The organism is Archangium lipolyticum (genome assembly GCF_024623785.1).
GTDB lineage: Bacteria > Myxococcota > Myxococcia > Myxococcales > Myxococcaceae > Archangium > Archangium lipolyticum.
In genome coordinates this window covers 1-461373 of the sequence record NZ_JANKBZ010000006.1, presented here as the reverse complement: position 1 = coordinate 461373, position 461373 = coordinate 1, and the positions used below count along the sequence as shown (strand labels likewise).

The following is a 461373-nucleotide window of genomic DNA, read 5'->3' as shown; positions in this document are numbered from 1 at the left end:
CAGGCCGTATGAGGCGGCGAGCAGGATCTCGAAGAAGACGAAGAGATTGAAGACGTCCGCCGTCAGGAATGCGCCAGAGAGCCCCATGAGCTGTAGCTGGAAGATGGAGTGGAAGTGAACACCCGCGCGGTGCCAGCGCGTGAAGGAGAAGGAGAGCGCGCAGGTACCCAGGAGCCAGGTCAGCACCAACATTCCCGCCGACAGACGGTCCACCGCGAGGGTAATCCCGAACGGCGCGGGCCAGTTGCCGGGGAGGTAGGCCACGACGCCGTATTCGTCCACCCACGCCAGGAGCGCCGCCGAGACAGCGAGCCCCAGGAGCGCGGAGCTCATTCCCAGCACCAGCTTGGCGGGGCGCTTCCCCTCGCCCACGAGGAGCATCAGCGCCGCGCTCAACATGGGCAGAATGATGGGAACCACCATCAAGTGGGGCATCAGTCCTTGAACGAGCGCTTTCATGGCTCGGTGCCATCCACGTGGTCGGTCCCGGTCATCCCGCGCGAGGCCAGGGTGATGACCAGGAGGAGGGCCGTCATCGCGAAGCTGATGACGATGGCTGTCAGCACGAGCGCCTGAGGTACCGGATCCGTGTAGTGGGCGAGGTCCCGGGGGACGCCGTCCACGAGGATGGGCTCCTTGTCGATGGCCAGGCCGCCGATGCTGAAGATGAAGAGGTTGACCGCGTAGGAGAGGAGCGACAGGCCAACGACCAGCTGAAACGTGCGGGGCCGTAGAAGGAGCCAGACGCCCGAGCCGGTCAAGATGCCGATGGCGATCGCGAGCACCACTTCCATCAGTCACCTCCCGAGGCCCGGTGAGCGCGGATCGACTGGTGCGCGAGCGCCACGAGGATGAGCAACGTGGAGCCCAGCACCAGACAGAACACGCCCAGGTCGAAGAACATCGCGCTTCCGATGTGGAGCTCGCCCAGCACCGGCACGCTCAGCTGGAAGGTGTGCGAGGTGAGGAGGGGATACCCGGCCACGAACGCTCCCGAGGCCGTGCCGAGGACGAACAGGAGGCCGGCACCTATCAGTGCGCGTGGCGCGAGGTTCAGCCGCTGCTCGACCCACTCCGTCCCGGAGACGATGTACTGGAGGAGAAACCCCACCGACATCACCAGCCCCGCCACGAATCCACCTCCTGGCGCGTTGTGCCCACGCAAGAAAAAGAAAGCCGCCACGACTCCCGATACGGGCAGGAGCAAGCGGACCAGCACCGCCGGGACCATCAGGTACCCCACCGCCGTGTCCTGCGCCAGGCGTGGGTTCACCAGGTCCGTCCGCAGGTCCTTCGGCAGCGCCTGCTGCTGTGGCGGAAGCGCCATCACCTCTTGCGCCGGCCGGAAGCGCCGAAGGAGCGCGTAGACCGTGAGCGCGACGAGTGCCAGCACCACTCCTTCCCCGAAGGTGTCGAACCCGCGGAAGTCCACCAGCATCACGTTCACCACGTTCCGCCCGCCTCCGCCGCTCAGCGAGTTCTCCAGGAAGAAGGAGGTGCGCTCGGGGAGCTCGCGCGTCATCACCGCGTAGGCGAGGATCGCCATTCCGCCGCCGGCGCTCACCGCGATGATGAAGTCACGGGCTCGCCGGCCCCTGGCAATCCGCCGGGTGTGCGCGTCGTACACGCCGCGAGCCGGCTCTCGCGGTGGGAGCCACCTGAGCCCGAGCAGGATGAGCAGCGTCGTCACCACCTCGACGGTGAGCTGGGTGAGCGCGAGATCCGGAGCGGAGAACCAGATGAAGGTGACGCAGCTCACCGCGCCCGCCGTCCCCGAGAGCATGAGCGCGGCGAGCCGGTGGAACTTCGCCTGCCAGGCCGCCCCCAGCGCCGCGATGCCTCCCACCACCCAGAGCCCGATGAACACCGGCGAGAGGGGCACCAGCGGGCGATCCCCCTTGCCGATGCCACCCCACAGCGCCAGGACGCCCACGAGCAGCGTGACCAGAACCATCGCCAACAGCTGCCGCTGGAGCCCCGTGGTGAGCAGCCAGCGGCGGAGCCATCTGCTCAACGCGGTGAGCCACGCCAGCAGTGAGGTGAAGAGCCTCGCGCCCTGGAACCGCTCCACGAAGCGTCCTCCGAGGCGCACCCGCCCTGCCTCCAGCCTCCGGACGAGCAGGTACAGCACCGCGCCACCGACGAGCGCCAGCGCGCTCATGAGGAGCGGGGGGGTGAACCCATGCCAGAGCTTGAGGCTGTACGGCGGGAGCTGCCCGCCCACGACCGGCCGGGCCGCGGCCTCGAGGATCGGCCCGATCGACGCCGCTGGCGCGACCCCCACCACCAGGCACATGAGGACCAGCACCTCGGAGGGGACGCGCATCCACTTGGGGGGCTCCTCGGGGACACGCGGGGTGTCCAGCGCGCTGGCGGGCCCGAAGAACACCTTCACCGAGAACCGGAGCGAGTAGGCGACGCTCCCCATACCGGCCAGGGTCGCCACGACCGGCAGGCCCCACTCGACGGCGGGGATGGCGTCGATGAAGACGGTCTCGGCGAAGAACATCTCCTTGGACAAGAAGCCATTGAGCAGCGGGACTCCCGCCATGGCCGCCGTGGCGACGAGCGCGAGCGTGCCGGTGATGGGCATCAGTCGGAAGAGTCCCGACAGCCGCCGGATGTCCCGCGTCCCCGTCTCATGATCGATGATCCCCACCGCCATGAACAGTGACGCCTTGAAGGCCGCGTGGTTCATGAGGTGGAACACCGCCGCCACCGCCGCGAGCGGGCTGTTGAGCCCAAGCAGCAACACCACCAGCCCGAGGTGCGAGATGGTGGAGTAGGCGAGCAGTCCCTTCAGGTCGCGCTGGAAAAGCGCCGCCCACGCGCCGAGCAGCAGCGTGACGAGCCCCGCGGAGCCGGTGAGCCAGAACCAGAGCTCCGTCCCCGAGAGCACCGGCCACAGCCGCGCCAGCAGGAACACGCCCAGCTTCACCATGGTCGCCGAGTGCAGGTACGCCGACACCGGCGTCGGGGCCGCCATCGCGTTCGGGAGCCAGAAATGGAAGGGGAACTGGGCGCTCTTGGTGAACGCGCCGAGGAGGATGAGGCCGAGCGCTACCGGGTAGAGCGGGTGGGCCTTGATTCGCTGCGCGCTCCCGAGGACGGTGTCCAGCTCGTAGCTGCCGGCCATCTGGCCGAGCACCAACAGCCCGGCCAGGAGGCACAGGCCGCCCATGCCGGTGACCGTGAGCGCCATCCGTGCCCCGCGCTGTGCGTCCTTCCACTGGTTCCAGTAGCCAATGAGCAGGAACGAGAAGAGGGAGGTCAGCTCCCAGAAGAAGGCCATCTGCAGCAGGTTTCCCGAGAGGACCACGCCCAGCATCGCCCCCATGAACGCCAGGAGGAACGCGAAGAACCTCGGCACGGGATCCGACGGCGAGAGGTAGTACCGCGCATACAGCATCACCAGCGCGCCGATGCCCAGGACGAGCACGCAGAATGTCCAGGAGAGGCCGTCGAGCCGAAGCACGAGGTCGAGCCCGAGCGAGGGCACCCACGAGAAGTGCTCGACCCGCAGGCCTCCGCCCTGGACGCTCGGGAAGTGGAGCGCCACGCCCACGAGGCCCACCATCGCGGTGAGGCCCGCGAGCCCCGCCGCGCGGTTCCGGGCGCTCGTGGGCAGCAGTGCCGCGATGGTACCGGAGACCCAGGGAATGACGAGGAGAGCAAGGAGCGGCATCAGGAGAAGTGAGTGGGTGGGGGGAGGGGCCAGCCGCTCTCCTCCCGGTCATGAAGAAGCCATCGCCGCTGAGGGATCAACAGGGATGAGCAATCAATGAGAGGCGTGTGGGCCTGAGCCGCCCAGCCTCGTGCCAGGCACGGGGGTCTCGAGTCATCTTGGGCATCGCGCCAGCCTGTTCGTTCCCATCTCACACCACAAGAGAAAGAAAGGCGTCGGTCAGATGGCGTTGGATATCTGGCAGATGGAGCACGGGCGGGTCCCACCAGCGACAAAGAGACAAGAATCGACGGCTTCTGGCCAGACGTCTGGCGGTGTAACCGTCCCTCTTGGCAGGAAGTGGAGGCTCGTTCATTTTCGCGCCATGCACGTCGTGGCCATCGTCGCGCTGGACGGAGTCGTCCCGTTCGATCTGTCGATCCCCTGTGAAGTGTTCCAGCGTGTCCGGCTTCCAGGGGGCCGAGCCGGCTACCAGGTCCGCGTCTGCGGAGTGACGCCCGACGTGAGCGCCGGAGCATTCATCCTCCGGACCCACTCGGGTCTGGAGGAACTGGCGCGAGCGGACACCATCATCCTCCCCGGCATCGCGGACCTGAACGCCCCCATTCCGGAGGAGCTCCCGCGAGCGGTTCGCTCGGCGGCGGCCAAGGGGGCTCGCGTGGCCTCCATCTGCTCCGGGGCCTTCCTGCTCGCCGCGACCGGGCTGCTCGATGGGCGGCGTGCCACGACCCATTGGCTGGCGACGGACGAGCTGGCGCGCCGCCATCCGGAGATCCAGGTCGACCCGGACGTCTTGTACGTCGATGAGGGGCAGTTCTTGACGTCGGCGGGCGCCGCGGCGGGGCTCGATCTCTGTCTGCACATGGTGCGGCTCGACCATGGCGCCGCGGTGGCGGCGGATGCGGCCCGGCTCGCGGTGATGCCGCTCGAACGCGACGGGGGGCAGTCGCAGTTCATCGTGCACGCACCGCCCGCCCCGGACGGCTCGTCGCTCGAGCCGCTCCTGCGCTGGCTCGAGGAACGCCTCCACGAGCCGCTCAGACTCGAGGACATCGCGCGCCACGCGGCGCTGAGCGTGCGCACGCTCAACCGTCGCTTCCGTGAGCAGATGGGCACCACTCCCCTCCAGTGGCTCCTCCGTGCCCGCGTGCGCCGCGCCCAGCTCCTGCTCGAGACGACGGGCCACTCCGTGGAGGTCATCGCGGAGCGGGCCGGCTTCGGCTCCGCGACCGCCTTTCGGGATCACTTCCAGCGGTTCGTGACCACGAGCCCGCAGGCCTACCGTCGCGCGTTCCGCTCCGCTCCGGTCAGCCACTGAGCCGCCCGGGGAGAACGCGGCTTCACCAGGGACGGGGCTCGAGGCCCTGTGCGCGCCACACCGTGCCGCGACGCTCGAACTGGAACAGGGTCTCGACCGCGTGGGCAATGCGCGGCCCGAAGTGCCGCTCGATGAGGTACACGCCGAGATCGAGCCCCGACGTCACTCCGGCCGCCGTCACGAGATTCCCGTCATCCACGAGCCGGGAAGTGACCGCGTGGGCGCCCATCGCCGTCAGTGCGTCCAGGCCCATGTGGTTGGTGGTCGCATGGCGCCCCTTCAAGAGCCCCGCCATGCCGAGCAGAACGGAGCCCCCACACACCGTCCCCATCGTCAGACCCGGCTTCGCCATCGCCTGGTGAAGCACGTCGGGCAGGCCCGAGTGGACCGCGCGGGTCAGCAGGGCGTGAATGCTGTCCGGACCGTCACCGCTCACCGCACCGGCGGCTCCCGGGACGATCATGAAGTCCGCCCGGCGCGGATCGAGCGCGGTGGTGGCCGGTATCTTCAGCCCGTTGATTCCGCTCCTCACCTCCCGCGCGCCCTCGAACGAGGCGAGCTCCACCTGCAGTGCGCCTCCCGCCACCTGACCGCCCGCACTCAGCACTTCATAGGGGGCCATCGCGTCCAGCAAATCAAAGCCATCGAAGAGAATGATCTGGGCCAGCATGAAAGTCCTTTCAATCCGGCGGAGCCGCACGGAATGACTGACATCATGACTTCGGCGTATCTTGTTGCGAGTGGCGGGAATGCCATCCTTCGACGGATTCTGGCCAGACGGATTGAAACATGCGTGACCAGAATCCGGTGAGAGTTGTCATTTCAGCCACTCGCGGGAGGGATGATCCTGGCGCAGTATCACGAACATCCCGCGCCTGATGAAGACAGACTTCCAATCGGGCACGGCCATGACCCATGAGAGGGAACCCCCAAGTGAATCACGCTCAACCGCCGCCGCTCCAGATTGGAATGCTGCTCTACCCAGACTTCACGCTCCTGGACCTGTCCGGTCCTCAAGCCGTGCTGGGCCTGCATGGGAAGACCCACCTCCTCTGGAAGACGCTCGATACGGTCACCTCCGATTCGGGGCCCGGCATCCAGCCGACAGCGACCTTCGGTGACTGCCCGGACGACCTGGACATCCTGTTCGTACCGGGCGGGATGGGCACTGCTCGTGCCATGGAGGATCCGGAGATTCTCCGGTTCCTCGCGAACCGGGCGGCGCGGGCCCGATACGTGACGTCCGTGTGCTCGGGGTCGCTCCTCCTGGGGGCGGCGGGCCTCCTCCGAGGGTACAAGGCCGCGACGCACTGGGCCCTCTACGATGTCCTTCCGATGTTTGGAGCGGAAGCGGTCCAGGAGCGGGTCGTGGTCGACCGTAACCGGATCTCGGGCGGAGGGGTGACGGCGGGCATCGATTTCGGGCTGGTGCTCCTGGCCCGGTTGCGCGGGGAGGATGCCGCGAAGACCACGCAGCTCATGCTGGAGTACGACCCGCAGCCTCCCTTCGATTCGGGCACTCCCAGGACCGCCGAGCCCCGGATCGTGAAGCTCGTCATGGACCTCCTGGAGAAGGACAACCAGCAGGTGCTGCGAAGTGCCAGGGAAGCACTCCGCGCAACGCGCAACTGAGCGACTGCCCGGGGCCCCCAACGGCACGGGTGGGGCATCCCCCCCCCTGTATGGTTGTCCGTCCCACGTCCTATCCTTCAGGGTTGTTCCACTTGGGGAAAGGCCAGCACCATGGCGAAGGAGCACCGGAGTCCTGGGGCGGGGGAGGGCGGCGGTAAGCAGCTCAAGGCCTGGCGGAGCTCGCGCGGCCGGCCCTGGTGGGCCTCCGGTGTGTTGGCGCTGGCGTTCCTCGCGCTGCAGGCGGCGTGTGCCAAGGGCTACCCGATGGGCGGGACGCTGGCAGGCGGCACCGCGCGCCACTGGGGACGCGCTCAGCGGGTGAGCCCAGGTACGGAGGGTCGCGCTGGCGGGGCCCGGGCGGTGGCCATGGCGAGACCCGATGCGCCTGGCGGCAAAGGTTCCGAGGGGGCGGAGGCGAGCGAGGCCGAGGGTGACGAATCGGCCAGGTGGCCGCGGCGCCAGGCCCGCCGCCCGAGCAAGACGGGTGAGCAGGAGGACTTGGAGGGGAAGGGTGTTGGGTGGCGAGATGGGGTAGGGGACGGCCGACCCCATGAGGTGCCCGTTACCCTCGACTACTTCCAGGGCTTCCTCGTGCAGGCTGGGGTGCCCACCTCCGCTGTGCCCGGGGATGGGCGCACGTTGGCGCCGCAGCAGGCGGTGGAGTTGGTGCCGCACTTGCTGGCCACGCCAGTGACGCTGGGGAACTTCGGACTGCGCCGTATGGCAGCCCACCTGCTCCTGGAAGTGGCGACGGGAGGAATCCCGGTCTCACGCGACGAGCTGCACGCGCGCATGCGGCGCTTCTCGCATCTGCTGGTCCTGCGGCCGGATGGCTACCTGGTGAAGACCACCTCGGGAGTGGCGGTGCAGAAGGCCGGCCAGGTGGTGCTGGCCGAGGATGGGACGCTGCGAGCCGGCCGGTTCGAGGTGGGCCCCTTCTACGCGATTGACGGCGGACGCCTCTTCCCGGTGGATGCAAAGCTCGAGGTGCCAGAGGGGGCTCGTCCAGTGGGTATCTATGAGCCGGACGACAACGCCGGGCTCGCGGTGGCCGAGGGCACCGTGCTGGCGGTCGTGGATCTGGTCGAGGGCCTCTACCGGCTCGTCTTCTACACGGGTGAGACGCTCGAGGGTCTGGCACAGCTTCCAGGCGCGGTGCGCCAGCTGTATGAGAGCTCGCCCCTGCTCTGGGAAGAGTTCCGCCACAAGCCCTACGCGGAGAAGGTGCGCACCGTGTCGCGGCTCACCATGGGGGTGGTGCTGACGGTGGGGACCTCGGGAGCGGGCGCCGCGAAGGCGGCCTCCTGGGGCGGCAATCTCGCAAGCGTGACCGTCCCACTGCTGTCGCTCTCGGGGGATGGGCTCCTGGCGGTGCGCCTGGTGGCGGTGCCCGCAGGAGCCGCTGTCTCCGTGGCGGGCAATGCGCTGAGCGCCACCTATGTGCTGCACATGGCCAACACCGGCGCCCGGGGCGCGGGAGGCGGTGGCGGGTGGCCTCCAGTGGGCGGACCCGGGCAGTGGGTGGAGGACACCTCCAGCATGTCCGAGCAGGCCCGGTCCTACCAGGCCCAGGTGACGGGCGCACCCAGGCGTTGGTGCTACAGAGTCTGCCGTGGTGGCGACTGCGTGGATTATGACGGGTATGACCCCAAGACAGGCATCCTGCTCGAGAGCAAGGCCCGCGAGTACGACAAGTGGTTCGACAAGGACCTGAGACCTCAGTGGAACTACCAGGGACTCAAAGACATGATCTCGCAGGCTCAGCGGCAGGTCCGGTTCGCGCGAGGAATGCGTGTTCGGTGGCACGTCGCGGAGGAACGGATGGTCGCTGTTCTCCGGAAGCATTTCGATGCCGAAGGACTGCAAACGGTCGAAGTCGTCTACACCCGTCCAGTGTTCAGTGTCGTGAGGGGCGCCGCGCATGAGTGAGGCCTATTCAGCAGGAGCATACTGGGGGAGCCGGCCGGAATTGGCCGAGGACTGTGCACGACGCGCGGCGACGTTCTTCCGGCTGATGGCTGAGTGCCATCCGAGCTATGCGCACTGGTTCGAGCAGAACAACTCCACCCGGAAGGCGCTTCAACTCGGATTCGAGCCCACGCATGAGACCTTCCTGCGCTTCTTCGGGAAGAAGAAGTATCAGGCCGGCCCGGACGGTTTTTCATTTGGCGCGTGGACGGGACACGTGGGGCAGGAGCAGGGGGGGATGGTTCTGCTCAATTGTGGAGGGGACGCCGAGGTTGCTCCGAATCGTGTTCGGCTTTTCTTCCCTTCGGAGCCTTTGGGGAGTGAGCGCATGATCCGTGCTCCCGTGCTGGCCGGCGTCATGCGTGCCATGGCGCTGGCCTGGGAGCCGGAGTGGGCCCTGGCGACGGCGGATGGACTGTGGGACCAGCTCTCTGGCGGCAGTCGGATTGGCTGCTTTCTGGGGTGGATGACGTACTTCTCGCATGCGCGTGGGCAGGTGCCAGCCTTGCCCGCGCCCGTGCGGGTGGAGCCGGTAGAAGACAAGGGCACGCTCGTCATCCTCACCCCTGAGCGACTCACTCCCAGCAACCCCGAGCACGTGGCACTGGCACGACGCGTCCAGGAACTGCTGGCGGAAACGGGACTGTTCCGTCCGGTTGTCCAGCCGCCGACCGTGCCGCAGGTGTGACCGTCTTCCGCGGGAAGCGGGGTTCCGAGCTCAGTGGCCCCCGCCGCGCATGGGGTGCGCGGCGGCGGGGGCCGTGGCGCCTACGCGTCCGGCATCATGAAACCGATCCGGGCCGTCCGCGCGAGCGTGGGGAAGCCGTTCGCGGTCGCCGCGGCGAGATAGCCCGCGAAGTTCGGGAACACGTAGTCACGCTCCGCGGTGGTCGACAGGCCCAGCCAGTACGCCAGGGTGTAGGCGTACTGCTCCACCGTCAGCGTGGGAATCCAGCGCCCCCGGCTGTCGATGCTGTCGAGGTTGTTGGCCGCGCCGTTCGACATGTCCAGGTTGGGGAAGGTGCCATAGAGCCGGCGCCCCAGGACGCGGTCCCCGAGCACGAGCATGTGGCTCCCCCAGCCGTGATCCGTCCCCTTGTCGGAGTTCTCCACCAGCGTCCGGCCGAAATCGCTCATCGTGAAGAGCGTGGCCTGCGGGGGAGTCGAACCGAAGACCGCTTCCGCCTTGAGCAGGGCCATGGCCTGGTGGAAGGCGTCGAGCGCGAAGTCGAGCTGCGTGAGCAGGGAGTTATGGGTCGTGTCCTGGCCCACGTGGGTATCGAAGCTGCCGAAGCCCACCGAGAACACCTGACGCTTGAGGCCGAGCCCGCCGCCCGCCGTGTCCATCGCTCCCGCCACCAGGTCCCGGAGGACCTGATAGAGCTGGGTGTGCAGCGTCCAGCCCGAGCTCCCGGTGGTGGGAGGCACGAACAGGGCGTCGATCTTCTCGCGCGTCACCTGCGGGAGCGCATTCCAGGCGGCCTCGCGCGCGGCGGTCCGCGAGGTGGCGAAGGTCTTCGCCGTGCTGAAGACCGTGCCGTAGGCCTCCTCGAGGGCGGCGCCGTTGTCGAGGGCCAACACCTTGGAGAGCGACTCCTTCGTGAGGGCGTCGAAGTTGGCGTTGCCCGTCGTCCGGAACGACAGCGAACCGCTCGAGGCCACCATCATGGGCTGCCGCGTCCCGCCCGCGGCGAAGAGCGACCTGCCCCCGAACGAGACCACCTCGGGGTACTCGCCCGGGTTCAGGTTGGCGATCTTGTCCGCGGTCCGGCCGCCCCACCCGGTGACCTTGCCGATGAGCGCCAACGGCAACGCGGCGGTGGTGGGGTTGGCGATGGCGCTCGCCCAGGCATCCTGCTGGTCGCTGTGCGAGAACAGGTTGTCCGGCCGGGCCACCGCGCTCGACGTGTAGTCGGTCTTGCGCATCGGCAGGACGAGCGGCCCCACGTTGCACACGAAGGCGGCCCGCTCCTGCTCGAAGAGCGCCTGGAGCTTCGTGAGCGCGGGGTGCAGGCCGAACGAGCCGGCGGCCTTCCCGATGGGGTTGATGACCCGCAGCTCGTCCAGGGTGTGTGCCAGGCTGGGCCGGGCCTGACGGTACTGCTCATAGGGTCCCGCGGTCAGGGGGACCAGGACGTTGTTGCTGTCATTGCCACCCAGGAGGAAGACACACACCGCCGCGCGGTAGCCCGCGTAACCGGTGAGGGTGGAGGCGTGCGCCTGGCTGATCCACTGGGGAAGCGTCGCGGCCGCTCCGAGGAAACCCAGGGTGCTGGAGGCGCCGCGGAGGAACTGGCGTCGTGACATGGACATGGGTTCACCTCTGGATCTGGAATTCGGGGGAGAGCGACGTGAGGTAGACGGCGAGCTTCTTCTTCTGGGCCACGGTGCTGGCGCGCGTGTCGGTGATGGCGCCGTAGATGGCGAGCTGGAGCTCCGAGGACATCGTGTCGTGCAGCCAGTAACGGCTGAGCCAGAGGACCAGGTCGTTCGGGTCGGACGGGAGCGTGTCCAGGTTGACGATGACGCCCGCGGTGGCGGGGGCGGTCGAGAAGAGCAGCTCGTGCACGACGTTGGCGCGCGCGGCGACCGTCGCGGTGTCGAGGATGGCGAACTCGGGGCCGAGCAGTCCGCTCGCACCGGGCGCCGGTGCGTTGGGCGGGTAGTAGCTGAAGACCGAGGGCGGCCGGGGCACGTACTGGCCGAGCGCGCGGCTCCACGCGTTGAGCTTCGCGCCCGGATCCTTGCCCTCCGCCGTGTCGAGCGTCCCGTTCAACCACCGGACGAGCGAGGTGATGTACAGCGCGGGCGGCCGGAGGTGCCCATAGGTGGCGTACTGTCCCAGCGGCGCTTGCGGGCCGCGCGCCTCGTCGTCCTCGAGAATCTTGCGCACCACCGCGCGCAGGTCTCCGCGCACGCCCGAGCCATTGTTCTTGAAGACGTTCACCACCCGCTGGACGTACGCGGGCGTCGGGTTGCTGGTGACGAGGTGCTGGATGAGCTGCTTGCAGATGAACGGCGGGAGGTTCGGGTCGGCGAAGACGTTGTCGAGCGCCTCCTTGAGGTGGAGCGTGGCGCTCCCGCCCGCGGTCGTCACCGCGCCCCGGAGGAGCGTCTTCGAGGTGGTGTCATGGTTCACGTCGCAGCCAATCATCGGCAGCGTGAAGTTGGCCGTGTTGTTGCGGCCCACGGTCGGGCACCCGGCCGCATTGCCATAGGTCCACCCGGAGAGGGCGCGTGCGAAGGCCTGGACCTGGGCCTCGGTGTACGCGGGGATGGGCGCACCCGTGGCGTCGACCTTCTCGGTGCCGTCCTCGTTCAGCTTGAAGAGGCCCAGGGTGAAGAGCTGGAGCATCTCCCGCGCGTAGTTCTCGTTCGGCTCGATGGGCTTGCCGGACGTGTTGAACGCCCGGTTGTTCACCATGTCGAGGTAGTTCCCCATGGCCGGATGGAGGGTGACCGTCTCCAGCAGCTGGCGGAAGTTGCCGAAGGCCTGCGTGGACAGCAGGTTGAGGTACCCCGCCATCGCGACCTTGGGCTCCGACTCGGGTGTGGACTGGAAGTCGGGGATGCCACTCTGCGAGACGACGAAGATCTGGCTCAGCGCGAACGCCACGCGCAGCCGGAGTTGATCCTTCCCCGTGACGGCGTGGGTGAAGAACTGCGAGCCCAGGTCCTTGCTCGTCGTCGTGCCGTCGAACGTGGAGCGGGTGGCGTTGAGCTGGTCGGTGATGGACTGCGTGATGCCGACGGAGCGCACGCGCTCCACGGTGTCGAGGGGCAGGGGACTCACGCCATTGGCGAGGCGCGGGCCGAAGGTGGCCTGCTCGAGGAACCGGATGGCGTTCTCCTCGGAGGGGGTGTCGAGCGGCTCGACGGCCTGTTTCGCCTGACCGGGCCGCACGTCGGACTGCTCGCCGGGTGGGCCATCGACCGGTGTGCAGGCGGTCGCGCCGCACACGGCGAGGGCAATGAGGGTGCGTTGGAGCATCCGGACTCCTCCTGGAAATACCGAATTGATGTGATTGCTGGATATCCAATATTTCAAGATTGAACATGGAGCAAGGGGGGCCCCATGCAATGAGGTCATTCCAAATGATGAGAAATCTGGAGCAATGACAGGCGCGCTGTGGATGCGAGCCAATGGCATATCGCCGTGAGCTACCGCGAGGTCATCCCAGAGGTGGGAGTGAACCCGTGTCTGGCGTGCACACGGTCAATGCGCGTCCGAAGCCTTCTGGTATGACGCCGCCACCATGATCGACCACCTGAGCTTCTACGCAACGGACTACCCCACTTCGAAGGCGTTCTACGCGGCCGTGCTCGAGCCCCTGGGCTACAGCCTCGGGCCGGATCTGACCGCGACGTGGGATCCGGAGTTCCCCGGCCGGCGGATGTGCGCGTTCGGCCCTCCCGGCAAGAGCATCCTCTGGATCATCGAGGTGAAGACGCCCGCCTCACCCCGCCACGTGGCCTTCACCGCCAGGGACCGGGCGGCGGTGGACGCGTTCCACCGGGCGGCGCTGAAGGCCGGGGCGAAGGACAACGGCGCGCCTGGAGAGCGGCCGCACTACCATGCTCACTACTACGGCGCGTTCGTGTTGGACCCGGACGGCAACAACATCGAGGCGGTGCACCACGGCCCCTCGGGAGCAGTGGCTTCGCCCTCCTGAGCGTCGGAGTGAGGGGCTCCGCGGGGGGCTTGGCGGCGGGAGGAGGATGGGTGTGTACTGCGCCTCCGGAGGACACATGCCGCACACGAAAATCGCCAGGACGGGCCGCTACGTCATCTTCTATCTCGCCTTCCTGGGCATCTTCAGCGCGCTCTCTCCGTATGTCCTCCCCGCGGCGTTCTACGATCAGGTCATGGTGGTGCTCTACGGGAGCCAGATCGCCACCGAGATGATCCCCAAGCAGTTCGAGTGGCCCATCCAGAACATGCTCCACCGGTTGGGCGGCACCCTCTACATGGTGATGGGGGTGCTGCAGTTCAACAAGACCTTCCGGGCCCGCCGACCGCGGGTGCACCGCTGGGTGGGCCGGGCCTTCATCCTCTTGAGCTTCAGCGCCGCCATCTCGGGGGGGACCATGGCGTATACGCACGGCATGGCCGGAACCGTCGAGCTGGTGCCGAGCATCGTCTTCGGCGCCCTGATGATCCTCTTCACGATCAGGGCCTATCTCTCGGCGCGCAGGCGTGAGTTCGCCCAGCACCGCGAGTGGATGATCCGCAGCTTCTCCATCGGCCTGGGCGTCGCGACGATTCGCATCTTCTACGCGGTGGGCATCGTGGCCACGTCGCTGACGCCGACCCAGCTCATCGGGGTGACCTTCTGGTCGGGTTGGCTCGTGACGATGGCCGCCGGGGAGTGGTGGATCCACCAGACGCGCCCGGCGCGGCAACCCGACGTGGAGGCACAGCCCGTCTCTCCGCAGGGCGCATGAAGCGCTCCTCGCTGTAGAATGCGCCCCTTCCATGCGCCTCCTCCTGACGAACTACGTCCCCGGCCTGCGAGAAGAGTTCCCGCTCCTTCCGTTGGAAGACGCGCCCTGGAATCTCGTGGCGAAGCTACCCCTGGTGCTTCCGCGGTTCCTCCAGCTGCTGGACTCGAAGGATTACGAGGACCGGGCGGGCGTCTACATCCACCGCTCCGCCCGGGTGGAGGATGGAGCCATTCTCAAGGCTCCGGCACTGATCCGCGAAGGCTGCTTCATCGCCGCCCATGCCTACCTGCGTGGAGGCGTCATCCTGGGCCCCCATGTCACGGTAGGCCCGGGGTGTGAGCTCAAGACCAGCATCGTCTCGAGCCAATCGGTGCTCGCCCACTTCAACTTCGTCGGCGACAGCATCATCGGCCGGAGTGTCAACCTGGAAGCCGGCTCCGTGATCGCCAATCACTGGAACGAGCGGACCGACAAGACCATCCGCGTCCGCATCAACGGACAGCAGATCAGCACGGGTTGCACCAAATTCGGTGCGTTGCTCGGGGATGGGGTGCGCATCGGCGCCAATGCCGTCCTGTCCCCCGGAACCATTCTCGCGCCCGGCGCGGTGGTGGGCCGGCTGCAACTCGTCGAGCAGGATGGGGCGGAGCCTCGAGGATAGGTCTGGCCGGCGCCGGCGCGTCCCACCCGGTTACGGAGGGCCGTAGCCCTGGACGCGGGAGTTCAGCTCCACCGCGGTGGCGTAGATCTGCGCCCAGGTCCGGTACTTCCAGCGGTCTCCCAGCCCCTTCTGGTCGTTGGCGTAGTGGAAGAGGTCTTCCCGGAAGAGCGCGTCCGCGGCCTTGCGCGCGTCCGGTCCGAGCGGCGTGCCCTTGCGATCGTAGTACCGCAGCAGGTCGTAGCCGTAATCGTGGGTCTTGGCCGCGGGGTCGAACTCCTTGTCCGGGCCGACCTTTCCAGGCGCGGAAGCGGAGCCGTACGGGTCCTGCATCCGCGTCCCGTGTTTGGTCTGGAGGGTGTTGGGCGTATAGCCCATCACCTTCGCGAAGTCCGCGGGCGGGGGACGGGCACCGGTGAGGTAGTCCCGCATCAGCTTGCCATGGTCACCCGCGGGCGCCGCCGCGACCTTCGCCGTGCGCTGCACCGCCGACGCACTCGCGGTGAAGGTGTCGCGCGGTTGGCGCGGAGGCTCGGGCGTGGTGGCGGGCTGGCGGGGAGCGGATGGCCCGGGACGGGACGTCAGCGGACGGTGAAGGGGGGCGCGATCATTTCGGATGATCATGGGGGTCGGGGGAGAGGGCTTTTCTCTATTCTCGTAAAAGGTGGGTGCGCAGTTGCGCGTGGGCGCTTGCCGCACCGCACAAGAGGGAGGAACCACCGTGGGAGAGCGCGAGTACCAGGAGGGAATGGCCCGGCTGGAGGCGGGAGACGTGGAGGAGGGGCGCAGGCTGCTGGAGGCGGCCCTGCGGGCCTCGCCCGGATCGGTGGAGGTGATGCACGGGCTGGCGCGGGCACTGGACCTGGCGGGGGAGCGCGGTCAGGCACGGGCGTTGTTGGAACGGGCCCATGCCCAGGCGCCGGGCGAGCCGGGGCCCGCGTGCGACCTGTCGATGCTGTACCTGGAGCAAGAGGAGGATGCTCGGGCGGTGCGTGTCCTGGCCCCCGTATTGGCGGCTCACCCGGAGCACCCACGCGCCAACCTCTGCATGGCGATGGCTCTGGCGAAGACGGAACCGGAGCGCGCGCGCGGGCATGTGGTCAAGGCACTCCTGGAGACGGAGCCCGAAGGGCGGCGGCAGGCCGAGGCGCTCCAGCGCGTGCTGGGCGTATGAAGGAGGTGGCGCTCGATGTAGCCTGTAGGTCCCACGAGAGAGGCGCCGGACACTCCGGCTCCTCCTCCGTTCCTGGGGAAGACCCTCACCCCAGCCCTCTCCCAGAGGGAGAGGGAGCGGCGCAACCCATCATCTCCCTGCCGTCTCCTGCCGACGCGAGGCCAGGAACTCGGCGACAAAGTCGAGGTACTTGCGGATGGCCTGCTCGGGATCTCCACCGCAGTCCCGCAGGTATTTCGCCGCCCAGCCTTCGGTTGGGTACTCGCCTTTCTCGGTCAACCAATCGATGAATTGGTAGTACTCCAGATCCTTCACGCCGTGATTGAGTTGGCATGTATGGTAACCGATGAGGAGTCCCCAGAATCGATCCACATTGGGCTCTCCGATATGCATGCTCAGTCTCCCTGCCTGCATATCTCCGCGGACTCGCATCAGGTAGTTGAGTAGCTTGCTCTGATTCAATGACTGGCCGGACAATGAACATCTCCTTGGGGAGATTCAGGGGCTTTGCACGATCTGCCACTCGACTCCATCTATCGCGTGAAGACGAGATAGCCATTGTGCGTGATGGAATGGCTTTTGCCATTCGGCAGGTCGAAAGCGATGAACTGGTGCTTGTTCAAGGCTCTGAACGCGATGTACTCGGGCTTCTGGCCGAGCCGGTCGTGGCCGTGTAGATGGTGCGCGCCACCTCCTGGCACTTGCCGACGACCTGACTAGAGTCGTGCCCGCCATGCCTGCCCGCGCTCCCCTCGTCCACATCCATGACCATGCCCTGCCCGACCCGGACTTCGCCCGCCTGTGGCGGAAGGTCCGCGCCCTGGGCACCGAGCGCCTGCGCCAGACCTACCAGACGACCTTCTGGTTCGACCTCGGCGAGCCCTCCAATGTCGTGGAGCAGGTCATCCTCGAACTGCGCCCGCGTGTGCCCCTGCGCCGGGGCCTCGCCGGTGTCGAGTGGTGGTTCTCCCGCATGCGCACCACCGACGTGCAGGTGGATTTCCACCAGGACCGCGACGAGAAGCTCGCCCTGCGCGGCGGCCCGCTCGTGCACCCTCGCTTCACGTCCCTGCTGTTCATGAACAGCGTCCGCGGCGGGGCGCTCGCGGTGACCAGGGCCCTGCCCTGCGAGGACAACCCGTCACTGGCTCCCAACACCCAGGACTTCGACCTCGCGATGCCCAGGCCCAACCGCTTCGTCTACTTCCGCGGGGACCTCACCCACGGTGTGCTTGACGCGGACAACCAGATTCCCACCGGGAAGCTGCCAGGCACCTCGCGGCTGCGCGTCACCCTGGTGATGAACTGGTGGGCCCAGCGCCCCACGGACATCCCCACCTTCGCCGAATCCAAGGTGTACCGCTCCCTCGCGCTCGCGCCGCGTGCGCGGGCTACTTCCGCGGGTCGGAGGCGATGAAGAAGACCGACGCCGCGCCCACCACCAGCGCCGCTCCTCCCGCGTACACCCACGGGCTCTCGTACCAGGGCCGCTGCTCGATGACGGCGAGCTGCAACGGCGCCAACGGGTTGGCCGCCCGCGCCACCGTGTTCCCCTGCGCGTCGAGCGCCTCGACGAAGTACCACGCCGTGAACGAGGCCTCGCGGCTGGGAGAGGGCAGCTCGCCCTCGCACGTGCCCTCCTGGCACACCATGGGCGCGGCGCGGTAGGGGCCCCCGGGAACCAGGGCGTGGCGCAGCATCACCTGGCTCGCCTTGCCCTGCGGATCCTTCAAGGTGGCGCGCACGTGCTTCGGGCGGCTCGCGTCCTCGCGCGGCAGCAGCTCCAGCCGGGGCCGGGCGGCCAGCTTCGCGCGCACCCGCTCCACCAGGTCCTTGTGCTTCTGTGGGGCTTCGGCCGGCGGCCGCACCCAGGCGTCCAGCTCCAGCGCCTCGCTGGTGCGCTGCTCGGCGTTCACCGCGTCGTCCAGCAGCAGGTGGATGAAGCCCAGCTCCAACAGGGCCTGGGCTCGCTCGGCCGTGGGACGGTTCGGCTGGCCCAGGTAGCGCTGGTACTCGACGACGGCCTCCTCGTAGCGCAGCGCGCTGGCGAGCGCTCGCGCCTGGGCGAGGTCCGCCTGGGCCTCTCCGGGCGCCTGGGCGAGCACGAGGGAAGACGCGGCGTGCGAGGGCAGGCCGGGCGCGGCGGTGGCGAGGGCGAGAATCGTGAGCGAGAGCACCGCCCCCGAGCCTACCCGGGCTCCCGGGACTTGTCAGACCGGTGCGCTAGGAATGTCCCCGCGGGCCGGTCGTCGGGGGGGCCCGAACCGCGTGTCGTCGAGGGGAGCCGGGTCCGGGCGGGTCTCGGGCCCGGCTCCTCCACTCCTACCCCTTCCGTCAGAGGCCGCCGGGGCCCAGCACGCCTTCCAGCCCCTGGAAGGGCTTGGTGACGACGGCGCGCAGGATGATGTTCTCCAGTTGGATCTCCAGCGATGACGGAGTGCCGATCCTCACCTGCGTCACCGTGTTGCTCACGATGACCCAGATGCGCTTCTGGCCGATGGCCTTCACCAGCGTGGGCGAGTTGATGGACACCGGCGTGTGGGAGGCGGGCGCGAATTCACGCTCCGGCAGGAGGATCTCCGCGGTCTCGTAGTAGGGGGGCAGGTTGTTCCGGGTGTAGAAGACGGGCGAGTCCGGCGTGGCGTTGCCGGTGAGCGACAGCCGCCCGACCGTCTTCAGCGTGAACATCTGCGAGGGGTTGTGCACCGTGAGGGTGGCGCTGATCTCCTTCACGGTGACGTCGAGTCCCTGCGTCTCCGCGGGCAGGTCGACGGCCACCTCGACGTAGGCGGGCTCGCCCACCGAGGTGATGGGGATGTTCTGCGTCTGGGGGGGCGTCTCCACGGCGATCTCGGCGGAGCACGCGGAGAGCAGGAGCGGGCAGAGCAGGGCGAGGAGCTGGCGTTTCATCGGAAGGTCCAGGACAGGTCGAAGGCGGGGATGACGGGGATGCGGCCGCCGTTGTAGGGCAGCATGGGCTCGGTCAGGTCCACGTAGGCGGCCCCGAGCGAGAGGCCGAGGTTCTCTCCGGCGTAGCGGATGCCGGCCGCGCCGCGCAGGGGCAGGCCCTCGCGCAGCACGGTGCCGAACTCACCCACCACGGACCAGTTGCCGGCGAAGTTGATCACCACCGCGCCCGTCACCGAGGTGGAGGTGGCCTGGTAGCGGGAGTGACGCGCCTCGGCCTGCACCAGCACCCGGCCGAGCGACACGCCATACAGGGCGTAGAAGCTGGGCCCGCTGAAGCTGGCGTCGTAGCGCTTCACCGCGGGCTCCTGGGAGGTGACGAAATCGGAGATGAGCGAGGCGCCCATGAACTTCGCGTAGCGCGCACCGACGACGAAGCGGTGCGGCCCCGCTTCCACCCCCCAGCGCAGTCCCAGGTTGGGCGTGAGCGCCAGGTCCGCCAGGACGGAGGTGTCCAGCGCGAAGCCCAGGGCCAGCGGCAGCGCCGAGCGTTGCAGGCCAATGACGGGGTGTTTGATGGCGGCGGCTTCGTCGAGGGTGAGCAGCCGCGCGTTGCCGGCGCGAGCCTCCGCGGGCTGGAGGAGGGCGACGAGCGCCCAGAGGACGAGCCCGGCCGCGACGGGGCGGCTCAGGCGGGGAGAGGTATCTCGAGGGTTCAACCCACTCACTCCTTGAGAGGAAGGGAAGGGCCTCGATGTACCGCGTCCCGGCCCGCTCTGTCACACGCACTCCCGGTGTGGATGGGTGTACGAGGGCGCCTCCTCGCCCGGTGGGCGGCCATCCCGGCCACGGGTTCACCTTGCGAACGGACGGAGCCGGACCTATTCGGGTCACTCGCGCATGAGTGACGCCATCCAGGACGAGCACCAGAGGATGTTGACGCTGCTCAAGCGGCACGGGTGGAACGCGACGTCCTTCCAGGTGCTGGAGCCGGGGTACTCGTACTGGTTCGACGGCGAGGACGCGTGCGTGGCGTACGTGGACACGGGCAAGGCGTGGGTGGTGGCGGGGGCCCCCATCGCCTCCGAGGAGCGCCTCGCCGAGGTGGCCGAGCGCTTCGAGGCGCACGCGGCCGCGTCGGGTCGGCGCCTGTGCTTCTTCGCCACCGAGCAGCGCATGCTGGCGGCGGCCCCGTTGAAGGGGCTGTCCATTGGCGAGCAGCCCGTGTGGGACCCGAGGCGCTGGGAGGAGGGCGTCCACGAGAGCCGGAGCCTGCGCGAGCAGCTGCGTCGCGCACGGGCCAAGGGCGTGAGGATTCGCGAGGTGGCTCCCGCCGAGCTGAAGGACCCCGGCCACCCGACGCGGGCCGGGGTGGACCGGCTGATGGAGCGCTGGCTGCGGTCCCGGCGCATGGCGCCCATGGGGTTCCTGGTGCAGCTCTCCCCGTACGCCTGGGCCGAGGAGCGCCGCTCCTTCGTGGCGGAGCGGGACGGGGAGGTGGTGGCCTTCCTCTCGGCGGTGCCGGTGTATGCGCGCAACGGCTGGTTCGTGCAGCACCTGCTCCGGGACAGGCACGCACCCAACGGCACCGCGGAGCTGCTGGTGGACGCGGTGATGCGCGCGGCGGCCGCGGAGGGGCGGAACTACCTGACGCTGGGGCTCGCGCCCCTGGCGGGCGAGGTGGCCGGCTGGCTGCGCGCGGCCCGGGCCGTCGGCACACCCCTCTACGACTTCGAGGGCCTTCGGGCCTTCAAGGCCCGGCTGCGCCCGCATGCGTGGGACCGTATCCACCTGGCCTGGCCCGCCCGGCACTCCACGCCCTGGCCCGTGTACGACGCCCTCACCGCCTTCGCCCGGGGAAGCCTCGCGCGCTTCGGCGTGGCCACGCTCCTGCTCCGGCCCCTGCTGCTCGTGTGGCTGCTCGCCGTGCTGCTGGTGCCCTGGACGGTGCTGCTCGCGCTGCCCGTCAACGCGCCCCGCTTCCCCTCACCGCTCGTGCAGTGGGGCTGGGTGCTCTTCGACGTGGGGCTGACGGTGGCGCTCTTCTCGCTCGTCCGCCGCTGGCGCGCATGGCTCGCCACGCTGCTGGCCTCGGTCATCACCGGGGATGCGTGCCTCACGCTCCTCGAGGCGCTCCTCTACAACGTCCCCCGCGCGCAAGGCCCTGGCGACTGGCTCGTCATGTTCGTGGCGGTGCTCGCGCCGGCCCTGGCGGCGGTGCTGCTCTTCTGGGCGCGCCGCCACCCGACACTCGAGCACGTCTGAGGCTTCAACCGTTTGGAGGTGGGTCGTCCTCGGGCGGCACCGGCGTGGGCGCGGGCGAGAGGTACACGTCCCGGCCCTGCACGCGCGCCACTCCGTGGTAGCGCACCATGTAGTCCCGCCGGGCGGGCCATCCCTGCTCCAGCTCGAAGTGGGTCTCCCCCACGTTCGCCACCGTGCCGAGCTTCCGGCCTTCCAGGTCCCTGACCGTCATTCCTTCCTGGATGTCATCCGGGCTGATCATCATCGCCGTCCCTCAATCATGGTCGTTCCTCACGGATTTGCCCTCCCTCGTCACATACATGTCGTGTCTCCCCCTCGGAGAAAACACTCAGGGTCGCGCGCCTCGGCCTGTACTCGTCCCCTCCCATGAGGAGGGAGCAACGCCCGTCCACCCCGGTGGAGGAGGGGACGGGCAGCCAGAGGATGCAGTCACACTCTGTGTCTCCTCCTACCTTTCTCTCCGAGGTCTCATGACGCACGGGGGTGATGTCCATGGCGCAGGCGCAGGCCCAGAGGTTGGACGCGCTCCGGATCGACCGTTCGGCCCACCCCCGGCGGAGACATGGACGCCGGTGGTTGTTGTGGGGAGCGCTCGCCGTCGTGCTCGCCCTGGTGGTGGGGTCGCTGGTGGTGGGTCGAGCCCCCAGCGTGCGCGTGGCGGAGGTTCGTGAGGCCCGTCCCGGCGAGCAGCAGACCGAGCTCTCCGCCGCTGGTTTCGTCTCCTCGCGCCGGCGCTCCATCATCGCGCCCCAGGTGGCGGGCCGCCTGGTGGAGGTGGCGGTGGACGAGGGCGACGCGGTGAAGAAGGGGCAGGTGCTCGCCCGCCTGGATGACCGGGACGCACGTGTGACGGCCGCGCGGGCCCGTGCCGAGCTCCAGGCGGCCGAGCAGCGGCTCCTCGCCGCCCGGGCCACGGGGACGCGGGCACGGAGCGACCTGGCCCGGGCCGAGCGGCTGGCACAGGCGCAGGTCATCACCCGGGCGAGCCTGGAGGAATCGCAGGCCCTCGCCCAGGCTTCCTCCGCCGAGGAGATGGCCGCGAGTGCCCAGCTCACCGCCGCCCGGCGCGCGGTGGAGGCCGCGGAGCTGCAGCTGTCCCACACGGTGGTGCGGGCGCCCTTCCCGGGCACGGTGGTGCGCAAGCTGGCGGATGAGGGCGCGGTGCTCGCGCCCGCCGCGCTCGAGCAGGAGAACATCGGCGGCATCGTCGAGCTGGTGGACCTGGGGGCGCTCGAGGTGGAAGCCGAGGTCAGCGAGGAGCAGCTGCCGCGCATCGAGGTCGGGCAGCCCGCGCTCATCTTCCTGGATGCGTACCCGGACCGGACCTTCGCCGGGAAGGTGCGCTCGATACGCCCGGCCATCGACCGCTCCAAGGCCACCGCGGACGTGAACGTGGAGTTCGACGAGATACCCCCGGGCGTGCTGCCGGACATGGGCTCGCGGGTGGCCTTCCTGAAGGAGGAGCTGCCTCCGGAGGCGCTCACGAAGAAGGACGGGGCGCTGCGAGTCCCGGCCTCGGCGGTGGTGCCGAGCGAGGGGCAGTCCGTGGTGTGGGTGGTGCAGGACGGGCGGCTGAAGCGCCAGCCGGTGCAGGTGGGGGAGAAGGTGGGGGACGAGGTGGCGCTGGCGCAGGGGCCGAAGCCGGGGACGCAGGTGGTGGTGTCGCCCGACGAGCGGCTGCGCACGGGGCGCAAGGTGAAGGTGCTGACGGAGGGCGGATGAGCACCGTGCCGATGGAAGTGACGCCTCCCATCATCCGGCTCCGGGGGGTCTCCAAGTCCTACCGGCGCGGCGATCTCGTCGTGCCCGTGCTGGAGGGGGTGAACCTGGACATCGAGACGGGGGCCTTCGAGGCCTTCATGGGCCCGTCCGGCTCGGGCAAGTCCACGCTGCTCAACCTCATCTCCGGGTTGGACCGGCCCACCACGGGCGTGGTGGAGGTGGGCGGGCACGACCTGGCGCGCATGAGCGACAAGGAGCTGTCCGACTGGCGCGCGGGCCACGTGGGCTTCGTCTTCCAGATGTACAACCTGCTGCCCGTGCTCACGGCGGCGGAGAACGTGGAGCTGCCGCTGCTGCTCTCGCCGCTCTCTCGCTCGGAGCGCCGCGCGCACGTGGCCGCCGCGCTGGAGGTGGTGGGCCTGGGGCACCGGATGAACCACCGCCCGCCACAGCTGTCCGGAGGCGAGCAGCAGCGGGTGGCGATCGCCCGGGCCATCGTCACGGACCCGGACCTGCTCATCGCGGACGAGCCCACGGGAGACCTGGACCGCAAGTCGGCCGAGCAGGTGTTGGATCTCTTCGCGCTGCTGCACCACGAGCTGCACAAGACGCTGGTGATGGTGACGCATGATCCGCATGCCGCCGAGCGAGCGGACCTGGTGCGGCACCTGGAGAAGGGGCTGCTGCAATGACGTTCGGGCGGCTCGTCTGGAAGGACCTGCTGCGCAATCCGTTGCGCCTGGGCCTCACGGTGTTGGCGGGGGCGGTGGGGGTGATGGCCTTCATCTTCCTGCGCACGGTGGTGGACCTGTTCTACGTGGGAGCGACGGCGGCCCAGGCGGACCGGCTCTTCACCCGCAGCAAGGCGTCCATCACGGAGGATCTGCCGCTGTCCTATATGCCGCGCATCGCCGCGGTCCCGGGCGTGAGCGACATCACCTTCTATGGCTTCTTCGGCGGCAGGTACGGCGAGTCCCAGAAGGACTTCTTCGGCTCGGCCTTCGTGGATCCACCCTCCTTCATGAAGGTGTTCGACGAGGTGGCCGTGCCTCCAGAGCAGGTGGCGGCCTTCTCGGCGGATCCGTGTGGTGCGCTCATCGGAAAGGACCTGGCGGCTCGCTACGGCTGGAAGGTGGGGGAGCGGGTGACGCTCAAGGGCACCATCTACCCGGGCGACTGGACCTTCACCGTGCGCGGCATCTACGACGTGCGCAGCGGCGGCATGGATACCGCCACCTTCTTCTTCGGCTTCCGCTGCCTCAACGAGAAGATGCCGGAGAATCAAAGGGACAGGGTGGGGGCCTTCATGCTCCGGGTGGAGGACCCCTCGCGCTCGGCGCTGGTGTCCTCGACGGTGGACGCCATGTTCGCCAACAGCCCGTACCCCACGCGCACCGAGAGCGAGCGCGCCGCCACGCTGGGCTTCATCTCCATGCTGTCGGCCATCATCACCGCGGTGCAGGTGGTGTCCACCGTCATCCTGCTCATCATCCTGCTGGTCATCGGCAACACGCTGGCCATGAGCGTGCGCGAGCGCACGCGCGACCTGGCGACGCTGCGGGCCATGGGCTTCAAGAGCGGGCGGGTGGTGATGCTCGTCCTCTTCGAGTCGTTGGTCATCGGCCTGGCCTCGGCCGTGCTCGGGGTGCTCATCGCGCCGCCGCTCATCAACGTCTTCATCGCGGCCGTGGGATCGCAGATGGGGGGCGGCATTCCCAAGGACTTCATGCGCGAGAGCACGTTGCTGTTCGGAGCACTGGCGGCCCTGGGCGTGTCGCTGCTGGCCGGGGCCATCCCCGCGATGCGCGCCGTGCGCATCTCCGTGGCCGAGGGGCTGAGGAAGGTGGCCTGAGCGATGATTCCCCTCTACTACAACACGCGCAGCCTCTGGGCGCGGCGGCTGTCGACGGGGCTCACCGTGGTGGGCCTGGGGCTCGTCGTCTTCGTCTTCGCCGCGGTGCTGATGCTGGCCAACGGCATCGAGTCCGCGCTCGCCTCGGGCGGAGACCCGCGCAACGTCGTCCTCCTCAACGAGGGCTCCACCAGCGAGCTGATGAGCACCGTGGAGCGCGGCGCCCTGCGGGCCCTGGGCAGCGCCACGCAGGTGGCCTCCTCGGTGGAGGGGGACCCCCTGGTGGCCGGCGAGCTGGTGGTGCCGGTGCTGCTGCCCCGCCCGGATGGGAAGGAATCCAACGTCAATGCGCGAGGCATCGGCCCCCAGAGCTTCGCCATCCGGCCTGTCGTGCGGCTCATCGCGGGGCGGCCTCCGAGGGTGGGGACGAATGAGATCGCCCTGGGCGAGGCGCTGGTGGGGCGCTCGCCGGGCGCGAGGCTGGGAGGCGAGCTGCGCTTCGCCGAGCAGCGCTGGCCGGTGGTGGGCGTCTTCTCGGCCGGCGGCGGGGCCTACGAGTCCGAGCTCTGGGTGGACGTCAACCGGCTGGGCCCGGCCTTCGACCGGCCGGGGCTGAGCTCCATCGTCGTACGGACGGGCTCGGTGCAGGCCCGGGATGCCTTCATCCAGGCGGTGGATGGAGATCCGCGCTTCACGCTCGATGCGAAGCCGGAGCCCGAGTACTGGGCCGAGCAGGCCACGTGGCTGGCCACCTTCATCCGGGTGCTCGGGCTCTTCGTGTCCTTCATCTTCAGCGTGGGCGCGGTGCTGGGCGCGATGATCACCATGTACGCGCAGGTGTCGGCGCGGATCACCGAGCTGGGCATGCTGCGGGCGGTGGGCTACCGGCGCCGGAGTGTGCTCGCGAGCATCCTCATCGAGTCGGCGGTGCTGGGCGCGGCCGGAGGGGTGCTGGGCGCGCTGGGGGCGCTGGCCACGCGGTGGATGGAGATCCGCACCCTGAACTTCCAGACGTTCGCCGAGGTGCGGTTCGGCTTCACGCCGACACCAAGCATCGTGGTGGCGGCGCTCGTGTTCGGGACACTCATGGGCACACTGGGCGGGATGCTGCCCGCCCTGCGCGCCTCACGGCTGTCCATCCTGGATGCACTGAGAGCCTAGCTTCCCATCTCTTCCCTCTCCCTCTGGGAGAGGGTCAGGGTGAGGGTCTACACACGGTGACCCGGTGCTCTCTCTGGAGGCAAGACCCTCACCCCCGCCCCTCTCCCAGAGGGAGAGGGGAGACGACGACGGCTCAGCCCGGCTGGCAGACCTGGCGCAGGATGTCGAGCGACTCCAGCGCCTTGCCCGCTCCCATCACCACCGCGGACAGCGGATCCTCCGCCAGGAACACCGGCAGGCCCGTCTCCTCGCGCAGCAGCGTGTCCAGGTTCTTCAGCAGCGCTCCACCACCGGCCAGCACGATGCCCCGGTCCGCGATGTCTCCGGCCAGCTCCGGCGGCGTGCGCTCCAGCGTCAGCTTCACCGCCTCCACGATGCCGTTCACCGGCTCGCTCAGCGCGTCTCGCACCTCGTCGCTGCTCACCGTCAGCGTGCGCGGCACGCCCGCCACCAGGTCTCGACCCTTGATCTCCATGGTCATGACCTCCTCGGTGGGGTACGCCGTGCCGATGCCCATCTTGATGAGCTCCGCCGTGCGCTCGCCGATGAGCAGGTTGTACTTGCGCTTGACGTACTGGATGATCGCCTCGTCCAGCTTGTCGCCGCCGATTCGCACGCTCTTGGCGAACACGATGCCCGCCAGGCTGATGACCGCCACGTCGGACGTACCACCGCCGATGTCGACGATCATGTTGCCGCTCGGCTCGGTCACGGGCAGGCCGGCTCCAATGGCCGCGGCCATCGGCTGTTCAATCAAGTACACCTCGCGGGCACCGGCATTGGCGGCGGCTTCACGCACGGCGCGGCGCTCCACCTCGGTGATCCCCGAGGGGATTCCGATGACGATGCGCGGGCTCACCAGCGACTTGCGGTTGTGCGCCGTCTGGATGAAGTAGCGCAACATCGCCGCGGTGATCTCGAAGTCGGCGATGACGCCGTCCTTCATGGGGCGGATGGCCACGATGTTGCCCGGCGTACGGCCGAGCATCTCCTTGGCCTCCTTGCCCACGGCGAGCACCTTCTTGCCGCCCCGCGCGTCCTGCTGCACGGCGACGACGGAAGGCTCATTGGAGACGATGCCTTGACCGCGGATGTAGATGAGCGTGTTGGCCGTGCCCAGGTCGATGGCGAGGTCGCGCGAAAAGAGAGTGTGGAGCCAGTCGAACATACGGGGGCGGAAACTTTCGGTGGTGCGGCGTCATTTCCCTGCACTTTCAGGGAACGCGCGGCAACCTACTACGCGGGGCCTCCAGCAGGAAGAAAAGGCAACTGTCAAGGCCAGGGCCCGGCCGGAGAGCGTCCGGGCCTCGGGGCCCCCCGTCCTTCCCCTCCACGCGCCCTTCCTCCCTCTGACAGATGGTCCGGGGTGAGGGGTTTCCCCCACACTCCCGTGGCCTGCTCGGCTCCTCTCAGTGGAGCGGGTGGGGCTCGGTCTCCTCGGCCAGGAGGAAGGTGTCCGCCGCCTCCCCGGCCTCCTGCTCGATGGAGACGGGGCCGAGGTGGAAGGGCTCGGCCACCGCGCCGGTCTCCACCGCATGGCGGTACTCGGGCGTCTGGCGCAGGGCCTCGCTGGTGATGCGCAGGAGGGCCTCGCGCACGGGCTCGAAGAGCAGGCCCGCGGCGTACCAGAAGGGGGCGTAGTCCAGGCGGATGAGGCCCTTCACGCTCCAGCCCCGCTTCTCGTAGTCCCACGGGCAGCGGCCGAGCGCCTTGCGCAGCAGCCAACCCGTGGTGAACTCGGCGCCGAAGATGACGGCGGTGTAGGCGAGGGCACGCACCGGCCGGGGCAGGAAGCGCAGCCGGTCATGGAGCAGCTCCATCCCCAGCGCCGTGGCGCCGTAGATGGGGTGCATCCAGAGGTACGTCGTCGCCGTGGCGTTCCTGTCCCGGTCGAAGAGGGCCGCCCCCATGCCGGTGAAGCACACCTCCATCACCCAGCCAGTACACCCGTACAGCAGGAATCGCGGTAGCACTCTCGGAACCTAGGAACCGGATTCCGGAGGGGCACCTGGAACGGGAGGTCAGTGAGTTGCCAGGCGGACGAGCGGGCCCGCGAGGGGCCGGCCGGTGTCCGCCGCTGGACACCCCGAAGGGGCGCTCAGCGTTTGATGGCGTACTTGCCGATGGCGTAGAGGGCCCGGACGCCGTCCTTCCAGCCGATCTTCTTGCCCTCCTCGTAGGTGCGCCCGTGGTAGCTGATGGGCACCTCGAAGACGCGCCAGCCCCCGCGAGCCACCTTGGCGGTGATTTCCGGCTCGATGCCGAAGCGGTCCTCCTCGATGTCGACCGACCGGATGACCTCGGCGCGGAAGGCCTTGTAGCAGGTCTCCATGTCCGTGAGGTTCAGGTTGCTGGTCATGTTGGACAGCATGGTGAGGAAGTGGTTGAGCACCGAGTGCCAGAAGTAGAGGACGCGCCGGGGCGTGCCGGTGAAGCGGCTGCCGAAGACGACGTCCGCGTCGCCATCCATGATGGGCTGGATGACGCGGGGGATTTCACGCGGGTCGTACTCGAGGTCCGCGTCCTGGATGATGACGATGTCCCCGGAGGACTCGGAGAAGCCGCGGCGCAGGGCGGCGCCCTTCCCCTGGTTCTTCTCCTGGAAGAGGATGCGCAGCTCGTTGCGGTTCTTCGGGGTGCCGTCGAGGACGGACAGGCCCTTGTCGGCGAGCTGCTGGAGGAACTCGCGGCTCCCATCCCGGGAGCAGTCGTCCACGATGACGAGCTCCTTGGGGAAGTCCACCGCGGTCACGCGGCGGAGGATTTCGGCGAGGGTGGCAATCTCGTTGTAGACGGGGATGACGACCGAGACGAGCATGGCGGGTGGGGCTCTACCCGATTTCGGTGCCCCGCGCGACTCTTCGGTAGGGAGAGCCCCTGGAAACGGGGGCGCCCCTCCTACCAGTACCGGCGCTGCGGAGGGGGCGGAGGGGCCGGCGCGGGCACCGGCTCGAGCATGCCGCACCCCAGGAGGCGATCCACCGCCGTCTTGACCTCCTTCGAGGAGGCGCAGTCCTCCAGGCTGCGCGCCGCCTCCGAGATGGTCCTCTCCCCCATCCCGAACTCCACGAGGAAGAGTCCATCCTCGGAGGTGAGCCCTCGGGGGGTGCTCCAGGCCTCACGGGCCGCGTCGAACTGGGCGCGTCCCGCCCCGGCCCGCGCCTTCTCCACCATGAGGGTGTACGCCGACACGGCCTCGTTGCCCTTCGGGGAGAGCCGGAACTTCTGCGCCCGCCCGAAGCGGACCTTCTCCGCATTCTCGTCGCTCATCCTACCGCCTCCATGTCCTCTGGCCGTCCCATTCGCTCGAGCATCGCACGTGGCTCCCCAACGCCGCGCCCACGCTCTCATGTCTCCTCGACGAACCGCGAGAACGCCGGATGGTGCAGGTGGCACCTTCGTAACACGTTCGGACTCCGCGGCGGTCACGCGGTGGAACTTTATCGGTGAGCAGACGTTCGGAGGCTCCCCCACCAGCCGAGAGCCTCCGGCAGCGGGCTTCACGCCGCCCGGCGCAGCGCCTCCAGCAGCGCGTCCAGGTCTCCGTCCGTGGTGAGCGGGTTGATGATCGTGGTGCGCAGCCACACGCGCCCGCCGAGCGTCGTCTGCACCAGGTAGAAGTCCCCGCTCGTGACGAGCGACTCGCGCAAGCGCACCTGGAGCGCGTCCAGCTCCGAGGCGGGCACCCCCTGGGGCGTGTGCCGGAAGCAGACGATGTTGCAGTCCGGGGGCACGGCCAGCTCGAAGTCCCCGGCGGCCTGGAGGCGCTCGGCGAAGCGGCGCGACAGGTCGAAGGTGCTGGTGACGGAGTCCGCGAAGAGCTTCGTGCCCAGCACGCTCAGGCTCGCGTACAGCTTGAGCGCCATCATCTCCTTGGTGCACTCCAGCGTGCGCAGCCCCACGTCGCTCCACGGGCGCGTGTCCTGGCCCGTGAAGAGGTAGGAGGCCTCCTGTGCGAAGGCCTCGAAGGAGCGGTTGCCCTCGCGGAAGAGCACGGCGGTGGTGAGCGCCGGCATCATCATCAGCTTGTGCGCGTCCCACACCACCGAGTCCGCGCGCTCGATTCCCTTCACCTGGTGGCGGTACGTGGGGCTGAGCGCCGTCGAGGCTCCATGCGCTCCGTCCACGTGGAACCACAGGCCGTGTTTCTCGCAGAAGTCGGCCACGGCCTCGAGGGGATCGAACGCGCCCGTGGCGGTGGAGCCCGCGCTCGCCACCACGGCGATGGGGCGGCGGCCCGCGCGCTTCGCGGCGGCGAGCGTGTCCTCCAGGGTCTCTGGGCGCAGCCGGTAGCGCGCGTCCACGGGCACGGGCGTGACGCCCCCCGTGCCCCAGCCCATCACCTTGATGGAGCGCGAAATGCAGTAGTGGGCCGATTCGGGAACGAGCACCGTGAGCGGAGGCCCGGCCGTGGCGCCACCGTTCCACGCGTCGAAGCCCGCCTTCGCCTGGCGCGCGGCCAGCAGGGCGGTGAGGTTGCCGGCGGAGCCCCCCGAGGTGAGCACGCCTCGCGCGCCCTCGGGCAGGCCGAGCACCCCGGCCATCCACCGCAGCACGTTGTGCTCCATGGCCGTGGAGACGGGCCCCATCTCGTAGACGGCCATGCCGTTGTTGAGGAGCGAGGAGGCCAGGTCGCAGAGCGCCGACAGCGGCAGGGGGGCCGACACCTGGTGGCCCACGTAGCGCGGGTGGTGCAGGTGGTGCGAGCCCTCGATGACCCGCGAGAGCAGGGCCGTGAGGTCGCCGGTGGGCTCCTCCGGGAAGTCCGCCGGGAAGCGCTCGACGTGGGTGGCGGGCGGGGCCCAGGGCAGCACCGGCCCCTCGCGCCGGAGGGTCCGCGCGAGATGGTCGGCGAGCTGGTCCACCAGCTGGTGCCCGAGCTGGCGGAAGTGCTCGGGGTCGTAGGCAGCGGTGAGGCGGGAAGAAGACATGGGGCCTGCATGGCCCCATGGCGCCCGGGCGTCAATGGGTTCGTGGCCCCTGGGACGGGGAGGGGGTCTCCTGCTTGCACCCTGGTCGCCACGCGTGGTTTCAGTCGCCATCCACACCGTGAAAGGAGGCCCTCCATGGCCGCCCGCATCACCATCACGTACTGCAATTCCTGAGGCTACAAGCCTCGGGCCGCCCGTGCGGCGGCCGTGCTGAAGAAGGAGCTGAACCTGGACGCGGATTTGAAACCCGGTCCCTCCGGCAGCTTCATCGTGGAAGTGGATGGTAGACCCGTGGTGAAGAAGGAATCGCTCGCCTTCCCCACCGAGCAGCAGATCGTCGAGGCCGTGTCCAAGGTCCTCGGCGGCCAGGCGCCTCCAGCCAGCTCCTGACCCCTGGCATGCGGGCGGCCGGGGGCTCGCTTCCCGGCGCCACGCTCCTCAGCCGCGGCCCATGGCCCCACCTTGTGCGAGTGGAGGTGAGGCCATGGGTGCAGCCTGGATGGAATCCCCCTTCGAGCGGCGCTCGATTCAGCACGCGATGAAGGTGCGCGATCAGGACGGGAAGGTGCTGGGGAAGGTGGCATGTATCGGGCAGACGGTCCTGTTCGTGCGCCGGCGCTTCTCCCGCCAGCTCTGGGCGGTGCCCCTGTCCCACGTGGAGCGGGTGACGGGACAGGGCGTGTACGTTTCGGGCCGAGAGCACGCGGCGGTGGAGCCGGTGGGAGACCGGCTTCGCACGGAGATCATCACGGCCGTCCACCCGTTGGCGGAGCCCGCGCGGACGCACGCATGAGGATGGTGCGCCGGGCGGGGTTTCGTGCTTGAAGGAGCGCCCATGTCCTCCATCGAGAGTCTTTCCCAGAGGGTGTCCGCGGCCTTCGCGGACCGGGCGAAGCTGAAGGAAGCGGAGTACGCCGCGGCGGTGCGCGAGACGCTGGCGCTGCTGGACGCGGGCGAGCTGCGGGTGGCCGAGAAGGGACCCGAGGGCTGGAAGGTGAACGCCTGGGTGAAGGAGGCCATCCTCCTGTTCTTCGCCATCTCCGACATGAAGGTGATGGAGGTGGAGCCCTTCGAGTTCTTCGACAAGATTCCGTTGAAGAAGGGGCTGGAGGGAGCGGGCGTGCGGGTGGTGCCGCCGGGCGTGGTGCGCTACGGGGCCTTCGTGGAGCGCGGGGCGGTGGTGATGCCCGGCTACGTGAACATCGGCGCGCGGGTGGGGGCGGGGACCATGGTGGACACCTGGGCCACGGTGGGCAGCTGCGCGCAGGTGGGGCGTGACGTGCACCTGTCCGGCGGCGTCGGACTGGGCGGGGTGCTCGAGCCACCCACCGCCTCGCCCGTCATCATCGAGGACCGGGCCTTCATCGGCAGCCGCTGCATCGTGGTGGAGGGCGTGGTGGTGGAGGAGGAGGCGGTGCTCGGCGCCAACGTGGTGCTCACGGCCTCCACGCCCATCATCGACGTCACCGGCCCCGAGGAGAAGGTCTACAAGGGCCGGGTGCCGGCGCGCAGCGTGGTGATTCCCGGCATGAAGGAGAAGCAGTTCCCCGCCGGCCGCTACATGGTGCCGTGCGCGCTCATCATCGGGCAGCGCAAGGAGAGCACGGACAAGAAGACGAGCCTCAACGCGGCCCTGCGCGACTTCGCCGTGCCGGTATAGGCCCCGTCGCAGGGCCCCCCTCTCAGGCCTCGCCCGCCCGCTGTGTTGCCCCGGGGTGAGGCCATGCACATGTCCAGAGGGGATGGGGCGAATCCCCGGACGGGCGGGAGGGGTGGCGCGAGCCCGTCCGGAGGCAGCCTCGGATGGACTCGCTTCAGGAAGACACGGACTTCGGCGACTCCTTGTTGGAGGAGATGGTGCATGCCGAGCCCTGGCTTCCCAGTCCCGTGCCCGGAGAGAAGCTGGGCGGCTCCAACGGCCGGCGCTTCGAGATTCAGCTCGCCCTGGGCCACGGCTCCATGGGCGAGGTGTTCCGGGCGTGGGACTCGGAGCTGCAACGCGAGGTGGCGCTCAAGTTCCTGGTGTCCCGCTCCGCGTCACTCGGGAGCCGGGCCACCGAGCTGCTCCAGCGCGAGGCCCGGGCCATCGCCCGGCTGAACCACGAGAACATCGTCCGCCTCTTCGACGTGTCCGAGTGGCGCGTCGAGCACGGGGGACAGCGGCTTCCCTTCCTGGTGATGGAGTACCTGGAGGGGCAGTCGCTGGCGGAGCTGTTGCACAAGGGCCGGCTGGAGCTGAAGCAGGCGATGGTGCTCATGGAGGGCGTAGCGGCCGGCCTGGCCCACGCCCACCGGAGACATCTCATCCACCGGGACTTGAAGCCCGCCAACGTCTTCCTCACCCGCGAGGGGACGGTGAAGCTCCTGGACTTTGGCCTGGCCCATCTGGTGGCCAGCGCCCTGCCCGTGCCGGAGATGTCCACTGCGGGCACCCCCCTGTACATGGCGCCGGAGCAATGGTTGGGCGGGCCCCAGGACGAGCGGACCGATGTGTGGGCCGCGGGGTTGCTGTTCTACGAGCTGCTGACCGGCGTGCGGCCCTTCCCCTCCCTGCGTGCCGAGGAGCTCCGCGCCCGGGTGACCTCGCCGGAGCCGTTGCCCTCGGTGCGCGCGCTCCGCCCCGAGTTGTCGCCGGAGGTGGAGCAGCTGCTCGCCTCGGCGCTGGCCAAGGATCCGGCCCGGCGCATCCCCTCGGGGCAGGAGCTGTTGGAGGAGCTCCGAGAGGTGAGCGAGCACCTCGGGCTGCACCGCGAGCAGGGGCAGAGCTCCCTTCCCCAGCGCCGGCAGGTGACGCTGGTGTGCTGTGTGTTGACCAGCCTTCCGGCGACGCTCGACCCCGAGGACCTCGGTGAGCTGGAGACCGCCTTCCACGAGAGCTGCGCGGAGCTGCTCCGCCAGCACGGTGGCTCGGTCACTCCCGCCATGGGCTCCCAGGTGCTGGCCTGCTTCGGCTACCCCCACGTCCAGGAGGAGGACTCCAAGCATGCCGTGCATGCGGCCATGCTCCTGACCCGCGAGCTCCCCCGGGTGCTCCAGCGCAAGCTGCCACGCCCGTTCACACGAGGGCTCTCCGTGGCGGCCGGCGTCCACACGGACACGGTGGCCCTGCACGAGAGCGCGGGCGTGCCCGTCCTGTCGGGAGAAGCCCCCGACGTGACCGCCTGGCTGGCCCGGCAGGCCCAACCCGGCACGGTGCTCCTCAGCGAGACCACCCGGGTCCTGGTGCGCACCACCTTCGAGCTGGAGCCGCTCGGGACCCGCGTCCCCACGGCGCCGCCGGGCCACCACCCGGTGCGGGTGTTCCAGGCGCTGAGCGAGCGCATGGCGGGCTCCCGCTTCGAGCGGACGCGCGAGACCTTCGGGCTGACCCCGCTGGTCGGGCGGGAGCGGGAGCTGCGAGAGGTGCTCGGCCTGTGGGAGCGGGTCCGGCGGGGATGGGGGGCCGCGCTCCTGCTCCGCGGGGAGGCCGGTCTGGGCAAGTCCCGCCTCATCCACGAGGTGCGCGTCCGGGTGGCTCCCGATGCGGACCGCCGCCTGAGTGCCCAGTGTGGCGCCTCGTTCTCCAGCAGCGCGCTGTACCCCATCATCGAGCTGCTCCAGCGCCTGCTCGAGGACGCCCGGACGGATGGCTCCTCGCCCCTCTCGCTTCGAGGTGTGGCGCAGCGGCTGCTCGCGCTCGGCGTCCCCGTCGAGAACCTGCAGGCGCTCGTCTCGCTCCTGTCCCTTCCTCCGGTGGAGACGCTGCCCTCCATCCAGCTCACGCCGGAGCGGCGGAAATCCCTGGTCTTCGAGGCCCTGGGCCTCCTGCTGCGGGGCCTGGCCCGCGAGCGCCCGGTGCTGGCCGTGGTGGAGGATCTGCACTGGGCGGACCCCTCCACCCTGGAGCTCCTGGCCTCGCTGCACGAGCCGGTGACGCAGTCCCGGGTGTTGCTGCTGCTCAGCTCCCGCCCCGAGTCGCGCGACACCACCCCCCGGTGGCCCGGCCTCCACGTCCTCTCGCTGGAGCGGCTGTCCGAGGCGCACACCCAGGCGCTGGTGCGGGAGATGGTCCGGGACCGGTCCCTGGCCTCGGACGTGGTGCGGCAGCTCGTGAAGAGGACGGAGGGCGTTCCGCTCTTCGCCGAGGAGCTGACGCGCATGATGTTGGAGCGGCAGGCCGCTGGAGATCCGTCCGCCACCATTCCCCTGAGCCTGCACGAGCTGCTCCTCGCCCGCCTGGATGCGCTGCCTCCACGGCAGAAGACGCTGGCGCAGCTCTGCTCCGTGATGGGACGGAGCTTCTCGAGTGCCCTGGTGGCCGCCCTCACCGAGCAGTCCGAGGCCGCGAGGCGCAGGGATCTGGAGGGACTGGTCGCCGCGGGCATCCTGGAGCAGGAGGGGCCGGACGTGGGGCCGACGGAGTACCGCTTCCGGCACGCCCTCATCCAGGACGCGGCCTGCCAGTCGCTGCTGCGTGGCACCCGGCGCGAGTACCACCAGCGCATCGCCGAGGTGCTGGAGGAGTCCTTCCCCGAGGTGGCGGAGTCGCATCCGGAGCTGCTGGCGCATCATTATACGGAGGCCGACCAACCGGCGCCGGCCATCGATTGGTGGGCTCGCGCCGGAGCGCTCGCCAGCCAGCGCTCGGCCAACCAGGAGGCGATCGAACACCTCACACGGGCGCTGGAGCTGCTGCGGGCCCTGCCGGACGCGGGCCAGCGTCAGGGCGAGGAGCTGCGGCTCCTGGTCGCGCTGGGCATTCCCCTGGTGCAGGCGCGGGGCTACCGCTCCCCCGAGGCGGAGGAGACCTTCGCGCGCGTGCGGGTGCTGCTCGATGCGGTGGGTGAGGAGCTGCCCCGGCTGGAGCTGTCCTACTGGTGGGTCTTCTCCTTCCGCATGGTGCGCGGTGAGCTGCCCCTGGCGCGGGAGCTGGCGGAGCGGCTGGTGGCCCTGGGCCAACGCCAGCACCTCCGGGAGCTGCTCGCCCTGGGGCATTGGATGGTGTGCATGGTGGCCTTCGCCCGTGGGGAGGGCCGCATCGCGCGGAAGCATGCGGAGCTCGCGCAGGAGTGCTCGAGCTTCACCTTGGAGGAGCACCGGGTGCTGGCACTCCGGCACTGGGTGGATCCGCGGGTGGCGGCGCTGGCCTCCGGCTCGGTCATCTACTCCTGGGTGGGCGAGCAGGAGCTGGCTCGCTCCTGGGCCCAGGAGGCGCTGGCGCTGGCTGGACGGATCGGTCACCTGCACACCTCCGCCTTCGCCCTCTACTCCGTGGCCATGGGCTCCCAGTTCCGGGGGGATGTCGCCAGTACCCTGGAGCTGGCGGAGCGGTGCCTGGCGCTCTCGGGCGAGCACGGCTTCCGCGTGTGGCGGGGCGGAGCGGCGCTCCTGCGCAGCTGGGCCCTGGCCGGGCTGGGATGGGCCCCGCAGGGACTGGCGCTCATGCGCCAGGGGATCGATCAGCTGCGCGCCTCCGGTATCCGGGCCAGCCAGGGCTACTACTTCGGCATGCTGGCGGAGATCCACCTGTTGCGGCGGCAACCCCAGCAGGCGCTGGAGGTGCTGGACCAGGTGATGGCCGAGCCTGACGAGGAGCGCTTCTACGTCTCGGCACTGTACCGGCTGCGGGGCGAGAGCCTGCGCAGGCTCGGCCGTGAGCAGGAGGCCGAGGCCAGCTTCCGGTCGGCGCTCGCGGTGGCCCGTGAGCAGGGGGCCCTCACCCTCGAGCGTCTCGCGAGGCAGCGGCGCGAGCCTTGAGGTGCGCTCCGCTCATCACGAAAGTTGCTTCACGGCTCCCTCTTTCGAGGGGGCGTGCTCCATGAGGTGAAGACCGCGTATGAATCCCCGAGCGACCAGGTTCCGTCTGTTCTTCCACGGCAAGTTGCTCGTGGCGTTCGTCCTGGTCCTCCTCCCGGTCCTGGGGCTGCTGATCGCCGGCTTCCTCTCCGACCTGCGAAGGACCCAGGCGTTCATCCTGGACGCCCAGGCGATGACGGCCCAGTCCGTCGCCGTGCAGGTCACCGAGGTCTTCGATGGCGCCATCGGGCTCGGCTGGGCCGTGGCGCAGGATCCCCTGATACGGTCCCTGGACCCCGGCGCGCTGGACTCGCACTTGAGGAAGCTGGTCGGGCGCAGCCCCCTCTACGAGTCCATCGGGGTCTACGACGCGCGGGGCATCCAGCGGGGTTGGGGAGGCCCGGCCGGCTTCGCCGAACCCGGACCCGACATCCACGACCGCACGTACTTCCAACAGGTGATGGCGAGCAATTCCCCCCTCATCTCCGACGTGCAGGAGTTGGAGCACACCCGGCGCGCGGGGTTGATCGCCAGCATTCCCATCCGTGACGCCAGAGAACGGCCCATCGGGGTCGTCACCATCCGGCTCAGGGCGGAGCAGCTCGCGGAGCGCTTCCTGAATGCCCGCTTCCAGCAGCGGCAGGTCCTCCTCCTGGTCGACCCCGGTGGCAGGCTGGCCTTCCACACCGGCGCCGCCTACCTCCCCTACCGGCAGAGTGGTTCCTACCTGGACTTCGCCGCCGTCCAGGAGGCGCTGAGAGGTCTCCCGAGCCGGCTGGCCCGGTTCCAGAGCCCCTTCCTGGGAGACGAGCACCTGGGGGCCTTCACCCCGGTCCCCCGGTATCCCTGGGCCGTGGGGGTGTCGGTCGAGCGCGACCTGGCCCTGGCCCCCATCTACGCGCAGATGCGCCTGAAGCTCGGCGTCTTCGGGGGCATCCTCGTGCTGAGCCTCCTGCTGGCCCTGGGGCTGACCCGCTTCTATGCCCGCCCGGTGCGGCAACTCCGGGCGGCCGCCCTGGCGCTGGGACGGGGCGATCGGGAGGCCCGTGTGAACATCCATACGGGAGATGAGATGGAGGAGCTGGGCAAGGCCTTCAACACCATGGCGGCCGAGGTCGCGCGGCGCGAGGCGGAGGTGAACGCCCTGCACAAGGAGGCCGAGCATCAGGCCCTGGAGCTCGCGGCCATCATCAACAGCGTGCCGGATGCCATCTTCCTCGCCAGCCCGGAGGGGCGGCTGATCGGCACCAATCCCGCGGGCGCGCGTCTGGTGGGGCTGAAGGGCCTGGCCGCGTTCACCGACATGCCCTTGTCCGAGAGCCTCCTGCTCTACGACCTCCGGCACCCGGATGGACGCCCGCTGGCGCAGAATGAGACACCGCTCGCCCGTGCGTTGAAGGGCGAGACCTTCACCGACGTGGAGATGCTCCTGCGCAGCCTGGATGGGAGGGAGCTCCTGCTCAGCGTCAACGGCGCCCCCGTCCGGGATGCGTCCGGGCAGATCATCCTCGGGGAGATCGTCCTCCGGGACATCACCCGGCGCCGGCAGGAGGAGGAGGCCCTGCGCAGGAGCGAGGAGAGCCTCGCCCAGGCGCAGCGCATCGCGCACCTGGGCAACTGGGATTGGGACCTGGCGAGCAATCAGTTCCGTGTCTCGGAGGAGGTCCGCCGCATCCTGGGCCTGTCTCCCCAGTCCCGCGCGCTCTCCTACGAGACGCTCCTCTCCCTCGTCCCGCCCGAGGAGCGGCAGGGAATCGAGAAGGCGATGGAGGCGGCCCGGGAGAAGCTGGAGCCCTTCCGCCTGGACCATCGCATCCTCCGCCGGGACGGCACGGAGCGCATCGTCCACCAGGAGGTGGAGGTGCTCCAGGAGGAGCACGGCCACCCGGTGCGCATCGTGGGGACGGTGCAGGACATCACCGAGCACAAGCGGGTGGAGGACGAGCTGGCGCGGCTGCTCGACCAGGAGCTGGCGCTGGCCCGGGTAGGCCAGGCGCTGGTGAGCGAGGTGGAGCTCGAGCGCATCGCCCAAGTGGTCATCGAGCAGAGCCTTCACAGCCTGCGCGCCGATATCGTCGGGCTCTGGCTGGCCGAGCCGGAGCGCCGGGAGCTCACCCTGCTCGCCGCGCACCAGCTTCCCAAGGATGAGAGCCTGGGGCACCTCTCCTTCGATGCCCCCGTGCTCACGGCGCAAGCGGCCCGGACGGAGCTCGTCCAGGTCGTCGAGGACATCCAGGCGGAAGGGCGGCAGGGCGCCTCGTGCATCTGGGCGGAAGAGGGAGTGCGCGGAGTGGCGGCGTTTCCGCTGCGCTCGCGCGGGCGCCTGGTGGGGGTGATGACCTATGGCACCTACGCCCCCCGCGCCTTCTCCTCACGCGAGCTGGAGTTCCACTCCACGCTGGGCCAGTTGTTCGCCGTGGCCATCGACAAGGCCTGCCTGTTCCAGCAGGTGCGCGAGGCGCTGCGGCTGCGCGAGGAGTTCATGGCGGCCGCGGCCCACGAGCTGAAGACCCCCGTCACCGCCATCCAGACCTGGGCGGAGGTGTTGCTGGAGAAGGAGGCACCCACTCCACGCCAGCAGAAGGGGCTCACCGCCATCGCACGCAACACCCGGCGGATCACCCGGCTGGTGGAGCACCTGTTCGCGGCCGTGAAGATGGCTCCCGGTGTGCCGAAGCTGAAGCGCCAGCCGTTCGATCTCCTCGCCCTGATTCAAGAGCGGGTGGAGAAGGCCGAGGGCACCACGGAGAGCCCGATTCATGTCGAGGCCCCGGGCCCGCTCATCGTCGATGGCGACGGCTATCTGCTGGGCGAGGTGCTGTCCCACCTGCTGGAGAACGCCACGCGGTACTCGCAGTCCGGTGCGGCCATCGAGCTCGAGGCCCGGAGTCAGGGAGGCGAGGCCGTGGTCTCCGTGCACGACCAGGGCCCGGGCATTCCGCCGGAGCGCCAGCCCCATGTCTTCGAGCCCCTCTACGAGCCGCTGCCACCCGGGGCGCCGGGCTACACGGGGGTGGCGGGGCTCGGGCTGTACCTGAGCCGGCAGATCATCGAGGCACATGGGGGACACATCTGGCTGACGAGCTCTCCGGGGAAGGGCTCGACGTTCTCCTTCAGCGTCCCCCTGGCGGAGGCTTCGGCCGAGGCGCACCTTTCCTCGTCCGGTTCCGAGCGGGAGCTCCTCCTTCAGGGATGAGGGGAGGAAGGAGGGTATGGTGCCCGCCGTGAGCTCATTCAACTGGCGTTCGGAGAGCGACGAGCCCGCTCCGTCGAAACTCTCTCCTGTCGATGACCGCCTCACGGCGGACGCGGCGCTGCGGCGGGTCCGGCGCGGCGAGCACCTGCTGTACACCGGCGATTTCCACAACGCGAAGCAGCTCCTCGGGGCCATGGGGCGCCGCCTCCCCGAGCCCCCCTCGGCGCGCTCGCCCCTGGAGGCCTTCCGGGCGGAGCGCCGCGCGCGTCAGCTCGAGCACGAGACGCTCTCGCGCATCGTGGTGGCCCTGGACCGCTCCTACCGGCTCGAGCTCAAGCGCGCTCCCGACGTCGCCGAGGCCTGCCGCTGGGTGTGGGGCGAGCCCGAGGCCGACACCACGGTGGTCTCCTTGAAGACGCTGCTCGGCATGCTCGGCGCGGCGGAGTGGCGCCGCAAGGGCCTTGCGGTGCCCGGCCTCGAGGGGAAGATCCACCCGCACTACGGCGTCTACCTGCCCACGCGCACCGACTACGTCGAGCTGCTCCTCTCCGTCACCGAGGTGAAGGGAAAGAAGGTGTTCGACGTGGGCACGGGGACCGGCGTGCTCTCGTTCCTGCTCCTGCAGCGCGGAGCGGCCTCCGTCGTCGCGACCGACTGTGACTCGCGCGCCGTGGCCTGTGCCCGGGAGAACGCCGAGCGGCTCGGTCTCTCCAAGCGCTTCGAGGTCATGGAGGGCGACCTCTTCCCGCCCGGCAAGGCCGACCTCGTGGTGAGCAATCCCCCGTGGATCCCCGAGCCGCCGAAGAACCGGGTGGACCGCGCGGTGTTCGACGAGGATGACCGCTTCCTTCGTGGTTTCCTGGAAGGACTGACCGGGCACCTCAACCCGGGCGGGGAGGGACTGCTGCTGCTCTCCGACCTGGCGGTGCTGCTCGGGCTGCGCTCCGCCGGGTGGCTCGACGAGCAGCTCGCGCGCAACGGGCTCGTCGTGAAGTGGAAGCGGTCGACGCCGGCGCGCCACTCGAAGGCGAAGGACCGGTCCGACCCCCTCCACGCGGCGCGCTCCCGCGAGGTCACCACTCTCTACGGACTCGGTCCCTCGCGGCCGTAAGTCTTACCGATTTCTGTACGGGTGCCACCCCCAGGGGTTCGCCAAAGTCTCGAAATTACAAGCGTTTGACCCCCGGAGCCTGTTGGCACGTTGGATGCTCCATGGCTTCCACGAGAAGTCGGTCGGGCAGGACGGTTGAGGCGGTCGGGGCAGGGCGGGGCGGTTGGGGTCGGGTGGTTGGGGTTGGGTTGGGGTTGGGCGGGTAGGTCGGGGTTGGCGGGTTGGGGTTGGGTAGGGCGGGGCGGTCGGGGGGGTTGGGTAGGGACCGAAGGGTTGGGAGTTTTCTGGGCGGGTTGGTGGGGGTGGGTTGAGCAGGGGCTGTGGGTAGGGAGTCTTCGGGGGTAGTGAGGGGAAGTTCGTCGGGGGGGAGTCGCCGGGGGGCGGCTCCTCCCCGATTGTTTTTCGGGGCCTGGGAAGACGGACCTCTCGCACCGAGCGGGCGGACTGGACGGAACCCCGTTCTCTCTGGGAGAGGGGAGCCGGAGTTTCTGGGAGCAGACCCATGACCGACCTCGCCACGCGTCTCGCGCAGTCCACCCTGGCCCTGTGCCGCATCCCCAGTCCCATTGGAGAGGAGCGGCTCATCGCCGACCACGTGGAGCGCTGGGCGCGGGCGCACTTCCCGCAGCGCGAGGTGTTCCGTCAGGGGCACTCGCTGGTGCTGGGGAGCCTGCAGGACCCGAGGCCCACGGTGGCGCTGGTGGGGCACCTGGACACGGTGCCGGCGCACCCGAACGACCTGGAGCCGCGAATCGAAGGCGAGCGGGTCTTCGGCCTGGGGTCGTCGGACATGAAGGGCGGGCTGGCGGTGATGATGGCGTTGGCGGAGGACCTGCCGCGCGAGCAACTACCGGTGAACCTGGTGGTGGTGCTCTACGAGCGGGAGGAGGGTCCGTACCTGGAGAGCGGGCTGGGGCCGCTGTTCGACACGAGGCCGGAGCTGAAGCGGGTGAAGTTCGGCATCGCGATGGAGCCGACGGACGGGGTGGTGCAGGTGGGGTGCGTGGGGAGCCTGCACGTGACGCTGCGGTTCAAGGGGCGGAGCGCGCACTCGGCGAGGCCATGGCAGGGGGAGAACGCCATCCACAAGGCGGGGCCGTTGTTGGCGCGGCTGCTGGCGATGCCGAGGCGCGAGGTGCAGTACGGGGAGTTCGCCTTCTACGAGGTGATGAACATCACGAAGGCGTCGGGAGGGCGTGCGCGCAACGTGATACCGGAGGGGTTCGAGCTGAACCTGAACTACCGGTTCGCGCCGGGGAAGACGGTGGAGCAGGCGCAGCGGGACGTGCGGGAGCTGGTGGGGGACGCGGCGGAGCTGGAGTTCACGGACCTGGCGCCGAGCGGGCGTGTGTGCGCGGACAACCCGCTGTTCCAGGAGCTGATGAAGCTGACGGGGCTGCCAGCGGCGTCGAAGCAGGCGTGGACGGACGTGGCGCGCTTCTCGGAGCTCGGAGTGGACGCGGTGAACTTCGGGCCAGGGGAGACGGCGCAGGCGCACCAGGCGAACGAGAGCGCACCGATTCCGGCGCTGGCGGTGGCGTACGAGAAGCTGGCGACGTTCCTCAAGGGAGCACGGTGAACCCGTGTGTGCTCCCTCTCCCTCTGGGAGAGGGCTGGGGTGAGGGTCTTCCGCCCCGTCTCGTTCCACCACGGAGACACCCCGAGCCCGCGCCACCGTGCAAGAATGAGCGGCATCCGGGTGTTGAGAGACTCAGATGAACTCGCAGCTGCTCTTCCAGGAGTCCGCGTCGTTCCGGCGCATGGTGGTGCTGATGGTGCTGATCGCCATCCTGCTCTTCCACTGGGAGCCGGACGCTCGTCTGCTCAGCGCGCCAGCGCAGCGGCGGGAGTCCGACGGGTCCCTGCCCGAGGACGGGAGTGAGGTAGGAACCCAGGCCGCGAGGCCGCTGCACTCGGCGCACCTGGAGGCATTTCCCCGTCGACTGCCCGGTCCGCGCCAGTCGGCGAGGCGTCGTCCGGGCCGGCGAGGCTGAGCCGGACAAGAGTTCTCACCGTGAGGGCACGGGAGCCTTCCGCTGGCGCGCGGTGAGGGCCAGGAGCACGCCACACAGCAAGGCACTGCCCGCGCCCACCAGCCGCGGCGTCAGCGCCTCACCGAGCAGCAGCACGCCGCCCGCCGCCGCCACCACCGGCACCGCGAGCTGTACCACCGCCGCTCGCAGCGCCGTCAGGTGCGGCAGCGCCGCGTACCACAGGCTGTAGCCCACGCCCGACGCCAGCGCGCCCGAGGCCACCGCGAGCCCCACGCCCGCCGGAGTCGCCCGCGGCGCTCCCTGGACGAGCAGCGCCAACGCGGAGAGCCCCAGCGTCATCGGCACGGAGCGCAGGAAGTTGTCCGCCGTGGCCGCCAGTGGATCCGCGTTGCCTCGGCCTCGCAGCGAGTACACGCCCCACGCCACGCCCGCTCCCGCCATCAGCGTGGCCCCGAGCGCGTCCGGCGCCGTGGCTCCCGGCAGCCGCAGCACCAGCAGCCCTCCGAGCGCCATCGCCAGCCCCACCCACTCGAGCACCCGCGGGCGCTCGCCCCGGAACAGGCCCACGCCCAGCATCGTCGCCTGCACGCATCCGAAGAGGAGCAGCGCGCCCACTCCCGCCGGGATTCGCACGTACGCCAGCGAGAAGCCCGCCGCGTAGGTGAATAGCGCCAGCGCCGAGCCCCATGAGCCCCGGCGTTCGCTGCCGCCTCGTGCTCGCAGGAGCAGCCAGAGCACCAGCGCTCCTGAGATGAGCCGGATGCTGGTGAAGCTCGCCGCGTCGATCCGCCAGGCTCCGTTCTCCAGGGCGGCCCGGCACAGCAGCGAGTTGGCCGCGAATCCGATCAGGGCCAGGACGGTGAGGAGCGCGGTCTTCAACACGGGGGCAACCTGGGGGCTCTTATACCCTCACCCCGACCCTCTCCCAGAGGGAGAGGGAGGAGTTGGGGACGGGGACATTAACGCCAGAAGCCCACCGAAATACCGAAGTTCGAGTAACGCCTCGAGGCATCGAAGGAGGCTGTCAGCGCCCAGTCCTCCAGGTAGCGGAACAGGAACAGCTCGAAGCCTCCCGTCAGGTGCGGTCTCGGCAGGTGGTCCGCGAAGGGCGAGGGTTCCACGAACACCCCCAGCCTCGTGCGCAGCCGCCCAGGCCAGGTCTCGTGCTCTACCCCCAGCCTCGGTTGCAGCATCCCCGACGCCCCCACCTTCACCGGATCCGTCAGGGCCGTGAAGGAGTGGATCGACACCGCGTTCTCCGCCGGAGAGATGAAGTCCGCCTGCGCGCTGAGCAGCCACCGGCCCGCCAGCCCTCCCTCGTCCTCCGGCGGCACCTCCGCGAAGTGCTCCCCCTCCAGCATCTGTCTGCGCGCCGCGGGCGAGAGCCGGTTGTAGTGCTCGGCCCCCTCTCCCAGCCGCCAGCTCACTCCCAGCGACAGCACCGCCGGTGACACCACCGCCGAGTACAGCTGCCGGCCCGCGATGAAGGGCACCTGTCCCACGTCCCGCCGCCACTGCCCCACCACCTCCGGCCTCACCGACACCCCCAACCGGTACGGCCTGCCCTGCGGCCGGTAGAGCATGTCCAGCGCGATGCCCGTGTTCCCGTACCGCCAGTCCCCCTCCGGTTTGTGGCTGAGGACCGCCTGCGCGCTGTAGATGCCGAAGCCGAGGATGAAGTCGTCCCGCCCCAGCGCCAGCGCCCCCGCCAGCGCCGTCTGGATGAGAGACACGCGGATGAGGTCGCTCCGGTCGCAGTGGACGGTGTTGCAGTAGCCCACCTGGTAGCTGCGCAGTGAGAAGCCCATGCCGAAGTTGCGGTACTGCAGCAGCACCGCGCCCAGCAGCTGGAGCGTGGTGGGCGCGTCGTCGGCGAAGCCGTCGTTGTCCAGGTCCTTGCCCTTGGCCTTGGCCAGCGGCAGGTCCATCCAGGACAGCGTCACGCCCACGTCCCAGTCCCGGTCCAGCTGCGGCGAGCGGTGGGCGAGCGCGGCCAGGTTGTTGGTGAAGCCCGCCACGCCCTCGGCGATGCCCACGTAGGCACCGCCCATCGCCACCACCCGCGACGAGCCCATCAGCACGCCGGAGTTGAGGTACAGCCGCTCCGGCCGCGTGGCCTCGGGGACCTCGTCCTGCGCCCACGCCGCCGGAGCCGCCAGCAGCACCACCCAGAGAAAGAGGACGGCTCGCATCAGCCCTGCTTCACCACCTGGGTGAACAGCGTGTCCGACTCGGCCGCCAGCTTCGTGTCCCGCCACGTCAGGCCGCCCGCGTCGTGCGTCACCAGCGCCAGCGTCACCTTGCGCCACCGGATGTCGATGTCCGGGTGGTGGTCCGCGGCCTCGGCCGCCTTCGCCACCCGGCTCACGAACTCGATGCCCGCCAGGAAGCTCGGCGCTTCATACGTACGGCGGAGCATCCCGCCCTCGTGCTTCCACTCGGGGTGCTCGGTGAGGAACTGCTTCAGGGCCTCGGGGGCCAGCTGCGTCTTGTCGTAGGCCATGGGCGCTTTCTCCTATCGTGAATCGGGGGAGGCTGTCTCAGGCGCGCTCCACCGCGCGCCGCCACTTCGTCAGGTGCCGCTCACGCACCTCCGCCTTCATCTTCGGCTTGAAGACCTTGCCCACCTTCCAGGCGCGGCGGATGGCGTCCGTGCCGCTCCACACCCCCGCTCCCAGGCCCGCCAGGAAGGCCGCTCCCAGGCTGGTCGTCTGCAGGTTCTGCGGGCGCACCACCTCGGTGCCGAGCATGTCCGCCTGGAACTGCATCATCAGGTTGTTGGCCGAGGCGCCTCCGTCCACCTTGAAGGCCGGAATCTCCCGGCCGGTGTCGCGCCGCATGGCATCGGCCAGGTCGTTGATCTGCATCGCCACGCCCTCCAGCGCCGCGCGCGCCAGGTGGGCCACCGTGGTGGAGCGGTCGATGCCGGCGAAGAGGCCGCGCGCCTCGGGACGCCAGTGCGGAGCCCCGAGCCCCGCGAGCGCCGGGACGAACACCACGTCCCCGCTCTCCTTCACACTGGCGGCCAGCGGCTCCACGTCCCCGGCCTTCTTGATGACCTTCAGCCCGTCGCGCAGCCACTGCACCGCGGCGCCGGCGATGAAGGAGCTGCCCTCCAGCGCGTACGCCGTCTTGTCCCCGATGCGCCAGGCCACCGTGGTGAGCAGCCCCGCGCTCGAGTACACGGGGGCCTCGCCCGTGTTCATCAGCAGGAAGGCGCCGGTGCCGTAGGTGCACTTGGCCTCTCCAGGGCTGAAGCACGCCTGCCCGAAGAGGGCCGACTGCTGGTCTCCCGCCATGCCGCTGATGGGGATGCCGTCCGGCAGGCCGCGCATGCCCTTCGTGGTGCCATACACCTCGGCCGAGCCGCGAATCTCCGGCAGGCACGCGGACGGCACCTTGAAGAGGGACAGCATGGCCTCGTCCCACTTGAGCAGGGACACGTCCATGAGCAGGGTGCGGCTGGCGTTGGACACGTCGGTGACGTGCGTCTGGCCCCCGGTCATCTTGTAGACGAGCCAGGTGTCGATGGTGCCGAAGCACGCATCCCCCTTCTCGGCGCGCTTCCGGGCCCCCTTCACGTGCTCCATCATCCAGCTCAGCTTGGTGCCCGAGAAGTACGGGTCCAACACCAGGCCCGTCGTCTTGCGCACCCGGGCCTCCTCGCCCTGCTCGCGCAGCTTCGCGCAGTGCTCCGAGGTGCGCCGGTCCTGCCACACGATGGCATGGGCCAGGGGCTTGCCCCCGTCGCGCAGCCACAGGCCCGTCGTCTCGCGCTGGTTGGTGATGCCCACCGCGGAGATGTCCTTGCCCGCCAGCCCCGCGTTCTTCAGGGCCTGGCGGACGCAGTACTCGACGCTGGCCCAGATCTCCTCCAGGTCATGCTCCACCCAGGAGGGCTTGGGGAAGTACTGGGTGAACTCGCGGTAGCCGCTGCCCACCACCCGGAGCTTGTCGTCCAGGATGGAGACGTGCGTCCCGGTGGTGCCCTGGTCCACTGCCAGCACGTACTTCGCCTTCGCCATGAGATGGAGCCTCCTGCGGCTGCCTGCGTGGTGTCCGGGCGAACCATAACCGAGCCAGGGCTCTTGGCACGCGCCGCGTACACGCCTACCCTTGCGCGCCATGCCATCCGTGAGGGAATTGCGAGCGCTGGTACAGACGGACGTGAAGACGTTCCAGGACCAGCATGGCCCGGTGGCGCTCATCCAGCAGCCACCCGCGCCCGTCTTCCAGCGGGTGGCCCAGCAGATGGGCGAGGCGCGCACGGTGTTCATGGCGCACCGCTCCCGGCTGGCGGACCGGCTGATGGCGATGCTGCAGGGCTTCGAGCACCTGCAGGTCCTCTTCCTCAAGCCGAAGATGGACGGTGAGGTGTTCGCCGTGGGGCGGCTGGAGACGAGCTCCCTGGTGGTGCACGACCCGTCCGTCTCCAAGTTCCACGCCTTCATCCGCTGGAGCGCGGGGGACGGCAGCTGCTACGTGCGTGACGCGGGCTCGATGAACGGCACGTTCGTCAACGCCATCGCCCTGGGAGACCAGGAGCAGCAGCTGTTCGACGGGGACGGGCTGGCCTTCGGCGACGCGCAGTTCCTCTACGTGCGCACCGAGACGCTGCACGCGCACCTGTGCGCCGCCATCCCCTCCGTGGCCCGCTGAACCGTCCACTGTTGGGCGTCTCGATGCCCCGGGGTCTCCCTCCGGACGTGCCAGCGGCCAACAGTGCCTAACTTGCTTCCCGTCCCGGGCGTGAGGGTGCATCCGGGGAGGGGAGGCAGGGGATGAAGGGCTTCATCTTCGAGGAGTTGAACGGCGGGGCGAGCTGCCGCACCTACCTCATCGTCAGCCCGCGGACACGCGAGGCGCTCATCGTGGACCCGGTGCTGGAGCTGTTGCCGGGCTACATGCAGCGGTTGGCGAAGGACCAGCTCCGGCTGAAGCTGGTGGTGGACACCCATACGCACGCGGACCACCTGTCCGGGTGCCGCGAGCTGGCGCGGATGACGGGCGCCGTCATCGCCGGGGCTCCCGAGGGCTCGGTGCACCGGGTGCTGAGCGACGGGGAGGTGCTGGAGGTGGGGGAGGTGCGCCTCACCGTCTGGGAGTCCCCGGGGCACACGTCGGACGGCCTGGTGCTGGTGATGGAGGACCGGGTGCTCAGCGGCGACACGCTGCTCATCGGCGCCACGGGCCGCACGGACCTGCCCACCGGTGACGCCGAGGCCGAGTACCGCAGCCTCCAGCGGCTGCTGTCACTGCCGGAGGACACGCTCGTGTACCCCGCCCACGACTACGGCGGGCGCACGTTCAGCACCATCGGCCACGAGCGCCTCACCAACCCGCGTCTGCGCCTGGACCACGACGCGTTCATCCAGTTGATGACGTCCCCGCGCAACGAGAAGCCCGCGCGGCTGGCCGAGGCGCTCGCCTACAACACGCGCCCGCTCGACGCGCACGACGCGCCGGCCGAGCAGTCATTCATGCTGTAGGTGGAGGGCGGGGACTCGGGCCCGGTGCGTCAGGCCACCTTGGTGGCGCGCTTGAGGCGCTGGCGGGAGATGGCGGCACGCGCCTCGTTCTCGTCGTGGACGAACTCCAGGTCGAACGAGGGTTTGCCCGTGAAATACATCATCAGCGCGAGCCCCTTGGCGGCGGCCTTGGCCACGAAGTTGGCGCCGATGTACGCGACCCCCAGGTACCACTCCTGGCGGATGTTCTTGGAGGCGTAGCCCCGGGCCTCGGAGGGGATGGTGCCAATCTCCGCAAGGTCGGTGATGAGATAGAACGGCTTCTTCTCGGCCAGCTCGCGGCAGATCTCGACGAGCTGTTTGACCTCCTCGAGACCGATGTCACCCGTGATCTTGATGAACAGGGTGTCGGGTTGCTCGAAGCGGATGTAGTGGGTGCCGATGGACCATTCGCGGGGAGCCGTCATGGGGAGCCTCGTGACTGCCGGTGTATCTCAGTCCGTGGCCATCCGGTAGGTGGTACCCGGAAGGCGTGACGGGAGCGGTCATGTCGGGGCCCGGCCGGACGAGCCCGTTGCAGGCGATCAGGCGACCCGGGCGCGGCGGTGAGCACGCTCGCGGGCCAGGAGCTCGCGCGCCTCCTCCTCCGAGCCGACGAAGTGCAGATCGAAGGTGAGCCGGCCCGTGAGGTAGTGGACGAAGGCGAGGCTCTTGGCCGCGGCCTTCTGCACGAAGCCCGCGCCGATGTAGACGGAGCCGAGGAACCAGGCGGGATTGACGTTCCGGGAGACGTAGTTGCGCGCCTCGGAGTCGACGGTGGTAGCCCCCCGGAGGTCCGTCACCACGAAGATGGGGCGGTGGTTGCCCAGCTCCCCATAGATTTCGGACAGACAGACTGCATCCTGGAACGTGGTCTCACCGTCGATCCTCACCCAGAGGATGTCCGGTTGCTCGAAGTAGGCGGAATGCGTCCCGAGCTTCCATTCGCGGCGGATGGCCATGTGACCCCCCCATGACGTTTGCCGCGCATCCTACGCGTGTAATTGTAGAAGAATAGCGGGAGTGCAAGGGTTTTGTCGCTTCTGTCCAGTCTTTCAACGCTCTCGCGGCGGCGTGTCTCCATAACCCGTCAATTCGACGTAGCCGCGGCCCTCGAGGGGCTGGCCCTCGTGCGTGCCCGAGAGGCGGACGGAGCCCTCCCAGTAGCGAACACTCACCGGCAGCTCCTGGTCGGCCAGGGCGGGGGTGATGTTCAATTCCAGACGTTGTGAGGGAATGGAGAGACGCCAACGCGCCGGGTACACCGTGCCGCCGCGAGGGCTCTTCCAGGTGTCCAACACCTCCAGCCGCACGTCGTCGCGAGAGAGCCGCACGGGCTCGCCCCGGGCGGGGACGAGCATGCCCGCGCTGAACGGGTCCACCGAGCCGTCCTTCTGACGGAGCTGGTAGTACATGAGCTCGCCGCCGTCCGAGAGCTGGAGCGCGAACCAGTCCCAGCCCACCTGGTTCTCGCCGAGCGGGCGGGTGCTCCACTCGCGGTCCATCCAGCTCTGGCCCGTCACCTCGTGGACACGGCCGTCCACCATCACCTGCCCGCGCGAGGGCATCCGGGTGAGCGAGTAGTAATAGGAGGCGTTGCCCGGTGCGGCTCCCTTCCGGGCGAGGCCCCGGTCACCCTGGAGCACCGGGGGCTTGCCTTCCTCCAGCACGAGCGACAGCGACACCCCGTCTCCCTGGGCGGTGAGCTTCATCGGCAGGGCGCCGCCCGCGAGGGCCTCCGCGCTCCAGTCCTCCAACCACACGCGGAAGGGCTCGGTCCGCGCGCCCGCGAGTCCCAGCGCGTCGCGGGTGAAGCGCTCGGTGGCGTGGAAGCGCCCGCCGCTGATGTCCGAGAGCGCCAGGTGTCCCATGTAGACGTGCCGCGTGCCCCACGCGGACTCGCGCGGCGCGTCCTCGGGGGCCAGCGCGCTGCGGAAGAGGGTGAGCTGGTAGCCGAAGTCGTGCCCGTCCGCCGTGGAGAGGTTGCCCGTCCAGTACCACCACTCGGTGCGGAAGCCGGGGTGTGGACCATGGTCCTCGGGGAAGTGGAACTCCCGGGGCTCGAGGGCGCGCGTGTAACCGGCCTCGCCGCCCGCTCCACCTCCGAGTGCCTCCGCCACCTTCAGCGTCGGCGCGCCGCTCGGGGCCGGTGCCGCATCCCGCGTCACCCAGACCGCTCCCGCCCCGAGCCCCACGAGCACCACCGCCACGCCGATGACGAGTCCGCGTCCGCGCATCGTCCTCACTCCTCCCTCAGCGCGTTCGCGGGGTTGGCGCGCGACATCTTCCAGGACGGGTAGAGGCCCGCGAGCGCCGCGGCCAGCAGGGCCAGCACCAGCGCCTGTACGAGCACGCCGGGCACCACCAGCAGTTGCAGCGTCCACCCGAAGGAGCGCTGGTTGATGACGTGGACGAGCACGTACGCGAGCGCCACGCCGAGCGGCAGCGAGAAGAGTCCCGCGAGCAGGCCCAGCAGTCCCGTCTGGAGGGACACGAGGCCCCAGAGCTGGCGGGGCGTGAGGCCGGTGGCGCGCAGCACGGCCAGCTCGCGCGCGCGCTCGAGTTGCAGCGCCATGAGCGCGCTGAGCACGCCGACGAAGGCCACGCCCACCGCGAGCAGCCGCAGCACGTGGGTGATGGTGAAGGTGCGGTCGAACACCTCCAGGGACGTCTCCCGCAGCGCGCGGTTGGAGCGGATGTCGAGCGCCTGCACGCTCCCGGCGCGCTCGCGCACGCGGGCCACCAGCGCGTCCACGTCCTGTCCGGGCGCGGCGTAGAGGGCCACGCCGCTCACCCTCGGGTCATCGAAGTGGTGCAGGTACGTGGCGCGCGGCATCAGCAGCGTGCCCGCGTCCGAGCCATAGTCGAAGTACACGCCGACGATACGGAAGCGGCGCGGGCCCTTGTCCGTGGACAGCTCCACGGAGTCGCCCACGCCCAGGCGGCGGTGGAAGGCGAAGGGCTCGGAGGCGAGCAGGGTGTCCGGCGCCTCCAGCTCCTTCCACACGCGCTCCGGGTCTCCCTGCTTGAAGCGGTAGGGCCGCACGGTGACGGTGCCGAAGTCCACGGAGCGCAGGTCCGTGGGCATGCCATCCACGCGCACCTGCACCGTGCGGATGGTGGTGCTGCGGGCCACGCCGGGAGTCTCGCGCAGGTGCTCGGCGAGGCCCGGGGCGAAGGTGGCTCCGCCGCGCCGGGTGACGAGCGCGGGCGGGGAGACGAAGATGTCCGCTTGCAGCGAGGCCTCCAGCCACTCGGCCACCGTGCCGCGGAAGCTGGCCACCATGAGCCCCACGCCCACCGTAGTGGCCACGGCCACCATGAGCGCGGCGAGGGCCACGGCGGTGCGGCTGAGGCTCGACGTCACACCGCGCGCGGCCATGCGCCCCAGCAGCCCGAAGGGACGCCCCAGCGGACCCGCCGCCGCGCCCGCGAGCAGCGTCGTCAACCAGGGCACCAGCAGCGCCGCGCCCAGCAGCACGGAGAAGAGGCCACCGTAGGCCGGAAGCAGCTCGGGAGTGGGCAGGGCCAGCAGCCCCACGCCCAACGCGAGCACGAGCAGCCCCAGCAGGGCCAACCGCGGAGCCCTCCGCCGGGCCACGTCCTCCAGCGTGGAGCGGCGCAGCGTCACCGCGGGGGCCGAGCGCGCCGCCTCCCACGCGGGCAGCAGCGCGGCGGCCAGCGTCGCGCCCAGGCCGAGCAGCACGCCCTTGGCCAGCGTGAACGACTCCAGCGAGAGGCCCCGCACGCTCACCACGAGGTACAGGTCGTTGAGCGTCCGGGTGACGAGCTCCACCAGCCCCCGGCCCATGATGATGCCCATGAGCAGCCCGGCCACCGTGCCCACCAGGCCCAGGGCCGTGGCCTCGACGAGCACGAGGGCGAACAGCTCGCGCCGGGTGATGCCCACCGCGCGCAGCCGTCCGAGCTGCTCGCGCCGCTGCACCACCGAGAAGGTCATCGTGTTGTAGATGAGGAACGTGCCCACCACGAGCGCCAGCAGCGACAGCGCGGTGAGGTTGGTGCGGAACGCCCGCGTCATCTGCTCCACCGCGTTGCCGCGCGCGCGGGGCCGCACCACCTCGGCGCCCTCGGGCAGCAGCGGGCGCAGGCGCGCCAGTTGAGCCTCTCCGGCGTCACCGGCTGGCAGCAGGAGGTCGATGCGCGAGAGCCGCCCCACCTGTCCGAGCACCTCCTGCGCGGTGGAGATGTCGGTGAGCACGAGGCTCTCCATGGCGCGGGCACTGCCCTCGTCCTCGGGCTCCAGGGTGGCCGTCACGCGCAGCCGCCGCGTCACGCCCTCCATGACCACGTCCAGGGTGTCTCCGGTGCTGACGCCCAGGGCCTGGGCGGTACGCCGTGTGAGGAGGGCGGTGCCGGGCCAGGTGAGGAAGGCGCCCAGGTCCACGGGGCCGCCACCCCTGGGCACGAAGGAGCGGAAGGGAGCCTCGGCGAACGGGTCCACGCCCAGGATGGTGAGGGTGCGCCTGTCGCCGCTCGTCGCGCGCACGTGGCCCTCCACCACGGGAGCGGACACGGGCGCGCCGGGCAGGAGGCGCACGTCCCGGTACACCGACTCCGGCAGCCCCGCGGGCCCGCCGACGAGCTGATGCGTGGCACGGCCGGCCACGGTGTCGGTGGAGCGCTCGAAGGCGCGCATGGCGCTCGCGTTGGCGAGGTCGATGGACACCACCACCGCCACGCCGAGCGCGATGCCCAGCAGGGACAGGGCGGTGAGCCACGGGTGGCTGCCCAGGTGGCGCAGGCTGGCGCGGGCCAGGAGGCGCTGTCTCACGCGCGGGCCTCCCGCTCGACGAGCTGGCCCGCCTCGAGCTGCAACACGCGGTCCGCGCGCGAGACGAGGCCCGGGTCATGGGTGACGATGAGCGCGCAGGCCCGCTCCCGGCGCGTGAGGCCCTCCAGGAGGTCCAACACCTTGCGCCCCGTCTGTTCGTCGAGGTTGCCGGTGGGCTCGTCGGCCAGCAGGAGGGGCGGGGCGTGGGCGAGCGCGCGGGCCACGGCCACGCGCTGCTGCTCACCACCGGAGAGCCGGTCGGGGAAGCTGCTGGCGCGGTTGCCCAGGCCCACCGTGTCGAGCAGCTCGCGCACGCGTCCGCGTGACGCCGGGCCCTCGCGCCCGGTGAGCTCCAGGGGCAGGAGGATGTTCTCCTCCACGGTGAGGGTGGGCAGCAGGTTGAAGGCCTGGAAGATGAAGCCGATGCGGTCGCGGCGCAGCAGGGTGCGCTGGTGCTCGCTCAGGGTGACGAGCTCGCGGCCGTCGATGCGCACCGTGCCGCGAGAAGGCAGGTCGATGCCGCTGATGAGGTTGAGCAGCGTGGACTTCCCCGAGCCGCTGCGGCCGAGCAGCACGACGAACTCACCCGCGTGCAGGGTGAGGCGCACGTTGGAGAGCACCTCGCGGACGGCATCGCCCTCGGCGTAGGACTTCGAGACGTCGTGGAGCTCGACAACGGGCTGGGCGGGGGGCATGCGTGGGGGAGTGCCTAATGGATTCGTGACACTCCTGCATGGTTTCGATGCATGGCCGTCTTCACGGGTGGATGATGGGCCCTTCTCACGCCTTCCTCTTCGCACTCATGAGGGGCAAGCCAGGAGGCATCCGCTTCCTGGTTGGGTCCTGCCCCGGGCGGGATGGAATGCCCCGGACTCCCGGTGTGTCTTGTCTGTCCCCCAACGACTTGAACCTACTCCTCGACACCGAGGGTCAAGAGAACACGAGCGGATGGAGATCCACAAAGAGCTTCAACGAATGGGCCCTGGCGACCACCTGTGCCTGGTGTACGAGAACGCCAGGGAGCAGTGGGACGCGGTGGTGCCCTACATGGCCGAGGGCCTGGCGCGCAACGAGGCGTGCCTGTACGTCATCGACGACCGGAGCCTGAACGAAGTCCGGCGGGCCTTTCGCACCCACGGGGTGGATGTCGAGGCGCACGAGCGCTCGGGCCAGCTGACGTTCGCCACCAAGCGCGAGGCCTACCTGCGCTTCGGAAAGTTCGACCCGCCGGCGATGATCTCCTTCCTCGACCAGACCGTGCAGGCAGCGGTCGCCGCGGGCCGGACCGGCTTCCGGGTGACGGGCGAGATGACGTGGGCCCTGGGCCAGGAGTGCGGGTGTGAGGGGCTCATCGAGTACGAGGCCCGTCTGAGCCACTTCTTCCCGGGGAGCCGCGCCTCGGCCATCTGCCAGTACAACCGCGAGCGCTTTGGCGCGGACATCATCCGCGACGTGCTGCGCACCCACCCGGTCGCCATCGTCGGCAACCAGGTGTGTCCCAACCTCTATTACGAGACGCCCGCGATGGTGCTGGGCCAGGGCTCCACCGAGCAGCGCGTGGACTGGATGATTCAGCAGCTCCAGCGCTTCCGGGGCGCGGAGCGCAAGCTGGAGCGGGCCGTCCAGGCGCGTGACGAGTTCCTGTCCGTGGCCAGCCACGAGCTCAACACGCCGCTGACGTCGCTCAAGCTGCAGGTGCAGTCCCTCACGCGCGCCCTGGCGCGGGGAGACCTGTCGGCCCTCATGCCGGAGAACGTGGCGCGCACCATCGAGCGCACGGACCGGCAACTGCGCCGCCTGTCGCGGCTCGTGTCCGACCTGCTCGATGTCTCGCGCGTCCATGCGAACAAGCTGACGCTCGACCTGGGCCAGGTGGAGCTGCGCGGGCTCGTCGAGGACGTGGTGGACCGCATGTCGGGAGAGTTCGCGAACGCGGGCGTGCGGCTCGAGGTCTCCCGCGGCCACGAGGTGACGGGTCTGTGGGACAGGGGCCGCCTCGAGCAGATCCTGCTCAACCTCCTGTCCAACGCGCTCAAGTACGGTGCGGGCAAGCCGGTGCGCATCGAGGTGACGGCGGACGGGCAATGGGCGCACCTGTCCGTGAAGGACGAGGGACTCGGGCTGCGCGAGGAGGACCGCTCCCGCGTCTTCGAACGCTTCGAGCGGGCCATCAGCGCCAACGAGGCCAGTGGCCTGGGACTGGGGCTCTACATCGCCCGGGAGATCGCCCAGGCGCACGGCGGGGACATCTCGGTGGAGAGCCGGCTGGGGGAGGGCTCCACCTTCACCGTATCCCTGCCGCTGGGCGCGTAGGGCTGTCCGATAATCGCAGCCGGTCGAAGAAGGTGCCCACCTCCGAGGCGAGCAGGGGTCCGCCCCTGTCTCGCGGGATGATGTGGAAGCCGTCCTGCAGCGAGATGTGGCGCACCTGGGGCGACGCGGTGAGGCCTCGAGCCAGGAACCGGCCGCCCTCGGGGTCCACCACATGGTCCTGCTCGGCGACCGCCACCAGCGCGGGGCAGCGCACCCGGGGCAGGGCCTCCATCGCCGCGTCCTGCAGCGTCCACAGGTCCTGCAACCGCGCCGAGGGGAACGCCGGGAGGATGGGCGCCTCGGCGAGCACCGCCGGATCGGAGAGGTCCGTTCCGGTCTTCTCCACCCAGGGCTTCACCCGCTCCAGCAGGCCGGCGTGGCGCAGGCGCTTGAGCAGCCACATCTTCGGCCCCTTGAAGCGCAGCGCCGGGGCGATGAGCGCCAGCCCGTGCACGCGCTCCGGGTAGTCCGCCGCGAGCATCACCGACAGCAGGGCGCCCATGGACAGCCCCGCCACGAAGACCCGCCGGTGGTCGCGCAGCGACAGCAGGGCCTCGGCCGCGGCGCGCTCCCAGTCCCGGTGTCCCACGCTCAGCAGGGCCTCGGGGGTGGTGCCGTGGCCCGGCAGTTGGATGGCGCGCACGTACAGGCCTCGTGCCGCCAGCGCCTCGCCCAGCGGGCGCACGTCCCAGGGGCTCCCGGTGAAGCCATGCAGCAGAAGGCAGGCATCCTCTCCCCGCCCCAGCTCGAACGGCGCCGTCTTCTCCGGGTCCATCCGCTGTGCTCTCACCGTGACTCAGTCTAGTCACGGCCCGCGGACGGCGGTATGCCCCCCCCATGTCGGATACACCCAAGCCTCCCGAGCCCTTGCCGATTCAGATAGATGACGATGTGGCCAATGGTCGGTACGTGAACATGGCCCTCGTCAACCACACGGAGACGGAGTTCACCCTGGACTTCATCCACGTCCAGCCGCATCCGGTGCGCGCGAAGGTGCTCTCGCGCGTCATCCTGAACCCCAAGCACGTCAAGCGCCTGTTGAAGGTGCTGCAGGAGGGCGTCGCCAATTACGAGTCGCGCTACGGCACCATCGTCCTCACCGACGACGGCCGTCCCATGCACTGAGGGCGTCCGGCCTGCCCGTGTTCACCAGGTGTCGCGGGAGAGCACGGGGAACATGATGGGAAGCTGCCCACCAGGCGGCCAGGCCAAGACTCGGTGACGAGCGGGCCGACCACGGGACTCCCGAGGTCCTCTCCGGACCCCGATGGCGGGCCGCGTCATGACTCCCAGGTCCCTGGCCAGGGGAAAGCCGCGGGGAGGCCATCGGGATTACTGGCCTCCGGCGCCGGGTCAGCGCAGACTCATTGGCCTCGTGCGACCCGTCGTCCCGCTCCTCGTCCTCCTCTTCCTGACCGCTCCGGCCGCACGCGCCGCCTGCCCCGATGGGGTGCAGGTGTTCCCCGCTCCCGGCGCGGTGGTGCCCACCAATACCCGCTTCCTGCTCGAGGGCCTCGGCGCCTTCAGCTCCCGGGTGGCCGAATTGCCTGGCCGCGTCCTGCGGCTCCAGGCGGATGGCCACGAGGTGGAGGTGCGCATCCAGCGCGGGTGGATCAGCTCCCTGGGGCGCTCCGCCGTGGTGCTCCGGCCCTCGGGCCCGCTCAAGCCGGGCCTCTCCTACACGCTGCGCCTGGACGACGTGCTGCCCGACGTGAAGGTGCTCAACGGAGGGGGCTCCCCGTCCCCCGAGTGGCACAGTGGCCGGGGCCAGGACGTGTCGCGTCCGCGCTGGCTCAAGCGGCCCGCCGTGAGCGAGGGCCTCTTCCGCCGCACCCGCGACGGCTCCGAGCGCTTCGTCAAGCTGCGCATGTCGCTGGCCGAGGACAGTCCCGCCTACGCGGTGGTGACGCTCTCGCGCCGCGGCGAGGACGTGGCGGCCCAGCACTACGTCACCCCGCTGCACGATGGCGTGGCCCTGGTGGGGCACGAGGCTTGTAGTGGCGCCTTCGCCCTGGAGGATGGCAAGAGCTACCGCGCGAAGGTGGAGGTCTTCGACGCGGCGGGCAACACGGCTCCCGCCGTGCCCCCGGTGCAGTTCGAGGCGCCCGTGGCGACCCAGGAGAACCCATGACGGTGGACGTGGAGAAGTTGAAGCAGGGGATGGTGGAGTTCATCCACGCGTTGCAGGACGACATCTGCGGCGCCCTGGAGCGGCTGGATGGGAAGGCCCGGTTCCGCGAGGACCCCTGGCAGCGGCCGGGAGGCGGTGGTGGGCGCAGCCGCGTGCTGGAGGACGGGGCCGTGCTGGAGAAGGGCGGCGTGAGCACCTCGGTGGTGTTCGGCGAGCTGGAGGAGGCCTTCGCCAAGAAGTTGCAGGGCGAGGGCCGCACCTTCTGGGCCGCGGGCATCTCGCTCGTGCTGCACCCGCTCAACCCGTATGTGCCCACCGTGCACGCCAACTACCGCTTCATCCACCAGGGCGGGAAGGCCTGGTTCGGCGGCGGCGCAGACCTGACGCCCTACTACCTCCACGAGGAGGACGCGGTGCACTTCCACCGGGTCCACAAGGAGGTGTGTGACAGGCACGACCCGGCGTACTACCCGCGCTTCAAGGAGGCGTGCGACAAGTACTTCTACCTGCGCCACCGCGAGGAGACGCGCGGGGTGGGCGGCATCTTCTTCGAGAACGTGGGAGGCGACCTGGAGCGCGAGTTCGCCTTCGTGAAGGACGCGGGCCGGGCCTTCCTCCCCGCGTACCTGCCCATCGCCGAGCGGCGCAAGGACACGCCCTATTCGGACGCGCAGCGCTTCTGGCAGGAGGTGCGGCGCGGGCGCTACGTGGAGTTCAACCTCGTGTGGGACCGGGGCACCACCTTCGGCCTGGAGACGAAGGGGCGCACCGAGTCCATCCTCATGTCGCTGCCCCCGCAGGTGCGCTGGCGCTACGACCACCATCCGGCTCCCGGTACCGAGGAGGCGAGGCTGGTGGAGGTGCTGCGCAACCCCCGCGACTGGGCGGGCGCTCGCTGACGAGGAGGAGGGTCCCCCGTGGAGAACCCCGTTCCCGACAAGCCGCGCATGGCCACGTGGAAGAAGGTGGCCCTGGGGGCGGCGGTGCTCGCCGTGCCGTGCCTGATGGCGGTGGCCGGCGGCGCCTTCTACTTCATCAGCCGCAGGTTCCCCGTGCAGGACCAGGCCCTCAACCAGGAGGCGCGTGTCAACGTGCTCCGCCTCTGTGGTGACGTGCAGTCCTACCGGGATGAGCACGGCGTCTTCCTCGCCGCGGGCCCGGTGCCGAAGGAGGTGCCGCGGGGCGGCAGGGCGGTGCCCTTCGAGCCGGATGAGAACCTGAAGCTCATCGGCTTCGCCCCCGGCGAGCGCATCCGCTACCAGTACCAGGTGCTGGTGCAGGAGACGCCCCTGGGCGAGGCGGAGGTCACCTGCTACGCGCGGGGGGACCTCGACGGTGACGGCCAGGTCTCCGTCTTCCGGGTCACCTTGGACGCCAACGGGATGACCTCTCCGGTGACGGCGGAGCGGGAGGAGGAGTAACCGGGAGCCTGTGACTCAGTGGGCGGCGCTCTTCGAGAACAGGTTGATGACGAGGCAGCCCCCGAGAATCATCGCCATGCCGAGGATGGCGGCCAGGTCGAGCTTCTGCTGGTAGAGCACGTAGCTGGCCACCGCGACCAGGACGATGCCCAGGCCGGACCAGATGGCGTAGGCGATGCCGACCGGAATCGAGCGCAGCGACAGGTTCAGACAATAGAAGGCGATGCCATAGCCCACGACGACCAGGGCGGTGGGCCCGGGCCGGGTGAACTCCGCGGTGGCCTTGAGGGCCGAGGTGGCGATGACCTCGGCGATGATGGCGATGCCGAGATAGACGTAGGCGGGCATGGTCTGGAGCTCCTCCGTTGGCTGGGTCCCCTGGAAGGGGGGCGTAGCCTGGGCCTGCCCGCTTCCCAGTCAACACTGTTGGTGATTTCGCTCGCCGGGCCGTGAAGCCGCCCGGCGGTGAACGGCCAGTTACACGGAATGCTTGGGCCCCGGGGCGCTCATGCTAGGGTGGCGCACCCTTGGCTACCGACGATCTCACTCTCGTCAAGCGTGTCCGCAGCGGAGACCAACGCGCCTTCAAGCTCCTGGTCGAACGCTACCAGCGGAAGGTGTACGCCGTCGCGCTGGGCATGCTGAAGGACAAGGAAGAGGCGATGGACGTCTCCCAGGAGGCGTTCGTCAAGGTCTACAAGTACCTGGACCACTTCAAGGGCGACTCGTCCTTCTACACCTGGCTCTACCGCATCACCGTCAACATCTGTATCGACGTGATGCGTCGGAAGGGCGCCGCCGGTGGGGAGACCGAGGAGTTCGACGAGTCCGTCGCCAACAACGACCTGTCCGAGGCCCGCATCGGCGCGTTGGGCAGCCGCCTGGGGACCAACCCCCAGAAGAGCGCGCTGCGCCGCGAATTGGCGGAGAAAATCCAGGAGGCCCTCGCGGCCGTTCCCGAGAAGCATCGCGCCATCCTCCTGCTGCGCGAAATCGAGGGAATGTCCTATGAGGACCTCTCCCGCACGTTGGACATCCCCAAGGGCACGGTGATGAGCCGGCTCTTCCACGCGCGGGCGAAGGTGCAGAAAATCCTGAGTGAATACCTGGAGTTGGACGAGGCCAAGAGCGGGGTGGGCAGTGAGTGAAAGGACCTGGAATATCGGTCCCCACCTGCCGTCCAACCCTCCAGTCCCCCATTACACCGGGTGAGGAACATGGCCGGAAATCCCGCGTGCGAGCGCTTCATCCCACTGCTGTCCCCCTACATCGATGGGGAGGTGTCCCCCGCTGAGCGAGTCAACGTGGAGCGCCACCTGGCGGCCTGCCGCGACTGCGCCACCCGCGCGGCGGACCTGCGCGCCGAGTCCGCCCTGTTGCGCGTGGGGCTCGAGATGGCCGTGGACGAGGTGGACTTCAAGGACTTCACCCAGCGCGTCATGGCCCGGGTGACGCCCGAGCGTCCGCCCCTGCTGGAGCGGCTGCGCATCTCCCTCTCCGAGCTCTTCCTCTACCACCGCACGGCCATGGTCTCCTCGCTGGCCACGGCGGCGGTGCTCGTGCTGGTGCTCGTGCCGCTGCTCATGTCCCAGAACGAGGTGCCCATGGGCTACGGCGGGGACCGGATGCGGGTGCGCGCGGTTCGCGCCTCCGAGGGCGCCAAGGTGGCCCCCGTGGTGCTCGAGTCCGATGATGGCAACACCATCATCTGGGTGGTGGATCAGGACACCCCGCACGACGCCTCGGCCGTTTCGCCGCAGGGTTCGCGGGACGCGGGCAAGCACGACGAGCTGGACCCGAAGGATGATCCCGCCAAGGATGCCCGGCCCAAGGGAGGTGAGCTGTGAAGACGACGCACTCGACGATGAACGTGCTGGTGCTCGCGCTGGTGGGCCTGCTGTTGACTCCGCTGGTGGCCCAGGCCCAGGAGCAGCAGAAGCTCAAGGTGCAGGTGGAGGTGGTGCTCGTCTCGCGCAAGGGCACCGAGGTGGAGCCCTCCTCGCTCCAGAAGATGAAGGAGACGTTCCAGCGTCAGAACTTCAACTTCACCTCCTTCAAGCTCCTGTCCCAGCAGTCGCTCGAGGTGGGCAGCAAGGAGTCCACCGAGGTGAAGCTGCCCAACGGGGTGAACGCCTCGCTGCGGCTGCTGCGCATGCAGGGCGACACCGCCACCCTCCGCGTGGAGGTGCCTCAGTTGTCCGCCGTGGACGTGGAGCTGGGTCGTGAGGGCTCCGTCTACCAGCGCGCCGGCAAGCACGTGGGCGGGGAGCTCATCCTCGTGCTCTCCTCTCCCGCCGCGAAGTAGCCGCGGGCCCCCTCACCAACGGATGTGGTAGATGCAGGCGACGCTGCCCTTCTGCCGGCAGCCCGAGCCGTGGTCGACGCGCACCCACGTCGCGTCCTTTGGCCGGAAGCGCTCGCAGATGGCCTCGATGACGCCGTGGTCGAAGTTGCAGGAGTAGGGCGTGTCGCAGACCATGCGGCCTCCGCGCTCTCCCATCGGCTCGAAGTGGTAGCCACCGATGTTGCCGTTCTGATGCCCGCGGTGGTTCATCTGGTAGGCCACGTTGAGCACCTGCAGGGCCTCGCGCAGCGTGCGCACCTCGGGCGGGAAGAGGGCGTGGTCCGGAACCTTACGGCCCACCGCGCGCATGGTGACCGGGCCGATCTTCTGCTCGATGGCCTCGATGGCGGCGATGGCGTTGCGCATGGAGTACCAGCCCTCCGGCTCGATGTTCGGAATGCCATGGTCGGCCAGCAGCTTCTGCGCCTGCGTCTTGATGAGCTCCAGTGCGTTGAGGATGGCCATGAGCGATTGGCCCACCACCTCGACGTTGGCCGGAACGACCTGCTTCTGCATTGCGACCCCTGGGTAGGGTGGGCCTCGCCGGAATGGCTGCCACCCAGCGATGAACAGTAGATCTCCCGAGGGCTTCCCGGGCAGGGGGTTCTCTCCCCTCCCGGCTCCCTTTCCCGTCCGGGGTGCCGTTCCGGTCATTCGTTCCAGTGGGTGCAACCCCCCTTCTGTAGAAAAGACAGTCCCTGGCATGGGCCCGCCCGGCCGCCTACCTTGTGGGATATACGTGATTTCAAGGGGTTGCGTTCAGGCACACGGATTGCTCATAGGGTTGAGCGTGGGGCGGCGGCGTGGGGCGTGTGGGCAACCGGATAGACAACCCAGACTTGAGGGAAGGGCGGACCATGGCGAAGACCCAGCGGAGTGGCCAGGTGATGAATCGGGTGGCGCGTCAGGTGAAGGGGACGGCGAAGCGGGCGGTGGCGAAGGCGAGCAAGCCCGCGCGCAAGGTTCAGGTGACGCTGGGAGATCTGATCGCCGCGGCCTTCGACGTGGCGGGTGAGACGGGCGCGGCCGCCCGGCTGGTGTCCTCGCGTGCCATGGCCTCGGCCACGGGCAAGCAGATCGTCTTCGTCGGCTGAGACGGACTCGGGGTTGGGGGCAACGGCCCGCGTTCGTCCATGGACTGGGGGGTCGGGGGGCGGGGGGAGGTCGGACGCGGGCCGTTGTCCGGTTGTATGTGGAGACGCCAGGCCGCTCGTTTTCCGAGGAAGCGAGTGCCCCTGGCGTTTCCATTCGTGTGACCGGGCACCGGGTGGGAAGCGGGGTAGAGTGACGCGCCATGATTGGTGCCCTCGTCCTCGTCTCCGTGCTCCAACAGGCCCCAAGGGCCTTCGTTGATTCCTCCGCGGCGGCAGCACCCGCGGAGGAGGGTGTCCACTTCCACGCGGCCCTCGAGGTGGGCGCGCTGGCCCTGTCGGCGGGGACAGACGCCACGGGGGTGGATGTCTTCGGCTTCGCGTTCCCGCGCCTGGGCGTGAGGGGCGGCGAGGAATTCGAATTCGAGCTGGGAGCGCCGCTGCGGCTGCGGCTGCTCGACCAGGAGCCGGTGCAGGCGCGGCCGGACTACGGCGGCTATCTGCGGCGCGAGGACTGGGACGAGCGCAGTGACTTCGCCCAGGTGCTGCGCTCGCTGCGCATCGGCCGGGACGACGGCCGCTTCCAGTTGCGCGCGGGCGCCTTCTCCTCCTACTCGCTGGGGGCGGGCTGGTTGGTGAACCGCTACCACAACCGGATTTCGCCGGACTACCACCCCGCGGGAGGCAACTTCACCGCGTACCTCGGGCCCACGCGGGTGGAGCTCTTCGCCAGTGACGTGCTGGCCGGACGCCTCTTCGCCGGCGAGGTGCGGTTGGATCTCGGCCGCGTCCTGAGCAACACGGAGACGGCCTTCGACCGCTTCCTCCTCTCGTTGGATGTGGCGCACGACTTCGGCGAGGCGGGGGGCACGTCACCCGCGCTGTCGGCGGCGAGCGTCGGCCTGCAGGCGGGCCTGGTGAGGAGCGAGAAGCTCCAGCTCTGGGTGCAGGGCGCGGCGGGTGCGCGGGCGGACACGCTGGCCGAGTCGGTGCCGGACTACGGTGCGACGGTGGGCCTGGTGGTGGCGGGCAAGCCCCGGGAGAACGTGGAGATCAGCGGCCGGCTGGAGGGGCGGCGCCAGGGAGGCCTGTTCCGCTTCGGTGCCTTCGGCGCGGGGTACGAGCTGTCGCGCTTCTCCGGCGTGGGCCTGAGCGAGCTGCCGCTGTCCCAGGAGCAGTTGCCGGCGACGTTCTCCGGTTACGGCGAGGTGGTGGCGACGGTGAGCCGGAGGAGCGAGGAGGACCTGGAGCTGCTGGTCAGCGCGTCCGGCGAGTACTTCGTCACCACCGGCCGGGTGGACGCGGACGCGGTGCTGCAGATGCACCTGCCCGGAGGCAAGACGATGGCGGAGCTGCGCGCCATCCTCACGGACCTCACGGGCAAGCCGCGCTACTCCGTGGGGGCCGAGGTGCGTCACCGCTTCGTGCCCGCGCTCTACGGCGTCTTCATGGGCGGCACGGAGCACTTCCCGCAGGCCAACGGGAGCCTGAGGCACGGCTTCATGGCGGGCCTGGGGGTCGGCGTGGACTTCGAGCGCTGAGCCGGGTTGCTCGGCGAAGCGCGCGGCGGTGCCGTGCGTTACCCAAGCCTGGAGACGCGGAGGCGCGTCCATGCAGGCTCCCGAGCTTCTCCAGGAACTGGTGGTGGTTTTCGGGGTGGCGGTGGTGGTGGTCCTGGCGCTCAGCCGGTTGCGCCTGCCCACGCTCGCCGGCCTCATCGCCGCGGGTGCGCTCATCGGCCCGAGTGGCCTCGGCTGGGTGCATGACACCTGGCGCCTGGAGGCGCTGGCCGAGATTGGCGTGGGCCTGCTGCTCTTCGGCATCGGGTTGGAGTTCTCGCTCGAGCGGCTGAGGCGGTTGTGGAAGGTGCTCACCCTGGGTGGGGGGCTCCAGGTGGCGCTCACCCTGCTGGCGGTGGTGGCGCTCGCCATGGCGCTGGGCTTCCCGGCCCGCAAGGGCGTCTTCCTGGGCTTCCTGGTGGCGCTGTCCAGCACGGCCATCGTGCTGCGCGCGCTCGGCGAGCGGCTGGAGACGGACGCACCCCATGGGCGGCTCATCGTGGGGGCGCTCATCTTCCAGGACCTGTGCGTGGTGCCGATGATGATGGCCATCCCGCTGCTGGCCGGGCAGGAGCTGGGCGTGGGGGCCATCGCCTGGGTGTTGGCCAAGGCGGCGCTGCTGGTGGTGGTGACGGTGGTGTTCGGCCGGGTGGTCGTGCCGCCACTGCTGCAGGCGGTGGCCGTCACGCGCCGGCGCGAGCTCTTCCTGCTGGCGGTGTTGGGGCTGTGCGCGGGCATCGCGTGGCTCGCCGTGCTGGCGGGCCTGTCCCTGGCGCTGGGAGCCTTCATGGCCGGGGTGGCGTTGGCGGACAGCGACTACGGCTACCAGGCGTTGGCGGACATGCTGCCGCTGCGCGAGACGTTCGCCAGCCTCTTCTTCATCTCCATCGGGATGCTCTTCGACGTGCGCGTCGTCCTGGAGCACCCGGTGTTGGTGGCGGCGTTGTGGGTGGGCGTGCTGATGGGCAAGTCGGTGCTGGGCGGGGTGGGAGCGCTGGTGATGCGCTTTCCGCCACGGGTGGCGGTGATGGCGGGCGTGGGGCTGGCGCAGATTGGAGAGTTCTCCTTCGTGCTGGCCAACGCGGGATTGCAAGAGGGGCTGCTGAACGTGGAGGAGCGCAACCTCTTCGTGTGCATGAGCGTCCTCACCATGGCGGTGACACCGGTGGCGCTGAGCTTCGCGCCGAGGCTGGCGGCGGGCGTGGCGCACCTGCGGCCGTTGGAGGTGTTGTTCGGCGCGCACGGGCCGCACCGGCTGGCGCACGAGCACGAGGAGCTGTCCAACCACTTCATCGTGGCGGGGCTGGGGACGGCCGGGCGCATGGTGGTGAGGGCCCTGCGCGCCAGCAACCTGCCGCACGTGGTCATCGAGTTGGATCCGCACGTGGTGGCCGAGGCGCGGCGGCGCGGCGAGCTCATGTACTACGGGGACATCTCCAGCCCGGAGATATTGGAGCGCGCGGGAATCCACCGGGCGCGGGCGCTGGTGCTGCTCATCTCCGACCCGGACGGGACGCAGCGGGCGGTATCGGCCGCGCGGCGGCTGTCACCGGACATCCCCATCCTGGTGAAGGTGCCGAGGCTGCGGGACATCGGGGATCTGCACGAGCGGGGCGCGAGCGACATCGTGGCCGGCGAGTTCGAGACGGCGCTGGAGGCGGTGACGCGGGTGTTGCACGTAGGAGGCGTGGCGGAGGAGGTGCTGAACGAGCTGCTGGCCGCGCTGCGCCACGAGGGCGTGCCCGAGCACGGCCCCGTCTCCGGACCCCGGCGCATGCTGGGGACGATGGGCGGGCTGCGGCGAGGCACGGCCACCACGTGCTCGCACCTGCAACTGTCGCGGGAGGGCGTGGTGCCGAGGACCTTGGGTTGCGAGGAGTGCCTGGCGCTGCACCTGCGCTGGCACAACCTGCGGATGTGTCTGACGTGTGGCCATGTGGGCTGCTGCGACGCCTCCTTCGGCCGGCACGCCGCGAAGCACTACGAGGTGACCGGGCACCCGCTGATGCGCTCCCTGGAGCCGGGCGAGCACTGGGGGTGGTGCTACATCGACGCCATCGAGATCGATCCGGCGCCGCCTCGACGGCAGATGGAGCCCGTGAATCTGGGTGATTGAATCCCCGTTCATCCAGTGAGAAGACGGCTCCATGGCTTCGAGGCTCGGAACCGATCTGACCGTAGGCAGCATCCCCCGACACATCGTGACGTTCTCGCTGCCCATGCTCATCGGCAGCTTCCTTCAGACGGCCTACAGCTTCATCAACGCCATCTGGGTCGGCCAGTTCCTCGGCACCGGGGCGCTGGCCACCGTCACGGTGAGCTTCCCCGTCGTCTTCACCCTCTTTGGCATCGGCATGGGGATGACGCTGGCGACGAACATCCTCGTGTCGCAGAGCTACGGCGCGAAGCGCTTCGACGAGCTGCGCAGGGTCGTGGACAGCTCGACCGTGCTCATCCCCGGGCTGGGAATCCTCCTCACCCTGCTGGGTGAGTTCTTCACCCCCTACATCCTTCGCGCGATGGACACCCCCGCCGACATCTTCGATGCGTCGGTGAGCTACCTGCGCATCTTCCTGCTGTCGCTCCCCTTCAGCTTCGCCATGTTCGCCATCCGCAGCATGCTCCAGGGGATGGGGGACTCGAAGACGCCCCTGTACTTCCAGCTCGTCTCCGTCCTGCTCACGACGGTGTTGGATCCGCTCCTCATCTTCGGGAAGCTGGGACTGCCGAAGCTGGGACTGAACGGGACGGCCTGGGCCACCATCTTCTCCCAGGCCCTGGTGCTGGTGGCGCTCATGGCCTACCTGCGTCACCAGAAGTCTCCCGTGGCTCCCGGATGGCCTCGCTTCCGTCACCTGGGCCTGGAGACCCGGCAGACCTTCCGGATTGGCATCCCCGCCTCCATTCAGCAGTCCCTGGTGTCGCTCGGGATGGTGCTGGTGACCGGAATCGTGAATGGCTTCGGGGAGATCTCCACGGCGGCGTTCGGCGCCGCCTCGCGCATCGACCAGATCGCCTTCATGCCGGCCATCAACTTCGGCATGGCCATCTCCACGCTCGCCGGACAGAACCTGGGCGCGGGCCACCATGGCCGCGTGCGGGAGATCTTCACCTGGGGCTGTCTGTTCAGCGGAGCCATCACCCTGGTCATCTCGGCGGCGGCCGTGCTCTTTCCGGAGCCACTCCTCCGGGTGTTCACCACGGATGCCGTCGTCATCGAGCTCGGCACCTCGTATCTGCACATCGTCGGCGCCTGCTACGTCCTGTTCGGCCTCGTGTTCGTGAGCAATGGCATCATCAATGGCGCTGGCGCGACGATGATCACCACCTTCATCTCCCTGCTCAGCCTCTGGGTGATCCGTGTCCCCGGGGCCTACTGGCTCTCACGCCAGATGAACAGCGTGAAGGGCGTCTGGTACGCCATCGCCTTCAGCTTCTTCGTCTCGCTGGCCTGCAGCATGGCCTACTACTTCTCGGGCCGCTGGCAGCGGGCGCTGCTCAGGAAGGAGCACGCGGGCCCCGCCGCGGCCGGGCCCAAGCCGGACCCCGCCGAGGTCCTCGCCAACGAGACCGGAGAGGCGTGAGCGCCTCAGGACTTGCCGCCGAGCTGCTTCGCCGAGGCCGGGGCGGCGGGCAGGGTGATGCGGAAGGTGGTGCCCTTTCCCAGCTCGCTCTCCACGGTGATCTCTCCCCCCAGCCCCGACACGATGCCGTGGCAGATGGACAGACCGAGCCCCGTCCCCGTGCCCACCGGCTTGGTGGTGAAGAAGGGGTCGAAGATGCGGTCGCGCACCTCGGGAGCGATGCCACTGCCGGTGTCCGTCACCTCGATGACGACGCGCGTGCCGATGGCCCGCACCCGCACCCGCACCTCGTTGCGCTCGGGCTGATTGGCGGGCAGGGCCTGGGCGGCGTTGATGAGCAGGTTGAGGAACACCTGCCCCAGGCGGATCTCACTCGCCCACACCAACGGCACCGGCTCGAAGTCCTTCACCAACTGGGCGCGCCCGCGCAGCTCGTTGCGCACCAGGCGCAGGCTCGACTCGAGCACCTCGCGCACGTCCACCGCGGACAGCTGCTCGCCATCGTCGCGCGAGAGCGTCCGCAGATCGCGCATGATGTGCCGCATCCGCTCGGCGCCCTGGTGCGTCTCGCTCAGCACCTCCTGCATCTCCCGCAGCGGCTCGGCCGGCAGCTCGCCCATGAGCCGCTGGCACTCCTGCTCCAGGAAGCCCAGGTTGGAGAGGACGAAGGCGAGCGGATTGTTGATTTCGTGCGCGATGCCGGCCGCCAGCGTGCCCACGCTCGCCAGCCGGTCGGCGAGCAGCAGGCGTGACTGCATCTGCTTGCGCTCGGTGACGTCCCGCGCGCTCACCACCGTGGCCGGCTCGCCGTCGAAGAGCAGCCGCATGGCGCTCAGCTCCGCCTCCACCGGCTGGCCGCCCGCGCGCAGGAAGCGCACCTCGCGGATGGAGTTGTCCTCGCCCTTGAGCACGCTGGCGGCGACCTCCCGGTCATCCGGGTGGATGAGCTCGAGCAGCGAGGCGCCATCGAGCCCCTCCGCCGAGCCATGGCCCAGGAAGGTGAGCCCCGCCGGGTTGATGTAGAGCAGGCGGCCGTCGTGGTGCACGAAGATGGCCTCGGGTAGCCCCTCGATGAGGGTGCGGGAGCTCTCCTCGGAGCGGCGCAGGGCCTCCTCGGCGTTCTTTCGCGCGGTGATGTCCACGGCCACGCCCCCGATCAGGTGCCGGCCGAACGCATCGCGCAGGGCGAACTTGTGGATGAGCCAGTAGTGCTCCGTCCCCTCGGGCGAGAGGACCAGCTGCTCGGCGCAGAAGCGCTGCCCGGTGGTGAGCACGCTCTGGTCCTCCTGGTGCATCCGCTCGGCCTGCGAGGAGGTGAACAGCTCGGCATCCGTCAGCCCCACCATCGCCTCCGCCGAGCGCCGGAAGAACCGGGCGTAGGCCTCGTTCACCCACGTGCGCCGGCCCGAATCGTCCTTCATGAAGGCGATCAGCGGGCTCTGGTTCATGAACGAGTAGAACAGCTCCTGGCTCTGCTGGAGCGCCGCCAGGGTGTCGGCGAACTCGGCCACCAGGGTGCCCTTGGCCTCGAACTCGGAGGCGTTGATCATCGCCGCGCCGAGCAGCTGGCCCATCAGCTCCAGCGTGCGCACGTCCAGGTCGTCGTAGGCGTTGGGCTCGCTGTAGATGACGTTGAGCGCGCCCATGCCGGTGCCACCGCGCTGCAGCGGGACGACGATCATCGAGCGGGCGTTGATCTGCCGGGTGGCGTTCACGTTCACCCGGGGGTCGCTCTCGGTGTCGCGGGAGTGGAGCACCTCGCCGCGCAGGATGCTCATGCCCGAGAGGCTGTTGGCGAGCTTGAGCCGGAAGCCGCGGTGGTGGGCCTGGCTCCCGAGGGTCACGCGGTAGACCAGCTCGTCGCCCTCGACCAGCGCCACCGAGGCTCCCGCCGCGCCGCTCAGCTCCAGGGCGCGCTCCGCGATGAGACTCATCACCTTATCCAGCTCGAGCCCCGCCAGCGCGACGTCGTTCTGGGTCTGGATGATGGCGGTGAGCCGCTCCAACTCGCCGCGCGAGGGCGGGCCCTTCTGGGTGGCCTGCATCCCGGCCTTCCTGCGCCGGCCGAGCCACTCGAGCCGGGTCCGCATCCGCGCCGGATCGAAGGGGGCGATCATGTAGTCATCCACCGCGGCGGCCAGCAGGGCCTCCAGGGGCACCGGCTCGGGCGAGGCCGGGAGGAGCGCGAGGAGGAAGGGCCTGGGCCGCACGTCCGGGGGGATGGGCCGCCGGGCCATCTCCTCGGCGACTTCACGCCCGCACACCAGCACGCCCTCCACCCCGCGAAGCCATGGCTCGGCCTGCTCGGCATGTGGAGCGTGGACCACCTCATGGCCCCATTCGTGGAGGAGCGGGCGGATGGAGTCATCGGCTGGACCAACGAGGAGCAGCTTCATGGTGGTCGCTGGAAGGGGGGCAGGGCCCTCCTACAGGGATGACCTCCTGGCTTGGAGTCCGCTCACCTGTGTGGTGTGCTCACGATGGATGGGCACTTCCCCTCCTCGGAGGAGCGTAGTCCACGGCTTCCTCGGGGAACAAGCCATCCCGGCTCGTGGGATCAGGGCCGCTCCTCCCCCTCAGCGCCCGAACAGGCCCTTGCGTTTCTGGGGCGTCCGGTCCTGCTGGGCCATCTTCGCCAGGCGCTGGCCGAGGATGCGGCTCATCTCCAGGGCCATGGCGGGGTTGGCCATGACCACCCCGCGGAAGTCGTCGCGGCCCACGCTGGCCAGCTCGCACAGCGTGGCGGCCTGGGCGCTGGTGGAGCGGGGCTCGCCCGTGAGGAGGGCAATCTCGCCGAAGAAGCCCCCGGGCTTCACCGTCTCCACCACGCGCCCGCCCTCGGCCAGCAGGTTCACCTCCCCGGAGACGACGACGTAGAAGGTCTCTCCCGCCTCGCCCTTGTTGAAGATGGCCTCGCCGGCCGCCTTGCGCAGGTACTCGGCGCCGCGGGCCACGGTGGACAGCTCCTCGTCACTCAGCGGCGTGAGGAAGTCCACCTTGCGCAACATCTCGGCCAGGGGTGTGTCGGCGTGGCCCTGGAGCTCGGCGGTGAGGCACTCCACGGCCCGGGCCAGCTCGGCGCGGCGGGCCACGAGGATGATGGTGTGTTCGGCGCGCAGCACCGTATTGCCGTCCGGCAGGGTGATGCGGCCCTCCGGGTCCAACAGGCCGATGAAGACGCACTCGCGGGGGAAGTTGGGCAGGGCGCGCACCTGCGCCACCGTCCGGCCGGACACCAGCGCCTTGGGGCTCACCTCCAGCTCGAAGAGGATGGCGTCCCCGGCCGCCAGCGGCAGCGAGCCCGCCACCTGGGGGAAGTCGATGGCCGTGGTCATCTTCGCCACCACCACCTCGGCCTCCTCCACCAGCTCGCTCACTCCGGCGAGCCGGTAGGCCTCGCGGTAGCGGCTGTCCAGCATGCGCACCATGACGCGGGCGCCGCTCATGGAGCGCACCAGCGTGGCGAAGGCCAGGTTCTCCGCGTCGCGCGCCAGCACCCCGGCCGCGATGTCCGCGCCGGAGATGCCCGCCGACTCCAACACCTGCGGATCCGTCGCGTCCCCACACACCGTCACCACGCCGATGTCCTCGAAGAGCCGGTTGCAGGCGGTCGCGTCCCGCTCCACCACCGTCACCTGATGGCGCTCCGCCACCAGCCGTGCCGCCAGCGCTCCACCGACCCGTCCACCACCCGCGATGACGATCCTCATGACGCCTTCCTCCCGCTGCCCGCCTCACCCTCGGGGGCACCCGACAACACGTGCTCCAGCTCCAGCGTGCGCTCGTCCAGCCTGGCCAGCTGCGCCTCGGCGGTGGCCTCGGGGATGAGGCCGGCGCGCCGGGCCGACAGCAGCGCGGTGCGCTCCGCGTCGATGAGGCGGCGGCGCGTCACCAGGACGATGCGCGCTCCCTGCGCCAGGTGCTGCTCGCTGAGCCGGCGCAGCTCCCGCTCGGCGCCGGCGATGCCCACCTGGTAGTCGCTGCGCAGGTGCTCGTAGGCCGCGCGGGGGATGAGCCCCTGATCGTGCAGCACCTCCAGCTCCTGGCGCGCGGCTCGGCTGGAGATGAGCCGCGCCTGCTGCTCGGCCACCGCGTAGGCCACGGGGTCCTCGTGGAACAGGCCCAGCCGCTTGAGGATGCCGGTGAGCGCGAGCCCCTGGATGACGAGGGACACGAAGGTGACGCCGAAGGCGATGGCCACCAGCAGCTCGCGCGAGGGCGTGGCCTCCGGAAGACCCAGGGCCAGACCGATGGAGAGCGCGCCCTTGATGTTGCCGAGGATGAAGACGTGCTGCCAGCGCAGGGGCACGGCCTCGGAGGGGCGCACCAGGCGCAGCAGCAGGAAGGGCAGGTAGATGGCCACCGCGCGCCCGGCGAAGACACAGGCCACCGCGAGCACCGTCTGGGGCATGTAGCCCACCAGCGCCTCGGGCCGCGTGGTGAGTCCCACCGAGAGGAAGAGGAAGGTGTTCACCCCGAAGGCGGCGTACTCCCAGAAGGTGTGGATGGCCACCTGGCTCTGCGGGGACACGTGGCGCCGCAGGTTGATGCCGGTGCTCAACCCGGCCGTCACCGCGGCGATGGCGCCCGACAGGTGGAGCTGCTCGCCGATGACGAAGGCGGCGAAGGCCAGCGCCGTGGTCACCATGATTTCGGCGAGCGGATCCTCGGTGTGGCGGATGACGAAGCCGGCCACGAGCCCCAGGGCCAGGCCGATGACGAGGCCGCCCGCGGTGGCGCCCAGCACCTTGGCGCCGAGCAGGGGAAGGGAGAAGGAGGACTGGCCTCCCGCCACGATGCTGGCGATGGCCGCGTAGGCCACGAGCGCGGTGCCGTCGTTGAAGAGACTCTCGCCCTGCATGATGCCGGAGAGGCGCCGGGGGACGGGGGCGCGGCGGAAGGCGTAGAGGATGGAGACGGTGTCGGTGACGGCGAGCATGGCGCCGAGCAGCAGCGCGGGCCCCCAGGCGAGCTCCAGGGCGAAGTGGAGCGCCGTGCCGGTGGCGGCGATGGCCAGCACCATGCCCAGGGTGGCCAGGGTGGCGATGGGCAGGAGGTTGGCGCGCACGTTGGCCACGTCCGCGGTGATGCCACCCTCGAAGAGGAGCAGCGGCAGGCAGACGAGGAAGACGACCTCGGGGTTGAGCGGGGGGACGCCGGGGAGGATGCCCCCCACGGAGATGAGCAGGCCACCGACCACCAGCGCGACGTTGTACGGAATGCGGACGCGCTTGGCGGCGATGGCGAGCGAGCTGGCGGCCACCATCAGGCCGATGATGAGGGGCATCTCGAGGTGCACGCGGGGCCAAGACTCGCAGATACGCGGGCTTCATGCACGGGTTGTCCGCACTTCCACCGTCATTCCCGGGCACCGGGTCGCGGGCGAGCCCCTGGCCGGGTGCCTGGAGCGAGGGCATGCGGGCGGGATGGGCTTGGAATCCCAAACCGGTTCGGGGGGCCATGAAACACATCCTCCTATCCCTTGCCTTCCTGGCGGTCGCGGCTTGTGGCCCCGAGACGCCCGGAGAGGCTTCCTCGGATTCCCCTTCGACGCTGGACACCCAGGAGGCGCGCCTGGCGATTCAGCCCTCGGGCTCCATTCCCACGGGACTTCCGGCGCGCCTCATGGTGGGCCTGTTCGAGAACAACGGACAGACCTGGATGAAGGACAGCAAAGTGCCCTGGGACGCGCGCTACCGCTATTTCACCAAGGGATGGGTCGACAACTGGGGCTGGTCCGCCAGGGATGGAAGCTTCGGCAAGCAGTTCATGGATGAATCCGCCGCCCAGGGCTTCCTGCCGGTCATCCAGTACTACCAGGTCAACGCCGAGCCGGGCGGCGGCGAGGACCAGTTTCTCGCCAAGGTGCAGAACGCCACCACCATGGGGGAGTACTTCTACGACTTCAAGGTGCTGATGCAGCGGGCGAAGGAGTTCAACAAGCCCGTGCTCGTGCTCATGGAGACGGACGGCTTCGGGTTCCTTCAGAAGCAGACGGGGAGTGACCCCAACAAGCCCGCGGCGGTGGCGTCCTCGGGCGTGGCGGAGCTGTCCGGGCTGCCAGACACGGTGGCCGGGTGGGGGCTCGCCTTCCTCCAGCTGCGCAAGGCGGTGGGCGCCAACAACGTCATCCTGGGCATCCACGTGTCGGGGTGGGCGAGTGACAAGGACATCGCGCACTTCTCCGTGACGGACCCGCTGCAGCCGGAGGTGGACAAGGTCTACAACTTCCTCAAGCCGCTCGGTCTGGGGCCCAACGTGACGGGGGCGACCTATGACGTGCTGGTGACCGACCCGCTCGATCGGGACGCGGACTTCTTCGCGCGGCCTGAGTTCAAGCAGGACCGCTGGTGGGACCCGAGCGACACGGCATCCATCGATTCCAAGAGCTTCAACCGGCACGCCGAGTGGCTGCGGTTGTGGAACGTGACCTCGGGCAAGCGCTGGGTGTTGTGGCAGCTGCCCGAGGGCAATTCTAACAGCCCCAACGTGGACAACACGCTGGACGCGGACGAGGCGAAGAACCTGTCGAACGCGGGCTACAAGGACAACCGCGCCGAGTACTTCTTCGGCGACAACGGCGCCGCGCACCGCGAGAAGTTCGCCAACAGTGGTGTCATCGCGCTGCTCTTCGGCCGGGGCGAGGGCCGGCAGGCCTCGCACACCAACGACTACTACACGGACGGCCAGCTCTATCTGAAGAGCCGCGCGGGTGCCTTCCTGAAGGCGGGTGGACTGGCCATCCCCGCGGGCTCGACCACGACCCCCCCACCTCCGCCTCCGCCCCCCCCGCCCGGCAATCCCGGCAATGACACGGCGCCGTACAACTTCGAGTCGGGGACGCAGGGATGGACCTTCACGGGCCCCGTCGTCACGGGCGTGTCCCCGTCCACCGCGCGGGCCTGGGCGGGACGCGGCTCGCTCGCGGTGACGCTGGGCGGTACCGCGGCCGGGAAGTCCCCGGTCTCCGTCGCCAACCCCGCGGCGACCGCGGGCAAGACGGTGTCCTTCCGGGTGTGGGTCCCCGCGGGCCATCGCATCTCGGGCGTGCAGCCCTATGTGCAGCAGGGCGCGGCTGGGGGCTGGGCGTGGAAGGGCTCGTGGACGGATGGCACGGCGCTGAAGGCCGGTGAGTGGAACACCGTCACCGTGCAGGTGCCCGCGAACGCGGTGGGGCCGTTGCACCAACTCGGTGTCGAGCTCTTCACCGATGCCGCCTGGTCCGGCACGGTGCATGTGGACTCGGTGAGCTGGTGAGTCCGAGGGGCCGCGTGCCTTCGTCCAGGCGCGTGGCCCCGTTCCGTTTCACCGGCGGATGCGCAGGATGACGTCCTTGCGTGGCCCGCAGTCTCCCCGGCCGTCGCAGTTGCTGGTGGTGACGTAGAGGTGGCCGTCCGGACCCATGATGGTCTCCCTCAGGCGGCCCCACTCGTTGCGCAGGTACACCTCGTGCCGGGTGACGTGCCGGGGGTTGTCGGGGGAGAAGACCACGCGGTGCAGGTGCCTGGCGCCGAGCGAGCCGACGAGCAGCGAGCCCTTCCATTCGGGGATGGCCTCGCCGGTATAGATGGCGGCACCGCCCGGGGGCACCGCGTCGTCCCAGGTGAGGGACGGGGTGACGAGCCCCTCGCCGGACTCGCAGCTGTAGAGGGTGGGCCAGCCCAGGTTGTCGCCCTTGCGCACCACGTTGACCTCGTCGTGTCCGCGGCGGAGCGTGTCGCCGCTGGGCCCGTGGTCGGTGAAGTAGAGGGTGTCCCGGTCCTTCCAGTCGAAGCCCTGGGCGTTGCGGACGCCGAGCAGGAAGGCCGCCTTGCCCGGGAAGGGGTTGTCGGCGGGCACCTCGCCCTCGGGAGTGAGGCGCAGCAGCTTGCCGGAAGGGGTGTCCATGGCCTGCGAGTTGTCCGGATCGCGCGCATCGCCCGTACCGACGTAGAGCATGCCGTCGGGACCGAAGCGGATGCGGCCGCCATCGTGGTACTTGCTCGCGGGGATGTCGCCGAGGATGACGCGGTCGAAGGTGGCGGTGGAATGGTCCTCGGAGAGCGTCCAGCGCTCCACGCGGTTGCGCGTGTCGCCGTTCGCGTCGTGGGTGACGTAGAGGTAGAAGCGCCGGTGGCTCGCGAAGTCGGGAGGGGCGGCGATGCCGAGCAGGCCGCCCTCGCTGCTCCTGGCGATCCGCACGGTGGCAACGGGGTTGGGCTGGAGCACGCCCTGGCGCAGCAGGCGGATGCGGCCGGGGCGCTCGGAGACGAGGGCGTCGCCCCCCGGGAGCCAGGCGATGCTCCAGGGGACCTCGAGCCCCTCGGCGACGACGTCGACGGTGATGGGCACGGTACCGTTGGGGCCGAAGTCGTCCTCGACGAGGATGCAGTCGGGAGCGGTCAGAAGCTTCGCCTGGCTCTTGCGGCAGCCGGAGCCAGCGGCGAGGACCAGGAGGGCGGAGAGCACGAGGCGGGTGCGCATGCCGCATCTATATCGTGGGACGCGCGTCGGGAGGTGGACGTGGTAGAGGGCCCGTGAGCCCGTGAAACCCTTCCTCCACCCCGCGCACTACAAGGCTCCCAGGGACCCGAGTGCCTACGCGTCGATCGACGTGCGCATGGAGCGCGCGCTCGCGTACATGGAGGAGGTCCGCGCCCGCTCGGGTCAGCGCCTCACGGTGACGCACCTGGTGGGCAAGGCCGCCGCGGATGCGCTGCGCCGCTACCCGGAAGCCAACGTCATCCTTCGCTGGAACCGTCCGTGGCTGCGCAAACGCGTGGGCGTCTGTGTCCTCGTGGTGCAGCCGCAGCACCAAGGCCGCGTGGACCTCACCACCGCCACCGTGCATGACGCGGACACGCTCTCGCTCCAGGACTTCGCCGCGGCCATGGAGGAGCGCGTCCAGACCGTGCGCCACCGCCGGGATGCCGTCATCGAGCGCGGCAAGCGGCGCTCCTACCGCATCCCTGGCCTCTTCATGAACGCCGCCCTGGACCTGCTCTCCTTCGTCTGGTTCACGCTGAACGTGGACCTCGCCTGGGTGGGCATGCCGAGAGACCCCTTTGGCTCCGTTGCGGTCTCCAACGTGGGCTCGCTGGGGCTCGAACGGGCCTGGCTGGCCATGGTGCCCTACACCCGTGTGGCCCTCTACCTCGCCCCTGGCGCCGTGCGTGATGTCCCCGTGGTCGAAGGGGACTTGCTCGTGGCCGGCAAGGGGATGACCCTCTCCTGCACCTTCGATGCGCGCCTCATCGACGAGGAGCTCGCCGCGCGCGTCCTGCGCCACATCGGAGATGCATTAGAGGACCCCACGTCCGCCTGGGGCCCCCCCGAGGTCCCGCGATAAGCTGGCGGGCATGAGATTGCCGCTCGTCCTCCTCCTGGCGTTCACCACGACCGCCTCCGCCGCACCCAAGCCCCAGGTTCCCGCTGGTTACTGGCCCGAGCCCCGCGTCGAGGCGCTCCTCGCCAAGACCGAGACGATCCGCCTCGCGCCCGACCTCTCGCGCCTCACCCCCGAGGAGCAGCGCGCGGTGAAGGCCCTCCTGGAGGTCGGGCAGATCTTCCAGCGCATCTACGAGCAGTCGCGGCACCCCGAGGCCCTGGAGGCGCACGCGCGCCTCGTCCGGCTGGACCAGCAGCTCGGGGGGCCGAAGCGGACGCGAGACCTGCTCACCCTCTACCGGCTCTCCCAGGGCCCCATCGCGACGACACTTGAGAACAAGCGGGAGGCCTTCCTCCCCGTGGCCGCCGAGCTGCCCACGCGCAATGTCTACCCCTCCGACCTCACGCGAGAGGAGGTCGAGGCGTTCCTGGCCCAGCACCCGGAGGCGCGTGACGAGCTCCTCGGCGAGCGGACCGTCGTCCGCCGTGCGACGAAGGCCAGTCTGGGAGGAGATCTCGCCGCGCTCGCGAAGCATCCGGCGCTCGCGCTGCTGCACCCCCGGCTCATCCCGTACCTGAAGTCGCTCGCGAAGAAGCCCGACCCGAAGACGCTCTACGCCGTGCCCTACCCGGTCGCGTACGCGGACGACTTCGTACGCGCGTACGAGCTGCTCATGAGCGCCGCGGACTCGGTGGAGAAGGGGGATGGGGAGTTCGCGCGCTACCTCCGCAACCGCGCGCGCGACCTGCTCTCGAACGATTACGAGAGCGGGGATGCGTCCTGGGTGACGGGCCGCTTTCAGCGCCTCAACGCGCAGATCGGCTCCTACGAGACGTATGACGACGCGCTCTTCGGCGTGAAGGCGTTCCACGGGGTGAGCCTGCTCCTCGTGAACGAGGATGCGACCCGCGAGCTGCGCCGGGCCCTGAGGGGCTTGCAGACCATCGAGAACGCGCTGCCCTACGCGAACCACAAGCAGATCCGCGAGGACATCCCGGTCGGCATCTACGATGTCATCGCCGACTTCGGACAGGCGCGCGGCACGAACACCGCGACCATCCTCCCCAATGATGCGCTCTTCGCGCGCCGCTATGGCCGCACCATCCTGCTGCGCGAGAACATCATGAAGAACCCCGACCTCTTCGCCGCCGATGATCGCGTCTGGCGCGCCGTCACCGCGGACGCGCATGCGAACGATCTGGCCGCCGAGGGGAACTTCCAGCGGACGCTCTGGCACGAGATCGGCCACTACCTGGGCGTCGACCGGGACGCGCGGGGCCGCTTGCTCGACGTCGCGCTGGAGGACTACGCGGACGCGCTCGAGGAGATGAAGGCGGACCTCGTCTCGCTGTTCGCGCTGCACGCGATGAACAAGGACGGGACGGTGAGTGACGCCACGCTGCGCGCGGTGCGGGCCTCCGGCATCCGGCGCACGCTGCAGAACGCGAAGCCGCGCCGCGACCAGCCCTACCAGACGATGCAGCTCATCCAGTTCAACTGGTTCCTGGAGCATGGGCTGCTCGAAGCCGACCCGAAGACCGCGCGCCTCACCGTCCGTTACGAGCGCTACCTGGACGTCGTCACCTCCCTGCTGAAGGAGGTGCTCGCCGTGCAGCACGCGGGAGACAAGGCCGCCGCCGCCCGCTTCTTCGAGCGCTGGGGCACGTGGAAGCCCGAGCTGCACGAAGTTCTCGCCGCCCGCGTCCGCGAGGCCCAGGGCGCCCGCTTCCGGATCGTTCACTACTCGGCCCTGGGGGAGTAGGCGTCAGCGGAGCGCGTGGAACCACCCGGCGTACGGGGTGTTCTCGACAAGCCGGCGGTTGAAGTCGGGAGCGCCGTCGGTCCACCACGGCGGCCCTCGTTCTCCGAGTGCCACCTTCGCCCGGTGTACCCGCGCTCGCGCCTCGCGCTCCGCCCTCGCGTCCCTGGCCCGGAGCGCCCGGCCCACGTCCCGCCGCGCGTGCATCAGCGCCTCCACCAGGAGCGAGCGCTGCCGGGGCCCGAGCGCGGGATTGGAGCACCGCCAGAGCCGCCCCTCCACCACGAGGTAGCGTCCATCCGGTGTCGTGGGGGGCCGCTTGTCCGTTCGGGGGGGCATCGCGATAACCTTCTCACCCATGGCTGGCGAGGAACGAGAACTGCGAGACACCGTGGAGCGACTCCAGGCGGAGCTGCGCGCGGCGAAGGACGAACTGACCCGCAGCCGTACCGAGATGGCGCGTCTGGAGCGGCTCTCGACCCGGGAGAAGCAGGATCGCGTGAAGGCCGAGGCCGAGCGTACCGCGGCTGACGCGAAGGCCCGCGACGCGGATGCCGCCTTCCAGCATGCCCTCTCCCGGCTCGAGCGCGCTCGCAAGGAGCTCAAGTCCGCGCCGGGGACTTCCTCCCAGGTGGAGCGCCATCGCTCCGGACCCCTGGCCAATGACGGCATCCGTCCCGATGCCATGGAGCAGAAGATCCGCTTCGCGGTGGGAGCCGTGGCGGGTGGCTTCTCCGGCTTCTACTTCGCGTTCGAATGGGGAATCACGTCGGGGGTGGTGACGCTCGCGGCCATCGGGGGCTCGGCCCTGATCGGTGGCGTGCTCGCGTGGTGGTACGGAGACCGTTACTGGACGCGCTGAGGCTGGATGGATGACGGGGCGCCCCCGGTCTCCTGGAAGCGCCCCGTGTGGAACCCTGGGCTCGCGCTACCCTCACCCCGTCCCTCTCCCGGAGGGAGAGGGGTGGTGGTGGTGGTGCCTCAGATGTCGAAGTAGAGCTGGTACTCCATCGGGTGCGGACGCAGGCGGATGGCGTCCACCTCCTTCTGCTTCTGCTCGATCCAGCTGTTGAGCGCGTCCTCGCTGAAGACGTCGCCCTTGAGCAGGAACTTGTGGTCCTTCTTCAGGCAGTCCAGCGCCTCGTCCAGCGAGCCCGGCATCTTCGGCACGTCCTTGAGCTCCTCCGGCGACAGCCCGTAGATGTCCTTGTCCAGCGGCTCGCCCGGGTCGATCTTGTTCTCGATGCCGTCCAGGCCCGCCATCAGCTGCGCGGCGAACGCCAGGTACGGGTTGCAGCTCGGGTCCGGCGAGCGGAACTCCAGGCGCTTGGCCTTGGGGCTCGCGCTGAACATCGGGATGCGGATGGACGCGCTGCGGTTGCGGCTCGAGTACGCCAGGTTCACCGGCGCCTCGTAGCCCGGCACCAGCCGCTTGTACGAGTTGTTCGTCGGGTTGCAGATGGCCGCCAGCGCCCGCGCGTGCTTGAGGATGCCGCCGATGTAGTGCAGCGCCATCTCGCTCATGCCCGCGTAGCCCTCGCCGGCGAACAGCGGCTTGCCGCCCTTCCACAGCGACTGGTGCGTGTGCATGCCGCTGCCGTTGTCCCCGTACAGGGGCTTGGGCATGAACGTCACCGCCTTGCCATGCCGCGCGGCCACGTTCTTGAGCACGTACTTGAACCACATCAGGTTGTCCGCCGTCTTCACCAGCGTGTCGAAGCGGAAGTCGATCTCCGACTGGCCCGCCGTCGCCACCTCGTGGTGCTGGCGCTCCACGGTGATCCCCACCTCACCGAGGATCCGGCACATCTCGTCGCGCATGTCGTTGTGCGCGTCCGTGGGCATCAACGCGTTGTAGCCGTCCTTGAAGTTCGGCTTGTAGCCCAGGTTGCCGCCCGGCTCCTCGCGGCCCGTGTTCCACGCGCCCTCGATGGAGTCGATCTCGAAGAACATGTGGTGCGGTTCCGTGCTGTAGCGCACCCCGTCGAAGATGAAGAACTCGGCCTCGGGTCCGAAGTAGGCCGTGTCCGCCAGGCCCGTGCTCTTGAGGTACTTCTCCGCGCGCGCCGCGATGTTGCGCGGATCCCTCATGTACTGCTCCTTGGTGATGGGATCGCTCACGTTGCACAGCAGCGCCAGCGTCGGCGTCTGCGTGAACGGATCCATCACCGCGGTGTTGGGGTCCGGCATCACCAGCATGTCGGAGTTGTGGATCTCCAGCCAACCCTTGATGGACGAGCCGTCGAAGCCGAGGCCCTCCTCGAAGATGCCCTCGCTCAGCTCGTGCAGCGGAACCGCGAAGTGGCGCCAGCGACCGATGAAGTCGATGAAGCGCAGGCTCACCATCTGCGCGCCGTGCTCCTTCGCGAACGAAAGCACGTCCTTCGCCGTCTTGGTGGTCATGGTGTTCCGAATCCTTTCCCCTGCCGGGTGGGTACTCCCAGGGCGTCGCGGACACTAGGGACGAGACCCTCCGGAGAAAAGAGGAACTTGCAGGAGGGTATTGGCCTCTCGACAGGGGAGCGCGCTGTTGAGCTGAAAACTTCCTGGAAGAGCACCCTGTCCACCGTTGGTCGGCATCGCGAGATGTGGAGGCTCCCCGGGCTGCCAGTCCTGGCGGCCCTGCTCCTTTTGTGCGGCTGCGCCACGGGGGGGCCGCCCTCGGGGCTGCTGACCTTCTCCCTTCGCGTGCGCTCCTTGGCTCCCCCTGGGCCACCGCGTGCGCTGGAGCAGCAGGACCTGCATGCGATGGCAGAGGCCGAGGCGCGGCGGCGACGCAAGAGCGAGGTCGAGGCCCTGGAAACAGCGGTGGCGGCGGTGCACGCTCGTGCCTGGGAGGAGGCCGGGGCCGAGGCTCGGGTGGGGGGACGGCTCGTGTTGCGCCTGAGGATGGACGGGCGAAGCCTGGTCCTCCGGGAATGCGTCGTGGAGCCAGGAGTGGGACCCGAAGGCGTGCCGGTGCGAGAGGCCTCCTTCCGTCTCGCGCTGAGGCGGGCGTTGCTACAGGAGGTCTGGGGCTGGAGCGGTGATGGGGTGGTGGTGCTTCAGCGTTCGTTGGAGGGCTGGGAACTCGCGGATTCCTCCGCCCCCGCGGCTTCCGCCACGCGCGGCATCAGGCCAACGGCCCGCCTGCCGGCCGTGTCGGCCCATGGCTCTTCCACCCCTGAATCCGTCCTTTCTTCGCGAGCCCATGGACCGGACATCTCTCTTCCCGGGTTGGATGAGACGAAGAGGGCGGAGGCCGAGCGCTGGAAGGCGGTCGAAGCGAAGCTGGAGGAGTACCTGCAATGGGGCCTGCGGTTGATGGAGACGCATGTCGCGCACCTGCGCCACATCGCTCCTGGTCACCGTCTCACCGACCACCCGCTGCGTGAGAAGTCGCTGTCGGCCCTCGTGAGTGCCACGCTGGCCTGGGCCTACGCTCATACCGAGGATCCGGACTTCCTGCGCCGCAGCCCCTCAGAGGTGGCCCTCTACCTATTGGCCAGCCGCTCCGCCCTGGCCACCGCGATCGAGCTGGGCAAGCGAGCACCGCCTCACCTCGACTACACCCCACCTCCCGAGGACACGTACACCTCGGAGGAGTTGCTGCTGGAGCTCGCGGTGGGCTTCATGCCCGGTGTGGGTGAGGTGATGGACCTGGATGCCGCCTTCACTGGATTCAGCCTCACCGGCCACCGTCTCAGCGAGCCCGAGCGCCTCTTGTCCGCCGTGGGGGTACTGCTGCCCTTCGTGAACGGCAAGCTGCTGAAGGAGGGAGGCGATGCGGCCCTGCAACGTGTCGCGCTCCTGACTGGCAAGGGCCTGGACGAGGTGCGGGTGCTTTCGCGTGTCGCCTCCCACCTCGCTCCCGAGGACGTGCGGGAAATCGAGCGTCTGTTGCGCAACGCCGCGGAAGGGCGCGCTTTGACCCAGGGGGACTTGGAGTTCCTCCAACGCGTGGCCCTCCGGCTGGAGACGCCCGTGCGCGAGGCTTCGGAGTCATTTCGGCGTGGAGAGAAGCTACCCCTGCTGGGCGTTCGGACTCTTTCGGATGGTTCGCGGCTGTTGCCTGGGACTCCCGGGCACCTGGCCCAGTGCTGGGTGGACTACCAGTTCCGCCACCCCGGCAAGTACCCGCGCTTCTCATACGGGATGGACCCCGAGTGGGAGCGCCTCTACCGCTCCATTCTCGCCAACAAGCCCGTGGGCAATGCCTTCGAGAACGCCATCCTCGCGCGGCAGGGCTATGTGAAGAACACCGCGATGATGATGCCTCCACCCGGTGGTATGGCCTCGGGTTTCATCCCCGACTCGGTGCTCGGCAACCCCGGCGAGCTGGTGTGGGGCAAGCCCTACCACTTCGTCGAGGCCAAGGCGCGCAACGAGCTGGCCCATACCGGCAACCTCAAGGTCATGCTCGATTACGTGCGCGAGTACGGAGGTCACGTCGAACTCTGGGTCCGTTCCACTCTGCATCCGGATGGGGCAACGCGGCTCAGCGCGCCTCTCCAGAAGGTGCTGCACGAGCTTCAAGATCTCGGCAGAGTGACGCTTCTCTCCCACCCCTGATGAGCTTCATGCGTAAGCCTCTGACGACACGCGTCTGCCTGCCCCCCGGCATCCCATCAGTCGAGGTCATGAGCGAGTTCCTCCACCTTGCTTTCGAGAAATTCCGATGGTTCTCGCCGGTGAGGTATGGGGTGGCCTCCCTGACCGGCAGGCTCAACCCGGACGACATCGATTACGACGCACTGCTGCGCTTCTATGAGCAGCGCGATACCCTCTGCGTCACGGCCAGGACGGATCGGGATTTCTTCCTCGTCTTTCCATCGAAGCCCGGCGATCCCCCCTACGCGGGTGGCATTACCTGGGTGACGTCAGTGACGTGTGCGTCGAAAGTTTCCTGGCGTGAGGCCCACCTTCAGCAGGTGATCGAGATCATGCGCCTCGTGCGCTCTCCCTTCGCGTTCTCCTCGAGGGACGATGACATCGAACGCAAGACCCGGCGCTGGGTGCCTCATGAAAAAGGAGGCCAGATCTGGACCTCGATCGTACGGGACTACAGCCAGGGCCTCGCCGGCCTCTTCTGGAGGAACTTCTACGGCCCGCCCTTCATCCGGCTCTTCGGCGAGCGTCTCGCGTCCCTACCGTCCGAGTACCGCAAGCCGCTCGGGGATGAGCTCGTTCTCGTGCAGCCCTACGTGCTTCCCACCGAAGCAGGCACTGACGCGGGGGCGGCCCGGGAGCGCGAGCTCATCGCGCACCTCGGGCCCGAGTGCTTCTACGACCACACACACCACGTGCCGCCCACCCGCTGCCCGGTGCTCGACCCTCTCACCGAGCCTCTACACTGACCGGGATGCACCTCAGCGCTTCGCGCGCGTGAGCAGGCCCACCGAGCCGAGGATGGCTGCCATGGCGACGAAGCCCCAGGTGCTCAGCGATTCGCCCGCGAGGAACGTACCGAGCAGCACGGCCACCATCGGGTTGACGTAGGCATAGCTGGTGGCGAGCGCGGGCCGGGCGTTGCGCAGCATGTAGCCGTACGCGCTGAAGGCCACCAGCGAGCCGAAGATGATCAGATAGCCCAGGGACAGGAGGGCGCGCGGCGTCGGCAGGGTGGTGAGGTGCTCGCCCGCTCCGAAGCTGAAGAGTAGGAAGATGGCTCCGCCGGTGATCATCTGCGTGGCGGTGGACATGAGCCCCTCCGCCATCGGCAGCCGGCGCGTCCAGATGGAGCCGAACGCCCAGCTCAGCGGGCCCACCAGCAGCGCGAGCACGGCCCATGGATTGCCGCTCATGTCGCTGCCGAGGTTGAGCAGCAGCAGGCCGCAGAAGCCGATGCCCAGGCCCCAGCGCTCGGCCCGCCCGGGCCACTGGCCGAACAGGCCGCTAAAGAGCGCGGTCCACAAGGGCACGCTGCCCACCACGATGGCCACCACTCCCGAGGGCACCCACTGCTGCGCGAAGACCACGGCGCCGTTGCCCACGACGAGCAGCAGGAAGCCGATGAGGGCACCCGCTCCCCACTGGCGCGCCGAGGGGTTGGCGTACCCGCGCAGCCGCAACACGAGGTAGAGGATGGCGCCTGCCACCACGTAGCGCACCCCCGCCATCAGGAAGGGCGGGAAGCCTCCCTGGAGCACCCAGTGGATGGCCAGGTACGTCGAGCCCCAGATGGCGTAGAGCGCGAAGAGGCAGAAGTAGAGCGTCCCGCGGCTCATGTCCGCGGTGGTGGACTCCGCCGGCAGCGTGGCGGAGGGAATCGAGGAGGAAATGGTGGACAAGGCGTCGCGCTTTTAACGCCCGACCCCACTCCTCGCGATGTACTCCGTCAGCATACCCGCCAGGCCGAGTGCTCTGCCCGGTGGCTCACATCTGACGCCTGGGGCGTCGGTTCTCCGACAGCGGATACCCGAGGGTGGCGGGGAGGGGTTGCCCGCGGGCGCCTCACGTTACCCGGGCGTGCTCGCCGGGCATCGTCCCCGAGGACGACGCGCGCCCTGGAGCCGAGGCTTACCAGTGAGCTGGACCGTACCTGCCGCGTGGCACGGCCCTGGGTCGCGCGGCGGCCGGAAAGGTGGTGGAATGGGCCTCCACCGCTCGTACCCTGGCCGGACTCCGTCCAGGCGGGCGGGGGATTGAACCGTACCCTCCATCTTCTTAATCTTTCAGGGCATTCTCGCTGTTTTCGTCGGCCGTGCCGAAGCGCCGTTGGGGAGTGTGAGCAGAGATGTCCGAAGAGTTGGGTGAGCGCGAGAAGGAAGTCCTCCGAGCCGTCGTGCAGGAATACATCGCCCGGGGTGGTCCGGTCGGGAGCCAGCACCTGGCGCGCAAGCCGGAGTTCGACGTGTCCTCCGCCACGCTGCGCAACGTGCTGGCGGACCTGGAGGAGCTGGGCTTCCTGGAGAAACCCCACACCTCGGCCGGCCGGGTGCCCACGGACCGCGGCTATCGCTTCTACGTGGACACGCTGGTGCAGCTGAGGGATCCGGGGCCGCGCGACCGGGAGCTCATCCACGCGGGGCTCTCGCACGAGACGGGCATGGAGGAGATGCTCGGCGAGGCCTCGCGCCTGCTGCACTCGCTCACCCGGCACGCGGGAGTCGTCGTCACCCCGCGCCCGGACGTGGCCATCTTCCACCGCATCGAGTTCGTCCGGCTGCGGGAGGACCGCGTGCTGGCCATCCTCGTGGGGCAGAACGGCCAGGTCATCAACAAGCTCCTGTCGGTGGACTTCCCCGTCACCTCGGACGAGCTGCTCAAGGCGAGCAACTACCTGTCCGAGCTGCTGCACGAGGTGACGCTGGAGGAGGCGCGTGAGCGCATCCGTGGCGAGCTGGACCAGGAGCAGGCGCTCTACAACGTGCTGACGGCCAAGGCGCTCAAGCTGGGCGCGGCGGCCACGGACCTGCAGACGGGGGAGCGCGTGCTCATCGAGGGCACGGGCTCGTTCCTGGAGCAGCCCGAGTTCGCCGACGTGGAGCGCATGCGCGCGCTCTTCAAGACGCTCGGGGAGAAGCACAAGCTGCTGGCGCTGCTGGACCGGGTGCAGCGGGCGCGCGAGATGCAGATCTTCATCGGCACCGAGAGCGAGTTCTCCTCGGCGGGTGACGTGACGGTCATCGCGAGCCCCTACGGCAGCCGGGAGCAGGTGCTGGGGACGGTGGGCGTCATCGGGCCCACGCGGATGAACTACCAGCGCATCATCCCGCTGGTGAACTTCACCGCCCAGGCCCTCTCGAGCGCGCTGGACAAGGCGTGAGCCTTCCCTTTCCCCCTCTCCCTCTGGGAGAGGGCCGGGGTGAGGGTCTACTCGCGGCGAAGCTCGAGCCGAGCGGGCTCCTGGACGGCCGGTGACACGGTTCCAGTGGCCTCCCATTGGGTGGGGCGGAGCCACATCAAGACGAACGCCGCGATGCACAGGGCGGCGGCGATCAAGAGTGGGACGAGAGAACGGTGTCGCACGGGCCCCTCCGTGGGGATGGCCGGTCGCCATCCTGGAGAGGGAAATCCTAGTGGGAAATGGGGCGGTTGCCGAGATTCCGGCTCAATGCGGGGCGGGAGCGGGCGCGTAGACGCGCAGGGCCGCTGGGGCGAGCTCGAAGCGTATCGGGGTGTGTCCGATGAGCTCTCCGTCCGCGTTGATGTCCTGGGGCGGCTGGGCATCCACGTACAGGTACGCGGTGCGCACGGAGGTGACGGCCGGGTGGGAGACATGCTCGCCGCGGCGCAGGGACAGCGCGACGCGGGCCAGGGTGGACAGGTCCTGCATGTGGCCCAATCCGGTGCCCTCGCGTCCGGACTCGGCCGAGGGCGCCGCGATGGTGTAGGCGTCCAGGCGGTGGTCGTCGAGCGTGGCATCGGGAGTCACCATGTTGCCCGCGCCGTGGTAGCGCCCGTTGCCCACCACGAGCTGGAGCACGTCCCGCTCCAGGTCTCCCCGGTCGGTCGTCATCCGCACGTGGAAGGGCTGATGTTCCCAGAGCTCGGCGACGGCTGCCACGGGGTAGGCCAGCTTGCCCACGCGGCGCTTGAGCTGGGGTGTCAGCCGCCGGGCGATGGCGGAGGCCAGGCCGAGGCTCGCCGCGTTGAGGAAGGGCCGCCCATTGGCGAGCCCCACGTCCACCCGCGCCGTGTAGCCGGCGGCGATGATGTCGCAGGCGGCCTCCAGCGTGGGGGGAATGCCGAGCGAGCGCGCGAAGTCGTTGCCGGTGCCCAGCGGCAGCACGCCCAGCGTCACGTTGCGTCCGAGCAACAGGCGTACGGCGTGGTTCAGCGTGCCATCCCCGCCGCCGATGAGGACGCGCCGCACACCGCTGTCCAGGGCCTCGCGCAGCACCTGCTCCATGCGCTTGGGCCGGGAGAGCCGGTAGCAGGTGGCGACGGGAATCCCGCGTGACTCGAGCGCCGCGAGCGTGGCCGGGAAGGCCTCGCTTCCCATGCGGCACTTCTTGTTCACGATCAGCAGCGCGGGCCCTTCATCGGGGGCGCCACGCTTGGGCGGTGCGGTGAGTGCGGCATCTGGAAGAGCGTCGACGGCCATCGTCGTCGAAGATGCGCACGGGCGGGCAGGGAGGCCAGGGATGGCCCAGGACGCCCGGTCGGCTCCCTCGGTTCTTCGCTAGGACCATCAGGAGGGCGAGGGCTTGTCACATCGATTGGCGCCGCATGTCCTACTTCACTAGATTGCGCGGTATCGTACTTCATTGCATGGGTCGTGCAGGGGAGTGCCGCGCGGATGGCGATGCAAGGGAGTTGCTCCTTGAGTGACGTTCCAGCAAACCGAAGCCTCTACGGCCAAAGGCCGAGCAAGAGTGCGGACACCGCGCGGCGGCGTGAGTTCGAGCGGATCGCCGCGATGACTCCTCGGCAACGTGTGTTGCTTGCGCTCTCGCTCAAGGAGCGTATGCGCCTCATTGGGGGGGCCGAACGCCTACGGAATGGGGAGGCGGAGCGCAAGTGAGTGACCCTGGGACCGGCAACCGTCAGGAACGTACGATCGAAGTGGCCGAGAGGGTGGCGGAGGTTCTGGCGCAGCACGCGGTCCCATCCGCGGTCATTGGTGCGGTAGCACTCGCTGTCCACCTCTACCCTCGCTACACCGAAGACTTCGATCTGGCGATCAACACGAATCCCTTCCCCACGCTCCGCCGTGTCGAAGAGGCCCTCTTGCGGGAGGGCTTCGAGGCGCGGTTCGATGCTCCTGACGCCGATGATGCGCTCGGAGGTGTCCTGCGCGTGATGGGCGATGATTTCGAGCCGATAGAGGTCGTGAACTTCCAGAACCCATGGCCGGGGGCTCGTGATTGCACCGTGCTGGCGAGGGAAGCTTTGCGTGAGGCCAGCATACCGCTCAGCCCGGAGAGTCCGTTGCGAGTCGTCGGTTTGCCCTACCTCATCGCGTTGAAGCTCTACGCGGGGGGCAGGAAGTCAACGAACGACGTCATCGAACTGCTCGAGCGCAACCGTGACCACCTGGAACTCGCCGAGCTGCGTGACGTATGCAACCGCCACGGGCTCGGCGCGGCGCTGGAGCCCCTCCTTCAGGAGCTCGGCTTCGCGTAGACGTCAGCGCGACTCCTCGTCCTTGGCGGCGGCCACCGCGTCCGCGGCCCACGGCCAGGTGTCGCGCGAGGACTCATAGTGGGCCAGCAGGTCCGCCGGGTCCTTGTAGATGGCGCGGCAGCCCGCCGTGCGCAGATCCTCCTCGGGGAAGCCGCCGCACAGCACGCCCACCGTGGGCACGCTCAGCTTGCTCGCGGCCAGCGCGTCGTAGGGCGTGTCTCCGATCACCACCACGCTGTGTGGCTCCGGCCGGCCGAGCTTCTCCAGCGCCGCCTCGAAGATGTCCGGGTGCGGCTTGGACTTCTCCGCGTCGGCCTTGGAGGTCTCCGTGTCCGTCAGCCCCTCGAGGCCGCACAGCTGGACGTAGTGCTCCAACTCGTCCCCCTTGGCGCTGGAGGCGAGCGCGATGCGCAGGCCGTCCTGGCGCAGCCGCTGGACCAGCTCTCGCACCTTGGGGAAGGGGCGCAGCTTGGGCATGAACTCCCGCTTGAAGAGCGCGGAGCGGTAGTCGCTCAGCTCCTGGCCGAACTTCTCCAGCTCGTCCTCGGTGAAGAAGACGGGCATCAGCTGGTCCGAGCCCTTGCCAATCTGACTGCGCACGTGCGCGAAGGGCACGTCCCGACCGAACTCCAGGAAGGCGCGCCTCCATGCCTCGGCATGCTCGTCCACCGAGTCCACCAGCGTGCCATCCACATCGAAGATGACGCTTCGCACCAGGGCCATTCCGTCGCACTCCTTCCAGGTAGGGAAGGTGGGAACGCCCCTGGTGGGCTTCAACCCCAGCGGCGCTCCTACTGTGCGCCCGCCACCGCGAACGTCTTGGTCTGAACGGCGTATCCCTCGGGGGCGGTGAGCGCGAAGGTCTCCGAGGGCAGGGTGGGGTTGAGCTCCACACGCGTGAGGGTGGTCTCCGCGACCTTCTGGGCGCCCGCCCACTGGGTCAGCCGCTTGGGCACGCACACGGCCAGGGCCTGGTCGCAGTGCTCCTCCTCCACCCGGATTTCCGAGGTATCACCACCACTGCGGATGCGCTTGCCGAGGAAGTCCATGGCGGGCCAGCGCAGCACGTACGTCACCTCCACGTCGCTGCCCGCGGGCTTCACCGTCAGCTCCACGGCTTCGGGGCCGCGAGGGTGGGGGACGCGCTGGGCGCTTACTCCCTGGCTCGGTAGCAGCGGGGCACGGAAGCCCTCGGGGGCGAAGGGCGCGAAGATCTGCGTGAGCGCGCCCACGCGCTGCTCCGGGGCCAGCTCGTCCTTGTAGTGGAAGAACCGTCTGGCCGCGTCGTCGCGCTCGAAGAAGTGCTCTCCATCCCAGGCGTAGGTGCGCGAGGCGGGCGCGCCCAGCGTCCCCATCATCTTCTGCGGCGCGCGGTAGGCGAAGGAGAACTCCATCGTCTGGGGACCTTCCTGGGCGGTGCCCGCCAGCACGTAGCTGGTGAGCTTGCCGTCGCGGACGCCCAGACGCTGTTTGGCGTCGGAGAGCAGGGCGGACGTGCCGTCCGGGCGGCGGCAGCCGGCGAGGACGAGCAGGACGAGGGGCAGGAGACGAGCGCGCATGGAGTCCGGAAAATGAAGAAGGCCCCCCCGTCGCCGGGGAGGCCTTCGCACACTACGTGCAAACGGCGGATGCTGACTACTTCACCGCCACGCCCACGGCGCCCGACACGGGGAAGCCGATGATGAGACCGCCCAGGGCGAAGATGCCGTGACGCGGGGTGGTACCGGCGGTGAGCAGGTGCACCCGGTTGCCGCCCATGGCCTTGGCCTCGGCCACCAGGAGCTTGTTCACCACGGTGTCCAGGTCGCTCTGCACCAGGTCGATGACGTGGAAGATGGCGGTCAGGCCGAGCGCGGTGCCCTGGATGACGGCGATGGGCTCGGCGCCCTGCACGTGGATCTCGTTGCCAGAGACCACGGCGGTCTCCACGCTGGTGCACGCCACGAGGCTGCTCGCCACAACCGCCGAAACAATGGCCTTCTTCATCTGTGTGTCCCCTCTCGAGTCAATGCCTTTGGTACCCTTGCCAGTCAGCCGTCCTGGCCCCTGGCGGGTCGATGGGTCCTCAAGCTGCCACGGTGTCGTAGCAAAGGCGCCTCTCAAGTCAAGCAATGGATCCTGCCAATATCGGGAGATGCCCAATGGTCGCGGCCCCGCGTTGAAATGATGGCCGGGCGTTGCTACCCCCAGCAGACCCATGGAGAGCGCCCAAGTCCGCCCCGCGAACCGTCTCTGGCTGCACCTGCTGCTCTTCGTGCTGACCGCCGGGACGACTTCGTTCACCTTTGACCATGCGTTCCTCGGCACGGCGCTCCCCTGGGACGAGCGTCTGTCGGGAGCGCTGGCCTTCAGCGCCGCGCTGCTCGCCATCCTCGGCTCGCACGAGATGGGCCACTACGTGCTGGCGCGCCTGCACGGGGTGGACGCGTCGCTGCCGTACTTCATCCCGGTGCCCTACCTGGGGGTGGGTACGCTGGGGGCGGTCATCCGCATTCGCGGCCGCATCCCCGACAAGAACGCCCTGGTGGACATCGGGGCGGCGGGGCCGCTGGCGGGGCTGGCGGTGGCGCTGCCCATCATCGCCTGGGGGCTCGCCCACTCGACGGTGGTGGACTCGCCACCGGTGTCCTCGTCCTTCCCGGGGGAGGAGTCGCTCTGGAGCCTGGGGAAGGACCTCTTGTTGTGGGTCCAGGTGAAGCTGGGCCACCTGCCCCCGCCCTCCGAGCCGCCCTTCACCGGGCACATGCAGTGGGTCTTCAGTGACGGCCTGCTGATGAAGGGCCTGCAGTGGCTGGTGCTGGGGCCGCTGCCCGAGGGCAAGGACGTGATGGTCCACCCGGTGGTCATCGCCGGCTGGTTCGGTCTGCTGGTGACCCTGCTCAACCTCATCCCCGTCGGCCAGTTCGACGGAGGGCATCTGGCCTTCGCCCTGTGGGGCAGGCATGCTCGGTGGGTGGGCAAGGCCATGGCGCTGGTACTGCTTTTCCTCACCCTCTTCTACACGGTCACCTGGGGTGTCTGGCTCCTGGTGGCCACCAGGCTGGTGGGCTTCGGTCACCCGGAGGTGATTCAGCCAGCCGAGCCTTTGGGGCTCGGGCGGAAGCTGGTCTGCGCGGTATGCTTCCTCGCCCTGGCGGGGTGTGCGATGCCCGTGCCCATCCGAATGGTGATCTGGTGAAGTACTTCTGTGAGGCTTGCGAGCGGCTCGTTCCTCCGGCGTCGTACCGGTTGGAGTTCGGTCTGCTCGTGCTCAAGTGCTCCCGCTGCAAGGTGGAGATGCGCTGCGGGCCGGACGTGGACGAGGCGCCCGCGCCAGCGCCCGCCGCTCCTCCCAAGACGATCGACGCGCCGGTCATCATGCTGGGCGTGGGCGACGCGGAGCCCGACCCCATCGAGAACGAGCCCACCCGGCGTGTGGCGGTGCCCGCGTCCGTGCTCGCGGCCATCGAGTCGGAGGCCCGGGAGAATCGCCGCAAGAAGGAGTCCTCCGCGCCCGCGCCCGTGGCGGAGGTGAAGATCTCCGCGTTGGAGTTCGTGGCGGCGGCGAAGGCTGCGGCGGCCGAGCCCGTGGTGGCCAAGGAAGTGCTGTCGGAGCTGCCTCCGGCGAGGACTCCGGCGCCGAAGTTCCCGATGTCGGAGGCCGCGGCCTCGAACCTGGTGGTGCTGCGGCTCACGGATGTGCACGGGCGCTCGCCGGAGTCCAAGCCGGCGGCGGAGCCCAGGCCGGCGGAGTCCAAGCCGGTGGAGTCCAGGACCGTGGCGGAGGCGGCACCGGCGCGGCCGTCCATCGCCGTGCGCGCGGTGTCGGAGTCCTCGGCGGACGATCCCTTCATGCCGCCGCCGGGCTACTGCCCCAAGTGCATCGGGCCTCGCAAGGATGGCTCGGTCGTGTGCCCCTTCTGCGGGCTCGAGTACGCGCGCTTCCGGACCGACGAGTTTCGTCCCTCGCCGGCCGTCGCCTCCACGTGGCTGGGAGTGCAGGAGCTGTGGGAGAGCAAGGGCGCGCACGACAAGATTCTGGCGCTGGCCTCGGAGAAGGGTGAGCTCGCCGGGCTGGGCCGGCTCTACCGCATCCGGCTGGCCCGCAATCCGGACGATGCCATGGCGAAGCGCGGGCGCGAGGAGGTGCTCCGCCTGGCCACGGCCAGCTCGACCCTCATGCCCTCGTCGCCGCCGGACAAGCGCGCGAAGGTGAAGACGGCCGCGCTGGGACTGCTGTTCTTCATCCTGGTGATGGCGGCCGTGCTCATCATCTACCAGACCCGCCGCATGCTGGCGGGCGGGCCGTAGTGCGCGACGCGCTCGCCATCAACCTCTCGTGGCTGCTGCGCCTGCGCTGGGGCGCCATCGTCGGGCAGGTGGCGCTCATCCTCGGGGTGCACTTCGGGCTGGGCATGCCGCAGCGGCTGGGGCCGCTGTTCGCCACCATCGCCGTGGCGGTGGCCAGCAACGTGGCCCTGGGGCTGTGGGCCCGGCGCGAGCGCCCCATCCGCCAGTGGCTGCCGTGGGCGGTGATGGCGCTGGACGTGGTGCTGCTCACGGTGCTGTTGGACCTGAGCGGTGGCCCCTTCAACCCCTTCAGCGCGCTGTACCTGGTGCACATCGCGCTGTCGGCGGTGGTGCTGCGCGCGGGGTGGACGTGGGCACTGACGGGGCTGGCCATCTCCTGCTTCGGCGTGCTCTTCGTGAACCACCTCTGGTTCCCCCGGGGAGGGGGCGAGTCGGCGGCGGCGCACCACCACATCCACGACGTGCGGATGCACCTGGAGGGCATGTGGGTGGCCTTCGCGCTGGCGGCGGGCTTCATCGTCTATTTCGTCCAGCGGGTGACGCGGGCGCTGGCCGCGCGTGAGGCGGAACTGGTGGCGGCCCGGGCGGACTCGGCGCGCCACGAGAAGCTGACGGCGCTGGCCACGCTCGCCGCGGGCGCCGCGCACGAGCTGTCCACGCCGCTGTCCACCATCGCGGTGGTGGCCCGGGAGCTGGAGCGCCACCTGACGCGCACCGGGGCGGCGGCCTCCTCGCTCGAGGACGTGCAGCTCATCCGCCAGCAGGTGGCGCGCTGCCGGGACATCCTCACGCAGATGGCCACGGACGCCGGGGCGAGCCGGGGCGAGTCCATGGTGGCGCTGGCGCCCGCGGCGCTGGTGGAGGAGGCGCTGGAGGGGCTGCCGGGCCGCGAGCGCGTGCGTGTCGAGGTGGACGCCCGGGCGCGCGAGGAGCGGGAGCTCGTCCCCGCGCACGCCTTCGCCCGGGCCATCCGGGGCGTGGTGAAGAACGCCCTCCAGGCCTCGGCGCCGGGAGCCGAGGTGCGGCTCTCGCTGTCGCGGGAGGTGGAGGGCTGGCGGCTCACGGTGGATGACTCGGGCCAGGGCATGTCGGCGGAGGTGCTCGCGAGGGCGGGCGAGCCCTTCTTCACCACCAAGGCGCCGGGGGAGGGCATGGGACTGGGGCTCTTCCTCACGCGCGCGGTGCTGGACCAGCTGGGAGGGCGGCTGGTGATGGGCTCCACACCCGGCGAGGGGACGACGGTGAGGCTGTCGTGGCCGGCGGGGGGGCTGCGACAATCCGCCGCGTTGTCTTCGGAGGCGTCCCGGGTGCAGTTAGGCCCATGACGAGCCCCAGGCCCGACCATGCCCCCACGCTGCTGCTGGTGGACGACGAGGCGGTGTTCCGTGAGCGGCTGGCGCGCGCCTTCCGCGAGCGCGGCTTCGAGGTGAGCACCGCCGGCTCCTACGACGAGGCGCTCGCGCTGGCCTCGCGGGAGTCCCCCGAGCTGGCGGTGGTGGACCTGCGGATGCCGGGGCGGAGCGGGTTGGAGCTGGTGCGGGGCCTGCACGCGCTGGATGCGTCCACCCGCATCATCGTCCTCACCGGCTACGGCAGCATCGCCACGGCGGTGGAGGCGGTGAAGCTGGGGGCGTTCAACTACCTGCCCAAGCCGGCGGACGTGGACGACCTGATGCTGGCCTTCTCGCGAGGCCCGGGGGAGAGCACGCAGGTGACGGAGGACTTCCAGCCTCCGTCCCTGGCACGCGCCGAGTGGGAGCACATCCAGCGCGTGCTCACCGACTGCGGCGGCAACATCTCCGAGGCGGCGCGGCGGTTGGGACTGCACCGCCGCTCGCTGCAACGGAAGCTGCAGAAGTACCCGCCCGCGCAGTAGCGGCGGATTGCCTCAGGACGAGGCCGTGTCCGTGGCCAGTCTGGCAGGGGCGGGCGCGGGCTGCTCGCGAATGCCCACCAGCACCAGGAGCGCGGCCACCACGAGCGCGCCGAGCATCACCTGGAAGCCCGCAGCGGCGTCGTTGTCATTGGCCTTGATGACGTAGCCGATGAGGATGTTGGTGAGGAATCCGCCAATCTGCCCACCGGTGTTGATGAAGCCCGCGCCCGAGCCCATGAGCCGGGGGGGCACGAGAATCATGGGTAGGGTCCAGATGGCGCCCGCGGCCATGAAGAGCAGGAAGCCGGCGATGCACTGGGCGACCATGTACTGCACGGGGTCGTTGATCTGCGTGAACAGATAGAGGCAGATGCCGCCGATCGCCTGACAGCCGAACACCAGGTACTTGCGCCGGCCGCGGAACCAGCGATCCGACACGTAGCCGGCGAGCATGCAGCCGATGCCGCCACAGAGGAACGGGAGCGCGCCGACGAAGCCGGTCCTCTGCAGGGAGAGCTTCTTCACCTCGAGCAGGTACGTGGGCAGCCAGTTGAGCCAGCCGTACATGGTGAGGTTGTAGATGAGGGCCACGAAGAAGAGCACCCAGATGGGGGGCGAGCCGAGCAGCTGGCCGAAGCTGGCCTTCTCCAGCGTCTGCTCCGCGTTGGCGGCCTGGGAACGGCTGTCGCGCTCGAACTCCTCGAGCTCCTCGGCAGAGACGCGCGGGTTCTCGCGGATGGAGTTGGTGATGTAGAGGGCGGCGGCCAGCACGCAGACGACTCCGGCGCCGCCGAGGACGTAGAAGCTCACCCGCCAGCCCAGCATGGGCAGGAACCAGGCGAGCAGCAGCGAGGAGATGGCCGGTCCGAAGGCGATGGACGAGAGGATGAGCGCGTTGGCGGTGCCGCGGTTCTTCTTCGAGTACCAGTTGCCGATGACCTTCCAGACGGCCGCCGGGAAGATGCCCTCGCCGATGCCGAAGAGGAAGCGCACCACCAGCATGCTGGCGAGGCCTCCGGCCACACCGGTCATCGCGGTGAAGAAGGACCACCAGACGAGCGCGACGAGGATGACCTTCCGGGGGCCGATCCGGTCGGCCATCATCCCGCCGGGAATCTGGGACAGGGCGTACCCGAGGAAGAAGGCGCTGAGGATCCACCCCACCTTGTCCGGGCCGATCTCGAACTCCCGGGCCATGAAGGGGATGGTCATGTTGATGGCCATCCGGTCCAGCCAGGCCACGAGGTAGCAGAGCAGCAGGACGAGCCCGACCTTGTAACTGGTCTTGAAGGACATGGGGCCGGAACATACCCCCCAGGCAGGGAGACAGGCCAATCGGGCACAAAACCCGACGAGCGGGCGGCGCACTGTTATCCTGCTGTGCCTCCCCCTCACGCGCACCCGTCCGGAATGTCCCTGCCCGCTCCCTCGCTTCGCCCCTCCGTCGACACGCTGCTCGGCCCCGGTGGCGCGCTCCAGGCCGCGCTGGAGAACTACGAGTACCGTCCGGAGCAGCTGCAGATGGCGCGCTCGGTGGAGAAGGCCTTCAACGAGCGGGGTTACCTGCTGGCCGAGGCGGGCACGGGCACGGGCAAGACGCTGGCCTACCTGGTGCCGGCGCTGCTGTCGGGCCGGCGCGTGGTGGTGTCCACGGCGACGAAGACGCTGCAGGAGCAGATCTTCTTCAAGGACCTGCCGCTGCTGCGCGAGCGCATGGGGCTGTCCTTCGACGCGGCGTACCTCAAGGGGCGCAGCAACTACCTGTGCCTGCACCGCTACGACAAGTTCAGCAAGGATCCGCAGTTCACCACGCGTGAAGAGGGCCGATACTGGAAGCACCTGCAGGCGTGGGCGAGCCGCACGGAGACGGGGGACCGGAGCGAGCTGGAGCTGCCCGAGTCCTTCAGCGCCTGGGCCCGGCTGTCGACCACGTCGGACACGTGCCTGGGTTCGAAGTGCCCGGTGTACGAGAGCTGCCACGTGACGCGGGTGCGGCGGGCGGCGGAGTCGGCGGACCTGCTGGTGGTGAACCACCACCTCTTCTTCGCGGACCTGGCGCTCAGGGGCCGGGGCCAGCGGGGCGAGGGCGTGCTGCCGCAGTACGATGCCGTCATCTTCGACGAGGCGCACGCGCTGGAGGACGCGGCGGGCAGCCACTTCGGGCACTCGGTGTCCAGCTTCCGGCTGGAGGACCTGGTGCGGGACGCGCTGGCCGTGCTGCCGACGAGTGACTCGCGCTTCGGGATGCTGTCCTCGCTGGTGGTGCGCCTGCGCACGCACTCGGAAGCCCTCTTCTCCCAGGCGCCGCGGGTGCTGGGCCTCAACGACAACGAGGGCGCGGTGGCGCTGAAGCCGGACCGGCTGGCGCAGCTGTCGGGTTCCATCGAGCAGGTGAAGGAGGCGCTCTCGGCGCTCTCTGCCTTCACCACGACGGAGCGCGAGCCGGAGCTGACGCTGCTCACCCGCCGGTGCGCGGAGCTGGTGGCGGACCTGTCCTTCCTGGAGAAGGTCGAGTCGAACGACCACGTGTACTGGGCGGAGGCGCGCGGGCGGGGCGTCTTCCTGCGCGCGAGCCCCATCGAGATCGCCAGGGAGCTGCAGGAGCGCCTCTACGGAGGGGTGGACACGGTGGTGTTCACCTCGGCGACGCTGGCGGCGGAGGGCCGCTTCGACTTCTTCGCGCGGCGCATGGGGCTGTACGACGAGGAGGGCGTGCCGGTGGCGAGCGTGCGCACCGTCTCGGTGCCCAGCCCCTTCGACTTCGAGGAGCAGTCGGCGTTGTACCTGCCCACGCACCTGCCGGACCCGGCGGCCCCCGGCTTCATCGAGGCGGCGGCGGAGGAGATCATCCGGCTGTGCGAGGTGACGGGAGGCCGGGCCTTCGTGCTCTTCACCAGCCTGCGCAACATGGAGCGGGCGCACGCGCTCGCGCGCAACCGGCTGCCCTACCAGGTGCTGTTGCAGGGCGAGCGCCCCAAGCAGCAGTTGCTGGAGGCCTTCCGCGAGCACCCCAGCGTGCTGTTCGCGGCGCACAGCTTCTGGGAGGGCGTGGACGTGCCCGGGGACGCGCTGAGCCTGGTCATCATCGACCGGCTGCCCTTCGCCTCGCCGGGGGACCCGGTGGTGGGGGCGCGCATCCGCCAGCTGGAGGCGCGAGGCGAGGAGCCCTTCAGCGGCTACCAGTTGCCGCAGGCGGCGCTGGCGCTGCGGCAGGGCTTCGGCCGGCTCATCCGCACCCGGGCGGACCGGGGCATCGTGGCGATGCTGGACCGGCGCATCGTCACCAAGGCCTACGGACGCGCCTTCCTCACGAGCCTCCCGCCGGCCCGGCGCATCGACCGGCTCGATGCGCTGGAGGGCTGGTTCCACGGGACGCCCGTGCTCGAGCGCGAGGACGACATCGACTTCTGACGCTAGTGGCCGCCGGGCATCGCGGTGTCGAACTCGGGCACCTGGAAGCCGGGCTTGAGCCGCTGGAGCACCTTGCCGAAGGACTCCTTGTCCTGGGCCTTCTCCAGGGCGGCCTCGGGGGTGATGGTACCCGCGGTCACCAGCCGCTCCAGGTGCATGTCCAGCGTCTGCATGCCCAGCGACTGGCTCGCCTGCATCTTGCTCGCGATTTGAAACACCTTCCCCTCGCGAATCATGGAGGAGATGGCGCTCGAGCCGATGAGGATCTCCAGCGCGGCCACGCGGCCCTTGCCGTCCGCGGTGCGGATGAGCTGCTGGGCGATGATGCCGGCGAGGCCCTCGGCGAGCATGCCGCGCACCTGGGGCTGCTCGTCGGCGGGGAAGGAGTTGATGATGCGGTCGATGGTGGCCGGCGCGCTGTTGGTGTGCACCGTGGCGAAGACGAGCACCCCGAAGCTCGCCAGCTGCAGCGCCAGCTTCATCGTCTCGTTGGTGCGCAGCTCGCCGATGAGGATGACGTTGGGGTCCTCCCGGCCCGCCGAGCGGATGGCGGCGGTGAAGCTGGAGGCGTGCAGGCCCACCTCGCGGTGCGTCACCTGGGACTTCACCGACTCGTGCACGAACTCCACCGGATCCTCGATGGTGAGGATGTGCGCCGGGCGCGTGTGGTTGATGTGGTGGATCATCCCCGCCAGCGTGGTGGACTTGCCGCTGCCGGTGGGGCCGGTGACGAGCACCAGGCCGCTGCGGCGCTCGGCCAGCTTGCGCACCACCTCGGGGGTGTTGAGCTCCGTGAGCGACAGCACCTTGCTGGGAATGGTGCGGAAGACGGCCGCCAGACCCGTCGTCTTGTAGAAGTAGTTGGCGCGGAAGCGCGCCTTCGTCCCGTAGCCGTAGGCGAAGTCGAGGTCGAGCTCCTCGGTGATGTGCCGCTTCTGCTCGGGGGAGGTGAGCTCGAAGAGCATCTCCTCCAGCTCGGCCTGGGTGAGGAGCTGCTCGCGCAGGGGCGTGAGCTCGCCCCGGATGCGGCCCAGCGGCGGGTGGCCGATGCTCAGGTGCAGGTCGCTCCCCTTCTGCTCGAGGAGCTTGTCGAAGAGGGCGGAGATGCGCGGCGAGGTGCTCACGGGGTGGCCCCCTTGCGGTTGAGGAGGTTGCCCATCTTGGACAGCAGCCGGGCGCCATCACCCGGGGGAGGAGGCTCCGGAGGCGCGCCGGGCCGCTTGCCCGTCACCATGGCCTCCACCTCGTCCGGGCTCTCGGCGTAGCTCCGGGCGATCTCCAGCGTCGTCTTCCCGGCGCGCACCAGGTCGGCCAGCGAGTCGTCGAAGCGCACGATGCCCAGCCCCTTGCCGCGCTGTTGCAGGGAGGGAATCTGGTACGTCTTCCCGTCGCGGATGAGGTTGCCCAGGGCCACGGAGCCCGGGAGCAGCTCGGCGGCGGCCACCAGGGACTGGCCGTCCGCGCTCGGCATCAGCCGCTGGCTGACGATGAGGCGCAGGCTGCTGGCGAGCGTCATGCGCACCTGCGCCTGGTCCCCTGGCGGGAAGAGGTCGATGAGCCGGTCGATCGTCTTCGCCGCGCTGGGCGTGTTCATCGTGCTGATGAGCAGGTGGCCCGTCTCGCTGGCGGCCAGCGCCATGCGCACCGTCTCGGTGTCGCGCAGCTCGCCCACCAGGATGACGTCCGGATCCTCGCGCAAGCTGCCCTTGAGGGCGCTGGCGAAGGTCTTCGTATGGGTGCCCACCTCGCGCTGACTCAGCAGCGCCTTCTTGCGCGGGTGGAGGTACTCCACCGGGTCCTCCACGGTGAGCACGTGGTGCGACGTCTCGCGGTTGATGATGTCCACGATGGCCGCGAGCGTGCTCGTCTTGCCGTGGCCCGATGGGCCGGTGACGACGATGAGGCCCTGGTGGTGGTGGGTGGCCTTGGCGATGTCCGCGGGCAGGCCGAGCGACTCGAGGGTGGGAATCTCGCGCGGGATGAGGCGGAAGGTGCCCTTGTAGCCGGTGCGCTGGCGGCAGACGTTGACGCGGAAGCGGCCGGCGTGGCGCAGGTCGAGCGAGAAGTCACAGCTCCCGTCCCGGTCGAGCACGGGGCGCAGCCGCGCCGGCACGTGCGGCAGCAGCAGCGTCTCCACCACGTCGGGGGGGAGGGGCTCGCCGTGGGCCAGCAACTCGCCGACGATGCGGAAGAGGGGAGGGCGGCCGGCCACGACGTGCAGATCGCTCGCGCCCACGGTGCGCGCGTCCTCCAACAGCATCGAGAGATCGCGCGCGGACCCCGGCCGCACGACGATGCGCGGCCCCGGGGGCGGCGCTTCGGCCACGGGCTCGGCGGGAGGCGGGGGTTGGGGCTCCGGCGGGGGCTCGGGCGTGTCGCTCTTCGGCGGGAGGATCTGCACCCCGGAGGTCCTGGGGGACCGGGTGGACAGGCCGCCCATCGGGGGAGCCGGGCGAGAGGCGGGAGGTGGGGTCGGCGGAGTGCTCGCCGGACCGGGGCGCGGTGCGGGAGGCGCCGGGGTGCTGGGGGGGGCGGCCGGGGGGGCCGCGGTGATACGCGGGGTGGGAGGAGGCGTGGGCGCTCCGGCCGTCTGCTGCTCGTTGCGCACGACGCGCACGTTGAGCACGTCGCCGCGCCGCAGCGCGCCGACGACGACGGGGCCCAGCCCCTCGATGCGCAGGGCCCACTGGCTGGGCTTCTCGGAGATGTGGGCCGCACGGCTCTCTCCCACCAGCACCTGGAGCGCCGTGTTCAGCCCCTCCGTCGTGAGGATGCCGTCATCCACCACCTCGAAGCCGCCGCCCATCTTCACCATGGGCGTGCGCCCGCTGATGAGCGCGAGCTCCAGCACGCCCGGGCGGGCCAGGTGGCGCAGCAACTCCGCGATGGTCTTCATGCTCGACCCCAGCCTTCCTGAGTCCCGGGGCGCACCGCCTCCGGGAGCGGCCCTGCAGCATAGCTGGGATTTGCCATGAATCCTGGAAAGGTGCTGAAGAAGGGGGCGCATCCGCAATGGCGCGGTGTGTCATGAGGCCTGCAAAAGAAGACGCCCGGCGAGGCCGCTCGAATCGAGGGCCAGACCGGGCGTCAGGCGGGGCGGGATGCGACGGCCTTGGAGGACGAGACCGCGCCTCCCGGCCCGGGCTCAGAGCTCGCGCGACATCAGGAGGCGGAGCTTGCCGGACTTCTTGGACACCACGGTGGCCACGGTGGTGAAGCCCGCGTTGCGGTAGAAGCTCACCGCGGGGGCGTTGGCCGGGTCCACGCGCAGGGCGATCGTCTTGCGGTACATGTCCCGCGCCGTCTGGAGGGCGTGGTTGAGCACCGCCATGCCGACGCCGCGGCGGCGCAGCTCCGGCTTGACGACGATGTTGCGCATGTAGGCCGCGCCCGGAACGGGACCATCCCGCTCGATGGTGACGTAGCCGACCACCTGGTTCTGCACCTTGGCCACGTGCACGAAGGGGCGCAGGGCCGTCAGGGACTTGAGGCTGTCCTCCAGGGTCTCACCCCGGCTCTTCCACGGATCCGAGTTGGCCCTCAGGGCGGCCACGGACGCCATGTCCTCGTCGGTCGGCGAGGAGAACTTCACCGCCGGCGCCAGGTCGTTGGGCAGGTTGGCCATGTCCGGCACTGGCATCGCTCCCACCTCCACGCCCGGGTCCACCCGCTTCATCGTCATGCCTTGCTCCTCCATTGCGCTCCAGATCCTAACCGTTTCCCCGGTGCTCATGCACGCCCTGGGTTCGGCGTACATTTCCCCCCACGGTGTGGGAGGGAGCGGGATTCTGCCAAACTGCTCACGCGGGGCCAGCATTCCAAGGCCGCCCGCTCCCGCCTCTTCCGGGCTCCCACACCAGTTAAAGCGGGGGGCGGCTTTCAATGATGAACACCTTTCACTATAAAAAACCGTCCGCCTGGAGCGGGTTGGCCGAACCTTCCCCCTCCCTCTCGGCAGCCTGAGCTCCGCACGTGCAACTCAACCACGCCCAGCGCGAACTCACATTGAAGATCGTCTACTACGGCCCTGGGCTGAGTGGGAAGACGACGAACCTGCGCGCCATCCACGCTCGGGCACGGCCGGAGGCACGCGGCCGGTTGCTCAGCGTGGAGACGCACGAGGATCGTACGCTCTTCTTCGATCTTCTTCCGGTCTTCTTCACCAGCAGCTCGGGCTTCAAGGTGAAGCTCAAGCTCTTCACCGTGCCCGGGCAGGTGGTGCATGACGCCACCCGGCGCGTGGTGCTGCAGAACGCGGATGCGGTGGCCTTCATCGCCGACAGCCGCCGCAGCGCCTCGGCGGAGAACAACGCCTACTGGCGGATGCTCCGGGCGAACATGAGGGAGAACGGCCTGGACGCCTCACAAGTGCCCGTGGTCATCCAGTTCAACAAGCGCGATCTGCCGGACGCCCAGACCGACGAGGAGCTGGAGGCGGCGCGCAAGCGCGGCTCCGAGCCGGTGGTGGGGGCGGTGGCCCTGCGCGGCGAGGGAGTGATGGAGACGTTGCATGCGCTCCTGCAGGTGGCCTGGCGCAATCTGGACGAGCGTACGCGGCTGGCGCGCAACATCGGGCTGACGGAGAAGGAGTTCCTCACGCACATCTTCCAGCAGATGGACCTGACGGGCACGGCGCTCGAGCCCGTCTATCCGCCATCGGGAGGGAAGACGCGATGAGCGCCGACAAACCGGGCTCCCCGGGGAGCGAGCACGTCGGGTCGGTGCTCCAGCGCAAGCTGTCGCTGGTGGACATGCTGGACCCGGTCACCTTCGGGGACGTGGTGGAGAGCCTCGGGGAGCTGTACCGGGTGGGCATCCGGGTGCTGGATGCCCAGGGCCGCACGCTGGCGGACGCCAAGGGCAGCAACGGGGACTTCTGCGGCTTCGTCACCGCGAGTGGCGAGGGCCGCTCGCGCTGTGGCGCCCAGGTGGCGCGCATGAACGAGGGGCCGCTGACGTCCACGCAGGGCGCGCAGGTGCTGCCGGGGACGGGTCCCCTGGGGGGAGAGCTGCTCTCCCAGCCCTGCTTCACCGGCCTGCGCTACCTGACGATGCCGGTGGTGTGGGAGGGCGATCTGCTGGGGCGCGTCCTCTTCGGGCCCTTCGCGCCGGAGGAGCTGAAGGAGCTGCCCGCCTCGCTGACGGAGCTGGCGGGGCTGGACCTGGCGCGGGCGTGCGAGCTGGTGGCGAATGTGCGGCACATGTCCGAGCACAAGGTGTCGAGGATGGTGGTGAACTTCGCCCAGGTGATGGCGGCGCTGCTGGCGGCCGGGCAGAAGGCCTACCTGACGGGGCAGCTGCACCTGGAGGCGATGCTGGAGACGCAGCGCGAGCTGGAGGCGCAGAACGCGCAGCTGCTGCGGCTCAACCAGCGGCTGAAGGAGGCGGACCGCATCAAGTCGAGCTTCCTGGGGACGGTGAGCCACGAGCTGCGCACGCCGCTGGCGTCCATCATCGGCTACTCGGAGATGTTGTCCGAGGGGCTGGTGGGGGGGCTGAACGCGGAGCAGACGCAGTTCGTGCGGACGATCATCGACAAGGGCAACACGCTGCTCAAGCTCATCTCCTCCATCCTGGACATGAGCCAGATCGAAGCGGGGAAGGTGCGGCTGGCGTTCGAGTGGGTGGACGTGCGGGAACTGGTGGAGAGCGCGCTGACGAGCGTGGCGCCGCAGGCACAGCGCAAGGGGCTGGTGCTGAAGACGCAGCTGCCGGCGGTGGTGCAGGCGCGGGTGGTGGCGGACCGGGAGAAGCTGAGACAGGTGGTGGTGAACCTGCTGGCGAACGCGGTGAAGTTCACGCCGACGGGTGGGCGGGTGGACGTGAGGCTGTCGGAGCTGGGGCCGCAGGCGGAGCTGGGGGGATCGGGCTACCACATCGAGGTGGAGGACACGGGGGTGGGAATCCCGGCGGACCAGAGGGACCGCATCTTCCAGAGCTTCTACCAGGTGGACGACAGTCCGACGCGGGAGTACGGGGGAGCGGGGCTGGGGCTGGCGATCGTGAAGAGCTACGTGGAGGGGCACGGGGGACAGGTGTCGGTGACGAGCGAGGTAGGGAGGGGTTCGTGCTTCCGGGTGGTGATGCCGCAGGAGCCGCCGCTATCGGGGCAGGGGCCGGCCTACATTCCGCCGCCGGTGGACACGGAACCCGAGCGTTTCTGACCCACCCACCCCCATCTTCCCCCTCTCCCTCTGGGAGAGGGGCGGGGTGAGGGTATAGGAAACCCCAGGTTGGATCCGCGCATGTGCCCCGGCTCGGTCTGGGAGAGGGCTGGGGTGAGGGTCTACCCTGGGTTCCGTGAGAGAGAAGCCGAAGCCGAAGCCGAAGCCAGCGGGAGAATTCGCCCTCATCGATCTCTTCCTGTCCCAGTTCCCACGGGCGCGAGTTCCCGTGGGACCGGGAGACGACTGCGCGGTCCTCGCGCCAGCGAAGGGGGCGCAGTGCATCACCACGGATGCGGTGGTGGAGGACGTGCACTTCAAGAGGGACTGGTTCACACCGGAGGAGATCGGCCACAAGGCGCTGGCGGTGAACCTGTCGGACCTCGCGTCGATGGGAGCGGTGCCGCGCTGGTTCGTCTGTGCGCTCGCGCTGCCGCGAGACTTCCCGCGCGGCGAGCTCCTCGGCATCGCGAGGGGCATGAGCGCGCTGGCGCGAGAGCACGGAATCACGCTGATCGGAGGCAACTTCACCTCCGCGCGCGAGCTCTCCATCACCGTCACGGCGGCGGGAGAGCTCCCGCCGGGCACCGCACCCATCACGCGAGCCGGAGGCCGTCCAGGAGACCTGCTGTACGTCTCGGGCACGCTGGGTGAAGCGAGGCTGGGCCTCCAGCAACTCCTGTCGGGCCAGAGGCGGTCGGCGGCGATCCTCCGCCAGAAGCGCCCGGAGCCGAGAGTCGAACTGGGCCGGATCGCGGTGCGCTTCGCCTCGGCGGGGCTGGATCTGTCCGATGGGCTCGCGCAGGATCTCGGGCATCTGTGCGTGGCCTCGGGCGTGGGAGCACAGCTGGAGCTCGAGCGCCTGCCTGTCTCCCGAGCGGTGCATGCCTCCCTGGGTGTGGAGGGAGCGTTGGCGGGAGGCGAGGACTACGAGTTGCTCCTGGCGGTCCCGCCCGCGCGCATGTCGGTCTTCGAGCGAGCGTGTCTCCGAGCGGAGGAGCCCGTGACGCGCATCGGGCAACTCACCCCGGGTCAACCGGGACATATACATGACGCGATGGGCCGGACCTTGCGCTTGCCCGCCGGCTACGACCACTTCCGAGGGGGCGGGCGGATTGACCGTTCCAGACGGTAGGGCTAAACCGACACCCTGCTGTCGCCGTCTCCCGAAAAAGCGAAACCGTGCGCCGCCCTCTCCGCGACGATTCCTCCCCCGGCCTCTCTCCCCGCCGCGTTCCGGTGCAGCGGTTGCTGCGTTCCGTGGAACAGAGCGATACGGGGGGCCACGAAGTGTCCCTGCAGCTGAAGATCCTCACCGGCTACGTGATGCTGGGGTGCGTGTTGACCGCGGCCCTGCTCATCTCGGAGACGCTGCTGGGCTTCTGGTGGCGCATCGGCATGGCGCTGAGCCTGACGTTGGGGCTCTCGCTGATGCTGCCGCGCTACCTGGCGCGAGTGACGCGCGTGCGGGTGCTGTCGCGCTCGGCGTTCGAGATCTCCCAGGGTGACCTGTCCAAGCCGCTGGTGGTCGAGCCTCCGCGCGCGCTGCGCCGGGACGAGATCGACGAGCTGGCGCTGGCGATCAGCAAGATGCAGGAGAACCTGCGCGAGCTGGTGGGCAAGATTCAAGACACCGCCAAGAGCGTGGCGGACACGGCGAAGGACCTTCAGGGCTCGGCGGAGAACGTCAACGCGACCAACGAGGAGGTGGGCTTGTCGATGGACAAGATCGCCCAGGGCGCGGAGACGCAGTCGCAGCTGGTGGGCCGCACGTCGAAGGTGATTACGGAGATGGCCGGCAGCATCCAGCGTACGGCGGCGAGCGCGGAGGACGCGGCGCGCACGGCGGCGGAGACGAGCAGCGCGGCCGAGAACGGCAGCAAGGCGGCGCTGCTGGCCGGCGAGAAGGTGAAGAAGGTCTTCAACCGGATCGAGGCGGCGAGCCAGCAGGTGTTCGCCTTCGGCGAGAAGACGCAGGAGATTTCGAAGATTGTCGACGCCATCACCCAGGTGGCGCAGCAGACGAACCTGCTGGCGCTCAACGCGACCATCGAGGCGGCGCGCGCGGGCGAGTACGGCCGCGGCTTCGCGGTGGTGGCCGACGAGGTGCGCAAGCTGGCCGAGAGCGCGGGCCGCTCGGCGGAGCAGATCTCCCGGCTGGCGCGCGACATCTCCGGCCAGTCGACGGCGGTGGTGAGCGCGATGAAGGAGGGCATCGAGGAGCTGGCGGAGGGCCGCGAGGACCTCACCGGCATCGTGCGCTCCATGGGCGCCATCACCGACACCGTGCGCAAGGTGGCCGAGAAGGTGCACCTCATCTCCGACAGCGCCCGCGAGCAGCTCAAGGGCAGCGAGGAGATGGTGAAGGCCACCGAGGAGATCTCCCTGGTGGCCCGGAACAACTCGGCCTCCACCGAGGCCATCCAGGCCGTCATCCAGGAGCAGACGGACGCCATGGTGCGGATGACGTCGCTGGCCAGCGAGCTGACCAACCTCTCCATCGAGCTGCAGAGCGTGGTGCGCAGCTTCCGGCTGAACGCCTGAGCACCTGGCCGGCTCCCGCCCTCCCCCTCCCTCCAGGGTGGGTCGGGACGCGGGTTGTTCGGTTGTCTGCTCTCGCGGATTTCCCAGAACCCGAGCCCTGCTGATAGAAAGTCGTCTGCGTGCGGCACGTCATCATCCGGGTGGAGAAGGAGCGCTACGGCCTGCCGCTGGCGGCGGTGAAGGAGGTGGTGGTGCCTCCGGAACGCTTCACCCGGGTCCCTCGGGCGCCGGCGGCGGTGACGGGGGTGATGAACCTGCGGGGACGGGTGGTGACGGTGGTGGAGCTGCGCCAGTTGTTGGGGCTGCCGGATGGGCCCACGCCGCCGGGCCGGGTGGTGCTGCTGGACCGGGGCCGGAGGGATCTGGGCCTGCTGGTGACGGATGTGGACGGAATCGAGGCGGTGGAGCGGGTGAGTACGGCGCCGGGCAAGGCGGTGCCCGCGGTACGAGGAGTAGCGAGGTTGAGGGGATTGGCCGTGACGGTGTTGGATCCAGAGGGGCTGGATTCCGCGGTGGTTGGACTCTTCACCGCGGCTCAACAGAAGTGAGTAGCCGCCTGAAATGGGCGGATGGTAGTGTCCGCGGCCCTCTCGGGGCCTTGAGCGGAGGCGGAGCTTCAAATGGCTAAGCGGGTGCTGGTCGTCGACGATGCCATCTTCATGCGCAACATGATCAAGGACATCTTCGCGTCCGGTGGCTTCGAGGTCGTCGGCGAGGCGGCCAACGGACTGGAGGCCGTGGAGAAGTACAAGGAGTTGAAGCCGGATCTGACGACGATGGACATCGTCATGCCGTTCAAGAGCGGCATCGAGGCCACGCGGGAGATCATCAAGTACGACGCCAACGCGGTGGTCATCATGTGCTCGGCGCTGGGACAGGAGAGCCTGGTGATGGAGGCCATCGAGGCGGGAGCCTCGGACTTCATCGTCAAGCCGTTCCGAGCGGAGGACGTGCTGGCGGTCGTCAAGAAGGTATTGGGCGAGGGCTGAGGCCCCCGTCCTGATGCAGGCGTGCGGATGACCGTCGTGCGCCTCCGAGGCTGGACATGACGATGGACATGTCCCGCTACCTCGGCCTGTTCCTCACCGAGGCAAGCGAGCACCTGGAAGGGTTGGGGCGGGACCTCGTGCAGCTGGAGCGCGAGGGGGCACCCGCGGTGGTGGACTCCATGTTCCGCCACGCCCACTCGGTCAAGGGCATGGCGTCCTCGATGGGATTCGAGGCCATCGCCGTGCTGGCCCACCGGGTGGAGGACCTGGTCGACGCCATCCGGCAGGATCCGAGCAGGCTGGAGCGCACCCTGGTGGACCTGCTCCTGGCGGCCACCGACATCATGCTGGCCCAGGTGCGCTCCGTGGCGGACAACAAGCCGCCGGATGACGCCTCCGCGCTGTTGGGCCAGCTGGCCGAACGGGTGAGTGCTCTCACGGGTCGCGCGCCGGGCGCCACGCGGGTGCTGGGCCGGACCTCCGGCTCCGTTGCCAGTGTCGCGCCCGTTCCGGCCGCCACGCCTGCCCCTGCCGCTCCCGTTGCTCCTCCTGCCGAGGCCGCCGCTCCGGCTGCTCCCGTCGCCGCGCCCGCTCCCGAGGCTCCGGTGGCCGCGACGGCCCAGCTGGCCGCCTCGGTGTCCATGGCGGTGGTGACCCCCTTCACGATGGAAGGGGAGGCGAAGCCAGAGGCCCCTCCGAAGACGATGAAGCGCTGGGCGGTGCGGCTGCGCATCGCGCCCACCTGCCAGACGCCGGGCGTGCGGGCCTTCCTGGTGCACAAGCGGCTCACGGGCCTGGGGACGCTGCACGACCTGTTTCCCACGCTGGAGGACCTCAAGGCCGGCCGCATCCCGGATGGGAACATCCAGCTCGAGCTGGAGACGGCCGAGGGCGAGGAGGGCATCCGCAAGGCGCTGCGCAACGTGGCGGAGGTGGAGCTCGTCTCGCTGGCGCTCGCGGTCGCCGCACCACCGCCCGCGCCCGTCTCGCAGGCGGCGCAGTCGCTGGCGGAGTCCGCCCGGACGGTGGGAGGGGACTCGGCGACGCGCACGGTGCGCGTGCGCACGGAGCTGCTGGATTACTTCCTGGACACGGTGGGCGAGCTGCTGCTGGCCACCGCGCGCCTGCGCGAGCTGGGCAAGGTGCTGCCGGAGGGCTCGCGCCCGCCCATCGAGGAGGGCGTCTACCGGCTGCAGACGCTGGTGAAGGACCTGCACGACAAGGTGATGAGCGCGCGCATGACGCCGCTGTCGCTCATCACGGACCGGCTGCCCCGCGCGGCACGCGACATCGCCCGGCGCAAGGAGCGCGAGGTCGACCTGGTCATCACCGGCGCGGAGATCGAGCTCGACCGGGCCATCCTCGACGAGCTGGCCGACCCCCTGCTGCACCTGCTGCGCAACTGCATCGACCACGGCCTGGAGTCACCGGAGGAGCGGGTGGCGGCGGGCAAGGGCGCGCGAGGACGCGTGCTGGTGTCCGTGCGGCGCGCGCGCGACCGGGTGGTGGTGGAGATGGAGGACGACGGCCGGGGCATGAACGCCGCGAATCTGAAGGCGGCGGCGGTGGCTCGTGGCGCCATCAGCGCGGAGGCGGCGGCGCGGATGACGGACCGCGAGGCCTTCCTGCTCGCGTGCCTGCCGGGCGTGTCCACCGCGAAGGACGTCTCGGAAATCTCGGGCCGCGGCGTGGGCATGGACGCGGTGAAGCGCGTGGTGGAGAACGTGGGCGGGACGCTGGAGATCGAGAGCGAGCTGGGCCGCGGCACACGCTTCACGCTGCGGCTGCCGCTGACGGTGGCGGTGGTGCACCTGCTGCTGGTGGCGGTGGGCGAGGAGGTGTTCGGCCTGCCCATCGCCAAGGTGGTGGGCGCGACGGAGGCGGACGGCGAGAAGCTCGACCGCAGCCGCGAGACACCGATGCTGCCCCACGGCCACGGGCTGTTACCCGTGTACGGGTTGGATGCGCTGGTGGGCGTCGATGCCCCGCCGCGCAAGGGCATGCGGCCGTTCGTGGTGATGGAAGGAGACGCGGGACGGGTCGCTCTCGCGGTCGACAGATTGGTGGGGCAGGAGGAGGCGGTGCTCAAGCCGCTGTCCCGGCCCCTGGACTTGCTGCCGGGCCTCTCGGGAGTGACCATCCTGGGAAGTGGCCGCCCGGTGTTCATCCTGGACGTGCCGAGGTTACTGTCCGCGTGAGCCCCCACCCGAGCGACATTCAGCTGGACGCCCTTCGTGAGGTGGCCAACATCGGCTGCGGGCACGCGGTGAGCGCGCTCGCGCGGCTGGTGGGTGGCCGCACGGTGAACCTGTCCGTGCCGCGCGCGATGCTGGCGGCGACCTCGGAGGTGGCGCAGCTGCTGGGGGGTGGCGAGACCTCCGTGGTGGCGGCGAAGCTGGGCATGGAGGGGCAGCTCCGGGGCGTGCTGTTGCTGGTGATGCCCACGGAGGACAGCGAGGCGCTGGAGGCGCTGCTGCTGCGGCGCCGGGACGCGCCGCTGGAGGATCGGGAGAGCGCGCTGTCGGAGACGGCCAACATCGTGGCGAGCGCGTGCCTGTCTGCCATCGGCACGCTGACGGGCTGGCGGCTGCTGCCGACGGTGCCGGCGCTGGTGCGGGGCACGGCGGACGCGGTGGTGGCGGGGGCGATGAAGGAGGCCGAGGGCAACAGCCGCGTGGTGGTGCTGGAGACGCGCTTCTCGGCGGTGGGAGCGCCCGCGGTGTCTGGCCAGGTGCTGCTGTTGCTGGAGCGCGAGAGCTCCAGGGCCCTGCTCGCCCGTCTCGGCGTCTGACCGGGAGGGCCGGGCAACCAGCCGTGGCCCGAGGTGCTGCTTGCGGCCCCCGGACACCCATCCCAACTTGACCCATCGTGGGGCGCGGCGTCTCCGCGTCCCATGGGGGAAGCGGGCATGCGGGGTGTCATCTGGGGAGCGGTGCTGGGGGCGTTGGTGCTCGCGGGTTGTCGGACGGATGGCACGGTGGCCATGCGCCAGTCCTCGGGCAGCGAGGGCTCCATCGCGAAGAACCCCCATTCGCTCGAGCGGGGCTTCATGATGAAGGGCACCGTCTCCGGCGAGTACTCGGACATGCTCGTCATCGAGGACAAGTGGGGCAAGGCGCGCTACCTGCGCATCACCCCGCAGACGCGCTACTACCAGGACGGCAAGCTGATTGGCCGCGAGTTCCTCGCTCCCGGCTCCACCGTGCGCGCCTCGTTCGCCAGCAACGACCTGGAGATGGTCGCGCGCGAAATCATCGTCGTGGAGGACGTGGGCAAGGCGGACCCCCATGACGTGCCGGACAGGGCGAACACCCTTCCCTGACCGGACAGGCACGCTGTCTTGGAGACGTGAGGCTTTGACACGGTGCGCTAGCGCGGTGTGTCATTCTTTGCATTCCTCGAACGTGACTTGACGGGGCGTGTACGCTCCATGCGCCGGATGTGAAAGAGACAATTCAAGGGCCTGGATTTACTGCCGTTTCATGACATCCGAAGTGCCAGGGTTCACTTTCTAGAGCGGGTGTGGAAAAGTCCCGCCCAATGGTTGATTCGTCGCCTCGTCGCCCCCCGGCCAGACGCGCGAACATTCTTCACCCCGCTGCGATTTCCCTGTTGCTTTTTCCCCTGGCGGTCACCGGCTGCGTTCACTCGCAACCGCCCTCTGGGAACGCAACCTCGGAGGTCGGCACGCCCGCGTCCGTTCAGGCGCCCGCCCCCGTTGCCCCGGAGGCTCCGGCGCCCGCGACGGTGGCGGCTCCCGCGCGTCGTTGGTCCGACGAGGTGCTCTACTTCGTCGTGTTGGACCGCTTCGCCAACGGCGATCCGGCCAACGACATCCAGGTGGACAAGAAGGCCCCCGGCGCGTTCCACGGGGGGGACTTCAAGGGTTTGCGCGAGCAGCTCGACGAGCTGTCCTCGCTGGGCGTGACGGCGATCTGGATCACCCCGGTGGTGAAGAACATCGAGGGCTTCGTCACCGGCGCCGGCTTCCCGGACTGGGGCTACCACGGCTACTGGGCGGACGACTTCCATCAGCTCGACCCCCGCTTCGGCGGTGAGCAGGAGCTGAAGGCGCTGGTGGACGCGTGTCACCAGCGGGGCATCCGCGTGCTGCTGGACGTGGTCTACAACCACCCTGGCTACAACTCGCGCTACCTGTCGGCCCCCGAGACGCGTGGCTGGCTGCGCTCGGAGGAGAAGGGCACCTGCGGGCAGGATGACCTGACCTCCTGCGTGTCCGGCCTGCCGGACTTCAAGACGGAGCTGCCCGAGGTGGCGAAGTACCTGCTCGACGCGCAGATTTCCTGGGGCAAGCGTTCAGGAGTGGACGGCTTCCGGCTGGACACGGTGAAGCACGTCGACCACCCCTTCTGGCAGGAGCACCGCCGCCGCACGCGCGAGGAGCTGGGGAAGGACTTCTTCCTGATTGGCGAGGTGTGGGGCGGGGATCGCGAGTCGCTCGACGCGTGGTTCGTCAATGACGAGATGGATGCCGGCTTCGACTTCGGCTTCCAGGGCAGCGCGCTCGCCTGGGTGCAGGGCCGCGGGCGCACCGTCGCCTTCGATGCCTACCTCCGCTCGCGCGGCAAGGTGCGCAAGGGCTACCTGCTGTCTCACTTCCTGTCCTCGCACGACGTGCCCGGCGCGCTCTTCCAGTTGGGGGGCGACAAGGCGCGCTTCCGGCTCGCGGCGGCGTTGCAGCTCACCACCTCCGGCATGCCCGTCATCTACTACGGCGAGGAAGTGGGCCGCGCCGGGGGGGACTGGCCGGCCAACCGGAGCGACATGCCCTGGGGCGAGCGCGCGGTGCAGCCCGGCGTGGGCCTGCCGCGCGACGAGTCGCTTCGCCAGTTCTACCAGAAGCTCATCGCCATTCGCCGTGCACACCCGGCGCTGGCGCGTGGTACGCACAAGGGGCTCGCCACGGATGGTGACGTCTACGCCTTCCTCCGGCACGAGCCGGAGTCGGGCGATGCGGTAGTGGTCGCGGTGAACCGCGGTGACAAGAAGGCGGCCGTGTCGTTTCCCTGGCCCGAGGCCTGGAGCGGTGCGGACGCGGAAGACCTGCTCGATGGGAAGTCCCTGAAGGCCGGTCCTACGGTAGAAGTGACCGTCGAGCCTCTGTCCGTCCGCATCCTGGGGCGGTCTCGTTAGATGCGAAAGTAGTCCAACTGGAAACAGGCACCCGGGTGAGCCGGGGTGTGCCCGCGTGGTGGGGAGAGCCTGAATGGCCGGTGTGGTTTTCAAGAATGTGGCCAAGCGGTATGGCGACGTCTCGGTCATCGAGGGATTGAACCTCGATATCCGTGACCATGAGTTCATGGTGCTGGTGGGCCCGACGGGCTGTGGCAAGTCCACGGCGCTGCGGATGATCGCCGGCCTCGAGGAGATCTCCGGCGGGAGCCTGTCCATTGGCGACCGCGTGGTGAACGAGCTGCCGCCCAAGGATCGCGACGTCGCGATGGTCTTCCAGAACTATGCGCTCTATCCGCATATGACCATCCGGGAGAACCTCGAGTTCGGTCTGAAGATCCGCAAGACGCCCAAGCCGGAGATGGACAAGCTGGTGAACGATGCCGCCGAGATTCTCGGCATCACGCACCTGCTGGACCGCAAGCCCAAGCAGCTGTCCGGTGGTCAGCGCCAGCGCGTGGCGCTCGGCCGCGCCATCGTGCGCAAGCCGGCGGTGTTCCTCTTCGACGAGCCGCTGTCCAACCTCGACGCCAAGCTGCGCGTGCAGATGCGCTCGGAGATCAAGAAGCTCCAGCAGCGTCTGGGCGTCACCTCGGTCTACGTGACGCACGATCAGATCGAGGCCATGACGATGGGTCACCGCATTGCGGTGATGAAGGAGGGCAAGCTGCAGCAGCTCGGCACCCCGCTGGAGGTGTACGAGCGCCCGGCCAACGTCTTCGTGGCCCAGTTCATCGGCTCCCCGCCCATGAGCTTCGCCACCGCCACGCTCTCGGCCAATGGCGAGTCCATCGAGGGTGATGGCTTCAAGCTGCCGGTCCCCCAGAGCCTGCGCGCGGTGACGGCGGGCAAGGGGGGCCGCAAGTTGAAGGTCGGCATCCGTCCTGACAACATCATCGCGCCCACGGTTACCGCCCGCGGTGAGACGGCGCCGCTGGAGGTGAAGGTGGATCTCGTCGAGCCGCTCGGCAACGAGGTCATCGTCCACTCCCGCCTCGCCGAGCATTCGATCGTCTTCCGGCTGCCGCCCCAGCACACGCCCGAGACGGGCGCGAAGATGCAGGTGGTGGTCGAGCTGGAAGCGCTGCACCTGTTCGACGCTGAAACCGAGCAACGTCTGTCCGCCTAGTCGAGTCCCCTCCAGAGGAGCTCCACGACATGAAGAACCTGCGACTGATGATCGCGGCCGTGTGCCTGTGCGCGCTCGGCCTGATTGCAAGGCCCGCCGCCGCCGCCGAGACGAAGGAGATCGTCTTGTGGCACGCCTACCGCGCCGAGGAGAAGACGGCGCTGGAGAAGGTGATCGCCCAGTTCAACGCCGCCAATGCCTCCAAGGGCATCAAGGTGACGACGCTGGCAGTGCCGTATGACGCCTACGCGGACAAGATCTCCGCCACCGTGCCGCGCGGCAAGGGGCCGGACATCTTCATCTTCGCCCAGGACCGCCTGGGTGGATGGATCGAAGCGGGCAACACGGTGGCGCCCATCGACTTCTTCGTGGATGACGCCCTCCGCAAGCGCTTCATCCCCGGCACGATGGAGGCGATGACCTACCGCGGCACCGTGTACGGCCTGCCGCTGAACTACAAGGTCATCACGCTCATCTACAACAAGAAGCTCGTGCCCACCCCGCCGAAGACGAGCGGCGAGCTGGTGACGATCGCCAAGAAGCTCACCGACAAGAAGGCCGGCCGCTTCGGTCTGGCGTACTCCTACGGTGACTTCTACTTCCACGCGGCCCTGATGAACGGCTTCGGCGGCGGCGTGTTCGGCCAGGGCACCACGCCCACCCTCAACTCGCCGCAGAACGTGAAGTCGGTGGAGCAGGTGATGAAGTGGGTGGAGAAGGACGGCATCCTGCCCGCCGAGCCCTCCTCGGCGCTCATCACCTCGCTCTTCAACGAGGGCAAGGCGGCCATGGTGTTCTCCGGCCCCTGGTTCCTGGGCGAAATCGCCAAGGGCGTGGACTACGGCCTGGCGCCGCTGCCCACGCTGGACGAGGCCGGTGGCAAGCCGATGCGCCCGTGGATGACGGTGGAGGGCGTGTACATCTCCGCTCCGTCGAAGAACACGGACGCGGCCTTCGAGGTGGCGAAGTTCCTCACCAGCGACGAGGCCGCCAAGGTGCTCGCGCTGGAGGGCCGGCAGAACCCCGCCAACTCGGCGGTGTACTCCGATCCGAAGGTCCAGGCGGACGCGCAGCTCAAGGCGTTCCGCGACCAGGTCGACACGGCGGTGCCGATGCCCAACGTGCCGGAGATGACGATGGTCTGGTCGCCGGCCACCTCGGCGATGAACTCCATCCTCAAGAAGGCCGCCACTCCCAAGGCCGCCCTCGACGTAGCCCAGAAGGCCGTGGCCAAGGACGTGGCCGGCCTGCGCAAGAAGTGAGGAGCGAGTGAGCAACATGGCCCCACAGCGTACCGGCGATGCCTCCGCCCACCCGGGCGATGAGCGCGGTCGATCCCAAGCCCTCCATAGGACCGGGGGCGATCCCTCGGGCGGCTCGCCGGGCCCTGGTGCTCTGCACCGCGGGCGGGTGTTCGTGGGGCTCTCCCTCGCGCTCGGTCTGTCCCTGGCGATCGCCTACGGCCTGCTGGCCGGGGCGCTGGAGAAGATGTCCACCGAGCGCGCGGATCGCCAGTCCCTCGTGTCCCTGCGTGCGCTGGAGGACCTCGTCCAGCGCGCGGGGGGCTCGGGTGACGCCGTGCGAGCCGTGGTGTCCACGTGGAAGGAGCAGCTTCCCGCGGGCAGCGCGGTGCGCGTGATTGCCTTCTCGGGCATCCAGCTCGAGGCCTCCACCTTCCCCGAGGACCAGGGGGAACGCGCGGCGCCGCGCCGGCTGTCGCGTGAGGAGAAGCCCCTCTATGACCGCGGGCAGCGGCTGCGGGCCGCGGTGGAGACCAACCGGGAGGAGGGCTCCGCGCGCAAGGTGGAGGTGGAGACGGAGGCGCTGCCGGATGGCCGGCGCCTGCTGAGCGCGCCGGTGGAGGTGGACGGCTCGGTGGTGGGCATGGTGGAGCTGGCCACGGCGCCCCTGGCGGCTCCGTTGAAGCCGGGCATGTTGGCGACGCTCGCCTTCTTCCTGGTGCCGCTGGCGGTGTGTGGTGCCGCGGCCTTCGTGGTGCGCCGCCAGGGCCTGCTCGTGGCCGTGTCGGTGGTGTTGCTCGCGGCGGGCCTGGGTGGCTACGTGTCCTATTCCCTGGGCACGCTGGGCGCCGAGGTGCGTGGGACGCAGACGCTCGTGGCCACACAACTGCAAGCGATGGCGCAGCGGGCCCAGGCGGTGATGGCCGAGCGGCAGCTCGCGGCCGAGCCGGCGCTGCAGCCGGGCAACTGGGACGCGGATCAGTTCCGCCGTCCGCTCGGGCTCGTGACACCGGCGGGTGAGGTGAACGAGGCGGTGGTGTCCGCGCGCGTGGGCGAGCTGCGCTCGGGCGCGGGCCGCGCGCTGGGCGGGCTGGGGGCACTGGCCCTGGCCGTGCTGCTCTTCATCGGCATGGGTGGCCTGGCCCGCACGGTGGAGACGGTGGTGGAGTACCGGACGGCCTACCTCTACATCGCCCCGGCGATGGTGGGCATGGTGGTGCTCGTCTTCTTCCCGTTCTTCTACGGCATCACCCTGTCCTTCACCGACTCCAACCTCTACAACACGGGGCAGGCGCTATCGGACATCTGGGTGGGCCTGCGCAACTACGTGGAGATCCTGGGCGACTTCAACATCGCCCGGCGCGCGCAGGACGGCTCGCTCGTCTTCAACTACCTCAACTTCTACTACACGCTCTTCTTCACGGTGGTGTGGACGGTCACCAACGTGACCATCGGCGTGACGGTGGGCCTGGCGCTGGCGCTCATCCTCAACGTGCAGGGGCTGGCGCTGCGGCCGGTGTACCGCGTGCTGCTCATCCTGCCGTGGGCCATGCCCAACTACATCACCGCCCTCATCTGGAAGGGCATGTTCCACCAGCAGTTCGGCGTGGTGAACCACGTCATCCGGATGTTCGGTGGACAGGGGCTCGCCTGGTACGACACGCCGACGACGTCGTTCCTCACGGCGCTCGCCACCAACGGCTGGTTGAGCTTCCCCTTCATGATGGTGGTGTCGCTGGGCGCGCTGACGTCCATCCCCAACGAGCTCTACGAGGCCGCGCGCGTGGATGGGGCCTCTCGCTGGCAGCAGTTCAAGTCGATTACACTGCCCTCGCTCAAGCCCGCACTGGTCCCGGCCGTCATCCTGTCGGTCGTCTGGACCTTCAACATGTTCAACATCATCTTCCTGGTGACCGAGGGTGAGCCGGGCAACTCGACGGAAATCCTCGTGACCCAGGCGTACAAGTTCGCCTTCCAGCGCTACCGCTACGGGTACGCGGCGGCGTACTCGACGGTCATCTTCGGCATCCTGCTGCTCTACAGCGTGGTGCAGAACCGCATGTCGCGCGCCACGGAGGCCGCCTGATGTTCTCGCGTCGAGATGGGGTGCCCCACTGGCCGCTGCACGTGCTGCTGGCGGGCTTCACCCTCTTCACCCTCTATCCCATCCTCTGGGTCATCACGATCGCCTTCTCGGGCAAGCAGAGCCTGGCGATCGCCACGCTGCCCGAGGCGCCCTCGTTCCTGGACCGGGTGCGCGCCGTCACGCCCTGGCCGGAGACGTGGTCGCTCTCCAACTTCGTGTCGGTGATGAGGGATCAGCCCTTCGGGCAGTGGATGCTCAACAGCGCCATCATCGCGCTGGGCACCACGGTGGTGGGCGTGTTCCTCGCGTGCACCGCGGCCTATGCCTTCAGCCGCTTCAAGTTCGCCGGCCAGCGCGCGGGCATGATGGCCTTCCTCGTGTCCCAGATGTTCCCGGGCACGCTGATGTTGATTCCCCTCTACATCATCCTGGTGCAGTGGCTGGGCCTGGGCAGCTCGCGCTTCGGCCTGATGATCGTCTACGCCACCACCTCCATTCCCTTCAGCGTGTGGATGCTCAAGGGCTACTTCGATACCATCCCGAAGGATCTGGAGGAGGCCGCGCTCATCGAGGGCGCGTCGGTGGGGAAGATCTTCTGGACCATCATCCTGCCGCTGGCCAAGCCGGCGGTGGCGGTGACGGCGCTCTTCTCGTTCATGACGTCGTGGAACGAATTCATCCTCGCGGCCACCTTCATGGACCAGGAGACGATGTACACGGCGCCGGTGGGACTGCGCTTCTTCGTGGGTGGCTTCTCCCAGCAGTGGGGCTACTTCGCCGCTGGCTCCATCATCGTCTCGGTGCCGGTGGTGATCCTGTTCCTGTTCCTCCAGAAGTACCTCGTCTCCGGCCTGACCGCCGGCAGCGTCAAGGGTTAGTCCGCAGTCATCCCAGCAAGGAGAAGTTGCACATGAAGACCTCGCGTTTCGCTGTGTTCACGCTGGCCGCGGCGCTCCTGGGCGCCCCCGCTCTGGCCGCTGACAAGGTGTCCTTCAAGGACCCGACCGGTGACGACAACGGTCCCGGTGCCTACAAGTACCCGACCGACACCGTGTACAAGCGCGGCTCGTTCGACCTGACGGACTTCACCTTCGAGAAGAAGGGCGCCAAGGCCGACGTCTCCCTGGGCTTCAACACCAGCCTGGAGGACGCGTGGAAGACGGGCGCCGGCTTCTCCGTGCAGATGGCCTTCATCTTCATCGACACGGATGGCAAGGCGGGCAGCGGCTCCACCGACTCCCTGCCGGGCCTCAACGTGAAGTTCGCCCCGGAGTTTGGCTGGGAGAAGGTCATCGTCATCTCGCCGCAGGGCTCCGCGCGCGTGAAGGCCGAGGTAGGCAACAAGGCGGGCGCGGCCAAGGACAACGTGCTGGTTCCCAACCGCATCAAGGGCTCGGGCCGCAAGGTGAACGCCACGGTCGACCTGGGGGGCCTCGAGGGAGATCCCTCGCAGTGGCGCTTCCAGGTGCTGGTGCAGTCCAACGAGGGCTTCCCCGCGGGCAGTGATCTGCTGACCCGCAAGGTGAACGAGTACGAGGGCCAGCACCGCTTCGGTGGTGGCAACGACGGCGAGTGTGATCCGCACGTGATGGATCTGCTCGCGGGCGAGGGCAAGGGCGATGCCTCCGAGGTGAAGGCGCAGCACGAGATGCTGAGCTACGAGTGCGCTGAGGACGGCACGGCCAAGAAGCCGGCGACGCTCACCATGGTAGGCGGCGTGAAGGCTGCTCCGGCGGCCCAGGAGCAGAAGTAGTCGTCAGTCTTTGATTCGAGATTCTGCCGGGGGTCGCGCGGGCGGTGTCGAGCTGTCCGCGCCGGCAACCGGGAAGTCCCCCTTCCCGGTTCGACCAAAAGAGAGGGGAATCACCCATGAAGATGAAGTCCATGCGGAAGGGCGCAGCCGCCCTGACCGCCGCCGCCACCCTGCTGCCCGCCGCACCCTCGCTCGCCCAGGAGGCCCCCAAGCTGCAGATTGGTGGTACCACCTACACGAAGTGGCTGTATGGCAGCTCCCGTGAGCAGGGCTCGCTCTACAACTACACCACCATCCCCGGCGAGAGCGCGGGTGACAACGGTATCGGTACAGAGCTCGAGCTGTTGCTCAACGCGAAGCTGTCCAGCGCGGTCGAGGTTCGTGGCCGCATCCACAGCCGCTTCAGCCAGAACTTCTGGACCAACGGCGGTGGCTGGGGGAAGACGGACAACAACTGCACCTCGGGCAACTGCGGTGAGTTCGACAACCGTTCCAGCCAGTACATCAAGCTGCGCGGCATGGCTGTCACCCTGACGCCCGGCTATCTCATCGACTCCGCGACCATCGGTGCCAACGACTTCGGTCAGTTCGATCCGCTCGTCGTGGGCCGCATCCGCTACATCGACCGCGACAACGTCTACGGCGTGCTCGTCCAGGGCTCGGCGCTCGAGCGGAAGCTGACGTGGGATGTCGCCGGCATCTCGCTGCCGCGCCTGTGGGCCGGCCCGCGCTTCAGCACCGGTGCCTTCCACGCCACGGACGCCACCTACGTCGCCCAGTCGAAGTACACCTTCAATGACATGTTCGACCTGGGAGCCATCTTCCAGTACACGAACGACTCGGAGGTGAACCCCACGGACGTCAACTACGATGACGGCCGTGATCTCATGCCGCGTTTCCGCAACGGCGTGGGCGGCCTCAAGGCCGGCTTCCACCTCGACTCCAAGGTGGACGTGAAGGGAGCGTTCTACCGCTCGTATTCCAACGTGGACGCGGACCCGGCCAAGGGTCTCATCGACCGCTTCTCCCCGATTCCGGGCGGCCGGCTCATGGACAACACCATGATGCTGGATGTGTCGTTCAACGATCCGCTCGACATCGGTCTGTCGCTGAACATGCAGGCCTTCAGCATCGGCGCCAACTACGTGTCCGTGATGGCGTCCCGCCGCGAGTCCGACGTGCTCCTCACAGAGGGTCACGATGGTGCCTTCGGCGGTCCTGGTCCCGCGAACGATCGTTCCGGCCAGTGGGGTGATCCCAACTACATCGGCTATGGCGGCTGGACGGGTGAGACCCAGCAGGTGGCCACCGTCAACGTGGACAACGAGTTCACGGACTTCGACGAGCCGTTCGCCGAGACGGTCATCGGCTGGAAGGGCGCCACCTTCAACCCCGTCTTCAGCGCGGGCGCGCTCGAACTCGCTGGCGAGTACTCGTACATCACCTACAACACCAACTGGCAGGCTTACGGGGATGATTCCAAGCCCATCGACAACCGCTACCCGATGATGGATGGCGATGTCGGCGTGGGTCACGGTTACCGCAGCGCCTACCAGCCCTTCCAGGACAAGCTGAGCCATATCCTGGTGGCCAAGGGCCGCTACGTTCTCGACATCGGCCGCGGCATCGACGTGTTCGGCAAGGTGAAGTACATCTACGAGAACGACAAGCGCATGAACAACGCGAAGTACCTGCCGTACCAGGCGGGTGCGTGCGCGGGTCAGCAGGCGGATGGTTCCTTCGCCGCGTGCGACAACACCAAGATCAACGAGTACAGCCCGGGCAACAGCACGTCGACCCTGTACTCCAATCCCCACGTGGTCACCGTGGATGGTCAGCAGGGCTACGCCTTCAAGCCGTTCGACGACATCAGCGACGATGACCGCGAGCTGAAGTACACCACCTTCAGCCTGGGGACCGGCTACCAGCTCACCGATGACCTCTACATGTCGCTGAGCTACGCCAAGTACCTGGCGGACCTGAAGGATGGCACCACCGCATTCCGCGCCTACGGCAGCCACCAGATGGCCTCTGGCAAGCACGACAAGAACCAGCTCTCGCTCCGGGCCAAGTACATCCTGGCCGGCGTGGAGTTCGGCGCGGAGGCCGGGTACGCCTTCGGTACCTTCAATCCGGAGTACGGCTCGGGGTTCCTGCCGCAGCGCGCCAGCGCGGACATCGCCAGTAAGCGCCACATCCCGGCGGACTCGCTCGGCTTCAACACCAATCAGGAGCATGGTGATTGGTTCAACCTGGAGGACCGCAAGTTCCAGCAGATGCGCCTCAAGGTGTTCATGAAGGCGCAGTTCTAGTCTTCCTTCCTGTCGTTCGAGGGGCCCGGTGCGCGGAGACGCCTGCCGGGCCCCTCGCTTTTCCGCACCCGAGGATTCATGTCCATGGCGCCTTTTCGCCACCTCTTCCCGTCCCTGTTGCTGGCCGTACTGGCCGGTGCCTGCCACGCCCGCGGCTCGCGCGGCGAAGCGTTGCTCTTCTCCCTGGAGGATCCTCGCGGAGACGACCACGGTGATGGAGAGCTGCGCTACCCTCTCCGCCAGGACTTCGAGCCCGGCTCACTGGACCTGGTGTCCCTGGCGGCCCATGCCGAGAGCGGCGGGACGCGCTTCGAGGCCACCTTCGCGCGCCCGATCGTCAAGCCCCAGCGGGGACGCACCATCGACGCTGCGGGAACCACGATGACGGACATGGCCCGCTTCGGCTTCTACACCTTCAACCTGGACATCTACGTGGACACGGACCGGGTAGAGGGCTCGGGTCGCACGGACACCTTGCCTGGCCGCAACCTCACGCTCGCGTCGGGCAGTGCCTGGGAGAAGGTCATCCTCCTCTCTCCTCGCCCGTACGAGTCACGCGACTTGCTGCGCACTCTGTGGGCGCGGGATGCGCGCGAGGAGGCCGGGCGTCAGGGCGCGGTGAGCGAGTCGACCGTGCGGACTCTGGATGCGCAGGTGGAACGCCAATTGGAGGAGCGTGTTTTCTTTCCCACCCGTATCCGTGTCTTCGGCAACACGGTGTCCTTCTTCGTTCCGGACAGCTTCCTCGGTGGGCTGGCACGGTCCTCATGGGGCTACGCTGTGGCGGTGACGGGCGCCACGCTCGATCGCCGGGTGGACCTGCCCTCCGCCTTCGGGAGTGTCACCGCTCCGAGCGAGCAGAGCGTGTCGGCGCTCGGCATCGGTCCGGGCGTGTCGCGCGAGCGCTTGGGAGGAGGGCGACTGGGAGATCCGAACCAGTCGCCGATCGTGGACCTGATGGTGCCCGAGGGAATCCGGCAGGAGGAGGTGCTCGGGCCGAAGGGGCCGGCCTGGCCCGCGGTGACGCCGGCCTCGTCCGTGTTACCGCAGGCGCCAGATGCCGGTGCTCCGGGCGGGCAGGGTGACACGCCAGGCCCCTGACGTCCTTGAGGGGTAGCCCACGCCGGAGTCGGTGAAGAGAGGCTCGGCCGTCTCACCCGCGACATCGAAGGGTCCGGCGATCGTGGATGCATCGGACAGATTGTGCACGACCAGTACTCGTTCATCATCCAGCATGCGCTGGAAGGCGAGCGTGGTCGAGGCGCCTGAGGTGGGGGAGAGGAGAAGGAGTCCTCCGCGGTCCAGTGCCTGGGTGTTGCGGCGGACATGGATGAGGTTCCGGTAGCGCGAGAGCAGCGAACTGGCGGTGCTCGTCTGCGCGGCCACGTTGGTGCTCTCTCGGCCAGGGGCGAAGGGGAACCAGGGCGTCGTGGTGGAGAAGCCCCCATTCGCGCTCGCATCCCACGGCATGGGCGTGCGCTTGGCTTCATCGTTGTTCGTGGTGCCGTTGGACAGTCCCACCTCCTCGCCGTAGTACAGGAACGGCGAGCCCGGCAGGGTGAGGAGCACGGAAGCCGCATTGGCCAGTCGGCCCGAACCGCCACCAAGTTGGGTGGCGATGCGCACGTTGTCGTGATTGGTCAGGAAGGGCGCATCCGCAACGCCCTCGGGGTAGACGCGCGCCATCTCCGCCAGCTTGGCGGCGATGACGGTGGCATTTCCCTGCGGGATGCCCGAGATCATCTGCTCGGCGAGAGGGAAGTTGAAATTGAGCGGCAGCTCGTCACCACCGGGCGTCTTTTCCGTAGAGCCGTAGTAGGTGGCGATACTGGACGTGGAACTCCAGTTCTCCCCTACGAGCACCGCGTCCGGCTTCACCTGTCGCACGTAGGCGGCGAACTCCTTCCAGAATGCATGGGTCTCCGGCGTGTCGGCCTGACCATTTCCAGGCCCGGTCTCGATGAGGTAGCGCGCCGCGTCCAGCCGGAAGCCGTCCGCGCCCTTCTCCAGCCAGAACGAGGCGATGCGCTTGACCTCCTCGCGTACCGCGGGGGTCTTCAGATTGAGGTCCGGCATGCCGCCCCAGAAGACGCCGTAGTAGTAGGCACCATTGAGCGAGTGCCAGGTGGCGCCGCTGGTGGAGTACAGGTCCCAGGGCCGTTTCCAACCCGGGTTGTTGTCCCTCCACTGGTACCAGTCCCGCTTCGAGGAGGTGCTCGAGGACGAGGACTCCACGAACCACGGGTGTTGGGAACTGGTGTGGTTGATGACCAGGTCCAGGATGACGCGCATGCCCCGGCGGTGGGCCTCGGCGCACAAGCGCTCGAAGTCCTGCTGGGTGCCGTAGTCCGGGTCGATGCGCTCGTAGTCCACCACGTCATATCCGTGGTAGCTGGGCGAGTCGAAAATGGGCATCAGCCACAGCGCGTCCACCCCGAGATCCGTGGTGGTGCTCGGATCGCCATCGTTGAGATAGTCCAGGCGTGAGATGAGGCCGGGCAGGTCGCCTTTGCCGTCACCGTTGGAGTCCTGGAAGCTGCGGACGAAGACCTCGTAGAAGACGGCATGCCGGTACCACTCAGTGCCCGCAGGCGGGGCAATCTCCACCGGAGTCGAAGTCGGCGGAACCTGCCCCGTGGGCGTGGTTGGACCCGAGATGCAGGCCGTCAAGGTGAGAAGGGGGAGGAGGTGCAAGCAGCGGGAGCGCGGCATGGGGGCAAGGCTTTAACAGCGCCTCGAAATCCATGCCAGCCGCCGCAGGTAAAGGCTCAGCGCTTCTCTCCCTGTGCTTCAGATCAGTTCGGTGCGAGCCCCATGCGGCTCTCCATCTCTGGGTTCATGGGGTCTCGTAGGTGACCCTCAAGTAGGGCTTGTTGGTTCCACTCCTGGAGTCCAGAATGAGCAGTGCACCATCCCCGCTGTAGTAGGTTGGGGTGAGATTGTCGGGGACATTGAAGTGCAGTCTGAGCTGGGTGCGCTTGCCGCGGGTTCCCTGATTGCGCCAGTCGCCATCGACTGCAGCCAGGACAGGGGCAGAACTCCAGCCGCGGCCGGTCGGATGCCATGTGGTGACGTGATAGACGATGGCGCTCGTGTAGTCGCTTGCCTCAAGTGTGGCACCGTAATTCACGCTCGACACGTTCATGTCTCCAAACCGGGTGAAAGGATCGCTGTCGAAGGTGCTGATATAGACGTTCAGGGAGGCATCCTTGATGCTCGAGAGGTCAGCGGGAAGTTGACCCAGATCGAACGTCAGGAAGATCATGTCCGCCAGGGGATAGAAGGTGGTGGCGGTTCCTCCCTCGAAGTCGAAGTCCAGGCCGAGCCTGTAGGTTGTCGAAGGGATATTGACGCGGTAGGTCTTACGGCTGATGTCGAAGATGGCATAACCGTCGTTGCCCGCGACCACTGGCAGATCCGCAGTCAGCTGCCGGATGATCCTGAAGCTGGCGTTGATTCCCGTCCCCAGCGTGTTGCCCGCGAGATCCCTGGCCGAGGCGTCGAGGCTCCAGTTGATGTCCGTGCCATAGGCGAGCCCGGACGCGGGGGTGAAGGTCATCGTCCTGCCATCGGCACTCCAGGTGAAATCGCCAGCCACACCGCTGGGGCTCGCGATGGCGAAGGCCGCCTGGGTGTTGGCCTTGTCCATGGGCTCGGAGAACGACACGCTGATGCTCGTGGAGCGGCTCAGGCCAGTCTGCGTGTGGCTCGGGCTGTATCCGGTGAGCTGCGGCCGTGTCAGGTCCGGAGCGTTGCTGGTGGTGAACTTGAAGCTGAAGGGCGCGGCCAGCGCGTTGCCCGTTGCGTCCATCGCACCCGTGCCCAGGGTCACCGTGTAGACGGTGCTGTAGGCCAGTGAGGCCGTCGGGTCGAAGGTCAGCAGCTTCCGGCTCGGGTCCCACGTCAGGATGCCGGGAACGGTGGGGTGGATGGAGAACGCGGACGTGGCGGACTCGGTGTCCATCGCCTCGGAGAAGTGGAGCGACACGTTCGTGTTGATGTCCGCGTCAGTCGAGTTGCCGCCGGGCGCGGTGCTCGCCACCGTGGGCGGCGTCGTGTCCGGCAGGCTCTGGGTCTCGAAGCCCACCGTCGTGGCGGCCAGTGCGTTGCCCGCCTCGTCCGTGCCCTGGATGCTCAACGTATACGGGGTGCCGTACTTCAGGATGGGCGTCGGCGTGAACTTCACCGTCCGCTTGTCACCGCTCCAGGACGGGGTGCCCAGGTTGGAGTGCGCGGGGCTGAGCGCGACCTTGACTCGGGTTGGGTCCATCGGCTCGGAAAAGGTGAGCACCACCTGCGTGTTCACCGCCACATAGGTGGCGCCGTGGGCCGGCGAGCTCGACGCGAGTGCCGGGGGGACCTGCTCCAGGGTGGCGGTGAAGGTGAGGGTGCTCTGCCCATCCAGGGTGTTGCCCGCGGTATCCCTGCCGGACACCGTCAGGGTGTACGTGGTGTCGTTGGAGAGGGCGGTCGCCGGCTGGAAGGTGACCTGGGTCCGCTCGGTGTTCCAGGCCGGCATTCCCAGTGTCATGGCTGGCATGGCGCTCACCGTCACCGAGGCCGGATCCATGGGCTCGGAGAAGGTGATCTCGATGCGCGTGTCCACGGGGGCGGTGGTGGCGTCGCCCGGTACCGTGCCGCTGAGCAGCGGGCGGGTCAGGTCCGTCGGGTTCTCGGGGACTGGCTCCTCCACTTCTGGAAGTTCGATGCATGCGGGCAGGGACAGTGCGCAGAGGAGCGCGGCGCTCGTTGCCCAGAGCCTGGAGTTCATGGCTGTGTCCTTTTCTTGAATGGATCGGTTTGGGGGGTGGCCTGCGATTGGCCGTGCCGGCCTTCGCAATTCGCGGGCCAGCCGAGTCCCCCTGTCGGTTCACGTGCTTGGGTGTTTCGCCCACCGGGAAACTGTCCCGGTGGGTGTACGGCGTCCGCGGACGGGGACGGATGACGGGTGCAGGATCCGAGGCTCTGCTAGTCTCCACCGCGCTCCCACGGGCCGTGACTTGGTGACGGACGGGGGGAGCTTCCTCATGACTCGAAGGGTTCGCGGGCTGGCTCGTCTCCAGGAGGGGGGCGGACCGTGCACCCAGGAAGGTGTGTTGAATGCGATTCGCGGTTTCCTCCAGGCCCACCCCGTGGGTCCGGCCACTGGCGCTCGGCCTGGTTGGCCTCCTCTCGTCGGGTACGGCCCTCGCCGCCGAGCCCGCGAGTGTCTCCCTCGTCGGCTCCGTGAAGGATGCGCTGAGCTGCACCGCCGGTGATACGGCTTGCACCGAGGCTCGTCTGTCCTTCAATGAGGAGGATCAGCTCTGGCAGGGCACGTTCCCCCTGAAGGCCTCCACCTCGTCGCCGTGGAAGTTCCGGGCGGCGGCCGATGAGGGCGCTGGCTCCGTCTCCACCTACGGCCGGGGCGCCGTGCTCGATGGACCGGAGATCGACCTGACGCTCGGGGCGGATGCTCCGGTCAAGTTCTACTACGACTCCAAGACGCACTGGATCACCAGCAACAAGACCTCCATCATCGCCACCGTCGCCGGCAGCTTCCAGAGCGAGCTGGGGTGTTCGGGTGACTGGGCGCCGTCATGCTTGCGCTCGTGGATGCAGGACATCGACGGGGACGGCATCTACACCTTCTCCGCGAACCTCCCGGCGGGCGCGTACGCGTTCAAGGTGGCCCTCGATGAGGATTGGGGCACCAGCTACGGTCAGAATGGCACGGGCGGTAACATCGACTTCTCCGTGCCGGAAGGCGGCTCCCCGGTGGACTTCAAGTTCGACTCGAAGACCCGCGTTCCCACCTTCAAGGTCTTGAATGCGCCCCCGGGTGACATCCGTCTGGCCCGCGCGTACTGGGTGACCCGGGACACGCTGCTCTGGGCCCCGGTGGATGTTCCCTCCAATGCGAGCTTCAAGCTCCACTACGACCCCACCGGCGCCATGGTGCTGCAGCCCACGGGTGTCCAGGGCGGCCAGTCCATCGCCCTCACGCTCGACCCGGCCGGCCCGAGCGCGCAGCTCAAGGAGAAGTTCCCGCACCTCGCCAGCTACAAGGCGCTGAAGCTCGCCGACACGGAGCTGGCCAAGGTCCCCGAGCTCCTCAAGGGCCAGCTGGCCCTCTCCGCGACGGCGGACAACGGCAAGCTGCTCGACGCCACCTCGGCGCAGACGCCGGGCGTGCTCGACGCGCTGTACACCTACGACGGGCCGCTGGGCATCTCCTGGAATGACGGTGTGCCCACCCTCCGCCTGTGGGCTCCCACCGCACGGTCCGTGCGGCTGCACGTGTTCGATACCTCCACCGGGGCCGAGGCCAGCAGCGTGCTCGACCTGACGCACGACGCGGCCACCGGCGTCTGGAGCGTCACCGGCGACGCGGGCTGGAAGAACAAGTTCTACCTCTACGAGGTCGAGGTCTACGTCCGCTCCGAGCAGAAGGTGGTGAAGAACCTGGTGACGGACCCGTACTCGCTGAGTCTGGCCACCAACAGCAAGCGCAGCCAGCTCGTCGACCTGTCCGACGCGGCGCTCGAGCCCGCGGACTGGGACTCGTTGAAGAAGCCCGCCCTGGAGGCTCCCGAGGACATCGTCCTCTACGAGCTGCACGTGCGCGACTTCAGCATCAACGACGCCACCGTGCCGGCCGACAAGCGGGGCACCTTCGCCGCCTTCGCGGAGAAGGCCTCCAACGGCATGAAGCACCTGGCGCGGCTCGCCAGCGCCGGTCTGACGCACGTGCACCTGCTGCCCGTGTTCGACATCGCCACCATCAACGAGAACCGCGCCGACCAGGTCGTGCCGGCGGGCGACCTCGCCTCGATGCCCCCCGACTCGGAGCAGCAGCAGGCCGCGGTGACCGCGGTGCGCGACCAGGATGGCTTCAACTGGGGCTATGACCCGTACCACTACACCGTGCCCGAGGGCAGCTACTCCACCCAGCCCGAGGGCAGCCAGCGCATCCTCGAGTTCCGCCAGATGGTGAAGGGGCTCTCCGAGGCCGGCCTGCGCGTGGTGATGGACGTGGTCTACAACCACACCAACGCCTCGGGTCAGGCGGCCACCTCCGTGCTCGACCGCATCGTCCCCGGCTACTACCACCGCCTCAACTTCGACGGGAACGTCGAGACCAGCACCTGCTGCCAGAACACCGCCTCCGAGAACGCCATGATGGAGAAGCTCATGGTGGACTCGCTCGTCACCTGGGCCAAGGCCTACAAGGTGGATGGCTTCCGGTTCGACCTCATGGGCCACCACATGCGGTCCAACATGGTGAGGGTCCGCGAGGCCCTGAGCGCGCTCACCCTGGAGAAGGATGGCGTGGATGGCTCGAAGATCTACGTCTACGGCGAGGGCTGGGACTTCGGCGAGGTGGAGAAGAACGCGCGCGGCGTGAACGCCACGCAGCTGAACATGGGAGGCACGGGCATCGGCACCTTCAGCGACCGTCTGCGTGACGCGGTGCGCGGCGGTGGTCCGTTCAGCGGCCTGCAGGAGCAGGGCTTCGCCAGCGGTCTCCTCAGCGAGCCCAATGACACCAACCAGGGCACTCCGGAAGAGCAGCGCGAGAAGCTGCTGCACTACACGGACCTCGTCCGCGTGGGCCTGGCCGGAAACCTGCGCGACTACGAGCTCGTGGATGCTGAGGGCAATACGGTGAAGGGCTCGCAGGTGGACTACAACGGCAGTCCGGCGGGCTACACGATGGATCCCCAGGAGGTCATCACCTACGTCTCGGCGCACGACAACGAGACGCTGTTCGATGCCATCCAACTCAAGGCGGCTCCGTCCACCTCCATCGAGGAGCGCGTGCGCATGCAGAACCTCGCGCTGGACCTGGTGCTGCTGGCCCAGGGCGTCCCCTTCATCCACGCCGGTGACGAGCTGCTGCGCTCCAAGTCCCTGGACCGCAACAGCTACAACTCGGGCGACTGGTTCAACAAGCTCGACTTCACCTACGAGTCGAACAACTGGGGCGTGGGTCTGCCTCCGGCCGACGACAACGATGACAAGTGGGATATCATGCGGCCGCTGCTCGCCAACCCGGCGCTGAAGCCGTCCAAGGAGCACATCGTCTCGTCCCTGGACCACTTCGACGAGATGCTGCGCATCCGCAAGAGCACCGCGGCGTTCCGCCAGCGCACCGCCGAGGACATCCAGTCCAGGGTGCGCTTCCACAACTCGGGTCCGGACCAGAGCGCCGGTGTCATCGTGATGGAGATCACCGACGAGAAGGCCGCCGACGGGCACACCCGGGTGTTGGTGGTCTTCAACGGCAGCAACAAGAAGGTGTTCCCCAACGTCCCCGCGTACAAGGGGAAGCTGATGCAGCTCCACCCGGTGCAGCAGTCCTCGCGTGACGTGCGCATCCACGAGGCGCGCTTCGACGTGGTGACGGGCTCCTTCGCGGTGCCGGCGCGGACGACGGCGGTGTTCGTGAACGCCCCGGACACCCAGGGTTGCGGATGCTCCGACTCGGGCGGTGGGACCTTCGCCGCCCTGGCGGCGCTGGTGGGCGGGGTGCTGCTGTCGCGCCGCCGCCGCGCCCAGGCGTAGTCGTTCTTCCGTGAGGGTTCCCCCTCCTCCGAGAGGGGGGACCTTCCGGTCGAGGCAGCCGCGGACCGGCCGGGTGGGTCCTCGGGTGCACGTTCCGCACGCTCCTCGTTCCTCCGGTCCGCGCAGTGGGGTAGAGGAGCGTGCATGGACGAGAAGACGCTCACCCGACTGCTCGAGCAGGTGAAGGGCGGCAAGGTCTCCGTGGATGATGCCGTGGGACGGCTCAAGGACCTGCCCTTCGCCGAGCTTGGCTATGCCACCCTGGACACCCACCGCAGCCTGCGCTTCGGCTTCCCGGAGGTGGTCCTGGGTGAGCCGAAGACAGCGGAGCAGGTGCTGGGCATCGTGGGCAAGCTGGTGGAGCGCAAGCAGACGGTGCTGGTGACGCGGTTGCAGCCGGAGAAGGCCGAGGCGTTGCTGGCGGCCTTCCCCAAGGGCCAGTACCACGACGTGGCGCGCATCTTCCATCTGAGGCAGGGCAAGCCGAAGGCGGGCACGGTGGCGGTGGTGACGGCGGGCACCAGTGACATCCCCGTGGCGGAAGAGGCAGCCGTCACGGCGGAGGCCATGGGGGCCACGGTGAAGCGCGTGTACGACGTGGGCGTGGCGGGCATCCATCGGTTGCTGCGCAGGCGCGAGGAGATTCAAGACGCGCACGCGGCGGTGGTGGTGGCGGGAATGGAGGGGGCGCTGGCGAGCGCGTTGGGCGGGCTGGTGGGCATCCCGGTGGTGGCGGTGCCGACGTCGGTGGGGTATGGGGCCAACTTCGGAGGCGTGTCCGCGCTGCTGGCGATGATCAACTCGTGCGCGTCCAACGTGGCCACGATGAACATCGACAACGGCTTCGGCGGTGGCTTCTACGCGGCACTCATCTCGCGGACCAAGGGCCGGCGCTGAGCCACTACAACCCCTCTCCCTCCGGGAGAGGGACGGGGTGAGGGTATCCGTCCCCGTGGGAGAACCAACCGTGCGCAAGATTCTCTACCTGGAGCCGGTGGGCGGCATCGCCGGGGACATGTTCCTGGCGGCGGGCGTGGACCTGGGCGTGACGCCGGAGGCCATCGCGCAGGCGCTGAGCGGGCTGAAGGTGCCGGGCTGGAAGCTGTCGGTGAGCCGGGCGGTGCGGCACGCCATCAGCGGCACGCACCTGGACGTGGTGCTGGACGAGCGCGAGGCCCACCCGCACCGGGCGTACTCGGACATCCGCCAGCTCATCGAGGCGGCACCCACCCTCTCTCCCAAGGCGAAGGAGCGGGCCCTCGCGGTGTTCCGCGCCATCGGGGAAGCGGAGGCGAAGGTGCACGGGGTGTCCATCGACGCCATCCACTTCCACGAGGTGGGGGCGGTGGATTCCATCGTGGACATCTGCGGTGCGGCGGTGGTGCTGGACCTGTTGGGAGACCCGGAGGTGTACGCGGCGCCTCCGCCGCTGGGGAGCGGCACCATCCGGGTGGCGCACGGAAACATGCCCATCCCCGTGCCGGCCACGCTGGAGCTACTCAAGGACGTGCCGGTGCGCTTCGAGGGCGTGGGCGAGCTGACGACGCCCACGGGCGCGGCGCTGCTGAAGGTGCTGGCGCGGATCGGCCAGCCGCTGCCGACGGACTTCATCGTGGAGCGCATCGGCTACGGCGTGGGGACGAAGGACTTCCGGGACCGGCCCAACGTGCTGCGCGCGTCCATGGGGCGGGCCGAGGCGCGGACCGAGGGACTCTGGGTGCTGGAGGCGAACCTGGACGACAGCACGCCGCAGCTGCTCGGCTATCTCCTCGAGCACCTGCTGGGCAAGGGAGCGCTGGACGCCTGGGTGGTGCCCGCGACGATGAAGAAGGCGCGGCCGGGGCACGTGCTGAGCGTGCTGGTGGACGGGGGCGCGAAGGAGACGGTCGTGGACACGCTGATGCGCGAGTCCACCACACTCGGGGTGCGCTCCTACCCGGTGGAGCGGAGGGCGCTGGAGCGGGATTGGGTGGAGGTGGAGACGCCGTGGGGCCAGGTGCGCGTGAAGCGCGGCCTGCGCAACGGCGAGGTGCTCAACGCCCACCCCGAGTTCGAGGACTGCCGCAAGCTGGCCGAGGCGGCTGGAGTGCCGCTCAAGCAGGTGATGGCGGCCGCGCTGGCGGCGCTCGGCTCGGGGCGGTGAGCAGCCGCCTCCGGGGGCGTCCGGTCTTGCGCTCCCCACGGTGTGCTTGTCAGAGTTCGCGCGAGCCCGTCGGTCTTCGGCCAGTGGAGGTTCCCCGGTGAAAGTCGTCCATTCCCCGCTGCACGCTCGCCACGATGGTGGCAAGGAACTGCACCGCGGCGAGCTGGTGCCGTGCTTCGAGATGCCGGTGCGCGTGGACTACATCCTGAAGGCGGTGGAGCGCGTGGGGTTCGAGGTACACGAGCCGCGCCCCTTCGCACCGGAGTCGCTCCTGCGAGTCCATGACGCCGGGTTCGTCGAGTTCCTGCGCACCGCCCATGACGAGTGGCGGGCGGCTGGCAAGGAAGGCTTCATGCTGCCGAGCGGCTTTCCGGCCCGCGCCCTGCGCCGTGACCACATCCCGTCCGGCATCAACGGCAAGATGGGCTACTACGCCTTCGACGCCAGCACGCCCATCGTCGAGGGCACCTGGGAGGCCGCCTTCGCCGCCGCCCGGTGCGCCCTGACCGCCGCCGCGTGGGTCGCCGAGGGCGACAAGAGCGCCTACGCCCTGTGCCGTCCGCCCGGACACCACGCCGGGTACTCCGTCTACGGCGGCTACTGCTTCCTCAACAACGCCGCCCTGGCGGCGCAGCACCTGCGCGACAAGGGGTTCGCCCGGGTGGCGGTGCTGGACGTGGACTACCACCACGGCAATGGCACCCAGGACATCTTCTGGGAGCGCTCGGACGTGTTGTTCGTGTCCATCCACGGCACCCCGGAGACCGAGTACCCGTACTTCCTCGGCTATGCCGACGAGCGCGGGGGCGGGGCAGGCGAGGGCTACACCCGCAACTTTCCGCTGCCGCGCGGCACCACCTGGACGGAGTACAGCTCCGCGCTGGGAGCGGCGATGGATGTCCTCGGCGGGTTCTCGCCCGATGCTCTGGTGGTGTCGCTCGGCGTCGATACCTATGAGGGCGATCCGATCAGCGCCTTCAAGCTCTCCACCCACCACTACCCGCTGATGGGCCAGCGCCTGGCCGCGCTGAAGGTGCCGACGGTGTTCGTGCAGGAAGGCGGCTATGCCGTCGAGGACATCGGCACGAATGTCACTGGAGTGCTGGAGGGATTCCTCGGCAAGGGCTGAGGATTTCTCGTCCCTCGGGGCAGCTTCGTGCTCCGGCCCCGACATCCGGGCGTGCGCTCCGGGCGGCCTGCCCTGGAGTGCGGCCCCATCATCGGATGGCGTGCTGTCGCGAGTGCCTCGCGCGTTCCTCTCCGGGCAGTGCTGGGGGAACGCTCGGGAATGCTTTGCCCAGTGTGGGCGCGTGTCGCTGGCCTTTCCGGGGTTTCCTCTCTGGAGCGGTGGTTGCAATGCATCCGCACGGGGGAAATGAATGAAGCAGGCCAATACAGTGATCCCGTTGGTCAGACGGAATCAGGTCGCCCTGGAGAGACCCAGGAACCAGGTCGATCTGGAGCGGCTGGTGTTGCGCGCACGCAGTGGCATCGAGCAGCGCTGGACATCCTGGCTGGCCAGGGGCGTGAAGACGCTCTCGTTCTATGGAGGCTTCTCCGTCTCCAGGCCGTTGGGAGAGGGCGAGGCGCTCATCCTCTTCTACCACAAGGTCCAGAGGCGGCCGGTGGGGGTCTGGGGCGAGCCGGTGCTCGACGTCCGGGAGTTCGAGCGCCATGCGCTCTTCCTGGCGCGCGAGTACCAGCCGGTGCCCCTGTCCGAGCTCGTCGCGGGGCTCGCGGGACGGGCGAGGTTGCCCCGCAGGGCCCTGGCGCTGACCTTCGATGATGGCTACCGCAACAACCTCTACCTCGTCGCGCCCATCCTCGCGCGCCACGGAATCCCAGCCACCGTCTTCGTCACCACGGGGCTGATCGGCACCTCGGGCTGGATGTGGGCCTATGAGCTGGAGGAGCTCTTCTCCCGCTACCCGGCCGACCAGGTGTGCCGCGCGAGTGGAGACCCGGCCATCCTGCGGCTCGGCTCGCTCGGCTTGAGTCCGCGCGTCCTGATGATGGCGTGCGTCGAGTACCTCAAGGAGCTGCCGCACGCGATGATGCTCGGCATCGTGGAGCGGGTGCGCGCGGCGTTCCCCGTCCCGGTGAACGATGAGAACCGTTTCCTCTCCTGGGACGAGGTGCGGGAGCTGTCGCGCCAGGGGTTCGAGATTGGCGCCCACACGGAGAAACACCCCATCCTCACGCGGCTTCCGCTCGCCGAGGTGGAGCGGGAGCTCGTGGCCTGTCGCGACACCCTCGAGGAGAAGCTGGGCGTGCGTCCGACGCTCTTCTCCTATCCCAATGGGGCCACGGACCCCGGGGTGACGGAGCTCGTGGGCCGCTACTTCGAGGCGGCGGTCACCACGCGGTCGGGAATCTGCTCGCGGGCGAGTGGGCTCCTCGAGCTTCCGCGCATCGGGGCGCCCGTTTCCGTGTCGGAGCTGGCCTTCGAGCTGACCTGGAATGCCTTGCGGCCAGAGGTGGCGAGGCCCGTGCTGGACCGGTAGTGATGCGATGGATTCGGGAGGTGGGTGGATGGAAACGTTGATGGCCATTCCGTCGCTGCCAGACTTCAGCCCGGCGCAGCTGCTGCCGCGCCGGGGCGGCAGGATCCTCTTTCCCTTCAACAGGCATGGGCTCGAGCTGACCTACCTCGGCCGCAACGCTGTCTGGCGGGCGGCCAGGATGCTGGGGCTCGAGGGGTGGGAGGTCATCGTCCCGGCGTACCACCATGGCGTGGAAGTCTCGGCCCTGCTCCACGCGGGAGCGCGGCTCCGGTTCGCGCGCGTGGATGCCTCGGGGAGGCTGGACCCGGACGATGTCCGCTCGCGCGTGGGGCCTCGCACGCGCGCCATCTATGTCATCCATTACGCGGGTTTCCCCCAGCCTCTCGATGCGCTGCTGGAGATCGCCCGCGGATGTGGCGCCTTCCTGATCGAGGATTGTGCGCTGTCCCTCTTCTCCCGCGAGGGCGTGTACCCACTGGGAAGCCGGGGCGATGCCGCCATCTTCTGCTTCTACAAGACGCTCCCCGTGCCTCATGGCGGAGGTCTGCTCCTGCGGGAGGCTCACACGGACCGGCTCCCGGACCCGGTGCCTCCTCCGCTCCTGCCGGCGCTCTCGCACATGGCGGGCTCGGTGTTGGTGGGCGCCGAGCGCCGGTTCCTGCGTCCGGGCAGGTGGCTGCGCGCGGTGACGAAGACCTTCACCGGGCATGTCCGGGCCCGGGCCCGGCTCGAGGACATTCCGGTGGGGACCCAGGCTTTCGAGCCGGAAGCGGTTCATCTCGGGATGAGCCCCGTCGTTGCCCGGGCGCTCGCGTCCGTGGACGCGGAGCAGGTGGTGCGCCGCCGCCGCGCCAACTGGCTCCTCCTGCACGAGCGGATCGGCAGGCCCGAGCGGGCGACGTGGTCCTCGCTGCCGCCAGGGGTGTGTCCGCTCTTCTATGCCCTGGAGGTGGATGACAAGGCTCGCGCCCTGCGCCTGCTGTGGTCTCGCGGCATCCAGGCGGTCGACTTCTGGAGGTCCGGTCATCCCGCGGCCTCGGGCGAGCGCTTCCCCGAGGTGGAGGCACTGCGCCAGCGGGTGGTGGAGCTTCCCTGTCATCAGGCGCTCGGCCCCGAGGAGCTCGAGCATGTGGCGAAGGTGGCGCGGGAGGCGCTGAAGGCATGAACGGCCGCTGGACGGTGGACATCGTGCGGGACACGCGGGGCTTCCTGGCGCTCCGGGACGAGTGGCGGCGCTTGTGCGGGTCCGGCCGGGCGCGCGTCTTCAATACCTGGGAGTGGCTCTTCGGCTGGCATCTCCACTTCGGGCGGGAGCGGAGGCTCTTCATCCTCACGGCGCGGGACGAGGCGGGCGGGCTCGCTGGAGTGCTGCCGCTCTCCATCGAGGAGCAGCGGTGGGGCGGCGCCCGCCTCCGGTGGCTCCGGTTCCTGGGGGATGAGGGCGTGGGGAGCGACTACCTCGATGCCATCCTCCGGCCCGGGGACGAGGCGGCCCTGACCGAGGCGTTGGTGGATGCGCTCGCGAGGACCTGGCGCGAGTGGGACATCCTGGAGCTGGCTGACATGGAGGAGACGTCCCCCACCGTGGCGCTCCTGCGCGCGCTCTGCGGGGCCCAGGGGTGGCAGCTCGAGAGCACCGGGCGGAACCGCTGTCCGTACGAGGCCTTCGAGGTGGGTGAGAGCTTCGACTCCCTGCTGGCGCGCGTCGCCCGGGCCGACAACTTCCTGCGCCGCCGCAAGTGGCTCGAGCGGCAGAAGGGCTTCGCCATCACGAAGGCGGAGGACCCCGAGGCGCTCGCCCTCGCGCTGCCCGAGTTCTTCCGGTTGCACGCCCTGCGGTGGGGAGGGCGCAGCTCGCTCGATGCGCCGGACGTCCAGGAGTTCCACCGCGCGGTGGTGCCGCTCCTGTCGGCGGAGGGAAAGGTCCGCATCTACCTCCTGTCCGTGGAGGGCAGGGCGGTGGCGTCGGTCTACGCCCTGCTGCACGGGCGCACCTTCAGTTATTACAACGCGGGATACGACCCCGAGTGGAAGGCGCGGAGCGTGGGGCTCGTCCTCGTGGGCGAGACGTTCCGCGATGCGCTGGCCGAGGGGTTCTCCGAGTACGACTTCCTGCGCGGCGTCGAGGCGTACAAGTCGGATTGGACTCGGGGACTCCGGACGACGGTGCGCCTGCGTATCACCCGGCCGGCGAGTCTCGGCGACTGGGTCGTGCGTGCCCAGGCGCTGGAGCGCACGGCCCGAGGCGTGCTCCGGGATGCGCTCCCAGAGGAGATGCTCACTCGCCTGCGGCGGTTGCGGCAGCGGGGTCTGGAGGAGGCATCGGCGAGGTGATGGCGGCGCTCAGCTCGGCGCGGTGAGCTTGTCCAGGATGAGGGCGAGGAAGTCGCTCTCGCCGTGGAAGGCCCAGCCCAGGTGCGTCTTGCAGGCGGCGCACCTGGCGTACTCCCAGACGAAGCCCGGGAACCAGCTCGCCTCCGCGGTGGGCGGGCCGATGACGAGGCAGCCCTCGGCCCTCGCGAAGCAGCCGAAGTGGAAGACGAACCCGGATGGGTTCACGCGCGTGTGCGTGTGCCGGCCGTTGACGGTGGTGCGGTCCCGCTCGCGAGTGATGACGTGGCCGCAGCGCGCGCAGCACAGCGGTGTTTCCGGGGCCCGGGACTCGGTGTCTTCCTTCGCCTGGCTGGCGGGCGTGTTCCCGGTGGGAACGGTCGGCGTTCCCTTGAGCCGCCGTGTTTCAGGGGACTGCCTTGGCCAGCGGGACGGATTCATGGCTCGGATGAACGGAAGGTAGACCCTCACCCTGTCCCTCTCCCAGAGGGAGAGGGGACTCTTCTCGACTGCTCTTGCCCATGCGCGTGGCCGGATGCAAGCCCGGGCTCGCGTGGTATGTCCGCCCCCCGAGGGGAGGTCGGCCGCTTGACGGAGAAGGTTCACGTTCCCCTGGAGGTCTCCGAGGTCACCAAGGTGTATCCCGGAGGCATTCAGGCGCTCGATCAGGTCAGCTTCAGGATCGCCCTCGGCGAGCGGGCCTGTCTGCTCGGTCCCAATGGCGCGGGGAAGACGACCCTCATCCGCCTGCTCACCGGCGCCCTCCGGCCCTCGTCCGGACGGGTGAGTCTCTTTGGTCTCGGCGTCGAGGACCCCGACTTCCTCCAGGCCAAGCGGCGTGTGGGCATCGTCCCCCAGTCCCCGGGCATGTACCGGGACCTCACGGTGGATGACTACCTCCAGCTGGTGCGCGACCTGTACGGCAGCGGGAACATCGCCGAGGTGGTGGAGGCTTTTGGTCTGGCCTCCTTCCGCTCGCGGCGGATGGCGGAGTTGTCTGGGGGCATGCAGCGCCGGTTGTCCATGGCCGCCGCGCTCGTCTCCTCGCCGGAGGTGCTGCTGCTGGACGAGCCCACGGTGGGGTTGGATCCCGTCGCCACACGCGAGGTGCACACCTTCCTGCGCAAGGTGATGCCCGGCCGCACGGTGCTGCTGTGCACGCACAACCTCGCCGAGGCCGAGGCCCTCTGTGAGAGCGCCGTCATCCTCCGCCAGGGCCGGGTGCTGCTGCACGAGCGCATCGCCACCCTGCGTCAGCGCATCCAGCCCGTGCTCGTGCTGCGCGCCGCCCAGGGCCCCGAGCGGTTGTTCCAGGCTCTCTCCGCCCGGGGCAACTCGCCCACTCGCGAGGAGGACGCCGTGCGCGTGCACGTGGCGGACGCGGTGGCCCAGGCGCCCGAGCTGCTGCGCGGGCTGCTCGCCGAGGGTATCGATGTCTACGAGTGCCGGGTGGTGACGCCGAGCCTCGAGGACCTCTTCCTGGATGTCGTGGGGGCCAACGATGTTCGCGCGTGAGGTGCGGATCCTCTTCGGCAAGGAGTGGTGTCAGTTGTTGCGCAGCCGGGGCGCCATGCTGACGGCGCTGCTGCTGCCCGTGCTGCTGCTGGTCATCATCCCAGGCGTGCAGATGCTCGGGCTGAAGAGTGGAGCCATGAAGCCGGTGAACCTTCCGCCCGGCGTGGAGCTGCCCCCGGGTCTCCGTGAGCTCGCGGAGGACCCCGTGGCCATGATGCGGGCCATGCTGGTTCCGTTCATCGCGCTCGGCGGGCTCATCGTGCCCTCGGCGACGGCCAGCTACATCCTCATCACCGAGCGCGAGTCGCGCACGCTCGAGCTGCTGGTGGCGCTCCCGGTGCGCGTGGGGCAGATCCTCCTCGCCAAGCTGCTGGCCCTGCTCGCGCTGGCCTCGGCCGTCACCCTGGTCCTCTTCACCGTCGACGCGGCGCTCATCCTCGGGCTGCGCGTGGGCTCGCCCGGCTTCGTGCTGGCGCTCCTGCTGGAGCTGCTGACGTCGCTGGCCTTCTCCACCACCAGTGCGCTGCTCGTCAGCCTGCTGGCGCGCGATTTCCGCACGGCCAACAACATCAATGGGCTGTTCATCGGCCCCATCATCCTCGTCTGCTTCCTCGCCATGGTGGCGGTACCGGGCCCCACCCTCACCGCGCTGCTGCTCTCCGCGCTGTTCACCGTGGGCGCGGCGGTGGCCACCTTCGTGGCGTTGAGGGTCATCACCTTCGAGCGGCTGCTGCGCTGAGCCGTCGTCGGGGGTGGCCGGCATGGCCGGGATCGTTCTATGACCGGCTCCCCATGCTCCTCCCGACCACCATCACCGAACTGCACTTCGAGCCGTTGGATCTCGCCCTCACCGAGCCCTTCGCCATCGCCACGGGCGCGCCGGACATGGCGAACAACGTGCTCGTGCGTCTGAAGCTGGCGGACGGGACGGTGGGCCTGGGTGAGTCGGCGCCCCTCACGGCGGTGTCCGGCGAGACGCAGGCCAGCACGATCTCTGCCATCGCCTCCGTGCGCGAGGCGCTGCTCGGGCGGGACGCACGCGGCTGGCGGCCCATCGGCGCGTGGCTCGCCGAGGCCCTTCCGGGGGCTCCCTCCGCGCGCTGTGGCATCGAGCTGGCGCTGCTGGATGCGCTGGGCCGGCACTACCGGATGCCGCTGTTCGCCTTCTTCGGCGGGGCGGGCACCGGGCTGGACATCGACATGACGGTGACGGCCGGTGACGAGGCGCACGCGGCGTCCTCGGCCCGGGCCATCGTCGCCAGGGGCATCCGCACCCTCAAGGTGAAGGTGGGCGCGCTGTCCGCCGAGGAGGACGTGCGGCGCATGGTGGTCATCCGGCGCGAGGCCCCCGGCGCGCGGCTGTTCGCGGACGCCAACGGCGGTTACACCGTGGCGCAGGCGCGGACGTTCCTCGAGGGGCTGGAGGCCGCGGGCATCCCCCTGGCGCTCTTCGAGCAGCCCGTGCCTCGCGAGGACTGGGAGGGCATGGCCGAGCTGACGCGCTCGTCCCGGGTGCCCATCTGCGCGGACGAGTCGGCCCGTACGGCGAAGGACGTGCTGCGTCTGGCGCGCGAGGGCGGTGCGCACGGCATCAACCTCAAGCTGATGAAGAGCGGCGTGGTGGAGTCCCTGGCCATGTGGAACCTGGCGCGTGCCTCCGGCATGGAGTTGATGATGGGCGGCATGGTGGAGAGCACCCTGGCCATGAGCTTCGCGGCGCACTTCGCCGCCGGCCTGGGCGGCTTCGACTACGCGGACCTGGACACGCACCTCTTCATCCGCGAGCACTCCTTCCAGGGCGGTCTGCGGATGCAGGATGGGCGCGTGGACATCGGTCATGTCCAGGCTGGCCACGGGGTCGACCTGGGCTGAGCCGCTGGGCGCCGTGGGTCTCCTGTGTCAAGGTGACACGCACCGGCCGTGAAGGCCGGCAGGGGGAGACACCGCATGTTGGATGCTCTGGTGGTGGGAGCCGGTCCGACGGGCCTGACGATGGCCGTGGAACTGGCGAGGCACGGCCTGCGCTGCCGCATCGTGGACCAGCTCGAGGCGCCCTCGGTGTTGTCGCGCGCCCTGGCCGTGCAGGCGCGCACGCTCGAGGTCTTCGACGACTTCGGCATCGCCGACGAGGCCGTCGCGCGGGGGCGAAGGACCGAGGCCTTCAACGTGGTGGGCGCGGGAGGCGCTCGTGCCCGGGTGCCCCTACAGGCCTTCTCCTGGCTGGAGACGCGCTTCCCCTACATCCTCATGCTCCCGCAGGACGCCACCGAGGCGCTGCTCACCGAGTACCTCGGCACGTTCGGGGTGAAGGTGGAGCGCGGCCTGGGGCTGGAGGACTTCCGGCAGGACGCCGACGGCGTGGAGGTGACGCTGAAGCGCGCGGATGGCCAGGTGGAGCGGGTGAAGGCGCGCTGGCTGCTGGGGTGTGACGGCGCCCGCAGCCGGGTGCGCAAGGGCGCCGGCATCCCCTTCGAGGGGGAGACCTACGACGACGCGTGCGTGCTGGCGGACGTCCACGTGGAGTGGCCGCTGGGGCAGGGCGAGCTGTGCATCCTCCCGTCCACCCGGGGCGTGGTGGCGGCCTTCCCCATGCCGGGGGAGAAGCGCTTCCGGATGTTCGCCGTCATGCCGCGCGACTCGCTCCCGGAAGGTGACGACACGGCGCCTCTGACGCTGGAGGAGATGCAGGCGCTGGTGGATCGCATGGTGCCGGTGCCCACGCGTCTGAGCGAGCCGCGCTGGATGACCCGCTACCGGCTGCATCGCCGGGGCGTGCCCCACTACCGCCAGGGACGTGTGTTCCTCGCTGGCGATGCCGCGCACATCCACAGCCCCGCGGGCGGTCAGGGGATGAACACGGGCATCCAGGACGCCTACAACCTCGCGTGGAAGCTGGCGCTCGTCACCCGGGGGCACGCGCCGGAATCCCTGCTCGACACCTACGAGCAGGAGCGGCACCCGGTGGGCCAGAAGCTGCTCCAGGGCACGGACCGGCTCTTCGGCCTCATGGCGCGAGGAGGGGCGACCTCGCGGCTGTTGCGCGCGTACATGGTGCCTCGCATCGCCCGGCAACTGCTGGGCAACCGTTTCGTGCAGCGTCAGATGACGCGCTTCGTCTCCCAGCTCGCCATCCACTACCGGCGCAGCCCGCTCTCCACCGAGCGCATCTGGGGCGACGAGGCCGGCGGGGTGCGGTTGGCGGAGGGGCCCGCGCCCGGCGAGTACGTGCCGGAGCTGCCGGTGAAGGGTGAGGGGGTGACGCGCCTGCACGAGGTGCTGCGAGGGCCTCATCACACGCTGTTGCTGTTCACCGGACTGGAACCCGAGGCGAAGGCGCGCAGTGAGCTGGTGGCGCTCGCGCGGCGGCTCGAGGCGGCGTACGGGCCGCTGCTGAGGGCGCGCGTGGTGGTGGCGGGGGAGGGGACACCAACTCCCTACGTGCTGGCGGACGAGGACGGTGCGGCGCACCGCCGCTTCGGTGCCGGAGCGGAGTGCTTCTATCTGCTCCGGCCGGACGGGTACGTGGGGCACCGCGAGCGGCCCATCGAGCCGAAGCGGCTGGAGGCGGAGCTCACCCGCCGCATGGGGTCGCCCCGGCCGGGCCAAGCGCGCGTCGCGGGTTGAGGGGTCGGGTCGCCCTGGTAACATGGGGCGGCATGTCCCCGATGGCCGCGCGCAGGACGCGCATCGCTCTCTGGCTCCTGGCCGCCCTCGCCGCGTTGGCGGGGGCGTTGTTCTGCGCCTTTCACTGGCTGGGGCACGCGCTGGGCTTCTTGCGGTACGAGGACGCCCTGGTGCTGCGGGGGGCGGGCTCCTGGGCGTTCGCGACCCTCCTGTGCCTGTTCGTGTGCTTCCGGTGCGCGCTCCGCTTCGCCGACTCCGGAAAGTACGACTGAGCACTCCGGGGCCGGGTCCGCTCAGCTCCCGGCACCCTCGTGCGCCGGAGTCTCCTTGGCCGGGGACGCATTGCCGCCCCGGGAGCCCAGCAGTGTGCGCCACGCGGTGGCGAGCAGGATGATGGTGCCGCCCACGAGCGCCCACTTCCCGGGCCTCTCGCCCGCGAAGAGGAAGGTCCACACCGGGTTGAGCACCGGCTCCAGCAGGATGAGCAGCGAGGCCTCCACCGCGGGCGTCTCGCGCAGACCACGCTGGAAGAGGGCGTAGGCCATGCCGAGCTGGAACACGCCGAGGAAGACGAGCAGCCCGAGGTCCAGCGCCGTGGGCGCGGGTCCTCCGAGCGCGGGCAACAGTACGCTGGCGCCGGCGATGAGGTTGCCCCACACGAGCACCGCGGAGCCCTCCTCGCCCACCGCGCGCAGCCCGAGGATGCACAGGGCGAAGGCGAGGCCCGAGGCCAGGGCCAGCACGTTGCCCAGGAGCTGCCCGGGGTCGAGCTGGTCGAGGAAGAAGAGGCTCAGGCCGAGCAGGAACACGGGGACGGCGGCCAGCTCGCCGCGGGAGGGGCGCTCGCGCAGCAGGAGCGGCGACAGGAGCAACACGTAGAGCGGCGCGGTGTCCTGCAGGAAGATGGCGTTGGCCGAGGTGGTGAGCTTGTTGGCGAGGATGAAGAGCACCACCGTGCCCGCGTAGGCCACCGCCGCGGCGATGCCTCGCCAGGACAGACGCCGGCGGCCGGCGGGGATGGCGAGCGCGAGCACCAGCGCGGCGACGAGGGAGCGCCCGGAGGCGATCTGCCAGCCCGAAAGGGTGGACAGCTTCACGGCGGCGCCGGCCGTGGACCAGAGCACGGCGGCGGCGAGGAGGTAGAGGCGGGAGCGGAGCATGGCGGCGCGGGTGACTCATACGCCGGGCACACCGGGAAAGCTACCGCCGCCGGATGGAGCGCACGAGGGGCGGCTAGGCCCCCAGGAAGCGGCGGTACCGGGCCTCGAGCGCCATGTAGACGGCATAGGCCACGAGGCCCGCCGCGGCCAGGGCCAGCAGCACCGCCCCGTAGGGTTGGGCCGCGAGCGTCGCCAGGGCGCCGTCCAGTCCATGGGCCCGCCGCGGGTTGGCGGTGAGCGCCGCCTGGACGAGGAACACGCCCATCATCACGAACACCAGGCCTCGCGCGAGGATGCCCAGCTTGGAGATGCGCACCGCCCACTCGGCCTGGTGCGGCCGCATCCCGTCCAGCCGCAGCTTGTCGCGGAACTTCTCCTTCCACGCCTTGTAGGCCTGCCAGATGCCGACTCCGGCGATGACGAGGCCCACCACGGCCACCAGGGCCTGTCCGAAGGGCTGCGACATCAACCGGGCCGTCCACGTCTGGGCGCTCTGGTCTCCATGCCCGCCGCCGCCTCCGCTGCCCAGCACCAGGCGGAAGGCCGACACCGCGAGGAAGGTGTAGACGCCCGCGCTCACGAGATAGCCCGCTCGCGTGACGAGCCCCTTCGCGCCGGTGCCCTTGCCATCCGGATCCATCCAGGCCTGCACCACGCGCCAGAGGACGTAACCCACCATGCCCACGGCCACGACCGCGAGCAGCACCGTGCCCCCGGTCTGCTGGGACAGCGTGGTCAGTGCGCCATGGGTATCGGTCGTCTCGCCGCCCTGGCCGAAGGCCACCTGCAGCGCGAGCACCCCGATGACCGCGTACACCACGCCCTTGGCCAGGTAGCCCAGGCGGGCAAGCCGCTCCGTCCAGGGGTTGTGCATCGCCTGGGTCCCGAGGTGGTCTCCCTGCCGCTTCAGCTCCGAGGCCTTCCGGCCAATCTCGTTCGCCATCGTCCCTCCCGTCCTCTGGCGTTTCCAAAGGTAGGCACACGCGGCGGCGTGCCAGGGAGGGCGCTCGGAAGGCCGTATGGTCTCCGAGCGGACGGGCTAGAACGCGAAGCGGCTGAGCACCGGGTAGTGGTCCGACGTGGTGGTGCCGTACTGGGGGATGTCGCTGCCCGGCATCACGCGCTGGGCCGAGCCGCTCACGTAATTCGAGAGCAGCTCGTTGCTGACGAGCTGGTGGTCGATGAACTGGGTGTTGTTCACCGTGCTTCGCTGGCCCGCGAGGGACAGGGGCCGGGTGAGGAAGCTGTACTCCGCCGGAGCGTCGAGGAAGTTCCTGTACGGCGTGGGCATGTAGCCGTTGACGACGTTGGGGTCGCGGGTGATGGAGACGTCCACGTCGTCGTTCCAGTCTCCGAGCACGAGGACGCGCGCATCCGGCAGGTTCGTGTCCAGATAGTCCTGGAGCGCCAGCGCCGCCCGCTGGCGGCGGTCATAGGACTCCACGTCGGAGAGCGCCTTCATGTGCAGCACGATGGCCACCAGGTCCACGCTCACCCCGTTGCGGGTGATGCGCAGGTCCACGCGCAGCGGAGGCCGCGTGCCGAAGTCGTAGTTGCTCGAGGTCAGGATGAGCTTCGCGTCCCGCACGGTGACCACGTCCGGCCGGTAGAGGATGCCCACCTTCTGCTCGGAGTCCGAGTAGTAGTACGAGCCGGAGGGGATGCGCGGGTCACTGGCCATGAAGCCGTCGTAGCCGGGCAGCTGCTGCTTCAGTGCCGCGAAGTGCGTGGCATCGACGAGCTCCGCCAGGCCCCAGAAGTCCGCTCCGGCCGTGGAGATGATCTTCCGCGCGTTGTCGAGCTGGAGCTGCTCGTCGGCCGGACCGTCGGCCGTGGACCCGAACCACTCGAGGTTCCAGTTGCCCGCGCTGAACGCCAGGGAAGACGTGCCCGCATCCCCGGCCGTTCCGGCATCACCACCGGGAAGGCCCGCGTCCGCTCTCGTCCCGGCATCGTGGAGCGGGTCGTCCTGCTCGGAGGGCCTCTGGCAGGCGCAAAGGAGGGTGAGAACGGCGAGCGTTCCCAGCAGGCGGATGAGCGGAAGGGGGCGTGGCATGGCCTACTGAGCCGCCAGGATGCGGCGCAGCTCGTCCTTGTCGTTGGAGTACTGGAAGGACTCGTACAGCTTGAAGCTGTTCTCCATGTCCAGCAGGTGCGGGCGCATCAGGCGCAGGGCCTTCAGCTTGTCCTTGGAGAAGTTGATGTGGCGGAGGATGTCCTGCGTCTGGGCCACCAGGAAGTACTGGGAGGAGGCCGCCTGCTCCAGCACGGCGAGCTGATCATCCGCGAAGGGCTCGTTGCGGATGGCCGCCACCAGCGAGCGCAGCATGGCATCGGTGATGGGCTGCGCCGTGGGCGGGTGCGGCTGCGGCAAAGGAGGCGGCGGACGCGAGGGCTCCGGGCGCTGCGCCGGTGGGGCGTTCGTCACCTGCCGGCCCACCTCCTTGAGGTCCGCGCGGGCGCTGTCGATCAGCTGCTGGAGCTGCCGGTCCTTCTTCGCCCGGCCCGCGGCGGTGGCGAGCTTCTCGTTGATGCTCGCGAGCTGAAGGATGAGCGCGTCACGCTCCACCACCACCGGGTTGCCCGCCGTGTCCGGGAAGCCCGTGGTGCCCGGGTTGCCGTTGGGCGGAGGCGGCCGGACCGGCGCGGTCTGGGGGGCGGATTTGGCCTCCGTGCTCTTCTCCGTGCTCTTGTTCTGGGCCAGGGCCGGGACGGCCAGCAGGGTCGCCACGGCAATCAGTACCGCTCTCATCCGTCTCTCCAGGGGTGAGGATTGTTTTGTACGCCGGACAGGTGTGCAGTCTGATGGATGTTCCCGCGCTCGCCCGACTGGCGAATCAGTATAGCCTGCCCGGCTCCGGGCCCAGCGGCTCGCACCGCCCGTGATGGAGGAGAGAGACTGATGGCCGAGAAATGGGACAAGCAGCTGATGGACTTCCTCAAGCGCTCCGGTGAGGAGCTCAAGCGCACCGGCGAGGAGCTCAAGACCGAGGCGCAGCGGCTGATGGTGGAGGTGAAGGACCCCGCCAAGCAGGCCAAGGTGAGGGAGGGGCTGGAGAACCTGCGCACCTGGGCGGTGGCCACGGGCAAGCAGGCGGCGGAGCGGCTCGAGTCGGCCGTGCGCCACGTCGAGGACACCGTCGAGGGTGCTTTCAAGGAGCAGGCGGCCTCCGCGCCGGCTCCCCAGCCGAGCCCGGAGCCCGGCCCCCGGCAGGAGTCGAGTCCCCGCTCCGAACCGGCGCCCCGTCCCCAGGCCGCGAAGAAGGCGGGCACCAAGTCCATCGGCCGCAAGAAGACGGCCGCCAAGGCTCCCGCCCAGAAGACCGCCGCCAAGAAGGCCGCGGCCAGGAAGGGCCCCCAGAAGTCCATCGGCCGCAAGAAGCCCTCCCGCCCGGCGACCTGACGTCTGGGAGGCGGGAAAGGGGCGGCCAACCTCCGGCCGCCCCCAGGGCGGTTGGATCGACCCCGGCCCCATGACATAGTGCGCGCGTGGCCGACTCGAACCGCGACGAGAAGGGCAGCTTCCAGACCCACATCTCTCAAGACGTCATCGACGCCGCGCTGAAGAGCGTGGAGCGTCGCGCCGAGACTCCCCCTCCGGAGGAGGACGAGGCGTCCCTGGGCGGGAGGACGCAAGAGGTGGAATTCCCCGAGGGTGGACGGACGCTGGATGTGGAGCTTCCCGAAGGGGGGATGACCCTGGAGGTGGACATGCCGCCGTCCGTCTTCGAGGAGCCCTCCACCCGCTCCGACGACACCTTCGCGCTGGCGACCGCGCTGGAGCAGACCCGGCGCGAGCTGGCGGAGGCGCGCCAGCAGCTGGAGCAGTCCCAGCGCGAGCTGGGGGAGACGCGCCAGCAGCTCGAGTTCAGCCAGTCCAAGGGCCGCGAGATGATGGAGCGCCTCAAGGACAGCCACGAGCGCGGCCTGCGCGCCACGGCCGACCTGGAGAACTACAAGAAGCGCGCCCAGAAGGAGAAGGAGGAGGTCCAGAAGTTCGGCTCCGAGCGCCTGCTCAAGGACTTCCTCCCGGTGGTGGACAACCTGGACCGCGCGCTGGAGGCGGCCCAGAAGTCCTCTGATTTCGAGAGCCTCCGCACGGGCGTGGAGATGACGCGCAAGCTCTTCGACAGCGCGTTCGGCAAGCATGGCGTGAAGGGCTTCTCCGCCGTCGGCCAGCCGTTCGACCCGCGCCTGCACGAGGCCATGCAGCAGGTGGAGAGCGCCGCGGTGCCCTCGGGCCACGTCCTCTACGAGGCCGTGCGCGGCTACATGCTCAATGAGCGGTTGATGCGGCCCGCGCTGGTCGTGGTGGCGCGCGCGCCGGAGAACGCGCCGCCCGCGCCCGAGCCGACTTCTTCAAGCGCAACGCCGGAGGGTGAGCCCACGGGGGGGACCACCACCGCGAAGCCCGGAACCACTCCCTCGGGGAGCCAGTAGGACGTCATGGGCAAGGTGATTGGAATCGATCTGGGGACGACGAACTCGTGCGTCGCCGTCATGGAGGGTGGCGAGCCGGTGGTCATCCCCAACAGCGAGGGCAGCCGCACCACGCCGTCGATGGTGGGTTTCACCGAGTCCGGTGAGCGCCTGGTGGGGCAGATCGCCAAGCGTCAGGGCATCACCAATCCGGAGAACACGGTCTTCGCCGTCAAGCGGCTCATCGGCCGCAAGTTCGACTCGCCCGAGGCCAAGAAGGCCATCAGCGTGAGTCCCTTCCGCGTGGTGCCCAGCCCCAACGGGGACGCCTGGGTGGAGATCCGCGGCAAGGGCTACAGCCCGCCGGAAGTCAGCGCCATCGTGCTGATGAAGATGAAGCAGACGGCGGAGGACTACCTCGGCGAGCCCGTCACCGAGGCGGTCATCACCGTTCCCGCCTACTTCAACGACAGCCAGCGCCAGGCCACCAAGGACGCGGGCCGCATCGCCGGCCTCAACGTGCTGCGCATCATCAACGAGCCCACGGCCGCGGCGCTCGCCTACGGCCTGGACAAGGTGCGTGACATCGGCGCCGAGCGCATCGCCGTGTACGACCTGGGCGGCGGCACGTTCGATATCTCCATCCTGGAGCTCAACTCGGGCGTCTTCGAGGTCAAGAGCACCAACGGCGACACCTTCCTGGGTGGCGAGGACTTCGACCAGCGCCTCATCGACTTCCTGGCCAAGCGCTTCGCCGAGCAGAACAACGGCCTGGACCTGCGCAAGGACCGCATGGCGCTGCAGCGCCTGAAGGAGGCCGCCGAGCGCGCCAAGCACGAGCTGTCCAGCGCCACGGAGACGGAGGTCAACCTCCCCTTCATCACCGCGGACGCCACCGGCCCCAAGCACCTCACCGAGACGGTCGAGCGCGCCACCTTCGAGGCGCTGGTGGCCGACCTGGTGGAGCGCTCCATCGAGCCGTGCCGCATCGCGCTCAAGGACGCGGGCATCACCGCGCAGCAGATCCACCAGGTGCTGCTGGTGGGCGGCATGACGCGCATGCCGGCGGTGCAGCAGAAGGTGAAGGCGTTCTTCGGCAAGGAGCCGCACAAGGGCATCAACCCGGACGAGGTCGTCGCCGTGGGCGCGGCCATCCAGGGCGGCGTGCTCAAGGGCGAGGTGAAGGACGTCCTCCTGCTGGACGTGACGCCGCTGTCGCTCGGTGTCGAGACGGCCGGCGGTGTCTTCACGAAGATCATCGACAAGAACACCACCATCCCCTGCAAGAAGGGCCAGGTGTTCTCCACGGCGGTGGACAACCAGCCGCTGGTGTCCGTGCACGTGCTCCAGGGTGAGCGCGAGATGGCGGTGGACAACAAGACGCTGGCCCGCTTCGAGCTGGTGGGCATCCCTCCCGCGCCCCGGGGCGTGCCGCAGATCGAGGTGTCCTTCGACATCGACGCCAACGGCATCGTGCACGTGAGCGCCAAGGACCTGGGCACCGGGAAGATCCAGCAGGTGCGCGTGGTGGGCAACTCCGGCCTGTCCGAGGCGGAGATCCAGGCGATGATCTCCGACGCCCAGGCCAACCAGGCCAACGACAAGCTCAAGAAGGAGCTGGCCGAGCTGCGCAACAACTGCGACTCGCTCCTCTACACCACCGAGAAGAGCCTGGAGGAGTACGGCAATGTGCTCCAGGAGAAGGACCGGACGGAGATCAAGGCCGATCTGGACCGCCTCAAGGAACTGCTGACGGGCTCGGATCCGGCCGCCATCAAGGAGGCCTACCAGCAACTGGAGACCAGCGCCTACCGCATCGCGGACGCCCTCTACGCGGACCAGTCGAAGTCGGGCTCCTGAGCCCCGCGCGGGCCCCCTTCCCGGGGCCCGCCTCCCCGGTGTTCAATGCGCACCGTGGAATTCCCCTCGCTCGAAGCAGAAGTCGCCTTTCTGCGCGGCCTCACCGCCGTGGTGCGGATGGCGGATCACATCCTCGAGGACTGCCTGGAGCGAGGCATGGACCTCGACACGGCGGTGGATGTGTTCCTCACCCAGTGCGCGCGGCTGGTGCACGCCTCCGCCGGCTTCGTCTGTCTCCGGGGCACGTCGGGCCCGGTGCTCACCCGGGTGCTGGGCCAGCTGGAGGTGGACGTCTTCGAGGCCACGAAGTGGACGGGCCCGCACCGCCTGAAGGACGGGCGGATGCTCTTCTGCTCCCAGCTGGCGCTCGGCAAGCTGGAGCTGGGCACCCTGGGGTTGGTGGTGGAGGGGCGCTTCGACGACGGCGGCCAGCTGGTGATGAAGCTGGTGGACGCCATCGGCGACCAGCTGGACAACGCGGTGGTGGCCTTCCTCGCGTTCTCCGACGGGCGCAACGTGCTGGAGCGGCTGGACGACCTGGCCCCGCAGGACGATGACCCGGTGACGGGGCCGCGCGGGCGCATCGGCCGCTACGAGCTGGTGACACCGCTGGGCACCGGCGGTATGGCACAGGTGCTGGTGGCGCGCACGCGGGGCCCCGAGGGGCTCGGCCGGCTGGTGGCGCTCAAGCGCATCCTCCCGCACCTGGCCTCGGACCCGGACATCGTGAAGCAGTTCCTGGACGAGGCGCGCATCGGGTTGCGGCTGTCACACCCCAACCTCGTCACCTTCTACGACTTCGGTGAGGCCCAGGGCGCCTACTTCCTGGTGATGGAGCTGGTGCGCGGGGTGGACTTCGATCGGCTCCTGAAGACCACGCGTCCCTCTCCGGCCGTGACGGTGGCCGTCGTCATCCAGGCGCTGCACGGGTTGCACGCGGCCCACATCGCCAGGGCGGAGGACGGGGTGCCGCTGAACCTGGTGCACCGCGACTTGTCGCCGCACAACCTGATGGTGGGCTTCGACGGGCGGGTGAAGGTGCTGGACTTCGGCGTGGCCAAGGCGCGCGCCCAGCGCACGGTGACGCTGCCGGGCATCGTGAAGGGCAAGCCCCTCTACATGTCACCGGAGCAGGCGCGGGGCCACCGCCTGGACGCGCGCAGCGACCTCTTCGCCGTGGGCCTCATCCTCTTCGAGGCGCTCACCGGCGTGCGCGCGTTCGACCGCGGGGACGAGCTGGAGTCCATGCACGCCATCTGTGACGACACGCTGGGCCGTCCCAGCAGCATCGCCCTGCCCGTGTGGGAGGTGATGGAGGTGGCGCTCTCGAAGAAGCCGGAGGGCCGTTACGTCAACGCGCTCCAGATGGCGGAGGCGCTGGCGGAGGCGTGCCCCCCGGCGCGCGACGTGGAGGTGGGCCGGCTCGTGTCCGCCCACTTCCCCGAGCGCCTGCGCGGCTTCGAGCGCCTGGAGCGTGTCCACCTCACGGGGAACACGGCGAGCGCGCCCTCCGAGTCGACCCGGCTGCGCGCCGCCGCCTCCGCCAAGAACGACCGCTCGGGCCGTTAGAGGCCACGCTTCGTCGGGTCGTCCTCGCCGCTGAGGTCCAACTTGCGCGTGCCCGCGTCGCTCCGGGGAGCCACGCGGCGGGGCTCGTCATAGAGCTCGTCCCCGTGGATGATGGTCCTCTCGTCCAGCAGCGCGCGCTCACGGGCCGACTCCTCCTCCGCGCGCAGGGCCGCGGGCCGCTCCGTCACCGGGGGGCCGGGGGGGATGGGGGTGTCCACACCCCGGGTCGTGGCGATCGGACGGGTGCCGATGCTCCGGTCCTCCTCGGTGAGGATGGGGCTGGCCCGGGCACCCTCCGTGTTGTACGGCCCGATCTCCTGGTTGCCCAGGTCCTCCGTGCGCAGCTCCTCGGGCCGGTGGCCGAAGGGGAGCCCCGTGCGCTCACCCGCGTTCAGCCACGCGGCGTTCGTGGCCGCCTCGTGTCCGATCTTGCTGGTTCCGGTTCCGTAGGGCACCTCGTCGGAGAACGTCCGCAGGCTCTCCTTGCCGTGGGCCAGGATGATCTCCCCGTTGCGCAGCTCGCTGATCTCCGCGTAGCGCACGGCGTAGTCCTTGGGAAAGAAAAGACCCTTCTCGATATGGAATTCCGTCTCGCCCACGGCGTACACCTTGCCGAGCTTGTGGCCGTCGACACTGCGGACCGTCATGCCTTCCTTGATGTCTGTGCGCTGATACATGTCCGCCTCCTGGTGGGGTTCGTCTCCGACAAAGGTGGGAGCCGGGGGGGCGGGACGTCAGTCTCCGGGAGGAGGGCAGGCGAGGCTCGGCCGCTCGGTGGCCCCAGAGGGGTCTGGATAACGCACCAGGACGCAGGGTGGAAAAAAAGGCAGGAGAGCCGGACAGCGAGCCGTTGCGAGCTTGACCCCTCTTCCGGGTCCCCATAGAAAACCGGGGCTTTGCCGTGGCCTTTCCCAGGAGATCCCCCCATGCGCCGTTTCGCCCCGATGCTCATCGCCGCGTTCGCGCTGTTCGCGGCCGCGTGTGAGAAGAAGACGCAGCCCGCTCCCTCTGGTGAGGCGGCGCCTGGTGGCCAGGCTGCCCAGCCGGCCAACACAGGAGGCACGCCCGGTGGTTCGGACACCATCCTGCTGGGCGAGGTGGGAAGCCTCACCGGTGCCCAGGCCACCTTCGGTATCTCCACCCGCAACGGTATCGACCTGGCCCTCAAGGAGGCCAACGCCGCCGGTGGGGTGAAGGGCAAGAAGCTGGCCGTGCGCGTCTACGACGATCAGGGCAAGCCCGAGGAGGCCGCCCAGGCCGTCACCCGCCTCATCACCCAGGACAAGGTGGTCCTCATCCTGGGCGAGGTGGCCTCGTCCAACTCCCTGGCCATGGCCGAGAAGGCCCAGGCGGCCGGCGTGCCGATGATCACCCCCTCGTCCACCAATCCCGCGGTGACGGACAAGGGCGACTTCATCTTCCGCGTCTGCTTCATCGACCCGTTCCAGGGCTTCGTGATGGCGAAGTTCGCCCGCGAGAACCTGCAGCTCAACCAGGTGGCCATCTTCCAGGACAACAAGAGCGCCTACTCCATCGGCCTCACGGACGTGTTCAGCCGCAAGTTCACCGAGATGGGCGGGAAGATCACCGCCACGGAGAGCTACTCGCAGGGCGACACCGACTTCCGCGCGCAGCTCACGGCCATCAAGCGCACCAAGCCGCAGGCCATCTACGTTCCGGGCTACTACAACGACGTGGGCATCATCGCGCGCCAGGCGCGCGAGCAGGGCCTGACGGTGCCGCTGATGGGCGGTGACGGCTGGGATTCGGAGAAGCTGTTCGAGCTGGCCGGCAACGCGCTGGATGGCAGCTACTTCTCGAACCACTACTCGCCGGACAACCCGGATCCGAAGGTGCAGAAGTTCATCGCGGACTACAAGGCGGCGTACGGCGGCGTGCCGGACGCGCTGGCGGCGCTGGGCTACGACTCGGCCAAGGTGGCGATCGCCGCCATCGAGAAGGCCAAGGACCTGAGCGGCCCGGCCATCCGGGACGCCATCGCCCAGACCAAGGACTTCCCGGGCGTGGCCGGCACCATCACGCTGGACAAGAACCGCAACGCCGTGAAGTCGGCCGTCATCCTCAAGATCGGCGACGGCAAGACCACGTTCGTCACCAGCGTCAACCCGTAATGTCCCAGCTCCTCCAGCACCTCATCAACGGCATCGCCGCTGGCACCATCTACGCGCTCGTCGCGCTCGGCTACACGATGGTCTACGGCGTGCTCAAGCTCATCAACTTCGCCCATGGCGACGTGATGATGGTCGGCGTGTACATGGGCTACTCGACGGCCTTCATGCTCGGCCGCCAGGCGCAGGGCACGCTCTGGGGCGTGCTGCTCATCTTCCTGGTGGCGATGGGGGGCTGCGCGCTGATGGGCTTCCTCATCGAGCGCTTCGCCTACCGGCCGCTGCGCGAGAAGCCCCGGCTCACCGCGCTCATCACGGCGATCGGCATCTCGTTCACGCTCTCGTACGGCTTCCAGCTGGACATCGGCTTCCTGCCGGGCGCCGCGCCGCGGGCCTTCCCGCAGATCATCAAGCCCGCCATGTGGTTCACCGTCGGAGACCCCGAGTTCCCGGACGTGGTGCTGTGGAACTGGCAGGTCATCTCCCTGCTGCTGGCGGTGGGGCTGATGGCGGGCCTGCAGTACCTCGTCTTCCGCACCCGCTTCGGGCGGGCGATGCGGGCGGTCTCCTTCGACCACCGCGTGGCGGCGCTGATGGGCATCCCCACCGACCGCGTCATCTCGCTGACGTTCATGATTGGCAGCGCGCTGGCGGCGGGAGCGGGTCTGCTCTACGCCATCAAGGACACCTCGGTGAGCCCGCTGATGGGGCTGTACGTGGGCCTCAAGGCCTTCGTGGCGGCGGTCATCGGCGGTATCGGCAACGTGCCGGGGGCCATGGTGGGCGGGCTGCTGCTGGGTCTGGTGGAGGAGTTCGTGGTAGGCTACGCCGCGAGCACCTGGCGTGACGCGGTGGCCTTCGGCTTCCTCATCCTCGTGCTGCTCGTCCGGCCCGGAGGTCTGTTCGGCCGGGTCGCGGCAGAGAAGGTCTGACGCCGCGCATGCATACCGCCGCTGCCGTCTCTTCTGGTTCCGGGAAGCCCTCCGGGATTCCCGCCCCGCTCCGGGGCATCTTCCCCCTGTTGGTGGCCCTGCCGGTGCTGCTCCTCCTGGAGTGGCTGCTGAGCAACTCGCCCTTCGCCACCTACCTGTTGTCCATCATGGGGGTGAACATCATCCTCGCGGTGAGCCTCAACATCGTGAACGGGATGACGGGGCAGTTCTCCATCGGCCACGCGGGCTTCATGGCGGTGGGGGCCTACCTCTCCGGCGTGACAGCGCTGGCCCTCAAGGACGTGGCCATCTCCTTCCTGCCGGTGGCGGCGAGCGACCAGGTGCTCCTGGTGGTGACGCTGCTGGTGGGCGGTATCGCCGCGGCCCTCTGCGGCTTCCTGGTGGGCCTGCCTTCGCTGCGCCTGCGCGGTGACTACCTGGCCATCGTGACGCTGGGCTTCGGGGAGATCATCCGCGTGGCGGTGCAGAACACCGAGGCCTTCGGCAAGGCGCTGGGGCTGAGCGGGATTCCGCAGACGTCCTCGGTGGCCATGGTGGGCTTCTGGGTGTTCCTGGTGGTGCTGGTGGCGCGCCGCATCGCCGCCTCCAGCCACGGCCGTAGCCTGTGGGCCATCCGCGAGGACGAGGTGGCCGCCGAGGCCATGGGCGTCAACACCACGGGCTACAAGGTGCGCGCCTTCGTCATCTCCTCCTTCTTCGCGGGCGTGGCGGGCGGGCTGTTCGCGCACTTCGTCCCCATCATCAACCCCGGCTCCTTCACCTTCGTGAAGTCGATGGAGATCGTCGTGATGGTGGTGCTGGGCGGACTGGGCTCGACGACGGGCGCCATCGTGGCGGCGGTGTTCCTCACGCTGCTGCCCGAGGGGCTGCGCTCGGCCTTCACCGCCTTCGGGGCGGAGGGCAGCCTGGCACAGAAGGTCGATCAGATCCGCATGCCCGTGTACGGCATGCTGCTGGTGGTGCTGATGCTGGCACGGCCACAGGGTCTGTTCGGCACGAGGGAAATCTGGGAGATCCTGCCGCGGTGGATTCCGCGCCGCCGGAAGGGGATGTGATGAGCGGGCCACTGCTCGAGGCGGTGGGGGTGAGCATCCAGTTCGGGGGCCTCAAGGCGCTCTCGGACTTCAATCTCGCCATCCACAAGGGAGACCTGCAGGGGCTGATCGGCCCCAACGGCGCGGGCAAGACGACGGCGTTCAACGTGCTGACCGGCGTGTACCAGCCCACCCAGGGCGAGGTGCGCGTGTGCGGGCAGCGGGTGAACGGGCGGCTGCCGCATCAGATCAACCACCTGGGACTGGCGCGCACCTTCCAGAACATCCGCCTGTTCCGGGCGCTGACGGCGCTGGACAACGTGAAGGTGGCGTGCCGGGCGCAGGGGGCGCTGAACCCCGAGGGCGTGGGGCTGGGCGCGAAGTTCCGCGGGGCGATGAGCAACTACCGCGACTGGTGGCGGGCGCTGCTGCTGACGCCGGGCTTCCAGGCCGAGGAGCGCGAGCTCACGGAGCAGGCCGAGCGCCTGCTGGAGGTGATGGGGCTTTCGCACCGGCGCAACGAGGAGGCGCGCAACCTGCCCTACGGCGAGCAGCGGCGGTTGGAGATCGCCCGCGCGCTGGGCACGAGGCCCAAGGTGCTGCTGCTGGACGAGCCGGCGGCGGGCATGAACACCCGCGAGAAGGCGGACCTGATGGTGCTGATCCGCAAACTCCGGGACGACTTCAACCTGGGCATCCTGGTCATCGAGCATGACATGAAGCTCGTGATGGGCATCTGCGAGAAGATCACGGTGCTGGACCACGGCGAGACGATCGCCCGGGGAGCGCCGGCCGAGGTGCGCAGCGACCGGAAGGTCATCGAGGCGTACCTGGGAGACAGCTACCTGGAGTCGCAGGGAGGGGCGGCGTGAACGAGGCTCAGGTGAAGGTGCTGGGTGCGCGCCAGGAGTTCCCGCCGCTGCTGGCGGTGAACGACGTGAAGGTGTCGTACGGGGCCATCCAGGCGCTCCGGGGCGTGACGCTGACGGTGGGCAAGGGCGAGGTGGTGGCGCTCATCGGGGCCAACGGAGCGGGGAAGACGAGCACGCTGCGCGCGGTGAGCGGGATGCTCAAGCCGGTGGGCGGGCGCATCTCGCTCGAGGGTCACGACATCACGGGGGCGAAGGCGCACCAGCTGGTGCCTCGGGGCATGGCGCACGCGCCCGAGGGCCGGGGTGTGTTCCCCAACCTCACGGTGCTGGAGAACCTGGAGCTGGGTGCGTACCTGCGCAACGACGCGGAGGGAATCGCGGCGGACATGGAGAAGAGCTACGCGCTCTTCCCTCGGCTGAAGGACCGGCGCAAGCAGCTGGCGGGGACGCTGTCGGGAGGAGAGCAGCAGATGCTGGCGATCGCCCGCGCGCTGCTGAGCCGGCCGAAGCTGCTGTTGCTGGACGAGCCCTCGCTGGGACTGGCGCCGCAGGTGACGGAGACGATCTTCCGCAACCTGAGGGACGTGAACGCGGCGGGGGTGAGCATCCTGCTGGTGGAGCAGAACGCGCACCTGGCGCTGAACTTCGCCCATTACGGCTACGTGCTGGAGACGGGCGAGGTGGTGATGGCGGGAGCGGGCAAGGCGCTGCTGGACAGCCCGGAGATCCGCAAGGCCTACCTCGGCGAGTAACCGGATTCCCACCCGTGTATGCCCCCTCTCCCTCTGGGAGAGGGCTGGGGTGAGGGTATTGGCTTCCCACCCGAGTTCCACGCGCTGACCTGACCGGAAAAGACTGCTAGCATTGCTGACCAGGGAGGTCACGTGCTCGCTACGCTTCTCCGGATGGCGCTGGTGCTGGTGACGCTCGTGGCGTCAGCGGCGGGAGCGCGGCCCGGGCCGGTGGCGGCGCGGGTGCTGAAGGCACGACAGGTGGTGCTGCGCGAGGGGCCCGGCGAGTCGGGGGAGGTGCGCGTCCATCCGGACTACCTCACCACGCTGGCCTTCGAGGCGGACGTGGCGCCTGGCATCGTGGAGGTGGAAGACCCCGAGCGCATTCGCGTGCTGGGCGCGCAGGGGCGGGTGGTGGTGCTCGAGCCCGTGCGGGAGCTGGCCGAGGGGGAGCGGGTGCCGCTGCGGGTGAGCTTCACGCGGGGCAGCACGGTGACACGGGCCGTGCTGATGCTCGTGCCGCACCCGTCCGAGGTGGACACGGAGGTGCGGGTGGCGCTCTCGGAGAAGCTCGCGCGGGTGGTGGGTCCGGCGGAGCCGGGTGAGCCGTCGACACTGATGCAGCAGTTGTTGGCGGGTGTGTGGGTTCTGGGAGAGCGGATCGACGGGCGCATGCTCCACGCCAGCATCTTCCCTCTGGGCATCAAGGCGGGATCGCCCTGGATGTACCAACTGGGAATGCAACGGGTTGTCGCTATTCCCGTGAGCAATCGGGCGGGAGAGCCACCGTGGGAACCGCGAGTGGTGTGGTTGACCAGTCCGGTGCTCGGCCCGAAGCCGGTGGCCCTGTCCGCGCGAATGCGCGTTCCCCGGCTCATGCCGGGAGTGCGCGAGTGGGTATTCGTGGAGTGGCCATTGAAAACGGAGGCATTTCATTTGGAGATACGGGAGCGGGAATCAGGGCGGGGCTTCCAGGTGGAATGGGGAGGGCCCCCATGAGTGGCAAGTCCTCCTCTTCGACGGCGCCCACGAGTTCGGGTGGGGATGCGCTGCCGGTGGTGCCAGTGGACGATGCGTTTCCTCGCGGGTTGTCGGCGGGGATGTGCGTGGGCCCCTGGCGCATCCTGCGGTGGTTGGGGCAGGGCGGTTATGGGGTGGTGTACCTCTCGGAGGACACACGGCCGGGATTGGCTGGCGGCATGTTGGAACCCGTGGCGCTGAAGCTGGCCGTGGGCCGGACGCCGGACGAGGAGCCGCAGGCGAGGCGAAGGCTGCTGCGAGAGGCGGAAATCCTGCGCCGGATCGTGCACCCGGGAGTAGTGCGCTGCCTCGGACAGGGCGAGCACCAGGGTGTGCCCTATCTGGTACTGGAGTACCTACCGGGTCCGAACCTCTACGAGTGGTCGGCTCAGCGCAACCGGACGGCGCGGGAGGTGATGGGCCAGGTGGGCTCACTGGCACTGGCATTGGAGGCCGTGCACGGAGCGGGGGTGTTCCATCGGGACCTGAAGGGCGAAAACATCATCGTTCGTGAGAAGGACGACCAGCCGGTGCTGCTGGATTTCGGCGTGGGGGATCATGAGGGCGCAGTCACCCTCACCGGCTCGGGGCTGCCACCGGGCACCGCGCACTACCGCAGCCCCGAGGCGGTTCGCTTCCTCCTGACGGAGCAGGCGCAGGCCCGGTATCGCTTCACGCTCGCGGACGAGCTCTACGCATTGGGAGTCATCCTCTACCGGCTGCTGACGGACGAATACCCCTTCTCGCCCGAGCTGTTCCGGCCCCTGCTCTACGAGAGAATCGAGCAGGCGGAGCCCTCCCCGCCGGTGCTGCTCAACCCGCGCGTCCCGCGTTCCGCCAGTGAGCTGGCCATGCGCCTGTTGTCCAAGCGGCCGGAGGCGCGGGGTGGAAGCGCCCGGGAGGTCTACACGGCCATCCAGGCAGCCCTGTCGGATGGAGACAGCCAGTGGGACGAATTCCTCTTCCAATGGGACGATGGTCCCTCCACGCACTCGCGGTCGACGGAAAAGGCGGGGATTCAGGGACCCATCGCACCCGGGCATGAGGCGGCGCTCATGCATGCTGCGGCGCGTGCGCGTGAGCTGCGGTGGCAGTTGAGGAAGAATCGGGCATTGCGCAAGCGACCTCGCATCCCCGCTCCCACCGAGGCAGTCCCGGCCGCTTCATCGCGGTCCGAGCGCAGGCGACCGGGTACGAGGAGCGCGTGGGTGCTGTTGGCTGTCGCATGCCTTTCGGGTCTGGTGTGGTCTATTCGTGAGCCAGGGGCGTCACGTACCGCGCCCTGGAGGTCTCCGATGAAGGAAGCTCCTGTGAATACCCAGAATGCCCGTGGTGACCTGCCACAGCAGGAAGCCGAGGACGGTTCCACCGTGAAGGAAGACGCTCATCCGTCGTTGGAGAGGTGTGCCGCGGCGCTCGCGGCGGGTCTGGTCCTCTCCGCCTGCGCGGGAGTCCCAGCACAGCCTCCTCGGCGGGAGTGTCCGAAGGAGGCACTTTCCACCATGGACAGGCTGAGGGTGCCCCTGGATAGCCCCATGTTCGTGCATGTCGACGTCAATCAGCCCGGAGAGTACTCAGATGTCGCGAACTTCCGAGAAGGTCCCATCGTGAGCGAGACCGTCACGAGTCTCTACGGGTTCAAGGGATACCTGCCACTGGGCACTCTGCTGTACGGCTATCTATGGACGCGGGGCGAGCGCATCGTCGCCCACTACGACCGAGCGAAGTTGCCAACAGGGGAGATCGTCCCCGTGTGCTTCGCGTTCGGGGCGGGTGACGGAAGACAGGGGGCTCCCAGGCAATGGGATCCCAGTCCACCCGGGACGGCGAACATTCCCAAACAATTTTCCGTCGTCGCGGTCGACCACTTCGAGTAGCGGGCCCGCGCCAGAGGCTTCAGGGCAGGAGGACGTGGACGCTCACGCCACCAGGACCCGCCGAGAGGGCTGCGGTTCCGGGGGTGGACGAGGTCTGGCGGTCATTGAGCCAGAGGTAGACACCCGCGCCCGCGAGCGCGGCGCCCACGGCCGCGCTCACGCCCGCGATGGTGCGCTTGCTGTTGGCCTCCTTGCGAAGCTCGACGATGCCGTCCAACTCGTCCTGGGCCGGGAATTGGTTGTTCGCGTAGGGCTTGTTGGAATCGATCATCGCGTTGTTGCCGGCGATGGCGAAGTAGCCCGCGAGCCCGAGCGCCACGACCCCCGCGCCCGCGGCACCGTAGGCCGCGGGGCGCTTCCAGTTCTTCCAGATGCTGGGGCCCTCCTGCTTCACGGCGATGGCCTCGGGCGGAGCGGGTTGTGGGGTGGGAGCCGTCTCGGCCTGGGCCGTGCCCGTGGTGGACTGCGCGGGTGGGGGAGTCGTCACGGGCGGGGCTGGGGCCGGGGGCTGCTCGATGAGCGGCGCGATCTTCACGGGGACGATGGAGAGCTGCTCGCGCAGGCGGGTGATGGCGGTGCGGACGAGCTCCACCTGGGGCTGGCCACGACTGCGGATCTGGATGCTCTTCTGGTCGATCACCTCGCCCTTGGAGTCCACCACGAGGCCGGAGACGCGCGTGAGCTGCCCGGGGAGGACGGTGATGAGCACGGCGCGGCTGGCCTGGGTTGCGGTGGCGAGCTTGCCCAGACACTCGGCGGGCTTCCTGGCGAGCGTGCACGAGCCCTTGGCCTCCTTGTCGAGGAAGGCGCTGACCTGGTCGGAGGACACGAGCTGTGCGTCGCTGCGGGCGATCTCCGTGGCGCAGGTGGCCTGGAGGTCCTGGACCTTGTTCTTGTCCTTCTCGCCGACGATGGCACACGGGTGTAGGGCGACGAAGTCCGTCTGGGCCCGGGCAGCAGGGGCGAGCAGCAGGCCGAGGGCGAGGAGCAGAGCGGGTCGCGAGGAGGAAGACTGTTGCACGGTGGACTCCTCGAGAAGGGACAGGCCGTACGCGGAAGCAGGGAGCGATGGGGGAGAGCCGCGCAGGCGGGCTCGCTTCCGTGAGTAGGGGCACCATGCTATCCCCCCGGATCGGGCCGTCAAAGGGTTTGGAGAGGTGACTGTGATGCTGCGCAAGGTCCTCGCAACGGTACTGCTGCTGGGGGCGCTCTCGGGATGTACCGTGCCGGCTCGAACGTGCACGACGGACGATGATTGCCGGACGAACGGCGGCGATGGCCTCTGCGATACGCGGGTGAATCTCTGCTACGCGGGCAACAAGGAGGTCAGTGGAGACCAGTGCAACCCGGCGTGTGCGCCGTATGAGGCGTGTACGAAGTCGGACGGCTGCGTGCCGAGGTACACGGGCCTGGTGGTGACGCCGGGTGACGGCGGTCTGGTGGGTGGGGGCGCGGTCACGGTGCGGGCGGAGTTGGTTGCGGACCCCACGTTCGAGCTGAAATTCCCAGAGACCCTGAGCTTCAGCGTGGCTCGGAGTGACGGCGGAACGGGCGGTTCGCTGGGGACAGTCTCGGGAAGCGCGGGGGTCTACACCGCGCAGTGGACGCCGCCAGCCGGAGATGGCGTGTTCCTCCTGACGGCGGCGTATCCGGACGGCGGTAGCCCGAGCACCACGGTCCATCTGACGGTGGATGCGACTCCGCCCACGTTCGTGGTGACGGTGCCACCTGCGGATGCGGGTACATCTGGTGGGGGCACGACGTACGGAGACCCCGAGTCGGGCTTTGCTAACGCATGGAGGCGTGACCAGGTATTGCCAGTGGAGATTCGGACGAACGACCCAAACCTGGAGCCGTCCTCTCTGACAGTCACGCTGAGAGGCACGGATGGGGGATTCGCGCCTGCGGTACCTGTCACGCCGTTCGTATCGAGCCAGGGCTGTGACTCGGTCTTCTGTGGAGTGGCTCAGGTGAAACTGTGGGAGCCACCTTTCAATGCCTTCCGCGGTGCGATGCAGATCGATGTGCAGGGCAAGGACAAGGCTGGCAACGCGGGGACTGGGTCGAGCAGCGTGAACATGACGCGCTGGAAGTGGGTGTTTGATGCTAGCACCGGAGGCGCTCTCATCAGAACTCCTGCTGCCATTGGTGCTCAAGGCACCATCTATGTCGGCACTGCAGCTGGTTCGGTGGGAACGGTTATTGCTGTGCAGCCCGAGGGAAGGAAACAATGGGAGCTTCCTGTTGGAGCTGTTGTTAGTGGGCCACTCGTTGGGGCATTGAGTGGTGGTGGTATTGAGACTGTGTATGTCGGAATCAATACTAGCGCAGGTGATGCTGCATTGGTGTCTATCAATGGGAGCACTGGCGCAGAGCGGATTCGGTGTTCTGCCACCAGCGGTCAAATCTCAAGCAACCTGGCACTGCAGACCACGGATGCTGGTATCGAAACGGCGATCGCGGTGGCAAATATCGGGACAGAAGGGAGCATCCGAGCGATCCGCCCGGAGGCGAGTGGGGAGAAGTGCCCGGTCACTGGTCCCGTGGATCTCAGTCAGACAATCGAAGGTCCAGGGCCTCTCGTCGTGCAGAACCAGTTCGTTTTCTTTTCCAATGATAGTTATGAGCTGACGAGCTACCAGTTCACCAATAGCAACGTTCGGTCTGGTTGGCCGGTACCAAATGCATCCCAGGTGACTGGTTTGGCATTGGTGGGGAATGATGTTGTTGGCGCGTATGGCGGGGCTCGCACTCAAGGCGCAGTGTTGTCCATTTCTAATTCAGGTAGCACCACGACGCCTGCGACGCCGGCTTGGTTGTATTCCTCAAGTGGAAGGACTGAGCAATTCGTTGTTGGGCAGAACAATGTCGTGTTCTTCGGTGCGGGCAATCTAAGTGGAGGCAAGGCGGGCCTGGCCGCGATCACTTTGGGGGGCAGTGATATCAGGGCTTTCCCGGCTGGAGCAGGTGCATTCAAGAGCGCGCCCATTCTCGGTCGGGATGGTGCTCTGTACGCTGTAGGTACGGAGGGAACTACGGGAACGGTGGGGGCTTGGTCCAGCGACACTCTTACCAACATCTGGACGCTGCCTGGCGGGGTCGGTCTCAATGCGCTGTCGCCCGCTATGGACTGTGCGCGAGACGTCTCGGGAGTAGGCCGGGCAGAGCAGGTTGGCGTTCTCTACGTGCCCGCAGGAGGCAAGCTGTACGCCTTCGTCGTGGACAGCCGGGGCCTCGACCCGGATGCGCCTTGGCCCAAGTACCAGCACGACTCTCGCAACACCGGTAACCCGAATACCCCTATCTCCTCGTGCCAGTGAGATGACGGACTGTTCCTCTCCCTAGCCGCCTCTCCCCCTACTCGGACGTAGCGACCGGCGGCGGACTCGTCTAGGGTCCGCCGCTGGTTCGTTCACCCACCACCTTCAGGACTCGCACATATGTCATCGCTGTCCCGATTGCTCTCCGCCCTCGTCACCCTCTCGCTCCTCGGCGCCGCCTGCGCCACCAAGGAGGGCGCCACCGCTTCCTCCACCGTCGAGGAGGTCTCCTCCAGCGAGAGCACTCCCGTCGAGCGCGCCAAGCCCCAGCTCCAGAAGCTCTCTCCCCCCGAGAACTTCTCCGTGATGATCCCCGGTGAGCCCCAGGCCCAGCGCGGCGAGGTCGCCATCCCCGGCGGCAAGGTGATCACCGCCGCCTGGACCTCCAACGTCGAGGGCGTCCTCTACTCCATCAGCACCGCCGACTACCCCGAGAAGGTCGTCGCCGCCAACCCCGCCGCCGCCTTCCTCAACGAGGGCAAGAACGGCCTCGTCAACCAGCTCAAGGGCACCATCAAGTCCGAGGAGGACGTCACCGTCCAGGGCTACCCCGGCAAGGCCTTCGTCGTCTCCTCCGACGCCGGTGAGGTCAAGGCCCGCAACTTCCTCGTCGGCCCCCGCCTCTACACCCTCCTCGTCCTCTACAACCCGAGCATCGGCGCTCCCGCCGCCGATGACTTCCTCACCTCGCTCGAGCTGATCAACCCGCCGCCTGCCGTCACCCCGGCCTCCTCCGCCGCCGCCGCTGACGGTGGCACCCCCACCACCGACGGTGGCGCTGCCTCCTCCGGCGCTGGCTCCGCGGCCGCCGACGCTGGCACTGGCTCCACGGACGCCGGTACCGCGACGCCCCGCCGGTAGTTCCTCCTCCCGGGGCGGGGTCTCTTCTCCGGGCGTCCCGCTCCAGCCGGTCTCCTGTCTCCGGCTGGGGCCTCGCGCCAACCCCCCTTCATCCCGCGGCAACGTGCGGGGCTGTCTCGCACGACCACGACGCGCGGAGGCACTCCATGTGGGACCCCCAGCAGTACGCGCACTTCCGCGATGCTCGCAAGCGCCCCTTCTTCGAGCTGCTCGCCCGGGTGCCCGCTTCCGCTCCCTCCCTCGTCGCGGACCTCGGTTGTGGCACGGGTGACCTCACGCTGACTCTCGCTGAACGCTGGCCCGGTTCGCGCGTGCTCGGGGTCGACTCCTCCGAGGCCATGGTCTCCGAGGCGCTCCGCCGCACCGCTCCGGAGCGCGTCCGCTTCGAGCTCGCCGACCTCGCGCGCTGGGCCCCTTCCGCCCCGCTCGACGTGCTCGTCTCCAATGCCGCCCTCCACTGGTTGCCCGACCATGCCGCCTTGCTGTCTCGGCTGGTGGGACTGCTCGCTCCGGGCGGCGTGCTCGCCTTCCAGGTGCCCGCCAACTTCGAGGAGCCCTCGCACCGGCGCATCGACGAGGTGCGCGCGCTGCCCAGGTTCGCTCCCGCGCTCGCCTCCGTGCGCCGCGGGCATGCCGAGCCGCTCGCCTTCTACGAGGCGCACCTGTCAGCGCTCGGCTTCGCCGTGGATGCCTGGGAGACGGCGTACCTCCATGTGCTCCCGGGTGAGGACGCGGTCCTGCAGTGGCTGCTCGGCACGACGCTCCGGCCGGTGCTCTCGGCCTTGGGCCCCTCGGAGGGCGAGGCCTTCCTCGATACCCTCCGGCCCCTCCTGCGCCAGGACTACCCGGCCGCACCGCACGGCACACCCTTCCTGTTTCGTCGGCGCTTCGTCGTGGCGATGCGCCCCTCCGCCTCCTGAGGGGCCGCGCTCACTGTGGCCAGTGGGCCACCCCGCCGTCGTGGCCCACCACCCAGAGGTTCTCCGGGCTGCTCCCGGCGATATCTCGGAGGATCACTCCCCCGCTGAGCTGGAACAGCTCGTTCCAACTGGTGCCGTTGAACCGGTACACCCGGCCGGTGCCCGTGACGACGTAGACAGAGGAACTTCCGAACGCCAACACCGAGAGCAGGTCCTCTGTTGGGGAGGGCCCCGAGTGCTTGCTCCACTTCGTCCCATTCCAGCGAAGGACGGAGTTGCTCTCACCCACGGCGTAGGCGAGCTTGGAATTGACGACCCAGACTCCCCGGAGTCGTCCTGCCTCCACGCCCGGGATGTTCTGAACCAGCTCGTTCTCCCAGTCGTTCTGGGTGGGCCTGAAGCGGTAGATGCGAGGTTGGGCCGGGCTCGTGAACCCGCCCACCGCGAAGAGCACGTCCCGAGAGACACCGTGGATATCCCAGAGCGGACCCAACTGATCGGGGTTGGTGTTGGGCGTACTCGTGCTCCCATCCGTCCAGAACACGCGTCCTAGCGAGGTGTTGTCCTCATCCACCCCGACCGCGAAGCCCTCGAGGCCTCCGTTCGCGCGGGTCAATCCGAAGACGCCTCTCACGTCGGTATTCGTGGCGGGGGGCGCCGCCATGCAGCTCGCGGCACCGAGCGGATGGTACCCGGTGGCGGCGGTGTTGCCGCCCAGTGTGGCGTTGCCGTTGCGCGGGTCCGCCCAGATTCCGTACCACACGCCCGTGCAGTGCCCGGCCAGGTCCTGGAACGTCGCCTGTCCTGGCTCGCGCAGGCGCAGGGCGTTGGTGCCGCCCGCGATCCAGACGCCTCCATCCCCCCAGATGGAGACCGACCGCCAGAGGTCCGTGCCCATCGACTGGGCCACCCACTTCCCGCCGCCCGCCGGGCACGTGCCGGGCTCGTCCGCCGTGCCGTTGCAGTCATTGTCCTCCAGGTCGCACAGCTCTCCCGCGTCCGCGTGCGTGAAGGGGTTTCCGTCGTTGCAGTCGCCCGCCTGGAGGATGTAGCCCGCGTCCGGCGTGCAGGTCAGCACGCCCGCGTCCTCCTTCCCGTACTGGTCGAGGTCGTCATCCGGGTAGTGGTTCGACGGCGGAGTGACATAGGCGCACTGCGTGCCTCCGTCCGCCGCGCACGCCGTCACTCCCGCGCAGCCCAGGCCCGGGTTGCAGCCCGCATCCAGGTTGAAGGTCTCGTCCTGCGGTCCGTCGCAGTCGTTGTCCAGCCCGTCGCAGATCTCCGGTGCGTTGACGTACACGTTCGCCCGGGTGTCGTCGCAGTCATTCGCGTTGTTGACGTAGCCGGCGCGGGTGGGGCCGCAGTTCGTCACGCCCGCGTCCGCCTGGCCTCGCGTGTCCTGGTCGTTGTCCGGGTACAGCACGGTGGGCGTGGGGCTGTTGCACATCGTGCCTCCATCCGTGGCGCAGGCCAGCTGGCCTCCGCATCCCGCCTGCCCCGTGCAGCTGTTCCCCAGGCCCAGCCCCTGGTCCCTCTTCCCGTCACAATCGTCGTCCACGTCGTTGCACAACTCGGTGGCGCTGGTGTTGCGCCGCGGGTTGGTGTCGTCGCAGTCGAGCTCATTGGCCACGTAGCCCTCGGGCTTCTTGCAGCTCGTGAGGCCCGGACCCTGGGCACCCTCGCCGTCCCTGTCCACGTCGGGATGCCACTGGCCCGGCTTGTTGGCCGAGCAGGTGTGTACTCCCTGTGAGTCGCAGAACCAGATGCCCTGGCACCCATCCGTGCTCGCGCACTCCGTTCCTACGTCGAAGCCCTCGTCCTGCTTGTCGTCGCAGTTGTCGTCCCTGCCATTGCAGAGCTCCCGCGCGTCAGGATTCACGCCGGTCTCCGCGTCGTCGCAGTCGTGGCCGCCCGCATCGTCGGAGACGTAGCCGTCTCCGTCCTTGTCGCTGGCCGCCAGCGCCAGCGTCTCCTCGGCCACTCGGCCCTTCTCCACCGTCACCGTCCGCAGGTCGGTGGCCACTGGAGGCGACTCCGTCGTGCACGTCTTCTCGAAGGCCTCGGCCTTCACGGTCAGGCTGTTGCTCCATCCAGCCTCGCGAAAGGCGGCCACCGTCACCGTGCCGCCCGTGACCTCGCCCTTGCCCGCGAGCTCCGTCGTGCGCTCCTCTCCCGCTCCCTCCGCGTCCTTCACGCTCACCCGAAGGCAGCCCGGTCTGAATCCGGAGTAGGAGACGGTCAGCTTCACCGCCCCCTCGTGGTTGCTTCGACAAGCGGTGAGGGCCAGCAGGCCAACGAGGAGCACGAGCACGAAACGCGGGGGCATGGCCTCCCATTATGCCCTTACTCCTCCAGCGGCACCGTCCCTCCGTGGCTCTCCCGCGGCGCCGGTCCCGGTTTCTTCACCTCGAGTGTGCCTGGCCGCTCCAGCTTCCCGGAGTCCTCAGGTGTAACAGTGCCAGCAGCGCGAATACCCTCACCCTAGCCCTCTCCCAGAGGGAGAGGGGACTTGCCCAGCGGGAACTCGGCTCGCGGGTGGTACTTGCCTCCCAGGCTCTCGAAGAGGACCAGCCGGTCCACCCGCGTCTCTCCCCACTTCGCGTCCCGCAGCGCCCTCACGCACTCGGCCAGCTCCCGGTCTCCTCTCGGTACCTTCGAACGCGCCAGCGTGAGGTGCGCCGCGTAGTCGCGGTGCTCGGGCTCGAAGCCCAACGGCCTCAGCACGTCCACGACGTCCGCCTGTAGTGCTCCCAGTGCCTTCGTGTCCCCACCCACTCCCGCCCAGAGCACCCGCGGGTGTGACGGCGCTCCGAAGCCGCCTCCTCCCTCGATGCTCAGCGTCAGCGGCTCGTGGGCCGGGCCCACGGGCGCGAGGGCTTCCTTCAGCTCGGGCAGCCGCTCCGCCGCCACATCCCCGAGGAAGTGCAGGGTGAGGTGCAGGTTCGCCGGAGGCACCCAGCGCGCGTGCCGTGCCAGTCCCTTGAGGCGCTGGATGGCGGCCGTGGCCTCGGACTCGATCGCTTCCCCGAGTGTGACGGCGACGAAGAGGCGCATACCGGTTCATCCCTCCGCCGGACGCGCCACCCGGCGCGGCCACAGCGCATAGGCCCAGAAGGGCAGGAAGAGGAGGAGTTCCACCATCACCACGTGCAGGCCCCGCGCGGAGAGCATTCCCGCGCCAATGGGCGCCACGGGGATGGGGCGCATCGGGAAGAAGTAGCGGGCCTGGGTGAAGGGCCAGAGGAGCGCCGCGCCCAGGCCTCCCGTGGTCATCGCGTCCAGCAGGCCATGGCTGCCCACCGCCACGAGGGTCAGCATCCCCGCCTTCAGCGCCGGCCTCCGGAGCACTCGTGCCCCCACCGCCACCCCCAGCGCCGTCACCGCCGCCAGGACGAGCGAGTGCGACGCCCCTCGGTGCCCCCACTCCGCCTGGTACGGAATCCTCAGCTTGAAGGCGATGACGTCCGCGTCCGGCAGCATCGCCAGCGCGGACATCAGCAGCATGCTGGCGGCCACGCGCCCCGGCGGCGCCGCTCCCGCGCCAATGCGTCCCAGTGCCATTCCCACCGCTACGTGACCGAAGCTCGCCATGCGATTCCCCAGGATACACCAGCCCTCCTCTGGAGAATGCACGCGGCGCGGGGGGATGGCGCGGGGGGAGCAAGCGCTACCTCCCCCCGGGACGGGCCGTGTTTCGGACGGCTAGTGCGTCAGCGCTCCGGCCAACCGGCTCAGCGTCGCTGCCTGCTCGGCCGTGAGGGCCTTGCCCGACTGCGCCTCCACCTGGTGCCGGTAGGCGGCGAGCTGGTGGTTCGCCGCGGTGGTGTTACCCCGCTCCGAGGCGCTCTTCGCCGCGTCCAGCTTCGCCCCCAGGCTGTTCGCCTGGCCCGGCGCGGCGCCCGCCAGGAAGCGGCTCGTCAGCGCACGGAGCGAGTCGAATGTCGCCCGCACCGTCACGCTCACCTGCCTGCTCGTCACGTTGCCCGCCCGGTCGCTCGCGAGCAGCGGGAAGGTGCTCGTGCCCAACGGCAGGTTCCACGCGGCCTCGCTCACCACCGGGGCACCGCACGGGTCCAGGTCCAGTCCGGAGAGCGCGTCCGCCGCCGTGCAACGCACGACCACCGTCTGCTCCACCGTGTAGCTCCCCTCGCCGCTGACCCCCAGGCTCGGGGCGGTGCGGTCGATGCGGACCCCCAGCGACTTCACCGGCTCCGCGTTCCCCGCCTGGTCCACGGCGCGGAACTCGAGGGCATGGACACCCTCGGACTCGAGCCGCACCTCGGCGGACGCGCCCGCCACGCTCACGAGCGGAGCACCCGCGAGCCCGTACTCCAGTCCGCTCACTCCCGAGCCGTCCGTGTCCGTGGCGGCGAGGCCCACCGTCACGCTCCCGTTGTTCCAGCCGAAGCCGTTCGGCGCCGGAGAGGCCGTGGCCACTGTCACCGGCCCCCGTGTGTCGAGCCGCAGCTCATAGGTGTACGTCACCTCGCTCCGGTTGCCGGAGCGGTCCTCGGCGTAGAGGGTGACGGTGTTCATCCCCTCGCGCAGGGTGAGCTCGTGGGTGAAGGCGAGCTCGCTGTTCTGGTCGGGGAAGCGCAGCGCGGGGACGCGCAGGAAGAGGTCCGCGGGCCGGCCGTTGATGTCCACCCGTCCGCCGACGTCGCCCCAGCTGTTCATGCCGCTGTCGGCCACGGCGCCCGCGAGGGTGAGCCGCGGGTTGGAGACCACTCCGGGCGCCGGAGCGTCGATGGAGAGCCGCGGCACCGTGCGGTCCACGAAGAAGCGGGTGTACGTGGTGCCGAAGGTGAACGTCGTGGCGCCCGGCAGCCGGTACCACACGCCCATGTTCCAGTTGCCCTCCCCCAGCAACTGGCCCGCGCTGGTGCGGCCGTTCCACCGGTACGTCCGGCTCCCGGGCTGCGCCGGCCCCTGGTTCGCCGTGTAGCGCGTGCCCGCCATCGAGCCCAGGTACCAGTCCGCCAGCGGCTGGCCCACCTTGAAGCTCACGTCCACCGACTCGCGGCCGTTCGCCTGCGTCCCGATGAAGAGGTTCGCCAGCTGGAGCTCACTCACCGGCAGCTGGTGCACGAAGAAGAACGGCACCCGGTAGCTGTTGCCCGGCTCCTCCGTATCGATGAAGCGCAGGTAGCCCTCGTACTCGCCCGCGGCGGCCACGGCCGGGTCCACCGATACCGTCAAGCCGACCTCCACCGCGCTCCCGTCCGGGCGCACCTGGGTGACGCTCGGCGCCACCGTCACGCCGGGCCAGCTCTTGAGCAGCTCCGCCTTCACCTGGTAGCCGCGGCCAGCCGTCCTCGGGGTGACGGTGAGCGTGTGCGTGGCGGTGAAGCCACTCTCCGGCGTCAGCATGCCGAAGCGGATGCTCCCCGGCGCGATGGAGACGGCGGGCTCCATGGCCCGGGACAGGTTCATGAAGCCCGCGCCCTGCTCGAGGGTGCGGTAGCTGTCACCCGTCAGCGTGGTGAGGTTGCCGGCGGTGTTCATCAGGGCCGTCTTCACCTCGAGCGGCGTCCACTCGGGGTGCATCTGCCTCAGGAGCGCCGCCGAGCCGGCGGCATGCGGGGCCGCCATCGAGGTGCCAGACAGGGACGCGTAGCCGGTGGCGCTGATGGAGAAGGGCACCGCGGCGACGATGGCCGTGCCGGGCGCGCTGACGTCCGGTTTGATGAAGAGGTCCGGCGTGGGCCCGCGCGAGCTGTCCGTGCTCATCTGCGGGCCAGGGTTGAAGTCGCTGACGACGACGAGCGGGTTGGCCAGCACCTTGCGCCCGTTGGCGTAGGAGAGCGTGATGCTCGGCAGTCCCAGTGCGGCGGTGGTGAAGTCGATGGCGCGGGCGGCATCGTTATAGAGGAGGATGCCCGCGGCCCCGGCGGCGGCGGCCTGGTTGGCCTTGTTGACGAAGGACACGTCTCCCGTCCCGCCTCGCTGGGCGATGACGAGCTTGCCCACCACGTTCTTGCCCGCGTAGTCCGAGGGCGCGTTGCCGTAGCCCACGTCCACCACCTGCAGGTGGGTGCCGAGCAGCGATGCCGGGAAGGGCGTGCCGTAGGCGCCGCCCTGCAGCGCCTCTCCCGTGGCGGCGAGGGTCGTGCGCGGGTACTTCGTCGCGCGCGCGTCCGAGTTGCCCACGCCGATGGTGTCCGGCGTGGCCGCGTACACGCCCGTGGTGTACGTGCCCGGCCCGTTGTTGCCGTTGGAGTTGGTGACCACGACGCCGGCGCGGATGGCGTTGGACACCATCTCTCCCCAGAGGTTGTTGGCCTGCGCATAGGTGGTGCCCAGTCCGAGGCTCATGTTGGCCACGTCCGCACCCTGCGCCACCGCGTAGTCCAGGCCCGCCATCACCGCCGACAGGTTGCTCGGCTTCCCGCTGGTGTTCGTGCCCAGCACGCGGATGGCCAGCAGCTTCGCCCCGGGGGCCACGCCCTTGAGGCCCGCCGCCGTCGCCGCCACGTGGGTGCCGTGGTACTCCCCCGCGCCCTCCTGGGGATCCGCGTCGAGGTCCACGAAGTCATAGCCGCCCTGCACCTTGCACCCCGCGCCGAGGCATCCGCCCAGGTCCGGATGGGTGTAGTCCACGCCGTCATCCAGGATGGCCACCACCATGCCCTCGCCCCGGTAGCCCCGCGCCCAGAGCGCCGGTGCGCCGATGGCGGGCACGCTCGCGGTGAGCTCGGGCGCGGGCGCTGGCGCGTCCGTGTCCTCCCGCAGCCCCTGGTTCCTCACCACCTCCGCGTCGGGATAGATGCCCACCACCCCGGGCAGCGAGGCGATCAGCTCCAGCTGGTCCGCGGGCACCGTGAGGGCGAAGCCGTTGAGCGCCTCCTCGTACACGTGGCGCGGACCGTTCTTCAGGCCCTGCCGCGCCAGCTCGCTGATGATGCGCCCGCGCTCGCCCCGGACCTTCTCCCGCTGCGAGCGCCGTGCCCCCTCCGCGATGGCCTGGCCCCGGTTCTTGTAGGCCGCTGCGTGCGCGGCCACCGGCTCCGACGCCAGCTTCACGATGACGGACACCGGCTTGCTGGTGCCGCGCTCGAAGGCCGACAGCTGCTCCTTCAGCTCGGCCGGCGGCTCCGGAATCCGGCGCGCCTCGGGCGGCGCCGCCGACGCGGAGTGGGCCATGAGCACGAGCACGGACAGCAGCCGGGAGCTCCCGCGGAGCCTCCTCGGGGTAGGGCGGGTCTTCACGTGATTCTCTCCTTCGTCGCCGGACGGGGCCGTCATCGGCGCTCAGGAGTGTAGAAGCAGAAAACCCGGAAGATAAAGCCCTGGTGGAAAATTGCCGTGATGCCGTGCCTGCCCTACATGGGGGACGCGTGGCTCCTCACCGCCAATCGCCGCCAATGCACGTCGCGTGGCAATCCGTGCTGACGGCGCACGCGTAGCCCATCAACGGCCCGAAGTCGCAGACCCCGTTGACCCTGCCCGTGCAGCGCGCGACTCCCCCGTCGCTGCCGAAGGTGTAGCCCTCCGGGTACTCCACATCACTGTAGGTGCACGTCCTCTCGGTCCCGCCCTCCGGGGGCGTTTCTCCGGGGGGCTCGTTGTCCCCAGGCTCTGGTCCGGCATTGCAGCCGGTGAGCAGGGGCACACTCAGGACGGCCACCAACAGGCCGCGGGCAAGGATTAGCACGTCGGATGACCTCTTGCGGCTCGGCGGCTCGCCGCCTCGCGTGGAACTCCTCCGTCAGTTTCTTCTGCCTCCGGCTCCTGGTCCAGGACGGTCCGGCACGGGCGCACGGCGGCGGACAGAGCGGCCAAGGGGGCGTAGACCCTCACCCCGGCCCTCTCCCAGAGGGAGAGGGTGATCGGAACCCGTGGTGGTCCTCTACCCTCACCCCGTCCCTCTCCCATAGGGAGAGGGGTTGTTGGCGCGGGGTTGTTGTTGCTCAGTGCTCCTTCGAGAAAACGAAAATGGAAGTCGGGCGGACCCGTTCGGGTATAAGGCAACCACCATGCGAGTCGCACGTACCAGCCAGCTCTTCATCCCCACCCTCAAGGAAGCTCCGACCGACGCTCAGGTCGCCTCCCACAAGCTCCTCGTTCGAGCTGGCTTCATCCGCCAACTCGGCGCCGGCATCTACAGCTACCTCCCGCTCGCCAAGCGCACCATCGCGAAGGTGGAGCAGATCATCCGCGAGGAGATGGAAGCCATCGGCGCCCAGGAGTTCTTCCTCCCCGCCCTGCATCCGGCGGAGGTGTGGAAGGAGAGCGGCCGCTGGGACGTGATGGGCGACAACATGTTCCGGCTGAAGGATCGCAAGGGTGGCGACTACTGCCTGGGCATGACGCACGAGGAGATCTTCACCACCATCGCGCGCGCCGAGCTGCGCAGCTATCGGCAGCTCCCTCAGGTCTGGTATCAAATCCAGACGAAGTTCCGCGATGAGCCGCGGCCCAAGTCGGGTCTGCTGCGCGTGCGGCAGTTCACGATGAAGGACGCCTATTCCTTCGACGTGGACGTGGCCGGGCTCGACAAGAGCTACGAGGATCAGCGGCGTGCGTACGAGCGCATCTTCACGCGCTGTGGCCTCGATTTCGTGGCGGTCCAGGCCCACTCGGGCTCCATGGGTGGGCGCGAGTCCTCCGAGTTCATGGTGCGCACGGAGGCGGGCGAGGATCTGGTCGCCGCCTGTCCGAAGTGCCGCTATGCCGCCAACACCGAGACCGCCACCTCCCGCCTGCCGCAGGAGGCGGACGCGCCTTCCCCGGCGAAGTACGAGAAGTTCGCGACCCCGGGTGTCGTGACCATCCAGGCGCTCGAGAAGCCGCCGTACGGGGTGGCCGCGAAGAAGCAACTCAAGTCGCTCGTCTACATGGCGGACGACAAGCCCGTGGTGGCCGTGGTGCGTGGCGACCAGGAGCTCAACGAGGCCAAGCTCCAGACGGCGACCGGTGCCCAGTTCGTCCGGCCGGCGCACCCGGAGGAGATCGTTCCCCTCATGGGCGCGAGGCCCGGGTCGCTCGGGGCCGTGGGGTTCACCAAGGCGCCCGTGTTCGTCGACCCCTCTCTCGAGACGCGCACCGACATGGTCACCGGTGCCAACGAGGACGGCTTCCACCTGCGCGGCGTGGACGTGAAGCGCGACATCCTGTCCCATGGACGCCTCGCCGACCTGCGCACGGTCACCGCCGGGGAGGGGTGCCCCCGGTGCGATGGGACGCTGGATGTCTTCAAGGCGCTCGAGGTGGGTCACATCTTCAAGCTGGGGACGAAGTACTCGGAGTCGATGAAGTCCTCCGTGCTCACCCCCGAGGGCAAGGAGACGCCCATCGTGATGGGCAGCTACGGCATCGGCGTCGACCGCATCATGGCGGCGTCCATCGAGCTGCACCATGACGAGAACGGCATCATCTGGCCGCTCTCCATCGCGCCGTTCCATGCCACCGTGCTCACGCTGGGTTCGGAGCCGGAGCTGGTCCAGGCGGCCGAGGGCGTCGTGAAGTCGCTCGAGGCGGCGGGGCTGGAGGTCCTCTACGATGATCGCGATGAGCGCGCGGGTGTGAAGTTCAAGGACGCCGACCTCCTGGGCATCCCCATCCGCATCGCCGTCGGCAAGAAGGGGCTCGCCGAGGGGAAGGTCGAATGGAAGCTTCGCACCTCGAAGGCCGTGGAGCTCGTCCCCGTCGCCGACGTGGGCGCCAGGGGCGCGGCGATCCTCTCCGAGCTGAAGCGGTCCTGAACCACGAGCCGTGACGGAAACAGAGGCGCGGACCCCTGTCGGGTTCGCGCCTTTGTCATTCGCAGCGGTTGGCCTCGTGCCGGCAGTCATGGCCGGAGCGGTCCAACTCCAACTGGTAGAGCGATTGGAGGGCCTCGTTCTCCAGGGACACTCCCACCCGGCGAGGGCCCGTGCCCGGCTCGTTGAGGATGATGTCCACCGTCTCCAGGGTCCGTTGAGGCGCTGGATCCGCCGGGGCCGCTACCACGTCCCGCTTGCTGAAGCGCCGCCAGGAGCCGTTCCCGCTCCCCACCGTCGCCGCCGTGTAGAAGCCCTCGGCGCAGTTGGCCGCCCCGCCCACGAAGCCCGCCTGGTAGACGCGCGCGCTGTGATTGCCGGAGGCCGAGCACATGCCGCTGGACGTGCCGGCCTCGAAGCTGTTCCACACCACGCACCCGTTGACGATGGCCGTGCCGCTGCCCGTCTGCTCGCGCGAGGCCCCATACCGCACGTACCAGCCCGCCTCCAGGGACCCGGCCTCCTTCGCCCCTGACATCACCTGCCCGTCCGCGTCGAACTGGGACACGTCCACCAGCTTGTCGTCCGTCAGCAGGCCCGCCTCGTACGCGGCGGCCTCGGTGCTGGTGTTGAAGGTGCGCGCCTTCTTCACCCCGTAGCTCCAGAAGCCATAGAAGCGGTGGGGGCTGGTGGCCGGCAGTGGCTTCGTCGCCGCGAGCTGCGTCCAGTCATTCCTCGTCACCCGGCAGCCCCAGGACGTGCCCGTGCCATCGCAGGTGTACTCCACCTGGCCCGAGGCGCTCGCCGTACAGCCATTCCCCGCGCCGTAGTCCCAGGCCAGTGACACCTTCGTCGCGCCGCAGGTCGCGCCGGCCGCGCCCGCGGGCGTTGCACGGCTGGTGTACGCGTAGTCCTCGTACGTGGTGGTGGAGCTCCAGGCCGTCGAGCCCCCGCGCTCCACGGTGACGGTCTGGCTCGCCCGGCAGCCGAGCTGCGCGCACCCCAACGGGTTGGAGAGCCGGCACGTCGTCCCTCCGCTCTCCGCGAGGTTGTAGCGGTCACCCGTGCCCACGAAGGTGCGCAGGTAGCCCGTGTCCGGCTGCACCGTGTTGGAGGTCATGTAGCTGAAGGAGGGCCGCACCGTGTCCGGGCCCGGGGCCTTCACCTGGAAGGCACGGGCCGCGAACCAGTTCCCCACCCGCCCCTCCGCCGTGCGCTCCCCGGGCTCCCAGAAGCGCACCGTCCACACCTGGCCGCCGTAGTCCGCCACCGTCGCGGTGTCGAAGAGCAGGTCCCCATCCGGCTTCGAGCTGAGCTCGCCGCCGATGTCCATCATCGCCACGCTGGCCGCGAAGGGATGGCGCAGGTGCTCGGCGCGCGCGCTCCCGTCGCCATGGAAGAAGCTCCACAGCGTCTCGCCCGTCTTCATGTCCACCATGGCCAGGCCCCGGCCCCGGCTGAGCGAGCGGTCATAGCCTCCATTGAAGAAGACGACCCACTCCTCACGGGCCGCCTTGCCATTCACGCTCCAGGGGCCCTCCGGGTCCGCCAGGGCCACGGGGCCGATGGGCGGAGGCCGGGGCGCGAAGTGGCCATCGCTCTCGCCCAGTTGCAGCGCGAGCGCGTCGCACGGCTGGGGCCACATCCACAGGAAGTCTCCCTTCTGGCCCGGCGCGCGGCCCGGCTGGTTCGCCCCCGGGCTGCGCAGCAGCGCCGTCAGGTCCAGCGCGAAGCGGTGCACCCCGCCCGTGCCCGAGCCCACCACGGCCACCGTGCGGAACTCGCTGGCCTGCTTCTTCCCGTCCGCCACCGCGTCTCCAGGTGTGCCCACGCCGTCCAACCACACCTCGCGCACCATGGGCGTGCCGTCCACGAACCAGCCATGCCTGCCCAGCTTGGGCAGCAGCTTCGGCAACAGGTCCGGCGGCACGAAGGCCCAGAGCTCCTCGCCCGTGCCTTCGTCGTGCTGCGTCAGCCCGGTGAGCGGGTCCTCCCCGGAGCGGCGCCCGTTGTGGATGGCGTGCAACATGCCGCCGTTGGAGCCCACCAGCACCACCCGGTCGCGCTCCTGGTGGAGCGACACGTACTCGTCATAGGCGTCGTGCATGCGGCCCGTGCCCGCCTCCTCGTACTGCTTCTGCTCCGTGCGGCCGGCGAAGAGCGTCTGCAGGCACTGCTGCGAGAAGCCGCAGAAGGCCCGGGGCATGGGCGGTTCCACGTTCTGCGGCGCCGAGTGGAAGATGTCGTGCAGGAGGAAGGGCCGGTCGAAGTCGCGCCGGGCCTTGTCCGGATTCAGCACGTCCGCGCCCCGGTAGTAGCGGATGACGGCGCGGGCGCAGTCGTCCGGCCCCAGCTTCTCGCCGGCCACCGTGCACCCGCCGTCGCCGATGCCCAGGGACTCGCGCAGGAGGGGAGCGTTCGCCTCGGTGAACTCCACCGGCGTGTCGTTGGCGTCGAGGCGCCCGTCCGGGCCTCCCAGCGGGCCCCCGTTGTCCACGAGGGTATAGAGGTTGCGCGTCTTCCATCGCTGGGTCGGCGCCGCCGTGGCCTTGAGCTTCTGGCCCGCCTCCCAGAAGGGCCTCGCCGGTTGCAGCCGGTCCTTCACCTTCACGAAGTCGCCCAGCTCGTCCTCCGCCACGGCATCGCCGTCCGCGTCGATGAGGTGGACGTCCTCGCAGTCCTTGTCCCCGTTGAGGTCCTTCGGGTCCGCGCCACTGGCCGCCTGCTCCGGCTTGCAGCCGAGCAGCAGCTCCGAGGCGAGCTTGTAGCGGTACAGGTAGCCGCGCCACGGCTCGTCCCGGTCCCGGCCCGGACGCAGGCGGGGCACCAGCGTGCCCCCCGAGCCGCTCAGCTGCATGCCGGACACGGACGCCGTCGCGAAGGACGTGGCGCGCCGGTCCACGTTGGCGATGATGTCCTGCAGCGCCTTCTTCAATCCCACGCCATCATTGGCCGAGTGGTAGAGCCCACCGCCCACGCGGGCGGCGTTCTTGAGGATGTTGGCGTTCACCCCGAAGCCGATGGCGTGGATGGTGAGGCTCTGCTGGCCGCTGGTGTCGAAGTCGCCCACCACGGCGGGGTTGCCGCGCTGCAGATCCTTCGTGGCGAGCAGCTTCGCCACGTCATCCAGCTTGTGCTGCGCGTCCTCCGGGCACGGCTCCGTGGCGGGGCACGTCACCGGGCCGCCGTTGAGGAACTCGAGGGCGGCGGCCGGGACGTGGTCATCGGCGCTCGGCTCGCCGTCCGTGACGATGACGATGGAGGTGGCCTGGCAGCCCCAGCACCAGCTGCGCTCGGGGCGGGAGAGGGACGCGTTCTGGAAGCCGCTCTTGAGGTAGCTGGCGTCGAAGCCGAAGGTGTCCGTGTAGAGGCCGTTGTCCGAGGAGAAGTACTGCCCGACGTTGAGGAGCGACTCGGCCAGCGGGGTGGCGGCCTTGAAGCGCAGCGCGTCCACCGCGGCCAGGTAGCTGGTGCGCGCGGTCTCGAAGGCGTTGGGGTCCGCGCGGAGCTGGTCGCACGTGGGGCCCTGCGGCAGGGACATCAGCGCGCCGTGCACCGTGTTGTCCGCGTTGAAGGAGCTGAGGCCCACGCGCACCCGCCGCATGTCCTTCAGGATGGACTTGAGCGTGGCCTTGGCCGTCACGTACTTGGGCGGGTTGAAGTTGAGGAAGCGGCCCGTGAAGACATACGTGAGGCGCCTCGGGTCGCTGCCCGGCTTCGAGCCCGTGGCCCCCGGCCGCTTGTAGAAGCCCTTCTGCTGGAGGCACGAGAGGCACGCGCCGTAGGCCGCACGCGTCGGGTCGCTGGACGCCGGGTGCTGGTACGCGCAGGCGTCCTCCTTCGTATTCCACTGGGAGGCCGGGGCGTTGAGATCCTCCCAGAACATGTACGCGTAGAGCTTGTCGTCGCTGAACAGACCGGGGTGGTCCGGATCCGGCACCGGGTAGGCGACGTTCGGATTCCACCCGTTGGCGGCCTCGACCGCGAGCAGGTCCGGCTGGGTGCAGCCGTCTCCGGAGGCGAAGAAGGCCTCGTGGTTGCCCTCGTCCACCTGGGGCAGCTCGCGCATGGAGGCCGAGGTGTCGATGAGGAAGTGCACGTTGGGCGGCGTGCCCTCGCTCGTGAAGAAGCGCTCGTCGCCGGTGAGGTCCTCGCCGCGCAGGGCCTCGGCGGCCAGCGAGGTGGTGAGCTGACAGCAGGCGGGCTTCGGCGTGGACTCCTCCGGACGGGCGAGCGCGGGAGCGAGCAGGAGCGCGGTGGCGGACAGGCGGCGGAGATGGCTCCAGGCATTCATGGGGGGATTCCTCGGGGGGCTACTGCAAGCCGACACGGACGACGAACTCGACCTCGCGCTCGGGGCCGCCGGGGTACTCCTGGCAGAGGGCCGTGACGGCGTACCAGTAGGCGCCCTCGGTCGCGTCGCCCAGGGTGTTGCTGATGTCGCGGGCCGAGTCGCGCGAGGCGCCCACGGCATTGGCGGGCAGGCGCTCCACGTTCGTCAGCGTGGGGGCGGGCGCGCCCCCGGGAGCGGGCGCCGCGGGCGTGCCGGTGAAGTGGCCCGCGCGGATGATGCCCTGGCCATACGCGTCGGCGAGCTGCACCTGGGCGGCGCTGCCCGGGGTGAGTACCCGCAGGCGCGCGAGGAACAGGTTGCGCGCCGCCTGCGTGCAGGCCGAGAGCGCGTCGTCGCGCGTCTGGAGCACCGCGGCGTTGCGCTCGGTGCCGGTGAAGGTGATGGCCCCCGCCACCAGCAGGGTGGCGAGGACCACGACGATGAGCGCCATCACGAGGGCCATGCCCCTCGGGGCCTTGGGACGGGGACGCACGGGCTCAACCTCCTCCCGGTTGGACGGGGATGAACTGGGAGCGCATCAGCAGGTTCTTGGGGGCGATGGCCTCGCGCAGCACGGCGCGGGTGAAGCCGCCCCCTCGCGGGTCGAAGGCGCTGGCGGGCGTGGTGCCCAGGTTCTCGAGCTGGCGCCAGGACGTGGTCCCCGTGGGGAGCGCGGGGCCCTCGGCGCCCGGGGCTCCCGGAGTGAGCACGTCGTCCCCCTCGCGCTGCGCGTCCGGCCGGGTGCTGCGCGCCACGAGCGTGAGCCGGACCTGGCGGATGTTGGCCGGGTGCGAGGTGAGGCGCCGGGGCGAGGCGTACGCGTCGTTCAGCCGGGGCCTGTCCGTCTCGGGCGCTCCGGTGTGCCACGTCTCGCCCCAGGGCACGGTGTCGTCCACGCCCACCAGCGGCGGCGTGTCCTTGCCCAGCGCGTTGAGGATGTAGGCCACCTGGAGCTGCTCGATGCCCACGGCGATGGGCATGGCGTCGGTCCCGTCGATGCGCCCGTCTCCGTTGATGTCCACGCCCCGGTGCTGCATGAGGTAGGGCGTGGCGCCGGGAGTGGCCGGGTCCCCGTCGTCGTCGAAGGAGGCGACGTAGAAGCTGGTGCGCTCCACCTTCACCACCACCGGCGGCTCGCCGTCATGGAAGCAGGCATCCCCCAGCTCGCCGTGCTCGCGGAAGAGCGCGCCGGGCGGCCCCGCGGGCGAGTCCACCGGCGCGGCGGTGGTGTCCAGCCGGACCGAGGTGGCCTTCGCGGGCGCCGTCTCTCCCACCGTCACGTAGGCGTAGCGGATGGCGCCGGGGCAGAGGACGAGGAGGATCTCCCCCTTGCGCAGCGGCCGCTCGAGCGCCCTGTCGAAGCGCAGGTAGTCCGAGCCCACCTCGGTGGCGAGGCGCCGGAAGTGGAGGGAGCGCGCGTGGACGGTGAGCCCATCCGGGTAGCCATCGGCGCGCGCATCACCAGCCGCGTCGTAGGAGTCATAGGCGAGGATGGCGCGGTCGGGGTCCACGCCATACCCCGCGTTGCGCACGTGGTGCTCCACGAAACCCAGCGCCTGCCGGACGCTGGACTGCACCGCGCGGCGGCTCGCGTGGGCCTGGTACTGCGAGGCCTGCGAGATGAAGACGAGCCCGATGCCCGCGAGCACCACGGCGCCCACCGCGGTGCCGACGAGCAGCTCGACCAGGGTGAAGCCTCGAGGGCCGTGACGCGCGCGCATGCTCAGATCTCCGGGATGGCCGCGGCGCCCCGGCCGATGGCGTGGGGGTTGAACTTCACCGCCCAGACGTCCACCTGCTTGAAGCCCCCCGCCGTGGTGGGAAAGCGCACCATGACGAGGATGCGGCGGGCCTCGGTGCTGCCATCCGCGCCCTTCACGGGAGCCACCCGCCAGGCCACCTCGTAGGTGCTCTCGGCGCCCACGGTGGCCTGCGCCGCGCCGAGCAGCGGGCGCGCCCCGACGAGCCCCACCGCGTCCGAGAGCTTCACCCGCCCATCCGCCTCGTCGAAGCGCGAGAAGCGCGGGTCCGCTGGGTCGATGGTGCTCTCGGCGGACAGCAGCGCGTGGTCGAAGGGCAGGCGCTCGAAGGCGTCCACCAGATCCCTGGCCACCTTGCTCGCGGTGGACTGGCGCCGGGCCAGCCCGTTCTGCTGGCTGGCCAGCACGTTCATGTGCAGCACGCCGAGCAGGCCGATGGAGAAGACGGCGAGTGCCGCCATGGCCTCGACGAGGCTGACGCCACGGGCGCTCGGGACTCGAGAAGACGGAGACATGGTGACGGTCCTCCTAGAAGACACGGACGGCTCCGGCCGGCGCGGCGATGACCACCCAGCGAGGCGAGCCGGACCGGCCACCGCCCGAATCCGGTGCGAAGGCGACGACACCGCCCGCCTCGGCGCCGCCCGTCATCACCTGCACGGTGCCATCGGGAGAGAAGCGGATGACCCCGCGCGCACCGCCCGTGCCCTCGGTACAGAAGGAGCATCCGCCGAGCAGCCGGCCCGAGCCGGACGGGGTGAGGGGAATGGAGGAGAAGGGGGCGGGCAGCGCGCGCGGCTCCGAGCCGGAGGCGCCGAGGTCCAGGAAGCCCAGGCCGCTACTGTCGGACAGCCGCAGGCGCTCGTGCTGGACGCCTCCCACGGTGGCGATGTCCGTTACATCATCACTGGCCCAGTTGTAGGCGCCGAGCGCATCCGCGCGCTCCAGCAGCGAGACGCCGAACGTGGTGCCGTCATCGTGGAAGACGACGTAGTGCGGCACGCCCATGCTGGTGGCGCGCATCTGTGCGGCCGTGTACAGCGCGCTCACCTCGAAGGCGGCGTTGCTCACGCGCACACGCGCGGTGCCATGGAACACCGCCACTCCCGCGAGCGTCACGAGGACACCGAGGATGGCGACCACGACCATCACTTCAACGAGGGTGAAGCCTGCGGAGCGGGGCCGGACGGACACGCGGAGGACTCCTTCCGCCCGCCTGCCTGTGCAAAGCACGGCCCACCCGTACCCCAGGGCGGGGATGACCTGTGCAAGTCCTCGGAACGAGGGGGAACGCCTCTATCCCGGGTGACCGCCGGAGTTACCCCGGACTGGCCTTTCTACCGGAAGAGAATTTCCCATCTTGTAACCATTGCACGCCCGCCTGCCCTGGATGAGGAGCGCTCCGGCCACGACGCTCCCTCGCGGGATGCCGTGGCCGGAGCCGGGCGGGATTCAGGGGGATTGCCGTTAACTACCAGGTGCCCTCGTCCTTGTCCGAGGGGTACTTCAGGGTGGTGAAGATGGGCCCGCCCTCGTCCTGGTCCGAGGGGTACTTCTTGGTCTGCACGGGGACGCCACCGCCCGCGGCCTGCTCGAGTTCCTGAGCGTCCAACAGCCGCGCGAAGAACGGCTTCTTGCCCTGCAGCGGTGCCTTGTTCAATGCGTTCTTTTTCATGTCCAGACTCCATGTGGCCTGCTGGCCAATGTGGGGGGTGTATGAGCAACCGCGGCTCACCGTGATGGGCACCTCGGGTGAGTCGGTTGCTCATGGAGATCGAGTCCCCTGGAGCCGAATGTCACGGACCGCACGACGGGCCCGTTCTTCCGCCTGCTCGGTCTGCATCGCGGGGGTCGGGCCACCAGGGATGAAGAAGGGGATGCGTCTTCCGACCGTCGGTTAGGTTTCAGGGTAGTGGTCGAAACCAAGGAGCCCCGCCATGTTGCGCCCCCTGTCCGATGACCTCTTCGTCCTGGATGTGCCCTTCCACATGAGGGGCTTCGACCTGGGCGGACGAATGACGGTGGTGCGCCTGCCGGAGGGCGGCCTGTGGCTGCACTCGCCCGTGAAGCTGGACGCCGCCGTGCGCCAGGCGGTGGATGCCGTGGGGCCAGTGCGCTTCCTGGTGGCGCCCAACACCATGCACCACCTGTCGCTCGGGGATTGGGCCGCGGCGTACCCCTCGGCCCGGGTGCTCGCGCCCGCGGGGTTGCGCGCCAAACGCAAGGACCTGCGCATCGACGTGGAGCTGTCGGACGTGATGGACGTGGGCCAGTCACCCACCGTCGAGCTGCTCCTCGCGCGCGGCATCCCCAAGCTGGAGGAGTTCTCCTTCCTGCACCGCCCCAGCCGCACCCTGCTGCTCGCCGACGTGGCCTTCAACATCCACGACTCGCACTCGTGGCTGACGCGCAACTATCTGAAGCTGTGCGGAGCCTACGAGCGGCTGGCGCCCACCTGGCTGCTCAAGACCATGGTGAAGGACAAGGCCGCGCTGCGGGCCTGGAGGGACCGGGTGCTCTCCTGGGACTTCGACCGCGTGGTGCCGTGTCATGGCCAGGTGCTCGAGCGCGGTGGCAAGCAGGCCATGCGGGAAGCCTTCGCGTGGCTCTAGGCACGGTGGAACCGGGGGAAGACCCTCACCCTGGCCCTCTCCCAGAGGGAGAGGGGACATCCACGGGTGCTTGCCGGGTTGCTCTCCGGCCTGACTTGGAGAGGAGGGAAGACGGTTCGACGGATTGCTGCGATGATCCGCCCCCCATCCCATGCGAATCGACCGACTTCTCGCCGGCCTGTTCCTCGCGATGCCCATCGCGTGTGCGTCGTCCCCCTCCCTCCGCTCCGATTCGGCCCCCGTGTCGATCGCGGCCCCTGGCTCCCTCGCGGTCCCCGCGGCCTTCCGGGGCGGGGACGACCTCCGGGTGATGACCTTCAACATCCAGTCCGGCCGCCACGGTCTGGACAAGGTGGCCGAGACCATCCGCTCCGCCTCTCCCGACATCGTTGCCCTCCAGGAGGTGGATGTCGGTTCGATCCGCGCCAATGGGATGGATCAGCCCGCCGAGCTCGCCCGGCGCACCGGCCTGCCCTATTACGCCCACTTCCGTACCACCACCCTGCACGGCGGTGACTACGGCGTGGCGCTCATCTCCCGCTTCCCGCTCGAGTCCGTGGAGCAGCATCCGCTGCCCGTGGAGCCCGGCACCGAGCCGCGCACCGTGGCCCGCGTCCTCATGAAGGTGAACGGCCAGGAGGTGAGCATCTACGTCACCCACCTCACCCGGCGCCCCTTCAATGGCGACGTCCGCATGCGCCAGAGCGCGGCCATCATGAAGCTGCTGGCCTCAGACTCCCGGCCCAAGCTGCTGATGGGCGACATGAACGACACGCCCGACTCGCGCTCGCTGCGGCTCTTCAAGCGCGAGCTGGTGGACGTGTTCGCGCTGCGCGGAGAGGGCCCCTCGGAGACCTACCCGCTGCCCGTCATCCCCAACCTGCGCATCGACTACGTGCTGGCGTGCGACCACTTCATGCCCAAGCGCAGCCAGGTGCTGCGCGTGCGCGCCTCCGACCACTACCCGGTCGTGGCCGACCTCACGCTGCTCGGGCCCGCGAAGGCGCCCGCCGTCGAGTTGGTGCAGCGCTCGCCGGAGGCCGCCGCCTCCACCGCCGGTAGCAAGTAGTCCGGCCGGCTCACTCCAACTGCAGGCCGCAGTCGCTGCACGCGCCCTGGACCAGGGGCGCGGCCGTACCGCAAGCGGGGCAGGGCAGCTCCCCCTCCTCCGGCACCGCCTGGGGCGCCCGGCCCGCTGGGACGAGCCCCTCGCGCTCCAGGCTGTCCATCCAACGTTGTTGGAGCAGGCTCGCGACCCGGGGCGTGTCCTCGGGGCGCACGAGCACCTGGAACTTCGGCGAGCAGCTCGGCTTGCTACATGCCTCGCGGTGCACGAGCGCGGGCACGCCCTCGGCGAGGCACGCCTCCACCAGCTTCCGGGCATCCGCGAGCTGCATCTCCGCGCACGGCACCACTTCCGCGTCCGCCAGGACCTTCTCTGCGTCGTGAGGAGTCATCATCGGCTCCCAGTGAAGCGCAGCCGGGCGCAGCCGTCCACGGTCCTCGGGTGCTGCTCCCGTCCGGGTGGAGGGGAAGGGAGCCGCCAGGGCCCCGCGAGGCCCGGTTACCTTCCGGGGGCCGCGGTTTCCCCGGGTCCGGCCGAGGCGATGAGCTTCTCCAGGATGAGGAAGAGGGCCCGGCGATCCCGGAGGTCCAGGTGGCCCAGCAGCCGGTCCATTCCCTGGACGAGGGTGCGCTCCAGCTTGCGATACATCCGCGCGCCCGACGCGGTCAGCCGGCAGTGGACGACGCGGCGGTCCTCGGGGTTTCGCTCGCGCTGGACATGGCCCTCGCGTTCCAGCCGGTCCACCACGCCGGTGACCGTCTTCTCGGTGATGCCCAGCCGCCGGGCCAGCCCTCCCATGGTCAGGGCCCCGTCCTCGCCCAACCACAGCAGGGTGTGGATTTGCGGCGCGGTGAGCTGCATCCGCTCGCACCCGCTGGCGAGCGGATCCCTCAGCGAGTAGAGCCGCCCGAGCGCGAACAGGAGTTGGCGGAACCGGTCGACATCGCCGGTCTTGTCTTCGACCGTGGAGACCTTCCGTGACACGGAGTTTCCTCGTCCAGACCGGCCTGGTTTCGGTCCTGGGTGCACCTGCTCCGGTGGGGCGAAATGTTGGCTCGCTCCAGCCGGAAGAGAAGCGGCCATCTCGTGCAAGGGCCTGGGGGTTGTGCCCGAGCCGCTGGAGAGCGGGCGTGCATCCAGGCTTCCCCGGGATGACGTGAGGAGTCATCGCGAACGGAGGAACCTCGCGAGTCAGGCTCCCCGCTGGTCCGGCGGGGAAGGGGGCTTCCAGTTGGCGTCCTCGCGGAGCGTGCCGAAGTTAGGCCCCAGAAACCTCACGCGGCACAACCAGGAGCGACAATGGACGCCATCGAACTGTTGACGCAGCAGCACGAAGAGGTCGACGAGCTCTTCGAGAAGTTCGAGAAGGCCATCGAGAAGGGTGATGACTCGGTGATGGACCTGTTCGTGCGCATCGCGGACAACCTCGCCGCGCACGCCGTCATCGAGGAGAAGATCTTCTATCCCAGTGTCTACGTCGGCCCCACGGCGGACAAGCTCCAGGAGGCCGTGGAGGAGCACCTGTCGGTGAAGCGTGTCATCGCCGACCTGCTCGACATGGACCCCATGGACGCGCAGTTCAAGGCCAAGATGAAGGTGCTCCAGGAACTGGTCGAGCATCACGTGGAGGAGGAGGAGAAGGATCTCTTCAAGAGCGTGAAGAAGCTGATGACGAAGGATGAGCTGGCGGTCATGGGCGAGCAGCTCGAGACGATGTTCTCCGAGCTCATCCAGACCGAGCCGCGCCTGCAGGTGCCTCGCGAGACCGATGAGGCCGCGCCGCTGGCGTGAGCTTTCGGGCAGGGCCGGACGCCTCGCGGGGATGACTCGCGGGGCGTTCGTGTGTCCAGCACCGGAGGGGTGTCCTCGGAGCGGAGCCGCCGACGTAGATTCGAGAGCGCGTGGCGATCGTCAAGGCGCTGTGAACCAGCGGTGGTCCACGGAGGCGAAGCCCGCGAGCAGCTCCCCGGCGAGCCGGGGCCGCGTGGTCTTCTCGGGCCGGCGCAGGTAGTCGTTGAGCACCCGGCCCCGGGCATCCCGGCGGAGGCTCGGTTTCGACAGGTGTAGCTTCGAGCGCTTCACGCCTCCGCCCGCGCGGTGCACGAACGTCACCGTGCCGTCCCTGTCCACGCGCTCCACCACGCCGATGTGCGTGAGCCCGTCATTTCGCCGCCCGTCCCGGTTGCGGTCGTACGTCTCCCGGAAGAAGACGAGGTCTCCCGGACGCGGCTGGTCGCGCAGCGCGCCCAGGTTGCGCGCCTTGCGGTAGATGGCGGCCACTCCGCCCTCTCCCGGGAGGGTGCGCTCGGGCATCAGGCTCAATCCATTCTTCTTGTAGGCGAGGTTGGCCAGGCCGGAGCAATCGTCGTTCACCGAGCGGCTCACCCTCCTCAACGAGGACAGGCCCACCCAGAGCGAGGCGCGGGCCGCGGCCCGGTTCGCGAGCGACAGGGACGCGGCCCGGGTGCTTCGACTCGGAGTGGCCCGGCGCGCGGCCTCGGCCTGTGGCGCCGACAGGAGACCCACCAACAAGGCACACAGCGAAAAAGCACGGTGCATGCCAGATCCCCACCAGCAACCGGCGTGCCCTTCGCTTTTTCCGGCCGAGGTGTCCATCCGGAGACGGAGACGGTCCCCGCATCTGTCCTGCACGTGGAAGAGGTCTGCCCAGCCTGTTTCCCGAGCGACGCGCTCTAGACTCCACTGTTCATGCGAGCCCTGTCGAAAATCTGGCTGTTGTGGATCGGGTTGTTGGCCGCTTGCGCGACCTCGAGTCCCTCCCTGTCCGAAGGCAGTGGAACGCCGGAGGTGGTGGCATCCTGGGAGGAGGGCTGTGAGGACGAGCGGAGCCTTGTCCTGCTGTGTCAGGAAGATGGGGAGGAGTGCGGCTTCTTTCGCTGCCGGGAGGTGGTGCCCCGCGAGCAGGTGCTGCTGGCATCCCGCGGTGGGGGTCCCAGCTACATTTTCAATCATCATTTCGACCCCAAGCCTCCGCAGTTCGTTCTCCCTCCGGGGCGCTGGGTGCGGCACCACATCTTTCCCCAGGCGGAGGAGCTCGCTCGGTGGTTCCATCGACAAGGAGTGCCGGACATCCATCAATTCACCATCCTCATCCCCGAGCATGTTCACATCCGCATCCACAGCAGAGGGCCTCGCGGCGGTCTGTGGAACATGGCATGGCAACAGTTCAAGGACGCCAACCCGAGTGCACCGCCAGAAGCCATCTACCGCCACGCAGGAGAGCTGATGTTCCGTTTCGAGCTGACAGGACCCGTTGTGCCGTACGCCCGAGGAGGAAGGTGAGCAGATGCCGAGGTTCTATTGGCTCCGGTTTCCCGCGCACTCGCGCTACACGGGCAACCTCAGTGCCAGGCACAAGTGGGGCGGCCTGCCCGGGGTCCGCTGCCCCGAATGTGGAGCCACGTGGGCCGGGAGCGCCACGGCCTATCCGAGCGCGGATCTATCATCCCTTCCGGAGCGCAAGGCATTCGAGGCGCCCCGGCCGGAGCCCTTCGACGAATTCGTCCGGCTGCGCGAGCTGGTTCGGCCCCTCGTACCGCCAGGGGCTCAACTGCTTCCAGGCGCCGAGTTCGGTCCCCTGGTGGGCACGGCCACCGGGACCTTCAGCCCACTCTTCTTCTATTTCACGACCATGCCGTTGATGCACCGCGAGGCGTTGGAGCAGCTCCAGTCCGAGGGTGTGCGGGGCCTGCGTGGTCTTCCCACCGAGCTGCGCTTCCGGCAGAAACAGCATCCGGAGCTGTTGGAATTGGAGCTCCTGCCTCATGGCCGACTGCATCCGGACTGCACGCCGGAGCGGCCTCCTCCCTGTCCCAAGTGTGGGCATGACTATTTCACTCGTCCGGAGGAGCCCATCCTCGATGCGGCGACACTCCCGACACACACGGACCTGTTCCGGTTGGCCGACTTCGAGACAATGCTCATTGGCACCGACTGCTTCGTCGAGGCCGTACGGCGCCTGGGGCTGGAGGATGTCGACTGTCGCGAGCTCATGACTCGCTGAGACTCTTGGTGTGCACCAGAGGACACGTGTGTGTTCCTGGTCACGATCTTGCGTTCAATCTTTTCACCGCGGGTCGCACCCTCGCGGATGGGTGATTAACCGTCGATCCCACCCCATCAGGGACGGCGTCGATGAACTCCGCATCAGCTCAAGACTCTTCTCCTGTCATCCGCGCGGTCGAACGGCTGCTTCCTCCTCATTACGCCAGGCAGGAGCAGATCATCGGCGCCCTGCGGGACATGTGGGCCACCCGTCACTTCAACATCGAGCGGTTGGAGGAGCTGCATCGCTCCGTTCGCGTGGACGGGCGCTTCCTCGCGCTGCCCATCGAGAAGTACCCCTCGCTCGTCACGTTCCAGCAGCGTAACGACGCGTGGATCCAGGTCGCCCTGGACCTGGGCGAGGTGGTGGTGCGTCAGGCGCTGGAGAAGACCGGGCTCACGCCCCGGGATGTGGACCACGTCTATTTCGTCACCGTGACGGGCATCGCCACGCCGAGCATCGACGCGCGGCTGATGAACCGGCTGGGTATGCGCCCGGACATGAAGCGCACGCCCATCTTCGGGTTGGGGTGCGTGGCGGGTGCCGCCGGCACGGCGCGGGCCTCGGACTACCTCCGGGCCTTCAAGGACCAGACGGCGCTGCTCGTCTCCGTGGAGCTGTGCTCGCTGACACTGCAGCGCGAGGACCTGTCCATTCCCAACATCATCGCCTCGGGGCTGTTCGGCGATGGTGCGGCGTGCGTGGTTCTCCAGGGCTCCGAGCGGGCGGCGGCCTCGCCCGGTCCTCGCGTCGTGGCCACCCGCTCCGTGCTCTACCCCGACACCGAGCGCATCATGGGCTGGGACGTGGTGGACTCGGGCTTCAAGGTGGTGCTGTCCGCCAAGGTGCCGCAGCTCGTGCGCGAGTTCATCCGCCGCGACGTGGATGGTTTCCTCGCCGAGCACGGCCTCACCCGCAGGGATGTGAAGCACTGGGTGGCGCACACCGGCGGCCCCAAGGTGTTGCAGGCCTTCGAGGAGGCGCTGGAGCTGGCGCCCGACATGCTGGCGCGCTCCTGGGCCTCGCTGCGCGAGGTGGGCAATCTGTCCTCGGCCTCCGTGCTCTTCGTCCTGGGTGACATGCTGGAATCCGGCACCGCCCGGCCGGGTGACTGGGGAGTGCTGATGGCCATGGGACCGGGCTTCTGCGCGGAACTGGTGCTGCTGCGATGGTGAGCTCCGTCGAGGGATACCTGGGCTTCCTGGGACTGCTTGGCATCGAGCGCCTCGTGGAGCTCGTGTTGTCGAAGCGAAACGCGGCGCGGGCCCTCGCGCTCGGTGGCACGGAGACGGGCCAGGGTCATTACCGGGTGATGGTGGTCTTCCACTCGCTCTTCCTCGTGGCGTGCGTGGCGGAGGTGCTGGCGCTCTCGCGTCCGTTCACGGGAGGATTCGGCTTCGCCGCGCTGGGTGTGGCGGTCCTGGCCCAGGCGCTGCGTTACTGGGCCATCGCGTCGCTGGGCGAGCGCTGGAACACGCGCATCATCGTGGTGCCGGGCCTGCCGCCGGTGACGCGGGGGCCGTACCGCTACCTGCGCCATCCCAACTACGTGGCCGTGGTGCTGGAGCTGGCCGCTGTCCCGCTCATCCATGGCGCATGGGTGACGGCCCTCGTCTTCTCCCTGGGCAATGCCCTGCTGCTCCGGGTGCGCATCCGCGCCGAGGAGGAGGCACTGGGCGCCGCCTACGCCAAGGCCTTCGCGGGCAGGCCCCGCTTCATCCCGGAGGTGCACCGTGGTTGAGAACGAGCTGGCCGTCCTCTCGGAGATCCGCCGCATCCTCTCGCAGGAGCTGGATTGGAGGGGGGCGGTGGAGCCCTCGCACCACTTGATGAGGGACCTGCAGCTCGACAGCCTCGGGCTGACGGTGCTGGCCGTGGAGCTGGAGAACCGCTTCCGCATCCGCCTGTCGGTGGAGGACTCGGTGGGGGTGAATACCGTGGGCGACCTCATGCGCCTGGTGGTCTCGCGGACCGCCGAGGAGTCGCCGGCCTCGTGCGCGGGAGGCGCGCCATGAAGGGACCTGCGCTGCCGGCGCTGAAGCACGCCACCCTCACCGATGCGCTCGCCGCCGCGGCGCGGACCCGGTTCGGGCTCGTCTTCGTGGACTCGGCCGAGCGCGAGACGTCCATGCCCTGGGCGGAGGTGTACGCGCGGGCCCGGCGCACCGCCGCGGGACTGCGGCGCCTGGGTGTATCGCCCGGGGAGCGCGTGGCGCTGCTGCTGCCCACCTCGCCGGGCTTCATGGATGCCTTCTTCGGCGCGCTGCTGGCGGGCGCGGTGCCGGTGCCGCTCTACCCACCGGTGCGGTTGGGACGGCTGGACGAGTACCACCGCTCCACCGCGCGCATGCTGGAGGTGTCGGGCGCGGTGGTGGTGCTCACGGACTCCAAGGTGCGGCTGCTGCTGGGCGAGTCCGTGGCCGCGGCCCGCCCGAGGCTCGGCTGCCACACGGTGGAGGAGGTGTCCCGCGCGGAGGGCGACCTGGCCGTGTCCGCCACTCCCGAGGTGCTCGCCCTCATCCAGTTCTCCTCGGGCTCGACGGTGGACCCGAAGCCGGTGGCGCTCGGCCATGGCGCCCTGGTGGCGCAGCTCGCGGCGCTGGAGGCGGAGCTGCCGCCTCCGTCGGACCGGGCCCCGGTGGGCGTGTCCTGGCTGCCGCTGTACCACGACATGGGACTCATCGGCTGTCTGCTGTCCGCGGTGTACTACCCGGGCAGCATGGTGCTGATTCCTCCCGAGGTGTTCCTCGCGCGTCCGGCGCTGTGGTTGCGCGCGCTGTCGCGGCACCGGGGCTTCGTCTCGCCCGCGCCCAACTTCGCCTACGGGTTGTGCCTCAAGCGGGTGAAGGACTCGGAGCTGGAGGGCGTGGATCTCTCCGGCTGGCAGCACGCGCTCAACGGCGCGGAGCCGGTGTCGGTGGAGACGCTGCGCCGCTTCGTCGAGCGCTTCTCCCGGTGGGGCTTCCAGGCGGGAGCGCTGCGGCCGGTGTACGGCCTATCCGAGGCCTCCCTGGCCGTCACCTTTCCTCCGGCGGGCCGGGGGCCTTACGCGTTGGGCGTGGACGCGAAGGTGCTGGCCACGGAGCGGCGCATGGTGGAGGGCTCGCGCGAGCTGGTGTCCGTGGGGCGCCCGGTGCCGGGCTTCGAAGTCCAGGTGCGCGACGAGCTGGGCCGCGAGGTGCCGGAGCGCCGTGTGGGGCGGGTGTTCGCGCGAGGGCCCTCGGTGATGGCGGGCTACTTCGGCCTCCCGGAGGCGACGGCGAACGCGTTGGACGCCGAGGGCTGGTTGGACACGGGAGACCTGGGCTTCGAGGCGGACGGCGAGCTGTTCCTCGCGGGCCGTGCGAAGGACGTGGTCATCATCCGCGGCGCCAACCACGCCCCCCAGGAGTTCGAGGAGTGCCTGGAGGGAGTGGAGGGCCTGCGCACGGGCTGCGCGGTGGCTCTGGGCTTCACGCCCGAGGGCGAGCAGGACGAGGCCCTGCTGATTCTCGCCGAGCAGGCCCCGGGCGCGGAGGTGGAGGGCCTGGAGGAGCGGATCCGCGAGGCGGTGTTGGAGGGCACGGGCGTGCGCGCGCACACGGTGGAGGTGCTGGAGCCGGGAACGCTGCCGCGCACCTCGAGCGGGAAGCTGCGCCGGAGCGAGGCGCTGCGGCGCTACCTGGCGGGCGAGCTGGCCGCGCCGAGGAAGGTGGGGACGGTGGGGCTGGCGGTGGAGATGGCGAAGAGCGCGCTGGCCTTCGTCCGGGCGGGACGCGAGGGGTGAGCGCCTGGGACGTCGCGGTGGTAGGGGGTGGACCCGCGGGACTGGCGGTGGCGCTCACCACGGCGAAGCGGGGACTGCGCACGGTGGTGCTGGAGCGGGCCACCGTGCCTCCGGACAAGGCCTGCGGTGAGGGGCTGATGCCCTCCGGGGTGGCGGCGCTGGAGCGCTTCGGGGCGCTCGCGCTGTTGGACAAGCGCGAGTGCGCGCCCTTCGTGGGCATCCGCTATGTGCAGGAGGACGGGAGCGGCGCGGAGGGGCGGTTGCCCTCACCCGGGGGCCTGGGCGTGCGGCGGGTGGCGCTGGTGACGGCGATGGCCACGAGGGCACGGGCGCTCGGGGTGGAGCTGCGCGAGCGCTGCGCGGTGGTGGGCCAGCGGCGCATGGTGGACGGGTGGGAGGTGGAGACGGCGGACGGGCCGCTGCGGGCGCGGATGCTGGTGGCGGCGGACGGGCTGGCCTCGCCACTGCGACGCGCCGAGGGGCTGGAGCTGGCGGTGGCGGGGCCAAGGCGCTTCGGGCTGCGGCGGCACTTCCGGGTGAAGCCGTGGGCGCCCTTCGTGGAGGTGCACCTGTCCGAGGGCGTGGAGGCCTACGTGACGCCGGCCGGGGAGGAGCGGGTGGGGGTGGCCTTCCTCTGGGCGGATGGGCTGGCGGAGCGCATCGGCTTCGAGTCCCTGCTCGCGCGCTTCCCGGTGCTGGCCGAGCGGGTGGCGGGGCTGGAGCCGGACTCGAAGGCGCGAGGGGCGGGGCCGCTGGCGCGGGCGGCGCGGGCGCGGGTGGCGGAGCGGTTCGCGCTGGTGGGGGACGCGGCGGGGTACGTGGACGCGGTGACGGGGGAAGGGCTGTCCTTGGCCTTCACGTGCGCCGAGGCCCTGGGGAACCTGCTGCCGGATGCCCTGGCGAAGGGCGCGACGCGTGAGTCCCTGCTGCCCTACGAGCGGGTGTTCCAGCGGGCCTTCCGCAAGTACGCGTGGTTGACGCGGAGCATGTTGCTGCTGGCGAGCACGCCGGGGCTGCGCCGGCCGCTGGTCCGCTGGCTGGGCAGGCGCCCTCGCGTCTTCGAGCTCCTCCTGGCCCACGCCATCGTGTAGTCCCGGAGGGGCTCCCTCGGATCGTCAGGAAGGGTGGCTTCGCGATCGTCAGGAGCGCCTCCGGACATGCGATGTCCCGGGAATATCGCCGCCGGGAGTCGTGGGGCGGGCTACTCCTGGCAGGACAGGAGGGTGTCTCGCACCCAGGGGGATGCCTGGAGCGCCCTCAGGGTCTGTTCATCGGGCCGCGGGAGCAACAGGTGCCAGAGGAGCATGAGGAGGAAGCCCACGGTCGCGAGGGCGATCAGGATGATCGCCTGCTCGGAGCGAAGCTTCAGCAGCCTCAAGAGGACCCTCAACAACGGATTCCAACATGTTTTTTCCATCAGATACCCCTGTATGGAGCGGGAGGTTGGGGGATGGGTTTGGGGACGAGCGACCTCCTTTGACGTCCTCCCCATGAAGGGGAAGACGCCCACGGGTGGATGAGCGCGCAGTGGTGCGAGACTGTCTGAGGAGCGCCGGGTGTGTTTGTGATGGGAGGGTCGCTGGCCAGGGAAAGGCCGTTCGAGGTGCGGGCGTCCCATCTCCACCCCACGAAAAGCAAGACGCCGGAGCGCTGGGGGCGCTCCGGCGTCGGGACTTCGGGACTTCAGGCTCGAATCACAGCCCGCGGTACGTGATGACCATCGAGTCCATGCGGTCGTTCTGACCCGCCGAGAACGTGTTCATGCACGAGTCGTCGGTGTAGTCCATGAAGTTGGTGATGGGGTCCAGACCCGCCGTGGAGCAGGTGTCGCGGCCGCTCGGGCAGCCGAAGGCGGCGGAGGACTCGGCCGGGGTGTCGCTCACGTAGTCACCCGTGCTGGTGCAGCCGCCCTGGAACGTGTGGTACAGGCCCAGCCAGTGGCCGACCTCGTGGGTCGCCGTGTCACCCTCGTTGTACGGCGCCGCGGTGCCGCCGGGCAGCGAGCTGTAGAGGATGACCACGCCGTCCAGGCTCGGCTGCGAGGCGTAGCTGGAGGGGAAGGTCGCCCAACCCAGCAGGCCCTGGCCCATGTTGTTGGAGTAGATGTTCAGGTCGCCCGCGCCGCCCTTGCGCAGCGCCGCCTTCATCTTCTTCTCACAGGCTCCGCCGCTGCAGGTGTACCACTGGGAGTTGGTGGTGCGGTCCGTCGCCGTCAGGGTGAACGTGAACGGCGTGTTCCTGTAGGCCGCGTTCAGCACGGAGATCTGGCTGGCGATCTGCGCGTCCGTGATGTTGCCCTGCGAGGCGCTGGTGCCGTTGTTGATGACGTGCCAGTAGACCTTGATGTTCACCGAGCCGTTGGCGCGGGCCTGGGACTTCACGCGGCCCGCCATGGCCATCTCCACGGCCGTCTGCTCCTCGGGGGACAGGTCCGCCGTCGCGCAGCCGCGAACGGGGACCGCCTGCTGCGTCGTGGGCTGCTCCTCGGCCGGCTGCTGCTCGGAGCTGGTGCAGCCCCCCAGCGCGACGAGGGCTCCCAGGACCACCGCGAACCTGCCACCCTTCGAGAAAACGCTACGGGCCATTTCCGGCTCCTTGGAAAAGAGGTTTCTCTTATACCTCACGAAACCGTCATGAACCAAGGCAGGTACGGCTTTTCTGGAAGATTCCCGTGTCGTGGATGTAACGGAAGCTCCGCGAACCGTGAAAACACGAACGCCGGAGCGCTGGGGGCGCTCCGGCGTCGGGACTTCAAGACTTCAGCAAAGGCCTACTTGCCGAGGCGGTAGGTCGTCCAGAACGAGTCCATGCGGGCAATCTGGCCGGCGGAGAACCGGTCCATGCAGTAGTCGTCCGTGTAGTCCATGAAGTTGGTGATGGGGTCCACGCCCGTGTCGCGGCAGGTGTCGCGGCCGGTGGGGCAGCCGTAGGCGGCGGACTGCTCGGCCGGGGTGTCGCTCACGTAGTCGTTGGTCTTCTGGCAGCCGCCCTGGAACGTGTGGTACAGGCCCAGCCAGTGTCCCACCTCGTGGGTGCCCGTGTCGCCCAGGTTGTAGGGGGCCGCGGAGCCGCCGGGCAGCGAGGTGTTGAGGATGACCACGCCGTCATCCGAGGGGTTGCCGGCGTACCAGTTGGGGAAGGTCGCCCAGCCCAGCAGGCCGCCACCGGGGCTGCTGAAGTACATGTTCAGGTCGTCGGCGGTGCCCTTGCGCAGCGCGGTCTTCATCGCCGCCTCGGCCGTGGTGTCCGGGCCGGCGGTGTACCAGGTGCTGTTGGTGGTGCGGTCCGTGCTCACCAGGGTGAAGCGGAACGGGGTGTTCGCGTAGGCCGCGTTCAGTACGGCGATCTGGTCGGCGATCATCGTGTCCGGGATGTCACCGTTGGAGATGCCCGTGCCCTTGTTGATGACGTGGGCATAGACGGAGATGTTGATGGAGCCGGTGGCCGCCAGCGCGCCGCGGTGCTGGCTGATCAGCGCCTGGACGCTCTCCGTCTCCTGCTCGGACGGGGTCGGCGTGGCGCAGCCGTGGAGCGCCTCGCGGGTCGCCTGCTGCGTGGTGGGCTCGGCCGGCTTCTGCTCCGAGCTGCTGCAACCACCCAGCGCCAGCACCGCACCCAGCATGACCGCGAACTTTCCACCCTTCGAGACAACGTTACCGGACATTTCCGACTCCTCGGGAAAAGTTGATACGTCTTGTATCCCAAGAAATCAGTGCACGCAATCTGATAAACCGTGTTTCGTGAAAAAATACAGCATCCCGGGAGATGTAGAAGGCCGGGTAATACAGAAGAAGCGCGAGAGAAGAGAAGGCCACGGTGGGTATGGGCCGGGTGCGCTTGGGGTGAAAAGCAAAACGCCGGAGCGCGTGGAGCGCTCCGGCGTCGGGACTTCAGGACTTCAGGCTCGGCTTACTTGCCGTAGCGGTAGGAGGCCCACATCGAGTCCATGCGGGCGATCTGGCCCGCGGTGAACGTGTTCATGCAGGAGTCGTCGGTGTAGTCCATGAAGTTGTAGATGGGGTCCACACCGGTGGTGGAGCAGGTGTCGCGGCCCGCGGGGCAGCCGTAGGCGGCGGACTGCTCGGCCGGGGTGTCGCTCACGCTGTCACCCGTGGTGGAGCAGCCACCCTGGAAGGTGTGGTACAGGCCCAGCCAGTGGCCGACCTCGTGGGTGCCCGTGTCGCCCAGGTTGTAGGGGGCCGCGGTGCCACCGGGCAGCGAGGTGTTGAGGATGACCACGCCGTCCATCTTGGGGCTGGAGGCGTAGGAGCTGGGGAAGGTCGCCCAGCCCAGCAGGCCGCCACCGGGGCTGCTGAAGTACATGTTCAGGTCGTCCGCCGTGCCCTTGCGCAGCGTGTTCTTCATCGACGACTCGGCGGAGGTGCCGGGGCCAGCGGTGTACCAGGTGCTGTTGGTGGTGCGGTCCGTGGCCACCAGGGCGAACTTGAACGGGGTCTTCGAGTAGGCCGCGTTCAGCACGGAGATCTGGCTGGCGATCATCGAGTCGGGGATGTCACCGTTGGTCGTGCCCGTGCCCTTGCGGATGACGTGGGCATAGACGTTGATGGTGATGGAGCCCACGGGGTAGGCCTGACCCTGGGTGCGGCCCGCGAGGAACGCGTCCACCGCGGCCTGCTCCTGCACGGACGGAGTCGGCGTGGCACAGCCATGCAGCGGGGCGGCCTGCTCAGATGCCGGCTTCTGCTCCTCGGCCGGCGTCTGCTCGGCGCTGCAACCACCCAGCGCGATGACGGCACCCAGGACCACCGCGAACTTGCCACTCTTCGAGAAAACGTTGCGGGACATTTCCGACTCCTCGGAAAAAGTTGCGATGCCTTATAGCCTGAGAATAAGCAGCAAGCAAGGGAGCATGCGGATTTTCTGAAAACACGAGCGGAGTGCGTGAAAACGGAGAGCCCCGACACACGGGGTGTGCCGGGGCTCTCTGGAAGGGAACGGGGAGTGGCGAGGGCGCGTCAGTGCACGATGGCCTGACGGGCCGGGGGCGCCACCAGCAGGGAGAGGTTTTCGAAGGCCTCGATGTTCTGCCGGATGTAGGCGCGCTTGATTTTACCGCTGGTCGTCTTGGGCACGGTGTGCGGGCCCACGGGGATGACGCGGTTGGGGCGCACGCCGGAGCCCTGGTAGACCATCTCCTCCACGTGCTTGCACAGCTGGCGCACGACGTCGGCCTTGGTCTCGGTGGTCTCGCAGACGACGACGATGTCCTCGGTGCCCGTCTGGATGTTGGCGACACCCACGGCGGCCACGCAGCCGGCGCGCACCCCGGCCACCTGGGCGGCGGCGTTCTCCATGGTGTACGGGTGGTGGTTCTCGCCCGCCTTGATGATGAGGTCCTTGCTGCGGCCGCAGATGAAGAGCTGGCCCTCGGCGAGGAAGCCCAGGTCGCCCGTGTGCAGCCAGCCGTCGCGCAGCACGCTGTCGGTGGCCTCCGCGTTCTTGTAGTAGCCGCCGAAGAGCGAGGTGCCGCGCAGGAGGATTTCACCCTCGTGGCGCTCGGGCACCTCACGGCCCTCCTCGTCGACGATGCGGATGTCGATGCCGCGCAGCACCCGGCCCACGCTCAGCACGATGAGCGCGTCCGGGCCGCTCTCCTGCAGGGACACGACCTGGCGCTTCGTGGCCAGCGCCGCGCGTGAAATCGTCTCGAAGCGCACCGGGTCGCTCCGGTCGCGGATGGACACGCCCACCACCATCTCCGCCATGCCGTACGAGGGCCGCCAGGCGTTCGGCTCGAAGCCGTACGGCTGGAAGCGCTCGGTGAAGTGGCGCACGGTGTCGGCGTGGATGAACTCGGCGGCGTTGTAGGCCCGCTTCCACGAGCTCAGGTCCAATCCCTCCACCTCGGCGTCCTTGATGCGCTTGACGCACAGCTGGTAGGCGAAGTTGGGACCGAAGGACGAGGTGGCGCGGAAGTACTGGATGGCCCACAGCCAGCGCGCCGGCTTGAGCAGGAAGCCGAAGGGCGGCATGAGCGCCGTCGGAATCCCGTGGACGAACGAGGCCAGGGTGGAGGCCACCAGTCCCATGTCATGGAACAGGGGCAGCCAGCACACCATCAGGTCATCCGAGTCCCAGTGGCTGATCTCCCCCATGGCCGCGCAGTTGGCGAAGAGCGCGCGGTGGGAGATTTGAATGCCCTTGGGCGAGTCCGTGGTGCCGGAGGTGAACTGGATGAAGGCCACGTCCTCGGCGCCGCAGGTGGGCGGCTCGAAGGGCTCGGCGTCCACGTCCAGGTCCTTCACGGTGGCGGCGAAGGGCGTGTCCTGGCCGGGCTCGGCCTGGTAGTCCTTGAGGGACTCCTGGGCCAGGTCCAGGAAGTCCGGGTCGATGAGGATGCCCCGGGCGCCCAGCAGCTTGAGCTTCACGCGCAGCCGCTCGCTCCAGGCCTGCACGGACACCTTCGAGGAGGGCAGCTCGATGAGGCAGGGGGTGGCGCCCACCAGGCTGCAGGCGAAGAAGCTCTCGAGGAACTCGGGGCTGGTGTCGAAGGAGAGCACCACCCGGTCGCCCTGGCGCACGCCGCGGGCGCGCAGGCTGGCGCCCAGGCGCAAGGCGTTGTGGTGCAGGTCCGCCGCGGTGAGGACGGTGAGCTTCTCCTCGAGGTCCGCGAAGTAGAAGAGGGGTTGGGAGGGGCGCGTGCGCGCCCAGTGCACCACGGCCTCGGACAGGGTCCGCACCGGGGCCACGGTGGCGGGAGTGGGCGCCCGCTGGGGAATCTCACGGCTGGAGTGACGGCCCACGCCGGGGCCCAGGCGCACGTTCCCCGTCTGGCGCCGCAGGGATTGCTGGCTCATGGATGTATGTCCTTGGTGAAGGAGACCGGCTTTCAGAACCGGACCAGCGCGCCCTCGACGGTCAGCCCGGGGCCGAAGGCCAGCATCACGCCGTACTCGCCCCGCTGCGGCTTGTCCGCCTTGAGCATGTGCTCGAGCACCAGCATGACGGTGGCCGACGAGCAGTTGCCGTACTCGCCCAGCACGTGCCAGGTGGAGGCCAGCTGCGCCTCCGTCAGCTTGAGCTGCTTGCCGAGCATCTCGACGATTTTGGGACCGCCGGGGTGGATGATCCAATGCTTCACGTCACCCACGGACAGCTTCTCGGGCCCGAGCAGCTTCTCCAGGTAGGCGTGGATGTTCTCGGCGATGACGAAGGGCACGTAGGGCGACAGCGTCATGAAGAAGCCGTCGTTCTTGATGTTCCACGTCATCAGCTCGTGGGTGCCCCAGATCTGCTCGGTATGGGTGCGGATGAACTGCACGCCCTCGCCGTCCGGAGCGCTGCCAATCACGGCGGACGCGCTGGTGTCACCGAAGAGGGCCTGGATGACGGCCTGCTCGGCGTTGGCGTCGGAGCGGAACTGGAGCGAGCTGAACTCGGTGCAGTTGATGATGACGTGCTCGTTCGGACGCGCCGCGAGGCTGTCCATCGCCACCTTCAGCACGTTGAAGGCGGCGAAGCAGCCCATGTGACCGATGAAGGTGCGGCGGATGCTCGAGGTGAGCTCGAACTGCTTGGCGATGAAGTACTCGGGGGTGGGGCCCATGTAGCCGGTGCAGCTGGCCATGGCGATGCTGCCCACCTTGCTGCGGTCCACCTGGGCGAGCACCTTGCCCACCGAACGCCCGGCGACATCCAGGACCGTCTTCTCGAAGACCTCCGAGCGGTCTCCCGTGGGCACCGAGCCGTTGGCCAGGGCCACGCGGGGATCCCACGCGAAGTAACGGCTGCGCACGCGCGTGTTCTTGACGATGCGCTCGGCGTTGGGGACCTTCTCGTACCACTTCTTCAGGAGGCCCTCGTACATCTCCTCCTGGGTGACCTTGAAGGGCGGGAACTCGCTACCAATGGCTAGCAGCGTGGGGCGAGTGGCCGGCGCCTGACTCATGCGGCCTCCACCTGCTGCTCACCTCGCCGCGCGTCGGCGGCAGGCTCGCTCTTGGAGGCACCCGCGGCGCGCGAGGCCGTCATGTGCTCGTCGATGTAATCCACCAGGCTGCCCACGGTGTCATGACCGCGGCGCGACGCCTTGATGTACCAGGGCGTGAACTCGATATCCGCCACCTCTTCCTTCAGACGAGAGATGAGCGACTCGAGGTACAGGGAGTCCATGCCCAGATCATACGTCATCGAGGCGAACTCGTTCACGTCGTCCGGGAACAGACCGGAGTTCATCGTGAGGATCATGTTGCGGACGTGATCGAGAATCTGCTGCCGGTCCATAGGGCCTCCTGCAACCTCAGTATCGGGCGTGCCCCCCTTCAACTGGTGTGAAACATTACAGCCCTACGCTTCCGGGGTCAATACCAGAAAATTTGGCGTTTTCCTGAATCCTGGTAGAGGGGCGATCCTTTGGGATAACGCGCGGCGGGGCGCTTCGCACGGGCCCTGGCTCATGCTGTGTACCGGCGAGGCTGAAAAAAACCCCGCGACCGGAGGATCCGGCCGCGGGGTCGGGTGAGTGGCGGGTGTCGGACGGAGGGGGTTGCTACTCGACGCGGTACTGGCGGACGAGCTGATTGACCTGGTCGGACACCTGCTGGAGGGTACCGGCGGCTTCCTGGGTGGACTCGAGCCGCTCCAGTGACTGGTCCATGCTGCGCGACATGTCGGCGATGGCCGTGAATATCTGGGCGAAGCCGGAATTCTGCTGACTGACGGCGGCGGTGATCTGCCGCACGGCGGAGGAGCTCTCGTGCACCATCTGCGAGAGCTGGCGGAGGCTGTCGCCGGAGGTCTTCACCTTGTCGAGGCCGCCCTCGACCTGGGCGGCGCCCACGTCCGTCATGGCGACGGCGTCGTTGATGGCGCTGCCCACCTCCTCGAGGATGTTGCGGATGCGGCCGGTGGCGCGGATGGACTGGTCGGCGAGGTTGCGGATTTCGCGGGCCACCACGCCGAAGCCCTTGCCGTGCTCGCCCGAGCGCACCGCCTCGATGGCGGCGTTGAGCGCGAGCATGTTGGACTGGTCGGCCAGGTCCTTCACCGCCTCGGTGATGTTGCCGATCTGCTGGGCACTGGCGTGCAGGCGCTCCATCTTGGTGCGGATGGCGTGCACCGAGTCGCGGATGACGGAGAAGCCGGCGATGGTCTGCTCGATGGCGTTGGAGCCGGCGCGGCCCAGCTCCTCGGCGTGGGTGACGACGTTGAGCACCGCCTCGGCGCGCTGGGCCGTGAGGTCGGAGGTCTGCTTGATCTCCTGGGCGGTGACGTTCGTCTCCTGGATGGTGGTGGCCTGGATGGTGAGGGCCTGGCGCTGGTTGTCGTTGGCGTTGCGCAGGGTGGCGCCGGCCTCGGCCAGCTGGTTGGCGGCGTTCTCGAGCGCGCGGGGGACGGCGCTCAGCTGACCGATGATGGAGTTGAGGCCGAAGGCCAGGTCGCCGATCTCATCGGTGGACACCCACTCGGGCGGACGCACCTTGCCGATGGAGAGGTACTCGATGGCCTGGAGCACCGCCTGCGAGCCCTGCTCCTGGCGGCGCGCCAGCATCCAGGCGGAGACGGCGGGCAGGGAGATCATCATGATGGCGAGCACCAGCGCGGGCACGCTCAGCTCGGAGAGCAGCGAGCTGGTGAGGCCGCTGACGAGGGCGGCGGCCTGGTGCTGGCCGGTGTTCATCAGCTGGGAGACCAGTTGCTGCTGCACGATGCCCGTCTGCACGCCGACGATGACGCCGCCCAGCACGATGATGGAGAGGGCGCAGACGATGAAGGCGTAGGGCAGGAACCAGGACTGGCGCAGCCAGAAGAAGCTGGTCTGCAGCACGCGCAGGGAGGGGTTGCGGCCCTGCTCCTCGAGCGCCAGCGGCATGATCCACCGCTCGACGATGATGCCCACCGGGAGTGCCAGCAGCAGACTGATGGCCACGCCGATGACGGTGCCGAGCGCGACCAGCCACAGGCTCTTGCCGAACCAGAGGCACACCTCGAGGCTGAAGATGAACGCGCCGATGGCGAAGGAGCCCGCCTGGCCGTAGAAGGCGACGCGCCAGGGGAACTTGAGGATGCGCGCCAGCCGGGACCAGGCCAGGTCGTTCGGATTGAAGGCCGTGGCGGTGCGGTACAGGTACCCGATGAGCAGATGCGGGTACACGTTGCCGCAGATGATGATGACCGGCGGCAGGAAGTAGAGGACCGAGCGGGGAACTTCGTCCCCCTTCAGGCCCAGGACCATGCCCACCAGATACGCCACGAAGGGCGCACACGGCAGCACGAGGACCTGAAAGAGCATGAAGATGCGCTTGGTCAGGGGACGATCGCTGCTCAACGGGTTGAAGGACACCATGTGCACTCAGTGAGGAGAGGCGGGGGTTCGGCTGTGCGCGGCCCTCGGCAGGTGGGTACGAAGGGGGCGCCGCGGACAACGCACCACGTCCCGAAGGTGGACGGGACGCTACCATCTTTATCGGCGGAGTGCTCCTCCCCGGCCAGCCCCCCCTCTGGGGATACAGCCCTGTTGGTTCACGACGCCTTCCCGAGTGGTGAGACATCGAGCGGGTGGGGGCTTTCCGGCGTGACAGGTTGGCAGGCGGGCAGGGACCTGAGAGGGCTTCCCGGCTCCCACGTGGGGATGTGCGCTGGGATGCGACCTGACTTCAGGAAGCGGAGGGGAGGCCGTTGACCCGGCGCCAGAAGGACGAGGAGAAGGCCGGGTCCACGTAACGAGAGAAGCGCTCGCGCTCCGGGTAGTAGGCCGCGAAGTTCTCCGGAGCCATCCGCGCGTCCTTGGCCGGGTAGACCCGCCCGCCGGCCTGGCGCGTCACGCGATCCAACTCCTCCACCAGCCGGTACGTGCGCTCTCCCCGGTTGGCGAAGTCCAGCGCCAGCGTCACCCCACGCCTGGGGAAGCTCATCCACCCCGGCGAGGGCACGTCCCCGAACATCTTCAGCACCGTGAGGAAGCTGGGCATGCCGCTGCGCGCGCCCCGGTCGAGCACCTCCTTGAGCGCCGCCACGCCCGCGTCGCTCTCCGGCACCACGCACTGGAACTGCAGGAAGCCCCGGCGTCCGTAGATGCGGTTCCACCGGTGCACCCCGTCCAGCGGGTAGAAGAACGGATCATAGTGCACCAGGGCCTGGGAGGGCTTGCTGCGCTGCAGGTGGTAGTAGAGCCAGTTGAAGGCCGACACCGACAGCCGGTTGAGCGCGAAGCCCGGGAAGTCGAAGGGCACCGCCAGCCCGCCGCGGCGCGACAGGTGGCTCTTCGTCAGCGGCAGCGCGTCGAACTGAGGCGGCGCGTGGTTGCCCCGGTAGAACAGGCCCTTGCCCAGGTTGCGCCCCCGTCCCAGGCTGTCCACCCACGCCACGGTGAACTCGTAGTCCCGCTCCGACTCGCGGGCCAGCGCGAGGAACTCGTCCAGGTTGGAGAAGGTGAACGTCTCCTGAAGGACGTAGGGGTTGCTCATCCGCCGCAGCTGGATGTCCGCCCAGGTGATGAGCCCGGTGAGCCCGAGGCCGCCGATGGTGGCCTCGTACCAGTCTCGGTTCTCCTCGAGCGAGCACACCCGCCGCGAGCCGTCCGAGCGCACCAGCTCGAAGCGCGGCACGTGCCGCCCGAAGGTTCCCGCCTGGTGGTGGTTCTTGCCGTGGACGTCGTTGGCGATGGCCCCGCCCACGCTCACGAACTTGGTGCCCGGCGTCACCGGGAGGAACCAGCCCTGCCACGTCACCAGCCGGAGGATGGCGTCCAGCGTGACGCCCGACTCGCAGCGCAGCACCCCGGTGGCCGGATTGAAGTCCAGGAAGCGGTCCAGCCGCGACGTCGTCAGCAGCGTACCGCCCGCGTTGAGGCACGAGTCGCCGTAGCTCCGGCCCTGCCCGTACGGCAGCAGCGTGCCTCCACCGGCCGGTACCGGCAGGGCGTCCGAGGCCCACGTGACGGGGCTCGTCCGTTGCGCCTTCACGCGCGGGTAGCGTCCCCAGGATGCCCGTTCCGTTCCCACGTCCGTCCGTTCCTCTCTCTCCTTATATATGCGCGGCACCGTGAAGGCCCTGGCTGGACGCGTGCTCCCCTCGCGAGGGGACTCACTCGGGGCGGGCGATGAGGAGCGTCTGCAGCGGCAGGTGGCGCACCGGCCGGACGCTCTCGATGCGGAAGCCCGCGTCGTCCAGGAAGCCCTCCACCTCCGCGGGGGCGTACGCCGCCGCCTTCGAGGTGAGGAAGTAGTGCAGGCCGATGAGGGGCGCGGCGCTCGGCGGCTGCTCGGCGTCCTCGCGCAGGTACTCGAGCACCGCCAGCGTCCCCTTGTGCGTCAGCGCGGTGCGCACCCGGCGCAGCAGCGCCACGTTCTGCGCGGGCGACAGGTGGTGCACCACCTGGAAGAGGAGCACCGCGTCATACGGGCCCCCCAGCTCCGAGGTGAGGATGTCTCCCTCCTTGTGCGTCACCACGTGCGACAGGCCCGCCCGGGAGATGATTTCGCGCCCCACCCGGACGCTGCCCTCCAGGTCCAGCACCGTGGCCTTCAGCCCCCGGTGCCGGCGGCACAGCTCCGCGGCGTACCAACCGTGCGCCCCCCCGAGGTCCAACACCTGCCGCGCTCCCCTGGGCAGCGGAATGGAGCGGGCCACCTCGGGCGCGGACAGCCGCGACATCTGGTGCATGGCGTGGATGTAGGAGCGCCAGCGCGGGTCGTCCGGAGCGAAGTGGTGGATGTCCACCGCCTCCCCCGTGCGGATGGCGTCCTCCAGGTGGCTCCACCACTCCCACTGGGTGTAGTTGAAGTCCAGGAAGCCGCCCACGTACTGCGGCGAGCGCGGATCCAACCAGCGCCGGGCGCTGTCGGCCATCCGGTAGCGGCCCTTCTTGCGCTCCACGGCCTCGCAGGCCTCGAGCGCCTCCAGGAGCGCGCGCGTGCCCTCGGGAGACAGCTTCAGCCGCGCCGCCAGCTCCTCCACCGTGGCCGAGCCGTCGGCGAGCGCCGCGAAGAGGCCCAGCCGCTCCCCGGCCATCAGCGTGCGCGAGGCCATCATCCCGAAGAAGGCGTGCGCCAGCGGCTTGGGCGCCAGGTTCAGCCAGTCCGCCACGCGCTCCAGCAGGCTGTCCGCCTTGAGCCCGAGCCTCATCGTCCCTCCTGGCGGCCGCGCCGCCGTACCGCCACGAGCAGTCCCAGGCCCGCCACGGCCAGGGAGTCCTCCGGGCCCAACAGGCAGCCCACGCGCTCGGCCTGGCGGATGCCGGTGTAGCGGCACTGGCCCTGGGCGCAGCTGAAGCGCGACGCGCAGTCGGCGCTGCTGCGGCAGGCCCCACCCGGACGGCCCGTGGAATCATCGGCCTCGGGGTTGTCCCGATCCGCGCCCCCGCCGCCCACCGAGGCGTCCGGGACGTCGAATACGCTGCCCGCGTCCGGGGTGCCGGCGTCCTGGGCTCGTCCCGCCAGCGGGAGGAGCAGGGTGAGGGTGAGGGCGAGGCGTGGCAGGGTGCGGCGGATCGGGGGAATGTCCTTCATGGAGGATTCCAACCTATCTGCCCGGCAGGCTGGATGCATCTCCTCGGAAGGCGGCACTTACGGTCGGGCGGGCTTTTGGTTAGGGTGGCGACGCGATGGCTCCCCGAATCCTCGTCGTCGATGACAACCAGGAGCTGCTCACGCTCCTCACCCAGCTCTTCGAAGATGCAGGTTATGAAGTGGTCGGAGCGAGCAAGGGCAAGCAGGCCGTCGAGGTCTCGCGTGCCCAGCCTCCAGCGGTGGCGGTGCTCGATATCCTCCTGCCCGACATGATGGGCTACCACCTGGCGGACGCGCTGAGGAAGGATCAGCCCCAGCTCCCGCTCGTCTTCATCACCGGTGTCTTCAAGGGTGGCAAGCACGCCATGGAGGCGCGGCAGAAGTACGCGGCCGCGGGCTACTTCGAGAAGCCCTTCGAGGCCGCCGCGCTGCTCGATGCGGTGCGCAAGCTGGTGCCCGTCGAGAAGAAGGCCCCCACGGCCACCCCCTCGGACGACGCCTTCGATGTGGAGCTCGACATCGACGTGGAGGAGGAGGGCCCCCAGGACGCGATGGAGCTGACGGGCCGCATCAAGGTGACGGGGGGCGACAACCTCACCGCGGAGATCCGCGGCGCCAACCTCACCGCGAACCCCCTGCACAAGGTGCCGGTCACCCTGGTGCGTCCGCCCGTGCCGGGCCGTCCGGCGGAGCCGCTGCCCGTGGGCGCGGGCTCGCCGGGCAGCCGCCGCGGGGACTTCAAGGACAACCTGCCCTCGCTCATCACCGCCTTCTACCTGTCGCGCGAGACGGGAGAGCTGGGCGTGCAGCGCGGCAAGGTGAAGAAGGTCGTCTACTTCGAGCGTGGCACCCCGGTGTTCGCCCTGTCCAACCTGCTGGCGGACCGCTTCGGCCAGTTCCTGGTGCGCGTGGGGAAGATCAAGCCCGATCAGCTCCAGGACGCCTCGGCGGTGGCCACGGCGAGCAACCGGCGCACCGGAGACGTGCTGGTGGAGCGCGGCCTGCTCAAGGACACCGAGCGCCTGTACTACGTGGGCCAGCAGGTGAAGGCCATCATCTACTCGCTCTTCTCGTGGGAGGACGGCACCTACGTGATGAGCTTCAAGGAGAAGGCCGCGGCCGAGTCCATCAAGCTGGACGTGCACCCGGCCAACCTCATCGTCCGGGGCATCAAGAAGCTCTACAAGCCCGAGCGCCTGCGCCGCATGCTGCGTCCGGAGGACCGGCTCATCCCGGCGGTGGCCCCGGCGTACCAGCTGCACGAGGTGGAGCTGGAGCGGTGGGAGGCGGAGCTGCTGCCGCGCATCGACGGCAACCGCACGGTGGGGGAGCTGATCGCCTACGCCAACCGGCCGGAGCAGGTCGTCTACGGCTACCTGGTGTCGATGATGTCGCTGGGCATCCTCGAGGCGCGGAGCAACAACTAGGGACACCTACCCGGTGGGGGTGCTGCCCCCGCCGGGCTCACAGCCGGTTGACGATCCAGAAGAGGCCGAGCGCGGCGGAGCCGACGGCCACGAGGCGCTGGAGACGCTCGGCCAGGGTCGAGTCCAGACGGGCGAGGCCCTCGGCGAGGAGCAGGCCCACGGCGCCCATGCCCACGAGGATGCCGAGCGCGAAACCGGGGAGGTAGGTCCACCCGGAGGACTGCAGGCTGCCGCCCACCAGGAGCGGGGGGAGGGCCAGCAGCAGCGAGCGCACACCACTGACGGCCATGAGGGCGCCGGCCGCGGTGGTCACCCGCTCATGCATGTGGGAGTCGTGCAGGTGGGAGTGGGGCTCCTGCGTGTGGCCGGGGAGGTGGGGGTGGCCGTGGCGCAGCACGTTGGGGAAGAGGAAGGCGGTGACGGCGAGGGCGACGAGCACCATGCCGCCGAACACCTCGGCCCAGCGCTCGAAGGTCTCCGAGAGACCCACGCCGGCCATGAGACAGAAGGTGGCGACGCCGCCGAGCACGGCGGCATGGCCGAGGGCGAAGCGCAGCGCGACGAGGAAGGTGGTGCGGCGCCGGGCGGGGCCCAGGGTGCCGAGAGTGGCCATGGCGGCGCAGTGGTCCGGCCCCACCGCGTGGAACAGGCCCTGGCCGAGACCGACGAGGAATGCCAATAAGAGGGGCGACACGAGGGCCACCCTAACCCCCCTTCGCGTCCGAGGCCAGCAGGAGGGTTGCACGTGTTTCCCATCTACCGAAGCCGTCTGGCGGTGATGCTGCTCGCGGTGGGGTGCCTGGTCCTGGGGGCATGCCGGAAGGACGAGGGAGCCGAGAGGCTCGCCCGGGCCCAGGGGAAATACGCGGACCTGGTGGAGCGGGGCGTGCCGCCGAGAGACCCGGCCTGGGACGGCGTCATCTCCGAGCTGGAGTCGGTGCCTGGGGAGTCGAAGGCGCGGCCCGAGGCGGAGCGGCGGCTCGCGGCCATCCGGCGGCTGCGGGCGCCCCTGCCGCCCCGGCCACTGGCGAGGCCCGACGAGCCGGATGGGGGCTCGCTCTCGCTGGACGAGCACGGACACCCGATGCAGGGGCATCCGATGCATGGGCACCCCGAGGAGGGTGACGGCGGAAGGTGACTGGAAAAGTCGGGTTTGCGAAGGAGCGCGGATGGGTTATCCAAGCATACCCATGCCCATTCCCCAGACAGGTACGCAGGCGCCGGACTTTCAGTTGAAGGACCAGAACGGCAACGACGTGAAGCTCTCGCAGTTCCGGGGCAAGAACGTCGTCCTCTACTTCTACCCGAAGGATGACACCCCGGGATGCACGCGGGAGGCGTGCGACTTCCGGGACCAGCACTCGGCGGTGCGCGAGGCGGGCGCGGTGGTGCTGGGCGTGTCGCCGGACACGACGGCGAGCCACCAGAAGTTCGCCACGAAGTTCTCGTTGCCCTTCCCGCTGCTGGCGGACACCGAGCGCCAGGTGTGTGACGCCTATGGCGTGTGGGGTGAGAAGTCGCTGTATGGCCGGAAGTTCCAGGGCGTGACGCGCGCCACCTTCCTCATCGACACGGAGGGCAAGGTGGCGCGCGTGTGGCCGAAGGTGAAGGTGGATGGACACGTCGACGAGATTCTCGAGTCGCTGTCGGGTGGTGCGTCCGCGGAGACGCCCTCTGCGGTGCGCGAGCCGGTGAAGAAGAAGAGCGTGGCGAAGAAGGCGGCACCGGCGAAAAAGGCGGTAGCGAAGAAGGCAGCACCCGCGAAGAAGGCCGTAGCGAAGAAGTCCACCACCCGCCGCCAGTAGTCCCGTGTAGCCCACTTCCCCTCTCCCTCTGGGAGAGGGACGGGGTGAGGGTCTATCCCTCTCCGGGTTGAACCCTGGCGCCGAGCCGCGCGCTCCCTCGCTCGTGGGTCGACAGGAGAGCGAGCATCCCTTGCCCGCCCGCTCGCTGCTACCGGCCATCCACGCGCATGCCCACCCCTGTCCCTAAGGAACGGACAACGACAGGGGAGACGGTCATGAGGAAGACGGGGATGAAGCTGGCACTGCTCGGAGCGGTGGCGGGGGCGGGGCTGCTCATGGGGTGCGAGGACTACGGACGCTCCTGGGCACAGACGTCCCAGCAGGAGGACTACTACCCGGACGAGAAGGGCGAGGGCATCAGCCTGCGTCGGGGGTCCAATACCGGATTCCCCCGGCACATCCCGCTCACGGCGGGAGACGAGGCGGCATCGGGGACGGGTGGTTCGGGTGTGGCGCGGGACGACTCGCAGAGCAAGGCCGTGCCCCAATCCGAGCTCGATGCGCGGGTTCAGGAGGGCCTCTGGCTGAAGCAGGACGAGCGCGTGCCGTACCCACCGCCGCGGTTCGACTCCCTGGCGGCCATCGCGCTCGGGACGGGCAGGCCGCTGAAGGCGGGTCCGAATGGAGCGTGGATTCAAGGCACCTATGCCGTCGAGCTGGGCTCGGGCAACCTCCTGGCGAGCCCGGCGCCCTCCAGCGGCTCGGTGCAGCCACAGACACCGCCGGTAGGCGAGCAGTCGCTGCCGCAGGGCCAGGGAACGCCGGAGGAGCAGGAGGGGGCGAGGACGGGCCGGCAACAGTTGGACCCGCGCAAGTAGAGCGGCCGGGTGGCCCCGCTGGAGAGGGGCCGGGCGAGCAGGGGCTCGCCAGAAACCCGCTCGGTAGCCCGGAGGCATCCGGGTGGCCATCCCTGAATGCGCGGCGTGGCCCGCTCCTCGCATGACGCGGAGGGCGGGCGGAGCGAGGGACGCGGTCCCTGGAGACGGACATGCACGATCGTGGTTTCAGACGGTGGGTGGTGTTGGGGGCACTGACCTCTGCCTCGTGGCTGGTGGCGGCGTGCGGACTGCTGCCGCAGCAGCCGGGGAACGACTCCTTCGAGCCGGGTCAGGTCCGGGATCCGGCGCTCGCTGGGTACAACGGGACCATCAAGGACATCCCCACCAGCATCGATCCCCGGACGCCACAGACGGATGGCACGCAGGGGCGCTCGCTGCTGATGGACTCCGGGGAGCGCGCCCTGCGCGAGCAGCGGGGCGAGGAGGGCGTGGGCGGTGGCGGTCCGGCCCCGGTTCCGGGAAGCCCCCTGTACATGAACCAGGGTGCGCAGGGCGGAGCCCTCAGACCCTCGCGCGAGCTGCCGGCGGCGCAGGTGCCGCCGATGAAGTCCTCCGAGCCCTCGTCTCCGGACTCGAGACCGCAGGTGCACCCCAAGTAGGGCGGACACAGGACGGCGGCCTCCCGCGGAGGGAGGCGGGGAGCGCGCGGTAGGACCTCCTCCGCCTGGGGAGGGAGCCTGCCCGGAGCCTGGCTCCACACGACTTCAGAGGGATGACCCGCCTTCCTTCGCGGAGGAGAGCGGGAGGGAAGACGGCTCACGCGAGCCGTCATGGATCCGGGTGGCCATACCGGCTGCCCGAGAATGGGAGAGGTGCGAGATGCGCGGAAACATTCGCAAGTGGATGGTGGTGGGTGCGCTGGCCTCGGCGTCGCTGCTGTTCCCGGCGTGCAGCGATACCAACCGGGGCGGGGCGCAGACCGAGACGGGCACGGGTGGCGCCGGCAGCGTGGGGATGGAGGACCAGGGCATCGGTGGTGCCGGTGGCGCCGGTGACGTGCAGATGGATGAGCAGGGCATCGGTGGCGCCGGGGGTGCCGGTGGGGCGAAGAAGGGCACCCGGGGCGGAGCCACGGACGCGGGCATGTCCCCGGCGGACGCGGGCATGTCCCCGGCGGACGCGGGCACGGGTGGCGCGGGCCTGGGTGACGAGAACCAGGAACTGGGCACCCCGGGCGAGGGCGTCACGGGCGAGCAGGACGTCAACAACAGCCCGGCCGGGACGGGTGGCGCCAAGCGCTAGGCGAGGCGCCCCGGTGGAAGGAGGCTAGCGGGACGCCAGCATCACTTCGGTGGGGTCCTTCCCGTTGAAGGAGCTGGCGAGCCCGTGCGCGAGGGCGCGGTGCTCGGCGTCACCGAGCGTGGCCAGACGGTCCTCGGGGCCGTGGGCGAAGCGTGCCTCGAGCCGGGCCAGGCGGCGGTGGGCCTCCTCGATGCGGGAGCGGGGCACGCGGCCGGACTCGACGGCGCGCACGAGCGCCTCGATGGCGCGGCGCTGAACGTCGGCCTTGTGGCAGACGAGGAAGAGGTCCACGCCGGCCAGGGTGCCGAGCACGGCGGCCTCCTCCACGGAGTAGTAGTCGGCGATGGCCTTCATCTCCAGGTCATCGCTGACGAGCACGCCATCGAAGCCCAGCTCCTGGCGCAGCACGCCGTGAAGCACGCGGTGGCTCATGGTGGCGGGCACCTTCGGGTCGAGCGCGTCGAAGAGCACGTGCGCGGTCATGAGCGAGGCGAGCCCGGCCTGGGCGAAGGAGCGGAAGGGCACGAGCTCCACGCGGCGCAGACGCTCCATGTCATGAGGCAGCCGGGGCAGCGTCAGGTGGCTGTCCGACTGGGTGTCACCGTGCCCGGGGAAGTGCTTGCCGCACGAGGCGACGCCACCGGCCTCGAGGCCGCGAGCCAGGGCGACGCCCATGCGGGCCACCTCGTCGGGGTCGCGGCTGAAGCTGCGGTCGCCGATGACGGGGTTGGCGGCATGGGTGTCCACGTCGAGCACGGGCGCGAAGTCCCAGTCGAAGCCCACGGCGCGCAGCTCGTGCGCGAGCAGCCGGCCCACGCGCTCGACGAGCTCCAGGTCGCCGCGTTGACCGAGCTCGCGCATGGGGGGAAGGGTGGTGAAGGGCTCGCCGCGCAGGCGCGCCACGCGGCCACCCTCCTGGTCCACCGAGAGGATGAAGGGGCGGCCCGCGCGCGCCTTGACCTCGCGGCACAGGGTGGCCGTCTCCTGCGCGGTCCCCACGTTTCGCTTGAAGAGGATGGCGCCGAAGATGCCGTCGTCCATCAACGAGGCGAAGTCATCGTCGATGCGCTGGCCGGGGAAACCCACCATGAAGAGCCGGGCACAGTCGCGGTAGAGGGCATTGCTCATAGGGGCACCACCTTGTCACGCTCCGTGCGGTCCGGGGAGGGGAGAGCGGGCCTGTTGTCGGCTCCCGTGCGCGGCCGCCTGCTCCTCCGTCGGGAATGCCGCATCCGGCTGGTAGGCGGGCGGGCGGGAGACCCCTTCCGGCTACTCCCCCTCCTGGGGTGGTTGGCGGGGGACTTCCGCCACCCCAGGCTTGCCTGGGGGCTCGTGTGAAGCCGAGGGCGAAGAGGACACTCAAAGGTGTCACCTGGGGCGTGCTCGCCATCGTGCTCACGGTGCTGCTGTACGGAGTCCTCATCGAGCCGCGCTTCATCGTGGACGTCGAGCACGAGGGGGTCTCCCTGCCGGGGTTGCCTCCGCAGTGGGAGGGCCAGCGGATCGCCGTGGCTGGCGACTTCCAGGTGGGCATGTGGATGGACAACGAGGGGGCCATGCGGAAGGCGGTGGCACGAATCCTCGAGCTGCGGCCCGCGGCGGTGCTGCTCGCCGGGGACTTCATCTATGAGCCGGGGCCCGAGAGCACCGGGAGGAAGGTCGCCGGTATCATCGACATCCTGCGCCCGCTCACGCGGGAGGGGTTGCCGACGTTCGCGGTGCTCGGCAACCACGACTACGGGATGATGACGGAGGACGAGGCGCCCGAGCCCGAGGCCTCGGAAGAGATGGCGAGGGGGTTGGAGTCCATCGGCATCCGGGTGCTGCGCAACGAGTCCGTGCCAGTGGTGGTGGACGGGGCGCCGCTCTACATCGTGGGGGTGGACGGGCACTGGCCGGGCCGGGACAGGCCGTTGAAGGCGTTGCTGGGAGTACCTCGGGGGGCTCCGCGCATCGTGCTCATGCACCACCCCGACTCGTTCCCGGGCTTTCCGGAGGGCTCGGCACCGTTGGCCGTGGCGGGACACACCCACGGAGGACAGGTGCGCATCCCATTCCTGCCGCATTGGAGCTGGCGCGAGCTCGCCGTGGAGGGCGAGGTCCACACGGACGGGTGGATCGACGACGCGGGTTTCGGCGCTTCGGGGAACCGGCTCTACATCAACCGGGGTATCGGCATGAGCGTGGTGCCCATCCGCATCAACTGCACTCCCGAGGTGACGGTGTTCACGCTGCGGCGCGAGGAGCAGCGACCCTCGTCGGGGAACACGCGGCCTTCGGCGGCGTGGCGAGGGCAGGGCGAGAGGCGCTAGACCTTCGCCCGCCGTGTGCTTGAGGGCGGCGCGCCATGTCTGGACCGCATGACCTCTTCGCCCGCTACACCTCCCGCTCGTCATGTACCACGGGCCGGAGGGGCGCTGGACGGCGCCACGCCGGGTGGAGGACCTCTTCGAGCTGCCAGGGGGTGAGCAAGAGCGGGAGCGGTGGGGAGTGCTGGTGCCGCGCTTCGAGTACCTGCTCGATGACCTGACGGCCGAGCGGGAGGAAGCGCTGCGCGCGCGTCCTGGGCCGCCGCTGGCCCGGCTGGCCTGGCTCGTGTTGCGCCATGGGCGTAGCGAGGAGTTGGCTCGGAAGCTACCGGAGTGGGTGGCGCTCTTCGCCCAGGTGCAAGCGGGCCCGGAGGGGGGCGAGCATCTGGTGGTGCTCATCCGTTACCTGCTGTGGGTGGGGGACGAGGCCGTGCATGAAGCGGCCGGGCGGGTGTTACATTCGGTGGTGGATGCCCAACGAGCGGAGGAGTTGATGCGGAGCTATGGCGAACAACTCATCGAGCGGGGACGCCAACAAGGCAGGGAAGAGGGCCGGAACGAGGGCCGGAAGGAGGGGCTGGCGCAGGGACTGAGCCAAGGGCGTGCCGAGGACGTCCTGCGGATTCTCTCCGCACGGGGTGTGCATGCCGACGAGGCAGCCCGGCAGCGCATCCTCACCTGCACAGACGTGGCCACCCTCGACCGCTGGTTCGAGCGTTCCCTGAACGCCACCACCCTTTCCGAAGTGCTGGACGACCTCTCACAGTAGTTTCCCCGCATCCAGCCCAGTACGAGGAGCGACCATGCCAGCCACGCTCGAGGAACTCGACAAACCCGTCATCATCGGTCGCTCGAGTTCGCACTTCACGCGCGTCACGCGGATATTCGCCGCGGAGATGCGCATCGACCATTCCTTTCAAGTGGTGCGCGATCTCATGTCCTCCGATCCGGGGGACTATGGCGGCAACCCCGCGCTCAAAATACCGGTCTTGCGGACGCCCCGAGGTGTCTGGTTCGGTGCGCTCAATGTCTGTCGCGAGCTCTGGCGGCGGGCGGAACCCAGACCCCGCGTGGTATGGCCGGAGGACCTCGACGAGCCGTTGCTTGCCAATGCGCAGGAGCTCGCTCTTCAGGCCATGGCGACGGAAGTGTCGCTGATCATGGGCAGGCTGGCCGACGCCAGCGACAGCAATGCCCACCACGCGAAGATGCGGAAGAGCCTGGTCAACATGCTGTCGTGGCTGGAGGAAAACGCGAGCGCCATCCTCGCCGCGCTCCCGCCGGAGCGGGACCTGAGCTTCCTGGAGGTCACGCTCTTCTGCCTCGTGACGCATCTGGAGTTTCGGGATGTCCTGCCGACCGCCTCCTATGCCGAGTTGAACGGGTTCTGCCGGCGTTTCGCGACGCGAGCCTCCATCGGCGAGACCCCCTATCGCTTCGATACGTGACGCGCGCCACGAACCGACCGCCCGTCCGTTTTACGGCGCCAGTCCCACGGAGCCCACGCCCGCGTGGAAGTGGGCTGCTCTACGGCTTCAGCTGGAGGTAGAGCAGGTCGGCGGAGCCTCGCGGCGTATAGGTGCGCCCGTCGAGCAGGATGGGAGCCTCGAAGTCACTGCCCAGCACCAGGGCGCCTCCCGGCTGCGGCGCCAGGTGGAGCCGCGTCTCGGGCCAGAACACCTCACCCTCGAGGTTCCTGTCGAAGACGCGTGACCACAGGTGGCCACCGGAGGCCGAGTAGCGGGCCACGAAGGGCATGAGCTTGCCGAAGCCGCTGGTGCGCGAGCTGCCCATCATGCCACCACCCAGGTCCATTCTGTCTCCGTAGCCGGTGATGGAGATCGTCCCATCGTCCCCGGTGACGAGCTCCCGGACGATGGCGCCCGTCCAGATGCTGCGGGTCAGCTCGCGGAGCCACCCGTCCTGTCCCGAGGCGCTCAACGTCCCGAGATACACGGAGCGCTCACTGCTGGTGGGGTCCAGGGGATTCCCCCCGGTGTAGACGCTGTTGCCAAAGGAGAAGGTGAGCGCGAGCTCGGCCACGAAGGTCACCTTGTCGGTGCCCAGCGGGCTCACGTCCACGATGGCGCCCTTGGTGCCGGTGAAGACCCGCCGCCACAGCTCGTTGCCGGAGGGGCCGTACTTCACGATGAACGGATGCGGGGCGGGTGCCGGGCTCCCGATGTACGTGTCGGCGCTTGCTTCCACGCCGACGAGCACGTTGCCGGCGGTGTCCGTGGCCACCGTCCGGGCCATGGTCGAGTTGAGGTACGTGGCCGAGGGGAAGGCCTTGGACCAGAGGTGCTGGCCCGTCCAGGAGAACTTCGCGAGGAAGCCACCGGGCACCGCGTCGCCCGAAATGAAGTCGAGGCTCGAGGTGCCGGCGAAGAGCGTCCCTCCGCCGAGGTCCAGGTTGCCGTGGAAGCCGCCGCTGACGATGAGGCTGCCCTGGGCATCCGTGGCCACCGCTTGCACGTAGACGGGCAGGGTCTCGGGGCCTTCTCCATAGTCGTAGCTGGCCACGAAGCCGCGAGCCCAGACGGGCTGGCCGGTGGGCGAGAGCTTCGCCACGAAGAACGCGTTGAAGGCGCGGTTGTCGTAGCTCGCGGGGGCGGTGGGCAGCGGGCCCGTGCCCAGGTCCGGCGAGCCGCCGTAGCCGCCCACCACGAGGATGTTGCCCTCGGGCGTCACGGTGAGGGAGCGCACCCGCACGTCACCCGTCGTCACCTGGCGGCTCCACACGGGCGTGCCGTCCGCGCCATGGCGCGCGAGGGCGAAGCCGGTGCCGGTGGGGAAGGGCGCCTCGCCGAGGTGGCCGGCGGCCACGAAGCCCCCCGCGACGTGGCTGGTCAGGGCCTGGAGCCGCTCGGGGCCCGAGCCACCGTAGTGCCGCGTCCACCCGGTGAGGCCGCCGCCCGTGCCGCGGTACGTGCAGTAGGTCTCCGACTCCAGGGTGAGGCGCAGCTCGCTCGAGGGCACGTCCTGCGAGACGAAGTCCACCCCGTTGGTGGACTCGGGAACGAGGCCGAAGCTGTAGGCGCCTTCCCCGCCCACCACGTTCGACACGTCGTACTCCACCCAGGTGTTGGCGTCGATGGCGCCGAGGTTGCCCAGCGGAGCGCCGAGGAGGGCGGGCCGGGTGTTCCAGTCGAAGTCGTAGGTCGCCCAGTCGTCGCTGACGCGATGGAGCAGTGGACCGTCCGGAGTCTGGTCCACGGCGTGCAGTTGCAGCTTCGCCTCGCGCACGTGCCAGCCCGTGGGGATGGAGACGTAGAACTTCAGGTAGCTCTCCAGCCGGGGCGAGCCGTCCACCAGCAGTTGTGACTCGCCACTGGAACGGCGCGTGGGCTCGCTCTGGGATGCATACCCGTCGGCGTGCGGCTCGACGTACCAGAACTGGCTCTCCGTTCGCGGCATGCACTCCGCATCCGCGCGGGTCGTGGCCTGCTCCTGTTTCAGGATGGAGGACGCCTGTTCCTCTCCTTCCTCTCCTCCGCAGTGGGTCAGCAGCGCCAGGGTCGCGCACCCTCCCACGAACTTCATTCCCCACGACCTCGCGAGCTTCATCGTTCCTCCGGTGCTGAGTGGTCCGCGCGGCGCCGGATGCACTCGACATGCCCGGGGAGTTCCGTCCCGGAGGACCGTTGGAGGCGCGAGATTCCACGTCACGGTGACGAAGTGGGCAGGAACGTGACCCGGAGTGAGAAGAGGGGTGCTCCGGGTTGGGAAGCCCGGCGCCCGCGAGTCAGCAGTCACCGAGCGGCGTCAATTGGTACTCGACCCGGGGCGGTACGACGGGATGGGCCGTCCGTGTCACGAGGCCATCGCGCTCGAGTTGCCGCGGGCTCTAGTGGGGGGCTGCCGTGAACCACAGGAGGTGTTCCACTTTGTGCCATCCCTCCTGTGTCCCGGGCGAAATGGTCGCGTTGTTTCGTGCCGTGAGCTCCGCCTGGTATTTCTGGTGGGCCTCCTGCGCTGTCCTGCCATACCCCATGACGTAGGCGTACATGAAGTATTGCGTCGAGAAGCCATACTGGCTGGCGTTGTTGGGCTCCTTGTAGACAAGGGCGACGAGAACGCCTCCCCCTGGGGGGATGTGGTTCCGGGTGCCTGCGAGGATCTTGTCCAATGCCTCCTGGGTCGGGGCTCGGTTGGACAGGGCCACCAGTCCACCCATGATCCATTCCAGAACGTTGGCGCTCCAGCCATACGACTTCGGTCTCACGACGACCCGCTGCACCTTGCCAGCCCGCTGGATGTCGACAGGCACGCAGCGGAGTTTGTGGGAGACGGTGGCCGGGGTCGAGCGGACCTTGGGAACAGAGGAGGAGGCGGGCCTGGCGGGCCCTGTCGTCTTCACGGTGGGCTTCCGCACGGGAGGGGCGCTCGGGGAGGGCTGGGGAACGGGGCGTCCGAGGATCGCCTTGCCGGGAACCTCTTTCTCCGAATACTTCTTCGAGGGGGTCAGGGAAATGTGTTGGAGCTTGAGCTCCTGGGTGTAGTCCGCATAGCGGATGTCGGGCAACGTGTAGTCAGGGGGGATCGGGATCTTCTGCCACATCTTCTCGATACCCGCGCCATTGCCCCGGTTGATGCGGTGATCCACCAGGGCTAGGCGCACGTACTGGTACCCGTACATCTGTGCGCGGACCTTGGTGTAGATGTGGTCCACGTCGTACTGGGCATTCGTCGGAAGACTGCCAAACGCTTTCACCCACGCGTTCTTGTACCCGGCGAAGCTGGGGCTCACCCACAGTTGCTGTTCGCCGGAGTAGCTGTTGATGAGGATGGCGTTGGCTGACGAGTATCCTTTCAGTGGAACCGAGCGGCCCACATACTTTTCCAGGGACGCCAGGCTCTTGGCGGCGATGGGAATCTGCTCGGTGTTCGTCATGGCACGCTCTGGGGCGGGGCGGGGAGCCTGGACCCAGAGAGTCAAACATGTGGCTGCTTGGAGGTGCAACCCGATCCACTCAGCCCATGACGGGGAGGAGGAGTGCGGAGGGGTGGGCGGGGTCGTGGAAGACGGCCTGGTCCGCGGGGACGAGTGTCTTCGCGGAGCCGAGGGGCTCCCCGCTGCCCGGGTTGCGAGCGAAGCGGGGATGTGCACCGCTGGAGACCTGGAGGCGGATGCGGTGGCCCGCGAGGAAGCGGTGGGCGGTAGGCCACAGGTCGATGGAGACACGCAAGGTGCCGTCGGGCTCGGCCTGGGGCTGACCGGGGACGAGGCGCAGCAATCCATCGCAGACGTTGATGGATCTGCCCGAGGGGTCGACGTCGCACAGCCGGGCGAAGAAGTCGGTGTGCGGGAGGCTGGAGCGGACGAAGAGCTCGGCGCGGACGGGGCCAATGACTTCCAGGTCCCGCTCCAGCGGAGCGCTGGTGTACGTGAGGACGTCGGGTCTGGCTTCCAGCGGGCGATTGTTCCTCGGGCCCGCGTCACTCGTCAGGAGCGCGCCGCCCAGGGAGGGAGTGGGATCCGCCGGGTCGTAGCGGTAGCGGTCGGGCTCCGAGGCGGCGGGCGTGGCGGGAGCAAGGCCCCGGCCGGGTTGCAGGTGCCAGCGCCGGGTCTGGACGCCAGGAGGAGGCCACTCGGAGAAGTCGCGCCAGGTGTTGGCACCCATGACGAAGACGCGAACGGGAGCCTCGCGCAACTGACCGCGGTCACCCTTGAGGTGGGCCTTGAGCCACACGAGTGACTCACGCGCGGCTGCCGCCATTCCCGAGGGAGCGCCGTGCGTCCAGGGCCCGATGGTCAGATAGGGCGCGCGGCCGGCCCGGCGGAGCGCGGCGTAATCGTTCACGGTCCAGGGCAGGAAGATGTCGTACCAGCCGCCGATGAGGTGGACGGGCGCGGTGACCTCGGGGACCGAGGCGCTGAAGTCGGCGGCGTTCCACCACGGGTCGCCGGGTTCGGGGTGCTCGAGCCAATCCTGGAAGAACGGCACCCGCTCTCCGACCGCCAGCGCGTCCACCTCGTTCAACGGCAGGTGTTTGAAGAGGGGCTTGAGCTTGCGCTTCGCGCCGAGCTGCGCGAGGAGTGGGGACTTCTCCTGGTTGCGGACGAGGTGGGTCCAGGACAGCGTGGTATCGAGCGAATAGGCACCGCCCGCGTAGGTCTGGCTGCGGAACTCGGACGCGGTCACGTGCGCCACCATGGCCTTCAGGACCGGTCCCGCGTCACGGGCCACCGCCCACTGCACGAGCCCCAGGTAGCTGGCCCCATGCGTGGCGAGCTCGCCGGAGAACCAGTCCTGCTTCTTCACCCACTCGATGGTGGCCAGACCATCGGCCCGCTCGTTGCGGAACGGGTCGAGCTGGCCGCCCGAGCCGAAGGTGCCGCGGACGCTCTGGACGAGCACCTGGAAACCGCGCTCGGCGAAGAGCCTGCCGTACAGGAGCCCGAAGAGACCGCGTCTGCCATAGGGCGAGCGCACGAGGAGCGTGGGGAGCTTGCCACCGCCACGGGGGGCATGGCGGTCGGCCAGCAGCTTGATGCCATCGGGCATGGGCACTTCGAGGTCCCGCTCGACGATGACGTCCTGGGTATCGGCCGGAGGCAGCTCGATGAGGCGTGCGAGGAGGCGGCTTGCGATGGTCATGGCCGCTCATGATGACACGTCAGCGGACCTCCACCTCCTGGAACACCACGCCGTCCAGCTCCAGGCGCTTCACCGCATCCACCATGCGTTCGCTGGCGAGGATGAAGCCGGGCGCGTCGCGGAAGCGGAAGATGTCGAGGTCCTTGGGCAGCGACGAAGCCTCGGGCCAGAACTTTTTCGGGAGGGGGTTCTGGTTGCTACCGCAGGTGGGGCAGATGGGCTTGCGATCTGGTGAAAGGCACTCGGGGTGGAATTGGCCGTGCAGTTCCAACTGCAGCTCCAGCAACTCCGGGTGGTTCTTCTGCCGGAAGCGTACCTTGATGGGACAGCCCTGGAGTCCCCGCACACCGGCCGCCTGCAAACGCTCCAGTGCCTCGCGGCGTGCGTAGAGTGTCCAGGGGTTCTGCATGAAGAGCTGGCCGAAGTACCCCAGGCCAGACCCCTCCACTGGACCGAATGCTGCCCCTGGCTTCAGCACGGCCCAATCAGGGACGAGCGGACGTACCAGCTCACGTAGCCGGATGAACTCCTCGTAAGGTACTGGCTCCGGCTCATGGAATTTCTCTCGCTCGGGGAGGTCAGCAGGGTCCACGCAGGGGTAATAAAGCGCTCCCAGACCACCACCCAGGCGGCAGGTCGGACACGGCTGCGACCAGTCCACGCCAGGCAGGTTCCATTTGTGTCCGGCATTCAGGTTTCCCGTGTGGCGCGGTGCTTCATCTCTTGTGAGCCTGTAGAGCTTCACGCGACTCTTCCTCCATCCAGCAACGCTGTCAGTTGGCGAAAAGCTGTGGACCCGGAAGGACGATCTGATGACCGTAAGGCACGACGGGGCCAACGATGTCGAAGCGGTAGGCCAGCTCGAAGGCTTTTCGCAGCATTTCCTCCCGCGACACTTGGCGGTGGAGATTGGCGTCCTTGAACTGTCGCCATGCTTCGTTCCATGGACCACCGTTCGCGCCGCGATGGATGCGCAGATGCACCTGCTCCGGAATGGCCATCGTCCATGCGTGGACATCGATACGATTGTTCTTGAACCACTCCCTGAATTCTTGGGCCTGGGGGAACAGGTGATGCTTGATGAGCTTCCCTTCGAGCCGGGGAAAGGCCGGGAGATAACCGTAGCGATAGCGGAAGTGGAATGCCATCCGGGGCTGTGCATCCGCTCGAAGCCCCACGCGCCGCCAGTTGCGCTGGGTGCCAGGGCCACGCACGGGAGGGCGGTAGCGCGCCAACTCCGCACCATGCGTTAGAGGCGCACGAGCCAGCGCCTCCGGGTCCACGTCCTCGCAGCCAAAGACGCCGCACATCCCTTCGTCGCATGCGAGCACGACACATTGATCCGTGCTCGGGGCTTCGCACGCGGCGGGGTCGTCTCGCTCCACGTCGTCCCACGAGTGCACGACCGGGGACGTAGCGGCACACGCGGATAGCAGCAGGAGCGCAAGAGGGACTGGTAGCGGGGACAGCGGTGGTCTGGCCATGGTTGACCGCAAAGTGTAGCGGTTCCCCTGGCCAGGAATGGTGGTGACAGACGCCGCGAGGAGGCCGCTACTTGCGCAGCAGCGTGCCCTCGAAGAAGAAGGCGAACGCGGCGGCGACGATGAGCCACGTCCACAGGGGTACGGGCGGGCGCTCCGCGTCCGCGCTCGAGGCCTTCACCGTCTCCTCGCCGAAGTGCGCGGAGAGCGCGTCCTGCGGCAGCCGGCTCAAGTCGCTCTCGGCAGGGTCGAGCGTCGCGGCGAAGGCCAGCGCGGGCACGGGCTTTCCATCCGCGCCCAGCACGGAGAACGTCCCCGGCTGCTCCACCGGACCCACGAGCACCGTGCCGTCCGGCTGCGCCTTGGCGGGCACCTCCGTGCCGTCCGGACCCTTCACCGCGGACACCGCCTGTGCGGCACCCTCGGGCCGCAGCGACAGCGTCTCGCCCACGCGCACCCGCTGCTCCTCTCGCTCCTCCAACGAGCCCGCCAGGTACGCGGCGAAGCGCTGCATCAGCGGCAGGAAGCTCGTGCGGATGGCGAAGTCGCTCCAGTCGCGGTCCACCGTGCTGGTGAAGAGCGCCACCCGGCCCTTGCCCCGCCGGGCCACGGCCACCGCCGGAGCACCGTCCTCATAGGTGGCCAGCACCTGGCTGGCGCCCTGGGCCGCGCCGCTCCCATCCGCCTCCAGCAGCATGTACCGGTAGAAGCGCGCCCCGACGAGACCCTCCTCGGCCTGGCCCGTGAAGGGCGCGAAGAGGGGAGTCTCGACGCGCACCTGGGCCAGCTTCGCGGCCTTCTCCTCCGCGTCCGGGTCGTCACGGTTCACGCTGGTGCGCACCAGCCGCAGGTTGCGCGGCAGCAGCGTGCCGATGCGCGTGTTGTACGCCTCGGGGTCCACGTGGTCGCCCATGCTGACGAAGAGGCCGCCGCCGTTCTCCACGAAGGCCCGCAGCTTCGCCGCCCCGCTCTCGTCAGGCGCCGGCACGTTCAGCAGGTACACGACGTCGTAGTTCGTGAACTCCTCGCGCCACCCGGCCTCGGCGTCGCGCACCGCCGCCTGCACCGGCGAGCCCGGGGCCGACAGCGCGGCCTCCATGAAGAAGGCCTCGTCCCGGTAGCGCGTGGCGTGCGGCTCTCCGTTCACCACCAGCGCCTTGAGCGGCCTCGGCACCGCGAGCACGAAGGCCCGCCGGTCGTCCTCGGCCAGCCCATCCGGCGTCAGGGTTCCGTGGCCAGACACCGTGCCGCCCTGCTGGAAGCGCACCGTCAGCGACTTCTGCGCCGTGCCGTTGGCGGGCACGTCCACGAAGCCCTTGCCCAGCGTGGTGTCGCCCGTGCGCACCGCCGCCTCCAGGTCCTTCAGGGGCGTCTCGCTGAAGTTCTTCACCGTGAAGGTGAACACGAAGGCGCGCGGACCCGCCTGCAGCGCGGGCTCCACCTTCAGGTCCACCAGCGCGTGGTTGGGCAGCGAGGCCTTCCCGTTGGCCGCGTCGCGCAGCACCACCTCGGGACGGATCGCCTCACCCGTGGGGCCCTTCACCGTCGGCGTCGGTGCCTCCAGGCGCATGGAGCCGGCCGTCAGGTCCGACACCACCACCAGGCGCTTGCCCGCCATGGGGTTCTCCTCCAGCGCTCGAGCCGCCATGTCCAGGCAACGCGACAGATCCGCCGCCGCGTACGTGGGCTGCGCCTCGTCGATCACCTGCCGCAGCTTGGACCGGTCGAAGGCCGGAGGCCCGGGTGGCTGGGCCGAGCCCGTGCACACCAGCACCGTCGCGGGCTCCTCGGGGCGCAGGTCCGCCAGCGCGTCACGCGCCTCGTCCCGGCCGCGCTCGAAGAGCGAGGTGCCGTCCGACCAGCGCATGGACAGCGACGCATCCAGCACGATGGCCGTGGCCGCCGGACCCTTCACCACCGCCGCCGCCTGTGCGTCCTGCTTCCACTCCGGCCGAGCCAGGGCCACCGGCAGCGCGAGCAGAATCAGGGTCCGCAGCGCGTACAGCAGCAGCCGCTTGAGCTTGAGCCGGCTGGCGGTGCGCTTCTGGCTGCGCAGCACGAAGGCCAGGGGCCCGAAGGGGTGGGGGCGGGGCCGCCGCCGGTCGAAGAGGTGGACGAGCAGCGGAATCAGCGCCGCCAGCGCGCCCAGCAGCATCCACGGATGGGCGAAGGTCACCGCCGCCTCCCGCGCCGGCCCAGGTAGCGCAGCAGCACCTCGTCCAGGCGCTCGTCAGTGCGTACCAGCTCGTAGTCCACGTCCGCCTCCGCGCAGGCCGACTTCACGTTCGCCAGGAAGGCGCCGAACTCCTCCAGGTAGCTCTGCTTGATTTCACGCGGGTTCACCTCGATGCGGCCCTCGCCCTCCATGTCGAGGAAGAGCGTGGGGTCATCGAAGGGGAAGGTGAGCTCGGCGGGGTCCACCAGGTGGAACACGGACACGTCGTTCTTGCGCTGCCGCAGGGCGAGAATCCGCTTGAGCGCGTCCTGGTTCTCGTCGAGGAAGTCGGACAGCACGACGACGGAGGAGCGGCGCGGGAGCACCTCGGCGAGGTGGTCCGCGGCGGAGATGAGGTTCGTCCCGCCGTTGGGCGAGGTGCGCTCGAGCGCGTCCAGCAGCACGTTGAGGTGGCCGGCGGAGGCGCGCGGGGGCACGTCCTGGAAGCGCCCCTGGGTCATGAGCGCGAGGCCGGCGGCGTCCTGCTGGCGCACCAGCAGGTAGCACAGCGCGCCGGCCAGGGTGGTGGCCACGTCCAGCTTGGAGAGCGCGCCGCTGCGGTAGCCCATGGAGGCGGAGGCATCCACGACCATGACGGCGCGCAGGTTCGTCTCGTGCTCGAAGCGCTTGACGTAGTACTTGTCGAACTTGCCGTAGGCCTTCCAGTCCAGGTGGCGCAGCTCGTCACCGGGCGCGTACTCCTTGTGCTCGGCGAACTCCACGCTCTGGCCCTGGTGGGGGCTCTTGTGGAGGCCGGAGAGCACCCCCTCCATCACCGCGCGGGCGCGCAGCTTCACGCCCTGCAGGCGGGCCAGCGTCTGGGAATCCAGCACCATGCCGGGGGGCTATCCCTTCACCAGCGAGACGAGCTGGTCCACCAGCTTCACCGAGGTGGTGCCCTCGCTCTCGGCGGTGAAGTTGGGCAGCACGCGGTGGCGCAGCACGGGGCGGGCCACGGCCTTCACGTCCTCCACCGAGGCCACGAAGCGCCCGTTGAGGATGGCGCGCGCCTTGGCCGCCAGCACCAGGTACTGGCTGGCGCGAGGGCCGGCGCCCCACGAGACGTTCTTCGCGATGAACTCCGGCACGCCCGGCTCCTTGGGCCGCGTGTGGCGCACCAGCTCCACCGCGTAGCGCACCACGTGGTCCGGCACCGGCACCCGGCGCACCAGCGCCTGCAGCGCGAGGATCTTCTCGGGCGAGAGGATCTTCTCCAACTGCGGCTGCGTGCCGCCGGTGGTGGACTTGACGATCTCCACCTCCTCCTCGGCGGTGGGGTAGCCCACGTCCACCAGGAACATGAAGCGGTCGAGCTGGGCCTCGGGCAGCGGGTAGGTGCCCTCCTGCTCGATGGGGTTCTGCGTGGCGAAGACGAGGAAGGGCAGCTCGAGCGGGTAGGTGCGGCCGCCGGCGGTGACGCGGTACTCCTGCATGGCCTGCAGCAGGGCGGCCTGCGTCTTGGGCGGGGTGCGGTTCACCTCGTCGGCGAGGATGATGTTGGCGAACAGCGGGCCCTTGAGGAAGCGGAAGGCGCGGTGCCCGGTGGCCTTGTCCTCCTCGAGGATGTCCGTGCCGGTGATGTCCGAGGGCATCAGGTCCGGCGTGAACTGGATGCGGTTGAAGGACAGGTTGAGGACGTCCGCCAGGGTGGAGATGAGCAGCGTCTTGGCCAGGCCGGGCACGCCGACGAAGAGGCAGTGGCCGCGGGCGAAGAGCGCGATGAGCAGGTGCTCCACCACGTCCCGCTGCCCGACGACGCGCTTCTCGATCTGCCCAAGGATTTGAGCTTTGGCCCGGGCGAGCTCCTCGACGGCCTTGAGGTCCTCGCTGGTGGCTTCCGGTACCGGCGGCGGGGCGATGGGGGCGGCGTTTTCCATGAGAAACGTTCTCTTAATCTCGGGCGGCGCGCGGACCAAGGGGTTCGCGTGGGGGCCGCGGCTCGAACGTGGGCTGCCAACCGTTCGGACACGGGGGTATTCCTGCCATCGGACGTTCGTCCGCTCCGGGACGAGGGGCGGCCGTCCCCCTGCCCCCCGGGGGGGCTCGGGTGACCCGTCCGCCTGGGGGGATGCCGCTGGGAATGCCCCCATTACCTTCCGCCGGTTCGTTTCTCCGGGTCGATCCGGCCGGGAGGGACGGTGGGGAGAGCAACATGCACCGAGAGTCTGGCGTACACACCAACCGTCTGTGGAAGGGCGTCCTGCCCACCGCGCTGCTGGCGCTGGCCGTGGGATGTGGAGGGACGGAGATGGACACCCCCGGGAGCGAGTCCGGGCAGCCTCCCGTCCAGACGACCGGGCCAGAGACTCCGGTCCCTGGTACCGGGCCGGTCGCCGGGGCTCCGGAGACGTCCGCGCCGAAGCCGGAGAAGGGGGCACCCACCCCCGGGAACTCCCAGCCCTCCTCCCGGTCCTGGTTCCACCGGCTCGGCGGGCCGCAGGACGACCTCGGGACTGCGCTGGCGGTGGCCCACACGGGAGACATCTCCATGGTGTGGCTCTCCACGCCGCGCGAGGACGGCGATCGCGAGTCCGTGCCCGGCCAGCGGCGCGGCCTCACGGTGGCCAAGTACGGCCCGGATGGGAAGGAGCGGTGGACGCGCGACTACTCGCGGATGCGCGTGGCCTCGCCATTGGTGGAGTCCTCGCCCACGGGGGAGGTCTTCCTCACCGGCAATGCCTTCCTGTACTCGTTGGACTTCGGCCTGGGCGAGGCCAATGACGGCTTCCTCGTGAAGTTCTCCGGGTCGGGAGAGCCCCTGTGGCAGCGGCGGGTGGGACAGAAGGTGTACGGGCTGGCGGCGGACGGCGAGGGTGGCGCGCTCGTCGCGGCCGAGGAGTGGACGCCCGAGGGCCACATCCCGGTGCTCGCCCACCATGATGCCCAGGGGGCCTACCGGTGGACGCGGCAGCTGGACCTGGTGGCCGACGGGACGGAGCTGTACGCGCTGGGGCACCTGCCCTCGGGCCGGGCGCTGCTCGCCGGGCGCCTGGTGGGCCCGCTCCGGGTGGATGGCCGGACCTTCGGCGCCGAGGGGAGCCAGGGCCTGGTGCTGCTCGCCTTCGATACGGATGGGCGCCTGGCGTGGGGCCGGGAGCTGCGGGGAGTGGACGGCCGCGTCACCGGGCTGAAGCCGGGTCCGGACGAGAGCGTGGCGCTGGTGGGGGAGTTCCGCGGCACGCTCTCCTGGGGCGGGAGGACGCTCACCGGTCCCGGGGCCTTCGTCCTCGCCGCGGGCCCGGAGGGGGCCGAGCGCTGGGCACAACCTCTCGCGTGCGGCGAGAACCCGGCGTCGCCCGTGGTGGCGGTGGATGACGCGGGCGGGGTGGTGGTGGCCTGTGGCGGCGTGCTGAGCATGTACGAGCCTGAGGGCACGCAGCGCGATCAACTCACGCTGTCTCCTGGCGAGTGCCCCGAGAGCAGCTGCCCGGTGACGAGCACCGCGCTGGGCTTCGTCCCGGGCCAGGGGTTCACGCTCGCCGGCTACCAGCGGCATGGCGCCCGGGCGGAGAACGCGTGGGATCAGGAAGCCTTCCTGCGGCTCCTCGTTCCCTGAGGCGCCTCTGGACTTTTGATTCCTCGGAAAGTTGGAACAACCTCCGGGGTCTCCGATTCGAGGTCCCTCCAGCGACGTTGCCTTCCGTTGGGGGCGGAGTCCGGGGCGAGCCATGTGCGCGCTTGTACGGTGCGCCGGGCAGGCAGGAGGGCGGAGGAGCGCGGAAAGACTTGAGCGGGAGGGAGGGACCCGCGACAGTCAGATTCATGGATCAGGATCGGCGCACGACGGATCGCAAGGCCGTGGGCCTGCTGGTGAAGCTGAAGCACACGGATATCAGCAGCTTCGTCGAGGAGTTCGCCGTCAACATCAGCCCCGGGGGCATGTTCATCCGCTCGCGCGAGCCGCAGCCGGTGGGCACGCCCGTGAAGTTCGAGGTGCGCATCGCCGAGGGGGTGCGGGTGATGAGGGGCGCGGCGGTGGTGCGGTGGGTGCGTCCGCCCGAGGACCTGTCCGGGCCTCCGGGGATGGGCATCCAGTTCACGGAGTTGGAGCCCGCCTCCCAGGCGCTCGTGGACCGGATGCTGCAGCGAAAGGGCGAGGCACAGGCGCAGGCGCAGGCGCAGGCTCAGCGGGCGCCGGCCAGGACGCCGCCGCCAGTGGCCATTCCGCCGGTCTCGCCGGTGAGGCCGTCGGCCGTGGTGCCGGTGGTGCCTCCGGTGCCGGGAATTCCCTCCGTGGCGCCGGTCAGCCCGGGGACGCCGATTCCCCGGCCCGTCTCCGCGGCCCGGCCGGTCGAGCCGCCCGCGCCTCCGCCACCGCCGCCGATCACCGCCGTCGACATCCCCATCGACGAGCTCGTCTTCAGCACGCCGCCTCCACCCGCCGCTCCCGCTCCCGCCGCGAAGCCGCCCGCGCGCCCGGTGGGAGGGGGGCAGGAGTTCGACTGGGACCTCTCGGCGGCGGCCATGCCCGGGCCCACGCCCCAGCCGGCCTCCCCCGCGCCCCAGCCTGCGCCCATCGCCCAGCGAGGGAGCGCGGTGGAGCTCGAACTGGAGGCCTCCGACGACGATGAGCCGCTCGAGTTCGCCCGGCCGGTGGCGGGGCAGTCCATGCGGAGGCCTCCGGCGAAGAAGCCCGCTCCGCCCGCCGCACCTGCCCCGGTAGCCCGTCCGGTGACCCCAGCCGCCGTTCCGGCTCCGGCCCCCGCGCCAATCTCCGCGCCGGCCGCGGCGAAGCCCGCCGCGCTGCCCCCCGAGCCCAAGAGCTCGCCGGGTCAGGTGCGCACCGTCTTCCTCACGCCGCCCACGAGCATCGAGGGCAAGGGCCCGGTCATCGGAATCGATCTGGGCACCACGAACTCGTGTGTGGCGGTGGTGACGAACAACAAGCCCACCGTGCTGCGCTCGCGCGAGGGCTACAACACCATTCCCTCGGTGGTGTCGCTCACGACGCAGGGCAAGCTGCTGGTGAGTCACCGCGCGAAGAGCCAGGTGTTGCTGCGTCCGGACCAGACCATCTACGGAGCGAAGCGGCTGGTGGGGAGGCCCTTCGACAGCGCGGTGGTGAACCAGGTGCGTGAGCGCTTCCACTACGAGATCGTCCCCGACGCGCGAGGCCGGGCGGCGGTGCGGATGGGGGAGCACGTGCTGTCGCTGGAGGAGGTGCAGGGCATCATCCTTCGCGAGTGCAAGGAGTTGGCGGAGCAGCACCTGGGGCAGAAGGTGGAGCGGGCGGTGGTGACGGTGCCGGCGTACTACTCGGAGCCGCAGCGCGAGGCGGTGAGGCGGGCGGGGTGGATGGCGGGGCTGAAGGTGGAGCGCATCCTGAACGAGCCGACGTCGGCGGCGCTGGCGTACGGGCTGAACCGGGAGATGGCGAAGAAGGTGCTCGTCTACGACATGGGAGGCGGCACGTTCGACGCGACGATCCTGCGCATCGACGGGAACGTGTTCGAGGTGCTGTCCACGGGAGGAGACATCTTCCTGGGGGGCATGGACTTCGACAGCATCCTGGTGGACCTGTTGCTGGAGCGCTTCCAGCAGCAGGAGAAGGTGGCGTTCCAGGGAGACCGGATCGCGCTGTCGCGGGTGACGGACGCGGCGGAGCGGGCGAAGGTAGCGCTCTCGGAGAGCAGCACGTACGAGGTCCACATCCCGATGCTGATGATGGGCGAGGGGGGACAGCCGCACGACCTGCACGTGACGCTCACGCGCGCGGAGATGGAGAGGGCGTGCATGCCGCTGGTGATGCGCACGCTGGACGTGGTGCGGGACGTGCTGTTGGACGCGAAGCTACGGCCTGGGGAGATCGACGACATCCTGCTGGTGGGAGGACAGAGCCGGATGCCGTTGGTGAGGGAGAAGCTGAAGGAGGTGTTCGGCAAGCCGCCGCATGCGGGGGTGAACACGGACGAGGCGGTGGCGTTGGGCGCGGCGCTGTACTCGAGCGCGGTGGACAAGGTGAGCAGCGTGGTGCTCATCGACGTGCTGCCGATGACGATCGGGGTGGCGATGCCGGGAGGGGGGTTCACGCGGGTCATCGAGAGGAACACGCCGTTGCCGGCGCAGCGTTCGTTCGCGATCTCCACGACGCGAGACAACGAAGAGGTGATGGAGCTGTCCATCTTCCAGGGAGAGGACAACCACATCTCGGCGAACGAGTACCTGGGGACGGTGAGGCTGGAGGGATTGCCGAAGGGGCCGAAGGGGTCGGTGAGGGTAGCGGTGACGCTGCGGCTGGATTCGGAGTGCGTGCTGCACGTGAACGCGCTGGAGTACTCGACGCGGAAGGAGATGAAGGCGACGTTGGCGACGCGCTACACGCCGGAGGAGCTGAGGCAGAGGCTGAACGTGGCGTCGGACGCGGCGAGAGCGGCGGAGGAGCGTCGAGGGCAGGATCTGAAGGAGCGTTCGGGGCGATTCTGGGGCTTCCTGAAGAAGGTCGTGGGAAAGGGCTGAGCCCAGCCGCCCAACAACCCCCCAACAACCCCTCTCCCTCTGGGAGAGGGACGGGGTGAGGGTAAATCGAATCCCAGGTTGAGCCTGTCGCGTGAAGCCGGGTCCTACACGGTCACGTGTGTCACCGAGCCAGGCCCACCATGCGCAACTGGCGCGCTGATGAGTCAGCCTCTCTTGGAGGGATCGACCGGAAGCTGACCGAGCTCCAGCGCGCGCTCGTGCACCGCGCGTACCGCTGCGCTCATCGCCTCGCGGACGCCCGCGCTGTCGAGCACCTTCAAGCCGGCCAGAGTCGCGCCACCGGGGCTCGTGACCTGCTGGCGCAGGGCGGCCGGGGACTCCTGGGTGCGATGCAGCAGCTCCAGGCTTCCGCGCATGCTCTCCACGGTCGCCAGGGTGGCCTGATCGCGGGGCAGCCCCAGGGCGACGCCGGCGTCGATGAACGCCTCGATCAGAAGAAAGACGAAAGCGGGCATGGGCCCGGCGAGGCCCGTCGCGAGCTCCACGCCGGCCTCGGCGGCGACTTCCACCTCGGTGCCGAGTGCGCCCAGCAGTGAGCGGACGCGCAGCAGAGCCGGCTTGCCGAGGCCCGGGCTCGCGATCCAGAAGGTGACCGCCATGCGGACGCGCGCGGGGGTGTTTGGCATTGCGCGAACGACGAGCGGGTGTCCGAGCCCCTCGCACAGGGTCTGAAGGCGCGCGCCCGCGATGATGCTGACGACGAGGGTGTCGCTCGGGAGCCGCCCGTGCAACTGCTGAAGGACGGCACCCAGGTGTTGCGGCTTCACGGCCAGCACGACGAGCTCCGCGGCTGCCGCCGCGAGGTTGTCCGCGGTCACCTGGACGCCATGCCGCTCGCGGAGCACACGGCGACGCTCCTCGTTCACCTCTCCGACGAGGATCGTGCCGGGTGCGGCCAAGCCCCCCTCGGTGACGGCCGCGATCAACGCCTCGGCCATCACACCACCGCCGATGAAGCCCAGGGCGGGTCTCTGCGAGGGCACAGCTTCAATCGGATCGGCCGTCATGGCGAGGCTCAGGGGGAATTGGGGCGGATGAGTCCCTTCACGATTCTACCGGACTCGACGTCGGCCAGGGCCTGATTGACCTCGTCGAGGCCGTAGATGCGGCTGACCATGTGTTCCCAGCCCTTGCCACCGGCGACCTTCGCGCCGTGCCGGTCGAGGATGCGAAGCATGCGGTAGAAGTGGCTGAAGTCCACGCCCCACACGCCGCGGATCTCGATGTGCTTCCGATTGATTTCGGTGTGGGGGTTGATCCCCACCTCGCCGTGATCGGTGTAGTGCCCGACGATCACGTAGCGCCCGCCGTCGCGGGTCATGTGGATTCCGTCCTTGACCGCCGCGGGAGCGCCGGTGGCCTCGATCGTGACGTCCACACCGCGTCCATCGGTGAGCGCGAGAACGCGATCCACGTGGCTGTTGGAACCCGTTGCGTCGAGCGAGATGGCCTCATCGACCCCGAACTCTCGGGCCATCGTGAGCCGCACCTCGTGACGGTCGACGATATAGACCGCGCCCGCGCCAGACAGGAGGGACAGGACGGCCGCGCTCAGCCCGACCGGACCCGCACCCTGGACCAGCACGCGATCCCCGAGCTTGATGCGCGCCGTGTCGACGGCGTGGATGGCGGTCGGCAGCGCGCAGCCGCCTGCGATCACCCGCTCCGCCTTGAGCGTCGGCGGAACTTCGAGAATGGAGACCCCGGGCTTGAGGTAGATGAGCTGCGACCAGCCGCCGTACAGACCTTCCTTCGCCGAGTAGGTGACGCCGTAGACGCGCCGTGAAGGGCAGCGGTTCGGCATCTTGGCGACCAGGCAGAACCAGCAGGCGTTGCAGGTCTCGACGACGTCGAGGAACGTGACCGTGGACCCGATGCGCACGGGCCGGCCGTCGACATCGCGCGGCTCGCCGCGCACGTCCAGGACCTTTCCGACGGAGACGTGGCCGGGGATGATCGGGTAGGGCACACCGGCGAGCCGGCTGTGTGACAGGTGAACGTCAGTCCCGCATACCTCGGAGAAGATCGTCTCGAGCAGGACCCCGCCCGGCTCGAGCTCGGGTGCGGAGAAGCGCTGGAGTTCAACGGGGCGGTCAGCGCCGTGCATGACCGCCGCAGTGCAGAAGTGGGGTGCGCTCACGACCAGAGAACAATCCTGCCGTCGGGGAGGGTGCCGATCGCCGAGGTCACGGTGGTGCGACGACCGCCGCTCGGATCGACCTCGTGGAAGTTCCGCGTATTGAAGATGTACACGTCGCCCTTCGTGGGCTTCAAAGTGTACTTCTTCGCGCCCTCGACGACCGAGCGCTGGTACCCGTACGTGCCCGGCACCTTGAGGGTTTCATCCGCGGATGTCCATGCGCGATCATAGACGTACGTCTTGCCAGGGCTCACCGGGTCGAGCTCGAGGTAGAGGTTCCAGGCGAGCTGTGACTGGACCTGTGCCACCCACCACTCCGGTTGCTCGGCGGGGGCGAAGTCGATGTGGAGCAGCGTCCCATTCTCGATGCGGCGGATGAGGCCCGCGCAGTAGGTACCGTGCTTTGGATCGGCGGCGACCTGGACCGGCACCCCGAGCGCCTGACGCAACCGGCTCATCAAGCGCTCGACCGGAGAGAATGATTGCGCGAAGATCTCGCCCTGGAGCGCCTGGAAGCCCTTGGCCTTCTCGAAGTAGCCCGAGACGTCCGAGCCGTTGTGCTCGAACACCGTCACGCCAATCCGGTCGATCGGCGGCACGACCTTCTCATACGATTGGAATCCAATCACCTGCGCCCGCTCGACGAGACGGTTGCACTCCTCCGGCGTGGCGAAGCCGCGAATGACAACCGCGGGGATCTCGTGTCGAAGGAGCCGCTGCCAGGAGTCCCGGTCAAGCTCTTGGGCAGCGAGAACATCCCAAGAGGAGTCGCGCGCGACCGGCGAAAGATTTCTCATGCTCGAAGAGGACATAACAAGGACGATGGTAGTCGTTAAGAATTGATGTTGGAAACCTAACCATACGGTCAGAACGTAGGTCAAGTCTCAACTGAGAGACGCAGGAGAAGCTCGCGCTATTCCTGGCCCTTGAGATTGGCGTCAGTCGGGGCGCTGCTCATTCTTTCTCGGCGATATAGCGCTCGCCGAGGAAGGTCCGCAGCATGTCGTTCGCCCCCTCGATGATCTCGAGGACCTTCGAATCGCGAAAGTGACGGGCGACGGGGGTGCGCGAGCTGCAGCCGACTGCCCCGAGCAACTCGACGGCGCGCGCCGCCGTGCGCGCGCTGCCGGCCGAGGCGAAGAGCTTGGCCGCCATCAGCCGCTGCGGAGCGTCGCCGTCACGCCGCGCCAGGGCGGCAGTGGCGGCGAGCACCAGCGCCTGCGACGCTTCGAGCTGGAGCCGCATGTCGCAGATGGCGCTGCGAACGCTGGGTTCGTCGCCGAGCGTACCGCGCGACGTCCGCCGCTCGCTGACATGTCGGATGGTCGCGGTAAGACAGGCACGCTGAGCACCGCAGCTCGCCCATGCAATGCACAGGCGCCCCTGATTCAATGCGTCGAGCGCCACCATGCTGAGGCCGAAGCCAGGGCGGCCGACGAGCCGCTGCGCGGGGACCTGGCAGGCATCGAAGCGAAGCGTCGCGAGACGCGCCGCACGGAATCCGAGCATCCCGTCGACCGGTTCGATCCCGACACCGGGGGAGCCAGCCTCGACGATGCAGGCACAGGGTCCGCGTGCGCTACGGGCGAAGACCAGGAACACGCCAGCGTCGCGGCCGAAGGAGATCCATGTCTTGGCCCCGGACACCGTGACGGAATCGGTCGCCAACGTCGCTTCAGTGCTGATGGCACTGATGTCGGTGCCGGCGCCGGGCTCGGACAGCCCGAACGCGCCGATCACTTCGCCTCGAGCGAGGCGGGGCAGCAGTTGCTGCTTCAAATGCGTTCCACCGAATCGCTCGACCGCGTGAATCACCATCGAATGCACGGTGAGCAGGCTGGCGAGGGAAGCACTGGTTGCCCCGACGGCTTCGGCCAGGAGGCCGAGGCCAAGCGGGTCGAGCCCGCCACCGCCTGCCGCCTTGGAGGCCAGCCCTCCGAGCAGACCTCGAGCCGCGAAGCCAGCGATGACCCCTTCGGGGATGCGTCCGGCCTCGTCCCAGGTTTCGGCGTCAGCGGCGCCGAGCTCCGTGAGCGCCGTCTGGAAGCCATGCCACTGTGCTTTTCGCGCCGGATCGAGATCGCAGAGTCCCAGGTCATCCTCCTACGCACCGGCTCACGCCGGACGCTGGCGAACATACCGTTTCCGAAGCGAGACCGACAAGTATGACGAGGGCAACTTCGATGGCGCATGGCCCCGCGTTCGATGTGCCGCGGAGCGGTGTCAGGCGTTCGTTGCACACCCCGAGGAGCTCGCGACCGTGCACGGCGGGCAGATACCTTGAATGACGAAATGTCAAGTTGTCAGATAGCCGTGAGTTGAGCTAGTTAACCCATCGCCGATGATAAGGCGACGAGACGCGACCGTACAAAGTCGTCGTCACTCACGAAGAGTCGTTTCCATCCGCGCGCACCTGGAGATGAATGAATGATGGTCGAGGGCGAAGCCGGCCAAGGCGAGAGCACTGCGGGCACGGGCTTGGAGGTGGCGATCATCGGCATGTCAGGCCGCTTTCCTGGTGCTCGCGGTCTCGACGAGCTGTGGCGGAACCTGTGCGACGGCGTCGAGTCGATCACGTTCTTCGGGGCTGACGCGCTCAAGCGCGCCGGTACCGATGCCGAGCTCATGGCGCAGCCGGGCTTCGTCAGCGCCAAGGGCGTCCTGCAGGACATCGAAAGCTTCGACGCCGAGTTCTTCGGCTACACAGATGCCGAGGCGGAGCGGATGGACCCGCAGATCCGCCTCTTCCACCAATGCGTCTGGGAGGCGATCGAGGCCGCCGGCTATGACCCCGGGCGCACTCCCCAGGCCATCGGCCTGTTCGCTGGCGCGAGCCCGAATCTGCGCTGGCAGCTGTTGACCGCATTGGCCGGCGCGAGTGGCGCCGCCGAGTCGATGGCCGCGCAGCAGCTCTCCGATCGCGACTACCTCTGCTCGCTCGTCGCCTACCGCCTCGGTCTTCGCGGCCCGGTCTATCAGGTCCAGACGGCTTGCTCGACGTCGCTGGTGGCGATCCACCTCGCCTGCCAGGCGCTCCTCGGTGGCGAATGCAAGCTCGCCGTCGCCGGCGGCGTCTCCGTGACGCTGCCGCAGGTCAGCGGGTACGTGCATGAACCCGGCATGGTGTTGTCGATCGATGGCCACTGCCGCCCGTTCGACGCGAGCTCGTCGGGTACCGTCGAAGGCAACGCCTGTGGCGTCGTCGTGCTCAAGCTGCTCGAGGATGCCGTGCGTGATGGTGACACCATCCACGCCGTGATCCGGGGCACGGCCACCAACAACGATGGCGCCGACAAGGTGGGTTACACCGCGCCCAGCGTCGAGGGGCAGGCGCGCGTCATCCGTGCCGCCTACGACTTCGCCGGCATCGAGCCGTCGTCGGTGGATTACATCGAGACGCACGGAACGGCGACGGCGCTGGGCGATCCGATCGAGATCGAGGCCTTGCGTCTGGTCTTCGGCGACGCTGCTGGTGGCCGCTGCGGGCTCGGCTCGATCAAGGCCAACATCGGCCATACCGATGCGGCCGCGGGCGTCGCTGGCCTGATCAAGACGGTGCTTTGCCTCAAGCACGCGATGCTTCCGCCGACCGTGCATTTCAAGCGCCCGAACCCCAAGATTGCGTTTGCCGGCACGCCGTTCTACGTCGTTTCCCAGCTGTCCGCCTGGGAGCGTCGGGACGGGCAGCCGCGGCGCGCTGGGGTCAGCTCGTTCGGCATCGGTGGGACGAACGCCCACGTGGTGCTCGAAGAAGCGCCCCCGCCAACGCCCCGGGTCGCCAGCGGCCGTTCGTGGCACGTTCTGCCCGTGAGCGGCCGGACACGGCAATCCGTGGGCGAGATTGGCTCGCGGCTCGCCGAGGCACTGGGGCAACGCCCCGACGCGGCCCTCGCCGATGTCGCGTACACGCTGCAAATGGGCCGCAAGGCTCAACGCTGGCGCGAAGCGATCGTTTGCGACAGCCTCGACACGGCGCGACGGCGTCTCGAGTCTCTCGCCGCGGAGGGCTCCGCCGCCGAGGTGCCGCTCGGGGATCGGCGCGTCGTGTGGATGTTCTCCGGGCAAGGCTCCCAGTACGTCGGCATGGGACGAGGGCTGGACGCCAATGAGCCGGTCTTCCATCGCGAGCTGGCGTATTGCTTCGAGCAGCTACGCGCCACCTGCGGGATGGATCTTCGCGATGCGCTCTATCCATCCGGCGGACGGGCTCTGCCGCTCGACCGGCAGGACGTGTCTCAGCCGCTGATCTTCAGCTTCGAGTATGCGCTGGCCAGGCTTCTTGGGCACTACGGCATCCGGTCCCAGGCCATGATCGGCTACAGCTTCGGTGAATACGTCGCGGCCTGCCTCGCGGGCGTCTTCTCGCTCGAGGACGCGCTGCGATTGGTGGCCCTGCGCGGCCGGCTGATGCAGGAGGCGCCGCCGGGCGCGATGGTGAGCGTCGCGCTGACCGAGGAGGAGCTCGCGCCGTTGCTGGGCCCGGACCTGTCGCTGGCCGTCGCCAACGGTCCGTCGTGCATCGTCGCCGGCTCGACCACGGCGATCGCGGGCTTCGAGCGCGAGATGCGGCGGCGCGGCCAGCTGCCGATGCGGCTCTCCATGGCCTATGCCGGGCACTCCGCGGTGCTCGATCACCTCATGAGCCCGTTTGCCGAGCTGCTCGAGCAGGTGAAGCTGGCGCCGCCGAGTACGCCGTACATCTCGAGCCTGACGGGGACCTGGATCACGCCCCAGGAGGCAACGTCGCGGGCCTACTGGATGCAGCAGATGCGCGGCACCGTGCGCTTCGCCAAGGGCATCGCGACACTGACCGCGGATCCGGCGACGCTCTTCGTCGAGCTCGGACCGGGACGCGACCTCGTGGGGCTCGCCGCGCGGTTCGTCGGCGAGGCGAGCGACGAGCGGCTCTTCAGTTTGATCCAACACCGCGAGAGCCGGGTTGACGACACGCAGTACTTCACCAACGTCCTGGCCCAGCTCTGGAAGCGTGGCGTCGACGTCGACTGGGAGCGCATGCACCCGGAAGGCACGCGAGGTCGCGTGTCGCTGCCGACCTATCCCTTCGCGCAGACCCGTTACGCGATCGACGATGCCGAGCACGAGCGCATTCTGCGCGGGGCCTCGGCGCCGCGGGAAGCGTCGCTGAAGAAGCATCGGGATCCGGCGGCATGGTTCTATCTACCTGCCTGGCGGCGCGCCGCTACCCTTGCCCCAGCGCCTGCGGCGTCCGGGCGGCGCGTGTTCGTCGCCTGCGGCGGGTGCGGCGTCGACGAGCGCCTGGCGGCGGCCCTGCGTGGTGTGGGCGCCGACGTGGTTTGCGCCCCGGAGGAGCCCGGCTCGGCCCTCGCGACGCTCGCGAAGCGGGGTTGGCAGCCGGACGTCGTGCTCTATCTGGGGGCGCTCGCGGCGCCGCCTTGTTCGGGCGTCGAGGACTTCCTGGCGCGTCAGGAACAGGTCACGCAGAGCCTGGTCCTGTTGGCGCAAAAAGCCAGCCAGGGTTTGCGCGGCCAGCCTCTCGAGCTGGTCGTGCTGACGAGCGGCGCCGTCGAGGTCACCGGGGGTGAGCCGCTCGCTCCGGAGCAGGCTGCGACGGCGGCGGTCTGCCGCGTGCTGGCGCAGGAGATGCCCGGCCTGGTTTGCCGCCACGTCGATGTGGACGACATCGAGAAGCCCGCGAGCATCGCGGCGATCGCGGGCGAGGTCATGGCCGTCGACGCCGAGGTGCAGTGCGCCTATCGGTACGGGTTGCGGTGGCTCCCGGGCTACGAGCGAATGGATGCCCGAGCCCGGCCGGACGAGGCTCGTCTTGGTGCCAGGCTGAGGACGCACGGCGTCTATCTGATTACCGGCGGCACGGGCGGAGTCGGCCTGCTCCTCGCTCGCCATCTGGCGAAGAGTTGCAAGGCCCGCCTCGTCCTCGTCGCGCGCGGCGAGAGGACGGCGGCCGTTGACGCCGCCATCCGTCAGATGGAGGCGGACGGTGCCGAGGTCATGGTCGCCCGCGCCGACGTTGGCGACAGAGCGGCGCTGCACGCCGTCATCGCGGAGGCGAAGAAGCGCTTCGGTGATGTGCACGGCGTCGTGCACGCGGCCGGCACGGTGCGCGGCGATTCGTTCCGCTCGCTCGGAGCACTGCGGCGGACGGACTGGGCAACGCAGGTTCGCGCCAAGGTGGCCGGCACCGAAGCGTTGGCCCACGTACTCGCGGGGCAGAAGCTGGACTTCGTGCTGCTCATGTCCTCCATCTCGACCGTGTTGGGCGGCCTGGGGTTCGGAGCCTACGCCGCGGTCAATGCTTATCTGGATGTGTTTGCGATCCAGGCGCGGCGTGGTGGCGCCCCCTGGCTGAGCGTTGCCTGGGACGGTTGGGATGTCGCCGCGGATGCAGCGGATGGCAGCAAGGTCGGCGCTACGCTCGCGGCGCTGGCAATGAACGAGTCGGAAGGCGCCGCCGCCTTCCGGCATGCGCTCGCCTTCGACATCGCGCATCTGGTGCATTCCACCGGCGATCTGGAGCTGCGCTTGGCTCAATGGGTGCGCAAGAACGCGTCCAAGGACGATGCTCCCGACGCGGCGCCGCAGCGGGCCGCGCGGCCGCGGCCGGCGCTCGTCACCAGCTTCGTGCCGCCACGCGACGACCTCGAGGGGGAGATCGCGGGGCTATGGCAGGCGCTGCTCGGCTACTCCTCGCTCGGCGTGAACGATGAGTTTCTCGAATTGGGCGGTGACTCGCTGAAGGCCATTCGCTTGTGCTCCAAGTTGCGCGAGCGCTTTGGCGTCGTTTTGCCGCTCGAGGAGCTCTTCAAGCGTACGACCATCGCCTTGCAGGCCGACGCCGTCCGCTCCGCGAAGGTCGAGGGAGTCGGCGCTGCCGTGCTCGAGCCCGCCCCATCGGCGGACGCCTATCCGCTGGCGTCGGCGCAGCGCCGGCTGTTCTTCCTGGCGCGTCTGTCGCCTGAGCAGACGACCTACAATACGCCGGCGGCGTTTCATCTCAGGGGGGTCCTCGACCTGCGGCGCCTGGAGGAGGTCTTCAACACGCTCGTGGAGCGCCACGAGAGCCTGCGCACGTCGTTCCACGAAGTCGACGGTGTGCCCGTGCAGAAGGTCGCGGCGCACGTCCCCTTCGCCGTGCGCTATCACGAGGCCTGGCCCGAAGGGACGCCATTCGAGTCGCTCATCCGGCCGTTCGACCTCGGCGTCGCTCCGCTGTTGCGTGTCGACGTCATCCGGCTCGCGGCCGAGCACCACGTGCTGTTCGTGGACGTCCACCACATCGCCGTCGACGGCACGTCGTTGGCGGTGCTCGTTCGCGAATTCATGGCGCTCTATGGCGGCGAGCGGCTCGCACCCCTGCAACTGCAATTCAAGGACTACGCGGTGTGGAGCACGGGTCCGGCGGGGCGTAGGGACCATGACCGCCTCGCCGCCTATTGGCGCGGCGTCTTCGCGGAGGAGAGTGCCGCCATCGATCTGCCGACCGACATGCCGCGTCCGCCAACGGCCGGGGGCCCTGGATCGCGGCTGGTCCACTATTTCGATGCGGAGACCACCGCCGCCTTGAAGGCGTTCGCGCAGCAGGAGCGCGTCACGCTCTACATGGTCATGCTGTCGTTGATCAACGTGCTCGTCTCGCGCCTGACGGGCAGCGAGGATGTCGTCCTCGGAACGCCGGTGGTCGGCCGCCGGCACGCCGAGCTCGAGGGCGTGGTCGGCATGTTCGTCAACACGCTGGCGCTGCGGAATGCGCCGCGCCGCCGCCTGCCATTCAGGACGTTCCTCGAGGCGGTGCGGGCGGGGACGCTCGCGAGCTTCGAGCATCAGGACTACCCCTTCGAGGATCTCACCTCCGCGCTTGGCGTGAATGGGAAGCTGAGCCGCAATCCGATCTTCGACATCATGTTCTCGCTCGAGAACATGGAGATCGCGGCGCTCGAGGTGCCGGGAATGAGGCTCGAGTCCTGCTCCATCGAGCCCGGTGTCTCCAAGTTCGACCTGACCTTCGTCGCACGGGAGGATCAGGGCCGTCTGCTCCTCCTCGTCGAATACCGGACCGATCTGTTCCGGGCCACGACGGTCCAACGCTTCATCGACTGCCTCGACCGGCTGTGCGCCGGTGTGCTCGCGGACCCGACGGCGACCCTCGCCGAGCTGCCGATGCTCGACGACGGGGAGCTGAAGAAGCTGCGCGCCTTCGAGACCGGCCCCGTTGATCCACCGCCAGCCGTCACGGTCGCGGCGCTGTTCGCGGAAAAGGCGCGAAGCGCTCCCGAGTCGATCGCCATCGTCGGTTACACGCCCGAGGGCGAGCAGACGCTCACCTACGGTGAGCTCGAGCGCCGCTCCAATCGGCTCGCGCGCACGTTGCAGGCGCACGGCGTACGCGCCGATGTCATCGTCGGTTTGATCGCCGAGCGCACGCCCGCCACCATCGTCGGAATGCTCGCGATCCTCAAGGCGGGTGGCGCCTACCTGCCGGTGGCGCCCGATCTGCCGGAGGCACGGCAGCAGTTCATGCTCGAGGACAGCGGCGCGCGGCTCGTGCTCGGCGAGGGACTGGTAACGAGTGCCCGGCCCGGCGTTACGACGATCGATCTCGCCGCCATGGAGGGCTGGGACGCGGACGCCACGCCGCTACCTCCAGCGAGCGGGCCCGACAACCTGCTCTACGTCATCTACACCTCGGGCTCGACGGGGATGCCGAAGGGCGTGATGATCGAGCACAAGACGGGCGTCAATCTGATCCGCCATCAGCTCGGGCGCACGCCGGTGGACTTCGGGCGTGTGCTGCAGTTCGCGATGCTGAGCTTCGACGTATCGTTCCAGGAGATTTTCTCGGCGTTGCTGAGCGGTGGCACGCTGTACCTGGTCGACAGCACGACGCGCGGCGATCTGCCGCGGCTCTTGGGTGTCGTGGCCCGCTACGGCATCCCAACGCTGTATCTGCCGACGGCGCTGCTCGTGATGATGAGCGGCGACGCCGCGATGCTCGAGTGGGTGCCCGCCTGCGTGCGTGACATCATCGTTGCCGGCGAGGCGTTGACCGTCAACGAGCGGCTGCGACAGTTCCTGCGCACGCGTGGCATCCGGCTGCACAACCATTACGGTCCGTCGGAGACGCACGTCGGGACGCTGATCGACTTCGCGCCTGACGCGCCGATCGCCGCCAGGCCGTCGATCGGCCGGCCAGTCGCCAACGGGCGCGTTTACGTGCTCGATGCCGAGGGGAAGCAGCAGCCGGTCGGCGCGTTGGGCGAGCTCGTCATCGCGGGAACACCGGTCGGCCGTGGCTACGTCGGACACGCCGCGGCGAGTGGTGGCGACCGCTTCATCGCCGATCCCTTCCATGCCGGCGAGCGCGCCTATCGGACGGGCGATCTCGCTCGCTGGCTCGAAGATGGCACGCTCGATTTCGTTGGGCGCGCCGATGGGCAGGTCAAGATCCGCGGCTACCGCATCGAGCTTGGCGAGGTCCAAACGGCGCTCGCCGCTTGCGCCGGCGTGCGCCACAGCGTCGTCGTCGCGATGCCGGGCGGTCAAAATGGTAGGCAGCTCGTGGCCTACGTCGTCGCCGACCCCGCCGTGTCGCTCGAGCCCGGAGCGCTGCGCGCGCAGCTGCTGCGTGTCCTGCCTGGCTACATGGTTCCGACGATCTTCGTCCCGATGGCGGCCTTGCCGCTCACGCCGACCGGCAAGGTCGACCGCAGAGCGCTGCCGCCTCCGGATCCGAGCGCTGGCCGCCGCGCACGCGTGCCGCCGCGCACGCCGACCGAGCGCAAACTGGCGGAGATCTGGGCGGCGACGCTGCAGGTGCAAGAGGTCGACACGCACGACAACTTCTTCGATCTCGGTGGCGATTCACTGCGCAGCATCCAGGTCGTCAGCCGCGCGCGGCAGCAGGGGCTCGAGCTCGACGTCGGGGACGTCTTCGAGCATCAGACCCTCGAGGCCCTGGCCCATGCGGTCGATGCTCGGTTGCCCGCGCTACAACCCCCCGTGTCGCTCGCGACTGGCGTTGGCCGCCGGCCGACGGTGCGTCTCCTTCAGAGTGGGGATGATGGCTCGGCGCCCATCGTGCTCGTGCATGCGGTCCAGGGAACGGTCTTCAGTTATTACCCGCTCGCCCGAGCCTTGAAGGGGCGGCACGTCCTGGCGATCGAGTCTCCGTTCATCGAGGATCCATCGATGCCGATGGAGAGCCTGGGCGAGCTCGCGGTCCGCTACGTCGACGCCCTGCGCGACGTCCTGGACGGCCGGCCCTGGTGGCTCGGCGGCTGGTCGATGGGTGGAATCATCGCGCTCGAGATGCTGCGTTACATGCGCGAGCGGCGCCTGGTGGAGCCATCCGGGCTGCTCCTCATCGATTCCTGGCTTCCCGAGGAAGCGCGCCGGCTCATGGCTGGAGTCGAGGAGCCCTCGGAAGAGGATGAGCGGCTCGGGTTCCTGGCAACCCTTGGCATCTCCGATGCCGTGAACGACCCCTACCTGCAGGCGCAGACTGATGTGAACGGAAGCCTCTTCCGTACCTACCGGAGAAACCGGGTGCTGTTCGAAACGTGGAATGTCGCCCCATTGCCGGTACGCGGGCTCCACGCCTGGGCCGGTGGTCAGCCGCCTGACGACGCGGCGGCCAATCTACGCCGCTGGCGTACAGTCACCGGAGGCGGATTGACCGAAGTGAGGATGGTGGGGGACCACAACGGCATCGTCAGCGCAGAAGGCGTTGGCGCTCTCGCGGCGGCGATGGAGGACTACATGCAGATGCCGCTACGGGATGAGCGAACCGGCAGCTAGAGCGCTCCAGTTTCGGCACGGCGGGGAACCGTACCCGCCGTGCCAGACCTGCCATGACCGCTTCCAGGTGGGAGCGGGAGGGGAGGGCCTCCTGGAGGGGAGGCCCGGGTCTGGAATCAGACTCCCTGTTCGAGGAACATCTTCGCCATCTGCATGACCCCCTCGGGGGTGATGAAGAAGCCGGCGACCGAGACCCGCGCGTGGTTTCCGGCCGCGGGCGTGACCTTCGCGATCATGTGGCGGTAGCCGGGCGCGATGAACACGATGCGGTTGGGCTTCGGCATGACGTAACGGCCGAATCCGTTGCGAAGGATCTCCTCGTTCTCGGCGCGATTATCCAACCTCTGATGGACGCCCGCTCCCGGCGCCTCCACCAACTTCGTGGACGGGTCCGCGATGAGCAACTCTCCACCCCAGAGCACGTTCCATTCGGGGTGCGCGTAGAAGATGACCGCGCCGGAGTAGGGACCATTGTCCGCGTGCCAGGAGACCCCCGAGCCTCGCGGGTAGATGTACGGCCTCACGCTGATACCCGCCCAATCCTCTCCCTCCTTGCCGATGAGGCTCGTGACGTGAGGGCAGCGGGCCTTGATGGCTTCGAGCACGGGGTCGATGGCCTTACGGGTCGGGTAGAACTTGAGCGGTGCCTTGCTCAGGTCGAGGCCCGGCGGAAGCATGCCCTCGAGCGGCATGGACGGCCACGCGACCTGCTTACCCCAGAGGGGGTCGCCATCATCGAGACGGAACACGCCCAGGCGCGTTTGAGCGTGCACGCTCTCCCACGTCTCATTCTGGCAGTAGTTCCAGAAGTTCTTGAAATCCTCTGGTGACAGCACATCGTCGAAGACAGCGACTTGTTCGTCTATGTATGTGGCTTTCATCGGGTCCCTATCTGGCTACGGGTTCATCTAGCATGAAAAGCTGGAGGGATCAGCGGCACAGGGCCGCAGCGTAGTCATACGCGAAGCCCTGGCTGACCTCGACGCCGAGTACCTCGAAGCCGGCGTCGGTGAGTGCCGCTTTCAGCTCGGGGATCGTGAGCAGCTCGCGATACCCGAGGTTCTGCTCGGGATGGACCTCGTAGAAGACCCGCGTCAGCTTGGTGTCGAGGGGGATGACCACCAGCGATCGCCCACCCTCCTTCATGAAGCGCCGGTGCGCCGCCAGCACCTCGCGCTTGTCGGCGAAGTGCTCGATCAGCCCGAAGCTGCAGGTCAGGTCGAACTCGCGGGGCAGATCGAGCGCGAACAGGTCGCTGCGGACGTAGTCGATGTGCTCTTTGACCGGGTCCTGAACCGCCAGATACGCGGCATGCGAGCCGGGGCTGTTGTCGACCAGCGTGGCGTGGCCGCCATAGCGGTGCAGGAGCCAACGCGTCAGATACCCGGTCGCGGCGCCGAGCTCCAGGATCCGCGGCTTGGCAAGTGGCGTGTCCTTGAGCAGGGCGCGCAGCACCCGGGTGAGAGACAGGGTGAGGACGGCGTTGTCCTCCGCGAGCATCGCCCGGACGCTCTCGAGGAGGCCGCGGCATTCGATTCCCTCGAGAATCGATTCATGCTGACGCGCCGAGAAGTAGCCGTTCCAGTCGAAGTTGCCGTCGACCGGCTGGGCATTGATTTTGGTCAGGTACATGTCGCAGAGCCCTCAAAAGGCGAAGTCGACTTCTGCCTTGTTCGCCAGTCGTTTCTCGAAGTCCGTCCGCCAATCCAGCTCGCTGACGGCCAGGTCAGGTGCGCGCAAGATGGCATCGACCAGGATGCAGAGCTTGTCGCGCAGGTTTGCCACCGTTTCCGGCAGGAAGAGGTCGGCATCGTACTCGATGACACACCGCAGATCGGACTCTTCCTCGGTCAGCGTCAGCGTCAGGTCGAACTTGGCGCTGCCGGTGGAATGCACGTAGGGTGAAACACGCCACCCGGATCCGGGTACTTCGATCTTGCGCTCCGCCAGATCCTCGCCCCGCTCGTACGCGAACGCCACGTCGAACAGCGGATGCCGGCCCGCCTCGCTCTTGATTCCCAGGCTTTGGATGATGTCGTCCACCGGAAGCTCCTGGTGCTCGAACGCCTGGACCACGAGCGTGCGTACCTCGGCGAGCAGCTCGAGGAAGCTTTGCTGCCGGGCTGGCCGCAAACGCAGCGGCAGCATGTTGATGAGCAGGCCGACGACACGCTGCAGGTCGACCCGGCGCCGGCCCTCTACGGGCGTGCCGATGACCAGATCCTCGCGTCCGGAGAGCCTGCCGAGGAATACACCGAAGACGCTCAGCGTGGTCATGAAGAGCGTAGCGCCTTGCGCACGGGCTAGCGAAACGAGCCCCGCGTGGCGGGCCGCGCCGAGATTGAAGTGGAGCGTCGCGCCGCGGTGGCGCTGCTGGGAGGCCCGTGGAAAATCCGTTGGGAGCGCCAGCGGCGGGATCCCACCCGCGAGCGCGCGCGACCAGTAGTTCGCCTGCTCCTGGAGCGTCTGCCGGCAGGCCTCCGACTGCATCCACACGGTATGGTCCTTCGCCTGGACCGGTAGCGGAGGCAACGCCTCCCCACGGTATGCGGCCAGAAGCTCGCGCACCAGGATGGTGCAGGCGGCACCGTCGGCGATGATGTGGTGTATGTCGAGCAGCAGCAGCCGCAGCTGCGGCGCGGCATCGATCACCGCGAGGCGCGCGAGAGGCGGCCGTGCGAGGTCGAATGGCCGCACGAGGGCACCAACGGTCGCGGCGACCTCGTCCGTCGAGGCGGCGCTCCGTCGCTCGATCGATGCTGGCACGTGTGGGTGGATCCGCTGCACCAACTCGCCGCCGCTGATCTCGAAGCCGGTTCTCAGGGCCTCGTGGCGCCGGATCAGCGTGTCGAACGCCGCGCCCAGGCGCTCGACATCGACGTCTCCCTCGACCCAGACGCCGCCTGCCATGTTGTAGACGGTGCTGTCCGGGAGACGCGCGGCCGTGGCGTAGATCCGCTTCTGGATCGACGACACCGGATACTCCGGGCGCTCCGGCGCGGATGGAATGGGCACGTACTCCCGCTGCTCCCCGCCGTCGAGCAGCTCCGCCAGCTCGCGAATGGTCTGGGCACGGAACAGCTCGGCCAGCGGCAGATGCTTGCCGAACTCCTTCTCGATGGCAGCGGCGAGCTTCATCGCCGAGAGCGAGTGGCCGCCGACCTCGAAGAATGACCGGTCGGCATCGACCGTCTCGGCATCGAGCCCGAGAACGTCCGCCCAGATCCGCGCGAGGCGCTTCTCGGTCGGTGTCGTTGGCGCTGCCTGGACGACGAACGTGGCGCGCGGTGACGGCAGGCGCGCGCGGTCGATCTTGCCTCTGCTGGTAAGCGGCAGGCTATCCAGCGGGACGATGCATGGCGGCACCATGTGCGCGGGCAGCGTGGTGGCGAGGTGCGCGCGCAGCAGCTCGGGCTCCACGGGGTGCTCGGCAACGACATAGCCGCAAAGATAGCGGCTATCGCCGCCGCCCTGACCGTCCCCGTCGTCCCGCGCGATGACCACGGCCTCGCGGATGCCGGGATACCTCAAGAGCGTGGCCTCGATCTCGCCGAGCTCGATGCGGATGCCGCGCAACTTGATTTGTCCATCTTTGCGGCCGATGCACTCGATGGCTCCGTCGAAGCGCCGCCGCCCGATGTCGCCGGTCATGTAGAGGCGTTCGCCGGGAATGAACGGGTGCGGCACGAAGCGCTCAGCGGTGAGTGCGGGCTGGCCCGCGTATCCGCGCGCCAGGCAACGGCCGGACAACGCCAGCTCGCCGACCAGCCCGTCGAGCGCCAGCTCGTCGATACTCTCGAGCACGTATCCTTGCACGTTGGGGATGGTCGGGCCGAGGTGCACGACGGCGTCGTCGCAGCGCCACGAGAACGCATCGACGGTGCACTCGCTCGGCGCGTAGTGGTTGAAGAACGCGTAACCGGCGTTCAGGACCCGCTGCTTCAGCGCGTCGTCGAGTTTCTCGCCGCCCGAGATGACGATCTTCAGGCTGGGATGGCGCTCCCCGTTGCCCAGGTGCTGCTGGATGAGCGAGGGCACGCCGCTGATCAAATAGATCTCGTGCTCGTCCAGGTAGTTCGAGAACAGCCGGTGATCGAGGAGCAGCTCCTGCGAGGCAAGGTGCACCGTCGCGCCGTGCATCAGGACCCCGAAGATCTCCTCGATGTGTGGATCGAAGGTGTAATCCGACAGCATCAGGATCGGGCGTCCGGGCTTCAGCTCGAAGTTCGTGCCGTGCCAGAAGAGCAGGTTGACCACGCTGCGGTGCTCGAGCACGACGCCCTTCGGCATGCCCGTCGAGCCGGAGGTGTAGACGACGCACATGGGATTGCGCAGGTCAACGCGCCGGGGCGGATCGACCGCCGTCGCATGGGCGTCCGCCAGCGCCTGCAATTCGCCACTGAGGGTGTCGAGGCGTAGCAGCGGGCACGGAAGGTCCGTCAGCTCGGCTGCCGCGGCGTCGGCGATGAGCAGGATGGCGCCGCAGTCCTTCAAGAGCGCTCGGGTCCGTGCGGGCGGCGAAGCGGGGTCGATCGGCACATAGGCCGCGCCGGTCTTGATCACCGCCAGCATGGATTCGATGCGCTGCAGGCCTTGTCCGAGCAGGAGGCCAATGAAGGTCTCCGGACCGGCGCCCTGAGCGCGGAGGCGGTGCGCGAGCCGATTGGCGGACGCGTTGAGCTCGCGGTAGCTCATGCGCTGTCCGTTGTAGACCGCGGCGACCGCATCGGGAGTGCGCGCGACCTGGAGCTCGATGAGGGTTGCGACATCGACGTCGGCGGGGGCCGGCGTGTTCCAGACGATGTCGGGATGCGTCAAGCGCTGCCAGCGCTGCTCGCCGACGAGGTTGCGCGTCCGGAGCAGCTCGGCGACCGTCGCGTCCGGACGTTCGCTGGCGCTCGCGAGGATCCGCCCGAAATGCTCCACGAGCTGGTTCACGGCCGCTTCGGAGAACATGTCCTCCTGATAGGTCGCTTCGATCTCGAGCTCGGTACTGCCGGCGATGGCCAGCGCCAGCGGGTACTCGGAGGATTCCCGGCTGGAAAGGCGGACGATGCGGAAACCGACGGGCGCGGCGCGCAGCAGCGCATCGAAGGGAAAATTCTGGACCGCGATGATGGTGTCAACGAAGCGCTGGTCGTGGCTGACGCCGCAAGCGCGTTGGATCGAGGTGAGCGGCGTCGACACGAAGCCGTCACGTTGAGCAAGCTCCGCGCCGACGCGGTGCAGCACATCGCGGAACCGCTCGTCAGGGCGGCAGCGAAGGCGCATGGGCGGCGTGTTGATGTAGAGGCCGACCACCGCGTCGACGCCCTGGCTTCCGCCTTCGCGTCCCGACACCGTCGTACCGAAGATGCAGTCGTTCGAGCCGGTGTACTTCTGGAGGAGCAGCCCCCAGGCGACGTAGAGCACCTGGGCTGGCGTCAGGCGGTGGGCATTCGCGAGGCTGCGGACGCCCGCCGAAGCCTCAGGGGACAGGGGGCGGCGGAGCTGCCCGTTCCTGGCCGCCGGCAACGCGTCGTGGCGGCGCATCTCCGGGAACGGCTGGACGTCGAGGTCGCCCAGGTAGTTCTTCCAGTAGGCCTCGGCCTTCGCCGGGTCCTGGAGTTTCAAACCCAGTACATGGTCACGGAAGCGCCCTTTGTGGACCTGCGCTGGCTCCTTCCCCTGACGCAAGGCGGTATAGGCCGCGAGGAACTCGCCCAGGATGACCCGCGTGCTCCATCCGTCGTAGAGGATGTGATGGAAGGTCTTGAGCAGGGTCCAGCGCGTGTCACCGACGCGCAGGAGCGTGATACGGAACGGCACCTCGCGAAGGTCGAACACATCAGATGCGTCGAGCGCTACCGCGCGTTCGAGCGCGGCGTCGCGTTCGCCCGGCGGCACCGCACGCAGATCGTGGCAGCGGACGTTCGGCCGGTACCGGCGGCGGATCACCTGGACGGGCTTGGCGAGTCGCTCCCAGCGGAAGACGGCGCGCAGCATCTCGTTTGCTGAGACAACGGAATCCCAGGCCTGGACGAAGACCGCTTCGTCGATATCGCCCTCGATATCGAGGCGGAGCTGCTCGTGATAGAGGGTGCCACCCGGGTCCCTGAGGTACTGGACGAGCATGCCCCACTGCATCTCGGTGAGGCCGAGAATGTCCTGAACATCGTCCTTAGCCAGGCTCGTCATGATGCTAATCCTCTGGGCGACGACGCGCCCCCTTTCGGCCCTTGGCATGCCCAGCCGCAAGCTGGTCGGGCGGTCATGCGCTGCGGGCCCGTGCGCGGTCAACGGGAAGTTTAGGACTACTATCGAACAACGCAACGGTGCTATAGCACAAAACGAACTCACTCCCCCCCCCATCGCCGCGAAGGAACGAAGGTCGTGCGCCGCTTCTCCGTGAACATGCCCAGTCGCGTCATCGCGTCACGGGCCGGTATCGTCCGCTTCGCAGCTTTTCTTATCGTCGTCTTGTTTGGTGTAAGCAGCCCGGCCCTCTCTGCGGAGGCTGCGCTTCCCGCCGCGCTCGACGCGTATCTGACGGAGGTGTTTCCAGGGAGCGGTATCCCTGGGATGTCCGTCGTGGTCGTCAAGGACGGGGAGGTCATGACGCGTGGGCTCGGGCAGGCCGCCGACGGCGTTGCGGTGACCGACGCGACGACCTTCGAGCTCGCCTCGTGCAGCAAGAGCTTCACGGCCCTGGCGGCGCTGCAACTGATCGCGGACGGTCGCCTGTCCATGACCGACTCCGTCAGTAAGTATTTGCCTGGCTTTCACGTCCGCGTTCGCGATCGTGACCATGAGGTGACCGTCGAGCAGCTTCTGCACCACAAGACCGGTCTGCCCTGGCGCGCGCTCGGTCTGATTGAGGCGGAGGATGTCGACGACGGCGCGTTGCGCCGGACCGCGATGCTGTTCAGCGGCTTCAAGGTCGAGGATCGACCTGGCACCAGGTTCATCTACAGCTCGGCCAATTACGACATTCTCGGGGCCGTCATCGAGGCGGCGTCCGGCATGGAGTTTGGTGCCTACCTGGAAAGCCGCATCTTCGCGCCGCTGGGGCTGACGTCGACGCACGTGCTCAAGGCCACGCGGCCGGATGGCATGGCCGAGGGGCACAAGCTCGGCTTCTTCGCGCCGCGGCCGTATACGGCACCGCTCTATCGTGGCAACGCGCCGTCGGCCTACATCGTCTCCACGGCACAGGACATGGGACGTTGGCTGGCGATCCAGCTGGGCCTGATCGAGACGCCGCTCGCGGAGCTCATCAAGCTCAGCCACATGGCGGACCGCGATGTGCCACCGGACCCTGTCGATGGTGGGTCCTATGCGGCCGGCTGGTCGGTCTATCAGAAGCCGCAGGGCGAGCTTGCCCATAGCGGCGGCAATCCGAGCTTCACGTCCTACGTCGCCTTCAGTCCAGGCGGGCGCTTCGGAGTCGCCGTGCTCGCCAACTCCAACAGCTCGCAGACGGCGCGCCTGGGTGAAAACCTGATGACGCTGATGCGCGGGGGCGAGCTGAAGCCCCTGCCGCGGCGGGACTCGGCCCTCGACCGCACCTTCTCGGTCGCTTCCTCCTTCCTCGCGCTACTGCTCCTCGCCGCACTCGTCGTGCTCGGTCGCATCCTGGGCCAGGCGTTCTCGAAGCGCCGCCACTTTCGCCGCCCGTCACGCCAGGCGCTCGTGGTTGGCGTGGGCTCCGCGTTCGCGCTGATCCCGGTCATCGGTGGCGCCCTCATGCTGCCACGCGCCGTCGCCGGCATCCCCTTGGATACGGCGATTGTCTGGCTACCCGGGAGCTTCCCGGTGGCGATCGCCGCGTTCGCGGCACTGGTGCTGCTCGGCTACGTGCTCTGCGTGGTTTCGGCGCTGTTCACGACCGAGAACGACATCCGTGGGGAGATGCCGCGGCTGGTGGCGCTCAGTCTGGCGGCCGGTATCAGCAACGCCGCCCTGATCTTCTTGATCGTCGCCGCGCCGGCTTATGAAGGTCCGCTCGCCGCCATCCTCTGCTACTACGTGGCCGTCGCGCTGCTGTATCTCATCTGCCGGAAGTACGTCGATACGTGCGCCATCACGCTCGCGTACCGGGTGGTCTACGACATGCGCGCGCGCATCACCTCGCGCATCCTGGCTTCGCGCTTCCAGGATCTCGAGCGCCTCGACTCCGGCCGCGTCGCCGCGACACTCAACAATGACACACAGAGTCTGGGGCAGGGCGTACCCACAGTCGCGCCGCTGGTGACCAACGCGGTGACCACCATCGCCGTCGGCGTCTACCTCGCCACGGTATCGCTCGTGGCCTTCCTCGGGGCGGCGGCCGTCATTTTCGTGATCGCCGCGCTCTATTCGCAGGTGACGCGCGGCTCGACGCGCTTCTGGAACGAAGCGAGCCAGGCGCAGGCGCGGTTCCTGAAGCTGGTCGAGGGGCTGGTTCGCGGCTTCAACGAGCTGAGCATGCACTCGGAGAAGCGGCGGGGCTTTGGCGCCGACATGGACGTCGCGCTGACGACGCACGCCACGAAACGGACGCGCGCGGCCGTCGCCAACCTCAATGCCTTCATGGTCGGCGAGACGTTGCTCGTCTTCGCTCTGGGGACGATTGCCTTCGTCTTTCCCCGCGTGTTCGACGGCTTCGACGCGGCGCAGCTCACGACTTTCGTGATGGGGCTGCTGTATCTCATCGGGCCGCTCAACGGCATCATGCAGGCCGTGCCCACCGTCACCGAGGCGCGCGCGACCTGGAATCGCATCCGGGCCTTCGAGGCGGAGCTGACCTCGGTTCGTCCGACCCTCGCCGAGCCACCGCGGCAGCGCTCCGTCACGCGCCTGACGCTCGATGGCGTCAGCTTCAAGTATGCGCCCAACGATGACAGCGCCGGATTCGGCGTCGGTCCGGCGAGCTTCGAGGTGACGAGCGGTGAGATCCTGTTCCTGGTCGGCGGCAATGGCAGCGGCAAGACCACCCTGGCCAGGCTCCTGACCGGCCTCTACCGGCCGACGTCCGGGCAGATCCTCGTCGACGGACGCAGCGTCGGACCGGACGAGCTCGGTGAATTGGTCTCGGTCGTCTTCGCCGACTTCCACCTGTTCCCGAGGCTCTACGACGTCGCGGTCGGCAGCAAGGTGGAGGTCGTGGACCAGCACCTCGAGCTGCTGCGCCTGAAGAACAAGGTCACGCTGGACGACAAGGGCTTCTCGACGCTCGATCTCTCCACGGGCCAGCGCAAGCGCCTCGCCCTGCTCAAGTGCTTCCTCGAGGACCGGCCAATCCTGCTCTTCGACGAGTGGGCGGCGGACCAGGATCCCGAGTTTCGTCGGACGTTCTACAGCGATCTGTTGCCGGCACTGCGGCGCTCCGGCAAGCTCATCATTGCCATTACGCACGACGACCAGTATTTCGACGTTGCGGACAAGATTCTCCGCCTCGAGTTCGGCCGGCTGAGCCAGGTGAAGCCGGCGCGGGAGGCGAGCTGATGACGACCATGGCTACCGACGTCCTCTTCGAGTTGACGGGCCCGCAGAAGCTGATCTGGATCAACGAGCACCTGTATCCGGGTACTCAGTTGCACACCCTGGCTGGCGCGGCCTTTCTCCGGGGTCCACTCGACGAGGAGCGGCTCGAGGCCGCAGTGGCGGCCTTCGTCGCCGGCAACTCCGCGATGCGGACGGTGATCCGCACCGTCGACGGAGAGCCGCGGCAGATGTTTCCGGCCGCTGCCCCCGTCGCCATCGGCCGTCGCGACTTCAGCGGCGAGCCGCAGCCGGAGGCGGCGTTCCGCCGCTGGGTTGACGCGACGATCCGCGTGCCAATGCCTCTCCTCGAGAGGCCTTTGTACGAGGCGTGCATCGTCCGGCTGGGACAAGACAGCGCCGCGCTTTATCTGAAGGCCCATCACATCATCGCCGACGGATACGCGCTCTTTCTGTTCCTCGAAGGAGTGCTGCGCAATTACTCACAGCTGATCGAGACGGGGGCGATCGCCAGGCCGTTCCGCTCGGAGTATGAAACTTTCATCGAAGCGGACCGCGCCTATCACGGCTCGGAGCAGTACGCCGAAGACCATGCCTACTGGAGCGCGGCGCTTGGCGCCTTGCGCGCGCCCGCGCGGCTTTCCTCCGAGGATCTGACGGTCGTACCGGCGACGGCGGCGCGCAAGACGTATCGCCTTGGTGCGGACGCGACCCGGCGGCTGGCGGCGGTCTCCGAGGAGTTGAACGCCTCGCCATTCCGCGTGGTGACCGCTGTGCTCGCGTCGGTGATCGCGAGGCTGACCGGCAATCCCGAGGTCTGCATCGGCACGCCGATCCTCAACCGGCGCTCGAAGCGCGAGCGCATGACGTTCGGCATGATGGTCAATACCGTGCCCCTGCCGTTCGTCATCGATTCGAAGGCGGGACTGGCGACGCTGGTCGAAGATGCCGGCCGGCTGACCAAGGCGGCGATCGCCGGGTCGCGCTATCCGAGCCTCGGCCTGCGGCTGCCAGGCGGCGGCAGCGCGCTGAGCCTGTTCGACGTCGGGCTCTCGTATCAAAACGCCCCGTTCCGGGAGTCTTACGGCGCCCTCGAAGTCTCCCTCGAGTGGTTTTTCAACGGCCAGGAAATGAGTGCCGCGACGGTGCATTTCCACGACCGGCAACGGCAGGGCGAGCTGACCTTCGACATCGACCACCGGACGGCGGTCGTCAGCGAGCGCCTGGTCGACGGGCTCGCCGCCGCCCTGGTGGAGGGCATCGACAAGGTCGGTGACGCCGGGAGTCGCCAGCGGCCGGTCACGGCCCTGCCGCTCACCCGTGAAGCGTTGACGCTCGTCGGCTCACCGCTGCGTGACGACTCCAACGACCTGGCGCTCGCCCCGAGTCGTCTCAAGGCCGTCATGGCCGCGCATCCGACGCGGCAGGCGCTCCGCTGGGAGGGCGGCGCTTGGAGCTACGCCGAGCTCGCGGCCGAGGTCGATGCCCGGCTTGCGGCCTTGCGCGCGGCTGGTGTGGAGCGGGGCGACCGCGTCGTGGTTTGGGCCCATCGCACGCCGGAGACGGTGGCGATGCTGCTCGCGGCGTGGGCCGCCGGGGCCGCCTACGTACCGCTCGATGCGCACACTCCGGCGGCGCGCGTCGAAGCCATCCTCTCCGACGCCGCGGCGCGGTTCCTCGTCACGGACTGCGACGTGACGGCCTTGTCGACACAGGGCATCCGCATCCTGGATCCGCGGCACGCTCGTGGCGCCGTGACGGGGGCTGAGTGGGAGCCCGTGCGGCCCTCGGACCTCTGCTACGTGATCTTCACCTCCGGGTCGACGGGACGTCCAAAAGGCGTGGCGGTCGATCACGGCGGGCTCGCGCACTATCTCGCCTTCGCCGTCGAGCGTTATGGGAAGGGCAGGCCAACGAGCTGTCCGCTGTTCACGTCGTTGGGCTTCGACCTGACCGTGACGAGCCTGTTCCTGCCGTTGCTGACGGGCGGCTGTCTCAGGATCTACGGCGAGGACGCCGACCACGAGGGCGCCCTGCTCTCGCGCGTGCTGCAGGACGAGCATTCGGAGGTCATCAAGCTGACGCCGGCGCATCTGGCGCTGATCTCGCGTCTGTCCATGCCGGCGCCGCAGGTACGAGCCTACGTCGTCGGTGGCGAGGCTTTGCCGACGGCGACGGCAGCGGCGATCGTCGCGATGCACGGCGGGCGGGCCGAGGTCATCAACGAGTACGGCCCGACGGAGGCGGTCGTCGGCTGCACCATCCACGCGTATCACGCTGGCGACGTCGGCATCGACGTACCGATAGGTCTGCCGATTGCCGGCACGGTGCTGAGAATCGTGACTCCATGGGGCGTGGACCAGGTCCCGGGGGCCGAGGGCGAGCTGCTCATCGGTGGCCGCGGGCTCGCGGCCGGATATCTCGGACGCGCGGATCTCACGAGTGAGCGCTTCCTCACCGACGGCCAGAATGGCGGACGCTGGTACAAGACCGGCGACAAGGTCCGGCTGCGCCCCGACGGCGAGCTCGACTATCTGGGACGCATCGACCGGCAGATCAAGATCCGCGGCTTCCGCATCGAGCTCGGAGAGATCGAGGCGGCCTACCGCGCCGAAACCGGCGACGCGGCCTGCGTCGCGGTCGACGTCAAGGGCGCTGGCGAGGACCGGGTGCTGGCGTTGTTCTACGTCGCGCCCGTCGAGCACGAGGTGCGTACCCTGCGCGCGGCACTGGCGCGACGGCTGCCCGATTACATGGTGCCGGGCGTGATTCTCAGGATCGATGCCGTTCCGCTCAATGCCAACGGCAAGGTCGATCGTACCGCGTTGCAGCGTCGCTACGACGAGGCGCGTGCGCTCACGGGAGCCGCACCCTCCACGACCGACCTCTCGCCGGAGGCGGCGCGAGCCCTGGCGCTGATCGAACCGCTGATCGGGGGTGCTGTCGACCTCCGGCGCAGCTTCGTCGAGGCCGGCGGCAACTCGATCACCGCGATCCAGGCGATCTCGCGCCTGCAGGCCGCGGGTCTGGGTGGCACCGTCCGCGGCCTTCTGCGCAGCGAGTCCATTGGCGACTTCCTCGCGGGACTCGGCGATGTGGCGGTGAAGTCGGTTCGCGCACCAATCAGCGGGCCGCTCGCGCAGCCGTTGCCAGCGGCGCGTTGGTTTCTCGCCGAAGGCTTCGTCCGGGCCGAGCACTGGCACCAGTCGGTCCTCCTGCGCCCCCGTGCACTCCTCGATCCCGTGCGGCTGGGTGAGGCTTTGCACGCCGTCGTCCGCGCCCACGATGCGCTGCGGCTGAACGTCGCCGACGACGGCAAGAGCTTGCTGCTGAATCCCGTGCATCTCGAGGTCACGCCCGTCGTGACGAGGCGCGTGCTCGCCGCCGCTGGCGAGGCCGCTCGCAGGGACAGCATCGTGGCCGCCGCGCAGGAGGTGAAGCGCGGCTTCGATCTGCGCCGCGACCTGCTGCTGAAGGCGACGCTCCTCGACTTCGGCGACGGCGACGTCCGTCTCCTCCTCGTGGGCCATCACCTCGTCGTCGACGTCGTCTCCTGGCACGTGCTGCTCGCCGACCTGTCCGCGGCCTACGCGGCGCTCGACGGCGGCGGTACGCCTGCCCTGGCGCCAGAGGGCACCTCGTTCGTCGAGTGGTGCGAGGCGGTGGCCGGGCTCGCCGAGTCGCTGGCGCCAGGTGAGGAGGCCCTCTTTCGCGACGCCGTCACGGCGGCGCGGGCGATACCGGCGTTGCCGACGCGCCTCCTCGAGCAAGGCGCGTCGGCCGTTCAAACCCTCCGTGTCGAGCTCGGAGATGCCGCCGCGCAAGCGTTGCTCGGGAATGCCAACCAGGCGTTTTCGACGCAACCGCACGAACTCATCCTGGCGGCCGCCGTGGCGGCGACGGCGCGTCACTTCGGCCGTGACGCGGTGTCGATCGAATACGAGAGCCACGGGCGCCACGAGCTGACGTCCGACCAGGATCTCACGCGCACGGTGGGCTGGCTGACGGCCCTGACGCCGCTGGTCTTCGCCGCGCCGTCGTCGGAGCGGCCGGAGCTTCTGGTGATCGACGTCAAGGATCGGCTGCGCCGCCTGCCGGGTAACGGTCTGGGTTATGGCGCGGTGCGCGAGCGCTGCGGCGGCGTCGGGCTACATCCGATGCTGCGGTTCAACTACCTCGGGCTCGCCGCTGCGGCCACGGAGGACGCGGGGCTCTTCGAGCTCGCGCCCGAGCCGACGGGCCCCGACGTCGCGCCTGAAAACCACGCGACCGCGGCTGTCGAGATGATCGTCCAGGTGAAGGACTCGGGTTTCGAGGTGACCCTGCAGCTCGACGCGCGGCGCTTCGATGCCGAGTCCGCGAACCGGTTCGCGGCGCGGTTGGCGGAAGAGACGCAGGCGATGGCTCACTTGTGCCTTGCGCAGGAGAAGCCGCGGCTGACCCCTTCGGACTTCGCCGCGGCCGAGCTGACTCTCGACGAGCTCGATTCGCTGTTCACGACGTCATCAACTTGAAGCGTGGCCACGAACCATGGAAATGGCTTTGACCAAGGAAAAAGAAATCAAGTGCGTCGTCTGGGATCTCGATGACACCTTGTGGACCGGGACGCTGCTCGAGCGCGACGGCCTGAAGCTGCGTCCGGAGGTCGAGCGCATTCTGCGCGAGCTCGACTCCCGCGGCATCCTGCATTCGATCGCGAGCAAGAACGATCACGCCACGGCCATGGCCAAGCTGACGGAGCTTGGCATCGAGCAATACTTCCTCTATCCGCAGATCTCCTGGAACGCCAAATCGGCAGGGCTGGCGGCCATCCAGAAGAGCCTCAACATCGGCATGGACACGATCCTCTTCGTCGATGATCAGGCCTTCGAGCGTGACGAGGTGCGCAGCGTCCATCCCGAGCTGACGACGCTCGATGCCACGCAATATCTGAGCCTGCTGACCATGCCTCGCCTCATGCCGCGCTTCATCACCGAGGACTCGGCTCGGCGGCGGCAGATGTACCTCGACGATGCGCGGCGGCTGACGGAGGAGAACGAGTACCAGGGGCCGAAGTCGGAGTTCCTCGCCAGCCTGGGGTTGCGCTTCACCATCGCGCCCGCCGCCGAGAGCGACCTCAAGCGCGCCGAAGAGCTGACGATCCGCACGAACCAGCTCAATTCGACCGGCATCACCTATGACTATGAGCAACTCGACGCGCTGCGCCGCTCGCCGGATCACCTCCTGCTCGTCTGCGAGCTGGTGGACCGTTACGGCTCGTATGGCAAGATCGGCCTGGCACTCGTGCACAAAGGTGCCGAAGCCTGGACGTTGAAGCTGTTGCTCATGTCGTGCCGCGTCATGTCACGCGGCGTCGGCACCGTCCTGCTGACTCACATCATGATGGCGGCGCGTGCCGAGGGTAAGCGCCTGCGTGCCGATTTTCGAGAGACCGGTAAGAACAAGATGATGTTTGTCACCTACAAATTCGCGAACTTCCAGAAGGTGGAGACACGCGAAGACGGCACCATCGTCCTGGAAAACGATTTGAGCAACATCCAGCCCTACCCCGAGTATCTCGAAGTCAAGGTCGCCTGAAAGTGACCAAGAAAGGAGCATCCCTGTGGATATACGTCGAGAGATCCGGTCGTTCATTGAGAGCCAGGCGATCTTCAACAAGGAGAAGCTGGCCTTCGGAGACGACGACAACTTCTTCGAGCTGCGGATCGTGAGCTCGCTCTTCGCGATGCAGCTCGTGACGCACCTGGAAAAGACCTTCAATCTCACCCTCGAAGACGACGATCTCGATATCTCGAACTTCGGATCGATCAACGCGATCGTTCGCTTTATCGAGCGGAAGAAACCCGCTCAAGCGACAGCGGGATGATGGATACCCAGGCAGCAATGCGGAGCTGAGGTCCTCTCGGTTCCGGCGAGACACAAAAGCAGTGGATGAGAGCGAAGGCGGCTTCATCACCTGCAGTGGCGTCAGCACCAGCTGGGGGGCTCCATCGGGTGTCGGGCGCGAGCAGCGCCGCATCGCTCGCGTCAGACTTGTCGATTAGGCTATTTTCCGCGTTCGCGTGAACGCGTACGGGCAGAGTCGGCTCCGCGCCTGAAGCAAAACCCGGAGAAACGCCAGCGATGGACACCCAGCAGAAGAAGCTGATCGAGGACTATTGGCACGCGCAGCTGGGTGGCACTCCTCAAACGCTTTCACTCGGGCGGGGTGGCGACGGGCCAGAGTCGACGTTGAGGCTGAACCTGTCCACGGGAACAGCGGCGCGCCTGCGCACGGTGAGCAAAGGCTCGCCACTGGGTGTGGCCATCCTGGGGATGGCGCTGCTCAAGACGGTGCTGCGCAGCTACGCCAAGAGCGAGGATGTGACGCTGGTGACGCTGATGCCGGCGGGAGGGCCGTCGGCGGGCAACCGCATCGCCTGTCGCACGCGCCTGGGTGCCAATCTGGAGCTGGCGGCGGCGCTGGGAGCCGTGAAGGCGACGGTGCAGGAAGCGCTCGCGCATGGAGACTACCCCTATGAGGCGCTGCGCGAGCGCCTGCGGCAACGGCAGACGTCGCTGCCGGAGGACGACGCGAGCGCGCTCTTCCGCAGCGCCGTCCTGCACTCGGGTCTGCCGACACCGGCGGGTATTCCACTCGTCTTCACGCTCGACGACAGCGGAGAGGATGGTGCGGTCTCTCTCGTGCACCGTCTGGCCCCGGCGCATGTGCCGCTGCTGGAGCGCCTGCTGGCGGCCTGGGCCGAGCTGCTCGCGGGTTTCACGGCGCACCTGAAGACAACCCTGGCACGGCTGCCCGTCATCCCCGAGGCCGAGCGGCGGCGCATCCTCGACTTGTCGGCCAGCCCGGCGGTGTGGCCGAGCCAGACGACCGTGGCGGAGCTGTTCGACCAGGCTGTCCGCAGTCACGGCTCGCGCATCGCGGTGACGTATGAAGGCCGCTCGCTCACCTACGCGGAGCTCGACGCCAGGGCCACCCGGCTGGCTGGCAAGCTGCGAGCCGCTGGGGCGGGCCGCAACCAGATGGTCGCGCTGCTGGTCGACCGCTCGCTGGAGCTGGTGACGGCCATTCTTGCGGTGGTCAAGGCGGGTGCGGCCTATGTGCCCATCGACCCCGACCTGCCGGCCGAGCGGATGCGTTTCATTCTCGAGGACTGCGGCGCGCGCGTTGTCGTGGCGTCCCGGCCGGGCGCGGCGGAGCTGGCCCCCTCGGCGAAGTGGTTCCACCTCGACGACCCGGAGCTGTGGCAGGGGCCCGTGCCCGAGCTGGCGCCGGTGAACGCGCCTGGCGACCTGCTCTACGTCATCTACACGTCGGGCACGACGGGACGTCCCAAGGGCGTGTTGATTGAGCACCGCAACGTGGTGCGCCTGCTGTTCAACGACCGCTTCCAGTTCAGCTTCGGCGCCACGGACACCTGGACGCTCTTCCACTCCTATACCTTCGACTTCTCGGTATGGGAGATGTACGGCGCGCTGCTGTATGGCGGCCGTGTCGTCGTCGTGCCCAAGATGACGGCGCGAGATCCGTCGGCGTTCGTCGAGCTGATGATTCGCGAGCGGGTGACGGTGCTCAACCAGACGCCGTCGGCGTTCTATGGATTCATAGAGGCCGAGCAGGCGCAGGCGGGGAGGGTGGAGGCGCTGCGCTACGTCATCTTCGGAGGCGAGGCGCTCGACCCGGGCAAGCTGGCAACGTGGCGGAGGCGGTATCCGGAAGTCGCGTTGATCAACATGTATGGAATCACGGAGACGACGGTCCACGTCACGTACAAGGAGATAGGGGAGAAGGAGATAGAGACGAACGTCAGCAACATCGGGAGGGCAATACCGACGTTGTCGACGTACGTGGTGGATGAGCAGTTGGAGCTTGCGCCGCTGGGAGTGGCGGGTGAGCTGTGCGTGGGAGGAGAGGGAGTAGCGCGCGGGTACCTGAACCGGGACGAGCTGACGGCGGCGAGATTCGTGGAGAGCCCGTTCGTGCCGGGAGAGAAGCTCTACCGCTCCGGGGACCTGGTGAGGCTGCTGGAGAGCGGGGACCTGGAGTACCTGGGGAGAATCGACGCGCAGGTGAAGGTGAGAGGGTTCCGTGTCGAGACGGGAGAGATAGAGACGCAGCTCAAGACGCACCCAGCGGTGGCCAGAGCCGTGGTGGTGGCGCGCACCGACGGGGGAGCGACCTACCTGTGCGCCTATTTCGAGCTCAAGGAGGGGATGGCGGCCGTCGACCGGAGCGGGTTGAACGATGAGCTGCGGGCGCACCTGGGGAAGTTCCTGCCCGACTACATGGTGCCGCAGTACTTCGTGGCGATGGAGAGGGTGCCGCTGACGGCCAATGGGAAGCTCGACCGGGCGGCGCTACCGTCTCCCCTTTCGATGGCGGCACCGGCGGTCGTTCAGGGTGCGACGTCCGTCGAGGCGAAGCTGCGCGGAATCTGGGACGTCGTCATCGGTGCCGGCAACGTGGCGGCGGATCGCAGCTTCTTCGACGTGGGCGGCGACTCCATCCGCGCCATCCGTCTGGTCGGCCTCGTCAACGAGGCCTTCGGCACGCAGCTGCGCATTCCGGACCTCTACCAGCACGACACGCTCGCCAGGCTTTCGGCGCTGGTCTCTGGCGTTGCCCCGGCCACTGAAGATCGTGGTGAGAACAGAGCGCGTGCCGAGCTCGTTGCGGAGTTCGCGCGCCTCAAGGAGGGAGTGGCGGCTTTCGCCGACGTTGAGTCGCTCGACGATGTCTATCCCGCGACCCACATCGAGCAGGCCATGCTCTACCACGGGCTGAAGTCGCCGGAGGAAGGCATCTACCACGACCAGCTGGTATATGAATTCTTGGCGCCGGGCTTCGACGCCGAGCGCTTCCGCCGTGCGCTGGTGTTGCTCGCCGGGAAGCACGAGGTGCTGCGCTCGCGCTTCGTGCTGGACGGCCCCGACGGACCTTTGCACCTCGTGGAGAGTCACTCCCCAGTGGTGTATGGCCACCTCGAGCTCGTCGGCATGGATGCACGCCTGCAGTCGGAGGCGGTGCGGGCGTGGCTGGCGGAGGACAGGACGCGGCCGTTCGTGCCGGAGCAGGCGCCGCTGTGGCGCGTCCAGTCATTCGCCTGCGGCGGGGGACGGCTGGTGTTGGCACTCGTTGCCCACCACGCCATCCTCGATGGCTGGAGCGCGTCGTTGCTCGTGCGCGAGCTCGACGCCATCTACCGCCGCCTGGAGGTGGAGCCCGGCTTCCGACCGGAGCCGCTGAGCAGCCGGCACCGCGAGCACGTCCTGCAGCAACTGCTCGAGCGACGCAGGCCCGAGGCCGCCGCGTTCTGGCGTGAGGAGCTCCAGGGCTTCGTGCCTCTCGACAAATTCGCCGAAGCGCGGCGCAACGAGCCGCACGACGTGCGGGAGATGAGCCGCGAGCTGTCACCGACGCTTGTCACCGCGGTGCGCGGGGCGGCGAAGGCGCGGGGAGTGAGCGTCAAGACGCTGTGCTTGACGGCGTATCTGGAAGCAATGTCGATGTTCAACTACCACGCGGACATGGTGGTTGGACTGGTGACGCATGACCGGCCGACGTGTGTTGACGGTGACCGGCTGCTGGGGTGCTTCCTCAACACCATTCCGTTCCGCATCCGGATGCCGGCCGAGGCGAGCTGGGAGGAGCTGGCGCGGACGGTGGAGGCGCGCCTTCAGGCCGTCAGGCCCTACGAGCGTCTGCCTCTGGCGGAAATCATCCGTGTGACCGGGGAGGACGCGCGAGAGGGCAATCCGTTCTTCTCGGCCTTCTTCAACTACACGGACTTCGGAGACGACGGAGCGTTGACGGCCGGAGCCGAGCGGCAGATAGAGGCCGAGGGGCATGTCCGGACCGACATGCAGCTCGAGTTCACGGTGGATGCAACGGGAGAGCGCCTGCAACTGGTGGTGAGCCACGCGCAGCCGACGTTCACCGCGGAGGAGGCCGAGAGGCTGTGCACCTACTTCGAGCGGGCCCTGCGACTGCTGGTGCAAGAGCCGGGGCGGAGGGTCAGCAAGCTCGACGTCATGGGCGAAGAGGAGCAGCGGCAGGTCGTCACTGCCTTCAACGCCACGGACCGGAATGTCGCGCTCGGGCCGAGTGTGCAGGCTGCGTTCGCGGCCCAGGTAGCGCGAACACCGGAGCGCGTGGCGGTGGTGTGGGAGGAAGGACAGCTCACGTACGCCCAGCTGGCGGCCCGTGCCGAGAGGATAGCGGCCGTGTTGCGTGCCTCTGGCGTGAAGCGGGAGACGGTGGTGGGCCTGCTGGTGGAGCGCTCGCCGGATATGGTGGCGGCGGTGCTGGGAATCATCGCGGCGGGAGGAGCCTACCTGCCGTTCGACCCCGAGCTGCCGGACGCGAGAATCGAAGAGGTACTGGGCTCGGTGGGAGTCAAACACCTCGTCAGCACCACGTTGGCGCTCGAAGGACGGCAGCTCGAGTGGCTGAAGGAGGCCGGACAGCCCGGGGAGGGTAAAGCACGTACGCTGTTGTCGCTGGACCGGCAGGAGACGGCGCCTGCGGCGCCGGTGTCGGTGCCGACGGTGGAGAGTGGGCTCGATGACCTGCTGTATTTGATTTCGACCTCGGGCTCCACGGGCAACTCCAAGTGCGTCATGGTCGAGCACTTCACGATGCTCAACCTGGCCGAGTACACCCGGGAGAAGATGGGACTGCCGGTGGTACCCAAGGTGCTGCAGCTGGCCTCCATCGGCTTCGATGTGTCGGCGCAGGAGATGTTCACGACCCTGCTGACGGGTGGCCAACTGCACCTCATCCCCCCGGGGGTACAGCGGGACGTGCCGAGGCTGTTGGCGCTGCTCGAGCGCCGCGGGGTCGAGGTCGTGTACTTGACTCCGGCTCTGCTCGACATCTTCTTCGCCGACGCGGAGATGGCCGCGGCCATTCCGGTGTGTGTGCGTCACTTCATCGCGGCGGGTGAAGCGCTGATGGTGGGGCCGTTGCTCGCGCAGGCCGTGCGCGAGGGCCGCGTGACGCTGCACAACCACTACGGACCCTCCGAGACGCACCTGGTGCTTACTGCCACCTTCGGGCCGGGAAGTGAGGTACCAGCGCGACCTACCCTCGGCACGCCGGTATCGAACTTCCGCATCTTCGTGCTGGACGAGAACGGGATGAGTCAGCCCGTGGGCACGCCGGGAGAAATCTACCTCGGAGGCCGGCCCGTCGGCCGGGGCTACTACGGCCGGGATGACCTCACGGCGGAGCGCTACCGTCGAGGCCTGCCGGACGCGACGATGCCGGGCACGCTGTTGCCGGAGGCGGCGCGAAGCGAGCGGGTGTATCGCTCCGGAGACCTCGGGTGCTGGAAGCCTGACGGGACCGTCACGTACCTCGGGCGTATAGACCAGCAGGTCAAGATTCGAGGATTCCGGGTCGAGCTGGGGGAGATAGAGCAGAGGTTGCGCCAGCTGGCCGGGGTGAAGGAGGCCGTCGTCCTGGATGTGGACGACGGAGGAGGGCGGCGCCGCCTGGTGGCGTATGTGGTGCCACAGGAGGGCAAGGTCTCGCCCGAGGATGCGTCCCGCTGGCGCGCCGAGCTGGGAAAGACGCTGCCGCACTACATGGTGCCGCCCCTGTTCATCGGCATCGAGGCCGTGCCGCTCACGCGCAACGGAAAAGTAGACCGCAAAGCCCTGGCCGCGGCTCCTCTGGCGAATGCTGCCTCCGACGAAGCTGAGTACGCCGCACCGCGCGACGAGATCGAAGAGAAGCTCTGCCACCTCGTCGCGGACGTGCTCGGCGTACCGCGCGTGGGAATCCACGACAGATTCTTCGAGATGGGTGCGTCCTCTCTCGATTTGATCAAACTCCAACGCAGGCTGGAACGAGAGTTCTCGGTACGCCTTCCGATCGCCTCCTTCTTCGAACATCCGTCGATCAGCGCGCTGGCACCCCAGTTGGGCTCTGTCGCACGAAAGCAGACCGGTGGAGGGGAGCCCCTGAGCGGAACTCCTCCGTCCGTGAACGATGCGAACGAAGGAGCGGAGCTCCGTCCCCGCGAGACGAAGATCGCCATCATCGGGATGGCCGGGCGGTTTCCCGGCGCGTCGAACGTGGGCGAACTGTGGCAGAACGTTCTCGTCGGGAAGGACTGCATTGCTCGATTTGCCGCGGACGCCGCGCAAGAGTCCTTCCTGGTCCCCGAGGGGCCTCGGCACCCGCGCTTCGTTGGAGCGGAGGGAATCCTGCGCGAGACGGGGGTCGATGAGGAGCTCTGGCGGCCGTCCGCCGAAATGAGAGCGCTCGATCCTCAGTCCAAGTTGGCGATCGATTGCGTGCTGGCATCCTTCGAGGACGCGGGGTACGACCCCTGGACCTACGCCGGTCGGGTTTCGCTCTATGGCGGAGCCTCCTCGATTCCTCTCGCCGAGACCTTCGCGACGCGAGCTCTGCCAAAGTCGGGAAACGCAATCTGGGCGTTGGGGGCTGTCGCTCCCGAGACCATGCCCCTGCGCATTGCGCATGCGTTCGGGTTCCGCGGCGAAGCCGTGAACGTCAACACGGCATGCTCCACGGGGCTCGCCGCCGTACACCTGGCATGCCAGAGCTTGTTGTCTGGAAACAGTGAGCTCGCCGTCGCGGTTGCCGCGGAAGTCCCTTCGATACAGGGCGTCGGGTACGTTTATGAAGAGGGAACGATCTCGTCGAAAGACGGCTATGTCCGGCCCTTCGATGCCGCCGCTTCCGGTACCATCGGGGGACATGGGGTGGCGGCGGTCCTCCTCAAACCGCTCGATGCGGCCATTCGAGACGGTGACTCCGTCTATGCCGTGATTCGTGCGACCGCGATCAACAATGATGGCCGCACCAAGGTCGGGTACACGGCGCCGAGCGTCGAAGGGCAAGCGGCCGTGATTTCCGCGGCCCATTCACTGGCGCGGATCCGGGCGGACGATGTCGGCTATGTCGAGACGCACGGTACGGGGACACGTCTGGGTGACCCCGTCGAGATGGCGGGGCTTACCCGCGCGTTCCGGCTGTCGACGAACAACGTTGGATATTGCGCCCTCGGCGCCATCAAAGCCAACATCGGGCACCTCGCCAACGCCGCGGGACTGGCCGGTCTGATCAAGACCGCATTGGTGCTCCATCACGAGACCATCCCGCCTCTCGCTCATTTCAAAACGCCCAACCCGGAGCTGCGGATCGAGACGACTCCCTTCTCGATTCCCACGGTGGCACGGGCGTGGACGCGTGGTGAGCGTCCTCGCATCGCGGGCGTCAGTTCGTTCGGAATCGGTGGAACCAACGTTCACGCCGTGCTCGAGGAGGCCCCCGCTTCCCACACGGCGCCCGCGGCGGCGCGGAAATTCTTCGTGCTCCAGCTCACCGCACGCACGGAACAAGCGCTCGAAAGCGTGAGCCGCGAAGTCGCCTTGGCGCTCGAATCCGCATCCCGGACCGATGTGGCCGATCAGGTGTTCACCCTCAACACCCGGCGATTGAAATGGCCTGTCAGGCGGACCGTCGTCGGTATGGATGGTGCCTCGCTCGCTCGTGGCCTGCGGGATCGTCGTGGAGCCCAGGCCGTACCGAAGGGCCCCCTCTCGCTCGCCTTTGTCTACGCGGGCATGGGGCCCTTTCCCGCCGGGCTGGGCGCTTCTCTTCATGAGACGGAGCCCGTCTTCCGGCGGCATGTCGAGCTCTGCCACGAAGGATTCGCGCGTGCCGGCTTCAACGTGCGCGGGGCGCTCACGGAGGGGCCGTCCAGCCTCCGGCTCCCCGTAGGCCTGGCAGGTGCTGCTGTCTTTACGTTCGAGACGGCGCTCCATCGGCTGCTCGAGTCCTGGGGTATCCGCCCCTCGTGCGTCATCGGACACAGCTTTGGCGAGTACGCGGCGGCGTTCTGCGCGGGGGTCCTCTCCCTCGATGACGCACTCGAGGTGGTGACCGCGAGATGCCGCGCGATGGACTCCATGCCCGAAGGGTCCATGCTCGCGGCGACGTGCACACACGATGATGGGCTCCATTTCGCGCGGCGAGCGGAGGTCGAGATCGCCGCGTTCAACGGTCCCAACGCGGTGGTGTTTTCGGGAGCGCCCGAGAACATCGAGCGGCTCCGGAACCAGCTTCGCTCGAGCCGCGTGGCGAGCGTGAAACTTGGAGTCGATCGTGCGCTGCACTCGAAAGACGTAGACGCGGTCCTCCCGCGGGTCGTCGAGGCTTTCTCGGCCGTGCGGCCTCAGAGCCCCTCGGCCCGGTTCATCTCCACGGCAACGGGCGCGATGGAGAGCGAGAGGCTCACGGCCGCGGGCTATTGGGCCGAACAGATGCGGAACCCGGTGCGCTTCGTGGATGCATTGCATGCGGCTCGTGCGGCTGGCGCGAATGCATTCGTCGAGATCGGTCCGGCTGGTGGCCTCGTCCCCTTCATCTCCGCCAGTGCAGGGGCGGAGGCGGTCAGCATGCCCGCCTTCCGCAGTGGAGACGATTCCCGCGCTCTGTACGAACTGGTCGGTCGTCTCCTCGACCTCCAGTGCCCCGTTGACTGGTCCGGCTGGTATGCCGGTGAAACCCGCCGGCGCGTTCAGGTCGCGTTGCATCCGCGACCACGTGCGGAGGCCGTCTTCGCCGCGGCGCCTTCTCGAGCCGAAGCACCGTCTCCACCGATTGCAGTGCATCCTCCTCCTCGGCGAGCGGAGTCCTTGCCGACCGGTTCCGTCCCGGCGCCGAGCCATGCCAGAGAATCGAGTTCAAGCGTGAGCGCAGGTAGTGTTTCAGTGCAGCGACCCTCAGGGAGCGTTGACAGCCACGCCATCGAAGAGCGCGTCTCTCTTCTGTGGCGGCAGTTCCTGAAGTTGGAGACGATCGACCATCATACGCACTTCATCGAGCTGGGCGGCTCCTCATTGATGGCGGTCCAGCTCGTCTCCGCCATGCGCGAAACGTTCGGCGTCGATTTCGGGCTGGCCGAGCTCTTCGCCGCTCCCACCGTGGAAGGGGCGGCTCGATTCATCGCGAGCAAGGGCGGTGGGTCGACGCCGCTCGAAGGTTCGTCTCCAAAGCAGCCGGGTTCCCGGCTCCCCACCCGGGAAGACTCCGTGGCAGGGTCTCACGACGGAGCGGGTGCCGGAGCCCATGCGCTCGCATTGTCCGCCGTTCAGCGGCGTACTTTCGCGGCGCACGTTGACTCCGAATGGGGTCCGAGCGTCGTCAACATGGCAGTGGCCGTCCGCATCCGCGGACCACTCGAGATGCCACGATTGGCGCGCGCTTTGAAAAGCACCGTCGGCCGGCATGAAGCCCTTCACACGCGGTTCATCGTTCAGGGCGACAGCGTCACGCTCGACACGAATTTCCGCCCGAGCGATGTCCAGCTCACGTCGATCTGGTGCGACGCCGAGGGCGCGGACGCGCGGCTCGCCGAGGTGCGCTCCGCGATCAGCGAACGGGTCGATCAGCGCTTCGACCTTTCTCGTGAAATTCCGATTCGCGCATTCATCTTCCATGTGGGTGATGAGGACCAGGTTCTGGTGCTCGTCATCCACCACATCGCGGCGGATGCCTCGTCTTTCGAGATCATCTTGCAGGAGATACTACAGAGTTATCATGGGGTACCGCTCGAGGCGGACGCTCCACGGTACTCGGAATTCGCAGCGGAGCAGGCCGCCGCCATCCTCGGCCCAGACGGCTCCGCGCACCTCGAGCGGTGGAACACCGTCTTCAATAGCTCTCCCCGTTTGCGAGCCCTGCTCGATCCGGACAAGAGCGTGCGCGCCAATGCGAGTGTCTCACTCCCTCTCGGGCACGAGGTCGGCCGGATGGTGGCCGAAATCCGCAAGCAGAGCGGGTTGTCGACATTCGTCATCCTCACTGCCGCGCTCTCGATGGCGCTGAGAGATACGTTCCGCTCGTCCGAGTTGATCATCAGTACGCCGCACGGGAATCGCGACCGGGCCGGGCACGCCAACCTCGTCGGGTATGTGGCGCATTGCATGCTCATGGTGCTCGGTGCGGATGCCGCAACGGGGCCTGGTGGCGTACTCCGTGAAGTGCAACGTGCCTTCTCCGAAGCGCTGAGCCATTCCAAGGTGCCGTTCGAACATTGGGTTCTCGCGCGCAACGAACGCGGCGCGCACCCGTTTTCGGATCTGTGCCTCATTGTCCATGAGGGCTACGAGGCGTCGGGGCGAATGGGTGAGCTCGAGATCGAGCCGTTCGCGTACGAGCTGCCCGGTGATGCCGGCGAGGCGGATTGGACGGCCACCATGGGCACCGTCGGCGCCCTGATTCGGCTCGATAGTGGCGGGGGTGGCCACATGTCCCTGTGCTTCCCTCGAGAGGTGCTCGGAGCGGAGGCCAGGAACATCCCTCTCCGCCTGGAGGCGGCGCTCAAGAGCCTGCTGGAGACACAGAAGTCAGCATCCGCTCTCGTACCCGCTCTCTCCGCCGCACCTCGTTCGCCGCTTGCCCTGCGGCTCGACGGGGTGGCCCTTTCGCATGCGGAGCTCGCGCGTCTCACGGCCGAGCTCGAGGACCATCTGCGCACGAGCGGCATCGGGCCGGCCTCGGCCGTCAACATCAGCTACCGCAACCGCGCCGAGCTCGTCGTGGGGACGCTCGCCCTCGTCCGGATGGGCGCCTACGCGACCCTCGGCCGCACGGATGCCTCCAGGAGCCTGTCGCTCCACCCGAAGGAAGTACGAGGCGCCCTCGATAAAGAGCACGGTGCGATTTCGATCGACATGCCCAGGGGGAGAACCCGCGTTCCCCGGATCGATTCCGACGCGAGCCCCATCACGGCGGAGTCCGTGCGGCACGCCGCGGAGCTCTCGTCCCAGGTGTCGCCTGCCAGCGGTGCGCATGTCATCTGGGATGACGCACTGCCCGACAATCGAGCTTTGGCGTTTGCCGTCGCCGCGCTACAGGCAGGAGGGCTCGTTTCCGATCTTCCGTCCGTGGCTCCGTCGGTTCGGAGCGTCACGGAGTCCGTCCCACTGAGTCTCGCGTACTTCCCCGTCGACGAAGACGCATCCAGCGATGAGACGTATCGTCTCTTCATGGAAGGGGCCAAACGCGCGGACGAGTTGGGACTCCGCGGCGTCTTCGCACCGGAGCGCCACTTCCATCCTTTTGGAGGCTCCTTCCCCGATCCCCTGGTGGCCGCGGCCGCACTCGCCGGGGTGACCAGGCGTATCCACCTTCGAGCGGGAAGTGTCGTTCTGCCCCTTCATGATCCGATTCGCGTCGCCGAGAGCTGGGGGATGCTCGACGTGCTCTCGGGCGGTCGCGTTGGCCTTTCCATCGCCACCGGGTGGCGGATGGAGGATTTCGTACTCGCGCCTTCCATGTTCGCTCGACGCAAGGAGAGTCTGACGGGGCTGCTCGAGACCCTGCGGGCGCTCTGGAGGGGGGAGTCCATCGAGCGTCCCGACCCGGAGGGGCGCCCGATCCAGATACGGACCCGGCCACGTCCTCTTCAGCCGGAGCTTCCCGTCTGGCTCACGTGCGCGGGTTCCCAGACCTCGTTCACGCTCGCTGGGGAGCTTGGTACCTCTATTCTCACCATGCTCGTACCGGCGGACATCGATACGCTCAGGGACAATATCGCGGCGTATCGCAAGTCCTTTGCCCGTCACTGGAATGGTGCGGCCGGGCACGTGACGGTTCTCGTCAGCACGTTCATTCATCAAAGCGACGCGATGGCGCGTGAGATCGCTCTCGCGCCTCTCGAACGCTATCTGGCCTGGTCGCTCGATATTGGTGCGAGGGAGTTGGTGGCATCCGTGCCGATGGAAGCCGGCAATCGTTTCCTCCGGCAGAAAGCCGAACGGGTCATCGAAAACGAAGGGCTGATCGGCGGTCTCCCCGAGTGCCAACGACGCCTCGAATCGCTGGTCTCGGCGGGAGCCGACGAGATCGCGTGCCTCGTGGATTTTGGGGTTCCTCGCGAGGAGGCGCTCCAGGGAATCGACAACATCGCCGCCCTCGCGGAACGCGCGCCCAGGAGGGTCGCTCGGTGGGCGGGCGTTCCAGCGCCCGTGCCCTTGGAGCACCGCGGCCGACCGGAGGTCTGGCTCCTGTCAAAATCGAGCGGCAAGGTGGTTACACCGGATACGGGTCGGACGGTGCTGGTCGAGGACGAGCATCTCCGCGCCGAGGTTTCGCCATCCGTGAACGAGCATTCGCTAGCTGAAGGCCCGACGGCGGTTCGTGCCTAGGGCACCAAAAAACGAGCACGCCTACGCGCGTTTTGCCATCGCGCAAGAGTTCGATGGTGGCGTTCCTCGACCGGGTCTTCTGGAGCTTGAAGACGAAGTCGAGGGCGCCTAGGGTGCGCGCAGGCTCCACAGCCACGCCTTGGAACACCTGGAGAATCGCAACAGATGGATGCCCAGCAGAAGAAGCTGATCGAGGACTATTGGCACGCGCGGCTGGGCGACAACCCTCATGGGCTGTCGCTCGGGCGGGGTGGCGACGGGCCAGAGTCGACGTTGAGGCTGAACCTGTCCACGGGAACAGCGGCGCGCCTGCGCACGGTGAGCAAAGGCTCGCCACTGGGTGTGGCCATCCTGGGGATGGCGCTGCTCAAGACGGCGCTGCGCAGCTACGCCAAGAGCGAGGATGTGACGCTGGTGACGCTGATGCCGGCGGGAGGGCCGTCGGCGGGCAACCGCATCGCCTGTCGCACGCGCCTGGGTGCCAACCTGGAGCTGGCGGCGGCGCTGGGGGCCGTGAAGGCAACGGTGCAGGAAGCGCTCGCGCATGGAGACTACCCCTATGAGGCGCTGCGCGAGCGCCTGCGGCAACGGCAGACGTCGCTGCCAGAGGACGACGCGAGCGCGCTCTTCCGCAGCGCCGTCCTGCACTCGGGTCTGCCGACACCGGCGGGTATTCCACTCGTCTTCACGCTCGACGACAGCGGAGAGGATGGCGCGGTCTCTCTCGTGCACCGTCTGGCCCCGGCGCATGTGCCGCTGCTGGAGCGCCTGCTGGCGGCCTGGGCCCAGCTGCTCGCGGGCTTCACGGCGCACCTGAAGACGACGCTGGCGCGGCTGCCCGTCATCCCCGAGGCGGAGCGGCGGCGCATCCTTGACTTGTCGGCCAGCCCGGCTTCCTGGCCGAGCGAGGCGACCGTGGCGCAGCTGTTCGACCAGGCTGTCCGCAGTCACGGCTCGCGCATCGCGGTGACGTATGAAGGCCGCTCGCTCACCTACGCGGAGCTCGACGCCAGGGCCACCCGGCTGGCTGGCAAGCTGCGAGCCGCTGGGGCGGGCCGCAACCAGATGGTCGCGCTGTTGGTCGACCGCTCGCTGGAGCTGGTGACGGCCATTCTTGCGGTGGTCAAGGCGGGCGCGGCCTATGTGCCCATCGACCCCGACCTGCCGGCCGAGCGGATGCGCTTCATCCTCGAGGACTGCGGGGCGCGCCTCGTCGTGGCATCCCGGCCGGGCGCAGCGGAGCTGGCCCCCTCGGCGAAGTGGTTCCACCTCGACGACCCGGAGCTGTGGCAGGGGCCCGTACCCGAGCTGGCGCCGGTGAACGCGCCGGGCGACCTGCTCTACGTCATCTACACGTCGGGCACGACGGGACGTCCCAAGGGCGTGTTGATTGAGCACCGCAACGTGGTGCGCCTGCTGTTCAACGACCGCTTCCAGTTCAGCTTCGGCGCCACGGACACCTGGACGCTCTTCCACTCCTATACCTTCGACTTCTCGGTATGGGAGATGTACGGCGCGCTGCTGTACGGCGGCCGTGTTGTCGTCGTGCCCAAGATGACGGCGCGAGATCCATCGGCGTTCGTCGAGCTGATGATTCGTGAGCGGGTGACGGTGCTCAACCAGACGCCGTCGGCGTTCTATGGGTTCATCGAGGCGGAGCAGGCGCAGGCGGGGAGGGTGGAGGCGCTGCGCTACGTCATCTTCGGAGGCGAGGCGCTCGACCCGGGCAAGCTGGCAACGTGGCGGAGGCGGTATCCGGAAGTCGCGTTGATCAACATGTATGGAATTACGGAGACGACGGTCCACGTCACGTACAAGGAGATAGGGGAGAAGGAGATAGAGACGAACGTCAGCAACATCGGGAGGGCAATACCGACGTTGTCGACGTACGTGGTGGATGAGCAGCTGGAGCTTGCGCCGCTGGGAGTGGCGGGTGAGCTGTGCGTGGGAGGAGAGGGAGTAGCGCGCGGGTATCTGAACCGGGACGAGCTGACGGCGGCGAGATTCGTGGCCAGCCCGTTCGTGCCGGGAGAGAAGCTCTACCGCTCCGGAGACCTGGTGAGGCTGCTGGAGAGCGGGGACCTGGAGTACCTGGGGAGAATCGACGCGCAGGTGAAGGTGAGAGGGTTCCGTGTCGAGACGGGAGAGATAGAGACGCAGCTCAAGACGCACCCAGCGGTGGCCAGAGCCGTGGTGGTGGCGCGCACCGATGGAGGTGCGACCTACCTGTGCGCCTATTTCGAGCTCAAGGAGGGGATGGCGGCCGTCGACCGGAGCGGGTTGAACGATGAGCTGCGGGCGCACCTGGGGAAGTTCCTGCCCGACTACATGGTGCCGCAGTACTTCGTGGCGATGGAGAGGGTGCCGCTGACGGCCAATGGGAAGCTCGACCGGGCGGCGCTTCCGTCTCCCCTCTCGATGGCGGCGGCGCCGGCGGCAGCGCCAGCGGCGGTTCCGGGCGCGACGTCGCCCGTCGAAGCGAAGCTGCGCGGCATCTGGGACGTTGTCATCAGTGCAGGAAACGTGGCGGCGGATCGCAGCTTCTTCGATGCGGGCGGCGACTCCATTCGCGCCATCCGTCTGGTCGGGCTCGTCAACGAGGCCTTCGGCACGCAGCTGCGCATTCCGGACCTCTACCAGCACGACACGCTCGCCAGGCTTTCGGCGCTGGTCTCTGGTTCGGCCTCGGCCACTGATGAGAACGGAGAGCGTGCTGCGCTTGCCGCGGAGTTCGCGCGCCTCAAGGAGGGCGTAGCGGCCTTCGCAGACGTCAAGTCGCTCGACGACGTCTACCCCGCCACCGATATCGAGCAGGCCATGCTCTACCACGGCCTGAAGTCGCCGGGGGAGGGCGTCTACCACGACCAGCTGGTGTATGAGTTCTCGGCTCCGGGCTTCGACGCCGAGCGCTTCCGCCGTGCGCTAGTGTTGCTCGCCGGGAAGCACGAGGTGCTGCGCTCGCGCTTCGTTCTGGACAGCCCTGACGGACCCTTGCTCCTCGTCGAGAAGCACGCTCCTGTCGTGTATGGCCACCTCGAGCTGGCCAGCATGGACGCACGCCAGCAGTCGGAGGCGGTGCGGGCGTGGCTGGCGGAGGACCGGACGCGGCCGTTCGTGCCGGAGCAGGCGCCGCTGTGGCGCGTCCAGTCATTTGCTTGCGGCGGAGGGCGGCTGGTGCTGGCGCTCGTCGCCCACCACGCCATCCTCGATGGCTGGAGCGCATCGCTGTTCGTGCGCGAGCTCGACGCCATCTACCGCCGCCTGGAGGTGGAGCCCGGCTTCCGACCGGAGCCGCTGAGCAGCCGGCACCGCGAGCACGTTCTGCAGCAACTGCTCGAGCGACGCAGGCCCGAGGCCGCCGCCTTCTGGCGCGAGGAGCTCCAGGGCTTCGTGCCTCTCGACAAATTCGCCGAAGCGCGGCGCAACGAGCCGCACGACGTGCGGGAGATGAGCCGCGAGCTGCCACCGACGCTTGTCACCGCGGTGCGCGGGGCGGCGAAGGCGCGGGGCGTGAGTGTCAAGACGCTGTGCTTGACGGCGTACCTGGAAGCAATGTCGATGTTCAACTACCACGCGGACATGGTGGTTGGACTGGTGGCGCACGACCGGCCGACGTGTGTTGACGGTGACCGGCTGCTGGGCTGCTTCCTCAACACCATTCCGTTCCGCATCCGGATGCCGGCCGAGGCGAGCTGGGAGGAGCTGGCGCGGACGGTGGAGGCGCGCCTTCAGGCCGTCAGGCCCTACGAGCGTCTGCCTCTGGCGGAAATCATCCGTGTGACCGGGGAGGACGCGCGCGGGGGCAATCCGTTCTTCTCGGCCTTCTTCAACTACACGGACTTCGGAGACGACGGAGCGCTGACGGCCGGGGCCGAGAGGAAGATAGAGGCCGAGGGGCATGTCCGGACCGACATGCAGCTCGAGTTCACGGTGGATACAACGGGAGAGCGCCTGCAACTGGTGGTGAGCCACGCGCAGCCGGCGTTCACCGCGGAGGAGGCCGAGAGGCTGTGCACCTACTTCGAGCGGGCCCTGCGACTGCTGGTGCAAGAGCCGGGGCGGAGGGTCAGCAAGCTCGACGTCATGGGCGAAGAGGAGCGGCAGCAGGTGGTTGTCGCCTTCAACGCCACGGACAGGAATGTCGCGCTCGGGCCGAGCGTGCCGGCCGCGTTCGCGGCCCAGGCCGCGAGAACGCCGGAGCGCGTGGCGGTGGTGTGGGAGGAAGGGCAGCTCACGTACGCCCAGCTGGCGGCCCGAGCCGAGAGGATAGCGGCCGTGTTGCGCGCCTCTGGAGTGAAGCGGGAGACGGTGGTGGGCCTGCTGGTGGAGCGCTCGCCGGACATGGTGGCGGCGGTGCTGGGAATCATCGCGGCGGGAGGCGCCTACCTGCCGTTCGACCCCGAGCTGCCGGACGGGAGAATCGAAGAGGTACTGAGCTCGGTGGGAGTCAAACACCTCGTCAGCACCACGTCGGCGCTCGAAGGACGCAAGCTCGAGTGGCTGAAGGAGGCCGGACAGTCCGGGGAGGGCAGGGCGCGCACGCTGCTGTCGCTGGACCGGCTGGAGACGGCGCCCGCGGCGCCGGTGCCGACGGTGGAGAGCGGGCCCGATGACCTGCTGTATTTGATTTCGACCTCGGGCTCCACGGGCAACTCCAAGTGCGTCATGGTCGAGCACTTCACGATGCTCAACCTGGCCGAGTACACCCGGGAGAAAATGGGACTGCCGGCGGTACCCAAGGTGCTGCAGCTGGCCTCCATCGGCTTCGATGTGTCGGCGCAGGAGATGTTCACGACCCTTCTGACAGGTGGCCAACTGCACCTCATCCCTCCGGGGGTACAGCGGGACGTGCCGAGGCTGTTGGCGCTGCTCGAGCGCCGCGGGGTCGAGGTCGTGTACTTGACGCCGGCACTGCTCGATACCTTCTTCGCCGACGCGGAGATGGCCGCGGCCGTTCCGGCGTGCGTGCGCCACTTCATCGCGGCGGGTGAAGCGCTGATGGTGGGGCCGTTGCTCGCGCAGGCCGTGCGCGAGGGACGTGTGACGCTGCACAACCACTACGGACCCTCCGAGACGCACCTGGTGATCGCCGCCGCCTTCGGGGCGGGAAGCGAGGTCGCGGCGCGACCCGCCCTGGGCAAGCCGGTGTCGAACTTCCGTATCTTCGTGCTCGACGAGAACGGGATGAGCCAGCCCGTTGGCACGCCGGGAGAAATCTACCTCGGAGGCCGGCCCGTCGGCCGGGGCTACTACGGCCGGGATGACCTCACGGCGGAGCGCTACCGTCGAGGCCTGCCGGACGCGACGATGCCGGCCTCGTTGTTGCCGGAGGCGGCGCGAAGCGAGCGGGTGTATCGCTCCGGAGACCTCGGGTGCTGGAAGCCCGACGGAACCGTCACGTACCTCGGGCGTATAGACCAGCAGGTCAAGATTCGAGGATTCCGGGTCGAGCTGGGGGAGATAGAGCAGAGGTTGCGCCAGCTGGCCGGGGTGAAGGAGGCCGTCGTCCTGGATGTGGACGACGGAGGAGGGCGGCGCCGCCTGGTGGCGTATGTGGTGCCGCAGGAGGGCAAGGTCTCGCCCGAGGATGCGTCCCGCTGGCGCGCCGAGCTGGGAAAGACGCTGCCGTCCTACATGGTGCCGCCTGTGTTCATCGGCATCGAGGCCGTGCCGCTCACCGGTAACGGCAAGGTCGATCGGCGGCGTCTGCGTGCCGTGGCTACCACGGCTGCGCCGGCGCCCCGGTCGGTGCCGCTCGGTGACCCGCTCGCGGTGAAGCTCGCTGAGCTGTGGGCCTCCACTCTTGGCGTCGACGCCGCGAAGCTCGGTACCGACTCGGACTTCTTCGCGCAGGGAGGCCATTCGCTCAAGGCGATGCTGCTGGCGGCGCGCGTCCAGCGGGCCTTCGGTGTCGCGCTGCCATTGGCGGCGATCTACGAGGAGGCGACGCTCGGCGCCATCGCCGAGCGGATTCGCGCCGCCGCGCTCCAACGCCACGAGCCCATCCAGGCGTTGGCACCGCAGGCGCGCTACCGGGTGTCGCCAGCTCAGCAGCGGTTCTTCGTGCTGAGCGCACTCGCGCCCGAGACCCTGGCCTATAACCTGCCGCTCGCGGTCGAGCTCAGCGGTGCTGTCGATGCGGCGAGGCTCGAACGCGCGTTGACGGCCCTGGTGGCCCGGTACGCGGCGCTGCGCACCGGCTTCTTCCTCGAGGACGGCGTGCTCTTCCAGCGTATCGAGGACACGGTGCAGGTACCGTTCGCCGTAGCGGACGTCACGGCCAGCGAGGTGCCTCAGCGCATCACGGCTTTCGTACGGCCGTTCGACCTCGCCAGGCCGCCGCTGATCCGGGCCTTGCTCCTGCGCACGGGGCAGGAGCAAGCGACACTGGCTCTCGATTTCCATCACATCGCGCTGGATGGCGTCTCGACCGGTATCCTGTTGCGCGACCTGCTGAAGCTCTATGCCGGCGAGACACTGACTCCGCCGCGTCTGCAGTACGTGGACTACGTCGCCTGGCTGGAGACGCCCGCGCAGCAGCAGCGCCGGCAACGCCTGGCGGATTTCTGGAGCAGCCGCTTCACCGGTGAGACGCCGGTCCTGAACCTGCCGACGGATCTGCCGCGGCCGCCGGTTCGCACCACGGCCGGGGCGCTCACCCACTTCACCCTGCCACCGGCGGTCGTGGATGGCTGGCGCCGTCTTGCCCGTGAGGAGGGCGCAAGCCTCTTCATGGTCAGCCTGGCGGCCTTCCACGTCTTCCTCGCCAAGCTCACCGGGCAGGACCGCACCGTCGTGGGTACACCGGTCGCGGGCCGCAACCACGCCGACCTGGAAGACATCGTCGGCGTCTTCGTCAACACGCTCGCGCTCGGCAATCAGCTCGATGCGCGGAAGAGCTTCCGCGCCTTCCTGGCGGATGTGCGCCGGACGACGCTCGATGCCTTCGAGCACCAGGACTATCCGTTCGAGGAGCTCGTCGAGCGCCTGGGCGCGGCGCGAGACACCGCGCGCAACCCCCTGTTCGACGCGTTCCTGGCGCTGCAGAACATCGACCTCTCGGTTCCGAACAGCGCCGGGCTGAAGGTGACGCCGCGAGACACGGACGTGGTCGCCAGCAAGTTCGACCTCTCGCTGTACCTGGCCGAGCGAGACGGAGGGCTGACCGCCACGTTCGAGTATGCCTCGGACCTGTTCCGTCCCGAGACGGTGGCGCGGTTCGCGCGCTACTTCGCGACGCTTGGCCTCCGCATCGCCACGGGTCCGGATGCGCCCATCGGAAAGCTGAGCCTCGTCGACGACGAGGGACGCGCATTCCTCGACACGTTGGCGACGTCGCCGGTGCCGCGGCCTCAGGCAGACGCGATGACGCTACCGGCGCTGCTCAGCGCGGCGACCGCCCGCTTCGGTGACCGGCCCGCCATCTTGTCCGCCACCGGCGAGACGCTCACCTATACGTCTTTCGATCAGCGGGTGACCCGTCTGGCCGCGGCTTTGACCGCGAAGGGCGTGGGGCGCGGCTCCGTCGTCGCCTTGCGCCTCGAGCGCTCGGTCGACTTCGTCGTTGCCGTCTTCGGCGTGTTGAAGGCGGGTGGCGCTTATCTGCCCATCGATCCGAAAACGCCACCGGATCGGACGGCGTTCATGCTTCGCGATAGTGGTGCACGCCTCATCCTCGGAAACGACGCCGACCCGGCCTTCCTGCTCACGAGCTGCGAAACCTGTGGTGTCCGCGCTCTGGTCGAGCAGGGCGGCGCGCCCGCGGCCAGCGACAGCGCGCGTCCGGAAGACGCCGCGTACCTGCTGTACACCTCCGGCTCGACCGGGACACCGAAGGCCGTCGTCGTCGAGCACCGCGCCATCGTCAATACGATCCTCGCGCTTCAGCAGGCGTATCCGCTCGAGGCCGACGGCGTCTACCTGCACAAGACCGCCAGCACCTTCGACGTCTCGGCGGCGGAGCTGTTCGGCTGGATGCACGCAGGCGGCCGGCTGGCGCTCCTCGAACCCGGGGGCGAGCGCGACCCGCTGGCGATCGTCGCGGCGATCGCCCGCCACAACGTGACGCACCTCAACTTCGTTCCGTCCATGTTCGGAGCTTGGGTCGAGGGGCTCGACGCCACCACCGCGCAGCGACTCGGGAGCCTGCGCCATGTGTTCCTGGCGGGCGAGGCCGCCGTACCGGGTCCGATCGAGGCCTTCCGCTCGCTCTGTCCGGCGGTGCGGATCCACAATCTCTACGGCCCGACCGAGGCGGCGATCTACGCCAGCGGGTTCTCGCTCGCGGATTGGGACGGCTCCGGGGAGATCCCGATCGGCAAACCGCTCGCGGGCGTCACGCTCCGCATCATCGACCATCACGGGGGTCTGGCGCCGGTCGGCGTCGTGGGCGAGTTGGCGATCGGTGGCGCCGGTCTGGCGCGCTGCTATCTCAACCGGCCTGACCTGACGGCGGCGAGCTTCGTTCCCGATACCTTCGGGCACGGTGCCGATGGCGGCCGTCTCTACCGCACCGGCGACGCCGCGCGGTGGCGGGACGATGGGCAGATCGAGTACCGCGGCCGCATCGATCATCAGGTGAAGGTGCGTGGCTTCCGTGTCGAGCTCGGCGAGGTGGAAGCCATGATGCGGCGCTGCAAGGGCATCAAGGACGCGGTGGTGGCCGTGCGCGGTGCCACGGGCGGCGATGCGAGCCTCTGCGGTTACTACGTCGCCGAAGAAGACCGCGCCGGACCCCAGCTCGAGGAGGCGCTGCGCGCGGGTCTCGCCGCGGCGCTTCCGGATTACATGGTGCCGTCGCACTTCGTGCAGCTGCCGACGCTGCCTCTCAACGCGAGTGGCAAGGTGGACCGCCGGGCGCTGCCGGCACCGCAGGCGGTGGCGACCGGCGGCGACCGCCCGGCCTACGCCGCTCCCAGCGACCGGATCGAGCAGGCCGTCGCCGCGGCGTGGGCGCGTGCGCTTGGCACCGAGCGCATTGGGCTCGACGACAACTTCTTCGATCTCGGCGGCACGTCACTGGGGCTCGTTCGTCTTCAGAGCCTTCTGCGCGAAGCGCTGGGCCGCGAGGTACCGGTGGCCACGCTCTTCCGCTTCCCGACGCTGCGCGCTCAGGCGGCGTACCTGAAGGAGCCGGCGGCGGACCGCGACACCGTGCGCCGGACTGAACCCGGCGATGCGAATCGCAGCAAGTTGGTCGCGCGCCGGAGGAGGGGCTCGTGATGAAGAACCTGAACCGGACCCTGGAGTTCCCCACGACGCGGTGTGAGCCGGAGAGCGGCTACACGTTGCACGGCAAGCGGTTTGAAGATCCCTACGCCTGGCTGGAGCGGCTCGACGCCCCGGAGACCCAGGCGTGGATCGCCGCGCAGGAAGCCGTCACGCACTCCGTGCTGCGCGCGTTGCCGGGACGCGACTGGCTGCGGGAAACGGTCGCCCGCTCAGCGCGCTATGCGCGGCTCTCTCCGCCGATTTGCGCCGGGCCGAACGGACGCGAGTTTCTCTGGAAGGCGGACGCCAGCGACAACAAGCTCAAGTTCATGTTCCGGCGCGGCAAGGGCGCGCCGCTCGAGACGCTGCTCGACCCCAACACGTGGGCGAGCAACGAGGCGCTGGTCTACGCCGTGCCGTCACCCAACGGTGCGCTGGTCGCGTTCGGGAAGTCCATTGGCAACGCCCACGACGCGGTGATCCACGTGCTCGACGTCGAGACGGGGCGGCTGCTTCCCGACCGGCCTCGGGGTACGAGCCACACGTCGGTGGCCTGGCGACCCGACTCGTCGGGATTCTTCTATGCGGCGTGTCCCGAGCCGGGCGAGGTGCCCCCGGGCGACGAGGCGCACTGGAACTCCATCTACGAGCACCGGATCGGATCGGGCGTGCCCGCCCGCCGCGTCTTCGGCGATGACCAGGAGAAAGAGTACTGGTGCACCGTCAAGATGAGCGAGTGCCGCCGTTTCGCCGTGCTCTGCAAGTGGGACTATGTGCACGCCAATGTCGTCTACCTGCTGCGCCTCGAAGACGACGCACTCGTGCCGGTGGCTCCCGTCATGCGGTCCGTCAACCAGGTGCAGGTGATTGGCGACTCGCTGCTCATCCAGACCGACCTCGACGCGCCGCGCGGCCGTCTGTGCGTCGCGTCGCTGACGGCGCCGACGGAGTGGCGGACGCTCATCCCCGAGAACTCGGACACGCTGCAGACGGTCACCGGTGTCGGCGGCCGGCTCTACGCCGTCTACTCGCATGCGGCGTCGCATCGCGTGCGCATCCACGCCGAGGACGGCACCTACCTCCGCGACCTCGCGCTGCCAGCCCTCGGCTCGGTGAATCGCAACGAGGGAGACGGCATCGTCAGCGGCATCAGCGGCTCCTGGCGCGGCGACGAGGTGTGGGTGAGCTTCACGTCGTACGTTCAGGCACCCTCGGTCTACCGCTATGACTACGCGACGGATCGCCTGTCGCCGTACCACGTCCCCGACGTCGGGCTCGACGCGTCGGAGTATGTGACGGACCAGGTCTGGTACGAGTCGCTCGACGGTACGCGGGTGTCGATGTTCATCGTCCACCGGAAGGGCCTGCCCCGCGACGGACGCCAGCCCGTGCGCCTGAACGCCTACGGTGGCTTCAACATCGCGCTGGATCCTCGCTTCTCGGCGCTCAATGCCGCCTGGCTGAAGCTGGGAGGCGTGCTTGCCTTCGCCAACATTCGAGGTGGCGGCGAATACGGCCGCGCCTGGCACCAGGCGGCATGCAAGACGCGGCGGCAGAACGCCTTCGACGACTACATCGCGGCGGCGCGGTGGCTCGTCTCAGCGGGCTACACGACACCCTCCAGGCTCGTCTCACGCGGCAACAGCAACGGGGGTCTGCTCGTCGCCACCACCGCCCTGCAAGCGCCCGAGGCCTTCGGCGCCGTCTACTGCCGCGCGCCCATCCTCGACATGCTGCGCTTCCCGAGTTTCGGCCACCTGAGCTCGGCGACCGTCGAATACGGCTCGCCCGAGGATCCCGTCGAGGGTGCGTATCTCGCCGGGTATTCGCCCTACCACAACATCCGGGCCGATCGCCGCTATCCCGTGATGGCCTTCGTGTCGGCGGCGAACGACCGGGTCGCGCCGCCGCATGATCCGCTCAAGATGGTCGCCAGGCTCCAGGCCGAAGGCACGCAGGGCGGACCCTATTTCCTGTTGTCGCTCCGGGACTCGGGACACGGTGGCGGCACCACGTTGACGGCGCTCGTTGAACAAGATGTCGACGAGCTAAGCTTTTATTGCTGGGCGCTCGATGTCGTACCGCCCACGCCGGGCGAGAAGTCCGGCGCAACCTTGGAGGCCGCACAGTGAGTAATGGAGACACAACGGCAGACCTGAAGACCGTCGGTGTCATCGGAGCCGGAACGATGGGCATCGGGGTAGCGCACGACCTGGTGCTGCATGGCCTGTCGGCGGTGCTGGTCGACGTCTCGGACGCGGCCCTCGCGCGGGCGCGCGAGGAGATCGTACGGCTGGTGCGTTTCGGCGGTCTGGTGAAGGCGACGCTACCGAAGGTGAAGGTGTCGGAGGCCCTCGAACGGCTGCGTTTCACGACGCGTCTCGCGGATGTCGCCGGCTGCGATTTCATCGTCGAGAACGTTCCAGAGGTCTTCGCGACCAAGAGCGCCGTCTACACCGAGCTGGACGCCATCTGCCGCCCGGAAGTGTGTTTTGGCGTCAATACCTCCTGCATCTCCATCACCCGGATCGCAGCCGTGACGCGCAGGCCGCAGCAGATCGTCGGCATGCACTTCATGAACCCCGTCTATCTGAAGTCCGCGGTGGAGGTCATCCGCGGTTTTCATACGACGCAGGCGACGCTCGATAGGGCCTCGGCGCTCCTCGCGGCGCTTGGCAAGTCGGCGATCGTCGTCAACGACCTGCCGGGCTTCGTCGCCAACCGCATCTCGCACCTCATGATGAACGAGGCGGCCTTTCTCGTTCAGGATCAGGTCGCCGATGCGCGGGCGATCGACGAGATTTTCAAGCAATGTTACGGACACGCCATGGGTCCGCTCGAGACCGCCGACCTGATCGGCCTCGATACGGTCGTCAGCTCGATCGACGTCCTGTATGAGAGCTACCAGGACCCGAAGTTCCGTTGCAGTCCGCTGCTGCGCAAGATGGTGGCGGCCGGCAAGCTCGGGCGCAAAAGCGGCGAGGGATTCCACAAGTACTGAGTCGCGCGGGATTCCAGGTGCGCCGCGTCGAGGTACGCGGCGCCCCAACTCCGCGTTGCCCATCGCCGCAAACGTCTGATAGTGTCATTGAAGATGTCGCAGGCTTCGCTCGTAGAGTACATCCGCCACGGGCGGAGCAACCTTTCTCGACTTCCGCCAGCGGCTCTGTGTTCGCAGACGTCCCATGCGAACGCCGCACGGCACTGACGCCGCTTCCCTAGAAAATTTTCGCATGGCCCGCAATCTCACAGCGCAGCGTAGCATCGTCGACGCGGACAGCCCTTTCACCTTCCTGCAGCAACGGCTGCGTTACGTGGATGCGTGCCCAGACCGGACCTTCATCAACGTCGCGGAGAACGTGCCGTGCTGGCCGAGCCCGTTTCCCGACGGGGTGCTGCACGCCGAGGACACGCTGGCGTATGGCCCTTGTGAAGGCTCGGCCTTCCTCCTGCGGGCGATCGAGGCCCGCGAGCGAGCGGTCAACAAGATTTCTCCCAACCCCGAGGAGATCCTCGTCTCGAATGGGGCGCTGCACGGCCTCTCCCTGGTCATCCGTGCGCTGGCGCAGCCGGGGAGCGTGGCGTTGGTGCAGGCTCCCGTCTACATCTGCATTCCCCAGATGCTGCGCGCGGCGGGGTTCCGCGTCCGCTACTTCTCCGCGGCGGCGGGGCTCGGGGAGCTCGAGAGCCTGCTCGGCGAGGACACGCGGCTCATCTATGTGAACAGCCCCAACAACCCCACGGGGCAGGTGCTGTCGTCCGCCCAGATGGCGCGGCTCGCGGAGCTCGCCGCCTCGCGCGGCGCGAAGCTGCTCGCGGACGTGGTCTACGACAGCTTCGCGAAGCCGGGGGTGGACCGTGGGTCGCCGCTGGCGAATCGCGAGGCCTGGCCGCACGTGTACACCGTCAACAGCATGTCCAAGAACTACGGCTCGCCGGGTCTTCGGGTGGGCTGGGTCCTGTCGAGCGCGGAGAACGTGCGCATGCTGTCGGCGCTGCTCGAGCGCGAGTGCGTGTGCGTGTCGGGCCCGTCCCAGCGGCTCGCGGCGTCCATCCTCGAGCATGGCAACGCGGCGCTCGTGGACCACGTGGAGAGTGGCAGGCGCCTCCTGTCGGAGGCGTTGCGACAGGTGCCCGGTGTCGTGTGCGAGCCCGGCGTGGGGGGCACGCAGCTGTTCGCGTCCCTGCCCGTGGAGGACATCGAGGCCTACGGCGACACCGTCCTGCGCGAGCTCGGGCTCCTGCTCGCGACGTGCAGCCAGTACGAGGGCGTGAGCGGCCCCTTCATCCGGCTGCCGCTCGGTGCCCCGAGGGACACGCTCTCGCGCGCCCTCAAGTTGCTCGCCGAATCGCTCGCCATCTACGGACACGCATCTCCGAGGATCTGAAAAAAACCATGGATACCTTTTCGTCGACCGAGGTCCGCCTCATCGAGGCGCTTCAGCCCATTCGTGCGTTCGTGGTGGCGGCGGCCATCCACCACGTCTTCGAGAGTGGCATCTATGACGCGCTCACCAAGGGTGAGCAGGACGAGGGCGAGCTGTTCAAGCGGCTCGAGCTCGAGCCCGCGCGCGCCTCCGCGCTCCTGCAGTTCATGCGCAACGAGGGCTACCTGGGTGGGGCCAACGGGCGCGTGCACATGCTCGACAAGATGCGCGGCCTCGCGGAGTTCCGCGGCTGGTACACCATGCTCATCGGTGGGTATGGACAGACGTTCCTCGAGCTCGGTGACAAGCTGAAGGTCGGGAGCGGGAGCGCCTCGCGGCGTGCGGACCTGGTTGGAATTGGCAGCTGCGCCATCAGCCACTACGACGCCATCCCTCTCACCCGCCGGCTGATGTCCCAGATTCCGGGCGGCGTGAAGCGCGTGCTGGACCTCGGCTGTGGCAACGCCTTGTACCTCGTGGAGTTCTGCAAGCTGTTCCCCGAAATCCAGGCGTGGGGCGTGGAGCCGGACCGCAAGGGTTATGAGGCGGCCGTGGCGCTGGTCGAGCGCGAGCACCTCCAGAGCCGGATTCAGCTGACGTGCAGCGGCGCGGTGGAGTTCTTCCGCACGCCGCTGTCGTTCTCGCCGGACCTGACGGTGCTCGGCTTCGTGCTCCATGAGATCCTGGGCCAGGAGGGCGAGGCGGGCGTCGTGGGCTTCCTCAAGCAGCTCACGGAGCGCTTCCCGGACATCCACCTGGTGGTCATCGAGGTGGACCAGAAGATGGACGAGCCGCGCGCCATGCGCCACGGGCTCTCGCTCGCGTACTACAACCCCTACTACCTCTTCCATCCCTTCACGCGGCAGCGGCTGGAGACGCGGGCTTTCTGGCTGAAGCTGTTCCAGGAGGCCGGGCTGGCCGTGGTCGCGGAAGACACCGTGACGCCCGATGTGGACTCCACGGGGCTGGAGATCGGCTTCCTGCTGCGGCGCGCGGATCGGGTGGCGCGTCACGGCTGAGCCGGAACGAGGAGGGGGCGCGGCTGCGCACCCTCCTCAGTGGTCCAGGTGCCGCTGCTCGGAAACGGGCGGCTCCTGCCGCAACCCCTTCAGCTTCAGCTCCGCGCTCTTCCAGGGCCAATGCCCCTCCAGCTCCACGGCGAGGGTGAAGCTCAGGAAGGTGCGGATGAGCACGATGAGCCCGAGCACGATCACGCCCTGAAGCGTGGGCTCCTCGCTGACGGTGCGGATGATGTCGGCGGCGACGAGCAGCTCCAGCCCGAGCAGGATGGAGCGGCCGACCTTCTCGCGGAAATGGCGGAAGAGGCTCGCACCGGGCTCCCGGCGGAGGCGCAGCAGCACGGAGACCGCCGAGAAGACGGTGCCCACCACCATGGCGGCCACGCCAGCGCCCTCGAAGAGGAGCGCGGACACCGACACCCATTCCGCGAAGGCCATGGCCTCTCTCAGTCGTAGCCCTCAGCGCCGGGAGGGCAGGTGGGCTCTTCGCCCATGAGCGAGCGCAGGGTGTTCTTGAGCTTCATGCTCTGCACGAACAGGTCGTGCTCGGGAGAGCGGCCCGGGTCGGTCATGGGGCTCTTGAAGTAGAAGCTGAGCCAGTCCTGGGTGCCGATGCGGCCGCCGCGCTGGGCGAGATCGAGCAGCAACGCGAGATCCAGCACGATGGGGGCCGCGAGGATGGAGTCGCGGCACAGGAAGTCGATCTTGATCTGCATGGGGTAACCCATCCAGCCGAAGAGATCGATGTTGTCCCAGCCCTCCTTGGCGTCGCCGCGAGGCGGGTAGTACTCGATGCGGACCTTGTGGAAGAGGTCTCCGTAGAGCTCCGGATGGGTGTCCGAATCGAGGAGGTCATCGAGCACGCCGCGCTTGGTGATCTCCTTGGAGCGGAAGGACTCCGGGTCGTCGAGCACCTCGCCATCGCGGTTGCCGAGGATGTTGGTGGAGAACCAGCCGCGCACGCCGAGCATGCGGGCCTTCAGGGCGGGCGCGATGACGGTCTTCATCAGCGTCTGGCCCGTCTTGAAGTCCTTGCCGGCGAGAGCAACCTCGTGGTGACGCGCGAGCTCGGCGGCGGCGGGGAAGTCCACCGCCAGGTTGGGCGAGCCATTGGCGAAGGGCACGCCCTCCTGGAGACACGCCCAGGCGTAGATCTGCGAGTTGGTGATGGCCGGGTCGTTCTTCAGCAGGCCGGCCTCGAAGGACTGCCGCGAGCCATGCACCTGGTCGGGCGCGACGTAGGTCTCGGTGGAGCCGCACCAGACGGCCACGGCGCGCGAGCACCCGTTGGCGCGCAGGAAGGAGCGGATGTCCGCGCGCACCTGCTCGACCATATCGGCCTTGGTGGCGCCTTCCTTCACGTGCGTGCCGTGCAGGCGCTTGACGTACTGCGGATAGAAGACGCCCTTCATCGGGCGGATGGCCTCCAGCTCCGCGCGCACGGGCTCGAGCTGGGAGGTTTCGAGCACCTTGGCGTGAACGGCGGCGTCGTAGACGCTGTCCGAGAAGATGTCCCAGCCGCCGAAGACGAGCTGGTCGAGCTGGGCCAGGGGCAGGTATTGGTTCAGGCGGACCTGCCTTTCCCCCACGCGCATGCTGCCCATCTGGGTGAGCGAGCCCACCGGCAGCCCCAGGGCCTTGCGAGCCAGGAGCACGCCCGCGATGAACGTGCTGGAGACCGCGCCCATGCCGGGCAGCAGGACCGCGAGCTTCCCTCTTGGCGGGCGGATCGTGTCTGGTCGTTTCATCTGTCCCTCACTTGTTGTGCCGACACTCGGGGCGCCCGCCCGAGTCGGAGTACGTGCCGGGAGAGGAACCACCACACCCGCATCCTCCACCCCCATGTGCTCGCCTAAGGCTTAAGTACTCCTTGGACGTACAGCCACTTGCCCTCTCGGCCAATGGCGCGACTCCACTGTCCTGTCCGTAGGTCAATGCGACCGTGGGGGTGTCGAGCGTCCGACGACGACCAGGTTGTGTATCCAGAGACGCCTTGGAAAGTCCGGCGGTGCTGCTCACCCTGCGCGGAAGTTCTGCCTGCCGAGGTGCCAATGGCTCCAGCGGAGATGACGACCGAGCAGATCGAGCAGCGGGTGCGCTCGTTGGGTGAGTGGTTCCACAACCTGGACCTGAAGGGTGTGAAGACGGCGCCCCGGCACTTCCTGGGCAACTTCCCCAGCGTCTTCTGGAAGACCTTCCAGCACGCCATTCCCCAGGACCTGAAGGGCAAGTCGGTGCTGGATATCGGCTGCAACGGGGGCTTCTACAGCATCGAGATGAAGCGCCGCGGCGCGGCCCGGGTGGTGGGCATCGACCACGATGAGCGCTACCTGGCCCAGGCCCGCTTCGCCACCCAGGTGGTGGGGGCGGACGTGGAGCTGCGCAAGATGGACGTCTACGAGGTGGGCGCGCTGAACGAGAAGTTCGACGTCGTCCTCTTCATGGGCGTGCTCTACCACCTGCGCCACCCGCTGCTGGCGTTGGATCTGCTCTATGAGCACGTCGTGAAGGACCTGCTCATCTTCCAGACGCTGGAGCGTGGCAGTGACGAGGTGGGCCAGTTGGAGCCGGACTACCCCATCACCGAGCGCGACATCTTCGACCGGCCGGACTACCCGAAGATGCACTTCATCGAGCAGGAGTACGCGGGGGACTGGACCAACTGGTGGGCGCCCAACCGGGCGTGCACCGAGGCGATGCTGCGCTCGGCGGGGTTCGAAATCCTCGAGCGGCCCGCGCGCGAGGTCTACGTCTGCCGACGCGGAAGGCGTGCAGGAAAATGGGGCGCGGCCTACCCGAGCCGCTCCGTCGAGACCACCGTTGCCCACCCGGAGACCATTCAATGATTGAAGCGGTGAAGCTGTGGAACGAGCCCAACAACATGTCCCACTGGGACTTTGGGATCGACAAGGACTGGAGCATCTTCTCGCGCATGGTGCGCCTGGCCGGTGAGGCGGTGCGCTCGGAGAACCCAAAGCTCACGCGCGTGCTGGGTGGCATCTCGCCCATCGACCCCGCCTTCGTGCGCCGGATGAGCGATCAGGGCGCGCTGGAAGAGGTGGACGTCGTGGCGGTGCACGGCTTCCCGCTCGACTGGAACCACTGGCAGATCCACGAGTGGCCGGATCGTATCGCGGAGATCCGCGCCGCCTCCCGCCACCCGGTCTGGGTCACCGAGGTGGGCGTCTCCACCTTCGGCGCCGAGGAGGTGCAGGAGTTCGGCCTGCGGCGCACCGCGGAGCTGCTGCTGGGCAAGGTGGACCGCGTCCACTGGTACAGCCTCTATGACCTGCCGAAGGCGTGGCCGGCGACCACGCGCCACCGCGAGGCGGAGGGCTCGTCGTACTACCGGCACTTCTACATGGGCCTGCTCAAGGAGGACGGTACGCCCAAGCGCGCGATGCGCCACTTCGCCGACTACACGCCGGAGATGGGCATCTGCCAGTGGTTCCACTTCGAGGACCACCGGCTGGAGTCCGCGGTGGCGTGGCTCAAGAAGCTGGGCGTGAAGAAGCTGCGCACGGGCCTGAGCTGGGCGGACAGCCACCGGCCCAACTACGAGGCCTGGTTCGACCGGCAGATGAGCCTGCTCGAGGACTTCGACGTGACGCTGACGTACTGCTTCACTCCGGGCTCGTGCGGCATCAACGACCACCACACGAGCCCGCCCCGGAACATCGAGGAGTTCGCCGACTTCTGCGCGCGCATGACGCGCCGCTACGCGAAGTAGGCCCTTCACACCTCGAAGGGACGCGCGGGGGCGTCGAGGTGCTCGCGGAGCAGCGTGGTGTAGTGCTCCGCGGCCCGGCGCAACCGCGCGGCCTCCGCCGGGACGAGCACCTCCAGCGCGGAGGCCGCCATCACGTGGTGGCCCAGCTGGAAGGCCAGGTAGCACGGCCGGTAGAAGTCCATGAGCCGGGGGCTGACCGCGCGGCCGCTCGCGCGTGCCACGTACTCGGCGAGGATGTCCTGCTCGGCCGCGTCCAGCCCGAGCTCCACGGCGGCGCCCACCACGTCCCAGGCCACGTCCTGGCAGCCCACTAGGTCATGGGCATCGTGATGGTCCACCGCGTCCGCCTTGAGCAGCCGTCCGTCCGTGAGCAGCAACCACTCCCAGGCGTGGAGCTTGTTGTCCGTCTCCACCGGGCGCACCTCGGTGGAGAGCCGGTCGAGGCGCGAGGCCCAGACGTCGAGCGCTCCGGCGTACCCGTCACCCAGCACCTGAGCGGTGTTGTAGCGCGCCATCTCCAACAGCTTCGCGGGGGAGGCGCCCCGCCCGGGCTCCGCGAGGAACCGGCGGGCACGGAAGCCGAGGTAGGCGCCCACGCGCGTCATCAGCTCCGCGCGCTCCAATCCCCGTGACATCGGAAGGGGCCGGGCGCCCTCGAGCCACCGCTGGACGAGGAAGCCGTGCCGGAGCCCCTCGACGGGAGGCGCGAGGCTGGCGTCCGCGAGCTGGCGCGCACGTGCCAGGCGCCGCTCGCCATGAGCCCCGAGGCCGGCGAACTTGAGCAGGAACGTGCCGCGCTCGGCCAGCACGAGGTACTTGCGCCGCTCCTGTTGGATGTGGACCGCGGGCCAGGCCCGCTCGTCGGGGAAGACCTTGTGACGCCAGCCGCCGCCGCCCACGTCCACGATCGGGCCGTAGGCGGAGCCGGTGAGATCCTCGACCCAGGAGAGGAGGGGCTCCGGGTCGAAGTCGGCCGTGTACCGGCGTGCCTGGGCCCAGCGCGTCCGGTGGCGCTCGCTGGCCGCGGGCCCGAGCTCCCCCGCGTGACTCGGGAAGAAGAGCAGGCGCTCCCGTGGGACACCGTGTTCCTCCAGGAAGTCCGCCACCGCTCCGAACGAGCTGCCCGACATCCCCGGGCCCTCGTCCACGATGGCGACGTGCGCCTCGCTCGCGCGGGCCAGGAGCTCGCGCTCGAATTCGGGCGAGAGGCTGAGGGTGCGCTGGAAGGGGTGGCCTCCAGGCCGGATGGTGAGGGGTGGAACCGGGGAGTCCGCCGCGGCCGCGACCACACACGCCAGCCCCGTTCCGATGCTGCGGATGCCAATCACCAGCGGCGGGCGCGGCAGGAATTGGAGCGCGCTCGCGGCCTCCAGGTACAGCTCCGGGTAGAGCGCGTAGTACGCGTAGCCCTCGGGGACCTTGATGGTCACCCGCTCCGGGAGCGCCTGGCTCTCGAGCGTGGCGAGCACCTCGTGGGGCACGGGGGTGTAGCGCGAGAAGCCGCTCCGGTAGGAGTCCCGGACAGCGCGCGCAAGGGCCATGGGGAACGCGAGACATGCCTCGTGAAGGGGACTGAGCGTGTCCTGGTGCCGCTCGGCGAAGTCCGCGTCGAGCACGCCCTGCGCGAGCTCTCCCGCTTCGATGAGCAGGCCCACCAGTGCCGCATGGCGGCCGAGCCCCGGAGGCATGACGCCTACCTGGAGCAAGCGTTCACGAAGAGACGCGAGCACCTCGGCTGGCCGTACTTCGCGCGCATGGTCTCCATAGACGAGCATTGGAGTCGTCTCCCCCTTGACGGAAGAAGATAGGGGGCCTCACCTCTGGAGGGAGGCTGTGTCCTGCGGCACGCACTCCGAGGTACCGGGCGCCCGCATGGCCGCTCGCCATGGGCAGACTGCCACCGAGATCCGCCGCCCTGGGGAGCAGTTATGTCCTTTCGTTCACTGGCGCCGCTCGTGCTCCTGGCCCTGGTGGCCTGTGCCGGGCCACGAACGTCCTCCGCCTCTCGAAGCGCGCTCCCCGAGGTGGAGCGTCTCTACCGCTTCGAGGTGTCCTTCGTCCTGCCGGAGCACACCCGGCACCCGGACGATGTGACCATCGAGGCCCGCTTCACCGCTCCCTCCGGGAAGGAGGTGAGCGTGGGAGGCTTCGCCGTTGCCGGGGGAGGCTTCCGCGTGCGCTTCACGCCGCGAGAGACGGGAGAGTACCGGTACGTCGTCCGTGCCGATGGGGGCTCGGGCCCGCGCGAGGTGTCCGCCGGTGGCTTCCGGGTGCGGCCGGGCCAGGGACGGGGCTTCGTGCACCGGAGCAGCGCCTCCTCGCACCAGCTCGCGTGGGAGGACGGGAAGGTCTTTCTTCCGCTCGGGGAGAACCGCTTCAACGTCTACGACCCGTCGTGGAACTACAACCAGCTCCCGGCGCCCGAGTACGTGGCCTACATGGCCAGCAACGGAATGAACACCCTGCGCATCTTCATCTTCACCGACTGCGAGCGGGAGGAGCCGAAGCCAGGGCCGCAGCCCGGGTGCCTCGAGACGCAGGCGGGGCGCTTCGACCCCGAGGTGGCGGCGCAGTACGACGCCATCCTGGAGGCCGCCGAGCGGCACGGCATCTACGTCATCCTCACGCTCTTCGCGGTGGGCTTCACGCCGGGCGAGACGTGGAAGAGCTGGGAGGACAACCCGCACAGCACCGCGCGGGGCGGCGCCGCCAGCACGCCCCAGGAGTTCTTCGAGCGGCCGGAGCTGGCCGAGCGCAAGCTGCGCTATGTGCTCGACCGGTACGGCTACTCGCCGAACCTGCTCGCCATCGACCTGCTCAACGAACCGGAGTGGGACGGCAAGAACGGCGAGGAGACGTGGATGGCCTGGGCCGAGGAGCTGGCGGCGAGGTGGCATGCCGCGGATCCGTACGGCCACCTCGTCACGGTGGGCTCGGTGGGGCTGCACTGGAACGAGGACGGCGACGAGCGCCCCTGGTACGCGAGCCGCCAGAACGACCTGCTGCAGTGGCACCTCTACGGCAAGGAGTACTACGAGGTGCACGCGCTGGCGGCTGAGTTCTCGCGCAAGGTGGCCGAGAGCTGGGGCTACGACAAGCCCATCCTCTGCGGCGAGTTCGGCTACGGCGGCGATGACCCCAAGACGTTCGACCACACGCACGTGGGCATCTGGAGCGCGACCTTCTCGGGTGCGGGCGTGCTGGCGCACAGTGCGCCGCCGTTCACCCCCGACTCGGACGTGCTGATGACGCCCGAGCGGGGCCGCCACTTCCGGGTGCTGTCGGACTTCCTGTCGAGGCTGTCACTGGCGCCGGCGCTCTCTCCCCAGCCCGCTCCGCCCGCGATGCCCGAGGGCACCCGGGCCTGGGTGCTCGGACGCTCCGGCCATTGGGCGCTCTGGGTGATGGGCGCGAAGAAGGGCTACGGCTCTCCGGTGGAGGGCGCCACGGTGCGGATGGCCGTTCCCTCCGGGAAGTACCGCGTCACCTGGTGGAACGACGTGACGGGCGAGCAGCTCCACTCGGAGGAGCTGACGGCGCAGCAGGAGGGGCTCCTGCTGCGGCTGCCTTCCTTCGTGAGGCACGTGGCCGGAGTGCTGGAGGCCCTGCCCTGACGCCCGCCGTCAGACGGCCGGGCCCGCGTCCACGAGCGTGTGGGGCTCGCGCGAGGGCTGCCCGGTCAGCCGGCGGAAGTACGCGATGGTCTCCCGGAGACCGTCCTCGAGTGACACCCGGGGCTCCCAGCCGAGCAGCTGGCGTGCCCGGGTGATGTCGGGCTGGCGCTGCTTGGGGTCGTCCTTGGGCAGGGGTTGGAAGGTGATGCGGCTGCCTCCGCCCATGGCCGCGCGCACCGCCTCGGCGAACTGGAGGATGGTCATCTCGCGCGGGTTGCCGATGTTGACGGGCTCCTCCACGTCCGACACCGCCAGGCGCACGATGCCGTCGATGAGATCCGACACGTAGCAGAACGAGCGCGTCTGGCTCCCGTCCCCGAAGACGGTGAAGTCCTCGCCCCGGAGCGCCTGCCCCACGAAGGCGGGCACCACGCGTCCATCATTGAGGCGCATGCGCGGCCCGTAGGTGTTGAAGATGCGGACGACGCGGGTGCGGACCTTGTGCGCGCGCCGGTACGCCGCCACGATGGCCTCTCCGTAGCGCTTGGCCTCGTCGTAACAGGAGCGCGGGCCGATGGGATTCACGTTGCCCCAGTACTCCTCGCGCTGCGGGTGCACCAGCGGGTCTCCGTAGATCTCCGACGTGGAGGCCTGGAGGAACACCGCGCCCTTGGCCTGCGCCAGCCGGAGGCCATTCTCGGTGCCGAGGGAGCCCACCCGCAGCGTCTCGATGGGCAGCTGCGCGTAGTCGATGGGCGAGGCCGGCGAGGCCATGTTGAAGACGAAGTCCACCGGGCCATCGAAGGAGAACGGCTCGGTGATGTCGTGGTGCAGGGACACGAAGCGCGGGCTCTTCCGGAGCTCTGCGTGGTTGCGCGCGTCACCCGTGATGAAGTTGTCGATGCTCACCACCTCCGACGCGCCTTCGGTGAGCAACCGCTCACACAGGTGGGAGCCCAGGAACCCCGCTCCGCCCAGGACGATGATCCGCTTTCCGCTGATTGGATTCATTCCTGGAAATTGTGAATGCATCGCCGGCCCTGGAAGGCCCGCGTTGAGTCCTCGACGCCCCGGACGCCGACCCCGTCCGCCAGGCGTCAGCGGCGGCATTCATCGGTTCACGACTGAAGCATGGGGCCACTCGGGGGCGCTTGTCCGGACGCAGGCTCGACCACACTTCGCATCCTCACTCACACCCAGGTGTAGCGGAGGCAACGAGGATGGATGCGCGAACGAGCGGCGCCGGAGGCGGCGCGGCGGTGTCGAACGCCCTGATGCAGGCGGCGGTGATCGCGGGACCCAAAGGGGCGCGGGTCGAGCGCGTGGCGCGGCCCGAGCCGGGTCCCGGCACCGTGCGCGTGAAGCTCGAGGGCTGCGGGCTGTGTGGCTCCAACCTCCCCGTCTGGGAGGGCCGCGAGTGGTTCAAGTATCCAATGCAGCCCGGGGCGCCCGGCCACGAGGGTTGGGGCGTGGTGGACGCGGTGGGCAGCGGTGTCACCGGCTTCAAGGTGGGCGATCGCGTGGCCACCCTGTCGTCGGCCGCCTATGCCGAGTACGACGTGGTGAACACGGACTCGGCGGTGCTGCTGCCGCCCTCGCTCGCCGGAAAGCCCTTCCCGGGTGAGCCGCTCGGCTGCGCGATGAACATCTTCCGCCGCAGCGACATCCAGCCCGGGCAGACGGTGGCCATCATCGGCATCGGCTTCCTCGGTGCGCTGCTGACGCGGCTGGCCACCAACGCCGGGGCGCGCGTCATCGCCATCACCCGCCGGCCCTACGCGCTCGAGCTGGCCCGCGCGTACGGCGCCGCCGAGTGCATCCCCATGGATGACCACCACAAGATCATCGATCGCGTGAAGTCGCTCACGAATGGCGCCTTCTGCGAGCGCGTCATCGAGGTGGTCGGCGAGCAGTGGCCGCTCGACCTGGCCGGCGAGCTCACGCGCGAGCGCGGCAAGCTCATCGTCGCGGGCTACCACCAGGATGGGCCGCGCCAGGTGAACATGTGGCTGTGGAACTGGCGCGGGCTGGACGTCATCAACGCCCACGAGCGCGACCCCAAGGTCTACGTGGAGGGCATCCGGCTCGCGGTCGACGAGGTGGCCTCCGGCAGGCTGGATCCCTTCCCGCTCTTCACCCACCGCTTCGGGTTGGACGAGCTCAACCAGGCCTTCGAGGCGATGCGCACGCGTCCCGACGGCTTCCTCAAGGCGATCATCACGCTATGAACCGACAGACGATTCAGAAGGTGTCCCCCCGTCCCAGGATTGGCTTCCTCGGCGTGGGGTGGATCGGCCGCAACCGCATGGAGGCCATCGCCCGCAGCGAGACGGTCGAGGTGGCGGCCGTGTCGGATCCGGTGCCAGCGGCGGCCGAGGAGGCCCAGAAGCTCGCGCCGGGGAGCGAGCGGGCGGACTCCCTCGACGCGCTGCTCGAGATGGGGCTGGACGGCATCGTCATCGCCACGCCCAGTGCGTTCCACGCGGAGCAGTCCGTGCGCGCGCTGGAGCGGGGCCTGGCGGTGTTCTGCCAGAAGCCGCTCGGACGCTCGGCCGAGGAGGTGAAGCGCGTGGTGGATGCCGCGCGCGCGGCGGACCGGCTGCTGGGCGTGGACCTCAGCTACCGCTTCACCACCGGCATGCGGCAGCTGCGCGAGCGCATCGTGGGCGGCGCGCTGGGTGACATCTACGCGGTGAACCTCGTCTTCCACAACGCTTACGGGCCGGACAAGGCGTGGTTCTACGACCCGAAGCTCGCGGGCGGCGGGTGCGTGATGGACCTGGGCATCCACCTGGTCGACCTGGCGCTCTGGGTGCTGGGCTTCCCCGAGGTCCGGCGCGTGTCGAGCCAGCTCTTCACGCAGGGCCGCCCCCTCCAGAAGCGGGGGGAGGCCGTCGAGGACTTCGCCGCCGCGCAGTTGGAGCTCGCCACCGGCACCTCCGTGCAGCTGGCGTGCTCCTGGAAGCTGCCCGCCGGGTGCGATGCCGTCATCGAGGCGTCCTTCTATGGCACCCAGGGCGGCGCGGCGTTCCGCAACGTGAACGGCTCGTTCTACGACTTCACGGCGGACCTCTTCTGGGGCACCTCGCGCGAGCGCCTCGCGGATCCTCCGGATGCCTGGGGCGGCCGGGCCGCCGTGGACTGGGCCACCCGCCTGTCCCATGGTGCGCGCTTCGATCCGGAGTCCGAGCGGCTCATCCAGGTCGCCTCCGCGCTCGACAGCATCTACGGCTGATCGTCCGTCGCCGCCTGCCCGCCTTCCAGCGGGCGGGCGGCCACTCGTCCGGGATTGCGTCCCGTTGACGGCCGTATGCCGCTCGCCCGTACGCGGGGTGCGGATGGAAGGGAAGAAAAGTCGCGAGCGTTGGTGTCGCGACCATGCAGACTCCTTCCGTCTCTCGTGGCGCACTGTGGCGGGCGATGAGCTACCTCCGCCCCCACCGGCGCGCGGTCATCACCATCCTGAGCCTCGTCCTGACCTCCGCGTGCCTGAGCGCGATGGAGCCGCTGGTGCTCAAGCACATCTTCGACCAGCTCGGGTCGGGGGGCGCCTGGAAGTCCGTGTTCCTCGGAGTGGGAGCGATGGTGCTCATCGGCCTGGCACGCGAGGGGCTCGGGGCCACGTCCAACTGGCTCACCTGGCGCACGCGCATCGCCGTGCACTTCTCCCTCAACGAGGCCACCGTCACGCGCCTCCACCGCCTCCCGCTCAGCTTCCACCGCGAGGAGGGCGTGGGCGCGATCATGACGAAGCTCGATCGCGGCATGCAGGGCTTCGTGGGCGCCATCACCGAGCTGGCCTTCAACGTCATCCCGGCCGCCACGTACCTCATCCTCTCCGTGGTCATCATGTTCCGGCTGGACTGGCGCCTGGCCCTGCTCGCGCTGGCGTTCGCGCCCATCCCGGTGCTGATCGCCCGCCGGGCCGCGCCCAAGCAGACCCTGCGCGAGCAGACGCTCATGGATCGCTGGACGAAGATCTACGCCCGCTTCAACGAGGTCCTCTCCGGCATCGTGACGGTGAAGAGCTTCGCCATGGAGGAGCGCGAGAAGCAGCGCTTCCTGCATGACGTGCGCGAGGCCAACTCCGTCGTGACGCGCGGCGTGGCCTTCGACGCGACCGTGGGGGCGACCCAGAACCTCGTGGTGCTCATCGCGCGCGTGGCGTCGCTCGGTTTTGGCGGGGTGCTCGTGATGCGCGGGCAGATCACCGCCGGTACCCTGGTGGCGTTCCTCGGCTACATCGGCGGTCTCTTCGGGCCGGTGCAGGGCTTGAGCGGCGTGTACAAGACGCTGCGGACCGCCTCGGTGGCCATCAACCAGGTCTTCTCCATCCTGGATGCGCAGGATCACCTGGGTGATGCCCCGGACGCCGTCGAGGTCACCGACCTGCGCGGTGAGGTGGAGTTCGAGAACATCCACTTCGCCTACCCGTCGTCCTCGGGTCCCAACAAGCCGCTCATCAATGGCATCGACCTGAAGGTGAAGCAGGGCGAGACGATCGCCCTGGTGGGGCCGAGCGGGGCGGGGAAGACGACGCTGATGAGCCTGCTGTGCCGCTTCTACGACCCGGTCGAGGGCGTGGTGCGCATCGACGGCAAGGACATCCGCTCGCTCAAGCAGATGTCGCTGCGGCGCCACATCGGCGTGGTGCTGCAGGATGGACTGCTCTTCAACGAGAGCGTGCGCAGCAACATCGCCTACGGGCGGCCGAACGCCTCGATGGAGGAGATCGAGACGGTGGCCCGCGCCGCGCACGCGCACGACTTCATCATGCGCCTGCCGCAGGGCTACGACACCTTGGTGGGCGAGCGCGGCAACCGGCTGTCCGCGGGCGAGCGCCAGCGCATCTCCATCGCGCGCTCGCTGCTCAAGAATCCGCCGATCCTCATCCTGGACGAGCCCACCAGCGCGCTCGACGCGGAGAGCGAGGCGCTCGTGCAGGAGGCGCTCGGCAAGTTGATGAAGGGCCGCACCACCTTCGCCATCGCGCACCGCCTGTCCACGGTGGTGGACGCCGATCGCATCCTCGTGCTCAAGGGCGGGCAGATCATCGAGCAGGGCCGCCATGCCGAGCTGATGCGGCTCGATGGCTACTACGCCTCGCTCGTGCGACGTCAGACGCGCGGGCTGCTGCCGGAGCTGCCGTCGCTCCCCGAGCCGATGCATCCGTCGTCCGCGGTGGCGTAGAGCGCCGGCCTTCGTCTTTCCAACGTTCGCGGTCGGGTTGAAAAAACAACTCTCCAGGTCAGCTCGCCTGTTCGCGAGAGACCCTGCACTCCAGTGCTAGGACCGGGGTTCTACGACTCACGCACGTGAGCGAGAGCGCTTCGCGACAGTGCGATGGATCCATCGGGCCAGGGGTACCGCCGGGCAGCGGGGTGCTTACTCTTCCTGCGGAAAGACGGGGCCGTCGCACATCGGCTGGCTCCTTGACCTTCACAAACCTGGAACGCGCGCGACGCGGCGGTTGATGGGAGGGAACATGAGGCGCAAGCAGGTACTCATCACCGGAGGCGCGGGCTTCATTGGTTCGCATCTGGCCGATGAGCTCATCTCGAAGGGGTACCGCGTCAGGGCTCTGGACGCACTGCTGCCGCAGGTCCATGGCGAGAGCCGCTCTCGTCCGGAGTACCTGCACCCCGAGGTGGAGCTCCTGGTTGGCGATGTTCGCGACCGTGAGGCGGTGCGTCGCGCGCTCGAGGGCGTGGACTGTGTCTACCACTTCGCCGCGGCCGTGGGTGTGGGCCAGAGCATGTACGAGGTGGAGCACTACACCTCGGTGAACAACATCGGCACCGCGGTGTTGATGGAAGCACTCATCGAACGTCCGGTGGAGCGGCTGGTGGTCGCCTCCAGCATGAGCGTCTACGGCGAGGGACTGTTCCGCACGCCTGACGGCCGCCTGGTGCCTGGCACGGAGCGCACCCTGGAGCAGCTCCAGTCCGGCGACTGGGAGCTCAGGGGCGCTCAGGGCGAGGCGCTCGCGCCGCTGCCCACGCCCGAGACCAAGGTGCCGGCGCTCTCCTCCGTCTACGCGCTGTCCAAGTACGACCAGGAGCGGCTGTGCCTCATCACCGGCCGGGCCTACAACATCCCCACGGTGGCGCTGCGCTTCTTCAACGTCTACGGCCCGCGCCAGGCGCTCTCCAATCCCTACACCGGGGTGCTCGCCATCTTCGCCTCGCGGCTCATCAACGGTAACGCGCCGCTCATCTTCGAGGACGGGATGCAGCAACGTGACTTCGTCAACGTGCACGACGTGGCGCGCGCCTGCCGCCTGGCGATGGAGGTCGAGGACGCGCCCGGCCACGTGCTCAACATCGGCAGCGGCCGCTCCGTCACGGTGCGCGAGGTGGCCCGCGCCATCGGCGAAGTGATGGGCAAGCCACACATCCGGCCGGCGGTGACGGGCAAATACCGGATGGGCGACATCCGCCACTGCTTCGCCGACATCACGCTGGCTCGCAAGGTGCTGGGATACGAGCCTCAGGTCGAATTCCAGCAGGGGCTGGCGGAGCTGGCGGACTGGCTGAAGGGTCAGGTGGCCACGGACCGAGTGGCCGAGGCGAGGGCGGAGCTCGAGGCTCGAGGGCTGACCGTATGAGCAAGACACGATCAGGTCGGAAGAACGGTCACGACAAACCGGTGGTGATCTTCGGTGGAGCGGGCTTCATCGGCTCCAACGTGGCGGACCAGTACCTGAGCGATGGACGCCTGGTCCGGGTGTTCGACAACGTGTCTCGCGCTGGCGTGGAGCGGAACCTGCGCTGGCTCAAGGAGCGTCACGGGTCGCTGCTCAACGTGGTGGTGGCGGACATCCGTGACGAGGTGGCGGTGCGGGGCGCCGTGCGTGACGCGGGGGAGGTGTTCCACTTCGCGGCACAGGTGGCGGTGACCACCAGCCTCGAGGGCCCGGTGCACGACTTCGAGGTCAACGCGCGCGGCACCCTCAACGTGCTGGAGGCCCTGCGGGCCATGGACAATCCCGCGCCGCTGATCTTCACCTCGACCAACAAGGTGTACGGCGGATTGCCGGGGCTTGAGCTCGCCCAGGATGGCCGCCGCTACGGGCCCAGGGACGAGGAGACGCGTGCCCACGGCATCAGCGAGCGGTGCCCGCTCGACTTCGAGAGTCCGTATGGCTGCTCCAAGGGGTGCGCGGACCAGTACGTGCTCGACTACGGGCGCTCCTTCGGGCTGAAGACCGCGGTGTTCCGGATGAGCTGCATCTACGGCCCGCGGCAGTTCGGCACCGAGGATCAAGGCTGGGTGGCGCACTTCCTCATCCGCGCGCTCGAGGGCAAGCCGATCACCCTCTACGGCGACGGCATGCAGGTGCGCGACATCCTCTTCGTCGAGGACCTGGTGCGCGCCTTCCGTCTGGCGCAGGCGAACATCGACAAGCTCCGGGGACAGGCCTTCAACATCGGCGGTGGCCCGGAGCGGACGGTGAGCCTGCTGGAGCTGCTCGACCTCATCGAGCAGCGCACCGGGCGGCGCCCCGAGGTCCGCTTCGAGGACTGGCGCACCGGAGACCAGCGCTACTACGTCTCCGACACCCGCAGGTTCCAGGAGGCCACCGGCTGGGCGCCGCAGGTGGGCGTCGAGCAGGGCGTGACCCGGCTGTACGCGTGGCTGAAGACACTGGCCGAGGAGCGCGCGAGTCATGCACCCGTCAGAGGAGATGCGCTTGAAGCCTTCGCGGGCTAGCTCGAGCCGTATGGCCGCGACGCCGCCCGTGCGGCGGGTGTTGATGACCGCCGACACGGTGGGTGGCGTGTGGACGTACGCGCTCGAGCTGTGCCGGGCGCTCGCGGTGGACGGGGTGGAGGTGGCGCTCGCGACGATGGGGGCGCCGCTGTCCCCCGGGCAATGGGCCTCGGCCCGGGAGGTCCCGGGGCTCACCATCCATGAGAGCACCTACCGGCTCGAGTGGATGGACGACCCCTGGGAGGATGTCCGCGCCGCCGGGAAGTGGCTCCTCGAGTTGGAAGCGCGGCTGGAGCCCGACCTCATCCACCTCAATGGTTATTGCCACGGCGATCTGCCCTGGCGGGCCCCGACCCTGATGGTGGCGCACTCGTGCGTCCTGTCGTGGTGGGAGGCCGTGAAGGGGGAGTCCGCCCCCGACCGTTATGCCCGCTACCGCGAAGAGGTGACGCGGGGCTTGCGCGCGGCGGGATGCGTGGTGGCACCCAGCGCGGCGATGCTCGCGGACGCCGAGCGGCTCTATGGTCCGTTCCGCGCGACGCGGGTGATCGCCAACGCACGGCGGGCGGAGTCCTTCCCGCCCGGACCCAAGGAAGACTTCGTGCTCGCCGCGGGCCGCCTGTGGGACGAGGCCAAGAACCTGGCGGCGCTGGAGAAGATCGCTCCGTGGCTGCCGTTCCCGGTGCGGGTGGCCGGCGAGACGCACCACCCCGGAGGCGGTGACTCGGCGCGCACCTGTCAGGTGGAGCCGCTCGGGCGTCTCACGTCGGCGCAGCTCGCGGGCTGGATGTCGCGGGCCGGGGTCTACGCGCTGCCCGCTCGTTACGAGCCCTTCGGCCTGTCCATCCTGGAGGCCGCGCTCGCTGGGTGCGCGCTGGTGCTGGGAGACATCCCGAGCCTGCGCGAGGTGTGGGGCGATGCCGCGCTCTTCGTGGACCCGGACGACTCCCAGGGACTGCTCGCCGTGCTGCGGGACCTGATGGAGCACCCCGCCGAGCGCGAGCGCCATGCCGCCCGGGCCCGTGAGCGGGCACTCACCTTCACGCCCCGCCGCATGGCGGAGGCCTACCTGGAGCTCTACGCCGCGCTCCGCGCGCGGCCCGAGGAGGAGCGGGCCCTTCCCGCGCTCCACGCTTTCTGACGACCGGAGACTCAACCCCCGATGCGTATCGTCTTCTTCTGTCACTCCCTTCTGTCGGACTGGAACCACGGCAACGCACACTTCCTGCGCGGTGTGGTGACGGAGCTCGCGGTGCGTGGCCATGACGTCCGCGTCTTCGAGCCCGAGAACGCCTGGAGCCTGCAGAACCTGCTCGCCGAGCCCGGTGGGGCGGCCGTGCTGGACGAGGTGCGGACCGTCTACCCGCGCGTGAAGCCCGAGCGCTACGTGCTGGAGACGCTGGACCTGGATCTCGCGCTGGACGGGGCCCACGTGGTCATCGTCCACGAGTGGAGTGACCCGGAGCTGGTGAAGCGCATCGGCGAGCGGCGCAAGGCGGGTGGCACCTTCCGGCTGCTCTTCCATGACACACACCACCGCAGCGTGAGTGCCCGGCAGGAGATGGCCCGCTACGAGCTCGCCCACTACGACGGGGTGCTGGCCTTCGGCGAGGTCATCCGGCGCATCTACCTCGACGAGGGTTGGACCCGCCGGGCGTGGACCTGGCACGAGGCCGCCGACGCGCGCGTCTTCCGCCCGCGGCCGCAGGTGGCGCAGGAGCGCGATCTCGTCTGGGTCGGCAACTGGGGTGACGACGAGCGCACCGCGGAGCTCCACGAGTTCCTGTTGGACCCGGTGAAGGACCTGGGCCTGAAGGCGCGCGTGCATGGCGTGCGCTATCCGGACACCGCGCGGGCGGCGCTCGACGAGTCGGGCATCGAGTTCGCCGGTTGGCTGCCGAACCACCGCGTGCCGGTGGCCTTCGCCCAGGCGCGCGTGACGGTCCACGTGCCGCGCCGGCCCTACACCCGGGCGCTGCCCGGCATCCCCACCATCCGCCCGTTCGAGGCGCTCGCCTGCGGCCTTCCGCTCGTGTCGGCGCCGTGGTCGGACGCGGAGGGGCTCTTCACACCGGGACGTGACTTCCTCGTCGCCAACGACGGCCAGGAGATGCGGCAGCACCTGCGGGCGCTGCTCTCCGACGAGGGCCTGCGCCGGGAGATCGCCGGGCACGGCCGGCGCACGGTGCTGGCACGCCACACCTGCGCGCACCGCGTGAACGAGCTGCTGCGCATCTGCCAGGCGCTGGGACTGAGTGCCACCGAGTTGAACCCCATGGGTCAGGAAAGGGTCACCGCATGAGCAAGGGTCTTCGCATCGCCTTCTTCGGCTCCAGTCTGGTCTCGGCCTACTGGAACGGGGCGGCCACCTACTACCGTGGCATCATCCGGGCGCTGCACGACCTCGGGCACCGGGTGACCTTCTACGAGCCGGATGCCTACGAGCGCCAGCAGCACCGCGACATGGCGGATCCGGATTGGGCGCGCGTGGTGGTCTACTCCGCCCAGGGCACGGATGACGTCGAGCGCTGCCTGAAGGAGGCGAGTGACTCGGACGTGGTGGTGAAGGCCAGCGGCGTCGGCGTCTTCGACGAGCTGCTCGAGGCCCGCGTGCTCGACCTCCAGCGCCCCGGCTGCCAGGTGGTGTTCTGGGACGTGGACGCACCGGCCACGCTCGAGCGCGTGGAGAAGAACCCGAACGACCCGTTCCGGGCGCACATCCCCCGCTACGACCACATCCTCACCTATGGCGGTGGCGAGCCGGTGGTGAATGCCTACCGCGCGCTCGGGGCGAAGGAGTGCGTGCCCATCTACAACGCGTTGGATCCGAGCACCCACCACCCGGTGGCGGCGGATGCTCGCTTCTCGGGGGACCTGGCCTTCCTGGGCAACCGGCTGCCGGATCGCGAGGCACGCGTGGAGGCCTTCTTTCTCAGGGCCGCCGAGCTCCTGCCGCAGTCGCGCTTCCTGCTCGGGGGCAGCGGCTGGGGTGACCGCTCGCTGCCCTCCAATGTGAAGTACCTCGGCCACGTGTACACGCAGGACCACAACGCGCTGAACTGCTCGGCGCGGGCGGTGCTCAACATCAACCGCGACAGCATGGCCCGCTTCGGCTTCTCGCCGGCCACGCGCGTGTTCGAGGCCGCCGGCGCGGGCGCCTGCATCATCACCGACGCCTTCAAGGGCGTGGAGCTGTTCCTGGAGCCCGGACGGGAAATCCTCGTGGCGCACTCGGGCGAGGAGGTCGCCGAGCACGTGCGCAAGCTGACGGAGCCCGACTCCCGGCGCATCGGCCAGGCGGCGATGCGGCGCGTGCTGGCCGAGCACACGTACGCGCACCGTGCCTCCAAGGTGGAAGAGGTGCTCGGATTCAAGAAGAGCGGCGCTCACGAGCGGGTGGCTTGATTCATGGAGACGGAGACGGAGCGGATGCGGATCGTCATTCTCGGGCTGTCCATCACGTCGAGCTGGGGGAACGGGCACGCCACCACCTACCGCGGGCTGGTGCGCGAGCTGGTGCGCAACGGGCATGACCTGCTGTTCCTCGAGCGCGACGTGCCCTGGTACGCCTCCAACCGGGACATGCCGCGTCCGCCCTACGGACGCACCGAGCTCTATTCGAGCCTGGACGACCTGAAGGACCGGTTCGCCAGCGAGGTGCGGCGCGCGGACCTGGTCATCGTGGGTTCGTACGTGCCCCAGGGCGTGGAGGTGGGCGCCTGGGTGCAGCGCACCGCTCGCGGCGTCACGGCCTTCTACGACATCGACACGCCCGTGACGCTGGCCAAGCTGGCGCGCAAGGACTTCGAATACCTGTCGCCCGAGCTCATTCCGGGCTACCAGCTCTATCTGTCCTTCACGGGTGGGCCCACGCTCGAGCGCATCGAGCGCGAGCTGGGCTCCCCGGCGGCCCGGCCGCTCTACTGCAGTTGTGACCCCGAGCTGTACTCGCCGCAGCGCCGCGAGCCGCTCTGGGACCTCGGGTACCTGGGCACGTACAGCGATGACCGGCAGCCGGTGCTGGACCGGTTGATGCTCGCCGCCGCGCGCGAGTGGTCCTCCGGCCGCTTCGTCGTCGCCGGGCCGCAGTACCCGGCCACCATCCAGTGGCCCTCCAACGTGTCTCGCGTGGAGCACCTGGCTCCGCCCGAGCACCCGGCCTTCTACAATTCGCAGCGCTTCACCCTCAACGTCACCCGCGCGGACATGGTTCGCGCCGGGTACTCGCCCAGCGTGCGCCTCTTCGAGGCCGCCGCATGCGCGGTTCCCATCATCAGTGACCCGTGGGCGGGGCTCGACACCCTCTTCGTCCCAGGCGAGGAGATCCTCATCTCCCACTCGGGCGAGGAGACGCTGCGCTACCTCCGGGAGCTCTCGGACACGGATCGCCAGGCCATGGGACAACGCGCACGCGAGCGCGTGCTGGCCGAGCACACGGCGGCGCACCGGGCCAGGACCTTGGAGGAGTACGCCCGGGCGGTGAGCTCGGGACGCAAACCGTAGGACTTCGACTGGACATCAGGGGCGCGCCCGCCGCGAGCCGGCGGCGCCCGGGCGCTGAGGACGAGAGGCGGGACTCATGAAGATCGCGGTCATTGGGACGGGGTATGTGGGGTTGGTTGCGGGCACCTGCTTCGCCGAGTCGGGCCACGACGTCACCTGCATCGACGTGGACCCGAAGAAGATCCAGGCGCTGCGCAACGGCCAGATTCCCATCTACGAGCCGGGCCTCGAGGAGCTGGTCCACCGCAACATCGCCGCGCGGCGGCTGCACTTCACCCAGGACCTGAAGGCCGCGGTGGGGCCGTCGCAGGTGGTGTTCATCGCCGTGGGCACGCCGGAGGGCGAGACGGGACGCGCGGACCTCCAGTACGTGCTCAATGCCGCCGAGCAGATCGGCCAGGCGCTGCGCCACTACACCGTCATCGTGGACAAGAGCACGGTGCCGGTGGGCACCGCGGACATGGTGGCCGCCGCCGTCGCCCGCAACACCGAGTACGAGTTCGACGTGGTGTCCAACCCCGAGTTCCTCAAGGAGGGCGCGGCGCTCGAGGACTTCCTCAAGCCGGACCGGGTGGTCATCGGCACCAACTCCGAGCGGGCCCGGAAGATCATGGGTGAGCTGTACGCGCCCTTCGTCCGCACGGAGAACCCCATCCTCTTCATGGATCCGCGCTCGGCCGAGCTGACGAAGTACGCGGCCAACGCGATGCTCGCCACGCGCATCTCGTTCATGAATGACATCGCCGCGCTGTGCGAGCGCGTGGGGGCGGACGCGGAGATGGTCCGCAAGGGCATGGGCTCGGACAAGCGCATCGGCTACTCGTTCCTGTACCCGGGCATCGGGTATGGCGGCAGCTGCTTCCCCAAGGACGTGAAGGCGCTGATGGCCACCGCCCGGGACTCGGGGTTGGAGTTCGACCTGCTGCGCGCCGTGGAGAACACCAACGCGCGGCAGAAGCGCTGCCTGCTCACCAAGGCCCTGAAGCACTACGGCGGAGACCTGTCCAACCGCACCTTCGCGGTGTGGGGCCTGTCCTTCAAGCCGAAGACGGACGACATGCGCGAGGCGCCCTCGGTGGAGCTCATCGAGGGGCTGCTGGGCAAGGGCGCGCGCGTGCAGTGCCATGACCCGGTGGCGGCGGAGGTGGCGCGGCGCATCTTCGGCGATCGCGTGCTCTACGCACCGACCTGCTACGACGCGGCGGAGGGCGTCGACGGGCTCTTCCTGGTGACGGAGTGGAACGAGTTCCGCCACCCGGACATGAACCGTCTCAAGGCCCTGATGAAGAGCCCGGTCATCTTCGATGGCCGCAACGTGTTCGATCCGAGGCGCGCGCGCGAAGAGGGCTTCACGTACTTCGGCATCGGCCGCGGCCAGTCCTGAGGACCGGGAGCTTCTCCACTACCGGGCTCCACCGTCCTTCGCGGGAGCCGCCGCGGGTGCCTTGGGAGGGGCGCCGTTCTTGCCGCCGCCCTGGGTGAAGTCCTCACCCTCGACCAGCTCCGAGTCCTGGTTGAGGAACTCGCGGGCGACGCGGTCCACGTCCTCGGCCTTGAGGCCGGTGAGCACCACGCTCGCCGCCTTCGTGCGCGTGACGAGCGCCGTCTCACCCAGCGCCCCGTGGATGCGCATGAGCGCCAGGTGGATTTCGGGGTCGAACGGGTCCGACGCCAGGGCCTCCATGTAGGACTGCTTGGCCTTCGGGTAGTCCTTGCGGAACAGGTAGATGCGGCCCAGGTGCACGTTGGTGCTCGGCGAGCCCGGGTGCACGCGCAGCGAGCCGCGCAGCACCTGCTCCGCCTCGTCCAGCCGCCGCAGCTCCAGCAGCGCCAGCGCGTACTTGTTGGACACCGACTCGTACTTGTCGCCCACCAGCTTGTGCGCCTTGGCGTACTCCTCGGCCGCCGCCTTGATGCGGTTGCGCTCGCGCATCAGCTCGCCCAGGTGCGCGAACTTGCGCGCCGGCACCTCCGTCACCTCCGCGAAGTCCCCGAAGGAGATCTCCCGCCCCTTCTTCTTCTCGTCCTTCTCCTTCGCGTTCTCCTTGAGCACCACCTCCTCGCGAGGCAGCAGCTCCGTGGGGAAGGACTGCTTCTTGATGTGCGCCAGCCAGGACTTCTCGAACAGGCCGAAGGGCATGCCCGTGGCCCCCTCCACCGCCTTCTTGTCCTGCTTGCCATCCTTCAGCCCGAGGATGATCTCCCGCAGGCCCTTGTTGCCCTGCGTCGTGTACACGTAGTCGATGGCGTAGAAGACCTCGGCGAACGCCGTGGCCGCGTCCTCCGCCGTGGGCAGCATCGCGATGGACGGGTGCATCTTCTCGAACGGGATGAGCTTGTCGTCCTTCACCCGCCGGCCCAGCAGCGCCAGCATCGACGGCGTCATCGCCTGTCCCGGCTTGCCCCGCCAGCGCGACTCCAGGAACTTCGCCAGTCCCTCGTGCAGCCAGATGGGCACCGTGTTGTGGCTCATCTGGCTCACCACCAGGTGCACGTACTCGTGCGCCAGCGTGTCCTGCCAGTCGTACCCCCTCGCCACCGCCTTGGGGCTCGTCACCATCAGCTTGTTGAACTTGCAGATGGCGATGGTTCCCGTCGTTTGAATCTGCTGGTAGGTGAGCGTGCTCACCTTCGACAGCTCTCGCGCGTTGTTCACCACCTCCACGCGGATCTTCCCCGCCGGCCGGTATCCCAGGTCCTCCGCCAGCGCCCGGTGGATGGCCTCCAGCGTTTCCAGCGCGTAGGGCACCAGCACCTCGTCCTTCCCCTTCGGGTAGTAGAAGATGAAGTGCTCGCTCTCCGCTCGCGCGTGGTCCTTCACGATGTCGCGCGTTTCCTTCGCCAGCCGCAGGTAGCTGCCCGGCTTGTCCTCGATGTTGGCTCCCCGCAGCAGCTCCACCGCCTCCTGGTAGCGCCCCTCCTCGAAGGCCACCCGCCCCTGGAAGTATTTGAGCGGCTCGACGTCCTCCGGGACGATGCCTTCCAGCGCCTGCAGCTCCCTCCGCGCTCCCGGCACGTCCCAGTCGTCCAGCGACTTCTCCACCTTCCCCAGCCGCTCCTTCGCCTCGCTCTTCAGCGCGTCCTGGGCGTACGCGCTCGTGGCGAGGAACACGGAGAGGACGACGGTGAAGACCCTCACCCCGGCCCTCTCCCAGGGGGAGAAGGTGCTCGCAACCCGGGTCATCACTTGACCAGCTCCTCGTAGTAGCGCTTCACCTGATCCCGGTACTTCTCCGGCGCCCCCTGCTTCATCGCGTCCAGCAGATCCTTCCGGAACTCCTTCGGCGCCTGGTAGGCCTCCTCGTCCGGAATCTCCACCTTGTCCCGCGGGTCGTGTCCGTTGCCCTCCCGCTTTCCTCCCATCCCCATCGGCATCGGCAGTCCTCGCCCCTTGCCCCCCTTCCGCTGGCTCTCCTTCATCTGCTGCTGGAATTGCTTCAGCCCCTCCAGCGCCGCCTGCTGCTCCCCGTAGCCCCGGTTCGCGTCCTTGCCCTGCATCCGCTGCGCCGCCTCGCCCATCCGCTCGCCAATCTGCTCCATCTGGTCCCCCGCCTCCTGGCCGAACAGGGGCGCCATCTGCTCCATCTCCTCCATCTGCTGGCGCAGGCCCTTCGCCTTCTGCTCCAGCTCCTGCTGCTGCTGGGCCAGTTGCTGCAACTGCTGCCGCTCCTGCTGGCTCATCTGCGAGCCCGGCGGCGGGAAGAGGGATTGCAGCTTGCGGTTCACGTCCTCCACCGTCTTCGCGTCCTTCTCCAGCTCCTCCGCCAGCCGCGCCGACTGTCTCCGCACGTCCTCCGGATTGCCGTACAGCTCGTCCAGCGCCCGCTGCTGCTCGCCGAAGCTGGACAGCTGCTGCGCCGCCTCCGAGGCCCGCTGCGCCGACTCGGCCGCCAGGTCGTAGTCGTCCACCTTCAGCGCGTTCCTCGCGTTCTCCAGCTCCGCCTGCGCCTTCTCCAGCGGCTGCGAGGCCCGGCTGCTCAAATCCTCGGGCCGCAGCTCCTGGTAGCTCTTCTGCACCTGCTCCAGCTGGCGCTGCAGCTCGTCCTTCATCGCCTTGCCGCGCTCGGACAGCCGGTCCTTGTTCTGCTTGCGCGCCTGGTCCCGCAGCGCCTTGGTGGCGTCCGCCACGCGCTGCTGCTCCTGTGCCGTCTTCTCCAGGTCATCCATGAACTGGCCGAACTTCTGCGCCAGCTCCGGGTGCTGCGCGTCGCCGAACTCGTCCTGCGCCTCGTTCAGGCCGTTGAGCATCTCGTCCATCTGCATGGACAGCTCCTGCAGCTTGGCGAGCGCCTCGTCCGTCTTCCCCTCGCGCATGAGCCGCTCCACGTCGTCGAGCGCGCTCTGCATGTCCTGGTCCTTCATCATCTCCTGAAGGGCCTCGGCGTTGAGGTGCTCGTCGCGGATGCCCTGGCGCATCTCGGACATGCGCTGCATCAGCTCATCGATGCGGTTGCGCACCTCTTGAATCTGCTGCATCACCTGCTCGCGTACCTGCTCGTCCGGGTTCTGCTTGTACTGCTCGATGAGGTTGGCCAGCTCGCGCCGCTCGGCCGCCAGCTGCTTGGCCAGCTCCTGCAGCGCCTCCAGCTTCTGCCGGTCCAGCAGGGACTCCAGGTAGAGGATGTCCTTCTCCAGCTCGGTGATCTCCTCGTTCACCAGCGCGCCCAGGCGGGCCCCGGTGCCGAAGTCGTCGCCACTGGGCCGGCGCGCCTGGGTGCGCAGGTAGATGCGCCGGAAGTCCGAGGTGGCGCGCACCTTCTGGCCCAGCGTCTCGGCGATGTTGACGAGCGCGGTGACGAGCTCCCCGGGGACGTCCCGCTCGCGGTTGAGCTCCTGGGCGAGCGCGCGCATGTCTCCCACCAGCGTCAGGCCCGCGGTGTCCACCGACTGCGCCGACGCCACCTTCTGCGCGTCCTTCGTCCGCTCCCGGTCCGGGCCCTCCAGCCGGTCCGCCAGGTGGTCCACCATGCGGCCCCAGAGGGCCTCGGCCTTCTCCAGGGCGGCGCGGCGGTGCTCGGCGGCGCTGTAGATGCGCAGCACCTGGGTGCGGCTGACGCCCCGCTTGGCGCCCGCCACCGCGTCGTTGTCCTTCGCCTCGACGTAGTAGGAGATGCGATCCCCCGCCTGCACCTTCAACGTCCCCAGGTCCCACGTGTACGTGTTGCGCGCGCGCCGGCTGTCCTCCCGGGGCAGCGGGATGCGCGTCTCCTCCTTCGCGCCCGGAGTCCGGAAGACGAGCGCCAGGCCGCTGAGCCCGTAGTCGTCACTGGCCTCGTACTTGAGCGTCACCTTCTGGCCCGGGTCGATTTCGATCTCCGCCGCGGGCGTGAGCAGACTCACCTGGGGGTTGGCGTCCGCCTCCACGTTGAGCGGGATGTCCGGCCCCGTGGCGATGGGCGAGCGGCCCTTGTCGTAGAAGACGAAGTGGTAGTTGCCCGCCTTCTTCGCCACGAAGGAGCCCGTCAGCTCCCTCTTGCCCTCCACGGTGAGCGGCAGCGTCTCTCCGTTGACGACCAGCTCCGCGCGCTCCACCTCGCGGTCCGAGCGCGTCTTGAGCTGCACCTCGGTGCCCGCCGGAGCGCTCACCTCGCCATTGGTGCCCGGCACGGTGCGCGGGGCGAGCCCCGTGTACGCCGGGTAGCGGTACGTCAGCTCGATGTCGCCGGTGATGGGCTCGCGCACCTCGGCCGCGGCCATGCGGCTGGCGGACTCGAGCGCCTTGGTGAAGCCCACGCGCCAGTGCGAGCCCGCCAGGCCCAGCACCACCGCCAGCACCAGCACCACGCCGCCCAGCGCGAGCCCCGCGTGCTCGAGGCGCTTGCGGTCCACCACCGTGCCCACGTCCACCTGCTCCGCGCGCAGGTCCATCTGCCGCAGGAAGGCGTCCGCGAGGTCCGCCGAGTGCTGGGACTGGCCGACGCGCTCGCGCGACAGCTCCACCGCGGCGAGCACGTCCAGGGACAGCTCCGGCCGGCGCTCGCCGATGAGGCGCGCGGTGCGGAGGTCATCCCCCACGGTGCGCAGCGAGAGTCCCACGCCGAAGGCACCGGCCACGAGCGCGCCCGCCACCGGGGACAGGAACATCACCCAACGGCCGAGTGCCGGGGAGGCGAGCGCCAGGAAGCCGCCGGCCACCGCCAGCACCAGGAGCGTGGCCAGGCCCAGCAGCACGCCCTGCAGCCAGAGGTGGCGGCGTTGGCGCGCACGCACGGCGGCGAGCAGTTTCTCCACGCCCTGTGAGCGCGGCTCCTCCTGGGGCTCCCGCGGCGGGGCGGAAGGCGGTGGGGGAGGCGGAGGGGAGAGCTCCGGGCCTGGGGTCTGCGGGGATTCGAGATTCACGCTGTCACGTCCGCTCGGTCGTGTGGCAACCCATGGCCGGGCCACCTATTTCCCAAATCTGTAGCAGGACGGAGAGCGCGGCGCGTCCCCCTGGTTTCCAGGCGGGTTGCTTCTCCCGCCGGTTGTCGGCCGGTGGAAGCTTGGGCGGCGGCCCGAGCGCGGAGGGTTCAGCGGGTGGCGCTCTTGGCCGAGGTGGAGCCCTCTCCGTCCGCCGTGGCCGGCGGGGCCTCGTCGTTGTTGCCGTGCGAGGCGCGACCGGTGGGATTGTCGAGCGGGGCGTCACCGGAGCCCAGCTCCTCGGCGAGCGTGGCGAGCACCTCCTGGGCGGCGGAGAGGCGCGCGCGTGGCAGGCGGGCCAACGCCCGCTGCACGGCCGCCTCCACGGTGCCGGTGGCGGGCACGTCCATCGCCCGGCCCGACTCCGTGAGCGCGAAGAGCGCCTTGCGCCCGTCGAGCGGGTCGGACTTGCGCTCGAGCAGCCCCCGCTTCTCCATCCGCTTGAGGACGCCCGTGAGGGTGCTGGGGTGCACGTGGAGTATCTGCGCCAGCCGTCCCGCGGTGATGCCGGGGAAACGTCCCACCAGCCGGAGCACCAGCCGCTGCGGGCCCGTCAGGCCCAGCGTGGCCTCCATTCGCTTCGAGGTCGACTGCAGGCCATGATCCACGGCCCACAGCAATCGCATGAACTCCAGCACCTCACCCAGCTGCTGCGGTTCCTTGTTCTTGTCCGTGGAGGACGGCTGGCCGGCCTCGTCGATTGGCTTCATTTCTACAGTGTCCTCCAACTTCTACTCTGCTGTCGCCCGTCTCATCCTCTGGACAGGTAGTAAGTCCGCGTCCTACCTGCCCGGAAAATCCACTGCCCTGACTGCACGCCTCCCCTAAGCGCCAGGTAAGGGGGGAGGGGCTTACCCGCAGATTCGCGATGAGAGCGGGTGGCTAGCGCCAGGACGGTCGCCAATCAAGTGGATACGAAGACACCTTCGTGCCATGAGTTACGGACCTGGCGCGAATTGCCAGGAGGCTGTGCCTCATTGCCCTGGAGGTCGTTCCGACATGAAGAAGGCGCTTCGTTTCGTGGTTCCGGCGGCTCTGCTCTCGGGTCTGGTGGCGGCGGCGTTCACGTTCTCGGCCCAGCAGCCGGTGGCCGAACCCGCGCGGGAGGAGGCCTGTGTGGCCGATGCCTCCGAGCTCCTGGCTTGCTACCCGCCGGAGCCCGGGTGCGTGAGGCCCTCGAGCGCCTGCGTGTGGATCTGCCCGTAATCCCGGTGTGAGCCGCCTGCCACCCTCGCACGGGAGGCGGCGGTGACGTGCGGCTCAGCCCCAGGAGAACTCGTACTCGCCGTCGAGCAGCCCCGACGTCTGCCGCCCACGCACCTGGATGTCCCGGGCGTTGCTCGTCTCGAGCAGCGCCCTCAGCACGCCCTCGTGGCTCGGCAGGGGGATGAAGTTGCGGGTGAGGATGTAGCGGCCACTGGTGGGCCCCAACCACTCGACCTTGTGGTTGCCGAACGTCAGCGACATCCGGTAGGCCGAGGGCAGCGCGTCCACCAGCCGCTTGGGATCTCCCCGGGCCAGCAGCTTCATCATGGTCTTGCCCGCCGCCGAGTTCATGAAGTCGGCCGTCGAGCGCCGTCCCAGTTGACGCAGCGCTTCCTCCATGCTGCCGAACCTTGGCACCAGGAAGCGTGCTCCGGTGAAGACGACCCGGAGGTGCGCGCTGATGGGGTAGTTGAAGAAGTCCACGAACCGAGACTGTCCGCTCGCCTCGAGGCAGTGGCTCACGGCTCCATCGCCCGCCAGATCGCGCACCGCGTCCAGCAGGCCATTGGCGAACATGCCCCTGACGGAGTCCTCGGGTTGTGCCAGCCTCAGCCGCTGCGCGAGATCCTGCTCCCAATAATCGTACGGGTCGTACGACTTGGCGACAGCCGCGGTGGCGTTGCTGTTCATGAATCCCCCCGTCTCGAGCCGGCAAGCGTCTGCGATCAGGTCCATACGGGGGAAAGGTACCCGCACTTGGCTCAGATAGCGAAATCACCGAGGAACACGGTGGCTGTCCTTACGTCCGCATGCACACGATCGCCCTCGACCACTCCCAGGTTTTCGAACTCGGAGCGGGGGACTTCGACCGTCACGGTTTCCCCGGTGGGCAGTTTGAGCAGCACTTTCACGTATCCGCCCACGGACTTGAGCCGCTCCACCCGGCCGGTGACGGGCCCGGTGGTGCCCTGCGGGGGTTTGGCGATCTTGATGTCGTGGGGACGGACGAAGGCGTGGACGGCCTCGCCCTCGCGTGCGCTGTTGGGGGCCTGCACCACCAGGGAGCCGACCTCGGCGCGGCCCGAGCGGACATGTCCCCGCAGGACGCTGGTGCCGCCCACGAAGGAGGCGACGAACGGGGTGGCGGGGCGGTCGTAGATGTCCTCCGGCGGGCCGGCCTGGGCCACGCGGCCGTCGGAGAGCACGACCACGTGCTGGGAGATTTCGAGCGCCTCCTCCTGGTCGTGGGTGACGAGCAGGGTGGTGACACCCGTCTGCTCGTGGAGGGAGTGGAGCCACTCGCGCAGCTCCACGCGCACGCGGCTGTCGAGCGCGCCGAAGGGCTCGTCCAGCAGCAGCAGCTTGGGGCGGATGGCGAGCGCCCGCGCGAAGGCCACGCGCTGGCGCTGCCCGCCGGAAAGTTGCGTGGGGTAGCGTTTGCCCAGATCCTCCAACTGGATGAGGCGCAACATCTCGTCCACGCGCGCTTCCACGTCGGCGCGGGGCATGCGGCGCGTCTCCAGCCCGAAGGCGATGTTCTGCCGCACGGTCATGTGCTTGAAGAGCGCGTAGCTCTGGAAGACGACGCCGATGCCGCGCTGCTGCACGGGCAGGTGGGTACAGTCGACGCCCTCGATGCGGACGGAACCCGAGTCCGGCAGCTCCAGCCCGGCGATGAGGCGCAGCAGGGTGGACTTGCCCGCCCCCGAGGGCCCGAGCAGGGTGGTGATGGCGCCGGAGGGGGCGTGGAACGACACGTCCGAGACGGCTGGGGTCCCCCCGGTGGTGAAGCGCTTGGTGAGCTGCTCGACGATGACACTCATGGGACCTCGGCCTTCCACTCGACGTACTTCTTGACGGCCAACGTCACCAGCGCGAGCACCGTGAGCAGCGAGGCCACGGCGAAGGCACCGGCGAGGTTGTACTCGTTGTAGAGAATCTCCGCGTGCAGCGGCAGCGTGTTGGTCACCCCGCGCACGTGGCCGGAGACGACGGACACGGCGCCGAACTCGCCCATCGCCCGCGCGTTGCACAGCAGCACGCCGTAGAGCACGCCCCACTTCACCTTGGGCAGCGTGACGCGCAGGAAGGTGCGCCAGCCGCTGGCCCCCAGGGTGAGGGCGGCCTCCTCCTCGTCGGCGCCCTGCGCCTGCATGACGGGCAGCACCTCGCGCACGACGAAGGGGAAGGTGACGAACACGGTGGCCAGCACGATGCCGGGCACGGCGAAGATGATGTGGATGTCGTGCGCGTCCAGCCACGGGCCCAGCCACCCCTGCCGGCCGAAGAGCAGGACGAAGATGAGCCCCGCGATGACGGGCGACACGCTGAAGGGCAGGTCGATGAGCGTGAGGAGCACGTCCCGGCCGGGGAAGCGGAAGCGGGCGATGAGCCACGCGGCGGAGAGCCCGAAGACGAAGTTGAGGGGCACGGCGATGGCGGCCGCCAGCAGCGTGAGGCGGATGGCGCTCAGCGCCTCCGGCTCCAGGATGGCCGCCAGGTAACTGCCCACGCCCTTCTGCAGGGCGTAGGTGAAGACGGCCACCAGCGGGACGACGAGGAAGACCCCGAGGAAGACGAGCGCCACGCCGATGAGCAGCCAGCGCAGGAGCGCCGGGCTCGAGATGGTCCGCCTGTCGCGGCGTGGAGTGTGCGAGGTCGGGTGCATCGGGCGTTTCCTATCCGGTTCGGGCCTCGAGCCGGCGGTTCGTCCAGCGCTGGATGAGGTTGGCGGCGAGCAGCAGCGCGAAGGAGACCGCCAGCATCACCCCGGCGATGGCCGTGGCCCCGGCGTAGTCGTACTGCTCCAGCCGGGTGATGATGAGCAGGGGGGCGATCTCCGTGCGCATGGGCATGTTGCCGGAGATGAAGACGACGGAGCCGTACTCGCCGATGGCGCGGGCGAAGGCGAGGGTGAAGCCGCTGAGCAGCGCGGGCAGCACGCCGGGCAGGAGGACATGGGTGAAGGTCCTCCAGGGCGAGGCGCCGAGCGTGGCGGCGGCCTCCTCCACGTCGGCGTCGATGTCCTCGAGCACGGGCTGGACGGTGCGCACCACGAAGGGCAACCCGATGAAGGTGAGCGCCACGACGATGCCCAGGGGCGTGAAGGCCACCTTGACGCCGAGCGCCTCCAGGTACTGTCCGTACCAGCCGTTGTGGGAGTAGAGGGTGGTGAGCGTCAGCCCGGCCACGGCGGTGGGCAGGGCGAAGGGCAGGTCCACCAGCGCGTCCACCAGGGCCTTGCCCGGGAAGCGGTAGCGCACCAGCACCCAGGCCACGAGCAGGCCGAAGACGACGTTGACCAGCGCGGCGAGCAGGGCGGCGCCGAAGCTGAGCCGGTACGCGGCGAGCACGCGCGGCGAGGCCACGGTGTCCCAGAACTGCGCCCATGAGAGGGTGAACGTCTTGAGGAAGAGGCCGGACAGCGGCAGGAGGACGATGAGGCCGAGGTACAACCAGCTCAACCCCATGGTCAGCCCGAAGCCCGGAAGGACACGGCGTCTCGCACTGTGCTGCATGGTGGCGGCTCCGGGCTACTGCGCCTTGGGGACGTAGAGACGGTCGAAGGCGCCGCCATCATCGAAGTGCTTCTTCTGCGCCTGCTTCCAGCCACCGAAGACCTCGTCGATGGTGAAGAGGCTCACCGTGGGGAAGTGGCTGGCGTACTTCGCGGCGGCCGCCTGGGAGCGGGGCCGGAAGTGGTGCTTCGCGGCCAGCTCCTGGCCCTCCTCGGAGTAGAGGAACTGGAGGTAGGCCTCGGCCGCGGCCCGGGTGCCCTTGCGGTCCACGTTCCGGTCCACGAGCGCCACGGGCGGCTCGGCGAGGATGCTCACCGAGGGGACGATGATCTCGAACTTGTCCTTGCCCACCTCGTCGGTGAGCAGGAGGGCCTCGTTCTCCCAGGCGATGAGCACGTCACCGATGCCGCGCTCGGCGAAGGTGGTGGTGGCGCCACGCGCGCCCGAGTCCAGCACGGGCACGTTCTTGAAGAGGTTGGAGACGAACTCCTGCGCCTTCGCCTCGTCTCCGTTGTTCTTGCGCAGCGCGTAGCCCCAGGCGGCCAGGTAGTTCCACCGCGCGCCACCCGACGTCTTGGGGTTGGGGGTGATGACGGCCACGTCCGGGCGCAGCAGGTCCTCCCAGTCGCGGATGCCCTTGGCGTTGCCCTTGCGCACCACGAAGACGATGGTGGACGTGTACGGAGAGCTGTTGTTCGGCAGCCGCGACTGCCAGCCCTCGGGGACGAGCTGGCCCTTGTCGTGGATCATGTCCACGTCGTACGCGAGCGCCAGCGTGACGACGTCCGCGTCCAGGCCGTCGATGACGGCGCGCGCCTGCTTGCCCGAGCCGCCGTGGGACTGCTTGATGACGAGCTTCGTCCCGTGCTTCGCCTCCCACTGCTTCGCGAAGGCGGCGTTGACGTCGGTGTAGAGCTCGCGCGTCGGGTCATACGACACGTTGAGCAGGGTGATGGGCTCTCCCTGCCCGGCGCCCGGCTTGGAGCAACCCCCCAGCGCGGGCACGGCGGACAGCAGCAGGCAGAGCAGGGCGGCGGTGAGCTTGTGGAGGGACTGCGGCTTCATAGGGGTACCTCGATGCGGAAGGTGGCCGCGAGGTACCGGGTGGACTCGAGAGCCATGACGCTCGACAAAACCCACCGTCCCTCGCGGAGGTGGGCTCTCCAGAGCACGCGGCCGTCAGCCCTCGGGCTTCCGGCGGGCGAGCACCCACCCCCCACGCCAGCGGCAACGACAGAACATCCTGTGGCGGGTGGAGGTGGGCATTGAACGGTGAAGAAAGTGCCCGGGGGATGTCCGTTTGTCAAGAGGATCGTCCGTTATGGCGGATGGTCCATGGACGCGCCGGGGCTGCTCGGGTGGCCGCAGGCGTGATAGGTCGGTGGGGCGGCGATGGTGGCCGCGAGCCAGGGCGCCTGGTGCACGCATACGTATGGGGGGGCTGGAGGGAAGTACGATGGAGGTGACAACGACAGCGGGTGGGGCACGGGTGTCCGGGGTGCCGCTCGGGGTGGGGGAAGGGCGATGATCGACTGGCGACTTCCGAAGGGTGTGACGCGGATGGTGCTGGTGCGGCACGGGCAGCCCGTGGAGGAGATGCGGGGCCGGTGCTACGGGCGGCTGGACGTGGGGCTGTCGTCCTCGGGCCTGTTGCAGGCCGAGCGGGCCGCGCGGTTCCTGGCCGAGGCGCCCCTGTTGCGCATCTACGCGAGCCCTCGCAAGCGGGCGCTGGAGAGCGCGGCGCCGCTGGCGGAGCTCAAGGCGATGGCGGTGGATACGGAGGAGGCGTTCCGGGAGATCGACTTCGGTCTCTTCGAGGGGCTCAGCTACGAGGAGGCCGAGAAGCGCTACCCGGAGGTGTACGCGCAGTGGATGGCGCATCCGACGCAGGTGCGCTTCCCGGAGGGGGAGAGCTACCCGGAGATGCGCGAGCGGGTGAGGTCGGCGGGCCGGGAGCTGCGGACGCGGCATGCGGGAGAGACGTTCGTGCTGGTGTCGCACGGCGGGGTGAACCGCACGCTGCTGGCCGAGGCCCTGGGCATGCCGGACGCCAACCTGTTCCGGCTCGAGCAGGGGTACGGGGCGGTGAACATCATCGACTTCTACGGGGACGAGCCCATCGTGAAGCTGATGAACGTGACGTTCGGCTAGAAGCTCGCGTCGAGCTGGAGGCGGGCGAGGTGCCGCGCATCGCCGCCCGCGGAGCCGAAGATGTAGAAGTAGTCACCTTGCAGCTTGAGGGCGTGACCGTTGAGGTAGAGGTTGACGCCGCCCCCGAGCTGCTTGCCCTGCGTCTGCGCGAGCTGCACCAGCTGCGGGTCGGTTCCCCGGCGGGTGAAGAGCTCCTCCCACCGCGCGCTCACCTCCACCTGGGGATGCACCATCATGCCTCCCTGCACGAAGTAGCCGTAGCCGGAGCGGGTCGGCTCGCGGGTGACGGCGCCGTTCGCGTCGGTCCGCTCGAGCACATCCACATGGGCCCGTCGCCACAGTCCCTCGGCGAGCAGCGAGAAGCCCCGGTACTTGAACACCAGATCCGCGGCCAGGTGGGTGTAGTTGGCGGTGCCGGCGGTGAAGGCCGTTCCGTAGGTGCTCTGGGCGCGCGAGGTGCGGAAGTTGTAGGCGGCCGCGACCCCCAGGCTCAACCGGGGCCTCGCCGCGCGGGTCAGGTCTCCCTCCTGATCGTCATCGAAGGCGCCAAAGGGCCGCAGCGTGAGCCGGAGGACGGTGAGCGGTCCGGGGGCATACGCCGCGAAGCGGTTGCGCCCGTCGCCCCCGCCGATGAAGAACTGGTAGCCGAGCAGCTCTCTCAATCCGAAGAGGTTGTTGGACGAGAGCATCACGCCCACGTCCCGGTCGAGGCTCAGCTCGCGCACCACCAGCTGCCGGTCCACCAGCTGCAGCGCGAACTCGCGGATGGTGCGGGCGCGATCGAAAGGCACGAAGAACTGCCCGACGCGGATGTTCAGGTCGCGGAAGCGGGTGTAGTCCACGAAGGCATCGAAGATCGGCGAGCTGCTGCCCGACTCGAAGTCACCCCCGCCGAAGGCGAGCTGGATGTTGTAGCGCAGCTCCGGCACCAGCACGTTGCCGTGCACCACGAGGCGGAGCGTCTTGACGTTGAGCTCGTTCGTGTCGCTGTCGCCGACATGGAGGAACGTCTCCCGGAGCTGGATCCGCGCGCGGAGGCCCAGGGAGTAGCGGTCATCGGGCGACCTCACCAGGATTCCGCGCCCGGGCTCCGCGGTGATGATGGGCGGCGGGTTGGCCGGTGCCGCTGGCGCAGGCGCCGGAGCGGTGCCCTGGGCCAGGGCGGTGGTGCCGAGCCCGAGCCACAGCGTGAGGAGGATGTGGAAGACACCCAGGGACTGCTTCGAGATGTTCGAGGACATGGCGGTGTTCGCGCGGTCACTGCTGTTGCGACGTTCATTCCCAACCGCTCCGGCGCGCTTCGCGCCAGGGCGGCGATTCATCGATGACACGGGGATGGGCGACAACAGCGGCGGCGGACCTTCGTCATGGGTGTTTCCAATATAACGGATGCCCCAGGGGAAACAAGCATTGGAGCATCCGCTATAGCGGATGATGAGGGCCCGGCGCGGGTGGGCGGGGGAGTTGGATAGAGTGGCCCGCCATGGAAGCCGCTCCTCCCCGAGTGTCGCACTCCTCCCAACTGCTGCGGGAGTACCTGAACCAGGACGTCGTCCCGCGTGAGATGGCCATCGCCCGCTTCATGCGCGGGATGATGGTGCTCGGCTGCGTGGCCTCGTTGCTGCTCATCGGGGTGATTGGCCCGGGCCTGTCGCTGAGCCTGGCGGGGCTGACGGGCGGGCTGGGCATCTACTACACGGTGATGCTGCGCGCGTTGCGGCAGGGCGGGTTCCATCCGGCGATGCAGTGGGTGGACAGCGCCGTCACCGTCTCCATCCCCGCGGTGGCGTGCGCCATCGACGCGTACTTCCACGATGCCGTGTACGCGCTCACCACGCCGCCGGCGCTGGCCTGGGGCTCGCTCATCGTGGTGTGCGCGCTCCGGGCGGGCAAGAAGCTGGCGTACGGGGCGGCGGCGCTCGCGGCGGTGGAGTACATGGCGTTGTACGTGTTCGTGCTCCAGCCCCGGCTGCCGCCCGATACCCTGAACACGCTGTCGTTCCCGATGGTGTTGCTGCGCTGCGTGTTCCTCTTCGCCTACGGGCCGCTGACGGCGACGCTGGCCGGCCTCATCGTGAGCAAGGCCGAGGACGCGCTGCGCGCCATCCGTGAGAAGGACGTGATGGGCAAGTACTTCCTCCACGAGCGGCTGGGCGCGGGCGGCATGGCCGAGGTGTTCCGCGCCACCTACAGCCCGGAGGGCGGCTTCGAGAAGCAGGTGGCCGTCAAGCGCATCCTGCCGGCCTACGCGGACAACGAGGAGTTCCTCGCCATGTTCCGGCGCGAGGCCGCGCTGGGCTCGCTGCTCATCCACCCCAACATCGTGCAGGTGCTCGACCTGGGGCGGCACCAGGGGACGGTCTTCCTGGCCATGGAGTACGTGGATGGCCTGCCGCTGAGCTCGCTGCTGCGGCGCCTCCCCGCCCGCAGGCTGCCTCCGTCGGCGGTGGCCTACATTGGCGCGGAGGTCGCCTCCGCGCTGGCGCACATGCACGGCCGGACGGGCCCCAAGGGCGAGCCGTTGGGCCTGGTGCACAGGGATCTCAACCCTCCCAACATCCTCCTGTCGCGGATTGGCGAGGTGAAGGTGTCGGACTTCGGCATCGCGCGCGCGGCGAACCAGATGGCCCTCACCCAGGCGCAGACGGTGCGCGGCAAGGCGGGCTACATGGCGCCGGAACAGGCCTACGGCAAGCCCCTGGATGGCCGGGCGGACCTCTTCGCGCTGGGCCTCACCCTGCACGAGGCCCTCACCGGCCAGCGCGCCCTGCAGGGCGACAGCGAGGCGGAGCTGATGATCGCCTCCACCCAGCAGCAACTGCTTCCGCCCTCCCACTTCGTGGCCGGCATCTCGCCCGCGCTGGACGCCATCATCATGGGTCTGCTCCAGCATGACCGGGAGCAGCGCACGCCCTCGGGCGAGGTGCTGCAACAGCAGCTCATGGTGCTCACCGGCTCCGAGGCGCCCTATCCCCAGGGCAGGCAGCAGCTCATCAATGCCTTGCGTCTGGTCATCACCCACACCTCGGCGCCCGTCCAGCCCCTCCAGCTCACGCCCGACATGGCCCTCACGGAGAGCGTCGAGGCGGCGACGCGGCGCCGCGCCGTGGGCGGGTGAGGGCGGGCAGGGTGCCCGAGGTCCGGGACACCCTCCCTCCCGCGAGCTCAGCGCTTCGCCGTCGCGTCGCCCGTGGCGCGGACCTCGTCCTCCTCCACGGGCACCTTCTCCACCTTCAGCGACGAAGGACCCTCCAGCGTCAGGTACGGCTTGAGCTTCAGGAACTGCTTCTTGCCGAAGCCCTTCACCCGGACCAGCTCCTCGACGCGCTTGAAGGCCCGCTTCTGCCGCCAGGCGATGATGCGCTGAGCGGCCTTCGGCCCCACGCCCGGCAGCAGATCCAACTGGGCCACCGTCGCCTCGTTCAGGTTCACCACGCCCGTGTACTGGGTGCGCAGCTTCGACCCCGAGGCCTCGGCGGCCCCGGGCACCCACAGCACCAGCCCCAACACCGTGGCCACCACCCTCGCCAGCACGCGCCCGCTCACGAGTGGCCTCCCACCGGCAGCGAGTCCAGCCCACCCTCCATCCCGTAGCGCCCGCCACCGCCCGCCTGCGCCGTGTCCCGCTTCTCCGCCGCCTCGCGCACGTGCAGCTTCCCATCCAGCGGCAGCACATCCAGCAGCACGTTGAGCGAGCCATCCTTGTTCACGAAGGCGCTCCCCGCCCGCACCCAGATGCTTCCCCCCTTGCCCTCGCGGATGGAGAACACCGCCAACCGCTTCCCCGCCGTCAGCATCGACCACACTCCTTCACCCCCGCGCCTCCATTGACGCGGTCCCCAGGCCCAGAGCAGCCGCCGTGCCAGGGGCATTTCCCTCGGGGCACGCGCTCCCGGGGCGTACACCCCTGCTCCAATCGTCCAGCGCGTGGGATGGCCACATCCGGTGGGGACTGGCCGCGCTCACTCTTCGTGCACACCCTGCGGCTCTCTTCCGCTCATGTGCTGGAGGGTATTTCCGTGGACCTGAAGTTCTCCGCGCTCGCATCTCAATTCCTCGAGGATCCTCAGGCCGTGCGACGTGCGGTGTGCTGGCCCGTGCTGGTGTGGGAGGCACCTCCCATGGGGGTACGTCCTCTCTTCACCCGGAGTACCCTGTCGGTCCCGGGCCTGTCGGCGCGGCGGCCCACCATCGCCGAGCCGCTCGTGCTCGAGGTGCGCAAGCGTTCACGAAGCATCACTTCTCCCCGTTCTCCCCATGACCTGGGAATCCACCTGGGGCGTACACCCGACAACGACATCATCGTGGAGGACCCCACGGTCTCGCGCGTCCACGCCTCCTTCCACGAGGAGAAGCACACGGGCGTCTGGTGCGTCACCGACAGCGGGAGCCACAACGGCACCTGGCACGATGGCACCCTGCTCATCCCCGGCCGGTCCACGCCCCTGTTCGAGCGCGCCTCGCTGCGCTTCGGGGACGTGATGGCCACCTTCCTCCACTTCTCCGCCTTCAATCAGTTCATCCTCGACTGGTTGGCCCGCCACGCCCGCGCCTCCCGGACGTCGGTCATCACCGAGGGTGGCTTGACGCGCGAGGGTTGAGCCCCTAGGAAGGGCCTGCCCTTGGGTGCCCATGCCGGGCCTTCAAGAGGGAAGCCGGTGAGAGTCCGGCGCGGTCCCGCCACTGTGATCGGGCGGCCCTGACGTCAGGGCGGGGATCCTCGGCAGTCGCCACTCCGGCTCGCGGGCTGGCGGAAGGCGGAGGAGCCCTTCTGGCAGGCGCGGCGTGCGCCTCGGCCGGAGTCCCGGGAGTCAGGAGACCTGCCCGGGGGTGTGGGCGCGAGGCGTCCGCGATGGCCTTCTCTCTTCGACGGAGAGAGTGGAAGGCGGATGCATGCGGCGGTCGTACCTCGCCGGGCGGTGGCTCTGCCTGGCGCTCAGCACGAGTGGCGTCGCGCTCGCCCAGGAGGCCGAGGAGCCCCTGCTCGTTCCCGCCGTGGAGGTGGAGGAGGCGCCCGTCGCCCCCGGGTCTCCGGAGGAGGCCTCGCGCAGGGATCCGAGCGGCGCCGTCACCGTCATCCGCGTGGATGAGTTCGGCGGCGCGGCCCGCGACACCGCGGCGATGTTGTCCACCGCCCCCGGCGTCACGCTGCAGGACCTGGGCGGGTACGGGCAGAGCAAGAGCCTGGTGGTGCGGGGCGCGTCCTCCAACGGGACGCTCGTGCTGCTCGATGGCATCCCCCTCAATGGCGCGGGGGGCATCGCGGACCTGTCGCGTGTGCCCGTGGCCCTGGCCGAGCGCTTCGAGGTGCTGCGGGGGGGGGCTGGCGCGCGCTACGGCTCGGGAGGGTTGGGCGGCGCCATCAACGTCATCACCCGCCGTCCCGGCGCGGCTCCGCGCGCGGCGGGAGAGCTTTCCTATGGGAGCTGGGACACGGCCACGGGGTGGCTGTCCGCCACGGGGCCGCTCGCGGGCGGCGAGGCCTTGCTGCTCGTCCACGGAGGCACCTCCAGCGGGCGCTTCCCGTACTCCTTCGATCCGAGCCCCACGCTGCCCGGGGACGCGCTCATCGAGCGCCAGCGCACCAACAACGACGCGCGAGGTGCCGGAGGCCTGCTGCGGCTGCGGAGGGACCTGGGCCGGGGTTTCTCGGCGGACCTGCTGGGCGAGCTCTCCTTCGACGAGCGGGGCCTCGCCGGCACCGCGCAGAACCCGAGCGAGGACACGCGCCAGTCCGGAGCGCGTGGCTCGGCCAACCTGCGGCTCGCGGGCACGCTGCCGGGTGGCGTGCGGACGAACGCGCGCGCGTACTTCCGGCGGGACCGGCTGACGCTGTCCGGTGGCCCGTGGGGACAGCAGGGCGCGCAGGTGCAGTTGCTCGGCGGGGTGGAGGTGGAGGGGCAGGTGCTGCTGGGCGGATGGCACTCGCTGTCCGCGCTGGTGGGCGTGGGCGGAGAGTCCGTGTCCGCCGCGGAGACGAACGCCGCGTCCGGGGGTGAGCCGGCGTGGCTGCGCGCCAGCGTGATGGCGATGGACGAGCTGCTGCTGTGGGACGGGTTGCTCACCGTCGCTCCGTCGCTCCGCTTGGAGCGGGCGGGTCCGTACACGCTGCTGTCCCCGAAGGTGGGCGTCACCGTGGCATTGCCCGCGGGCCTCGAGCTGCGCGCCAACGCGGGCCGCTCGCACCGCGCGCCCTCCTTCCTGGAGCTGTACGTGCGTCAGGGCACGCTGCTTCCCAACCCGGACCTGCGCCCCGAGAGCGCCCTGTACGCGGACGCGGCCGTGGTGCACCGCTCGGAGGTGTCCTTCGCCTCGGTGGGAGGCTTCGCCAGCCTCTATGAGGACCTCATCTCCTACGAGGCCTACCCGCCTGGCGCCGCCAAGCCGTACAACTTCGCCAACGCGCGGGTGGTGGGGCTCGAGGCCGAGGGCGAGTGGCGGCCCCATCCGCTCCTCTCCGGGGCCTTCAGCTACACGCTCACCGTCTCGAGCGACCTGCAGCGCGATGGCCGCTTCTATCTGCGCGAGCTGCCCTACCGGCCTCGCCACAAGCTGGCCGCGCGAGTCCTGGGCGGCCCCCGGTGGCTCACGGGGCGGGTCGAGGTGGTCGCGCAGTCGGCACACTTCCTTACCCGGGATGGCGCCATGTCCCTGCCCGGACGCACCTTCGTCCACGCGGGCCTGTCCAGCTCCTTCGGCTCGCGCACGGAGCTCACCGTCTCCTGCGAGGTGAAGAACTTGTTCGACGTTCACGCCGAGGACTTCATTGGGTACCCACTCCCCGGCCGTGCCGTGTACCTGTCGGTGGCCGGTGCTTTCGGGCCGGGTTCTCCCAGGGAGTCCTCTTCGGATTCCAGGACAGAGGCTCCATGATGCGGAAATACCCTCACCCCAGCCCTCTCCCAGAGGGAGAGGGGGCATACACCGTGTTGAGCCGGTTGACGTTGGTGTTGTTGCCCCTGCTCCTGACGGCTTGCCCCGACGAGGGCCCCTTGTGTGTCGAGGAGCAGACCCGCTGTGGTGAGGTCTGTGTCGACCTCTCCAGCTCCTCGTCTCACTGCGGGGCCTGTGGGGTTGAGTGCTCCGCCACGGAGGCTTGTGTCGAGGGCTCCTGTCGGTGTCGCTCGGGAGCCACGGTGTGCGGTGGCCAGTGTGTCGTCACCTCGTCGGACCCCGCCCATTGTGGTGGCTGCGCGGGCGAGGGCGGCACGGCGTGCTCTCCGGAGCAGGTCTGTGAGCAGGGACAGTGCAAGGCCGCTTGCACCCTGGCGTCTTCCGTACGCTGCGACCGCTCCTGTGTAGACCCCGGCACGGATGCCTTCCATTGCGGCGCCTGCGGTAATGTGTGCCCGGACGTCCAGAGCTGTCGCGGTGGGACGTGCACCTATGACCTCGTCGCCGCGTGCTTCAACACCGGGCAGGTGGTGGGCATCCAGGCGGGGCCGGACGTGAAGGGGCCCGCGGTGGCCGTGGGCACCAGTCCTCAATCCGTCGCACGCATGCAGGACGTGCTGCTGGTGCTGGATGCCTCCATGCGGCTCCTCCAGGCCCGGCTCTCCGATTACGGCGAGCTGCCCGCCCGGAACACCACGGGGCTGGTCCCCAACCAGCTCCTCGTCCGGGATCCCTACGTCTTCGTCCTCAACTCCACCAGCAACACCCTGCAGGTGCTCCGGCGTGACGAGGAGCCCTCCGGCGGCCCCGGTCCTCGCTTCTCCGATGGCATCACGCTCACCAACGTGGGCAGCGTGAACTTCGGCGCGAATACCAACCCGTACGGGTTCACGGAGTCGGGCTCGGACGTGTACGTCACGCTGTTGGGCAATCTCCAGACGGACCCGTCCGCGGGTGGCAAGGTGGCCCGCGTCTCGATGGCCGATCCCACCGCACCGGGCATCACGGATGTCTTCACGCTGCCCACGGGCGAGGCGCTGAAGCCCTTCGCGGGCCGCACCACCGTCCCCGCTCCCGCGGGCATCGCCTCGCATCAGGGCCGGGTGTATGCCGCCCTCGGTAATCTGGACCCGAGGGATTTCACCGTCGGAGGCCCCGGGTTCCTGGCCCGCATCGATCCCTCCACCCGCGCGGTGGCTCTCATCGAGCTCGGCGAGGGTTGCCTCAACCCGTTCTGGGTCGTTTCCATGGGGGAGCGGCTGCTCGTGAGCTGCGGCGGTGGGACGACCTATGACCGCAACTTCAACCTCATCGACGTGAGGGGGACCGGCCTGGTGCTGATCGGCGCGGATGACCGCGTGGCCGCCTCGCTCGCGCTGCGGTGCCCGGAGGCGACTTCGTGCCCGCTCCCCTCGGCTGGCCGGTTCTCCGTGGTGGGCAACCGCGCCTACGTGGGTGACAACAACGCGGGCCGTGTCTTCGTCATCGAGGTGGTGGGTGACTCGCTCGTGGAACGCCGAGGGTTCGGACCCGGTGCCGAGCCGCCCATCCTCGCCTGCCCGCGCGACAACAAGCCCTCCCTCGTCGGTGATGTCGTCGCGATGCCCTGAGCCTCCCATGAAGACCCGTCTCGTTCCGTTCGCCCTGTTCGTCGCGCTGTGCCTCGTCTCCGTGGCGCACGCCGCCCCTCCCCAGGCGGGCCCTCGCTTCCTGGGCCCCAAGCCCCCGGAGAAGGTGAAGCGCGTGGTGACGCTCGCCCCGTCGCTCACGGAGACGGTGCTGGCCCTCGGGGCCGGGAGCTCGCTCGTGGGTGTCTCGCGCTTCGACGAATTCAAGGAGGTGGCCGGCCTTCCCCGCGTGGGCGGCTTCATCGACCCGTCCGTCGAGGCCGTGGTGGTCCTCAAACCGGACCTGTTGCTCGTGCAGCCGAGCCCTGGCAACCAGCGGCCCGTGGAGAAGCTGGCCGAGCTCGGTGTGCCCGTGCTGCTGCTGCCCCTGCAGACCGTGGCGGATACCCTGGCGGCCCTGCGCGCGGTGGGAAAGGTGCTCGGAAGGGAGAAGGAGGCGAATGCCCTCGTTCAGGGCATCGAGTCCACGCGTACCCGCGTGCGAGAGGCCGCCAGGACACGGAAGCCGAGGCGTGTCCTGTTCGTCTACGGCTTCGAGCCGCTCGTGGTGGCCGGGCCCGGCTCCTTCGCGGACGAGCTGCTGCGCGACGCTGGCGCCGTCAACGTGGCGGCGGACGCGGGCTCGGCCTACCCCGTCTATTCGCTCGAGCGCGCGCTGACTGCTCGGCCGGACGTGGTGGTGGATGCCGCGGACGTGGACGTGGGCAAGGACAAGTTCATGAGGCTTCCGGGGCTCTCCCAGGCGCGGTGGGTGGAGGTGCCCTCGATGGCGCTGCTACAGCCAGGACCGTCGCTCGGAAGAGGGCTGGAGGAGCTCTTCTCGCTGCTGTACCCCTCCGTGAAGCCCGATGCGGGTACTGTGCACTGACCGTGTATGTCCCCTCTCCCCCTGGGAGAGGGCTAGGGTGAGGGTCATCCCTCGTCCGTGGGTGAAGAATGCGTGAGATGGGGACGGTAGACCCTCACCCCCGCCCCTCTCCCAGAGGGAGAGGGAGGATGAGCTTCACCCTGGCACGAGCGCTCGGGCTCGGGGGGGTGTTCCTCATCCTGCTGTTCGCGGCCTTCCTCGTGGCCGTGCGCTTCGGCGATCAGCCCATCTCCCTCTCCGACGCGCTCGGCGATCCCAGCTCCAGCAGTGCCATCATCTTCTGGTCGGTCCGGCTGCCGCGTGCCCTGCTGGCGGCCCTCGTGGGCGCGGGGCTCGCCGCCTCCGGTGTCACGCTGCAGGGCGTGCTGCGCAATCCACTGGCGGACCCGTTCGTCCTCGGTGTGTCCGGCGGTGCCGCGCTCGGAGCCACGTTGTCCCTGTTCCTGGGGTTCGCCACCGTGGGGGAGGTGGCCCAGGTGGGCGTCGGGGGAGGGATGGAGCGCCTCTCCGCACCGGCCCTGTTCGCCTTCCTGGGCGCCGTGGCGGCCATGCTCTTCGTGCTCGTGGTCAGCCGCGGCCATGGCGGTCGCGCGCCCTATGCCGTGCTCCTCACGGGCGTCGTCTTCAACGCCTTCGCCTCCGCCGTCATCACGCTCGTGAAGACGCTGTCCGACCCGAACCGGCTCGGGGAGATCCTCTACTGGCTCGCGGGGACGCTCGGTTACGAGCGCACGGGGACGCTCATCCTGTCCGCGCTCATCCAGGCCGTGGCCATCGGCGTGATGTTGGCGCTCTCGGGGCGGCTCAACCTGTTGACGCTGGGAGACGAGGACGCGGCCTCGCTAGGGGTGTCCGTGGTCTGGACGCGGCGCTTGTTGCTGCTCGCGGCGAGCGCCAGCGTGGCGGACGCCGTGGTGCTCTCGGGGCTCATCGGCTTCGTGGGGCTCATCGTGCCCCACCTGCTGCGGCTCGCCTTCGGGCCGGACCAGCGGTTGCTCGTGCCGCTCTCCGCGCTCGGCGGGGCGGCGTTCCTGCTGCTCGCCGACCTGCTGGCGCGGCTGGCCATCCCGCTGTTCGGCTCCGAGCCTCCCGTGGGCGTGGTGACGGCGCTCCTCGGAGGGCCGCTGTTCCTGGCGCTGCTGTACCGGAGCGGGCGGCTCTCGGCGGGCTGAAGCGCGGCCGCTGTCAGGAACGGATTTCCGCCGCGTCTTTTCTCGATGAAAGGAGCGGTGACCATGACCCTGGTGACGAAGCAGAGCCCGATGAATCTCAAGCACCTCAATGACGCTGACACTGGCATCGACGTGCTCTCGCGCACCGGTCTGGATACCGCTCTGGACCTTCTGAACGGCCTCGAGTCCCTTCGCGGCCTACTGCCCGGAACCTGACCTCCGCGCCCCGTCATACGACGCGGCGCGGTGCTCAGAGGCCGGGCTCCCAGAAAACGGGACCCGGCCTCTTCCTTTTTCCGGCTCCCGAGCTCCCGCCCCGTTCGTCTATCGGCGAAGGACACCGCGCTCTCAATGCGGAAAGACGGGTTCGACTCCCGTACGGGGTACTCGCAGTCCACCGCCCTTCGCAGTCCAGCAGTCTCCGTTGCCGGAGTAGCCCAACTCGGTAGAGGCCCCAGATCGAGAGTCTGGTGGTTGCGGGTTCGAATCCCGCCTTCGGCACTCGCAGTGAATGAATACATGCCGCGGTAGCCCAACCTGGTAGAGGTGCTGCGCTCAGAACGCAGAGGTTGCGGGTTCGAATCCCGCCCGCGGTACTCCCATTGACAAGAGAAGTCGTCCGCCGTATCCCGCGCCCCTCGCCGGTTGCTCCACCCTGGTGTGGAGGCTCGAGGGAGATTCCCGCCCCTGCTTCCCCTCGCAGGCATTGCGCCCGCGGGGGCGAGGAGCAGGACGCGGATGAAGACAGCAACGAGGAGTTCGCGGTGGTTCGGTCGCTTCTCGGCGGCGCTGGGCGCCGCGGCGCTGGGGCTGCTGGTCACCGGCTGCGAGCCGGAGTGCGTGGATCAGTTCGACTGCGCGCGGAAGGGCAACGCCGGTGAGGGCAAGCAGTTCGTCTGCGTGGACGAACGCTGCGTGACTCAGGACATCCCCGACGAGACCGGCTCGGATGCCGGGACGGACGCCGGGACGGGCACGGACGCGGGTACGGGGACGGATGCTGGCACGGACGCTGGCACGGGTCCGACCGACGCGGGGGTCGCGTGCGCGGACCTGCCGCATGATCCGAAGCTCGGCACGCTGCAGCTCCAGACCGGCTTCTCCGCCGCCGAGTCCGCCACGATTCCCGAGGGAATCGGCGCGGTGACGGCCGTCCAGAGCGGCAGCGAGTACAAGCTGTACGGCCTGCGCGATACCGACAACACCAGTGTCGCCGATGACAGCATCTACGCGCTCGGCACCTGGCCGAGCATCACCCTGGGGTCGGCGGCCCTCTACGCCGTCGTTCCCGAGGCGGATCGCGGCAACACCACCTTCCCGAGCGGGTTCCTCACCAACGATGGCACCCGGCTGCTGACCGGTTACACCCGGGGCGTCACGGGCAGCCCCGGCAATGTGCTCGTCTACGACACCGTCACCCCGGCGGACTCCGTCTACGTCTCCGCGCCCGGTAATTTCTCCGCCGCCGCCGTGTCCGGCGCCTTCTTCATCAATGGTCTGGGCATCGACGGCGTGTCCGAGGGCGGTCTCGCCGTCTACGCCCTGAATCTGGCCTCCAAGCCCTTCCAGGGCTCGAAGCTGGCGACCTTCCCGACCACGAATGCCTTCGCCGCCAGCGGCTACTCGGCGGTGACGAGCGACAAGGTCGCCGTGTTCGGCTACGGCGTCCCCGACAGCTCCGCCAGCGACCCCTGGGCCCCCTACATCAACCACCTGCACGCGGTGGCTCCCGCCCTGTACACGCCGGCGATCTCGGGCAGGACGACCCTCGCCCTCTCCAACACCAACGCGCCTGAAATCTACTCGGGCAACGACCTCCAGGCGGTCGCGGGGTTCGGCAGTGGCGTGGCGCTGCATCGCGGTACCTTCACGGCCACTCGCGACGTCTCTCGCATCGAGCTGACGCCCGGTGGCATCAACCCCGAAGCCGTCACCGCGGGCGACCTCACGCCCGTGCTCACCACCAGCAACGCCTGCACCAACGTGGTGTCGATGGCTCCCATGGGCCCGGACCTGCTCATCGGCGTGAAGGACAAGAACGGCCGCCGGCTCGTCCGCCTCCAGCAGAAGCCCCAGCCATGAGGACGCACGGCACCGTGGCGCGCTGGAGCGCCTGGCTCGTCATGCCCCTGCTCGCCGTGGGTTGCGGGGCTCCCTCCGAGGAGGAGCCCCCCCAGGCCCTGGTGTGCACGAGCGACAACGAGCCGTTCGCGGACAAGGTCGTGTCCTTCTCTCCCGGGGAGGACGCCGGCTTCGGTCAGGACGGCTACCCGGACATCGTGCTCGGGCCTCCTCACGGGGCTGGCGCCGGCATGGGCTCGCTGGACGTGCTCTCCCTTGGCAGGGGCGGGGAGATCGTCCTCGAGCTCACCGACATCGGGGTGGTGGACGGGCCCGGGGTGGACCTGCTCGTCTTCGAGAACGCCTTCGGGTACTTCGCGGAGACGGGCGTGGTCGCCGTGAGCGAGGACGGCCAGACGTGGCACGAGTTCCCCTGTGACTCCGCCAACAGGGCCGGTGGCTACCCTGGCTGCGCCGGTGTGAAGCCGGTGAGCTCCTCGCCGGAGAATGGCATCAGCCCCACCGATCCGGCCGTGGCGGGCGGTGATGGCTTCGACCTGTCCACTCTCGGTGTGGCCCGGGCCCGCTTCGTCCGCATCCGTGACACCGGGTCCAACTCCTACGGCTCCTCCGCGGGGGGGTTCGACCTGGACGCCGTCGCGGTGGTGAACGGCTCGCCCGTCTGCGAGTGGAAGTGACACCCAGGGCACCCGTGCCCGCTGATGTCACTTTTGACCGCGTGTCAAGGGACGCGGAGGTGGGCCGGGTCGTGTAATCTCCCCGCCGCGATGTGGCAGATCATCATCAATGGTCCGGGGTACTTCGACACCGCCTACGAGTTGCCAGAGGGCATCACGCACCTCGGCCGCGCGGATGAGAACGACATCGTGCTGGGGGGCGATCTCGTCTCCCGCCGGCACGCCCGCCTCGTGGTGGAAGGCGACTCCCTGAGCATCGAGGACCTCGGCAGCCGCAACGGCAGCCGCGTCAACGGCTCGCCCCTCCAGGGCAGCGTCGATCTGCAACCCGGCGACACCGTCACCCTGGGAGAGAACACCCTCTCCGTCCGCCAGCCCGACATGGTGGAGAACGCCGCCACCGAGATGGTGGACCTGGGCGCCGGGGGCGTGCGCCGCTTCGGCCATGGCGATGACGTGGGGCCCTCCGTCATCCTCGCCAAGAACGTCAAGAGCGTGGAGCTGCTGCGGGCGCTCGACAACATCTCCGGCCCCCTGGATGGCACGCCCGCCACCGCGGCGCCCATCGCACCGGCCCCTCCCACCGGTCCGCGTGGTGCCTACGAGACGCTCGTCCTCCTCTTCCACACCGCCGAGGCGCTCGCCACCGCCGCCAACCTGACGGCCTTCCTCGAGACCACCATGGACCGGGTGCTCGAGCGCATCGGCGCCACCACCGCCGTGGTGCTGCTGCGTCACCCCACCGGCGTGATGGTGCCCGCCGCCGTGCGCCACCGCGGCGCGCTCGCCAAGGGCGAGGTCCCCGTCTCCGACGGCATCGTCGACGAGGCCCTGCGCCAGGGCCGCGCGCTCCTGGTGGGCGACGTGCGCGACGACCGCCGCTTCGCCAGCCGCGAGAGCGTCATCCTCTATGGTGTGGACCGGGTGCTCTGCATCCCCATCGGGCTGGAGGCGCCCTTCTCCGGCGTCCTCTACGTCAACACCTCCGCCAGGAACGACACCGAGCTGGAGATCATGCTCGATGCCTGCACCGCCGTGGCCCACCTGGTGGCCACCGGCGTGCAGAAGTTCTCCTCCACTGCGGCGGGCCAGACCCTGCGCCACCACCTGGAGCGCTTCCACGCCCCGGAGGTGGTCGAGCGGCGCTCGGCCGAGGCCCAGCGCGCCGGCGGAAAGCTGCCCGGTCTGGAGGAGCGCAACCTCACCTTCATCCACGCGGAGCTCGTCGGCTTCGGCGCGCTGTGTGTCCGCATCGGCACCGCGCGCGCCACCGCGCTGCTCAACGACTTCCACTCGCGCCTGGGCGGCCTCGTCTTCAGCTTCGAGGGCACCGTGGAGGCCTTCGTCGGCGAGTCGCTGCGTGCCCACTTCGGCGCGCCCTACGCCAGGCCCGATGACGCCGTGCGCGCCGTCCGCACCGCGCTCGCCCTGCGCGCCGACTGGGAGCGCCACATGGCCCGCCGCCCCATGGACGAGCGCTGCGAGCTGCGCATCGGCATCAACACCTGCCGCGCCATGGTGGGCATGGTGGGCCCCGACGCCCGCCCCTCGTACACCGCCGTGGGCGAGGGCGTTCATGTCGCCTCGTGGCTGGCCGGCACCGCCATGCCCGGCCAGGTGCTCATCACCGGCAAGACCCTGGCCGTCATCGGCGCACGCTTCGACGTCATGCCCCTGGGCGAGCGCCTCATCCGCCCTCCTCGTGACAAGGTCGCCGCCTTCGAGGTGGTGGACGAGGAGGTCTCCCAGCTCACCAATCCCGGTGTGCGCTGATGTGGGTGTGAATGCGGGAAATGTGGGTTGAGACTCGCACTCGGACCCGGCTCCATGCGAGCATGGCCGCCCTCCTCCCGAGCATGATCGCCCCGCGTCCGGCATGAACCCATCGACCTCGAACGCTCGACTGCGTCCGTTCCGGCCGGTGCCGTTCGGCCGCTACACGCTGCTGTCCCAGCTGGCCACGGGCGGCATGGGGGAGATCTTCCTGGCGCGGCTGGAGGGCCTGCAAGGCTTCGAGAAGCTGTGCGTCATCAAGAAGATATTGCCGCAGCTGGCGGCGGACCCGGAGTTCGTCGAGCGCTTCGTGGGCGAGGCTCGCACGCTGGTGAAGCTGACGCACGGCTCCATCGCGCAGGTGCTGGACATGGGGCTGCACGAGGGCGAGGCGTACATGGCCCTCGAGTACGTGGACGGCAAGGACCTGCGCAAGGTGGCGGCGCGGGCGCGCGACAGGCAGAAGCCGCTGCCGCTCACCTTCATCCTGTTCGTGATGGGCCGGGTGCTGGACGCGCTCGCGTACGCGCACCGCAAGAAGGGAGATGACGAGGGGGAGCTGAACCTCGTGCACCGGGACATCTCGCCGCAGAACATCCTCATCTCCTACGAGGGGGAGGTGAAGGTCATCGACTTCGGCCTGGCCAAGAGCCGGCTGAGCGCGGCGAAGACGAACCCGAGCATCATCCTCGGCAAGTTCCTCTACATGTCGCCGGAGCAGGCGCGGCACCAGCCGGTGGACAGGCGCAGCGACCTGTACGCGGTGGGCCTGTGTCTGTACGAGCTGATCTCCGGAAGGAACCCCTTCGACCTGCTGCCTCCCGGCGAGCTGATGTCCGCGGTGGTGCAGCCTTCCATCCGGCCCCTGGGCGAGGTGATGCCGTCCGTGCCGCCCGCGCTGGCGCAGCTGGTGATGAAGGCGCTGGCGGTGGAGCCCGCGCAGCGCTTCCAGACGGCGGAGGAGCTGCGCGGCAGGTTGAACGCCTGCATGCTGGAGTTGGATCCGGGCGCGGGCCCCGAGAGCGTCAGCCGGTACATGCACGAGCTCTTCGCTCCGGAGTACCAGGGGGAGCGCAAGCTGCTCGCGAGCCTCAAGGAGGCGGGGCGCCCGCCCGAGCCGGAGCCGGTGGTGATCGACATGCCGGAGGGTGCTCCCCCGAGGCCCGCCGCCACGCTGCCGCCGAAGACGATCCGGCTGGATGGTTCCGTGGAGCCGCTGTCCTTCCGGCCCACGCCGCGCACCCGTGATGGAGGTCCGGCGCGCGACGAGGGCGAGACGCGGCCGGCCGTCGTGGTGGAGGAGCCCACCCGCCCCGCCGTCGCCGTGGAGGCCATCGAGGAGTCCGCGCGCGGCCGCTCGTCGTCGCCGTCACCCGGGGGCTCGCCCACGGTGGATGTGTCCGGCCTCACGGCTTCCGCCACGCCCAGGGCCTCCACGCCGGTGCCGCTCGGTGCGTCGCGTTCGATCACCCCGACGCGCGAGGTGCCGGTGTCCGCCGCCATGCTGCGGGCCTCCATTCCGCCCGGAGCGACGGCTCCCACCGCGCGTGCCATGCCCGCCGCTCCTCCGCCGCCCGCCCCGGTGCCCATCGAGGACACCCCAGCCTGGTCGCCGCAGCTCGGCCGGGAGGAGGCGCAGGAGACCCTCGAGCCGTCGCTGGAGCCGCACGAGGAGCTGTCCGCGTGGGACGCCCAGGCCGAGCAGGAGGTCGAGACCCGGGAGCAGGAGCTCCCATTGGAGTACGAGGGCGAGGAGGTACTGCCCGCCGAGGAGAGCCCGCCCGAGGTGGACGTGCGCCTGGAGGACACGCAGCCGCGCATCCAGCTGCCGCTCCCATCGCACGATGACACGCAGCCGCGCATCTCCCTGCCGGATGTCTTCCATGAGGACACGCAGCCGCGCGTGGTGCTCGATCAATCGCTCTTCCAGGAATCGGAGGAGGACGAGGTGTCCCAGGGTGGCAGGCCACGGCCCGGTGCTCGTGGAGCCCGCCGCCGCACGACCTCGACGGGCCTCCCCGCCGTCCCCCAGCGCCCGCAGTCCTCTCCGAGGATGGCGCCCGTTCCCTCCCGGAACAGGACGGACGAAGACGAGGAGAACACCGAGGAAGCGGCGCGGCTGCCTTCGCAGGAAATCACGAAGCGCACGGCCATGCCCCAGCGGCCCAGGCGCTCGCGGGTGTGGCTCGTCTTGGGACTCCTGCTGCTGTTGGGGGGCTGCGTGGCGGCCGTCCTCTTCTTCATGCAGCGCCAGCAGGAGCAGGTGAAGCCTCAGGCTCCTCGCCCGTTGTCGCTGCCGGGCAACAAGACGGGCTCGGTTCCGCCCCGCGAACCCGCCGCTCCTGCCCCCCTCGTGGAGGAGCCTTCCTCCCTGGCGGACTCCGCGCGGGAGGACTCGAAGGAGTCGGGCTCCGCTGGGGGGCCGGACAGCGCCGCCCCGCTCGAGGCCCTGGCCGCTGACGCGGGAACCTCCGGCACGGAAGACGCGGGCACGCCCGCCGCCGCTCCGGCGGGGACGCTCGCCGTGGCTCCCGACACGGAGCCGGACACGGGCTCCCTCGCGGGCACGCCGGCTCCGGAGCTGCCCATGCCCGCTCCGCTCTCGTCCGGCTCCGACGAGGCGCCGGCGGCCGCTCCCGGCAAGCGTCCGTCGCAGCGTGGCAAGCGCACCAACACCATCTCCTCGCGTGCCCCCCAGTCGATGCTGCAGAAGGAGTGGGCACGCACGCGCACCGCCTACAAGGCGCTCACGAAGATCCATGCCTGCGAGAGCCTCGAGTTCCTGTGCAGCCGCTACGAGAACCTGGAGGCCGAGGTGGTGGGCCTGGGAGACGTCGAGGACGCCGAGGTGCTCGGTAAGGTGAAGGCGCTGTACCGGGACATCCAGAAGAAGAAGAGCGGCTCGTAGTCCGAGGCCTTCCCGACACGTGGTGGATACGCTCCTCGACATCCAGGGACTGAGCGCCGGCTATGGGCCCTCACCCGTGCTGCGGGGCGTGGACTGCTCCGTACGGGCCGGAGAGCTCTGGGCGGTGCTCGGACCCAATGGCACGGGCAAGAGCACGCTGCTGCGAAGCGTGCTCGGCGCGATGCCCTGGACGCGCGGAGTCATCCGGCTGCTGGGGCGCGAGAGGCAGGAGTGGGAGGCGCGGGCGCTGGCCCGGCAGGTGGCGTGGGTGCCGCAGACCGTCGAGTCGGCCGAGGGCTTCAACGGACTGGAGCTGGTGCTGATGGGGCGCAGCCCGCACCTGGGCCTGTGGGGTCTCACCTCGGCGAGCGACGAGGCCCTGGCGCTGGAGGTGATGGAGGATCTCGGAGTGGCCTACCTGGCGGAGCGCTCCTGCGAGGCCATGTCCGGAGGCGAGCGCCGGATGCTGCTGATGGCGCGCGGACTGGTGCAGCAACCGAGGCTGTTGCTGCTGGACGAGCCCACGGCCTTCCTGGACGTGGCCCACCAGGTGGGGGCGCTGGAGCGCGTGCGCGAGCGGGTGGACGCGGGCCTGGGCGCGGTGGCGGTGCTCCACGACGTCAACCTCGCGGCGGCCTTCGCCACGCACGTGCTGCTGCTGCGCGATGGGGAGGTGCTGGCCCAGGGCCCCGCGCCGGACGTGCTCCAACGCGAGCGGCTCGAGGCCCTCTATGGTGTGCCCATGGAGATGGCGAGCGCGCCCTCGGGAGCGCGCCTGTTCGCCCCGCGCGCGCGCCCGCCCGCCGAGCGCCGCTAGCGCTCCCCCTGCTTCTCCTGGTTCTTCAACTGGTCCATGGCCATCTTCCGGGCCGAGTCCGTGCCCGAGCCCACGCCCAGGGGCGATTCCCTGCGCTCGCGGGGCACCGGTTGGGGCTGGCTGAGCATGTAGGGCCCCTCGTCTTCCCGAGCCGCGTTGTCCGGGTGGGGCTGCCATCGATCGGGCGTGGAGAGCCCCGCGCCGCCAGTGCCTGCCTGGGGACTCTCGGCGGCCGAGCCAGGGGGCGATTTGTACTTCTCCTGGATGGGCGTGTAGGGCGGGCCCATCTCCTTGGCGCCCTCCTCCTGATTCTGGACGCAACCCGTGGCGAGCGCTCCTCCCAGGCCCAGAACGACCGTCCATCCCAACCAGCGCTTCATCGTCTCTCTCCTGGCGGAAATCCGTTGGCTTCCTCTCATGGAAGGTAGGGATGGAGAGGGGAGCGGCCACGCCGGGAGGGATCGCCCGCCCGGCAGGCGGCCCTGGCCGGAGGGGGCGCCGCGCCGGGTCCGTGAATGTCCGCCGGATGAACTCTCCCGCATTGAACGGGGGTCCATGCCGCTCGGCCGTGAGAGGCTTTCCGCTTCAACCTCGTGTGTTCGTGAGCGGATGGATTCCTCCTCTCAGGTGGGTGGGCCGTTGCGCCGCCAGTTGAAGCGGCTGGACCGGTGGGTGCTGAGGCTGCTGGCGGTCACCAACCGCATCCGGCTGCCGGGGCCCTCGGTGCTGCCGGTGGCGGGCGCGGTGGTGGGCCTCTACAGCGGTCTGGCCGCGGGCCTCTTCGCCAACCTCATCGCGCTCGTCAGCGGGGTGGCCCTGGGCTTCCCCCGGCTGATGGACATGCTGTTGCCGGAGTCCGACTCGCGGGGGGCGCTGGCCCGGGCCTTCGCCGGGGCTCGCTGGCACTTCGAGTACCTCATCGTCGGCGTTCCCCTGGGCCTGGGCGCGCTGGTGCTCGCGCGCATCATCCTGCCCGGTGGACCGCGCGACCAGGTGAAGCGCCGGTTGGAGGTGCTGGGGCTGCTGGTGCTGGGGGCCCTGTCGCTCTACTACCCGCTGGTGGCGCTGGCGGCGGTGAACTCCGTGCTGGGCCACATGGAGGACCCGGGGCGGAGCCTCCGGCAGCTCTCGCCCTGGTTGATGCCGCTGCTGCCCATGGTGGGCGGCGCGCTGGTGGGCCGGGTGTTGCAGAACCGGCCCGAGACGCATGGCCATGGCGTGCCCGAGGTGGTGAAGGCGGTGGAGCGCGAGGGCTGGCTGTCCGGGCGGGACGGGGTGCTGAAGCTGGTGGCGAGCGCCATCACCATCGGCACGGGCGGCTCGGCTGGACGCGAGGGCCCCATCGTCTTCGGAGGTGCGGCCTTCGGCTCGCAGGTGGGGCTCACCCTGGGCTTCTCGCGGCGCGAGCTGGCCATCCTCCTGGCGAGCGGCGCGGGAGCGGGCATCGCCGCTTCGTTCAACGCCCCCATCGCCGGGGCCATCTTCGCGATGGAGATCATCCTGCGCGAGTTCCAGCTGCGCGTCTTCTCGCCCATCATCCTCGCGAGCGTCACCGCCACGATGGTGGGCCGGGGCGTCATGGGCAACGGCGCGATGATTCAACGCGTGGCCTACTCCATGGTGAGCGGCTGGGAGATCGTCTTCTACGCGGTGCTGGGGCTGGTGACGGGGTTGCTGGCGTACGCCTTCATCCGGTCGATGCACGACATCGAGGAGCTCTTCCACGGGAAGAAGGCGGGGCGGCTGAGCGCCTTCCTGGGACGGCAGCCGTTGCCGCTGCGAGCGGCGATGGGAGGGCTGCTGGTGGGGTGCCTGGCGTTGGTGCACCCGGTGGTGTGGGGCACGGGGCACGAATACATCAACGAGGCGGCGGTGCGGGAGCTGTCCTTGTCGCTGCTGGCCTCGGGCTGCGTCCTGAAGCTGGTGGGCACGGCGCTCACGCTGGGCTCGGGAGGCTCGGGAGGCACGTTCTTCCCCATGACGGTGATGGGGGCACTGGCGGGAGGCGCCTTCGGGGAGGTGCTGCACGCGGCCATGCCCGGCATCACCGCGCCGAGTGGCGCCTACGCGATGGTGGGAATGGGCGGGGCGGTGGCGGCGCTCACGCGAGGGCCGCTCACGGGGCTGATGATGGTGTACGAGCTGAGCGGCAACTACGCCATCATCCTGCCCCTGATGGTGACGTGCACCATCGCCTCGGCGCTGTGCCACACGCTGGTGGAGCGCAAGGCGGGAGTGGATCTGCACACGCTGCTGCGCACGCCGGTGCGGGCGATGGTGGTGTGGATGGAGCCGGTGGGGCCGGAAGTGCCGGTCTCGGAGCTGCGCGAGCGGCTGCTCACCGCGCCGGTGGCGGCGCTGCCGGTGCGGGGAGCGGAGGGGCAGCTGCTCGGGGTGGTGACGGCGAGCACGCTGGGTGAGCGCTGGCGGCAGGCGGAGGGCGGGGCCACGGTGGCCGCGCTGGTGGACGTGGCGAGTCCGGTGTCTCCGGACACGAAGGTGGGGGACGCGTTGGCGGCCATGGACACCCAGACCGTGGACGCGTTGCCGGTGCAGGGCGAGGGGCAAGTGGGCGTGGTGACACGCGAGGGGCTTGAGCGCTTCATGCGAGGGGAGCGGCACAAGCCGAGGGCCGAGCCTCCCTTCACTCCGACGGAGATTCCGCGTTGACGGGTTCTACGACAGAGGTCCGTCGACCCTGTTCCTGTTGACCTATAGTCCTTGTCTTTCCCAGGGGGGTGCATGGACTGGCGACTGACCGTCTGCTTGACGCCGCTGTTGGCTGTCTGCGCGGGATGCCCACACGCATGGGGGAGGGGAGGCACCATCGATCGGGCCACGGCGCAGGACATCGACGAGATGCTGCACGAGGAGGATTGCCCCTGGATGTATCCACCTGGAGGGCTCGCTGTTCAGATCCTGAATCCTGGGAGTCGCTCGAGTGCCCGCGGGAATGCCGGGTCACCTACCCATGAAGTGGCGTATGCCGCTCGCCCTCCTTCTCGGGCTCCTCCTCGTGGCGCCATTGGCCGGGTTGCTCCACTCGTTGTTCAACCGAGGGCCACGGCAGGCTTCAGACCCAGGGGTAATCCCGATGCTTTCTCCCGAGGAACGTCAGGGGCTGTTGACCTATGGCCGCTCATGTCAGCGGAGCGATGAGTGTGAGTCTCCGCTCGGCTGCCTCTTCAATACGCGATTCATGGCGAGCTACTGCACGGACAGCAGGTGCGTGACGGACCAGGACTGCTCGGAGGGGTTCGCCTGCCGCGTCATGCCTCTACGGGATGGCGTTTCCCGGGTCCGCATCTGTGCGCTCGTGGGAGTCAGGAAGGAGGGGGAGCCCTGCCTGGCTTCGTCCGACACACGTGAGTATGGGTGTGGGCCGGGGCTCTCCTGTCAGGGGCGGTGTGGACGCCCCTGCCGGTTGGAGGAGCCCGAGAGCTGCCCCACGGGTTTCTTCTGCAACGACAGCCTCTACGGTCCCTCGTGTCTGCCCACGTGCGAAGGCCGGTCTTGTCCAGAAGGACTTCAGTGCATCCGCGCCAACAAGCTTGTTTCGGTGTGCGCCGCGATTCACGGCCAGAACTGTCAGCAGCGGCCTTGCCCCGAGGGACAGAAGTGTCTGGTGAGCGAGCCCCCAAACCGTCCAGGCGAAGCCTGGATGGAGTGCGTCACGTTCTGCGGCTCGGGCGGGCGCTCGTGTCCCGAGGGGTTCGTCTGTCACCGAGCCATGTGCCGGAAGCCGTGTGACCCGAACGTCTCCGGTGCCTGTGAGCCCCACCAGAAATGCCGCCGCGATTCGGACGAGCAGCCCTGGACGTGCGAACCGGACTCTTGAGGAGGACGAGGCCCGCCTCGAACATTCTCCCGGTCAGGTGGCGGGCGCGCGGGCCCCGGCGGGGCTGACGTCGAGCGCCATCACCAGCAGCAGCACCACGCACGGAGTGACCATGGCGGGCGCGCCGATGCGCAGGAAGAGGGCCGAGCCGAGGATGCTGCCGCTCAGGAACGCGAGGACCAGCCCCAGGTGGAGCCGGGTGCGCTCGAACTGCTCGGCGGAGGGCAGCTCACGCACCTTGTGCCAGAGGCCGAGCAGACCTCGCTCGCGCACGCCATCGCGCACCCAGACGACCATCCGCACCAGCTGGATGCCGATGTCGGTGAGCACTCCGGTGAGATGGGTGGTGCGCACCACGGCGCCCGAGACGCGGGTGACGAGCGCGTTCTGCAGGCCCATGGCGAAGGCCAGCCCCCACATGAGCGTGGGCTCGTTCGTCCCGGGGTGCTCGTGCGCCCAGAGGCCGATGGCGCCCAGGGTCACCATCTCCACGAAGAGGGCCGGCGTGTGGCGGCCGCGCCGCCGATGGCGCGAGGCATCCAGCAGCGCCGCGGCGGTGATGGCGCCCACCACGAAGGCGAGCACCAGCTTGCCGGCCACGAGCGCGCCTCTCCACCGGCCCGTCGCCACCGCCTCGCCCACCGCGGAGACGTGCCCCGTCATGTGGGTGAGGTGCTGGCCGAAGGCGAAGAAGCTGGTGGCGTTGACCGCTCCCGCCGCTCCGGCCAGCAGAAGGGCGAGTGTGGAATACGCCAGACGGTTACGCGACGAGGTCGCGGCGCTGAACATGGCTACGGCATCCCAGAAGAGACGGCGGATGTCTTTCTACCACGCCCTGGCGCTTCACCGACAGCTAGCCTGGTGGCCACTCCAGCGGACGTCCACCGAGCACGTGCAGGTGGATGTGGAACACCGTCTGCCCCGCGTCACGGTGCGTGTTCATCACCAGCCGGTAGCCGTTGTCGGCGATTCCCCGCTGGCGGGCCAGCTTCGCCGCGGTGAGGTACAGGTGGCCCACCAGTGCGCGGTGGTCCACGGTGAGGTCGTTCACCGTGGGAATGTGCTCGAGGGGAATCACGAGCAGGTGCGTGGGGGCCTGCGGATTGATGTCCTCGATGGCCATGCACTGCTCGTCCCTGTGCACCGCCCTGGCGGGCACCTGGCCGTCGCGAATCTTGCAGAAGATGCAATCAGACATAGACGGTCCGGATTAGCAGCGTGGCGCGGCGGAGGGAATGGCCCTCGCGTACGAGCGTCCGGCTCACGGAAGGCGCGAGCTCCAGGCCGGGTCCGGAGCACAGCGCGTGTTCGGCAGCCGCACGAGGACGAACGGGCCCTCGGAGGCCACCACCTCGCCCGCGCCCGCCCCTCCCTGCAGGGTGAGGATGTGGCTGTAGAGGCCGGACGCGTGTCCCGGGCCGTTGTGAGCGTAGAGGGGCACGTCGCGGTGGAAGTAGCTGTAGCCACCCGTCCAGGCCAGGTGCACCGCCTCCACCTTCAAGCCGCACACGTCCGGGAGCCGCCCGGCGGTGATGAGCAGCCGGTTGAGGGGACCGAAGTCGTCCCAGGCGCTCGCCCGGGGCTTCAGGTCCTCGTACTGCCCCAGGTCACCGAAGGTGAGCCGCCCCACGCGCAGGCCGGAGAAGCCCGCCACCGCCACCACCGCCAGGGGCAGGGCCAGCCGCGCGGGCGAGGGCGGCAGGTGGCGCAGCACCACGTCCAGCCCCACGCCGGCGAGCGCGGCGAACACCGGCAGCACGGGCACCAGGAAACGTAGCTCCTTGTGCGGCTGAAGCGCGTGGAGCACGAAGAAGGCGGCGGCCACGCCCAGCAGGCCCGGGGCCCTCCTCGCCGCGAGCAGCGAGAGCCCCCCTCCCACCACCGTGACGGCGCCCATGGAGCGCAGCAGGACGCGGCCGTAGTACTCGAAGGGCGCGGTGCCCCAGAGGGCGGCCTTGCCCTGGAGGAGGTTGAAGTCCAGGTAGACGATGGCCGAGTGGAACCAGCGGCCCCAGGTGAGCCGGTCCAGCAACCCGAAGAGGAAGGCCCACCCGGCGAGCACGGCCAGCGCATCCCGCGCTCCCCGCCAGTCGCGCCGGGCCGCCAGCACCCCGACGAGGCCCACGCAGAAGACGCCATTCTGCAGGCGCAGCAGCACGGCCAGCCCCAGCAGCGAGGCCCCGGCCACCCCCGCGCGCCGCGAGGCCCCCGGCGTGAGCGCCAGGGCCAGTCCCAGCACCACGGGCAGCGCCGAGGCGTTCTCGCTCATGGCCCGGGGGGCGAAGTAGAGGGGCACCGCGGTGAGCGCGAAGAGACTGGCCCCCGCCGCCGCCGCCAGCGCCGACGCCCCGTACGCCCGCGCCAGCCGCCAGCTCCCCCAGGCCGTGGCCGCGCCGGCCAGGGCGAAGACGCCCCGCGTCAAACCCAGGTACCCACGCGGCTCCTCCCACCCCACCCATGTGGCCAGCTCGAACAGGGCCGCCACCAGTCCGGGCAGGGCCCAGTTGCGCGCCCCCTCGATGAACTCCCACGCCTGCAGGCCGTAGCCAAAGACGAGCCGATGCGCGGGCTCCAGGCTCTGGTAGACCTCGTCCGGCCAGTAGATGCCGTCCTCCGAGAGGCCCAACCACACCCGCAGTGCGGCTCCCACCCCGAGCGCCAGCACGAGGACGGCTCGAGCAAGGGGCCGCTCGGCGGATTCTCCGGGGGTGGGAGTGGGAGCGGACATGAGGGTTCACCACGCAAAAAGTCCGGCGGGTGATATTCCACCCCTGCCGATGAACTCAATCCGGGTGTCACAGCTCCTCGAAGACCGCGAGTACGACCTCCGGCTGACCCTGGTGGCGGGGGAGCGAGGGGTGCAGCGCCGCATTACCTCCTCGCGCATCCAGAAGCCAGGGCTGGCCCTCACGGGCTTCACCGAGCACCTCCATCCGCACCGGGTCCAGGTGTTCGGCAACACCGAGGTCTCCTACCTGGGCACCCTCCCCGCGGAGCGCCAGCGCGAGGTGCTCGACTCGCTCTTCCAGGAGGAGCTGGCCTGCGTGGTGGTGACCAAGGACCTGGCTCCGCCGCCCGCGCTGCTGGAGGCCTGTGAGCGGACGGGGCTCACGCTGATGCGCACCCCGCTGCTCTCCAGCACCTTCATCCAGCAGGTGCAGGCCTTCCTCGAGGAGGCGCTCACGGAGTCCAGCAGCCTCCACGGCGTGTTGATGGACGTGTTCGGCGTGGGCGTCCTGCTGCTGGGCAAGAGCGGCATCGGCAAGAGTGAGATTGCCCTGGACCTGGTGATGCGCGGCCACCGGCTGGTGGCGGACGACATCGTGGACGTGACGCGGCGCCGGCCCGGCGTGGTGTATGGCACGGGCAACCCCGTCATCCGTCACCACATGGAGATCCGCGGCCTGGGCATCATCAACATCAAGGACCTGTTCGGCGTGGCCTCGGTGCGCGAGCGGAAGAAGATCGAGCTCGTGATCGAGCTGCACGAGTGGGACCCGCAGCAGGAGTACGACCGGCTGGGCGTGGAGGACAAGTTCATGAGCATCGTGGGCGTGGACATCCCGCTCTCGGTGGTCCCCGTGCGCCCGGGCCGCAACATGACCACCATCATCGAGGTGGCCGCGCGCAACCAGCTGCTCAAGCAGCAGGGCCACCACTCGGCGAGGGAGTTCGCCGAGAGACTCAACCGTGCCATCGCCGAAGGGGCGATGCGCCGCTCCATGGGTGAGGAAGTCGAGTGAGCACCGCTCCGGCCAAGCACATCGTCGTCATCACGGGCATGTCCGGTTCGGGCAAGTCCACCGCCATCCGTGCCCTGGAAGACGTCAACTTCTTCTGCATCGACAACCTGCCGGTGCTGCTGCTGCCCAAGCTGACCGAGCTGGCCGGTGGCGGCCAGTTCGAGCACCTGGCGCTGGTGGTGGACGCGCGCGAGGGCATCTTCCTGCAGGAGGCCCCCCGGGTGCTCGACGAGGTGCGCCGGGCGGGGCACCACGTGGAGGTGCTCTTCCTGAACGCCAGCGACGAGAGCCTCATCCGCCGCTTCAGCGAGACACGCCGCCGCCACCCGCTGGCCCCCACGGGCAGCGTGGCCGAGGGCATCCGCGCCGAGCGCGAGGCGCTCAAGGACCTGAGGGAGATGGCCGACCAGGTCATCGACTCGTCGGCGCTGAACGTGCACGACCTCAAGCGCATGGTGCAGGCGCGCTTCAACCCGGAGCCGGCCAGCGGGCCCTCCCTGTCGGTGATGAGCTTCGGCTTCCGCCACGGCGTGCCGCCGCAGGCGGACCTGGTCCTCGACGTGCGCTTCCTCCCCAACCCCTACTTCGTCCCGGAGCTCAAGGGGCTGACGGGGAAGGACCCGCGCGTGGCCGCGTACGTGCTGGATCGCGAGGAGACACAGCAGTTCGTGGAGAAGGTGGTGGACCTCTGCCAGTTCCTCTTCCCGCGCTACCAGAAGGAGGGCAAGGCGTACCTCACGGTGGCGCTGGGGTGCACGGGCGGTAAGCACCGCTCGGTGGCCATCGCCGAGGAGCTGCGCAAGCGTCTGTCCGGGGATCACCCGCGCGTGCAGCTCTGGGATCGCGACATCGAGAAGGAGTAGGCGCGGTTCCCAGGCCGCCCGCCCCACGCACGGGCCGTGGGGCCCCGGGTTGGATGCTGTCGGCTGGGCTGGGATTGGCGGTGTGGCGTGTTTCTTCGCCCCGCAATGCGCCTCCTTCTCGCGCCCGCCCTCTTCGCTTCCCTGCTCGCCGTGGGGCCCCCCTCCCAGGCCCAGGAGCCCGCTCCGGCCGGAGAGCGGCGCATCGATGCCCTCCAGGTGGAGAAGGGCCCATTGCTGGATGGCGTGCTCGACGACGAGGTCTGGAGGCACGCCGCCTTCACCAGCGGCTTCCTCCAGAAGGAGCCCCACCAGGGCAGGCCCGCCTCGCTGCGCACGGAGGTGGCCTTCGTCTACGACGCGGATGCCCTCTACGTGGGCGCGCGCATGTCCAGCGACAGGCCCGAGGACATCGAGACGGTGATGACCCGGCGCGACGACAGCGGCTCCGCCGAGCGCCTCATCATCTCACTCGACACGTACCGGGACCGGCGCACCGCCTACAGCTTCGCCGTCACGGCCGCGGGCGTGCGCGTGGACTGGTACCACCCGGAGGACGACGAGTACCAACGCGATGCCTCCTACAGCCCCATCTGGCAGGCCCGCACACGGCGGACCTCCGATGGCTGGGTGGCCGAGCTGCGCATCCCCTTCTCGCAGCTGCGCTTCAACGGCAAGGGGGAGCAGGTGTGGGGCGTCAACATCAACCGCTACATCCCCCGCCGCAACGAGGATGACTTCTGGGTGGTGGTGCCGCGCGACGTCACCGGCTGGTCCTCCCACTTTGGCGAGCTCCACGGCATCCGCGGCGTGGCCTCCTCGCACCGCGTCGAGCTGGTGCCCTACGTGTCGAGCGACCTGCAACTGGACTCGGGCGGCAACCCCCGGGCGGGCACGCCCTTCGAGCACCAGCGCCCCTACGCGGGCCGCGTGGGCCTGGACGCCAAGGTGGGCCTGGGGCCCAACCTCACCCTGGACGCCACGGTGAACCCGGACTTCGGGCAGCTCGACGCGGACCCGGCCCAGGTGAACCTCACCGCCTTCGAGTCCGTCTTCGACGAGCGCCGCCCCTTCTTCACCGAGGGCAGCCAGCTCTTCAACAGTGGCAACGGACCCAACTACTTCTACTCGCGCCGGGTGGGGGGCGCGCCGCGGCTCTCCGCGGAAGCCGACTTCGTCCGCTCCCCCCAGGCCAGCACCCTCTGGGGCGCGGCGAAGCTCACGGGGCGGTTGTCCTCGGGCCTGTCGCTGGGCGCGCTGGGCGCCTTCACCGGCGACGCGTTCGCGGACACCTATGACTTCTCCACCCGCGAGCAGGGCCGGGTGAAGCTGGACTCGCGCACCGGCTTCGGCGTGTTGCGCGCACAGCAGGAGCTGGGACCTGGAGGCTCGGTGGTGGGCGCCACCTTCACCTCGCTGCTGCGGGACATCGGCGCGGGCGAGGGGCTCACGCTCCAGCTGGCCCGCGAGGCGTATACCGGAGGCGCGGACTTCCGGCTGCGGCTGCTCGACGGCGAGTACGTCCTCTCCGGCTACGCGGGCGGCAGCGTGGTGCGCGGAGACCCGGCCGCCATCACCCGCATCCAGGAGTCCAGCGCCCACTTCTTCCAGCGGCCGGACCAGAAGCACGTGCGGGTGGACCCGAGGGCCACCTCGATGACCGGCTACACGGTGGGGGCCCGGCTGGAGCGGGTGAGTGGCGAGCACTGGCTGTGGAACGCCAGCGTGGGCGCGGACTCCCCCGGCTTCGAGCTCAACGACGTGGGCCAGCTCGACAACGCGGACAACCTCGACGTCAACCTGGGACTGCGCTACCGCGAGACGAACCCGGGCCGCCTGCTGCGCAACTGGGAGCTGGGCCTGGCCGCCTCGAGCAACTGGAACTACGGGCTCTCGCGCCAGGCCAGCAGCCTGGAGCTGACGGGCTCCGCCACCTTCCCCAACTTCTGGTCGGGCAACCTCCGGGTGACGTACCTGCCGCGCGCCCTCTCCGACACGCTCACCCGGGGCGGGCCGCTGATGCAGACGGGGCAGGGCGTGGACACGTCCTTCTCCCTCGACAACAGCTTCTCCGAGACCACGCGCTGGAACGTGAACGGTGGGGCCTGGGCCTTCGAAACGGGCAGCCGTGGCGGCTACGTGGGCGCCTCGCTCACCCTTCAGCCCCACCGGCGCCTGCGCCTGGGCATCGAGCCCACCGCGTCGCTCTACACCGACGGCGTGCAGTACGTGGACACGCTGGAGGGCGGCCGAGCGGAGACGTTCGGCAACCGCTACGTCTTCGGCGCCGTGCAACGCCGGGAAGTAGCGCTGCGGCTGCGCGCCAACCTCTTCCTCTCCCCGGACCTGAGCATCGAGGCCTACGCCGAGCCCTTTGCCTCCAGCGGCTCCTTCGGCGGCTTCGGCGAGCTGGAACGGGCGGGGGGCCGCACCCCGCGCCGCTACGACTCCTTCACGCGCCTGCCCGACGGTGGCCTCCAGCTGGTGGATGGCGGCACCTCCTTCCGCCTGGATGACCCGGACTTCAACCTGCGCTCCTTCCGCAGCAACGTGGTGCTGCGCTGGGAGTGGCGCCCGGGCAGCACGCTCTTCCTGGTATGGCAGCAGAACCGGTACACGGACTCGTTCCGGGGCAACGCCCTGGCGCCGCGCTTCCTGGGGGACGCGCTGGCCGCGCCCGGTGGCCACACCTTCGCCCTCAAGCTGAGCTGGTGGTTCCCCGCTGGCTGAGCCCTCGCTCGCCCACCGACATGGGGGCCACACCCGCGTCCTGCACCTCCGTCCTCACACCCCTGCCCATGGCGCTCCTTCTGGTCGAGAGGACGATGCGCGGGGAAGGAGGGTCCTTCCCGCCTGCCCGTACTGCTTCCTCGTCTGGCAGCCGACAGCCCTTCGTTTCCTGGGCGGTGAAATTGCGGGCGGTGGAGCGGGACCTGTCTTACGTTCTTCCTGCAAGGGGAGGTGGGATGGGGTAGGGAGCAGGCTTGGGTGCCAGCGGAAACTTTCGGTGGGGGTTGCGCATCGCACCATTCAGGCGTAGTCAGGCAGCCCGGGGGGGCTGGTGAGAGGTGATCATGGTCGGCCTCGTAGTGGCATCGCACGGACGTCTGGCGGACGAGCTGGTGGCGACCGCTGAGCAGATCGTGGGCAAGCTGCCCGCGGTGGCGACCTGCAACATCGAGCCTGGGACCTCGGTGGAGGATCTCCGGGTGAAGATGAGGCAGGCGGTCAGCGGCGTGGACCAGGGCGATGGCGTCATCGTCATGGCCGACCTCTTCGGCGGCACTCCCTGCAAGGAGTCGCTGATGATGTGTTCGGAGCGCTGCCAGTCGGGTAAGCTGGAAGTGCTCGCGGGCGTCAATCTTCCCATGCTCCTGAAGGCCAACTCCCTGCGTTCCGAGGAGCTGCCGTTGCCGGAGATGGCCACGCAGTTGGCTTCCTATGGTCAGCGCAACATCACCTGTGCGTCGGCCCTGTTGCGAGAGGCCCAGCAGCGTCAGCAGGACGTGCCGCGAACTTGACGGCCCCCCAAGGGTGGGCGATTCGAGTCTGCCGTGATCACCCTGGTCCGCGTCGACAACCGCCTCATCCATGGTCAGGTCGTCGAGGCCTGGCTCCCCCACCTGAAGGTCTCGCGCGTCGTCGTCGCTGACGACGAGGCGGCCTCGAGCCCGCTGGTGCGTGCCGCCATGGCCCTGGCGGTGCAGAGCGCCATCGAGGTGCAGATTCTTCCCCTGGCGCAGGTGGACTTCGCGGGCATCTCGAAGGATGCGGTGAAGACGCTGGTGCTGCTGCGGGACGTGGCGGCGGTCCCCTTCGCCCAGGCGCACGGGCTGAAGGTGGATCAGCTCAACCTGGGCAACGTGCACTTCGGGACGGGCCGGCGGCAGGTGTCCCCGTCCGTCTTCCTGGCCGAGTCGGAGCTGCAGGCGTTGCAGCGGCTGGCGGGCGAGGGGGTACGGGTGGAGGCGAGGGCGGTGCCGGTGGAGAAGCCGGTGGAGCTGCCGGAGCTGCAAGAGCGCTGGGGAAAGGCCGGGTGAGTTCGTGAGCGTGGGCTGGACCCAGGTGGCGCTCGCTGGCGTCTGGGGCGGCCTCGTCGCGGTGGAGCGCAAGGCCTTCCTCCAGGCCATGTTCTCCCGTCCCCTGGTGTCGGCCACCGTCATGGGGCTGCTGCTCAACGACGTGCCCTCGGGCCTCTTCGTGGGCATGCTGCTGGAGCTCTTCCACCTGGGGACGGCGAACCTGGGCGCCTCGTTGCCGGACAACGACACGCTGTCGGCCACCGGCACCTCGGCGGCGGCGGCCACCATGGCGGCGGCCACTGGCGCGGGCTCCACCCCGGCCCTCTGGTCGCTCGCGGTGCTCCTCTTCGTGGGACTGGGGCGCGTGGGGCAGCGGGTGGACCGGGGCCTGGAGCGCTACTCGGCGCGGCTGGCCCGCAAGGCCATGGCCTCGGCCGAAGCCGGCCAGCTCACCCGGGCCATGCAGCAGAACCTCTGGGGCATGTGGCCCCACTTCGTCCTCTTCGGGGCGATGACGGCCTCGTGCGCGCTGGCGGGCTTCTTCATCGGGCCGCTGCTGGAGCGGATGCCCCTGCCCCTGCTGCGCGGCCTGGCGTGGGCCTACCCGGCCATGGCCTCGGTGGCTGCCTCTCTCGCCGCGAAGGGCAGCCATGCCCGGCGCGCCCCCGTGTACGCCGGCGTGGGTGCCGCCGTCGTCACCGGGGTGGTCGTCCTCCTCACCACCCTGCGGGGATGTTCATGAGCGTGGCCAGCCCGCCGCTCAGCCGGGGAGTGCTGCTGCGCGTCTTCCTGCGCTCGCTCTTCCTGCAGGCCTCGTGGAACCCGCAGGGCATGCAGAACCTGGGGCTGGCCTACGCCCTCTACCCGGCCCTGGAGCGGCTCTATCCGGAGAAGCAGGACCTGGAGACGGCGGTGCGCCGCCACCTGGTCTTCTTCAACACCCACCCCTACGTGGCGGCGGCCATCGTGGGAGGCGTCCTCTACCACGAGCAGCGGATTGCCCGGGGCGAGGAGCCGCCGGACAAGGTGGTGGCCTTCAAGGCGGCGCTCATGGGCCCGCTGGCGGCGCTGGGGGACGGCTTCTTCTGGCTGTCGCTCAAGCCGGCGACGGGGGCGGTGTGCGCGGCGCTGGTGCCGGTGCTGGCGGCGTGGGCGGCGGTGCTCTTCCTCTTCCTCTACAACCTCGTCCACCTGACGCTCCGCGCCCGGCTGTACTTGCTGGGACTGTCGCTGGGGGACAGGCTGGTGGAGGCGGTGGCGCGGGCCAACCTCCCCACCCGGGGCGCCCGGCTGCGGGCGGTGGCGGCGGCGTGTGCTGGCGGGCTGGCCGCCTGGCTGGCGGTCACCTTCGGCGCCAACGCGGGGGGCCGGTTCGCGCCCCTGTTGTCCGCGGGCTGCCTGGCCCTGGGGGTACTGTCCTACTTTCTGGTGTCGCGTCGGGTTCCCAACTACGTGGTGCTCTACCTCGCCGCGGGCCTTGCCTGTGCGGCCGGAGCCTTCCTTTAGAAGAGGGAGAATAGGGACTGGCAATGTCGAGTGTGGCCGAAGGGACATTTGAAATCATCAACGCGCTCGGGCTGCATGCCCGGGCGGCGGCGCAGTTGGTGCAAGTGGCCAACCGTTACAAGAGTGAGGTGACGCTCTTGTGCGAGGGCCAGAAGGCCAATGCCAAGTCCATCATGGGCGTGCTGATGCTGGCGGCCGCACAGGGCATGCACGTGACGGTGACGTGCAAGGGCGAGGACGCCGAGGCGTGCCTGCAGGACATCCAGAAGCTCATCGCCAACAGGTTCGGCGAGTCGAAGTGACCAACCCCGCGCGGCGAGTCGCCGCAGACGAAGAAGGAACCGTGAGCAGCCAGGCCACCCCCACGTTGAGTCTGAAGGGCATCGGCGCCTCCCCGGGCGTGGCGGTGGGCCACGCCTACATCCTGGATCGCAAGCGGGTGCGCACGCCCAAGCTTCGGCTGGCCGAGGCCGAGGTCGACCCCGAGCGCATGCGGATGAAGACGGCGCTGGAGCTGTCCGACCGCCAGCTGTCCGAGCTCAAGGAGCAGATCTCCAAGACGGAAGGCCCCGAGCACGCGCTCATCCTCGAGGCGCACCGGTTGATGCTCCACGATCCGATGTTCGTGGACGAGGTGAACCGGCTCATCGTGGAGGACCGCATCAACGCGGAGTGGGCGGTGAGGAGGGTGGCGCGCAAGCTCAAGCACCTCTTCGACAACATCCCGGACGAGTACTTCCGGGAGCGGCGCTCGGACGTGGAGTACGTGGCGGACCGGGTGGTGCGCAACCTGCTGGGGCAGGTGGTGGACGAGGAGGTGACGCTGCCGGACCACGCGGTGGTGGTGGCGCACGACCTGTCGCCGGCGGACGCGGCGCTGATGGCGCGCAGCGGGCGGGTGGCGGGCTTCGTCACGGACCTGGGCGGGCAGACGAGCCACACGGCCATCGTGGCGCGCGCCCGCTCGACGCCGGCGGTGGTGGGAGCTGGCCGGGCCAGCGAGCAGATCTCCCCGGGCGACCTGGTGGCGATGGACGGGGCCAGGGGCATCATCCTGGTGAACCCCACGGAGGACCAGCTCGCGCTCTTCCACGAGACGATGCGCCGGCACCAGGAGAGCGAGGCGCGGGCGTTGTCGGAGAAGGATCTGCCGGCGCAGAGCACGGACGGCTTCCGCATGCGGCTGGTGGGAAACATCGAGTTCCCGGAGGAAATCCAATCGCTGCTGGACCACGGCGCGGAGGGCATTGGCCTGTACCGCACCGAGTTCATGTTCCTGGACCGCAAGAGCCCGCCGACGGAGGAGGAGCACTACCGGGCGTACCGGCAGGTGCTGGAGATGATGGGAGGCAGGCCGGTCACCATCCGCACGTTGGACCTGGGCGGAGACAAGGTGCCGGGGAAGGGCAAGCACGAGAAGGAGCCCAACCCGGCGATGGGCTTGCGAGCCATCCGCTACTGCCTGGCCAACCGGGAGTTGTTCCGGGTGCAGCTCAGGGCGCTGCTGCGGGCGAGCGTGCACGGGAACATGCGGATGATGTTCCCGCTCATCTGCGGGATGAGCGAGCTGCGCGAGGCGCGGAGCGAGCTGGAGGCCTGCCGCACGGAGCTGGGGCGCGCGGGGGTGCCGCTCGGCAAACGCTTCCCGGTGGGCATCATGGTGGAGACGCCGAGCGCGGCGCTCATCGCGGACCGGCTGGCGCAGGAGGCGGACTTCTTCTCGGTGGGGACGAACGACCTCATCCAATACTCGCTGGCGATCGACCGGCAGAACCGGGACGTGGCGTACCTGTACAAGCCGTTGCACCTGTCGGTGCTGCGCTCGCTCAAGAGCATCGTGACGGCGGCGAAGGACGCGGGAATCCCGGTGGCGATGTGCGGGGAGATGGCGGGAGACCCGGTGTACGCGCTGGTGCTGTTGGCACTGGGCTTCGACGAGCTGTCGATGACGGCGGGACAGATTCCGACGGTGAAGAGCTTCATCCGGCAGACGAGCCGGGTGGAGGCGCAGCAGATGCTCGAGACGGCGATGGATCTGACGACGGCGGAAGAAATCGAGCGCTTCATCCGGACGGAGATGGACAAGCGTTTCGCCTCGCTGGACTGACGAGCCCTGTCTACCCATCCACCCAACAACCCCTCTCCCTCTGGGAGAGGGACGGGGTGAGGGTATTGCTCCTCCCGGGTTGCCCCCGAGTCACACCCGATGTGAGCCCTGGCGGCCCAGGTGCCGGGCCCTGGCGAGCCCTACTCTCCCTCCTTCTGATTCCCTCCCTGGGCGGAAGTGTCGCTGTCGGCGGTGAGCCGGTACCGCTTGCGGACGTGGAGGATGGCGCGCTCGAAGAAGCGGAGACCGACCAGGGTGAAGAGGGCGAGCCCGGTGGTGGCCGCGGCGACGAGAGGGAACCCGAGCCCGACGGCGAGCCCGACGGAGGCGGTGAGCCACAGGTTGGCGGCGGTGGTGAGACCCTTCACGGTGGCGCCGTGGCGGAGGATGGTGCCACCACCGAGGAAGCCGATGCCGACGACGACCTGGCTGGCGATGCGGGTGATGTCGGCCCGGACCTCCTGGGGCGTGTCCACGTCGAGCGGTGGCGCGGCGAAGAGGCTGCACAGGGTGAAGAGGCAGGAGCCGAGGCTGACGAGGATGTGCGTGCGCAGCCCGGCCCCCTGCCCGCGCAGCTCGCGCTCGAGGCCGAGCGCGAACGCGAGACCGAAGGCGATGCAGAGCCGGAGGACGGCGGTGCCCTGGTCCACCATGAGGGCTACTCCCCGAGCTCGATCTTCTCCTCGACATCGCTCTCGCCGAGCTGCGGGCGGGGGAGGGTGTCGAGGGTGGCGCTGAGGAGCCGGAAGGTGGGGGCGACGTAGGGGGTGACGTCGGGGCCGAGCTCGGTGGAGTACTGGGCGGTGAGCTCCTTGTAGCGGTCGTCCTCGGAGGGCCAGCTGCCGGCGGCCTCGGCGCCCCAGACCTCCTGACCATCGCGGCAGCGGAGCAACTGGGCCTTCACGGCGGCCTCCACGCCCGTGCCGGTGCGCGTCACGGAGGGGGAGAGCCAGAGGACGCCCTCGATGCCCTCGACGCACAGGCCCTTGAAGGAGGTGTCCTCGGGGTTGCCGTTGATGGCGATGTTGGCCTTGGCGATGAAGTCGCGGTTCTGGTTGACGTAGCGGCGGGCGATGAGGCTCCACAGCTCGCCCACCTTCTGGATGTTGTCGGGGAGCGGCTGGGTGACCACGGCCAGGCGCTTGACCTGGGTCTTGTCCACGGTCTCGTAGTCGGGGCGGACGCGGCTGTTCTTCACGGTGGCGCAGCCGGCGAGCAGCGCGAGTGCCATCACGAGCGCGAGTCGGTTCATCGTCGGTTTCCTCTCCCGGTCCCGCTCCCGGCGCGGGAGGGGGGCGCCGGTTCTACACCACGCGAGGGCTGGAATCGCATGCCCTCGCGCGGGCCTTTCACCGCAGGACCATCACCACCAGCCGGGACAGCCCGTAGACCAGCACGGCCATGAGAGCCGAGGCGGGGATGGTGAAAACCCAGGCCCAGATGATGCGGCCGGCCACGCCCCACTTCACCGCGCGCCAGCCCTTGGTGGAGCCCACGCCCACGATGGCGCCGGTGATGGTGTGCGTGGTGGACACGGGGATGCCCAGCTTCGCCAGCGCGATGATGGTGACACCTCCGCCAGTCTCCGCGGCGAAGCCGCCGATGGGGGCCAGCTTGGTCAGGCTGTGCCCCATCGTCTTCACGATGCGCCAGCCACCGAAGAAGGTGCCCAGGGCGATGGCCGCGTGGCACGAGATGATCATCCACCAGTCGATGTGGAAGGTCCGGTCCCGCCAGATGGTGCCGAAGAGCACCACCGCGATGATGCCCATCACCTTCTGTGCGTCATTGGTACCGTGGCTGTAGGAGAAGATGGCCGAGGAGACGAGCTGCAGGCGCCGGAACCAGGTGTCCACCTTCAGGGGCGTCTGCTTGTGCACCGTCCACGTGCTCACCAGCATCAGCGCCGTGCCGAGCACCATGCCGATGAAGGGCGAGAGCACGATGAAGGCGGCGATCTTCGCGATGCCCGAGCCCACCAGCCCGGCGAAGCCGAGCACCGGCAGCGTGGCACCAATCATTCCCCCGGCCAGCGCGTGCGAGGACGAGGAGGGCAGTCCCCACCACCACGTCAGCAGGTTCCAGGCGATGGCGCCCATCAGCGCGGAGAAGATGACCATCAGCACGGCTTCCGACCCCTGGGCGCGCAGCATCTCGAAGTCGATGATGCCCTTGCCCATGGTGTTGGCCACCTTCACCCCACCGCCGAACGCGGCGACGAAGTTGAAGAAGGCCGCCCAGGCCACCGCCAGGTTCGGCGACAGCACCCGCGTGGACACCACGGTGGCGATGGAGTTGGCCGCGTCGTGGAAGCCGTTGATGAAATCGAAGATGAGCGCGACCGCGACGATGAGGATGACAGCGGTGAGCAGCATCTCAGGAGTGCTCCAGGACCACGCCTTCGATGACGTTGGCCACGTCCTGGCACTTGTCCGTGGCCGTCTCGATGAAGTCGTAGATCTCCTTCCACTTCATGACCATGAGCGGATCCGCGCCGCTCTTGAAGAGCCGGCCCAGACCCGCCCGTAGCGCCTCGTCCGCCTGGGTCTCCAGACGCTTGATGTCCTTGCAGCCGGCGAGGATCTGCTCGGGCTTCTTGATGAGCCGCAGCGCCGCCACCACCTCCTGCACCTTCTCCGTGCAGAGCACCAGCAGCCGCGCCAGCTCGGTGGCGTCCGGCAGGCTCGAGGGAATCTCGTAGTAGTGCAGCCGGGCCGCCGCCGCGTTGGTCAGGTCCAGCACGTCGTCGATGCGCGACAGCAGCGAGTGGATCTGCGCCCGGTCGAACGGGGTGATGAACTGCTTGTGCAGCCGGTTGAAGGCGGTGTGCGTCACCTCGTCGCCCTTGTGCTCCACGTCCTTGAGGGCCTGCACCTTGGTGGCCACGTCCCGGTAGTCGCTCAGCAGGGCGTGCAGCATGCGCGCCCCCTCCACCGTCACGGCACACTGGGCATCGAAGTCGTCGAAGAACTCGTCCGACTTGGGCATCAGCTTCTCGAGCATCGTGCTTCTCCATCGGCCGGACGTGACACGCGCGTGACCCGTCCGTTACCGGGGCGTGAACTACCTCACCTGTGTAAAAGCGCCCAGCACGAAGATTCGACCGCTTGTGACACTTTCGTGACGTACCGGCGGGGGCCCGGCCAGGCCGCGGGCCCCTCCCGGCTCACACCTTGTAGAGCAGGTCCATGTACTTCTTGAGCAGGTCACTCAGGATGCCCCGGAAGGGCACGGTGCCCGCCATGCCGTAGACGGGCGCCATGGTGCCCTTCTCGCCCGGGTTGGCGCGCACGTGCTCGATGGCGGCCCGCAGATCCTCCAGGAAGCGCTCGGCCACGCCGGGCTGGGTGTGACGCTGGGTCACACAGATGTGTACCGCCGCGGGCTTGTGCAGACCGTTGAGGCTCCAGCCCCTGGAGCCCATCCGCTCCATCACCTTGTAGATGTCCACGGTGTCCGAACCGAAGGCGATGACGAAGAGCGGCTCTCCCAGCACATGCAGACCGGGGATGGCGCGGATTCCGCGCTTGAGGGCGTCCGCCGTCTCCAGGATGCGGCGCGTGGCGTCCAGGTAGCCCTCCTCACCGGTGGACACGAGCGAGGCCCAGGCCGCCGCGATGAGGGCGCCGGGGCGGCTGCCGGAGAAGGTGGGGGAGAAGTAGATGCCGCCGGGCCACTCGGTGGCGGTGAAGTACTGGTGCGAGCGCAGCTCGGTGCCCCGGTACAGCACCACGGACGTGCCCTTGGCCGCGTAGCCGAACTTGTGCGTGTCCGCGGACATGGTGGTGACGCCGGGCAGCCGGAAGTCGAACTCCGGCACCGGGTAGCCGAGCTTCCTCGCCCAGGGCAGCACGAAGCCGCCCAGGCACGCGTCGGTGTGGAAGCCGATGCCGCGCTTGCGCGCCAGCTCCGACAGCTCCTCGATGGGATCGATGGTCCCATGGGGGAACGACGGCGCCGAGCCGATGATGACGATGGTGTTGCGGTTGATTGCCTTGCGCGTGGCCTTCACGTCCGCGCGGTAGTCCGGCCCCACCGGCACGCGAACCATCTTGATGCCGAAGTAGTGCGCGGCCTTGTCGAAGGCGGGGTGCGCGGTGGAGGGGGCCACCATCTCGGGCCGGGTGATGCCCTTCGTCTCGCGGGCCCAGTCGCGGTACGTCTTCATGGCCAGCATGATGCTCTCGGTACCGCCTGACGAGAGGGCACCACAGATGTGCTCCTCCGGAGGCCGGCCCGCGTTGGCCTCGGTGGCGCCGAGCATGTGCGCCGTCATGGCCACCACCTCGGCCTCGAACTTGGTGGCGCTGGGCCAGAGGTCCGCGTGCAGCGGGTTGCTCTGCGAGTTGATGGCGTACACGCGGTTGAGGAAGTCGATGTGCTCGGAATCGCCGTGGTACACGGCCCCCGAGACGAGCCCGTCCTTCCAGCGGTGCTCCTCCTTCTCCTTCATCTGGCCCATCTCGTTGAGCACCTGCTCGTGCGAGAGGCCCTTGGGCGGGAGCGTGGCGAAGGTGGGGAGCTGCCCGCGGTAGGGCTTCAGGTCGCCCTCCAGCCCGGCCAGCATGGAGTCCGTCTCCTTCGCCAGCCGGTTGCGCAGCAGGGGGACGCTCTTGAGGTAGCGCTCCGCCGCCGACAGCAGCCGGGGAGGGACGCGGTTGAGGAGGTTCGTTCCGAGCTCGGGCAGATCCATGGTGTTCTTCCCATCCAAAGGTCGTTCTGACGCGTTCATCTCGTTCTTCATCGTCAAGCGCTCCTGGCCCGGTTGAGCCGCGCGAAGATGGCCTTGTTGCACTTGTAGAGGTTCACGAACTCCCGGAAGAGCTCGTCGTAGAGCCCGCGGTGCTTGGGGTTGGGCTCGAAGGTGTTGGCGATGGGGACGAGCGAGGGGAGCTCCTCCACCGTGAGGTGTCCGAGCGCCAGGGCGGCCTGGAACGCCGCGCCGCGCGCGTTGGCGAGCACGGGCTCGTCCACCTGGTGGATCTGCCGGTCCAGCACGTCCGCGACGATCTGACACCACAGCTTGGAGCGGGCACCGCCGCCGATGATGCGGATGGGCTCCAGCTTGCGGCCGACGAACTTCTCCACGTAGGTGAGGAGCCAGCGGGAGTTGTAGGCCACGCCCTCGAGCACGGCGCGCACCATGTGCCCGCGGGTCGTCTTGAGCGACTGGTTGAAGAAGCCGCCGCGCAGCCGCTGGTCGTCCACCGGGCTGCGCTCGCCGTTGAGCCAGGGCATGAAGATGAGCTGGTCGCTGCCCGCGGGGATGCGCTCGGCCTCCCTCTCGAGGACCTTGTAGAGGTCCACCGAGTCCGGGCCGTGTGCGTCCTGGCTCCCGCTGGAGAGCTCCTCGTGGCCGAAGAGGATGTTGTCCTTGAGGAAGGACAGGCAGATGCCGGCGGACTCCTGCTCGTTGGTGAGCAGGTAGCGGCCGGGAAGCGCGGAGGGCAGGGTGCCCATCTGGTGGAGGACGTCCGTCTTCTTGTAGGGCACGTGGCAGCTGAGCCAGGAGGACGTGCCGATGCACAGGTGGGGCTCGTGGTCGCGCACGGCGCCGGAGCCCACGGCGGCGGCGAGGATGTCCGGGGCTCCGGTGATGACCTGGACCTTGTCGCCGAGCCCCAGGGCGCGGGCGGCCTCGGGCTGGAGGGGGCCGAGCACGGTGGCGGCGGGCACCAGGTCGGGCAGCTTGTCGCGAGGCATGCCCGTCATCTGGAGGAGCCGGTCGTCGTAGTTGATGCGCGAGAGGTCGCGGTTGTCGGTCACCCAGTGCAGGGTGATGGAGTCATAGGAGGAGGCGAACCGGCCGCTCAGCCGCAGGTTGAGCCAGTCCTTGGGCTCCAGGAATTTGTAGGTGTTGCGGTAGACCTCGGGGTGCTCGCTCTGGAGGTAGAGGATGTGGCCGAGCGGGTCCTTCCCCGAGAGGGTGGGCGCGCCACCGGTCAACCGCACCCAGGTGAGCAGCCGGGCGATGCCGTAGCCCTCGATGGGCATGAAGCCGTTGGCGACGCGCCGGACGTGGGGGGCACCGCGCGAGTCCATCCAGATGATGGCGGGCCGCAGGGGCTTGCCCTGCGCGTCGACGGCGACGGTGCCGGACCACTGGGAGCTGACGTTGATGCCGATGATGTCGCTGGCGGGGACGATGCCCTTGTCCAGCAGGCGGCGTGTGCCGCGGACGATGGCGGTCCACCAGGACTCGGGGTCCTGTTCGGCGCCCCCTTCGGGCAGCAGGTCGAGCTCCAGCGGCTCGACGTCGCCGCCGAGGATCTTCCCCCGGGTGGTGACGGCCGCCAGCTTGACGGCCGAGGTCCCGAGGTCGATGGCGAGAATGGAGGCGTTGGTGGGGGTGGGCACGGAGGTAATCTAACGGGCCCACGAAGGCCGTGGGCCAGTGTCGTACGCCCGCGAGCGTTTCCTATCGGAAAGCCATGGGAGCACGCTCTCCAGGGTGCTGTGCTCGTGGCATTCATTCCGTTCCTGCGGCAGTCTTGCTTTTTGATGATTCGAGGCGAACACATCCAGTCCCCTGGGATGGCCCGGACCGGGCGCGCGGGAGACGCGCGGCTCGCCTTCGAGCGCGTGGGCAATCGCACCGTGGTGCGCACCGCGCTCGCGCACAGTCCCTTGCGGCTGCTGACGCCGCGCAACCACGGGCACGCCGCGTGGGTCTACACCAGCTCGCTCGGAGGGGGGCTGGTGGATGGCGACCACCTTTCGGTGGAGCTGGACGTGGCCGAGGGCGCCGCAGCGCTCCTGTCGAGCCAGGGCTCCAATCGCGTGTACCGCTCGCCTCGTGGCTGCCGCAGCGACCTGTCCGCGCGGGTGGCGGAGGGCGCGCTGCTCGCGCTCGTGCCGGACCCCACCATGTGCTTCGCGGGGGCCCGCTATTCACAGCGCCAGGACGTCCAGCTCGCCCAGGGCGCCTCGCTCGTGTTGATGGACCTCGTCACCGCCGGCCGCAGCGCCAACGGTGAGCGCTGGGCCTTCACGCACTACTCCTCCGCGCTCCGTGTCCACCGCGAGGGGCGCTCGCTGCTCGACGAGCGCTGGCTGCTCGACCCCCACCATGGGACCCTCCCCGAGCGGCTCGGCCGCTTCGACGCGCTCGGCACCGTGCTCCTGGTGGGACCGGCCCTGGCCTCCGCCCGGGAGGCGCTCGCCGGGCACGTGGGGGCCCTGCCCGTCACCCCGCGCGCCGGGCTCGTCTGCTCCGCCAGCCCGCTCGGGCCCGATGGCCTGGTGCTCCGGGCCGCGGCCACCTCCGCCGAGGTGCTGCTGCGCACCGCCCGGGAGTGGCTGTCCTTCCTCTCCCCGATGCTCGGGGATGACCCCTGGGCACGCCGGGCGTGAGTCCCAACCTGTTCTGGTAGGGGATGACGCATCGCGCTAGGGTGGTCGGGAGTTCCCGGCTTCGGGCCTGGGGACTCCCTGGAGGGATGCATGCACCTGTCGCCGCGTGAGATCGACAAGCTGCTGCTGCATGGCGCGGGTTTCCTGGCCCAGAAGCGACTGGCACGAGGGGTGAGGCTCAACTACCCCGAGGCGGTGGCGCTCATCGCCACCCAGCTTCTCGAGTTCATCCGTGACGGCCGGAGTGTGGCGGAGCTGATGGACCTGGGGCGGAAGTTCCTGGGGCGCGCGCAGGTGATGGAGGGCGTGCCGGAGATGGTGGCGGAGGTGCAGGTGGAGGGCACCTTCCCGGACGGCTCGAAGCTGGTGACGGTGCACCACCCCATCGAGGCCGAGCACGGCGATCTGTCCCTGGCGCTCTACGGCAGCTTCCTGCCCGTGCCGTCGCCGGAGCGCTTCGCACGGCCACCGCACGAGGAGGTGCGGCCGGGCGAGGTGCTCGTGCAACCGGGCGAGCTGGTGCTCAACGAGGGCCGCGACACCGTCACCGTGGAGGTCACCAACACGGGAGACCGTCCCGTGCAGGTGGGCAGCCACTACCCGTTCTTCGAGACGAACCGGGGCCTCGTCTTCGACCGGGCCAGGGCGTACGGACGGCGGCTGGACATCCCGGCGGGCACGGCGGTGCGCTTCGAGCCCGGGGAGAAGAAGACGGTGTCGCTCGTGCCCATCGCGGGAGCGCGGGTGGTCCAGGGCGGCAACGCGCTGGGCTCGGGCCCGGTGACGCCGGAGAACCAGGAGCGGGCCCTGGCCCAGGTGGCCTCGCGCGGCTTCGGACACGAGGAGGGCGCATGAGCCGGAAGATGGATCGCCGTCACTACGCGGACATGTTCGGTCCCACCACGGGCGACCGGGTCCGGCTGGGCGACACGGGGCTGCTGGCGCAGGTGGAGAAGGACCTCACCGTCTACGGGGACGAGTGCAAGTTCGGCGGCGGCAAGGTGCTGCGCGACGGCATGGGCCAGAAGGCCGGGGTGGGGGACGCCGAGGCGCTGGACTGCGTCATCACCAACGCGCTCATCGTCGACTGGACGGGCATCTACAAGGCGGACATCGGCATCAAGGGCGGGCGCATCTCCGGCATCGGCAAGGCGGGCAACCCGGACGTGATGGCGGGGGTGACGCCGGGCATGGTGGTGGGCGTCACCACCGAGGCCATTGCCGGCGAGGGGCTCATCGTCACGGCGGGCGGCATCGACTCGCACATCCACTTCATCTGCCCGCAGCAGGCGGACGAGGCGATCGCCAGCGGCATCACCACCTGGGTGGGTGGTGGCACGGGGCCGGCCACGGGCACCAACGCCACCACGTGTACGCCGGGCGCGTGGAACATCCGGCGCATGCTGGAGTCCACGGACACGCTGCCGCTCAACATCGGCCTCACCGGCAAGGGCAACACCTCGCGGCCCGAAGGCCTGCTGGAGCAGATCGCCGCCGGGGCCATCGGCCTGAAGTTGCACGAGGACTGGGGCACCACGCCGGCCACCATCGACAACTGCCTGTCGGTGGCCGAGGGCGAGGACATCCAGGTCACCATCCACACGGACACGCTCAACGAGTCGGGCTTCGTGGATGACTCCATCGCCGCCTTCAAGGGCCGCACCATCCACACGTACCACTCGGAGGGCGCTGGCGGTGGACACGCCCCGGACATCATCCGCGTGTGTGGCGAGGCCAACGTCCTGCCGAGCTCGACGAACCCCACGCGTCCGTACACGGTGAACACGCTGGATGAGCACCTGGACATGCTCATGGTGTGTCACCACCTGGACCGGGAGATTCCCGAGGACGTGGCCTTCGCCGAGAGCCGCATCCGGGGGAGCACCATCGCCGCGGAGGACATCCTGCACGACCTGGGGGCCATCAGCATGATGTCCTCGGACAGCCAGGCGATGGGACGGGTGGGCGAGGTCATCACCCGCACGTGGCAGACGGCGCACAAGATGCGCGAGCAGCGCGGGCGCCTGCGCGAGGAGCGGGGCGACAACGACAACCTGCGCATCCGCCGCTACGTGGCCAAGTACACCATCAACCCGGCCATCGCCCACGGCCTGGTGCACGAGGTGGGCTCGGTGGAGGTGGGGAAGCTGGCGGACCTGGTGCTGTGGCGGCCCGCCTTCTTCGGCCTGCGCCCGGAGCTGGTCATCAAGGGTGGCTTCATCGCCTGGGGGCAGATGGGAGACCCGGGAGCGTCCATCCCCACGCCTCAGCCCTATTACATGCGGCCGATGTTCGGCGCGCGGGGCCGGGCGCTGGGGGCCACCAGCATCGCCTTCGTCTCGGGGCGCGCGCTGGCGGACGGGATGGTGCGAGGGCTGGGGCTCACCAAGCAGCTGTCCGGGGTGCGCCGGTGCCGGGGGCTCGGCAAGCGCGACATGAAGCTCAACGACGCGCTGCCCAGGCTCACGGTGGACCCGGAGACGTACGAGGTGCGCGCGGATGGCGAGCTGCTCGTGTGCGAGCCCTCCGTCCGGTTGCCGCTGGCGCAGCGTTACTCGCTGTTCTGAGGGGGCGGGCCATGGGCTACCCGTGGAGGGTGCTGCAACTGGCCGATTCGGGCTTTCCCACCGGGGGCTTCGCGCACTCGGGGGGACTGGAGGCGGCGGTGCAGCACGGCGAGGTGCGCGGCCGCGAGGGCCTGGAGCGCTTCGCCCGTGAGTTGCTCTGGCAGACGGGACACGGGGCCCTGCCGCTGCTGAGCGCGGCCTGGCGCGAGCCCTCCTCGCTGGTGGCCCTGGATGCTCGCGCGGAGTCCTTCCTCACCAACCACGTGGCCAACCGGGCGAGCCGCACCCAGGGGCGGGCCTTCCTGGACACGTGCGCGCGCATCTTCCCCGAGCCGGTGGCGCCACTGCGGCAGGCTGCCCGGGACGCGAAGTCCCGCTACCACCACGCCCCCCTCTTCGGGGCGGTGCTGCGCGCGCTGGACGTCGAGCTGCCGGACGCGCAGCAGCTCCTCCTGTCCCTCACGCTGCGGGGGACGCTGTCCGCGGCGGTGCGGATGGGCATCGTGGGCACGCACGAGTCCCACCAGCTCCAACACCAGTGCGCCCCGCTGCTCGACGAGGTGCTCGAGGCCTGCGCCGGGCTGGGCGTGGAGTCGCTGGCCCAGACGTCACCGCTGATGGACCTGCTCGGCGCCACGCACGACCGGCTCTACTCGCGGCTCTTCCTTTCCTGAGGTGAACCATGCACGACGACCACCGCGGCCACGGCCATGATGATGACCACGACCACACGCACGAGGAGTGGGACCATCCGGGCCACTACCACGAGCGCGAGAAGCCCCAGACGCGGGACTTCTCGAACCGGTCCTTCACCATCGGCATCGGTGGACCGGTGGGGAGCGGGAAGACGGCGCTGGTGCTGGCGCTGTGCCGGGCGCTGCGGGACAACTACCGGCTGGGCGTGGTGACCAACGACATCTTCACCAAGGAGGACGCCGAGTTCCTGGTGCGCAACAAGGCGCTCTCGCCCGAGCGCATCAAGGCGGTGGAGACGGGCGGGTGCCCGCATGCGGCCATCCGCGAGGACATCAGCCACAACCTGCTGGCGCTCGAGGAGCTCATGGAGGATTTGAAGCCCGAGCTGCTCATCGTGGAGAGCGGGGGCGACAACCTGGCGGCGCAGTACAGCCGCGAGCTGGCGGACTACACCGTCTACGTCATCGACGTGGCGGGCGGGGACAAGGTGCCGCGCAAGGGCGGGCCGGGCATCACGCAGTCGGACCTGCTGGTCATCAACAAGACGGACCTGGCGCCGCACGTGGGCGCGGACCTGTCGGTGATGGAGCGCGACGCGCGGAAGATGCGGGGGGACGGGCCCTTCGTCTTCACCCAGGTGACGAAGGGCGTGGGGCTGCAGGAGGTCATCGACCACCTGCTCTCCGCGTGGCGCAAGGCCACGGGCGCCGCCTGACGGCTACCCGGCGAGCTTCACTCCCTCGCCGGGCTTTCCACCTCACCGCGAGTGCTTCAGGCCGCCTCGGACTTGTCGGAGGCGGAGGGCTGCCCCGGGGTGGACGCGTGCTGCACGCCCTCCTGGAGCTTGCGCGGCAGCCGGTCCCACATCACCTGCATCACCGCGGCGAGCACCGTGAAGGACACCACCAGGGTGGTGATGAGGCCGATGCACGCCACGATGCCCATGGACTTCAGGCCGTTGTGGCTGGCGGCGAGCAGGGCGGCGAAGCCCGCGGCCGTCGTCAGCGTGGACGAGGCCACCGCCGCGCCCACGCTGCGCAGCGCCACCACGGGCGAGGTGCCCTCCAGGTAGCGGTGCAGCAGGTACAGGCCGTGGCTCACCCCGAAGCCCAGGAGGATGGGCAGGATGATGATGTTCATGAAGTTCAGGTGCAGGTCCGCCAGCGTCATGATGCCCAGCATCATCGCCAGGCCCACCGTGAGCGGGATGACGGAGGCCAGCGCCAGCTTCACGTTGCGGAAGTCCAGGAAGTGCATCAGCAGGATCCACAACGTCACCAGGATGACCGTCAGCTGGCCATCGGCGAGCACGATGCGCGCCAGCCGCGCGAACAGGGGCGCCGCGCCCGCCGCACGCCGCACCTGCGCCTCGGCGATCACCTTGCCCGACGCATCCTTCACCTCGGGGGTGGGGATGTTGCTCGTCTGGTCGACGAAGGTGAGCATCTTCTTGCCGTCCCACAGGTCCACGTTCGGGTAGATGAACGTCAGGTAGCCGTGGTTCTCCGGCTTCGTCTCCGGCAGGTGGACGAACTGCGAGGCGTAGATGTCCGGCACCCCGTGCACGTCGAAGGGCCGGGCCTCCAGCATCTTCATGAAGAGGGCCGCCTTCTCCTGGGCCTCCGGAGGCAGCGCCTCCACGTCGATGTCCTTCAGCTCCTCCTTCCACTCCTGGAGGATCTTCGCGTTGGCCGCGGCCGTCTCCGGCGGCGGGACGAAGGTGTAGATGCTCACCACCTGGTCGATGGCGGAGTACTTCTCCTTGTTCTTGGGGTCGGAGAGCTCGTCGTAGATGGCCTTCGCCTCCTCCAGCGTCTTGGAATAGACGGCGATGGGATCGCTGGAGATGTTGAAGCGCGCGCTGATCTCATCCTGCAGCTTCACCGACGGCTGGCCCTCGGGGATGAGGGCACGGCTGTTGTAGTTGAAGCGCACGCCGGCCTTGATGCGCTCCGCCAGGGTGGCGGGCTTGTCCGTGGGCACGTCCACGTCGCTCCAGGGGATGGCGAAGGCGCACATGAAGCCCACGATGATGGTGCCCACCACGAGCACCAGGCCGGGCCGGGGGATGCGCAGCTCCTTGCCCGTGCTGGCGCTCTGCGTGGCCGGCGGCTTCATCTCGCCGATGAGCTTCTTGGGCAACTCGGGGTTGATGCGGCCCGCCAGCGCGAGCAGTGCCGGGCTCCAGGCGAAGAGCAGCACGCCGATGATGAAGGTGCCGCAGCCGGCCAGGAAGCCGAACTGGCTGAACCCGCGGAACTCGCTGATCATCAGCACGAAGAACGAGCCCGACGTCACCACCGCGGACACCAGCGCCGGCCGGCCCGCGTTCACCACCGCGTCGCGGATGGCCTCGTCGTAGGGCTTGCCCTGGCCCAGCTCCAGCCGCGTGCGGAAGATGAAGTGGATGCCGTAGTCGATGCCGAACCCCATCAACAGACCACCGAGGATGCTGGTGATCATGTTGAGCTCACCCACGGTGGCGTAGGTGAAGCCCATGGTGATGATGGTGCCGATGACCGTGCCGCTGGACACGATGATCGTGGGCACCCACTTGCGGAAGGCCAGGATGGTGATGAGGAAGATGGCCGCGAAGGCGATGAGCGACACCGGCTGGAGCGACTCCTCGATGGCGTACGAGTCGTCCACCGACGTCTTGTACGAGCCCGTGAAGCCGTAGAAGACCTCCTGGGTGTTGCCCATCTTCTCGTAGTCCTCGGTCAGCTTCACGCCGCCGGACTTGCCGTACTCCGCCAGATCCTTGCGCAGCTGCTCGACGAAGTCCTTCGTCTTGCCCAGCTGGTTGGAGTCCCACATCGGCTTGATGAGGACGAGGACCATCTTGCGGTCATTGGAGATGTAGTAGTCGTCCCGGATGCTCTTCTTGCCGACGCTGCTGTACTTGTCGATGAGGTCCGTCAGCTCGAGCTTGACCGGCTCGGTCTTCTGGATCTCGATGAAGAAGGGGTTGTTGCGGCGCAGCTGATCCTTGAGCCAGGCCATGATGCGGCGCTTGCCCTCGGACAGGTCCTCCGTCTTGATGAAGAGGGCCATGTTCTGCTGCACGAACTCGACGGGCACCTTGTAGGTGATGAAGCGGACGTGCTCCTTGTCCGCCAGCAGCCTCGCGGCGATGTCGTCGGAGACCTTCTTGAGCGTGGCCTCGTCATCACCGCGCAGCGCGAGCATGAGGTAGCCGCTGCCACCGACCATGTCGATGACGCGCTTGACCTCCTTCACCTCGGGCAGGTCCTGCGAGATGAGGTCGAGCTGGTTGGAGTTGATGGTCAGCTTGAGGGTTCCCCACATCGACACGCCGAAGAGGGCGAGGATCGCGAGGAGGACCAGCCCGGGCCTGCGGACGAGCAGTCCGGCATAGGCGAGAGCAAGGCGCGGAGGCTTGTGGGTCGAGTCACTCATTCGGCGCGGACCCTATAGGAGAACCGAGCCCACCAGAAGCACGGTGAAGGCCCTCGGCTGCTCGGCCGCCCCGCGTCAATCCCCTCTCCCCCTGGGAGAGGGCCAGGGTGAGGGTATTCCCGTATCCTACGTCCCCGGTCAGGTCCTGGGAGGGAGCAGGAAGAGGCGGGGCTCTCTCAGGAAGCGAGCAGACATGAGCCGCACCAGCCGCATCACCTCGGCCAGGGGGACGTCGCGCGCTCGCAGGGCCACTCCCAGGGCGAGCGAGAAGGAGACGCCGAAGTTGATGGCCAGGGTGATGCCGATGCCGACCAGGGCGGCGAGGAAGTCCGGCCGCAGGATGGCGTCGGGCCCCAGGGCATAACCCGCCAGACACAGCTGCCCGAAGGACAGCGTCACGTGGCGCACGTCCAGCGGTAGCCCGAAGAAGGCGCCGACGATCGGCGGCAGCGCCAGCAGGACGCCGATGCTCACGTTGCCACCCAGTCCGGCGATGTTGTTCGAGAAGACGTCCGCCAGCCTCTTCGCCCCGGAGTCGCCCAGCACCCGCCTCAGCCCCCGGTGGTACGCGAGCGCTTCGGGGAGGCGGCGATACACCGCCCAGTTCTCCAACCACCCGGCCACGAGGCTGGAGAGCCATAGCAGCACGCCCGTCAGCGCCGCGTAGACGATGGTGCCGCTGCGCCAGGGGTGCAGCGCGTCCACCACGTAGTGCGCCTGGGCCTGGTTGAGCAGCGGGTGCCCCTTCCACCAGGCGAAGGCCATCGACAGTCCCACCGCCGCCGGCAGCACGGTGCCCATGTTCCCCACGGCCGTGGCGAGCTGCGAGCGGGTGATGCGGGGAATCAGCTCCATCAGGTGCGACAGCCGCCCGTTGGAGCTGCCCTGGCCGATGGAGCTCCCCAGCGTGGCCGCCGTCATGGAGGGCTGCTTGGTGGCCAGCGTGGAGCCCGTCACCTGCATCATCAGGAAGCTGGCCACGTAGGTGCCCGCCAGGGACAGCCCGTAGAAGAAGGGCGCCAGCGCGAGCGTGGCGGAGTACAGCTTGATGCCGGCGGTGAAGGCGGTGATGAGCCCTCCGCCCGCCGCCGAGTGCACCAGGCGGTGGTACTCGGCCCGCGTGGTGGAGATGTAGTGCTCGCCCGAGTGGCCCGCGCGCTCGATGACCTTGCGCGCCAGCAGCCGCGCGTTGCCCGCCACCAGCGAGCGCATGGAGTGGTCCGCGTGCGCCCGGCGCAGCAGGTCCGCCACCAGGGCGAGTCCCTCCCGCCAGCGGGGCATGCCCGGATCGGCGCCCAGCACCCGGGCGATGGCTTCCATGCGCTCCAGGCTCCGGCGGATGCGCTCCAGCCGGTACACCAGGTCCACGCTCACCCCGTACTGCTCGAGGTGGCTGGAGACGATGGCCACCACCTGCCGGCACTCCTCCATCACGTCGCGCAGCTCGCGCAGGGAGTCCGGCTCGGCGTCGCGGGCCTGGACGCCCTCGCACACCCGGCGCAGCTTGAGGAAGGGCGAGGCGCGGAAGGACACCTCCGGGCAGCGGTCCCGTACGTCCTCGGTCAGTCCCAGGGCCGCCGTCTGCACCGCCAGCAGGCCCAGGGCATCCACCAGGTCGGCGCGCACCACCGCCTCCGGCTCCCGCGCGGGAGGCCGGGCACCGCCTCCCAACAGCGTGGACAGCCGTGCCAGCAGTGCCGGAGGCAGGGCCTCCACCCAGGCGGCGTCCGCGGGTTGGGGAAAGAGGCGTGGCAGCAGCTCGGAGAGCTGGTGGTTCTCGGGGGGCGAGGGCAGCAGGCGGTGCGCGAGCCGGTCGAACACCTCTCCGAAGAAGCCCAACCCGGCGGGCAGGCCCACCTGGGAGAAGAGCTTCAACCCGCTCGTGGCGCCCATCACCTCGCGTACCAGGGCGGCCACGGGCTCGCGGGCCGAGGCCCGGGTCTCCAGCACGCGCACCAGCAGGGCCAGGCGCGTCACCCCGGCGGGAGCCTCGGGCTCGGCGGGCTCCATCAGCCCCAGGGCGGGCTTGGGATCTCTCAACCAGTCGACGCACCGCTCCACCCACTCCAGGCGGGCCTCCAGGCCCTCCTCGGGTATGTCGGCCAGGAGCTTCTGCAGGTCCCTGACGGCGGGGTGTCCCGGGGCGCGTGGGGCGAACTGGACGCAGAAGGCGTCCACCTCGCGGGAGGAACGCCCTTCGCGCACGGGGGCGGGCTGGGGGAGGGGACGGGACATCGGCCCGTCTTTCTACCTCATGCGCGTCATTCCCGGGGCGCCACGAGGGCCTGTCCGCCCGGCCCCCGAGCGCGAGGGGGAGTTACTTCTTGGACAGCTCGGCGTCCTTCTTGCGCATCAGGTCCAGCAGGTGGTCCCAGCCGCCCTGCTGCATGATGGGCCGCACCTGGTCATCGCGGATGCCGGTGAGCATCGAGTCGCCGAGCACCGCCACGTCCAGCACCTTCCAGGCGCCCTGGGTCTTCACCAGCGAGTACTGGAGCTTCATCTCCTGCTTCTTCATCGGGTGCTCGATGATGACGGTGGATTTCACCTTCGCCTTGTCCCCCTCGAGCACGGGATCCTCGTAGGTGATGGAGGCCAGGTTCTTGAAGTTCTCGCGCACCTTGGGGAAGGCGATCTTGGAGAAGAGCTTGTTGAAGAGCTGGATGAACTCCTTGCGCTGGGCATCCGTGCCCTTCTCCCAGTCCTCGCCGAGCAGGAAGCGGCCCTGCTCCTCGTTGGCGAGCTGCTTGATGGCCAGGTCATCCTTGCTGTAGCGCACGGACTGCACGACCGTCTTCACCGGCTTGGCCACGGTCTCGTTGGGCGCGGCCAGGACGGGCAGGGCGAGAGTGAGGGTGGCCAGCACGGCGAGGGAGCGGAGACGAGCGTTCATTCGGATCCTTCCTGAGGAGAGGGCAATCTCTGTAGCCCAATGGAACGGCCCGGGACGCGTGAAATTCACGCGCCATCCTGTGGAGGGCCCGGGGGGCGGGCTGCCTGCCAGGAGGGGGCGGCGTGAATTTTTCGGGCCTCTTCCGGGTTTGACTCCTTTAGAGCCCAACGTCTAGTGTGCCCGCGTTTGACGCCGCAGCAGCGGCGAGCGACTTCCCTCCTCTGAAGAAGACATGCCGACCGACTACCTGTTCACCTCCGAATCCGTCACTGAAGGGCACCCGGACAAGATCGCTGACCAGATCTCCGACGGCGTGCTGGACGCCATCCTCTCCAAGGATCCCCAGGGCCGCGTGGCCGTGGAGACCCTGGTGAAGACGGGCCTGGCCATCGTCGCTGGCGAGGTGACCACCAACTGTTACGTCGACATCCCGAAGATCGTCCGCAGCACCATCTGCCGCATCGGCTACACCGATAGCTCCATGGGCTACGACGGCCACACCTGCGGCGTCATGGTGGCCATCGAGGGCCAGAGCCAGGACATCGCCCGGGGCGTGGACAACAAGAAGGAGCAGGGCGCTGGCGACCAGGGCATGATGTTCGGCTACGCCTGCGACGAGACGCCGGATCTCATGCCGGCCCCCATCCACTACGCCCACGCGCTCACCCGGCGCCTGGCCGACGTGCGCCGCAAGACGCACGACTGGCTGCGCCCGGACGGCAAGAGCCAGGTCACCGTCGAGTACCGCAACGGCCGCCCGGCCCGCATCGACGCGGTCGTGGTGTCCACGCAGCACTCCGACGACGTGTCCAACAAGAAGATCCACGAGGCGATCCGCGAGGACGTCATCGCCAAGGCGCTGCCCAAGAAGCTCATCGACGCCAAGACGAAGATCTTCATCAACCCCACCGGGCGCTTCGTCATCGGCGGCCCCATGGGTGACTCGGGCGTGACGGGCCGGAAGATCATCGTCGACACCTACGGCGGCATGGGCCGTCACGGTGGCGGCGCCTTCTCCGGTAAGGATCCGTCGAAGGTGGACCGCTCGGCCGCGTACATGGGCCGCCACATCGCCAAGAACGTGGTGGCCGCGGGTCTCGCGCGCCGCTGCGAGGTGCAGGTGTCCTACGCCATCGGCGTGGCCGAGCCCGTGAGCGTCCTGGTGGAGACCTTCGGCACGGCCACCGTGCCCGAGGAGAAGATCCAGGCGGCCATCCGGCAGACGTTCGGCCTCAAGCCGCGCGAGATCACCGAGTACCTGGACCTGCTGCGGCCCATCTACCAGAAGACCGCCGCGTACGGTCACTTCGGCCGCTCCGAGAAGGAGTTCACCTGGGAGCGCACCGACAAGAAGGACGCCCTGCGTGAGGCGGTGGCGAGCCCCCGCCTGAAGGCTGTCTGAAAGAAAGCGGATCCGCTGTCCAGACGCGCGTGAGCCCCGGTGGCTCACGCGCGTTTTGTTTTTCCCCCTACAGGAAGAGCGTGGGGTCGAACTCGTCCACGCGAACCGGCAACATGCGCGGCAGTGGCCGCTGGAACACCTTGGCGTTCATCTCGAGATCCAGGATCTCCAGCCCGGCCGGGACGAGCTCGCGGAACCGCTGGCTCATGTACTCGCGCAGTCCGAGGATCGCCACCCGCCGCTTCTCCTCGAGCATCGCGCGCAGGGCGTCCGCGAAGTCGGTTCCATCGTGGCTGGCGAGCGCGACCGCGGCCTTGGGGCGCTGGGTGCGGATGGCCTCCATGAGCTTGAGGATGCCCAGGTCCACCACCTTCTGGTCGGGCCGGCCATAGAGGAGCGCCACCTCGCAGCCGGCGGTCTTCAGGGCGCGCACGAAGCCGATCATCACATCCGGCAGCTGCTCGCTCCTGGCGTTGAGCACCACCACGCAGCGCACGGGGGTCGGAAAGTGGCTCTCACAGAAGGCCACCAGCCGATCGAATTGCACACGGTCCTGGGGTTCGGGCTTGCGTCCCACGACATTGGACACCGCCCAGTCGACGTTCTCCGCGTCGATGAGCACATAGGAAGCTGCGGGGGGGCGTGCGGAAGACATGGCTGGAGAGGATACCCGATGCCCCGGGGCGGCAGGTGACGGCACCTCCTCCGGAACGGTACAAATGGACGATGCCTGTCCTCGGACTGTCGGCCCTGAGCGCGTTGTGGCTCGCCGCGGTGGATGCGCCCGTCACCTCGGTCACCGTCTACAGTGACCGGGCCCGCGTGGTGCGCACCGCGAAGGTGACGCTCTCCGGTACCCAGCGCGTGGAGCTGCCCCCGCTGTATGGCTCGGTGGACCCCTCCAGCATCCGCGTGGAGGCCCAGGGCGCCGAGGTGGCCCGCGTGGACATCCGCTCCGTGGACTCCCAGGCCCTTCCCGCCACCGAGGCCCGCCGGCTCGTCACCGAGCTGGAGCGGCTCGATGATCAGATCGCCCAGGCCCGCGCCGAGCACGAGGCCTACGCCGCCCAGCTCACCGCGCTCGGCCAGGTGCGGCCCGTCGTCACCCAGGACGCCGCCCCCAACCCCCAGAGGAAGGCCGCCGCCCAGAGCCCCTCCCGGCTCGATGCCTCCGGCTGGCGCGCCGCCACCGGCTTCGTGGTGGAGACCACTGCCCGTCTCCAGGCGAAGCTGCGCGAGGTGTCCCAGCGCGAGGAGTCGCTCGATCGCGAGCTCTCCCAGCGCGTCCGGGAGGCGCGGCAGCTTGGTGCCACGCCTCCGCGCCCGGGAGTGGAGGTCATCCCCACCCTCTTGGGCCAGGGCCCCGCGACGCTCACGCTCACCTACGTCACCTCGGGGGCTCGCTGGTACCCCTCCTATGAGCTGCGGCTCGATCCCGCGTCCAACCGCGTGGAGGTGGCCTTCTCCGGGCGCGTCAGCCAGCAGACCGGCGAGGACTGGGAGGACGCCGCGCTCACGCTCAGCACCGCCCTCCCCGCCACCGCCACCACCGCGCCGAGGCCCACCACCTGGAAGATCGGCCAGCGCGAGCGCTTCATCCCCACTCCCGCCCCCGTCGCCGACTCCTGGCGCGGCCCGCCGCCCACGCCTCGTTCTCCTCCCCAGGAGCCCAACGAGGACGAGCGCATCCGCTCCCGCCTCCTCGCTCTCACCGTCCAGGCCAATCCGGCTACCACCCCGGCGCCGCAGCCCCCAGCAGAGGCCGAGCGGACGCGCACTCCGCCCACTCCGTCACAAGCCCCGGTGGGTGACAGCACCCTCGTCGGCACCCTCGTGAACGCGGACGACAAGAAGCCCCTCGCGGACGCGGTCGTCACCGCGACCTCGCCTGTTCTGGCCGGCGAGCAGGTGGTGGTGACGGACGCGCAGGGCAACTACCGCTTTCCCCTGTTGCCGGCCGGCGTCTATTCCCTGCGATTCGAGAAGGAAGCGTTCAAACCCTTCGTGCGCTCCGAGGTCCAGCTGCGGGCGTCCCGCACCGTCCGCGTGAACGCGGAGTTGCTGTCGGAGATGTTCTCCGAGCAGATCGCCGTGGTGGCCGCGCCGCACACCCTCGACGAGGGCTCCACTGCGACGGGGGTCAACGTCGACGAGGAGTTCATCAAGCGCATCGCGGTGAACCGTCCCGGCGGCAAGGGGGGCGCAACGCGCTCCTTCGAGAGCCTCGCCGAGCTCGCCCCCGGGGCCAGTGCGTACTCCGTCAGTGGGGGCGGCTCCTGGTCTCCGCCTCCGGTGGACGTGCCCGTGGGCCTCGCGCCGCCGGAGGGCTGGCGGCGGCCCGTGCTGGAGCCGAACCTGCCCGCCTCGCTCGCCGGGGGCCATGCCCTGTCCTTCCCCGCGCAGCGCCGCGAGACGGTGCGCAGCGGCGGGGGCGAGCGGCGCGTCCCCCTCTTCACCGAGACCTGGCCCGTGCAGGTGGAGCGCAAGCTGTACCCCGCCCTCACCCCGAATGCCTTCCTCGTGGCGGAGCTGCGCAGCCCATCCCGGCAGGTGATGCCCGGCGGCGAGGCGCAGCTCTTCGTCGGTGCGGACCCCGCGGGACAGGCCCGGCTCACCCTGGTGTCGCCGGGCGAGCCCTTCACCCTGCCGCTCGGCGTCGACTCCGCGGTGCGCCCCGTGCGCAACGTGAAGCTCATGACCTCCGAGAAGGGCTTCATCGGCAAGGACGAAATCACCGAGTACCTCGTCACCATCGAGGTGGCCAACCCGTACCCCTTCGCCCTCCCGGTGCGCATCCTCGACCAGTGGCCGCTGTCGCGCAGCGGTGACGTGGAGGTGAAGCTCGTACGCACCGAGCCCTATGCCGAGCAGGACAAGGACAAGGGCACGTTGATGTGGCGCCTGATGGTGCCGCCCTCGGAGAAGACGGTGGTGTCCTTCCTGTACACCGTCCGCCACCCCAAGGGCTGGCGCCTGGAGCAGTACCAGTAGGAGGAGCCGCCATGCACACCCTGCCCCTGATGATGCTGGCGCTCGCCGCCCCCGCGAAGGTGTCCTCCGTCGTCGTCTACCTGGACCGTGCCCAGGTGACGCGGGTGGAGTCCGTGCCGTGCTCCGGCCACGCGCTCGCCGTCTTCGAATCGGTGCCGCCCGCGGCGGACCCGGCCAGCTTCCGCGCCCGCTCCGACGAGGCCACCGTGGAGAGCCTCGTGGCCGAGGAGCGCCCCCTGACGAGGGACTTCGGCCCCGAGCGCGAGGCGCTGCGCCAGAAGCGCGAGGCCCTGGAGCGCGAGATGGCGGAGCTGGTGGACGCCCGGGCGCGCGCGGAGGCGCTGCGCAAGCTGGGCGCGGGCCTCACCGACGTGGCCGTGCAGCGGGTGACGCTCGAGCTCTCCGAGCCGAAGCCGGACACCCGTGCGTGGGCCTCGGCCTTCGATGCCGCGCTGGACACCCGGCTGCGCGCCGCCTCCGACGTGGCGGCCCGGGCCGCCCGCATGCGCGAGGTGCAGCGCGAGCTGGATTCGCTGCGCGAGCGGGCGACGTACCTGGAGTCCTCGGCCGCGCGCATGGAGCGCCGGGTGGAGGTGCGGCTGGCCTGCCCCAGCGAGGGCCATGCCCGGGTGGAGTTGCAGTACGTGGTGGGTGGCGCGGGCTGGACTCCCGTGTATGAGGCTCGTGCCGACGAGGCCGGGGGGCAGGTGGAGCTGTCCACCTTCGCCACCGTGCGCCAGGCGACCGGCGAGGACTGGAGCGGGGTGCGGCTGGTGCTCTCCACCGCCCGGTCGCGCGACAACGCGGAGCCGCCGGAGCTCGAGCCCCTGACGCTGAGCGCCTGGAAGCGGCCCGATGAGCGCAAGGTGCTGGTCCGTCGCGACGAGCGTCAGGAGCACGCACGCGCCGGCGGCCAGGTCCTGGCGGAGACGGAGGGTGCGCTGCGCGCGGCCTCACAGGGGGTCTCCGTGCAGCTCCTGGCGCCGGAGCTGGCGCAGGTGTCCGGCGATGGCACGGCCGTGCGGCTCCGCGTGGCTCGCACGAGGATGAAGTCCTCCTTCTCCTGGAGCACCGTGCCCAAGCTGCACCCGGTGGTGTTCCGCGTGGCCAGCCTCGTCAACGGCGCTCCCTTTCCGCTGCTGCCGGGTCCCGTGGACATGTTCCGCGCCTCAGGCTTCATCGGCCGGCAGGTGCTGGAGCAGGTGCCCCAGGGCGGCGCCTTCCAGCTCACCTTCGGCGTCGAGGAGTCGCTGCGCGTGGAGCGCGTGGTGGTGGAGGAGATCGCCCGCGACGAGGGCCTCTTCGGCGGCCGGCGCCGCTTCCGCTACGCCTACCGCTTCAACCTCGCCAACTACCGCGAGCGCCCCGAGGTGGTGGAGCTGGCCGAGCACATTCCCGTCTCCGAGCTCGACGACGTGAAGGTGGAGCTGGACAGGGAGAAGAGCACCGGCGGCCATGCGCTCGATTCGATGGACGGCATCGTCTCGTGGAAGGTGCCGCTCGCCCCCGCCGAGCAGCGCTCGGTGGTGCTCTCCTTCCACGTGGACGTGCCCACCAGCTACGACATGAGCGGGCTGTAGGCACGGGGTGGAGTACGGGCTCGGGTACCCTCACCCCGACCCTCTCCCAGCGGGAGATGGGATGGAGGCGCCCGCTACTCGATGAGGCCGCAGTAGACGCGGCCCTGTTTGTCACACTCCACGAAACCGGGGCTCGTGAGCGAATCCACCTTCCAGTAGCAGACCGTCTGCCCGCTGCACGCGACGGTAGAGCCTCCACGGCACTGGACGGAGACACCGCAGGGACCGGTCTCCATGCCATAGGCATACGCGGCGAGCGGAACGAGCACACCCGCTGCGGTGATGGCCACGGCGAAGAACGCGACGAGCTTGGACATGGAACTCCCCTTCTTCTGGGACTGCGGGTGGGTCCGCGTTTTCTAGCTCACGGGACGCGAATGGACAAACTCAGGCGGCGCTTCGCGGCGTGAGCTTCAGCAGCGTCTCGTGCAGCAGCCACAGCACCGCCGCCGCCGCCACGGTCACCCAGCCGACCATCCCCAGCCCGAAGCGCCCCGCCAGCACTCCCGCCAGACTCGGCAGGATGGCGGCTCCCAGCATCGCGGCACTCACCTGGAAGCCGACCGCATGCGCCGCGTAGCCCTCGCCCAGCCGGCCCGGAGTCCGTGACATCAACGTGGGGTAGATGGGCGCCAGGCTCATGCCGATCAGCAGCAACCCCCCAAAGCTCGCCAGCGTCGGCCCGAACGCGAACAGGGCGCTGCCGGCCACGGCACTCAGAATGCTGAAGCGCAGCAGGCGATCCGGCCCCAGCCGCTCCACCACGAAGCCCATGAAGACCCGCCCCACCGCGAGGCTCCCCCAGTACAGGCCCGCCCACGTTCCGGCCAGCTCGCGCGGCACGCCGCGCGCCTCGGTGTACAGCGTGAAGCACCACTGCCCCGCCGTCACCTCCAACCCCGTGTACACGAAGAAGATGACGACCTGCAGCCACACCATCGGGTGACCCAGGGCCTGGAGGGTACCGACCCGTGCCTCCGCGCTGGCCGCACCGGGCGCCCCCGCCGTCCGCCAGGAGGCCCGGGTGGATCCGAAGGCCAGGGCCATGAGCAGCAGCATCGCGCCGATGGCCACGTACCCCCAGCGCCACGAGCCGCTCCGGACGAGCGCTCCCGTCATCACCAGCGGACCGAGCATGGCGCCGAAGCCGTAGCAGGCGTGCAACCAGTTGACGTGCCGCACCGGGAAGTGGCTCGCCGCATAGGCATTGATGCCGGAGTCGATGGCGCCCGAGCCCATGCCGATGAACGGCGTGCACAGCAGGAACAGGGGCCACACCGGGGCGAGCGAGTACCCGAAGAGACTGAGCGCGACGAGCGCGCTGCTCACCGTCAGCAGCGTACCCACGCCCAGGGTCTGGACGAGTCTTCCGGCGAGCAGGCCCGATAGGAAGTACCCCGTCCCCGTGCCCACCAGGACCATGCCGAGGCCGCTCAGCGGCAGGGAGAACGTCTCGCGCACGGACGGCCATGCCACGCCCAGCACCGCGTCCGGCAGTCCGAGGCTCACGAAGGCCAGGTAGGCGATGGTGAGTAGCAGGGGGACGGGGTTCGGCCGGGTCACCTTCACTCCTTCTCCGCGGATGCTTTCGTCATTCATGGCGCGCGGAGTATCTGCACAACTGCTCCGGCCGCTCCAGATATTGCGGGCTCCGGGTTCCTCTCATCCCGCGAGACCGGCATGACTCGTCAGGAAGACATACCGTCTGGAATCCAACCCTCCCGTGCTTTCATTGCCAGCCACCCGGTGGGTGGGCTCCTCGCGCGGACCCCCAGTTGGAGGTTGGCAGTGTTACGGGAACGCAACACGTTGCAATGCTACGCATTGAATATGGCTTCGTGGTAGCACGTGTGAGGGTCTGTGAAATGTCTTGGTTTCTGGTGAAATGCTTTTCGCGTCGGTCGCAAAACCATCCAACTGGCGCGGAAAGGGATGTAGTCATGAATCTCTCCTGGAACAAGAAGCCCGTGAAGACCGAGAAGAAGGACGCCCGTGAGCAGCTGGACGGCGCGCTGTCCGAGGACGTGCTCGGGCAGATCTGGGGTGGCGTCGCCGCGAAGGGCGATTGCCACACGGGCGACGCGATCTCCTGATTCTCCGGGAATACCCAGGGAAACAACCAGGGCCTGGCCCGGACCGTGACGCGCTCGCCGCGTCCGGCTCCGGTGCCGGGTCGCAGTCTGTATTGCATTGAAAACCTCCCCAGGAGCGCGGGTCATGGATCGTGAGCAGTTCATCCGCTTGCAAAGAGAGAAGGTCATCACTGGCCAGCGCCAGCTCGCCAATACCTTGCGCGCGTTGTTGCTTCGCACCGATCCAGACATCTACGAGGTGTTGAGCGAGGCTCCGGACGACACCTTCCTCGAGCCGCTCCTCTTCGCCTGGTTCAGCGCCAGCAAGAGTCAGATTGGCACGTCTCCCATCGGGCTGCCGCAGGTCGTCCTCGGCCTCGTGGAGCCGTCCCTCAGGCCCGACGCCATCGAGGTGTATGCCGATGCGAAGGGCCGCGTCTACCTGCCACGCATTGGCTATTTCCTGACGGAGGTGCGCGAGCGCAACCTCGTGCTCCAGTGGGACGCGGAGGCGGGGCGCTATCTCCTGACGGATGGGGGCGCGCCCGTGGACTTCCGTTTCGAGCCGCCCATCGTCCTTCCCGGCACCTCCATCGAGCTGTGCCGCTACACGAATCCTCTCTACGACCTCATCCTCACCGACGCCACGAGCGGCAAGGTCGCCGTGCGGGTCCACGAGGACGTGCTGCCATTCCAGGACTCCCTGCAGCGGGCCCTGGCCATCCTCCAGGAGCAGAAGCCCGACTTCTACCGGGAGCTGACCGCCACCGTGAAGCAGGTGATGCTGTTCCACAGCGAGGATTTGAACTCGTGCGCCGCGCTGGCCGCCCACGGGGTCGCCTTCCTCAATGTCAAAGAGGGAGACGACGAGGTCTTCTTCATCGACGACCTCGTCCACCAGTGCGGCCATGTCATCTTCAACGCCGTCACCGTCCAGCGGCGCGACTACCTGGCGAAGGATCCGGACATGCGGCTGCGCGAGGTGACCGGCAAGGCCACCGACACGCGCTCCCTGTACTCCATCTTCCACGGCGTCTACACGGAGGCGATGATGATCGACTGCCTCCGGGCCTGTGACGAGCGGGGCCTCTTCTCCGGGAAGCAGCGGCACGAGCTCCTGGGCCGGCTCTCCTTCATCTTCAAGAAGAGCCAGATCGACGAGCGGAACCTCTCCCTCGAGGGCTTCCTCACGCCGAAGGGCGAGGAGCTGTTCGCGGTGTTCCGCCAGATCTTCGAGGACGCGCGCCGCGAGCGGCCGGACCTGATGCGCTACGGCATGTCCAACCAGGCCTACAACTTCAGCTACGAGCGCTTCGCCCAGCTCAACCCCCCGGAAGCCCCGGCCGCCAGCGCCGCGTGACTCCAGCCGTGGCTCCCGGGAGGCGGGCACCATGGTTACGGCTCCCGCCGGGACTGCGCGGCGAGGCGGCGGTCCAGCTCCTCGCGCGGCAGCCAGTGTCCCCGCACCATGACGCCCGCGGGCCGGGCCACGTGGCGGACGTCCTCGAGCGGGTTGCGCTCCAGCAGCACCAGGTCGGCGCGCTGCCCCTCGGCCACCGCTCCGGCGCTCTCCTGGGTACCCAGGCACTCGGCGGCGGTGCGAGTGGCCGCGCGGAGGACCGCGGCCGGTGTCAGTCCGGCCCGCACCAGTTGCTGGAGCTCCTCCACATAGGAGAAGCCTGGCACCCGGAACTCACCGGGCGAGTCCGTGCCCACCAGCAGGGGCGCGCCCGCGTCGGACAGGGCCGAGACGATGCGCTGGAGCCGCTGCTGCCGCTGCTCCCGGTCCGCCGGCGGCGCCTTCTCCCGCTTGTGCTTGCGCCAGGCCTCCAGGTCCGCCGCGGCGGCGTGGTCGAGACCCGGGCGTTGGAGGAGCCGCGACTCGTCCGGCTCGTACTCGACGGCGAAGAAGTCCAGCGTGGGGCAGTTGCAGATGCCAGCCTCCCGGGTGCGGCGGGCCAGCGCCTCCAGCGCCTCGGGGCCCTGCTTCGCCGCCGCCGCATAGCCCTGCACGTGCTCGATGGTGCGCTGCCGGGCCGCGAGCGCCCGGTCGATTCCCACCTCCGCGGGCACGTGCCCCTCCACGGGGAAGCCGAGCTCTCCCGCGCGCGCCACGAGCGCCTCGTACGCCGCCGCGTCGAAGCCCCCGAGCGGCTTGAGGAAGTCATAGCCCGCCCGCTGCTGCTCCTCGACGAGCGCCCGGGCCCGCTCGGGGGTGAGCTCCTCCGCCACGGGGGGGCCGCCCACGTAGAGCTCGGGCGCCACCAGTCCTTCCGCCCGGATGCGGTCGCGCACGGCCAGCTGGGTGGGGCCGCCTCGCATGGCGCGCACGGTGGTGACGCCGTTGACCAGGTAGAGCTCCAACAGCCGCTCCAGCTCCGCGGGCGAGGCCTCCTGGGGCAGGTGGACGTGCATGTCCGCCATCCCCGGCATCAGGTACCGGCCGGCTCCGTCGATGACGCGCGCTCCCTGGGGCACCGGCGTGCCGTCCCGAGGCCCGAGCCGGGAGATCCGCCCTCCCGTGATGACCACGGTCTGGTGCTCCAGCACCGGCACCTGCCCCAGGGTGATGACGTTCACGTCGGTGAAGGCGAGGGTGTCGGCCCCCTGGCGCGAGCCCTGCTCCACCACGGGCGATGCCTTCGTCTGGGAGCTCGAGGCGCACCCCGTTCCCACGCCGCAGGCGAGCAACAGGCTGGCCAGGGCGGTACGGCTCCGGCTTCTCCTCTTCCACATGGACATGACTCCTCGTGTCTCACGACGCCTTGAGCAGCGTCTGGTGCTGGACGAGCTTCTCGTAATGGCCGTGGAGCGCCATCAATTCCTCGTGGGTGCCCTGCTCCACCAGGCGTCCGCCGTCCATGACGAGGATGAGGTCCGCGCGCACGATGGTGCTCAGCCGGTGGGCGATGACGACGCGCGTGCAGGGGAGGGCGTCCAGCGACGCCTGCACCTTGGACTCGGTCATGGCGTCCAGCGCGCTGGTGGCCTCGTCCAGCAGCAGCACCGCGGGCTTGCGCGCCAGGGCCCGGGCCAGGGACAGCCGCTGCCGCTGTCCTCCCGAGAGCGACGTGCCCCGGTCCGCCAGCAGCGTGTCGTACTGCATGGGCATGGTTTGAATGTCATCGTGGATGTGGGCCAGCTTCGTGGCCTCGACGATGCTCTCCTGCGAAATCCACGGGTCCCCCAGGGAGATGTTCTCGCGCAGCGTGGCGTTGAAGAAGAACGGATCCTGCAGGACGATGCCCACCTGGCTCCGCACCGAGCGCAGGTCCAGGTCGTTCAGGTCCTTGCCCTCGTAGAGCACCCGGCCGGAGGTGGGCAGGTACAGTCCCAGCAGCAGGTTGGCGAGCGTCGTCTTCCCCGCGCCCGAGCGGCCGACGATGGCCACCATCTGCCCCGTCTTCAGCCGCACCGACACGTCCTGCACCACCAGCGGCGTGGCCGGGCTGTAGCGGAAGGACACCTTCTCCAGCTCGATGTTGCCCGCCAGGGTCACCTGGGTGCCCTGGTGTTGGGCGGAGCGCTCGGGGGGCGTGACGAGCACGTCGTCCATGCGCTCGAGGTAGCTGCCGAGCAGCTGGAACTGCCCGGCCGTGGAGACCAGGTTGGCCAGGGGCACGAGGATGGCGGAGGCCAGCGCCGTCAGGCTCAGCATGGTGCCCAGGCTGAGCGCGCCCTCCATCACGCGCCACACGCCCAGGCAGGTGAGGAAGAGGGGCGAGCCCAGCCGCAGGGCGCTCATCATCGAATCCACCCAGACGGTCAGCCTGCCCCGGGCGAGCGCCACGTTGAGCACGTCGATGAAGAGGTTCGAGTAGTTCTGCACCGCCCGCTCCTCCACCCCGAAGGCCTTGAACGTCTGCATGCCGGTGAGGATGGCCACCTGGTAGCTCTGCCGTTTGGCCTCCAGCTCCAGGTTCTGCGACATGAGGCTGCGCTGCCGCTGGCGCGAGAAGACGAAGATGAGCACCTGGGCCGTCCCCAGCACGAGCACGCTGAGCGCCAGGGGAAGGTCCAGGGCGAGCAGGACGGCGAGGTAGACGAGCACCAGCAGCCCGTCCAGCAGGGCGGAGAGGGCGGTGGACGAGAGGAACTCGCGCACGGTGGCCTGGGCGTTGAGCCGCATCATCAGATCGCCCGCCGGGCGGAGCTGGAAGAACGGGTAGGGCAGGCTGACCATGTGGTCGAGGAAGCCCAGCGTCATGCCGGCGTCGACGCGGGTGCGCAGCTCCAGCAGCAGGTAGCCGCGGACGAGCGAGGCCAGGAACTGGAAGAGGAAGACGAGCAGCAGGGCGAGGCCCAGCGCCAGGAGCAGGTGGTGGTCGCCGCGGGGGATGACCCGGTCCACCACCATTCCCGTCAGCAGGGGGATGGCGAGCGTGAAGAGCTGTAGGGCCAGTGAGAGGAAGAGGATGCGCGCCAGGGTGTCTGGCTGCCGCAGGTGCCTCAGGAGCTGGGCGTAGCCTCCACGGCGCCGCACACCGCCCTCCTGGAAGTCGTCCGCCGGCTCGAGCAACAGCGCCACGCCGGTGAAGCACTGGCTGAACTGCTCCAGGGTGACCTGCCGGCGCCCCTGCTCCGGGTCGACGATGTGGACACAGTTGCGCCCCAGCCTCTCGAAGATGACGAAGTGCGTGAAGCGCCAGTGGAGGATGGTGGCGGGCGGGAGGTACTCGAGCCGGTCCAGGTCGATGGAGATGCCCCGCCCGCGCAGCCCGAGCAGGCGCGCCGCCGTCAGCAGGCTGCGGGCGGAGACACCGTCGCGCGCCTCGCCGATGATCTGCCGCACCTCGTCCAGGCTCATGTCGCGGCCGTGGTAGCCCAGCACCATGGCGAGGCAGGCGGCCCCGCAGTCGGTGAGGGTCATCTGGCGGATTTCGGGGATGTGGCGCCGCCGGCCACCGAGCCGGAGCCGTTGAAGGCCAGGGAAGCGCTCCAGCAACCCGGGCTTGTGCTCAGACGTCATCGGGGAGCAGTCCTTTCAGGGCGGGGAAGAGCAGGGTGAGGATGCGCTCGGTGCGGACGCGGGCCTCCGCGCGCGCCACCATGCCGTCGAAGTAGCCGAGCACCCGGCCCTCGTTGACGAACGTGTGCGAGGGCAGGCGGGCCTTCACCAGGACGGCGGAGCCCTCGAGGGTGAGGGCATCCGCCAGGTCCGGCCCCAGGAAGCGGCGGACCTCGTTGGGTCCGATGACCTGGTCCCCCACCGACTCGATGACCAGCTCGCGGTAGTCGTAGCGGAAGCCCTCCAGCTCCACGCGCAGCGGCATGCCCGGGCGCAGGAAGGGGCGGTAGTAGCCGGGCAGCATGGCCACCAGCGACACCGGCGCCTCCTCCTCGACGAGCGAGAGCACACGGGTGCCGGCGGCCAGGTACTGGCCGGGCTGGATGCGCACGTCTCCCACGACTCCCGCGTGGGGCGCCTTCAAGGTGCGGGCCTCCACGCGCGCGAGCGCCAGCTCCCGCTCGGCATTCAGTGTCGTGAGCGCCTGGTGCGCGGCGACGTCCGAGGGGTTTCGCATGAAGCGCACGAGGTGGAGCTCTATCTCCCGCGTCAGCCGGGCGGCCGCGTCGGCCTCCTCCTGCGCCTGGAACGTCACCAGCGTCTGTCCTCGCTCCACGCGCTGGCCGGGAAGGACTTCCACGGTGGCCACCACGCCCGGCGCCTGCACCGTCAGGTCCGTCCGCCCCTCCACACGCAGGACGGCGGGGCCGGAGGCGTACTCGTGCGCGCGGCCGAGCAGACAATAAAGGAGTCCCGCCAGCAGCAGGACGGTCAGCAGCCAGTACGTCCACCGCGCCCAGGCGGGAGACAGGTGCAGCACGTCTCCCTGCTCGCGCCGGTCCTGGCGATAGAAGTCCAGGGCCGCCTTCCGGTAGACGCTGGCGGCCGAGGGTTTCGGCGCCGGAGCGGGTTTCGCCTCCGGGGCCTGGCCGCTGGGGGTGTCCTGGCTCATGGGGCGGTCACTCCTCCGTCGTTCCCGGACTCCCGGACGAGGGAGACCCGGACCACCGTGCCCGAGGGCAGGGGAGAACCCTCTGGCTCCTCCAGGCTGGCGGTGCCGAACAGCACACGGGCGGCCACGTCCACCTCCGGGGAGAGGTCGTGGACCTGTCCCCCCAGCGTCACCTCATGGCCCTGGACGGCCACGTGCACGCGCTGGCCCACCCGCACCTCGAGCACCCGCTGCTCGGGGATGGCGAAGCGCACCTCGCGGCCCGCGGCGCGCAGCAGGTGGATGATGGGGCGCCCGGAGGACACGAGCGCTCCGGGATCCACGAGGCGGCTGGCCACCAGCCCGTCGAAAGGAGCCACGAGGGTCGCGTCCTCGATGCGCTGCCGGCACTGTCTGACGCGCGCTTCCTTCTGCTGGACCTGGGCGCGTGCGCGCTCCTGCTTCGCCGTCGCCACGCGCTCCTGGTAGCGGGCCGTGGCCAGCTCCTCCTCGGAGACGGCGCCGGTGAGGCGCTGCTGGGGCTGCTCGCGCCGCTTCAGGCGCTCGCGAGCCTCTTCCTGCTCATGGGTGGCGACCTGCTCGTCGGCCCGGGCCTCCAGCAGCTCCGCCTCGGCGATGGCGAGCTCGCGCTCCATGGCCCGCGTGTCGAGCGTGGCGATGATGTCGCCCCGGGAGACGCGCTCGCCCACCTGGACCCGGACGCTCTCGACCCGCCCTTCGATGACGGGCGCGAGGTCCACGGACTGCCTGGCGACGATGACCCCCAGGAAGCCGTCGGCGGAGCCGTCTGGCGCGTCGGCGGCGGGAGCCTTCCGCGCCCACCCGGGGGGAGGCGTGGAGGCGGGCGGGGGCGTGGTCTCGGCGAGCCGCCGCACCCACACCCCCGCCAGGACGGACAGGAGCACCAGCCCACTTGCGATGAGAGCGCCTCGGGAATCCATCCCGGGGCACTATAAGGAGGGGGTCCCACACCTCCCGGGCGGCTGAAGGCCAGCGGCTCCTACGGCTTCAACTGGAAGTAGAGCAGGTCGGAGCTGCCTCGCGGCGTGTAGGTCGTCCCGTCGTGTTGGATGGGCGTGCTGAAGTTGCCGCCCACCAGCACCTGTCCCGAGGTCTGGGGCGCCAGGAAGAGCTGGGGCTGGCCGAATGCATCCCCGAGGTCCGGGTCGAAGGAGCGGGACCAGCGGTGGGCACCCGTCTCGGTGTAGCTCGCCACGAAGGGACTGGGGTTGAAACCCCCGAGCGTTCCACCGCCCAGATCATAGGTGAGCCCCTTGCCGGTGACCGCGACGAAGTTGTCCGCCACGACGAGCCCATTGAGGGTGACGAGCCCCGGTTGGCGGATCCACTGGTCGGTGCCCGTATCGTTGTGCAGCGCGCCGAAGAAGCCGCTGACGTTGTCCGGGTAGTTCAGGTCGTCCGGATCGCCTCCCGTGTACGTCCGCCCTCCGAAGGTGAAGCTTCCGCCCAGGTTGGCGGCGAAGTACACGAAGCGCGGCTGCTTGTACCGGAGGGTGGTGATCTCGCCGTAAACCTCGGGGAACAGCCGCTTCCATTGGAACGCTCCGGAGGCGCTGTACTTCGCGATGAAGGCCCCGGCGCTCGCCACGGGTCCATCACCGAGGTCGTTTTCCTTGTTCACCCTGCCGCCGATGAGGGCGTTGCCTTCCGTGTCGAGCGCCACGGCGCGGATCCGCGTCGGGTCCTGGGAAGGCTTCGCCTCGAGAGCCCGCGACCAGACGTGTTGGCCCTCGCGGGTGAATCTGGCGACGAAGCCACCCGGAAAGGGATCCTCGCGGTAGACGCTGGCGGAGCCCGCGAAGAGCTTTCCGCCCCCGAGGTCCACCTCGCCGTAGAAGGTGCCCACGACGATGAGGCCGCCCGTGGCATCGCTGGTCACCACCGACGGTGTGATCGCCCATTGCTCGAGTGTTCCATCGGGCTGGCTCACGTAGGTGGCGACGAAGCCGCGGGTCCACTCGGTCTGTCCGGTGGGGGAGAACTTCGCGAGGAAGAGCGCATTGGGCTGGGAGCTGGTGGGCAGTGGGCCCGTGCCCAGGTCCGGAGCGCCATCGTAGAAGCCCACCACGAGGATGTTGCCGTCGGGCGTGAGGGAGATGGCCCGCACCCACACGTTTTCCGTGGTCACCTGACGGGTCCATACGGGCGTGCCGTCCGCGGCGTAGCGCGCGAGGGCGAAGCCCTTGCCGTTGGGGAACGGAGCGTCTCCGAACTGGCCCGCCGCCACGAAGTTCCCATACGTGTCGGTGGCCATGGCATGCAACTGCTCGGTGCCCGCGCCGCCGTAATGCCGTGTCCACCCGGTGGGGCCGCCGCCCGTGCCCCGGTAGGAGCAGTAGGGCGGGGATTCGAGGGTGATGTTCAGCCGGGGGCGCAGCTCGTACGAGGGCGAGTCCGCCGAGACGAAGTCCACCCCGTTGGTGGACTCGGGAACGAGGCCGAAGCTGTAGATGCCGTGGGTGGTCGTCACCAGGCTCGACACGTCGTACTCCACCCAGGTGCCGGCCTCGACGGCGCCGAGGTTGCCCACCGGGGCACCGATGAGTGCCGGGCGGGTGTTCCAATCGAAGTCCTGGGTCCCCGGGGTGGGCCAGTCATCGCTGACGCGGTAGAGCAGCGGGCCATCGGGGGAGGCATCGGTGGCGTAGAGCCGCAGCTTCGTCTGCCGCACCCGCCACTCATCGGAGTAGCCGTAGCGGAACTGGACGAAGGCTTCCAGCCGGTCGGGTGCCGAGTCCACGAGCAGCCGAGGCTCGCTTCCGAAGCGGCGCGTGGGCTGGCTCTGGGAGACGTGTGCGTCGTAGGTCGCCTGGGGGTCGAAGATGCGCGTGGCGGTGCGCGGCATGCAGTCGGGTTCGGACGCCACGGTGAGGATGAGCTGGGGCCGGCGATCCTCCCGGCTGTTCTCGCTCGAGGCGAAGCTCACCGCGTCATTCGAGGTGCCCACCAGGGTGAAGCCGAGCTGACCATTGCCGCGCACCGCGCTCGTCACGTTGTATTCGACCCAGGAGCCGCTGGAGATGGCCCCCGCGGCATCCAGGACGCCGCCGCTCGTGCCGGGATGATTGCGGAACGTGATGCCCTCCTCCGTCCACTCCTTGGAGGAGGAGAAGACCCGGGGCCCGAGCACGCTGCTCTCCGTCGCGTACAGCCGCAGCGTCGCCCGCGTCACCGTCCCCGTCACCCCCGTGACGTCGAACCGCAGGTAGCCCCACTCCTCGGGCGAGAGGTCCACGCGCAACGAGTCGGCGCCGCCGAAGTTCTCCATCTGGGCGGAGTAGCTCACGTAGGCGTCCTCGCTCGCCGTGAAGGTCAGCGTCGTGGGTGACGCCACCTCCTGCCGCAAGACGCCGGGCTTCTGGGGCACTGCCAGGTCCGTTGCCCGTGCCTCCGGCTCCGGGCCGGCGCAGTGGGTCAACAACACCAGTGCCGCGACGCCCCCCGCACACCTCGTTTTCGACGACCCCCGATACTTCATGTGCTGCCTCCCTGGGCGATTCACCCGCCGTGCGGCCGACATGCACCCGATGTGCCCTGGGGTTTTTCCGTCAAAAGGCAGCCTTGGAGGACTGGGTCTTCACCCTGGAGGGACTTCGTGGGAAGGAAGGTGCCCCCGGTGTGAAGAGGTTTGCCAGGGCTGGGAAGAACCCTGGGAAAAAATGAGGGTGAAAATCCCCGTGTCCGCGGATTCGCGCTCGCGTGTCTTCTGGCTGTAGCGCCATGACTCCCGCTCTCCAACCCGACATCTCCACGCTCTACCGGCGCCACATCGTGCTGGTGCGCAACTGTGCGTTGCGCATCCTCGGAGAGCCCGCCGCCGCGGAGGACGTGGCGCAGGAGGTGTTCATCCGCTTCCTGCGGCACCGTGACCGCAGTGGCAACGAGCGGGACACGGCCGCGTTCCTCTACAAGACGAGCACCCACCTGGCCATCAACCGGCTGCGCGACGCGCGCCGCCGGGACAGCCTGCAACAGATTCACGGGCCTCAGGGGGAGCCGGAGAGCCCCCACTCGCCCGAGGATGGGCTGGCGCTGCGCAAGGTGCTCGCCGAGGCGGATGCGGAGCAGGCCCAGATCGCCGCCTGCTACTTCATCCACGGCATGGAGCACGAGGAGATCGCCGAACTGCTCGGCATCCCCCGCCGTACCGTGGGCCGGCGGCTCGAGAAGTTCCGCGAGCACGCCGAGCGGATGCTGCAAGGCGTTCACAGGAAGGAGGCTCCCCATGCCGGCTGAGCTGTTTCCCAGGTCGAAGCCCTCCAATGACTGCCTGTCGGGGTGGTCCGTCTCGCAGCTCGCGCTCGGGCTGTTGCGCGCCGGGGAAGTCGCCCCGGCCGAGGCGCACCTGACGGGCTGCGCGCACTGCCGCCAGCGGGTGGACGAGGAGCGGGCCCAGGTGCGTGCCGCCGCGTTGGAGCGGATTCCGGAGGAGCTCCAGCGGGCCGCCGCCTCACGGCCTCCGCGCCGCGGGTGGGCCTTCTGGACGTGGGCACCCGCGCTCGCGGCCGTGACCGCCGCCGCCTTCCTGCTCGTCCGCCCGATGATGGGCGTGGACGTCCCCGGAGCGACGCCGCCCGGGGAGCGCATCAAGGGCACCGCCTCGCTCGACGTGGCGGTGATGCGGGACGGGGTGCTCGCGCTCGAGGACGTCCCGGCGGAGGAGGTCGAGGGCCTGCGCGCGGGCGACCAGCTCCGGCCACGCGTGACTGGCGCCCTCCCGTCCGATTGGCTCATCCTTCAGGGAGACGAGGAGGACCGATGGACGACGTACTTCGAGGGACCCGTGCCCGCGGACGGCTGGTTGCCGGTGGCCGCGCTCGTCACTCCGGACGGGAGGACGCGGCTGCGCCTGCTGACGTGTCCCACGAAGCCCCCGCCCGGGGTCGCGCTGGAGGAGACGTGCCACGAGCGCATCTACGAGTGGCGGGTGTCGGGCGGGCCCTGAGCCTCGGAGCCCGGGGCCTCGCCGCCGCCGGGCTGCTGCTCGCGCTGCTGGCCGCGGCTCCCTCGCATGCGGGGGAGTCGCGCTATGCGTTGCTCATCGGTGCCCACCGTGGAAACGCGGATGAGCCGGTGCTGCGCTACGCGGGCTCGGACACCGAGCGGCTGCGCGACGTGCTCGTCAGCCTCGGGGACTTCCTGCCCGAGAACGTGCTGGTGCTGGCCGACCCGAACGCGGACCGTGTGCGCACCGCGCTGGCGCGCATGAACGCGCGCATCCGCGAGGAGGTGGCGCACGACCGCTCCAGCGTGCTGCTCGTCTTCTATTCGGGCCACGCGGACGCCGAGTCGCTGCACCTGGGCGGCACGCTGCTGCCGTGGGAGGAGCTGCGCAACCTCACCTCCGGCTCGGCCGCGGCGGCGCGGCTGCTGGTGGTGGACGCGTGCCGCTCCGGCCAGGCCACGCGCGTGAAGGGCACCCGGCTGGCCGCGCCCTTCGCGCTGCCTCCGGACGTGGAGACGCGCGGCATGCCCGAGGGCTTCGCCATCCTCTCCTCCTCGTCGGCCGGAGAGAACGCGCAGGAGTCGGATGCGCTCCAGGGCTCCTTCTTCACCCACCACCTGGTGGCCGCGCTGCGCGGCATGGCGGACCATGGAGGGGACGGGCTCGTCAGCCTGGCCGAGGCGTACCAGTACGCCGCCGACCGCACCGTGGCCAGCACGGTGGCGACGATGGGCGGCGTGCAGCACCCCACGTACCTCTATGACCTGAAGGGACGCTCGGAGCTGGTGCTCACGCGGCCCGGACGGGTGCGGGGGCTCGCGTCGGTGCGCCTGTCCGAGCCGGGCCAGTACTTCTTCCGCAAGGAGCGGCGCGAGGGCGCGGTGGTGCTGGAGGCGAACATCTCCCGCGAGGCGCGCACGGCGCGGCTCATGCCCGGGCGCTACTTCGTCCAGCGCCGGTTGCCGGACCGGCTCTACGAGGCCCCGGTGGTGGCGGGGGGAGAACAGTCGGTGGACCTGACGGCGGCGCCGTGGAGCGTGGTGGAGCTGGACCAGCTCGTGCGCAAGGGCGGTGGTCCGAGCACCTCCTCTGCGCTGAGCGTGTGGGGTGGCGGTGGCTCCGGCGTGCTGGAGGGCTTCCCCTTCACCCCGGCCATCTCGGTGCAGCTCTCCCTGGACACGGCGGCCCTCACGCTGGACGCGCAGGTGGAGCTGGCCCGGTCGGTGCTCGTCAGCGAGGGCCTCGAGCGCCGGCTCACCGCCACGGCACTGCGGGCGGGAGCGCGCAAGGTGTTCGACCTGGGCTCCTTCTCCCTGTCGGGCGGCGTGCGGCTGGGCGCCACGTACTTCGACCAGCGCTTCACCGGGCGCATCGCTCCTCCTCGCTGGCAGCTCTCGCCCCACCTGGACACGCTGGTGCGCGCCGACGTGCGCCCGACGCGCGGCTTCTTCCTCGGCGTGGAAGCCGGTCTGCGCGCCTCCTATGTGCGCGTCTCCTCCTTGGAGGCCCCCAGCGTGCGCACGCCCGTGACTCCCGTCTTCGCGGTGGGAGCCGGCATGCGCTGGTGAAGCGTGCACCGCGGCTGTCCGCGGAAAATGGCTCGTGGGTCTCCTGGACAGAACACGGCGCGCGGCTCCGAAGCCCGCGCCCCATGACAGGAGAAGAATCCATGAACCGCCCCCTGAAGAGCCTCGCCCTGCTTCTCGCCCTCGGTGGTACCGCCGCCTGCGGAGTCGATCTCGCCGATGGCTCGTACACCGGCGAGGCCCGCTTCAAGGTGACCGGCGAGGTGCAGTCGCTCTCGCCCGTCGAGCAGAAGGGGAAGACGCGCGTCGCCCTCGCCTGGGACAACTGGGCCCGCAACGGTGACATCACCTTCTTCCAGAGCGTGGAGGTCAACAGCAAGAATCCTCCGTTCGGCTACGAGCTCCGCCTCCTGGAGAACCCCGAGACCCGGGCCCTCAACGACTTCAAGACGGGCCTGTTTGGCACGGCCTACGTCGCCGTCTACGAGGACGTGAACGGCAACGGCAAGTCCGACGATGGCGACGTGATGCGGGGTCTGGCGCCGGGGCACATCGTGCTCTTCGTTCCGGAGCTCACCCCGCAGCTCAAGGAGACGCTCCGCGAGTGGGGCCGCATCGTCAACCTGGACGACCTGAAGCCCGGCTACAACCTGGCGCGCGGCATCTGCGCCGAGGGCAAGCCCGAGAGCAACCGCTTCGACGACCTGCGGATCGTCGCCGACGAGCCCGTGCCCGTGGCCTCCGTGGAAGAGGCGGATACGAACGGCTGCCTCAACTACCACTGAGCCCCTCGCGTTGCAGGGCAGGGGAGGGAGCGGGCGTGAGCCTCGATGCCCGCTCCCATCGAGTGCCCTGTGGTTGTCAGTCCACGCGGTGTCCGCATCTTCCCACCAGGGAGGATGTCCTTTCGATGAAGCTCGCCCGCTCGGCTTTCCTGCCACAGCTCGTCCTGCTCAATGCCTTCATGCTCGCGGTCGCGAGCGGGTGTGAGGCTCGCACCTGGGAGCCCCAAGCCCGGCCCGCCCCCTCCGCTCCCGCCCCGGTGGTGCAGGACGCTCCGCCGGAGAAGAGCCCTCCGCCTCCTCCGTCCTCCCAGGATCCGGGGCCCGGCACGGGTGGCACGGGGATGCAGCAGCAGCCACAGGCACAGCAGCAGCCGCAGCTCCAGCCTCCGGCCGCGGCGGGTGGGTCGGGGCAGGCGCCGCGGTCCATCGCGGATCTGGTCGACGCCGTGAAGGACACGGTCGTCAACGTGGATGTCCAGGCGCGCGCGCCCTCCGCTCCCGAGGGCATGCCGGAAGATCTCTTCGAGCGCTTCTTCGGCGGACCCGGCGGGCCCGGCGGACCGCTGGGCGGAGCCGAGCCCCGCGAGCGCATCCAGCAGGGCGAGGGCTCCGGCTTCATCATCGACGCCAGCGGGCTCATCCTCACCAACAACCACGTGGTGGAGAACTCCATCGACATCCGCGTCCGCCTCAACGATGGCCGCGAGTTCGACGCCCGCGTGCTCGGGAGGGATCCGCTCACCGACCTGGCCCTCATCAAGCTCGAGGGCAACGTGGGGAACCTGCCGGTGGCCAGGCTCGGGGACTCGGACGAGATTCGCGTGGGCGATCCGGTGGTGGCCATCGGCAACCCCTTCGGGCTCACCTCCAGCGTCAGCGTCGGCATCCTCTCGGCCCGCGCCCGCGACATCCAGGCCGGCCCCTACGACAACTTCCTGCAGACGGACGCCGCCATCAACCCCGGCAACTCGGGTGGGCCGCTCTTCAACATGCGGGGCGAGGTCGTCGGCATCAACACCGCCATCGTCGGCGGTGGCACGGGCATCGGCTTCGCCGTGCCCTCCAACATGGCCAAGGCGCTCCTGCCCCAGCTTCAGAAGGGGAAGATCCAGCGCGGCTGGCTGGGCGTGTCGGTGCAGGACCTCACGGCGGATCTCGCCAAGGCCCTCAACGTGCCGGTGCGCAAGGGCGCCATCGTCACCGATGTGCAGGGGGACACCCCGGCCGCCAAGGCGGGACTGAAGCAGGATGACGTCATCACCGCCATCAATGGCACCGCCGTCGAGACCTCGCGTGGCCTCACCCGGGACATCGGCTTCCGCCCGCCGGGCGAGGCGGTGCGGCTGACCGTGTTCCGTGAGGGCAGGCAGCAGGAGGTGCAGGTGAAGCTGGGCGAGCGCCCGGACCTCGAGGGGGTCTCCTCCCCCCCTCAGAACGAGCGCGAGGAGGACACCGGCCGCAAGCTGGGGCTGCGCCTCCAGAACGTGGACCCGCGCATGGCCCCGGGTGTCAAGCAGGGCGCCATGATCGTCGACGTGGACCCTGGTTCGCCCGCGGACCGTGCCGGCCTCCAGCCCGGCATGGTCATCGTCGAGGCCGGTGGCAAACAGGTGCGCGGTCCTCCCGAGTTCGCACAGATCGTCCGCGGCGCGAAGTCTGGTTCCTCGCTCCTGCTGCGCATCCAGATCGGTGAGAACCGCATGCTGCGCGCGCTCACGATTCCGTAGAACGGGGACGGGATACCCTCACCCCGTCCCTCTCCCGGAGGGAGAGGGGAAGGTGGCGAGCGTGAGGGTCTCGGGGGGGACGGAGAGTTGGTGGGGGGCTCGGTTCTCTCCCGTCAGGTAGCGCCAGCCCGTCCCGTCGTGCCGGAACTCCGACCGCTCCACGAACGAGCGGTCCTTTCCCTTCTCGAAGATGCGCGCGTAGAAGAGCACCACCGCCGTCCCCGTTTCGTCCGGGGGTCGCCGGTCCAGCACGTGCAGCCTCGGGTACTTGTGGCCGCTCGCCACCGCGCGCAGCTCGCGCAGCACCTCCTCCTTCGGCCTCGCCCGGTCCGGGTGCTCCGGGTCCAGCGTCCGCCACAGGTACTCCACCTCGCGCAGGGCGAAGGCGCTGTAGCGCGAGCGCATCAGCGCCTCGGCGTCTGGTGCTTCCGCCTCACCTCGGTGGTAGCGGGCACAACACTCCCGGTAGCGCAGGCCGGACGAGCAGGGACAGGGTGGGGCTGGAGGCATGGACGTTCCCGGACGACAGGGCCGATACGAAGGCCCTTGCTGCCCCGGAGGGTAGCGCATACATCCGCTTCCCCACACGTATGAGTCTCCTTCAAGCCATCGTCCTCGGGCTGGTCCAGGGTCTCACCGAGTTCCTGCCCATCAGCTCCACCGCGCACCTGCGCATCGTCCCGGAGCTGCTCGGCTGGCCCGACCCCGGTGCCGCGTACTCGGCCGTCATCCAGCTCGGCACCGTGGCCGCCGTCCTCATCTACTTCCGCAGGGATCTCTTCACCCTGGGCAAGGCCTTCTTCCAGGGCCTGGCCCGGCGCGACCCCTTCGGCACCACCGAGTCGCGCCTCGCCTGGTTCGTGCTCATCGGCACCCTCCCCATCGGCATCCTGGGTCTGGCCTTCAAGAAGAGCATCGAGGGCTCCCTGCGTTCACTCCACGTCATCTCCGCCAGCCTCATCGTCCTGGCCATCGTCCTCTTCATCGTGGAGCGCCTGGCCTCCCACAAGCGCACCCTGGACGACATGCGCTGGAAGGACGGCCTCATCGTGGGGCTGTGGCAGGCGTTGGCCCTCATCCCCGGCTCCTCGCGCTCGGGCACCACCATCACCGGTGGCCTGTCGCTGGGCCTGCGGCGCGAGGACGCGGCGCGCTACTCCTTCCTGCTCTCCATCCCCGCCACCACCCTGGCCGGCGTCTTCGAGCTCAAGCACCTGCTGGAGGCCACCGACCGCCCCTCGGCCCTGGCCCTCTGGACGGGGACGCTGGTGGCCTTCGTCTCGGGCATGGCCGCCATCGCCTGGTTGTTGAGCTATCTCCGCAGCCGCTCCACGCTCATCTTCATCGTCTACCGGGTGGTGCTGGGCGTGGTGCTGCTGGTGCTGTTGAACAGGGGCGTGCTCCACCCCTTGTCCGGAGTGGAGAACGTGGACACCCAGAAGAAGTCCCTCCAGGTCCCCGTGGAGAAGCAACTGACGGAGTAGCCGTGGATCCGCTTTTCGATGTCCTGGAGAACCGTCTGGCCTCCCGGCCTCCCCGCGCCCTGAACCTGCCCGGGCTCGTGATGCGCGAGGCCGCGGTGCTGGTGCCCCTCCTCGTGCGCGACGGCACCCCGCACATCCTCTTCACCAAGCGGCCCACCACCCTGCGCCACCACGCCGGCCAGTACTCCTTCCCCGGAGGCTCCAGGGACCCGGAGGACCCCACCCCCCTGCACACCGCCCTGCGCGAGACGCGCGAGGAGCTGGGCATCGACGTGTCCGGCGTGCGCGTGCTCGGCGCCCTGGACGAGGTGCCCACCCTCACCGAGTTCCGCATCCAGCCCTTCGTCGGCGTCATCCCCCAGGGGGTGGAGTACCGGCCCAGTCCGGACGAGGTGGAGTTCATCCTCGAGGTGCCCCTGGCCGAGCTGATGAACCCCGCCATCCGCCGCTCGGAGCGCCGCAGTGTGCGGGGAGTGGAGTACGAGGTGGACTTCTATACGTACGGCTCCCACGTCATCTGGGGGGCCACCGGCCGCATCCTCCGCAACCTGCTGCGGCTGGCCCCGTAGACCGGCCCCCGGCGCGAAGAACTTCTGGTATCGCTCCGGAGTTCAGGCTATTCCCCGATTTCAATGTATTCGCGCCCGCTGCCGTTCGCACTCCACGCCTTCGTGAAGGAACCAGGTCGTCCGCTCGCTCACCTGACGCTCCATTGAGCGCTCGTTCCGTTGCCATGCCACGTCCTGGCACGAAGAACCCTCGACGTCTGGTGTAGCGTGGAGTCAACGTGCCAGTGTGGCCCGGAGCCCCCATGGCCAGGATTCTCATCGTCGACGACGAAGTACATGTGGTCGGTGCTCTCCGCCGGTTGTTTCGGCGTGAGGGCTTCTCCATCGAAGTGGCGCTCAACGGCCAGGAGGCCCTCGAGAAGCTCGCCACCTTCGAGGCGGATGTCGTCATCTCCGACTTCCGCATGCGGGGGATGAACGGCCTGGAGCTGCTCGGGCAGGTGCTGCGCATCGCGCCCAGGTGCGTCCGGGTGCTCATCTCGGGTCACGCGGACCTGTCCTCCGGCAGCAGCTCGCACCCCGGGGTCATCTCCCACTTCATCAGCAAGCCCTGGGATGATGAGCGGCTCGTCGCCGACGTTCGCGCCCTGCTGGGTGGCCAGGGCCCCGTCCCCTCGGGCTCTTGAGCACTCCAGAGGTGTGAGCATGGACGCTCGACTCACGCAGGCGAGCCTGGAGGCGGATCCGGAGCAGGTGCATCAGGGCATCCAGGCCATCGTGGGACTGGGGCCGGCCGTGTTCAATGGAGCGCTGATCGCCTGGTTCTGGGGCCAGTGGAACGTGGTGGCCGTGCAGCTGGGCCTGCTGCTGGTGCTCGCCTTCAGCAACCTGGTGGTCTCCGATTGGCTGGCCGCGCGGTTCGGCCGCTCCATGGCGGAGACGGTGCGGATCCTGCTCAACGTGGTGGGCATCTCCGTGAGCGGAGTCATGACCCATTGGCCCGCGCTGGTGTGGATCTTCGTGCCCTACAACCTGCTCTGGTTCTACGGTCTGGACCGGTGGAGCCGCGCCCGAGCGGCCATGTACCTGGTGCTGGTGGACGCGGTGGCGTTGGCGACGGGGGCCGAGCCGGGCATGGCCCTGGCGTTCAACCTGCTGGGCATCTTCGGCTTCGTGCTGTCCGAGCGGCGGGCCTCGCTGATGCGCGGGGTGCTCGGGCAGGTGCTGCAGCAGCGCGAGCAGCTGGAGAAGGCCCACCAGGAGCTGCAGCAGCTGCACCAGCGGGCCATCGAGCAGGAGCGGCTCTCCAGCCTGGGCATGCTGGCGGCGGGCGTGGCGCATGAGATCAACAACCCGATGAGCTTCGTGACGAGCAACGTCAACTCGATGCTCAGGGACCTGCGGGACGAGCCGCGGCTGTCCGAGACGATGAAGGAGTACGTGGACGAGGTGCTCCCGGCCACGCTGGATGGCATCAGGCGGGTGAACTCGATCGTCTCGGATCTGCGGCGCTTCGCGCGCGGAGACCCCGAGGCCTACGTGGGGTTCGACCTGGACGCCGAGGTGGAGACGGCGGTGCGCATCGCGCACGGGCAGCTGGGCCACGTACGGGTGGAGAAGGAGCTGGGCGGGACGGGGACGGTGGTGGGCCGCCCGAGGCAGATCGTCCAGGTGCTGGTGAACCTGCTGGTGAACGCGGGGCAGGCCACCGCGGCCGGAGGCGTGGTGCGCGTCACCACGTCGCGCGACGAGTCCACGGTGCGCGTGGACGTGCGGGACACCGGCACGGGGATGTCCGAGGAGACGAAGCGCCACCTCTTCGAGCCGTTCTTCACCACCAAGCCGCCCGGCGAGGGCACGGGGCTGGGGCTGTCGGTGGTGCACGGCATCGTGAAGTCCCACGGGGGCCACATCGAGGTGCGGAGCGAGCCGGGCAAGGGCACGTGCTTCTCCGTGCGCCTGCCCCTGGTGCCCCTGCTGCTCGCGTACGAGCCGTCCTCGGACGGGGGGATGCGGCGGCGCACGAGCTGAGGGGTTGATACAGAACAGCCCTGGTTGGCGGAGAGCGAGCAGTCAAGGGTATGCTTTCCCGGTCGACCTCCAAGCGTTGCATGACTGGTAGATACTCGTGACTTGGATTGAAACCCCGGGTCCGGGCAGTTTGGAGGGAAACCGTCGCGAGGAGTTCCCGCATGAATCTGGCCACCTCCCTCAGCGTGCCCCCTCCCGGAATGGATTCCTCCCTGCTCGAGGAACCTTCCGGGAACGAAGCACGCTGTCCCGGGGTGGCCATGGAGCGGGCGCTCGCCGGGTACACCTCGCTCCTGCGGGTGATGCGCTCGCCGCGGTGGAAGCGGCTGCTGCGCGCACACGTGGAGCAGCTCCGGGAGGCTCGCGAGCTGGAGCCCTCCGTCGACGCGCTGCTGACGGGCGGAGAGGAGCGCTCGCTTCGGACGTTGCGCTCGCGGCGTGCGCGGTTGGAGGTGCTCGCGCGCAAGCGGCTGGCCCAGTTCACCCGGCAGGGTGGCGCTTCGTTGGTGGAGGTGCTCGGCCGTCTGGAGACGCTGGTGCGCGAGCCGCTGCCCCAGCCGCCCGGCCGTGACGAGCCGGTGTTGCTCGAGGGGACCCAGGGCTGGCGCCACCTGCTCTCCTGGCCCGGCTCGTGGGTGTTCGTGCTGCTCGCCATCACCAATCGCCACGGGCTGGAGCGCTACGGCAACCCCGTCCCCCTGCTCGCCGCGGGCGGTGCCTTCCTCCTCTACTTCCACCTGCGGTGCTCGGGACGGTTCTGGCTCACCGCGAAGCGGCTGATGTGGCAGCCGCGCTTCGGCGAGCCGGTGCAGGTGTCGCTGGAGTCCATCTCCCCGGGTGGCATCTCGTCCCTGCCGGCCTGGGGCGAGGTGCGCGTCGAGGGAGATCGCACCCTCACGGTGCGCCATGCGGGCCGGGCGGGCCTGCTGACGGCGTTGCTCGACCTGCACCGCCGCTCCCCGTTCCTTGGGGTGGTGGATGGCACGCGGAAGGTGCATGACGTGTCCGTGCTGCCGGCCTGGCGCGCCCCGGATGCCGCGGGCTCCGGGTCGCGGCCCGAGCCCGGTGTGGCGGTGCTGAGGCCCGGGTACGCGGCCTTCCTTCCGTCCCACCGCTCCGCCGAGGTGTTCCGCAGCCTCGCGGGCCTGGAGGCGCGCAAGCCCGAGGCGGACGTGACCGTGGAGCTGCTGGTGGAGCAGATGCGGCTGCTGTCCGAGACGGAGTTCGACGTGCGGATGCGGCAGGCGGTGCTCGCCAGCGGCGGGGAGCTGTGGCTCGCCGAGGAGGTGCGCTCGGGCTCGGCGCCGGAGGGCGAGCGGATGTACCGGCTCGGAGCCCGGGGCATGGGCATGGAGATGCGGGCCGAGCCGGGGCAGGTCGAGGCCACGGACCGCATCGTGAGCCACTGGGCGGTGTGAGCCGCGGCGCCGTTACGGGAGACGATCCTGCGGCAGGTTGTTCTGCACTCCCGAGACCACCGGGCGTGAGGAGCTTCCCGCGCGGTACAGGAGGTCCTGCCAGACGATGGGCGAGCGCGTCCGGAAGGCGCTCGTGAGGTTGATGACCGCCGCGCCGTTCCTGCTCAGCTGGAAGGAGGGCTGGTTGTTCGCCTTCAACGGCGCATCGAAGAACTGCGGGCCCATGGCAACATCCGCGGCGTAGGCGGTGCCTCCCGAGGTGATCTGCACGCGCCCGCTCGACTTCAGCATGCCCAGCACGAAGACCCGGTCCACGAGGGGCACATTGTTCTTCGAGGCGGTGGGTTTGGCCTGCTGGGTCGTATCGTAGGGCTCGGTGCTCAGGTGCATGCGGTGCGAGTAGTAGAGGACATCGCGCACGATGGCCGGCTGCCTGCGGGTCTTGAACCAGGTCGCGTAGTAGGCCGTCAGGTCGTAGAACGCGTACTGCACGGCCGAGTTGGGCCGCAGGGCGTGACCCTCGTAATGGTCATTCCAGGTGAGGATCTGGACCATCTTCACGCCCGAGTCGATCGCCGCCTTCCAGGTGTTGTACTGGGTCTTGAAGCCCGCCGTCTCCGTGGTGATGGAGTTGGTGGGGCGGTTGTCCGTGTGGCTGACCGGCGGAGAGTAGGGGACTCCATTCAGGTCCCCCCACGCCTTCAGGGTGTTGATGCCGTTGAGTGGGTTGGAGGTGTAGGGGAGGTTGTCCCAACGCGAGAAGGTGGCTCCCACCATGAAAGGCTTCAGCGCGTTGCGATTGGCCTCCGAGGGGTCGAGCAGCGTTCCCCACAGCACCGCGTCCATTCCATGGACCGTTTTCAGCTGATCGAAGAACTGCTGGTACCAGGTGGCCGGCAGGGCCTCGGGCCGGAAGCTGCCCACCACGTACTTGCCGTTGAGCTTCCTCCACGACGCGCGGTTCTTGAAGGTCGCGAGGTCGTCGGCCCGCTGGCGGGGTTCGTTCGCTCCGCTGCCGGTCGAGAGGATGTGACTGTCGATGTTGGGGATGACGTAGAAGGGCGCGGCCGGATTCTCGGCGTTGAACTCGTCGGCCGCGTCGAAGAGGTTCGTCAGCCACTTCCAGCGGTTGTCGGTGGTCCGGAACCAGAGATTGAAGAGGAAGCCATCGACGCCAGCGGCGGCCGCCGTCTGGATGTCCGTCTTCATGTCCCGCTTGCCGTAGTCCGTCTCCAGGGCAGGGACGGCCAGGATGGGCACGGGCCGATCGCGCAACCAACCGCCGATGGATGCATGGGTCCCCGTCGGTTTGAGCCAGTTGGTGTAGTTGTCGTAGTACTGGCCCGCGTTGGAGCCATAGCTGCGCAGCGGGAAGTTGTGCCAGTGGGCGAAGACCTTGTACTCGCTGGTGGCGAGGTCCGCGCGTGCCGGCATGTCGAATGGCAGGAGCGCGTTGTTCAGCTCGAACGGGGCCTTGGTGGCCAGCGCCGAGTCTCCGGATCCCTCCGGACCGGTCGTCTCATCGGGAGGGGCGCAGGCCGACATGGCCGCTGCTCCCGCGAGGAGAAGGAAGAGACCGTGCTTCAATCGGGAAACACTCACTCTGAACAAGGGATGTCTCTCTTTCCGAGAAGATGAACCCATTCACGAACCCATATGGAGATCCATCCTGGAAGATCCAGTGAGGGCCGGGATTCGTTCTTTAGAGGGGTCTTCTTCCCGTCCCATCCCAGAAAAATGAAGGGATGGGGCTGGGAGAGAGGCTCAGAACTGGAAGTAGACGTACGGGCGCGCTTCCACCGACGTGAGGTGGCGCACGCCCAGGCCCACCAGCACGAGCACCACCGCGCGCACCGGCACTGGCATCCGCACGAAGAGCTCGCCCGTCTTGTGGAAGAGGCTCAGCGGCGTCACGTGGCTCACCGCCGCCACCGCCAGCATCGTCCAGACGAGCGTGCTCACGTTGGCCAGCCCCGAGCTGCCCTCGAACATGCGCGCGTACATCTCCCCCGCGTGCGCCAGGGTCGGCGAGCGGAAGACGACGCGCGTGAGCACCACCACGGTGAATGTGGCCACCAGCCCGAGCCCCGCGCGCACCTTCGCCATGGGGCCTTCCTTCGGCGGCTTGCCCGTCACCCACCACCACACGCGGATGACGGCCTCCATCGCGCCGTGCGCGAGGCCCCAGATGGCGAAGCGCCAGTCCGCTCCGTGCCACAGGCCACCCAGGCCCATGGTGATCATCAGATTGAGCAGCGCCCGGGGCTTGGAGACCCGGTTGCCGCCCAACGGCCGGTAGAGGTAGTCGCGCAGCCACGTGGACAGGCTGATGTGCCAGCGGCTCCAGAAGTCGAAGAGGTTCGTCGCCAGGTAGGGCCGGTTGAAGTTCTCCTCGAACTTGAAGCCGAAGAGCGCCGCCGTGCCGATGGCGATGTCCGAGTACGCCGAGAAGTCGAAGTACAGCTCGAAGCTGTAGGCCACCGCCGCCACGAGGCACTCGGCCGAGGTGTACGCCTCCGGCGAGCCGAAGACGGGATCCACCAGGCCGCTGCCCAGCACGTCCGCGATGACGAGCTTCTTCACCATGCCCACCGCGATGCGGTACATGCCGCGGCCCCCCTCCTCGGCCGTCAGCGAGGGCGTGTCGTCGAAGCGCTCGATGAGGTGCGAGGGGCGCACGATGGGACCCGCCACCAGGTGCGGGAAGAAGAGCAGGTAGAGCAGGTGCTCGAAGTACGTGTGCTCCTTCTGGATCAGCCCCCGGTAGCAGTCCACCACGTAGCTGATGGCCTGGAAGGTGAAGAAGGACAGGCCCACCGGCAAGAGCAGCCCGAAGGGCTCCGTGCGCACGTGGATGCCCAGCGGGGCGAGCAGCACCACCAGCGTCTCGCGGAACATGTCCGCGTACTTGAAGGTGCACAGCGCCCCGAGCGTGCTGACGATGGCCACCGTCACCAGCGTCTTGCGGACCCTGGGTGACTGGGAGCGCCGGAAGCCCTTGATGCACAGGTGGTTGATGCCCGTGGCCGCCACGAAGAGCAGCAGCGGCAGCGGCGTCCACATCGAATAGAAGATGACGCTCGCCACCATCAGCACGCCCAGCCGCGCCCACTTGTGCTGGTGCACCGCCCAGTACAGGGCGAAGACGACGGTGAGGAAGAAGGCGAACTGGAGGCTGTGGAAGTACACGTCAGCGGCCCTCCGCCGCGAGCGCTGGGGGCTGGGCCTTGAAGGTCTCGTAGGCCGCGAGCAGGTCGGAGAGGAACTGGCCCGCGAGCTTCTCGTAGCCCTCGGGCGTCAGGTGGGTGCCGTCGGCGTGGCCCAGTCCCTCGCGCTGCCAGCGCACCATGCCGCGCGCTCCACCCATGGCCGCTCGCGCGGACCAGTACGCGCAGCCCTGGGCGCGGGCCACCTCGGGCAGTGCCGTCACCACCTTCTGGAGGCCGGGGGCTTCCTCCCACCCGCTGCCATCCGCGCGCTGCTGTATCCGGTCCGTGGTGCCGATGACGAGGCACTCGGCGCCGCCCGCATCCTTCCGGAGGCGGGCGATGAGGCCGCCGTATTCGGTGCGCAGCTTCTCCGCGTCCAGGTCCGGCAGGCCGCTCTCGTTGGTGCCGTACCAGAAGACGAGCAGCTGGGGCTTGCGCGAGGAGAGCTGCGCGGCGAGCGCCTGCGCCTCCATGCCGGCCACGGTGGAGGCGGTGGCGCCCGGCAGGCCCACCGCGTCGTAGGCGACGCCGGGCTGCTCCAGGTCCAGCGCCGCGCCCAGCACGGTGATGGGGCCGCCGCCCTGGTTGAGCACCGCCACCTCATGGGAGGGGCCGGTGACGGGGAAGGAGCGGATGCGCACCGTGGGCGAGGTGAAGGGCTCGGGCGGAGGCGGCTCGGGCGGCAGGGCGCTGCCATCCACCTTCACCTCCATCTGTCCGACGCCAGGCCCGTCCAGCCAGTAGAGGGAGAGCCGCGCGGGAGGCGTGGGGGCGGCGGTGCACCCGTCACAGAAGCGGATGCGCAGCGAGGCCCCGGGCGCGCCCACCGCGCGCACGCCGCTGAGCCCCCAGGCCTGTCCGGGCGTGGTGGCCGAGAGTGCGTCCTCCACCGTCCACTCGCCCGTCAGCTCGCGCGAGACGCCCGCGGGCTTCAGCCGGTCCGAGGCCTTGCCCGCGGCGATGAAGCCCCGCCCGGCGTCCCCGAAGCGCTTCGTCAGCGCGGCGCGCAGCGCGTCCGTGAAGTAGTGCGAGGCCGTGTGCGAGGCGCCCATCTGGAGCACGCCCAGCCGCGAGCTCTCGCCCTTCTCGAGCGAGTGCAGGCGCGTGAAGGTGGCGGTGAGGGCCTTGTCTGAGTTCTGGAGGCCCATGGGCTCGACGGCACCGTGCTGCGTATGGCTCGAGGCCCAGGCGCGCTGGATCGCCAGGTCGAAGAGGTGGCCCAGCAGGTCCGAGCCCCTCGCGCGCGGGTGGATGAGGTCCTGGTTGAGCAGGCCGGCGGCCAGCCAGCGGATGGCGGAGCCCTCGCCACCCATGGCGGAGAGGGCGTCCCAGTAGGCACAGCCGCCCGCCATGGCCACCTCGCGGAAGATGTTCGCCACCTCGCGCGAGCTCCGGCGCGGCACCAGGTCGCCGCCCATGGTGCGGATGGCCGCGTCGATGGGCGACATGACGAGGCACGCCGAGTCCGGCACGGACTCGCGCACCAGCTTCACGAGCGACTCCGCCTCCTGTTTGATCTCCTCGGGCTTCGTCCAGTCGCGCGAGAGCCGGAAGGCCTCGTTGCCACCGAACATGAGCACCACCAGCGAGGGCTTGCGGTGGCGCATCTGCGAGCGGAAGTAGGGCCGGTGGGCGCGCAGGAACACACCCGCGTAGGCGCCCGGCAGGCCGATGGTGTCGTACACCACGCCCGGGTTGCCGTTCTCCAGCGAGACGCCGTGCAGCTCCACCTTGCCGCGCGTCTTCAGCGTCAGCGTCTTGGCGCCAGCCGGCAGCTTCACCGGGGCGAAGGCCACCTCCGCCGGAGTCCAGCGCGTCTGCACCTTCTGCAGGGGCTTGCCATCGGCGAGCACCTGCACGGAGCCACCGCCCGGCTGGGCGAGGAAGAAGATCTCGGCCGTGCGCGCATCGTCGATGCCGAAGCGCACGTCCTGGGAGCCCGCGCTGCCCGCGGCGAAGGCCACGCCGGTGAAGGGCAGCCGGTCCTTCGGCGGCGCGCGGTCGATGAGGCGGGTGAACTCCCAGCCCTCGGAGGCCGTACCGGCGCGTACGCCGCGGCCGGAGCGGGTGGGGCGGTCGATGTAGAGGAAGCCCTTGCCGCCCGAGCCATGGCGCTCCTGCAGCCGCTCGCGCACCATGTCGGTGATGTGGTCGGAGGCGATCAGCGAGTCGCCCAGGTGCTCCACCCGCACGGGTTGGGTGCGGATGCCGTCATGCAGGCCGTCCAGGGCGTCGAAGAAGGGGGCGAGCCCGCTCTCCTCGCACCCGGAGGCACCCATGCGCCGGCAACCGGGCTCGATGTCCACGTGCTGGGCACCCATCTTCTCGCGCAGGGTCTCCATGCGCAGGGCGGCCTCGCGCATGGCGGGGCCGAGCTTCGCCAGCCCCAGCGAGTCGGACTCGGTGACGGCGGGAGGAGGCTCCGGAGTCCCGGCGTCGGAGGGGTCGGCCTGGACCAGCTCGGGGGGGTCCTCCTCCTCTTCGGGCAGCTCGGGCACCTCGGGCGGGTTCGACTCACCATCGGGGGCGACACCCACGGCCTTGCGCTTGGAGGCGGCGCTCGAGGTGGTGACGAGCGCGATGAGCTGGGGCGCGACCGGCCCCTTGGCGAGGCTGGGGATGGGCCGCAGCGCCTCGGGGAGGGGCGCGAGCGACAGTCCCACGGCGAGCGCCAGCGTGAGGACGAGCGTCAGCCCGACCGATGTGTGCTTGGACTCCAACGCGCCGGCATGAGACTGGCTTTTTGGGACGCGGTCAAAACTCCTGCCCGTGTCCGTGGGGCATCCAGGCGGACAGGCCCCTGGCGGGCGGCAGGCAAGGCGCTATCTTGCGCGGCCCATGACCCTCTATCCCGTCATCATGGCCGGTGGCTCCGGCACCCGTTTCTGGCCGCTGTCGCGCAAGGCGCGGCCCAAGCAGTTCCTCCCGCTGGCCTCGAAGAACCCGCTCATCACCGACACGGCCATCCGGCTCAAGGGCCTGGCCTCGGTGAAGGACACCCTCATCGTCTGCGGTCCCCTGCACGCGAAGCAGGCGGCGAAGCTGGTGAAGGGGCTGCCGAAGAAGAACCTCCTCGTGGAGCCGGTGGCGCGCAACACCGCGCCGGCCATCGCGCTGGCGGCGGTGCAGGTGGCCGCGAGGGACCCCGAGGGCATCCTGGTCGTCCTGCCCTCGGACCACCACGTGGCGGACGTGGCGGGCTTCAAGAAGACCATCGCCGAGGCGGCACAGGTGGCGGCGAAGGGCCACCTGGTGACGCTGGGCATCAAGCCGAGCCGTCCGGAGACGGGCTATGGCTACATCCAGGTGGGTGACGGCCTGGAGGGCGGAGGCCGCCAGGTGAAGGCCTTCCGCGAGAAGCCGGACGTGGAGACGGCCCGGCGGTACGTGGAGTCGGGCGAGTACCTGTGGAACGCGGGCATCTTCGTCTTCCGGGCGGACGTCATCCTGGAGGCGTTCGCGAAGCACATGCCGGAGATGCAGAAGGGGCTGGACGCGCTGCGCAAGGCGGCGGGGAAGCGCACCTTCGCGTCGGTGCTCAAGCGCGTGTTCCCCAAGCTGCCCTCCATCTCCATCGACTACGGGGTGATGGAGAAGGCGGGCAACATCGCGGTGCTGCCGGGTGACTTCGGCTGGTCCGACGTGGGCTCCTTCGCGGCCATCCCCGAGGTGCGCCCCTCGGACGAGAACGGCAACGTCGTCTCGGGAGCCGAGGCGGTGGTGGTGGACTGCAAGGGCTGCGTGGTACTCGCCGACAAGCGCCCGCTGACGGTGGTGGGCCTGACGGACATGGTGGTGGTGGACTCGGGCGACGCGGTGCTGGTGGTGCCCAAGGACAAGAGCCAGGACGTGCGCAAGGTGGTGGAGGCGCTCAAGGCCCGCAAGCGCGAGAAGTACCTGTAGGACGCGGCCATGCGCGGGAGCCGGGGCGCACCGATGTGGAAGGTCGGGAGCGCCCTGCTGCTCCTCGCGCTGGTGGCGGCTCGAACGGACAAGGACTTCATCTGCATCTTCCCGGCCCGGGCCGGGTCTCCGCCTTACAAGGACTACAGCGAGGGTCTCCCCGGTCTCTTCTGGCGCAACTTCTTCGGCCCGCCGTTCGTACGCATGTTCGGCGAGCGTCTCGCCTCGCTGCCCGAGGACTGCCGCGAGCGGCTCGGTGACGGCCTCGTCCTCGTTCAGCCCTACACACTTCCCTCCGACGCGGGTACGGAGGAGGGCAACGCACGGGAGCGAGCCCTGATTGAACACCTCGGGCCCGAGTGCTTCTACGACCACGAGCACCACACCCCTCCTACCCGCCGACCCGTCCTCGACCACCTGTCCGAATCCCTCCACTGAGCGCCTTGTCCCAGGCGCTCGGGGTGAAACTTTTTCATGGAGGGGTTTGGAGGAATTACCGGCCATCTCCGTCTTTCGGGAGGGGTCCGATGGCACTTCCACCCCTTGTTTCGTTGGTTCGATAACGGAGCAAGGGGCTGCACGGAGGTTGCATCGCTCCTCTGGCGCGCCGCCTTTCAGGCGAGCGCTGCTGGGGGGCGGCGATGGGTTGCAACCACTGCTTCGATGAACATCCAACGGGTGCCGCGTGCACCCACCCCGTGGTGTCTCCGTGTGACAGCGAGGCGCTGTCTGGCATGGGCCATGGGCCTCTGGTCCTCAAGGGCAAGCTGGGCGCTGGAGCGCTCGGGACCGTGTACCAGGCCGAGCACTCGTCCTCGGGTGCACACTTCGCGGTGAAGGTGCTCCACCCGCACCTGGCCCAGAACCCGGCCGTGCTCAACCGCTTCTACGCGGAGGCCCGTGCCGCGCAGCACCTCGTCCACCCGAGCGTGGCGCGGATCCTCGACGTGCGTCAGGCGCCCAGCGGCTACCACTGTCTCCTCATGGAGTACGTCAGTGGCACCCTCCTGTCGCACCTGCCGCTGCCGCTGCCTCCCGCCGAGGTCGTGTTCCTGCTCTCCCAGGTGCTGGAGGGCCTGGAGGCCGCGCATGCGTGCGGCATCGTCCACCGCGACATCAAGCCGGAGAACCTCCTGCTCACCACCGGCCGCGATGGCGAGCGGCGCGTGAAGATCCTCGACTTCGGCATGGCCGCCACCCTGGGGGCGGGCTTCTCCGAGGAGGAGCTCGCCGCCGGCATGGTGGTGGGCAGTCCCGCCTACCTCGCCCCGGAGCTGTGGGTGCGCGCCGAGCCGGATGGCCGCGCGGACCTGTACTCGCTCGCGGTGCTGGGCTACCGGCTCCTCACCGGGCGGCTGCCCTTCGGCGGAGGCGGGCGCATGGGCGAGATGCTCCTCGTCCACAAGCCCACCCGGCCGCTGCCGCCCCACCTCATCGAGGATCGCGTGCCGCAGGCCCTCTCGGCGGTGCTGATGCAGGCCATGTCCCTGCGTCCGGACGACCGTTTCGCCAGCGCCCGGGCCTTCCGCTCCGCCCTGCACGAGGCCATGCGGCGCCCCGCCTTCGGTTGCCTGGCGCCCCCCACCTTCCGCGTGCGTCTGGAGGACGTCAACGGCCAGGGCCTGCAGCCGGTGTTCGTGAACGACGTGAGCCAGGAGGGCCTGCGCATCGCCTGTGACGGGGCGCTGCCGCGGCTCGGTGCCCGCATCCAGGTGGAGCTCTCCCTCAACGGCTGGGCGCTCGGCTGCGCGTGCGACGTGGTGCGCCTGCTGCCAGCGGAGGAGGCGCGCACCTGGGGCGGCCGCCAGGGCTTCATCGTCCACTTCGCCGAGCCCTCCGAGGACGTGCGCCGGTTGATCGACCAGGCGCTGGCGCCGCCTCCCGCGGAGCCCGCGCCGGATCCGGAGCTGGCGCAGCTGCTGGCCCGTGCCACCGCGCACAGCCAGGACCCCTACAGCCTGCTGGCCGTCCACCCGCACTCGGACTTCGCGGAGGTGTTGCGGCGCGTGGCCCAGGCCGAGCACCGGCTGGAGACCTTCTGGCAGCGGCCCCTGCCGTCCGAGCAGCGTCAGGCGCTCGAGGTCCTCCGGGGCAAGGTGGAGGTCGCGAGGCGGACGCTGGGGGAGCCGCTCGCCCGTGCCCGCTTCGATGCCTCGCGGGGCAACTTCCGCGGCGTGGCCCGCTGCCTCGCCGCCGGGTTGCAGCCGAACGCGGTGGAGCGTCTGCGCCAGACCTTCCTCGCCACCCGCCCGGACGCCGAGGCGCGCGCGCGTGCCATCTTCGACGAGGGCATCCTCCTGGAGGCCCAGCACGTGCTCGACGGGGCGCTGGCGCGCTACGCCGAGGCGCTCCGGGTGGATCCGCTCAACGTCTCGCTGCACCGCTACTACCACCTGCTGACCCAGCGCATGCGTCAGGCCAGCGTGTCCGAGTCCCCGGCGCGCCCCTCGGCGGCCCACTGAGTGCTCCCCCAGGGCTTCATGCCACCCGCCCTGGGTAGTCTCCTTCTCAGCATGAGCCCGAGGGCTTCCCCTCTTCGTGTTGGGAACAGTGCTTCTGCCCTGGCGCATGGCTTGCTCCTGGCAGCGGCGTATGAGACTCGCGCTGCTCACTGGACTTCTCCTGTTCCTGGGCGCGTGTGGAGGTCCGGGCGACCGGACCGACCCGCACCCCCACACCACGGACATCATCGACACGGGGAAACCCGATGCCGGCACTGGCTCCGAGACACCGGACTCGGGGCGGCCGGACGCCGGGCAACCCCCTGACGCGGGCACACCGGACGCGGGCTCGCCAGACGCGGGCACACCTCCGGATGGGGGGACGCAGACGGGCTCGCGGCCCTCGCCCTCCAAGCCCCGGTGGCCGGCGCTTCAGACGTCCATCTCCACCTATGAGCTGTCACTGAGTCAGCGTGACTACGATGCCCTCTTCGCCCACATCCCGGATCCTCCCTCGAAGGACTTCAAGGTGCCGGGCCGCTTCGTCCACGAGGGCCGCACGTACCAGGTGGAGCTGAGCTTCCGGGGGCGCTCCACCAAGACGGACCCGCGCGTCGTGAAGAAGTCCTGGGATGTGCGCTTCGACAAGGAGGACCGCTACCAGGGGAGGAAGAGCATCGAGCTGCTCGCGGCGTGGAAGGACTCGGGCTACCTCACGGAGAAGCTCTGGTACGACCTGGCCGCGAGCGTGGGCCTGCGCGTGCCGTATGCCCGCTACGTCCACGTGAAGCTCCACCTGCTTCAGGACAATGGGACCGTCATCACGAAGTACGAGGGCGTCTTCACCGAGCTGGAGTCCATCAACAAGGACTTCCTGGAGGCCCATGACTTCGATGACGACGGGGACATCTACCGCTGCGGCATGCACGACTGCGAGATGCGCCAGCCGCCCCAGGAGCACTATCAGGAGTCCTGGGACAAGAAGACGAACGAGAAGCAGCCGTGGGAGCAGCTGTGGAGCTTCCTCGAGGGCGTCAATCGCACGCCGCCGCACCGGTTCTCCGCCTTCGTCGAGGAGAAGCTGGAGCTGGAGGACTATCTCACCTGGCTGGCGGTGGACACCTTCATCGCCAATGATCTGCAGGGCGACTCGCGCAGCTACCTGGTGCGTGACTCCAAGACGGGCAAGTGGACGTACGTGCCGTGGGACCTGAACAACGCCCTGTCCCTCTACAACCGCACCAACGCCGTCATCCAGGGCGTGAAGGGCGAGCATCCGCTCTTCAGCTACACGCCCTACGACCCGAGCGTGTACGAGCTCTGGCTGTTCCGCCGCACCTTCCCGGACATGCAGGACATGAAGCCCACCTGGAGCACGCTCACCACGCGTCTCTACGATGACCCGGCCCTGCGTGCCCGCTACGTCGCCCGGCTGCGCCTGCTGCTCGACACGTGGTTCACCGAGGAGAACATCGGCCGGCGCGTCGACGCCATGCACAAGCTGCTCGCCCCGTACATCCTGCCGGGCAAGGACGGCAAGACGGTGGACCCGTACGTCAGCCCCGAGCATGCCGCGCGCAGCCCCGATTACCTCCACCGCTTCGTTCGCGAGCGCCAGGAGTGGCTGCGGCAGCACATCCACGACATCGAGTCGCTCGGTGACGGGGCGCTCGTCATCGACCGGGTGGGCCGCGATGCCTCCGGCGCCTTCTGGGTGCAGCTCTACAACCGGGGCTCCACGCCGATATCCCTGGGCGGGTTGCGCCTCACGGGCCTCACCCGGGTGACCGACCAGTGGACCCTGCCCTCCATCACCGTGGAGCCCAAGCACGTCGTCACCTTCCGTCAGGGGGCCGCCGGCATCGAGGGACTGGGGGCGACGCTCGACCCGCAGCACCCCGAGGTGGCGCTCTACTCGGAGGACCAGCAGACGGCCCTGGACCTGCTGTGGCTCGCGCCGCTCAAACCCGGGGAGGCCTACGGGCGGCAGCCTCGCGGCGCCGAGTCCTTCGGCAGCCAACCGGGGCCGTGAGGAGTGTCCGCAACCTGAAGTACATAGCGGACCTTCACCGAGGCATGGACCGATGGGGAAATCGTGCAACGACCTGTTGCACGATTTCCCGGTGTCCCGCTGGCTGGCGGCTCCTGATACGTTCGGGGCCTTTCGCACGGACGGGAGCTTCGCGTGGTCGAAATCGAGAGCCTCGCGGTATTCGAACAGCATCTGGCGAGCGGTAGGACCCTCGCCAACGTCATCCTCCAGGGGCTCGACCTGACGGGGCGCAGCCAGACCCTGTTGAGCGCCGACCTCTCGGGCACCGTGTTCTTGGGGTGTCAGCTCGAGAAGGACACATTGCAGGCCGTGCTCGCGCACGGGGCCATGGTCTTCCCGCCCTTCTCGGGACTGCCCTACTCACCGTATCGCGGGAGCCTCTACACCCCGGAGGAGCTGTACGCGGGCTTCGAGCCCTCTCGCCCCGAGAGCTACGCCGACACGCCCGACGCCCGCATCTACGCGCACTGGAACTCGCGGGGCGGTGCCAACCCGCCCTCGCTGCTCGAGACGCTGGCGCAGCGGCTCCACGACCACGCCGTCACCGACGCCATGGAGGAGGTGCTCGCCCACCAGGGCCGTCCGCGCAAGGTGGTGGCCATCATGGGCGGTCACTCCATGCTCCGGGGGCAGCCCGACTACCGTTCAGTGGCGGAACTGGCCCGCGAGCTGGCACGGCTCGGCTTCTTCCTGGTGAGCGGTGGTGGCCCGGGCGCCATGGAGGCCACCCACCTGGGCGCCTGGTTCGCCCGGCGGAGCGAGGCGGAGCTGAGCGCGGCCCTCGAGGTCCTCGCCAAGGCCCCCAGCTACAAGGACCGTGAGTGGCTCGCGAGGGCCTTCGAGGTGCGCGCGGCCTGGCCCCTGCGCGACGAGGACCACCCGGCCTGCGAGAGCCTGGGCATCCCCACCTGGCACTACGGCCACGAGCCGCCCAACCCGTTCGCCACCCATATCGCCAAGTACTTCGCCAACAGCGTCCGTGAGGACGGCCTGCTCACCATCGCGAAGGGGGGCGTCGTCTACTCCCCGGGTAGCGCCGGCACCATCCAGGAGGTCTTCCAGGACGCCTGTCAGAACCACTACAACACCGTGGGCGTGGTCAGCCCGATGATCTTCCTGGGCCAGGACTTCTGGACGCGCACGCGGCCGGTCTTCCCGCTCCTGGAGCACCTCGCGAAGGGCCAGGAGTACGCGCGCTATCTGCTGCTCACGGACTCGAAGGAGCGCATCGTCCAGGCCCTGGTGGACTTCGATCGGGAGCTGGAGTCCCGGACCGCGCGCTGACGCAGGGAGGGCAGGGTGCTTCCCCCTGCGCTTCCCAAAAGGACCCTCCCAGAGGGGTCCTTCTCATGCCCACCGGGCGGCCTGGCGAGGGGGCCCGCCCCCTCCTGGGGGCCCAAGTGCCGTGATTTCAAGGGGTTGCACAGCCCCCACTTGGATACCCGCGCGCCCCGCGCTTGTGTAGAGTGCGCCGCCCTCGCCCTACCCCCCGCGAGGGTTTCAGGGGATACAGCCTCATGAACGCGCACATCTTCCGCGAGTACGACATCCGTGGCCTGGTGGATAAGGACCTCACCGTCGAGGTGGTGGAACTGCTGGGCAAGGGACTCGGCACCGTGGTGCGGCGCAAGGGTGGCCGCTCCATCGTGGTCGGCCGCGATTGCCGCGAGTCCTCCACGCGCTTCCGCGACGCCCTCTGCCGTGGCCTCACCTCCACCGGGCTCAACGTGCTCGACGTCGGTGTGGTGCCCACTCCGCTGACCTACTTCGCCGCCAACACCCTGCCGGTGGACGGCCTGGCGATGATTACCGGCAGCCACAACCCGCCCGAGTACAACGGCTTCAAGATCGGCGCCGGCAAGACGACCTTCCACGGCCCGGAGATCCAGGCGCTGCGCAAGCTCATCGAGGCGCGCGACTTCGAGAAGGCGGCTACCCCGGGCACCGTCAGCCCCTTCGACATCCACACCCCGTACTACCACTTCGTCCGTCAGACGGTGAAGGTGGGCCGCAAGGGGATGAAGATCGTCATCGACGCGGGCAACGGCACCGGCGGCGCGGTGGGCGTGCCGCTCTTCGAGAGCATGGGCTTCGACGTCGTCCCGCTCTTCTGCGAGATGGACGCGCGCTTCCCCAACCACCACCCGGATCCCACGGTGGTGGAGAACATGCAGGACCTCATCGCGGCCGTGAAGCGCGAGAAGGCCGAGGTGGGCATCGCCTATGACGGCGACAGCGACCGCATCGGCGTGGTGGACGACCAGGGCAACATCCTCTGGGGCGATCAGATCATGATCCTCTTCAGCCGCTACGTGCTGAAGGAGAGCCCGGGCGCGGCCATCGTCGGCGAGGTGAAGTGCTCCTACACCCTCTATGACGACATCGCGAAGCACGGCGGCAAGCCGGTGATGTGGAAGGCGGGCCACTCCCTCATCAAGGCGAAGATGAAGGAGGAGCACGCGGAGCTGGCCGGCGAGATGAGCGGCCACATCTTCTTCAAGAACCGCTACTTCGGCTTCGATGACGCCATCTACTCCTCGGCGCGCCTGCTGGAGATCCTCACCCACGAGAAGAAGAAGCTGTCCGAGCTGCTGTCGGACGTGCCCAAGACGTACGCCTCGCCCGAGCTGCGCGTGGACACGGTGGAGGAGAAGAAGTTCGAGCTCGTCAAGCGCGCCACGGAGACCCTGCGCGCGGCGGGCCACTCCATCGTGGACGTGGACGGCGTACGGGTGACCTTCCCGGACGGGTGGGGCCTCATCCGCGCCTCCAACACCCAGCCCATCCTGGTGCTGCGCTTCGAGGCCCGGACCCCCGAGCGGCTGGAGGAGATCCGTCAGCTCATCGAGGGCACCGTGGCGAAGATGCAGCGCGAGGTCGGCGCCTGAGGTAGACAGAGGTGGTGGCGCTCGTCTCGGGGCTCCTCACCAAGCTCAAGGGCTGATTGCCCGACCAGAGAACATCTATGCCTACGCTCGGAATCGACCTGGGAGGTACGTTCGCCCGCGCCGCGGTGGTGAACGAGCAGGGAAAAATCGTCGCCGCTTCCAAGATTCCGCTCGCCGAGCGCAGCCCCTCGGCCGTGGTGGAATCCATCGCCCATGCGGCCAAGTTGGCCGTGGAGTCGGCCGGGACGCCCGTGCAGTTCTGCGGCGTGGGCGCGGCCGGGCAGATCCACGGCGACTCGGGTGTGCTGGCGGTGGCGCCCAACCTCGGCTGGCGCAACGTGCCGCTGGGAGAGATGCTCCGCACGCGGCTCGGCTTCACCGTCCGCGTGGTGAACGACCTGGCCGCCGCCGCGTGGGGTGAGCTCAACGCCGGCGCGGGCCGCGGTGCCCAGGACATGTACACGGTGTTCGTGGGCTCGGGCGTGGGCAGCGCCATCATCGCCGGTGGCAAGCTGGTGCATGGCGCGGGCGGAGTGGCCGGCGAGCTGGGTCACACCAAGGTGGTGCCCAACGGGCGCAAGTGCGGCTGCGGCGAGCTGGGTTGTCTCGAGGCCTACGTGGGCGGCCACAACCTCATCGCGCAGACGCGCGAGCTGTTGGCTTCCGGGCACTCGCACATCCTCATGGAGCTGACGGGTGGGGACCCGGCCCGGGTGACGCCGGTGACGCTGGAGCAGGCCGCGGAGCGGGGAGACCCCGAGGCGCGGGAAATCTACGAGCGCGCCAGCCTCATGCTGGCCATCGCCATCGCCAACCAGGTGACGGTGCTCAACCCGGCGCGGCTCATCCTGGGCGGCGGCGTGCTGGCGCACTGCCCGGGCATCCGCCGGCGCGTGGTGGAGGGGGTCCAGGCGTACGCCTCCATGACCTCGCGCGAGGGGCTGCTCATCAGCGACGCCGAGCTGGGTGACGATAGCGGACTGATCGGGGCGGCGCTCCTGGCCTGACTTGATGGGGAGGGCGGGGCTCTGCTAGACGCGGCCCATGGCTACTGCTCGTCCCCTGCGCATGTCCCTGCTGTTCGGCCTGTTGCTCGTGTCCGCCTGCAAGAAGGAGGAGGCGAAGCCGGAGGCCACTGCCGCCAAGCCCGCGGAGTCCGCCAACGCTCCGGCCGCCGCCGCTCCGAAGGAGAAATCGCTCAAGGTGGGCCTCGTCACGGACGTGGGAGGCCGGGGTGACCACTCCTTCAACGACTCGGCGCTGCGCGGCCTGGAGCTGTGGGGGGCGGGCAAGAAGGTGGAGGGCGGTAGCTACAAGGATGCCTCTCCCGAGGAGCTGAAGGAGACGCTCCAGCAGGATCTGGCCACGCGCGGCATCGCCCCGGTGGGCGTCACGCCGGTGGTGCTGCAGAGCAAGGTGCCCGAGGACTACGAGCCCAACCTGCAGCTGCTGGTGGATCAGGGCGTGTCGCTGGCCATCGGCGTGGGCTTCATGCTCGAGAACGCCGTGGAGACGGTGGCCAAGCGCAACCCGGACGCGCAGTTCCTCCTCATCGACAGCCCGCTGGTGGCCGCCGATGGGAAGACCTACACCCTGCCCAACGTGCGCACGGTGATGTTCCGCGAGGAGCAGGGCAGCTTCCTGGTGGGCGCGCTGGCCGGTCTGGTGACGAAGGGCAACAAGGTGGGCTTCGTCGGCGGCATGGAAGTGCCCCTCATCAAGAAGTTCGAGGCCGGCTTCCGCGCGGGCGTGGCCGCCACCAACCCCAAGGCCACCGTGCTGGTGAACTACACGGGTAGCTTCGACAACGTGGCCGCTGGCAAGCAGGTGGGTCAGGATCTCGTGACCAAGGGCGCGGACATCGTCTACCACGCGGCCGGCTCGGACGGTCTGGGCGTCATCCAGGCGGTGAAGGAGGCGCGCGCCGCCGGCAAGCCCGTGTTCGTCATCGGCGTGGACTCGGATCAGTCCCACCTCGCCCCCGAGGCGGTGCTGACCTCGATGCTCAAGCGCGTGGACCTGGGCGTCTACGAGGCCGTGCGGGACCTGTCCCAGGGCAAGCTGCAGGGCGGTGACGTGGTGCTGGGCCTGAAGGAGGGCGGTGTCTCCTACGCCCCCGTGCGCGTGGAGTTCCCGGGCAAGGCCGAGGCCCTTCAGAAGGTCGAGGAGCTGCGCACCAAGGTCGTCAACGGGGAGATCCAGGTGCCCACCAACCCCTCGCAGCTCTCCGCCGCCCCGGGCAAGCCGTAAGGCGGGTTCGAGCCCGGGCGTGTCCGGCCCCGTCGCCTCTCAGGCGGCGGGGCCTTTTCATTCGTGGCACGTCACGGCGTCGGCGCTGGCTGCTGCGGCTGTTGTGGCTGCTGCTGTTGCGGCTGCTGGCCGGCTCCGCCGATGCCTCGCTCGATGATGATCTCCACCCGGCGGTTGTTCGCGCGGCCCTCGGGATTCTTGTTGGAGGCGATGGGGTGGGCCTCGCCCATTCCATCCGTGCGGATGCGCTCGCTGTCCACGCCGCGGTCGACGAGGTAGTCCCGTACGGCCTCGGCGCGTTGGTAGGAGAGCTCCTCGTTGACCTCGGTGGGGCCCTGGCTGTCGGTGTGGCCCTCGATGACGAGCGGGTTCTGCGCCTTCATCAGGGCATCGGCCACCTCGTCGAGCCGCCGCCGGGCCGCCGGCAACAGGTCCGCGCTGCCCGAGCGGAAGAGCACGCTGCCGGAGAGCGTGAGCACCAGCCCGCGCGCCTCCTCCTTCACCTGGACCTGCCGGATGTTGCGCAGATCCTCCGCCACCTGGGCCTGGGCCCGAGCATCGGCCTCGGCCTGGGCCGCGCGCTGCTCGGCCTGGAGCCGCGCCTGGCGCTCCTGCTCCAGCTGGGCGTTGAGCTGATCCGCGCGTGCCTGGGCCTCGGCGAGCCGCGCCGCGCGCTCCTCCTCCGCGCGCCGTGCCTGCTCCAGCTCCTGCTGCCGCGCCGCCAGCTGCTCCTGCTCCTGGACCTGGGCCTGCCGCTGCTCCGCCTCCGCGCGCAGACGCTGGGCCTCGGCGAGCTCGGAGCGGGCCCGGTCCAGCTCCTGGCGCGTGCGCTCGGCTTCGGAGGTCTGCACCGCCGCGAGCTGCTGTGCCGCCTGCTGCCGCTCCTGTTCGGCGACGGCGGCCCGGGCGAGCGACTCGGCGGTCTCCGCCTTGCGCAGCGCCACGTACGCCAGCGAGCGCGTGCGCTCCGAGCCCCTCTCCAGCTCATAGGCGCGGTTGGCCGCTTCGAGCGCCACGCGCGCCTCCGCCAGGGCATTGGGAGTGAACTGGGCCGCGGGCCCCGAGGAGGCCCGCTGATAGGCATAGCGCGCATCCAGCAGCTCGCGCGGCGTGCTGCCCGCGCACCCCGCGAGCGCGGCGGCGCCGAGCACTCCCCATGTCAGACGCTTCCATCCCCGCATGACCTTCTCCTCCGGCATCGAGTCCTCGATGCGCCTTCACATGTGGTGGCTACTGCTGCACCGGGCTCTGCTGGAGCTGCTGCATCCGCTGGCGGGCTTGATCGGCCTCGGCGCGGGCCGGGGCCTCGCGAGCCAGGGCGAGTGCCAGCGCCGCGTCCGCCTCGGCGCGCTGTAGGAAGAGCGCCGCCTGCTCACGCTTGTTCTTCTCCAGCAGCCTGCGTGCCTCCTTTGCCTGCTCCCGGGCCCACCTCAGGTGCCGTGCCGCCTCGGGTACCTGCTCGGCTCCGGCCTCCTCCGCCTGGCGGATGGTGACCTCCGAGCTCACCAGCTCCTGGGTTGGCGCTACCCGCTGCACGCTCACGCAGCCGGCCAGACCCAGCAGCAACGCCGCGCCCACGATTGCCTTTCGCATCGCTCGTGACTCCCCCGGTTCGGGCCGCGGGCGGGTCCTGCTCCCGCCGTTCCCATGCAGCCTCCGACGACTCCGAGATGTGCACTGGGAGACGGGCCAACAAGCGCGGGCCGTCGAGCGGCTGCTCGGACTCCGAGCGCACGGCCTCACGGTAAATTTGGATTCCCAGGAGCTCTTCTCATCAAGGCATGGCCCGCATTTCGCGAGGGTGGGGTTGTCTGCCTGCTCCCGCATCACCACTGATTGGGTTCTCCCGAAGCCGTTCGATGTGGCGGCCCACTCACCTGTGGAGGATTCGTGCGAGCAGGGGATGCGCCTTCCGCCAGCGTGCTGCTGGTGGATGACCAGCCTTCCGACCTGATGGCCCTGGAGCGCCAGCTCTCCGGGTCCGGGCTGCGCGTCGTGAAGGCCACCTCCGGGGAGGAGGCGCTCCAACACCTCGATGTCCAGGACTTCGCCCTCATCCTCATGGACGTGCGGATGCCGGGGCTGGACGGCTTCGAGACGGCCCGGCTCATCCGGCAGCAGCAGCCCCAGCGGCGCGTCCCCCTCATCTTTCTCTCGGGCGCGCCGCGCGAGGAGGCCATGGTGGTGTCCGGGTACGCGAACGGAGCGGTGGACTACCTGCGCAAGCCGGTGGATCCGGAGGCCCTGCGCGCCAAGGTGCGTGTCTTCGTGCACCTCTACCTCGAGCGCGAGGCCCTGCGGCGTGAGCAGGCCGCGCTGCACGAGCACGAGCGGCGGGAGCTCGAGGCCCGGCGCCTGGCGGTGGAGAAGGATCGCGAGCGGCTCCTGGAGGAGCTGCGCGAGGCGGTGCGCCTGCGCGACGAGTTCCTCTCCGTGGCCAGCCATGAGCTGAAGACGCCCCTCACGCCGCTCGCCCTGCGGCTGCGGCTGCTGCTCAAGGAGGTGGAGGCGGAGCCGGAGAGCCCGAGCACGCGGCGCATGCTGAGGCACCTGGAGACGGCACGCCAACAGGTGCGGCGGCTGACGCTGCTGGTGGACAGCCTGTTGGACACCACGCGCATCACCGGCGGACGGATTCCCCTGTGCCAGCAGGAGGGCGTGGATCTCGCGGTCATCGTCCGCGACGTGGCGGCCAGCTTCGAGACCCAGGCGGTGCGCGCGGGCTGCCCCATGGGGCTCGAGGTCCCCGGCCAGGTTCTCGGCCGGTGGGATCCGCTGCGGCTGGAGCAGGTGGTGTCGAACCTGTTGTCCAACGCCCTCAAGTTCGGCGCTGGCTCGCCCGTGCTCCTGCGCGTGGAGGCGCGGGATGGGTGGGGGCGGCTGGTGGTGCGTGACCAGGGAATCGGAATGAACGATGACGTGCGCGCGCGCCTCTTCCGCCGGTTCGAGCGGGGTGTGTCGGAGCGGCACTACGGTGGACTGGGGCTGGGCCTCTTCATCTCCCAGCAGATCGTCCAGGCCATGGGCGGCCACATCCTCGTGGAGAGCACCCCGGGGCAGGGGGCCACCTTCACCGTCGAGCTGCCTTGCTCGTTCCTTCCGGAGCCACCGTCTCCAGGAGAGGGGCCGTCATGAACCCCCAGGAGCCCGGCTTGCAGGAGGGCTCTCACGCGAGGCCCGCGGCGTCCCAGGCGTTGCGCCTGCTCGTGGTGGACGACAGCAGGTCCGACCGGCTCATGGCCGCCCGCGTGCTCCGGCGGGCCTTTCCCGGCTGCGTCCTGGAGGAGGTGGAGGACGAGGCTCGGTGGAGACAGGTGCTCTGCGGGCCCCGGTTCGACGCCGCCATCATCGACTACAGGCTCCCCTGGGCCGATGGCATGGAGCTGCTGCAGTCCATCCAGCGGCGGTGGCCGGGCGTCCCCGTCCTCATGCTCAGCGGTACGGTCGAGGAGACCCAGGCATTCGAGGCGGTACAGGAGGGACTGCAGGAGTACCTGCCCAAGACGGACGGGTCCTACGCGCTGTTGCCGCGCTCGGTGCGCTTCGCCCTGGAGCGGGCCCGCCAGCGCCAGGCGCTCGTCGAGGCGAATGAGACGTTGCGCCTCGTCATCGAGGGGGTACGCGGCCACGCCATCTTCCTGGTGGACGCGGAGGGACGCGTCCTCACGTGGAACTCGGGTGCCGAGGCCATCACGGGCTACAGCGAGGAGGAGGTGCTGGGACAGTTCGTCAGGCCCCTGCTGGTGCCCGAGTCGTCACGGAGTGAGCGGCTCGGGCGGGAGGCGGAGGAGGCCGTGCGGCGAGGGGTGTACACGGGCGAGGGCTGGCGGCTGCGCAAGGATGGTGGCCGCTTCTGGGCGGACATCTCCGTGAGCGCCCTGCACGGAGAGGGGAACACGCCACGCGGCTTCGTCGTGGTGCTGCGGGATGTCACGGAGCGCAAGCAGGCCGAGGAGGAGCGCCGGCGGGCCAGCGAGTTCCGTGAGCGCCTGCTGGGCATCGTCAGCCATGACCTGCGCAGCCCCTTGCAGGCCATCCTGCTGCAATCACAGCTCCTGCCGCGCGACGTGCGCCCGGAGCCGGTGAAGCGCGCCACCTCGCGCATCAGCCAGGCCGCGGAGCGCATGGGGCGGATGATCGCCGATCTGCTGGACTTCACGCGTGGCCGTCTGGGGGGAGGCATCCCGGTGGAGCGCGTGCCGGGGGACTTCCTGCTCCTCGTCCGCGAGGTCACCGAGGAGCTGCGGCTGGCCCATCCCCACCGGCGCATCTCGTTCGTCGCCACGGGCGAGGGACAGGGCGAGTGGGATCGGGATCGGCTCACGCAGGTGGTGCAGAACCTCGTGTCCAACGCCTTGAAGCACGGGGTGGAGGACTCGCCCGTGCGGGTGGAGGCGTGGGGCGAGGGAGATCCGGTGGTGCTGTCCATCCACAACGAGGGCCGGCCCATTCCGTCCGAGCTCATGCCCCACCTGTTCGACCCGTTCTGGCGGGGGGGAGGCTCGGGCTCCAGCGACCGGTTGTCCACGGGACTGGGGCTGGGTCTCTACATCGTTCAGGAGATCGTTCACGCCCACGGGGGCACCATCCACGTGACGTCCAACGCGGAGGAGGGGACGTGCTTCACGGTGCGCCTGCCGCGTCACCCTTCCGTGGCGGCACGAGGTCAGGGCCCCGTGTAGCCGACACCTGTTCCGACGCTTCGCTTGCTCCCGGGCCTCGCGGCGCTCAAGCTCCAGTCCATGAGCGCACCGCGAGAGCTGCTTCCCCCGGGTCCCCGAGGCATGCCCATTCTCGGGCCCGTGGTCGACTACGCGAAGGATCCGCTGGCCTTCATCACGCGCTGTGTCCGCGAGTACGGCGACGTGGTGTACATCCATTTCATGGGGCAGCCCACGTATATGCTCCAGCTCCCGGAGCACATCGAGCATGTGCTCGTCTCCCGGCATCGGCACTACATCAAGGACAAGCTCCAGCGGAAGCTGATGGGGGGCCGCCTGCTCGGCAACGGGTTGCTCACCAGCGAGGGCGATTTCTGGCTGCGGCAGCGCCGGCTCATGCAGCCCGCCTTCCACCGCCAGCGCCTGGCCACCTACGGGCGGGTGATGGTCGAGCACTCCCAGCGCCAGCTCGCGTCCTGGCGGGACGGCGAGGTCCGCGACGTCTACGCGGACATGATGCGGCTCACGCTCGGCATCGCCGTCAAATGCCTGTTCGACCTGGACATGGAGGAAGAGGCGGAGTCGGTGGGCCCCGCGCTCGCCCGGGTGATGGAGCACTTCGCCAAGGTGCATGCCCTGCTGATGCCCGAATGGCTGCCCACGCCGGAGAACCTCGGCTACAAGGCGGCGGTGAACCAGTTGGACGCGCTCGTCTCGGGCCTCGTCCAGCGGCGGCGCGAGACGGGTGTCGACGCGGGGGACCTGCTGTCACTGCTGCTCCAGGTCCAGGACGAGGACGGGAGCCGGATGAGCGATCAGCAGATCCGCGACGAGGTGCTGACGCTGGTGCTCGCGGGCCACGAGACCACGGCCATCACCCTGGCCTTCTGCTGGCACCTGCTGGCCCGGCACCCGGAGGTGGAGGCCGCGCTGCACCGGGAATTGGACTCGGTGCTGGGAGGACGGGCGCCCACGGTGGAGGACCTGCCCGCGCTGACCTTCACCGAGCACGTGGTGAAGGAGTGCTTGCGGCTCTACCCGCCCGCATGGTCGCTCAGCCGCGAGGCGCTGGAGGACGACGAGGTGGGCGGCTGGCGCATCCCGGCGGGGATGATGGTGTTGGTGAACCCGTGGACGGTGCACCGGGACGCGCGCTTCTACGAGGAGCCCGAGGCCTTCCGTCCCCAGCGCTGGGCGGATGGATTGGAGCAGCGTCTGCCGCGCTTCGCGTGGTTCCCCTTCGGAGGAGGCCCGCGGTTGTGCATCGGCGTGGGCTTCGCGCTGATGGAGGCACGGTTGGTGCTGGCCTCCCTGGCCCAACGCTTCCGGTTCGAGCGGGCACCCGATGACGAGGTGGAGCTGTTGCCGTCCATCACCCTGCGGCCGAAGCACGGGGTGAAGGTGCGGCTGCGCGCGCGCGCCGGGTAGTGGACGGTGCGCTGCCCTCGCGGGTGATGGCGGCTGTGGCCGGCAATCCCGACACATACGGACCACCCCCATCGAGGCGCCGTTCCATGCTGAACGTTCGCGCAAGCCAGCTCCCGCGGGAAGGCCGCTCCGCGGTGCTGTTCACACGTCTGGGCCTGTTGTCCGTGTTGTGGGCCGCCCTCGTCGAGGGAAACACCGAGGGGCTCGTCATGGGCCTGCTGGTGGTGCCCCTGGCCGCGTGGGGGAGTCTCGTTCTCGAGCCCCCCGGCGACGTGCGCGTGAACCCGCTGGAGCTGATCCGTCTCCTGCCGCTGTGCATGTGGCTCGTGTTGCGTGGCGGACTCGACGTGGCCCGCCGCGCGCTCCTCCCCCGGGTGCCGCTCTCCCAGGGCCGGTTGGAGGTGCGCAGCCGGGTGCCGCGAGGCCCCGCGCGTCTCTTCCTCAGCTACGTGGCGAGCCTCATGCCCGGCACGCTCTCGGTGCACGAGGACGGGGACACCCTCTGTCTGCACCTATTGGACGCGAGCCCGGAATCGAGGGCCGCCTCACTCACCTGGCTCCGCCAGCTGGAGGCGCGGGTGGTGCGCGTCTTCGGTCTTCCCCCGCCGCCCCGAGGTCTGCCATGAGCCTGTTCTTCGCCGGAGTGGCCGTGCTCCTGGCCTTCACTTCGCTGAGCGTCCTGTGGTGGTGGGTGCGCGCATCCACCTCCCCCGAGCGCATGCTGGCCGCCAGCCTCTTCGGCTCGTCGGGCGTGGCCCTGCTGCTGCTGCTGGCGGAGGTCGCGGGCGTGTCGGTGCTGAGGGACGTGGCGCTCGTGCTCGCGGTACTGGGCGCGGTGGCCGTCTCCACCGCCGCCTCGCGTCCCCAGGTGACGCGCCCCCAGGCCGCGCGTCCTGGCGTCGCCGAGGAGCGCGCGCGATGAGCCCGCTCGATCTGCTCTCCGCCGTGCTCGTGGGGCTGGGGTACTTCTTCTTCTTCGTGGGCGCGCTGGGGCTGGTGCGCTTTCCCGACGCGCTCAGCCGCCTGAACGCCGTGTCCAAGGCGGTCTCCGCCGGTCTGGGGCTCACGGTGCTGGGGCTGCTGCTCCGGGCGGACTCCGTCTTCGCCGCCCTGAAGCTGCTGTTCATCTGCGGCATCGTGCTGGTGGCCAGCACCACCAGCGCTCAGCTCGCGGGCCGCTCCGCGGTACGCGAGGAGCGGCGCCGGCGCTGAGGCCCGGAGAGGGCCCCCCGCGTTACTTCTTCGGCTCTCCCACGCCCTTCATGTCGATGGGACCCTGGGAGGGGCCGAGCGGAATCGCACACGGGTTGCACATCCAGAAGCGCAGCAGCATCCCGTTGGAGCCCTTGGCGTCGTACCAGGCACCAAATACCTGGGGAGCCGCCTCACGCTTGCAGGTGAGGCAGACCTCTTTCCTCGTGTTCGTCTGAGCCATGGACGGAACCTAGGGGAGTGGCTCAGCCGATCGCAACCTGGTGGCCACCGGCCGGATGGGAGCCGAGGAAGTGGGCCATCTGCTCCGGGGAGACGGCGCGCACGTTCGGGTCGGCCGGGTCGCGCACGAGGAAGTTGCCGTTGGCGTCCATGCCCGTGACGGTCACGAAGTGGCCGGAGGTGCGGCCCTCGTCCTGGTGCGGCGGCATGGCGTGGAAGTCGCCGAGCGCGACGACCTGCTTGCCCTGGCGCAACTGGTCCGCCATCCACGACACGTTCGTGCCCTGGTTGATTTGAGCGTTCTTGCCCATGGCGTTGGCCATGGCGACGATGCCGTTGACGTTGGTGCCCTCGGAGGAGTTCGTCCCGCCGATCTGGCCCAGGTGGTTGATGAGCTGGGCGTCGGTCATGCCGGCGCCGTAGCCCATCTCCCGGGCGAGCATCGCCATGGAGGCAGGGCCGCAGTTCATGGCGCCGTTGGTGTAGCTGCCATCGGCACCGGTAGGGCTGAGCTGGTTGATGTAGGGCACGTCACGGCCCACCACGTGCTGTCCGTCGGAGACGGGCGCGGCGCCCGAGGCACCCGAGGCACCCGACAGCGGAGAGCCCGGACCGACCGACGAGGGCCCACCGAGGCTCGGACCGGAGCGCGTCGACGCCGGGGTGAAGGTGCTGTCGCCGTTGACGCCGCCGGGGCTGGGCAGGCGCACCTGCTGGCCGGCCTGCAGCTTGCCGTCCTTGCTCTGGGGGTTGAGGGACTTCAGCTGGTTGAGGATCTCCTCCTCGGAGCCCGGGAACCCGAGCATCTTGAGCAGCTTGGCCAGCAGCTCGAGGGTGTCCTCCTTGCCCGCCTTGTACTTGCCCTGCGCGTCGCCCGCGCCGTTCTTGCCGCCGAGGGCCTCGGCCAGCTTCGCCAGCATCTGTTCGAGCTGGCCGAGCTCGTTCTTCTGCTTCGGCGCGTCGATCTTGCTGCCGAGCGCCCGAGCGAGGCCGCCGTGTACGTTGGAGAGGGAAGAGCGGGAGATGGTGGACATGGGGGGACCTCGTGACTCTCGGAAGGCGTGTGGGCTGAGGAATTGTCGGTGTGGGTAGGTAAAAGGTTGCCTCCCGATGATTTCTTTCTGATTTCCGGCCTCATTTTTTCTGGTGTCCGATGGGCTGGAGCACGTGGCCGCTCCCGGGGCAGGCGGCCCGGGAACGCCGCCTTCCGAGGGGAGAGAAAGCCCGGCGGGGGGCTGGGTCCGCCGCTGTACGATGCGCAGGGTCCAGGCGGGAGACGTTCCGCCTCACACCCCGACATCGTACAGGGACACCATGGTCGACTTTCGCAACTTCATCGGACGCGGCACCACGGCGGGCACGAAGCTCAACGTCCTCGCACAGGTCATCTTCTTCGTGAACGTGGGCAGCGGCGAGTTCCTCGACGTGGGCGCCACCCAGGCCGCCTTCAAGGGGAAGATCGACACGGTCTTCTACAAGGGGGACCTGTCTCTCACGCTGAAGCTGCACGAGGACGGTACGGCCGAGGTCAGCCTCAATGGCAACAAGGCGCCGCAGGCCACGTACACCGCCAGCGGCAACAAGCTGTCCGTCGAGGCGAAGTTCGGCAGCCGCACGCAGCTCATCACCTTCGAGCAGGGCGGTAAGGGCAACGTGGAGACGTACCTGAGCGTGACGGGCTCGCAGAACATCACCGTGCACCTGGCGCCCGCCGCGAAGCCGGCCGTGGCCTGAGCGCCTCAGCTTCCCGGTACGTTCAGCCGGGCGCTGATGCGCTCGAGCAGGGCCTTCTCCCCCTCGGCGAGCTTGCCGTCGGAGACGCACAGGGCGCGCGTGGCCTCCATCACGTCGTCCGGACGGGTGCGCAGCACCTCCAGGTCCGGCTCGGGCATGGTGCCGCCGGCCTTGAGCTTGTCCATGAGGGTGTGCAGCTCCCCCTCGGGGACGTTCCAGCTGCGGCCCAGACCCAGGATGACCAGGCGCTCGGCCTGGGTGAGCTCCCGGTCGACCCATGCGACCTGCAGCATCAGCTTGATGACCTCGATGTTGAAGCGGTCCTCGGTGGAGAGCGTCATCCGTCGTCCTCGGCGGGGGGGTAGGGAGGACTCTACACCGGCGCCGCCGGGGACGAGGAGGGCGGGGGTCCGCTTCAGTCGAGTAGGAACGTGTACGAGTACTTCATCTCCGTGGAGACGGGCTCGCCGTTCTTGACGGCCGGCTTGAAGCGGAAGCGCAGCAGGGCCTCACGCGCCGCCTCGTCCAGGCCATAGCCCAGGCCCTTGACGACGGTGGCCTTCACCACGCGGCCCTCGTTGTCGATGGTGATGGAGAGCGTCACCGTGCCCTCGATGCCCGCGCGCCGGGCCTCGTCGGGGTAGGGGATCTTCACCTCGGAGGCCACGGAGGGCTCCGTGTCCACCTGGTACACGGGCACGTACTTGGGCGCCGAGTAGGCTTTGACTTCCTTGGGGTCCGTCGCCTTGTCGCCCGTCTTTCCATAGACGGTGTTGCCCACCGGGGCGGCGAAGCCACCGGCGCTCGTGGTGGAGGACATGGAGATGCCCACCACCAGCGGCACCGGCTTGGAGGGCTGCTCGGGCGGAGGCGCGTCGTTGGGAGGCGGGGGCGCCGCGTCCGGCGGAGGCGGCGGGGGCGGCTTCTCCGCCTGGGCCACCTTCACGGGCGGGGGCTTGGGCACCACCTTCGGCTTGGGCGGCTCCGGCTTGGGCTCCTCCTTGGGAGGCGGCGGGGGCGGAGGCGGCTTCTGGACCTCCACCATCACCAGCTCCACGGGACGCTGCACCGGAGGCGGCGTGCGCTCGGCCATCCGGGACAACAGCGTGAAGCCCACGCCGTGCACCATGAGGGACACGAGCAGGAACAGGAGCACCGCGCGCGAGGAGTGGTCGCGGCGGTCGGGGAGCGGGTTGTCGAGCGCGGCCTGGCTCATGGCCTTGGAGACACCCTTCAGGGCACCGCGGGTGCTGCCGCGGGCGCCACGTCCTTCTCGATGTTGAGCGCGAACTTGGCGATGCCCTCACCCTTCACCACGTCGATGAGCCGCATCACCCGTCCGTACGGCAGGCTCTGGTCCGCGCTGATGATGGCGCGCGTCTCCTTGTCCTTCGCCAGGGACTCGACCACCTTGCGCCGCAGCTCGTCCTCGCTCACCTCGGCGCCGTCGAAGAAGAGCTTGCCCTGCTTGTCCAGCACCACGTTGACGAGCCCCTGCACCGTCTCGCCGCCATTGGCCGCGCGGGGCAGATCCACCTCCACCGTCTCGCGGACGATGAAGTTGGCCGTCACCATGAAGATGATGAGGAGCACCAGCACCACGTCCACCAGCGGGGTGACGTTGATGCCGGTGATCTCCTCGTCGTTGTCCTGCGCGCCGCCGGCCATGGCTTAACGCGCCTCCCCGGACGCCACGGCCTGGGCAGCGCCCGGGCTCCGGCCCTGGGCGCGCAGGCTGCCCACCAGCGCATGGCCCAGCGCGGTGGTGCGCGAGGTGAGCGTCTTGAGCTGGCGGTTGAAGACGTTGAAGGCCACCACCGCGGGGATGGCGACGGCGAGACCCACCGCCGTGGCCACGAGCGCCTCGGAGATGCCCGCCATCACCGTCTGCTGGATGGCGGCGCCCTTGGCGCCCATGTTGCCCAGGTCGTGGAAGGCCTTGATGATGCCGAGCACCGTGCCGAACAGGCCGATGAAGGGGGCGTTGTTGCCCAGCGTGCCCAGGAAGGACAGGTAGCGCTCGTACTGGGGACGCTCGCGCGCCACCGTGGAGGCGATCACCTGCTCCACTGTGTCCGGACCCTGCTCCACCGAGGCCAGCGCCTCGCGCAGCACCGCCGCCTCCATACCCTTGCGGTTGGCCACCGCGGTGCGCACCGCCTCGAGCTCGCCCCGGGCCAGCCGCACGGCCAGCTTCTCGGAGTCGGGCAGCCGGTGCGTGGCGAAGTACACGGCCCGCTCCAGCATCAACGCGATGGAGAGGACGGACAGGACGACGAGCACCCACAGCACCCACTCGGCGCTGGTGAGCGTCACGCCGAGCAGCTTGCGGCTGAGCCAACCGACCTGCTCGTTGCCCATCTGGGCCAGGAGAACAAAGGACGTCATGGAGACCTGCGAGAGAGATGAGAGGGGGGAAACGCGCCCCGGGGTAACGCCGACGCGACGCTTCCATTCTTCCCCGGCGGCTGCAAAGTCAAATGAAACGGAGGAACTGGCGCTCGCCTTCCCGGCCGCCAGCCGAAAGTCTCGCGTCCCCGGCCCGCGCTCCTTCGGACCCGTGACGGCTCCGTCACGGACACCCGGCCGATCCGGAAGGGTGAAGGAGGTGCGTGTCCGGGAATGCCTGGAATCCTCGGGCGTTCACCATCCGACCGAGTATCGCCCTCCAGGGTTGTTTGGGTGCAAAGTGACCCACTCGTGACAAGGTGTCCTGAATCAGGACAGTTCTGGGAGCCGCCAGGAGTTCCCTTTTTTCGAGGGCTTGGCAAACCGATTGTCAAGATTCATTACATGAGGCGGTGGGTGGTTGGGACATGGATGCACCAGGGAGGGCATCGGTTGACCAGGTAGTAGATGGATTTACGGGCCTTTAGGGAACGGCATGCATCCTGCTGAAAGCAGGATCCGGCTGCGGTGGCATCTCCGTCACCGGCCAGCAGGAGGTTTCCCCCCTTGGTTCGTAATCGGATTCTGACCGCGCTCCTCGCCCTGCCCCTCGCGGCGTGCGGCGTGGATGGCTCGAACGAGACGCAGACGGAGGGCGCCGACGGCGTTGGTACCCTGTCTTCGGCCGACGTGAAGTCCGCCCTGAGCGTCATCCCTGGCGCCGAGGTCCTCGGCAAGCACGAGGACGGCGCGGTTCCCTTCTTCGTCCGGGGTGACTTCGGTACCACGGGCCAGTCGCTGCACGGCCTCGCGGCCAGCGACGTGCGCGCCCAGATGGGCGACGCGCTCAACCGCATCGCCCCCATCTTCCGCCTGCAGGCGGCGGACCTGGTGGTGCGGAGCTCCCGCGTCGACGAGCTGGGCCACACGCACGTGCGCTATGCCCAGACGAAGAACGGGCTGCCGGTGGTGAACGATGAGCTCGTCGTCCACGTGGACCCCGAGGGCCGCATCTACGCGGTCAACGGCACGGCCCGCGATGGCGAGAACGTGCCGGCCGTGGCGCGCGTCTCGCGCGAGGCCGCCATCCAGGCCGCCCTGCGCAACACCGTGGGCACCGGGCTGTCCGCCGAGAGCGCCCAGCTGGTCTACTTCCGCAACGAGCTCGGCCGGCTCCAGCTGGCCTACGAGGTGGTGGTGACGGGCGAGGGCGCCGAGCTGCCCGTGCGTGACCACGTCTTCGTGAGCGCGCGCGACGGCTCCTTCCTCGGCAGCGACACGGACATCCACACCGCGCTCAACCGCAAGGTGTACAGCGCCAACAACGGCAGCAGCACCCCGGGCACGCTCAAGCGCTCCGAGGGCCAGGCGGCCACGGGCGATGCCCACGTCGACGGCAACTACGACAAGCTGGGTGGCACCTACGACTGCTACAAGAACAACTTCGGCCGCGACTCGTTCGACAACGCGGGCGCCGCGCTCATCAGCACGGTGCACTACAGCACCAGGTACGTGAACGCGTACTGGGACGGCACCCAGATGGTGTACGGCGATGGCGATGGCGTGAACTCGGGCATGCTGGGTCTGTCCGCGGACGTGACCACGCACGAGCTCACCCACGCGGTGACCGAGTACGAGTCCAACCTCACCTACTCGGGTGAGTCCGGTGGCCTCAACGAGGCGATGAGCGACATCTTCGGCGCCTACTGCGAGAGCTACGCCTCGGGCACCTGGGCCACCACCGATGCGGTGTTCATGGTGGGCGACGACATCTGGACGCCGGCCACCCCGAATGACGCGCTCCGCTACATGTACGACCCGGCCAAGGACGGCGTCTCGCTGGACTTCTGGACGAGCACCGCTGGCAGCAAGGACGTGCACTACAGCTCGGGCATCGCCAACCTGGCCTTCACGCTGCTCTCCAGGGGCGGCACGCACCCGCGTGGCAAGTCGACCACGACGGTGACGGGCATTGGCGTGCAGAAGGCCGGCGCCATCTTCTACAAGGCCAACACGGACTACATGACGGCCTCCACCAACTTCGCCCAGGCGAGGACGTACACCGAGCAGGCCGCGACGGCGCTCGGCTACACGGCGGCGGAAGTCGCGTCCGTGACGGCGGCCTGGACCGCGGTGGGCGTGGGTGCTGGTACGCCTCCTCCGCCGACCTGCACGACGACGGTGGCGCTCTCCAACGGCGTCCCGGTGACGGGCATCTCCGCCGCTGCCAGCGCCTGGAGCTGCACCTACACGCTGGCCGTGCCGGCGGGTTCCACCAACCTGACGTTCGACCTGAGCGGTGGCACGGGTGACGGCGACATGTACGTGAAGTTCGGCTCCGCGCCGACCAGCTCCTCGTACGACTGCCGTCCGTACAAGGGTGGCAACACGGAGAACTGCACCATCGCCGCCCCGAGCACCGGCACCTGGTACGTGAAGATCTACGGCTACTCGGCGGCCTCGGGCATGAGCCTGAAGGGCGCGTACACCGCGGGCTCCGGTGGTGGTGGCGACGTGCTGACCAGCGGCGTGGAGTCGGCCCAGTACTCGGGCGCTGGGGCCTCGTGGAAGTGCTTCACGCTGAACGTGCCGGCCGGGAAGACCTCGGTGGTCTTCACCCAGACGGGCAAGACGGGCACCACGGGTGACGCGGACCTGTACGTGAGGCAGGGCTCGCAGCCCACCACCACCTCGTATGCCTGCCGTCCGTACCTGAGCGGCAACACCGAGACCTGCACCATCAGCAGCCCGGCCGCCGGCACCTGGTACGCGTGCTCCTACGGCTACAGCGCGTACGCCAACGTGACGATGAAGGGCACGTACTAAGCCCTCGGTTGAAGCAGTGAAGTCCTGACGCCCGGGAGCCCCATGGCCCCGGGCGTCTTCTTTTTTGGGGTGCTTCCGCATGGGCCCGAAGCTCCGGTGGCCCCCCGCGCGGTGAGGAAGCGCCAGCGCTCGTGCGTTGATGGCCGATGGTCCTGGCCGGGGAGGGCTCGCCTCACGCCCGCGAGAGGGCGATGGCCGAGGCCCTCGAGCGAGCATTCCGCGGAGGCCCTGGGAGCGGCGGGCGGCCCGGTGGGGCTGGCGAGGAAGCCTTCCCGTCACTCGCGAGGGGTGCACGAAACGAAACCGCCGGCCACGTCCTGGCGCGCTCTCTCGACGAGCACCAGGCCGCGCCGGCGGCTTCATCCTGGCTCCGCTGTTACGGAGTCGGAGCGGGAGGAGTGGAGCAGGTGTTGTCCAGGCACGTCAGGCCGCGCTCGCAGTCCGCGGTCGTCGTGCACTTCGTGCCCTCCGTGCAGTCGTAGCCGCCGCCGCCCTTCATTCCGTTCACCTTGAAGTTGCCGTCCTGGACCGTCTCGGTCATGACCTGGTTGCCGATCGTCCCCTGCATGTTGTGGGTCAGGGTCACGATGTTCCCGCTGGACGTGGCCTTGATCTCGAAGGGATCGGTCACTCCGTTGATGGCGGTCACGATGCCCAGGGCGATCTGATCCGCCGGGGTGCTGTTCGAGACGGGGACGGGGACACGGGAGTTGTTGTGGCTGTTGTTCCGGTCGAACTCGAAGATGATGGGGGGGTTGATGCCGTCGCTGATGGTGAACGTCTGGCCATCCTGGATGCCGGAGCTCGCCACGGCGGTGATGGTACCGGTGGCGTACGCGAGCGTCCTCGTCTTGCAGTCGGAGCTGCAGGTGCCGCAGGCGCTGGTGTTGCCGTCGTCACACTGCTCGTTCGCCGGGTTCGTGTCCTTCACTCCATCCCCGCAGACGTTGCCCCTGAGCACCAGGATCGTCTTGCAGTCCGAATCACACTGGTTGCAGTCCAGGGTGCCGTACCTGCACGCGGTCTCCTTGATGGTGTTGCCGTCGTCGCAGACCTCGTTGGCCGGATCCAGGTCCTTCGAGCCGTCACCGCAGATGTTGCCCCGGAGGTTCGGCAGGGGCGTCTTGCAGTCCGAGGAGCACTTGTTGCAGCTCGCGGTGCCATAGGGACAGTTGGCCTCGGTCGTGGTGTTGCCGTCGTCGCAGGCCTCGTTGGCCGGATTCGGGTCCTTCGAGCCATCACCGCAGACATTGCCCCGGAGGTTCAGCAGGGGCGTCTTGCAGTCCGCGGAGCAGCGGTCGCACTCCGCGGTGCCATAGGGACAGCTGCTCTCGGTCGTGGTGTTGCCGTCGTCGCAGGCCTCGGGGTGCGAGGGACCGGAGACGTTGAGGATGCTGTCGCCGCAGACGTTGGGCTGGCACGTGTCGAGGCAATCGTCATCGCTCCGGGAGTTGCCGTCGTCGCACCTCTCGCCCCTGACGACGTTGATGAGATTGTCACCGCAGAAGGCCGGCGTGCAGTCGGGGTCGCAGTTGGGCGAGCTCGGACCTTCGTCGCACACCTCGTTGGCCGCCGTGTTGAGGAACCTGTCGCCGCAAGCGGCCGGGGTGCAGTCGGCGTTGCAGGTGGCGGTGTTCCGGGCGCCCGAATCGCACAGCTCGCCCCGGACGGGGTTGACCCGGTTGTCACCGCAGTAGGCGATGGTGCAGTCGCTGTCGCAACTGGTGGTGTCCCCGCCGCCGACGACATCGCACTGCTCGTGGGCGGTGGTGTTCACGATGCCATCACCGCAGGCCACCGCGGTGCAGTTGTTGTTGCAGGTCTCCGATTCGCCTCCCGTGTCGCACTGCTCTCCGGCCGTCCGGTTCAGGATGGAGTCGCCGCAGCGGCGCAGCGTGCAGTTGGCGTTGCAGGTGGCCGACTCGCCCTTGGCGTCGCAGTCCTCTTCCGGGTCTCGCACGCCGTTGCCGCAACCTTCGCTCGAGCGGCAGTCGGCGCTGCAGTTGTCGCCGCTCACGTTGTTGCCGTCGTCACACACCTCGCCCCGGATGTCGTCGATGATGTTGTTGCCGCACGTCTCGTCGGACCGGCAGTCGGAGCTGCAGTCGTCGCCGCTCACGTTGTTGCCGTCGTCGCACACCTCGCCCTTGGCGGTGTCCGTGATGCCATTGCCGCACGTCTCGTTGGACTTGCAGTTGCCGCTGCAGCCATCACCGCTCTCGTTGTTGCCGTCGTCACAGAGCTCGCCCTTGGCGGTGTCCGTGATGCCATTGCCGCACACCTCGGCGGACAGGCAGTCGGCGCTGCAGCCGTCACCCGAGCGCGTGTTGCCGTCATCGCAGACCTCGCCCACGGCCGTGTCCACGATGCTGTTGCCGCACACCTCGTTGGAGCGGCAGTCGGAGCTGCAGTCATCGCCGCTCTTGGTGTTGCCATCGTCGCACTTCTCACCGGCGGCGATGTCCACCACCTTGTTGCCGCAGATCTCGTTCGACGCGCAGGTGCGGCTACAGCCATCACCGTCGACGATGTTGCCATCGTCACAGACCTCACCCAGCTGGATGATGCCGTCGCCGCAGTCGGTCTTGAGGCAGATCTCCTGCCTGGCGGCGCACTTCTGGCCGGCGGGGCAGTAGAGCCCCGCGGGGCAGGCCACGGTCGTGGGCTCGAAGCACGCGGAGAGGAGGGGCAGGGCCAGGAGCGCCAGCGCGAGCAGGGCGGAGTGGCCGGAGCGAACGAAGGAAGGAGGCTCTCGTCTCATCGTGGACCTCAGAAACGGAACGTGGCCAGCACGCCACCCGAGCCACCGCCGAGGAGGGGCGTGACGCTCACCTTCTCCTTCTCCACGGGCTGGCTGGGGTCGTCGATGCGGTAGGGCTGTGGTTGATTGAGATAGACGAGCACCGCGCCGGTGATGAGCGCGGCGCCGCCAACGGCGTACCCGCCGATGGCCGCGTTCTGCAGCAGGTTTCCACGGCTGAGCGTGGCGGAGAGGTCCGGGGTCGGCTTGCAGCCGCCGCACTCCGTGATGCCCGCCGAGAAGGTATCGATGTTGTCGCGGGCCTGCAGGTGGAGCCAGCCGCTGCCCGCCGCCACGGCCACGCCCGCGCCCATCACCAACCAGGGCATCGGGGCGGCCCACTTCCGGCGGTACCGGATGAGCTCCTCGGCCTTGAGCATCTTCATGTCCAGCGTCGTCGTCTCGCCGGGCAGCAGCGTGCGGCTCTGGTCGCTGGTCGCGTAGCCCTGCAGGGTCGCGACGATGCTGTGCGCGCCGGGCCGCACCAGGCCCGTGTAGCGCCCCGGGCCGGTGAACAGCGTCTGGCCATCCATCGTCACGATGGCCCCGGGCGTCTCACAGGAGATGTCCACCCGGGCGAGCTGCTTCTCGATGAGGCTCTTGTAGTTGCGGGCGTACTCGAACTTCTCCTTCTCGAGCGGATCCGGGCCATAGCGCAGCGCCGCCACCAGGTGCTCGTGCACCTCGATGGGCTGGTCCAGGTTCATCAACACCAGCGCCAGGTTGTAGTGGATGGCCGGGTGGTCCCAGAGCGCCAGCGCCTTGCGGTACTTGTCGGCGGCCGGCACGAAGACGGACTCCTTGAGGAGGGTGTTGCCCTCCCGGAAGAGCTCGAGCGCGCTGTCCTGCTTCTCCTTCGGGACGCCCTTGGCCCAGGGACGCTCGCGGAGCGGCTCGAGCGCGGTGTCCGCCTGCGGAGCGGCGGGCTCGGGCAGGGCGGCGGGCTCGGGAGCGGACGGCTCGGAGACGGGCTGCTCGGAAGCGGGCGGCTGCGAGGCTTCGGCCCGCGGCTTGCCCCGGGTGCGTTGCCTGGCGCCGGACTGCTTGACGCCGGCTGTCTTCACGGAGCCCGTCCGTTGCCGGGCGCCGGGGCCCTGGGCCTCCGCGGGCACCGCCCACAGCGTCAGGAGCACCACCGATACGGCGAGAGCGATCTTGGACCTGTTCATCACCCTTCTCACGGCTCGTCTCACTTCAGGACCTCGATGACCGGACTGCCGAGCTGAGACTGCAGGCGCTGCACGCGGTCCTGCTCGCGGCGCAGCAACGTGGCGAGCTTCTCCGCCGCCTTGATGGCGTCTTCCTTGGCCAGGCGCGCCTCCTCGGCGCTCTGCTCGGCGCGCTTCTTGGCGCCCCTGGCGCGCATCTGCGCCTCCTGGGCCCGCTCGAGCGCGGCCAACAGCTCGTTGTTGGTGCGTTCCACCTCGGCCTTGGCCGCCTCCGCCGCCTGCTGGGCCTGGCGCGCCTCCTCCTCCGCCTTCTGACGCTCCAGCTCCTTGGCCTGTACCTCGGCCAGGCGCTTCTTGGCCTCCGCCTCGGCACTGCGCGCCGTGGACTCGGCACTGCGCGCCGTCGCCTCGGCCGCCAGCGCGACCTTCGCCTGGTGCTCGGCTTCCCGCTGCGCGTTGCGGATGACGAACAGCGCCACCGCCGCCGCGACCACCAGCAGCCCCAGGAACGTCGTGGCGCCGATGAGCAGCGCCCGCCTCAGCCTCTTGCCCTTCTTCGCCTGGGCGAAGACCGCCTCGAGGAAGTCCTGCTGCAGCTGTGGCAGCTCCCCGCGGTAGCGGCGCTGGAAGCGTTGCGCCTCCTCCACCATCTCTCCGCGCCACAGCAGGTTGTCGTCGAAGTTCTTCGCCTGCCACTGCCGGGCCGCGTTGCGCAACTGCTCCAGGAAGCCCGCGTCCTCCTGGCCCTCGTCCAGCCAGCGGCGCAGCGTGGGCCAGCTGTGGAGGAGCGACTCGTGGACGATCTCCACCGTCGCGCCCGTGGCGCCGCCTCCCGTCTGCACGACGAGCAGACGCGCCTGGACGAGGTGGTCGATGAGCCGCTGCATCTCCCCCGTGTCCTTCGTCAGCTCGCGCAGCTCCTCCAGGGACACGATGGCGCGCGTGCGCTCGGGGGTGACCAGGCGCAGGAAGAGCGCGCGCACCAGCGTGCGCTCCTGGGTGGACAGGGAGGCCAGCACGCTGTCGGCGTGGGTGGCGAGCGCGCCCACGATGCCGCCGATGGCCTTGTAGGCGCTCTGGGTGAGCAGCCTGCGCTTGGAGTCACGGGCCTCCCACAGCTGGGTGGCGGCGAACTGCAGCAGGGGTAGCGCGCCCTGGGTGGCCTCCAGGTGCTCCAGCATGTCGTCGATGACGCCCGTGCTCTCGAACTGGTAGCCGGCCATCTCCGCCGGCTGCACCAGCGCGTCGCGCAGGCCCTCGCGGTTGGGCGAGGAGAGGAAGTAGAGGCCCTGGCTCAGCTCGGCCATGAAGCGCTCGTCCTCCGGCACCCGGTCCAGGAAGTCCGAGCGGATGGAGAGCACCACTCGGATGGGCGAGGTGGCGTCATCGGCGATGCCGGACAGGCACGCGGTGAACGCCAGGCGCTCCCTCGCGTCCGGCACCAGCGTGTAGAGCTCCTCGAACTGGTCGACGAAGAGGAGGATTCTCCGGCGCTCGCGCCGGGCGCGGCTGCGCAGCACGCTGCCCACGTAGCCGGGCTCGTTGTACAGGCGCTCGACGAGCCGTTGCTGCTCGTGGATGTCCTCCTCGATGGTCGTCGAGGAACTCATGAGCGGCGCCACGATGTTGGCCAGGGCGGCCAGCGGGTTGCGGCCGGGGCGGATGACGAGCGACTCCCAGGCCTTGCCGGAGCGCTTGAGGACCGGCACCAGGCCGGCGCGCACGAACGAGGACTTACCCGCGCCCGAGGGGCCCACCACCGCCAGCAGCGGCCGGTCCTGGATGCGGTTCACCATGGCGGCGATTTCACGCGTGCGGCCGAAGAAGCGGTCCGCGTCGGCCTCCTGGAAGGAGCTGAGGCCGGCGTAGGGGCTCTCGTCGATGCGCAGCTCGCGGCTGATGCGCCCGGGCAGGAAGGGCTCCAGGGCGCGCAGCAGCGATTGCGCGTCCGGGAATCGCTCGTCCTTGCGCTTGAGCAGGCAGCGGTCGATGACGGCGGCCAGCTCCGCCGGCACCTCCGGCACCATCGTCTGCAGGCGCGGCATCGGCTCGTCGAGCATCGCCGTGACCATGAGCTGCGGGCCGCGCAGCGGATCCAACGGGTGCTTCCCGGCGATCATCCGGAACAGCATGATGCCCACGGCCCAGATGTCCGTCCGGTGGTCGATGGGTACGCCGATGCCCCACTGCTCCGGGGACATGTAGGCCATGGTGCCCATGATGGCGCCGCGGCGGGTGAGGTTGGAGACGTCCTCACCGAGCTCCGCGATGTTGGGCAGGCGGGGCTGGCCGCCCGGCGCGGGGGCCTCCTGGTCGTCGCCCTGGAGCACCTTGGCGATGCCGAAGTCGAGCACCTTGATGCCGCCGGTGTCCGTCACGACGATGTTCTCGGGCTTGAGGTCGCGGTGGACGATGCCCTGCTCGTGGGCGCAGGCCAGGGCGCGCACCACCGGCACCATCAACTCCACCGCGCGCGCGGGCGGCAGGCGCTGGCCGCTCATCAGCTTCGTCAGTGGCTGGCCCTGGAGGAACTCCAGCACCATGAACGGGCCGGACTGGGACTCACCGACCTCGTAGATGATGACGATGTTCTCGTGGCTGCAGCGCGCGGTGGCCCGGGCCTCGAGGATGAAGCGCTTGGTGAGGTCCGCGTCCTGGGTGTGCAGGAACTTGATGGCCACGCGGCGGCCCAGCCGCGTGTCACGCGCCAGGAAGACGGTGCCCATGCCGCCACTGCCCAGCTCGCGGATGAGCTCGTAGTGCTGGATGCGCACGCCGGGCTTGAGCCCGTTCTCCGGCCCGAGGGAGGCCGTGTCCTCGAACGTGGGGCCCGTGGAGCTTCCCGAGGGACCATCCCACGTGTTGGGCTGGGAGCGCTCCTCCACCGGGGCGGGAGGATTGAAGAGCGACTCCACGTCGGCGGCCTGTGTCCGCTCGTCGAGGTCTCCGCTCACCGCTGCGACGTTGTTGTTCTTCATGTGCGGCCACGTCCCCTACGAAGCATTCACGAACCGGGGGAACGCGAGAGGGCGCCGGCAGCTGCTCCGGAAGACGGAGCTTCCGCTCCCATCCCCTTTTTTTCCCACCAGTGTCCATGATCATACATGGACGGGGGAGATCGCATAATGCGTGGCCAACTAGGAGGGTCTGCCTTCACGAGGAGGGGGTTCCCCCTCCGGGCATGGAACCCGGGCCCGCCCACCCGCTCCAATGGAGGGCAGGCGGGCGGGCAGGGAGGCTCAGCGGCTCTCGAAGACGAGGACGCGGTTTGCGCCGTAATCCGAGACCACCACGTGGGGCCACGCCAGATGCAATCCGCTCGGGCTGCGGAGGCTCCGGGCGCTCGTGGCCCGGGTGGCCGGGTCCTGCGGGTTCGCGGAGTCGAAGTCCGCCTGTCCGAGGACGAGGTCCGCTGGGGCCCCATTGGTGGTGGGGAACTGGTTCCACCCCAGCACCCGGTTGTTCTGGTTGTCGGCCACGAAGAGCTGCAGCCCGGTGGCGGCGATGAAGTAGGGCGAGCTCATCCGGCTCGCGGAAGTGGCCGATTCACGCGAAGTGAAGTCCTGCTGACCCAGCACCACGTCCGCGGGCTGGCCGTTCCGGGTCGGGAAGCTGTTCCAGAGGAGGACGCGGTTGTTCACGTAGTCGGCCACCACCAGGCGGGTGCCGTCCGTCCAGACGCCCGTGGGGAGCCACATCGTGGAGGCGGAGGGGGTTGCGTCCCGCGTGCCGTCGCCATCCGCGTCGTTCTCGGTGCACGTGGTGAACGAGCCCTGCCCGAGAACGAGGTCCGCCGGTGCTCCATTCGTGGTGGGAATCGTGTTCCAGATGAGGACACGGTTGTGGCCACTGTCCGCCACCACCAGCTTCCCGTGGCCGATGAACACGTCCTCCAGACCGCGGAGCGACCTCGGGTCGCAGGGAGGATTGGGCTCCACGTCGGCGAAGCTGACCCGCCCGATGACCGTGGTGGGCATGGCCCCGGTGCTCGCGGGAAGCACGCTGTAGAGGAGGACGCGGTTGTTGTCCAGGTCCGCCACCGCCAGCCGGCTGCCGTCGCTGGAGAGTCCCTCGGGGTGTCCGACGCCCGACTGACCGACGCCGGTCGCGTCGCTCGTGAAGTTGGGCTGACCGAGGACGAAGCCCGCCTGCGCGCCATTGGCCGCGGGCACTCCGTTGAAGCCGAGGACGCGGTTGTTGCCCTGGTCCGGGATGTAGAGCCGGCCGTTCGCGAACGTCGGGTTGCCCCAGGGTCCGTTCAGGGTGTTCGCGCCCGGGTCGCCTTCCCGGTTGGGCGCATCGCTGGTGAAGTCGTCCTGCCCGATGACGACCCTGGCGGCCTGGAAGTTGTCCAGCGCGTACCAGTAGGTGCACCGGATGGAGATGTCCTCCACGTTGCCGGCCACCGTTCCGCTCCCGTTCGACACGGAGCAGCGCTGGCCCTGGGGCAGGGTGGCCACGCTCACCGCGTACGCGCCGCCCTTCGCCAGCTTCGTCGTGAAGGTGAAGCGGCCCTCCTGGGTGACCCGGAGCACCTCATCGCCGAGCTTGAGCTCGAGGGGGCCGCCCAGGCCCTGCACGGTGCCGCCGACCGAGTACGTGCTCCCCGCGCAGCGCACCTGGACGGAGCTCACGTCCGCGCCCGAGACCTTGCCCGTCCCATTCTCCACCGTACACTGCTGCTCCGGCGGTTGGGTGGCCACCGTCACCGCGTAGTTGCTCTGGTCGTCCAGGGGGGTCTCGAACGAGAACGGCCCATCCGCCGTGCGGGTGAGGCTCTGTTGTCCGTTGAGTTGGAGGGTGAGGCTTCCAGAGAGGCCGTTGAGGGTGCCGCCCACGCGGTACTGCTTGGGGGCGGGCTCCGGATCCTTCCCCGGGCACGCGGCCAACAGCGTGGCCAGACTCATGAGTCCTAGTCGTCCAATGCGCATGCCCGGTTTATGTCACGGGGCCCGAAGCAGCGACAAGCAACAGGCCCCAGACCCTCAGGGCATCTCCTGCCCGCGCGTCTTCCACCAGTTCTCGCCGTAGCTGATGCACAACTGCTCGCCGGGCTCGATGTCACGCAGGGCGTAGAAGGTGAAGACGTCCTTGGGCGCCGCCCCCTTCTGGTAGCCCCGGTAGTACGACACGTTGGGCTCCTGCGAGTGGTTGTAGATCATCCCGAACCCCATCACGATCGACACCCACTCGCCGCCCCGGTCCTCTTCGTGCGGACCCCACTCGATGTTGAACACGTAGTCCGAGAGCGCGGAGGTGCGCACCGAGCGGAAGGGCACCTTCAGGTAATGGCACTCCTCGATGATGGTCCCCTCGGGAATGGGCTCGTCCGTGAAGACGCCATAGCCCCACTCGCACGGCCGGACCCTCAGCCCTGGATGAACGAAGAGCGCCTCGCCTGCCTGCATCCTTGAAACCCTGTCGCGGTGCCGGGGAAGTCCGGCCCGTGAGCCCGTGCTACCACGAATGCGCGGCCGTGCGCGGCATCGCCGGGTGGGCCTCGTGCAGCCGCGCCGCCTCGCGTCCGGCCAGGCGTTGGGCCCCACTTCCCAGGTCGTACGGAGCGGGTGCGGAGCTCATGTCCGACACCTCCTACAGCCTTCACAGGGCGGACTTCCAGAAGTGACGTCCCCGGTCACCCCATCTGGTGAAGTGTCTCGTGGCGCCATATGGCGAGTCTGGAATCCTACACTATAGGTTATTTCCGGAGACGCTATGCGTGCAATAAGTTCTCGTCAGCCTGATTAGTCAGGCTTTCCCACGAGCCGGGACCGACCCGGTTCGTGGTCCCCCCACCCAGAAGCATCCAGTGCCGAGGAGAAGTTCATGGCGATGAGCAAGTTCGGTCCGGTCGCGGTGTGGCTCGCGTGTGCCGCCACGCCCGCTTTCGCGGAGGCCCCGAAGGACAAGGAGGTGTGGATCACCATTGGCTCGGACGCGCTGGCGCCCGTGCGCACCTCGTTCCGGTCCCAGGGGACGGAGCTGCCCGCCGCGGTGCGCGAGAAGGGGGGAGTGGCGGTGCTGCGCGTGCGCGAGTCGCAGATCGACAAGCTGGCGGCGGTGATGCACGACAAGCTCCACCGGTGCGCGGGCTTCATCGCCCATGAGACGGAGGCCCAGGCGCTGGCGGAGGTGGAGAAGGCCGGCGCGCCGCAGCAGTCCCTGGCGGCGAGCCTCATCTCCTACAACATCAACAACGCCCCGTCGGTGAACGCGATGATGGGCTCGGTGCAGGAGCTCAACATCCGCAACACCATCAACACGCTGTCCACCAACTGGACGACGCGCCGCTACAACGTGCAGTCGGGCGCGGACGCGGCCACGTGGCTCAAGGACCAGTGGACCACCATCGCCGACGGGCGTTCCGACATCACCGTGGAGTTCTTCACGCACTCCTGGTTGCAGCCGTCCGTCATCGCCACCATCCAGGGCACCACGCTGCCCGGCGAGGTGGTGGTCGTCGGCGGCCACCTGGACTCCATCAACCAGAGCAGCTCCACCGGCGCGGCGCCGGGCGCGGATGACGACGCCTCGGGCGTCGCCTCGGTCACCGAGGCCTTCCGGGCGGCCGTCGCCAATGGCTACAAGCCGGCGCGTACGGTGAAGTTCATGGCCTACGCCGCCGAGGAGGTGGGTCTGTATGGCTCGTCGGCCATCGCCAACTCGCACAAGAGCAGCAACGTGAACGTGGTGGGCGTGCTGCAGCTGGACATGACCAACTACAAGGGCTCCAGCTACGACTTCGCCATGGTGACGGACAACACCAACGCCTCGCTCAACACCCTCACCACCAGCCTCATCTCCACGTACCTGCCGGGGATGACCTACACCAACATCACCTGCGGCTACGGCTGCTCGGACCACGCCTCGTGGAACAGCGCGGGCTACCCGGCCACGATGCCCTTCGAGGCGACGATGAGCACGAGCAACTCGAAGATCCACACCACGGGCGACACGCTGACGTACATGGGTGGCACCGCGGCCAACTCGGTGAAGTTCGCCAAGCTCGCCGTGGCCTTCATCGGTGAGGTGGCCAAGGGCGCGACGACCGGCAACACCCCGCCCCCCACGGGTGGTGACGGTGGTGGCAGCACCATCCCCGTGGCGACCTACGACGCGACGCTGAAGGCCCCCAAGTGCGCCACGGTGGGTATCGGCTGTGACTCGGGCACGCTGCTCAACGGCCGCGCCAGCCGGGGCCCCGAGGCGAACGCGCCCAACACCATCAAGTCCACCTGCGCGGACGGCACCTCGGGCACCTACCACTCCGACGAGTCGAATGACGCCCTCAAGGTGTCCTCGGTGGACGGCACGAAGCTGACCGCCGGCAAGCAGGTGAAGATCGAGGCGAAGGTGTGGGCCTACTCCAGCACGGCGGACAAGCTGGACCTGTACTACGCGGCCAACGCCAACACCCCCACCTGGACGCTCATCGGCACGTTCAGCCCGAGCGGCACCGGCGCGCAGACCATCTCCGCCACGTACACGCTGCCCACCGGAACCCTGCAGGCCATCCGCGCCAACTTCCGCTACCAGGGCAGCGCGTCCTCGTGCAGCACCGGCGCCTACGACGACCACGACGACCTGATCTTCGCGGTGCAGTGAGCCTCGAGAAGCACCTCTGAAACACAACGGGCGGGCACCCAGACCAGGTGCCCGCCCGTCATGTTTGGAGCGTCGACCGCGGACTACGGCTGCGGCTGGCGCGCCTTCGTCTCCGCGATGGGGATGGGGAACGCCTCGTGGACGCGGTGCCCCGCGACGTCGAGCGGCAGCTCGCCCAGCTTGTTGTAGCGGCGCATGTCGATCCACCGGTGCCCGCCCTCGAAGAGCAGCGAGTAGCGGCGCTGCTTGAGCAGCTCGTTCACCATGAGGTCCTTGCCGAGCGTCTCGGTGATCGGCGCCAGCTTGCCGGAGTTGACCCGGATGAGGTTGATGTCATCCAGGGCGGCCTCGAGGTCGTTCAGCTGGAGGTTGGCCTCGGCCCGCAGGAGGAGGAGCTCCTCGTTGCGGATGATGGGCAGCTTCGAGGTATCCGTCGGGTAGTGCGTGAAGACATGCTCCGCCGTGACTTCCTGCCAGGTGCGCGGCTTGTCGGCCTTCTTCACCTTGCCCACCACGCGGGCATCCGGCGTCGTCCCGTCCGCCTGCTTCTCCGCGTCCGTGATGATGGACGGGTGCGCGAAGATGTCGGCGTCGTTGAGCTGGTTCTGCGTGTCGCCCGAGCCCGTCCCGAAGGCGTGGTACACGCCCAGGTCGAGCAGCTTGGGATCGTCGGTGATGAACGACTCGGACAGGTCGATCAGCGCCTGGGGCCAATCCTGCCGGTACACGTCCACTCGCGCCTTCAGCGCGCGGTTGACCTTGATGAAGTTCTTGACCGTGATGGGCTTCGGCTTGGTGTCGGGCTTGTAGAAGTCCTCGAACCCAGAGCTCAGCGGGAAGGGGAACTCCTCCCCACCGGCCGCTAGATGTCCCTTGGCTTGATCCAGCAGCCCGGCGATGTGCTCCAGCACCTTCTCCTTGGGCTCGATGGGCGCCAGGGGCTCGCCGAGCTTGCGGTTCACGTCGATGACGGCGCCGTTGGTGTCACGGGTGTTGATGACGGCCAGGAAGTCCAGGGCCTGGATCGTCTTGGCGAAGCCGCGGATGGCCTCCTTCTCGGCATCGGTGACGCCCGCCACCTTGTCCAACGCGTTGAGCAGCGTGTTGGCGTCGCGGATGCTGGCGTAGGGGTTGGTCCAGAAGCTGCCACCGAAGGCGGGGCTGCCCGGATCCAACCCGCTGCCGGCCAGCATCTCGCCGATGTAGCGCGGATCCGCCGTGTCCATCACGTACGCCTCGCGGCCGAGCACGCCGAGCAGGGCCACGTACCCGTTCTGGGTGGCCATGCCCGTGCGGGTGTCGACGAGCAGGCCCGTCGCCGCGGCCATGACGCCCGAGCGCGTGGGGGTCTCCTCGAGCGACTCGACGCTCGGCCGGTTCAGGTCCGGCACCTCGAGGCCGCATCCGCCGAGCCCCATCGTGGCGCAGAGGGCCAGGGCCACCTTGGTCATCTTCTTCATGTTGCGGATCTTCATGGTTCTCTAGAACCCCACGTCGATGGACGTCCAGAAGCTACGGCTGGGCGGGAAGGGGGCCACGTCGATGTTGCGGGCGATGGCCTGGTTGCCGAAGTTGCTCACCTCGGGGTCGAGGCCCGAGTAGTTGGTGAAGGTGAGGAGGTTGCGGCCGCTGATGCTCCAGCGGGCGGTCTTCACACCCGGAATCTTGGTGACGAAGGACTCTGGCAGGTTGTAGGTGAACGTCACCTCGCGCACCTTGAGGAACGAGGCGTCCTCCAGGTACACGCGGGCGTCCTTCTTCCAGTCCTCCTGGCGCTTCTTGCCGGCTTCCGTGTAGTCCACCGAGTTGCCGGAGGCGTCGTAGAGGTAGCGGGTGAGGTTGATGACCTCGCTGCCCTGCTGCCAGTCGAGCAGCAGCGACAGGGAGAGCGGCCCGTACTTCACCGTGTTGGCGAAGCCCATGCGGAAGTCCGGCTCGGTGTCGCCAATCTTCTGCACGTCGCAGCAGGTGCCATCCGCCTTGGGAACGCGGCCGATGATCTGCGTGGCACTGGCGTCCTTCTCGATCTGGAAGGCGCCCAGGCTGGTGCCGAAGCCGCCCACGACGAACTCGGGAACGGGCAGGTCGGTGATGACGCTGCGGTTGAGGGCGAAGGTGGCGCTGGAGGTCCACTCGAGGTTGAGGTCGGGGTTACGCACCGGGGTGACCTGGACCATGGCCTCGATGCCGCGGTTGCGCATCTCGCCACCGTTGAAATACTGGGTGGCGTAGCCGGTGGACGGGGCCAGGGCGCGCTGCAGCAGCAGGTCGCTGATGGTGCGCTGGTAGACGGTGAGCTCCGTCACCAGGTTGCCGTTGAAGAGCAGCGCGTCCACACCGAGCTCGATCTCCCGCTGGCGCTCGGGGCGGATGTTCTTGTCGCCCGCGATGCCGGAGCCGATGACGCCGGAGTTGCCCTCGATGTTGCTGTTGGTCTCCAGGCCGGTGAACTTCTGCCCGTAGAGCGGCTGGTTGCCCGTCTCACCGTAGGCGGCGCGCACCTTGAGCTCGTTGAAGGCCGCGTGGGGGTTGGGCAGACGGTAGGCGGTGGCGACCTTCGGGTAGAAGAAGATGGCGTTGGGGTTGCCGTTGTTGCTGCTCTGCTCACCCCGGATGGCGCCCACCACGGTGAGGCGCTCGTCGAGCAGCAGCGCCTCCTCCTGGATGTAGATGCCGCGGTCGCGCACCTCCTGGCGGTTCTGCAGCACGCCCACCTGGGTGCCCGAGCTGACGTTGGGCTGGCCGGCGGTGAGGCCCTGGCTGTTGATGTACACCGAGTCGACGCCACGCTGCTCGTACTGGAAGCCGGCCGAGGTGGTGGCGCTCAGGCCGCCGCCGGCGGGCCTGTAGGTGTGCACCAGGTTGAAGCCGGTGTTCAGGTTGAGCACGTCGCTGGTGCCGAAGAGGGACACGCCCGGCCGCTCCAGCGCCTGCTGGAAGTGCAGCTCGTTGGGGAAGATGAGCGTGTTCTTCTGCTGGAAGCGGTCCACGCCCACGTTGGCGAGCACCTTGAAGGTCTGGGTGTCCGTCTTGTAGGCGTTCCAGACGGCATCCATCGCACCCATCAGGCGCCAGACGTCCTCGTCGTTGGCGACGAGGGCCGCGGTCTGCAGCGGGTTGGAGCCGTTGGAGATGAAGGGGTTGCTGGGGTAGGTGCCGTCGCCCTTGGCCCGCAGGTCGATGAAGCTGGGCGTGCCCGGCAGCACCATGTGGTAGGTGACGTTGGCGTTGTCGTTGTTGGTGAGGCCGCGGTCGCTGGTGGTGTGGACCAGGTTGGCGTTGGCGTTCACCTCGATGTCGCTGCCCAGCTTCTGCGCCAGGTTCAGGCGCAGCGACTGCTTCTGGTAGCCGGTGCCCTGGATGATGCCCTTGTCGTCCTTCACCATGGCGGAGGCGAAGTAGCGCGTGTCACCCGCGGAGCCGCTCACGCTGGCGAGCGTCTCGTAGGAGATGTCGCGCCGGCCGGCCAGCTGCTGCTCGTGATCGTAGTAGACGCCGGGCTGGTAGTAGTCGGCGGCCTTCGGGCCGAAGACCTCCTGGGCTTCCTCGAGGGAGTTGATGCGGCGCGCGCCCAGCTTGTTGGCCAGCGTGTACATGCCCACGCGCTGGGTGAGCTCCACCTTGGGGGCCGAGCCGGCCTTGCCGCGCTTGGTGGTGATGATGACGACGCCGTTGCTGGCCTTGGAGCCGTAGATGGCCGCCGCGGACGCGCCCTTGAGGACCTCGATGCTCTCGATGTCGTTGGGGTTGAGGTCCGCGATGCGGTTGACCTGGTTGTCCTGGGTGGGCGAGGGGTTGGAGCCGCTCACCGAGCCCGTCACCTGATAGACGCCCGAGGCGATGGCCACGTCGCTGACGATGACGCCGTCGATGACGTAGAGGGGCGCCGTGGAGCCGTTGATGGTGGACACGCCGCGCAGCCGCAGCTGCATGCCGCCGCCCGGAGCGCCCGAGTTGCTCTGGATGTTGGCGCCGGCCACCTTGCCCTGAAGGGCCTGGTCCACCGTGGAGGCCGGAGCGCGGTTGAGCTCCTCGGCGTTCACCGAGGCCACCGAGTTGGCCAGGTGCTTGCGGGCCAGCTCGCTGGCGCGGCCCACCACCACCATCTCCTCGACGAAGGTGGCGTCCAGCGACACCGTCACCGTGTCGCGGTTGGCGCCGACGGTGACCTCGCGGTCCTTGTGGTCCTGGCTGGAGAAGAGAAGCGTCACCGGCCCCTTGGGAATATCCAGGGAGAAGGAGCCGTCCAGCTCCGTCTCCGTGCCCTTGGTGGTGCCCTTGATGATGACGCGCGTCAGGGGCAGGCCGTCATTGGTCAGCGCGTCCAGCACCTTGCCGGAGATCTTGCGTGTGTTGCTCTGGGGGGGAGCAGCAGTGGGGGTGGGGGTTTCGGGTTGTGCCGCGGCGGGCTGCGGAGCCGCTGGCTGCTGCGGAGCCGCCGTGCCCTGATCCTGCGCCTTGGCCTCGACGGAAAGGAGTGCGAGTGCGCACCCCGAGATCAACGCTTGTTTCAGCGTCATTCGCTCTTCACCTCTATTGCGGATGGAGCGGCCCCCCTGGGAAAGGGCTGCCGTTGGGCGCAGATCGTCTGTGGGGAGTGGGCATACAGTCAACGTTGCTAATCCAATTCAAAACGGCTTACGATGAGCAGCCTCTTTTCGATGACGCGGCAATTTTCAGGTGACGTTCGCGATGTGACTCCCTGAGTACGCGTTTCGTTGCTTTGCCAAGGATCTTCTTCGCCTGGAGTGCGGGCGACCGGAGGAGCCATCCGCTCGCAAGGGCCGGGTTGGCGACAGGAGGGCGGGCTCCATCTTTCTCCTGTCACGCCTTCGACAGGAGCGGGTCATGCACAAGGGCTTGGGATGGTTGTCGGCCGGGGTGGCCGCGTTGCTACTCACCTCCGGCTGCAAGCAGCAGGATCGCCAGCAGCAGCAGGACCTCCAGGGAGATGCACGCGCCCAGGTAGAGACGGCACAGGAGCGCTCGCAGCAGGCGCTGGAGCAGGCCAAGGAGGCGCAGGCGCGGGCATCCGATGAGCAGAAGGACGCGGTGGACGCGCGCCAGGACGTCGAGCAGGCCCGCCAGGAGCTCCAGGAGGCGCAAGCCAAGGCCCAGAAGGAGTCCCAGGAAGCCCAGACGGTCCAGCAGCAGGCGAGCAATCAGGCGCAGCAGGCCCAGGCGGAGGTCCAGCAGTCCCAGCAGCAGGCGCTCGAGGCACAGCGTCAGCAGCAGCAGCAGATGGCGCAGGCGCAGCAGCAGGCCGCCCAGCAGCAACAGGAGCTCGCGCAGAACCAGCAGCAGCAGGCCACCCAGCCCATCGCCCAGCAGCAGCTGGTCACGGGCCGCGTGGTGAGCTCGAGCCCGGACGAGTTGCTGCTGAGCAGCTCGGGTGCGCCGGGGCAGCCGCAGATCCGCTTGCAGGTCAATGAGCGGACGCAGGTGATGGTGAACGGGCGTCAGGGCTCGGTCGCGGACATCTTGGAAGGCAGCCAGGTGCGCGCCTCGTACCAGGATGTCGGCGGTGAGCCGACCGCCCTGCGCGTGGATGTGACGGGCAGCGGTCAGCAGGGCATCGGCGGCAGCCAGGACACGAGCGGCGGCCAGGACACGAGTGGCGGCCAGTTGCAGCCGCAGGAGTAGGAACGCCGGAACAGGGCGCGCTACTTCACGGGGCTCCGGTCCAGGCCGGGGCCCCGTGCCGTTCGATGGCATGTGGAGGCTCGTCCGGCCTAGGCTCCGGCTCCCCCACCCATGCGCGCTCGTTTTGGAGAGACCATGTCCGCAGCCCGGAGTTCCGGGCGGGCCGCCGCCGGCCTGCTGCTCGTCTTCGCCCTGTTCCTCCCCCCTGGTTCGCGGGCCCAGCAGACGTACCCCATCGGATTCGAGACCCAGAAGACCGCCAAGCCCGTGCTCCACGGCAGGCACTGGGTGGCCATCACCGGCAAGCCGCTCGCCGCCACCGCTGGCGCCATGGTGTTCCAGAAGGGTGGAAACGCCGTGGACGCCGCGTGCGCGATGCTCGCCGCCACCTCCACCATGTGGGACACGTTGGGTTGGGGCGGAGAGACCCAGGCCCTCATCTACAACCCGCGCACCGGCAAGGTGGTGGGCATCAACGCCCTGGGCGTGGCTCCCTCGGGCGCCACCGTGGACTTCTACAAGAGCAGGGGCATGCAGTACCCACCCGAGTTCGGTCCGCTCGCCGCCGTGACGCCTGGCACCCCCGGTGGCCTCATGGTGATGCTCGCCGAGTACGGGAAGCTCTCGCTCGCCGACGTGCTCGCCCCCGCCATCCAGATGGCCGAGGAGGGCTACCCCATCGAGGCCCAGGCCGCGAACTCCCTCGAGAAGAACAAGAAGCGCATCAAGGAGTGGCGCTACTCGCGCGAGGTGCTGCTGCCCCACCTGGGCCAGGCGCGCGAGGCCCCCGTGGCCGGCGAGCTGTTCCGCCAGCCGGATCTGGCGGCCACGTTGAAGAAGCTCGTGGCGGCCGAGAAGGCGGCGCGCGCGAAGGGCAAGAGCCGCAAGGAGGCCATCCTCGCGGCCCATGACCGGTTCTACAAAGGTGACATCGCCCAGGAGATCGTGCGCGGCGTGCGCGAGGAGGGCGGGCTCTTCACCATGGAGGACCTGGCGAACTGGAAGGTCCGCATCGAGGAGCCGGTGAAGACGGAGTACAAGGGCATCGAGGTCTACAAGCTCACCACCTGGGTGCAGGGCCCCGCGATGCTCCAGGCGCTCAACATCCTGGAGAACATGGACCTGAAGTCCATGGGCTACAACAGCGCCCGCTACATCCACGCCCTCTACCAGTCAATGAACCTGGCCTTCGCCGATCGCGACTTCTACTACGGCGACCCGTACTTCCCGCCGGCCGAGCCCGTCCAGGGACTGCTCTCGAAGGACTACGCGAAGGAGCGGTTGAAGCGCATCAACTGGGAGAAGAACGATCCGTCCATCGGGCCGGGAGATCCGTACCCCTTCCAGAAGGGGTCCAACCCCTTCCTGCCGCTGCTGGAGCAGTGGAACCGCCAGACGCCCGAGAAGAAGGTTCCGGACAACACGCAGGCGGAGCGGGATTACGAGCGCACCTTCTACGCGGGCACCACGTCGGTGCAGGCCGCGGACGCGGAGGGGTGGGTGGTCTCCATCACGCCCAGTGGTGGGTGGATTCCGGCCGTCATCGCGGGCCGCACCGGCATCGGGCTGAGCCAGCGCATGCAGAGCTTCGTGCTGGAGCCCGCCGAGAGCCCCTTCAACGTGCTGGAGCCCGGCAAGCGGCCTCGTGTCACGCTGACGCCGAGCCTCGCGCTCAAGGAGGGCAAGCCCTACCTGTCGTTCGCCGTGCAGGGCGGGGACAGCCAGGACCAGAACCTGCTGCAGTTCTTCCTCAACGTGGTGGAGTTCGGGATGAACGTGCAGGAGGCGGTGGAGGCGGCCAACATCAACAGCTTCCAGATGCGCAACTCGTTCGGCAAGCACGAGTCCAAGCCGGGCAAGATGTTGCTGAGCGAGCAGGTGCCGCCCTGGGTCCGCTCCGAGCTCAAGCGCATGGGCTACGAGCTCACCTTCGAGTCACGCACCTCCGGCCCCATCAACGCCATCTACTTCGACCGGGAGCACGGCACCTTCTGGGGCGGTTCCAGCCACCACGGCGAGGACTACGGCATCGCCTGGTAGGGACGGGGCGTCATGTCCATGTCCGTTGTGTTCTGGTCTCGCGGCAGGTGGCGGTGCCCCGGGTTCGTTGCCCTGGTCTCCCTGCTCTTGCTGTGTGGCTGTGCCACGGGCGTGCCGCTGGGAGGGCGGACGAGTTCCTCCTGGCGTCCACGGCTTCTCGTTCCTCTCGAATCAGAGCGAGAGGCGACGGCTCTGGAAGTGGCGGTCGCGACCGTGCATCCCCGGGCCTGGAAGGTGGCCGAGACCCAGCGGCGAGTGGGCTCTCGTCTGTTGCTGCGCCTGAGGGCGGATGACACGCGGGTGTCCTTTCGCGAGTGCGAGGCGGAACAGGGCCAGGGCCGCGAGGGGAGGTTGGTGGAGGAGGGCGACTTCCGGCGCCTGCTGGAGTCGGTGCTGCTGCGACAGGTGTGGGGCTGGAGCGGAGATGTGGTGGTGGTGCTCCGGCGCGAGATGGAAGGGTGGCGCGAGGAAGATTCCGCCCCTACCGCGCCGACCATTCGGGCGGCGAGGACGGCTGAGCTCCCGCGCACCCGGTCGGGCACTACGCCCGCCGAGCCGACCGAACCCTCTCGGCTCTTGGTCCGAGAGCGTGAGGAGTCACACCGGGAGGTGGATGCGGAGCGCTGGCCGGCGGTGGAGGCGAAGCTCGAGGAGTACCTGCAATGGGGCATGCGGTTGATGGAGACGCATGCCGCGCATCTTCGGCGCATCGCTCCGGGTCACCTCCTCACGGAGCATCCCTTGCGTGAGCAATCCATCCATGCGCTGGTGAATGCCACGCTCGCTTGGGCCTACTCACACACGGAGGATCCGGATTTCCTGCGCCGCTCTCCCTCGGAGGTCGCCCTCTATCTGCTGGCCAGCCGCTCGGCCCTGGCCACGGCCATCGAGCTGGGCAAACGGGCACCGCCCCATCTCGACTACACGCCACCGCCGGTGGACGAGTACTCCTCGGAGGAACTGTTGTTGGAGCTCGCTGTCGGGCTCGTGCCCCTGCTGGGTGAAAGCGCGGACCTGACAGCCGCCCTCTCCGGCTACAGCCTCACGGGTCATCGCCTCAGCGAGTCCGAGCGTTTCATCTCGCTATTCGGTGTCCTGCTGCCCCTCGCCAACGGCAGGTTGCTGAAGGAGGGCGGAGATGCGGCGTTACAGCGGGTGGCGTTCGTCACTGGCAGGAGTCTGGATGAGGTGCAGGTGCTCTCCCGTGTCGCGGCCCACCTCGGTCCCGAAGATGTGCATGAAATCGAGCGCCTCCTCCGCGCGGCCTCGGCGGGCCGTTCGTTCACGCAGGAAGAATTGGAGTTCCTCAACCGCGTGGCTCGTGGACTCGACACACCCCTGCGCGAAGCCTCCGAGGCCCTGCGCCGGGGAGAGAAGGTGGCGATGCTGGGTTCGCGCACCCTTCCGGATGGCTCACGCTTGTTGCCCGGTGCTCCCGCCCACCTGGCTCAATGCTGGGTGGATTACCAGTTCCGCCACCCGCTCAAGTACCGGCGCTTCTCCTACGCCGTGGATCCGGAATGGGAGCGACTCTACCGCTCCATCCTCGCCAACAAGCCGGCTGGCAATGCCTTCGAGGAATCCATCCTCGAGATGCGCGGCTACACCAAGAACACCGCGATGATGGTGCCTCCGCCCGCAGGCAAGGCCCAGGGCTTCATTCCCGACTCGGTAGGTGGCAATCCCGGAGAGCTGGTCTGGGGCAAACCCTATTCCTTTGTCGAAGCCAAGGCGCGCAACGAGCTGGCGTTCACCGGCAACCTCAAGGCCATGCTCGAGTATGTTCGTGAGTACGGCGGGCACTTGGAGTTGTGGGTCCGTTCCGCCCAGCATCCAGCGGGAAAGACGAATTTCACCAGGCCACTGCAGAACATGCTGCTTGAACTCAGGATGAGCGGCAGAGTGACGCTCAAGCCCCATCCCTGACGAACTTCCATGCGTAAACCTCCGCTGACGACACGCATCTGCCTTCCCCCAGGGATTCCTTCTGGCGTGGTGATACGCGAGTTCCTCCACCTTTCTCTCGAGAAGTACCGGTGGTTCGTACCGGCGCGATATGGGATGGCCTTCCTGGATAACAATCCCATCCAGGGAAATGGAGCTATCGACTACGGCGCGATGATGGAGTTCTATGAGAAGCGAGTGACCTTGTGCGTCGCGGCCAGGACGGATCGGGATTTCTTCCTCATCTTCCCATCGAAGCCCGATGATCCCCGCTACACGGGTGGAATCACCTGGGTCACATCCGCGACGTCCGCCACGAAAGCCTCCTGGCGTGCGGCCCACCTGCAGCAGGTGGCTGAAGTCATGCGACTCGTCGGTTCCCCACTCGCCACCGCCGCGCTGGATGACGACATCGAGCGGAAGACCCAGCGACTCGTTCATGATGGCATCAGCAATGTGCAGGCATTCACCGTGCGTGGGTACGACGAAGGCCTCGCCGGCCTCTTCTGGCGGAACTTCCTCGGACCCCCCTTCATCCGCCTCTTCGGCGAGCGTCTCGATTCCCTTCCGGCCGATTGCCGCCAGTCCCTCGGAAAGGACCTCGTCCTGGTCCAGCCCTATGCTCTCCCCACCGAGGCGGGCACCGAGACCGCCGCCACCCGTGAGCGTGAGCTGATCACCCACCTGGGGCCCGAGTGCTTCTACGATCACGAGCACCACACCCCCCCTTCCCGCCGCCCCTTCCTCGACCACCTCTCGGATACCCTCCACTGAGCGGGAACCCGGGCCGGCCCCTCCCTTGTCCCCGAAAGGCCCGCCCCGGCTTGTGGAGAGGGGCCGACTGTCCGAGACTCGGGAGCACGCATGCCCGCCAGCGACGAACGCCGCCTGCAGGCCCTCATCCTCGCGCCCATCCGGCGCGTCCAACGGCGCCTCAATGCCGTGGCCTGGGCCGAGGCCGGCATCGCCCCCGTGTGGGCCGCCGCCACCGGCTGCGTGCTCGCCCGCCTGTTGCTGCGTGACTCCGCCCCATGGGTGCTCCCCGTGCCGCTGCTCGCCGCGGGCGTCTGGTGGTTCCTCCGCGCCCGCGCTCGCGGCGTCTCCCTGATGCACGCGGCGGTGCTCGCGGATCGTTCGGCCGGCGCGGGCGGCCTGCTGCTCACCCGCCTGGAGCGTCCCGTGGGCGAGTGGGAGCTCTCCGCCAATCAGCTCGCTCGCGCCGTGACGCCTCCCCCGGTGCAGTGGAAGCGCCCCGTCGGTGCGCTGCTCGCGGCGCTCGCCTTCCTCGCCGTGGGCTTCCTCCTGCCCCTGCCCGCCTCCAAGCCCCGCCCGGCCAACGCCGCCGCCGCGGCGAAGGTGGCCGCCGTGGAGGCCAAGGCCGAGGCGCTCGCCCGCGAGGAGCCGCTGGGCTCCCCCGTCGAGGAGGAGTTGCGCCGCCTGGCCGAGGAGGTCGCCGAGGGCCGCTTCGATTCCTCCGACTGGGAGGCCGCCGACAGTCTGGAGAAGTCTCTCGAGGCCCGCGCCGCCAGGGCCGCCGCCGAGCTGGCCTCCGCGTCCGAGGCCGCCAGGGAGCTCGAGGAGTCCCTGGACGCGGCTTCCGGTGCCGAGGCCGCCGCCCGCGAGCGCGAGGCCCTCGAACGCGCCCTCATGGCCCTGGGTCATGACAACGCGACCCAGCAGTCCCAGCAGGGCGACAACGACGACACCTCCCAGTCCGGCAATGGCAGCGGGGGCGCGGGCGCGGGGGATGGCGGAACCCGCTCGGCCCAGGCGAAGCAGGGGGGCTCGCGTGGCAAGCCCGGTTCTCGCGACGAGGTGGCCAACCTGCGCGAGACGCTCGAGCGGCGCCAGCGAGAGCTGGAGCAGCGCTTCGGGCAGGGCTCCGGGCGGAATGGCAACCGGCCCGGGAGCCGGCGGGGTCAGGGTGAGGGACAGGAGGGCGGTCATGCGAGCCGCCAGGCGGGGAAGGGCGCCGGGGCGGGGCGGGGCGGTGAGAGTCGGCCGCTCGTCTTCGGCGAGAAGGCGGAGATGGACCCGGAGCGGCTCGCCTTCAAGCCCCTGCCCCAGGGACAGGGCGGTGAGGCACAGGGCCTGTGGGGCCTGCGCTCCGCGGAGCCCCAGAAGCGTGAGGGCAGTGGAGGCGGTGGCGGGCAGGGGACGAGCGCCCGGGGCGACGCGGAGGCGGGACATTCCGCGGGGCCCCTGCTGCCCCGCAACCGGGAGTTGGTGAAGCGGTATTTCGGGGGGGAACCCTAGGAGAGGAGTCGGCCGTGTCGGAACTGTTGAGCCCCGCCGAGGTGCAGGGCGCGGCGGAGAGGGTGACGCAGCTCCAGAAGGGGCTGAATCAGGTGCTGCTCGACCAGACGCACGTCGTGGAGCAGGTGACGGTGGCGGTGCTCGCGCGCGGCCACGTCCTGCTCGAGGGTCTTCCGGGCCTCGGCAAGACGGAGCTGTGCAAGGCGCTCGCGCGGCTGCTCGGGCTGCCCTTCCGCCGCATCCAGTTCACCCCGGACCTGCTGCCCGGCGACATCACCGGTACCTACGTGCTCGAGGGCGAGGGCCGCCGCGAATTCACCTTCCGCGAGGGCCCCCTCTTCGCCAACGTGGTGCTCGCGGATGAGATCAACCGCTCCAGCCCCAAGACGCAGTCCGCGCTCCTCGAGGCCATGCAGGAGCGCAGCGTCACGGTGCTCGGCCAGACGCGCCCCCTGCCCGAGCCCTTCTTCGTGCTCGCCACCCAGAACCCCATCGAGCTGGAGGGCACCTATCCTCTGCCCGAGGCGCAGCTCGACCGCTTCCTCTTCCGCGTCCAGGTGCCTCCCGTGGGCGCGAAGACGCTCAGCACCCTCCTCACCACGCGCGTGCGTGGCACTCCGCCGGTGCTGCCTCCGGTGACGGACGCCGAGGGCCTCGCCTCCCTCTTCGCCGCCGTGGACCGCGTGCACCTGCCCGTGCCCGTGGCGGACTTCATCGGCCGGCTCGTGGAGGCGAGCGACCCTCGGAGCGCGGGCGCTCCGGAGCCGGTGCGCCGCCTCGTGCGCTATGGGGCCAGTCCCCGCGCCGCCCTGGCGCTGGCCTCGGCCGGACGGGCGCTCGCGCTGATTCGCGGCAAGCCCAACGTCGGCTTCGACGAGGTGGTGGCCAGCGCCCCCGCCGTCCTCAACCACCGGCTGGTGCTCGCCTACGAGGCTTCCCTGGAGAAGGTGGGTGCCCAGGACGTGGTGCGCGCCCTGCTCCAGGCCGTCCCCGAGGTGCCCCGTGCGTGAGCGCCTCGCCACCGCGCTCCTCGCCCTCCTGCTGTGTGCCAGCCCCGCGCTCGCGCAGTCGTCGGTGACCGCCCAGGTCCCCGTTCCCGCCCCACCGCCCATCGCGCCCGCCCAGGACGAGGCCGCGGCCGTGACTCCCGTGCAGGAGGAGGTGGAGCCCGCCACGGATGAGGAGCGCTGGGGCGCGGAGCACCGGGGCTACCTGGAGGTGCAGAGCCAGTCGGTGAGCCTGTCCGAGGGAGACCTGCGGGCCACGATGGCCAACGGTGTGCTGCGCCCCTCGCGCGGGTACGTCCCGATGGAGGTGACGCTCCAGAATCCAGGCCCCACGCCCCGTGTCGTACGCATCGGCGTCGAGTCCAACCTGTCGGGCCGCTCCGAGATCGCCGCGCGAGAGGTGGAGGTGGGGCCGCGCCAGCGGCTCGTCGCCTGGGTTCCCGTGCCGGTGGGTGTGCGCGGCGGCATGGTGCGCCTGCGCAGCCCGGACGCCACCTTCCGGCCCTTCAACTTCTACTCGGTGGACGGCGAGGGCCAGCCCACGCTGGTGCTGGGCGCGGAGAAGTCCTTCCAGTCGGGCACCTCCCTGCCTCGCGTGGAGAAACAGCCGAAGCTGTCGGTCCGCTTCGTCGCGCCGGAGGACGCGCCGCGCGAGCTCGCCGCCTACGTGGGCCACGCGCTGGTCGTGGTGGCCGGAGATGTCACCGCCCTCCCGGCGGATGCCTGGAACGCGCTCGAGGCCTACGCCGCCATGGGTGGCCACCTGGCCCTCGTCCGCCCGCCTCGCGACGTGGCTGGACGTCTGCCGTTGCTCACCTCCAACGCCTCGGGAGTGCACCCCTACGGCTTCGGCGCCGTGCGGCTGTGCGGGAAGGCGGAGGAGTGCGGGGCGGGGCTGCTCTCCGACGCGGACGCGATGGAGGCCCCGTCCGAGGGCTTCGTGGGCGTCGTCTCTCCCGTGGGGCTGGCCCCCTCGTGGATGCACGGCAGCGCGATGCTGAACAACGGTGAGCAGCCGTTGCTCCCCGGAGTGCAGGCACCGGTGGGCCGCTTCCTCATCCTCATCACCCTCTTCGTGCTGGCGGTGGGCCCCGGAGGCCTCGCCCTGGCCCGGCGCAAGGGGCCCCTGGCGCTGCTCGTCGCCGTGCCCTCGGTGGCGCTCGTCACGTGCCTGGCCATCGTCGCCTGGTCGGTGCTGGTGGAGGGCTTCTCCATCCATGCCGCCCGCTACAGCCTCACCTGGTTGGATCGCGAGCGCGACAGGGCGCTGACGGTTGGCGTCGGCGGCTACTACGCCAACCTGGAGCCCGAGGGACTCCGGATGCCGGCGCTGGGCGCGCTCCTCGGGCCGGACCTGGATTGGGACCCGCAGGTGCCCGAAGCGGACTGGACGAATGGCATGGTGGTGACGGGCGGTTTCCTCCCCTCGCGCACCTACCGCGAGTGGGCCGAGGTGGCGGTGGTGCCTTCTCGGGCCCGGCTCACCGTGCGGCGCGAGGGCGAGGTGCTGCGGGTGCAGAACGCGCTCGGCGCCCCGCTCGTGGCGGGTTACGTGGAGCTCGGCGGCAGGGAGTGGTCGCTGCCGGCGCTCGCCGAGGGCGCCGAGGGCGTGGCCACGCAAGCGCCTGCTTCCACCAACCACTCCCTGCCGGAGCTGTTGGGCTTCTCCGAGCCCGTGCGGCACCGCTTCGCCCGCGTCCCCTGGGACACGCTCCTGGGGCCGTTGCCGGAGGGCGGCTTCATCGCGAAGGTGGAGGGGCCGGGGATGGCACCCTCGTTGGCGCTCGAGGTGGAGCTGCACGAGGGACAGCACCTCGTGCTCGGGCGGGTGGACGGACCATGACGCGGACTCGAGGCGAGGTGCGGGAATGAGCCTGCTGGAGGTGAAGGGACTGCGGCGCGACTATGGCGCCCTGCGCGCGGTGGACGACGTGTCCTTCGCGCTGGAGGCGGGCACCATCCTGGGCTTCATCGGGCCCAATGGTGCTGGCAAGAGCACCACCATGCGCATCCTCGCCACCCTGGACACGCCCACCGCGGGCCAGGTGATGCTGGACGGGCACTCGCTGGTGGACACCCCGGACAAGGTGCGGCCGCTCATCGGCTACATGCCGGACCGTTACGGTACCTACGACGACGTCACCGTCCACGAGTTCCTCGACTTCTTCGCACGCGCCTACCGGCTCCAGGGCCGGGCCCGGACGAAGCGCGTGGACTCGGTGATGGAGTTCACCGGGCTGCTCCCGCTCAAGGACAAGCTCACCAGCGCGCTGTCCAAGGGCATGAAGCAGCGCGTGGCGCTCGGGCGCACGTTGCTGCACGACCCGAAGCTGCTCATCCTCGACGAGCCGGCGGACGGGTTGGATCCGCGCGCCCGGATCGAGCTGCGCGAGCTGCTGCGCGCGCTCGCGGACCAGGGCAAGGCGGTGCTCATCTCCAGCCACATCCTCACCGAGCTGGCCGAAATCTGTGACACCTGCGCCATCATCGAGCAGGGCCGGTTGCTGGCCACGGGCAAGGTGGCGGACATCCTCGCGCAGGCCTCCGGGACGGCGGCGGCGGAGCTGTCGGTGCGCCTCTTTCCGGGCGGGGAGGGCGAGGCGGTGTGGGGGCGCGCGGAGCGGCTGCTGTTGGAGCAGCCCGGGGTGAAGCAGGTGACGCGCGAGGGGGACTCGCTCCGGGTGCTGCTGGAGCACGAGGGTGGCGCGGCGGCTGGCGGCTGGGTGGATGAGTCGGCGGCGCGGGTGCTCGCGGCGCTCGTGAAGGAGGGCGTGCCCGTGTGCGCCTTCAGCCACCGCGAGCGCAACCTGGAGGATGCCTTCATGCACGTGACGAAGGGGAGGGTGGCGTGAGCGCGACAGCAGCGGACACCGCGGGCGCCGCCCCGCGCGAGGAGCCCAGGCCCCGGTTGATGGAGCGGCTGGGCGATCGGCTCAACCCGCTCGTGGTGAAGGAGGTCCGCCAGGGCCTGCGCTCCCGCGTCTTCTGGGTGAGCTTCGGGCTGATGCTCCTGGCCTGCTTCGTCATCTCGCTGGTGGCCTACGCGAACGCGCTCGACGACGGGCTGTCCACCCTGGGCAAGGGCGTCTTCTTCGCCTTCTTCTTCTGCCTGGGCCTGGTGCACTTCTTCATCATCCCCTACGGCGCCTACCGCTCCCTGGCCCGCGAGCGCGAGGACGAGACCTGGGTGCTGCTCGTCCTCACCGGCCTGGGGCCCCGGCGCATCCTGCGCGGCAAGGTGGCCTCCTACCTGGTGCAGGCCGCGCTCTACGCCTCCGCCGTGGGGCCCTTCCTCCTCTTCAGCTACTACCTCAACGGCATCGCCCTCCCCACCATCCTCCTCATCCTCGCGCTGGGCGGCTCCTGGCTCGTCTTCCTCACCGTGGTGGCGGTGTGCGCGGCCACGCTCGCCGAGGGGCGTCTGGGACGTGCCTTCCTGCACTTCCTCCTGCTCGGCGTGCTCCTCATGGCCCTGGCGTACGGGCTGACGTCCGCCTTCGTCCTGGGCGAGCAGGGCTACCGCTTCCTCACCCGCGAGAAGGATCTCCTCGCCTTCGCCGGCTTCTTCCTGTGGGGAATGCTCACCTATGGGTGGCTGCTCTTCGAGACGGCCGCCGCCCGCCTGTCCCTGCCCACGGAGAACTACTCCCGGGGGCCCCGGCTGGCGCTCACCCTGCAGATGCTGCTCTCCGGCTGCATCCTGGGGGGGCTGTGGTTGGCGCGCGACCCCCAGGCGAGCATGGCCTCCGTGGCCAGCATCCTGGGCTCCCTCAATCTGGCCGTCGTCGGCATCTTCGTGGCCACGGACATGGACGGCCAAGCCCGGGCGCTGCGCGAGGGCACGCGGCCCTGGTCCTTCCTCCGCCCGGGCGCGCTGCGGGGCTTCCGGCTCGTCGTGCTGCTCCTGCTCTTCTGGACGGCGCTGTGCGCCGCGCTCTTCCTCGTGTCGCAGCAGATGTTTGGCGATAGGACCGACGCCTACTTCCTCCAGGTGCTCGCGGCACCGGCCTACGCGCTCCTCTTCCTCTCGTTGCCGCTGCTGGTGGGGCGCCTGCCACGCTCGGACCGGCTCGCCTCGCCGGCGGTGGTGCGCGTCCTCTTCTTCTCGCTGGTGGGCCTGGCCGGAACCGTGCCTCCGCTGCTGTCCGTCCTCCTCGAGCAGCGCGTGGACGATCCCCTCCTCAACCTGCTCAACCCCTTCGTCGGGCTGGCGAACTTCGGGGACTACGACTACTCGCTGAACGAGCCGACGATGAACGTGGGGCTGCTCGGTTGTGTGTGGCTGGTGGCCGCGCTCTGCGTCTTCGCCACCGATCGGGCCCTCGTCGAGCGCGAGCGGCGGGCCCACGCCTCATGAGTCCCCCCGTGGACTTCGACGAGGCGGAGGTGGCCCGGCTGGCCCCGGGCCTCGCCCTCGCCCTGCCGCGCACGCCCCACCGGGGCCGCGTGGGCGAGGTGCGCGCGGCCTCGGCCGGGGCCTCGCTGGAGCTCCATGACTTCCGTGCCTACCAGCCGGGAGATGACCTGCGGCAGATGGATTGGAACGCGGTGGCGCGCACCGGCGAGCTCATCCTCCGCGTGCGCCAGGACGAGGTGTCCCCACGCCTGGAAGTGCTGCTGGACGGCTCGCGCAGCATGGCCCTCTCCCCGCGCAAGGCCGGGTGTGCGCGCGAGGTGGCGCTGCTCGCCACGGAGGTGGGCGCGCAGCAGGGCCTTGGCCCCACCCTCCTGGTGGGGGGCTCGCGCCCGGACCGGGTGCGGGGCCAGACGTGCCGCTCCGCCCTGCGCAACGCCGCCTTCGACGCCCGGGATGACCTGTATGCCTCCCTCGGGCGCCTGCCGCCGCTGCGCCCGTGTGGCCTGCGCGTGGTGGTGAGCGACTTCCTCTTCGAGGCACCCCTGCCCGCGCTGGTGTCCCGGCTGGCCCAGGGAGCCTCGGCCCTCTTCCTGGTGCAGGTGCTGGACGCGGAGGACCTGGAGCCCACCGGTGGCGAGGGCGCGCGGCTGGTGGACTCGGAGAGTGACGCGGCGCTGGAGGAGCTCCTCACCGAGGACGTGCTGGCCGCCTACGCGCGGCGCTTCGCCGAGCACCAGAAGGCCCTCGCGGCCGCGGCGGCGAGGGCTCGCGCGGCGCACCTGGTGGCCCCCGCCCCCCAGGCCCTGCGCGCGCTGGTGGCGGGTCCGCTGCGGCCCCTCTTCCTCCCGGCGGGGGTGGCATGAGCTTCGGCTTTCCCTGGGGACTGCTGGCGCTGGGTGCACTGGTGCCGCTGGTGGCGGCGTACTTCCTCCGGCGCAAGCAGAAGCCGGTGGTGGTGAGCGCCCTCTTCCTCTGGCGCACGCCCCGTCCTCGCGCCGAGGCCGGCCCGCGCTTCGAGCGCTTCACCCGCGAGGCCTCGCTGCTGCTGGAGGCGCTGGCGGTGGTGGCCGCGGCCCTCTTCCTCGCCGACGTGCGCCTGGGCGAGGACGCTCGGACGCGCCACCTGGTGCTGGTGGTGGATGGGAGCCTCTCGCTGTCCGCGCGCGGGCCCGACGGCCGCCCCGTGCTGGAGAAGGTGCGCCAGGAGGCCGCCCGGCGCGTGGAGGAGGAGAAGGCCACCCACGTGACGGTGCTGGTCAGTGGCACGGTGCCGCGCGTGCTGGCCGGACCCGAAGCGGAGCCCTCGCGGGCCCTGGCCTCGCTGGAGTCCTTCCGCGCCCTCGGGGCGGACCACGACGTCGCACCCGCGCTGCTGTGGGCCCAGGAGCTCGCCGGTCCGGGCAAGCGCGTGCACTTCTTCACCGACGCCATGCCCGCGCAAGGACAGGCCGTGCCCTCGGCGGTGCGGTGGACGGCCCTGGGAGTGCCTCGGGACAACGTGGCACTGGTGTCCGCCTGGCGCAGGGATGAGGGCTCGACGGCCACGGTGACGCTGCGGGTGGCGCGCTTTGGCGCGGGCCCCGAGGCGGCGGAGGTGCGCGTGTTGGCGCGGCCCGGCCCGGGCGCGAAGGAAGGCACCGAGCGCCGCGAGCGGGTGGCGCTGCCCGAGGAGGGCGCGGCCACGCTGCGCCTCACCTTCGAGAACGCGGGAGACGTGGAGGTGTCCCTGCCTCCGGATGCGCTGCCCGAGGACGGAGAGGCCCGGCTCCCGCCCGCCCCGGAGCGGCGGGTGCGCGTGGCGTTGGCCGAGGGGCTGGAGGCGCCCGCGCGCTCGGCCCTGGAGCGCTTTCTCTCGGTGGCGCCCGAGGTGGAGCAGGGGCCCGGAGAGGGCGCGCTCGTGCTCGGCCCCCGTGGCACGGACGCTGGGGTGACGGTGGGGGCGAGCGGCAACGTGCGCACCTTCGTGGGCCCCTTCTTCGCGGAGAAGGGCCACCCGCTATTGGACGACGTGCAACTGGGCGGCGTGCGCTGGGCGGCTGGCAGCGAGGCGCCTCCGGGCCGGCCACTGATGACCGCGGGCGGCGTGGTGCTCCTCTCCGAGGAGGAGGGCCACCTGCACCTCAACGTGGACCTCTCGCGCTCCAACGTGCAGCGCACACCCGCGTGGCCCGTGCTGCTGGGCAACATGCTGCGTGAGGCCCGGCGCGCGAAGGAGGGTTTCCCCCGGCGGCAACTCTCCCTCGGCGAGCCCCTGGCGGTGGTGACGCGTGCGGGGGCGCGCTACTCGCTGGAGGGCCCGGAGGGAGGCCGTCCCCTCGTGGGCGCGGGAGCCCTGAGCCTGCCGCCGCCCGCGGTGCCCGGCCGCTACGTGCTGGAGCGTGACGGCGAGCCGGTGGACACGGTGGAGGTGCTCGCGCTGGATGCCCGGGAGTCGGACCTGCGCGGGCGTGGCGAGGGTGACAGGCCCGCCGAGGCCGAGGGCGATGACGACGGGGGCGCCGGCCCTCCCGGGCGTGCACGCTGGCCGCTGCTGGTGCTGCTGGCCGCGCTGCTCGCGGACTTCCACCTCACGCGGCGCACGGACGTGAAGTAACAGGGTTTCGCATGCTCCCTCTCCCTCTGGGAGCTGAGCATTAGTCACATTTTCAGGCCCAGCTCCTGGAGACGCTGGAGGTCATCGGCGATGATGGCCAGGGTTTTGAGACCACGGCCGATGGTGATTGAGCCG

General features: G+C 69.1%; 360 protein-coding genes, 3 tRNA genes, 4 pseudogenes and 1 riboswitch (1 of these 368 only partly in view). Of the genes and pseudogenes, 213 read left to right on the top strand and 154 right to left on the bottom strand.

Annotation, left to right across the window (positions count from 1 at the left end):
• The 3 genes in view from NR810_RS16875 to NR810_RS16865 are tightly spaced (each overlapping or abutting the next) and all read right to left on the bottom strand, a layout consistent with a single transcriptional unit that may run on beyond the window.
• A protein-coding gene (locus NR810_RS16875; protein ID WP_257453635.1) for a monovalent cation/H+ antiporter subunit D crosses the window boundary here: on the bottom strand, positions 1-459 show its 5' portion. 1182 nt of this gene lie to the left of the window's left edge; 459 of the gene's 1641 nt are visible here — the first part of the coding sequence; its start codon is at positions 457-459; its stop codon lies off the left edge, out of view.
• Entirely contained in the window at positions 456-794 is a 339-nt protein-coding gene (locus NR810_RS16870) for a Na+/H+ antiporter subunit C (protein WP_257453634.1), read from the bottom strand. The genes NR810_RS16875 and NR810_RS16870 overlap by 4 nt, the downstream gene beginning before the upstream one ends.
• Positions 794-3685: a monovalent cation/H+ antiporter subunit A gene (locus tag NR810_RS16865; RefSeq protein ID WP_257453633.1), complete on the bottom strand. Its 2892-nt coding sequence runs from the start codon at positions 3683-3685 to the stop codon at positions 794-796. Before NR810_RS16865 ends, NR810_RS16870 begins: the two co-directional genes overlap by 1 nt.
• Positions 3686-4049: 364 nt before the next feature.
• Here NR810_RS16865 and NR810_RS16860 point away from each other — a divergent pair, with 364 nt between their 5' ends.
• Entirely contained in the window at positions 4050-5003 is a 954-nt protein-coding gene (locus NR810_RS16860; RefSeq protein WP_257453632.1) for a GlxA family transcriptional regulator, read from the top strand.
• A 22-nt stretch (positions 5004-5025) separates the two neighbouring features.
• On the opposite strand, the gene NR810_RS16855 is transcribed toward NR810_RS16860, so the two are convergent.
• Complete coding sequence (locus NR810_RS16855; protein ID WP_257453631.1) at positions 5026-5673, bottom strand: DJ-1/PfpI family protein; 648 nt, start codon at positions 5671-5673, stop codon at positions 5026-5028.
• A 299-nt stretch (positions 5674-5972) separates the two neighbouring features.
• On the opposite strand from NR810_RS16855, the gene NR810_RS16850 reads away from it, so the two are divergent.
• The 3 genes from NR810_RS16850 (at position 5973) to NR810_RS16840 (ending at position 9291) form a co-directional block, all read left to right on the top strand.
• Entirely contained in the window at positions 5973-6635 is a 663-nt protein-coding gene (locus NR810_RS16850) for a DJ-1/PfpI family protein (RefSeq protein ID WP_257453630.1), read from the top strand.
• 111 nt (positions 6636-6746) lie between these two features.
• Complete coding sequence (locus tag NR810_RS16845; protein ID WP_257453629.1) at positions 6747-8564, top strand: restriction endonuclease fold toxin 5 domain-containing protein; 1818 nt, start codon at positions 6747-6749, stop codon at positions 8562-8564.
• Entirely contained in the window at positions 8557-9291 is a 735-nt protein-coding gene (locus tag NR810_RS16840; RefSeq protein WP_257453628.1) for an immunity 52 family protein, read from the top strand. The genes NR810_RS16845 and NR810_RS16840 overlap by 8 nt, the downstream gene beginning before the upstream one ends.
• A gap of 80 nt (positions 9292-9371) precedes the next feature.
• On the opposite strand, the gene NR810_RS16835 is transcribed toward NR810_RS16840, so the two are convergent.
• Positions 9372-10916, bottom strand: a complete 1545-nt coding sequence (locus NR810_RS16835) for a DUF1501 domain-containing protein (protein ID WP_257453627.1) — start codon at positions 10914-10916, stop codon at positions 9372-9374.
• Between the two features lie 4 nt (positions 10917-10920).
• A complete protein-coding gene (locus NR810_RS16830) occupies positions 10921-12594 on the bottom strand; it encodes a DUF1800 domain-containing protein (protein ID WP_257453626.1) in 1674 nt (557 codons plus the stop codon).
• A gap of 265 nt (positions 12595-12859) precedes the next feature.
• On the opposite strand from NR810_RS16830, the gene NR810_RS16825 reads away from it, so the two are divergent.
• The 3 genes from NR810_RS16825 to NR810_RS16815 all read left to right on the top strand — a co-directional run bounded on the left by NR810_RS16825 (position 12860) and on the right by NR810_RS16815 (position 14709).
• The gene (locus tag NR810_RS16825) at positions 12860-13276 is read left to right on the top strand and encodes a VOC family protein (protein WP_257453625.1); all 417 of its coding nucleotides are present in this window, start codon (positions 12860-12862) and stop codon (positions 13274-13276) included.
• Between the two features lie 76 nt (positions 13277-13352).
• Entirely contained in the window at positions 13353-14048 is a 696-nt protein-coding gene (locus NR810_RS16820; RefSeq protein WP_257453624.1) for a DUF2306 domain-containing protein, read from the top strand.
• A gap of 31 nt (positions 14049-14079) precedes the next feature.
• Positions 14080-14709 (top strand): LbetaH domain-containing protein, encoded by a 630-nt coding sequence (locus NR810_RS16815; protein ID WP_257453623.1) that lies wholly within the window; start codon positions 14080-14082, stop codon positions 14707-14709.
• A 30-nt stretch (positions 14710-14739) separates the two neighbouring features.
• Here NR810_RS16815 and NR810_RS16810 read toward each other — a convergent pair whose 3' ends face one another.
• On the bottom strand, positions 14740-15330 hold the full coding sequence (locus NR810_RS16810; RefSeq protein WP_257453622.1) for a hypothetical protein: 591 nt from the start codon (positions 15328-15330) through the stop codon (positions 14740-14742).
• A gap of 97 nt (positions 15331-15427) precedes the next feature.
• Between NR810_RS16810 and NR810_RS16805 the strand changes: the two genes are divergently transcribed.
• A complete protein-coding gene (locus NR810_RS16805) occupies positions 15428-15880 on the top strand; it encodes a tetratricopeptide repeat protein (RefSeq protein ID WP_257453621.1) in 453 nt (150 codons plus the stop codon).
• Between the two features lie 129 nt (positions 15881-16009).
• On the opposite strand, the gene NR810_RS16800 is transcribed toward NR810_RS16805, so the two are convergent.
• On the bottom strand, positions 16010-16273 hold the full coding sequence (locus tag NR810_RS16800) for a hypothetical protein (protein WP_257453620.1): 264 nt from the start codon (positions 16271-16273) through the stop codon (positions 16010-16012).
• 340 nt (positions 16274-16613) lie between these two features.
• Here NR810_RS16800 and NR810_RS16795 point away from each other — a divergent pair, with 340 nt between their 5' ends.
• Positions 16614-17297 carry a hypothetical protein gene (locus NR810_RS16795; protein ID WP_257453619.1) on the top strand — a complete coding sequence of 228 codons (684 nt, stop codon included), beginning with the start codon at positions 16614-16616 and terminating at the stop codon, positions 17295-17297.
• On the opposite strand, the gene NR810_RS16790 is transcribed toward NR810_RS16795, so the two are convergent.
• The 3 genes from NR810_RS16790 to NR810_RS16780 all read right to left on the bottom strand — a co-directional run bounded on the left by NR810_RS16790 (position 17272) and on the right by NR810_RS16780 (position 19506).
• Positions 17272-18057, bottom strand: a complete 786-nt coding sequence (locus NR810_RS16790; protein WP_257453618.1) for a hypothetical protein — start codon at positions 18055-18057, stop codon at positions 17272-17274. The genes NR810_RS16795 and NR810_RS16790 overlap by 26 nt on opposite strands.
• Before the next feature lie 157 nt (positions 18058-18214).
• A complete protein-coding gene (locus tag NR810_RS16785; protein ID WP_257453617.1) occupies positions 18215-18790 on the bottom strand; it encodes a hypothetical protein in 576 nt (191 codons plus the stop codon).
• Positions 18787-19506, bottom strand: a complete 720-nt coding sequence (locus tag NR810_RS16780) for a hypothetical protein (protein WP_257453616.1) — start codon at positions 19504-19506, stop codon at positions 18787-18789. Before NR810_RS16780 ends, NR810_RS16785 begins: the two co-directional genes overlap by 4 nt.
• A 181-nt stretch (positions 19507-19687) precedes the next feature.
• Between NR810_RS16780 and NR810_RS16775 the strand changes: the two genes are divergently transcribed.
• Complete coding sequence (locus NR810_RS16775; protein WP_257453615.1) at positions 19688-21052, top strand: DUF2156 domain-containing protein; 1365 nt, start codon at positions 19688-19690, stop codon at positions 21050-21052.
• A 4-nt stretch (positions 21053-21056) separates the two neighbouring features.
• Here the strand turns inward: NR810_RS16775 and NR810_RS16770 are convergent, their stop codons facing one another.
• Complete coding sequence (locus NR810_RS16770; RefSeq protein ID WP_257453614.1) at positions 21057-21296, bottom strand: DUF2171 domain-containing protein; 240 nt, start codon at positions 21294-21296, stop codon at positions 21057-21059.
• Between the two features lie 248 nt (positions 21297-21544).
• Between NR810_RS16770 and NR810_RS16765 the strand changes: the two genes are divergently transcribed.
• The 4 genes from NR810_RS16765 to NR810_RS16750 are packed head-to-tail and all read left to right on the top strand — an operon-like array spanning position 21545 to position 25787.
• Positions 21545-22774: an efflux RND transporter periplasmic adaptor subunit gene (locus NR810_RS16765; protein ID WP_257453613.1), complete on the top strand. Its 1230-nt coding sequence runs from the start codon at positions 21545-21547 to the stop codon at positions 22772-22774.
• On the top strand, positions 22771-23466 hold the full coding sequence (locus NR810_RS16760; RefSeq protein WP_257453612.1) for an ABC transporter ATP-binding protein: 696 nt from the start codon (positions 22771-22773) through the stop codon (positions 23464-23466). Before NR810_RS16765 ends, NR810_RS16760 begins: the two co-directional genes overlap by 4 nt.
• Complete coding sequence (locus NR810_RS16755; protein WP_257453611.1) at positions 23463-24626, top strand: ABC transporter permease; 1164 nt, start codon at positions 23463-23465, stop codon at positions 24624-24626. Before NR810_RS16760 ends, NR810_RS16755 begins: the two co-directional genes overlap by 4 nt.
• A 3-nt stretch (positions 24627-24629) precedes the next feature.
• Positions 24630-25787 carry an ABC transporter permease gene (locus NR810_RS16750; RefSeq protein WP_257453610.1) on the top strand — a complete coding sequence of 386 codons (1158 nt, stop codon included), beginning with the start codon at positions 24630-24632 and terminating at the stop codon, positions 25785-25787.
• Positions 25788-25920: 133 nt separating this feature from the next.
• Here the strand turns inward: NR810_RS16750 and NR810_RS16745 are convergent, their stop codons facing one another.
• The 5 genes from NR810_RS16745 to NR810_RS16725 form a co-directional block, all read right to left on the bottom strand.
• Entirely contained in the window at positions 25921-26955 is a 1035-nt protein-coding gene (locus NR810_RS16745; RefSeq protein WP_043412497.1) for a rod shape-determining protein, read from the bottom strand.
• Positions 26956-27196: 241 nt separating this feature from the next.
• Positions 27197-27760, bottom strand: coding sequence for a putative ABC transporter permease (locus NR810_RS16740; RefSeq protein WP_257453609.1), 564 nt, complete (start codon positions 27758-27760; stop codon positions 27197-27199).
• 125 nt (positions 27761-27885) lie between these two features.
• Positions 27886-28605 carry a glycosyltransferase family 2 protein gene (locus tag NR810_RS16735; protein WP_257453608.1) on the bottom strand — a complete coding sequence of 240 codons (720 nt, stop codon included), beginning with the start codon at positions 28603-28605 and terminating at the stop codon, positions 27886-27888.
• Between the two features lie 80 nt (positions 28606-28685).
• Entirely contained in the window at positions 28686-29057 is a 372-nt protein-coding gene (locus NR810_RS16730) for a hypothetical protein (protein WP_257453607.1), read from the bottom strand.
• A 230-nt stretch (positions 29058-29287) separates the two neighbouring features.
• Positions 29288-30718, bottom strand: a complete 1431-nt coding sequence (locus NR810_RS16725; protein WP_257453606.1) for a pyridoxal phosphate-dependent decarboxylase family protein — start codon at positions 30716-30718, stop codon at positions 29288-29290.
• Positions 30719-30904: 186 nt separating this feature from the next.
• Here NR810_RS16725 and NR810_RS16720 point away from each other — a divergent pair.
• The 8 genes and pseudogenes from NR810_RS16720 to NR810_RS16685 all read left to right on the top strand — a co-directional run.
• Positions 30905-31108: pseudogene (locus NR810_RS16720) on the top strand (hypothetical protein); the annotation flags it as partial.
• Positions 31109-31202: 94 nt separating this feature from the next.
• Positions 31203-31511 (top strand): PRC-barrel domain containing protein, encoded by a 309-nt coding sequence (locus NR810_RS16715; protein WP_257453604.1) that lies wholly within the window; start codon positions 31203-31205, stop codon positions 31509-31511.
• Positions 31512-31553: 42 nt separating this feature from the next.
• Entirely contained in the window at positions 31554-32378 is an 825-nt protein-coding gene (locus NR810_RS16710) for a 2,3,4,5-tetrahydropyridine-2,6-dicarboxylate N-succinyltransferase (RefSeq protein ID WP_257453603.1), read from the top strand.
• Positions 32379-32521: 143 nt separating this feature from the next.
• Positions 32522-36454, top strand: coding sequence for a protein kinase domain-containing protein (locus NR810_RS16705; protein WP_257453602.1), 3933 nt, complete (start codon positions 32522-32524; stop codon positions 36452-36454).
• A 79-nt stretch (positions 36455-36533) separates the two neighbouring features.
• Positions 36534-39689: an ATP-binding protein gene (locus tag NR810_RS16700; protein ID WP_257453601.1), complete on the top strand. Its 3156-nt coding sequence runs from the start codon at positions 36534-36536 to the stop codon at positions 39687-39689.
• 28 nt (positions 39690-39717) lie between these two features.
• Positions 39718-40800: a class I SAM-dependent methyltransferase gene (locus tag NR810_RS16695; RefSeq protein WP_257453600.1), complete on the top strand. Its 1083-nt coding sequence runs from the start codon at positions 39718-39720 to the stop codon at positions 40798-40800.
• Positions 40801-41302: 502 nt separating this feature from the next.
• Positions 41303-42379, top strand: coding sequence for a succinyl-diaminopimelate desuccinylase (gene dapE / locus NR810_RS16690; RefSeq protein ID WP_257453599.1), 1077 nt, complete (start codon positions 41303-41305; stop codon positions 42377-42379).
• A gap of 136 nt (positions 42380-42515) precedes the next feature.
• Positions 42516-42794: a hypothetical protein gene (locus tag NR810_RS16685; RefSeq protein WP_257453598.1), complete on the top strand. Its 279-nt coding sequence runs from the start codon at positions 42516-42518 to the stop codon at positions 42792-42794.
• Positions 42795-42809: 15 nt separating this feature from the next.
• On the opposite strand, the gene NR810_RS16680 is transcribed toward NR810_RS16685, so the two are convergent.
• From NR810_RS16680 to glpK, 4 genes are all read right to left on the bottom strand, one after another.
• Positions 42810-43676 carry a DMT family transporter gene (locus tag NR810_RS16680; RefSeq protein WP_257453597.1) on the bottom strand — a complete coding sequence of 289 codons (867 nt, stop codon included), beginning with the start codon at positions 43674-43676 and terminating at the stop codon, positions 42810-42812.
• A 77-nt stretch (positions 43677-43753) separates the two neighbouring features.
• Entirely contained in the window at positions 43754-44986 is a 1233-nt protein-coding gene (locus NR810_RS16675; protein WP_257453596.1) for a hypothetical protein, read from the bottom strand.
• Positions 44986-45297, bottom strand: coding sequence for a 4a-hydroxytetrahydrobiopterin dehydratase (locus NR810_RS16670; RefSeq protein WP_257453595.1), 312 nt, complete (start codon positions 45295-45297; stop codon positions 44986-44988). Before NR810_RS16670 ends, NR810_RS16675 begins: the two co-directional genes overlap by 1 nt.
• Positions 45298-45334: 37 nt before the next feature.
• Positions 45335-46819 (bottom strand): glycerol kinase GlpK, encoded by a 1485-nt coding sequence (gene glpK, locus NR810_RS16665; RefSeq protein WP_257453594.1) that lies wholly within the window; start codon positions 46817-46819, stop codon positions 45335-45337.
• Positions 46820-46919: 100 nt separating this feature from the next.
• On the opposite strand from glpK, the gene NR810_RS16660 reads away from it, so the two are divergent.
• Together NR810_RS16660 and NR810_RS16655 are read left to right on the top strand one after the other, a co-directional pair.
• Complete coding sequence (locus tag NR810_RS16660; protein ID WP_257453593.1) at positions 46920-47453, top strand: FHA domain-containing protein; 534 nt, start codon at positions 46920-46922, stop codon at positions 47451-47453.
• Between the two features lie 122 nt (positions 47454-47575).
• Complete coding sequence (locus NR810_RS16655) at positions 47576-48283, top strand: MBL fold metallo-hydrolase (RefSeq protein ID WP_257453592.1); 708 nt, start codon at positions 47576-47578, stop codon at positions 48281-48283.
• A 29-nt stretch (positions 48284-48312) separates the two neighbouring features.
• Here NR810_RS16655 and NR810_RS16650 read toward each other — a convergent pair whose 3' ends face one another.
• From NR810_RS16650 to NR810_RS16630, 5 genes are all read right to left on the bottom strand, one after another.
• Entirely contained in the window at positions 48313-48729 is a 417-nt protein-coding gene (locus NR810_RS16650; RefSeq protein WP_257453591.1) for a DUF7793 family protein, read from the bottom strand.
• 117 nt (positions 48730-48846) lie between these two features.
• On the bottom strand, positions 48847-49263 hold the full coding sequence (locus NR810_RS16645; RefSeq protein WP_257453590.1) for a hypothetical protein: 417 nt from the start codon (positions 49261-49263) through the stop codon (positions 48847-48849).
• A 93-nt stretch (positions 49264-49356) separates the two neighbouring features.
• A complete protein-coding gene (locus NR810_RS16640) occupies positions 49357-50538 on the bottom strand; it encodes a lipocalin-like domain-containing protein (protein ID WP_257453589.1) in 1182 nt (393 codons plus the stop codon).
• Positions 50539-50543: 5 nt separating this feature from the next.
• Positions 50544-53096, bottom strand: a complete 2553-nt coding sequence (locus NR810_RS16635; RefSeq protein WP_257453588.1) for an ABC transporter permease — start codon at positions 53094-53096, stop codon at positions 50544-50546.
• A complete protein-coding gene (locus tag NR810_RS16630; protein WP_257453587.1) occupies positions 53093-53791 on the bottom strand; it encodes an ABC transporter ATP-binding protein in 699 nt (232 codons plus the stop codon). The genes NR810_RS16635 and NR810_RS16630 overlap by 4 nt, the downstream gene beginning before the upstream one ends.
• A gap of 253 nt (positions 53792-54044) precedes the next feature.
• On the opposite strand from NR810_RS16630, the gene NR810_RS16625 reads away from it, so the two are divergent.
• The gene (locus tag NR810_RS16625) at positions 54045-55409 is read left to right on the top strand and encodes an MEDS domain-containing protein (RefSeq protein WP_257453586.1); all 1365 of its coding nucleotides are present in this window, start codon (positions 54045-54047) and stop codon (positions 55407-55409) included.
• Here NR810_RS16625 and NR810_RS16620 read toward each other — a convergent pair.
• Positions 55381-56184 (bottom strand): alpha/beta hydrolase, encoded by an 804-nt coding sequence (locus NR810_RS16620; RefSeq protein WP_257453585.1) that lies wholly within the window; start codon positions 56182-56184, stop codon positions 55381-55383. The two genes, NR810_RS16625 and NR810_RS16620, sit on opposite strands and share 29 nt — an antisense overlap.
• A 62-nt stretch (positions 56185-56246) precedes the next feature.
• Between NR810_RS16620 and NR810_RS16615 the strand changes: the two genes are divergently transcribed.
• The 4 genes from NR810_RS16615 (at position 56247) to NR810_RS16600 (ending at position 58961) form a co-directional block, all read left to right on the top strand.
• Positions 56247-56534: a DUF3467 domain-containing protein gene (locus tag NR810_RS16615; RefSeq protein WP_257453584.1), complete on the top strand. Its 288-nt coding sequence runs from the start codon at positions 56247-56249 to the stop codon at positions 56532-56534.
• Between the two features lie 250 nt (positions 56535-56784).
• Positions 56785-57540 carry a hypothetical protein gene (locus tag NR810_RS16610; RefSeq protein ID WP_257453583.1) on the top strand — a complete coding sequence of 252 codons (756 nt, stop codon included), beginning with the start codon at positions 56785-56787 and terminating at the stop codon, positions 57538-57540.
• On the top strand, positions 57537-58439 hold the full coding sequence (gene hemF, locus NR810_RS16605) for an oxygen-dependent coproporphyrinogen oxidase (protein ID WP_257453582.1): 903 nt from the start codon (positions 57537-57539) through the stop codon (positions 58437-58439). The genes NR810_RS16610 and hemF overlap by 4 nt, the downstream gene beginning before the upstream one ends.
• An 18-nt stretch (positions 58440-58457) precedes the next feature.
• Positions 58458-58961, top strand: a complete 504-nt coding sequence (locus NR810_RS16600; protein WP_257453581.1) for a hypothetical protein — start codon at positions 58458-58460, stop codon at positions 58959-58961.
• Between the two features lie 15 nt (positions 58962-58976).
• Here the strand turns inward: NR810_RS16600 and NR810_RS16595 are convergent, their stop codons facing one another.
• Positions 58977-59309: a DMT family transporter gene (locus NR810_RS16595; protein WP_257453580.1), complete on the bottom strand. Its 333-nt coding sequence runs from the start codon at positions 59307-59309 to the stop codon at positions 58977-58979.
• Positions 59310-59488: 179 nt separating this feature from the next.
• On the opposite strand from NR810_RS16595, the gene NR810_RS16590 reads away from it, so the two are divergent.
• The 3 genes from NR810_RS16590 to NR810_RS16580 all read left to right on the top strand — a co-directional run bounded on the left by NR810_RS16590 (position 59489) and on the right by NR810_RS16580 (position 61266).
• The gene (locus NR810_RS16590) at positions 59489-60109 is read left to right on the top strand and encodes an RNA polymerase sigma factor (protein ID WP_257453579.1); all 621 of its coding nucleotides are present in this window, start codon (positions 59489-59491) and stop codon (positions 60107-60109) included.
• 69 nt (positions 60110-60178) lie between these two features.
• Positions 60179-60808: an anti-sigma factor family protein gene (locus tag NR810_RS16585; protein ID WP_257453578.1), complete on the top strand. Its 630-nt coding sequence runs from the start codon at positions 60179-60181 to the stop codon at positions 60806-60808.
• The gene (locus tag NR810_RS16580; protein ID WP_407653789.1) at positions 60805-61266 is read left to right on the top strand and encodes a hypothetical protein; all 462 of its coding nucleotides are present in this window, start codon (positions 60805-60807) and stop codon (positions 61264-61266) included. The genes NR810_RS16585 and NR810_RS16580 overlap by 4 nt, the downstream gene beginning before the upstream one ends.
• Positions 61267-61278: 12 nt before the next feature.
• Here NR810_RS16580 and NR810_RS16575 read toward each other — a convergent pair whose 3' ends face one another.
• Entirely contained in the window at positions 61279-61821 is a 543-nt protein-coding gene (locus tag NR810_RS16575) for a hypothetical protein (protein WP_257453577.1), read from the bottom strand.
• 341 nt (positions 61822-62162) lie between these two features.
• On the opposite strand from NR810_RS16575, the gene NR810_RS16570 reads away from it, so the two are divergent.
• From NR810_RS16570 to NR810_RS16550, 4 genes are all read left to right on the top strand, one after another.
• On the top strand, positions 62163-62399 hold the full coding sequence (locus NR810_RS16570) for a chaperonin (protein WP_257453576.1): 237 nt from the start codon (positions 62163-62165) through the stop codon (positions 62397-62399).
• Between the two features lie 200 nt (positions 62400-62599).
• Entirely contained in the window at positions 62600-63937 is a 1338-nt protein-coding gene (locus NR810_RS16565) for a hypothetical protein (protein WP_257453661.1), read from the top strand.
• A 70-nt stretch (positions 63938-64007) separates the two neighbouring features.
• Positions 64008-66071 carry a cation:proton antiporter domain-containing protein gene (locus tag NR810_RS16560; protein ID WP_306818222.1) on the top strand — a complete coding sequence of 688 codons (2064 nt, stop codon included), beginning with the start codon at positions 64008-64010 and terminating at the stop codon, positions 66069-66071.
• 31 nt (positions 66072-66102) lie between these two features.
• On the top strand, positions 66103-67539 hold the full coding sequence (locus tag NR810_RS16550) for an MATE family efflux transporter (protein ID WP_257453575.1): 1437 nt from the start codon (positions 66103-66105) through the stop codon (positions 67537-67539).
• Between the two features lie 5 nt (positions 67540-67544).
• Here NR810_RS16550 and NR810_RS16545 read toward each other — a convergent pair whose 3' ends face one another.
• The 3 genes from NR810_RS16545 to NR810_RS16535 all read right to left on the bottom strand — a co-directional run bounded on the left by NR810_RS16545 (position 67545) and on the right by NR810_RS16535 (position 72838).
• Complete coding sequence (locus NR810_RS16545) at positions 67545-69935, bottom strand: ATP-binding protein (RefSeq protein WP_257453574.1); 2391 nt, start codon at positions 69933-69935, stop codon at positions 67545-67547.
• Positions 69936-70115: 180 nt separating this feature from the next.
• The gene (locus NR810_RS16540; protein ID WP_257453573.1) at positions 70116-71249 is read right to left on the bottom strand and encodes an NAD-binding protein; all 1134 of its coding nucleotides are present in this window, start codon (positions 71247-71249) and stop codon (positions 70116-70118) included.
• The gene (locus NR810_RS16535; RefSeq protein WP_257453572.1) at positions 71246-72838 is read right to left on the bottom strand and encodes a cation:proton antiporter; all 1593 of its coding nucleotides are present in this window, start codon (positions 72836-72838) and stop codon (positions 71246-71248) included. The genes NR810_RS16540 and NR810_RS16535 overlap by 4 nt, the downstream gene beginning before the upstream one ends.
• A 161-nt stretch (positions 72839-72999) precedes the next feature.
• Here NR810_RS16535 and NR810_RS16530 point away from each other — a divergent pair, with 161 nt between their 5' ends.
• On the top strand, positions 73000-74796 hold the full coding sequence (locus tag NR810_RS16530) for a hypothetical protein (RefSeq protein ID WP_257453571.1): 1797 nt from the start codon (positions 73000-73002) through the stop codon (positions 74794-74796).
• Positions 74797-74844: 48 nt separating this feature from the next.
• On the opposite strand, the gene NR810_RS16525 is transcribed toward NR810_RS16530, so the two are convergent.
• On the bottom strand, positions 74845-76002 hold the full coding sequence (locus tag NR810_RS16525) for a PQQ-dependent sugar dehydrogenase (protein WP_257453570.1): 1158 nt from the start codon (positions 76000-76002) through the stop codon (positions 74845-74847).
• Between the two features lie 61 nt (positions 76003-76063).
• On the opposite strand from NR810_RS16525, the gene NR810_RS16520 reads away from it, so the two are divergent.
• Positions 76064-76867: a 2-oxo acid dehydrogenase subunit E2 gene (locus tag NR810_RS16520; protein ID WP_257453569.1), complete on the top strand. Its 804-nt coding sequence runs from the start codon at positions 76064-76066 to the stop codon at positions 76865-76867.
• A 10-nt stretch (positions 76868-76877) separates the two neighbouring features.
• Positions 76878-78668 (top strand): NUDIX hydrolase, encoded by a 1791-nt coding sequence (locus NR810_RS16515; protein WP_257453568.1) that lies wholly within the window; start codon positions 76878-76880, stop codon positions 78666-78668.
• Positions 78669-78671: 3 nt separating this feature from the next.
• Here NR810_RS16515 and NR810_RS16510 read toward each other — a convergent pair whose 3' ends face one another.
• Positions 78672-79004, bottom strand: coding sequence for a hypothetical protein (locus tag NR810_RS16510; RefSeq protein WP_257453567.1), 333 nt, complete (start codon positions 79002-79004; stop codon positions 78672-78674).
• A gap of 52 nt (positions 79005-79056) precedes the next feature.
• On the opposite strand from NR810_RS16510, the gene NR810_RS16505 reads away from it, so the two are divergent.
• Complete coding sequence (locus NR810_RS16505) at positions 79057-79527, top strand: protein bicaudal D homolog (RefSeq protein ID WP_257453566.1); 471 nt, start codon at positions 79057-79059, stop codon at positions 79525-79527.
• A 119-nt stretch (positions 79528-79646) separates the two neighbouring features.
• Here NR810_RS16505 and glnA read toward each other — a convergent pair whose 3' ends face one another.
• Positions 79647-81068, bottom strand: coding sequence for a type I glutamate--ammonia ligase (gene glnA / locus NR810_RS16500; RefSeq protein WP_257453565.1), 1422 nt, complete (start codon positions 81066-81068; stop codon positions 79647-79649).
• Between the two features lie 345 nt (positions 81069-81413).
• On the opposite strand from glnA, the gene NR810_RS16495 reads away from it, so the two are divergent.
• A complete protein-coding gene (locus NR810_RS16495; RefSeq protein ID WP_257453564.1) occupies positions 81414-83216 on the top strand; it encodes a pre-toxin TG domain-containing protein in 1803 nt (600 codons plus the stop codon).
• A 131-nt stretch (positions 83217-83347) separates the two neighbouring features.
• Positions 83348-84001 (top strand): hypothetical protein, encoded by a 654-nt coding sequence (locus tag NR810_RS16490; RefSeq protein ID WP_257453563.1) that lies wholly within the window; start codon positions 83348-83350, stop codon positions 83999-84001.
• 12 nt (positions 84002-84013) lie between these two features.
• Here the strand turns inward: NR810_RS16490 and yedA are convergent, their stop codons facing one another.
• A complete protein-coding gene (gene yedA / locus NR810_RS16485; protein ID WP_257453562.1) occupies positions 84014-84934 on the bottom strand; it encodes a drug/metabolite exporter YedA in 921 nt (306 codons plus the stop codon).
• 446 nt (positions 84935-85380) lie between these two features.
• On the opposite strand from yedA, the gene hrcA reads away from it, so the two are divergent.
• Positions 85381-86412 carry a heat-inducible transcriptional repressor HrcA gene (gene hrcA, locus NR810_RS16480; RefSeq protein WP_257453561.1) on the top strand — a complete coding sequence of 344 codons (1032 nt, stop codon included), beginning with the start codon at positions 85381-85383 and terminating at the stop codon, positions 86410-86412.
• A gap of 47 nt (positions 86413-86459) precedes the next feature.
• Here hrcA and NR810_RS16475 read toward each other — a convergent pair whose 3' ends face one another.
• Positions 86460-86615 (bottom strand): hypothetical protein, encoded by a 156-nt coding sequence (locus NR810_RS16475; RefSeq protein ID WP_257453560.1) that lies wholly within the window; start codon positions 86613-86615, stop codon positions 86460-86462.
• Between the two features lie 82 nt (positions 86616-86697).
• The gene (locus NR810_RS16470) at positions 86698-87693 is read right to left on the bottom strand and encodes a lipid kinase (protein WP_257453559.1); all 996 of its coding nucleotides are present in this window, start codon (positions 87691-87693) and stop codon (positions 86698-86700) included.
• A gap of 473 nt (positions 87694-88166) precedes the next feature.
• On the opposite strand from NR810_RS16470, the gene NR810_RS16465 reads away from it, so the two are divergent.
• Positions 88167-88715, top strand: a complete 549-nt coding sequence (locus NR810_RS16465) for a nucleotidyl transferase AbiEii/AbiGii toxin family protein (RefSeq protein ID WP_257453558.1) — start codon at positions 88167-88169, stop codon at positions 88713-88715.
• A 3-nt stretch (positions 88716-88718) separates the two neighbouring features.
• Here NR810_RS16465 and NR810_RS16460 read toward each other — a convergent pair whose 3' ends face one another.
• From NR810_RS16460 to NR810_RS16450, 3 genes are all read right to left on the bottom strand, one after another.
• The gene (locus tag NR810_RS16460) at positions 88719-89432 is read right to left on the bottom strand and encodes an HAD family hydrolase (RefSeq protein ID WP_257453658.1); all 714 of its coding nucleotides are present in this window, start codon (positions 89430-89432) and stop codon (positions 88719-88721) included.
• 74 nt (positions 89433-89506) lie between these two features.
• Positions 89507-90274 (bottom strand): hypothetical protein, encoded by a 768-nt coding sequence (locus tag NR810_RS16455; protein ID WP_257453557.1) that lies wholly within the window; start codon positions 90272-90274, stop codon positions 89507-89509.
• Between the two features lie 76 nt (positions 90275-90350).
• Positions 90351-90701, bottom strand: coding sequence for a hypothetical protein (locus NR810_RS16450; RefSeq protein ID WP_257453556.1), 351 nt, complete (start codon positions 90699-90701; stop codon positions 90351-90353).
• 211 nt (positions 90702-90912) lie between these two features.
• On the opposite strand from NR810_RS16450, the gene NR810_RS16445 reads away from it, so the two are divergent.
• From NR810_RS16445 to NR810_RS16430, 4 genes are read left to right on the top strand one after another with little or no spacing between them, the layout of a single operon-like run.
• The gene (locus tag NR810_RS16445; RefSeq protein ID WP_257453555.1) at positions 90913-91893 is read left to right on the top strand and encodes a site-2 protease family protein; all 981 of its coding nucleotides are present in this window, start codon (positions 90913-90915) and stop codon (positions 91891-91893) included.
• Positions 91833-93005, top strand: a complete 1173-nt coding sequence (locus NR810_RS16440) for a hypothetical protein (RefSeq protein ID WP_257453554.1) — start codon at positions 91833-91835, stop codon at positions 93003-93005. The genes NR810_RS16445 and NR810_RS16440 overlap by 61 nt, the downstream gene beginning before the upstream one ends.
• Complete coding sequence (locus NR810_RS16435; protein WP_257453553.1) at positions 93005-94330, top strand: ATP-binding protein; 1326 nt, start codon at positions 93005-93007, stop codon at positions 94328-94330. Before NR810_RS16440 ends, NR810_RS16435 begins: the two co-directional genes overlap by 1 nt.
• Positions 94327-94881: a response regulator transcription factor gene (locus tag NR810_RS16430; RefSeq protein WP_257453552.1), complete on the top strand. Its 555-nt coding sequence runs from the start codon at positions 94327-94329 to the stop codon at positions 94879-94881. The genes NR810_RS16435 and NR810_RS16430 overlap by 4 nt, the downstream gene beginning before the upstream one ends.
• A 12-nt stretch (positions 94882-94893) precedes the next feature.
• Here the strand turns inward: NR810_RS16430 and NR810_RS16425 are convergent, their stop codons facing one another.
• Complete coding sequence (locus NR810_RS16425) at positions 94894-96177, bottom strand: MFS transporter (protein ID WP_257453551.1); 1284 nt, start codon at positions 96175-96177, stop codon at positions 94894-94896.
• A 114-nt stretch (positions 96178-96291) separates the two neighbouring features.
• On the opposite strand from NR810_RS16425, the gene NR810_RS16420 reads away from it, so the two are divergent.
• Positions 96292-98292, top strand: a complete 2001-nt coding sequence (locus tag NR810_RS16420) for an ATP-dependent DNA helicase (RefSeq protein ID WP_257453550.1) — start codon at positions 96292-96294, stop codon at positions 98290-98292.
• A 2-nt stretch (positions 98293-98294) separates the two neighbouring features.
• On the opposite strand, the gene NR810_RS16415 is transcribed toward NR810_RS16420, so the two are convergent.
• From NR810_RS16415 to NR810_RS16405, 3 genes are all read right to left on the bottom strand, one after another.
• Entirely contained in the window at positions 98295-99416 is a 1122-nt protein-coding gene (locus tag NR810_RS16415) for a type IV pilus twitching motility protein PilT (RefSeq protein WP_257453549.1), read from the bottom strand.
• Entirely contained in the window at positions 99413-101188 is a 1776-nt protein-coding gene (locus NR810_RS16410; protein WP_257453548.1) for a type IV pilus twitching motility protein PilT, read from the bottom strand. The genes NR810_RS16415 and NR810_RS16410 overlap by 4 nt, the downstream gene beginning before the upstream one ends.
• 249 nt (positions 101189-101437) lie before the next feature.
• Positions 101438-101974: a GNAT family N-acetyltransferase gene (locus NR810_RS16405; RefSeq protein WP_204224881.1), complete on the bottom strand. Its 537-nt coding sequence runs from the start codon at positions 101972-101974 to the stop codon at positions 101438-101440.
• 290 nt (positions 101975-102264) lie between these two features.
• On the opposite strand from NR810_RS16405, the gene NR810_RS16400 reads away from it, so the two are divergent.
• The 17 genes from NR810_RS16400 to NR810_RS16320 all read left to right on the top strand — a co-directional run bounded on the left by NR810_RS16400 (position 102265) and on the right by NR810_RS16320 (position 122804).
• Entirely contained in the window at positions 102265-102969 is a 705-nt protein-coding gene (locus NR810_RS16400; protein ID WP_204224882.1) for a GTP-binding protein, read from the top strand.
• Positions 102966-104456, top strand: a complete 1491-nt coding sequence (locus NR810_RS16395) for an ATP-binding protein (RefSeq protein WP_257453547.1) — start codon at positions 102966-102968, stop codon at positions 104454-104456. Before NR810_RS16400 ends, NR810_RS16395 begins: the two co-directional genes overlap by 4 nt.
• Positions 104457-104592: 136 nt before the next feature.
• Positions 104593-105591 (top strand): thiamine-phosphate kinase, encoded by a 999-nt coding sequence (thiL, locus tag NR810_RS16390; RefSeq protein ID WP_257453546.1) that lies wholly within the window; start codon positions 104593-104595, stop codon positions 105589-105591.
• A 47-nt stretch (positions 105592-105638) separates the two neighbouring features.
• Complete coding sequence (locus NR810_RS16385) at positions 105639-107000, top strand: methyl-accepting chemotaxis protein (protein WP_257453545.1); 1362 nt, start codon at positions 105639-105641, stop codon at positions 106998-107000.
• A 119-nt stretch (positions 107001-107119) separates the two neighbouring features.
• A complete protein-coding gene (locus NR810_RS16380) occupies positions 107120-107548 on the top strand; it encodes a chemotaxis protein CheW (protein WP_204224886.1) in 429 nt (142 codons plus the stop codon).
• Positions 107549-107620: 72 nt separating this feature from the next.
• The gene (locus tag NR810_RS16375; RefSeq protein ID WP_108067310.1) at positions 107621-107989 is read left to right on the top strand and encodes a response regulator; all 369 of its coding nucleotides are present in this window, start codon (positions 107621-107623) and stop codon (positions 107987-107989) included.
• A gap of 56 nt (positions 107990-108045) precedes the next feature.
• Complete coding sequence (locus tag NR810_RS16370) at positions 108046-110187, top strand: chemotaxis protein CheA (RefSeq protein ID WP_257453544.1); 2142 nt, start codon at positions 108046-108048, stop codon at positions 110185-110187.
• Positions 110184-110780: a chemotaxis protein CheC gene (locus NR810_RS16365; protein ID WP_257453543.1), complete on the top strand. Its 597-nt coding sequence runs from the start codon at positions 110184-110186 to the stop codon at positions 110778-110780. The genes NR810_RS16370 and NR810_RS16365 overlap by 4 nt, the downstream gene beginning before the upstream one ends.
• Before the next feature lie 117 nt (positions 110781-110897).
• Positions 110898-111311 carry a hypothetical protein gene (locus NR810_RS16360; protein WP_257453542.1) on the top strand — a complete coding sequence of 138 codons (414 nt, stop codon included), beginning with the start codon at positions 110898-110900 and terminating at the stop codon, positions 111309-111311.
• 425 nt (positions 111312-111736) lie between these two features.
• Positions 111737-113143: an alpha-amylase family glycosyl hydrolase gene (locus NR810_RS16355; protein ID WP_257453541.1), complete on the top strand. Its 1407-nt coding sequence runs from the start codon at positions 111737-111739 to the stop codon at positions 113141-113143.
• A gap of 73 nt (positions 113144-113216) precedes the next feature.
• On the top strand, positions 113217-114311 hold the full coding sequence (locus NR810_RS16350; protein ID WP_257453540.1) for an ABC transporter ATP-binding protein: 1095 nt from the start codon (positions 113217-113219) through the stop codon (positions 114309-114311).
• Positions 114312-114340: 29 nt separating this feature from the next.
• A complete protein-coding gene (locus NR810_RS16345) occupies positions 114341-115573 on the top strand; it encodes an extracellular solute-binding protein (RefSeq protein WP_257453539.1) in 1233 nt (410 codons plus the stop codon).
• Positions 115574-115589: 16 nt separating this feature from the next.
• On the top strand, positions 115590-117638 hold the full coding sequence (locus NR810_RS16340) for a carbohydrate ABC transporter permease (RefSeq protein ID WP_257453538.1): 2049 nt from the start codon (positions 115590-115592) through the stop codon (positions 117636-117638).
• On the top strand, positions 117638-118516 hold the full coding sequence (locus NR810_RS16335) for a sugar ABC transporter permease (protein ID WP_257453537.1): 879 nt from the start codon (positions 117638-117640) through the stop codon (positions 118514-118516). The genes NR810_RS16340 and NR810_RS16335 overlap by 1 nt, the downstream gene beginning before the upstream one ends.
• A 32-nt stretch (positions 118517-118548) precedes the next feature.
• Positions 118549-119391, top strand: a complete 843-nt coding sequence (locus tag NR810_RS16330) for a glucodextranase DOMON-like domain-containing protein (protein ID WP_257453536.1) — start codon at positions 118549-118551, stop codon at positions 119389-119391.
• Between the two features lie 116 nt (positions 119392-119507).
• On the top strand, positions 119508-121703 hold the full coding sequence (locus NR810_RS16325; protein WP_257453535.1) for a hypothetical protein: 2196 nt from the start codon (positions 119508-119510) through the stop codon (positions 121701-121703).
• Between the two features lie 84 nt (positions 121704-121787).
• Positions 121788-122804: a glucodextranase DOMON-like domain-containing protein gene (locus NR810_RS16320; RefSeq protein ID WP_257453534.1), complete on the top strand. Its 1017-nt coding sequence runs from the start codon at positions 121788-121790 to the stop codon at positions 122802-122804.
• Here the strand turns inward: NR810_RS16320 and NR810_RS16315 are convergent.
• Both NR810_RS16315 and NR810_RS16310 read right to left on the bottom strand, forming a co-directional pair.
• Entirely contained in the window at positions 122745-124415 is a 1671-nt protein-coding gene (locus NR810_RS16315) for an alpha-amylase family glycosyl hydrolase (protein WP_257453533.1), read from the bottom strand. The genes NR810_RS16320 and NR810_RS16315 overlap by 60 nt on opposite strands.
• Positions 124416-124539: 124 nt before the next feature.
• Complete coding sequence (locus tag NR810_RS16310; RefSeq protein WP_257453532.1) at positions 124540-126474, bottom strand: Ig-like domain-containing protein; 1935 nt, start codon at positions 126472-126474, stop codon at positions 124540-124542.
• A 329-nt stretch (positions 126475-126803) separates the two neighbouring features.
• Here NR810_RS16310 and pulA point away from each other — a divergent pair, with 329 nt between their 5' ends.
• From pulA to NR810_RS16275, 7 genes are all read left to right on the top strand, one after another.
• Positions 126804-130250 (top strand): pullulanase-type alpha-1,6-glucosidase, encoded by a 3447-nt coding sequence (gene pulA / locus NR810_RS16305; protein ID WP_257453531.1) that lies wholly within the window; start codon positions 126804-126806, stop codon positions 130248-130250.
• A 144-nt stretch (positions 130251-130394) separates the two neighbouring features.
• On the top strand, positions 130395-131147 hold the full coding sequence (larB, locus tag NR810_RS16300; RefSeq protein ID WP_204224900.1) for a nickel pincer cofactor biosynthesis protein LarB: 753 nt from the start codon (positions 130395-130397) through the stop codon (positions 131145-131147).
• 70 nt (positions 131148-131217) lie between these two features.
• Complete coding sequence (larC, locus tag NR810_RS16295; RefSeq protein ID WP_257453530.1) at positions 131218-132393, top strand: nickel pincer cofactor biosynthesis protein LarC; 1176 nt, start codon at positions 131218-131220, stop codon at positions 132391-132393.
• Positions 132394-132490: 97 nt separating this feature from the next.
• Entirely contained in the window at positions 132491-133522 is a 1032-nt protein-coding gene (locus NR810_RS16290; protein WP_257453529.1) for a histone deacetylase family protein, read from the top strand.
• A 268-nt stretch (positions 133523-133790) separates the two neighbouring features.
• Positions 133791-134897, top strand: a complete 1107-nt coding sequence (locus tag NR810_RS16285; protein ID WP_257453528.1) for a polysaccharide deacetylase family protein — start codon at positions 133791-133793, stop codon at positions 134895-134897.
• Positions 134898-134925: 28 nt separating this feature from the next.
• Positions 134926-136062: a DegT/DnrJ/EryC1/StrS family aminotransferase gene (locus NR810_RS16280; protein ID WP_257453527.1), complete on the top strand. Its 1137-nt coding sequence runs from the start codon at positions 134926-134928 to the stop codon at positions 136060-136062.
• Positions 136059-137231, top strand: a complete 1173-nt coding sequence (locus NR810_RS16275) for a GNAT family N-acetyltransferase (RefSeq protein WP_257453526.1) — start codon at positions 136059-136061, stop codon at positions 137229-137231. Before NR810_RS16280 ends, NR810_RS16275 begins: the two co-directional genes overlap by 4 nt.
• Before the next feature lie 9 nt (positions 137232-137240).
• Here NR810_RS16275 and NR810_RS16270 read toward each other — a convergent pair whose 3' ends face one another.
• On the bottom strand, positions 137241-137699 hold the full coding sequence (locus NR810_RS16270; RefSeq protein WP_257453525.1) for a cereblon family protein: 459 nt from the start codon (positions 137697-137699) through the stop codon (positions 137241-137243).
• Between the two features lie 117 nt (positions 137700-137816).
• Here NR810_RS16270 and NR810_RS16265 point away from each other — a divergent pair, with 117 nt between their 5' ends.
• The 5 genes from NR810_RS16265 to NR810_RS16245 all read left to right on the top strand — a co-directional run bounded on the left by NR810_RS16265 (position 137817) and on the right by NR810_RS16245 (position 142639).
• Positions 137817-138743: an ABC transporter ATP-binding protein gene (locus NR810_RS16265; RefSeq protein ID WP_257453524.1), complete on the top strand. Its 927-nt coding sequence runs from the start codon at positions 137817-137819 to the stop codon at positions 138741-138743.
• Entirely contained in the window at positions 138730-139482 is a 753-nt protein-coding gene (locus tag NR810_RS16260; protein WP_257453523.1) for an ABC transporter permease, read from the top strand. Before NR810_RS16265 ends, NR810_RS16260 begins: the two co-directional genes overlap by 14 nt.
• 53 nt (positions 139483-139535) lie before the next feature.
• Complete coding sequence (locus NR810_RS16255; protein WP_257453522.1) at positions 139536-140615, top strand: dipeptide epimerase; 1080 nt, start codon at positions 139536-139538, stop codon at positions 140613-140615.
• Between the two features lie 75 nt (positions 140616-140690).
• Positions 140691-142367, top strand: a complete 1677-nt coding sequence (locus NR810_RS16250) for an FAD-dependent monooxygenase (protein ID WP_257453521.1) — start codon at positions 140691-140693, stop codon at positions 142365-142367.
• A 32-nt stretch (positions 142368-142399) separates the two neighbouring features.
• Positions 142400-142639, top strand: coding sequence for a hypothetical protein (locus NR810_RS16245; RefSeq protein WP_257453520.1), 240 nt, complete (start codon positions 142400-142402; stop codon positions 142637-142639).
• A 21-nt stretch (positions 142640-142660) separates the two neighbouring features.
• On the opposite strand, the gene NR810_RS16240 is transcribed toward NR810_RS16245, so the two are convergent.
• The 4 genes from NR810_RS16240 to NR810_RS16225 form a co-directional block, all read right to left on the bottom strand.
• Positions 142661-143527: a DMT family transporter gene (locus NR810_RS16240; RefSeq protein WP_257453519.1), complete on the bottom strand. Its 867-nt coding sequence runs from the start codon at positions 143525-143527 to the stop codon at positions 142661-142663.
• A gap of 73 nt (positions 143528-143600) precedes the next feature.
• Positions 143601-144470: a DUF1206 domain-containing protein gene (locus NR810_RS16235; RefSeq protein WP_257453518.1), complete on the bottom strand. Its 870-nt coding sequence runs from the start codon at positions 144468-144470 to the stop codon at positions 143601-143603.
• 96 nt (positions 144471-144566) lie between these two features.
• Entirely contained in the window at positions 144567-145583 is a 1017-nt protein-coding gene (locus NR810_RS16230; protein WP_257453517.1) for an endonuclease/exonuclease/phosphatase family protein, read from the bottom strand.
• Positions 145584-145586: 3 nt separating this feature from the next.
• A complete protein-coding gene (locus NR810_RS16225) occupies positions 145587-146279 on the bottom strand; it encodes a DUF4476 domain-containing protein (protein ID WP_257453516.1) in 693 nt (230 codons plus the stop codon).
• A 150-nt stretch (positions 146280-146429) separates the two neighbouring features.
• Between NR810_RS16225 and NR810_RS16220 the strand changes: the two genes are divergently transcribed.
• The 4 genes from NR810_RS16220 to NR810_RS16205 all read left to right on the top strand — a co-directional run bounded on the left by NR810_RS16220 (position 146430) and on the right by NR810_RS16205 (position 151375).
• Entirely contained in the window at positions 146430-146930 is a 501-nt protein-coding gene (locus NR810_RS16220) for a transcriptional regulator (RefSeq protein WP_257453515.1), read from the top strand.
• Positions 146931-147016: 86 nt separating this feature from the next.
• On the top strand, positions 147017-147967 hold the full coding sequence (gene grpE / locus NR810_RS16215) for a nucleotide exchange factor GrpE (RefSeq protein ID WP_257453514.1): 951 nt from the start codon (positions 147017-147019) through the stop codon (positions 147965-147967).
• A 6-nt stretch (positions 147968-147973) separates the two neighbouring features.
• On the top strand, positions 147974-149806 hold the full coding sequence (dnaK, locus tag NR810_RS16210) for a molecular chaperone DnaK (protein ID WP_257453513.1): 1833 nt from the start codon (positions 147974-147976) through the stop codon (positions 149804-149806).
• Between the two features lie 45 nt (positions 149807-149851).
• A complete protein-coding gene (locus NR810_RS16205) occupies positions 149852-151375 on the top strand; it encodes a serine/threonine-protein kinase (RefSeq protein ID WP_257453512.1) in 1524 nt (507 codons plus the stop codon).
• Here the strand turns inward: NR810_RS16205 and NR810_RS16200 are convergent.
• A complete protein-coding gene (locus tag NR810_RS16200) occupies positions 151372-152052 on the bottom strand; it encodes a hypothetical protein (protein WP_257453511.1) in 681 nt (226 codons plus the stop codon). The two genes, NR810_RS16205 and NR810_RS16200, sit on opposite strands and share 4 nt — an antisense overlap.
• Positions 152053-152301: 249 nt before the next feature.
• On the opposite strand from NR810_RS16200, the gene NR810_RS16195 reads away from it, so the two are divergent.
• The 7 genes from NR810_RS16195 to NR810_RS16165 all read left to right on the top strand — a co-directional run bounded on the left by NR810_RS16195 (position 152302) and on the right by NR810_RS16165 (position 159991).
• Positions 152302-153507 (top strand): ABC transporter substrate-binding protein, encoded by a 1206-nt coding sequence (locus NR810_RS16195; protein ID WP_257453510.1) that lies wholly within the window; start codon positions 152302-152304, stop codon positions 153505-153507.
• A complete protein-coding gene (locus tag NR810_RS16190; protein WP_257453509.1) occupies positions 153507-154436 on the top strand; it encodes a branched-chain amino acid ABC transporter permease in 930 nt (309 codons plus the stop codon). Before NR810_RS16195 ends, NR810_RS16190 begins: the two co-directional genes overlap by 1 nt.
• An 8-nt stretch (positions 154437-154444) precedes the next feature.
• Positions 154445-155512: a branched-chain amino acid ABC transporter permease gene (locus NR810_RS16185; RefSeq protein ID WP_257453508.1), complete on the top strand. Its 1068-nt coding sequence runs from the start codon at positions 154445-154447 to the stop codon at positions 155510-155512.
• Positions 155512-156363: an ABC transporter ATP-binding protein gene (locus NR810_RS16180; RefSeq protein WP_257453507.1), complete on the top strand. Its 852-nt coding sequence runs from the start codon at positions 155512-155514 to the stop codon at positions 156361-156363. The genes NR810_RS16185 and NR810_RS16180 overlap by 1 nt, the downstream gene beginning before the upstream one ends.
• A complete protein-coding gene (locus tag NR810_RS16175; RefSeq protein ID WP_257453506.1) occupies positions 156360-157115 on the top strand; it encodes an ABC transporter ATP-binding protein in 756 nt (251 codons plus the stop codon). The genes NR810_RS16180 and NR810_RS16175 overlap by 4 nt, the downstream gene beginning before the upstream one ends.
• A 132-nt stretch (positions 157116-157247) precedes the next feature.
• Positions 157248-158093 carry a DUF2381 family protein gene (locus NR810_RS16170; protein WP_257453505.1) on the top strand — a complete coding sequence of 282 codons (846 nt, stop codon included), beginning with the start codon at positions 157248-157250 and terminating at the stop codon, positions 158091-158093.
• On the top strand, positions 158090-159991 hold the full coding sequence (locus NR810_RS16165) for a serine/threonine protein kinase (protein ID WP_257453504.1): 1902 nt from the start codon (positions 158090-158092) through the stop codon (positions 159989-159991). The genes NR810_RS16170 and NR810_RS16165 overlap by 4 nt, the downstream gene beginning before the upstream one ends.
• A gap of 19 nt (positions 159992-160010) precedes the next feature.
• Here NR810_RS16165 and NR810_RS16160 read toward each other — a convergent pair whose 3' ends face one another.
• Positions 160011-161012, bottom strand: a complete 1002-nt coding sequence (locus NR810_RS16160; protein WP_257453503.1) for a hypothetical protein — start codon at positions 161010-161012, stop codon at positions 160011-160013.
• Positions 161013-161157: 145 nt separating this feature from the next.
• Between NR810_RS16160 and NR810_RS16155 the strand changes: the two genes are divergently transcribed.
• The 3 genes from NR810_RS16155 (at position 161158) to NR810_RS16145 (ending at position 165092) form a co-directional block, all read left to right on the top strand.
• The gene (locus tag NR810_RS16155) at positions 161158-163311 is read left to right on the top strand and encodes a hypothetical protein (RefSeq protein ID WP_257453502.1); all 2154 of its coding nucleotides are present in this window, start codon (positions 161158-161160) and stop codon (positions 163309-163311) included.
• A gap of 120 nt (positions 163312-163431) precedes the next feature.
• Positions 163432-164172, top strand: coding sequence for a hypothetical protein (locus NR810_RS16150; protein ID WP_257453501.1), 741 nt, complete (start codon positions 163432-163434; stop codon positions 164170-164172).
• A 146-nt stretch (positions 164173-164318) separates the two neighbouring features.
• A complete protein-coding gene (locus NR810_RS16145) occupies positions 164319-165092 on the top strand; it encodes a methyltransferase domain-containing protein (protein ID WP_257453500.1) in 774 nt (257 codons plus the stop codon).
• Positions 165093-165102: 10 nt separating this feature from the next.
• Here the strand turns inward: NR810_RS16145 and NR810_RS16140 are convergent, their stop codons facing one another.
• The 5 genes from NR810_RS16140 to NR810_RS16120 all read right to left on the bottom strand — a co-directional run bounded on the left by NR810_RS16140 (position 165103) and on the right by NR810_RS16120 (position 172746).
• A complete protein-coding gene (locus tag NR810_RS16140; protein WP_257453499.1) occupies positions 165103-167418 on the bottom strand; it encodes a putative metal-binding motif-containing protein in 2316 nt (771 codons plus the stop codon).
• A gap of 155 nt (positions 167419-167573) precedes the next feature.
• Positions 167574-168146, bottom strand: coding sequence for an RNA 2',3'-cyclic phosphodiesterase (gene thpR, locus NR810_RS16135; protein ID WP_257453498.1), 573 nt, complete (start codon positions 168144-168146; stop codon positions 167574-167576).
• A 6-nt stretch (positions 168147-168152) separates the two neighbouring features.
• Positions 168153-168683, bottom strand: a complete 531-nt coding sequence (locus NR810_RS16130; protein ID WP_257453497.1) for a metal-dependent hydrolase — start codon at positions 168681-168683, stop codon at positions 168153-168155.
• Between the two features lie 111 nt (positions 168684-168794).
• Positions 168795-172301, bottom strand: a complete 3507-nt coding sequence (locus NR810_RS16125) for a S8 family serine peptidase (protein WP_257453496.1) — start codon at positions 172299-172301, stop codon at positions 168795-168797.
• Between the two features lie 136 nt (positions 172302-172437).
• Positions 172438-172746 carry a hypothetical protein gene (locus NR810_RS16120; protein WP_257453495.1) on the bottom strand — a complete coding sequence of 103 codons (309 nt, stop codon included), beginning with the start codon at positions 172744-172746 and terminating at the stop codon, positions 172438-172440.
• Between the two features lie 322 nt (positions 172747-173068).
• Here NR810_RS16120 and NR810_RS16115 point away from each other — a divergent pair, with 322 nt between their 5' ends.
• A complete protein-coding gene (locus NR810_RS16115) occupies positions 173069-174796 on the top strand; it encodes a proline--tRNA ligase (protein WP_257453494.1) in 1728 nt (575 codons plus the stop codon).
• 55 nt (positions 174797-174851) lie between these two features.
• Here the strand turns inward: NR810_RS16115 and NR810_RS16110 are convergent, their stop codons facing one another.
• From NR810_RS16110 to NR810_RS16085, 6 genes are all read right to left on the bottom strand, one after another.
• A complete protein-coding gene (locus NR810_RS16110) occupies positions 174852-179087 on the bottom strand; it encodes a pilus assembly protein (protein ID WP_257453493.1) in 4236 nt (1411 codons plus the stop codon).
• Positions 179088-179106: 19 nt separating this feature from the next.
• A complete protein-coding gene (locus NR810_RS16105; RefSeq protein ID WP_257453492.1) occupies positions 179107-179619 on the bottom strand; it encodes a hypothetical protein in 513 nt (170 codons plus the stop codon).
• A gap of 4 nt (positions 179620-179623) precedes the next feature.
• Positions 179624-180847, bottom strand: coding sequence for a prepilin-type N-terminal cleavage/methylation domain-containing protein (locus tag NR810_RS16100; protein ID WP_257453491.1), 1224 nt, complete (start codon positions 180845-180847; stop codon positions 179624-179626).
• A gap of 2 nt (positions 180848-180849) precedes the next feature.
• Positions 180850-181401, bottom strand: a complete 552-nt coding sequence (locus NR810_RS16095) for a type IV pilus modification PilV family protein (RefSeq protein WP_257453490.1) — start codon at positions 181399-181401, stop codon at positions 180850-180852.
• Between the two features lie 13 nt (positions 181402-181414).
• Complete coding sequence (locus NR810_RS16090; RefSeq protein WP_257453489.1) at positions 181415-182080, bottom strand: pilus assembly FimT family protein; 666 nt, start codon at positions 182078-182080, stop codon at positions 181415-181417.
• Between the two features lie 277 nt (positions 182081-182357).
• Positions 182358-182561: a microviridin/marinostatin family tricyclic proteinase inhibitor gene (locus tag NR810_RS16085; RefSeq protein ID WP_257453488.1), complete on the bottom strand. Its 204-nt coding sequence runs from the start codon at positions 182559-182561 to the stop codon at positions 182358-182360.
• A gap of 262 nt (positions 182562-182823) precedes the next feature.
• On the opposite strand from NR810_RS16085, the gene NR810_RS16080 reads away from it, so the two are divergent.
• Complete coding sequence (locus NR810_RS16080; RefSeq protein ID WP_257453487.1) at positions 182824-183498, top strand: DUF4336 domain-containing protein; 675 nt, start codon at positions 182824-182826, stop codon at positions 183496-183498.
• 151 nt (positions 183499-183649) lie between these two features.
• Positions 183650-184567, top strand: coding sequence for an endonuclease/exonuclease/phosphatase family protein (locus NR810_RS16075; protein WP_257453486.1), 918 nt, complete (start codon positions 183650-183652; stop codon positions 184565-184567).
• 10 nt (positions 184568-184577) lie between these two features.
• Here the strand turns inward: NR810_RS16075 and NR810_RS16070 are convergent, their stop codons facing one another.
• Positions 184578-184955, bottom strand: a complete 378-nt coding sequence (locus NR810_RS16070; protein WP_257453657.1) for a hypothetical protein — start codon at positions 184953-184955, stop codon at positions 184578-184580.
• A 107-nt stretch (positions 184956-185062) separates the two neighbouring features.
• Complete coding sequence (locus NR810_RS16065) at positions 185063-185548, bottom strand: MarR family winged helix-turn-helix transcriptional regulator (RefSeq protein WP_257453485.1); 486 nt, start codon at positions 185546-185548, stop codon at positions 185063-185065.
• 315 nt (positions 185549-185863) lie between these two features.
• Here NR810_RS16065 and NR810_RS16060 point away from each other — a divergent pair, with 315 nt between their 5' ends.
• The gene (locus tag NR810_RS16060; protein ID WP_257453484.1) at positions 185864-186355 is read left to right on the top strand and encodes a hemerythrin domain-containing protein; all 492 of its coding nucleotides are present in this window, start codon (positions 185864-185866) and stop codon (positions 186353-186355) included.
• Between the two features lie 120 nt (positions 186356-186475).
• Here the strand turns inward: NR810_RS16060 and NR810_RS16055 are convergent, their stop codons facing one another.
• Positions 186476-187123 carry a C40 family peptidase gene (locus tag NR810_RS16055; protein WP_257453483.1) on the bottom strand — a complete coding sequence of 216 codons (648 nt, stop codon included), beginning with the start codon at positions 187121-187123 and terminating at the stop codon, positions 186476-186478.
• A 150-nt stretch (positions 187124-187273) separates the two neighbouring features.
• Between NR810_RS16055 and sitA6 (NR810_RS16050) the strand changes: the two genes are divergently transcribed.
• From sitA6 (NR810_RS16050) to NR810_RS16020, 7 genes are all read left to right on the top strand, one after another.
• Positions 187274-187867, top strand: coding sequence for a SitA6 family polymorphic toxin lipoprotein (gene sitA6, locus NR810_RS16050; RefSeq protein ID WP_257453482.1), 594 nt, complete (start codon positions 187274-187276; stop codon positions 187865-187867).
• A gap of 4 nt (positions 187868-187871) precedes the next feature.
• Positions 187872-188588: a SitI6 family double-CXXCG motif immunity protein gene (sitI6, locus tag NR810_RS16045; protein WP_257453481.1), complete on the top strand. Its 717-nt coding sequence runs from the start codon at positions 187872-187874 to the stop codon at positions 188586-188588.
• Positions 188589-188719: 131 nt separating this feature from the next.
• Complete coding sequence (locus NR810_RS16040; RefSeq protein ID WP_257453480.1) at positions 188720-189805, top strand: type III polyketide synthase; 1086 nt, start codon at positions 188720-188722, stop codon at positions 189803-189805.
• The gene (locus NR810_RS16035) at positions 189799-190371 is read left to right on the top strand and encodes an isoprenylcysteine carboxyl methyltransferase family protein (RefSeq protein ID WP_257453479.1); all 573 of its coding nucleotides are present in this window, start codon (positions 189799-189801) and stop codon (positions 190369-190371) included. The genes NR810_RS16040 and NR810_RS16035 overlap by 7 nt, the downstream gene beginning before the upstream one ends.
• A complete protein-coding gene (locus tag NR810_RS16030) occupies positions 190364-190645 on the top strand; it encodes an acyl carrier protein (protein ID WP_257453478.1) in 282 nt (93 codons plus the stop codon). The genes NR810_RS16035 and NR810_RS16030 overlap by 8 nt, the downstream gene beginning before the upstream one ends.
• Positions 190642-192396, top strand: coding sequence for a fatty acyl-AMP ligase (locus NR810_RS16025; protein WP_257453477.1), 1755 nt, complete (start codon positions 190642-190644; stop codon positions 192394-192396). The genes NR810_RS16030 and NR810_RS16025 overlap by 4 nt, the downstream gene beginning before the upstream one ends.
• On the top strand, positions 192393-193487 hold the full coding sequence (locus tag NR810_RS16020; protein ID WP_257453476.1) for an NAD(P)/FAD-dependent oxidoreductase: 1095 nt from the start codon (positions 192393-192395) through the stop codon (positions 193485-193487). The genes NR810_RS16025 and NR810_RS16020 overlap by 4 nt, the downstream gene beginning before the upstream one ends.
• A gap of 110 nt (positions 193488-193597) precedes the next feature.
• On the opposite strand, the gene NR810_RS16015 is transcribed toward NR810_RS16020, so the two are convergent.
• From NR810_RS16015 to NR810_RS15965, 11 genes are all read right to left on the bottom strand, one after another.
• Entirely contained in the window at positions 193598-193774 is a 177-nt protein-coding gene (locus NR810_RS16015) for a hypothetical protein (protein ID WP_257453475.1), read from the bottom strand.
• A gap of 316 nt (positions 193775-194090) precedes the next feature.
• On the bottom strand, positions 194091-194981 hold the full coding sequence (locus tag NR810_RS16010) for a zinc metalloprotease (RefSeq protein WP_257453474.1): 891 nt from the start codon (positions 194979-194981) through the stop codon (positions 194091-194093).
• Between the two features lie 185 nt (positions 194982-195166).
• Positions 195167-196060, bottom strand: coding sequence for a zinc metalloprotease (locus NR810_RS16005; RefSeq protein ID WP_257453473.1), 894 nt, complete (start codon positions 196058-196060; stop codon positions 195167-195169).
• Positions 196061-196305: 245 nt separating this feature from the next.
• Positions 196306-197202 carry a zinc metalloprotease gene (locus tag NR810_RS16000; protein WP_257453472.1) on the bottom strand — a complete coding sequence of 299 codons (897 nt, stop codon included), beginning with the start codon at positions 197200-197202 and terminating at the stop codon, positions 196306-196308.
• Positions 197203-197372: 170 nt separating this feature from the next.
• Entirely contained in the window at positions 197373-199214 is a 1842-nt protein-coding gene (locus tag NR810_RS15995; protein WP_257453471.1) for a fatty acyl-AMP ligase, read from the bottom strand.
• A gap of 32 nt (positions 199215-199246) precedes the next feature.
• Positions 199247-200305, bottom strand: coding sequence for a type III polyketide synthase (locus tag NR810_RS15990; RefSeq protein ID WP_257453470.1), 1059 nt, complete (start codon positions 200303-200305; stop codon positions 199247-199249).
• The gene (locus tag NR810_RS15985) at positions 200302-200640 is read right to left on the bottom strand and encodes an acyl carrier protein (protein WP_257453469.1); all 339 of its coding nucleotides are present in this window, start codon (positions 200638-200640) and stop codon (positions 200302-200304) included. Before NR810_RS15985 ends, NR810_RS15990 begins: the two co-directional genes overlap by 4 nt.
• A 265-nt stretch (positions 200641-200905) precedes the next feature.
• Positions 200906-202702, bottom strand: coding sequence for a methyl-accepting chemotaxis protein (locus NR810_RS15980; protein WP_257453468.1), 1797 nt, complete (start codon positions 202700-202702; stop codon positions 200906-200908).
• 310 nt (positions 202703-203012) lie between these two features.
• Entirely contained in the window at positions 203013-204359 is a 1347-nt protein-coding gene (locus NR810_RS15975) for an FAD-binding oxidoreductase (RefSeq protein WP_257453467.1), read from the bottom strand.
• A gap of 82 nt (positions 204360-204441) precedes the next feature.
• Complete coding sequence (locus NR810_RS15970; protein ID WP_257453466.1) at positions 204442-205482, bottom strand: acetylserotonin O-methyltransferase; 1041 nt, start codon at positions 205480-205482, stop codon at positions 204442-204444.
• On the bottom strand, positions 205479-205865 hold the full coding sequence (locus NR810_RS15965) for an MXAN_6627.5 family MYXO-CTERM protein (RefSeq protein ID WP_257453465.1): 387 nt from the start codon (positions 205863-205865) through the stop codon (positions 205479-205481). The genes NR810_RS15970 and NR810_RS15965 overlap by 4 nt, the downstream gene beginning before the upstream one ends.
• A 95-nt stretch (positions 205866-205960) precedes the next feature.
• On the opposite strand from NR810_RS15965, the gene NR810_RS15960 reads away from it, so the two are divergent.
• Complete coding sequence (locus tag NR810_RS15960) at positions 205961-207292, top strand: response regulator (protein ID WP_257453464.1); 1332 nt, start codon at positions 205961-205963, stop codon at positions 207290-207292.
• A 37-nt stretch (positions 207293-207329) separates the two neighbouring features.
• Here the strand turns inward: NR810_RS15960 and NR810_RS15955 are convergent, their stop codons facing one another.
• Positions 207330-207986 carry a HoxN/HupN/NixA family nickel/cobalt transporter gene (locus tag NR810_RS15955; protein ID WP_257453463.1) on the bottom strand — a complete coding sequence of 219 codons (657 nt, stop codon included), beginning with the start codon at positions 207984-207986 and terminating at the stop codon, positions 207330-207332.
• 51 nt (positions 207987-208037) lie between these two features.
• On the opposite strand from NR810_RS15955, the gene NR810_RS15950 reads away from it, so the two are divergent.
• The 5 genes from NR810_RS15950 (at position 208038) to NR810_RS52120 (ending at position 211178) form a co-directional block, all read left to right on the top strand.
• A complete protein-coding gene (locus NR810_RS15950; RefSeq protein ID WP_257453462.1) occupies positions 208038-208430 on the top strand; it encodes a hypothetical protein in 393 nt (130 codons plus the stop codon).
• Positions 208431-208461: 31 nt separating this feature from the next.
• Positions 208462-209097 (top strand): thioredoxin-dependent thiol peroxidase, encoded by a 636-nt coding sequence (bcp, locus tag NR810_RS15945; RefSeq protein ID WP_257453461.1) that lies wholly within the window; start codon positions 208462-208464, stop codon positions 209095-209097.
• A gap of 215 nt (positions 209098-209312) precedes the next feature.
• On the top strand, positions 209313-209915 hold the full coding sequence (locus tag NR810_RS15940) for a hypothetical protein (RefSeq protein ID WP_257453460.1): 603 nt from the start codon (positions 209313-209315) through the stop codon (positions 209913-209915).
• A 170-nt stretch (positions 209916-210085) separates the two neighbouring features.
• Entirely contained in the window at positions 210086-210535 is a 450-nt protein-coding gene (locus NR810_RS15935; RefSeq protein ID WP_257453459.1) for a hypothetical protein, read from the top strand.
• A 220-nt stretch (positions 210536-210755) separates the two neighbouring features.
• Positions 210756-211178, top strand: a complete 423-nt coding sequence (locus tag NR810_RS52120) for a hypothetical protein (protein WP_306818218.1) — start codon at positions 210756-210758, stop codon at positions 211176-211178.
• Positions 211179-211202: 24 nt separating this feature from the next.
• On the opposite strand, the gene nagZ is transcribed toward NR810_RS52120, so the two are convergent.
• Positions 211203-212306, bottom strand: coding sequence for a beta-N-acetylhexosaminidase (gene nagZ, locus NR810_RS15925; RefSeq protein ID WP_257453458.1), 1104 nt, complete (start codon positions 212304-212306; stop codon positions 211203-211205).
• Positions 212307-212512: 206 nt separating this feature from the next.
• Between nagZ and NR810_RS15920 the strand changes: the two genes are divergently transcribed.
• The 3 genes and pseudogenes from NR810_RS15920 (at position 212513) to NR810_RS15910 (ending at position 214935) form a co-directional block, all read left to right on the top strand.
• Positions 212513-213490 (top strand): metallophosphoesterase, encoded by a 978-nt coding sequence (locus tag NR810_RS15920; protein WP_257453457.1) that lies wholly within the window; start codon positions 212513-212515, stop codon positions 213488-213490.
• A 73-nt stretch (positions 213491-213563) separates the two neighbouring features.
• Positions 213564-214256, top strand: a pseudogene (locus NR810_RS15915) (Rpn family recombination-promoting nuclease/putative transposase); the annotation flags it as partial.
• 34 nt (positions 214257-214290) lie between these two features.
• Entirely contained in the window at positions 214291-214935 is a 645-nt protein-coding gene (locus tag NR810_RS15910; RefSeq protein WP_257453456.1) for a glutathione S-transferase N-terminal domain-containing protein, read from the top strand.
• A gap of 79 nt (positions 214936-215014) precedes the next feature.
• Here NR810_RS15910 and NR810_RS15905 read toward each other — a convergent pair whose 3' ends face one another.
• The 9 genes and pseudogenes from NR810_RS15905 to NR810_RS15865 all read right to left on the bottom strand — a co-directional run bounded on the left by NR810_RS15905 (position 215015) and on the right by NR810_RS15865 (position 225662).
• Positions 215015-217054 (bottom strand): CBM96 family carbohydrate-binding protein, encoded by a 2040-nt coding sequence (locus tag NR810_RS15905; RefSeq protein ID WP_257453455.1) that lies wholly within the window; start codon positions 217052-217054, stop codon positions 215015-215017.
• A 178-nt stretch (positions 217055-217232) separates the two neighbouring features.
• Positions 217233-217316 (bottom strand): annotated as a pseudogene (locus NR810_RS15900) (winged helix-turn-helix transcriptional regulator); the annotation flags it as partial.
• A gap of 18 nt (positions 217317-217334) precedes the next feature.
• On the bottom strand, positions 217335-218381 hold the full coding sequence (locus tag NR810_RS15895) for a hypothetical protein (RefSeq protein ID WP_257453454.1): 1047 nt from the start codon (positions 218379-218381) through the stop codon (positions 217335-217337).
• A 79-nt stretch (positions 218382-218460) separates the two neighbouring features.
• A complete protein-coding gene (locus NR810_RS15890; RefSeq protein ID WP_257453453.1) occupies positions 218461-220089 on the bottom strand; it encodes a CocE/NonD family hydrolase in 1629 nt (542 codons plus the stop codon).
• 19 nt (positions 220090-220108) lie between these two features.
• Positions 220109-220834: a SitI6 family double-CXXCG motif immunity protein gene (sitI6, locus tag NR810_RS15885; protein ID WP_257453452.1), complete on the bottom strand. Its 726-nt coding sequence runs from the start codon at positions 220832-220834 to the stop codon at positions 220109-220111.
• Between the two features lie 28 nt (positions 220835-220862).
• Positions 220863-221573 carry a SitA6 family polymorphic toxin lipoprotein gene (sitA6, locus tag NR810_RS15880; protein WP_257453451.1) on the bottom strand — a complete coding sequence of 237 codons (711 nt, stop codon included), beginning with the start codon at positions 221571-221573 and terminating at the stop codon, positions 220863-220865.
• Positions 221574-221640: 67 nt separating this feature from the next.
• Positions 221641-223746 carry a BatA domain-containing protein gene (locus NR810_RS15875; RefSeq protein WP_257453450.1) on the bottom strand — a complete coding sequence of 702 codons (2106 nt, stop codon included), beginning with the start codon at positions 223744-223746 and terminating at the stop codon, positions 221641-221643.
• On the bottom strand, positions 223743-224621 hold the full coding sequence (locus NR810_RS15870) for a DUF58 domain-containing protein (RefSeq protein ID WP_257453449.1): 879 nt from the start codon (positions 224619-224621) through the stop codon (positions 223743-223745). The genes NR810_RS15875 and NR810_RS15870 overlap by 4 nt, the downstream gene beginning before the upstream one ends.
• Before the next feature lie 9 nt (positions 224622-224630).
• Complete coding sequence (locus NR810_RS15865; RefSeq protein WP_257453448.1) at positions 224631-225662, bottom strand: AAA family ATPase; 1032 nt, start codon at positions 225660-225662, stop codon at positions 224631-224633.
• Between the two features lie 275 nt (positions 225663-225937).
• Here NR810_RS15865 and NR810_RS15860 point away from each other — a divergent pair, with 275 nt between their 5' ends.
• Complete coding sequence (locus tag NR810_RS15860; protein WP_257453447.1) at positions 225938-227341, top strand: hypothetical protein; 1404 nt, start codon at positions 225938-225940, stop codon at positions 227339-227341.
• A 206-nt stretch (positions 227342-227547) separates the two neighbouring features.
• Positions 227548-230241: a TIGR02266 family protein gene (locus tag NR810_RS15855; protein WP_257453446.1), complete on the top strand. Its 2694-nt coding sequence runs from the start codon at positions 227548-227550 to the stop codon at positions 230239-230241.
• 164 nt (positions 230242-230405) lie between these two features.
• On the opposite strand, the gene proC is transcribed toward NR810_RS15855, so the two are convergent.
• The 5 genes and pseudogenes from proC to NR810_RS52810 all read right to left on the bottom strand — a co-directional run.
• Complete coding sequence (gene proC, locus NR810_RS15850) at positions 230406-231269, bottom strand: pyrroline-5-carboxylate reductase (RefSeq protein ID WP_257453445.1); 864 nt, start codon at positions 231267-231269, stop codon at positions 230406-230408.
• Positions 231270-231277: 8 nt separating this feature from the next.
• Positions 231278-232402: a zinc-binding dehydrogenase gene (locus NR810_RS15845; protein ID WP_257453444.1), complete on the bottom strand. Its 1125-nt coding sequence runs from the start codon at positions 232400-232402 to the stop codon at positions 231278-231280.
• Positions 232399-233199: a 2OG-Fe(II)-dependent halogenase WelO5 family protein gene (locus NR810_RS15840; RefSeq protein ID WP_407653788.1), complete on the bottom strand. Its 801-nt coding sequence runs from the start codon at positions 233197-233199 to the stop codon at positions 232399-232401. Before NR810_RS15840 ends, NR810_RS15845 begins: the two co-directional genes overlap by 4 nt.
• Positions 233200-233356: 157 nt before the next feature.
• Positions 233357-234181, bottom strand: a complete 825-nt coding sequence (locus NR810_RS15835; RefSeq protein WP_257453442.1) for an acyl-CoA dehydrogenase family protein — start codon at positions 234179-234181, stop codon at positions 233357-233359.
• A gap of 21 nt (positions 234182-234202) precedes the next feature.
• Positions 234203-234370, bottom strand: a pseudogene (locus NR810_RS52810) (acyl-CoA dehydrogenase family protein); the annotation flags it as partial.
• A 459-nt stretch (positions 234371-234829) separates the two neighbouring features.
• Here NR810_RS52810 and NR810_RS15825 point away from each other — a divergent pair.
• Positions 234830-243196 (top strand): non-ribosomal peptide synthetase/type I polyketide synthase, encoded by an 8367-nt coding sequence (locus tag NR810_RS15825; protein ID WP_257453440.1) that lies wholly within the window; start codon positions 234830-234832, stop codon positions 243194-243196.
• A gap of 116 nt (positions 243197-243312) precedes the next feature.
• Here NR810_RS15825 and NR810_RS15820 read toward each other — a convergent pair whose 3' ends face one another.
• The 3 genes from NR810_RS15820 to NR810_RS15810 are packed head-to-tail and all read right to left on the bottom strand — an operon-like array spanning position 243313 to position 249373.
• The gene (locus NR810_RS15820; RefSeq protein ID WP_257453439.1) at positions 243313-244077 is read right to left on the bottom strand and encodes a 2OG-Fe(II) oxygenase; all 765 of its coding nucleotides are present in this window, start codon (positions 244075-244077) and stop codon (positions 243313-243315) included.
• Between the two features lie 49 nt (positions 244078-244126).
• Positions 244127-244828 (bottom strand): class I SAM-dependent methyltransferase, encoded by a 702-nt coding sequence (locus NR810_RS15815; protein WP_257453438.1) that lies wholly within the window; start codon positions 244826-244828, stop codon positions 244127-244129.
• A 12-nt stretch (positions 244829-244840) separates the two neighbouring features.
• Positions 244841-249373: a non-ribosomal peptide synthetase gene (locus NR810_RS15810; RefSeq protein ID WP_257453437.1), complete on the bottom strand. Its 4533-nt coding sequence runs from the start codon at positions 249371-249373 to the stop codon at positions 244841-244843.
• A gap of 195 nt (positions 249374-249568) precedes the next feature.
• On the opposite strand from NR810_RS15810, the gene NR810_RS15805 reads away from it, so the two are divergent.
• The 10 genes from NR810_RS15805 (at position 249569) to NR810_RS15760 (ending at position 285503) form a co-directional block, all read left to right on the top strand.
• The gene (locus NR810_RS15805; protein ID WP_257453436.1) at positions 249569-252661 is read left to right on the top strand and encodes a cyclic peptide export ABC transporter; all 3093 of its coding nucleotides are present in this window, start codon (positions 249569-249571) and stop codon (positions 252659-252661) included.
• Entirely contained in the window at positions 252661-257172 is a 4512-nt protein-coding gene (locus NR810_RS15800; protein WP_257453435.1) for an amino acid adenylation domain-containing protein, read from the top strand. The genes NR810_RS15805 and NR810_RS15800 overlap by 1 nt, the downstream gene beginning before the upstream one ends.
• Positions 257173-257194: 22 nt before the next feature.
• Positions 257195-258235, top strand: a complete 1041-nt coding sequence (locus tag NR810_RS15795; protein WP_257453434.1) for an HAD-IIIC family phosphatase — start codon at positions 257195-257197, stop codon at positions 258233-258235.
• Between the two features lie 25 nt (positions 258236-258260).
• Positions 258261-258524, top strand: coding sequence for an acyl carrier protein (locus tag NR810_RS15790; RefSeq protein ID WP_257453433.1), 264 nt, complete (start codon positions 258261-258263; stop codon positions 258522-258524).
• 257 nt (positions 258525-258781) lie between these two features.
• On the top strand, positions 258782-270847 hold the full coding sequence (locus NR810_RS15785) for a non-ribosomal peptide synthetase/type I polyketide synthase (RefSeq protein WP_257453432.1): 12066 nt from the start codon (positions 258782-258784) through the stop codon (positions 270845-270847).
• 165 nt (positions 270848-271012) lie between these two features.
• Positions 271013-280069, top strand: a complete 9057-nt coding sequence (locus tag NR810_RS15780; protein WP_257453431.1) for a non-ribosomal peptide synthetase — start codon at positions 271013-271015, stop codon at positions 280067-280069.
• Positions 280069-282189 (top strand): prolyl oligopeptidase family serine peptidase, encoded by a 2121-nt coding sequence (locus NR810_RS15775; RefSeq protein ID WP_257453430.1) that lies wholly within the window; start codon positions 280069-280071, stop codon positions 282187-282189. Before NR810_RS15780 ends, NR810_RS15775 begins: the two co-directional genes overlap by 1 nt.
• A complete protein-coding gene (locus tag NR810_RS15770; protein WP_326522504.1) occupies positions 282186-283058 on the top strand; it encodes a 3-hydroxyacyl-CoA dehydrogenase family protein in 873 nt (290 codons plus the stop codon). The genes NR810_RS15775 and NR810_RS15770 overlap by 4 nt, the downstream gene beginning before the upstream one ends.
• 232 nt (positions 283059-283290) lie before the next feature.
• Positions 283291-284445: a beta-methylarginine biosynthesis bifunctional aminotransferase gene (locus NR810_RS15765; protein ID WP_257453429.1), complete on the top strand. Its 1155-nt coding sequence runs from the start codon at positions 283291-283293 to the stop codon at positions 284443-284445.
• An 8-nt stretch (positions 284446-284453) separates the two neighbouring features.
• A complete protein-coding gene (locus NR810_RS15760; RefSeq protein ID WP_257453428.1) occupies positions 284454-285503 on the top strand; it encodes a 2-ketoarginine methyltransferase in 1050 nt (349 codons plus the stop codon).
• A gap of 36 nt (positions 285504-285539) precedes the next feature.
• On the opposite strand, the gene NR810_RS15755 is transcribed toward NR810_RS15760, so the two are convergent.
• Together NR810_RS15755 and NR810_RS15750 are read right to left on the bottom strand one after the other, a co-directional pair.
• Positions 285540-285941: a DUF1622 domain-containing protein gene (locus NR810_RS15755; protein WP_257453427.1), complete on the bottom strand. Its 402-nt coding sequence runs from the start codon at positions 285939-285941 to the stop codon at positions 285540-285542.
• An 8-nt stretch (positions 285942-285949) separates the two neighbouring features.
• Positions 285950-287251: an inositol-3-phosphate synthase gene (locus NR810_RS15750; RefSeq protein ID WP_257453426.1), complete on the bottom strand. Its 1302-nt coding sequence runs from the start codon at positions 287249-287251 to the stop codon at positions 285950-285952.
• Positions 287252-287554: 303 nt separating this feature from the next.
• On the opposite strand from NR810_RS15750, the gene NR810_RS15745 reads away from it, so the two are divergent.
• The gene (locus NR810_RS15745) at positions 287555-288349 is read left to right on the top strand and encodes a TIGR04290 family methyltransferase (protein ID WP_257453425.1); all 795 of its coding nucleotides are present in this window, start codon (positions 287555-287557) and stop codon (positions 288347-288349) included.
• Positions 288346-289233, top strand: a complete 888-nt coding sequence (locus tag NR810_RS15740) for a glycoside hydrolase 5 family protein (RefSeq protein ID WP_257453424.1) — start codon at positions 288346-288348, stop codon at positions 289231-289233. Before NR810_RS15745 ends, NR810_RS15740 begins: the two co-directional genes overlap by 4 nt.
• Positions 289234-289238: 5 nt before the next feature.
• Here the strand turns inward: NR810_RS15740 and NR810_RS15735 are convergent, their stop codons facing one another.
• Positions 289239-291008 (bottom strand): hypothetical protein, encoded by a 1770-nt coding sequence (locus NR810_RS15735; RefSeq protein WP_257453423.1) that lies wholly within the window; start codon positions 291006-291008, stop codon positions 289239-289241.
• Between the two features lie 153 nt (positions 291009-291161).
• Between NR810_RS15735 and NR810_RS15730 the strand changes: the two genes are divergently transcribed.
• On the top strand, positions 291162-292847 hold the full coding sequence (locus NR810_RS15730; RefSeq protein ID WP_257453422.1) for a cellulase family glycosylhydrolase: 1686 nt from the start codon (positions 291162-291164) through the stop codon (positions 292845-292847).
• A 9-nt stretch (positions 292848-292856) separates the two neighbouring features.
• Here the strand turns inward: NR810_RS15730 and NR810_RS15725 are convergent, their stop codons facing one another.
• Positions 292857-293858 (bottom strand): UDP-glucuronic acid decarboxylase family protein, encoded by a 1002-nt coding sequence (locus NR810_RS15725; RefSeq protein WP_257453421.1) that lies wholly within the window; start codon positions 293856-293858, stop codon positions 292857-292859.
• Positions 293859-294067: 209 nt separating this feature from the next.
• On the opposite strand from NR810_RS15725, the gene NR810_RS15720 reads away from it, so the two are divergent.
• The 10 genes from NR810_RS15720 (at position 294068) to NR810_RS15675 (ending at position 306447) form a co-directional block, all read left to right on the top strand.
• Positions 294068-295075, top strand: a complete 1008-nt coding sequence (locus tag NR810_RS15720) for an MDR/zinc-dependent alcohol dehydrogenase-like family protein (RefSeq protein WP_257453420.1) — start codon at positions 294068-294070, stop codon at positions 295073-295075.
• A 20-nt stretch (positions 295076-295095) separates the two neighbouring features.
• On the top strand, positions 295096-296082 hold the full coding sequence (locus NR810_RS15715; protein ID WP_257453419.1) for a Gfo/Idh/MocA family protein: 987 nt from the start codon (positions 295096-295098) through the stop codon (positions 296080-296082).
• A 143-nt stretch (positions 296083-296225) separates the two neighbouring features.
• Complete coding sequence (locus tag NR810_RS15710; protein WP_257453418.1) at positions 296226-298037, top strand: ABC transporter ATP-binding protein; 1812 nt, start codon at positions 296226-296228, stop codon at positions 298035-298037.
• Positions 298038-298332: 295 nt separating this feature from the next.
• Entirely contained in the window at positions 298333-299454 is a 1122-nt protein-coding gene (locus NR810_RS15705; RefSeq protein WP_257453417.1) for an NAD-dependent epimerase/dehydratase family protein, read from the top strand.
• Positions 299451-300560 carry an NAD-dependent epimerase/dehydratase family protein gene (locus NR810_RS15700; protein WP_257453416.1) on the top strand — a complete coding sequence of 370 codons (1110 nt, stop codon included), beginning with the start codon at positions 299451-299453 and terminating at the stop codon, positions 300558-300560. The genes NR810_RS15705 and NR810_RS15700 overlap by 4 nt, the downstream gene beginning before the upstream one ends.
• Positions 300541-301701 (top strand): glycosyltransferase family 4 protein, encoded by a 1161-nt coding sequence (locus NR810_RS15695; RefSeq protein ID WP_306818211.1) that lies wholly within the window; start codon positions 300541-300543, stop codon positions 301699-301701. The genes NR810_RS15700 and NR810_RS15695 overlap by 20 nt, the downstream gene beginning before the upstream one ends.
• A gap of 21 nt (positions 301702-301722) precedes the next feature.
• Positions 301723-302862: a CgeB family protein gene (locus NR810_RS15690; RefSeq protein ID WP_257453415.1), complete on the top strand. Its 1140-nt coding sequence runs from the start codon at positions 301723-301725 to the stop codon at positions 302860-302862.
• Positions 302859-303965, top strand: coding sequence for a CgeB family protein (locus NR810_RS15685; RefSeq protein WP_257453414.1), 1107 nt, complete (start codon positions 302859-302861; stop codon positions 303963-303965). The genes NR810_RS15690 and NR810_RS15685 overlap by 4 nt, the downstream gene beginning before the upstream one ends.
• Before the next feature lie 3 nt (positions 303966-303968).
• Entirely contained in the window at positions 303969-305063 is a 1095-nt protein-coding gene (locus NR810_RS15680) for a CgeB family protein (RefSeq protein ID WP_257453413.1), read from the top strand.
• 76 nt (positions 305064-305139) lie between these two features.
• Positions 305140-306447, top strand: coding sequence for a UDP-glucose dehydrogenase family protein (locus NR810_RS15675; protein ID WP_257453412.1), 1308 nt, complete (start codon positions 305140-305142; stop codon positions 306445-306447).
• An 18-nt stretch (positions 306448-306465) separates the two neighbouring features.
• On the opposite strand, the gene NR810_RS15670 is transcribed toward NR810_RS15675, so the two are convergent.
• The 3 genes from NR810_RS15670 to NR810_RS15660 all read right to left on the bottom strand — a co-directional run bounded on the left by NR810_RS15670 (position 306466) and on the right by NR810_RS15660 (position 312169).
• A complete protein-coding gene (locus NR810_RS15670) occupies positions 306466-308247 on the bottom strand; it encodes a peptidase MA family metallohydrolase (protein ID WP_257453654.1) in 1782 nt (593 codons plus the stop codon).
• Positions 308247-311402, bottom strand: coding sequence for a DUF4175 family protein (locus NR810_RS15665; RefSeq protein ID WP_257453411.1), 3156 nt, complete (start codon positions 311400-311402; stop codon positions 308247-308249). The genes NR810_RS15670 and NR810_RS15665 overlap by 1 nt, the downstream gene beginning before the upstream one ends.
• 167 nt (positions 311403-311569) lie before the next feature.
• Entirely contained in the window at positions 311570-312169 is a 600-nt protein-coding gene (locus NR810_RS15660; RefSeq protein ID WP_257453410.1) for a MarR family winged helix-turn-helix transcriptional regulator, read from the bottom strand.
• 289 nt (positions 312170-312458) lie between these two features.
• Between NR810_RS15660 and NR810_RS15655 the strand changes: the two genes are divergently transcribed.
• Positions 312459-312665, top strand: a complete 207-nt coding sequence (locus NR810_RS15655) for a hypothetical protein (RefSeq protein ID WP_257453409.1) — start codon at positions 312459-312461, stop codon at positions 312663-312665.
• 54 nt (positions 312666-312719) lie between these two features.
• Here the strand turns inward: NR810_RS15655 and NR810_RS15650 are convergent, their stop codons facing one another.
• The 5 genes from NR810_RS15650 to NR810_RS15630 all read right to left on the bottom strand — a co-directional run bounded on the left by NR810_RS15650 (position 312720) and on the right by NR810_RS15630 (position 317248).
• The gene (locus tag NR810_RS15650) at positions 312720-313355 is read right to left on the bottom strand and encodes a DUF2378 family protein (RefSeq protein ID WP_257453408.1); all 636 of its coding nucleotides are present in this window, start codon (positions 313353-313355) and stop codon (positions 312720-312722) included.
• Between the two features lie 71 nt (positions 313356-313426).
• Complete coding sequence (locus tag NR810_RS15645; protein WP_257453407.1) at positions 313427-314488, bottom strand: sulfate/molybdate ABC transporter ATP-binding protein; 1062 nt, start codon at positions 314486-314488, stop codon at positions 313427-313429.
• A complete protein-coding gene (gene cysW / locus NR810_RS15640; protein WP_257453406.1) occupies positions 314485-315333 on the bottom strand; it encodes a sulfate ABC transporter permease subunit CysW in 849 nt (282 codons plus the stop codon). Before cysW ends, NR810_RS15645 begins: the two co-directional genes overlap by 4 nt.
• A 10-nt stretch (positions 315334-315343) precedes the next feature.
• Positions 315344-316183 (bottom strand): sulfate ABC transporter permease subunit CysT, encoded by an 840-nt coding sequence (gene cysT / locus NR810_RS15635; protein ID WP_257453405.1) that lies wholly within the window; start codon positions 316181-316183, stop codon positions 315344-315346.
• A gap of 15 nt (positions 316184-316198) precedes the next feature.
• Positions 316199-317248: a sulfate ABC transporter substrate-binding protein gene (locus NR810_RS15630; RefSeq protein ID WP_257453404.1), complete on the bottom strand. Its 1050-nt coding sequence runs from the start codon at positions 317246-317248 to the stop codon at positions 316199-316201.
• A 459-nt stretch (positions 317249-317707) separates the two neighbouring features.
• Between NR810_RS15630 and NR810_RS15625 the strand changes: the two genes are divergently transcribed.
• On the top strand, positions 317708-318334 hold the full coding sequence (locus NR810_RS15625) for a histidine phosphatase family protein (protein WP_257453403.1): 627 nt from the start codon (positions 317708-317710) through the stop codon (positions 318332-318334).
• Here the strand turns inward: NR810_RS15625 and NR810_RS15620 are convergent.
• Entirely contained in the window at positions 318331-319575 is a 1245-nt protein-coding gene (locus NR810_RS15620; RefSeq protein ID WP_257453402.1) for an OprO/OprP family phosphate-selective porin, read from the bottom strand. The genes NR810_RS15625 and NR810_RS15620 overlap by 4 nt on opposite strands.
• 263 nt (positions 319576-319838) lie before the next feature.
• Here NR810_RS15620 and NR810_RS15615 point away from each other — a divergent pair, with 263 nt between their 5' ends.
• Positions 319839-321452, top strand: a complete 1614-nt coding sequence (locus NR810_RS15615) for a serine/threonine-protein kinase (protein WP_257453401.1) — start codon at positions 319839-319841, stop codon at positions 321450-321452.
• Positions 321453-321499: 47 nt separating this feature from the next.
• Here NR810_RS15615 and NR810_RS15610 read toward each other — a convergent pair whose 3' ends face one another.
• Together NR810_RS15610 and NR810_RS15605 are read right to left on the bottom strand one after the other, a co-directional pair.
• A complete protein-coding gene (locus tag NR810_RS15610; protein WP_257453400.1) occupies positions 321500-321880 on the bottom strand; it encodes a ComEA family DNA-binding protein in 381 nt (126 codons plus the stop codon).
• Positions 321877-322131: a hypothetical protein gene (locus tag NR810_RS15605; RefSeq protein WP_204225007.1), complete on the bottom strand. Its 255-nt coding sequence runs from the start codon at positions 322129-322131 to the stop codon at positions 321877-321879. Before NR810_RS15605 ends, NR810_RS15610 begins: the two co-directional genes overlap by 4 nt.
• Before the next feature lie 222 nt (positions 322132-322353).
• On the opposite strand from NR810_RS15605, the gene NR810_RS15600 reads away from it, so the two are divergent.
• The 14 genes from NR810_RS15600 to NR810_RS15535 all read left to right on the top strand — a co-directional run bounded on the left by NR810_RS15600 (position 322354) and on the right by NR810_RS15535 (position 337153).
• On the top strand, positions 322354-322935 hold the full coding sequence (locus tag NR810_RS15600; protein WP_257453399.1) for an FHA domain-containing protein: 582 nt from the start codon (positions 322354-322356) through the stop codon (positions 322933-322935).
• A gap of 6 nt (positions 322936-322941) precedes the next feature.
• Positions 322942-323176: riboswitch (cobalamin riboswitch) on the top strand.
• Between the two features lie 51 nt (positions 323177-323227).
• Positions 323228-325207 carry a TonB-dependent receptor plug domain-containing protein gene (locus NR810_RS15595; protein ID WP_257453397.1) on the top strand — a complete coding sequence of 660 codons (1980 nt, stop codon included), beginning with the start codon at positions 323228-323230 and terminating at the stop codon, positions 325205-325207.
• On the top strand, positions 325204-326838 hold the full coding sequence (locus tag NR810_RS15590; RefSeq protein WP_306818209.1) for an MXAN_6577-like cysteine-rich protein: 1635 nt from the start codon (positions 325204-325206) through the stop codon (positions 326836-326838). Before NR810_RS15595 ends, NR810_RS15590 begins: the two co-directional genes overlap by 4 nt.
• A gap of 7 nt (positions 326839-326845) precedes the next feature.
• Positions 326846-327724 (top strand): ABC transporter substrate-binding protein, encoded by an 879-nt coding sequence (locus NR810_RS15585; protein ID WP_257453395.1) that lies wholly within the window; start codon positions 326846-326848, stop codon positions 327722-327724.
• A 128-nt stretch (positions 327725-327852) separates the two neighbouring features.
• Entirely contained in the window at positions 327853-328896 is a 1044-nt protein-coding gene (locus NR810_RS15580) for a FecCD family ABC transporter permease (RefSeq protein WP_257453394.1), read from the top strand.
• 63 nt (positions 328897-328959) lie between these two features.
• On the top strand, positions 328960-329112 hold the full coding sequence (locus NR810_RS15575; protein WP_257453393.1) for a hypothetical protein: 153 nt from the start codon (positions 328960-328962) through the stop codon (positions 329110-329112).
• Positions 329113-329209: 97 nt separating this feature from the next.
• Positions 329210-329282, top strand: a tRNA-Glu gene (locus NR810_RS15570).
• A gap of 40 nt (positions 329283-329322) precedes the next feature.
• Positions 329323-329397 (top strand) — tRNA-Leu (locus NR810_RS15565).
• Between the two features lie 20 nt (positions 329398-329417).
• Positions 329418-329492, top strand: a tRNA-Leu gene (locus tag NR810_RS15560).
• Between the two features lie 142 nt (positions 329493-329634).
• Positions 329635-330978 carry a hypothetical protein gene (locus NR810_RS15555; RefSeq protein WP_257453392.1) on the top strand — a complete coding sequence of 448 codons (1344 nt, stop codon included), beginning with the start codon at positions 329635-329637 and terminating at the stop codon, positions 330976-330978.
• Entirely contained in the window at positions 330975-331655 is a 681-nt protein-coding gene (locus NR810_RS15550; RefSeq protein WP_257453390.1) for a cell surface protein, read from the top strand. The genes NR810_RS15555 and NR810_RS15550 overlap by 4 nt, the downstream gene beginning before the upstream one ends.
• Before the next feature lie 90 nt (positions 331656-331745).
• Positions 331746-333428, top strand: a complete 1683-nt coding sequence (locus tag NR810_RS15545) for an FHA domain-containing protein (RefSeq protein WP_257453389.1) — start codon at positions 331746-331748, stop codon at positions 333426-333428.
• Between the two features lie 103 nt (positions 333429-333531).
• Positions 333532-336336 (top strand): serine/threonine protein kinase, encoded by a 2805-nt coding sequence (locus NR810_RS15540; protein ID WP_257453388.1) that lies wholly within the window; start codon positions 333532-333534, stop codon positions 336334-336336.
• A gap of 22 nt (positions 336337-336358) precedes the next feature.
• Entirely contained in the window at positions 336359-337153 is a 795-nt protein-coding gene (locus NR810_RS15535) for an ABC transporter ATP-binding protein (protein WP_326522505.1), read from the top strand.
• Here the strand turns inward: NR810_RS15535 and NR810_RS15530 are convergent.
• Positions 337150-337533, bottom strand: a complete 384-nt coding sequence (locus NR810_RS15530) for a hypothetical protein (protein WP_257453385.1) — start codon at positions 337531-337533, stop codon at positions 337150-337152. The two genes, NR810_RS15535 and NR810_RS15530, sit on opposite strands and share 4 nt — an antisense overlap.
• A 229-nt stretch (positions 337534-337762) precedes the next feature.
• Here NR810_RS15530 and NR810_RS15525 point away from each other — a divergent pair, with 229 nt between their 5' ends.
• Complete coding sequence (locus tag NR810_RS15525; protein ID WP_257453384.1) at positions 337763-339823, top strand: chloride channel protein; 2061 nt, start codon at positions 337763-337765, stop codon at positions 339821-339823.
• A gap of 1201 nt (positions 339824-341024) precedes the next feature.
• Here NR810_RS15525 and NR810_RS15520 read toward each other — a convergent pair.
• The 3 genes from NR810_RS15520 to NR810_RS15510 all read right to left on the bottom strand — a co-directional run bounded on the left by NR810_RS15520 (position 341025) and on the right by NR810_RS15510 (position 343719).
• A complete protein-coding gene (locus NR810_RS15520; protein ID WP_257453383.1) occupies positions 341025-341780 on the bottom strand; it encodes a YoaK family protein in 756 nt (251 codons plus the stop codon).
• Positions 341781-341844: 64 nt separating this feature from the next.
• Positions 341845-342189: a histidine triad nucleotide-binding protein gene (locus NR810_RS15515; protein ID WP_257453382.1), complete on the bottom strand. Its 345-nt coding sequence runs from the start codon at positions 342187-342189 to the stop codon at positions 341845-341847.
• Between the two features lie 63 nt (positions 342190-342252).
• On the bottom strand, positions 342253-343719 hold the full coding sequence (locus tag NR810_RS15510) for a glycosyltransferase family protein (protein ID WP_257453381.1): 1467 nt from the start codon (positions 343717-343719) through the stop codon (positions 342253-342255).
• A 49-nt stretch (positions 343720-343768) separates the two neighbouring features.
• Here NR810_RS15510 and hprK point away from each other — a divergent pair, with 49 nt between their 5' ends.
• From hprK to ptsP, 9 genes are all read left to right on the top strand, one after another.
• Complete coding sequence (gene hprK, locus NR810_RS15505) at positions 343769-344734, top strand: HPr(Ser) kinase/phosphatase (RefSeq protein ID WP_257453380.1); 966 nt, start codon at positions 343769-343771, stop codon at positions 344732-344734.
• Positions 344731-345597, top strand: coding sequence for an RNase adapter RapZ (gene rapZ / locus NR810_RS15500; RefSeq protein ID WP_204225023.1), 867 nt, complete (start codon positions 344731-344733; stop codon positions 345595-345597). The genes hprK and rapZ overlap by 4 nt, the downstream gene beginning before the upstream one ends.
• Before the next feature lie 105 nt (positions 345598-345702).
• Positions 345703-348324: a carbohydrate binding family 9 domain-containing protein gene (locus tag NR810_RS15495; protein WP_257453375.1), complete on the top strand. Its 2622-nt coding sequence runs from the start codon at positions 345703-345705 to the stop codon at positions 348322-348324.
• A gap of 344 nt (positions 348325-348668) precedes the next feature.
• A complete protein-coding gene (locus tag NR810_RS15490; protein ID WP_257453374.1) occupies positions 348669-349115 on the top strand; it encodes a PTS sugar transporter subunit IIA in 447 nt (148 codons plus the stop codon).
• A gap of 33 nt (positions 349116-349148) precedes the next feature.
• Entirely contained in the window at positions 349149-349634 is a 486-nt protein-coding gene (locus NR810_RS15485; protein ID WP_257453373.1) for a PTS sugar transporter subunit IIB, read from the top strand.
• Between the two features lie 4 nt (positions 349635-349638).
• Positions 349639-350358 carry a PTS sugar transporter subunit IIC gene (locus NR810_RS15480; RefSeq protein ID WP_257453372.1) on the top strand — a complete coding sequence of 240 codons (720 nt, stop codon included), beginning with the start codon at positions 349639-349641 and terminating at the stop codon, positions 350356-350358.
• Positions 350355-351122 carry a PTS system mannose/fructose/sorbose family transporter subunit IID gene (locus tag NR810_RS15475; RefSeq protein WP_257453371.1) on the top strand — a complete coding sequence of 256 codons (768 nt, stop codon included), beginning with the start codon at positions 350355-350357 and terminating at the stop codon, positions 351120-351122. Before NR810_RS15480 ends, NR810_RS15475 begins: the two co-directional genes overlap by 4 nt.
• Before the next feature lie 23 nt (positions 351123-351145).
• A complete protein-coding gene (locus NR810_RS15470) occupies positions 351146-351424 on the top strand; it encodes an HPr family phosphocarrier protein (RefSeq protein WP_204225028.1) in 279 nt (92 codons plus the stop codon).
• A gap of 41 nt (positions 351425-351465) precedes the next feature.
• Positions 351466-353229, top strand: coding sequence for a phosphoenolpyruvate--protein phosphotransferase (gene ptsP / locus NR810_RS15465; protein ID WP_257453369.1), 1764 nt, complete (start codon positions 351466-351468; stop codon positions 353227-353229).
• Between the two features lie 140 nt (positions 353230-353369).
• Here the strand turns inward: ptsP and NR810_RS15460 are convergent, their stop codons facing one another.
• From NR810_RS15460 to NR810_RS15435, 6 genes are all read right to left on the bottom strand, one after another.
• Complete coding sequence (locus tag NR810_RS15460) at positions 353370-353882, bottom strand: MgtC/SapB family protein (protein ID WP_257453367.1); 513 nt, start codon at positions 353880-353882, stop codon at positions 353370-353372.
• Positions 353883-353887: 5 nt separating this feature from the next.
• Entirely contained in the window at positions 353888-354481 is a 594-nt protein-coding gene (locus NR810_RS15455; RefSeq protein WP_257453364.1) for an MXAN_6521/LA_1396 family lipoprotein, read from the bottom strand.
• A 97-nt stretch (positions 354482-354578) separates the two neighbouring features.
• Positions 354579-355604, bottom strand: coding sequence for an inorganic phosphate transporter (locus NR810_RS15450; RefSeq protein ID WP_257453363.1), 1026 nt, complete (start codon positions 355602-355604; stop codon positions 354579-354581).
• Between the two features lies 1 nt (position 355605).
• Positions 355606-356232 (bottom strand): DUF47 domain-containing protein, encoded by a 627-nt coding sequence (locus NR810_RS15445; RefSeq protein WP_257453362.1) that lies wholly within the window; start codon positions 356230-356232, stop codon positions 355606-355608.
• Positions 356233-356395: 163 nt separating this feature from the next.
• On the bottom strand, positions 356396-357922 hold the full coding sequence (locus NR810_RS15440) for a pyridoxal phosphate-dependent decarboxylase family protein (protein WP_257453653.1): 1527 nt from the start codon (positions 357920-357922) through the stop codon (positions 356396-356398).
• A gap of 53 nt (positions 357923-357975) precedes the next feature.
• Positions 357976-359586 (bottom strand): xylulokinase, encoded by a 1611-nt coding sequence (locus NR810_RS15435; RefSeq protein ID WP_257453361.1) that lies wholly within the window; start codon positions 359584-359586, stop codon positions 357976-357978.
• Between the two features lie 144 nt (positions 359587-359730).
• On the opposite strand from NR810_RS15435, the gene NR810_RS15430 reads away from it, so the two are divergent.
• The 5 genes from NR810_RS15430 (at position 359731) to ureG (ending at position 364560) form a co-directional block, all read left to right on the top strand.
• Positions 359731-360582 (top strand): urease accessory protein UreD, encoded by an 852-nt coding sequence (locus NR810_RS15430; RefSeq protein ID WP_257453360.1) that lies wholly within the window; start codon positions 359731-359733, stop codon positions 360580-360582.
• 90 nt (positions 360583-360672) lie between these two features.
• Complete coding sequence (gene ureA / locus NR810_RS15425) at positions 360673-361437, top strand: urease subunit gamma (RefSeq protein ID WP_257453359.1); 765 nt, start codon at positions 360673-360675, stop codon at positions 361435-361437.
• Positions 361434-363149 carry an urease subunit alpha gene (gene ureC, locus NR810_RS15420; RefSeq protein WP_257453358.1) on the top strand — a complete coding sequence of 572 codons (1716 nt, stop codon included), beginning with the start codon at positions 361434-361436 and terminating at the stop codon, positions 363147-363149. Before ureA ends, ureC begins: the two co-directional genes overlap by 4 nt.
• 11 nt (positions 363150-363160) lie before the next feature.
• Positions 363161-363823, top strand: coding sequence for an urease accessory protein UreF (locus tag NR810_RS15415; protein ID WP_257453357.1), 663 nt, complete (start codon positions 363161-363163; stop codon positions 363821-363823).
• A gap of 8 nt (positions 363824-363831) precedes the next feature.
• Positions 363832-364560 carry an urease accessory protein UreG gene (gene ureG, locus NR810_RS15410; protein WP_257453356.1) on the top strand — a complete coding sequence of 243 codons (729 nt, stop codon included), beginning with the start codon at positions 363832-363834 and terminating at the stop codon, positions 364558-364560.
• A 56-nt stretch (positions 364561-364616) separates the two neighbouring features.
• On the opposite strand, the gene NR810_RS15405 is transcribed toward ureG, so the two are convergent.
• From NR810_RS15405 to NR810_RS15395, 3 genes are all read right to left on the bottom strand, one after another.
• On the bottom strand, positions 364617-367265 hold the full coding sequence (locus NR810_RS15405; RefSeq protein WP_257453354.1) for an efflux RND transporter permease subunit: 2649 nt from the start codon (positions 367263-367265) through the stop codon (positions 364617-364619).
• Between the two features lie 138 nt (positions 367266-367403).
• A complete protein-coding gene (locus NR810_RS15400) occupies positions 367404-369500 on the bottom strand; it encodes a site-specific recombinase (RefSeq protein WP_257453353.1) in 2097 nt (698 codons plus the stop codon).
• Between the two features lie 82 nt (positions 369501-369582).
• Positions 369583-370158, bottom strand: coding sequence for a Tgt2/MlaC family protein (locus tag NR810_RS15395; protein ID WP_257453352.1), 576 nt, complete (start codon positions 370156-370158; stop codon positions 369583-369585).
• A gap of 232 nt (positions 370159-370390) precedes the next feature.
• On the opposite strand from NR810_RS15395, the gene metK reads away from it, so the two are divergent.
• On the top strand, positions 370391-371560 hold the full coding sequence (metK, locus tag NR810_RS15390; protein WP_257453351.1) for a methionine adenosyltransferase: 1170 nt from the start codon (positions 370391-370393) through the stop codon (positions 371558-371560).
• A 67-nt stretch (positions 371561-371627) separates the two neighbouring features.
• On the opposite strand, the gene NR810_RS15385 is transcribed toward metK, so the two are convergent.
• A complete protein-coding gene (locus NR810_RS15385) occupies positions 371628-372215 on the bottom strand; it encodes an NYN domain-containing protein (protein ID WP_257453350.1) in 588 nt (195 codons plus the stop codon).
• Between the two features lie 71 nt (positions 372216-372286).
• Between NR810_RS15385 and NR810_RS15380 the strand changes: the two genes are divergently transcribed.
• Together NR810_RS15380 and NR810_RS15375 are read left to right on the top strand one after the other, a co-directional pair.
• Complete coding sequence (locus tag NR810_RS15380; protein ID WP_257453349.1) at positions 372287-374551, top strand: mucoidy inhibitor MuiA family protein; 2265 nt, start codon at positions 372287-372289, stop codon at positions 374549-374551.
• A gap of 11 nt (positions 374552-374562) precedes the next feature.
• Positions 374563-376131, top strand: a complete 1569-nt coding sequence (locus tag NR810_RS15375) for a mucoidy inhibitor MuiA family protein (protein ID WP_257453348.1) — start codon at positions 374563-374565, stop codon at positions 376129-376131.
• Positions 376132-376205: 74 nt separating this feature from the next.
• Here NR810_RS15375 and NR810_RS15370 read toward each other — a convergent pair whose 3' ends face one another.
• Positions 376206-376448, bottom strand: coding sequence for a hypothetical protein (locus NR810_RS15370; RefSeq protein WP_257453347.1), 243 nt, complete (start codon positions 376446-376448; stop codon positions 376206-376208).
• 70 nt (positions 376449-376518) lie between these two features.
• Positions 376519-377730: an MFS transporter gene (locus NR810_RS15365; protein ID WP_257453346.1), complete on the bottom strand. Its 1212-nt coding sequence runs from the start codon at positions 377728-377730 to the stop codon at positions 376519-376521.
• Between the two features lie 341 nt (positions 377731-378071).
• Between NR810_RS15365 and NR810_RS15360 the strand changes: the two genes are divergently transcribed.
• Positions 378072-378224, top strand: a complete 153-nt coding sequence (locus NR810_RS15360; protein WP_257453345.1) for a hypothetical protein — start codon at positions 378072-378074, stop codon at positions 378222-378224.
• A 124-nt stretch (positions 378225-378348) separates the two neighbouring features.
• Positions 378349-379563: a hypothetical protein gene (locus NR810_RS15355; RefSeq protein WP_257453343.1), complete on the top strand. Its 1215-nt coding sequence runs from the start codon at positions 378349-378351 to the stop codon at positions 379561-379563.
• A gap of 35 nt (positions 379564-379598) precedes the next feature.
• On the opposite strand, the gene NR810_RS15350 is transcribed toward NR810_RS15355, so the two are convergent.
• From NR810_RS15350 to NR810_RS15330, 5 genes are all read right to left on the bottom strand, one after another.
• Positions 379599-380939: an amidohydrolase family protein gene (locus NR810_RS15350; RefSeq protein ID WP_257453341.1), complete on the bottom strand. Its 1341-nt coding sequence runs from the start codon at positions 380937-380939 to the stop codon at positions 379599-379601.
• 19 nt (positions 380940-380958) lie between these two features.
• Positions 380959-383172, bottom strand: coding sequence for a peptidase domain-containing ABC transporter (locus tag NR810_RS15345; protein WP_257453339.1), 2214 nt, complete (start codon positions 383170-383172; stop codon positions 380959-380961).
• Positions 383162-384163: an HlyD family efflux transporter periplasmic adaptor subunit gene (locus NR810_RS15340; protein ID WP_257453338.1), complete on the bottom strand. Its 1002-nt coding sequence runs from the start codon at positions 384161-384163 to the stop codon at positions 383162-383164. Before NR810_RS15340 ends, NR810_RS15345 begins: the two co-directional genes overlap by 11 nt.
• A complete protein-coding gene (locus NR810_RS15335; protein WP_257453336.1) occupies positions 384160-385068 on the bottom strand; it encodes an efflux RND transporter periplasmic adaptor subunit in 909 nt (302 codons plus the stop codon). Before NR810_RS15335 ends, NR810_RS15340 begins: the two co-directional genes overlap by 4 nt.
• A gap of 95 nt (positions 385069-385163) precedes the next feature.
• A complete protein-coding gene (locus NR810_RS15330) occupies positions 385164-387662 on the bottom strand; it encodes a CBM96 family carbohydrate-binding protein (RefSeq protein ID WP_257453335.1) in 2499 nt (832 codons plus the stop codon).
• A gap of 242 nt (positions 387663-387904) precedes the next feature.
• On the opposite strand from NR810_RS15330, the gene NR810_RS15325 reads away from it, so the two are divergent.
• From NR810_RS15325 to NR810_RS15305, 5 genes are all read left to right on the top strand, one after another.
• On the top strand, positions 387905-388420 hold the full coding sequence (locus NR810_RS15325; protein ID WP_257453334.1) for an RNA polymerase sigma factor: 516 nt from the start codon (positions 387905-387907) through the stop codon (positions 388418-388420).
• Positions 388410-389129, top strand: a complete 720-nt coding sequence (locus NR810_RS15320; protein ID WP_257453333.1) for an anti-sigma factor family protein — start codon at positions 388410-388412, stop codon at positions 389127-389129. Before NR810_RS15325 ends, NR810_RS15320 begins: the two co-directional genes overlap by 11 nt.
• A complete protein-coding gene (locus NR810_RS15315) occupies positions 389084-390697 on the top strand; it encodes a caspase family protein (protein ID WP_257453332.1) in 1614 nt (537 codons plus the stop codon). The genes NR810_RS15320 and NR810_RS15315 overlap by 46 nt, the downstream gene beginning before the upstream one ends.
• A gap of 101 nt (positions 390698-390798) precedes the next feature.
• Entirely contained in the window at positions 390799-391440 is a 642-nt protein-coding gene (locus tag NR810_RS15310; protein WP_257453331.1) for a hypothetical protein, read from the top strand.
• Positions 391441-391565: 125 nt separating this feature from the next.
• Complete coding sequence (locus NR810_RS15305; RefSeq protein WP_257453330.1) at positions 391566-393167, top strand: Do family serine endopeptidase; 1602 nt, start codon at positions 391566-391568, stop codon at positions 393165-393167.
• A gap of 18 nt (positions 393168-393185) precedes the next feature.
• On the opposite strand, the gene NR810_RS15300 is transcribed toward NR810_RS15305, so the two are convergent.
• A complete protein-coding gene (locus NR810_RS15300; RefSeq protein ID WP_257453329.1) occupies positions 393186-393677 on the bottom strand; it encodes a YchJ family protein in 492 nt (163 codons plus the stop codon).
• An 80-nt stretch (positions 393678-393757) separates the two neighbouring features.
• Between NR810_RS15300 and NR810_RS15295 the strand changes: the two genes are divergently transcribed.
• From NR810_RS15295 to NR810_RS15275, 5 genes are all read left to right on the top strand, one after another.
• Positions 393758-394651, top strand: a complete 894-nt coding sequence (locus NR810_RS15295) for an undecaprenyl-diphosphate phosphatase (RefSeq protein ID WP_257453328.1) — start codon at positions 393758-393760, stop codon at positions 394649-394651.
• 2 nt (positions 394652-394653) lie between these two features.
• A complete protein-coding gene (locus tag NR810_RS15290) occupies positions 394654-395220 on the top strand; it encodes a CoA pyrophosphatase (protein WP_257453326.1) in 567 nt (188 codons plus the stop codon).
• A gap of 242 nt (positions 395221-395462) precedes the next feature.
• Entirely contained in the window at positions 395463-395846 is a 384-nt protein-coding gene (locus NR810_RS15285; protein WP_257453324.1) for a response regulator, read from the top strand.
• A 19-nt stretch (positions 395847-395865) separates the two neighbouring features.
• Positions 395866-397191 (top strand): sensor histidine kinase, encoded by a 1326-nt coding sequence (locus NR810_RS15280; RefSeq protein WP_257453323.1) that lies wholly within the window; start codon positions 395866-395868, stop codon positions 397189-397191.
• Between the two features lie 161 nt (positions 397192-397352).
• Positions 397353-398609 (top strand): hypothetical protein, encoded by a 1257-nt coding sequence (locus NR810_RS15275; protein WP_257453322.1) that lies wholly within the window; start codon positions 397353-397355, stop codon positions 398607-398609.
• A 12-nt stretch (positions 398610-398621) separates the two neighbouring features.
• Here NR810_RS15275 and NR810_RS15270 read toward each other — a convergent pair whose 3' ends face one another.
• The 3 genes from NR810_RS15270 to NR810_RS15260 form a co-directional block, all read right to left on the bottom strand.
• Positions 398622-400154, bottom strand: a complete 1533-nt coding sequence (locus NR810_RS15270; protein WP_257453320.1) for an endo-1,3-alpha-glucanase family glycosylhydrolase — start codon at positions 400152-400154, stop codon at positions 398622-398624.
• 219 nt (positions 400155-400373) lie between these two features.
• Positions 400374-401798, bottom strand: a complete 1425-nt coding sequence (locus tag NR810_RS15265; protein WP_257453319.1) for an MBOAT family O-acyltransferase — start codon at positions 401796-401798, stop codon at positions 400374-400376.
• Position 401799: 1 nt separating this feature from the next.
• Positions 401800-404538, bottom strand: a complete 2739-nt coding sequence (locus NR810_RS15260) for a GDSL-type esterase/lipase family protein (RefSeq protein WP_257453318.1) — start codon at positions 404536-404538, stop codon at positions 401800-401802.
• A 118-nt stretch (positions 404539-404656) separates the two neighbouring features.
• Between NR810_RS15260 and NR810_RS15255 the strand changes: the two genes are divergently transcribed.
• The 8 genes from NR810_RS15255 to NR810_RS15220 all read left to right on the top strand — a co-directional run bounded on the left by NR810_RS15255 (position 404657) and on the right by NR810_RS15220 (position 415353).
• Positions 404657-405721, top strand: a complete 1065-nt coding sequence (locus NR810_RS15255) for a mannose-1-phosphate guanylyltransferase (protein ID WP_257453317.1) — start codon at positions 404657-404659, stop codon at positions 405719-405721.
• Between the two features lie 9 nt (positions 405722-405730).
• Positions 405731-406159: a hypothetical protein gene (locus NR810_RS15250; RefSeq protein WP_257453316.1), complete on the top strand. Its 429-nt coding sequence runs from the start codon at positions 405731-405733 to the stop codon at positions 406157-406159.
• 296 nt (positions 406160-406455) lie between these two features.
• A complete protein-coding gene (locus tag NR810_RS15245; protein WP_257453315.1) occupies positions 406456-408183 on the top strand; it encodes a serine/threonine-protein kinase in 1728 nt (575 codons plus the stop codon).
• Between the two features lie 130 nt (positions 408184-408313).
• The gene (locus tag NR810_RS15240) at positions 408314-410194 is read left to right on the top strand and encodes a CotH kinase family protein (RefSeq protein WP_257453314.1); all 1881 of its coding nucleotides are present in this window, start codon (positions 408314-408316) and stop codon (positions 410192-410194) included.
• A gap of 153 nt (positions 410195-410347) precedes the next feature.
• Positions 410348-411499, top strand: a complete 1152-nt coding sequence (locus tag NR810_RS15235; protein WP_257453313.1) for an LOG family protein — start codon at positions 410348-410350, stop codon at positions 411497-411499.
• 233 nt (positions 411500-411732) lie between these two features.
• Positions 411733-413103 carry a phosphomannomutase/phosphoglucomutase gene (locus NR810_RS15230; RefSeq protein ID WP_257453312.1) on the top strand — a complete coding sequence of 457 codons (1371 nt, stop codon included), beginning with the start codon at positions 411733-411735 and terminating at the stop codon, positions 413101-413103.
• Positions 413104-413180: 77 nt separating this feature from the next.
• Positions 413181-414110, top strand: coding sequence for an ROK family protein (locus NR810_RS15225; protein WP_257453311.1), 930 nt, complete (start codon positions 413181-413183; stop codon positions 414108-414110).
• A 37-nt stretch (positions 414111-414147) separates the two neighbouring features.
• On the top strand, positions 414148-415353 hold the full coding sequence (locus NR810_RS15220; protein ID WP_257453310.1) for a BMP family lipoprotein: 1206 nt from the start codon (positions 414148-414150) through the stop codon (positions 415351-415353).
• A 71-nt stretch (positions 415354-415424) separates the two neighbouring features.
• Here the strand turns inward: NR810_RS15220 and NR810_RS15215 are convergent, their stop codons facing one another.
• Positions 415425-416534 carry an OmpA family protein gene (locus NR810_RS15215; RefSeq protein WP_257453309.1) on the bottom strand — a complete coding sequence of 370 codons (1110 nt, stop codon included), beginning with the start codon at positions 416532-416534 and terminating at the stop codon, positions 415425-415427.
• 49 nt (positions 416535-416583) lie between these two features.
• Entirely contained in the window at positions 416584-416946 is a 363-nt protein-coding gene (locus NR810_RS15210) for a DUF4398 domain-containing protein (protein WP_257453308.1), read from the bottom strand.
• 297 nt (positions 416947-417243) lie between these two features.
• Here NR810_RS15210 and NR810_RS15205 point away from each other — a divergent pair, with 297 nt between their 5' ends.
• From NR810_RS15205 to NR810_RS15180, 6 genes are all read left to right on the top strand, one after another.
• Entirely contained in the window at positions 417244-418488 is a 1245-nt protein-coding gene (locus tag NR810_RS15205) for a hybrid sensor histidine kinase/response regulator (RefSeq protein WP_257453307.1), read from the top strand.
• Positions 418485-420035, top strand: coding sequence for a sensor histidine kinase (locus NR810_RS15200; RefSeq protein WP_257453306.1), 1551 nt, complete (start codon positions 418485-418487; stop codon positions 420033-420035). Before NR810_RS15205 ends, NR810_RS15200 begins: the two co-directional genes overlap by 4 nt.
• 60 nt (positions 420036-420095) lie before the next feature.
• Positions 420096-421442, top strand: a complete 1347-nt coding sequence (locus NR810_RS15195) for a cytochrome P450 (RefSeq protein WP_257453305.1) — start codon at positions 420096-420098, stop codon at positions 421440-421442.
• A gap of 86 nt (positions 421443-421528) precedes the next feature.
• Positions 421529-422068: a Na+/H+ antiporter subunit E gene (locus NR810_RS15190; protein WP_257453304.1), complete on the top strand. Its 540-nt coding sequence runs from the start codon at positions 421529-421531 to the stop codon at positions 422066-422068.
• A complete protein-coding gene (locus NR810_RS15185; protein WP_257453303.1) occupies positions 422065-422364 on the top strand; it encodes a monovalent cation/H+ antiporter complex subunit F in 300 nt (99 codons plus the stop codon). The genes NR810_RS15190 and NR810_RS15185 overlap by 4 nt, the downstream gene beginning before the upstream one ends.
• Positions 422361-422654, top strand: coding sequence for a cation:proton antiporter (locus NR810_RS15180; RefSeq protein WP_257453302.1), 294 nt, complete (start codon positions 422361-422363; stop codon positions 422652-422654). Before NR810_RS15185 ends, NR810_RS15180 begins: the two co-directional genes overlap by 4 nt.
• 22 nt (positions 422655-422676) lie before the next feature.
• On the opposite strand, the gene NR810_RS15175 is transcribed toward NR810_RS15180, so the two are convergent.
• Together NR810_RS15175 and NR810_RS15170 are read right to left on the bottom strand one after the other, a co-directional pair.
• Complete coding sequence (locus NR810_RS15175) at positions 422677-422877, bottom strand: hypothetical protein (RefSeq protein WP_257453301.1); 201 nt, start codon at positions 422875-422877, stop codon at positions 422677-422679.
• A 22-nt stretch (positions 422878-422899) separates the two neighbouring features.
• On the bottom strand, positions 422900-423910 hold the full coding sequence (locus NR810_RS15170; RefSeq protein WP_257453300.1) for a C39 family peptidase: 1011 nt from the start codon (positions 423908-423910) through the stop codon (positions 422900-422902).
• 280 nt (positions 423911-424190) lie between these two features.
• Here NR810_RS15170 and NR810_RS15165 point away from each other — a divergent pair, with 280 nt between their 5' ends.
• Entirely contained in the window at positions 424191-424610 is a 420-nt protein-coding gene (locus tag NR810_RS15165) for a hypothetical protein (protein WP_257453299.1), read from the top strand.
• Positions 424611-424615: 5 nt separating this feature from the next.
• Here the strand turns inward: NR810_RS15165 and NR810_RS15160 are convergent, their stop codons facing one another.
• The 4 genes from NR810_RS15160 to NR810_RS15145 all read right to left on the bottom strand — a co-directional run bounded on the left by NR810_RS15160 (position 424616) and on the right by NR810_RS15145 (position 426998).
• On the bottom strand, positions 424616-424951 hold the full coding sequence (locus NR810_RS15160) for a tellurite resistance TerB family protein (protein WP_257453298.1): 336 nt from the start codon (positions 424949-424951) through the stop codon (positions 424616-424618).
• Between the two features lie 74 nt (positions 424952-425025).
• Entirely contained in the window at positions 425026-425826 is an 801-nt protein-coding gene (locus NR810_RS15155; RefSeq protein WP_257453297.1) for an energy transducer TonB, read from the bottom strand.
• Between the two features lie 17 nt (positions 425827-425843).
• Positions 425844-426278 carry an ExbD/TolR family protein gene (locus tag NR810_RS15150; RefSeq protein WP_257453296.1) on the bottom strand — a complete coding sequence of 145 codons (435 nt, stop codon included), beginning with the start codon at positions 426276-426278 and terminating at the stop codon, positions 425844-425846.
• Between the two features lie 3 nt (positions 426279-426281).
• On the bottom strand, positions 426282-426998 hold the full coding sequence (locus tag NR810_RS15145; protein WP_257453295.1) for a MotA/TolQ/ExbB proton channel family protein: 717 nt from the start codon (positions 426996-426998) through the stop codon (positions 426282-426284).
• 567 nt (positions 426999-427565) lie between these two features.
• On the opposite strand from NR810_RS15145, the gene NR810_RS15140 reads away from it, so the two are divergent.
• On the top strand, positions 427566-429824 hold the full coding sequence (locus NR810_RS15140) for a M4 family metallopeptidase (RefSeq protein WP_257453294.1): 2259 nt from the start codon (positions 427566-427568) through the stop codon (positions 429822-429824).
• Positions 429825-430200: 376 nt separating this feature from the next.
• Here NR810_RS15140 and NR810_RS15135 read toward each other — a convergent pair whose 3' ends face one another.
• The 6 genes from NR810_RS15135 to NR810_RS15110 form a co-directional block, all read right to left on the bottom strand.
• Positions 430201-432585 carry a DUF4215 domain-containing protein gene (locus tag NR810_RS15135; RefSeq protein ID WP_257453293.1) on the bottom strand — a complete coding sequence of 795 codons (2385 nt, stop codon included), beginning with the start codon at positions 432583-432585 and terminating at the stop codon, positions 430201-430203.
• 8 nt (positions 432586-432593) lie between these two features.
• Positions 432594-433793, bottom strand: a complete 1200-nt coding sequence (locus NR810_RS15130; RefSeq protein WP_257453292.1) for a hypothetical protein — start codon at positions 433791-433793, stop codon at positions 432594-432596.
• A gap of 20 nt (positions 433794-433813) precedes the next feature.
• On the bottom strand, positions 433814-436771 hold the full coding sequence (locus NR810_RS15125) for a serine/threonine-protein kinase (RefSeq protein WP_257453290.1): 2958 nt from the start codon (positions 436769-436771) through the stop codon (positions 433814-433816).
• A 261-nt stretch (positions 436772-437032) separates the two neighbouring features.
• Complete coding sequence (locus NR810_RS15120; protein WP_257453288.1) at positions 437033-438700, bottom strand: NHL repeat-containing protein; 1668 nt, start codon at positions 438698-438700, stop codon at positions 437033-437035.
• A 78-nt stretch (positions 438701-438778) separates the two neighbouring features.
• Complete coding sequence (locus NR810_RS15115) at positions 438779-439201, bottom strand: SET domain-containing protein-lysine N-methyltransferase (protein ID WP_257453286.1); 423 nt, start codon at positions 439199-439201, stop codon at positions 438779-438781.
• Positions 439202-439250: 49 nt separating this feature from the next.
• The gene (locus NR810_RS15110) at positions 439251-439373 is read right to left on the bottom strand and encodes a hypothetical protein (protein WP_257453285.1); all 123 of its coding nucleotides are present in this window, start codon (positions 439371-439373) and stop codon (positions 439251-439253) included.
• Between the two features lie 246 nt (positions 439374-439619).
• Here NR810_RS15110 and NR810_RS15105 point away from each other — a divergent pair, with 246 nt between their 5' ends.
• The gene (locus tag NR810_RS15105; protein WP_257453283.1) at positions 439620-441398 is read left to right on the top strand and encodes a M20/M25/M40 family metallo-hydrolase; all 1779 of its coding nucleotides are present in this window, start codon (positions 439620-439622) and stop codon (positions 441396-441398) included.
• A gap of 83 nt (positions 441399-441481) precedes the next feature.
• On the opposite strand, the gene NR810_RS15100 is transcribed toward NR810_RS15105, so the two are convergent.
• Positions 441482-442873: a RagB/SusD family nutrient uptake outer membrane protein gene (locus NR810_RS15100; RefSeq protein WP_257453282.1), complete on the bottom strand. Its 1392-nt coding sequence runs from the start codon at positions 442871-442873 to the stop codon at positions 441482-441484.
• A 6-nt stretch (positions 442874-442879) separates the two neighbouring features.
• A complete protein-coding gene (locus NR810_RS15095; RefSeq protein WP_257453280.1) occupies positions 442880-445918 on the bottom strand; it encodes a SusC/RagA family TonB-linked outer membrane protein in 3039 nt (1012 codons plus the stop codon).
• Positions 445919-446246: 328 nt separating this feature from the next.
• Here NR810_RS15095 and NR810_RS15090 point away from each other — a divergent pair, with 328 nt between their 5' ends.
• The 11 genes from NR810_RS15090 (at position 446247) to NR810_RS15040 (ending at position 461238) form a co-directional block, all read left to right on the top strand.
• The gene (locus tag NR810_RS15090) at positions 446247-447041 is read left to right on the top strand and encodes a hypothetical protein (RefSeq protein ID WP_257453279.1); all 795 of its coding nucleotides are present in this window, start codon (positions 446247-446249) and stop codon (positions 447039-447041) included.
• Positions 447042-447176: 135 nt separating this feature from the next.
• Positions 447177-449081, top strand: a complete 1905-nt coding sequence (locus tag NR810_RS15085; RefSeq protein ID WP_257453278.1) for a gamma-glutamyltransferase family protein — start codon at positions 447177-447179, stop codon at positions 449079-449081.
• Between the two features lie 198 nt (positions 449082-449279).
• Entirely contained in the window at positions 449280-451007 is a 1728-nt protein-coding gene (locus tag NR810_RS15080; RefSeq protein WP_257453277.1) for a hypothetical protein, read from the top strand.
• A gap of 135 nt (positions 451008-451142) precedes the next feature.
• Positions 451143-451799 carry a hypothetical protein gene (locus NR810_RS15075; RefSeq protein WP_257453276.1) on the top strand — a complete coding sequence of 219 codons (657 nt, stop codon included), beginning with the start codon at positions 451143-451145 and terminating at the stop codon, positions 451797-451799.
• 90 nt (positions 451800-451889) lie between these two features.
• Positions 451890-453281 carry a hypothetical protein gene (locus NR810_RS15070; RefSeq protein WP_257453274.1) on the top strand — a complete coding sequence of 464 codons (1392 nt, stop codon included), beginning with the start codon at positions 451890-451892 and terminating at the stop codon, positions 453279-453281.
• Positions 453282-453295: 14 nt separating this feature from the next.
• On the top strand, positions 453296-454291 hold the full coding sequence (locus NR810_RS15065) for an AAA family ATPase (protein ID WP_257453272.1): 996 nt from the start codon (positions 453296-453298) through the stop codon (positions 454289-454291).
• Positions 454284-456131 carry a hypothetical protein gene (locus NR810_RS15060; RefSeq protein ID WP_257453269.1) on the top strand — a complete coding sequence of 616 codons (1848 nt, stop codon included), beginning with the start codon at positions 454284-454286 and terminating at the stop codon, positions 456129-456131. Before NR810_RS15065 ends, NR810_RS15060 begins: the two co-directional genes overlap by 8 nt.
• 25 nt (positions 456132-456156) lie before the next feature.
• On the top strand, positions 456157-457140 hold the full coding sequence (locus NR810_RS15055; protein ID WP_257453268.1) for an ABC transporter ATP-binding protein: 984 nt from the start codon (positions 456157-456159) through the stop codon (positions 457138-457140).
• A complete protein-coding gene (locus tag NR810_RS15050) occupies positions 457137-458645 on the top strand; it encodes an ABC transporter permease (protein WP_326522503.1) in 1509 nt (502 codons plus the stop codon). Before NR810_RS15055 ends, NR810_RS15050 begins: the two co-directional genes overlap by 4 nt.
• Entirely contained in the window at positions 458642-459508 is an 867-nt protein-coding gene (locus tag NR810_RS15045; RefSeq protein WP_257453267.1) for a DUF58 domain-containing protein, read from the top strand. The genes NR810_RS15050 and NR810_RS15045 overlap by 4 nt, the downstream gene beginning before the upstream one ends.
• Positions 459505-461238 carry a vWA domain-containing protein gene (locus tag NR810_RS15040; RefSeq protein ID WP_257453266.1) on the top strand — a complete coding sequence of 578 codons (1734 nt, stop codon included), beginning with the start codon at positions 459505-459507 and terminating at the stop codon, positions 461236-461238. Before NR810_RS15045 ends, NR810_RS15040 begins: the two co-directional genes overlap by 4 nt.
• Positions 461239-461373 lie beyond the last annotated feature (135 nt).

Excerpts from the sequence above, each read along its gene's own strand:
- NR810_RS16870 (WP_257453634.1), bottom strand. The coding sequence starts at position 794 with ATGGAAGTGGTGCTCGCGATCGCCATCGGCATCTTGACCGGCTCGGGC.
- NR810_RS16865 (WP_257453633.1), bottom strand. The coding sequence starts at position 3,685 with ATGCCGCTCCTTGCTCTCCTCGTCATTCCCTGGGTCTCCGGTACCATC.
- NR810_RS16860 (WP_257453632.1), top strand. The coding sequence starts at position 4,050 with ATGCACGTCGTGGCCATCGTCGCGCTGGACGGAGTCGTCCCGTTCGAT.
- NR810_RS16855 (WP_257453631.1), bottom strand. The coding sequence starts at position 5,673 with ATGCTGGCCCAGATCATTCTCTTCGATGGCTTTGATTTGCTGGACGCG.
- NR810_RS16850 (WP_257453630.1), top strand. The coding sequence starts at position 5,973 with ATGCTGCTCTACCCAGACTTCACGCTCCTGGACCTGTCCGGTCCTCAA.
- NR810_RS16845 (WP_257453629.1), top strand. The coding sequence starts at position 6,747 with ATGGCGAAGGAGCACCGGAGTCCTGGGGCGGGGGAGGGCGGCGGTAAG.
- NR810_RS16840 (WP_257453628.1), top strand. The coding sequence starts at position 8,557 with ATGAGTGAGGCCTATTCAGCAGGAGCATACTGGGGGAGCCGGCCGGAA.
- NR810_RS16835 (WP_257453627.1), bottom strand. The coding sequence starts at position 10,916 with ATGTCCATGTCACGACGCCAGTTCCTCCGCGGCGCCTCCAGCACCCTG.
- NR810_RS16830 (WP_257453626.1), bottom strand. The coding sequence starts at position 12,594 with ATGCTCCAACGCACCCTCATTGCCCTCGCCGTGTGCGGCGCGACCGCC.
- NR810_RS16825 (WP_257453625.1), top strand. The coding sequence starts at position 12,860 with ATGATCGACCACCTGAGCTTCTACGCAACGGACTACCCCACTTCGAAG.
- NR810_RS16820 (WP_257453624.1), top strand. The coding sequence starts at position 13,353 with ATGCCGCACACGAAAATCGCCAGGACGGGCCGCTACGTCATCTTCTAT.
- NR810_RS16815 (WP_257453623.1), top strand. The coding sequence starts at position 14,080 with ATGCGCCTCCTCCTGACGAACTACGTCCCCGGCCTGCGAGAAGAGTTC.
- NR810_RS16810 (WP_257453622.1), bottom strand. The coding sequence starts at position 15,330 with ATGATCATCCGAAATGATCGCGCCCCCCTTCACCGTCCGCTGACGTCC.
- NR810_RS16800 (WP_257453620.1), bottom strand. The coding sequence starts at position 16,273 with ATGCATATCGGAGAGCCCAATGTGGATCGATTCTGGGGACTCCTCATC.
- NR810_RS16795 (WP_257453619.1), top strand. The coding sequence starts at position 16,614 with ATGCCTGCCCGCGCTCCCCTCGTCCACATCCATGACCATGCCCTGCCC.
- NR810_RS16785 (WP_257453617.1), bottom strand. The coding sequence starts at position 18,790 with ATGAAACGCCAGCTCCTCGCCCTGCTCTGCCCGCTCCTGCTCTCCGCG.
- NR810_RS16775 (WP_257453615.1), top strand. The coding sequence starts at position 19,688 with ATGAGTGACGCCATCCAGGACGAGCACCAGAGGATGTTGACGCTGCTC.
- NR810_RS16770 (WP_257453614.1), bottom strand. The coding sequence starts at position 21,296 with ATGATGATCAGCCCGGATGACATCCAGGAAGGAATGACGGTCAGGGAC.
- NR810_RS16765 (WP_257453613.1), top strand. The coding sequence starts at position 21,545 with ATGGCGCAGGCGCAGGCCCAGAGGTTGGACGCGCTCCGGATCGACCGT.
- NR810_RS16760 (WP_257453612.1), top strand. The coding sequence starts at position 22,771 with ATGAGCACCGTGCCGATGGAAGTGACGCCTCCCATCATCCGGCTCCGG.
- NR810_RS16755 (WP_257453611.1), top strand. The coding sequence starts at position 23,463 with ATGACGTTCGGGCGGCTCGTCTGGAAGGACCTGCTGCGCAATCCGTTG.
- NR810_RS16750 (WP_257453610.1), top strand. The coding sequence starts at position 24,630 with ATGATTCCCCTCTACTACAACACGCGCAGCCTCTGGGCGCGGCGGCTG.
- NR810_RS16745 (WP_043412497.1), bottom strand. The coding sequence starts at position 26,955 with ATGTTCGACTGGCTCCACACTCTCTTTTCGCGCGACCTCGCCATCGAC.
- NR810_RS16735 (WP_257453608.1), bottom strand. The coding sequence starts at position 28,605 with ATGCTCGTCTCGGTCGTCATCCCCGTCTACAACGAGATTGCCACCCTC.
- NR810_RS16730 (WP_257453607.1), bottom strand. The coding sequence starts at position 29,057 with ATGAGCGACGAGAATGCGGAGAAGGTCCGCTTCGGGCGGGCGCAGAAG.
- NR810_RS16725 (WP_257453606.1), bottom strand. The coding sequence starts at position 30,718 with ATGTCTTCTTCCCGCCTCACCGCTGCCTACGACCCCGAGCACTTCCGC.
- NR810_RS16715 (WP_257453604.1), top strand. The coding sequence starts at position 31,203 with ATGGGTGCAGCCTGGATGGAATCCCCCTTCGAGCGGCGCTCGATTCAG.
- NR810_RS16710 (WP_257453603.1), top strand. The coding sequence starts at position 31,554 with ATGTCCTCCATCGAGAGTCTTTCCCAGAGGGTGTCCGCGGCCTTCGCG.
- NR810_RS16705 (WP_257453602.1), top strand. The coding sequence starts at position 32,522 with ATGGACTCGCTTCAGGAAGACACGGACTTCGGCGACTCCTTGTTGGAG.
- NR810_RS16700 (WP_257453601.1), top strand. The coding sequence starts at position 36,534 with ATGAATCCCCGAGCGACCAGGTTCCGTCTGTTCTTCCACGGCAAGTTG.
- dapE (WP_257453599.1), top strand. The coding sequence starts at position 41,303 with ATGACCGACCTCGCCACGCGTCTCGCGCAGTCCACCCTGGCCCTGTGC.
- NR810_RS16685 (WP_257453598.1), top strand. The coding sequence starts at position 42,516 with ATGAACTCGCAGCTGCTCTTCCAGGAGTCCGCGTCGTTCCGGCGCATG.
- NR810_RS16675 (WP_257453596.1), bottom strand. The coding sequence starts at position 44,986 with ATGCGAGCCGTCCTCTTTCTCTGGGTGGTGCTGCTGGCGGCTCCGGCG.
- NR810_RS16670 (WP_257453595.1), bottom strand. The coding sequence starts at position 45,297 with ATGGCCTACGACAAGACGCAGCTGGCCCCCGAGGCCCTGAAGCAGTTC.
- glpK (WP_257453594.1), bottom strand. The coding sequence starts at position 46,819 with ATGGCGAAGGCGAAGTACGTGCTGGCAGTGGACCAGGGCACCACCGGG.
- NR810_RS16660 (WP_257453593.1), top strand. The coding sequence starts at position 46,920 with ATGCCATCCGTGAGGGAATTGCGAGCGCTGGTACAGACGGACGTGAAG.
- NR810_RS16655 (WP_257453592.1), top strand. The coding sequence starts at position 47,576 with ATGAAGGGCTTCATCTTCGAGGAGTTGAACGGCGGGGCGAGCTGCCGC.
- NR810_RS16650 (WP_257453591.1), bottom strand. The coding sequence starts at position 48,729 with ATGACGGCTCCCCGCGAATGGTCCATCGGCACCCACTACATCCGCTTC.
- NR810_RS16645 (WP_257453590.1), bottom strand. The coding sequence starts at position 49,263 with ATGGCCATCCGCCGCGAATGGAAGCTCGGGACGCATTCCGCCTACTTC.
- NR810_RS16640 (WP_257453589.1), bottom strand. The coding sequence starts at position 50,538 with ATGCGCGGACGCGGACTCGTCATCGGCGTGGCGGTGGTGCTCGTGGGG.
- NR810_RS16630 (WP_257453587.1), bottom strand. The coding sequence starts at position 53,791 with ATGCCCCCCGCCCAGCCCGTTGTCGAGCTCCACGACGTCTCGAAGTCC.
- NR810_RS16625 (WP_257453586.1), top strand. The coding sequence starts at position 54,045 with ATGGAGATCCACAAAGAGCTTCAACGAATGGGCCCTGGCGACCACCTG.
- NR810_RS16620 (WP_257453585.1), bottom strand. The coding sequence starts at position 56,184 with ATGGACCCGGAGAAGACGGCGCCGTTCGAGCTGGGGCGGGGAGAGGAT.
- NR810_RS16615 (WP_257453584.1), top strand. The coding sequence starts at position 56,247 with ATGTCGGATACACCCAAGCCTCCCGAGCCCTTGCCGATTCAGATAGAT.
- hemF (WP_257453582.1), top strand. The coding sequence starts at position 57,537 with ATGACGGTGGACGTGGAGAAGTTGAAGCAGGGGATGGTGGAGTTCATC.
- NR810_RS16595 (WP_257453580.1), bottom strand. The coding sequence starts at position 59,309 with ATGCCCGCCTACGTCTATCTCGGCATCGCCATCATCGCCGAGGTCATC.
- NR810_RS16585 (WP_257453578.1), top strand. The coding sequence starts at position 60,179 with ATGGCCGGAAATCCCGCGTGCGAGCGCTTCATCCCACTGCTGTCCCCC.
- NR810_RS16575 (WP_257453577.1), bottom strand. The coding sequence starts at position 61,821 with ATGCAGAAGCAGGTCGTTCCGGCCAACGTCGAGGTGGTGGGCCAATCG.
- NR810_RS16570 (WP_257453576.1), top strand. The coding sequence starts at position 62,163 with ATGGCGAAGACCCAGCGGAGTGGCCAGGTGATGAATCGGGTGGCGCGT.
- NR810_RS16565 (WP_257453661.1), top strand. The coding sequence starts at position 62,600 with ATGATTGGTGCCCTCGTCCTCGTCTCCGTGCTCCAACAGGCCCCAAGG.
- NR810_RS16560 (WP_306818222.1), top strand. The coding sequence starts at position 64,008 with ATGCAGGCTCCCGAGCTTCTCCAGGAACTGGTGGTGGTTTTCGGGGTG.
- NR810_RS16550 (WP_257453575.1), top strand. The coding sequence starts at position 66,103 with ATGGCTTCGAGGCTCGGAACCGATCTGACCGTAGGCAGCATCCCCCGA.
- NR810_RS16545 (WP_257453574.1), bottom strand. The coding sequence starts at position 69,935 with ATGAAGCTGCTCCTCGTTGGTCCAGCCGATGACTCCATCCGCCCGCTC.
- NR810_RS16540 (WP_257453573.1), bottom strand. The coding sequence starts at position 71,249 with ATGAGGATCGTCATCGCGGGTGGTGGACGGGTCGGTGGAGCGCTGGCG.
- NR810_RS16530 (WP_257453571.1), top strand. The coding sequence starts at position 73,000 with ATGAAACACATCCTCCTATCCCTTGCCTTCCTGGCGGTCGCGGCTTGT.
- NR810_RS16525 (WP_257453570.1), bottom strand. The coding sequence starts at position 76,002 with ATGCGCACCCGCCTCGTGCTCTCCGCCCTCCTGGTCCTCGCCGCTGGC.
- NR810_RS16515 (WP_257453568.1), top strand. The coding sequence starts at position 76,878 with ATGAGATTGCCGCTCGTCCTCCTCCTGGCGTTCACCACGACCGCCTCC.
- NR810_RS16510 (WP_257453567.1), bottom strand. The coding sequence starts at position 79,004 with ATGCCCCCCCGAACGGACAAGCGGCCCCCCACGACACCGGATGGACGC.
- glnA (WP_257453565.1), bottom strand. The coding sequence starts at position 81,068 with ATGACCACCAAGACGGCGAAGGACGTGCTTTCGTTCGCGAAGGAGCAC.
- NR810_RS16495 (WP_257453564.1), top strand. The coding sequence starts at position 81,414 with ATGGCAGAGGCCGAGGCGCGGCGGCGACGCAAGAGCGAGGTCGAGGCC.
- hrcA (WP_257453561.1), top strand. The coding sequence starts at position 85,381 with ATGTCCGAAGAGTTGGGTGAGCGCGAGAAGGAAGTCCTCCGAGCCGTC.
- NR810_RS16470 (WP_257453559.1), bottom strand. The coding sequence starts at position 87,693 with ATGGCCGTCGACGCTCTTCCAGATGCCGCACTCACCGCACCGCCCAAG.
- NR810_RS16455 (WP_257453557.1), bottom strand. The coding sequence starts at position 90,274 with ATGCGCGCTCGTCTCCTGCCCCTCGTCCTGCTCGTCCTCGCCGGCTGC.
- NR810_RS16450 (WP_257453556.1), bottom strand. The coding sequence starts at position 90,701 with ATGAAGAAGGCCATTGTTTCGGCGGTTGTGGCGAGCAGCCTCGTGGCG.
- NR810_RS16445 (WP_257453555.1), top strand. The coding sequence starts at position 90,913 with ATGGAGAGCGCCCAAGTCCGCCCCGCGAACCGTCTCTGGCTGCACCTG.
- NR810_RS16440 (WP_257453554.1), top strand. The coding sequence starts at position 91,833 with ATGCTTCCTCGCCCTGGCGGGGTGTGCGATGCCCGTGCCCATCCGAAT.
- NR810_RS16430 (WP_257453552.1), top strand. The coding sequence starts at position 94,327 with ATGACGAGCCCCAGGCCCGACCATGCCCCCACGCTGCTGCTGGTGGAC.
- NR810_RS16425 (WP_257453551.1), bottom strand. The coding sequence starts at position 96,177 with ATGTCCTTCAAGACCAGTTACAAGGTCGGGCTCGTCCTGCTGCTCTGC.
- NR810_RS16420 (WP_257453550.1), top strand. The coding sequence starts at position 96,292 with ATGTCCCTGCCCGCTCCCTCGCTTCGCCCCTCCGTCGACACGCTGCTC.
- NR810_RS16410 (WP_257453548.1), bottom strand. The coding sequence starts at position 101,188 with ATGAAGACCATCGCGGAGTTGCTGCGCCACCTGGCCCGCCCGGGCGTG.
- NR810_RS16405 (WP_204224881.1), bottom strand. The coding sequence starts at position 101,974 with ATGACGATGAAGCGGGTGGACCCGGGCGTGGAGGTGGGAGCGATGCCA.
- NR810_RS16395 (WP_257453547.1), top strand. The coding sequence starts at position 102,966 with ATGAGCGCCGACAAACCGGGCTCCCCGGGGAGCGAGCACGTCGGGTCG.
- NR810_RS16375 (WP_108067310.1), top strand. The coding sequence starts at position 107,621 with ATGGCTAAGCGGGTGCTGGTCGTCGACGATGCCATCTTCATGCGCAAC.
- NR810_RS16370 (WP_257453544.1), top strand. The coding sequence starts at position 108,046 with ATGACGATGGACATGTCCCGCTACCTCGGCCTGTTCCTCACCGAGGCA.
- NR810_RS16360 (WP_257453542.1), top strand. The coding sequence starts at position 110,898 with ATGCGGGGTGTCATCTGGGGAGCGGTGCTGGGGGCGTTGGTGCTCGCG.
- NR810_RS16350 (WP_257453540.1), top strand. The coding sequence starts at position 113,217 with ATGGCCGGTGTGGTTTTCAAGAATGTGGCCAAGCGGTATGGCGACGTC.
- NR810_RS16345 (WP_257453539.1), top strand. The coding sequence starts at position 114,341 with ATGAAGAACCTGCGACTGATGATCGCGGCCGTGTGCCTGTGCGCGCTC.
- NR810_RS16340 (WP_257453538.1), top strand. The coding sequence starts at position 115,590 with ATGGCCCCACAGCGTACCGGCGATGCCTCCGCCCACCCGGGCGATGAG.
- NR810_RS16335 (WP_257453537.1), top strand. The coding sequence starts at position 117,638 with ATGTTCTCGCGTCGAGATGGGGTGCCCCACTGGCCGCTGCACGTGCTG.
- NR810_RS16330 (WP_257453536.1), top strand. The coding sequence starts at position 118,549 with ATGAAGACCTCGCGTTTCGCTGTGTTCACGCTGGCCGCGGCGCTCCTG.
- NR810_RS16325 (WP_257453535.1), top strand. The coding sequence starts at position 119,508 with ATGAAGATGAAGTCCATGCGGAAGGGCGCAGCCGCCCTGACCGCCGCC.
- NR810_RS16320 (WP_257453534.1), top strand. The coding sequence starts at position 121,788 with ATGGCGCCTTTTCGCCACCTCTTCCCGTCCCTGTTGCTGGCCGTACTG.
- NR810_RS16315 (WP_257453533.1), bottom strand. The coding sequence starts at position 124,415 with ATGCCGCGCTCCCGCTGCTTGCACCTCCTCCCCCTTCTCACCTTGACG.
- NR810_RS16310 (WP_257453532.1), bottom strand. The coding sequence starts at position 126,474 with ATGAACTCCAGGCTCTGGGCAACGAGCGCCGCGCTCCTCTGCGCACTG.
- pulA (WP_257453531.1), top strand. The coding sequence starts at position 126,804 with ATGCGATTCGCGGTTTCCTCCAGGCCCACCCCGTGGGTCCGGCCACTG.
- larB (WP_204224900.1), top strand. The coding sequence starts at position 130,395 with ATGGACGAGAAGACGCTCACCCGACTGCTCGAGCAGGTGAAGGGCGGC.
- NR810_RS16280 (WP_257453527.1), top strand. The coding sequence starts at position 134,926 with ATGGAAACGTTGATGGCCATTCCGTCGCTGCCAGACTTCAGCCCGGCG.
- NR810_RS16275 (WP_257453526.1), top strand. The coding sequence starts at position 136,059 with ATGAACGGCCGCTGGACGGTGGACATCGTGCGGGACACGCGGGGCTTC.
- NR810_RS16260 (WP_257453523.1), top strand. The coding sequence starts at position 138,730 with ATGTTCGCGCGTGAGGTGCGGATCCTCTTCGGCAAGGAGTGGTGTCAG.
- NR810_RS16255 (WP_257453522.1), top strand. The coding sequence starts at position 139,536 with ATGCTCCTCCCGACCACCATCACCGAACTGCACTTCGAGCCGTTGGAT.
- NR810_RS16250 (WP_257453521.1), top strand. The coding sequence starts at position 140,691 with ATGTTGGATGCTCTGGTGGTGGGAGCCGGTCCGACGGGCCTGACGATG.
- NR810_RS16245 (WP_257453520.1), top strand. The coding sequence starts at position 142,400 with ATGTCCCCGATGGCCGCGCGCAGGACGCGCATCGCTCTCTGGCTCCTG.
- NR810_RS16240 (WP_257453519.1), bottom strand. The coding sequence starts at position 143,527 with ATGCTCCGCTCCCGCCTCTACCTCCTCGCCGCCGCCGTGCTCTGGTCC.
- NR810_RS16235 (WP_257453518.1), bottom strand. The coding sequence starts at position 144,470 with ATGGCGAACGAGATTGGCCGGAAGGCCTCGGAGCTGAAGCGGCAGGGA.
- NR810_RS16230 (WP_257453517.1), bottom strand. The coding sequence starts at position 145,583 with ATGCCACGCCCCCTTCCGCTCATCCGCCTGCTGGGAACGCTCGCCGTT.
- NR810_RS16225 (WP_257453516.1), bottom strand. The coding sequence starts at position 146,279 with ATGAGAGCGGTACTGATTGCCGTGGCGACCCTGCTGGCCGTCCCGGCC.
- NR810_RS16220 (WP_257453515.1), top strand. The coding sequence starts at position 146,430 with ATGGCCGAGAAATGGGACAAGCAGCTGATGGACTTCCTCAAGCGCTCC.
- dnaK (WP_257453513.1), top strand. The coding sequence starts at position 147,974 with ATGGGCAAGGTGATTGGAATCGATCTGGGGACGACGAACTCGTGCGTC.
- NR810_RS16205 (WP_257453512.1), top strand. The coding sequence starts at position 149,852 with ATGCGCACCGTGGAATTCCCCTCGCTCGAAGCAGAAGTCGCCTTTCTG.
- NR810_RS16200 (WP_257453511.1), bottom strand. The coding sequence starts at position 152,052 with ATGTATCAGCGCACAGACATCAAGGAAGGCATGACGGTCCGCAGTGTC.
- NR810_RS16195 (WP_257453510.1), top strand. The coding sequence starts at position 152,302 with ATGCGCCGTTTCGCCCCGATGCTCATCGCCGCGTTCGCGCTGTTCGCG.
- NR810_RS16190 (WP_257453509.1), top strand. The coding sequence starts at position 153,507 with ATGTCCCAGCTCCTCCAGCACCTCATCAACGGCATCGCCGCTGGCACC.
- NR810_RS16185 (WP_257453508.1), top strand. The coding sequence starts at position 154,445 with ATGCATACCGCCGCTGCCGTCTCTTCTGGTTCCGGGAAGCCCTCCGGG.
- NR810_RS16180 (WP_257453507.1), top strand. The coding sequence starts at position 155,512 with ATGAGCGGGCCACTGCTCGAGGCGGTGGGGGTGAGCATCCAGTTCGGG.
- NR810_RS16165 (WP_257453504.1), top strand. The coding sequence starts at position 158,090 with ATGAGTGGCAAGTCCTCCTCTTCGACGGCGCCCACGAGTTCGGGTGGG.
- NR810_RS16155 (WP_257453502.1), top strand. The coding sequence starts at position 161,158 with ATGCTGCGCAAGGTCCTCGCAACGGTACTGCTGCTGGGGGCGCTCTCG.
- NR810_RS16150 (WP_257453501.1), top strand. The coding sequence starts at position 163,432 with ATGTCATCGCTGTCCCGATTGCTCTCCGCCCTCGTCACCCTCTCGCTC.
- NR810_RS16145 (WP_257453500.1), top strand. The coding sequence starts at position 164,319 with ATGTGGGACCCCCAGCAGTACGCGCACTTCCGCGATGCTCGCAAGCGC.
- NR810_RS16140 (WP_257453499.1), bottom strand. The coding sequence starts at position 167,418 with ATGCCCCCGCGTTTCGTGCTCGTGCTCCTCGTTGGCCTGCTGGCCCTC.
- thpR (WP_257453498.1), bottom strand. The coding sequence starts at position 168,146 with ATGCGCCTCTTCGTCGCCGTCACACTCGGGGAAGCGATCGAGTCCGAG.
- NR810_RS16130 (WP_257453497.1), bottom strand. The coding sequence starts at position 168,683 with ATGGCGAGCTTCGGTCACGTAGCGGTGGGAATGGCACTGGGACGCATT.
- NR810_RS16115 (WP_257453494.1), top strand. The coding sequence starts at position 173,069 with ATGCGAGTCGCACGTACCAGCCAGCTCTTCATCCCCACCCTCAAGGAA.
- NR810_RS16110 (WP_257453493.1), bottom strand. The coding sequence starts at position 179,087 with ATGAATGCCTGGAGCCATCTCCGCCGCCTGTCCGCCACCGCGCTCCTG.
- NR810_RS16100 (WP_257453491.1), bottom strand. The coding sequence starts at position 180,847 with ATGCGCGCGCGTCACGGCCCTCGAGGCTTCACCCTGGTCGAGCTGCTC.
- NR810_RS16095 (WP_257453490.1), bottom strand. The coding sequence starts at position 181,401 with ATGTCTCCGTCTTCTCGAGTCCCGAGCGCCCGTGGCGTCAGCCTCGTC.
- NR810_RS16085 (WP_257453488.1), bottom strand. The coding sequence starts at position 182,561 with ATGAAAAAGAACGCATTGAACAAGGCACCGCTGCAGGGCAAGAAGCCG.
- NR810_RS16080 (WP_257453487.1), top strand. The coding sequence starts at position 182,824 with ATGTTGCGCCCCCTGTCCGATGACCTCTTCGTCCTGGATGTGCCCTTC.
- NR810_RS16075 (WP_257453486.1), top strand. The coding sequence starts at position 183,650 with ATGCGAATCGACCGACTTCTCGCCGGCCTGTTCCTCGCGATGCCCATC.
- NR810_RS16070 (WP_257453657.1), bottom strand. The coding sequence starts at position 184,955 with ATGACTCCTCACGACGCAGAGAAGGTCCTGGCGGACGCGGAAGTGGTG.
- NR810_RS16060 (WP_257453484.1), top strand. The coding sequence starts at position 185,864 with ATGGACGCCATCGAACTGTTGACGCAGCAGCACGAAGAGGTCGACGAG.
- NR810_RS16055 (WP_257453483.1), bottom strand. The coding sequence starts at position 187,123 with ATGCACCGTGCTTTTTCGCTGTGTGCCTTGTTGGTGGGTCTCCTGTCG.
- sitA6 (WP_257453482.1), top strand. The coding sequence starts at position 187,274 with ATGCGAGCCCTGTCGAAAATCTGGCTGTTGTGGATCGGGTTGTTGGCC.
- sitI6 (WP_257453481.1), top strand. The coding sequence starts at position 187,872 with ATGCCGAGGTTCTATTGGCTCCGGTTTCCCGCGCACTCGCGCTACACG.
- NR810_RS16040 (WP_257453480.1), top strand. The coding sequence starts at position 188,720 with ATGAACTCCGCATCAGCTCAAGACTCTTCTCCTGTCATCCGCGCGGTC.
- NR810_RS16035 (WP_257453479.1), top strand. The coding sequence starts at position 189,799 with ATGGTGAGCTCCGTCGAGGGATACCTGGGCTTCCTGGGACTGCTTGGC.
- NR810_RS16025 (WP_257453477.1), top strand. The coding sequence starts at position 190,642 with ATGAAGGGACCTGCGCTGCCGGCGCTGAAGCACGCCACCCTCACCGAT.
- NR810_RS16010 (WP_257453474.1), bottom strand. The coding sequence starts at position 194,981 with ATGGCCCGTAGCGTTTTCTCGAAGGGTGGCAGGTTCGCGGTGGTCCTG.
- NR810_RS16005 (WP_257453473.1), bottom strand. The coding sequence starts at position 196,060 with ATGTCCGGTAACGTTGTCTCGAAGGGTGGAAAGTTCGCGGTCATGCTG.
- NR810_RS16000 (WP_257453472.1), bottom strand. The coding sequence starts at position 197,202 with ATGTCCCGCAACGTTTTCTCGAAGAGTGGCAAGTTCGCGGTGGTCCTG.
- NR810_RS15995 (WP_257453471.1), bottom strand. The coding sequence starts at position 199,214 with ATGAGCCAGCAATCCCTGCGGCGCCAGACGGGGAACGTGCGCCTGGGC.
- NR810_RS15990 (WP_257453470.1), bottom strand. The coding sequence starts at position 200,305 with ATGAGTCAGGCGCCGGCCACTCGCCCCACGCTGCTAGCCATTGGTAGC.
- NR810_RS15985 (WP_257453469.1), bottom strand. The coding sequence starts at position 200,640 with ATGGACCGGCAGCAGATTCTCGATCACGTCCGCAACATGATCCTCACG.
- NR810_RS15980 (WP_257453468.1), bottom strand. The coding sequence starts at position 202,702 with ATGGTGTCCTTCAACCCGTTGAGCAGCGATCGTCCCCTGACCAAGCGC.
- NR810_RS15970 (WP_257453466.1), bottom strand. The coding sequence starts at position 205,482 with ATGAGGCTCGGGCTCAAGGCGGACAGCCTGCTGGAGCGCGTGGCGGAC.
- NR810_RS15965 (WP_257453465.1), bottom strand. The coding sequence starts at position 205,865 with ATGAAGGACATTCCCCCGATCCGCCGCACCCTGCCACGCCTCGCCCTC.
- NR810_RS15960 (WP_257453464.1), top strand. The coding sequence starts at position 205,961 with ATGGCTCCCCGAATCCTCGTCGTCGATGACAACCAGGAGCTGCTCACG.
- bcp (WP_257453461.1), top strand. The coding sequence starts at position 208,462 with ATGGGTTATCCAAGCATACCCATGCCCATTCCCCAGACAGGTACGCAG.
- NR810_RS15940 (WP_257453460.1), top strand. The coding sequence starts at position 209,313 with ATGAGGAAGACGGGGATGAAGCTGGCACTGCTCGGAGCGGTGGCGGGG.
- NR810_RS15935 (WP_257453459.1), top strand. The coding sequence starts at position 210,086 with ATGCACGATCGTGGTTTCAGACGGTGGGTGGTGTTGGGGGCACTGACC.
- NR810_RS52120 (WP_306818218.1), top strand. The coding sequence starts at position 210,756 with ATGCGCGGAAACATTCGCAAGTGGATGGTGGTGGGTGCGCTGGCCTCG.
- nagZ (WP_257453458.1), bottom strand. The coding sequence starts at position 212,306 with ATGAGCAATGCCCTCTACCGCGACTGTGCCCGGCTCTTCATGGTGGGT.
- NR810_RS15910 (WP_257453456.1), top strand. The coding sequence starts at position 214,291 with ATGCCAGCCACGCTCGAGGAACTCGACAAACCCGTCATCATCGGTCGC.
- NR810_RS15905 (WP_257453455.1), bottom strand. The coding sequence starts at position 217,054 with ATGAAGCTCGCGAGGTCGTGGGGAATGAAGTTCGTGGGAGGGTGCGCG.
- NR810_RS15895 (WP_257453454.1), bottom strand. The coding sequence starts at position 218,381 with ATGACGAACACCGAGCAGATTCCCATCGCCGCCAAGAGCCTGGCGTCC.
- NR810_RS15890 (WP_257453453.1), bottom strand. The coding sequence starts at position 220,089 with ATGACCATCGCAAGCCGCCTCCTCGCACGCCTCATCGAGCTGCCTCCG.
- sitA6 (WP_257453451.1), bottom strand. The coding sequence starts at position 221,573 with ATGGCCAGACCACCGCTGTCCCCGCTACCAGTCCCTCTTGCGCTCCTG.
- NR810_RS15870 (WP_257453449.1), bottom strand. The coding sequence starts at position 224,621 with ATGGTGCTGGATTCCCAGACGCTGGCCCGCCTGCAGGGCGTGAAGCTG.
- NR810_RS15865 (WP_257453448.1), bottom strand. The coding sequence starts at position 225,662 with ATGGAAAACGCCGCCCCCATCGCCCCGCCGCCGGTACCGGAAGCCACC.
- NR810_RS15860 (WP_257453447.1), top strand. The coding sequence starts at position 225,938 with ATGCACCGAGAGTCTGGCGTACACACCAACCGTCTGTGGAAGGGCGTC.
- NR810_RS15855 (WP_257453446.1), top strand. The coding sequence starts at position 227,548 with ATGGATCAGGATCGGCGCACGACGGATCGCAAGGCCGTGGGCCTGCTG.
- proC (WP_257453445.1), bottom strand. The coding sequence starts at position 231,269 with ATGACGGCCGATCCGATTGAAGCTGTGCCCTCGCAGAGACCCGCCCTG.
- NR810_RS15840 (WP_407653788.1), bottom strand. The coding sequence starts at position 233,199 with ATGAGAAATCTTTCGCCGGTCGCGCGCGACTCCTCTTGGGATGTTCTC.
- NR810_RS15825 (WP_257453440.1), top strand. The coding sequence starts at position 234,830 with ATGATGGTCGAGGGCGAAGCCGGCCAAGGCGAGAGCACTGCGGGCACG.
- NR810_RS15820 (WP_257453439.1), bottom strand. The coding sequence starts at position 244,077 with ATGAAAGCCACATACATAGACGAACAAGTCGCTGTCTTCGACGATGTG.
- NR810_RS15815 (WP_257453438.1), bottom strand. The coding sequence starts at position 244,828 with ATGTACCTGACCAAAATCAATGCCCAGCCGGTCGACGGCAACTTCGAC.
- NR810_RS15810 (WP_257453437.1), bottom strand. The coding sequence starts at position 249,373 with ATGACGAGCCTGGCTAAGGACGATGTTCAGGACATTCTCGGCCTCACC.
- NR810_RS15800 (WP_257453435.1), top strand. The coding sequence starts at position 252,661 with ATGACGACCATGGCTACCGACGTCCTCTTCGAGTTGACGGGCCCGCAG.
- NR810_RS15795 (WP_257453434.1), top strand. The coding sequence starts at position 257,195 with ATGGCTTTGACCAAGGAAAAAGAAATCAAGTGCGTCGTCTGGGATCTC.
- NR810_RS15785 (WP_257453432.1), top strand. The coding sequence starts at position 258,782 with ATGGACACCCAGCAGAAGAAGCTGATCGAGGACTATTGGCACGCGCAG.
- NR810_RS15780 (WP_257453431.1), top strand. The coding sequence starts at position 271,013 with ATGGATGCCCAGCAGAAGAAGCTGATCGAGGACTATTGGCACGCGCGG.
- NR810_RS15775 (WP_257453430.1), top strand. The coding sequence starts at position 280,069 with ATGAAGAACCTGAACCGGACCCTGGAGTTCCCCACGACGCGGTGTGAG.
- NR810_RS15765 (WP_257453429.1), top strand. The coding sequence starts at position 283,291 with ATGGCCCGCAATCTCACAGCGCAGCGTAGCATCGTCGACGCGGACAGC.
- NR810_RS15760 (WP_257453428.1), top strand. The coding sequence starts at position 284,454 with ATGGATACCTTTTCGTCGACCGAGGTCCGCCTCATCGAGGCGCTTCAG.
- NR810_RS15755 (WP_257453427.1), bottom strand. The coding sequence starts at position 285,941 with ATGGCCTTCGCGGAATGGGTGTCGGTGTCCGCGCTCCTCTTCGAGGGC.
- NR810_RS15750 (WP_257453426.1), bottom strand. The coding sequence starts at position 287,251 with ATGAAACGACCAGACACGATCCGCCCGCCAAGAGGGAAGCTCGCGGTC.
- NR810_RS15745 (WP_257453425.1), top strand. The coding sequence starts at position 287,555 with ATGGCTCCAGCGGAGATGACGACCGAGCAGATCGAGCAGCGGGTGCGC.
- NR810_RS15740 (WP_257453424.1), top strand. The coding sequence starts at position 288,346 with ATGATTGAAGCGGTGAAGCTGTGGAACGAGCCCAACAACATGTCCCAC.
- NR810_RS15735 (WP_257453423.1), bottom strand. The coding sequence starts at position 291,008 with ATGCTCGTCTATGGAGACCATGCGCGCGAAGTACGGCCAGCCGAGGTG.
- NR810_RS15730 (WP_257453422.1), top strand. The coding sequence starts at position 291,162 with ATGTCCTTTCGTTCACTGGCGCCGCTCGTGCTCCTGGCCCTGGTGGCC.
- NR810_RS15725 (WP_257453421.1), bottom strand. The coding sequence starts at position 293,858 with ATGAATCCAATCAGCGGAAAGCGGATCATCGTCCTGGGCGGAGCGGGG.
- NR810_RS15720 (WP_257453420.1), top strand. The coding sequence starts at position 294,068 with ATGGATGCGCGAACGAGCGGCGCCGGAGGCGGCGCGGCGGTGTCGAAC.
- NR810_RS15710 (WP_257453418.1), top strand. The coding sequence starts at position 296,226 with ATGCAGACTCCTTCCGTCTCTCGTGGCGCACTGTGGCGGGCGATGAGC.
- NR810_RS15705 (WP_257453417.1), top strand. The coding sequence starts at position 298,333 with ATGAGGCGCAAGCAGGTACTCATCACCGGAGGCGCGGGCTTCATTGGT.
- NR810_RS15700 (WP_257453416.1), top strand. The coding sequence starts at position 299,451 with ATGAGCAAGACACGATCAGGTCGGAAGAACGGTCACGACAAACCGGTG.
- NR810_RS15690 (WP_257453415.1), top strand. The coding sequence starts at position 301,723 with ATGCGTATCGTCTTCTTCTGTCACTCCCTTCTGTCGGACTGGAACCAC.
- NR810_RS15685 (WP_257453414.1), top strand. The coding sequence starts at position 302,859 with ATGAGCAAGGGTCTTCGCATCGCCTTCTTCGGCTCCAGTCTGGTCTCG.
- NR810_RS15680 (WP_257453413.1), top strand. The coding sequence starts at position 303,969 with ATGGAGACGGAGACGGAGCGGATGCGGATCGTCATTCTCGGGCTGTCC.
- NR810_RS15675 (WP_257453412.1), top strand. The coding sequence starts at position 305,140 with ATGAAGATCGCGGTCATTGGGACGGGGTATGTGGGGTTGGTTGCGGGC.
- NR810_RS15670 (WP_257453654.1), bottom strand. The coding sequence starts at position 308,247 with ATGACCCGGGTTGCGAGCACCTTCTCCCCCTGGGAGAGGGCCGGGGTG.
- NR810_RS15660 (WP_257453410.1), bottom strand. The coding sequence starts at position 312,169 with ATGAAGCCAATCGACGAGGCCGGCCAGCCGTCCTCCACGGACAAGAAC.
- NR810_RS15655 (WP_257453409.1), top strand. The coding sequence starts at position 312,459 with ATGAAGAAGGCGCTTCGTTTCGTGGTTCCGGCGGCTCTGCTCTCGGGT.
- NR810_RS15650 (WP_257453408.1), bottom strand. The coding sequence starts at position 313,355 with ATGAACAGCAACGCCACCGCGGCTGTCGCCAAGTCGTACGACCCGTAC.
- NR810_RS15645 (WP_257453407.1), bottom strand. The coding sequence starts at position 314,488 with ATGAGTGTCATCGTCGAGCAGCTCACCAAGCGCTTCACCACCGGGGGG.
- cysW (WP_257453406.1), bottom strand. The coding sequence starts at position 315,333 with ATGCACCCGACCTCGCACACTCCACGCCGCGACAGGCGGACCATCTCG.
- cysT (WP_257453405.1), bottom strand. The coding sequence starts at position 316,183 with ATGCAGCACAGTGCGAGACGCCGTGTCCTTCCGGGCTTCGGGCTGACC.
- NR810_RS15630 (WP_257453404.1), bottom strand. The coding sequence starts at position 317,248 with ATGAAGCCGCAGTCCCTCCACAAGCTCACCGCCGCCCTGCTCTGCCTG.
- NR810_RS15625 (WP_257453403.1), top strand. The coding sequence starts at position 317,708 with ATGATCGACTGGCGACTTCCGAAGGGTGTGACGCGGATGGTGCTGGTG.
- NR810_RS15620 (WP_257453402.1), bottom strand. The coding sequence starts at position 319,575 with ATGTCCTCGAACATCTCGAAGCAGTCCCTGGGTGTCTTCCACATCCTC.
- NR810_RS15605 (WP_204225007.1), bottom strand. The coding sequence starts at position 322,131 with ATGCTGACGGCGGGGAAGCGGTTGGCGGTGTTCTCCATCCGCGAGGGC.
- NR810_RS15595 (WP_257453397.1), top strand. The coding sequence starts at position 323,228 with ATGCGGCGGTCGTACCTCGCCGGGCGGTGGCTCTGCCTGGCGCTCAGC.
- NR810_RS15590 (WP_306818209.1), top strand. The coding sequence starts at position 325,204 with ATGATGCGGAAATACCCTCACCCCAGCCCTCTCCCAGAGGGAGAGGGG.
- NR810_RS15585 (WP_257453395.1), top strand. The coding sequence starts at position 326,846 with ATGAAGACCCGTCTCGTTCCGTTCGCCCTGTTCGTCGCGCTGTGCCTC.
- NR810_RS15580 (WP_257453394.1), top strand. The coding sequence starts at position 327,853 with ATGAGCTTCACCCTGGCACGAGCGCTCGGGCTCGGGGGGGTGTTCCTC.
- NR810_RS15575 (WP_257453393.1), top strand. The coding sequence starts at position 328,960 with ATGACCCTGGTGACGAAGCAGAGCCCGATGAATCTCAAGCACCTCAAT.
- NR810_RS15555 (WP_257453392.1), top strand. The coding sequence starts at position 329,635 with ATGAAGACAGCAACGAGGAGTTCGCGGTGGTTCGGTCGCTTCTCGGCG.
- NR810_RS15550 (WP_257453390.1), top strand. The coding sequence starts at position 330,975 with ATGAGGACGCACGGCACCGTGGCGCGCTGGAGCGCCTGGCTCGTCATG.
- NR810_RS15545 (WP_257453389.1), top strand. The coding sequence starts at position 331,746 with ATGTGGCAGATCATCATCAATGGTCCGGGGTACTTCGACACCGCCTAC.
- NR810_RS15540 (WP_257453388.1), top strand. The coding sequence starts at position 333,532 with ATGAACCCATCGACCTCGAACGCTCGACTGCGTCCGTTCCGGCCGGTG.
- NR810_RS15530 (WP_257453385.1), bottom strand. The coding sequence starts at position 337,533 with ATGAAGCGCTGGTTGGGATGGACGGTCGTTCTGGGCCTGGGAGGAGCG.
- NR810_RS15525 (WP_257453384.1), top strand. The coding sequence starts at position 337,763 with ATGGATTCCTCCTCTCAGGTGGGTGGGCCGTTGCGCCGCCAGTTGAAG.
- NR810_RS15520 (WP_257453383.1), bottom strand. The coding sequence starts at position 341,780 with ATGTTCAGCGCCGCGACCTCGTCGCGTAACCGTCTGGCGTATTCCACA.
- NR810_RS15515 (WP_257453382.1), bottom strand. The coding sequence starts at position 342,189 with ATGTCTGATTGCATCTTCTGCAAGATTCGCGACGGCCAGGTGCCCGCC.
- NR810_RS15510 (WP_257453381.1), bottom strand. The coding sequence starts at position 343,719 with ATGTCCGCTCCCACTCCCACCCCCGGAGAATCCGCCGAGCGGCCCCTT.
- hprK (WP_257453380.1), top strand. The coding sequence starts at position 343,769 with ATGAACTCAATCCGGGTGTCACAGCTCCTCGAAGACCGCGAGTACGAC.
- NR810_RS15495 (WP_257453375.1), top strand. The coding sequence starts at position 345,703 with ATGCGCCTCCTTCTCGCGCCCGCCCTCTTCGCTTCCCTGCTCGCCGTG.
- NR810_RS15490 (WP_257453374.1), top strand. The coding sequence starts at position 348,669 with ATGGTCGGCCTCGTAGTGGCATCGCACGGACGTCTGGCGGACGAGCTG.
- NR810_RS15475 (WP_257453371.1), top strand. The coding sequence starts at position 350,355 with ATGAGCGTGGCCAGCCCGCCGCTCAGCCGGGGAGTGCTGCTGCGCGTC.
- NR810_RS15470 (WP_204225028.1), top strand. The coding sequence starts at position 351,146 with ATGTCGAGTGTGGCCGAAGGGACATTTGAAATCATCAACGCGCTCGGG.
- NR810_RS15460 (WP_257453367.1), bottom strand. The coding sequence starts at position 353,882 with ATGGTGGACCAGGGCACCGCCGTCCTCCGGCTCTGCATCGCCTTCGGT.
- NR810_RS15455 (WP_257453364.1), bottom strand. The coding sequence starts at position 354,481 with ATGAACCGACTCGCGCTCGTGATGGCACTCGCGCTGCTCGCCGGCTGC.
- NR810_RS15450 (WP_257453363.1), bottom strand. The coding sequence starts at position 355,604 with ATGCTGCTCACCGCTGTCATCCTCATCGTCGCGGTCGCGCTCATCTTC.
- NR810_RS15445 (WP_257453362.1), bottom strand. The coding sequence starts at position 356,232 with ATGCTCGAGAAGCTGATGCCCAAGTCGGACGAGTTCTTCGACGACTTC.
- NR810_RS15440 (WP_257453653.1), bottom strand. The coding sequence starts at position 357,922 with ATGGATCTGCCCGAGCTCGGAACGAACCTCCTCAACCGCGTCCCTCCC.
- NR810_RS15430 (WP_257453360.1), top strand. The coding sequence starts at position 359,731 with ATGATTCGAGGCGAACACATCCAGTCCCCTGGGATGGCCCGGACCGGG.
- ureA (WP_257453359.1), top strand. The coding sequence starts at position 360,673 with ATGCACCTGTCGCCGCGTGAGATCGACAAGCTGCTGCTGCATGGCGCG.
- ureC (WP_257453358.1), top strand. The coding sequence starts at position 361,434 with ATGAGCCGGAAGATGGATCGCCGTCACTACGCGGACATGTTCGGTCCC.
- NR810_RS15415 (WP_257453357.1), top strand. The coding sequence starts at position 363,161 with ATGGGCTACCCGTGGAGGGTGCTGCAACTGGCCGATTCGGGCTTTCCC.
- ureG (WP_257453356.1), top strand. The coding sequence starts at position 363,832 with ATGCACGACGACCACCGCGGCCACGGCCATGATGATGACCACGACCAC.
- NR810_RS15405 (WP_257453354.1), bottom strand. The coding sequence starts at position 367,265 with ATGAGTGACTCGACCCACAAGCCTCCGCGCCTTGCTCTCGCCTATGCC.
- NR810_RS15400 (WP_257453353.1), bottom strand. The coding sequence starts at position 369,500 with ATGTCCCGTCCCCTCCCCCAGCCCGCCCCCGTGCGCGAAGGGCGTTCC.
- NR810_RS15395 (WP_257453352.1), bottom strand. The coding sequence starts at position 370,158 with ATGAACGCTCGTCTCCGCTCCCTCGCCGTGCTGGCCACCCTCACTCTC.
- metK (WP_257453351.1), top strand. The coding sequence starts at position 370,391 with ATGCCGACCGACTACCTGTTCACCTCCGAATCCGTCACTGAAGGGCAC.
- NR810_RS15385 (WP_257453350.1), bottom strand. The coding sequence starts at position 372,215 with ATGTCTTCCGCACGCCCCCCCGCAGCTTCCTATGTGCTCATCGACGCG.
- NR810_RS15380 (WP_257453349.1), top strand. The coding sequence starts at position 372,287 with ATGCCTGTCCTCGGACTGTCGGCCCTGAGCGCGTTGTGGCTCGCCGCG.
- NR810_RS15375 (WP_257453348.1), top strand. The coding sequence starts at position 374,563 with ATGCACACCCTGCCCCTGATGATGCTGGCGCTCGCCGCCCCCGCGAAG.
- NR810_RS15370 (WP_257453347.1), bottom strand. The coding sequence starts at position 376,448 with ATGTCCAAGCTCGTCGCGTTCTTCGCCGTGGCCATCACCGCAGCGGGT.
- NR810_RS15365 (WP_257453346.1), bottom strand. The coding sequence starts at position 377,730 with ATGAATGACGAAAGCATCCGCGGAGAAGGAGTGAAGGTGACCCGGCCG.
- NR810_RS15360 (WP_257453345.1), top strand. The coding sequence starts at position 378,072 with ATGAATCTCTCCTGGAACAAGAAGCCCGTGAAGACCGAGAAGAAGGAC.
- NR810_RS15355 (WP_257453343.1), top strand. The coding sequence starts at position 378,349 with ATGGATCGTGAGCAGTTCATCCGCTTGCAAAGAGAGAAGGTCATCACT.
- NR810_RS15350 (WP_257453341.1), bottom strand. The coding sequence starts at position 380,939 with ATGTGGAAGAGGAGAAGCCGGAGCCGTACCGCCCTGGCCAGCCTGTTG.
- NR810_RS15345 (WP_257453339.1), bottom strand. The coding sequence starts at position 383,172 with ATGACGTCTGAGCACAAGCCCGGGTTGCTGGAGCGCTTCCCTGGCCTT.
- NR810_RS15340 (WP_257453338.1), bottom strand. The coding sequence starts at position 384,163 with ATGAGCCAGGACACCCCCAGCGGCCAGGCCCCGGAGGCGAAACCCGCT.
- NR810_RS15330 (WP_257453335.1), bottom strand. The coding sequence starts at position 387,662 with ATGAAGTATCGGGGGTCGTCGAAAACGAGGTGTGCGGGGGGCGTCGCG.
- NR810_RS15325 (WP_257453334.1), top strand. The coding sequence starts at position 387,905 with ATGACTCCCGCTCTCCAACCCGACATCTCCACGCTCTACCGGCGCCAC.
- NR810_RS15320 (WP_257453333.1), top strand. The coding sequence starts at position 388,410 with ATGCCGGCTGAGCTGTTTCCCAGGTCGAAGCCCTCCAATGACTGCCTG.
- NR810_RS15310 (WP_257453331.1), top strand. The coding sequence starts at position 390,799 with ATGAACCGCCCCCTGAAGAGCCTCGCCCTGCTTCTCGCCCTCGGTGGT.
- NR810_RS15305 (WP_257453330.1), top strand. The coding sequence starts at position 391,566 with ATGAAGCTCGCCCGCTCGGCTTTCCTGCCACAGCTCGTCCTGCTCAAT.
- NR810_RS15300 (WP_257453329.1), bottom strand. The coding sequence starts at position 393,677 with ATGCCTCCAGCCCCACCCTGTCCCTGCTCGTCCGGCCTGCGCTACCGG.
- NR810_RS15295 (WP_257453328.1), top strand. The coding sequence starts at position 393,758 with ATGAGTCTCCTTCAAGCCATCGTCCTCGGGCTGGTCCAGGGTCTCACC.
- NR810_RS15285 (WP_257453324.1), top strand. The coding sequence starts at position 395,463 with ATGGCCAGGATTCTCATCGTCGACGACGAAGTACATGTGGTCGGTGCT.
- NR810_RS15280 (WP_257453323.1), top strand. The coding sequence starts at position 395,866 with ATGGACGCTCGACTCACGCAGGCGAGCCTGGAGGCGGATCCGGAGCAG.
- NR810_RS15275 (WP_257453322.1), top strand. The coding sequence starts at position 397,353 with ATGAATCTGGCCACCTCCCTCAGCGTGCCCCCTCCCGGAATGGATTCC.
- NR810_RS15270 (WP_257453320.1), bottom strand. The coding sequence starts at position 400,154 with ATGTCGGCCTGCGCCCCTCCCGATGAGACGACCGGTCCGGAGGGATCC.
- NR810_RS15255 (WP_257453317.1), top strand. The coding sequence starts at position 404,657 with ATGACCCTCTATCCCGTCATCATGGCCGGTGGCTCCGGCACCCGTTTC.
- NR810_RS15250 (WP_257453316.1), top strand. The coding sequence starts at position 405,731 with ATGCGCGGGAGCCGGGGCGCACCGATGTGGAAGGTCGGGAGCGCCCTG.
- NR810_RS15245 (WP_257453315.1), top strand. The coding sequence starts at position 406,456 with ATGGGCCATGGGCCTCTGGTCCTCAAGGGCAAGCTGGGCGCTGGAGCG.
- NR810_RS15240 (WP_257453314.1), top strand. The coding sequence starts at position 408,314 with ATGAGACTCGCGCTGCTCACTGGACTTCTCCTGTTCCTGGGCGCGTGT.
- NR810_RS15230 (WP_257453312.1), top strand. The coding sequence starts at position 411,733 with ATGAACGCGCACATCTTCCGCGAGTACGACATCCGTGGCCTGGTGGAT.
- NR810_RS15225 (WP_257453311.1), top strand. The coding sequence starts at position 413,181 with ATGCCTACGCTCGGAATCGACCTGGGAGGTACGTTCGCCCGCGCCGCG.
- NR810_RS15220 (WP_257453310.1), top strand. The coding sequence starts at position 414,148 with ATGGCTACTGCTCGTCCCCTGCGCATGTCCCTGCTGTTCGGCCTGTTG.
- NR810_RS15215 (WP_257453309.1), bottom strand. The coding sequence starts at position 416,534 with ATGCGGGGATGGAAGCGTCTGACATGGGGAGTGCTCGGCGCCGCCGCG.
- NR810_RS15210 (WP_257453308.1), bottom strand. The coding sequence starts at position 416,946 with ATGCGAAAGGCAATCGTGGGCGCGGCGTTGCTGCTGGGTCTGGCCGGC.
- NR810_RS15200 (WP_257453306.1), top strand. The coding sequence starts at position 418,485 with ATGAACCCCCAGGAGCCCGGCTTGCAGGAGGGCTCTCACGCGAGGCCC.
- NR810_RS15195 (WP_257453305.1), top strand. The coding sequence starts at position 420,096 with ATGAGCGCACCGCGAGAGCTGCTTCCCCCGGGTCCCCGAGGCATGCCC.
- NR810_RS15190 (WP_257453304.1), top strand. The coding sequence starts at position 421,529 with ATGCTGAACGTTCGCGCAAGCCAGCTCCCGCGGGAAGGCCGCTCCGCG.
- NR810_RS15185 (WP_257453303.1), top strand. The coding sequence starts at position 422,065 with ATGAGCCTGTTCTTCGCCGGAGTGGCCGTGCTCCTGGCCTTCACTTCG.
- NR810_RS15180 (WP_257453302.1), top strand. The coding sequence starts at position 422,361 with ATGAGCCCGCTCGATCTGCTCTCCGCCGTGCTCGTGGGGCTGGGGTAC.
- NR810_RS15175 (WP_257453301.1), bottom strand. The coding sequence starts at position 422,877 with ATGGCTCAGACGAACACGAGGAAAGAGGTCTGCCTCACCTGCAAGCGT.
- NR810_RS15170 (WP_257453300.1), bottom strand. The coding sequence starts at position 423,910 with ATGTCCACCATCTCCCGCTCTTCCCTCTCCAACGTACACGGCGGCCTC.
- NR810_RS15165 (WP_257453299.1), top strand. The coding sequence starts at position 424,191 with ATGGTCGACTTTCGCAACTTCATCGGACGCGGCACCACGGCGGGCACG.
- NR810_RS15160 (WP_257453298.1), bottom strand. The coding sequence starts at position 424,951 with ATGACGCTCTCCACCGAGGACCGCTTCAACATCGAGGTCATCAAGCTG.
- NR810_RS15155 (WP_257453297.1), bottom strand. The coding sequence starts at position 425,826 with ATGAGCCAGGCCGCGCTCGACAACCCGCTCCCCGACCGCCGCGACCAC.
- NR810_RS15150 (WP_257453296.1), bottom strand. The coding sequence starts at position 426,278 with ATGGCCGGCGGCGCGCAGGACAACGACGAGGAGATCACCGGCATCAAC.
- NR810_RS15145 (WP_257453295.1), bottom strand. The coding sequence starts at position 426,998 with ATGACGTCCTTTGTTCTCCTGGCCCAGATGGGCAACGAGCAGGTCGGT.
- NR810_RS15135 (WP_257453293.1), bottom strand. The coding sequence starts at position 432,585 with ATGAGACGAGAGCCTCCTTCCTTCGTTCGCTCCGGCCACTCCGCCCTG.
- NR810_RS15130 (WP_257453292.1), bottom strand. The coding sequence starts at position 433,793 with ATGAACAGGTCCAAGATCGCTCTCGCCGTATCGGTGGTGCTCCTGACG.
- NR810_RS15125 (WP_257453290.1), bottom strand. The coding sequence starts at position 436,771 with ATGAAGAACAACAACGTCGCAGCGGTGAGCGGAGACCTCGACGAGCGG.
- NR810_RS15120 (WP_257453288.1), bottom strand. The coding sequence starts at position 438,700 with ATGAGTCTGGCCACGCTGTTGGCCGCGTGCCCGGGGAAGGATCCGGAG.
- NR810_RS15115 (WP_257453286.1), bottom strand. The coding sequence starts at position 439,201 with ATGCAGGCAGGCGAGGCGCTCTTCGTTCATCCAGGGCTGAGGGTCCGG.
- NR810_RS15110 (WP_257453285.1), bottom strand. The coding sequence starts at position 439,373 with ATGAGCTCCGCACCCGCTCCGTACGACCTGGGAAGTGGGGCCCAACGC.
- NR810_RS15105 (WP_257453283.1), top strand. The coding sequence starts at position 439,620 with ATGGCGATGAGCAAGTTCGGTCCGGTCGCGGTGTGGCTCGCGTGTGCC.
- NR810_RS15100 (WP_257453282.1), bottom strand. The coding sequence starts at position 442,873 with ATGAAGATCCGCAACATGAAGAAGATGACCAAGGTGGCCCTGGCCCTC.
- NR810_RS15095 (WP_257453280.1), bottom strand. The coding sequence starts at position 445,918 with ATGACGCTGAAACAAGCGTTGATCTCGGGGTGCGCACTCGCACTCCTT.
- NR810_RS15090 (WP_257453279.1), top strand. The coding sequence starts at position 446,247 with ATGCACAAGGGCTTGGGATGGTTGTCGGCCGGGGTGGCCGCGTTGCTA.
- NR810_RS15085 (WP_257453278.1), top strand. The coding sequence starts at position 447,177 with ATGTCCGCAGCCCGGAGTTCCGGGCGGGCCGCCGCCGGCCTGCTGCTC.
- NR810_RS15075 (WP_257453276.1), top strand. The coding sequence starts at position 451,143 with ATGGCCTTCCTGGATAACAATCCCATCCAGGGAAATGGAGCTATCGAC.
- NR810_RS15070 (WP_257453274.1), top strand. The coding sequence starts at position 451,890 with ATGCCCGCCAGCGACGAACGCCGCCTGCAGGCCCTCATCCTCGCGCCC.
- NR810_RS15055 (WP_257453268.1), top strand. The coding sequence starts at position 456,157 with ATGAGCCTGCTGGAGGTGAAGGGACTGCGGCGCGACTATGGCGCCCTG.
- NR810_RS15045 (WP_257453267.1), top strand. The coding sequence starts at position 458,642 with ATGAGTCCCCCCGTGGACTTCGACGAGGCGGAGGTGGCCCGGCTGGCC.
- NR810_RS15040 (WP_257453266.1), top strand. The coding sequence starts at position 459,505 with ATGAGCTTCGGCTTTCCCTGGGGACTGCTGGCGCTGGGTGCACTGGTG.